General features: G+C 34.8%; 408 protein-coding genes, 6 tRNA genes, 2 rRNA genes, 1 pseudogene and 3 riboswitches (2 of these 420 cut by a window edge). Of the genes and pseudogenes, 168 read left to right on the forward strand and 249 right to left on the reverse strand.

Annotated elements, in window-relative coordinates; genetic code table 11:
- The 12 genes from A0O34_RS05810 to A0O34_RS05865 form a co-directional block, all read right to left on the reverse strand.
- Positions 1-175 (reverse strand): 23S ribosomal RNA (locus tag A0O34_RS05810); it reaches 2,590 nt to the left of the window's first position.
- Between the two features lie 162 nt (positions 176-337).
- Positions 338-411, reverse strand: a tRNA-Ala gene (locus tag A0O34_RS05815).
- 82 nt (positions 412-493) lie between these two features.
- Positions 494-567 (reverse strand) — tRNA-Ile (locus tag A0O34_RS05820).
- A gap of 234 nt (positions 568-801) precedes the next feature.
- Positions 802-2,318, reverse strand: a 16S ribosomal RNA gene (locus A0O34_RS05825).
- Together the 16S and 23S rRNA genes with 2 tRNA genes alongside form the textbook arrangement of a ribosomal RNA operon.
- Positions 2,319-3,436: 1,118 nt before the next feature.
- The gene (locus A0O34_RS05830) at positions 3,437-3,844 is read right to left on the reverse strand and encodes a VanZ family protein (protein WP_418219368.1); all 408 of its coding nucleotides are present in this window, start codon (positions 3,842-3,844) and stop codon (positions 3,437-3,439) included.
- Complete coding sequence (gene gcvH / locus A0O34_RS05835; protein ID WP_066752390.1) at positions 3,789-4,166, reverse strand: glycine cleavage system protein GcvH; 378 nt, start codon at positions 4,164-4,166, stop codon at positions 3,789-3,791. Before gcvH ends, A0O34_RS05830 begins: the two co-directional genes overlap by 56 nt.
- A gap of 116 nt (positions 4,167-4,282) precedes the next feature.
- On the reverse strand, positions 4,283-11,341 hold the full coding sequence (gene sov, locus A0O34_RS05840) for a T9SS outer membrane translocon Sov/SprA (RefSeq protein ID WP_066759538.1): 7,059 nt from the start codon (positions 11,339-11,341) through the stop codon (positions 4,283-4,285).
- A 6-nt stretch (positions 11,342-11,347) separates the two neighbouring features.
- Positions 11,348-11,932, reverse strand: a complete 585-nt coding sequence (ruvA, locus tag A0O34_RS05845; RefSeq protein ID WP_066752393.1) for a Holliday junction branch migration protein RuvA — start codon at positions 11,930-11,932, stop codon at positions 11,348-11,350.
- 187 nt (positions 11,933-12,119) lie between these two features.
- A complete protein-coding gene (locus tag A0O34_RS05850) occupies positions 12,120-12,764 on the reverse strand; it encodes an HAD family hydrolase (RefSeq protein WP_066752396.1) in 645 nt (214 codons plus the stop codon).
- A gap of 73 nt (positions 12,765-12,837) precedes the next feature.
- Positions 12,838-15,132 carry an NADP-dependent malic enzyme gene (locus A0O34_RS05855; RefSeq protein ID WP_066752399.1) on the reverse strand — a complete coding sequence of 765 codons (2,295 nt, stop codon included), beginning with the start codon at positions 15,130-15,132 and terminating at the stop codon, positions 12,838-12,840.
- Between the two features lie 12 nt (positions 15,133-15,144).
- Positions 15,145-15,996 carry an ATPase gene (locus A0O34_RS05860; RefSeq protein ID WP_066752402.1) on the reverse strand — a complete coding sequence of 284 codons (852 nt, stop codon included), beginning with the start codon at positions 15,994-15,996 and terminating at the stop codon, positions 15,145-15,147.
- Positions 15,997-16,082: 86 nt separating this feature from the next.
- On the reverse strand, positions 16,083-16,346 hold the full coding sequence (locus A0O34_RS05865; protein ID WP_066752405.1) for a hypothetical protein: 264 nt from the start codon (positions 16,344-16,346) through the stop codon (positions 16,083-16,085).
- Between the two features lie 230 nt (positions 16,347-16,576).
- On the opposite strand from A0O34_RS05865, the gene A0O34_RS05870 reads away from it, so the two are divergent.
- From A0O34_RS05870 to A0O34_RS05885, 4 genes are all read left to right on the forward strand, one after another.
- Positions 16,577-17,035: a GtrA family protein gene (locus A0O34_RS05870; protein WP_066752407.1), complete on the forward strand. Its 459-nt coding sequence runs from the start codon at positions 16,577-16,579 to the stop codon at positions 17,033-17,035.
- Between the two features lie 3 nt (positions 17,036-17,038).
- The gene (locus tag A0O34_RS05875; protein ID WP_082891106.1) at positions 17,039-17,767 is read left to right on the forward strand and encodes a lysophospholipid acyltransferase family protein; all 729 of its coding nucleotides are present in this window, start codon (positions 17,039-17,041) and stop codon (positions 17,765-17,767) included.
- A 41-nt stretch (positions 17,768-17,808) separates the two neighbouring features.
- Positions 17,809-19,254 carry a sugar MFS transporter gene (locus A0O34_RS05880; RefSeq protein ID WP_066752408.1) on the forward strand — a complete coding sequence of 482 codons (1,446 nt, stop codon included), beginning with the start codon at positions 17,809-17,811 and terminating at the stop codon, positions 19,252-19,254.
- Between the two features lie 91 nt (positions 19,255-19,345).
- On the forward strand, positions 19,346-20,305 hold the full coding sequence (locus A0O34_RS05885; protein ID WP_082891107.1) for a DUF3810 domain-containing protein: 960 nt from the start codon (positions 19,346-19,348) through the stop codon (positions 20,303-20,305).
- Positions 20,306-20,694: 389 nt separating this feature from the next.
- Here the strand turns inward: A0O34_RS05885 and A0O34_RS05890 are convergent, their stop codons facing one another.
- Genes A0O34_RS05890 through A0O34_RS05905 form a run of 4 tightly spaced genes read right to left on the reverse strand, consistent with a single transcriptional unit; the run spans position 20,695 to position 26,146 of the window.
- Positions 20,695-21,534 carry a thiopeptide-type bacteriocin biosynthesis protein gene (locus A0O34_RS05890; protein WP_228394357.1) on the reverse strand — a complete coding sequence of 280 codons (840 nt, stop codon included), beginning with the start codon at positions 21,532-21,534 and terminating at the stop codon, positions 20,695-20,697.
- Positions 21,531-23,741 (reverse strand): lantibiotic dehydratase family protein, encoded by a 2,211-nt coding sequence (locus A0O34_RS05895; RefSeq protein WP_066752414.1) that lies wholly within the window; start codon positions 23,739-23,741, stop codon positions 21,531-21,533. The genes A0O34_RS05890 and A0O34_RS05895 overlap by 4 nt, the downstream gene beginning before the upstream one ends.
- The gene (locus tag A0O34_RS05900; protein WP_066752417.1) at positions 23,741-25,936 is read right to left on the reverse strand and encodes a prolyl oligopeptidase family serine peptidase; all 2,196 of its coding nucleotides are present in this window, start codon (positions 25,934-25,936) and stop codon (positions 23,741-23,743) included. Before A0O34_RS05900 ends, A0O34_RS05895 begins: the two co-directional genes overlap by 1 nt.
- Before the next feature lie 15 nt (positions 25,937-25,951).
- A complete protein-coding gene (locus tag A0O34_RS05905; protein WP_157885960.1) occupies positions 25,952-26,146 on the reverse strand; it encodes a hypothetical protein in 195 nt (64 codons plus the stop codon).
- A 214-nt stretch (positions 26,147-26,360) separates the two neighbouring features.
- On the opposite strand from A0O34_RS05905, the gene A0O34_RS05910 reads away from it, so the two are divergent.
- The 13 genes from A0O34_RS05910 to A0O34_RS05960 all read left to right on the forward strand — a co-directional run bounded on the left by A0O34_RS05910 (position 26,361) and on the right by A0O34_RS05960 (position 37,952).
- The gene (locus A0O34_RS05910; RefSeq protein WP_082891108.1) at positions 26,361-28,079 is read left to right on the forward strand and encodes a helix-turn-helix domain-containing protein; all 1,719 of its coding nucleotides are present in this window, start codon (positions 26,361-26,363) and stop codon (positions 28,077-28,079) included.
- Between the two features lie 262 nt (positions 28,080-28,341).
- Positions 28,342-28,542: a hypothetical protein gene (locus A0O34_RS05915; protein ID WP_066752427.1), complete on the forward strand. Its 201-nt coding sequence runs from the start codon at positions 28,342-28,344 to the stop codon at positions 28,540-28,542.
- 1 nt (position 28,543) lies between these two features.
- Positions 28,544-28,996: a hypothetical protein gene (locus A0O34_RS05920; RefSeq protein WP_066752430.1), complete on the forward strand. Its 453-nt coding sequence runs from the start codon at positions 28,544-28,546 to the stop codon at positions 28,994-28,996.
- Entirely contained in the window at positions 28,993-29,946 is a 954-nt protein-coding gene (locus A0O34_RS05925) for an ATP-grasp domain-containing protein (RefSeq protein WP_066752433.1), read from the forward strand. Before A0O34_RS05920 ends, A0O34_RS05925 begins: the two co-directional genes overlap by 4 nt.
- A complete protein-coding gene (locus A0O34_RS05930; protein WP_066752437.1) occupies positions 29,939-30,148 on the forward strand; it encodes a hypothetical protein in 210 nt (69 codons plus the stop codon). Before A0O34_RS05925 ends, A0O34_RS05930 begins: the two co-directional genes overlap by 8 nt.
- A complete protein-coding gene (gene gwsS / locus A0O34_RS05935) occupies positions 30,135-31,187 on the forward strand; it encodes a grasp-with-spasm system SPASM domain peptide maturase (RefSeq protein WP_066752440.1) in 1,053 nt (350 codons plus the stop codon). Before A0O34_RS05930 ends, gwsS begins: the two co-directional genes overlap by 14 nt.
- Positions 31,165-32,031: a GLPGLI family protein gene (locus A0O34_RS05940; protein ID WP_066752443.1), complete on the forward strand. Its 867-nt coding sequence runs from the start codon at positions 31,165-31,167 to the stop codon at positions 32,029-32,031. The genes gwsS and A0O34_RS05940 overlap by 23 nt, the downstream gene beginning before the upstream one ends.
- A 72-nt stretch (positions 32,032-32,103) precedes the next feature.
- Positions 32,104-33,615 (forward strand): thioredoxin domain-containing protein, encoded by a 1,512-nt coding sequence (locus A0O34_RS05945; RefSeq protein ID WP_066752446.1) that lies wholly within the window; start codon positions 32,104-32,106, stop codon positions 33,613-33,615.
- A 100-nt stretch (positions 33,616-33,715) separates the two neighbouring features.
- On the forward strand, positions 33,716-33,859 hold the full coding sequence (locus A0O34_RS22310; protein ID WP_157885961.1) for a bacteriocin-like protein: 144 nt from the start codon (positions 33,716-33,718) through the stop codon (positions 33,857-33,859).
- A 40-nt stretch (positions 33,860-33,899) separates the two neighbouring features.
- Positions 33,900-34,076: a bacteriocin-like protein gene (locus A0O34_RS22315; RefSeq protein WP_157885962.1), complete on the forward strand. Its 177-nt coding sequence runs from the start codon at positions 33,900-33,902 to the stop codon at positions 34,074-34,076.
- Positions 34,077-34,182: 106 nt separating this feature from the next.
- Positions 34,183-34,368: a bacteriocin-like protein gene (locus A0O34_RS05950; RefSeq protein ID WP_066752449.1), complete on the forward strand. Its 186-nt coding sequence runs from the start codon at positions 34,183-34,185 to the stop codon at positions 34,366-34,368.
- A gap of 97 nt (positions 34,369-34,465) precedes the next feature.
- Positions 34,466-36,658 carry a peptidase domain-containing ABC transporter gene (locus A0O34_RS05955; RefSeq protein ID WP_082891244.1) on the forward strand — a complete coding sequence of 731 codons (2,193 nt, stop codon included), beginning with the start codon at positions 34,466-34,468 and terminating at the stop codon, positions 36,656-36,658.
- Positions 36,648-37,952: an HlyD family secretion protein gene (locus A0O34_RS05960; protein WP_066752455.1), complete on the forward strand. Its 1,305-nt coding sequence runs from the start codon at positions 36,648-36,650 to the stop codon at positions 37,950-37,952. The genes A0O34_RS05955 and A0O34_RS05960 overlap by 11 nt, the downstream gene beginning before the upstream one ends.
- A gap of 62 nt (positions 37,953-38,014) precedes the next feature.
- Here A0O34_RS05960 and A0O34_RS05965 read toward each other — a convergent pair.
- The 7 genes from A0O34_RS05965 to greA all read right to left on the reverse strand — a co-directional run bounded on the left by A0O34_RS05965 (position 38,015) and on the right by greA (position 43,880).
- Positions 38,015-38,088: transfer RNA gene (locus A0O34_RS05965), tRNA-Met, on the reverse strand.
- A gap of 44 nt (positions 38,089-38,132) precedes the next feature.
- Positions 38,133-39,419 carry a peroxiredoxin family protein gene (locus A0O34_RS05970; protein WP_066752458.1) on the reverse strand — a complete coding sequence of 429 codons (1,287 nt, stop codon included), beginning with the start codon at positions 39,417-39,419 and terminating at the stop codon, positions 38,133-38,135.
- A 60-nt stretch (positions 39,420-39,479) separates the two neighbouring features.
- Entirely contained in the window at positions 39,480-39,692 is a 213-nt protein-coding gene (locus A0O34_RS05975) for a hypothetical protein (RefSeq protein WP_066752461.1), read from the reverse strand.
- Between the two features lie 5 nt (positions 39,693-39,697).
- On the reverse strand, positions 39,698-41,659 hold the full coding sequence (locus tag A0O34_RS05980; protein ID WP_082891109.1) for a T9SS type A sorting domain-containing protein: 1,962 nt from the start codon (positions 41,657-41,659) through the stop codon (positions 39,698-39,700).
- Positions 41,660-41,736: 77 nt separating this feature from the next.
- The gene (gene clpX / locus A0O34_RS05985; protein ID WP_066752464.1) at positions 41,737-42,924 is read right to left on the reverse strand and encodes an ATP-dependent Clp protease ATP-binding subunit ClpX; all 1,188 of its coding nucleotides are present in this window, start codon (positions 42,922-42,924) and stop codon (positions 41,737-41,739) included.
- A 64-nt stretch (positions 42,925-42,988) separates the two neighbouring features.
- Positions 42,989-43,378: an HIT family protein gene (locus tag A0O34_RS05990; protein WP_066752467.1), complete on the reverse strand. Its 390-nt coding sequence runs from the start codon at positions 43,376-43,378 to the stop codon at positions 42,989-42,991.
- 31 nt (positions 43,379-43,409) lie between these two features.
- A complete protein-coding gene (greA, locus tag A0O34_RS05995; protein WP_066752470.1) occupies positions 43,410-43,880 on the reverse strand; it encodes a transcription elongation factor GreA in 471 nt (156 codons plus the stop codon).
- A 109-nt stretch (positions 43,881-43,989) separates the two neighbouring features.
- On the opposite strand from greA, the gene A0O34_RS06000 reads away from it, so the two are divergent.
- From A0O34_RS06000 to A0O34_RS06015, 4 genes are all read left to right on the forward strand, one after another.
- Complete coding sequence (locus A0O34_RS06000; RefSeq protein WP_066752473.1) at positions 43,990-44,442, forward strand: hypothetical protein; 453 nt, start codon at positions 43,990-43,992, stop codon at positions 44,440-44,442.
- A gap of 1 nt (position 44,443) precedes the next feature.
- Positions 44,444-44,893 (forward strand): D-aminoacyl-tRNA deacylase, encoded by a 450-nt coding sequence (dtd, locus tag A0O34_RS06005; protein WP_066752475.1) that lies wholly within the window; start codon positions 44,444-44,446, stop codon positions 44,891-44,893.
- A gap of 28 nt (positions 44,894-44,921) precedes the next feature.
- A complete protein-coding gene (locus A0O34_RS06010) occupies positions 44,922-45,605 on the forward strand; it encodes an FKBP-type peptidyl-prolyl cis-trans isomerase (protein WP_066752478.1) in 684 nt (227 codons plus the stop codon).
- Between the two features lie 124 nt (positions 45,606-45,729).
- Entirely contained in the window at positions 45,730-47,415 is a 1,686-nt protein-coding gene (locus A0O34_RS06015) for a S8 family peptidase (protein WP_066752480.1), read from the forward strand.
- Positions 47,416-47,545: 130 nt separating this feature from the next.
- Here A0O34_RS06015 and A0O34_RS06020 read toward each other — a convergent pair whose 3' ends face one another.
- The 9 genes and pseudogenes from A0O34_RS06020 to A0O34_RS06065 all read right to left on the reverse strand — a co-directional run bounded on the left by A0O34_RS06020 (position 47,546) and on the right by A0O34_RS06065 (position 53,777).
- Positions 47,546-48,058, reverse strand: a complete 513-nt coding sequence (locus A0O34_RS06020) for a hypothetical protein (protein WP_066752482.1) — start codon at positions 48,056-48,058, stop codon at positions 47,546-47,548.
- A gap of 49 nt (positions 48,059-48,107) precedes the next feature.
- Positions 48,108-48,647 (reverse strand): hypothetical protein, encoded by a 540-nt coding sequence (locus tag A0O34_RS06025; RefSeq protein WP_066759546.1) that lies wholly within the window; start codon positions 48,645-48,647, stop codon positions 48,108-48,110.
- Positions 48,648-48,949: 302 nt separating this feature from the next.
- Complete coding sequence (locus tag A0O34_RS06035; RefSeq protein ID WP_066752488.1) at positions 48,950-49,621, reverse strand: DUF1361 domain-containing protein; 672 nt, start codon at positions 49,619-49,621, stop codon at positions 48,950-48,952.
- Between the two features lie 11 nt (positions 49,622-49,632).
- A pseudogene (locus A0O34_RS06040) lies at positions 49,633-51,003 on the reverse strand (DUF4153 domain-containing protein).
- Between the two features lie 42 nt (positions 51,004-51,045).
- A complete protein-coding gene (locus A0O34_RS06045; protein ID WP_066752490.1) occupies positions 51,046-51,531 on the reverse strand; it encodes a Coq4 family protein in 486 nt (161 codons plus the stop codon).
- 17 nt (positions 51,532-51,548) lie between these two features.
- Complete coding sequence (locus tag A0O34_RS06050; RefSeq protein ID WP_066752492.1) at positions 51,549-51,836, reverse strand: hypothetical protein; 288 nt, start codon at positions 51,834-51,836, stop codon at positions 51,549-51,551.
- Between the two features lie 73 nt (positions 51,837-51,909).
- Positions 51,910-52,200, reverse strand: coding sequence for a winged helix-turn-helix domain-containing protein (locus A0O34_RS06055; RefSeq protein WP_054511899.1), 291 nt, complete (start codon positions 52,198-52,200; stop codon positions 51,910-51,912).
- A gap of 59 nt (positions 52,201-52,259) precedes the next feature.
- Entirely contained in the window at positions 52,260-52,877 is a 618-nt protein-coding gene (locus tag A0O34_RS06060) for a hypothetical protein (RefSeq protein ID WP_066752494.1), read from the reverse strand.
- Positions 52,878-53,012: 135 nt separating this feature from the next.
- Positions 53,013-53,777, reverse strand: a complete 765-nt coding sequence (locus tag A0O34_RS06065; RefSeq protein ID WP_066752496.1) for an enoyl-CoA hydratase/isomerase family protein — start codon at positions 53,775-53,777, stop codon at positions 53,013-53,015.
- A 252-nt stretch (positions 53,778-54,029) separates the two neighbouring features.
- Between A0O34_RS06065 and A0O34_RS06070 the strand changes: the two genes are divergently transcribed.
- From A0O34_RS06070 to A0O34_RS06080, 3 genes are read left to right on the forward strand one after another with little or no spacing between them, the layout of a single operon-like run.
- Positions 54,030-54,578, forward strand: a complete 549-nt coding sequence (locus tag A0O34_RS06070; RefSeq protein ID WP_066752500.1) for a phage tail protein — start codon at positions 54,030-54,032, stop codon at positions 54,576-54,578.
- A gap of 47 nt (positions 54,579-54,625) precedes the next feature.
- Positions 54,626-55,168: a phage tail protein gene (locus A0O34_RS06075; protein ID WP_066752502.1), complete on the forward strand. Its 543-nt coding sequence runs from the start codon at positions 54,626-54,628 to the stop codon at positions 55,166-55,168.
- A gap of 36 nt (positions 55,169-55,204) precedes the next feature.
- Entirely contained in the window at positions 55,205-56,035 is an 831-nt protein-coding gene (locus A0O34_RS06080) for a T9SS type A sorting domain-containing protein (protein WP_066752505.1), read from the forward strand.
- Between the two features lie 117 nt (positions 56,036-56,152).
- On the opposite strand, the gene A0O34_RS06085 is transcribed toward A0O34_RS06080, so the two are convergent.
- The 23 genes from A0O34_RS06085 to A0O34_RS06195 all read right to left on the reverse strand — a co-directional run bounded on the left by A0O34_RS06085 (position 56,153) and on the right by A0O34_RS06195 (position 79,487).
- Entirely contained in the window at positions 56,153-58,843 is a 2,691-nt protein-coding gene (locus tag A0O34_RS06085; RefSeq protein ID WP_066752507.1) for a DEAD/DEAH box helicase family protein, read from the reverse strand.
- Between the two features lie 6 nt (positions 58,844-58,849).
- A complete protein-coding gene (locus A0O34_RS06090; RefSeq protein ID WP_066752509.1) occupies positions 58,850-59,536 on the reverse strand; it encodes an SMUG2 DNA glycosylase family protein in 687 nt (228 codons plus the stop codon).
- Positions 59,537-59,538: 2 nt separating this feature from the next.
- Positions 59,539-60,318, reverse strand: a complete 780-nt coding sequence (locus A0O34_RS06095) for a DUF4241 domain-containing protein (RefSeq protein ID WP_066752511.1) — start codon at positions 60,316-60,318, stop codon at positions 59,539-59,541.
- Positions 60,319-60,361: 43 nt separating this feature from the next.
- Complete coding sequence (locus A0O34_RS06100) at positions 60,362-60,898, reverse strand: SMI1/KNR4 family protein (protein WP_066752513.1); 537 nt, start codon at positions 60,896-60,898, stop codon at positions 60,362-60,364.
- Between the two features lie 130 nt (positions 60,899-61,028).
- Complete coding sequence (locus A0O34_RS06105) at positions 61,029-61,646, reverse strand: transposase (protein ID WP_066752516.1); 618 nt, start codon at positions 61,644-61,646, stop codon at positions 61,029-61,031.
- A gap of 118 nt (positions 61,647-61,764) precedes the next feature.
- On the reverse strand, positions 61,765-64,254 hold the full coding sequence (gene paaZ / locus A0O34_RS06110) for a phenylacetic acid degradation bifunctional protein PaaZ (protein WP_066752519.1): 2,490 nt from the start codon (positions 64,252-64,254) through the stop codon (positions 61,765-61,767).
- A 56-nt stretch (positions 64,255-64,310) separates the two neighbouring features.
- Entirely contained in the window at positions 64,311-65,138 is an 828-nt protein-coding gene (locus A0O34_RS06115; protein ID WP_066752522.1) for an alpha/beta hydrolase, read from the reverse strand.
- A 106-nt stretch (positions 65,139-65,244) separates the two neighbouring features.
- Positions 65,245-65,823 (reverse strand): transposase, encoded by a 579-nt coding sequence (locus A0O34_RS06120; RefSeq protein ID WP_066752524.1) that lies wholly within the window; start codon positions 65,821-65,823, stop codon positions 65,245-65,247.
- A 78-nt stretch (positions 65,824-65,901) separates the two neighbouring features.
- Positions 65,902-66,495 carry an acyltransferase gene (locus A0O34_RS06125; protein ID WP_066759547.1) on the reverse strand — a complete coding sequence of 198 codons (594 nt, stop codon included), beginning with the start codon at positions 66,493-66,495 and terminating at the stop codon, positions 65,902-65,904.
- 185 nt (positions 66,496-66,680) lie between these two features.
- Positions 66,681-67,886 (reverse strand): 3-oxoadipyl-CoA thiolase, encoded by a 1,206-nt coding sequence (pcaF, locus tag A0O34_RS06130; protein ID WP_066752526.1) that lies wholly within the window; start codon positions 67,884-67,886, stop codon positions 66,681-66,683.
- A 90-nt stretch (positions 67,887-67,976) separates the two neighbouring features.
- Positions 67,977-68,390: a PaaI family thioesterase gene (locus A0O34_RS06135; protein ID WP_066752528.1), complete on the reverse strand. Its 414-nt coding sequence runs from the start codon at positions 68,388-68,390 to the stop codon at positions 67,977-67,979.
- A gap of 75 nt (positions 68,391-68,465) precedes the next feature.
- Positions 68,466-68,795: a hypothetical protein gene (locus tag A0O34_RS06140; protein ID WP_066752532.1), complete on the reverse strand. Its 330-nt coding sequence runs from the start codon at positions 68,793-68,795 to the stop codon at positions 68,466-68,468.
- A gap of 17 nt (positions 68,796-68,812) precedes the next feature.
- Positions 68,813-69,409 (reverse strand): hypothetical protein, encoded by a 597-nt coding sequence (locus tag A0O34_RS06145; protein WP_066752535.1) that lies wholly within the window; start codon positions 69,407-69,409, stop codon positions 68,813-68,815.
- Positions 69,410-69,412: 3 nt separating this feature from the next.
- On the reverse strand, positions 69,413-70,546 hold the full coding sequence (locus A0O34_RS06150) for a 3-hydroxyacyl-CoA dehydrogenase NAD-binding domain-containing protein (protein WP_066752538.1): 1,134 nt from the start codon (positions 70,544-70,546) through the stop codon (positions 69,413-69,415).
- Positions 70,547-70,656: 110 nt separating this feature from the next.
- The gene (locus A0O34_RS06155; protein WP_066752548.1) at positions 70,657-71,457 is read right to left on the reverse strand and encodes an enoyl-CoA hydratase/isomerase family protein; all 801 of its coding nucleotides are present in this window, start codon (positions 71,455-71,457) and stop codon (positions 70,657-70,659) included.
- Between the two features lie 82 nt (positions 71,458-71,539).
- The gene (paaD, locus tag A0O34_RS06160) at positions 71,540-72,007 is read right to left on the reverse strand and encodes a 1,2-phenylacetyl-CoA epoxidase subunit PaaD (protein ID WP_066752551.1); all 468 of its coding nucleotides are present in this window, start codon (positions 72,005-72,007) and stop codon (positions 71,540-71,542) included.
- Between the two features lie 38 nt (positions 72,008-72,045).
- Positions 72,046-73,833, reverse strand: coding sequence for a right-handed parallel beta-helix repeat-containing protein (locus A0O34_RS06165; protein WP_066752554.1), 1,788 nt, complete (start codon positions 73,831-73,833; stop codon positions 72,046-72,048).
- 307 nt (positions 73,834-74,140) lie between these two features.
- Positions 74,141-74,890: a 1,2-phenylacetyl-CoA epoxidase subunit PaaC gene (gene paaC / locus A0O34_RS06170; RefSeq protein ID WP_066752558.1), complete on the reverse strand. Its 750-nt coding sequence runs from the start codon at positions 74,888-74,890 to the stop codon at positions 74,141-74,143.
- A complete protein-coding gene (paaB, locus tag A0O34_RS06175) occupies positions 74,890-75,171 on the reverse strand; it encodes a 1,2-phenylacetyl-CoA epoxidase subunit PaaB (RefSeq protein ID WP_034679196.1) in 282 nt (93 codons plus the stop codon). Before paaB ends, paaC begins: the two co-directional genes overlap by 1 nt.
- Before the next feature lie 105 nt (positions 75,172-75,276).
- A complete protein-coding gene (gene paaA / locus A0O34_RS06180) occupies positions 75,277-76,215 on the reverse strand; it encodes a 1,2-phenylacetyl-CoA epoxidase subunit PaaA (RefSeq protein ID WP_066752561.1) in 939 nt (312 codons plus the stop codon).
- Between the two features lie 39 nt (positions 76,216-76,254).
- Positions 76,255-77,340 (reverse strand): 2Fe-2S iron-sulfur cluster-binding protein, encoded by a 1,086-nt coding sequence (locus A0O34_RS06185; protein ID WP_066752564.1) that lies wholly within the window; start codon positions 77,338-77,340, stop codon positions 76,255-76,257.
- Positions 77,337-78,656, reverse strand: a complete 1,320-nt coding sequence (locus tag A0O34_RS06190; protein ID WP_082891246.1) for a phenylacetate--CoA ligase family protein — start codon at positions 78,654-78,656, stop codon at positions 77,337-77,339. The genes A0O34_RS06185 and A0O34_RS06190 overlap by 4 nt, the downstream gene beginning before the upstream one ends.
- A 252-nt stretch (positions 78,657-78,908) precedes the next feature.
- Entirely contained in the window at positions 78,909-79,487 is a 579-nt protein-coding gene (locus A0O34_RS06195) for a TetR/AcrR family transcriptional regulator (protein WP_066752569.1), read from the reverse strand.
- Positions 79,488-79,834: 347 nt separating this feature from the next.
- Here A0O34_RS06195 and clpB point away from each other — a divergent pair, with 347 nt between their 5' ends.
- From clpB to A0O34_RS06220, 5 genes are all read left to right on the forward strand, one after another.
- On the forward strand, positions 79,835-82,429 hold the full coding sequence (gene clpB, locus A0O34_RS06200) for an ATP-dependent chaperone ClpB (RefSeq protein WP_066752573.1): 2,595 nt from the start codon (positions 79,835-79,837) through the stop codon (positions 82,427-82,429).
- 220 nt (positions 82,430-82,649) lie between these two features.
- The gene (locus A0O34_RS06205) at positions 82,650-83,210 is read left to right on the forward strand and encodes a hypothetical protein (protein WP_066752576.1); all 561 of its coding nucleotides are present in this window, start codon (positions 82,650-82,652) and stop codon (positions 83,208-83,210) included.
- Between the two features lie 46 nt (positions 83,211-83,256).
- Positions 83,257-83,904 carry a hypothetical protein gene (locus A0O34_RS06210; protein WP_066752579.1) on the forward strand — a complete coding sequence of 216 codons (648 nt, stop codon included), beginning with the start codon at positions 83,257-83,259 and terminating at the stop codon, positions 83,902-83,904.
- Positions 83,905-83,933: 29 nt separating this feature from the next.
- Positions 83,934-84,668, forward strand: a complete 735-nt coding sequence (locus A0O34_RS06215) for a sensor histidine kinase (protein WP_228394358.1) — start codon at positions 83,934-83,936, stop codon at positions 84,666-84,668.
- The gene (locus tag A0O34_RS06220) at positions 84,665-85,309 is read left to right on the forward strand and encodes a response regulator transcription factor (protein ID WP_066752590.1); all 645 of its coding nucleotides are present in this window, start codon (positions 84,665-84,667) and stop codon (positions 85,307-85,309) included. The genes A0O34_RS06215 and A0O34_RS06220 overlap by 4 nt, the downstream gene beginning before the upstream one ends.
- Before the next feature lie 81 nt (positions 85,310-85,390).
- Here the strand turns inward: A0O34_RS06220 and A0O34_RS06225 are convergent, their stop codons facing one another.
- Both A0O34_RS06225 and A0O34_RS06230 read right to left on the reverse strand, forming a co-directional pair.
- Entirely contained in the window at positions 85,391-87,256 is a 1,866-nt protein-coding gene (locus tag A0O34_RS06225) for a M1 family metallopeptidase (protein ID WP_066752592.1), read from the reverse strand.
- A gap of 98 nt (positions 87,257-87,354) precedes the next feature.
- Positions 87,355-89,688 (reverse strand): outer membrane beta-barrel protein, encoded by a 2,334-nt coding sequence (locus tag A0O34_RS06230; RefSeq protein WP_228394359.1) that lies wholly within the window; start codon positions 89,686-89,688, stop codon positions 87,355-87,357.
- 201 nt (positions 89,689-89,889) lie between these two features.
- Between A0O34_RS06230 and A0O34_RS06235 the strand changes: the two genes are divergently transcribed.
- From A0O34_RS06235 to A0O34_RS06245, 3 genes are all read left to right on the forward strand, one after another.
- Complete coding sequence (locus A0O34_RS06235) at positions 89,890-91,209, forward strand: sensor histidine kinase (protein ID WP_066752599.1); 1,320 nt, start codon at positions 89,890-89,892, stop codon at positions 91,207-91,209.
- Positions 91,199-91,885: a response regulator transcription factor gene (locus tag A0O34_RS06240; RefSeq protein WP_066752602.1), complete on the forward strand. Its 687-nt coding sequence runs from the start codon at positions 91,199-91,201 to the stop codon at positions 91,883-91,885. Before A0O34_RS06235 ends, A0O34_RS06240 begins: the two co-directional genes overlap by 11 nt.
- A gap of 87 nt (positions 91,886-91,972) precedes the next feature.
- A complete protein-coding gene (locus A0O34_RS06245; RefSeq protein ID WP_066752605.1) occupies positions 91,973-92,788 on the forward strand; it encodes a DUF3658 domain-containing protein in 816 nt (271 codons plus the stop codon).
- 43 nt (positions 92,789-92,831) lie between these two features.
- On the opposite strand, the gene A0O34_RS06250 is transcribed toward A0O34_RS06245, so the two are convergent.
- From A0O34_RS06250 to A0O34_RS06260, 3 genes are all read right to left on the reverse strand, one after another.
- Positions 92,832-93,659, reverse strand: coding sequence for an endonuclease/exonuclease/phosphatase family protein (locus A0O34_RS06250; protein WP_066759549.1), 828 nt, complete (start codon positions 93,657-93,659; stop codon positions 92,832-92,834).
- Positions 93,660-93,784: 125 nt separating this feature from the next.
- Positions 93,785-94,666, reverse strand: a complete 882-nt coding sequence (locus tag A0O34_RS06255) for an SDR family oxidoreductase (RefSeq protein WP_066752608.1) — start codon at positions 94,664-94,666, stop codon at positions 93,785-93,787.
- Between the two features lie 397 nt (positions 94,667-95,063).
- Positions 95,064-95,474 (reverse strand): DUF1573 domain-containing protein, encoded by a 411-nt coding sequence (locus A0O34_RS06260; protein ID WP_066752610.1) that lies wholly within the window; start codon positions 95,472-95,474, stop codon positions 95,064-95,066.
- A gap of 169 nt (positions 95,475-95,643) precedes the next feature.
- Here A0O34_RS06260 and A0O34_RS06265 point away from each other — a divergent pair, with 169 nt between their 5' ends.
- From A0O34_RS06265 to A0O34_RS06285, 5 genes are all read left to right on the forward strand, one after another.
- The gene (locus A0O34_RS06265; protein WP_066752612.1) at positions 95,644-96,888 is read left to right on the forward strand and encodes a sensor histidine kinase; all 1,245 of its coding nucleotides are present in this window, start codon (positions 95,644-95,646) and stop codon (positions 96,886-96,888) included.
- Between the two features lie 17 nt (positions 96,889-96,905).
- Positions 96,906-97,586, forward strand: coding sequence for a response regulator transcription factor (locus tag A0O34_RS06270; RefSeq protein ID WP_066752614.1), 681 nt, complete (start codon positions 96,906-96,908; stop codon positions 97,584-97,586).
- Positions 97,587-97,897: 311 nt separating this feature from the next.
- On the forward strand, positions 97,898-100,195 hold the full coding sequence (locus tag A0O34_RS06275) for a GH92 family glycosyl hydrolase (RefSeq protein ID WP_082891110.1): 2,298 nt from the start codon (positions 97,898-97,900) through the stop codon (positions 100,193-100,195).
- Positions 100,196-100,382: 187 nt separating this feature from the next.
- On the forward strand, positions 100,383-101,384 hold the full coding sequence (locus A0O34_RS06280; protein ID WP_066752616.1) for an aldo/keto reductase: 1,002 nt from the start codon (positions 100,383-100,385) through the stop codon (positions 101,382-101,384).
- Positions 101,385-101,565: 181 nt separating this feature from the next.
- Positions 101,566-102,462 (forward strand): helix-turn-helix domain-containing protein, encoded by an 897-nt coding sequence (locus A0O34_RS06285; protein ID WP_066752618.1) that lies wholly within the window; start codon positions 101,566-101,568, stop codon positions 102,460-102,462.
- A gap of 157 nt (positions 102,463-102,619) precedes the next feature.
- Here the strand turns inward: A0O34_RS06285 and A0O34_RS06290 are convergent, their stop codons facing one another.
- On the reverse strand, positions 102,620-103,957 hold the full coding sequence (locus tag A0O34_RS06290) for a dihydroorotase (RefSeq protein ID WP_066752620.1): 1,338 nt from the start codon (positions 103,955-103,957) through the stop codon (positions 102,620-102,622).
- 154 nt (positions 103,958-104,111) lie between these two features.
- Between A0O34_RS06290 and A0O34_RS06295 the strand changes: the two genes are divergently transcribed.
- The 9 genes from A0O34_RS06295 to A0O34_RS06335 all read left to right on the forward strand — a co-directional run bounded on the left by A0O34_RS06295 (position 104,112) and on the right by A0O34_RS06335 (position 112,289).
- Entirely contained in the window at positions 104,112-105,539 is a 1,428-nt protein-coding gene (locus A0O34_RS06295; protein ID WP_066752621.1) for an oligosaccharide flippase family protein, read from the forward strand.
- Positions 105,540-105,695: 156 nt separating this feature from the next.
- Entirely contained in the window at positions 105,696-106,712 is a 1,017-nt protein-coding gene (locus tag A0O34_RS06300) for a sugar phosphate nucleotidyltransferase (RefSeq protein WP_066752624.1), read from the forward strand.
- Between the two features lie 109 nt (positions 106,713-106,821).
- Positions 106,822-107,667, forward strand: coding sequence for a lipoprotein insertase outer membrane protein LolB1 (gene lolB1, locus A0O34_RS06305; RefSeq protein WP_066752627.1), 846 nt, complete (start codon positions 106,822-106,824; stop codon positions 107,665-107,667).
- Positions 107,664-109,223: a peptidoglycan DD-metalloendopeptidase family protein gene (locus A0O34_RS06310; RefSeq protein ID WP_066752630.1), complete on the forward strand. Its 1,560-nt coding sequence runs from the start codon at positions 107,664-107,666 to the stop codon at positions 109,221-109,223. Before lolB1 ends, A0O34_RS06310 begins: the two co-directional genes overlap by 4 nt.
- 31 nt (positions 109,224-109,254) lie before the next feature.
- A complete protein-coding gene (locus tag A0O34_RS06315; RefSeq protein WP_066752633.1) occupies positions 109,255-109,464 on the forward strand; it encodes a twin-arginine translocase TatA/TatE family subunit in 210 nt (69 codons plus the stop codon).
- Positions 109,465-109,479: 15 nt separating this feature from the next.
- Positions 109,480-110,091 carry a DUF4254 domain-containing protein gene (locus tag A0O34_RS06320; RefSeq protein WP_066752635.1) on the forward strand — a complete coding sequence of 204 codons (612 nt, stop codon included), beginning with the start codon at positions 109,480-109,482 and terminating at the stop codon, positions 110,089-110,091.
- Positions 110,088-110,546, forward strand: a complete 459-nt coding sequence (locus A0O34_RS06325; RefSeq protein ID WP_066752637.1) for a hypothetical protein — start codon at positions 110,088-110,090, stop codon at positions 110,544-110,546. Before A0O34_RS06320 ends, A0O34_RS06325 begins: the two co-directional genes overlap by 4 nt.
- 25 nt (positions 110,547-110,571) lie before the next feature.
- The gene (gene ribA / locus A0O34_RS06330) at positions 110,572-111,168 is read left to right on the forward strand and encodes a GTP cyclohydrolase II (protein ID WP_066752639.1); all 597 of its coding nucleotides are present in this window, start codon (positions 110,572-110,574) and stop codon (positions 111,166-111,168) included.
- A 158-nt stretch (positions 111,169-111,326) separates the two neighbouring features.
- On the forward strand, positions 111,327-112,289 hold the full coding sequence (locus A0O34_RS06335) for a hypothetical protein (protein WP_066752642.1): 963 nt from the start codon (positions 111,327-111,329) through the stop codon (positions 112,287-112,289).
- Between the two features lie 90 nt (positions 112,290-112,379).
- On the opposite strand, the gene A0O34_RS06340 is transcribed toward A0O34_RS06335, so the two are convergent.
- Positions 112,380-112,871: a hypothetical protein gene (locus A0O34_RS06340; RefSeq protein WP_157885963.1), complete on the reverse strand. Its 492-nt coding sequence runs from the start codon at positions 112,869-112,871 to the stop codon at positions 112,380-112,382.
- 151 nt (positions 112,872-113,022) lie between these two features.
- On the opposite strand from A0O34_RS06340, the gene A0O34_RS06345 reads away from it, so the two are divergent.
- From A0O34_RS06345 to A0O34_RS06365, 5 genes are read left to right on the forward strand one after another with little or no spacing between them, the layout of a single operon-like run.
- Positions 113,023-114,765, forward strand: coding sequence for a glycoside hydrolase family 3 protein (locus A0O34_RS06345; protein WP_066752647.1), 1,743 nt, complete (start codon positions 113,023-113,025; stop codon positions 114,763-114,765).
- Positions 114,766-114,769: 4 nt separating this feature from the next.
- The gene (gene bshA, locus A0O34_RS06350; protein WP_066752650.1) at positions 114,770-115,918 is read left to right on the forward strand and encodes an N-acetyl-alpha-D-glucosaminyl L-malate synthase BshA; all 1,149 of its coding nucleotides are present in this window, start codon (positions 114,770-114,772) and stop codon (positions 115,916-115,918) included.
- A 26-nt stretch (positions 115,919-115,944) separates the two neighbouring features.
- Positions 115,945-117,210: a DUF2851 family protein gene (locus A0O34_RS06355; RefSeq protein ID WP_066752653.1), complete on the forward strand. Its 1,266-nt coding sequence runs from the start codon at positions 115,945-115,947 to the stop codon at positions 117,208-117,210.
- Position 117,211: 1 nt separating this feature from the next.
- Positions 117,212-117,433: a PspC family transcriptional regulator gene (locus A0O34_RS06360; protein WP_055988446.1), complete on the forward strand. Its 222-nt coding sequence runs from the start codon at positions 117,212-117,214 to the stop codon at positions 117,431-117,433.
- A 2-nt stretch (positions 117,434-117,435) separates the two neighbouring features.
- Positions 117,436-117,948 (forward strand): GNAT family N-acetyltransferase, encoded by a 513-nt coding sequence (locus A0O34_RS06365; RefSeq protein ID WP_066752656.1) that lies wholly within the window; start codon positions 117,436-117,438, stop codon positions 117,946-117,948.
- An 89-nt stretch (positions 117,949-118,037) separates the two neighbouring features.
- Here A0O34_RS06365 and A0O34_RS06370 read toward each other — a convergent pair whose 3' ends face one another.
- The 3 genes from A0O34_RS06370 to A0O34_RS06380 form a co-directional block, all read right to left on the reverse strand.
- Entirely contained in the window at positions 118,038-118,772 is a 735-nt protein-coding gene (locus A0O34_RS06370; protein WP_066752659.1) for an SIMPL domain-containing protein, read from the reverse strand.
- An 84-nt stretch (positions 118,773-118,856) separates the two neighbouring features.
- On the reverse strand, positions 118,857-119,633 hold the full coding sequence (locus A0O34_RS06375; protein WP_066752662.1) for a carboxypeptidase-like regulatory domain-containing protein: 777 nt from the start codon (positions 119,631-119,633) through the stop codon (positions 118,857-118,859).
- A gap of 13 nt (positions 119,634-119,646) precedes the next feature.
- The gene (locus A0O34_RS06380) at positions 119,647-120,393 is read right to left on the reverse strand and encodes a peptidase associated/transthyretin-like domain-containing protein (protein WP_066752665.1); all 747 of its coding nucleotides are present in this window, start codon (positions 120,391-120,393) and stop codon (positions 119,647-119,649) included.
- 183 nt (positions 120,394-120,576) lie between these two features.
- Between A0O34_RS06380 and A0O34_RS06385 the strand changes: the two genes are divergently transcribed.
- Positions 120,577-123,717 (forward strand): UvrD-helicase domain-containing protein, encoded by a 3,141-nt coding sequence (locus A0O34_RS06385; protein WP_066752668.1) that lies wholly within the window; start codon positions 120,577-120,579, stop codon positions 123,715-123,717.
- 65 nt (positions 123,718-123,782) lie between these two features.
- Here A0O34_RS06385 and A0O34_RS06390 read toward each other — a convergent pair whose 3' ends face one another.
- The 7 genes from A0O34_RS06390 to folE form a co-directional block, all read right to left on the reverse strand.
- Positions 123,783-124,292, reverse strand: coding sequence for a ferritin (locus A0O34_RS06390; RefSeq protein WP_066759553.1), 510 nt, complete (start codon positions 124,290-124,292; stop codon positions 123,783-123,785).
- 126 nt (positions 124,293-124,418) lie between these two features.
- Complete coding sequence (locus A0O34_RS06395) at positions 124,419-124,877, reverse strand: hypothetical protein (RefSeq protein WP_066752671.1); 459 nt, start codon at positions 124,875-124,877, stop codon at positions 124,419-124,421.
- Positions 124,878-125,060: 183 nt separating this feature from the next.
- Positions 125,061-126,152, reverse strand: coding sequence for a hypothetical protein (locus A0O34_RS06400; RefSeq protein WP_066752674.1), 1,092 nt, complete (start codon positions 126,150-126,152; stop codon positions 125,061-125,063).
- 139 nt (positions 126,153-126,291) lie between these two features.
- A complete protein-coding gene (locus A0O34_RS06405) occupies positions 126,292-128,943 on the reverse strand; it encodes a 4-alpha-glucanotransferase (RefSeq protein WP_066752677.1) in 2,652 nt (883 codons plus the stop codon).
- A 123-nt stretch (positions 128,944-129,066) separates the two neighbouring features.
- Positions 129,067-130,233 carry a T9SS type A sorting domain-containing protein gene (locus A0O34_RS06410; protein ID WP_066752680.1) on the reverse strand — a complete coding sequence of 389 codons (1,167 nt, stop codon included), beginning with the start codon at positions 130,231-130,233 and terminating at the stop codon, positions 129,067-129,069.
- A gap of 307 nt (positions 130,234-130,540) precedes the next feature.
- Positions 130,541-132,007, reverse strand: a complete 1,467-nt coding sequence (cysS, locus tag A0O34_RS06415; RefSeq protein WP_066752683.1) for a cysteine--tRNA ligase — start codon at positions 132,005-132,007, stop codon at positions 130,541-130,543.
- Positions 132,008-132,168: 161 nt separating this feature from the next.
- Positions 132,169-132,834, reverse strand: coding sequence for a GTP cyclohydrolase I FolE (folE, locus tag A0O34_RS06420; RefSeq protein WP_066752686.1), 666 nt, complete (start codon positions 132,832-132,834; stop codon positions 132,169-132,171).
- A gap of 98 nt (positions 132,835-132,932) precedes the next feature.
- On the opposite strand from folE, the gene A0O34_RS06425 reads away from it, so the two are divergent.
- Positions 132,933-134,087 (forward strand): hypothetical protein, encoded by a 1,155-nt coding sequence (locus A0O34_RS06425; protein WP_066752688.1) that lies wholly within the window; start codon positions 132,933-132,935, stop codon positions 134,085-134,087.
- Between the two features lie 54 nt (positions 134,088-134,141).
- Here the strand turns inward: A0O34_RS06425 and metF are convergent, their stop codons facing one another.
- The 6 genes from metF to A0O34_RS22580 all read right to left on the reverse strand — a co-directional run bounded on the left by metF (position 134,142) and on the right by A0O34_RS22580 (position 142,777).
- The gene (metF, locus tag A0O34_RS06430; protein WP_066752690.1) at positions 134,142-135,098 is read right to left on the reverse strand and encodes a methylenetetrahydrofolate reductase [NAD(P)H]; all 957 of its coding nucleotides are present in this window, start codon (positions 135,096-135,098) and stop codon (positions 134,142-134,144) included.
- A gap of 9 nt (positions 135,099-135,107) precedes the next feature.
- Positions 135,108-137,768, reverse strand: a complete 2,661-nt coding sequence (metH, locus tag A0O34_RS06435) for a methionine synthase (protein ID WP_066752692.1) — start codon at positions 137,766-137,768, stop codon at positions 135,108-135,110.
- Between the two features lie 64 nt (positions 137,769-137,832).
- Complete coding sequence (locus A0O34_RS06440) at positions 137,833-138,843, reverse strand: homocysteine S-methyltransferase family protein (protein ID WP_066752695.1); 1,011 nt, start codon at positions 138,841-138,843, stop codon at positions 137,833-137,835.
- Between the two features lie 186 nt (positions 138,844-139,029).
- A complete protein-coding gene (locus A0O34_RS06445) occupies positions 139,030-140,196 on the reverse strand; it encodes an O-succinylhomoserine sulfhydrylase (protein ID WP_066752698.1) in 1,167 nt (388 codons plus the stop codon).
- 100 nt (positions 140,197-140,296) lie between these two features.
- Positions 140,297-141,835: an ACT domain-containing protein gene (locus A0O34_RS22575; RefSeq protein ID WP_066752701.1), complete on the reverse strand. Its 1,539-nt coding sequence runs from the start codon at positions 141,833-141,835 to the stop codon at positions 140,297-140,299.
- A 3-nt stretch (positions 141,836-141,838) separates the two neighbouring features.
- Positions 141,839-142,777 (reverse strand): alpha/beta fold hydrolase, encoded by a 939-nt coding sequence (locus tag A0O34_RS22580; protein WP_066752703.1) that lies wholly within the window; start codon positions 142,775-142,777, stop codon positions 141,839-141,841.
- Positions 142,778-142,842: 65 nt separating this feature from the next.
- Positions 142,843-142,950, reverse strand: a riboswitch (SAM riboswitch).
- A gap of 187 nt (positions 142,951-143,137) precedes the next feature.
- Between A0O34_RS22580 and A0O34_RS06460 the strand changes: the two genes are divergently transcribed.
- The 3 genes from A0O34_RS06460 (at position 143,138) to A0O34_RS06470 (ending at position 150,772) form a co-directional block, all read left to right on the forward strand.
- The gene (locus tag A0O34_RS06460) at positions 143,138-145,753 is read left to right on the forward strand and encodes an MGH1-like glycoside hydrolase domain-containing protein (RefSeq protein WP_066752706.1); all 2,616 of its coding nucleotides are present in this window, start codon (positions 143,138-143,140) and stop codon (positions 145,751-145,753) included.
- 361 nt (positions 145,754-146,114) lie between these two features.
- Positions 146,115-148,898 (forward strand): DUF7619 domain-containing protein, encoded by a 2,784-nt coding sequence (locus A0O34_RS06465; protein WP_082891111.1) that lies wholly within the window; start codon positions 146,115-146,117, stop codon positions 148,896-148,898.
- Between the two features lie 200 nt (positions 148,899-149,098).
- Entirely contained in the window at positions 149,099-150,772 is a 1,674-nt protein-coding gene (locus A0O34_RS06470) for a T9SS type A sorting domain-containing protein (protein ID WP_066752710.1), read from the forward strand.
- Positions 150,773-150,851: 79 nt separating this feature from the next.
- On the opposite strand, the gene A0O34_RS06475 is transcribed toward A0O34_RS06470, so the two are convergent.
- From A0O34_RS06475 to A0O34_RS06505, 7 genes are all read right to left on the reverse strand, one after another.
- Positions 150,852-151,271, reverse strand: coding sequence for an OsmC family protein (locus tag A0O34_RS06475; protein WP_066752713.1), 420 nt, complete (start codon positions 151,269-151,271; stop codon positions 150,852-150,854).
- A 103-nt stretch (positions 151,272-151,374) separates the two neighbouring features.
- Positions 151,375-152,700: a DUF58 domain-containing protein gene (locus A0O34_RS06480; RefSeq protein WP_066752716.1), complete on the reverse strand. Its 1,326-nt coding sequence runs from the start codon at positions 152,698-152,700 to the stop codon at positions 151,375-151,377.
- A gap of 1 nt (position 152,701) precedes the next feature.
- Positions 152,702-153,733, reverse strand: coding sequence for an AAA family ATPase (locus tag A0O34_RS06485; RefSeq protein ID WP_066752719.1), 1,032 nt, complete (start codon positions 153,731-153,733; stop codon positions 152,702-152,704).
- Between the two features lie 93 nt (positions 153,734-153,826).
- A complete protein-coding gene (locus A0O34_RS06490) occupies positions 153,827-154,984 on the reverse strand; it encodes a hypothetical protein (protein WP_066752722.1) in 1,158 nt (385 codons plus the stop codon).
- A gap of 16 nt (positions 154,985-155,000) precedes the next feature.
- Entirely contained in the window at positions 155,001-155,798 is a 798-nt protein-coding gene (locus A0O34_RS06495) for a DUF4129 domain-containing protein (protein WP_082891112.1), read from the reverse strand.
- Positions 155,791-156,753, reverse strand: a complete 963-nt coding sequence (locus A0O34_RS06500; RefSeq protein WP_066752726.1) for a DUF4013 domain-containing protein — start codon at positions 156,751-156,753, stop codon at positions 155,791-155,793. The genes A0O34_RS06495 and A0O34_RS06500 overlap by 8 nt, the downstream gene beginning before the upstream one ends.
- Positions 156,737-157,720, reverse strand: a complete 984-nt coding sequence (locus tag A0O34_RS06505) for a stage II sporulation protein M (RefSeq protein ID WP_066752729.1) — start codon at positions 157,718-157,720, stop codon at positions 156,737-156,739. The genes A0O34_RS06500 and A0O34_RS06505 overlap by 17 nt, the downstream gene beginning before the upstream one ends.
- A gap of 27 nt (positions 157,721-157,747) precedes the next feature.
- Here A0O34_RS06505 and A0O34_RS06510 point away from each other — a divergent pair, with 27 nt between their 5' ends.
- A complete protein-coding gene (locus tag A0O34_RS06510) occupies positions 157,748-158,497 on the forward strand; it encodes an RDD family protein (RefSeq protein ID WP_066752731.1) in 750 nt (249 codons plus the stop codon).
- 171 nt (positions 158,498-158,668) lie between these two features.
- On the forward strand, positions 158,669-158,959 hold the full coding sequence (locus A0O34_RS06515; RefSeq protein WP_066752734.1) for a GNAT family N-acetyltransferase: 291 nt from the start codon (positions 158,669-158,671) through the stop codon (positions 158,957-158,959).
- Here the strand turns inward: A0O34_RS06515 and A0O34_RS06520 are convergent.
- The 5 genes from A0O34_RS06520 to smpB form a co-directional block, all read right to left on the reverse strand.
- Positions 158,948-159,919 (reverse strand): glycosyltransferase family protein, encoded by a 972-nt coding sequence (locus A0O34_RS06520; protein ID WP_066752738.1) that lies wholly within the window; start codon positions 159,917-159,919, stop codon positions 158,948-158,950. The genes A0O34_RS06515 and A0O34_RS06520 overlap by 12 nt on opposite strands.
- On the reverse strand, positions 159,920-160,744 hold the full coding sequence (locus A0O34_RS06525) for a UDP-2,3-diacylglucosamine diphosphatase (protein WP_066752742.1): 825 nt from the start codon (positions 160,742-160,744) through the stop codon (positions 159,920-159,922).
- Between the two features lie 56 nt (positions 160,745-160,800).
- Positions 160,801-161,541, reverse strand: a complete 741-nt coding sequence (locus A0O34_RS06530; protein ID WP_066752744.1) for a YebC/PmpR family DNA-binding transcriptional regulator — start codon at positions 161,539-161,541, stop codon at positions 160,801-160,803.
- 94 nt (positions 161,542-161,635) lie between these two features.
- Positions 161,636-163,144 (reverse strand): OmpA family protein, encoded by a 1,509-nt coding sequence (locus A0O34_RS06535; protein ID WP_066752747.1) that lies wholly within the window; start codon positions 163,142-163,144, stop codon positions 161,636-161,638.
- 77 nt (positions 163,145-163,221) lie between these two features.
- Positions 163,222-163,680 carry an SsrA-binding protein SmpB gene (gene smpB, locus A0O34_RS06540; RefSeq protein WP_066752750.1) on the reverse strand — a complete coding sequence of 153 codons (459 nt, stop codon included), beginning with the start codon at positions 163,678-163,680 and terminating at the stop codon, positions 163,222-163,224.
- 195 nt (positions 163,681-163,875) lie between these two features.
- Here smpB and A0O34_RS06545 point away from each other — a divergent pair, with 195 nt between their 5' ends.
- The gene (locus A0O34_RS06545; protein WP_066752753.1) at positions 163,876-165,498 is read left to right on the forward strand and encodes an ABC-F family ATP-binding cassette domain-containing protein; all 1,623 of its coding nucleotides are present in this window, start codon (positions 163,876-163,878) and stop codon (positions 165,496-165,498) included.
- Positions 165,499-165,579: 81 nt separating this feature from the next.
- On the opposite strand, the gene A0O34_RS06550 is transcribed toward A0O34_RS06545, so the two are convergent.
- From A0O34_RS06550 to A0O34_RS06570, 4 genes are all read right to left on the reverse strand, one after another.
- The gene (locus A0O34_RS06550; protein ID WP_066752766.1) at positions 165,580-167,325 is read right to left on the reverse strand and encodes a T9SS type A sorting domain-containing protein; all 1,746 of its coding nucleotides are present in this window, start codon (positions 167,323-167,325) and stop codon (positions 165,580-165,582) included.
- A gap of 413 nt (positions 167,326-167,738) precedes the next feature.
- Entirely contained in the window at positions 167,739-168,551 is an 813-nt protein-coding gene (locus A0O34_RS06560) for a M48 family metalloprotease (RefSeq protein WP_066752771.1), read from the reverse strand.
- 106 nt (positions 168,552-168,657) lie between these two features.
- Positions 168,658-169,467 carry a ferritin-like domain-containing protein gene (locus tag A0O34_RS06565; RefSeq protein ID WP_066752774.1) on the reverse strand — a complete coding sequence of 270 codons (810 nt, stop codon included), beginning with the start codon at positions 169,465-169,467 and terminating at the stop codon, positions 168,658-168,660.
- Between the two features lie 26 nt (positions 169,468-169,493).
- A complete protein-coding gene (locus A0O34_RS06570; RefSeq protein ID WP_066752777.1) occupies positions 169,494-170,210 on the reverse strand; it encodes a ferritin-like domain-containing protein in 717 nt (238 codons plus the stop codon).
- A 207-nt stretch (positions 170,211-170,417) separates the two neighbouring features.
- On the opposite strand from A0O34_RS06570, the gene recJ reads away from it, so the two are divergent.
- The 7 genes from recJ to A0O34_RS06605 all read left to right on the forward strand — a co-directional run bounded on the left by recJ (position 170,418) and on the right by A0O34_RS06605 (position 177,790).
- On the forward strand, positions 170,418-172,130 hold the full coding sequence (gene recJ / locus A0O34_RS06575) for a single-stranded-DNA-specific exonuclease RecJ (RefSeq protein WP_066752780.1): 1,713 nt from the start codon (positions 170,418-170,420) through the stop codon (positions 172,128-172,130).
- A gap of 30 nt (positions 172,131-172,160) precedes the next feature.
- Positions 172,161-172,526 carry a four helix bundle protein gene (locus A0O34_RS06580; RefSeq protein WP_066752783.1) on the forward strand — a complete coding sequence of 122 codons (366 nt, stop codon included), beginning with the start codon at positions 172,161-172,163 and terminating at the stop codon, positions 172,524-172,526.
- A gap of 27 nt (positions 172,527-172,553) precedes the next feature.
- Positions 172,554-173,138 carry a nicotinate (nicotinamide) nucleotide adenylyltransferase gene (gene nadD / locus A0O34_RS06585; RefSeq protein WP_066752785.1) on the forward strand — a complete coding sequence of 195 codons (585 nt, stop codon included), beginning with the start codon at positions 172,554-172,556 and terminating at the stop codon, positions 173,136-173,138.
- Between the two features lie 6 nt (positions 173,139-173,144).
- Positions 173,145-173,948 (forward strand): hypothetical protein, encoded by an 804-nt coding sequence (locus A0O34_RS06590; RefSeq protein WP_066752788.1) that lies wholly within the window; start codon positions 173,145-173,147, stop codon positions 173,946-173,948.
- A gap of 5 nt (positions 173,949-173,953) precedes the next feature.
- Entirely contained in the window at positions 173,954-174,292 is a 339-nt protein-coding gene (locus A0O34_RS06595; protein ID WP_066752792.1) for a DUF3817 domain-containing protein, read from the forward strand.
- Between the two features lie 243 nt (positions 174,293-174,535).
- A complete protein-coding gene (locus A0O34_RS06600) occupies positions 174,536-176,848 on the forward strand; it encodes a TonB-dependent receptor domain-containing protein (protein ID WP_066752795.1) in 2,313 nt (770 codons plus the stop codon).
- Positions 176,849-176,932: 84 nt separating this feature from the next.
- Positions 176,933-177,790 carry an alpha/beta hydrolase gene (locus A0O34_RS06605; protein WP_157885964.1) on the forward strand — a complete coding sequence of 286 codons (858 nt, stop codon included), beginning with the start codon at positions 176,933-176,935 and terminating at the stop codon, positions 177,788-177,790.
- 81 nt (positions 177,791-177,871) lie between these two features.
- Here the strand turns inward: A0O34_RS06605 and A0O34_RS06610 are convergent, their stop codons facing one another.
- From A0O34_RS06610 to A0O34_RS06630, 5 genes are all read right to left on the reverse strand, one after another.
- Entirely contained in the window at positions 177,872-179,086 is a 1,215-nt protein-coding gene (locus A0O34_RS06610; RefSeq protein ID WP_066752800.1) for a serine hydrolase domain-containing protein, read from the reverse strand.
- Positions 179,087-179,260: 174 nt separating this feature from the next.
- Complete coding sequence (locus A0O34_RS06615; protein WP_066752802.1) at positions 179,261-181,018, reverse strand: discoidin domain-containing protein; 1,758 nt, start codon at positions 181,016-181,018, stop codon at positions 179,261-179,263.
- Between the two features lie 46 nt (positions 181,019-181,064).
- Entirely contained in the window at positions 181,065-181,988 is a 924-nt protein-coding gene (ctlX, locus tag A0O34_RS06620; protein ID WP_066752804.1) for a citrulline utilization hydrolase CtlX, read from the reverse strand.
- A gap of 79 nt (positions 181,989-182,067) precedes the next feature.
- Complete coding sequence (locus A0O34_RS06625) at positions 182,068-182,469, reverse strand: four helix bundle protein (protein ID WP_066752808.1); 402 nt, start codon at positions 182,467-182,469, stop codon at positions 182,068-182,070.
- A 93-nt stretch (positions 182,470-182,562) separates the two neighbouring features.
- Positions 182,563-183,477: a dimethylarginine dimethylaminohydrolase family protein gene (locus A0O34_RS06630; RefSeq protein WP_066752814.1), complete on the reverse strand. Its 915-nt coding sequence runs from the start codon at positions 183,475-183,477 to the stop codon at positions 182,563-182,565.
- A 325-nt stretch (positions 183,478-183,802) separates the two neighbouring features.
- Between A0O34_RS06630 and A0O34_RS22320 the strand changes: the two genes are divergently transcribed.
- The gene (locus A0O34_RS22320) at positions 183,803-183,949 is read left to right on the forward strand and encodes a hypothetical protein (RefSeq protein WP_157885965.1); all 147 of its coding nucleotides are present in this window, start codon (positions 183,803-183,805) and stop codon (positions 183,947-183,949) included.
- A gap of 40 nt (positions 183,950-183,989) precedes the next feature.
- Here A0O34_RS22320 and A0O34_RS06635 read toward each other — a convergent pair whose 3' ends face one another.
- From A0O34_RS06635 to eno, 4 genes are all read right to left on the reverse strand, one after another.
- The gene (locus A0O34_RS06635; RefSeq protein WP_066752825.1) at positions 183,990-186,161 is read right to left on the reverse strand and encodes a TonB-dependent receptor domain-containing protein; all 2,172 of its coding nucleotides are present in this window, start codon (positions 186,159-186,161) and stop codon (positions 183,990-183,992) included.
- 80 nt (positions 186,162-186,241) lie between these two features.
- Positions 186,242-187,303 carry a helix-turn-helix domain-containing protein gene (locus tag A0O34_RS06640; RefSeq protein ID WP_066752828.1) on the reverse strand — a complete coding sequence of 354 codons (1,062 nt, stop codon included), beginning with the start codon at positions 187,301-187,303 and terminating at the stop codon, positions 186,242-186,244.
- 227 nt (positions 187,304-187,530) lie between these two features.
- Positions 187,531-188,817 carry a citrate synthase gene (locus A0O34_RS06645; protein WP_066752831.1) on the reverse strand — a complete coding sequence of 429 codons (1,287 nt, stop codon included), beginning with the start codon at positions 188,815-188,817 and terminating at the stop codon, positions 187,531-187,533.
- Between the two features lie 83 nt (positions 188,818-188,900).
- Positions 188,901-190,193, reverse strand: a complete 1,293-nt coding sequence (eno, locus tag A0O34_RS06650; RefSeq protein WP_066752833.1) for a phosphopyruvate hydratase — start codon at positions 190,191-190,193, stop codon at positions 188,901-188,903.
- Positions 190,194-190,470: 277 nt separating this feature from the next.
- On the opposite strand from eno, the gene A0O34_RS06655 reads away from it, so the two are divergent.
- A complete protein-coding gene (locus A0O34_RS06655) occupies positions 190,471-190,905 on the forward strand; it encodes a hypothetical protein (RefSeq protein ID WP_066752836.1) in 435 nt (144 codons plus the stop codon).
- A gap of 39 nt (positions 190,906-190,944) precedes the next feature.
- Here A0O34_RS06655 and A0O34_RS22885 read toward each other — a convergent pair whose 3' ends face one another.
- The 30 genes from A0O34_RS22885 to A0O34_RS06800 form a co-directional block, all read right to left on the reverse strand.
- Positions 190,945-193,014 carry a T9SS type A sorting domain-containing protein gene (locus A0O34_RS22885; protein WP_066752839.1) on the reverse strand — a complete coding sequence of 690 codons (2,070 nt, stop codon included), beginning with the start codon at positions 193,012-193,014 and terminating at the stop codon, positions 190,945-190,947.
- 76 nt (positions 193,015-193,090) lie between these two features.
- Positions 193,091-193,615, reverse strand: coding sequence for a 50S ribosomal protein L17 (rplQ, locus tag A0O34_RS06665; RefSeq protein ID WP_066752842.1), 525 nt, complete (start codon positions 193,613-193,615; stop codon positions 193,091-193,093).
- A gap of 6 nt (positions 193,616-193,621) precedes the next feature.
- The gene (locus tag A0O34_RS06670; protein WP_066752845.1) at positions 193,622-194,617 is read right to left on the reverse strand and encodes a DNA-directed RNA polymerase subunit alpha; all 996 of its coding nucleotides are present in this window, start codon (positions 194,615-194,617) and stop codon (positions 193,622-193,624) included.
- Between the two features lie 33 nt (positions 194,618-194,650).
- Positions 194,651-195,259, reverse strand: a complete 609-nt coding sequence (gene rpsD / locus A0O34_RS06675; protein ID WP_066752848.1) for a 30S ribosomal protein S4 — start codon at positions 195,257-195,259, stop codon at positions 194,651-194,653.
- Between the two features lie 19 nt (positions 195,260-195,278).
- The gene (rpsK, locus tag A0O34_RS06680; protein ID WP_034702879.1) at positions 195,279-195,668 is read right to left on the reverse strand and encodes a 30S ribosomal protein S11; all 390 of its coding nucleotides are present in this window, start codon (positions 195,666-195,668) and stop codon (positions 195,279-195,281) included.
- Positions 195,669-195,680: 12 nt separating this feature from the next.
- The gene (gene rpsM / locus A0O34_RS06685; RefSeq protein ID WP_066752851.1) at positions 195,681-196,058 is read right to left on the reverse strand and encodes a 30S ribosomal protein S13; all 378 of its coding nucleotides are present in this window, start codon (positions 196,056-196,058) and stop codon (positions 195,681-195,683) included.
- Positions 196,059-196,067: 9 nt separating this feature from the next.
- Entirely contained in the window at positions 196,068-196,184 is a 117-nt protein-coding gene (rpmJ, locus tag A0O34_RS22075) for a 50S ribosomal protein L36 (protein ID WP_007839480.1), read from the reverse strand.
- Positions 196,185-196,247: 63 nt separating this feature from the next.
- Entirely contained in the window at positions 196,248-196,463 is a 216-nt protein-coding gene (infA, locus tag A0O34_RS06690; protein WP_047401287.1) for a translation initiation factor IF-1, read from the reverse strand.
- Positions 196,464-196,466: 3 nt separating this feature from the next.
- Positions 196,467-197,846, reverse strand: a complete 1,380-nt coding sequence (gene secY / locus A0O34_RS06695) for a preprotein translocase subunit SecY (RefSeq protein WP_034702876.1) — start codon at positions 197,844-197,846, stop codon at positions 196,467-196,469.
- Between the two features lie 9 nt (positions 197,847-197,855).
- Complete coding sequence (gene rplO / locus A0O34_RS06700) at positions 197,856-198,305, reverse strand: 50S ribosomal protein L15 (RefSeq protein WP_066752854.1); 450 nt, start codon at positions 198,303-198,305, stop codon at positions 197,856-197,858.
- 18 nt (positions 198,306-198,323) lie between these two features.
- A complete protein-coding gene (gene rpmD, locus A0O34_RS06705) occupies positions 198,324-198,500 on the reverse strand; it encodes a 50S ribosomal protein L30 (RefSeq protein WP_007839493.1) in 177 nt (58 codons plus the stop codon).
- 10 nt (positions 198,501-198,510) lie between these two features.
- A complete protein-coding gene (gene rpsE, locus A0O34_RS06710) occupies positions 198,511-199,032 on the reverse strand; it encodes a 30S ribosomal protein S5 (protein WP_066752856.1) in 522 nt (173 codons plus the stop codon).
- Positions 199,033-199,051: 19 nt separating this feature from the next.
- Positions 199,052-199,405 carry a 50S ribosomal protein L18 gene (rplR, locus tag A0O34_RS06715; protein ID WP_066752859.1) on the reverse strand — a complete coding sequence of 118 codons (354 nt, stop codon included), beginning with the start codon at positions 199,403-199,405 and terminating at the stop codon, positions 199,052-199,054.
- A 15-nt stretch (positions 199,406-199,420) separates the two neighbouring features.
- On the reverse strand, positions 199,421-199,966 hold the full coding sequence (gene rplF, locus A0O34_RS06720; protein WP_066752862.1) for a 50S ribosomal protein L6: 546 nt from the start codon (positions 199,964-199,966) through the stop codon (positions 199,421-199,423).
- A gap of 17 nt (positions 199,967-199,983) precedes the next feature.
- Positions 199,984-200,382: a 30S ribosomal protein S8 gene (gene rpsH, locus A0O34_RS06725; RefSeq protein ID WP_028122178.1), complete on the reverse strand. Its 399-nt coding sequence runs from the start codon at positions 200,380-200,382 to the stop codon at positions 199,984-199,986.
- A 146-nt stretch (positions 200,383-200,528) separates the two neighbouring features.
- Positions 200,529-200,798 carry a 30S ribosomal protein S14 gene (rpsN, locus tag A0O34_RS06730; protein ID WP_034712998.1) on the reverse strand — a complete coding sequence of 90 codons (270 nt, stop codon included), beginning with the start codon at positions 200,796-200,798 and terminating at the stop codon, positions 200,529-200,531.
- A 3-nt stretch (positions 200,799-200,801) separates the two neighbouring features.
- On the reverse strand, positions 200,802-201,353 hold the full coding sequence (gene rplE, locus A0O34_RS06735; RefSeq protein ID WP_054512039.1) for a 50S ribosomal protein L5: 552 nt from the start codon (positions 201,351-201,353) through the stop codon (positions 200,802-200,804).
- Positions 201,354-201,366: 13 nt separating this feature from the next.
- Positions 201,367-201,693, reverse strand: a complete 327-nt coding sequence (rplX, locus tag A0O34_RS06740; protein ID WP_054512040.1) for a 50S ribosomal protein L24 — start codon at positions 201,691-201,693, stop codon at positions 201,367-201,369.
- 22 nt (positions 201,694-201,715) lie between these two features.
- On the reverse strand, positions 201,716-202,084 hold the full coding sequence (gene rplN / locus A0O34_RS06745) for a 50S ribosomal protein L14 (protein ID WP_066752865.1): 369 nt from the start codon (positions 202,082-202,084) through the stop codon (positions 201,716-201,718).
- 2 nt (positions 202,085-202,086) lie between these two features.
- Positions 202,087-202,344: a 30S ribosomal protein S17 gene (gene rpsQ, locus A0O34_RS06750; RefSeq protein WP_052186088.1), complete on the reverse strand. Its 258-nt coding sequence runs from the start codon at positions 202,342-202,344 to the stop codon at positions 202,087-202,089.
- Positions 202,345-202,355: 11 nt separating this feature from the next.
- A complete protein-coding gene (gene rpmC / locus A0O34_RS06755; protein ID WP_066752868.1) occupies positions 202,356-202,544 on the reverse strand; it encodes a 50S ribosomal protein L29 in 189 nt (62 codons plus the stop codon).
- Positions 202,545-202,556: 12 nt separating this feature from the next.
- Entirely contained in the window at positions 202,557-202,982 is a 426-nt protein-coding gene (gene rplP / locus A0O34_RS06760; protein WP_066752872.1) for a 50S ribosomal protein L16, read from the reverse strand.
- Between the two features lie 78 nt (positions 202,983-203,060).
- Positions 203,061-203,798 (reverse strand): 30S ribosomal protein S3, encoded by a 738-nt coding sequence (gene rpsC / locus A0O34_RS06765; RefSeq protein ID WP_066752875.1) that lies wholly within the window; start codon positions 203,796-203,798, stop codon positions 203,061-203,063.
- A gap of 7 nt (positions 203,799-203,805) precedes the next feature.
- A complete protein-coding gene (rplV, locus tag A0O34_RS06770; RefSeq protein ID WP_066752878.1) occupies positions 203,806-204,204 on the reverse strand; it encodes a 50S ribosomal protein L22 in 399 nt (132 codons plus the stop codon).
- A 2-nt stretch (positions 204,205-204,206) separates the two neighbouring features.
- Positions 204,207-204,485 (reverse strand): 30S ribosomal protein S19, encoded by a 279-nt coding sequence (gene rpsS / locus A0O34_RS06775; protein ID WP_050378485.1) that lies wholly within the window; start codon positions 204,483-204,485, stop codon positions 204,207-204,209.
- A 2-nt stretch (positions 204,486-204,487) separates the two neighbouring features.
- On the reverse strand, positions 204,488-205,309 hold the full coding sequence (rplB, locus tag A0O34_RS06780; protein ID WP_034702846.1) for a 50S ribosomal protein L2: 822 nt from the start codon (positions 205,307-205,309) through the stop codon (positions 204,488-204,490).
- Between the two features lie 22 nt (positions 205,310-205,331).
- Complete coding sequence (rplW, locus tag A0O34_RS06785) at positions 205,332-205,622, reverse strand: 50S ribosomal protein L23 (RefSeq protein ID WP_047442263.1); 291 nt, start codon at positions 205,620-205,622, stop codon at positions 205,332-205,334.
- Positions 205,623-205,625: 3 nt separating this feature from the next.
- Positions 205,626-206,255, reverse strand: a complete 630-nt coding sequence (gene rplD / locus A0O34_RS06790; RefSeq protein WP_066752881.1) for a 50S ribosomal protein L4 — start codon at positions 206,253-206,255, stop codon at positions 205,626-205,628.
- Entirely contained in the window at positions 206,246-206,872 is a 627-nt protein-coding gene (rplC, locus tag A0O34_RS06795; protein ID WP_066752884.1) for a 50S ribosomal protein L3, read from the reverse strand. Before rplC ends, rplD begins: the two co-directional genes overlap by 10 nt.
- 230 nt (positions 206,873-207,102) lie before the next feature.
- A complete protein-coding gene (locus tag A0O34_RS06800; protein WP_066752887.1) occupies positions 207,103-207,867 on the reverse strand; it encodes a DeoR/GlpR family DNA-binding transcription regulator in 765 nt (254 codons plus the stop codon).
- A 106-nt stretch (positions 207,868-207,973) separates the two neighbouring features.
- Here A0O34_RS06800 and A0O34_RS06805 point away from each other — a divergent pair, with 106 nt between their 5' ends.
- From A0O34_RS06805 to A0O34_RS06835, 7 genes are all read left to right on the forward strand, one after another.
- Complete coding sequence (locus A0O34_RS06805; protein WP_066752890.1) at positions 207,974-209,569, forward strand: glycerol-3-phosphate dehydrogenase/oxidase; 1,596 nt, start codon at positions 207,974-207,976, stop codon at positions 209,567-209,569.
- Between the two features lie 11 nt (positions 209,570-209,580).
- Positions 209,581-211,077: a glycerol kinase GlpK gene (glpK, locus tag A0O34_RS06810; protein ID WP_066752893.1), complete on the forward strand. Its 1,497-nt coding sequence runs from the start codon at positions 209,581-209,583 to the stop codon at positions 211,075-211,077.
- Positions 211,078-211,105: 28 nt separating this feature from the next.
- The gene (locus tag A0O34_RS06815) at positions 211,106-211,837 is read left to right on the forward strand and encodes an MIP/aquaporin family protein (RefSeq protein ID WP_066752896.1); all 732 of its coding nucleotides are present in this window, start codon (positions 211,106-211,108) and stop codon (positions 211,835-211,837) included.
- A 17-nt stretch (positions 211,838-211,854) separates the two neighbouring features.
- Positions 211,855-212,658 carry a hypothetical protein gene (locus tag A0O34_RS06820; protein WP_082891113.1) on the forward strand — a complete coding sequence of 268 codons (804 nt, stop codon included), beginning with the start codon at positions 211,855-211,857 and terminating at the stop codon, positions 212,656-212,658.
- A gap of 365 nt (positions 212,659-213,023) precedes the next feature.
- Positions 213,024-213,437, forward strand: a complete 414-nt coding sequence (locus tag A0O34_RS06825; RefSeq protein ID WP_066752899.1) for a hypothetical protein — start codon at positions 213,024-213,026, stop codon at positions 213,435-213,437.
- Positions 213,437-214,414 (forward strand): hypothetical protein, encoded by a 978-nt coding sequence (locus A0O34_RS06830; protein ID WP_066752902.1) that lies wholly within the window; start codon positions 213,437-213,439, stop codon positions 214,412-214,414. The genes A0O34_RS06825 and A0O34_RS06830 overlap by 1 nt, the downstream gene beginning before the upstream one ends.
- 105 nt (positions 214,415-214,519) lie before the next feature.
- Entirely contained in the window at positions 214,520-217,237 is a 2,718-nt protein-coding gene (locus A0O34_RS06835) for a hypothetical protein (protein WP_066752905.1), read from the forward strand.
- A gap of 73 nt (positions 217,238-217,310) precedes the next feature.
- Here the strand turns inward: A0O34_RS06835 and A0O34_RS06840 are convergent, their stop codons facing one another.
- From A0O34_RS06840 to A0O34_RS06880, 9 genes are all read right to left on the reverse strand, one after another.
- Positions 217,311-219,527 (reverse strand): zinc-dependent metalloprotease, encoded by a 2,217-nt coding sequence (locus A0O34_RS06840; RefSeq protein ID WP_066752908.1) that lies wholly within the window; start codon positions 219,525-219,527, stop codon positions 217,311-217,313.
- Between the two features lie 153 nt (positions 219,528-219,680).
- Complete coding sequence (locus A0O34_RS06845) at positions 219,681-220,178, reverse strand: low affinity iron permease family protein (protein ID WP_066752911.1); 498 nt, start codon at positions 220,176-220,178, stop codon at positions 219,681-219,683.
- Between the two features lie 132 nt (positions 220,179-220,310).
- Positions 220,311-221,159 (reverse strand): carbonic anhydrase family protein, encoded by an 849-nt coding sequence (locus A0O34_RS06850; RefSeq protein ID WP_066752914.1) that lies wholly within the window; start codon positions 221,157-221,159, stop codon positions 220,311-220,313.
- A gap of 334 nt (positions 221,160-221,493) precedes the next feature.
- Positions 221,494-221,799 carry a 30S ribosomal protein S10 gene (gene rpsJ, locus A0O34_RS06855; RefSeq protein ID WP_002661363.1) on the reverse strand — a complete coding sequence of 102 codons (306 nt, stop codon included), beginning with the start codon at positions 221,797-221,799 and terminating at the stop codon, positions 221,494-221,496.
- A 17-nt stretch (positions 221,800-221,816) separates the two neighbouring features.
- Complete coding sequence (fusA, locus tag A0O34_RS06860; RefSeq protein ID WP_066752917.1) at positions 221,817-223,934, reverse strand: elongation factor G; 2,118 nt, start codon at positions 223,932-223,934, stop codon at positions 221,817-221,819.
- A gap of 6 nt (positions 223,935-223,940) precedes the next feature.
- A complete protein-coding gene (rpsG, locus tag A0O34_RS06865) occupies positions 223,941-224,417 on the reverse strand; it encodes a 30S ribosomal protein S7 (protein WP_066752920.1) in 477 nt (158 codons plus the stop codon).
- Between the two features lie 23 nt (positions 224,418-224,440).
- Positions 224,441-224,854 carry a 30S ribosomal protein S12 gene (gene rpsL, locus A0O34_RS06870; protein WP_027383325.1) on the reverse strand — a complete coding sequence of 138 codons (414 nt, stop codon included), beginning with the start codon at positions 224,852-224,854 and terminating at the stop codon, positions 224,441-224,443.
- Between the two features lie 196 nt (positions 224,855-225,050).
- On the reverse strand, positions 225,051-226,634 hold the full coding sequence (locus A0O34_RS06875) for a hypothetical protein (protein ID WP_066752923.1): 1,584 nt from the start codon (positions 226,632-226,634) through the stop codon (positions 225,051-225,053).
- A gap of 28 nt (positions 226,635-226,662) precedes the next feature.
- Complete coding sequence (locus tag A0O34_RS06880; protein WP_066752925.1) at positions 226,663-228,027, reverse strand: hypothetical protein; 1,365 nt, start codon at positions 228,025-228,027, stop codon at positions 226,663-226,665.
- 141 nt (positions 228,028-228,168) lie between these two features.
- Here A0O34_RS06880 and A0O34_RS06885 point away from each other — a divergent pair, with 141 nt between their 5' ends.
- The 3 genes from A0O34_RS06885 to A0O34_RS06895 all read left to right on the forward strand — a co-directional run bounded on the left by A0O34_RS06885 (position 228,169) and on the right by A0O34_RS06895 (position 230,392).
- Positions 228,169-228,645: a Dps family protein gene (locus tag A0O34_RS06885; protein WP_066752929.1), complete on the forward strand. Its 477-nt coding sequence runs from the start codon at positions 228,169-228,171 to the stop codon at positions 228,643-228,645.
- A gap of 93 nt (positions 228,646-228,738) precedes the next feature.
- Entirely contained in the window at positions 228,739-229,917 is a 1,179-nt protein-coding gene (gene pncB / locus A0O34_RS06890; RefSeq protein WP_066752932.1) for a nicotinate phosphoribosyltransferase, read from the forward strand.
- 4 nt (positions 229,918-229,921) lie between these two features.
- Positions 229,922-230,392, forward strand: coding sequence for a YciI family protein (locus A0O34_RS06895; protein WP_066752934.1), 471 nt, complete (start codon positions 229,922-229,924; stop codon positions 230,390-230,392).
- Positions 230,393-230,463: 71 nt separating this feature from the next.
- Here A0O34_RS06895 and A0O34_RS22800 read toward each other — a convergent pair whose 3' ends face one another.
- Entirely contained in the window at positions 230,464-230,634 is a 171-nt protein-coding gene (locus tag A0O34_RS22800; protein ID WP_418219369.1) for a bacteriocin-like protein, read from the reverse strand.
- A gap of 160 nt (positions 230,635-230,794) precedes the next feature.
- On the opposite strand from A0O34_RS22800, the gene A0O34_RS06900 reads away from it, so the two are divergent.
- The 4 genes from A0O34_RS06900 to A0O34_RS06915 are packed head-to-tail and all read left to right on the forward strand — an operon-like array spanning position 230,795 to position 234,608.
- Complete coding sequence (locus A0O34_RS06900; RefSeq protein WP_066752937.1) at positions 230,795-231,550, forward strand: DUF5995 family protein; 756 nt, start codon at positions 230,795-230,797, stop codon at positions 231,548-231,550.
- 26 nt (positions 231,551-231,576) lie between these two features.
- A complete protein-coding gene (locus A0O34_RS06905) occupies positions 231,577-232,242 on the forward strand; it encodes a hypothetical protein (protein ID WP_066752939.1) in 666 nt (221 codons plus the stop codon).
- Positions 232,243-232,296: 54 nt separating this feature from the next.
- Complete coding sequence (locus A0O34_RS06910) at positions 232,297-233,841, forward strand: DNA recombination protein RmuC (RefSeq protein WP_082891114.1); 1,545 nt, start codon at positions 232,297-232,299, stop codon at positions 233,839-233,841.
- A gap of 2 nt (positions 233,842-233,843) precedes the next feature.
- Entirely contained in the window at positions 233,844-234,608 is a 765-nt protein-coding gene (locus A0O34_RS06915; protein WP_066752942.1) for a TrmH family RNA methyltransferase, read from the forward strand.
- A 213-nt stretch (positions 234,609-234,821) separates the two neighbouring features.
- Here the strand turns inward: A0O34_RS06915 and A0O34_RS06920 are convergent, their stop codons facing one another.
- Complete coding sequence (locus A0O34_RS06920; protein ID WP_066752945.1) at positions 234,822-235,160, reverse strand: hypothetical protein; 339 nt, start codon at positions 235,158-235,160, stop codon at positions 234,822-234,824.
- Between the two features lie 182 nt (positions 235,161-235,342).
- On the opposite strand from A0O34_RS06920, the gene A0O34_RS06925 reads away from it, so the two are divergent.
- Together A0O34_RS06925 and A0O34_RS06930 are read left to right on the forward strand one after the other, a co-directional pair.
- Positions 235,343-236,509: a hypothetical protein gene (locus A0O34_RS06925; protein WP_066752948.1), complete on the forward strand. Its 1,167-nt coding sequence runs from the start codon at positions 235,343-235,345 to the stop codon at positions 236,507-236,509.
- A complete protein-coding gene (locus A0O34_RS06930) occupies positions 236,493-237,077 on the forward strand; it encodes a hypothetical protein (protein ID WP_066752952.1) in 585 nt (194 codons plus the stop codon). The genes A0O34_RS06925 and A0O34_RS06930 overlap by 17 nt, the downstream gene beginning before the upstream one ends.
- Here A0O34_RS06930 and A0O34_RS06935 read toward each other — a convergent pair.
- Complete coding sequence (locus A0O34_RS06935) at positions 237,026-237,601, reverse strand: 5-formyltetrahydrofolate cyclo-ligase (protein ID WP_066752955.1); 576 nt, start codon at positions 237,599-237,601, stop codon at positions 237,026-237,028. The genes A0O34_RS06930 and A0O34_RS06935 overlap by 52 nt on opposite strands.
- 5 nt (positions 237,602-237,606) lie before the next feature.
- A complete protein-coding gene (trhO, locus tag A0O34_RS06940; RefSeq protein ID WP_066752958.1) occupies positions 237,607-238,986 on the reverse strand; it encodes an oxygen-dependent tRNA uridine(34) hydroxylase TrhO in 1,380 nt (459 codons plus the stop codon).
- A gap of 410 nt (positions 238,987-239,396) precedes the next feature.
- Here trhO and A0O34_RS06945 point away from each other — a divergent pair, with 410 nt between their 5' ends.
- Positions 239,397-240,935: a trypsin-like peptidase domain-containing protein gene (locus A0O34_RS06945; protein ID WP_066752962.1), complete on the forward strand. Its 1,539-nt coding sequence runs from the start codon at positions 239,397-239,399 to the stop codon at positions 240,933-240,935.
- Positions 240,936-241,002: 67 nt separating this feature from the next.
- Here the strand turns inward: A0O34_RS06945 and A0O34_RS06950 are convergent, their stop codons facing one another.
- The 3 genes from A0O34_RS06950 to A0O34_RS06960 form a co-directional block, all read right to left on the reverse strand.
- The gene (locus A0O34_RS06950) at positions 241,003-241,458 is read right to left on the reverse strand and encodes a hypothetical protein (RefSeq protein ID WP_066752965.1); all 456 of its coding nucleotides are present in this window, start codon (positions 241,456-241,458) and stop codon (positions 241,003-241,005) included.
- Positions 241,458-241,838 carry a RidA family protein gene (locus tag A0O34_RS06955; RefSeq protein WP_054512082.1) on the reverse strand — a complete coding sequence of 127 codons (381 nt, stop codon included), beginning with the start codon at positions 241,836-241,838 and terminating at the stop codon, positions 241,458-241,460. Before A0O34_RS06955 ends, A0O34_RS06950 begins: the two co-directional genes overlap by 1 nt.
- A 143-nt stretch (positions 241,839-241,981) precedes the next feature.
- Positions 241,982-244,573, reverse strand: a complete 2,592-nt coding sequence (locus A0O34_RS06960) for a putative LPS assembly protein LptD (protein ID WP_066752968.1) — start codon at positions 244,571-244,573, stop codon at positions 241,982-241,984.
- A gap of 66 nt (positions 244,574-244,639) precedes the next feature.
- On the opposite strand from A0O34_RS06960, the gene A0O34_RS06965 reads away from it, so the two are divergent.
- The 7 genes from A0O34_RS06965 (at position 244,640) to A0O34_RS06995 (ending at position 248,678) form a co-directional block, all read left to right on the forward strand.
- On the forward strand, positions 244,640-245,932 hold the full coding sequence (locus A0O34_RS06965; protein WP_066752970.1) for an N-acetylmuramoyl-L-alanine amidase family protein: 1,293 nt from the start codon (positions 244,640-244,642) through the stop codon (positions 245,930-245,932).
- Positions 245,933-245,988: 56 nt separating this feature from the next.
- Positions 245,989-246,060 (forward strand) — tRNA-Glu (locus tag A0O34_RS06970).
- A gap of 215 nt (positions 246,061-246,275) precedes the next feature.
- Positions 246,276-246,596 carry a hypothetical protein gene (locus A0O34_RS06975; protein ID WP_066752973.1) on the forward strand — a complete coding sequence of 107 codons (321 nt, stop codon included), beginning with the start codon at positions 246,276-246,278 and terminating at the stop codon, positions 246,594-246,596.
- Positions 246,597-246,672: 76 nt separating this feature from the next.
- Entirely contained in the window at positions 246,673-246,927 is a 255-nt protein-coding gene (gene rpsT / locus A0O34_RS06980) for a 30S ribosomal protein S20 (RefSeq protein WP_066752975.1), read from the forward strand.
- An 11-nt stretch (positions 246,928-246,938) separates the two neighbouring features.
- Positions 246,939-247,010: transfer RNA gene (locus tag A0O34_RS06985), tRNA-Glu, on the forward strand.
- Between the two features lie 97 nt (positions 247,011-247,107).
- A tRNA-Glu gene (locus A0O34_RS06990) sits at positions 247,108-247,179 on the forward strand.
- 248 nt (positions 247,180-247,427) lie between these two features.
- Positions 247,428-248,678 (forward strand): site-specific integrase, encoded by a 1,251-nt coding sequence (locus tag A0O34_RS06995; RefSeq protein ID WP_066752978.1) that lies wholly within the window; start codon positions 247,428-247,430, stop codon positions 248,676-248,678.
- Positions 248,679-249,159: 481 nt separating this feature from the next.
- Here the strand turns inward: A0O34_RS06995 and A0O34_RS07000 are convergent, their stop codons facing one another.
- Positions 249,160-249,426, reverse strand: a complete 267-nt coding sequence (locus A0O34_RS07000; protein ID WP_066752981.1) for a helix-turn-helix domain-containing protein — start codon at positions 249,424-249,426, stop codon at positions 249,160-249,162.
- A 304-nt stretch (positions 249,427-249,730) separates the two neighbouring features.
- On the opposite strand from A0O34_RS07000, the gene A0O34_RS07005 reads away from it, so the two are divergent.
- Positions 249,731-250,063, forward strand: coding sequence for a YegP family protein (locus A0O34_RS07005; RefSeq protein ID WP_066752984.1), 333 nt, complete (start codon positions 249,731-249,733; stop codon positions 250,061-250,063).
- Complete coding sequence (locus A0O34_RS07010) at positions 250,060-250,875, forward strand: PIN domain-containing protein (RefSeq protein ID WP_066752986.1); 816 nt, start codon at positions 250,060-250,062, stop codon at positions 250,873-250,875. The genes A0O34_RS07005 and A0O34_RS07010 overlap by 4 nt, the downstream gene beginning before the upstream one ends.
- Before the next feature lie 251 nt (positions 250,876-251,126).
- On the opposite strand, the gene A0O34_RS07015 is transcribed toward A0O34_RS07010, so the two are convergent.
- Positions 251,127-254,288, reverse strand: a complete 3,162-nt coding sequence (locus A0O34_RS07015) for an SIR2 family protein (protein ID WP_066752989.1) — start codon at positions 254,286-254,288, stop codon at positions 251,127-251,129.
- A gap of 163 nt (positions 254,289-254,451) precedes the next feature.
- Positions 254,452-254,826: a hypothetical protein gene (locus tag A0O34_RS07020; protein ID WP_066752993.1), complete on the reverse strand. Its 375-nt coding sequence runs from the start codon at positions 254,824-254,826 to the stop codon at positions 254,452-254,454.
- Between the two features lie 601 nt (positions 254,827-255,427).
- On the opposite strand from A0O34_RS07020, the gene A0O34_RS07025 reads away from it, so the two are divergent.
- The 12 genes from A0O34_RS07025 to A0O34_RS07080 are packed head-to-tail and all read left to right on the forward strand — an operon-like array spanning position 255,428 to position 261,916.
- Positions 255,428-255,820, forward strand: a complete 393-nt coding sequence (locus A0O34_RS07025) for a single-stranded DNA-binding protein (protein ID WP_066752995.1) — start codon at positions 255,428-255,430, stop codon at positions 255,818-255,820.
- A 45-nt stretch (positions 255,821-255,865) separates the two neighbouring features.
- Positions 255,866-256,939 (forward strand): DUF932 domain-containing protein, encoded by a 1,074-nt coding sequence (locus A0O34_RS07030; RefSeq protein WP_066752997.1) that lies wholly within the window; start codon positions 255,866-255,868, stop codon positions 256,937-256,939.
- A gap of 48 nt (positions 256,940-256,987) precedes the next feature.
- On the forward strand, positions 256,988-257,236 hold the full coding sequence (locus tag A0O34_RS07035) for a hypothetical protein (protein WP_066753000.1): 249 nt from the start codon (positions 256,988-256,990) through the stop codon (positions 257,234-257,236).
- 16 nt (positions 257,237-257,252) lie between these two features.
- Entirely contained in the window at positions 257,253-257,654 is a 402-nt protein-coding gene (locus tag A0O34_RS07040; protein WP_066753003.1) for a hypothetical protein, read from the forward strand.
- 10 nt (positions 257,655-257,664) lie between these two features.
- On the forward strand, positions 257,665-257,850 hold the full coding sequence (locus tag A0O34_RS07045) for a 3-isopropylmalate dehydratase (RefSeq protein ID WP_066753010.1): 186 nt from the start codon (positions 257,665-257,667) through the stop codon (positions 257,848-257,850).
- Entirely contained in the window at positions 257,847-258,080 is a 234-nt protein-coding gene (locus A0O34_RS07050) for a hypothetical protein (RefSeq protein ID WP_066753013.1), read from the forward strand. Before A0O34_RS07045 ends, A0O34_RS07050 begins: the two co-directional genes overlap by 4 nt.
- Positions 258,064-258,429 (forward strand): hypothetical protein, encoded by a 366-nt coding sequence (locus A0O34_RS07055; RefSeq protein ID WP_157885966.1) that lies wholly within the window; start codon positions 258,064-258,066, stop codon positions 258,427-258,429. Before A0O34_RS07050 ends, A0O34_RS07055 begins: the two co-directional genes overlap by 17 nt.
- Positions 258,416-258,937, forward strand: coding sequence for a PRTRC system protein E (locus tag A0O34_RS07060; protein ID WP_066759555.1), 522 nt, complete (start codon positions 258,416-258,418; stop codon positions 258,935-258,937). Before A0O34_RS07055 ends, A0O34_RS07060 begins: the two co-directional genes overlap by 14 nt.
- Positions 258,938-258,964: 27 nt before the next feature.
- Positions 258,965-259,183: a PRTRC system protein C gene (locus A0O34_RS07065; protein WP_066753019.1), complete on the forward strand. Its 219-nt coding sequence runs from the start codon at positions 258,965-258,967 to the stop codon at positions 259,181-259,183.
- 18 nt (positions 259,184-259,201) lie between these two features.
- Entirely contained in the window at positions 259,202-260,398 is a 1,197-nt protein-coding gene (locus A0O34_RS07070; protein WP_066753023.1) for a hypothetical protein, read from the forward strand.
- Entirely contained in the window at positions 260,391-261,116 is a 726-nt protein-coding gene (locus A0O34_RS07075) for a PRTRC system protein B (RefSeq protein WP_066753026.1), read from the forward strand. The genes A0O34_RS07070 and A0O34_RS07075 overlap by 8 nt, the downstream gene beginning before the upstream one ends.
- Positions 261,113-261,916, forward strand: a complete 804-nt coding sequence (locus tag A0O34_RS07080; protein WP_066753029.1) for a PRTRC system ThiF family protein — start codon at positions 261,113-261,115, stop codon at positions 261,914-261,916. The genes A0O34_RS07075 and A0O34_RS07080 overlap by 4 nt, the downstream gene beginning before the upstream one ends.
- A gap of 357 nt (positions 261,917-262,273) precedes the next feature.
- Here the strand turns inward: A0O34_RS07080 and A0O34_RS07085 are convergent, their stop codons facing one another.
- Positions 262,274-263,062 carry a hypothetical protein gene (locus A0O34_RS07085; protein WP_066753032.1) on the reverse strand — a complete coding sequence of 263 codons (789 nt, stop codon included), beginning with the start codon at positions 263,060-263,062 and terminating at the stop codon, positions 262,274-262,276.
- A gap of 426 nt (positions 263,063-263,488) precedes the next feature.
- Here A0O34_RS07085 and A0O34_RS07090 point away from each other — a divergent pair, with 426 nt between their 5' ends.
- A complete protein-coding gene (locus tag A0O34_RS07090) occupies positions 263,489-263,674 on the forward strand; it encodes a hypothetical protein (RefSeq protein WP_066753035.1) in 186 nt (61 codons plus the stop codon).
- 133 nt (positions 263,675-263,807) lie between these two features.
- Positions 263,808-264,581, forward strand: coding sequence for a DUF2971 domain-containing protein (locus A0O34_RS07095; RefSeq protein ID WP_157885967.1), 774 nt, complete (start codon positions 263,808-263,810; stop codon positions 264,579-264,581).
- Positions 264,582-264,595: 14 nt separating this feature from the next.
- On the opposite strand, the gene A0O34_RS07100 is transcribed toward A0O34_RS07095, so the two are convergent.
- The gene (locus tag A0O34_RS07100) at positions 264,596-266,323 is read right to left on the reverse strand and encodes a helix-turn-helix domain-containing protein (RefSeq protein ID WP_082891115.1); all 1,728 of its coding nucleotides are present in this window, start codon (positions 266,321-266,323) and stop codon (positions 264,596-264,598) included.
- A gap of 252 nt (positions 266,324-266,575) precedes the next feature.
- On the opposite strand from A0O34_RS07100, the gene A0O34_RS07110 reads away from it, so the two are divergent.
- The 3 genes from A0O34_RS07110 to A0O34_RS07120 all read left to right on the forward strand — a co-directional run bounded on the left by A0O34_RS07110 (position 266,576) and on the right by A0O34_RS07120 (position 267,753).
- On the forward strand, positions 266,576-266,818 hold the full coding sequence (locus A0O34_RS07110) for a hypothetical protein (RefSeq protein WP_157885968.1): 243 nt from the start codon (positions 266,576-266,578) through the stop codon (positions 266,816-266,818).
- Positions 266,819-266,875: 57 nt separating this feature from the next.
- Entirely contained in the window at positions 266,876-267,322 is a 447-nt protein-coding gene (locus tag A0O34_RS07115; protein WP_066753049.1) for a MauE/DoxX family redox-associated membrane protein, read from the forward strand.
- Positions 267,323-267,468: 146 nt separating this feature from the next.
- Positions 267,469-267,753 carry a hypothetical protein gene (locus A0O34_RS07120; RefSeq protein ID WP_066753052.1) on the forward strand — a complete coding sequence of 95 codons (285 nt, stop codon included), beginning with the start codon at positions 267,469-267,471 and terminating at the stop codon, positions 267,751-267,753.
- Positions 267,754-267,796: 43 nt separating this feature from the next.
- On the opposite strand, the gene A0O34_RS07125 is transcribed toward A0O34_RS07120, so the two are convergent.
- The 5 genes from A0O34_RS07125 to A0O34_RS07145 all read right to left on the reverse strand — a co-directional run bounded on the left by A0O34_RS07125 (position 267,797) and on the right by A0O34_RS07145 (position 275,953).
- On the reverse strand, positions 267,797-269,065 hold the full coding sequence (locus tag A0O34_RS07125) for a TlpA family protein disulfide reductase (protein WP_066753054.1): 1,269 nt from the start codon (positions 269,063-269,065) through the stop codon (positions 267,797-267,799).
- A gap of 10 nt (positions 269,066-269,075) precedes the next feature.
- On the reverse strand, positions 269,076-270,449 hold the full coding sequence (locus A0O34_RS07130; RefSeq protein ID WP_066753057.1) for a RagB/SusD family nutrient uptake outer membrane protein: 1,374 nt from the start codon (positions 270,447-270,449) through the stop codon (positions 269,076-269,078).
- Between the two features lie 2 nt (positions 270,450-270,451).
- Entirely contained in the window at positions 270,452-273,802 is a 3,351-nt protein-coding gene (locus A0O34_RS07135; protein WP_066753059.1) for a SusC/RagA family TonB-linked outer membrane protein, read from the reverse strand.
- 236 nt (positions 273,803-274,038) lie between these two features.
- Positions 274,039-275,223: a FecR family protein gene (locus A0O34_RS07140; protein WP_066753062.1), complete on the reverse strand. Its 1,185-nt coding sequence runs from the start codon at positions 275,221-275,223 to the stop codon at positions 274,039-274,041.
- Between the two features lie 139 nt (positions 275,224-275,362).
- Complete coding sequence (locus A0O34_RS07145; RefSeq protein WP_066753065.1) at positions 275,363-275,953, reverse strand: RNA polymerase sigma factor; 591 nt, start codon at positions 275,951-275,953, stop codon at positions 275,363-275,365.
- A gap of 284 nt (positions 275,954-276,237) precedes the next feature.
- Between A0O34_RS07145 and A0O34_RS07150 the strand changes: the two genes are divergently transcribed.
- Genes A0O34_RS07150 through A0O34_RS07170 form a run of 5 tightly spaced genes read left to right on the forward strand, consistent with a single transcriptional unit; the run spans position 276,238 to position 283,962 of the window.
- Positions 276,238-276,522 carry a helix-turn-helix domain-containing protein gene (locus A0O34_RS07150; protein WP_066753068.1) on the forward strand — a complete coding sequence of 95 codons (285 nt, stop codon included), beginning with the start codon at positions 276,238-276,240 and terminating at the stop codon, positions 276,520-276,522.
- The gene (locus tag A0O34_RS07155) at positions 276,519-278,588 is read left to right on the forward strand and encodes an HsdM family class I SAM-dependent methyltransferase (RefSeq protein ID WP_082891116.1); all 2,070 of its coding nucleotides are present in this window, start codon (positions 276,519-276,521) and stop codon (positions 278,586-278,588) included. Before A0O34_RS07150 ends, A0O34_RS07155 begins: the two co-directional genes overlap by 4 nt.
- A complete protein-coding gene (locus A0O34_RS07160; protein ID WP_066753071.1) occupies positions 278,585-279,853 on the forward strand; it encodes a restriction endonuclease subunit S in 1,269 nt (422 codons plus the stop codon). The genes A0O34_RS07155 and A0O34_RS07160 overlap by 4 nt, the downstream gene beginning before the upstream one ends.
- A 1-nt stretch (position 279,854) precedes the next feature.
- Positions 279,855-283,622, forward strand: coding sequence for a DEAD/DEAH box helicase family protein (locus tag A0O34_RS07165; RefSeq protein ID WP_082891117.1), 3,768 nt, complete (start codon positions 279,855-279,857; stop codon positions 283,620-283,622).
- A gap of 1 nt (position 283,623) precedes the next feature.
- Positions 283,624-283,962: a hypothetical protein gene (locus tag A0O34_RS07170; RefSeq protein WP_066753074.1), complete on the forward strand. Its 339-nt coding sequence runs from the start codon at positions 283,624-283,626 to the stop codon at positions 283,960-283,962.
- Between the two features lie 28 nt (positions 283,963-283,990).
- Here A0O34_RS07170 and A0O34_RS07175 read toward each other — a convergent pair whose 3' ends face one another.
- Together A0O34_RS07175 and dinB are read right to left on the reverse strand one after the other, a co-directional pair.
- A complete protein-coding gene (locus A0O34_RS07175; protein WP_066753077.1) occupies positions 283,991-287,044 on the reverse strand; it encodes a DNA polymerase III subunit alpha in 3,054 nt (1,017 codons plus the stop codon).
- 8 nt (positions 287,045-287,052) lie between these two features.
- A complete protein-coding gene (gene dinB, locus A0O34_RS07180; RefSeq protein WP_066753080.1) occupies positions 287,053-288,210 on the reverse strand; it encodes a DNA polymerase IV in 1,158 nt (385 codons plus the stop codon).
- A 76-nt stretch (positions 288,211-288,286) separates the two neighbouring features.
- On the opposite strand from dinB, the gene A0O34_RS07185 reads away from it, so the two are divergent.
- From A0O34_RS07185 to A0O34_RS07210, 6 genes are all read left to right on the forward strand, one after another.
- Entirely contained in the window at positions 288,287-289,051 is a 765-nt protein-coding gene (locus tag A0O34_RS07185) for an XRE family transcriptional regulator (RefSeq protein WP_066753082.1), read from the forward strand.
- A 78-nt stretch (positions 289,052-289,129) separates the two neighbouring features.
- A complete protein-coding gene (locus A0O34_RS07190; RefSeq protein WP_066753085.1) occupies positions 289,130-289,657 on the forward strand; it encodes a sigma-70 family RNA polymerase sigma factor in 528 nt (175 codons plus the stop codon).
- Positions 289,658-289,747: 90 nt separating this feature from the next.
- A complete protein-coding gene (locus A0O34_RS07195) occupies positions 289,748-290,638 on the forward strand; it encodes a FecR family protein (RefSeq protein WP_066753088.1) in 891 nt (296 codons plus the stop codon).
- A gap of 145 nt (positions 290,639-290,783) precedes the next feature.
- The gene (locus A0O34_RS07200) at positions 290,784-293,876 is read left to right on the forward strand and encodes a SusC/RagA family TonB-linked outer membrane protein (RefSeq protein ID WP_066753091.1); all 3,093 of its coding nucleotides are present in this window, start codon (positions 290,784-290,786) and stop codon (positions 293,874-293,876) included.
- A gap of 11 nt (positions 293,877-293,887) precedes the next feature.
- A complete protein-coding gene (locus A0O34_RS07205) occupies positions 293,888-295,261 on the forward strand; it encodes a RagB/SusD family nutrient uptake outer membrane protein (protein ID WP_066753096.1) in 1,374 nt (457 codons plus the stop codon).
- The gene (locus A0O34_RS07210) at positions 295,251-297,776 is read left to right on the forward strand and encodes a S9 family peptidase (RefSeq protein ID WP_082891119.1); all 2,526 of its coding nucleotides are present in this window, start codon (positions 295,251-295,253) and stop codon (positions 297,774-297,776) included. Before A0O34_RS07205 ends, A0O34_RS07210 begins: the two co-directional genes overlap by 11 nt.
- 33 nt (positions 297,777-297,809) lie before the next feature.
- On the opposite strand, the gene A0O34_RS07215 is transcribed toward A0O34_RS07210, so the two are convergent.
- From A0O34_RS07215 to A0O34_RS07315, 21 genes are all read right to left on the reverse strand, one after another.
- Positions 297,810-298,082, reverse strand: a complete 273-nt coding sequence (locus A0O34_RS07215) for a DUF6520 family protein (RefSeq protein ID WP_066753099.1) — start codon at positions 298,080-298,082, stop codon at positions 297,810-297,812.
- A 17-nt stretch (positions 298,083-298,099) separates the two neighbouring features.
- Positions 298,100-299,620: a DoxX family protein gene (locus A0O34_RS07220; protein ID WP_066753102.1), complete on the reverse strand. Its 1,521-nt coding sequence runs from the start codon at positions 299,618-299,620 to the stop codon at positions 298,100-298,102.
- A 161-nt stretch (positions 299,621-299,781) separates the two neighbouring features.
- Positions 299,782-300,555 (reverse strand): helix-turn-helix domain-containing protein, encoded by a 774-nt coding sequence (locus A0O34_RS07225; RefSeq protein WP_066753105.1) that lies wholly within the window; start codon positions 300,553-300,555, stop codon positions 299,782-299,784.
- A 163-nt stretch (positions 300,556-300,718) separates the two neighbouring features.
- Positions 300,719-301,087, reverse strand: coding sequence for a hypothetical protein (locus A0O34_RS07230; protein WP_066753107.1), 369 nt, complete (start codon positions 301,085-301,087; stop codon positions 300,719-300,721).
- Between the two features lie 54 nt (positions 301,088-301,141).
- Positions 301,142-301,345 carry a hypothetical protein gene (locus A0O34_RS22495; RefSeq protein WP_066753111.1) on the reverse strand — a complete coding sequence of 68 codons (204 nt, stop codon included), beginning with the start codon at positions 301,343-301,345 and terminating at the stop codon, positions 301,142-301,144.
- A complete protein-coding gene (locus A0O34_RS07240) occupies positions 301,345-301,893 on the reverse strand; it encodes a DUF922 domain-containing protein (protein WP_066753114.1) in 549 nt (182 codons plus the stop codon). Before A0O34_RS07240 ends, A0O34_RS22495 begins: the two co-directional genes overlap by 1 nt.
- 65 nt (positions 301,894-301,958) lie before the next feature.
- Complete coding sequence (locus A0O34_RS07245) at positions 301,959-302,642, reverse strand: hypothetical protein (RefSeq protein WP_066753117.1); 684 nt, start codon at positions 302,640-302,642, stop codon at positions 301,959-301,961.
- 11 nt (positions 302,643-302,653) lie between these two features.
- Positions 302,654-309,031 carry an RHS repeat-associated core domain-containing protein gene (locus tag A0O34_RS07250; RefSeq protein ID WP_066753121.1) on the reverse strand — a complete coding sequence of 2,126 codons (6,378 nt, stop codon included), beginning with the start codon at positions 309,029-309,031 and terminating at the stop codon, positions 302,654-302,656.
- A 14-nt stretch (positions 309,032-309,045) separates the two neighbouring features.
- Positions 309,046-309,489: a T9SS type A sorting domain-containing protein gene (locus A0O34_RS07255; protein WP_066753124.1), complete on the reverse strand. Its 444-nt coding sequence runs from the start codon at positions 309,487-309,489 to the stop codon at positions 309,046-309,048.
- Positions 309,490-309,847: 358 nt separating this feature from the next.
- Positions 309,848-310,309 carry a DUF3872 domain-containing protein gene (locus tag A0O34_RS07260; protein ID WP_066753127.1) on the reverse strand — a complete coding sequence of 154 codons (462 nt, stop codon included), beginning with the start codon at positions 310,307-310,309 and terminating at the stop codon, positions 309,848-309,850.
- 17 nt (positions 310,310-310,326) lie between these two features.
- Positions 310,327-310,863, reverse strand: a complete 537-nt coding sequence (locus A0O34_RS07265; protein ID WP_228394360.1) for a conjugal transfer protein TraO — start codon at positions 310,861-310,863, stop codon at positions 310,327-310,329.
- A 45-nt stretch (positions 310,864-310,908) separates the two neighbouring features.
- A complete protein-coding gene (gene traN / locus A0O34_RS07270; RefSeq protein WP_066753133.1) occupies positions 310,909-311,829 on the reverse strand; it encodes a conjugative transposon protein TraN in 921 nt (306 codons plus the stop codon).
- A 24-nt stretch (positions 311,830-311,853) separates the two neighbouring features.
- The gene (traM, locus tag A0O34_RS07275; RefSeq protein ID WP_066753136.1) at positions 311,854-313,173 is read right to left on the reverse strand and encodes a conjugative transposon protein TraM; all 1,320 of its coding nucleotides are present in this window, start codon (positions 313,171-313,173) and stop codon (positions 311,854-311,856) included.
- A complete protein-coding gene (locus A0O34_RS07280) occupies positions 313,160-313,453 on the reverse strand; it encodes a hypothetical protein (RefSeq protein WP_066753140.1) in 294 nt (97 codons plus the stop codon). Before A0O34_RS07280 ends, traM begins: the two co-directional genes overlap by 14 nt.
- Positions 313,454-313,465: 12 nt before the next feature.
- Entirely contained in the window at positions 313,466-313,894 is a 429-nt protein-coding gene (locus tag A0O34_RS07285) for a hypothetical protein (protein WP_066753144.1), read from the reverse strand.
- A gap of 10 nt (positions 313,895-313,904) precedes the next feature.
- On the reverse strand, positions 313,905-314,528 hold the full coding sequence (gene traK / locus A0O34_RS07290) for a conjugative transposon protein TraK (protein ID WP_066753148.1): 624 nt from the start codon (positions 314,526-314,528) through the stop codon (positions 313,905-313,907).
- A 44-nt stretch (positions 314,529-314,572) separates the two neighbouring features.
- Positions 314,573-315,565 (reverse strand): conjugative transposon protein TraJ, encoded by a 993-nt coding sequence (traJ, locus tag A0O34_RS07295; protein ID WP_066753151.1) that lies wholly within the window; start codon positions 315,563-315,565, stop codon positions 314,573-314,575.
- A gap of 36 nt (positions 315,566-315,601) precedes the next feature.
- Positions 315,602-316,231, reverse strand: coding sequence for a DUF4141 domain-containing protein (locus A0O34_RS07300; protein ID WP_066753154.1), 630 nt, complete (start codon positions 316,229-316,231; stop codon positions 315,602-315,604).
- Positions 316,232-316,261: 30 nt separating this feature from the next.
- Positions 316,262-318,760 (reverse strand): TraG family conjugative transposon ATPase, encoded by a 2,499-nt coding sequence (locus A0O34_RS07305; RefSeq protein ID WP_066753158.1) that lies wholly within the window; start codon positions 318,758-318,760, stop codon positions 316,262-316,264.
- A complete protein-coding gene (locus A0O34_RS07310; protein ID WP_066753161.1) occupies positions 318,757-319,089 on the reverse strand; it encodes a DUF4133 domain-containing protein in 333 nt (110 codons plus the stop codon). The genes A0O34_RS07305 and A0O34_RS07310 overlap by 4 nt, the downstream gene beginning before the upstream one ends.
- 10 nt (positions 319,090-319,099) lie before the next feature.
- Positions 319,100-319,405: a DUF4134 domain-containing protein gene (locus tag A0O34_RS07315; protein WP_066753164.1), complete on the reverse strand. Its 306-nt coding sequence runs from the start codon at positions 319,403-319,405 to the stop codon at positions 319,100-319,102.
- Between the two features lie 226 nt (positions 319,406-319,631).
- Between A0O34_RS07315 and A0O34_RS22805 the strand changes: the two genes are divergently transcribed.
- Entirely contained in the window at positions 319,632-319,859 is a 228-nt protein-coding gene (locus A0O34_RS22805; RefSeq protein WP_418219374.1) for a DUF6922 domain-containing protein, read from the forward strand.
- 219 nt (positions 319,860-320,078) lie between these two features.
- Here A0O34_RS22805 and A0O34_RS07325 read toward each other — a convergent pair whose 3' ends face one another.
- The 5 genes from A0O34_RS07325 to A0O34_RS07345 are packed head-to-tail and all read right to left on the reverse strand — an operon-like array spanning position 320,079 to position 323,429.
- Positions 320,079-320,711 (reverse strand): hypothetical protein, encoded by a 633-nt coding sequence (locus A0O34_RS07325; RefSeq protein ID WP_066753170.1) that lies wholly within the window; start codon positions 320,709-320,711, stop codon positions 320,079-320,081.
- Positions 320,712-320,718: 7 nt separating this feature from the next.
- Positions 320,719-321,528: a hypothetical protein gene (locus A0O34_RS07330; RefSeq protein WP_066753173.1), complete on the reverse strand. Its 810-nt coding sequence runs from the start codon at positions 321,526-321,528 to the stop codon at positions 320,719-320,721.
- A gap of 43 nt (positions 321,529-321,571) precedes the next feature.
- Positions 321,572-322,204, reverse strand: a complete 633-nt coding sequence (locus A0O34_RS07335; RefSeq protein ID WP_066753175.1) for a conjugal transfer protein TraD — start codon at positions 322,202-322,204, stop codon at positions 321,572-321,574.
- 51 nt (positions 322,205-322,255) lie between these two features.
- Positions 322,256-322,660: a DUF3408 domain-containing protein gene (locus tag A0O34_RS07340; RefSeq protein ID WP_066753176.1), complete on the reverse strand. Its 405-nt coding sequence runs from the start codon at positions 322,658-322,660 to the stop codon at positions 322,256-322,258.
- 10 nt (positions 322,661-322,670) lie between these two features.
- Positions 322,671-323,429 (reverse strand): ParA family protein, encoded by a 759-nt coding sequence (locus tag A0O34_RS07345; RefSeq protein WP_066759559.1) that lies wholly within the window; start codon positions 323,427-323,429, stop codon positions 322,671-322,673.
- A gap of 705 nt (positions 323,430-324,134) precedes the next feature.
- On the opposite strand from A0O34_RS07345, the gene mobA reads away from it, so the two are divergent.
- From mobA to A0O34_RS07375, 5 genes are all read left to right on the forward strand, one after another.
- Complete coding sequence (mobA, locus tag A0O34_RS07355) at positions 324,135-324,572, forward strand: conjugal transfer protein MobA (RefSeq protein ID WP_066753180.1); 438 nt, start codon at positions 324,135-324,137, stop codon at positions 324,570-324,572.
- Position 324,573: 1 nt separating this feature from the next.
- A complete protein-coding gene (mobB, locus tag A0O34_RS07360) occupies positions 324,574-325,884 on the forward strand; it encodes a conjugal transfer protein MobB (protein WP_066753182.1) in 1,311 nt (436 codons plus the stop codon).
- A gap of 190 nt (positions 325,885-326,074) precedes the next feature.
- On the forward strand, positions 326,075-328,069 hold the full coding sequence (gene mobC, locus A0O34_RS07365) for a conjugal transfer protein MobC (RefSeq protein ID WP_066753185.1): 1,995 nt from the start codon (positions 326,075-326,077) through the stop codon (positions 328,067-328,069).
- A gap of 218 nt (positions 328,070-328,287) precedes the next feature.
- Entirely contained in the window at positions 328,288-334,464 is a 6,177-nt protein-coding gene (locus A0O34_RS07370; protein WP_066753188.1) for a gliding motility-associated C-terminal domain-containing protein, read from the forward strand.
- A 76-nt stretch (positions 334,465-334,540) separates the two neighbouring features.
- Entirely contained in the window at positions 334,541-335,419 is an 879-nt protein-coding gene (locus A0O34_RS07375) for a PorP/SprF family type IX secretion system membrane protein (RefSeq protein WP_228394361.1), read from the forward strand.
- 114 nt (positions 335,420-335,533) lie between these two features.
- On the opposite strand, the gene A0O34_RS07380 is transcribed toward A0O34_RS07375, so the two are convergent.
- From A0O34_RS07380 to A0O34_RS07390, 3 genes are all read right to left on the reverse strand, one after another.
- A complete protein-coding gene (locus tag A0O34_RS07380; RefSeq protein WP_066753191.1) occupies positions 335,534-336,850 on the reverse strand; it encodes a restriction endonuclease in 1,317 nt (438 codons plus the stop codon).
- Between the two features lie 117 nt (positions 336,851-336,967).
- Positions 336,968-337,600 carry a TetR/AcrR family transcriptional regulator gene (locus A0O34_RS07385; protein ID WP_066759561.1) on the reverse strand — a complete coding sequence of 211 codons (633 nt, stop codon included), beginning with the start codon at positions 337,598-337,600 and terminating at the stop codon, positions 336,968-336,970.
- 281 nt (positions 337,601-337,881) lie between these two features.
- On the reverse strand, positions 337,882-338,088 hold the full coding sequence (locus tag A0O34_RS07390; protein WP_157885970.1) for a hypothetical protein: 207 nt from the start codon (positions 338,086-338,088) through the stop codon (positions 337,882-337,884).
- A gap of 325 nt (positions 338,089-338,413) precedes the next feature.
- Between A0O34_RS07390 and A0O34_RS07395 the strand changes: the two genes are divergently transcribed.
- Entirely contained in the window at positions 338,414-338,770 is a 357-nt protein-coding gene (locus A0O34_RS07395; RefSeq protein WP_066753200.1) for a response regulator, read from the forward strand.
- 37 nt (positions 338,771-338,807) lie between these two features.
- On the opposite strand, the gene A0O34_RS07400 is transcribed toward A0O34_RS07395, so the two are convergent.
- Positions 338,808-344,240 carry an N-6 DNA methylase gene (locus tag A0O34_RS07400; RefSeq protein WP_066753203.1) on the reverse strand — a complete coding sequence of 1,811 codons (5,433 nt, stop codon included), beginning with the start codon at positions 344,238-344,240 and terminating at the stop codon, positions 338,808-338,810.
- On the reverse strand, positions 344,227-344,664 hold the full coding sequence (locus tag A0O34_RS07405; protein ID WP_066753206.1) for a DUF1896 domain-containing protein: 438 nt from the start codon (positions 344,662-344,664) through the stop codon (positions 344,227-344,229). The genes A0O34_RS07400 and A0O34_RS07405 overlap by 14 nt, the downstream gene beginning before the upstream one ends.
- Positions 344,665-344,810: 146 nt before the next feature.
- On the opposite strand from A0O34_RS07405, the gene A0O34_RS07410 reads away from it, so the two are divergent.
- Positions 344,811-344,987 (forward strand): histone H1, encoded by a 177-nt coding sequence (locus tag A0O34_RS07410; protein WP_066749871.1) that lies wholly within the window; start codon positions 344,811-344,813, stop codon positions 344,985-344,987.
- A 122-nt stretch (positions 344,988-345,109) separates the two neighbouring features.
- Here the strand turns inward: A0O34_RS07410 and A0O34_RS07415 are convergent, their stop codons facing one another.
- The 4 genes from A0O34_RS07415 to A0O34_RS07430 form a co-directional block, all read right to left on the reverse strand.
- On the reverse strand, positions 345,110-347,194 hold the full coding sequence (locus tag A0O34_RS07415) for a type IA DNA topoisomerase (protein WP_066753209.1): 2,085 nt from the start codon (positions 347,192-347,194) through the stop codon (positions 345,110-345,112).
- A 31-nt stretch (positions 347,195-347,225) separates the two neighbouring features.
- Positions 347,226-348,737 carry a DUF3945 domain-containing protein gene (locus A0O34_RS07420; protein ID WP_082891122.1) on the reverse strand — a complete coding sequence of 504 codons (1,512 nt, stop codon included), beginning with the start codon at positions 348,735-348,737 and terminating at the stop codon, positions 347,226-347,228.
- 96 nt (positions 348,738-348,833) lie between these two features.
- Positions 348,834-349,112, reverse strand: coding sequence for a helix-turn-helix domain-containing protein (locus tag A0O34_RS07425; RefSeq protein ID WP_472266220.1), 279 nt, complete (start codon positions 349,110-349,112; stop codon positions 348,834-348,836).
- A gap of 397 nt (positions 349,113-349,509) precedes the next feature.
- Entirely contained in the window at positions 349,510-350,388 is an 879-nt protein-coding gene (locus A0O34_RS07430) for an RteC domain-containing protein (RefSeq protein WP_228394362.1), read from the reverse strand.
- Positions 350,389-351,090: 702 nt separating this feature from the next.
- On the opposite strand from A0O34_RS07430, the gene A0O34_RS07435 reads away from it, so the two are divergent.
- Positions 351,091-352,764, forward strand: a complete 1,674-nt coding sequence (locus tag A0O34_RS07435; protein WP_157885971.1) for an alpha/beta hydrolase — start codon at positions 351,091-351,093, stop codon at positions 352,762-352,764.
- A gap of 32 nt (positions 352,765-352,796) precedes the next feature.
- Here the strand turns inward: A0O34_RS07435 and A0O34_RS07440 are convergent, their stop codons facing one another.
- The 6 genes from A0O34_RS07440 to A0O34_RS07465 all read right to left on the reverse strand — a co-directional run bounded on the left by A0O34_RS07440 (position 352,797) and on the right by A0O34_RS07465 (position 358,203).
- Positions 352,797-354,140, reverse strand: a complete 1,344-nt coding sequence (locus A0O34_RS07440; RefSeq protein WP_157885972.1) for an O-antigen ligase family protein — start codon at positions 354,138-354,140, stop codon at positions 352,797-352,799.
- Between the two features lie 515 nt (positions 354,141-354,655).
- Positions 354,656-355,165 (reverse strand): hypothetical protein, encoded by a 510-nt coding sequence (locus A0O34_RS07445; RefSeq protein WP_157885973.1) that lies wholly within the window; start codon positions 355,163-355,165, stop codon positions 354,656-354,658.
- A gap of 20 nt (positions 355,166-355,185) precedes the next feature.
- Positions 355,186-356,562, reverse strand: a complete 1,377-nt coding sequence (locus A0O34_RS07450; RefSeq protein ID WP_157885974.1) for a hypothetical protein — start codon at positions 356,560-356,562, stop codon at positions 355,186-355,188.
- A gap of 818 nt (positions 356,563-357,380) precedes the next feature.
- Positions 357,381-357,713, reverse strand: a complete 333-nt coding sequence (locus A0O34_RS07455; protein WP_066753234.1) for a hypothetical protein — start codon at positions 357,711-357,713, stop codon at positions 357,381-357,383.
- A gap of 15 nt (positions 357,714-357,728) precedes the next feature.
- Positions 357,729-357,917: a hypothetical protein gene (locus A0O34_RS07460; RefSeq protein WP_162271025.1), complete on the reverse strand. Its 189-nt coding sequence runs from the start codon at positions 357,915-357,917 to the stop codon at positions 357,729-357,731.
- A gap of 61 nt (positions 357,918-357,978) precedes the next feature.
- On the reverse strand, positions 357,979-358,203 hold the full coding sequence (locus A0O34_RS07465; protein ID WP_066753239.1) for a hypothetical protein: 225 nt from the start codon (positions 358,201-358,203) through the stop codon (positions 357,979-357,981).
- Positions 358,204-359,001: 798 nt separating this feature from the next.
- On the opposite strand from A0O34_RS07465, the gene A0O34_RS07470 reads away from it, so the two are divergent.
- Complete coding sequence (locus tag A0O34_RS07470) at positions 359,002-359,367, forward strand: LytR/AlgR family response regulator transcription factor (protein ID WP_066753242.1); 366 nt, start codon at positions 359,002-359,004, stop codon at positions 359,365-359,367.
- A 254-nt stretch (positions 359,368-359,621) separates the two neighbouring features.
- Here the strand turns inward: A0O34_RS07470 and A0O34_RS07475 are convergent, their stop codons facing one another.
- Positions 359,622-359,894 (reverse strand): hypothetical protein, encoded by a 273-nt coding sequence (locus A0O34_RS07475; protein ID WP_066753245.1) that lies wholly within the window; start codon positions 359,892-359,894, stop codon positions 359,622-359,624.
- Between the two features lie 629 nt (positions 359,895-360,523).
- Between A0O34_RS07475 and A0O34_RS07480 the strand changes: the two genes are divergently transcribed.
- A complete protein-coding gene (locus A0O34_RS07480; RefSeq protein ID WP_066753248.1) occupies positions 360,524-361,183 on the forward strand; it encodes a FadR/GntR family transcriptional regulator in 660 nt (219 codons plus the stop codon).
- Between the two features lie 67 nt (positions 361,184-361,250).
- Positions 361,251-362,462 (forward strand): MFS transporter, encoded by a 1,212-nt coding sequence (locus A0O34_RS07485; protein WP_066753250.1) that lies wholly within the window; start codon positions 361,251-361,253, stop codon positions 362,460-362,462.
- A 102-nt stretch (positions 362,463-362,564) separates the two neighbouring features.
- Here the strand turns inward: A0O34_RS07485 and A0O34_RS07490 are convergent, their stop codons facing one another.
- From A0O34_RS07490 to A0O34_RS07570, 17 genes are all read right to left on the reverse strand, one after another.
- On the reverse strand, positions 362,565-364,844 hold the full coding sequence (locus A0O34_RS07490; RefSeq protein ID WP_066753253.1) for a T9SS type A sorting domain-containing protein: 2,280 nt from the start codon (positions 364,842-364,844) through the stop codon (positions 362,565-362,567).
- 36 nt (positions 364,845-364,880) lie between these two features.
- On the reverse strand, positions 364,881-366,089 hold the full coding sequence (locus A0O34_RS07495; protein WP_066759568.1) for a cell surface protein: 1,209 nt from the start codon (positions 366,087-366,089) through the stop codon (positions 364,881-364,883).
- Positions 366,090-366,104: 15 nt separating this feature from the next.
- Entirely contained in the window at positions 366,105-367,238 is a 1,134-nt protein-coding gene (locus tag A0O34_RS07500) for a YncE family protein (RefSeq protein ID WP_066753256.1), read from the reverse strand.
- On the reverse strand, positions 367,235-369,199 hold the full coding sequence (locus A0O34_RS07505; protein ID WP_228394363.1) for a TonB-dependent receptor: 1,965 nt from the start codon (positions 369,197-369,199) through the stop codon (positions 367,235-367,237). The genes A0O34_RS07500 and A0O34_RS07505 overlap by 4 nt, the downstream gene beginning before the upstream one ends.
- A 166-nt stretch (positions 369,200-369,365) precedes the next feature.
- Positions 369,366-369,551: riboswitch (cobalamin riboswitch) on the reverse strand.
- A 99-nt stretch (positions 369,552-369,650) separates the two neighbouring features.
- On the reverse strand, positions 369,651-370,592 hold the full coding sequence (locus A0O34_RS07510) for a transporter (RefSeq protein ID WP_066753262.1): 942 nt from the start codon (positions 370,590-370,592) through the stop codon (positions 369,651-369,653).
- 2 nt (positions 370,593-370,594) lie between these two features.
- The gene (locus tag A0O34_RS07515; protein WP_066753264.1) at positions 370,595-371,638 is read right to left on the reverse strand and encodes a cytochrome-c peroxidase; all 1,044 of its coding nucleotides are present in this window, start codon (positions 371,636-371,638) and stop codon (positions 370,595-370,597) included.
- The gene (locus A0O34_RS07520; protein ID WP_066759570.1) at positions 371,631-372,458 is read right to left on the reverse strand and encodes an MbnP family protein; all 828 of its coding nucleotides are present in this window, start codon (positions 372,456-372,458) and stop codon (positions 371,631-371,633) included. The genes A0O34_RS07515 and A0O34_RS07520 overlap by 8 nt, the downstream gene beginning before the upstream one ends.
- A gap of 180 nt (positions 372,459-372,638) precedes the next feature.
- On the reverse strand, positions 372,639-373,007 hold the full coding sequence (locus A0O34_RS07525; RefSeq protein WP_066753267.1) for a hypothetical protein: 369 nt from the start codon (positions 373,005-373,007) through the stop codon (positions 372,639-372,641).
- A 3-nt stretch (positions 373,008-373,010) separates the two neighbouring features.
- Positions 373,011-373,685, reverse strand: a complete 675-nt coding sequence (locus tag A0O34_RS07530) for a superoxide dismutase (protein ID WP_066753271.1) — start codon at positions 373,683-373,685, stop codon at positions 373,011-373,013.
- Between the two features lie 109 nt (positions 373,686-373,794).
- A complete protein-coding gene (locus tag A0O34_RS07535; RefSeq protein WP_066753274.1) occupies positions 373,795-374,478 on the reverse strand; it encodes an SCO family protein in 684 nt (227 codons plus the stop codon).
- Complete coding sequence (locus A0O34_RS07540) at positions 374,465-374,740, reverse strand: YHS domain-containing protein (protein ID WP_066753277.1); 276 nt, start codon at positions 374,738-374,740, stop codon at positions 374,465-374,467. Before A0O34_RS07540 ends, A0O34_RS07535 begins: the two co-directional genes overlap by 14 nt.
- Positions 374,741-374,948: 208 nt before the next feature.
- On the reverse strand, positions 374,949-375,311 hold the full coding sequence (locus A0O34_RS07545; protein ID WP_066753279.1) for a hypothetical protein: 363 nt from the start codon (positions 375,309-375,311) through the stop codon (positions 374,949-374,951).
- Between the two features lie 247 nt (positions 375,312-375,558).
- A complete protein-coding gene (locus A0O34_RS07550) occupies positions 375,559-377,511 on the reverse strand; it encodes a heavy metal translocating P-type ATPase (RefSeq protein ID WP_066753280.1) in 1,953 nt (650 codons plus the stop codon).
- Positions 377,512-377,556: 45 nt separating this feature from the next.
- Positions 377,557-377,976, reverse strand: coding sequence for a Fur family transcriptional regulator (locus A0O34_RS07555; RefSeq protein WP_066753282.1), 420 nt, complete (start codon positions 377,974-377,976; stop codon positions 377,557-377,559).
- Between the two features lie 12 nt (positions 377,977-377,988).
- A complete protein-coding gene (locus A0O34_RS07560; RefSeq protein WP_066753285.1) occupies positions 377,989-379,212 on the reverse strand; it encodes an efflux RND transporter periplasmic adaptor subunit in 1,224 nt (407 codons plus the stop codon).
- Between the two features lies 1 nt (position 379,213).
- Positions 379,214-383,578: a CusA/CzcA family heavy metal efflux RND transporter gene (locus A0O34_RS07565; RefSeq protein ID WP_082891124.1), complete on the reverse strand. Its 4,365-nt coding sequence runs from the start codon at positions 383,576-383,578 to the stop codon at positions 379,214-379,216.
- A 256-nt stretch (positions 383,579-383,834) separates the two neighbouring features.
- Positions 383,835-384,158: a DUF6660 family protein gene (locus tag A0O34_RS07570; RefSeq protein ID WP_066753291.1), complete on the reverse strand. Its 324-nt coding sequence runs from the start codon at positions 384,156-384,158 to the stop codon at positions 383,835-383,837.
- A 70-nt stretch (positions 384,159-384,228) separates the two neighbouring features.
- Between A0O34_RS07570 and A0O34_RS07575 the strand changes: the two genes are divergently transcribed.
- On the forward strand, positions 384,229-385,587 hold the full coding sequence (locus A0O34_RS07575) for a glycosyltransferase family protein (RefSeq protein ID WP_157885975.1): 1,359 nt from the start codon (positions 384,229-384,231) through the stop codon (positions 385,585-385,587).
- 51 nt (positions 385,588-385,638) lie between these two features.
- Here A0O34_RS07575 and A0O34_RS07580 read toward each other — a convergent pair whose 3' ends face one another.
- Both A0O34_RS07580 and A0O34_RS07585 read right to left on the reverse strand, forming a co-directional pair.
- Positions 385,639-387,132 carry a RagB/SusD family nutrient uptake outer membrane protein gene (locus tag A0O34_RS07580; protein ID WP_066753295.1) on the reverse strand — a complete coding sequence of 498 codons (1,494 nt, stop codon included), beginning with the start codon at positions 387,130-387,132 and terminating at the stop codon, positions 385,639-385,641.
- A gap of 18 nt (positions 387,133-387,150) precedes the next feature.
- Positions 387,151-390,060, reverse strand: coding sequence for a SusC/RagA family TonB-linked outer membrane protein (locus A0O34_RS07585; RefSeq protein ID WP_066753298.1), 2,910 nt, complete (start codon positions 390,058-390,060; stop codon positions 387,151-387,153).
- An 83-nt stretch (positions 390,061-390,143) separates the two neighbouring features.
- Positions 390,144-390,240, reverse strand: a riboswitch (SAM riboswitch).
- A 242-nt stretch (positions 390,241-390,482) separates the two neighbouring features.
- Between A0O34_RS07585 and A0O34_RS07590 the strand changes: the two genes are divergently transcribed.
- Positions 390,483-390,896, forward strand: a complete 414-nt coding sequence (locus tag A0O34_RS07590) for a type II 3-dehydroquinate dehydratase (RefSeq protein WP_066753301.1) — start codon at positions 390,483-390,485, stop codon at positions 390,894-390,896.
- Positions 390,897-391,019: 123 nt separating this feature from the next.
- On the opposite strand, the gene pckA is transcribed toward A0O34_RS07590, so the two are convergent.
- From pckA to A0O34_RS07630, 8 genes are all read right to left on the reverse strand, one after another.
- A complete protein-coding gene (gene pckA / locus A0O34_RS07595) occupies positions 391,020-392,639 on the reverse strand; it encodes a phosphoenolpyruvate carboxykinase (ATP) (RefSeq protein ID WP_066753304.1) in 1,620 nt (539 codons plus the stop codon).
- Positions 392,640-392,766: 127 nt separating this feature from the next.
- Positions 392,767-393,672 carry a GYDIA family GHMP kinase gene (locus A0O34_RS07600; protein ID WP_066753307.1) on the reverse strand — a complete coding sequence of 302 codons (906 nt, stop codon included), beginning with the start codon at positions 393,670-393,672 and terminating at the stop codon, positions 392,767-392,769.
- 15 nt (positions 393,673-393,687) lie between these two features.
- A complete protein-coding gene (fabD, locus tag A0O34_RS07605) occupies positions 393,688-394,563 on the reverse strand; it encodes an ACP S-malonyltransferase (protein ID WP_066753310.1) in 876 nt (291 codons plus the stop codon).
- Between the two features lie 70 nt (positions 394,564-394,633).
- The gene (locus tag A0O34_RS07610) at positions 394,634-396,589 is read right to left on the reverse strand and encodes a LysM peptidoglycan-binding domain-containing protein (RefSeq protein WP_066753314.1); all 1,956 of its coding nucleotides are present in this window, start codon (positions 396,587-396,589) and stop codon (positions 394,634-394,636) included.
- 38 nt (positions 396,590-396,627) lie between these two features.
- Positions 396,628-398,214: a bacillithiol biosynthesis cysteine-adding enzyme BshC gene (gene bshC, locus A0O34_RS07615; RefSeq protein ID WP_066753317.1), complete on the reverse strand. Its 1,587-nt coding sequence runs from the start codon at positions 398,212-398,214 to the stop codon at positions 396,628-396,630.
- 15 nt (positions 398,215-398,229) lie between these two features.
- Positions 398,230-400,167 (reverse strand): putative porin, encoded by a 1,938-nt coding sequence (locus tag A0O34_RS07620; protein ID WP_066753320.1) that lies wholly within the window; start codon positions 400,165-400,167, stop codon positions 398,230-398,232.
- Positions 400,168-400,304: 137 nt separating this feature from the next.
- The gene (locus A0O34_RS07625; protein ID WP_066753323.1) at positions 400,305-401,900 is read right to left on the reverse strand and encodes a RagB/SusD family nutrient uptake outer membrane protein; all 1,596 of its coding nucleotides are present in this window, start codon (positions 401,898-401,900) and stop codon (positions 400,305-400,307) included.
- 29 nt (positions 401,901-401,929) lie between these two features.
- Complete coding sequence (locus A0O34_RS07630) at positions 401,930-404,794, reverse strand: SusC/RagA family TonB-linked outer membrane protein (protein ID WP_066753326.1); 2,865 nt, start codon at positions 404,792-404,794, stop codon at positions 401,930-401,932.
- A 438-nt stretch (positions 404,795-405,232) separates the two neighbouring features.
- Here A0O34_RS07630 and A0O34_RS07635 point away from each other — a divergent pair, with 438 nt between their 5' ends.
- A complete protein-coding gene (locus A0O34_RS07635) occupies positions 405,233-405,916 on the forward strand; it encodes a hypothetical protein (protein ID WP_066753329.1) in 684 nt (227 codons plus the stop codon).
- 50 nt (positions 405,917-405,966) lie between these two features.
- Here the strand turns inward: A0O34_RS07635 and infB are convergent, their stop codons facing one another.
- From infB to rimP, 3 genes are all read right to left on the reverse strand, one after another.
- Positions 405,967-408,975, reverse strand: a complete 3,009-nt coding sequence (infB, locus tag A0O34_RS07640; RefSeq protein WP_066753332.1) for a translation initiation factor IF-2 — start codon at positions 408,973-408,975, stop codon at positions 405,967-405,969.
- A gap of 79 nt (positions 408,976-409,054) precedes the next feature.
- Positions 409,055-410,290, reverse strand: coding sequence for a transcription termination factor NusA (nusA, locus tag A0O34_RS07645; RefSeq protein WP_066753336.1), 1,236 nt, complete (start codon positions 410,288-410,290; stop codon positions 409,055-409,057).
- A gap of 16 nt (positions 410,291-410,306) precedes the next feature.
- The gene (gene rimP, locus A0O34_RS07650) at positions 410,307-410,774 is read right to left on the reverse strand and encodes a ribosome assembly cofactor RimP (RefSeq protein WP_066753342.1); all 468 of its coding nucleotides are present in this window, start codon (positions 410,772-410,774) and stop codon (positions 410,307-410,309) included.
- Between the two features lie 216 nt (positions 410,775-410,990).
- On the opposite strand from rimP, the gene A0O34_RS07655 reads away from it, so the two are divergent.
- The 21 genes from A0O34_RS07655 (at position 410,991) to A0O34_RS07755 (ending at position 431,862) form a co-directional block, all read left to right on the forward strand.
- Positions 410,991-412,304: a UDP-glucose dehydrogenase family protein gene (locus tag A0O34_RS07655; protein ID WP_066753345.1), complete on the forward strand. Its 1,314-nt coding sequence runs from the start codon at positions 410,991-410,993 to the stop codon at positions 412,302-412,304.
- 4 nt (positions 412,305-412,308) lie between these two features.
- Positions 412,309-413,388 carry a dTDP-glucose 4,6-dehydratase gene (gene rfbB, locus A0O34_RS07660; protein ID WP_066753348.1) on the forward strand — a complete coding sequence of 360 codons (1,080 nt, stop codon included), beginning with the start codon at positions 412,309-412,311 and terminating at the stop codon, positions 413,386-413,388.
- A gap of 3 nt (positions 413,389-413,391) precedes the next feature.
- Positions 413,392-413,841 carry a hypothetical protein gene (locus A0O34_RS07665; protein ID WP_082891125.1) on the forward strand — a complete coding sequence of 150 codons (450 nt, stop codon included), beginning with the start codon at positions 413,392-413,394 and terminating at the stop codon, positions 413,839-413,841.
- Between the two features lie 62 nt (positions 413,842-413,903).
- A complete protein-coding gene (gene rfbA, locus A0O34_RS07670) occupies positions 413,904-414,764 on the forward strand; it encodes a glucose-1-phosphate thymidylyltransferase RfbA (RefSeq protein ID WP_066753351.1) in 861 nt (286 codons plus the stop codon).
- A 175-nt stretch (positions 414,765-414,939) separates the two neighbouring features.
- Positions 414,940-415,788, forward strand: coding sequence for an ABC transporter permease (locus tag A0O34_RS07675; RefSeq protein WP_066753354.1), 849 nt, complete (start codon positions 414,940-414,942; stop codon positions 415,786-415,788).
- A 19-nt stretch (positions 415,789-415,807) separates the two neighbouring features.
- Entirely contained in the window at positions 415,808-417,055 is a 1,248-nt protein-coding gene (locus tag A0O34_RS07680; RefSeq protein ID WP_066753357.1) for an ABC transporter ATP-binding protein, read from the forward strand.
- On the forward strand, positions 417,048-418,214 hold the full coding sequence (locus A0O34_RS07685; RefSeq protein ID WP_066753360.1) for a glycosyltransferase family 4 protein: 1,167 nt from the start codon (positions 417,048-417,050) through the stop codon (positions 418,212-418,214). The genes A0O34_RS07680 and A0O34_RS07685 overlap by 8 nt, the downstream gene beginning before the upstream one ends.
- Positions 418,207-419,289, forward strand: coding sequence for a DegT/DnrJ/EryC1/StrS family aminotransferase (locus tag A0O34_RS07690; protein ID WP_066753363.1), 1,083 nt, complete (start codon positions 418,207-418,209; stop codon positions 419,287-419,289). Before A0O34_RS07685 ends, A0O34_RS07690 begins: the two co-directional genes overlap by 8 nt.
- A gap of 3 nt (positions 419,290-419,292) precedes the next feature.
- A complete protein-coding gene (locus A0O34_RS07695; protein ID WP_066753365.1) occupies positions 419,293-419,934 on the forward strand; it encodes an acetyltransferase in 642 nt (213 codons plus the stop codon).
- Positions 419,927-420,853, forward strand: coding sequence for a glycosyltransferase (locus A0O34_RS07700; protein ID WP_066753368.1), 927 nt, complete (start codon positions 419,927-419,929; stop codon positions 420,851-420,853). The genes A0O34_RS07695 and A0O34_RS07700 overlap by 8 nt, the downstream gene beginning before the upstream one ends.
- A gap of 9 nt (positions 420,854-420,862) precedes the next feature.
- Entirely contained in the window at positions 420,863-421,690 is an 828-nt protein-coding gene (locus tag A0O34_RS07705; RefSeq protein ID WP_066753370.1) for a glycosyltransferase family 2 protein, read from the forward strand.
- A complete protein-coding gene (locus A0O34_RS07710) occupies positions 421,687-422,622 on the forward strand; it encodes a glycosyltransferase (RefSeq protein WP_066753373.1) in 936 nt (311 codons plus the stop codon). The genes A0O34_RS07705 and A0O34_RS07710 overlap by 4 nt, the downstream gene beginning before the upstream one ends.
- 13 nt (positions 422,623-422,635) lie before the next feature.
- A complete protein-coding gene (locus A0O34_RS07715) occupies positions 422,636-423,568 on the forward strand; it encodes a glycosyltransferase family 2 protein (RefSeq protein ID WP_157885976.1) in 933 nt (310 codons plus the stop codon).
- A gap of 12 nt (positions 423,569-423,580) precedes the next feature.
- Positions 423,581-424,252 (forward strand): NAD-dependent epimerase/dehydratase family protein, encoded by a 672-nt coding sequence (locus A0O34_RS07720; protein ID WP_066753379.1) that lies wholly within the window; start codon positions 423,581-423,583, stop codon positions 424,250-424,252.
- Between the two features lie 18 nt (positions 424,253-424,270).
- Positions 424,271-425,221 carry a glycosyltransferase family 2 protein gene (locus A0O34_RS07725; RefSeq protein ID WP_066753382.1) on the forward strand — a complete coding sequence of 317 codons (951 nt, stop codon included), beginning with the start codon at positions 424,271-424,273 and terminating at the stop codon, positions 425,219-425,221.
- Positions 425,222-425,231: 10 nt separating this feature from the next.
- Entirely contained in the window at positions 425,232-426,020 is a 789-nt protein-coding gene (locus A0O34_RS07730; RefSeq protein ID WP_066753385.1) for a hypothetical protein, read from the forward strand.
- An 8-nt stretch (positions 426,021-426,028) separates the two neighbouring features.
- Positions 426,029-426,991 (forward strand): glycosyltransferase family protein, encoded by a 963-nt coding sequence (locus tag A0O34_RS07735; RefSeq protein ID WP_066753388.1) that lies wholly within the window; start codon positions 426,029-426,031, stop codon positions 426,989-426,991.
- Between the two features lie 18 nt (positions 426,992-427,009).
- The gene (locus tag A0O34_RS07740) at positions 427,010-428,137 is read left to right on the forward strand and encodes an acyltransferase family protein (RefSeq protein WP_066753391.1); all 1,128 of its coding nucleotides are present in this window, start codon (positions 427,010-427,012) and stop codon (positions 428,135-428,137) included.
- Between the two features lie 53 nt (positions 428,138-428,190).
- Positions 428,191-429,987, forward strand: a complete 1,797-nt coding sequence (gene asnB, locus A0O34_RS07745) for an asparagine synthase (glutamine-hydrolyzing) (protein WP_066753392.1) — start codon at positions 428,191-428,193, stop codon at positions 429,985-429,987.
- The gene (locus A0O34_RS07750) at positions 429,987-430,922 is read left to right on the forward strand and encodes a glycosyltransferase family 2 protein (protein WP_228394364.1); all 936 of its coding nucleotides are present in this window, start codon (positions 429,987-429,989) and stop codon (positions 430,920-430,922) included. Before asnB ends, A0O34_RS07750 begins: the two co-directional genes overlap by 1 nt.
- A gap of 1 nt (position 430,923) precedes the next feature.
- Positions 430,924-431,862: a glycosyltransferase family 2 protein gene (locus A0O34_RS07755; RefSeq protein WP_066753397.1), complete on the forward strand. Its 939-nt coding sequence runs from the start codon at positions 430,924-430,926 to the stop codon at positions 431,860-431,862.
- On the opposite strand, the gene A0O34_RS07760 is transcribed toward A0O34_RS07755, so the two are convergent.
- From A0O34_RS07760 to A0O34_RS07800, 9 genes are all read right to left on the reverse strand, one after another.
- Positions 431,859-432,788: a hypothetical protein gene (locus A0O34_RS07760; protein ID WP_157885977.1), complete on the reverse strand. Its 930-nt coding sequence runs from the start codon at positions 432,786-432,788 to the stop codon at positions 431,859-431,861. The two genes, A0O34_RS07755 and A0O34_RS07760, sit on opposite strands and share 4 nt — an antisense overlap.
- A complete protein-coding gene (locus tag A0O34_RS07765) occupies positions 432,788-434,206 on the reverse strand; it encodes an MBOAT family O-acyltransferase (protein ID WP_066753400.1) in 1,419 nt (472 codons plus the stop codon). Before A0O34_RS07765 ends, A0O34_RS07760 begins: the two co-directional genes overlap by 1 nt.
- 2 nt (positions 434,207-434,208) lie before the next feature.
- Positions 434,209-434,589: a VOC family protein gene (locus A0O34_RS07770; RefSeq protein ID WP_066753404.1), complete on the reverse strand. Its 381-nt coding sequence runs from the start codon at positions 434,587-434,589 to the stop codon at positions 434,209-434,211.
- On the reverse strand, positions 434,589-434,828 hold the full coding sequence (locus A0O34_RS07775; protein WP_066753407.1) for an acyl carrier protein: 240 nt from the start codon (positions 434,826-434,828) through the stop codon (positions 434,589-434,591). The genes A0O34_RS07770 and A0O34_RS07775 overlap by 1 nt, the downstream gene beginning before the upstream one ends.
- Before the next feature lie 5 nt (positions 434,829-434,833).
- Positions 434,834-435,742 (reverse strand): class I SAM-dependent methyltransferase, encoded by a 909-nt coding sequence (locus A0O34_RS07780; protein WP_066753410.1) that lies wholly within the window; start codon positions 435,740-435,742, stop codon positions 434,834-434,836.
- Between the two features lie 3 nt (positions 435,743-435,745).
- Positions 435,746-437,467, reverse strand: a complete 1,722-nt coding sequence (locus A0O34_RS07785) for an HAD-IIIC family phosphatase (RefSeq protein WP_228394365.1) — start codon at positions 437,465-437,467, stop codon at positions 435,746-435,748.
- Positions 437,468-437,551: 84 nt separating this feature from the next.
- Positions 437,552-438,517: a hypothetical protein gene (locus A0O34_RS07790; RefSeq protein WP_157885978.1), complete on the reverse strand. Its 966-nt coding sequence runs from the start codon at positions 438,515-438,517 to the stop codon at positions 437,552-437,554.
- Between the two features lies 1 nt (position 438,518).
- On the reverse strand, positions 438,519-439,952 hold the full coding sequence (locus A0O34_RS07795; RefSeq protein ID WP_066753416.1) for an MBOAT family O-acyltransferase: 1,434 nt from the start codon (positions 439,950-439,952) through the stop codon (positions 438,519-438,521).
- Positions 439,953-439,978: 26 nt separating this feature from the next.
- The gene (locus tag A0O34_RS07800; RefSeq protein ID WP_066753418.1) at positions 439,979-440,749 is read right to left on the reverse strand and encodes a class I SAM-dependent methyltransferase; all 771 of its coding nucleotides are present in this window, start codon (positions 440,747-440,749) and stop codon (positions 439,979-439,981) included.
- Between the two features lie 98 nt (positions 440,750-440,847).
- On the opposite strand from A0O34_RS07800, the gene A0O34_RS07805 reads away from it, so the two are divergent.
- The 10 genes from A0O34_RS07805 (at position 440,848) to A0O34_RS07850 (ending at position 453,952) form a co-directional block, all read left to right on the forward strand.
- Entirely contained in the window at positions 440,848-441,687 is an 840-nt protein-coding gene (locus A0O34_RS07805) for a glycosyltransferase family 2 protein (protein ID WP_066753421.1), read from the forward strand.
- Between the two features lie 6 nt (positions 441,688-441,693).
- On the forward strand, positions 441,694-442,845 hold the full coding sequence (locus A0O34_RS07810) for a glycosyltransferase (RefSeq protein WP_228394366.1): 1,152 nt from the start codon (positions 441,694-441,696) through the stop codon (positions 442,843-442,845).
- Positions 442,842-443,405, forward strand: a complete 564-nt coding sequence (locus tag A0O34_RS07815) for a DapH/DapD/GlmU-related protein (protein ID WP_066753427.1) — start codon at positions 442,842-442,844, stop codon at positions 443,403-443,405. Before A0O34_RS07810 ends, A0O34_RS07815 begins: the two co-directional genes overlap by 4 nt.
- Positions 443,406-444,557 (forward strand): glycosyltransferase, encoded by a 1,152-nt coding sequence (locus tag A0O34_RS07820; RefSeq protein ID WP_066753430.1) that lies wholly within the window; start codon positions 443,406-443,408, stop codon positions 444,555-444,557.
- Between the two features lie 10 nt (positions 444,558-444,567).
- Positions 444,568-445,122: a serine O-acetyltransferase gene (locus A0O34_RS07825; RefSeq protein ID WP_066753433.1), complete on the forward strand. Its 555-nt coding sequence runs from the start codon at positions 444,568-444,570 to the stop codon at positions 445,120-445,122.
- Positions 445,123-445,580: 458 nt separating this feature from the next.
- Positions 445,581-450,179 (forward strand): T9SS type A sorting domain-containing protein, encoded by a 4,599-nt coding sequence (locus A0O34_RS07830; RefSeq protein ID WP_082891126.1) that lies wholly within the window; start codon positions 445,581-445,583, stop codon positions 450,177-450,179.
- Between the two features lie 353 nt (positions 450,180-450,532).
- A complete protein-coding gene (locus A0O34_RS07835) occupies positions 450,533-451,201 on the forward strand; it encodes a carbonic anhydrase (RefSeq protein ID WP_066753436.1) in 669 nt (222 codons plus the stop codon).
- Positions 451,202-451,223: 22 nt separating this feature from the next.
- Positions 451,224-451,529, forward strand: coding sequence for a hypothetical protein (locus A0O34_RS07840; protein ID WP_066753438.1), 306 nt, complete (start codon positions 451,224-451,226; stop codon positions 451,527-451,529).
- Positions 451,530-451,663: 134 nt separating this feature from the next.
- On the forward strand, positions 451,664-453,256 hold the full coding sequence (locus tag A0O34_RS07845) for a SulP family inorganic anion transporter (RefSeq protein WP_066753440.1): 1,593 nt from the start codon (positions 451,664-451,666) through the stop codon (positions 453,254-453,256).
- Positions 453,257-453,316: 60 nt separating this feature from the next.
- Entirely contained in the window at positions 453,317-453,952 is a 636-nt protein-coding gene (locus A0O34_RS07850; protein WP_066753443.1) for a carbonic anhydrase, read from the forward strand.
- 241 nt (positions 453,953-454,193) lie between these two features.
- On the opposite strand, the gene pth is transcribed toward A0O34_RS07850, so the two are convergent.
- The 7 genes from pth to mfd form a co-directional block, all read right to left on the reverse strand.
- Positions 454,194-454,757, reverse strand: coding sequence for an aminoacyl-tRNA hydrolase (gene pth, locus A0O34_RS07855; protein WP_066753446.1), 564 nt, complete (start codon positions 454,755-454,757; stop codon positions 454,194-454,196).
- Positions 454,758-454,847: 90 nt separating this feature from the next.
- Positions 454,848-455,786, reverse strand: a complete 939-nt coding sequence (locus A0O34_RS07860; protein ID WP_066753448.1) for a hypothetical protein — start codon at positions 455,784-455,786, stop codon at positions 454,848-454,850.
- Between the two features lie 102 nt (positions 455,787-455,888).
- Positions 455,889-456,770: a hypothetical protein gene (locus tag A0O34_RS07865; RefSeq protein ID WP_066753451.1), complete on the reverse strand. Its 882-nt coding sequence runs from the start codon at positions 456,768-456,770 to the stop codon at positions 455,889-455,891.
- 148 nt (positions 456,771-456,918) lie between these two features.
- Positions 456,919-457,677, reverse strand: coding sequence for a hypothetical protein (locus A0O34_RS07870; protein WP_066753453.1), 759 nt, complete (start codon positions 457,675-457,677; stop codon positions 456,919-456,921).
- A 3-nt stretch (positions 457,678-457,680) separates the two neighbouring features.
- The gene (locus tag A0O34_RS07875; RefSeq protein ID WP_066753460.1) at positions 457,681-458,496 is read right to left on the reverse strand and encodes a hypothetical protein; all 816 of its coding nucleotides are present in this window, start codon (positions 458,494-458,496) and stop codon (positions 457,681-457,683) included.
- A gap of 3 nt (positions 458,497-458,499) precedes the next feature.
- A complete protein-coding gene (locus A0O34_RS07880; protein WP_066753463.1) occupies positions 458,500-459,324 on the reverse strand; it encodes a hypothetical protein in 825 nt (274 codons plus the stop codon).
- 588 nt (positions 459,325-459,912) lie between these two features.
- On the reverse strand, positions 459,913-461,373 hold the final stretch of the coding sequence (mfd, locus tag A0O34_RS07885; RefSeq protein ID WP_066753465.1) for a transcription-repair coupling factor. It continues 1,911 nt past the right edge of the window; only the last 1,461 of its 3,372 coding nucleotides appear in the window; its start codon lies off the right edge, out of view; it ends in the stop codon at positions 459,913-459,915.

Consider the following 461,373-nt stretch of genomic DNA (forward strand, 5'->3'; position numbering starts at 1 on the left):
CGGGTTTGCTCTCCAATAAATTGGAGTGACATGTCTTCAACATGCCGGGTTGCCCCATTCGGACATCTGCGGATCAATTCGTGTGTGCCGATCCCCGCAGCTTTTCGCAGCTTACCGCGTCCTTCTTCGCCTCTGAAAGCCTAGGCATCCGCCATACGCCCTTAACGATTTCTTTCCTATTTTATTAATTACTCAAGCACTCGCAAGTGCTCGGTTTTCTCTTTGTGATATTTTTACCGTTAATGTCAATGATCTTTAAATTCTTTCTGCTCGTCTGATAAATGAATATTTGTTTTGGCTCTATCCATCTTACTTTTAAATCAAACTCACAAAACTGTGGAGAATAAGGGAGTCGAACCCTTGACCTCCTGCGTGCAAGGCAGGCGCTCTAGCCAGCTGAGCTAATTCCCCCTCTAGGTGCTGTAGGCTATAGGCTACAAGCTCTAGGCAAAATGCCTACTGCTTAAAGCTTATTGCTTACCGCTTTAATTAGTAGTCTCGGGCAGGCTCGAACTGCCGACCTCTACATTATCAGTGTAGCGCTCTAACCAGCTGAGCTACGAGACTTCATTAATTTTAGTTGTCGGTTGTCGGTTTTTAGTTGTTAGTTTGAAAACTAACCTCTAATATCTAACCTCTAACTTCTTTTACTAAAATCTCTCCTCCCTGATACTAATTTCTAGTGGGTTTTGTATTTTTTTAATATAAATCAACCGAGTAAAAAACTAAAACGTTCTTTAAGTAAGTACAATTTGTACATTTAAGTACTTTGTATTTTGTTTAACGTCTAAAGACGCTCTAAAATGAGATGTTCCAGCCGCACCTTCCGGTACGGCTACCTTGTTACGACTTAGCCCTAGTTACCTGTTTTACCCTAGGCAGCTCCTGTTACGGTCACCGACTTCAGGTACCCCAGACTTCCATGGCTTGACGGGCGGTGTGTACAAGGCCCGGGAACGTATTCACCGCGCCATGGCTGATGCGCGATTACTAGCGATTCCAGCTTCATAGAGTCGAGTTGCAGACTCCAATCCGAACTGAGACCGGCTTTCGAGATTTGCATCACATCGCTGTGTAGCTGCCCTCTGTACCGGCCATTGTATTACGTGTGTGGCCCAAGGCGTAAGGGCCGTGATGATTTGACGTCATCCCCACCTTCCTCTCTACTTGCGTAGGCAGTCTCACTAGAGTCCTCAACTTAATGCTAGCAACTAGTGACAGGGGTTGCGCTCGTTGCAGGACTTAACCTAACACCTCACGGCACGAGCTGACGACAACCATGCAGCACCTTGAAAATTGTCCGAAGAAAAGTCTATTTCTAAACCTGTCAATTCCCATTTAAGCCTTGGTAAGGTTCCTCGCGTATCATCGAATTAAACCACATAATCCACCGCTTGTGCGGGCCCCCGTCAATTCCTTTGAGTTTCATTCTTGCGAACGTACTCCCCAGGTGGCTAACTTATCACTTTCGCTTAGTCTCTGAACCCTAAAGCCCAAAAACGAGTTAGCATCGTTTACGGCGTGGACTACCAGGGTATCTAATCCTGTTCGCTCCCCACGCTTTCGTCCATCAGCGTCAGTTAAGACATGGTAACCTGCCTTCGCAATTGGTGTTCTAAGTAATATCTATGCATTTCACCGCTACACTACTTATTCCAGCTACCTCTACCTTACTCAAGGCTCGCAGTATCAATGGCAGTTTCATAGTTAAGCTATGAGATTTCACCACTGACTTACGAGCCCGCCTACGGACCCTTTAAACCCAATAAATCCGGATAACGCTTGCACCCTCCGTATTACCGCGGCTGCTGGCACGGAGTTAGCCGGTGCTTATTCATACTGTACCTTCAGCTACTTACACGTAAGTAGGTTTATCCCAGTATAAAAGAAGTTTACAACCCATAGGGCCGTCGTCCTTCACGCGGGATGGCTGGATCAGGCGCTAACCCATTGTCCAATATTCCTCACTGCTGCCTCCCGTAGGAGTCTGGTCCGTGTCTCAGTACCAGTGTGGGGGATCACCCTCTCAGGCCCCCTAAAGATCACTGACTTGGTGAGCCGTTACCTCACCAACTATCTAATCTTGCGCGTGCCCATCTCTATCCACCGGAGTTTTCAATATTTAATGATGCCATCAAATATGTTATGGGGTATTAATCTTCCTTTCGAAAGGCTATCCCCCAGATAAAGGCAGGTTGCACACGTGTTCCGCACCCGTACGCCGCTCTCAAGATCCCGAAAGATCTCTACCGCTCGGCTTGCATGTGTTAGGCCTCCCGCTAGCGTTCATCCTGAGCCAGGATCAAACTCTCCATTGTATGTTTGTCTGACTCACTCAAAGTTATTAACGTTCTAGTCTTTTCCTTACTTGGTTGTTATATCTATTTTTCAATGATCTTCTTGTATCTTCCGCTTTTTACTATACCTAATTTTCTGTCGTTTTCAGTATAGATTTGCGTGTGCAAAAGTAATTATTTATTTCTAATTGACCAAAATATTTTTGACTTAATTTAAAGTTTTTTAACTAACCCTAAATCTCCTCTTTCATATCCCAATCTTCTACTCCTCTGCTCCCGTTTTACCGGACTGCAAAGATACAAATCTTTTTAAAACTCACAACTTTTATTTACTAAAAATCTAAAGTTTATTTTTTGTTTTGTCCGTAGTCTTTATACTCTATTACCTCCTTCTGCGCTACCAATTAACTCGCGTTTTTCAGTGCCGCAAAAGTAGCACCTTTTTACCCATCATTCCAAATACATTTAACATAATGTTCATATAAAACTCGTATTGTGGAGAAGTTCTCAATCTAATTTATTGATATAGTTTCATTTATAGATTAAGCCGTAGTTATCCACAGGATTCGATTATATTTTTGAAAGGTCTGGGAATGCGCGTTCGGATGGGTTGAAAGGGATTTCATTATTATATTATAGGTATAATATATATAAGGTATGCGCAAATAAACCTGCTAGGTTTTGAAAACCTAACAGGTTGGGAGGGAAAGTATCGGAGGTTATGCTTGAGGAACGCTTTTTTTATCTCCCACAGATTTTCGCAGATTGGCACAGATCTTAAAATTAGGGTTTGAGCGTGGGAGGGTTGGAGAGTATTAGCTTATAACTTTATAAATAGGTTTAGAGATTGTAAAAGGAAATATGTGGAAGAAAGAATGTGGTTTGATAAGCGATTAATGTCTGAGAAAAAATTCTATGACGAGAAAATGTAATAAGAACGCGGTACATCCTAGCCCGGATTGGAGCGGCATCCTTTTTGGGGGCGGCCGGAGCGAAGCGAAGGACGTCACTAAAAAGATATAGCGAAAAGCCGGATGAAGCTCCTGAAATTTTTGAGTTGGAGAGTTAAAGGGTTAGAGAGTTTGGAGAGTTGGAGGATTGGAGGATTGGAGGGTTTAATTCATACGTTGATTGAAAGATTAGAAAAATCGTTTGACTAATGCTTTATATATAAAGTATCCGATTAAGCAGCCGATGGTGTCTGCGACGATATCTAAGGATTCCATGGATCTGCCTAAGCCCATTTCGTCCTGGAGGATTTCTGTGAGAAAGGCATATATAAGGATGATCTGGAAAAAATAGGAAAATTTGATCTTTGGGAAAGTTGCAATGAACAGGAAACCCAGCATTGCAAATATGCTCAAGTGTAAAACTTTGTCGATCCCGCTGAACATAAACCAATATTCATGGTTTTCTTCGCCCGGCTTTAGGAGCATATAAGTAAGAAATGCCCAATAAATGGGCAATATCTTACTAAATATTTTTGAAATTTTATCCAATGATAGCTTGGTATTCTTCTGCTGTAAGTAATTCTGAATGATCTGCACCGTCAGCCAATTCTAATTTGATGATCCATCCGTTTCCATAAGGATCTGTATTTAACAATTCCGGCTGGCCTTCTAGTTCTGAATTAAATTCAATCACTTTTCCTGCGATAGGTAAGAATAAGTCTGAAACTGTTTTTACTGCTTCAACACTTCCGAAAACTGCACCTCCTTCTAAATCATCATCTACAGTATCTATATCTACATAAACGATATCTCCAAGTTCTCCTTGTGCAAAATCAGTAATACCAATTGTAGCCACGTTTCCTTCAATCTTGATCCATTCGTGGTCCTTAGTGTACTTTAATTCTGATGGTGTGTTCATTTTTAAATTTTTATTTTTATTTTTACAAATGTATTCAAAATAATAGTACGTTCAAATATTGAATATAAAAAATGTCCCTCAAAATTGAGGGACATTTAATTTTATGTTTATTTATCTTAGAAACCACCACCTGAATCTCCAAATGTAAATGTCGCAGAAAGTCCGGCTCTGATCGTTGACAGAGGGAATGCTGTTGATATTTTGTATTTGGAAGTCATTTGCTCGTAGAATACTCTTAGGTTAAGATTTTCCGAAACGTTATAGTCTGCAGAAAGTCTGATGTTCATTAATTTCTGTCCACCCGTCACCTGAGAATCATCTAATAAGATATTCATGATACTTGTTCTGCTGTCTCTTAATGAGATATCTCCTCTAATATTAAGATCGCTACCCTTTCCTCTGCTTCCTCTTGTGTTTGCCATTCCTAATCTGAAGTTACGAACGATATAACCCAATCTTACTACATATTCTGTATTGGCATCTTCGGTAAGCGTATGATTGATTAATCCTAACAATAACATTCTTGTTTTGTTATACTGTAAACCGAACTGGAAGTTGTTTCTCATCGTAACATCGATTCCGATAAGTGGTGAGAAGTTTTCAACATATCCAACCTGAGCGAAAGTAAATGGATTGATATAATCATTATTAACATCTCTACCCGAACTTGTATTAGAAGTTAATGTATTGAAGTAATCAACACTTGACTGAATACCTGTTGCCGTATATGTCGCTGTATAACCATGCAAAATATCAAACTTCGAGAACTGACCATTAATGAAAGGCACATTTCTTAATCCTGAATACGTAAGTTTCCAGTTTGGTAACGGAAGTCCTGCTTTTTTAGCATTCCCGATAAGTTCCGGAGCCTTACCTTCAACCGCAGCTCTAAATGCAGGTATTAAAACGTAGGCATTCGAAATACTGTGACCTTCTGTGAAGCCATCAGCACCAATACCACCTCCCATCTGCTGAGATATTGCTCTTGCATTTTCTTTAATAGCCTGGAAAATTGCCTGCCCATCTTTGAAAGAGGTTTTCAGAAGGATTACCGAGTTTGAATACGTCACAAAATCATTAGCAAAAGTGTAGTTAGGATTTGGATTTCCGCTACTATCTCGATAATTAAATCCGGTTTGCGTAAAGTTTCTGTTGTAAGTATGTATTCCGTTAAGATCAATTCTAAGATCATTCATTGGAACAATCTGTAAATTCGCCCTCAGTTCTTTTGTTGACATTTTAATATAAGGATCCGTCATAAATTCGGAATCACTTACCCAGCCATTTTCCATGACCAATCTTCTGATGTCTGCCTGTGACCCCAATAAGAATCCAAGTGTTGGACCTCCTAATGTCTGTCCGTATCCATAGAAGTTTGGAGCAGATAATAATCCCGGAAGTACTGTTCCGTTATTTTCAGAATAATTAACATCCAACTGCTTAAATGATGTCAGTAAGAACGCTGCACTTTGCAACGGTGTTAATCTGTTCTTGAATTTATAATCTTTATACTTGTATCTTTTCTTCTCCCACTGCTGCGTGTACGCATTATTAAGAGAGTCAATTTCCTGCTTACGTTTCTGAAGTTTAGTTGAGATATTTTTGAAATATTTAAACTGACCAAAGAACTTAGGGAAATCTGCCGTTGCTGTTGCCTGAATAACACTTGTATTCTGAGCAATAGAACCTAAACTTCCGCTCGGAGATGAAAGCAATGCCGTAGATCTGGCATTCCAGTTATAAGTCATTCCATATCCTACTTCTGCATCAATGAAATCCAAATATGGAAGATATTGGAACGGTAATTTGTAATTCAACTGAATTCTATGATTATACAATACCGGTCTACCCGCTCTGAAGATATTTCCAAAGATGGCCGTATTGTCCATTGTGTTTACATCGATGTTATCATTCAGCGTTCTTGTTACAGAGTTGATCTCTAATTTCAATGATTTTGTGAAGTTGAAACCTAATCCGTACTGCCATCCAAAATAGAAGTTTCTGTTTCTGATAGCAGCAAAGTCATCAGTCATATTTCCACTTAAGATTGATTCAATATTTCTGAATTCAAGCTCATTATAATTTCTGTCGATTTCTGTTCTGAAAGATAATCTTGTAGGAACCAGATTGAAATTAAATTCCTTAACCCATCTCAGATATTTTGTAGACTTCGCAGTATCGCTGATCATTTTATTGAACGGCTTAATTACCCACGGTTTGAATGTATAATTATAGTCAATATATCCTCTCAGATACTGTCTGTAATTTTTCTTTGTGTAAATATCTCTATAGTAATCGTCATTATAAACCGCAGTAACGGAAACGTTTTCTATATCGTAGAATTTAGCCTTTTTATTAGGATTCATTCTTTCCTTGTGCATATTCACAACACCTAAACTTCTTTGCTGAGTATATGTTCTCGCTATTTTTTTAAGCTGATCTCTATTGGCAGCTTTACTGAACTCAACATCTGTATCCAAAGGATTATATTTCGGATCTTCGATAGTTTGAGAATAAGAATAGTTTAACGGAATTTTCACTCCACTCTTCTCAGGAAGGAACTTGTCTACATTGATCGCAGTATTAATGCTGAATGCAGATTGTGTAGATTGATTTCTTTCCGCAGGCTTAGAATCAATATTACCGAAACCTACAGATGTATAAGATGCACTTGTATTAATGGTCGCAAAATCTCCAAGGTTGAAGTTTAAGCTTGCGTTTCCAGCGTATCCTCCATCATTCTCGATTTCTGAAAGACGAATCTCATTTACCCAAAGTATCCTTTCTGCTAAACCTGTTCCAGTTCCACGACTATCACCATTTCTAACACCCAACATAATTGTTGTCACATTTCCTAAACTCGGGCGACCTTTAATATAGATCTTTTTAGAAGTATCTCCTGGATCAAAAGTAAGGTCCATTAATCTTTCTGCAATTTGAGTCGGGTTGTTTTTATCTCTTCTGATTTTAGCATCAACAAAATCTTGAATATTTAAGTCTACATCATTCTCTGTCGGCCATATTTCTAATGGAGCCGTTGCTGTTTTTGGCGTTAATACCAAAGAAGATTCATATTCATAATAATTATCTGTTGCATCATTACCAAAACGGATAAAGAATTTTGTTCTATCATTTAAACCTTGTTCTCTGCCTGTAGGATCTTCAGCATGTACAAAAAGCTTAAGCTTCTTATATCTTCTCATATCCAAACTAACATTTTTGAAAACTCCTCTTGCTTCTGCGCTAGCAAGCGCTGTAGCTTTCATGTATAAAGACGCTTCATTTTGTCTCTGAGCTCCAGCATTTCCGCTCAACACCTGTCTGTCAATTCCTGGAGGTAGGACATAAGGCGGCTGGTTCAATCCATTCTCTTCAATGTTTACACTTCCTACTGCGAAATTGGTGTTATCAGTCGTTAAAGTTCCCTCATCCGTAGCCGTACCACCTCCAGTTAAAGCAATATTTTTAGGATACGTTCTCCAGTCTGACCTTACAAGGTCTAATGTTCCAAACCTCAATGTAGAAGTCTGATCAAAACCTGTTAATAATAATCTTGCAAATCTTACATTGTTAAGAACGTCTGGAGAATTTGCTCCTGCAGTTGCATCAGGTTTAGCAACAGGAACTCTGAATAAGTACCATTTCACTTGATCCGTCTGTCCGTTTTGGAAAGTCGCCTGAACAGTTTTAACATCAACAATATTGTTATCACCTAAAACCAAGCTACCTTGATCTAATTTTACTTCATATTGATTATAGATTTCATTCTGATCTAAGTTATAATCTTTATTGATATCTTCTGCATCCGGAGTTTGAGTAGATACTTCAAGTGAGTTAGCCTGAGAGTTTCCTTCCGGATTTCTGAAATATTTATATCTCTGAATAAGTGAAGCCGCCTGACTTCCTGTAAATTTATCCGACAAATAAAATACGAAATCATCGACAGCTGGATCGGCAATATTTGTTACAGGGTTAATAAATGTATTTCCGAATTTTATTGCTTCCTGTTCAGAGCTCAAACCATCATAACCTAAATCCTGTGCTTTTCTGTCATCCCCTTCACTTGAGAATGCATATAAAATTGGCGGCTGTTTTGGCTGAGTTCCCCAAGTTGTATTTGTCGTTGTAGAAGGAGTAGATCCTGTAGGCAATCCGTTTTCGTATTGCATTTGTCCATCTTTCAAGACATCTTCAGAAACGTTTCCTAATTGTAGTAAAAGTTTTGGATTTGTCCCTAAGTTATTTCCATCAGCATAAGGATCCATCATCCAGAATTCAACATATTCAATATTAGAATTCACAAAGTTGGAAATACTTATCGGTCTCATAATACCCGCCCATCTTTGCTGAGTTGTTTCGTTAGCCGGGTTTACGTTATATGGTCCTTTTTCTCTAGGATAATATGATATATCGAAAGTATTAGTGAAGGTTTGTTCACCCGCAACAAAATCTCTGTTATTAAAGATCTCAGAAAGCTGAACTCTTCTTGAGGCGTGATTGGAAACCGACTGCGGAGTAATTCCTGCAGGAGCCCTACCACCTACACCATAGAATCTTGGATCAATGTTGTACCAAGATAACAATCCTCTACCGTAACCATTTGTAAGATCATTATTTGCACCAGCTCCCTGAAAAACAGGGTCAGCCTGATTCTTTTCAGGTTTAGAGGCTAAACTCCAAGCGGTAGGTTCTTTTAATGAAATTTTAGAAGTGGTTTGTTCAAAATCGTCAATGTACGACTGGTCATTTGTTCCTTTATTAAGTCCAGGAAGTAGATAAGCCCCTTCCATTTTGAAATTCAAGTTAGATGGCGCTTCCGTGTTTATTAATGGAATTTTATCCGTTAATCTCGTAAGAAAAGGAAGTTGGTTGTTGTACATTAAGTTAACACCAGCCATTGTATTATTTACAGCTTCCTGACCGTAATTTACCTTTTGAGTAAGCGGAGATTCGGAGTAATTAACAACCGTTCCACCAAAAATAAAGTTCTCATTAACTCTTCTTTCCAAGTTTAATCCTAAGAATCTTTTTCTTTGTGTATTAAATGTTAATTGATTTTCTAATGCGATATTAATTGCCTGTCCGGACTGTTTTACATTTTCATTGATAATGGTAACAGTTCCCAGCATATAGTCAACCGTATAGTCAACACCTTCTGTTAACTGAACACCGTTTGCAGATACTTTTACAGATCCCTGCGGAACGTTTACAGCACCTAAAGAAATACCCTGCCCTTGTGTTCCTTTATAACGACCTTCCAACGTATATCGCTGGGCTAGGTTGCTTGATAATGCATTTTGTTTCTGTTGAGTATACAGGTCATTAAAAACATATTGCGGATCATTACTTCCCAACACTTGCGACATATACTTACCGAACGGCTGAGTTTTGGTAAAGATAACCCTTCCTGTTTCAGGCCGGATCGTAATGCCGTTTACAAAGTCAAAAATACCGTCACCTGTTGTACTGCCATTATTTTGAATATCGCCGTTGGTGTTAAGTCGGTCCCAATTCAATAATTTTAATAAATTGGTGTCTTTAACGATCGTATTCGGAAGGTAATTAACCTTACCTCCTGTTTGTGAATCTCTATAGAAAATATTTAAAATAAAACCATCTTGATTTACCTGTCCTGCATCCAAAGCATAGATATTCTTCATCATCAAATCCCACATTGGCGAGGCAACATTCAACTGATTGTTTACCCTTAAAACTTTAGTTACCAATACCGGGCTTTCTTCGGAGAATTCCCCTACTTTGTAAACCTGATTGCTTCCGTTTACCGTGTATGAATATGAAACAGCTAAAAGCTGATTCTCATTCAGCTTTTGGTTTAATGAGATGTATCCTAATTGAGGTTGTAATGTATATTCGTTTGAATTTAATCTTCTTGCTTTTTTATTAAAAATAAAATGCTCACTGTTTTGATAAGGCTCTGCACTTCCCGGGAAAACCTGTCCTTTCAGAAGATCTCCATAATTCGTCCCGGCATCTCTCGGTGTTCCCATTGTGTTGGATACCGCCTGATAAAGTCCGTTTTGCGTGTTATCGGGCAATCCTGAAGCACCTTCCCCTAAGTCTCTAATTCCGACAATACTTTTCTGATAAGCTAAGTTGCTGTTCCCTTGATCTAAAACCCAAACCTCAGCTCTTGTAATACTGATTTTTGAGTTGATCTGAGGATAATTAAGCAATGCATTATCATAATTATCTAAGAAATAATGTCCTAAAAAGTAGTGTTGATTATCTTCATAGTCAATTGCATTCATTTTGAAGGTATTCATTACACCTCCTCCCTGAACGACAATGTTTCTGGCCTCACCCTGTTGTTGAGAAAGCACAACTGTTCCGAAAGTTTTCCCCAACTGAAACTCGGTTTTAACCCCGAATAATGACTGAGAACCTCGTATTAAACTCGTTGAAAGCGGCATATTCACGTTACCGAATTCAACTCTTTTTATAATTTTATCTTCTCCTCCTGCATTGGGCTGATCGACATTTCCAAGGCCTTTTTGCTGGAGGTCTTTCCAGCTTCCTTTTGCCTGCCAAACCAAGTTCATCCTATTCTCAAAAGCAAAACCGCTCTGAGTATCATAATTGGCTTTTAACTGAAGATTCTCTCCTACTTTACCCAATAAACCAAGCTGAATCCTTTGATCAATATCAAACGTAAAACTTTTTCTGTTTTGAGGTAAAATTAATGGGTTATCGATTTTCTGATACAGTCCTGCAAAATCGAAAGAAGCATATCCGGACGGGATAATTTCAATTTTATTGCTTCCAAAAATCGTTTCAAAAAGCTTATTTCGAATCGTTAAAGAAGGGATCAAGCCTTTTCTTCGGGCACCCTCTTTATCTTTTCGGAACATCAAACTGTATTTGTCTGATTTCTCCTTGTAGTAAGCCTTTGTCTGTGACGCCATCATAAACTCCTTATAATCTTCAGGAGACATCGCTGTTGGCGGCCCGGTTATTGTATTACCTATTTTAGGATAAACGTAGTACATACCCGTTTTTACGTCGTAAAAGGCTTCATACTGCGTAGGATCAGCCAGTTCATAGTCTTTCTTTACGATTGCGGTATCACGTACTGGTCGCTGCTGCGCAAAAGTACTTACTGATACACACAGAAAGGACAGGAACAAAAATATATTGAGAAACTTATTATTCGCCACCAAATGTTAAATGTTTTTTAAGATTTGTTTTACCAATTCTTCTACCGTAATAGCCGAATTTTGTTTTATTATTCTATCTGCAATCTTCTCGCTCATTCTTTTAGGAATTCCTAAAACTTCTAATGCAGATAACGATTCTTCCTTGATTTTATTATCCACAAATGTAGAAATATTTTCTTCTGCATTGGTGAATTTCTGGACTTTATCCTTTAAATCTACAATAATTCTTTCAGCAGTTTTTACCCCAAGACCTTTAGCTTTTTGGATCAGTGCGCTGTTCTTGGAAAGTATTGCGGAAGCAATCTCATCAAGACTTAAAGTTGACAGTAAAATAAGTGCAGAAACAGCACCTACTCCATTAACGCTTATTAACAGATTGAACATTTCTTTTTCTGAACGAGTGTTAAATCCAAAAAGTAAATGCGCATCTTCACGGATGATCTGTTGGATAAAAAGTACGGTTGCCTGATTCAAAGTCAGGGTTTGTGAAGTCATTAAACTGATACCCACATAATAACCAACTCCTTGTACGTTGATTACTGCGTAGGTAGGCGTAAGTTCTTGAACAGTGCCTTGTAAAGAAAATATCATTATTAATTTTTAAAACTCCCAAATATAGCAATTTAAACTAATTAATGTTTTCATTTCATGCGCGAATGAAATTTAACTTAATTTTTAAGATAGAATTCAACGATTTTTCACAAAAACAAAAGACTCCAAAATTTGGAGTCTTTGTAAAATTATTACGATTTAAAAGTTATTTAATTAAAAATATCTTCTAAACAATCTCAATATTAGTATAATCATTAATCACCTCAGCACAGCCGTTATCCATCAATTCTTCTAATGAATGCGTAGTTGTGATCCCAATCACTTTCATTCCTGCATCTTTGGCAGCTTTTATTCCTCCCATTGAATCTTCTACTGCAACAGCGTCTTTAGCGTCAATTTTTAGCTTTTCAAGTGTTTTTAAAAATATTTCAGGATTTGGTTTGCCTTTAGAAACTTCTATTCCGCCGGTAATTTCCTGAAAATAATTTTTAACATTCAATCCGCCTAAAATAAAATCAATACTTGAAGGAATTCCCATTGTAGCAAGACCTATTTTGATGTTATTCTGATTCAATTTTTGAAGGAAAGGCGTTAATCCGTTCACTTCTTTGATATGGCTTTGATATAAAGTCTGATACGCTTTTTCTTTCGCTAATCCCAACTCATGAACCCTTTCTTTAGAAGTTTCTGCTCCGAAAAAACGGATGATCATTTCATCTAATGTTCCATGGTTTTGGGCACTGAAATTCTCAGGCACTATAATAATTCCATATTCTTTTAAAAATAGGATCCACGATTTTTCGTGATAAGGGATGTTGTCTACAATAGTTCCATCCATATCAAAAATAATCGCCTTTTCATTTAACTTCATTTTCAAAATTTGTGTATTTGTGTATTATTTATAAGCTCATAGATTTTAGAAACCTATGAGCTTTAAATTTTAATTATTTTTTGTCTTTTTTCTCTCTTCTCTGAGCATCAAGAACAGCAACAGTCGCCAAGTTTACTATTTCATCTACACTTGAACGCATCTGTAAAACGTGAACAGGCTGTTTTAACCCCATCAAAATTGGCCCGATAACCTGAGCAACTTTCATCCCTCTGATGATCTTGTAAGATAAGTTTGCACTTTCAAGATTCGGGAAAATGAATGTGTTGGCAGGAGTTGTTCCTAATTTTGAGAAAGGATAATCACTTAAATGATCTGCATTCATGGCAAAATCCGGCTGAATTTCTCCATCAACAATCATTTTAGGGAATTTTTCGTGAAGAATGCTTACTGCTTTCGCTACTTTTTTCGAAGTATCAGAAATACCTGCGAAGTTTTCGAAGCCTAGCATTGCAATTCTTGGTTCTACAGCAAAAGTTTTAACGGTAATTTCTGCCATTTTAGCAATATTAACTAAATCTTCAGCCGTCGGGTTTTGATTGATTGATGTATCTGCGAAGAAAATAGGTTTCTTTTCAGACAGGATCATCATCATTGCCGCTATTTTATCTACCCCTTTGTCTTTTTCAATAACTTCTAAAACAGGGCGTAAAACTGAAGTGTAATTCTTAGAGAATCCAACGATAAGTCCGTCAGTATCACCATGTCTTAACATCAATGGCCCGAAATAATCTCTCTGACGTACATATCTTTTTGCTTTGTACTCGTTCATCCCTTTTCTCTGGCGAAGTTTCCACAGCGTTTCTCTGTATTTCTGTCTGTTTTCTTTTTGATCTTCGTCACTTGGATCGATAATCGGAATATCAAGCTCAATTCCGAAACGCTCCATTTGCTCTTTGATGTATTTTTTGTTTCCTAAAAGGCTTGGGAAAGCAATTCCTTCTTCATAAAGAATCTGAGCAGCTTTTAAAACATTGTATTCTTCGGCATTTCCTAGAGTAATTCTCTTCGGATCGGCTTTAGCACGGGTTTGCATCATTCTTACCAACTTCTCGTCTCTTCCCATTCTGTCAAGAAGACTGTTTTCGTACTCGTCGAAATCAGCAATCGTTTTTCTTGCAATACCACTTTCAATAGCCGCTTTTGCAACAGCGCTTGAAACTTTGGTAATCAATCTATTATCAAATGGTTTTGGAATAAAATATTCTCTACCAAACTGTAAATTCTGAACATTATAAGCTAGAATTACAGCTTCAGGAACCGGTTCTTTAGCCAAATCAGCAATTGCATGAACGGCAGCCAATTTCATTTCTTCATTAATTCCCCTCGCCTGAACATCCAAAGCTCCACGGAAAATATAAGGGAAACCCAGAACATTATTAACCTGGTTAGGATAATCGCTTCTTCCCGTTGCCATGATAACATCTTTACGAGTTTCAAAAGCTAAATCATAAGCGATCTCAGGATCTGGATTTGCCAAAGCGAAAACGATTGGGTTTTCACTCATGCTTGTCAGCATTTCGGGAGTCATTACGTTTCCTTTAGACAATCCGATGAAAACATCTGAACCTTTTACGGCATCTTCTAATGTTTCAAGATCTGTATTGGCAATGAAATCTATTTTTTCAGGCGTAAGGTTTTCTCTTTTATGATTGATAACTCCTTTGCTATCGCACATTAAAACGTTTTCTCTTTTTAATCCTAAAGAAATATATAAGTTGGTACAAGCAATTGCCGCAGCTCCTGCTCCGTTTACTACCATTTTTACTTCATCGATCTTCTTGTCTGCAATTTGCAATGAGTTAATCAAAGCTGCTGCAGAGATAATCGCTGTCCCGTGCTGGTCATCGTGCATCAAAGGAATATCCAATTCCTCTTTTAGTTTCTGCTCAATATAGAAAGCTTCAGGAGCTTTAATATCTTCAAGGTTAATTCCTCCAAAAGTTGGCGCAATCCCTTTTACAATCTGAATAAATTTATCCGGATCCTTCTCATTAATCTCGATATCAAAAACGTTGATATCTGCAAAAATCTTAAATAAAAGACCTTTACCTTCCATTACCGGTTTTGAAGCTTCTGCTCCAATATCACCCAATCCAAGAACTGCTGTACCATTAGAAATTACAGCAACCAAGTTTCCTTTTCCTGTATAATCATACACTGTTTCAGGTTTTTCGTAGATTTCCATACAAGGAACAGCTACTCCCGGAGAATATGCCAATGATAAATCTCTTTGTGAAGAGTGCGGTTTTGAAGGAATCACTTCGATCTTCCCTTTTGGTTCAGCTTTATGGTAATCTAACGCGGCCTGATTGAAGTTCTTTTCGTCGCGGTGAGTTTTATTTGACATAAATAATATTTTTTAAAGTATGTATTTAACATGGTAGTCGACTAAACTTTCGATAGGTTTTTGTACAACATGTCCCACATTTAAATTAAGCTCTGCAGCTGCAGAACGTAGAATATCTTCGTAATAATAAGCAATTGAGCCTATAAAGTTGATCTCAGCATCTTTGCTTTCTTCATAAGGAAGAACCTGATAGTCGAAAAAATTCTTCATCTCCTCCAAAACCATATTTCGGAGGTAAGGATGATCTTTTCGGTCTATTACAAATTTATTGAAATTCGCCAGATAAGCATTAGGTCTGGTCGTATGATACATATTCTTTAATGCATCATCAATCGTTAAGTTATAAATTTCCTGAAACTCTTCGTGAAGATCAGTAGGAAGTTTTTGCATAAAAAATCTACGCACTAATTGTTTCCCAATAGCACTACCGCTTCCCTCATCTCCCATTAAGAAACCAAGAGAAGGAAGTTTTATTTTTAAATTTTCTCCGTCGAAATAGCAAGAATTAGAGCCCGTCCCCATAATGCAGACGATTGCAGGTCTTCCCTGATAAGCCGCATACGCAGCAGCCAAAAGATCTTCCCTTACGGTAACTTCTGCATCTCCAAATACTTTGCCTAATTCTTCGACGATGGTATCACAGTTTTTTTGAATCCCGCACCCTGAACCATAGAAATAAATTTTCTTGATAGAATTCTTAACGGATGTTAAACTAGTATTTTTTTCAATTTCAGGAACAATGAGTTCTATGTTGATAAAATTGGGATTAAAACCAATGGTTTCCGTCTTTAGAAAAACTTGTTTGAATTCATCCAATATTACCCAATCTGATTTAGTAGAACCACTATCAACAATAGCAACCATATTTTTCACATTTTAGTTTAAGGATGCTAAATTATGAATTTATCTTGAGAAGAGCTTAAAAAACAGCCCAGAAACTAGCTCGCTGATTAATGTTTTATATCAGCTTTCTTTTCATTGAATTGTATTAACCAATCTTCGATTTCATCTTCTAAATATGAAGCTTGAAGGATCATTGCGTTAATAAAATCATCCGGAACAGGTTCATCTTTAGAATTTTCAAGATTCCAGAGTTCGTTTGACATATTTTCGTACTCTGAATACACCCGTTTGAAACGGGAATTTTCTTTCTCAAGAGCCTCAATATTATGTTGTTGAAGCTGAAATTTTCTGTATTTGTTTTGAGATTTCATACAAATATTATTATTAAGTGGTAAATATATAGTTGGAAGTACGCTTCAATCACGCATTACAAGATAGGAAAAACCATCAACACAAGTAGTTGAAAATGAATTTATTATCAGGTCTGTTTTATATCGTTCTGAAAATTAAAATTAGAAATATTTTTCATGTAAAAAAAATATTTAACATCTTTTTTTACTGTTTAACATATAGTTATAAATTTGCATATCATAAAATTGAGATGAGAGATATACTACTACGTCAAAAACAAATTTTGTTCTTCATTATTGCGGGAGGGCTCAGCGCTATTATAGAAATTGGGAGCTTTAAAGCCTTCAGTACTTATCTGCCTCAGTTTTTATCCAATGAAACCAACTTTCATGGGATTCACTATCCTTTGAGTAATATTTTCTCCACCAGCTGCGGGATCATCACCAATTACTTCCTTAGTATCTGGTTTGTATTTGAAAGAGGAAAGCATTCAAAAAGAAAAGAATTTGCCTATTTCATGGTGGTTTCTTTTATTTCAACATTATTAAGTCTTGGGTTCTTCCAAATATTCTATAGTTTTATATTTAAAGATAATATTGATTTAATTTTTTATACCTTGAGTCCTGAAATAACCAGTAAGATTGCTGCAATATTATTGGTTTCAATTCTTAATTATTCTATAAAAAAGAAAGTAATTTTTAACGGTTAATTTGTGGTAAAGATTTTAAATTATATCTGGAGATTCTGGCTGCTGATTTTAGCCTTTGTTTTAACGATTATTTTCGGAATACCTGTTTATATTTTATCTTTTAATAAGAGACATTATAAATATGCCTATAAGTTTATCCGACTTTGGAGCTACGCCATGTTCTATGGAATGGGTTTAAGATACGAAGTCTTCAATCTCTCAGAACAAAAACCCGATAAAAACAAACCCCACGTTTTCATATCCAACCATACTTCTATTATGGATATTATGCTGATGTGTATTTTATGTTCCAAACATCCGGTTTGCTTTGTCGGGAAAAAAGAATTGGTAAAAATTCCGATTTTTGGAACCATATATAAAAGGATATGCGTGATGGTAGACAGAAGCAGCCCAAGAAGCCGTGCAGATGTTTACCGCAGATGTGCCGAGAAAATGGAAGAAGGAAACAGCATCGTTATTTTCCCGGAAGGGGGTGTTCCGGATGATACTTCTGTTATTTTGGATGAGTTTAAAGACGGCGCATTCACATTATCTTCAAAACATGAGTCACCTATTGCAATCTATACTTTCATCGGATTAAAGGAAATTTTTCCGTTTGACAACTCAAAAGGCCATCCCGGTAAAGTAAAAGTTTATTTTAACGGAATTTTAGACTCTTCAACCTCCCCAAAAGACCTGAAAACAGAAGCATTTGACGAAATAAAAAAAACCTTGCTAGAACGTTCTATTTAAAAGAAATAATTATATTTGTTATTAAGAAATCTTTAACAAACATGTCAAATTATTCTAAACAAACTAATTGGGGACAATTCCTGCCATTAGTTATTGTGTTTTTTTTCTGGGGCTTCGTCGCTGCAAGTAACGACATTCTGATCCCAGTATTCAAAAAAGCCTTCAATTTAACGCAAACCGAAAGTATGCTCGTCCAGATTTGTTTCTACGTCGCATATACGGTAGGTTCTTTAATTTATATGGCTGTTTCAAAAGGATTGAAACAAGATTTAATTAATAAAATCGGGTATAAAAACGGTTTAATAGTAGGACTCCTTATTTCTGCTGCAGGAACATTATTGTTTTATCCGGCAGCCAACATGGGATCGTTCCCATTAATGATCTCCGGATTATTTATTGTTGGATTAGGGTTCTCTTTACAGCAAATTGTGGCGAATCCGCTAGCTATTGAGGTCGGCCCATCTGAAACGGGATCTCAGAGATTAACGATGGCCGGAGGGGTAAATAATTTAGGAACTACAATAGGTCCGCTTATTGTGTCTTTTGCTATTTTCGGTTCTGCAAGTGCAGCTAATACTGAGGCCAGCATAGAAAGTGTTAAAGTGCCTTATCTTATTTTAGGAGCTGCGTTCGCGCTTGTTGCTTTTTTACTGAAATTCTCATCACTTCCTGCAATTACTCCTACCAATCTTGAAAATACTGACGATGCTGCTCCCGGTGAGCACAGAAAATCAGCATTACAATATCCTCAGTTGATTTTAGGAATGATCGCTATATTTGTTTATGTAGGAGTGGAAGTTTCTACCGCAAGTAATTTGCCTGCGTACATGGAAAAAGATTTAGGTTTTGAAACCAAAGATGTTGCTCCTTATATTTCTTTATACTGGGCATCTATGATGATCGGACGTTGGACAGGTGCTGTAGATGCATTTGATTTCAGTGCGGGATTCAAAAAGATCTTACGATTCTTGGCTCCGTATCTGGCTTTTGCATTGTTCTTATTGGTTAATGCTATTGCTCATCACGACTTGGCTCCATTCTATGTGTATGGACTTATCATCATTGCAATGATCATTTGTGATATCTTGAGTAAAGGAAATCCGGCAAGAATGCTGCTTATTTTCTCTTCTGCAGGTATTGTAGCTCTATTAATCGGTATGTTTACTACAGGAATGGTGTCTGTATACGCATTTACAAGTGTTGGATTATTCTGTTCTACGCTTTGGCCATGTATCTTCGCTCTTGCGATCAATGGGCTAGGAAAACACACTAACCAAGGTTCAGGACTATTGATTATGATGATCATGGGAGGTGGAGTTGTAAGTCTTTTACAAGGATATGTAGCTGACCTAACAGACATTCATACAAGTTATATTGTTGGCGTTATCTGTTTTGCTTATTTAGCATTCTACGCGATTCGTGTGAGTGGAATTTTGAAAGCTCAGGGAATTGATTTAGATAAAATATCAAAAGGTAGTGGTCACTAACAATACTACAAAAATATATAAGAAAAAGACATTTTGGACAGCTATTTTAGTTGTCCAAATTCTTTTGTTCTATGTTTTTTCGAGATCTAAAATGATGATCTCGTTTTTCGAGCATTTTTTTGAACTTCAAAAAAGTCTTCATCAAATAATATTTTCCTGGATTCCTTTTTCATTTGGAGATCTATTCTATATTATATTAGGAGCATTTCTTTTGTATTCGATTATCAAAATATTTAAGAAAAAAAGCAGGGGAAGTTCTATTTTAAAACTTTTAATCGTTATTAATATTTTTTATTTTACGTATCAGATATTTTGGGGAATGTTATATTTCCAAACTCCAATTATTAAAAAGTTATCAAGTCAAAAAGAGCCAACTTTAGATAAAGCAAAAATCTTAGCCTTACAATATCTTGAAAAATGCAAAGCAACAAGGCAAGTTGTAGAGGAAGACAAAAATGGAATTTTTGTTGTGAAAGATTTAAAAGCGATTCAAAAAGAAATACTTTTTCAGCAGGAGAAACTTCCTAAATATATTTCAGATAAGAAAGCACCTCAGATTAACTCATTTAAACCAAGTTTATTTAAGAATGTGATGAGTTTTACAGGGATTCTGGGCTACTACAATCCTTTTACCGCCGAAGCACAATACAACTCCGAATTACCGTCCACGTTCATCCCTTTTACCTCTGCTCATGAAAGTTCTCATCAATTAGGTTTCGCAAGAGAGCAGGAAGCTAATTTTGTGGGCTATTTAATTGGAATTAAATCTGAAAATCTAGAACTGAGATACAGCACGGAATATTTTACGTTAAAAAGCCTTTTAAGATATATTGTTGAAAATGATCCTGAGTTTGTGAAATCTATTTTGAAGAATTATTCTGCCGGAATGAAAAGAGACAGATCATATGAGAAGAGTTTTATAATGAAACATCAAGGTTGGTTGGATGATTTTTTCGGGTTTACGAATAATCTGTTCCTTAAAAGCAATCAACAGGAAGGATCTGTAACTTATTCTTACTTTATTGATTTATTACTAAACTACGAAAAGTAGATAAAAACAAAAGAATCGTATCAGGCGATACGATTCTAAAAACACAAATGATGAAAAAAAATTTATTACCTTGACTTGTTCCCTCATTCAAGGCGTTGTAAAAGTACAATATATTTTAGAATTACAAAAACATTTCTCTTCTTTTTTTAAACTTTATGAAAACTTTATGATTTTTTAAGTTCGGTTGAGTTCACGTCTCTATTTAATGAATTATGGTTAAAACTTTAAATAAATAACAAAATAATACTTAAAAACAAACTTTAACTTTAAAAAAATAACAAATCTAACATTTGCTTGGAAAATTATCATTTATCAATTTGATACATAATCAAAAATAACGCTTTGAAAATAAAAATGTAAATTGAATTATTTAGAATATCGAACCCAAATTATTTAAACTCGTGAAAAGAAATTGTCTTATAATATCGAAATAAATAATCATAAATGATCATTTCAAATAATCGTTGATTCGAAACAAACATCCTATTTATATTCATGTGAAATATGCTCTGAAATAAATCTTGCAAAGAAGGACTTTTCAAAATAATATTTTCTAAAGTTGGAGCGAGTTCTATAATATGAGCTTCATTATTTTCTCTAAAATCCAGATATTCTTCAGATTCAATAAAATCAACATATTTAGGTTTAAAAAGTCTGTATTTTTTATCAAGCTGACTATTCAATTTTTTATCTGCATTGAATTCTTTTTTGAAAGCGTCATTAGAATTTTTTATCCACAACAACTTTTCATTAATGGACAGTTTTAGAAGATCTAATATTTTATCAACATAAAAAAGGGAGATGATTATTTTCTCTTCATCATCTAAGTGTAAACATTCCTTGACAAAAAAATCACTATTTTTATAGAAAAGATACTCCGCATCATCCATTGTTGATATTCCATATCTTTCAATTTCCCTGCTGTAAGTATCAATAACAAAATTTGCAATTTCTCCTGAATTGATATATTTTTCAAAAGTAAATTGGATCTTGGTAAGAATTTCATTGTAATAATTATTATCAGACAACTCAAATCTAACTCTCAAATGTAATTTTGGATCATTATATCGAATGAAAAACCATTTCGAAATGTAGTTATTTTCAATAAAAAATTCGATCAAAGGTTGAATTACCTCTTCCAAAAGAACATCGGACGTCTTTACACCTGTATAAATTTTCAGATACAACCACTTACTTCCCTGAATAAATTTTCTTTTTTCGATCATCATTGATTTTTTTTCTCCTTATACATCGGAAAAATAAATTCACGTTTAAAGTTATCATTTTCATTGTATAAAAACTCTTCTACTAAAATTACCTTTTCTTTACTAACAATTTGAATGAATAATTTTAACATTTCATAATTTTCCAAATTTAAAGTTAAAGCATTATCATTTCTTACCCATTGTATCCATGCAGGAATCTTTCTTTTTTGTCTCCATTCATTTGACTGCTTCCGTAATTCTAATTTGTCATCTTTTATTCTATTTAGTTTCTCAAATTCTTTTTCATTAATTTTCCAGCACGCTTTAGAAATAATAATATTCTTATATTCTATTCTAGGAAAGAAATTATACAGATGCTTTATGTCGCCCCAATCAAACTGTAATCTTGGTCGAATATTTTGTGAATGCAAATCACACAAAAAATGATAAACAGGAAGGGAATTTGCTGAATAATTATGTGAGTTGGTTAAATACGGCTTTACTTCTTTATCTAATTTTTTTGATCGTAAAACAATCTTGTTTTCTCTTACAGAAACATATAAATCATCTACAGATATTTGATTTTCTTTGGATAAAATAGATTGTGATAAATATGGAATTTCATAACTTCTTAAGATTGGTCTCTTGATAATATTTCCAATTCTAGCTTCTGGTAAATGAAGGATTTCCGCTAGAACGTAGCTAGAATTCAATTCAGCTTCTTTTTGCACAATTTTTTTTGTTACATTTTGTATGTCAGATTTTTCCGAAGAGAATCTAGCTAATAAATTCGCAGCACTACTTCCCCTATACCCTTGTAAGATAAGTTTTTCTTTATTATTTTCAGAAATAATTTCAGCCACAATAGAAAAAGTATCAGGTATATCTTCCCAATTTTCTGTATAATCATTGAAGTCTTCATCGGTTAACTGAATAATTGTAGTATTTTCAAACTGCATCTCTTGCAGTTTTTGATTCAGCAGAATTTGTAAAGAAGTCAATCTAATATTAAGTTCTTGTTTTTCTTTAGATATAGGTATTGTAAAACCAGTTAGATATAGGTGTACTCCTTTGGCAATAATATCCTGTCTATAGCCAATTCCTATTTCTGTGTCCAAAGCATAAAGCAATGGAATTTCTTCTTGATCAAATCTTTCAAGAAATGCTTTTTTAAACCTTTGAAGATAAGTTTCTTTATTAATTGACGTAATTCTATTTAATAAACTTATTCCCGTTTTCAATTCTTTTCTCCAACGTAGAGGAAGTTCTATTTTATTTTTATAATATAAATCGGTTTGGAAAAGAAATTTACCCTCATACTTTATTTGAAAAGACTTTATGAGTTCTTCTATTTCGAGGTAAAGTTGTGTGTCATTTGAAATGTTTTCATCCAGTTCATCTAGTTTTTTTTGTATTGTAATCAAAGTACTATACTCTTTTGTTATTTCCTTATTTTTTAGCAAGGAAATAAGTATGGATAAAAAGTCTACACCAGAAACATGAGGTTCAAGTTCACTAATTAATAATTGATTTTCTATAAGTTCTTCTACATATTCTTTAGCTTCATCCTTTGTAATATCTTGATTAACCAGAATATCAGAAATTTGAGAAATAGTTTTACCTTGATTGGAAAAGTGCAATGCTTTCTCTAATTCTTTAGACAGTAATGCAGTAGATGTTATATATTCCCTTCTTCCGTTAACATATTCATATTCTATATACCGCAGTTTATTACTAACTTTATAGATACTAGTACTAGGAAAAAATAATAGTTTTTCTTTTACCTCAGGTATTGTAGCAAAATGCTGGGATAATAATACAAGAAAATGCATATCCAGCGTGGTATGTCTAATCATTTTGACACCAACATCTTTTCCTTCGGAAAAAATAGAAATATCTTTATTAAATGTTCCCAAACTAACTCCGGCAAACAGTCCAAATGGAGTACATCGGGAGCTGATACGGCTAAAGTATTTCAGAAGAGTCTTTTTTAATCTATATTGCTCCTTTTCTGAATATTCTTTTTCTCGACTAAACCACTTTCTTAATTCATTATATAGATCTGGTGAAGCAAGATAAACTGCTTCTTGAAAAAAAACATCAGAGTAAATTCCCCTGAGTTCCATATCAGAAATATCCTCCTTATTCAAGCGATTTATAAATGTTTGATAAGAAAATAATGGTGTCCGGACTATAAACTCTTCAAAAAATTGATAAGGAAAGGCAGGCATTATTTTATGTTTTCTTTAGGTTGATAGCTAGGATGTCCCAACTGCCAAAATGCAAAAGCAAAAATCTCGCTTAAACTAGTGTATCTTTTTAGTACTGTAACATCTCCTCCATGACCACCTTCATAATTAATATTTAATAAAATAGGTTTATCAGATGTACTACTCTCCAGTGCTTTTGCTGAAAATTTAGATGATTGCCAAGGTGAAACTCTTGGATCATTAATTCCTGCACAAATCAACATAGCTGGATACTGAACTCCTTTTTTAATATGTTGATAAGCATCCATCTCAAGTAAACCTTTAAACTCAATTGAATCATTGGGATCTCCATATTCTTTAATACTAGTTCCACCATTACCACTTTTTTCTACTCTGAGAGGGTTTAAAACTCCAGATTCAACAATAGCAGCTCCAAATAAATCCGGTCTTTCTGTAATTGCTCGACCAACCAATATTCCTCCAGCACTTGCACCCCATACAGCAATTTTTTTTGTTGAAGTATATTTTTCATTTATTAAATATTCTGTACAAGCAATTAAATCTTTCCATGAATTTGGTTTTTTTAACTTCTTTCCATCAACATGCCATTGCTCTCCCTTTTCTCCACCTCCACGTACATGAGGTACTGCTATAATACCCCCTTGGCTTGCCCACGACAAATAACTAATGGCAAAAAATGGATAATAAGATTCTCCAAAGGCTCCATAGCACTGCATAAGTACTGGTGCAGAACCATTTCTTTTAAGGTTCTTATTATAAATTAATGATAAAGGAACTTCTGTGCCATCATATGATTTTACTGTTATTTCTTCAACTATAATATCTTTGAAATCAGGATATTCAAGAATTGGAGCAAGATTTTCCTGAGTAAAAATATTTTTGCTTAAAGCATATTTGTATCTCTGTTCTGCGTTCGCCCAACCAGAGCATTTCACCCATATATCAGAAAAATTTGTTCCCTTTGAGGATAAATCAATATTTCCAGAAACAAATGGAAGTTTTATAGGAATTTCTTTATGATCTTTTAGTACATATAATTTTGCCTCCACTCCATTTTTAGTTGTATTATAATAAATTCCATCTTTAGTAATGGAATAGCCTTTTATTACTTCATCCTTCTTTTCAGGGACTAATACCTTTGGATTATTGAAGTTTGGATTTGTGAGATTGGTCTTACATAATTTATAATTAGAAGAATTTAATCCTGACAAAAAATAAATTTCATTATCAACTACTCTTAAAAAAAATACTTTACTATCCTTATTATATAAAGGTTTCCAGTTTCTTTTACCAGATAGAAGATCTTTTTTATTAATAATAAATGTTTTTCTAAAATCTTCAGCATCAACTAATATACCAATATAATACTTATCGTTAGGATCATATGTTAATATTGACGGATACTCATCTTTTGTAATCTTTAAATCGGGGTTATTAAGACTCGAAAAAATTACATTTCGTTTATTTGGATTTTCTCCGATTTTATATAATACTGTTTGGGTATTTTTTGCAAATAATGGAGATTTAATATTTACATCAGGGTAATACACATAGAAAAAACCTGAATTATCTCCTAGCCACTTAATACCACCAATTGCAGATGGGTTCAATTGTGTAATAATTTCTGGATGAACCATCTTGCTTTTCACTTCCATAATTATCACCTCAGAAATTTCTTTTCCTTTTTCAGATAAAGAAATAGCTAATCTACTGCCATCCCAAGTAGGACTTATGACGTTAATTACAAATTCATGATGATTTGAAGTTTTGCTTGTGTTTGCGGAAACAAAATTAGATGGATCATATAGCAGTTCTTCTTTACCTGCGAATCCTTCCCTATAATATATTTTTGCTATTTTTTCTCCAGCCTTGATTTTTAAATAAAAATATTTATCACTACTCGTAATTTTTAAATCAGACACAGAATATCCTTGTTTTTTGTCCAATTCAGTCCTTAGATTTAAATAATTATCCCAATTGGAAATTTTTCTAAGTGTTGAACTGGTGTAATCTGTCTGAGATTTCATCCATTCCTTAGTTGAAGAATTATTAAGGTCTTCAAGATTTCTGTAATTATCAGTGGTTGTAATTCCAAAATACTCTTCAGTAATTGGTACTGATGGAGCCAAATTTGTTTTCTGTGCCTGTAGGAAAACTGTAAAAAAAAAAGTAATGATAAATATTTTGCCTTTCATAAAATTTTAAAAAAATTATTGTGTTCGAGTTTTTATACCATCGTCAACAGGCTTACTAGCATCTTCTGGGAACATACATCCATCATCAGAACCAAACTGAGCTTGAAACGGTCCTCCACCTTGAATGTTACCCATGTTAGTAATTTTACTAAGCTGTAATTTTATCAAAGATAATTTTTTTCCACTTTGATTTTGTTTTTGTTTTTTCATTTGTATAATTATTTTAAACTTAAGATTAGTAGCAAATAAAATGCTATTTTTCTTCTTAGACACGTAAATCATCTATAGATTCTTGAATTTATAAATGATTAAACCATTTTAAACATCTCACAACCAGTCATTTACACTCTTTACGAAGGAATATAGAGAAGCATTAAACTTATAAAGAATTAAAGTAATATTTTTACAGAATATTTGAAAACTGATGATGAAAGCTAAATTTCTTTTTTTAATAATTTTATTTTCCGGAGTATTATTAGCTCAAAACAATCAAATTGACACTCTAAAAAATTATTCATTTTCCGATTTAGAAACGAAATATTATGAGTATAATAGTATTGATAAGATAAAGGATGCAAGTTTAATCAGCTATTACTATCTTCAAAAAGCTAAAAGAGAAAAAAACAATGAAAAAATTGTAGAAGGTTATGTCTTAATGCATTTTAATGAACCTTTTTTAAACGCATTAAAATATCTTGACAGTGTACAGTCTTTTACAAGAGATTCTAAAAAAGAAACTTACCCAGCACGTATTTATTTATTAAGGGGAAACTTATATTTTCGATACGACCATCAAAAAGAAGCACTAAACAATTATATACTAGGGTTAAAGTACGCTAAAGAAAAACGAAATAAGCGGCAGATTGCTTTTGCAGAAATTAGTATTGCATACTTGAATAATTATATAGGGAAACATTACGAAGCCGCAAAAAAATTGAAATATTATCTATATAATGCCCCATATCTTAGTGAAAGCGAACTTGCAGACATTCACTTAAACTTAACAAGTACTTATTTAGATATTCAAAAAATGGACTCTGCTAAAGTGCTTATTGGAGAGGGTTTGCGATCATCAAAACAAAATAATATTTATCGTTATAATCAATATTTATCACTACTTGGCTTATATAATTTAAAATTAAAAAATTACCAAATAGCTATTGACAATTTAGAACAATCTAAAAAGTATTTTATTGATGAACAATCAAATGCTTTAAGTATAAATTATTCAACATTATATCTTGGGCAATCATATGCCGGGTTAGGTAAAAAAGAAAAAGCTATTAAGAATTTTATAGCAATAGATTCAACTGTCCAAAAAACGAATAACACTTTCCCTGAACTTCGGGAAGTATATCCTTATCTTATAGAATATTATAAGGATAAGAATGATAAAGAAAAACAACTTTATTATATTGATCGATTTCTAAAAATAGATAAAAAACTTGATTCTCAATTCAGATATATATCACGAGAACTTCCCAGACGATATGATGCGCCTAATCTTATAAAAGAAAAAGAGAATATTATCAATGAATTAGAAAACAAAAAAATAATTCTTTATGTTTCGATTTGCACCTTGATATTGATACTTTTATTATTGGGATATTTATATTTCAAATCAAAAAAATCAGAAAAGAAACACCGAAAAATTGCTCAAGATCTGCTTAAATCAGTTTATAAAAATAGTGATATACAAAATTACAAAGGTGAACATCAAGATACATCATCCAATTTAGTACAATTTGAAAATACTGATTATAAAATAATTAGAGTCACCTCTGAAGAGGTAGCTCAAAATATATTGAAAGAGCTGGATATTTTTGAAGCTAAGGAACTTTTTGTTCAAAAAGGAACTACTTTAAGCAGTGTTGCAAAAAAAGTAAAAACGAACTCTAGATATTTATCCGAAATTATTAATATTTACAAAGGAAAAAACTTTGCAACTTATTTAAATGACTTACGTATAGATTATGCAATCACCAGATTAGCTAATGATAGAAAATTCAGGTCATATAAAATCCCTTTTATTGCAGAAGAATTAGGATATAACAATGATCAGGCTTTCGCTTTGGCATTCAAAAAAAGAACAGGAACAACACTTTCTATTTATTTAAAAGAAATTGAAAAGACAAAAGTTTAAAACGCTAAAATATATAAAATACTAACCTACAATAACTTACACTTTATAGATTCATGAAATTATATATATAGTTTCATGAATCTATAAAGTATTTATTTGTGTACTCTTTAAAATCATAACATCTTTGCTTCAGGGTAAAAACACAACCATTCTATTTTTATATGTGTACAGTATAAAAATGAATATAACCGCTGATCAGCAAAAATCCCCATGTCAGGGATTATATGGCAAAAGACATTATTAAATTCAAAATCTTAACAAAATGAAAAAGCAAAAATCAATTGCAAACCTTAAAGCAAAGAATCTTGGAGGATTCACTAGAGCTTTTGGAGCTAAGGTATATGGTGGGTATAATACTTATACTATTGAAGAAGTAGTAATTCCTGGACCCAAAAAGCCACATGCTGCACTAAGTGCAAGTGGAGAAACATATCCTTTGGATTCATCTGGTGATCCTTATTAGGATGACTAATAAACTTTTATATAGGCGTATAATATTTTATACGCTTATTTTTTCCGTAACAAGCTGTACAACGTTTGATAAATCTACTAAAGAAAATAATTTTAATAGAGAAGGACAGCATGTTAAGTTTAAAAACGATGCATTGGGTATAGAAAATTTAACTTATGGAGGGCTCAATATCATTGATTCCAAAGAGAAGAAAAAAGAATATCCATCCATAAAACTGAAGTATAATAATATTGTTTATTATGCTAGTATGAATATGGGATATAAGGAAAAAAATGTAGAATATGATTATTATATCCTTAGTAAATTCAATAATATAGATAGTAATCAGGTTATAACTAAAAAAATAATTTGCAATTCTAAAGAGTATTATTTAGTAATATCAAAAAAAATACCTGTTGAGGATCGCCCATTATTAATTGATAATTTTAAATGTATTAATAAATGATATTAATCTTCTCGAATAAAGCTGATACATCAACTGATTTAGTCATAAGTTGGCTCAAAAAATTTAATGTGCCTTTTTTGAGATTAAATGAAGATTTTTATGATTCATTAGAAATTGATTTTTCAGAAAACAATATATCATTTCATGGTATATCTCAAAAAGAGATTTCAGTTATATGGTTTAGAAAAACTCCTGCCATTTTTGATGATTCAGAAATGCATAATATTTCAAAAAAGATTAATAATAATGTAAATATATTTATTGAAAAAGAATCGAAGACAATTCGAGAATATATTTTTAAAACCTTAAGAGAAAGTTCTCACATAAAATGGTTAACCTCTCCCTTTTCATTAACTCAAAATAAATTGATGCAGATGCAAGTTGCTAAAAAAGAAGGCTTGGAAATTCCTCCTTCTTTTATAGTGAATAGCAAAGAACAATTAAAATCCATATTAGAAAAGGAAGGTGAACTTATTACTAAGCCAATGGAAAATTGTGTAAATATTTTTTTCAAAGAAAGGGCTATTGGGATGAAAACTACTTTAATTAATAATCTCAACAATATTCCAGATTCATTTGCTCCCGCATTAGTCCAGAAAAGAATTAATAAAAAATATGAAATTCGTACTTTTTATATTTTAGGAAAGTTTTTTTCAACAAAAATTGTAGAAAAAGACTTTAACGAAGTAGATCATAGATTAAGTTTAATTGATTTTAGCAGTAGATATGAGATCTATAATCTTCCAAAGGAAATTGAAAATAAGATTAAAAATGTTTTATCCGTTTTTAGTCTTAATTGTTCATCAATTGATTTGATAGTAGATGAAAATGGAAATTATATATTTTTAGAAATAAATCCTACAGGACAATTTACATACCACTCATTTTTCAACAATACTTACTTAGAAAAGGAAATTGCTTTAGCATTAAAAACAATGTATAATGAATAAGAAGAAAAATAAATTTAACCTTATCTATTTTCTAATGGATGATGAGTTTAGACAGGAAATAGAAAGCTTTAATAAAACGGATCAAAATTTTACTAAAACTGTTTTTTCAAAAAAATTTAATACTACTAAGTTCAAAACTAAGATTTATGATAAAGTTTCCACCCCGTTTATAAATACCAACTTATTTAATGAAGACAACTAAATATTTTCATTTATATCAAGACTGTATAATTGTAAAAGGAATATTGAACAGCTTATTAATAGATCATTATAAAGGTAAAATATTTAATATTCCTACTGTTATTGTAACTAATCAAATTTTAAAAAATAGGTTTATTCATAATACAGAAAGTAACTGCGAATTAATTTCTGCTCTTTCAGAAGATGATTTTGGATATTTTACAGATGATATTGATACTATAGAAAAACAAATAGTTTGGAATAGTCCAAGAAATATTAATGAAATAATTATTGAGCATACTCTAAAGGACTTTTATAATTTGGATGAAATATATAGTAAAATAGAAAATATTGATGCAGAATTTATTCAAATCCGGTTTTTAGAATATTCAAAAGAAAAATTAGATAAAATTTTAACTTTATTAGAAAATTCTTGTATAAGAACTATTGAGATCCTGATTCCTTATATAGACAAAACGAACACTGAAGAAATCACAAAGGAATTAAGTCGAAACCACAGAATACAAATAGTTTATTTTTATAATGCTCCTTATACTAAAAGCATGCAGTATGAAAATTTATTTACAGTATTATTTTATGAGAAAAATCTTACATCTGGACGGCATTGTGGTATAGTAGATGAAGATTATTTCATAACCGATATAAAAAATATCTCTAAATCTATTCTACATAATAGTTGTTTAAAAGACAAATTATTTATCTCTCAGGATGGAAGCATCAAAAATTGTCCTTCTATGCCTCAGAGTTTTGGAAATATCAAAAATATCACTTTAGAAAAAGCTATAAATCATACTAATTTTAAAAAATATTGGAACCTTACCAAAGACAATATTGAAGTTTGCAAAGATTGTGAATTTAGATATATTTGTACCGATTGCAGAGCCTATACAGAACTTACTCATAACAATGAAGAGGGATTAGACATCTCTAAACCTCTAAAATGTGGTTATGATCCTCATATAGGTGAATGGACAGAATGGAGTACAAACTCACTAAAACAAAAAGCAATAAAACATTATGAAATGGACAAAATTATTTAAAACCAGCATCTTTTTCTTTCTTATCTTAATTTCATTTAATCTACATGCTCAAAAGTATCGGGTTTATTATGATATAAGTTACAAAACTGACTCATTGGCTAATGAACATAAGAATAAAAAAATGATACTTGATGTAAATAATAATAATAATAATAATAATAATAATAATAATAATATAACACGATTTTATTCATACGAATTGTATCGTAGCGATTCTACACTTATTTCTAATGAAAAACTAGGAAAGCTTACAATGAATAAATCTATGGATTATGAGTTTATGACTATTAAAAAGGCCAACCAGATTTCTAAAATTCATAGAGTATTCTATGATATTTATGAATTACAGGAAGAGCAACCTACTTTTAATTGGAATATATTATCAGAAACAAAAAAAATTAATGGTCTAACTTGCCAAAAAGCTACTTTAGATTACAAAGGAAGAAAATGGGAAGCTTGGTTCACTTTAGCACTGCCATATAATGAAGGACCTTATATCTTCAACGGACTACCTGGACTAATTATATCAATATATGATATGAAAAAAGATTATATTTTTAATATGTCCGGATTAGCAAAAGATTATCAAGAAATTTATGCAGATGATAAAGGATTAAAATCAATAAAAATTAATAAAAAACAATTTGAAAAAATTTTTATTGACTATTATAATGATCCTTATAAAGAAGTAAAAGCAGGAAGAATAATGATGAATTTTAAAAATGATAAAGGAGAAAAAATTACTCCAAATTGGAATGAAGTAACAAAGTACAAACAAGACGAAATCAAAAGTAACAATAATCCCATCGAATTATCTGAAGCCGTAAAATATCCTAAAAATTAAATATAAATCACCATTTCAAGAAAAACATTTGTTTTTTTAAAACATCTGCGTATTTTAGTTAAAAATATTAACATGACCTTTGATAAACTCATCAACTATCTTAAACTTGACAAGCAGGAATTCGTTTTCCAGTTCAATTCTCATCCGAATTACCCGTCAGCACTGGCTTTTAGTGATACGCTGAATTTTATGGGAGTACGAAATGACGCTTATGAATTAGACAAAGAATATTGGGACGAACTGCCTGAAGAGTTTATTGCCATTGTTGAAAATTCCTTTTCTCTGGTGAAAAAAGCAGGAGAACAATACTCCGTTTATTCAGATAAAGCGAAAACTTTAAATAAAGAAGAACTTCATAAAAGCTCAACCGACTTTGTGCTTCTTTTTGAAAAAGATGAAAAAGCGGAAAGTAAGTCTGTCACCAATTTTAAACCTTTTGTTTATGCAATTTTAGGAATTATATTGGCTTATTCTTTACTAAATCATGCTTGGTATAACGTTATATTCAATATGTTATCTATCATTGGGGTCTATATTTCTCTTGAAATTTTCAATCAAAAATTTGGAAATATTTCAGCGGTGATTGGAAGTATCTGTGGTGCTGGTGCTTCAGCCACTCAAAATGTAAATTCTTGTAATAAGATTATTAATCAAGATAAAACGAGTATTCTTGGGCTTAAATTTTCAGACTTCTCCCTTATCTATTTTATTGGAATTTCGGTTTTAGGTCTGTTTTTACCGAGTTCGGCATTTGTAATTAAAGGATTTACGTTGGCATCTTTGGTAGCAATTGGTTATTCAGTTTACGTACAGGCTTTTGTTGAAAAAACTTTCTGCCGAGTTTGTCTTATTATCATTTCAATTCTGGTTGCTCAGATAGCCATCAGTTTTTTCCTTTTTGATAATCTCATTTTTGATTCCAAAGTACTTTTGTTAAGTATAATTTTGTGGTTATCTTCTTTTTCGCTTATTTTATTTTTAAACAATGTCCTTGAACAAAAAGAAACATTACAAAAATCTAATGCGAAGAATTTAAGGTTCAAAAGAAATTATGATCTCTTCAAAAGAGAACTTACTGATAATGAAAAAATTCAATTTTCTGATAATGAAACTTTTTCTTTAGGAAATAAAGATGCCAAACTTCACATTTCAATTGTATCAAATCCGTACTGTGGATTTTGTAAAGATGCTCACAAAATAACAGAGCAGTTGTTAGAAAAATATCCTAATGATATTTCGGCTCAGATAAGATTTAATTATACTCCAGAAAGAGCGAATGAAAAATTCACTAACCTGATCTCAGATTTCACTCATATTTACAACAACAAACCGGAAAAAGAATTCCTAAAAACCGTAGATACTTGGTTTGAAACCAAAAATGAGGACAAAATCAGAGAAATAGCAGGAACAAGTTCAAATCAGGAAAATCTTGATCTTCTGATCCAGATGTCAACTGATAATAGTCATGCCGGATTAAACTTTACACCCGTATTTATTATCAACGGACATCAGTTCCCGGAAAAATATGATCGTGAAGATATTTGGTATTTTATTACTGATTTAATAGAAGACGAGGACTTTTAAATAAAAATATTCACCAATTATAAAAATTCACTAACTTAGGAAAAATTATAAGCGATATCCGAAAAGCTTAAAAAGAGTAGGAACACTAAAAACTATTACTATGAAAAATTTAAGAAAACTTTCGAAAAAAGACATGAAATCTATCCAGGGATCAATCCCAATGTGCCTTGCTGGATATTACTGGTGCGCCATAACAAGAAAATGTACTCCTGTTGGAACATCATGCGGAATCTTAATTGATTAAACTTATCTCAAAATCAACAAATCATTTAAACAATTTAACTATGAAAAATCTTACAAAAATCTCAAGAGAAAATTTAAAATCGATTAAAGGAGGTTTTAGAATGTGTCCAGTAGATGGAGATTGCGGACCAGGTTGGTGTTGCGCAAACGGTGCATGCCGTACGATTGCGGGAGCGAGTCCTTCTACTTATCTGTGTACTTACTATCCGATAGACTAGTCTACACCACTGATCACAAACAAATTAGTAAAATATGATATTATTTTTTGATACTTAAAAATTAATATCATATTTTCGATACCATTAATCACAAATTTTTTAAGCTATGAAAAACCTAAAAAAACTATCCAGAGAAAACCTTAAAACGGTAAAAGGAGGAATCACGGAAGAATGTGCCAGAGGACAGGCAGCATCGACTGCGTGCTTTACGACATTAGCAGCTTGCGAAGCTACTTTTTCAGACCCAGATTTTAATTTCTGTATCCGTTATTGCAATAAATATTGCTACTAAGAATCATTAAAAGTTAATATACTTTTAAACATAAGAGAAAGGTTGCCGTCAAAAAATGGCGGCAACTTATTTTAAACAAATAGATAGATCATTGAAGTTGAAAACTTTTCCTTTCTACCGTCAACCCGATTCCAAGGATTGCGGTCCCACATGTCTTCGTATCGTAAGCAAACATTATGGAAAAAGCATTTCCTTACAGCAAATCCGTAACCTCTCTGAGACTACAAGAGAAGGTAGTAGCTTATTAGGTCTAAGCGATGCAGCTGAAGACTTAGGTTTTCGCTCATTAGGCGTTCAAATTGATTTTGAAACCCTGGCAGAAGAAGTTCCCTTTCCATGCATTGTTCACTGGAACAAGAACCATTTTGTTGTCGTTTATAAAATTGATAAAAATAACAAAGTATATATTTCAGATCCAAGTTATGGACTGATTACCTATTCCCGAGATGAATTCATCAAACTATGGATCGGCGAAAATGCCAATGAAAAAACAGAAGAAGGTATCGTTCTTATTTTAGAAACCACTCCTGCATTTTTTCAAACTGAATTTGACGATAAAGAAAGTAAGGCTAGTTTTACATTCCTATCAAAATATTTATTAAAATATAAATCGTTGGTCGCTCAATTGGCGGTCGGACTTTTAGCCGGAAGTTTATTATCATTAATTTTTCCTTTTCTTACCCAAAGTATCGTCGATGTCGGAATCCAGAATCAGGATTTAAATTTCATCTACGTTGTGTTATTAGCCCAAGTCATGCTTTTCCTTGGCAGGATGGGTATTGAAATGATAAGAAGCTGGATTCTACTCCACCTTTCTGCGAGAATTAATATTTCTATTATTTCGGATTTCTTTATCAAATTAATGAAGCTTCCCATAAGCTTCTTTGATACCAGAATGACCGGAGATATTATGCAGCGTATCAACGATCACCACAGAATAGAACAACTTTTGACAAGTTCATCTCTGAACACTTTATTTTCACTGGTGAATCTTGTTATTTTCAGTATTGTTCTCTTGTTTTATGATTACAGACTGTTTGTCGTTTATCTGGTGGGTGCAGTATTGTATATCGGATGGATCACTTTTTTCCTTAATAAAAGAAAAGAACTTGATTATAAAAGATTCTCACAGGTTTCACAAGAACAAAGTAAAGTGATCGAGCTTATCAACGGAATGCAGGAAATCAAAATGCATAATGCCGAAAAGCAAAAACGCTGGGATTGGGAATTTTTACAGGTTAAATTATTTAAAATAAGAATTAAATCTTTATCATTAGAACAATGGCAGTCCGTCGGAGGAAATTTCATTAATCAAATGAAAGATATTCTGGTAAGTTTTCTTTCTGCTAAATTGGTTTTAGAAGGAAATCTTACGTTGGGAATGATGCTTTCCGTTCAGTATATTATTGGACAGCTAAACAGTCCACTTTTACAGTTGATTGATTTCATTAAACAATTTCAGGATGCCAAAATTTCCCTTGAGAGATTAGGCGAAATCCATGATAAAGATGATGAGGAAAATAAAGAAGAACAATACGTTGCTGAAATCCCGCAAAAAGATATAGAAATTAAAGATATGTCGTTCAGATATATTGGTTCTGATGCTTTTGTTTTTGAAGGGTTAAACTTAACTATTCCATATCAAAAAACAACAGCGATTGTTGGAGCCAGCGGAAGCGGAAAAACTACGCTTTTAAAATTATTAATGAAATTTTATGAACCTACTGAAGGTGATATTAAAATCGGAAATACAAAACTGAAGAATGTTTCTCCAAGATTTTGGAGAGATCAATGCGGTGTGGTAATGCAGGAAGGCTATGTTTTCAATGATACTATCGCCAATAATATTGGTGTGGGTGAAGATTATATTGATAAACAAAAGCTAAGAAAAGCCGTAGAAATTGCTAACATTAAAGACTTTATCGAAGGTTTACCATTAAGCTACAACACCAAGATCGGAAATGAAGGTTTAGGCGTAAGTGGAGGCCAGAAACAAAGACTTTTCATCGCAAGAGCCGTTTATAAATCTCCGGAATATATTTTCTTTGATGAAGCAACATCCGCTTTAGATGCCAACAATGAAAAAATCATTATGGAAAATCTGGAGCAATTCTTTAAGGGAAAAACGGCCATTGTTATTGCTCACAGACTTTCTACTGTAAAACATGCTGATAAAATCATTGTTTTAGATAAAGGAAATGTTGTGGAAGAAGGAAGTCATACAGAATTAGTGGCACTAAGAGGCGAATATTACAGACTTGTAAAAAATCAATTAGAACTTGGAAACTAACAAAGATATTTTAGATAACATAGAATTACGTTCTGAAAGTGTTCAGGACATTCTTACACAACCGCCCCACTGGATGATCCGTTGGGGAAATACCATTATTTTTATTATACTTCTGCTTATTTTAGGAATGAGCTATATAATTAAATATCCGGAATTTATCCCTGCACCTATTGTTGTTACCTCACAAAATCCTCCTGAAAAATTAGAAGCAAGAATCAGTTCTAAAATTGAAAAAATATTCATTAAAGACCATCAGGAAGTTAAAAAAAATCAGGTCTTAATGGTAATGCAGTCTGCTGCTAATTATAACGATATTTTAGAGCTTAAAAAGCTGGTAGATTCTATTTCTCCTAATCAGCTAGGTTCATTTCCGGTTCATCAGAGTTCACATTTTAAATTGGGCGAATTACAGGGTGATTATAATAATTTTGCCAAAGCTTTTCAGGATGAAGAACTTTTTACAAGACTACAACCTTATGCTCCGGAAAGTTTAGCTGCCAATCAAAGCCTTTCTGAATATAGAATGAGAATCTTAACGATGAAGCAACAAAAAAGCCTTGAGCAGGCAAAGTATGAGATTACAAAGAAAAGCTATCAACGTTCACAGGAGTTATTCAATCAAGGAGTCATTGCTGCAATGGAACTTGAGAATGAAAAAATCAAATACCTACAAGCTCAACAAAATTTAGAAAACATCAATATTTCATTATCGCAAATGGAAGAAAGTATTTCTAATCTTAATAGAACAAAAAGTGGAACTGTTATTAATACCGAAAAAGATAAAATCACATACTCTTCACAAACATTGCAGTTATTTGAGCAATTAAGAAAATCGTTGAAGCAATGGGAACAGAACTATCTGGTCATTTCATCAACAGATGGTGTCGCCAGTTTTCAGCAGTTTTTTGGCGAAAATCAGTTCGTAAAAACCGGAGATGCTATTTTATCCATTCTTCCTAAAAACAAGGATAAATTAGTAGGCAGAATGTCTGTACCGGCGATAAACTCTGGGAAGATAACTCCAGGAGAAAAAGTTTTAATTAAACTTGACAATTACCGCTTCCAGGAATATGGAATTGTAGAAGGTAGAGTTCAAAATATTTCTCTTTCTTCAGATGATAAAGGAAATTATTACGTAGACGTTATTCTTCCGAAAGGATTAAAGACAAGTTATAATAAAACATTAGTTTTTGATAAAGAGCTTAGAGGAAGTGCCGAAATTGTAACTCAGGATTTAAGACTTATCGAGAGGTTCTTCTACCAAATTAGAAAATTATTGGGATATCAAAGTTGATATTCTTTACATATAGAAAAGCAAAAAACCGCAACTTAATGTTGCGGTTTTTCTCGCTATTGTAGCGAAGACGGGAATTGAACCCGTGACCTCAGGGTTATGAATCCTGCGCTCTAACCAACTGAGCTACCTCGCCGTTTTGGTGGTGCAAATATAGAAAATATTTACTTACCACCAAAATTATTTTATCTTAAAATATTCCAAAACATCACCTACATGTTCGGGTTTGCTGATTATCTTATTGTTAGCATCTAAAATAAAATAAGTCGGAGTTGCATGAACATTGTAAGTATCTACATAACTACTGTTCCATCCCTTTAATTCGGAATCATTGATCCATGGGAATACACTTATTTTTTTGCTGTATGAGTCTTTATCCGTATCCAGAGAAAGTCCTACAACCTGAATATTTTTAGCTTTCAAATCATTGTATTTTTCCAATAGTTTTGGAAGTTCGCTTTCACAGTGTGAACAAGTAGACGACCAGAAAACAATCACTTTTTTATCTGCTTTTACATCATATAATGACTTTGCAGTTGTATTTAAAGGAGACTGGAATTTATTGTTAGGAAAAGTCGCTCCCATCTCAACATTTGTATTCGATTTAATCGTTGAAGCTAACCTATCATTGATTGTACATTTAAGATTTTTAGCAAGACCAAGATATTTATCTTTGAATTCATTCATATCATATACATCAAAGATGTCGATTAATTCAGATAAAACAGTCTGCCCACGCGGAGTTTCTACCTTTAAAGTATCTAAAAGCTTGTCAACAGAAGCACCAACATTCGTGTTCCCTCCGGTATTCAGATAAGCAACAAGTATAGGTCTTAATAATGATGATGTTTCAAGAAGATCATTAGATTTATCTAGGAAGTTAACGATATCGTCCTGAGTAACTTTTTTAGCGCTATCAGCCGATAAGAATTTGCTGTAATTAGTATTATAATAATAGATGAAAGGATGTTGAGCTTGATCAACAGAATTAATACCTCCAGAAAGTCTGCTTATCTCAGTTTTTAAAGCTTTCCCGAAATCAGTATTATCTTTATAATATTCTTTAATTTGAGCTAAAGCTGGTAAAATCAATTCTTTTTTCTGAGATCCTTCCTGTAACTTACTCATTAAATCATTAGACTCATCCTGATAAACAATATTCTTAACTTTATTATCCTGAGTTTCTAACTTTATGCTTACATTTTTATTTTCTGAAATAAAACTAATCGAATTATTAGTATTCGGAAAGTAGATTTTCATCATACCCGAATAATTTTTAGGATATTTAAAAGTCCAAGTATTGTTTTTAACCTGCTCTTTGGATGCAATAATATCTTTCGAGCCGTTTAAAGTATATAGAATAGCGTCTTGTTCTTTAAAATCTGCAGGCGTCTGTACTGTAACAGTGAATTGAGCATGTAAAGAAAATGCAGATAATACTGCTGATAGTATGTAAATCTTTTTCATAATGTAAAAATAAAAAAACTCTCTGATTAATCAGAGAGTTTAAAATATTTTAATAAAATTTTATATTTTTTGACCTTTATATCTTTTAGTATAAAATGCAATAAACATGATTGCAATAGCACCTAAAGCATAAACATACATATCAATTGGTGAGGAAACCCCCGGACCAACTCCTTGTACAGTTGGATCATCTACAACAATTGTTTTCTGTGCATGCCCCATAAATGCAATTAAAAGAAAAAAAGTACCTACTAGTTTATTTATAGTTTTCATATATTTTATTTTAAGATTTTGGTATTAACAGTTTCTCCCTTATCTGAAACAATTTTTACAACGTAAGAATTTTTAATAGAGTTATCTAATTCAATTACAAAATCTGTAGAAGTATTTACTGCTTTTTTAGAGATTACCAGTTTACCACTCATATCATAAACTTCAATATCTGCTTTTTTCCAATTTGGATCAAATCTAACAATATAGTTAGTAATTGCCGGGTTATAAACAACCATTGTTCTTGAAGACTTAACAGGATTCTGAGTTGCTAAGACATCACGATTAGGCTCTCCATAATATAAATCATATGGCGAAGCATTAGTAGTAACAGGAATTGTTTCCCCTTGTTTAGCCTGCATTACACTTCCGTTTGGAGCTTTGTAATAGAAGCCAACACCTGTTGAAAGTTGGTGTGCACCGCTAGCAACTAATTCTGCATTTTCTCTGATCTCAAATTTATAAGACTTAATTTGAGAACTGTAATTCATCAAACTAACGTTCTTACCTTTAAAGTCATTTTCATTAGCTTCGTTGATATATAACCAATAGTTAGAACTAAAGTTTGGATCAATACCTCCTGCTGGAGCCTCTTCAAAAGTACCTAAAAGATTTGCTGTACTAGCCGTATATTGAGTCTTCTGAGCTGAAGTATTTCCTGTAGTACCGTTTGGATAAACAACATAATATGTTCTGTCCAATTCTTTACCGTTAATATCAAGAGCGATAACTCCTAATTGCTTAACAGTTCCTGTTGCTCCATTTTTAGCAGCAGTAACACTATAAGCAGTACCTGATGATCTACCTAGATAATTAAATCTTCTTAAATTACCAAAGTTAAGAACATCATTATTAGCATTATTATTAAGCTTAATAGTAAATGCTCCAAATGGTCTAACCATTGTAGATGAAACGTCTCCTGTAGGAACTCCAGCATTAAACGTAACTACTTTATAAGCTGCAGCTGTACTTCCTGTACCTGTATACTGAACTCCAGTTGCTTCAGTTCTTACACCATAAATATTACTTAGATTCACACCATCACCACTAGCTTCAGCTATTCCGATGTTTGTTAAATCTAAATTAGTAAGATATGGGTTAGCAAATTGGTACATATTTTTTCCATAGTTACCTTGCCATTTACCCGAAGCGCCGTTAAACTCATCTTCAACATATGTATTATATGCTTCATTAAAAGCATTATGACCCTGTCCGAGATTACCAAAGTTAACGTTGGCACCAGCTCCATTCAATGTAGGCGAAGCAACAGGACCAGAGCCGTCATCAGCAAGAGGAACACCTTTAATCGTTCTTGTAACAGTAAGGTCAAGCCCTTGTCCTCCGATCATATAATAAGCAAATCCTTGAGCCGCACCTCCAAATTTATGAAGGGTAAGATTAGCAAAATGATTAGCATCTACTAGATTGTTTCTCCAAAATAGAACATCATTTTTAGAACCTCTTACAGCGCTAAATGTTTTTCCAACCTCAGTCCCTAAAGAAGCAACAGACTTTTGAAAGAATGGCATACCCATTTGTTGGTAATCTCCATGTTTTATCTGTCTCATTTCTTCATCAACAATACCTGTAATATTACCTTGTGGAAGACCAGTAATATATAGCTGTCCATAAGTATAATTAGGGTTTGCAGGATCTAGAGAAGCTGGCTGATCATAAGCAGCTGCCTCATTTAATTTGTTAACAAAATTAGAAGTTGTGGAACCTTCTGGCTTGTCTGAACCGCCAGTTGTAATAGTCTTAAAGGAATCTGTAGCTGTTCCGCTAACCATAAAGTTACCGTGATTTTCAACAACTCCATTTCCTCTCATTTGTACGCCTCCACCAGAATAAACCAGTGTACCTTTACTCACGTACGTAGTAGCAGTGTCATCTACGTGTAATAGTACATTCTGCGCCTGAACAGAACTAACTGCTGCTAATAAACCAATAGCAAATAAACTTTTTCTCATTGTATATAATTATTTGTGTGTTAATACAATCTTCACCCGCAAAGGTAAGATTTTTTTTTCAAGGAAAAAAATATATTTTATTTATTAACAAAAATATTATCTTCGGTTAATACTATTTCTTTCTCCTCTCCTATTGAAAACATATAGTCTTCAAGTACTTTCTCAGTGGTTCCTCTAAGCCCTCTGGCTCCCAAACCTTTCTCCATAGTTTCTTCTACAATCTTATCAATTGCACCGTCTGTGAATACTAAATTCGTGCCATCCATTTTAAAAAGCTCCACAAATTGATTCACAATTGAATTTTTTGGCTCTTTCATGATACGAACCATTACTTCTTTCGTGAGTTTATCGAGATAAGTAATGATTGGAAATCTGCCCAAAAGTTCGGGAATTAATCCGAAAGTACGAAGATCGATTGCATTAATATTTGTTAATACATAATCATCTTCATCTACTTTATTGATCTTTTCTGAGCTGAAACCTATTGCCTGCTTATTCATTCTTCTTTCGATAATCTCCTTGATCCCGTCAAAAGCTCCACCGGCAATAAATAAAATATTTTGAGTATTTACCTGAATATATTTTTGGTCCGGATGTTTTCTTCCTCCCTGAGGTGGAACGTTCACAATACTTCCTTCCAATAATTTTAATAAACCTTGCTGAACACCTTCCCCGGAAACGTCTCTTGTCAAACTCGGGTTATCAGATTTTCTTGCAATTTTATCAATTTCATCAATAAATACAATTCCTTTTTCTGCTTTTTCAACGTCATAATCGGCAACCATTAAAAGTCTAGACAAAATACTTTCAACATCTTCTCCTACATAACCTGCTTCTGTTAAAATCGTTGCATCTACGATACAAAACGGAACATTCAACTCTCTGGCAATAGTTTTAGCCAATAAAGTTTTTCCTGTACCCGTTTCACCGATCATGATGATGTTTGATTTCTCCAACTCCACTTCTCTGTTTTCGTTTTGAGCGTGAAGTAGTCTTTTATAATGATTGTAAACGGCAATCGACAATTGCTTTTTTGCCTGATCTTGTCCAATTACATATTGATTAAGAAATTCTTTGATCTCTTTAGGCTTTTTCAGTTCGTCAATATTTTCTGCAGGAGACTGTTCTGTTTTAGAACCGCCATCCTTTACAATTAAATGAGCCTGTTCTATACAATTTTCGCAAATAAAACCGTTCTGACCAGAAATAAGCATTTGAACTTCACTTCTTTTTCTGCCGCAGAAAGAACACTGGTTTGAATTCATCTTATACTATTATATATGTTAAAGAAAATCGTAAAAAATTTCTTCTTTACGATCTCCTTATTTTTTAAGAATTAATAATTGAGTTTTGAATCTCGGTATATTCTTCGTTAGTTAATTTTAATCTCTCATTTTTAAAATTCATTTCCTCCACTTTATTTAAAGGAATTAAATGAATATGTGCATGAGGAACTTCTAATCCTACAACTGCAACCCCTACTCTTACGCAAGGAATAGCATTTTTAACTTTCTTGGCAACTTCCTGAGCAAAACCCCAAAGATTTTTATACTCTTCGCTGTCCAAGTCAAAAATAAGGTCAACTTCTTTTTTAGGAACTACCAAAGTATGTCCTTTCACCAATGGCATTGCATCTAAGAAAGCAACAAAATCTTCATTTTCCGCAATTTTATATGATAGAATCTCGCCATTAATGATTTTTGTGAATATTGTACTCATTCTTACTAGAAATTAGATGTTAGAATTTAGTTTATAAAGTAATTTCCAGAACTTCGAAAGACAATTTGTTTCCGTTTGGTAAAGTAATTTCTGCAGTGTCACCAATTACTTTTCCTAGCAAACCTTTAGCGATCGGAGTATTTACTGAGATCTTTCCGGTTTTTAAGTCACTTTCGTTATCTGGTACCAATTTAAAAGTCTGCTCCAGGTTTGTTGCATTATTTTTAAGTCTCACTGTTGTTAAAATTGAAACTTTTGAAGTATCTAATAGGCTTTCATCTATAATTTTTGAAGAAGAAACAACGTCTTTAAGTTTAGAAATTCTCATTTCCAACATACCTTGTGCTTCTTTAGCAGCATCATATTCCGCATTTTCCGACAAATCTCCTTTGTCTCTGGCTTCTGCAATCTGCTGAGTAATTTTTGGTCTCTCTACAGTTTCTAACTGTTCCAGCTCAGCTTTCATTTTCTCTAAACCCTCCTTTGTTACATAGCTTGCCATAATTTTCAAAATTTAGTTTTAGTATAAAAAAATAATCCGACATTTGCCGGACAATGTTTTGTTGTAATAATCGTTTAAGTTTTACAAATATATAAAAATTTAAATTGAAATGAAAAAAAGTTTCTCAATCTTATCTATTTTCATATTGCTGATATTCAGTAATTTAACTATAAATTCATGCGGTAGTAGGGAAGACACTGTCAGTTGTTTTCCGAACGCTCCCATTGGTGTAATATTAAACCTTAATCTTCCTGCTTACTATTCTCTGAATCAAGTTGGAGGCTGGAAATACATTGACGAGCAAAGTTCGGGTACCAGAGGGCTCATCGTTGTAAGAGCTTCCAGCACGACATTTAAAATCTATGACAGAAATGCACCACATATTTGTCCGGATACCAACACTACTCTTGAGGTTAAAGATGACATCAGTGTGGTGTGCCCGAAAGATAACGCAAAATGGATCTTATTAACTGGCCAGCCAACAGCCGTTGCCAATATTCCACCAAAGACTTATGTGTCTAATTATGACGCAAATAGTAATGTTTTAAATATCTATTATTAAGATGAAAGTTGTTATACAACGAGTTTCTGAGGCCAACGTAAAAGTCGATGGCAAAATTGTAGGAGAAATAGGAAAAGGACTAATGCTTTTGGTAGGTATTGATGAAAATGACGAAAAAAATGATGCAGATTGGTTGGTTCAGAAAATTTTAAGTCTTAGAATTTTCGGTGATGAAGATGATAAACTCAATCTTTCTGTAAAAGATATTTCTGGAGAGATTCTTTGCATCAGCCAGTTTACATTAATTGCTGATTATAAAAAAGGAAATCGTCCGTCTTTCATCAAAGCGGCGAAACCTGATAAAGCTATTCCTCTTTTTGATTATTTTAAAGAAGAAATTTCAAAATCAGGGCTCAAAACTGAGAGTGGAATTTTTGGAGCTGATATGAAAGTATCCCTAATCAACGACGGCCCCGTGACAATTATTATGGATTCCATTACAAAAGCTTAAATTTACAACAGAATAATTTATACAAAAAATGAAAAAAACCTTAGTTGCTTTAGTTCTTCTTGCAGGAATTAATTTTTCTTATGCTCAAAAATCTTATACTGACGATCAAAAAGCGTCTTATTACATAGGTCTTGATATTGCTCAAAATCTTAAAAAACAAGGACTTGCTATAGATCCGGATCTTTTGGCTCAGGCAATAAAAGATGAGCTTTCGGATAAGCCAAGATTATTACCAAAAGAAGAAATGGGCCCTTTCTTACAAGGTTTCATGCAGAAACAAAATGAGAAAAGACAGGCTCAGGACAAATTAAAAGCTGACGAAAATAAAAAGAAAGGAGCAGAATTTCTTGCAAAAAACAAGCTAAACAAAAAAATAACAACTACAGCAAGCGGTTTACAGTATGAAGTTTTGACACCAGGTGACGGAAAAGCAAAACCTACTGCTTCAAGCAATGCTACTGTATCATATAGCGGAAAATTGATGGATGGAACCATTTTCGATTCTACGAAAAAACAAGGTGGAAAACCTATTGAATTAAACATTTCAAGTGTTATAAAAGGGTGGACAGAAGGTATTCAATTAATGAGCAAAGGTGCTAAATACAGATTTTATATCCCTTCCGATTTGGCGTATGGAGATAGCGGAGCTGGCGGAGTAATTCCTCCTGGAGCAACGTTAATTTTCGATGTTGAGCTTGTAGATTTTAAATAAGAAATCGATTTAAAATAAAAAACGTCTCTCAAAATTTAGGAGACGTTTTTCTTGCAGTAAACTTAAAATTATTATCTTTATTCCCAAGTTTTAGAAATAATTTAAACTAAAAATCAAAAAAACCATGAAAACCAGAATCTTTATTATATCGATTTTCTGTTTCTTCCTTTCTTTTGGACAAAGCAGAAAGGGAGAATTTCAATTACAGAAAAACTCAAATTCACACAGCCTTTATGTTACTTTTTCTAAAAATTCAAATGCTGTTGACATTATTAATTATACACAAAGTAAAAATCCGGAATTCAAAGAATTTGTAAGAGAAAACGGAATTTCATTTGTGAACGACCTCGGTTTCAGTAATAGAAAACTGAGCGAAATGGCTGAAAGCAGTAAAAAAAATAAAAACTCAGGAGAATCAATTGAAAAATTAAGAAGAATTTTCAAAATTGAAACTTCAGTAAAAAACAATGAAGATATTTTAAAATTAGCCGAAAGTTTTGAAAAATTTTCTGAGATAGAATATGCTTCAATATTAAGTAATGAACCTATTGAACCGCCTGCAACGGCTACTTTTGTTATTACACCTAATTTAGAAGCTTCTCAAACTTATTTATTTGAAAACCCCGGAATCAATGTAAATTATGCATGGTCAAGAGGAATTACAGGGCAAAATGTAAGAGTTCGTGATGTAGAATATGGTTTTCACAAGACTCATGAAATGTTGGTTGACAGAAATACCGTTCAATTAGAATCCGGAGTTTCTCCAAATGTATCATTAACAACTCCGACAAGTACTTATTACAGCTGGCTTGATCATGGAACTGCCGTGATGAGTATTTTAGGTTCAGCAAAAGATAATATCGGACTTTCAGGAAGTGCTTACAATGCTACCGAAATGAAAGGTTTTCTGGAATGGACAACTGCTTCATATAACAGAGTCACAGCCGTAACAAGAGCTATTAATGCTTCTCAGGCAGGAGATATTGTTTTGTACGAAATGCAAACCGGAGGTCAAAACTCCAATTATGTTCCGGCAGAATATGACAATCTTATCTGGGATTTAACAAAAGCAGCAACAGAATCCGGAATCATCATTATTGCAGCCGCAGGAAATGGTAACGAAAATCTTGACGGTTCTTTTTATGCGGCTTATAACGCAAGAGGAAACAGCGGTGCTATTATTGTTGGAGCAGGAACCAATACGACTGCTCACTCAAAATTAAGTTTCAGTACGTATGGTAACAGAGTGGATGTACAAGGTTGGGGACAAAATGTTTTGGCCGCAGGTTATGGCGGTTGGGCAACTTATGACGGAGATACCAACAGAACCTATACCCTTTTCAGTGGGACAAGTTCTGCAACACCAATTGTGTCTTCTGCAGCTATTTTGATTCAATCTTATTATCGTCAGGCTACTGGGCAATACTTAACTCCAGCAGCAATGAAAAGTCTTTTAGTAACAACCGGAATTCCTCAAGGTGGAGTTTTAACCACAAAAATTGGCCCTCTTCCGAACATCAAAGCAGCTATCGAGCAATTGGAAAGTAGTCTTGTACTTTCTGCAAGAAATACAAATGTAACTCCATTAAAAATTGAAGTTTATCCTAATCCGGCAACCAATTCTATTTCAGTGAGAAGTCCTGAAAAAAATATTGATTTTGAAATCATTAACATGGCAGGACAATCTATTTTAAAGGGTTCAACCTCATCTGATGAAAAATTGAATATTTCTAATTTACCAAAAGGAACTTATATTATTAATGCTACAGATGGGCAAAGAAGAGTTGTTGAGAAATTTATTAAGCAATAATTTAAACGTCTAAATTTTAATAATAATTTTTAACGCAAAGTTCACGAAGATCTTTTCAATTATAATGATAAAATTAAAAACGTCTCTCAAAATTTTGAGAGACGTTTTTTTAAAATAACCTTTTATAAAACTATTTCGCAGGTACACTGCTGAAATTAAGTGCGATTTTTAAGTTCATATCTGAACTTGTCTGATTTTTCAATTCGTACACCGTTCTTACGGTAACTCCTGAACTTTTTACTACTTCATCCAAAAACCCTGTGTCATTAAGATCAAGGTTTAAACTTGCTCCATCAGTAGAAATACTTGAACGAGATGCTACTAATCTTTCTTTGGTTCCACTTGAAGAAATAAATACTTTGATTGATTTCAGAGCGCTCAGATTTCCTCCCGATGGAGAAACCACAGAAATTTTAGCATCTGAAATTCTTACATCTTTAATCTGTGCATTGTTATTCCCTCCAAACCAAGTCTGAACATTTGTAGCTGTTGCCGTAGAAGAAACTTCTTTATCAGCAGGAACTCCTGTAGAAATTAAAACATTGGTTGTATAAGGAAATGTATTCTGAACAAGTGACTGTACCGTTCCACAACTCACTAAAGCTGCAGAGGCTACCATCGCTGTTAATATCATATTTTTCATAATAGTAATTCTTTTATAGATAGAATTACTTACAGAAACTGTACCAAAATTATTCTACGCTTACTTTAAAATTCCCTTTTGTATTTCCGGAAGCCATATTGCTCTTTCCTATAATTAACCAAACTTCGCCTTTACCCACAACCTCGTGTGTGATTTCTCTTCCAAAAGGTCCGTCATACTTTCCGTTTGGCATTTTTATTTGATTAAATCTGATATTAAAATCTTTTTCTTTAGTGGAAATCGTAGCCTTGATATCTGGTTTTTCGTAGTTTGTAATTTTTAAAACCAATTCCTGATTATCTTTTGTAAACTCTTCCCCAAGTGTAAATGGAAGTTGAGAAGCGTCGGCTGTTCTGATGATCTGCCCTTCTTTCATATTTCTCATTACTCCGGTTTTCAAGACCTCTTTTGTGACGGGAGAATTATTGATGATTGAATCTTTCATTCTTATTGCCGCCGAATCTACTTTGGATGGTGAGTCTGGCATTTCTGTGACCGCCATTGAATCTTTACTCGGAGTTTCCGTAATATTGGCTTCTTTTTTACAAGAAATAATAATCAATGGGATCAACAATAAGGATTTTTTCATAATAGTTATTTTTAAATGAAACATTGGAGTTTTAATTTAAGCTTATTAAAAAATTTAACCACAAAAGATACAAAAGCCATGATTGAACTATTTAATTTTAGCTATTTTGAAAACAAAAGCTCTCAAAAGAATAATATGTGTTCTTGTTTGCAGTTCATCATAAACTTAAATAATGTGTTTAATCTTTTGTTTCTTTTGTGGTTAAAATAACTAAGCTTTAAACAAGTTTAACTCATGATGCTATTCAGAAGCTAAAATTGTTCCATAAAGCATATTAAAACCTTAAAAAAAAGCTTAGTTTATTATTTTTCAGAAATCAAAGCCTCCTTTCTTATAGCTCTTAACATGAAGTACATAAAATTGAGCATTATCCCCATCAAAATGGTAACTCCCCATGTTTTTGAATGCTCCAGAGGATAAATAAATCTAACGGCAATATCATTAAATAATCCGAACGGATTGTTCAGAACATCCCAACTGTTCCATCTTAAAAATCGACCAAGATAGACTCCAAAACTGCTTAGAAATAGAAACAAAACAGCAATAATGCTAATTGTTGTCCTTTTAAAATAAGATGAAAGCATTTTCTCAATATCCATCAAACTAATGAAACCACACATTAATCCCGTCCAGGCGTACGAAAGAATAACGATAAGATCATACCAAATAGGTACCGAGCTTCTTGCTTTTAGGTGAAAAAGATCTGTAAGGATATAAGGTGAATTAGGGAAAAATAAAATCCAAACGATAATCGCAAAAGCTAATGCAACTTTGCTTCTAATGCTAAAAATAACCAAAATGCTACTTATTACAAAAGGAATCCATGCCAAAAATAAATTCCAATTAAGGAACAAAAATACCCTTGTATCACTCAAATAATACCTGAATATTGAAAGACTGAAACAAAATAATGTCATCAGTATTAACAAAATTGTAATCTCAAATCTGTGACTGTTTTTTAATTTTTTCATCATTTTAGAACAAATTATTTAATTGTTTGATAGTAAAGAACCTTAGAAAGAAAGCTCTCTTTTTGTTGAACCTTTACTCTTTCCAGAATGTCTTTTTTCATACTTTCATAATGCTTTTCCTCAGCATATTTCAATAAATACTCTTCGTTAAAATTAACTGCGGTTGTATGATAGTAATGATCAAAATTATTGTGTTTTATATTTTGAGAAGTTATGAAACCACCCCAATTGAAATAACTACAAACTAAAATCGTTCCATACACATACCCAATCATTGTATTGAATAAAAATGCATTCCTTTTTTTCATTTGAATTTTAATGAAGGTCATGATTAAACCAATTAATTATAAAATCAAAAATCCACAAACACCTAATCTTTTATAGGTAAAGCCATAGCTGATAATGTATTCGTAGTTTTTCATCATTGCTGAAAAAACAAGAATTACATTTAATACAATCCAGATTTTGGCTAAACTTTTCATCAAACCTGCTTTAGGATCGAAATTAAAACTCGATTTAAAATAAAACATGATCACCAAAATTGCCATTATAATCGAAACGATTACCGCATTTACTCTTTCGTGAGTTTCTTCGGAAAGCTGATTGGGTGTTTTTACAGATTCAAAAAACTGTTCGTAATTGTATGTTGCGATAAAGAATATCAATAAAATATTTAATGAAAAGAAAGAAATTACTCCGCTCATTCTTTCAGCATCCAAATCAAGAAAAGAATACGTTGATTTCTGAATTTTATTTTCTTCCGTGAAATTGTCATCTAAAATATGATTCTGTTTGTAGATCATCTTTTCAATCGTATAATTCCAATAATTAAAAGCGAAAAAGAAGCCTAAAACCGTAATTACTAAAAGTTGCCAGAAGTTAATATCTAATTCGATATTTTTGAAAAGATTGGCAAAATGATCGCTTCCCGCGGAATAAATTCCAAAGAAAATAGCTATTAACACAAGCGGAATTAATACAAAAGCCAATGTTTTTTGCCATAATCCGGAGATATTTCTTTTCGGCAGCCATTTATCAAAATTGAAAAATCTACAAATAAATGTGAAGCAGTTAACCACAAAAACAGGGATGAGAAAAAGGGTTTTCAATCTTCTGTTTTTTGACCTGTAAGACAACAATAAAAGTGAACTTGCAATAGCCAAAAATGATGGAAAATCCCCATACCAAGCAAAAGCAATACTAGAAAGAATGCTCGTTACAAAAAGTATGAGAAATGTTCTGGTTCTGTTTTTCTCAGGCGTTTTGTATAACGTAAGTGCTGAATAAATGATTCCTAGAATTCCTAGGTTCAATCCTACATTTTCATCGTAAAATACAATGATGAATGCTAAGGTGGTGAGTAATATATAATGATGTGTTTTCATAATGAGGGTAAATGTTTCGTTGTTAGTTGTTGGTTATGAATGTTAGTAAAATATTGGAGTTTGTTTTTGTTGGATAAAATCTTTCAAATGGTCAAAATTCTGCCACAGGAGATTTTCAAAATCCCAATCGTGGAATGATCTCATGCTTCGCCCTTTTTGGAAGGCATTTCTATAGGTTTTAAAGTATTCAGGAAAAACAAAAGTTCCCAATAACAAAACCCCTAAAAGGTAAGCGCTTCTCTTACCGTTCCCGAAAAGCAGATACTGCATTGCAATCTCATCCTGAATATTGGTGCTGTAATCGGTAATTAGGTGATAGACATCGTGGTTTTCCATTTTGGGAATCATTCTGAAGCCGTGTTTTTGATAAAACTCTCCCATCGTTTTTCCTAGTGAATCTTCTTTAAAGCTTAACAATTGCTTTTCATTGAATTGCCATTGTCTTTTTTTCTTTTTAAAGTATTTTCGATATTGCTTTTGAGAGTTTTCGTACATGAAAAGCAGGAATCGAGTGCGTAATTTTTTCATTTGTTTATTATTTTTAATTAGTTATAAAAAAAGAAGGAGTAAAGGAATAATACAGGAAGATTTAATAGAATGATCAAGGCAGATTCCAAGCATGCACCAAACTTATTCTGATAAAATCCGCCGTAAATAAGAAGTCCAAAAAACATTATTGCATTGGTTAAAATTCCAAAACCTAAGAAAAATAGTGACGCTATTGCAAATTCTTTAGTCTGACTAAATATAAATCCGAAAAGAAATATATTTCCCAAAAGGAAAGTAGTCCAGAACGTATATTTTCCTATATTTTTAATTGTTGAATTGTTCATTCTTTTAATTATTAATTTTATTTTAAGCAAAGAACTTTGAGTTGCAAAGTTTAAAAACAAAAAAATATAGAGCTTACCTCCCTATTAATTTTTCTAGCATATTTAGGTGTTCTGTAAAAGCTTCTCTTCCACTTTGGGTGACTCTGTAAGAAGTTTTAGGTTTTTTACCTACAAATTCTTTCTTCACTTCAATGTAAGCTGCTTTTTCCAATGCGTTACTATGACTGGCCAAGTTGCCGTCTGTGATTTCCAACAGACTCTTCATTTCCGAGAAATCAACCCAGTCGTTGACCATGAGAACGGACATAATGCCCAATCTCACACGGCTTTCGAATTCTTTATTGAGTTGATTTATATTGATCATAATTTCAGGTGATAGGTTTCAGGCTTCAGGAATTAGTTTCCGAGGCGCAAATTTATGTTTTATTTATACTTTTTATGCATAATCAATCCATACACAATGTGTAAAACTCCAAAGCCAAATGCCCAAAACAACAATCCCCATCCCAAGAAAAATATGGAAAGTAAGCCTAAAGCGATCTGACAATAGCCTAAATATTTTACATCCGTTAAAGTATATCTTTCGGCATTTACTAAAGCTAATCCATAAAAGATCAATGTTGCGGGAGCTACCAAAACGAAAAAGTGATGATATAAAAGCGCTAAACAAACCAATCCGCCCGTTATCAAAGGAACACAAAATGTGAATAACAGTCGCTTGGTTGTAGCGTCCCAAATTTTAAGTCCTTTCTTTTTACTTTTATTTGCCGTAAAAAAATATCCGCTGAGAACAGCCACAAACAGAATCAAAGTTCCAATAATAACCAATTCGCGAACTAAGGCAGGACTAAATATATTTCTGTTACCGTCAAAATAGTTAATTCCCTCTCTCTGAAAAACAACATACACATAACCGGCACCAATAAGCGCCGCCAAACCAGCAACAACTCCGGATAACCCGCTCAATGAAATAAATCTGGAAGAACGCTCCATCATGGAACGAATATGCGACAGATCTTCGTGATAGTTTTTTGAATCCATATAAAGAACTTTGAAATACAAAGTTATAATTAATTTTTAATCTGCAAACTATTTTTTCAAAAATGTAGAAATATTTTATTTAAACAAAAAGCCGCTGAAAATTTCAACGGCTAGATTTATTTAAAAGGCTGAAAACTATTTCGCTCTCAATCTCTCTTTAATAGACTCAATATTTTTCTTTGCAGAATCTTCAAGAATTAAACTTGCGCTCATGTGGATTCTTGCAGGCATTAATTCATTGAAATGATCTGTTCCTTCCCAAGATACTTTTTTAATTAAAGCTAAAGCATCGCTGCTTCTTGTCGCTAAAGTCTGCAAAAACTTCTCTAGTTTAACATCCATTTCTTCAATATTTTCTGAAACTGAATGATACACATTATGTTGCTCTGCCCATTCTGCTGATCTGAAATCTGCATCAATCGCCATTGCTGAAAACTGAGATTTCCCAATTTTTCTTTCAACATATGGCCCGATTACGAATGGCCCGATTCCTAAATTGATCTCCGTTAAAGCCAAAGCAGAATCTTTCGTTGCAAAACAATAATCCGCTCCACAAGCAAGACCTACTCCACCGCCCGTTGTTTTTCCCTGAACTCTTACGACTACAATTTTACCGCAGTTTCTCATCGCATTCAAAACTTTAGCAAAACCTCCGAAAAATTTTGTTGATGCTTCCAATTCTTCAATAGACAAAAGTTCATCAAAACTTGCTCCTGCACAGAATGCTTTTTCACCTTCACTTTTTACAAGAATAGCTTTAACCTCATCTTTAGCACCTTCATCCAAAATGGTCTGAGCCAGTTTTTCTAAAATTGCTCCCGGAAGAGAATTACTTTTTGGAGTTCCGAATGTGATCTCGGCAATATTGTTTTTCAGTTCTGAAACTACGAATTCGTTCATTTTTTAATTATAATTAGATTCTTACAAAAATACTAAATACGAAGCTTTTACCTAGAACAAAAAGCAAATATTCTTTAATAAAATATCATACACAATCAGTAAAAATACGGAGTCCCAAATTTGGTATTTTCTACTCTACCTACAGTTTTATATATATCGTTCCTTTGAATTGTTAATAAACACCAACAATTGGCGAGATCCGAAAAGCCTTAAAAAAGAGTAGGAACATTTAAAACTGAAAAAAATAATATCATGGAAGAATTAATGGGAGTCATCAAATCATTCTCCGGAAACTTTGCCCCTGTAAACTTTATGTTCTGCGATGGAAGATTATTAAGTATTGCACAAAATTCCGCTCTCTTCTCTCTTTTAGGAACTACCTATGGAGGCGACGGTGTTTCAACTTTTGCTTTACCAAACCTTAACGGGCGCTATCCTCTGGGAATTGGAAGCAATGGAAGTCAAACTTACGTATTGGGAGAGCAGTCTGGAACTCCACAAACGACGATCATGTCTATGAACTTACCTACCATTACAAGTCAATTAAAAGTTGCTAAAGCTAATGCTACTTCAGCTTCACCATCTGCAACTTCATCAATTGCAATTCCGGGAACAACTGTAGGTAGAGATTTTACTGCCATACCAAGTTTTATCGACAATGCAACTCCAACATCTATTACATTTCTTAATCCACAATCTGTAATGTTTATCGGACAGAATCAACCCATCAATAATATGATGCCTTATATGGGACTTAACTACATTATTTGTGTTCAGGGAATTTATCCTTCAAGACCTTAATTTAAAAATAAGTATTAATAATAACCAACAATTAAAAAGAAAATATCATGGAAGAATATTTAGGAACCATCAAAATGTTTGCAGGAAACTTTATCCCAAGAGGATATTTAGCATGCAACGGAGCTTTATTAGGCATTTCACAAAACCAAGCTCTTTTTTCACTTTTAGGAACGACTTATGGAGGAAACGGTACAACAAACTTTGCTTTGCCTAATCTAAACGGTCGTGCACCAATCGGTTCAGGAATTGCTAATACAGGAAAATCAGTAAACCTTGGTGAAGTAGGAGGAACTCCAACAACAACATTGTTTAACTCAAACTTACCAAGTTTTGTAAGCCAATTGAAAATCTCTAAATCTAATGCAACAACAGCTTCTCCATCATCAGCATCATCAATTGCTATTCCTGGAACAACTGTTGGTAGAGACTTCACTCCGGTTCCTAGCTTTGTAGATACAGCACCGGATACAGTAATCAATGCAGCCTCAGTTACTTTTACAGGTGCAAATGTGCCTATTGAAAATATGCCACCATACTTAGGTATGAACTACATTATTTGTGTAGAAGGAATTTTTCCTTCAAGACCATAAAAAAATACATTTATAAACATCTAAAAAATTAAAATCATGAAAAGCACTACTTTTTTCTTAATCTGTAGTCTGCTCATTTCTACTTTCACCTTTGCGCAGACTAGTACTGAACAATTTGAAACGGAATCTCACGGAAGTACAAGCTTCACGGATAACGGAGTAATCTTTAACATTCTAACTCATGTAGGCGGGTTCGACATTCAGGCCAACTACCCAAATACTGGTTGGAATGGTACAGCAAATGACAATAGATATATTGATAATTCCGGAGCGGGAAATATTGCAGTTGGAGCATCATTCAGCATCAAAACAACATCTAATTTGTATAAAGTAAACAGATTTTGGATATTCTTATCTGATACAAGTTTAAATCAAACGGTAGCCGGTACACTTACTGTAACAGGTAAATTAAACGGAATTACAAAGTATACACAGACCAAAAGTACAGGTTTTGCAACCGGTTTAGGCTCTACAAATGGATATACTTTGATCGATTTAACCAATCTTAATGGTCAGAACTATTCGAATATTATTGTCGATCAGCTTCAAGTTACTCTTGGTGGTCTTTATACGTATGCAGGTCTTGACGCTTTCACTTGGGTAAAAGATACAGGTATTGTTTTAGCCACCAATGAAGCAGCTGGTGTGATCAAAAAGCAGGCAAGCATTTATCCTAACCCGACAAATGGTCCTCTTACGATAAAAACTGAAGAAAATAATAAAGCCGAGATTTATAATCAGGAAGGAAAATTGGTCAAAAGCCTAGACATCAAAAAAGGTATCAATGAAACTAATATTTCTGAACTTCCAAGTGGAGTTTATTTAATAAAAACACCCTCAGAATCTTATAAAATCATTAAGAAGTAACTACTGGAGTTAAAAAAATCTAATAACCATGAAAATTTTAACATAAGTATATTGTACCACGAAGATTCTAATTACATAAGTGAAGAAATCCCCTGATTATTTCAGGGGATTTTTGTTTTATCTTGTCCATTTATGGAGATGTTCAATTCTTACATTTCTTTTCATTAACGATTGAAACCTTAATTTAAGCAGTATTTTTCGGCCTTCAATTGTTCGGGTAAAAATTAAATCAGACGCTTCCATCATTTCACTCCATGTGTTACAGAAAAATTCTGCACTTTTTTTATTTTTAGCGAAAATTTCAGGCAATGGATAGTAGCTATTCTTCTTTATAAAAAAAAGATTTCTTTTTTGCTCCAACAAATATCTTGGATTATCAACAGGAGAAATTAATTCCTGCAACGTTTGGATAAATTGAGATCTTTCATAATTGCTTCCTCCTTCCAAATGACAAACTGAGTTTTTGTAGTAATCAGCCGAACTTACAACTTTGAGTTTCTCAAGAGGTGTTCTAATAATTCTTTCATTCATTAAACCTTTTACGACAATATTTCCTATCAATTCAATATGCTTTGCTATGTTTTTATATTTAAAATATTGTTGTAATGCTCTATAAAACTTCCCGCCATAGATCAAGAGTCCAACTGCTCCGAATAAAAATGCAAACCACGAAAAGCTTGTTACAGAATTAATAGATTTAGCTGATCGAAACATTCCCACCAATAAATCCCACCAAAACATCACAAAAGAAGAAACAGCAACTCCTGAAAGATTCCCTATCATTTTACCAAGATATTTCATCTTCATTTTTTTGTTGTCTTTCATTTCTTCAAAAGGAACCTGTATTTCCTCTATAAGAATATTTCCCTTATCTAAAGCTGTTTTCCAATGGCTAGAAAGGCTTTTCCTATCGCTGGCAGAAGCAAATGTACTTTGATTAATCAAAGAAACTTCGTGAATATTTTCAATAGTTTTGATATTTAATCTTTCAAAATTATTTTCTATGGTAGGATTGTCCTTACTTGAAATCCCAACAAATGTTTTAAATCGTTTTCTTATAATATCAAAATCTTGTCCGCCATTTTCGCTATTCCCATCAAAACATACAAGATGCCAAATATTGCCTGTCTTCTCAGGATTATCTTTCTGGGTTCTTATTACTCTTCCTCTCATTTGATTTGAAAGAACGAACGAGCTTACAAAACTTGCCAAAATAAGCGCATTCATTTTAGGAGCATCCCAACCTTCTCCTAAAAGTGATTTTGTTCCTATTAAAATTTGAATTTCACCACCTTGAAAAATTTCTGTAATGATATGAACAATATCGTGTTTTATAGACTCAGAAAGATTCACCAAAAGATATTCGCTATCATAAGAAAGCTCGGAAACAGAAACTTTTGGAATCCCTTTTTTCATACAAAACTCATCAAATAATTCTAAGGCTATTTTAGGAATAATCACAATACTGCCTGTTAAAACACCAATTTTTTTATGTTGTAAATTTTCTCTTCTTAATTTTTCAAAAATTGAAATAGCTCCCATCTTATCAAGATCGAAGGTGTTTGTTTTTTCAGTACTTAAATATTCTTTTTTGATAAAATCTGTAAGAATGACCATTTTCAAGTCTTCCTTTAAAACAGAATACTCAAAATCTGCAATATCTTTTATACCTTGGAGTTTTCCCATGCTTGAATTAAGAATCTGAGATAGATTTTTATTCTCAAAAAAACTCACTCTTTTCTTGTCTAGAAAACCATGTCGTCTTAATCGGTTTTCAAGATCTGTGCGATGTTCTTCTGAGTCTTTAAAATCAATTCCGTCAACAAATAAATAAAAATCAAGTAATTCTTCAAACCAAAAGAAATCAAATTCGAGGATAAATTTTTGTTCGTCTCCAATGATTTCAAAATGAATTTCGGGAATTTCTTTACCTCTAAAATTCATGTAAACTAAGCCTGAAGTATAGGAAGATACATTCTCATAGATCCATTCTAAATGCAATTGCGGATTTTGATATACAGAATGATTTTCTATTGCATTTAAAAGAACATTATCATTTTTAATTTCTTCAAAAAATTGGTTAGCCTGAATATGATACTGCTCTATTTTCAGTTGTTCCTGTTGCGTTGGTAATGTAAAATAGACCAAATCCTGATGCGGACATAAATCTCCTTCTATCATTAATTCCGGAACTGAGATCTCAACGTCTACAGCACCATTCAGTTGAATATATCGTTGCCATTCGGCTCCAGAAACATCAAAAGGAGGAGTTGCGGTAAGCGCTACAATCGTAGGATTAATTTCCGTCTTTAGATCTATTAAACTTCTCCACCATGTATTTTGAAGATGATGGGCTTCGTCTAAAATAAAAGTTCCTACTTTCTGCTTTTTTAATTTCTTTACAACTTCTGAAATTGTATAATGGGAAGAAATTTCATCTGTTTCTTCATCAACAATTTCTTTTAGATTATTGGAAGCAGCATGAATTCCCTGATAGGTAGTAACTGTAATAAAACTGGGATTTTTAATATCTGTAGAAATCCAATCAGGAGTGATTTCTATATTGAGAAAGAGCTCACAAAATCTTTGAATCCATTGATTTCTGATGGCTAAAGTCGGCGCAACAATCAATGTGGGTTTATTAAGTCTTAACATTACCTCTAATCCCAAAACCGTTTTCCCAGAACCTGGAGGAGCTACAATATGAAGATGATTATCGGTAAGATATTCCTCAACATTATCGAGGAAATTTTTCTGATATTTTCTCCAATTATATTTAAATTTTAAACCTTCTGGAAACGTGTTCATTCCATTTTATTTTTTTAAGGCTAAAATATATTTGTCAATATACATCTCTTTTTCTTTCAATTTATATTGCTGAATATATCTGGGATGCTCCAGAACCGTCATTTTATCGAAAAGTTTTGCTTCTTTATTGAGTTTGGAAATAAAATCTGCATTTTTCTTTCCTAAAATAAAGACTTCTGAGGTATCGACATTTAAGCTGATATGCTTTCTTAAAGAATCAATCATAAAATCTTTCACGTCTTCGAATAGCTTTTTATCGTCGTAATAATTAGCATTTAACCAACCTGTTTTTGCTTTTCTTACAATCGCTAAAGGAAAAGGAGAATTGATATAAAAATCCTTGTAGAATTCTTCTGCACTGCCGTATGCTTCGATCATATCATACATAAAGACAGAAGAAATTTCATGTGTGCGAGCAGATTTCATTGTAATTCCGCAAACAGATTCCAAACGTTTTGTATCGGTAAACGGAACACCCGTCACTCCTGCTCCATGACGACTAGGATTGATTCCGATTATGAATTTCCTTTTATTGGAATCGTTATAATATTTTTGATAAAACTTTTGCATGACTTCCATCGTTTCCGGATTATCTAAATACGGATTCAAGACCTGAAAACCTTCGGGAAGATTTCCTGAATATTCCAGATTTTTATTGAACTGAACGACTTGATCAGCAAAAGTTTTATTCATATTTAATCTTTAAGAAAAATAAAGTTTTCAGGTTCATTATCCTCGTCGCCGTCTACATCATCCTCGTCACCTTCTTCACTTAAAGCCAATTCTATATCAATAAACTGAATATATAAACCACAAATTTCTCCGTTAGCATCATAAGCAAAGTAAACAGGATAACTACCATCACCAAAACCACTTGCAAACATCGGAATCTGATAATTTGTGTTGGGAACAGTCCAATTGATCCAATCTCCCGCTTCTCTCTGATTGTTTGGATGATCTTTATAACTTTGCTCGAAAATTCCGGCAAAATAATCATCGTAAACATTGTCGACATCCGTCTCAGCTACAAATTTATCTACAAACGGAAGCACTTCAGCATCTGTAATACATCCTAATCCAGCATCAACTCCAAAACCGAAAAAATCGTCTTCGGTTACACCTTCCAATTCTTCAATTCCGATTAGAGCTTCACGATAAATAACAGGTTTTTCTTTGGTAAATTCAACTTTTACAACAGCATATCTGTCGCCCCAATCTTCAGATTTTACCACTGCAATTGTCACAGGGAAATCTCCTTTCGGAGCCTGAATGAAATAAGGTTTTTCATTAGAACTCAGATAAACAAGCGGATCTCTCACCACCACTTTTCCGGAAGGAAGAGAGACATTTCCGATTGCCATCGTTTCCATTTTCTGTCCCAGAATTTCATTCGAAGTAAAATACGTTTCAAGGTCTGTAGGACAAACCATGATATCTTTTACTTCTTCCCATTTTTGCATCCAGTTTTCGTTCATTATAATTTATGATTTAATTGTAAGCATTAAAAATACAGCTTATTTAGTCTCCGTCAAACTCTTCTTCGTCTTTTAATCCTTTAATAAATGTTTCAAAATCCTTTGCCAGAAAAATTTTCCTGTAATCATCTTCCTGATCTACATGTACCACTTCCGGCTCGCCGTCTTTTCCGCACTTAGAGTAGTCAAGTAAGATCATATCATGACCTGCAGAAGGACAGTCAGCAATATACACACCGTCATTTGGGTATCCCCATTCTTCCATCATAAACTGACTTCCAAGTTCTCCACAAACAGAATAGGTTTTCTCTCTTCCGATTCCCATTAGTCCTGTAATTGCGACATGATCTTCTGCCCAGGAATTGTCTTCTGTTGTTGGGAAACAGCTTTTTTCTACCAATCCTCCGTTTTGAATTCTCATTAATTCGATATAAGAAGCAGGCAGTTTATATCCCAATTCATTTTCAATTGAAGAAATCATTTCATCATCAGGAAATTCTTCGATGTAATCTCTTACTGAATAACTGCTTTCACTCCAGAAATCTGTAAAGTCAAAGTCTTTGAAAAATTGTAGTTCCATATTTTGTTTTAAATAAATGAGATTCTGATTTTACTGTAAAAGTAATTATCATTTTTAATTAAAAACATTTCTTTCGCTAAGATTTTGTACATCCTTGTCAAGGTTTTGAACCTTGACAAGGATGATTTAACTAAAACTCACAATCAAGATCAATAACTTTTTTATGCGATATTATGAAATTTTCTCTATTATCAAATAATTCAATAACCTCATTCCTTTTCAATAAAGTTTTAGAATGGCTTAAAATGGATTGATAAGAGGAAAAATTATATTTTGAAAACTCACTCGTTATAAAATGGTTCTGCGGGTTTTGATGAATATAAATAATTGTATTAATTAAATATTCATCCGACGTAATCTGTTTTCTTTTAAATGGAGATTCTATTAAAGAGCCATGTCTGTTATTTTCCTTGTTAAAAGCTTGGGAATAAGAATTAAAAATTCGAGCAAATTGCTTTGAGAAAATATTTTGTGGTGAGTGAAGTCCTGCAAAAGCCTTGTCATGGTTTCTGACCTTGACAAGGCTTTCCAACTCTACATCAGATTTTATCTTAACCAAAAGATGAAAATGATTAGGCATAAGACAATATGCATATACATCACAAACAGGAATAATAAATTCAGCCATTTTATTGAGAAAGAACAAATAATTTCGATCTGATTTAAAAATATTTTCTCCGTTAATTCCACGATTATAAATATGGTAAAAACGGTCTGCTTCAATGGGAGTAGTTCTAATGTCTGTCATTTGTGTGTGTTGTTTTAATCCTTGTCAAGGTTTGGAACCTTGACAAGGATTAAAAGTATTAAAAAAAATCCCTTTCAGTAAAAACCAAAAGGGATTATAAATTTATATTTATTTTGAATTAAATCAATCCAAACTGCTCAAAATGATGCGTAAAATGTTTTTTATGCATCAGTTCCCACATTTCTTTGTTTAATTTTCCGAAAACAAAATTCATGTGTTCAGCCTGTGGATTTTCTTTGTAATAAATTGAGAATTTCTTCAAACTATCCAAGAAAGACTGTTTTGCAGCATCCAGATTTTTATGTCTTAATTCTAATAACTTTTCATCTTCAGCCAAGAATGGCGCAGGGAAATCTTTCGGCATCTTTCTGTGATTATAAAGAGAATCCTGCCATTTTTCCAACTGCTCTTCCGGAGTGAAACATTTATCAGCTTCCGGCTCGCCTAAGCTTACCAAAACGCCATGCTCCAAATGCTCGATCATTTGTTGAGGAGACATTTTACCCCATGTTGGTTGAGTTGATTCAGCTAAACCTTTTACAATTTTCTGAACATTTTTAAGGTCGATAAAAGGAGAATGTTTTGCTACCAATGTTAAAATAGTCGCTACGCAAACTACTTCCTCTCTCTGATTCACAACTTCCACCAACCATTTTACCACACCGGAAGGAATATTTCTTCCTTTTACTCCACGGTTGATTTTTTCTTTTGCAGTTAAATAAACCGTAATCGTATCTCCTGCATAAACAGGCTTGAAGAACGAACAGTTTTCTAATCCATAATTTGCGATAACTGGTCCTTTTTTCCCTGATACGAACAATCCAGCCGCAGCAGAAAGAATGAAATATCCGTGAGCCACTGTTTTATCAAAAATAGTTCCCGTTAAACTTGTAGCATCTGTATGGGCGTAGAAATGATCCCAAGAAACATTAGAGAAGTTCACGATGTCTGCATCAGTAACTGTTCTCCCTGCTGTTTCCAACGAATCTCCAACCTCAACATCTTCAAAATATTTCTGGAAAGGATGTTTGTCTGCATATTTTTTCTCTGCTCCTTGTTGATATACTTTCGTAATAGCTGTCAAAATATCCGGAGAACCTTGAATTGCCGTTTTTTGAAGGAAGAAATGAAGACCATTCAATCCACCCATTTCTTCGCCTCCTCCTGCTCTACCAGGACCTCCGTGCATTAATGTCGGAAGTGGAGAACCATGACCTGTACTTTCTTTTGCATTATCTCTGTTTAACACGAAAATTCTACCGTGCTGAGAAGCCATTTTCCAAGAAGTTTCTGCCACGAATTTCTCATCGTGAGAAACAATAGAACCTACCAAACTTCCTTTTCCTCTTTTTGCCAAAGCTGCAGCTTCATCCGCATCTTTGTAAGGCATCAAAGTAGAAACCGGACCGAAAGCTTCAACATCGTGAGAGATGTTTTTAGTAAACGGAGAATTATTTAAGAACAATTTCGGAGACATAAATGCACCATTTTCATAGTCTGCATCTACAAGCTCGTGTTTTCCGTCGTATACAAGTTCGTTTTCAGTTTTTAAGATATTTATTTTTCTCAAAACCTCATCATACTGCTGTTTTCCAACCAAAGAACCCATTCTTGTATCTCTGCTTAACGGGTTTCCGATTTTAGTTTGATCTAAAGCTTTAGACAAAGCATTTTGAACATCACCAATTAAGTTTTCAGGAACAATAATTCTTCTGATCGCTGTACATTTCTGACCTGCTTTTGTTGTCATTTCTGTACGAACTTCTTTGATGAACAAATCAAATTCAGGAGTTCCTGGTTTTGCGTCCAATCCAAGAATTGAACAGTTCAAAGAATCTGCTTCCATATTGAAACGAACAGAATTTCCTGAAACAGAAGGCAAAGCTTTTAATTTTCTACCCGTCGTTGCAGAACCTGTGAACAATACAGAATCTCCATCCTGAACATAATCCAAAATATTTCCTGGCTCCCCACAAACCAATTGAAGCGCTCCTTCAGGAAGAACTCCGCTTTCAATCATATCCTGGAAAACTGCATTCGTCAAATAAGAACCAAAAGGAGAAGGCTTCACAATGGATGGAACACCCGCCAACAATGAAGTCGATAATTTCTCCAACATTCCCCAAACAGGAAAGTTATATGCATTGATTTGCACAGAAACTCCTTCACTTGGCGTCAAAATGTGAGTACCTAAGAAAGTTCCGTTTGCAGAAATTTTCTGAGTTTCCCCATCTACCCAAAACGGAGTGTTAGGAAGCATTCTCTTTGCCAACCCTGAATATGTAAAGAAAGTACCAAAACCTCCTTCAATATCTACCCAAGAATCTGCGTGAGTCGCCCCTGTTTTATATGATAGTTCGTAATATTTTTTCTTTCTTTCTAAAATGTAAAGCGCCACTTTTTTCAACATTTCTCCACGATCGTAGAACGTCATTGAAGAAAGATTTTTGTACCCTACCGTTCTACCGTAATCAAGAGCTTGTTCAAAATTCAGTCCTTCAGTATCGGAAACAGCAACCTGCTCTCCCGTCACAGCATTGTATAAAGGAATTCCGTTTCCGGTACCTTCGATCCATTCTCCGTGGATGTAGTTTTTTAACTTTTCCATATAGTTTTTAATTTAATAATGTATCAAATACATTTTTAGATTGTTATATTTTAAATTTATTTCGGTTCCTGATAAGGAAATATTTTCACCAAACCTTCATACAAACTTCTATGAAGAATCGTTGCATGATTATCTCCTTCCATCATTTTATATTCTACTGTCCAGTTTTTCTTATTTGATTTCTTTAGAACATCATATAAATCTTCTGCGTCTTTTACCATCACAGGATGTTCGCCTTTCCCTACAGAAACATAAACGAATTTTTTAGTATCCGGAATTTTGGATAATAATTGATTGGCCTGTTTCAAAAGACTTTCATCATCCCACCACAAACTTGAACTGATAATGAAATAGTTATTAAACATTTCAGGCTTTTTTAATAAAATCTCTGTTGCTAAAAGTCCACCAAGAGATTGACCGAAAATATACGTATCGGTAGTTTTAAACTGACTTTCGATATAAGGTTTTAATTCTTTTTCAAGAAAACTGATGAATTTATCCGAATGTCCAGTTGTCGGATAATCTTTCTGTAAATCTTTTAAATCTGTGTGAAAAGTAAAGTCTCTTTTTCTATCGATATTGGCAATTCCGACAACGATCGTTTCCGGCATTGCATACATTTGATTAAAGAACTGAACCAATCCCGTAACATGAATAAAATCTTCATTCATGCTTCCATCCAAAAGATAGATAATTGGGTAAGATTTTGTTTTATCAAAATTCTGAGGAAGATAGATGTTTAAAATTCTGTCTTCATTTAAAATTTTAGATTTTATGGTTCTGATTTCTCCAATAGTCAATGGTTTTACATTTCCTATCTGGGCAAAAAACACAGATTGAAATACAAAGAGAAAACTGCAGAAAATGAGAATCTTTTTAATCATTTCTTTTTAAATTTTAATTTTTTTCTTGTCTAAATATTTTCATTAAACTAATCTTATTGAAACCTAACGGGTTTTAAAAACCCGTTAGGTTTGGTTTGTGTAACAATTATTCTAAATTTAAGAAGTCATATTCAACATTAGACTGGTGATAATTTCTAAAAACCTCAAGCGAATCAAAATATTGCATAATCTCCGTTCTATTCAATTTACTTTCTTTTTCATGATTTAAATATGAATTATATGAAGAGTGCTTCCATTGATCAATTTTATTTACAAATCCATGATTAACTGGATTATTGTGGATATAATGTAAGACTTTTAGTAAATATTTCTCATCTGATATTTTCTTCCGTTTTACTGCATTAAGAAAAAGAGCTCCTTTTCGGTTATACTTTTTATTAAATGCTTTTGCATAGGAATTCAGAAAATTACCAAAATTCTTCATTAAAGACCGATGTTCATCTTCCACATTTATACCTTCAATATTTTTAAATCTTAATAATAAATGAAAATGATTCGGCAACAAACAGTATGCATAAATATCTGCAATTTGAGTAATATATTTATCTAATTGTTTCAGAAAAAATTGATAGTTCGTCTCTTCACGGAAGATCAATTCTTTCCCATTCACATGAGAAAAAATGTGATATACAGATTCAAACTCAAAATTTTCTGTATTAATCATTTTGCTTTTATAATAAAACCTAACGGGTTTCGAAAACCCGTTAGGTTTGGGTAACTTATTTAATTTGTTTAATAAAAATTATTTCACGTCATCCCAAATACTGTAATCAACAACTTTCGTAGGAATTTGCTGAACATATTCAGTAAAAGGTTCACAAGGCAAAATGGCATCTTTTCCCTCTCTCGCCAATTCCTGATACAATTTTGTTCCTTCAGTTTTCCATTTAATCATTTCATCAGAAACATCACGGATGATTTTTGCAGGACTTCCCACAATTAATTTTCTTGCATCACATCTAAAGTTTGCAGGAACAAAGGCTAATGCGCCGATAATACATTCATCACCGATAATAGCTTTGTCCATCACAACTGAATTCATTCCCACTAAACAGTTTTTCCCGATATGCCCCGAATGAATAATTGCACCGTGACCGATGTGCGCACCTTCTTCTAAAATGGTTTCAATACCCGGAAAAACATGAAGCGTACAGTTTTCCTGAACATTGGCTCCGTCTTTGATAATAATTTTACCCCAGTCGCCACGGATCACCGCATTGGGACCGATATAAACTTCTTCGCCAATTTCTACATTTCCAATAATCACCGCTTGTGGGTGAATGTATGCAGAAGGCTTAATGATCGGACGAATTCCGTGATATGAGTAAACATTCATAAATTTATTTTTCTTATTAAATTCTTTTGTCTTGAAACAAAAGAAACAAAAATTCAAGACTGTAAACTTTTATGCTACAAATTGAAAAATTCCCTAAAAAGTTTAAAAATCGCTTCGCTCAAACATAAAACTTTTCTTAACGGTAATTTTGAAATTTGCTTAACGCTAAAAGTTTAGATGTCGTTTTAGACACGCTCAATAATCATTGCATAACCTTGTCCAACACCGATACAAAGCGTACACAATGCATATTTTTTATTTTGTTTTTGAAGTTCTAAAGCTGCAGAACCGATGATTCTTGCTCCGGAAACTCCAAGTGGATGACCAATTGCAATCGCTCCTCCGTTTGGATTTACTCTTGAATCATCATCTTTTAAACCTAAACTTCTTGTTACCGCTAAAGATTGAGCGGCAAATGCTTCGTTCAATTCAATAACATCTATATCGTCTAAAGAAAGATTTAATCTTTTCAATAATTTCTGAGTAGCTTCAACTGGGCCGATTCCCATAATTCTTGGCTCAACACCTGCAACTGAAGATCCTAAAATTTTAGCTTTTGGCTTCAACCCATATTTTTTCACAGCCTCTTCACTTGCTAAAATTAAAGCTGCTGCTCCGTCATTCATTCCTGAAGCATTTCCTGCCGTTACCGTTCCTTCTTTTCTGAAAGCCGGACGAAGTTTCCCTAATCCTTCCATTGAAGAAGTTGGTTTGATGAATTCGTCTTTATCGAAAATTTTCGGTTCGCCTTTCTTTTGTGGAATTTCAATTTTTACAATCTCTTCAGCCAATCTTCCACTTTCCTGAGCTTTTGTAGCTTTTTGTTGAGACCAAAGGGCAAATTTATCCTGATCTTCACGACTGATATTATGCATATCTGCTAAGTTTTCAGCAGTATCTCCCATTCCGTCAACACCGTATAATTCTTTCATTTTTGGATTGATAAATCTCCATCCAAAAGTGGTATCAAACATCTGGCTGTCTCTACCAAAAGCAGCACTTGGTTTTGACATTACATAAGGTGAACGCGTCATATGCTCAACTCCACCTGCGATGTAAATTTCACCTTCGCCAGAAGCAATCGAACGGAAAGCATTAGCAACCGCAGACATTCCTGAAGCGCAAAGTCTATTTACCGTTTCACCTCCGATTTTGTAAGGAAGTCCAGCTAATAAAAGTCCCATTCTTGCTACGTTTCGATTGTCTTCACCTGCTTGGTTAGCGCATCCGAAAATAACATCCTCAATTTCCTCAATAGGAACTTCTGGGTTTCTTGCTACGATTTCTTTAAGGACAACTGCTGCCAAATCATCGGCTCTAACTTCTGATAAACCTCCCTGTAGTTTTGAAATAGGAGTTCTGATATAATCTATGATGTATACGTTGTTCATAATTTTTGCTTTAGGCTTTAAGCTATATGCAGTAGGCTTTATCAGCTTCAAAAAAAGCTTACTGCCTATTGCCTGAAGCTTACCGCTTATTTATAATTCTGTTACTTTTTTTCCGATTTTATAGACTGTTCCGACAAATTTCGCAATAAGTTCTTCGTTCTGATTGGTAATTTTAATATCGTAAACAGCGGTTTTTCTGGTATCATTTACCAAAATACTTTCTGCTCTGAAAATATCACCTTCTTTTCCAGCTTTTGTAAAATTGATGATGCAATTCAATGCAACGGCAGCGTCTCCAGTGTTGTTAGACGAAAATGCCAATGCAGAATCTGCAAAAGCAAACGTAACACCTCCGTGAACGGTTTTCAACCCATTGATCATATCTTTTTTAATGGGCATTTCCAATAAACAATAATTTTCTTTGACTTCGATCATTTTGATATTCATCCATCGGGAAAAATAATCCTGATCGAACATATATTCTGCAACTTGTCTTGGATTCATTTCTAATTTACGTTTGTTATTTTATATGTAGATATTTATTGTTTTTATAGGTCATATATAATCGTGCCTTCTTCATCAATGTTTGTGCTTCCGAATCATGGCGATTTCTTCATATAATTCTTCAACCAACTTCTCATAAATACTCATCGTTTTACCAAGAATTATTTGTTCGTATGAAAGGTTTTCTGAATTTGACGGATTAGATTTATTTTGATAAGGAGCATTTAACTCAATTCCATTTTCATTGGCTAATCTTTTGATCAGCTCTTTATATTTTTCATTAAATTTCCCTAATAGCTCAAGTCTTTCCTGATCGTCATCGATTGACGAAAGTTCTTGAATTATATATTCTTTTTCAATTAAAAGCCTTGTTTCTAATTCGGCTCTGAATCCATCTATATCCATTTAAATATTCTCTAATGTCATTTTTGAACTATATTTACTACCCTTTCCCACCAATTTTCATAAAATCTTTTAGCTTTATAAAATCTATTACTAGATTCTGAATAAATATCGGAGCTATACAAGCCTAAAGTTTTTGCTTTATTTTTACCTATAAAATTTAAATGGGTTGTACTGGCATCTGCAATAATATCTCTTCTGTTAAAAATAGTATCTCCGTCGAAAGTGATTAAATAATTTTTTTTATATGTATTTAATTCAACATTATCTATTTCCCAAATTTTATTAGCATTAAAATAGGCAATAAGCTCATTATATTTTTCCGAGGATGGTTGTTTTTTAACTTTATTAAACTTAATTTTTTCATTTTTATAATAACTCTCCCAAACTTGCCATCCTTTTTTATTTAAAGCTATTATTTTATAATAATTTTTGTCTCCAAACCAATAGCCAGTTGTGTGGTAACTTAAGATAAAATCAAATTTCTTGGAAAAATCAATTAGATCTTTATTGTATATTGAATCATTTTTAGAATAATTATTTTCGAATTCTGGAATTTGTGCATTTGCAAAAGTTCCTATAAAACATAGTAATATAAAAATTCTAAAAATAAACATATACTATTTTAATCTTTTTAATAACGGACTTTGTCTATACCTTTCTTCCTGATATTCTTCGTAAAGATTTTGCAGGGTTTCGGAGATTTTTCCATATCCGATTTCTTTTCCCCAAGCCAATAATCCTTTTGGATAGTTCACGCCTTTTTGCATTGCTAATTCGATATCTTCATCGTTGGCAACACCTAATCTTTTGGCTTCAACCGCTTCATTAATCAACATTGAAATAATTCTTAAAAATATTTTTTGATAAAGAGCATCGTCTTTTTGAGCGACAGGTTTTTCTACTCCTTCACTGTAATCGTAGAAGCCTTTTCCTGTTTTTCTGCCATGAAGTTTGGCTTCTGACATTCTTTGTTGAAGAAGAGATGGTTTGTATTTCGGATCATAGAAATACTCTTTGTAAACCGTTGTGGTTACTGAGAAATTTACATCAACACCTATTAAATCCATTAATTCAAAAGGCCCCATTTTGAAGTTTCCGATTGTTTTCATCGCTTCATCAACTTGTTCAATAGTTGCGATGTTTTCTTCAACAATTCTCAGTCCTTCACCGTAGTAAGGACGAGCAATTCTGTTAACGATAAATCCAGGAATATCTTTAGCAATCACAGGCGTTTTACCCCAATCTTTCATCAGATTGTAGATCTTTTCCGCTAACGATTTTTCTGTCAATAAAGATGGAATGACCTCAACTAAAGGCATCAAAGGAGCAGGATTGAAGAAGTGAATTCCAATAAAACGCTCCGGTTTTTGTAATTCCGCACCGAGAGAGGTGATGGAAATGGATGATGTATTGGAACCGATGATACAGTTTTCTGAAACGTAAGTCTCTAATTCTGTGAAAACTTTGGTTTTAATTTCTTTGTTTTCGATAATGGCTTCAATCACTAAATCAGAATCTTTTAAATCCTGTAAAGTTTCACCTTTAACGATATTATTTCTGATTTCTGTGGCTTTTTCCTGAGAAATTTTAGCTTTTTCAACTAATTTATTTAATGTTTTCTCTAAGCCTGAAAGTGCTTTATCAATTTGCGGAGTATTTGCATCGAATAAAACAACTTTGCGACCCGCTGTTGCAGCGACCTGAGCGATTCCTACGCCCATAGTTCCTGCACCAATAATTCCTACATTCATAATTTAACAGTGTATCAATATAACAATGTAACAATCACATTATGTCATGCTGAACTTTTCAAAGCATATCAATTGGTAAATTGTTACATTGATAAATTGTTATATTAATTTTATTTTCCTTTATAATTAGGCTTTCTTTTTTGTAAAAAGGCGCTTACCCCTTCTTTGAAATCTTCTGTTTCAGCTGCTTCCTGTTGTAGATCACCTTCTAATTCAAGCTGTTCTCTCAGAGTATTTGTATAAGACTGAGCGAAAGCTTTTTTAGTCAATTTAATCGCTGCAGTTGGCATATTTGACATTTTTTCAAGGATTTCCATTGATTTTGGAGCGAATTCTTCTTCATTGAAAATTTCAGCAACCAAACCGTACGATTTTGCTTCATCAGCAGATAATCTTTTTCCTGTGAATGCTAAATAATTTGCCAATTGTCTTCCCAATAATTTTGGTAAGAAATACGTTCCACCTGTATCAGGAATCAATCCAATATTTGAAAATGCCTGAGCAAAATATGATTTATCAACCGCCAAAACGAAGTCACAGATCAATGCCAACATTGCGCCAGCTCCTACTGCAGGACCATTTACCAATGCAACAACAGGTTTTTTACATTTTGTAATCTCTGTCACCAAAGGGTTATAATAATCTACCACAATCTTTCTGATGATATCGTGGTCGTGGTGTTCGTTACCTTGTACGAAAGCATCATCCAAGTTTTGACCAGAGCAAAAAGCTTTTCCTCTTCCTGAAATTGCCACACATCTTACTGTATCATCGTCGCTACATTCTTTAATGAAATCTTTTAGATCTGATAAAGACGGCTTTGTAAGAGCGTTCATTGTGTCTGGTTGATTGAGATAAGCAATTTTAAGTTTTCCGTCAAAATGCGTTTCAATATCAAGTTGTGTATACATGGTTTTAAATTTAATGTTTAAAGAATTAAAAAATTACACTGCTCTAATTTAACAATATTAAATAACGTAGCAATGTATCATTTTAATGACATTTAAAATAATCAAAAGGCTCTAAACAGTCTAAACACTGATACGAAGCCTTGCATAATGTAGACCCGAATCTGCTAATCTGTTTTGAATGCATAGAACCACAACGCGGACATTTTTTCGGTTTCCCGATGTGATGTTCGTCTGCTCCTTTTTCTGGAGGTGAAATTCCGTACACACGAAGTTTTTCTCTCGCTTCATCCGTCAACCAATCTGTTGTCCAAATCGGAAACATTTTGGTGACTACTTTCGCATCCCAACCGTTTTCCTTCATGATTTTCATGATGTCTTCCTCAATGGTAAACATAGCGGGACAGGCAGAATAAGTAGGCGTAATAGTTACTTCACAAGAATTCTCGCTCGTAACTTTCGCTTCTCTTACAATACCTAATTCCACGATATTGATTACCGGAATTTCCGGATCGGGGACTTGTGTTAATATGTTTAAAATATTGTTTTGCATAATTAAAAAGAAAGATATGCTTTTTTAATTTTAAAGCTTTATATAGGAAGATTATTGTGATAATTACCTACTTTAATGTTATCAGTATAATCTTCTAAAAATGGTTGTACACAATCATAAAAGATATTGTCTTTTACAAAATTTTCATGACATCTTAAAAATAGACCATATTTAACATTATTTATTTCATTACTTGATATGGCAATCCTATCATCAAGAGAACTTACTGTTACTAAAGGTTCAACATTAATTATATTTATAGTAACACCACTTCCTTTGCTATTCCCTGAAATAAAATTATCATTTATACGCATTCGCCCCATAAAAGTATGATTTCCTGATAGGCCATTTACCTGAACCCCAATAAAGCCAACAAACTGTGCCTCTTTTCTTCCATTAAGATGATTATCATTAATATAAATTTTTTCTACATTATTAGATTGTAGAAGTGAAGTATCATAACCTCTTTTAAATCCGTCAATTTCTATACCTATACCTATAAGATTCATTACTTGGTTATTATTAATCGATACAACACTTACATCACCATGAATTTTAACTCCATATCTTAAATTATACATTTTATTATGGGAAATTTCAATATTTTCTGCTGCACAAAAAGGGGATAATCCTTGTATCGTAATTCCATGGCTAAATTCACTAGATGAATCTAAAATATTATTATTTATACTTATATTCTTAAATTCTGTTTGATTATATTTGGGTTCTTCTCTAGAGGAGGACATAATCATTCCATCTTCGTCGGCAATTAATTGATGAATAATATTATTACTAATAATTCCATTTTTTCTGGTTCCGTCAAATCTAATAACACCCCAAATCATATTTTCAAAAATATTATTAGAAATGATAAAATTATTCACATTATCATAAAAATCTATTGCATAGAGCCTGTGTCCTCCGGCATGGTTTCTTCCACAATATTCAAAGTAGTTATTATTTACTAAAACTGATTTAAACTCACCAAGATCAAAAGCAAAAATTGCAACAACACCATGATCCGGATTTGTGTTCTCTGCATTTTTGAAGGAATTATTTTCTATAACGACTTCTGCATAACGAGATTGCGCTATAACTAAGTGTTCCATTACATATTTTTGTTCTTGCACTCCACTTTCAAAAAGATTATTACGAACTAATATATGTCCTCTATGGCAAGAATAGATATTTACAGCACGATTATATAAATCAAAAAAACTACAATCTGTAATTTCAATATTGCTTGATTCTGTTATATAAATACTACCGTTAAATTCTTTTGGTGCTGGGGAAGCTGCATTATCGTCAGAATTATAAACAGGTAAATTCCTTTTATTTTGGTCAAATCTAAGTCCTTCAATAATGAAATTATGACAGTCATTAAAACTTAAATAAAATCCTTCGACACGATCATTTGTACTAGGCTTAATTAGTGTGTGTTGCTTATCCCCCAAAAGTTTAAAACAGGAAATACCATCAAAACTTAATTGTTCATTAACAATATATTCTTTCGCATCAAATCTTAAAGTTGCTCCTAAATATGCTGCAGTATTAATTGCTTTAGTTAGCATGACTTTATCTCCGGTCCCATTTGTTAAATCAGTGGGATAAGTACATCTGTACCATTCTATATTAATGGTATTCTCTGTATAAATGGCTTTATAATATTTCCCATTTTCTTGTTTCAGAACAACATCATCTAGTAAGCTAGTACTAATAGGGTCTATTTCTTGATAACGGATAATTTCTCCGGTATTGTGAAATGTTTTAGTAAGAGTGGATTCCTGACATGTTGATGGAAATTTCAGGCTGTTGCAATTTGTCATAATTAATTTTTTTTTGTATTGATTATTTTAAATATGATCATTAAAAAATGATACTGAAGCAAAAATAAATGCTAGTAACGACAAAACTCGTCGTATTATTTACATGAAGTAATTTATTTTGTAAATGACTTCTTCATATTTTTAATGACATTTAAAATAATCAAAAGGCTCTAATTATTAAGTTCGCAAAGGCATTTGATTTCACTCAGCAAAGTCAACAAAGAGTAAAACTCTCTCAATGACACTTTAATATTTCACTTTTAAACTTGTTACATTGGTAAATTGCTTCATTGTTACATTTAAAAGTTTACCACGTACAACCAGGATACGCTCTTTGCATATATTGCAATTCGCAAAGCATAAATCCGAAATATTCTGTATGATAACCTGTTCTTGATTTTGGTTGCATAAAAGGATTTGTCGGATATTCTAAACCGAAATCTGCAAAATCTTTTTTGGTAATAGAAAGAAAATCTTCATACAACGCATCAACATTTGGAGCGATGTTTAAAGCAATTAAATCATCTTCTCCTTCCACTTTTGCGAATAAACCTTTTGAATATTCCCAGATATTTTCAAGAGATTTCACCAAACGAGCTTTACTTTCTTCTGTTCCCTGAGCGAAAATTTTCATCCAAGATGCAGCGTGAGTATAATGATACCTTACTTCTTTCAAAGATTTTTGAGCAAGAGCAAAAAGTTCTTCATCTGCAGAATTTGACAATGCCTCGTACATCAATTTCTGATACACTGCGAAAATATACACTTTAAGAATCGTCTGCGCATAATCTTCATTCGGAAGTTCAACCCAATGCGCATTTACGTATTCGTGCTCGTATCTTAAAAATGCTAAATCATCTTCACTTTTACCGTTATCGGCAACTCTTGAAGCATAAACATAAAAGTTGTTTGCTTGTCCAAGCTCGTCTAATGCGATGTTTGTTAATGCAATATCTTCCTCTAAATAAGGACCTTCACCGCACCACGCAGACAATCTCTGTCCCATGATGAAACTGTCGTCAGCAAACTTTAATAAATAATTGAATAGTGCGCTCATTACATGTTTTTTACATCGTTAGGAATATCGTAGAACGTCGGGTGACGGTACAATTTATCATCAGCCGGATCGAAGAATGCTTCTTTATCAATTCCTTCTGAAGTCACAATATATTTACTTGGTACAACCCAAACGGAAGTTCCTTCTTTTCTTCTTGTATAAACGTCTCTTGCGTTCTGCAAAGCCATTTCTGCTGTTGGCGCCTGTACTATTCCAACGTGTTTGTGAGATAATCCCGGTTTAGTCTGAATAAACACTTCCCACATATCTAAATTTGCCATAAATAAAATTAAATTTAACAATGTATCAATGTACCAGTTTACCAATGAAATGCTTCGACAAGCTCAGCATGACAATGATTGTTACATTTTTACATTGGTATATTGTTATATTGAAATTTTTTCTTGTTTCTCCGCAAAAGCAATCGCCGCTTCTTTTACCCAAAGGTTTTCCTGCTGCGCTTTTACTTTTGTCTGTAATCTTTTCTTGTTACAAGGTCCGTTTCCTTTTAAGATCTCCATAAATTCATCCCAAGGAAGTTCTCCGAAATCATAATGTTGTCTTTCCTCATTCCATTTAAGATCTTTATCAGGCATGGTTAATCCTAAGAATTCAGCCTGAGAAACGGTAACATCGATGAACCTCTGACGAAGACTGTCGTTACTTTCTCTTTTTACTCTGTAATTCATAGAGATTTTAGAGTTTGGCGAACTGTCGTCATTTGGACCAAACATCATTAAAGCCGGCCACCAGAAACGGTTTAATGAAGCCTGAGCCATTTCTTTCTGTTGTTTTGTACCACGACAAAGTGCCATCAAAATCTCGTAACCTTGTCTTTGGTGGAAAGATTCTTCTTTACAAATTTTCACCATTGCTCTTGAATAAGGACCGTAAGAATTTCCCATCAACATTACCTGATTCATGATTGCAGCACCATCCACCAGCCAACCGATCGCTCCGATGTCTGCCCAACTTAATGTAGGATAGTTAAAAATACTTGAATATTTCGCTTTTCCTTCCAACATATCATCATAGGTTGCGTCTCTATCCGCTCTGATGGTTCCGTTTCCTAAAGTTTCAGTAGCAGAATAAAGGTATAAACCGTGACCTGCTTCATCCTGAACTTTAGCTAAAAGAGCCATTTTTCTTCTCAATGAAGGCGCTCTGGAAATCCAGTTCGCTTCCGGCAACATTCCGACAATCTCAGAATGCGCGTGCTGTGAAATCTGACGAACCAATAATTTTCTGTAATCATCGGGCATTACATCTTTTGGTTCTACTTTATTTTCGTCGTGAACGTATTGAACAAATTTTTCTAAGTCCATCTTTTTTTAGTTTTAATAATGAAAAAAATTCATTAAAAATTATACATCATAATTAAGCATCACCACATTGGTTGTCGGGTGACATTGGCAAGTAAGAACAAATCCTCTTGCTACCTCGTCTTCGGTAAGCGCGAAATTTTTCTCCATGAAAACTTCCCCTTCCAAAACCTGCGCTTTACACGTACAACAAACCCCTCCTTTGCATGCAAAAGGTACAGGAAGATTGTCTTTCAATGCTTTATCTAAGATACTCTCTTTTTTAGAATTAAGGTGAAACGAATATTCATCATCATCGATGATCACCGTTACCATACTTTCTAAGTTAGCAATTGCCTTGAATTCATCGCTCATTTCCTCAGAATTTTCTTCGTCAGGCGCGGTGAAATATTCAAATAAAACCTGAATAGCAGGTACTTTTTTATCTTTCTTTAAATAATCTGCAATCCCTTTAATCATTTCTGAAGGTCCGCAAATGAAGAATGTAGATTCTTTAACATCAATATCTGCATATCTTTCAAATAAATGATCTAATTTTTCAGGAGAAATTCTTCCTTCAAAAATCGGATCTTCATGCTGCTCACGGCTTACTAAATAAACAACTTTCAGTCTTCCGTTAAAAGTTTCAACCAATTTATCGATTTCAGTCTTTTTCATCACATGATTCATACTTCTGTTGCTGTAGAACAGATAAGCGTTTGAATTAGGCTCTTGATAAAGACTTTCTTTGATATTTGATAAAACCGGAGAAATTCCGCTTCCCGCCGCCAAACCAACATAAGTTTTTACGTTTGTCGGGTGATAAGATGTATTAAAACCGCCCATCGGAGGCATCACTTCAAGAACTTCATCCATGTGAAGATGCTCGTTGAAATAACCTGAAACTTTTCCATTTTCTAAAAGCTTAACCAATACTTCCAGCGTGTTGCTTTTTTCACTCGGAGCATTGCAGATAGAATAAGAACGTCTCTCTTCGTTTCCGTCGATCATCATTCTGAAGTTAAGATACTGCCCCTGCTTGAATCTGAATTTATCCTTCAGTTCCTCAGGAATTTCAACGGCTACATTGACTGCGTCGTTGGTATCTTTCTGAACCCTTACAGTTTTTAATTTATAAAATGAATTCATTTTGTTTTTAGTATTCTATTAATTTTTCCACCTTCGCACTTAGGCAAACTGTCCTGAGTATGAATTTTCACTTTTGTGGTGATTCCTACTCGCTTTTTTATTTCGTTTTCTATACTTTTTCCAAAGTTTCCGACAAAAATAGTATAATCATCGGTATTTATTTCAATTTGTTGCGCTTTCACAAATTCATCATCAATTTCCAGATCGATATCAAGAGCAACACACATTTGTTCTTTCTCAATCGGTGTTAAATAATAATTCGGAACTACTCCTTCCACATGAGAAAATGCTTCTTCAATCTGACTTGGATACACATTTACGCCTCTCACAATCAGCATATCATCGGCTCTTCCAAGAATTGGTTTCATTTTGACCATTGTTCTTTTTGAGTTTTCTTCATAATAAAGACTTGTGATATCGTTCGTCCAATAACGTAAAAGCGGCATTGCTTTTTTCGTCAAAGTTGTAATCACCAAAACCCCTTCTTCACCAAAAGGAACGGGTTGTTTTGTAATCGGATCTAAAATTTCAGGATAAAAATGATCTTCCCAAATATAAGAACCCCCTTTTTCCTCAAAATCTTCCATCGAAACTCCTGGTCCGATAATTTCACTTAATCCATAAATATTAGTAGCGTGAACACCCAATTTTTCTTCAATGTGATGTCTTATAATTTCCGTCCACGGCTCTGAACCTAAAACGGCATATTTTAAACTGATTTCGTCTGCTGAGATTCCTCTTTTAGCAAATTCATCAGCGATTGTTAAAGCATAAGAAGGTGAGCAACAGATCACTTCCGGTTTAAAGTCTATGATTAAATCAACCTGTCTCGTTGTCATTCCTCCTGAAATCGGAAGAACGCTCATTCCTAATTTTTCTGCTCCGTAATGAAGTCCAAGCCCGCCCGTGAAAATTCCGTATCCATAAGCGTTATGTAACTGCATTCCCGGTTTTGCTCCGGCTGCATTCAAAGATCTTGCTACGACTTCGCTGAATAAATCAACATCTTCTTTTGTATATCCTACTACCGTTGGTTTTCCTGTTGTTCCGCTTGAACAGTGAATTCTCTGTAATTCATTCTTTGGAACCGTAAATAATCCAAACGGATAATTGTCTCTTAAATCCTGTTTGTAAGTAATCGGTAGTTTTGTAATATCTTCAATTGTCCTTATTTCCTGTGGAGATATTCCTAATTCATCAAATTTTCCTTTATAAAAATCCGACTTCTCCTCAAGATAACCCACCAAATCCACCAATCTTTCCGACTGGAGCTGTCTCAATTGGTCGAGCTGTAAGTATTCAACTGAAAAATCCACATTCATGACTAACTAACATTTGTTAGGTGTAAATTTAAAAAGAATTTGGGAGCTGACAAAATTTTTATGACTTTCGTCATATTTTGAATGATTCTAAATAATTAAGGCTAGAAATTATAGTGTGATTTGTCATTCAGAGCGGAACGAAGTGGAGCGTGGAATCTATACATCGTTTTTGTTGTAGCTGTCGAGATTCCTACGGATGACAAAGATTTTGGTTAAACCTTTGTGCAAAATCTTTAAGATTGAAAATTACTGTTTGTGATTTCCTAAAAGACCAAAAAGAACTTTATCCCTAATTTCATCAGTAATTTCAGTAGTGGATTCTATATTTCTTTTGAACCAGAAATAAGAATTGTTTAATGTATGAAGAATAAATCTTGTAGTAAAAGTAGATGATTTGAGTTCCCAGTTTTCGGCTTGATAAATTTCAGAAATCAGTTCTTCTACTTCCTGTTGATATTTTTTTCTTAATTCTACGAATTCGGGAAGTCTTTCCTCCAAATGTTTCCATTCATTAGAATAAATATGCGTAACATCACGATTTCTAAGAACTATTGATAAATGTTTATCGATGAATAAATTTAATTTATCTTTTGGATTGATGTCTGTATTTTTCACCAACTGAAGTTCGTCAAAGAATTCCTGAGCGATGCCAAAACAAATCCATTCCAGAATTTCTTCTTTAGAACGGATGTGCGCATATAAAGAAGCAGCTTTAATATTAAGCTTTGTCGCCAAGTCCCTCACAGAGCTGCCCATATACCCTTTCTCTTTGAAAAGTTCTACGGCAACGTCTAGTATTTTCCTTTGTTTTTCTTTTAACTCCATCTGGTAAACGCAAAAGTAATTATTTTGATTTTAATCTGTAGTTTTTTGAGCAATAAAACCCAGAAAAGTTTTAGGTTACATTTTAACACTGACGATTTTTCCATCATTTTAATTCAAATTATTATGAATCGGAAATTTTGTCGTTTTGTTTTTAATTAAAAATGCATATTTCGGAAATTATGTCTTAAATATTTGAAAATTTAATAATAGAACACTTTTTGCGATAAAGTAATCGAATTAAATGATAAATAATTGATAGCATTAAGAAACTGAGCCTTGAAATTTGGTTTCTTGATGTTTTTTAAGAAAATTAGACCAGATGTAACCATTACAAAAAATATAAAAATATGAACTTAAATCAATATACAGTAAAATCACAGGAAGCCATCCAGGCAGCACAGCAAGTTGCCATGGAATTTGGCAATCAAAGCATAGAACCTCAACATTTATTGGAAGGAATCTTTCAAATAGATGAAAATATATCGCCTTTCTTATTAAAAAAATCTGAAGCAGATGCCAATTTGGTAAGAGAGCGAAACCGTGAAAATTTAGAAAAGCTTCCAAAAGTACAGGGAGGAAATATTTACCTTTCACAATCAGCAAATAAAGTTTTGCTTGATGCTCCCAACATCGCCAAAAAAATGGGTGATGAATTCGTAACGATCGAACATTTGTGGCTTTCACTTTTAGAAACCAATTCTGAAGTGTCGAAAACATTGAAAGATATAGGCGTTACAAAAAGTCTTTTGGAAGGCGGAATTAAAGAATTAAGAAAAGGCAGTACTGCGACATCTGCAAGTTCAGAAGAAACCTATCAATCCTTAAAAAAATATGCTAAAAACTTCAACGAATTAGCAGCAGAAGGAAAATTAGATCCAGTTATTGGTCGTGATGAAGAAATCAGGAGAGTTTTACAGATTCTTTCAAGAAGAACGAAAAATAATCCGATTTTAATTGGTGAACCTGGCGTTGGTAAAACTGCCATCGCAGAAGGAATTGCCCACAGAATCATCAGCGGAGATATTCCTGAAAATTTGATGGATAAAACGTTGTATTCATTGGATATGGGAGCGTTGATTGCCGGTGCAAAATATAAAGGAGAATTTGAAGAAAGGTTAAAATCAGTTATCAATGAGGTTACAAAATCGGACGGACAAATTATCCTTTTCATCGACGAGATTCATACTTTGGTCGGAGCCGGAGGCGGTGAAGGCGCGATGGATGCTGCAAATATTCTAAAACCAGCCTTAGCAAGAGGAGAATTAAGAGCGATCGGTGCGACAACTTTAAATGAATATCAGAAATATTTTGAAAAAGATAAAGCCCTTGAAAGACGTTTCCAGAAAGTAATGGTGGAAGAACCGGATACTGAATCTGCAATCTCGATTCTTCGTGGAATTAAAGATAAATATGAAGCTCACCACAAAGTAAGAATCAAAGATGAAGCGATTATTGCTGCGGTAGAAATGTCTCAACGATATATTTCAGACCGATTTTTACCGGATAAAGCGATTGACCTTATTGATGAGGCTTCGGCTAAGTTGAGAATGGAAATCAATTCAAAACCTGAAGAATTGGATGTTTTAGACAGAAAATTAATGCAGATGGAAATTGAATTGGCTGCGATTTCACGAGAAGGCAATCAGACAAAAATTGACCATTTAAAAGAAGATATTTCGAAAATTTCTGAGGAAAGAAATGAAATTAATGCTAAATGGCTTAAAGAAAAACAAAAATCTGAGGATTTAACACAGATTAAAAAAGATATTGAATCTCTGAAATTAGAAGCAGAAAGAGCTTCAAGAGCAGGAGATTACGCAAAAGTTGCTGAAATTCAGTACGGAAAAATAAAAGAGAAAGAAGATGCTTTGCAAAAACTAGAATTAGAAATGCAAAATCATCAGAATGAATTGATTAAAGAAGAAGTAACCGCAGACAACATCTCTGAAGTCATTGGAAAATGGACGGGAATTCCTGTAACCAAACTTTTACAATCAGAAAGAGAAAAATTATTACATCTTGAGACAGAACTTCATCACAGAGTTGTTGGTCAAGAAGAAGCAATCGGTGCGGTTGCAGATGCGATCAGAAGAAACAGAGTTGGATTGAGCGACGAGAAAAAACCAATCGGATCTTTTCTTTTCTTAGGAACGACAGGTGTTGGTAAGACTGAACTTGCAAAAGCGTTGGCTGAGTTTTTATTCGACGATGAAAATAATATGACGAGAATTGATATGAGTGAATATCAGGAAAGACACAGTGTGTCTAGACTTGTTGGTGCGCCTCCGGGATATGTTGGATATGATGAAGGCGGTCAATTGACGGAAGCAGTGAGAAGAAGACCTTATTCAGTTGTGCTTTTAGATGAAATTGAAAAAGCGCATCCTGATGTTTTCAACACGTTGTTGCAAGTTTTGGATGATGGTCGTTTGACGGATAATAAAGGTAGAGTTGTAAATTTCAAAAACTCGATCATCATTATGACTTCGAATTTAGGTTCGCACATCATTCAGGAAAATTTTGAGAATATTACTGAAGAGAATCAAGATGAAATTGTTGATAAAACTAAAATTGAGGTTTTCGATCTATTGAAACAGACGTTACGTCCAGAATTCTTAAACAGAATTGACGAGACCGTATTGTTCCAACCTTTAAGAAAAAAAGAAATTGGAAAAATCGTTCAATATCAATTGAGAGGTTACAATGATCTGTTGGCAAAACGAAATATTATCATGACTTCTACTCAGGATGCTGTAGATTATTTAATGAACAAAGGTTATGATCCGGCTTTCGGAGCAAGACCCTTGAAAAGAGTAATTCAACAGGAAGTTTTAAATAAATTATCCAGAGAGATTCTTGCAGGAACGGTGAATGAAGGCGATAGAATCACATTAGATTATTTCGAGGAAACAGGTTTGGTGTTTAGACCTGCTGAAAAATAAGTAGTTTTTTTCATATATATTATTTTTGTAATAAGTGCTGTAGACCCAATCTACGGCACTTATTTTTTTATACAAATACGCCCAAACACTTAATAATTTTAATTAAACATAACAATCCGTAAAATCACGGAGAATTAATAGGAAAAAAACGTATCATTTAACATAAAAAATTTACGAAATTTGCAATACCAACTAACATTCTACTATAAAAGCTAACATTATGAAAACAAAACCTATCTTTAACGGAGACACTATCGAACTAACTGATGCTCCAAACACCATGTCTTCAGTATTTGTTAAAAAATTAATTGACAACTATCGTGATAATCAATTAGTTGCAATCAATACTAAATTCGGAATTCAAGATGCTCATTCTATCCGTTTCGATTTAACAACTTTGAAAAAATTCATTTCAGACATTGAGAATGAAGCGCAAAAAGTAAATCCAGCAATTACTGAAAATGATCTGGGCGTTAGATTTTACTACGCAGCATATCCACAGGCTAACAACTGGGATATCATGGAAGATACTCCGATCGGAACAAACTACGCAGGAAAACATACTTTAGTAATGATTCCAACATTAAAAATGGGGAATGCTGAAGGAGAAATTTTAAGCTATGACTTCAATCCTTTGGATGCTTCCACCTATAATCAAAACAATGATAATGACGGCGAACAGGAAGAAGTAATGGCTATGAATAAAGCTTTAACAGCTGTTTTATGTCAAAACCACGGAAACCTTATACCACCGGATGATAAAAAAGTTGAAGAATACTAAAAATTTTAATTAATATTAACGTAACAATATTTTAAGCATAAACACAATGACTGATTTCCAAAAATTGATATACGAATCTATGTTCTGGAGCGAGGGTATCGCTGCATTAATATCCGTTCTGTATTACAACCGTATAAAAAACCAATATTGGAAATACTTTGTGTTTTATCTGATCTTCATTTTCCTGTGTGAAGCTGTAGGAAAATGGGGAGGTAAGTTCATGGATTATGATAAAGCCGCGTTTTACAATTATTTTGTGATTCCCGTTCAGTTTACATTTTTCTATTGGCTGTACGCCTCAAAATCTTTTGGAAAGCCCAAACTCTTCATCACTTTATCCTTGGTCTATTTATTATCATTTATCCCCAGTGAGCTTCTTTTTTCAACAGATAAAGTCATGTTTTCTTTAAACTATACTTTAGGCTGCCTGATCTTGATGATCCTCGTAGTCATGGAATATTATCAACAGGTTAATTCCTCAAACATCCTGAATTTCAACAAAAACCCGATGTTTTATATTAATCTGGGCGTGACGTTATTTTATATCGGAACCTTACCTTTCTGGACGTTTTTTGCTTTTATTAAAACCTATAGAGAGATTTACGATATTTACTTTGCCTACTTTCTTATTTCAGGAATTATCATGTACTTATTATTCTCAATTTCATTCATATGGGGAAAACAGAGCTCTTAATAACGTTAATCCTATTCAACATATTTTTTGTGTTGTTTGTCGCCGCGATCATGGTTTATATCCGAAAATATAAGCAGCGTAAAAAGGAATATTTAACTGAAATTGAAATAAAAAACGAGATCCATCAGAAAGAACTTCTGGCAACACAGTTGGAAATTCAGCAGGCGACCATGCAGCAGATCGGGCGTGAGCTTCATGATAATATCGGACAGAAATTAACCCTTGTAAGCCTTTACACTCAGCAACTTTTATACGAAAATAAGGTTCCTGAGGTGAGTGAAAGAATAGAACAGGTTTCACAGATCATCAACCAATCTTTACAGGATTTGAGGAGCCTTTCAAAAACATTGACGGATGACAATATAAGTCAAAAGGAAATCGTAACTTTAATACAGGAAGAAGTAGACAATACCAACAGCTTTAAAAAGTGTAAAGTAAATTTTCAGCATAATTTCGAAAACCTTGATTTAGACTTTGTTCAGAAAAATATGCTTTTAAGAATTACTCAGGAATTCATTCAGAACAGTATAAAACACGCAAAATGTAAAAATATTTTCATTAATCTTAACACTTCAGATGAATCTTTTTGGGAATTGAATATCAAGGATGACGGCTTGGGATTTGACCGTTCGAAGATCACTTCAAACGGAATCGGTTTAACCAACATGAAAAACAGAGCCGAGATCATCGGGGCAGATTTCAGCCTTGAAAGCCAGAAAAACCTCGGAACTACACTCAATATTATTTTAAAAAAACAGCCATGAAAAAAACTATAGTTATTGTTGATGATCATGTACTTATCGCAAAAGCTTTAGAAGGAATTATTGATAATTTTAAAGATTTTGAAGTAATTTATGTTGCTGAAAACGGTAAAGATCTCATTCAAAAATTTGAAAACAACAGCAAAATTCCGGATATCATTCTTTTAGACATCAGTATGCCGATTATGGATGGTTTTGAAACTGTATTTTGGCTCAAAGAAAATCATCCGAACATCAAAGTAATGGCGCTGAGCATGCAGGGTGACGATAAAAGTGTCATTAAAATGATCAAAAACGGAGCAAAAGGATATTTACTGAAAAATACCCATCCAAAAGAACTTGAGAATGCTCTTATTAAATTAAATTCAGACGGTTTTTTCTATCCGGAATGGGCTTCAAAGATCATTTTCTCCAACATGAATAATGATAAAGGCACTGAAAACGGAGTAAGAATTTCTGACCGTGAAAGAGAGTTTTTACGATACACTGTAACCGAACTCAGCTATAAAGAAATTGCCGATAAAATGTGCTGCAGTCCGAGAACAGTTGAAAGTTACAGAGATCAGCTTTGTGATAAATTAGACCTAAAAACGCGTGTTGGCTTGGCGGTTTTTGCTATTAAAAATGGTTTTGCGGAATCATAATTTACATATTTTCAAATAAACATTTAAACATAAAAAATCCTTTTCAGACCGAAAAGGATTTTGTTTTTTATTTAATTATTTCTATAAATTCTTAGAATTATCTGCCGGTGTATAATCCATAAAAAGACCGCCGTCTAAATTCACAGATTTCACTTTCTTTTTAATAGGAATCGTTAAAACAGCCTGTTTTTGATCTTTCTCCCAAAGTGATGGCGGGAAATGAAGTTTTTCCACAGTTCCGTCTTCATAGGTCAATATCGCTTCAAAAGGAATGGCAAAACCTCCCACATTATCAATATTAACGGTTAAAAGATCATTTAGCTGAGAAACGTTGGCGATTTTTAAATCAATATAATTATTGGTGTAAAACCAGTTATTGAAAAACCAATTTAAGTTTTTCCCTGAACCTGAATTCATTGAGTAAAAATAATCCCACGGAATTGGGTGTTTCCCATTCCAGTTATCCATGTAATGATGTAACGCTTTTTTGAAAACCTCATCACCTAAATAATCTTTCAAAGCCAAATAAGAGAGAGATGCTTTTACATAAGAATTATTTCCATAACCTGCTCCACTTACCTGCGTACTCATAGAAATAATCGGTTGGTCTTGCTCTGCAGAAGGATCGTTGATCCATTTTTTAACCCTAAAATTTTGATAGAATTCTTTGGCTGCAGCTTCTCCGTTTTCATCAATTCCGATTAGATATTCCAAAGTTGTTGCCCAACCTTCATCCATAAAAGCGTAACGCGTTTCGTTGATGCCCATGTAGAAAGGGAAATACGTGTGCGCAATTTCGTGATCTGCCGTTAATCTCGCATCCTGAAAATTATCCGGAACCGTTGAATCATTGATCATCATTGGATATTCCATATCAGCATACCCTTGAATTGCCGTCATTACATTGTACGGATATTCTACACCCGGCCAGTTTTTTGAGAACCAATCCAGATTATAACGCATCCAGTCTACATAATGTTCAAAATCTTTTGTTCCTGCTTTGTATCCGGCCTGAACACTTGCTCTTTTTGTTTTTAACTGAACACTTGCCGCATCCCAAACATAATGATTGCTTAATGCAAAACAAAAATCGGTGATATTATTGGCCTTAAATTTCCAAATATTCCATTTATTAGGTTTGGTTACTTTCCCCGATTTCATCTCCTGCTCGGTAGCAACGTGTATTACTTTGTCACTTTTTAATGAAGATTTATATCTTTTTAAATATTCCGGTTGAAGAACTGCATCAGGATTTAAAAAATCTCCCGTTGACCAAACCACATAGTTTTTCGGAGCCGTGATCGCGAAACTATAATCATTAAAATCGTTATAAAACTCCTGTCTGTCCGAGTGCGGAAGCATATCCCAACCATTGTAATCGTCGTACACAGAAATTCTTGGGAAAGAATAGGCTACATAAAAAGTTTCGGGGTCAATTTGCCCTTCTCTTCCACTTTGCACAGATAACGGATATTCCCATTCAATTTTAACCTCAGCTTTGGCTTTAGATTTTAAAACTGAATTTAATTTTACTTTTTCGACTGTTCCCCAATCTTCACTATTCACTTCATATTTTTCACCATTTACGATAAACAATTTGATGTGTAAACCTGAAGACAAAAAGTCTTTGGAAACAGATCCTGACCTCGGCGACTGTGGTTTATGTAAATTATTAACAAATCTTATCGCTAATTCATCCAAATCTTTTGGGCTGTTGTTGGTATAAATAATTGTCTCTTTTCCGGAAACTATTTTAGTATTGGCATCAACCTTTACATCAACTGTATAAATCCCTTTATTTTGCCAATAATTTTTCCCGGGAGCTCCAGAAATATCTCTTGTTCCATTTTCATACGCTTTCTTAATATTTCTCGGCATATACAGTTCCTGCGCAGAAGAAATCTGCCATGAAGTGATCATTATTAATCCGAAAAGTAATTTGTTCATTTCTCTACATTTAAAAGATAGGTCTCAAAATTAAGGAAATTGTAACAGACAGCCATCAATTCTTCGTCCTATCATTATAAATTTTAATTAAAAACACTTTACATTCGATCTTGTTCATCCGCTTTTTTAATTGCCTTAACATTTTTCACTGCTTGATTTCCAAAATTAAATTTTAACGAAATAATAAAATTCTGAGTATCTCTATAATCCAGAAAATAGTTATCCTGATTTCCGTATTTTGTACTCACCTTTTCTTTGGAAGTTTTAAAAATATCATTAAACATCAGACTTCCTTCCAGTTTTTTGTTGAAAAACTTTTTGTTCATCACCAGATATGTAGCCGAAGAACTCGATATTCTGAAAGTTCCTTGTATAGCAGGCGAATTATAACGATGCCCTACTTCCAATTTCCAATCACTGCTTTTCTGCAAAGTGAAACTTGTAGAAACATCAGACGCAAAATTCCAAACTTTGTTTTTGTATAGAAGATCATCAATGCCAATAAAATAATTTTCATTATGTTCAATATTTTCAGAAACACTCAAGCTCCACCAAGGCTTGATTTGGAAATTTTTATAAACACTCAATCCATACGCCTGCCCTTTTTCAATATTTGTGTAATGATAAATTAAATTATTATTACTCGGTTCCTGATAAGAGATTTCCATTGATGGCGCAATTTCTTTACGGTAATAAAAATCAAGGTTCCATTCTTTCCAAGTATACGTGAAATTAAGATTATGAATAATCGTTGCTTTCAATTTTGGATCTCCCTGAAAATAAGAAAATAGATTGTAGTATGATTTTGCTGGATTCAACCAAGAATAAGACGGTCTGCTGATTCTTTTTCCGTAAGACAAACCAAATTGATGATTTCCTTCTGTGGTATATTGGGCGTATAAAGTGGGAAATAATTTCCAATAGTTATTTTTATTCACCTCATAAGGTTCTGAAACAACTCCTTCTAAATCAGTTTTTTCCGCACGAAGTCCTGCTTTAAAATTCCATTTTCCGGGATTGTAAGAAAGCGATGAATAAAGAGCAAAATTGTGTTCTTTGTAATCAAAAACATTGCTTTTGTCGGCTCTGTATTGCAATTGTTCATTTTCATTATCTGAAAAATCTAATTGGCTACTGGTTTTTACAAAACTATATTTGGACCCGGATTCTAATTCCCATTTGTCGTTTTTCCATTGATAATCAAATTGAGTAGAATACAACTGGACATCACTTTTATTATTGGTCACAAAGTTATTTTCTTTTGGAGATTGATTTACAAAATCAAGATACGTCAATACATTTTGATATTTCTGATTGTTGTTTCCTGCAAAATAATTCGTCCATGTCAACTTACTTTTCTTATTCAGTTTTCTATCTGCCTGAAAACTCACCGTATTATTGATGGTGCGAGAATGATGATCATTAATTGTTGTATAATTAGACTCTACAACATCCTGACTGTTATAAATTAAAGTGGGCACATTATACGTCCCAAAAGATTTCGGATTAAAAGAACCTGAATAATTAAGACTTACATTCGTAAGACTGTCTATTTCATATTCTACATTAAAATTCAAAGTATTCTGGCTTTTATTTTGGTCTTTACGGTTCATTGTGCTGACCCATCTTTGCTGATCTTCTATATAATTTACATAATCCGTCCCTTCTCTGTAATACGTTCCGGTTCCACGGTAATAGCTTCCCATTACAGAAAGTTTATCTTTCTTATAATATTGAGAAATTCCCGCTACCCCTTTTGCATACTGACTTTGTACATATTTAGAAGAAAGAATCCCACGATAACCTTCTATCTTATTTTTCTTTAACACAATGTTCAATACGGCGCTTCCCGATGCTTCATATTTTGCAGGTGGATTGGTAATTACTTCCACCGATTTCATATCGCTACCTTGCGTGTTTTCCAATAGATTTTTCAACTCATCACCCGTCAGCATTATTTTTTTATCGTTAATGGTTACGAGAATACTTTGACTTCCTTTGATCGCTAATACATCATTACTTGAGGTTACGCCTGGTGTCTTTTTAAGAATTTCCCATGCGTTGAGCGAGGAAATATTACTATTTTCTACATTAAATTCTAAACGGTCAATTTTTCTTTTTACTAAAGGCTTTTGCTTGGTCATCACAACCTCTTGGATATCCTGAATGTCTTTCTTCAAAACAATCAGTAAAGGCTGATTCTGTTTTTCCAGATCCAGGTCTTTTTCAAATTTGGAATATTCTAAATCTTTAATAACCAACTTCACAGAATTTTCGGGAATGCCTTCCAGCATAAAAACGCCATTTTCATTGGTCATCAATGTTTTTAGCAATATATTTTGAGAATTATAAACTTCAATAGAGACCAAAGAAAGTTTTTCATTCTGAGCATTCGAAACTGTGCCTTCAATCTTTTGTTTTTGTGAAAACATAAAAATTGGAAAACATAAAAAAAGAAAAAATTTATACATGATTAATTTTTTAACGTAAACTGATTTTTACAAACAGAAAAAAAACAGTCGACAAATATTCTGATACAAAAGTCTAGTTTACCCGAGAGAATTTCGGTTAATGAAAGGTTAATGATGAGTTAACGGTTATTGGAGAAGTACTAAAGTTTTATATTTGTTATCATGATTTTGAAAAGTAAAAATCTTATTGCACTCTTTGCGGCCTTATTTCTGCTTCTTTTGGGGATTCAGGCTTATTTCATGTATAAAACCTATCAGGTTAAAGAGCGGGAAATTTACAGAAGTGTACACAATAAACTTACTCAATACACCGATAATCTTGAAGATAGAAGAGGTTTAAAAAAAGCGTCTGACGAATCTTTACAGCATATTTTCATTGAGTATACCGATAAAAAAATCGACAAAAAAGACTTTTTAGATCTGTTTGAACAAAATAGAAAAAGCACCAAAGATCAGCTCAGTAATTATGTAGATAAACAGTTTGAAAAAGAAGGCTATAAAGTTGCGGTGAGAATAGAATATTTATCAATTATCTTTCTCCCTAGCAATACCAATTTGCTTGAAAAACCTATCATCTTATTTGAAACAAGAAATAAAATTGTAAAACCAGGAATTTCAAATACGGGAAATTGGCAAACCTCATCTAAATCAACATCAGACGATGATAAGAAAATAATTAAGAATAACAGCTTCCGTGTAAAAAGCCAGACAGACTTCGAAATATTAAATATTAAAAGTATCGTTTTCAGGGAATTGACCCTGCTTTTTCTATGTTGTATTGCGCTCCTGACAAGTGTATTAGTACTTTATATTTTTACCTTTAAAAATTTAATTAAACAACAGAAACAAGTTGAAATCTTACATACCGTAGTAGATAATATCTCTCATGAGTTTAAAACGCCTATTGCCACTTTAAAAATAGCCTCCAAAGCATTGAAGAAAGATTGGAACCCGGACACGCTTCCATTAGTAGAACGACAGATCAGCCGTCTTGAAAGTCTCATGCAACAGCTTCATAAAGACGAAACAGAAAATGAAATTCCAGAAATACAACCTGAAGATTGGAATTTCTTCATTCAAGATCTTGCTTTTACCTATCCTCAGATTCAATTTATTTTAAAAAATAAAATTTCGCAGCAACTTCCTTTTGATAAAAACCTCATGGAAACTGTCATTAAAAATCTCTGCGAAAACAGTGTAAAATATGGTTCATTAATTGTTGAGATAAAAATTTCTAACCCTCAAAAAAAATTGGAAATCACCGTTTCAGATAATGGACAAGGCATCGAAAAAAAAGAATTTAAAAATGTTTTTGAAAAGTTTTACAGAATACAATCCAACAACATCCATAATACAAAAGGATTAGGATTGGGTCTTTATTTCGTTAAAAAGATCATTGAAAAATACAACGGAAAAATAGAAGCAGAAAGTACGATTAAAGAAGGAACAACTTTTAAAATAACCATTCCTTATGAAAATTAAAATTCTATTGGTGGAAGACGATACTGATTTTGGAATGATTCTTAAACAGTATCTCGAGCTGGAAGACTTCGACGTAACATGGTTTCAAAATCCTGAAGATGTTGTAACGATTTTAACCTCAGATTTCAATTTTCAAATCGGTATCTTAGATATTATGATGCCTAATATTGATGGATTTTCTCTTTCTAAAATAATTTTAAAAGAAAAACCACAGTTCCCTATCCTTTTTTTAACCGCAAAAAATCAAAAAATAGATCGTCTGACAGGACTTAAAATTGGAGCCGACGATTATATTGCAAAACCCTGCGACCCAGAAGAATTAATTCTCAGAATTAAAAATATTTTAAAAAGAACATCCCATTCTACATTGCAAATGCATGTGAAAATCGGAGACTATAATTTGGATTCAGAAAAGCTGTTGTTATCTCATCCAAGAGGAGATATTCGCTTAACGATCCGTGAAAAAGACCTTCTTTTGTACCTTTTAAAACACAATCATCAAATGATAAAACGCGATGATATTCTAGACACTCTTTGGGAAACCAACGATTATTTTACCGGAAGAAGCCTCGATGTATTCATCAGTCGATTGAGAAAATACTTTATTGAAGATCCCACAATTAAAATTCAATCGCTGAGAGGAATAGGTTTTGAAATTGATTTTCCTGAAAAATAAGTTTTGTAAAAAAGAATTGCTAATTTTATAACAATGAAAACTAATATTCATTGTTATAGCCTTTAATTAATTAACTAAAAAAATAGAATGATGATTGATTTCAAAAAAGCAATCCATTTAGTATACAGCAACCCTGGAAGAGGAAGTTTGGAATCTTATTTCAAAACTCATTTTCCGGAGGATAAAATACAAATTCACTGTATTTATAATGACTTAACGACGGGACCTTTGAGCGATTTCACGTCTGCTCCTGACTTTGAGAAATTCAGTTCATACTGGAAAGCCATCGATGCTGTCTACTCACCCGATACAATTGAAAACAATGAGGAAAACAGCATAAATTTCAATGATTTATCAACTGAATTTAGTATTGATTTCCCAAAAGAGAAAACCTTAATTATCTGGCATGGAAGCGATGCTGGCGAAAAACTCATGTTATATCGTTATTGTAGTCTTTTAAAGAACAGGGATTTGCATGAAATCAATCTGGATGATTGGCCAACAACGTTAAAGAACGATTATAGAACCAATTGTTTAGCCATACAAAACCCGGAAGATCTTGATGGAATTTTCAACATTTTAAACGAGATTAACGAAAATACGAAATCATCTTACGCAAATGAATGGGAAAGGCTGAAAAAAGATCAAAAAACAAATAGAATATTGCAAGATGACCGTCTAATTTCTGTAAACGAGGATTATTATGATCAAAGTATTTTAGATAACTGTACTTCAGACTATCAAAAAGTTGCGAGAGTGATTGGCGAAACAATGGGGAAGCAAAAATCTACGATTGGAGATTATTATCTTCTGTATAGAATTCACATGTTGATCAATCAGCAACTATTAGAATATCAAGGTGATGTATCAACAATGCGAGAGTTAGAAATCAGAAAAAAATAAGCTTCATCCATAGAATAAAGCTCATTTTTATTTTAATATTTTATTAAAACTGTACATCTACCAAGACCGGAAAATGATCGGAAGGATACAATAAGTTTTCTCTTCTGTCATTGATGTGTCTGTGAGATTTTATTTTCAAACCTTTTACAAAAATATAGTCGATTCTGTTTTTCGGAACTTCATTAACGTTGAAAGCTGTAAAAGTGCCAATTGGACCATAATGTTTTGATTCTGAATTATAAAAACTGTCTTTCATATTTTGAGAAAGAATTTTAATGGGCTCAGAATCATCTGTCAAATTAAAATCGCCAGTCAATGTTACCGGTAAATTTTTAGGGTTGATTTCCTTGATTTTCTTTAGAATTAAATCTGCAGACTTCACTCTTGCAACATTTCCGATATGATCGAAGTGAAGATTCATTGCTAAAAATTCTTTCTTTGATTTTTTATCTTTAAAAACAGCATACGTGCAAATTCTGTTCAAAGCAGCATCCCATCCTTTTGACGGTTTTTCAGGCGTTTCAGAAAGCCAAAACGTTCCAGAATTTACAACCTGAAGCCTGTTTGTATCATAAAATATAGCCGAAAACTCTCCTTTTTCTTTACCGTCATCTCTTCCGACGCCTACATAATCGTAATTTTTCAATCCGTTTTTGATATCTTTCATCTGCTCGGGAAGCGCTTCCTGAACTCCGAAATAATCCGGGTGATAATAATTTAATAAATCCACTGCATCTTGTTTTCTCTCTGTCCATGCATTTTCCTTATCCGATTCTACCTGAAGTCTAATGTTGAAACTCATCACTTTTAGATCCTGCGAAAATCCCAATGCAAAAAACATCAGGAATACCATTGAAAATCTGAGATTCATATTCATCTGTTTTAAATTAATAAGTCACAAAAATAAAACTTCTCCGTGACAGAGAAGTTTTAGATGTATAATTATTATGTTAATTCTTGCAATAAGCAATAAGCAAAATTAACTTATCGTTTCCTTTAGTTTGACTTTTTTGCTTTGATCATTGCTTCCAATGCATCCCACATTTCCTGTGGAATATCTTCCAGCATATTAAATTCGCCTGCGCCTTGTAGCCATTCACCACCATCGATTGTTACAACTTCTCCATTCACAAAAGATGAAAAATCAGAAACTAAATAAGCAGCAAGATTCGCCAATTCCTGATGTTCCCCTACTCTTTTCAACGGATTTTTTTTCGCTAAATCAAATTGATCTTTCATATCTCCCGGAAGCAACCTGTCCCAAGCTCCTTTCGTTGGAAATGGCCCCGGCGCGATGGCATTGAATCGAATATTATATTTCCCCCACTCCACGGCAAGAGATCTTGTCATTGCCAACACTCCAGCTTTTGCACAAGCGGATGGAACAACGTAAGCAGAACCTGTCCATGCGTAAGTTGTTACGATATTTAAAACCGTTCCCGGCGTTTTTGAATCAATCCAATGTTTTCCAACGGAAAGTGTACAGTTTTTTGTTCCTTTTAATACAATATCTAAAATAGAATCAAAAGCAGAATGTGTTAATCTTTCTGTTGGAGAGATGAAATTTCCTGCTGCGTTATTTAATAGAATATCAATTCTTCCGAATTCTTTCAAAGCAGCTTCTTTCATTGCTTCTACCTCATCCCAATTTCTTACGTCACACGCAACGCAAAGAACTTTTCCGCCCGTTTCTTCTTCCAATTCTTTCGCTGTTCCTTGTAATTTTTCCAAATTTCTGGAAGTGATCACTACTTTTGCGCCTAATTGAAGAAAATATTTGGTCATTGCTTTTCCTAGACCGCTTCCGCCACCTGTAACGATGGCTACTTTATCTTTCAGTGCATCTTCACGCAACATCGGTTGTGTATATAGATTCATATTGTTTTAATTTTTCCTAAAAATAACAAATATTAAAATGCAATGCTTTAAAATAAATCAAGAAATGATGCTATAAATAACTGTTTTAAATTTTATAGTCTTAATTGTAAAAGAAATGACAATTTTACTTTAACTATTTTTTACTTTTTTCTTTTAAATTTACCCAAAAAATTGGCGATTTTTTCCAAATGTTTAAATAGGAGACTGCAACCCTAGCCCCGATTGCAGCTTTGTTTGAGCTCATTTTTCAGGATTTGGGTTTCGGCGGCTTCGCCCCCGAAACCCAAATCCTGAAAAATAGCGAGTGCGGAAAGCGGGAATAGCTTCAAATAAAAAATAAAAAGCAGCCTGACAATAAATTATCAGGCTGCTTTTATATTGAACAAGATTAAATTAATTATGCAGTAACAGTTCCTTTAAACGAAAGTGTTTTAGGAGTTTTGCTTTCGCTTGTTGTAACGTTAACCGTTTTCATGAATGGACCTGCAGCTGCAGCATTAAAACTAGCTTCTACAAATCCTTTTTTACCAGGAAGAATTGGAGTTTTAGTATAATCTGCTGTAGTACATCCACAAGACGGTGCTACATTTTCGATAACAATTGGCTTTTTAGATGTGTTTGTAAATTCGAATCTGATCAATTTTGGTTTTCCCTGAGGAATATTTCCAACGTCAATAGATTCTGATTTCCATGTGATATCAGCTTTAATTGTTCTCACAACAGGAGTTCCTTCAGCGGGAAATACATTTGCGTAAAATGGAGAACATGCTAACACTGCTAAAAGAGCTGTAATTTTTAAATTTTTCATGAGTATAAATTTTATTAATAGTTAAATATAAAAAACAATTATTATTTTTTGATATAACAAATGTAAAGCTGATTGTTACTCCAACATGTTAACCGCTATCAAACATTTGTTAATAAGTTGTTAATGATAAAAGATTAATAGATATTTTTGGATAATATTGCTTCACTAAATGGAAATAAAGAAACTCAATATTATTATTACCCTCGGCTTTGTCGCTATTATCGGAATTTTGATAGCCCAACTTCTATGGACAAGACAAGCCTATAATATTGAAGATGAAAAATTTAACCAAACCGTAAATATTGCTTTACTCGAAGTTGTGGAAAAATTGTCGGGAGGAAAAACTTCTTTTAGTGAAAATCCGGTTCAAAATATTTCCAACGACTATTATGTGGTTAATATCAATAATGAATTTCATCCCGAAGTATTGGAATATTATCTGAAAACAGAATTCACACGTTTACAGATAAATACAGATTATGTTTACGCATTATACAATTGCCAAAGTGATAGAATGATGTATGGAAAATATGTTTCTAAGCATCAGGAAAGTCCGAATATGGCTATTAAATTTCCAAAACATAAAAATTTAGTCTATTATTTTTCTATACGCTTTCCGGATAAAACTACGTATCTGATCAGTTCATTACGTTTTTGGTACGTGCTCACCTTTGCTCTTATTATCATTCTTTTGGTGTATGTTTATTCTATATATACCATTATTCAGCAAAAAAAATTCTCTGAACTGCAGCGAGATTTTATCAATAATATGACCCATGAGTTTAAAACTCCTCTTTCTTCTATACTTTTGGCTTCAGAAGCACTCACGAAGCAACAACTCATAAAAGAAAACCCTAAGCTACAGACCTACACCTCTATCATCACCGATCAAGGCTATAAGCTTAATAATCATATTGAAAAAATATTAAATATTGCTAAAAATGATGCTTCCGGACTGTCATTAAAACCTCAGAAAATCGTTTTATTGCCGTTTATTCAGGAAATTGCAGACACGATAAAACAAAAGAATGAAAATCTTTCTGTTGAAATAGAAATTGATAGCAATACGTCAATCATTGCCGATGAATTTCACTTTACAAATATCATTTATAATATTTTAGATAATTCAATCAAGTACTGCGAAACGAAACCTACTATTAGAATTTCTTCCTTTAAAGATTCAAAAGGTTTATATTTAAAATTTAAAGATAATGGAATGGGAATTCCGCCTAAAAATATTCCTCATATTTTTGATAAATTTTACAGAGTAAATACAAAAAAAAGTGATGAGGTAAACGGTTTTGGATTAGGTTTATTTTACGTAAAAAAAATCGTTCAGCAACATAACTGGAAAATTTCAGTTGAAAACAATAAGGATGAAGGGATTACGATAACTCTATTTTTACCGTCTTAAAAATATCAGTGCAAACCATGGAAAAATCTAAAATTTTATATGCAGAAGATGACAATACAATCGCTTTCCTGATTCAGGATAGCTTGGAGAGTTATTATGATATAGATTGTTATCCTGATGGAAAATCAGCGCTTGAAGCATTCAATAGCAAAAGTTTTGACATTTGTCTTTTAGATATTATGATGCCCGAACTCAACGGGTTTGAATTAGCACAATTCATCCGCGATAAAAACTCTGAAATCCCCATTATTTTTATTTCTGCAAAAGCTTTAAAAGAAGACAGGATTAAAGGTTTGAAAATTGGCGCAGACGATTATTTGGTAAAGCCTTTCAGTATTGAAGAACTCATTCTAAAAATTGAAGTTTTCTTAAAACGTTCAAAGAAAACAAGTACCACTACATCAAAATACAAAGTCGGAAAATATGACTTTGATCCTAAAAACTATACTTTACAAGATTCATTAAGCACGATTACTCTTACCCAAAGAGAGTCTGAACTGTTATTATATTTCATCAACCATAAGAATAGTGTTGTAAAAAGACAAGACATCCTTAAAGCTATTTGGGGAGATGACGATTACTTTATGGGACGAAGTCTTGATGTATTTATTTCAAGATTGCGAAAATTATTGGCTGATGAACAAAATGTAATCATTGAAAATTTGCATGGAATAGGTTTTAGGTTTTCTGAAAAATAGTCTTTCAATAATTTACTACATTTTCGTTTTATCTATAAACTTTGAAACTATTAAAATTTAACCGTAAAAGAGACAAAAGCTCTCTGCAGATTTAACCATTGTTTTATCATTATAAAGCAAAAGCCACTCAAAAGAATAAAAATCAAAGATTTTTTTTAAACTTATGTACTCTTATTAGCAGTTTAATAATTTACTTAAAACACTAAAGTGTTAATCTTTTGTCTCTTTTGTGGTTAAAATAAACACTTTTTTTAAATAAATAATTATTCTTTGATTTTGATTACTTTTATCATTCGAAAATTTACTTATCCATGAAAAATTCGGGAACTTCTGTTTTTCTATTATTTTTATTATTTAGTTTAAATCTTAAAGCTCAACAATTCGAAAAGCTCTATCAATATGTCAATCCATTAATTGGAACTGAAAAAATGGGGCATACCTATCCCGGAGCAACCGCACCTTTTGGAGCAATCCAATTAAGCCCTGAAACAGATACAATTTCTTATGAACTCAACGGAAAATACAACGGTGATGTCTATAAATATTGTGCCGGATATCGTTACGAAGACAAAACAATTGTTGGTTTCAGTTCAACCCATTTTAGTGGAACGGGACATTCTGATTTAGGAGATTTTCTTATCATGCCAACGGTTGGGAAATTACAATTGAATCCCGGAACTGCTTCAAATCCTGAAAGTGGATACCGAAGTAGATTCTCCCATCAAAACGAGAAAGCAGAAGCAGGATATTATAAAGTAAAACTTGACGATCATAATATTTTAGCTGAATTAACAGCTACAACCAGAGTTGGAGTTCATCGCTACACATTCCCTAAGTCTGACCAAGCTTATATTATTTTAGACTTGATGGCTGGAATTTACAATTATGAGGGTAAAAATGTCTGGACATATGTTCGAGTAGAAAACGGAAATACCATTACAGGTTACCGACAAACCAATGGTTGGGCAAGAACAAGAACCGTTTATTTTGCCATGAAATTTTCAAAACCATTTAAATCTTATGGCCAGAAAAATTATGATGGAAAACAGGTTTACAATGGTTTTTGGAGAAAATTTGACCAAACTAAAAACTTTCCGGAGATCGCTGGAAAGAATCTGAAAATGTATTTTGATTTTGATACGAATGAAAATGAAGCCATTGAAGTTAAATTAGCTATTTCACCTGTAAGTCAAGTGAATGCATTAGAAAATTTAGAAAAGGAAGTTGGTAATTTATCTTTTGATGAGATAAAAGCAAAAACTCAGGAAAATTGGAATAAAGAATTAAATAAAATTATCATCAAAGGTTCTGAAAACGAAAAGATAAATTTCTATACCGCGATGTACCATACGTTTATCAACCCGACAACCTATACAGATGTTAACGGAGAGTACAAAGGTTTAGACCAAAACATTCATAAAGCGGAAGGTTTTACTAATTATACTACCTTCTCGATTTGGGATACGTATCGTGCGCTTCATCCATTTTTTAACATTATTCAACCTAAAAGAAATGGAGATATGGTAAAGTCGATGATGGCTCATTACGATCAATTTTCAATGAAAATGTTGCCGATTTGGTCTCATTATGCGAATGATAATTGGTGTATGAGTGGTTATCACAGCGTGAGCGTGGTTGCCGATGCCATTATTAAAGGAAATTATAACGGTGATGCAAAAGCTGCCTTAATGGCTTGCGTTGAAACAGCCAACAAAAGGGATTACGAAGGCATCGGGCAATATATTGATTTGGGATATATTCCTGCAGAAAAAAGTGGAACTTCCGTTTCCAATACGTTAGAATATGCTTATGATGATTGGGCGATTGCTCAATTGGCGAAACATTTAGGGGAAACAGAAATCTACAACCAATTCATTAAACGTTCTGAAAACTGGAAAAACAATTTTGATAAAACCATCGGATTTATGCGGCCCCGTTTAGCAGATGGAAGTTTCAAGAAAGATTTTAATGCATTAAGCACTCACGGACAAGGTTTTATTGAAGGAAATTCGTGGAATTACAGTTTCTTTGTTCCTCAAAATCCGGATGAATTAATTAAAATGATGGGCGGAAAGAAAAAATTCGCTTCAAAATTAGATGAGTTATTCACAATGCATTTGCCTGACGAGTTTTTTGCAGACACAGAAGATATTACAAGAGAAGGAATTATTGGCGGATACGTTCACGGAAATGAACCGGCTCATCATGTTGCCTATTTTTACAATTGGGCAGGGCAACCTTGGAAAACTCAGGCTCAGATTAGAAGAATTTTAGAAATGCAATACAAAGCCACTCCCGATGGATTGGGCGGAAATGATGATACCGGACAAATGAGTGCTTGGTATATTTTGAGTTCGCTTGGTTTTTATCCTGTCGCTCCGGGTTCGGAAGATTATGCGATTGGAAGTCCAGCGATTGATAATGCTATTTTAAATTTAGAAAATGAAAAAACTTTTGAAATTGAAGCGATCAATCAAAGTCCGAAAAATGTATATGTTGAAAAAATTCTTCTCAATGGAAAAGAAATAAAAAACTTTACATTGAAACATTCTGATATTATGAATGGTGGGAAATTGAGTTTTTATATGAATTCTAAAGCTAGGAAATAATACTTAAACACAAATTACTCTAATGTTTTGCACTAATTTTCACAAATAAAACTCGTAATACTGTCATTCGGAACGAAATTAGATTAAAATTCATTCATCCGTAATTTGAATACGACAATCATGGTTTTGCATACATCAGATTCTTAATTTCTGTTCAATTTTGTATTATAAAATCAACAACAAGAATATGGACAAAGTAAAATTAGGAAATCAAGGATTAATAATCCCCAATATAGGTTTGGGATGCATGGGAATGACAGGTTTTGGTGATGCCGATATGTATGGTAAAACCGATGAAAAAGAAGCTATCGCAACAATTCACCGTTCTTTAGAATTGGGAGGTAATTTTCTGGACACCGCGGATTTGTATGGCCCTTTCAAAAATGAACAATTAATTGCAAAAGCTATTGAAGGTAATCGAGATCAATATATTATCGCAACAAAATTCGGATGGGAAATTGATGATAATGAACAAATTACTTGGAAAATCAACGGAACGAAAGATTATGTGAAAAAATCTGTAGAACGGTCTCTTAAAAATCTAAAAACGGATTACATCGATTTGTATTATATGCACCGTCTCGATAAAAACACCCCAATTGAAGAAACAGTAGAAGCAATGGCTGAATTGGTGAAAGAGGGAAAAATCGGATATATTGGTTTATCTGAAGTCTCTTCTGAGACTGTGAAAAAAGCGCATGCCGTTCATCCAATTTCGGCAGTGCAAAGTGAATTTTCTCTTTTTGAAAGAACAGTAGAAGAAAAAGGAGTAATCAAAACGTTGAATGAATTGGGAATTGGTTTCGTTGCCTATTCACCTTTGGGAAGAGGATTTTTATCCGGACAGATTCGTTCTATTGATGATTTGCCTGAAAATGATTTCCGAAGAGGAATTCCGCGTTTTCAAGGGGAACATTTTCATAAAAATATTGAATTGGTAGAAGCGATTGAAAATCTGGCAAAGGAAAACGAAATTACCTCTTCCCAATTAGCATTAGTTTGGATTATTAGCAAAGGAATTATTCCAATTCCGGGAACGAAACGTAGAAAATATGTAGAACAAAATATTGAAGCAAGTAAAATTGTGCTAAGTGAAGTTGATCTACAAAAACTGGAAAGTATTGTACCGTTGGGGACAGATACCGGAGCAACGTATGACGAATTCGGAATGGGACTTTTGGATTATTAATTTGTAATTTTGATAGGTTAGAAACTCAAACCTAACAGGTTTTTGAAACCTGTTAGGTTTTATGACACAATACGATCTCAGCCCGACTTGAACGGAAATCCTTTTGTGAGGAACGAACAAAAGATTGGGAGTGGAAGGCGGATAAAGCTGCCCAAATTATTATTAAAAAAGTTTAAAAATTATGAACACTATACAATCTATTTCGGCATTTCACAGGTTGCTTTCACTTCCCGAACCTAAGCATCCGATGGTAAGTGTCATTAACCTTCATGAAAGCGTTTTTATTGAAGACGATGTCTGGAAAGGCTTTGTAAGCAGATATTATTGTGTTGCCCTGAAACGAAATGCGAAAGGAAAGATAAAATACGGTCAGCAACATTATGATTATGATAAGGGTGTTTTGAGTTTTACGGCACCCAATCAGGTTCAGTATTTGGATTTGCAGACGATGGATTGTGAAAACACCGGTTATCTGCTGATTTTTCACGAAGATTTTTTGTTGAAACATTCGTTAGCAAAGACTATTTCTTCTTATGGATTTTTCTCGTATGCAGTGAATGAAGCCCTTCATTTATCTGAAGATGAAGAGAATGATTTGCTTGAAATCATGAATAAAATTGATAAAGAATGTCTGCATATCGACCATCATACGCAGGAAATTATCTTATCACAAATTGAATTATTACTGAATTATTCGAAACGATTTTACGAAAGACAATTCATCACCCGAAAAAGTGGAAGTCATCAGCTTCTAACTAAATTTGAATCTTTTTTGAATGATTATTTTGATAAAGAATCTTCTGATAAAGGACTTTTAACTGTTCATCAAATTGCCGAGGCAATGAATCTTTCTGCGAATTATTTAAGTGATCTTTTGCGGGTTCATACGGGACAAAATACACAACAGCATATTCACGAAAAGCTGATTAGTAAAGCAAAGGAAAAGCTTTCGACTACTGAACTTTCGGTAAGCGAAATTGCTTATGAATTGGGATTTGAGCATTCGCAGTCTTTTTCTACTTTATTTAAAAAGAAAACGAATATGTCGCCTTTGGAATTTAGGCAGTCTTTTAATTAAGTCTCCCACAGATTTCTCAGATGATTGCGTTTAAATATCTGCGTTATCTGCAAAATCTGTGAGAGAAAAATTATGTTTTGGCTAAAGCCAATTTTGAATATTAAATAAAAAAGTGGACTAAAGCCCACTCCTATTGATATAATTAGTTTGTTATATTTTATTCCTGAACTTCAAAAAGCAAACGCTCCCCGAATTTTTGGTCATTAATTTTTCCGTTATCGTAAACCAGATTTCCGTTAACAAAAGTGTGGGTAACTTTAGAATGGAAATTCGTTCCTTCCAGCGGGCTCCAACCGCATTTGTAAAGGATATTTTCTTTGGCAACTGTCCAGTTTTCATTTAAATCAACCAAAACTAAATCAGCTTTATACCCTTCTCTTACGAAACCTCTTTTCTCAACTCTGAAAAGAATCGCAGGATTGTGAGACATTTTTTCAACGATTTTTTCTAAAGAAATTTTTCCGTTGATATAGTTTTCCAGCATCACAACCAGAGAATGTTGAACTAAAGGCGCTCCCGAAGGACATTTTGTGTAGACATTTTGCTTTTCTTCCCAAGTGTGAGGAGCGTGGTCTGTTGCGATCACATCAATCCTGTCGTCCAGCAAAGCTTCCCAAAGTGCATCTTTGTCTTTTTGCATTTTTACGGCAGGATTCCATTTGATTAATCCGCCTTTTGTATCGTAATCTTCATTGGTGAACGTCAAGTGATGTACACAAACTTCTGCCGTTATTTTTTTATCTTTTAAAGGAATATCATTTCTGAAAAGTTCCATTTCTTTTGCAGTTGAAAGATGGAAAACGTGAAGTCTTGCTCCTGTTTTTTGTGCTAATTCAATTGCTTTTGATGAAGATTTATAACAAGCTTCCTCACTTCTGATCAAATGATGGAATTTCACGGGAATATCTTCACCATACTCATCCATATATTTCTGAGTATTTGCTCTTATCGTCGCTTCATCTTCACAATGAACAGCGATCAGCATTTTTGTATTGCTGAAAATATTTTCCAATGTTTCAGGATTATCGACCAACATATTTCCTGTAGAAGATCCTAAAAACAACTTAATTCCGGGAACATTTCTTGGATTTGTTTTCAAAACTTCTTCCAAATTATCATTGGTTCCGCCCATCATAAAGCCATAATTCGCATATGCTTTTTGAGAACCTATTTCATATTTATTCGCCAATAATTCCTGCGTAACAGCATTCGGAACTGTGTTTGGCTGATCAATAAAACTTGTAATTCCGCCTGCGATGGCAGCACGAGATTCGGTTTCAATATCGCCTTTGTGAGTCAGTCCCGGATCACGGAAATGCACCTGATCATCAATAACTCCCGGCAAAAGATATTTTCCTTCACCCTCAATAATTTGATCTGCTTCTTCCGAGATATTGGAATCTATTTTAGATATTAAATCATTTTCAATTAAAATATCACCTTCAAAGATCTGGCCTTCGTTAACGATTTTTACATTTTTGATTAAGGTCTTCATTTATTTTTTAGATATTAGATTTAAGGAATTATATTTAAAATACTAATTGTTATATTTCAAGTATAAAAGCAAAATTAAGGTTTATGAATGAATTTTAAGATCGTTCACAAAAATCTATTTCTAAATATTTACATTTGCAGAAAAAATTTCGACATTGTATAAGAAACTATTAGGGCAGACAATCATATACGGAGTAGGTGCAATTGCGCCAAGAATTATTTTATTTATTCTTAATCCGCTTTTGATCTATAAAATTCCCAATGAAGGTTTTGCTACTTTCACACAGCTTTACGCATGGATTTCGTTTGTGAACATCATACTTTCTTTTGGTTTTGAAACGGCTTATTTTAGATTTTCTGCAGAAGAAGGAAATGAGAAAAAGACTTTCAATACTTCTTTTTGGTTTTTATTTTCAACCTCTACTGTTTTCCTCGCATTGTGCTACTTATTCAATCAGCAGTTAGCAGATTATGCCGGATACCATGATAATCCTGAATACATTAAATGGTTTGCAATGATTGCTTTTTTTGACAACTTATTGGTGATACCTTTTGCTTGGTTACGTTTTCATAATAAACCAATCAAATATTCAGTAGTAAGGATCGTTCAAGCTATATTTCAGGCGGTTTTTACGGCTGCGTTATTTTTCTGGATTCCACAAAGTATTTCAAGAAGCTTTGGACTAGACCAAAATGTAGATTATCCGTTCTTTAGTAATCTTGCGGGAAGTGCATTAGGCTTTTTATTATTGCTTCCGATTATAGTAAAGGTAAGATTTCAATTCATTACTTCATTGTTTAGACGAATGATTAAATATTCATTCCCATTGATGTTAGCTGGTTTGGCATTTATGGTTAATGAGAACTTCGATAAATCTATTCAAAAAGGTCTTATATCAGATGAGGAGGCCGGTGCTTATGGCGGTTGTTATAAGTTAGCCGTTTTGATGACACTATTTGTTACCGCTTACAGAATGGGTATTGAGCCTTTCTTCTTTAAACAAATGGACAAAGGCGATTCTAAAAAAACGTATGCAAAAGTCGCTGAATATTTTGCATTTTTTGCCTGTGCCGTTGCATTAGGAATTATTGCGAATATTTCTTGGTTAAAAAGCGTTTTTATTCCTAACAAATCGTATTGGATTGCAATAGATATTATACCAATTATTGTCCTAGCCAATCTTTGCTTCGGAATTTACTATAACTTTTCGACTTGGTATAAAGTAACAGATAGAACGAGCGTTGGAACGATTATTTCTTGGCTTGGAGCGGGGATCAATATTGCATTGAATCTTTTAGCATTAAAATATTTCCGCAGTATGATTGGTTCTGCATGGGCTACTTTCGGAGCTTATGTCATTATGATGATCGTTTCTTATCTATTAGGTCAGAAATATTATCCTATACCTTATAGAATGAAAAAAATGTCATTTTTCTTGATATTACTTGGCGTTTTCAGTTTTATCATTGTGAAATATCTTAACTATAATATCTTAATGAGTAATGTTTTATTCTTAATTTTCATTGGAATTTTATTTTACTCCGAAAAAGATATGATCCTCTCCCGAATCAAAAAAAGCTAAAAATTGGTCTCTCTTTTGATAGTAATCAATTCTGTTTTTAAAAATTAAACAAACTCACTAAAGCTGATAAATATTACGAATAACAATAGTTTTAATTATTATCTTTAGCCGACAAATAAAAAATACTTAAATTATAAAACACTTAGAATTATATAAATGAAAATTATAGTACCTATGGCTGGACGCGGTTCCAGATTACGTCCACATACATTAACTGTTCCAAAACCTCTTATTCCGATTGCCGGAAAACCGATTGTTCAAAGATTGGTAGAAGATATTGCTAAAGTTGCAGGAGAAGAAATTGAAGAAGTTGCTTTTATCATCGGAGATTTTGGTCCTGAAATCGAAAAATCATTACTTCATATCGCTGAAAAATTAGGAGCAAAAGGAAGCATTTATTATCAGAATGATCCTCTTGGAACGGCTCACGCTATCAAATGTGCAGAAGCTTCCATGACAGGAGATGTTGTGATTGCATTCGCAGATACGCTTTTCCGTGCAGATTTTGTTTTAGATAAAAACTCAGATGGTGTAATTTGGGTAAAAAGTGTGGAAGATCCTTCTGCTTTTGGTGTTGTAAAATTAGACAACTACGGTTTCATTACCGATTTTGTTGAAAAACCAACGACATTCGTTTCAGACCTTGCAATTATTGGTATTTATTACTTTAACAGTGCTGAAAAATTGATGAGCGAAATCAACTATATCATGGATAATGATATTAAAAATGGTGGAGAATATCAATTAACAACAGCATTAGAAAACCTTAGAGCAAAAGGTGCGAAATTCTCTCTAGGAAAGGTAAACGACTGGATGGATTGTGGAAATAAAAACGCAACCGTAGAAACAAACAGTAAAATTCTTGCCTACGAGATTGAGGAAATGTCAACCTATCCGGCTTCTGCAGTTATCGAAAACTCTTTGATTATTCAACCTTGTTTTATTGGTGAAAATGTGAAAATTTCAAACTCAAAAGTGGGTCCTGGAGTTTCTTTAGGAAACAATACAATTATTGTAAATTCAAATATTGAGAACTCGCTGATTCAGGAGAATACAAGAATCAACCACGGAAACCTTTCTAATTCGATGATCGGAAATTCGGCTCAGTATTTTGGAGTTTCAAGAGAGATTTCTTTAGGAGATTATTCTGTTTTAGATTTTTTATCTAGATAAGGTCAGAATTTATTATATTTAAATAACATATCTTCAAACCACACAAAATGTTTTGTGTGGTTTGGCGTTAATATTGCAAAGTATTATTTTTAATCGAAAAGATAAATACATGAAAAACTGGATACCATTAATTTTATTACTTCTCGTTTTGTCGTCCTGTAAGACAAGAAATGCCGCTAAAAAGAACAACAGCAACTCACAAGACAGCACTATCGTAGTAAAAGACGATGGAAATCCTAAAGACGCCAATGAACCTGTAAGAGATAAAATTACATTCTTCGAACATGTAATTATTCCACCAAAATTTGATCAGATAAAGATCAGTAGTAAGGTAAATGTTGAAACAGGAAGTTTCATCCCAACTCTTGACGCTACTATTTATATTGAAAATAATAAAAAAGTGTGGATGAATTTAACTGCATTTTTATTTACTGTTGCACGAGGAATTGCAACACCTGATGGCGTAAAAGGGCAAGATAAGACCAGCAAAACTTACATTGATTCAGATTTTGAATATCTTAACAACTTATTGAATGTCAACTTCATTGATTATAAATCTTTGGAGAAAATTTTAATGGGAAGAACGTTTGTAAAAATCAGTGACTCTCAATTTACCCTTACCAAAAACGCTCAGGGATTTAAAATGACATCCAATGGAAATCAAAAAATCGTTACTGATGAAAAAACTAGGGAATATAAAATTACCTTGCAATATGACACGAATTATGATTTATTGAATGTAAATTTAAAAGATGTTTTATCTCCCGACGAATTAGAAATATCTTACAGCAATTGGGATGAATATAATGGAATTCGTTTACCTAAAAATGTTAAAATAATTATAAAAGGGTCAAAAAGCAGTCAGATTTTACTAGAAAATACGAAATTTGACTTTTCCCCGATGGAAACACCGTATTCAGTACCATCCAGTTATAAGAAAATCGAGATTAAATGATTAAAAAAATTAGCTTTTTAATAGGTATTTTGCTGTTCTCATTGCAATATGGGCAAAAAAAAGAGCAATTACAAAAGCAGAATGCTGACCTTAAAAAACAAATTGCACAAATAAATACAGATTTAGCTAAGACCAGAAGCGAGTCTAAACTTTCTATATCCTACCTTACCAACGTTAATAAAAAATTAGCTTTAAGAGAAAAGGTTTATACTAATACTCAAAAAGAAAAACGTTTTATTGAGGATGATATCTATCTTCGTCAGTTGGAAATCAACCGTCAGAACAAAGAATTAGCAGTTCTCAGAAAGAACTATGCTGAAGTTTTGGTAAATGCCTATAAAAATAAAGGTGTGCAGAATAAAGTAACTTTTATTCTTTCCGCTAAAAATATGGGTGAAGCGATAAGAAGAGTTCAATATTTAAAAGAATATTCTGATTATCAGGACAAAAAAGCTGCTGAAATTACAAATGCTGCGACTCAGATAAAAAATACTATTACTCAGCGACAAAAATCAATTAAAGATAAAGAACATCTTTTGGTTAATCAACAAAAAGATTTAACCACAATCAATGCTGAAAGAGCGCAGAAAGAACAACTTGTTGCAGAATTCAAGAAAAATGAATCTCAATTAACGGTTGAGCTTAAGCAAAAACAAACTCAGTCTAAAGCTCTTGAAGGACAGATCAGATCTATTATTGCTGAAGAAATCAGAATCGCAAAAGCTGAAGAAGAAGCAAGAAGAAAAGCAGACGCCGAAAAAATACGTTTAGCTAAAATCGCTGCAGAAAGAGAAAAAGCAAGAATTGAAGCTGAAAACAGAGCCAGAGCAGAAGCGCTGGAAAAAGAAAGGTTATTAGCCGAGGCAGAATCTAAAAGAGCAACAGAATTAGCTGCAAAAAGAGCTGCTGAGGAAAAGAAACGTACAGAGGAAGCTGCAAGAGCAGAATCTAATGCAAAAGATGCTGAAAGAAAAATAGCTGCTACTAAAGCATCCGAAGAAGCTAATGCAAGAGCAAGAGAAGCATCAAACAAATTGATTGCTGCAAGAGCCGCAGAAGCCGCATTAACAAAGAAAAAAGACGACGAGAAAAAAGCTGCAGAAACCAAAGTAATGACCAACTTCGGGGTAAATTCTACAGTTGCAGGAAGTAACTTCGCAGAAAACAAAGGAAGATTAGGATTCCCGGTAGATAAAGGACAAATTACCCACCGATTCGGAAGACAGCCTCACCCGGTTTTCAAAAATATTGTTGAAGAAAATAATGGGATCAAGATTTCTGTGCCTTCAGGTACACGCGCAAAATCTGTGTTCCCGGGAACAGTTTCTTCGGTGTTGGCCAACAGTGACGGTACTAAAACCGTTATGATCAAACACGGAACCTACTTTACAATCTATTCTAACTTAGGGGCAGTAAATGTTTCTAAAGGACAACAGGTTTCAGCAGGTACTCCTGTAGGTGTTGTAGGTCAGGATTTTGACGGGTCTTATACCCTTGATTTCCAAGTATGGAGCGGAACTAATCCAGTTGATCCATTAGGTTGGGTTTCCTATTAAAAAATAGATTAACTTTGTAAAAAATTAAGCAATGCAAACACTAACAATATTAGCCTTATCTTGGCAACATATCCTTATCGTAGCTGTACTTCTTGTGTTACTTTTTGGAGGTAAAAAAATTCCGGAACTAATGAGAGGTGTTGGTTCGGGTATCAAAGAATTTAAAGATGCTGTAAAAGAAGAAGACAAACCAGGTTCTGAAAAGAAATCTTCTACTGATAATAACCCTACCAGCAACTAAAATTCTACACAATTAATGAACTTTACAGAGATTGCATGGCAAGTCTTTAATACTTCTATTGAAGATTATCACGTGCTTGATGACGTTAACACTCTAGTTAATAACCCGTTCGAAAAAGATAGTTTGGAACGAATTTTGTATGCAAAGAACTGGATTGATACCGTTCAATGGCATTTGGAAGATATTATTAGAGATGAGAATATAGACCCGACCGAAGCTCTTCAATTAAAGAGAACTATCGATGCTTCTAATCAGAAAAGAACTGATTTAGTGGAATTTATAGACAGTTGGTTTCTTACAAAGTATGAAAATATAACTCCTAAATCTGATGCAAAGATCAATACTGAAACTCCCGCTTGGGCTGTAGACAGATTATCGATTCTTGCATTAAAGGTTTATCACATGTCATTAGAAGCCAACAGAGAATCCGCTTCTGAAGAGCACCGCCAGAATTGCCAGGCAAAACTAGATGTGCTTCTTGATCAGAAACAAGATCTGTTTACTTCTATTAATCAGTTGCTTACTGATATTGAGAACGGTAACGTTAAGATGAAAGTGTACAAACAAATGAAAATGTACAATGATGATAGTCTTAACCCAATCCTTTATCAAAAGGGGCAAAAATGAAACGACTATTTTTTTTCGGAGTACTAATAATTCTAACAACTTCCTGCGCAACGGAAAAATTAAATTTTTCTCCGCTGTCTAATAATTTTTATAGCGAAGCCAAAGGTTCGGATTCTGATAGAGGAGTAAAGAAAAGCATTGACATCAACATTAAAGAAAATGTAAATGCATCTGAGATCTCTAACCTTATTTCAACTTTTCCTAAATTCAAAAATGTGAATTTAAATGAGGAAGTATTAAATTTGAAATATAGTTTACAGAATTACCTGTATGCAATTGACGCCAACAATCTTTCAGGAAAAAATAGAGCAATTAAAAGCTTCGAAAAATCTTATAAAAAAATTCAGAAACTGAGACAGAGTCTTAACAAAGATGATGACGAAGTACTTAACAGATATTTGGTAAGATTAAAAACCAATATCACCGTTATCGAAGATTCCTTAAAAGGAAATTAAAACAACAAACAACAATTGAGCTTTAATGATTAAAATTCAGGCGGAGGCCAACGTTCCTACAGAACACGGCAGTTTCCGAATGATTGCTTTCTCTGAAAATGAAAATGATTGGATGCCTCACATGGCTATTATTGCCGAAAACACAGACTTTTCTAAGCCTGTAAATGTACGTTTCCACTCAGAATGTATTACCGGAGAAGTTTTCCATTCAAAAAAATGTGAATGCGGGCAGCAACTTGATGCCGCAATGAAATATACCCATGAAAATGGAGGAATGATAATTTACCTTCGACAGGAAGGGAGAAATATAGGAATCATCAATAAGCTTAAAGCTTACTCTCTTCAGGAAAAAGGTTTTGACACCGTAGAAGCCAACCTAAAACTAGGACTTCCGGCAGATGACAGAAACTTTGAAGTAGCCATTGACATCCTTAATATATTAGATGTAAAAGATATCAACTTACTTACAAACAATCCTGAAAAGGTGAAACATGTAGAGAAAAGTAATATTCATCTCACCTCAAGGATACCTTTACAGATTCCGGCCAACGAGAATAGTAAAGAATACTTACAAACAAAGAAAGATTATTTTGGACATCTCCTTGATGACAACGATAATTAAAACTTAATAAAAGCAAAGGCTCCGAAAGAAATTCTTCCGGAGCCTTTTTTTATTTAAAATTTACAAGACTATTTTGTTCTTTGATTAATATTTCACCAATAAGTGTATTTAATTAAAATCATTATCTTTGCACCCTTAAAAAACATATATACTATTTTATGAAAAAACAATTATTAGTATTATCGTCACTTCTACTAATTAGCTGTGGTGGTAGTGATTTCCTTAATTCACAAGAAGAAGTTCAAACTCCCAAAGTTTTAGATAAAAATTCTTTAATTCAATCTAAAACAAGTTCCATTACAAATAAGACTGAAACAGTTTTAATGAATTTATCCTTTGATACAGGGGTTAGAAGTGAAAATGGAGGTTGCTCTTTTGAATATATATTAGGTCCTCCAGGACATGAAAACACTCATACTTCAACACAATGTTTTGGTCCAAACCCAATATCTCAAAATGGCTATTTAGTTAGGGGATATGGAAAGCCTCGCAGGTCTGCTTTTAATTATGATGATTGGTTTGGAGTTATGCTTATATCTAAAAACGAAGGTAAAATGACAAATTTACAAGGACAATCTGTATTAGTAGATAATCCGCTTTCAAATGCAATTTCAATACAACAACATTTTCAAGCAAATCAAACATATGAAATAACTCTGTCTACAATTATTGAAGATCAAATATACACATCTAAACATAGCCAATATAGCTCTAATACTTACAGTATAGATAAAAGTGAAGCATTTCCTACGCTTGCAATAGAACTTAAAGACACACCAGAAATCTCTGGAACTGATCCTTGTGCAGCAAGACCTAATGTAGGAAATGGTCTAACTCAAGCAAATAATTATAAGAAACAAACAGTTGAAAAAACAAGTCAGTGGGCAAAAGAAAACAAAACCTTTGTATTTAATTTTTCAACAAAAGAGGAGAAAAATGGACTAGTAATATATTTTTTACCTGAAGTTTCTGGGCAAAGACCTGCCCAACATGTACCTGAGAGTTACTTTAGAATGGATATTAGAAATGTAAAAGTAATACAAAAACCTTTTGATCCTATTTACGTTGTCCCTGATACTCGACCTAACACTAATCCATGTGGATTTAGAGGAGGATGCTAATTAAACAAATTATATAATTGTCAAAGCAAAGGCTCCGAAAGAAATTCTTCCGGAGCCTTTTTAATTATAAAAAATTGAAAAGATATATTCTTAATTTACTTTAGTGTTAGTAACATTAGAATCATTAAGATTATAATATTTAACTACAGCATTGTAATCGTTATAATCTACACTTGCTGATTTAGAAGCTTTTCCAGCAGCATTAGCAGGAACAAGTACAATTCTAAATGTCTGGTTTGTTAAATATTGATTTGTTTCTGTCCCTGTCATCTGTGTTGCCTGATTAAAGTTAGCAGTAGTTCTAATTTCAACATCCTGAGATGTAAAATCGAAATTATAATCTAATTCTCTGCCTGTTGGCAAGTTTTGAACATCATCTAAATAATATGTCTTAGGTATAATTTGCCAAACATTCCCTACTCTTCTATATACTAAAACTACATCTGTACCTTCAATATTAATATCTAATCCAAGTGTAAAATTATTTCCACTTGAAAATGTTCCTGTAGCATCTTTCATTATAGCAACAGTATCGCTGTCAACATCATCTTTATTATCACAGCTAAATATGAATAAGCTCACAAAAGCTAATAGCAAAATTGGAAGAAATTTTTTCATTTTATAAAAGTTTAATTTATTATTGATATGGCTTATTCAAAACATATACCAAAAAACTCAAAAACTTTGTTTTCATCATTTTTTTAATTGTATTTTTGTTCATATTCAAAAAGTCATGAAGAAAGCAGTTTATATTTCCCTCTTTGTATTCTTATGTATTGGCACAAAAATTACAGCGCAATACCAACCGAAAAACATTTCCCAAGCAGACATAAACAAAGCCAACCAATGGGTTGACACTACATATAAATCTCTTTCTCAGGACGAAAAATTAGGTCAGCTTTTCATTGTTGCTTTATACACCAATAAAGACGAAAACCACATCAGTCAGGTCAGAAACATTGTTTTAAACGATAAAATCGGTGGTTTAATTCTGATGCAGGATGATGCAGCGAGAGAAATTAATCTGGTTAATGAATTCCAGCAAAAATCTAAAATCCCATTAATGATCGGGATGGATGCAGAATGGGGTTTATATCAAAGAATTGCAGCTGCACATAAATTCCCTTGGGCAATGACTTTGGGAGCTATTCAGGATAAAAATTTAATTGAGCAAATGTCTGCCAAAATAGCCGAAGACTGCCACAGAATGGGCATCAATTGGGACTTTGCGCCAGTTGTTGACGTGAATACAAATCCTAATAATCCGATTATTGGAAACAGAAGTTTCGGTTCTGAGGTTGATAATGTAATTAATTCGGCATTGTCTTATTCCAACGGACTTCAAAATAACAATATTCTTGCTGCAATAAAGCATTTTCCGGGACATGGGGACACGAGTACAGATTCACATCTTGACCTCCCTGTTGTTTCTCATAGTTTAGAAAGATTAAACAGTATTGAATTAGCACCATTCAAAGCATTGATGAATAAAGGAATTGGAGGTGTTATGGTGGCGCACTTGTACGTTCCAAGTTTAGAATCAGGAAAAGGAATTCCGGCTTCGGTTTCTAAAAATATTATTACAGGTTTATTGAAAGAAAAATTAGGCTACAAAGGTTTAATTATCACTGATGCTCTAAATATGGGTGCTGTAGCCAACAAATACAATCCAGGAGAACTAGATGCAATGGCTTTCAAAGCTGGAAACGATATTATGCTGTTTTCTCAAGGTGTGGCTAACGGTAAAAAATTAATCCAAAAGGCAATTGACAACGGAGAAATTCCTCAAGCTAGAGTTGAAGAAAGTGTAAAGAAAATTTTATTGACAAAATATTATTTAGGATTGACTCAATACACTCCAAAAAATCCTGAAAATGTTAATCAAGATCTTAATAATGATTCTCATAAAAATTTAGTTCAAAATTTATATTCAAACGCTTTAACATTACTAAAAGACGATAAAAAGCTGCTACCATTGAACGGAAAACAAGTGTATTATGTTCCATTGGAAGAAGCGCCTTATCAGACATTTGCAACTCAATTGGGTTCAAATGTCATTATTAAAAAAGCTGGAGAAATTAATTCAATTCCAAAAAATTCTACTGTAATTGTTGGTTTTCATAAAGATAATTCTACAGCTTACAAACCTTATAAAATATCAGATGCTTCTAAAAAAGTTTTATCTGATTTAACGAAAAATCAAAAAGTAATTTTAAATGTTTTCGGAAGTGCTTACGCTTTGAAAGACATTGATATTTCAAAAGTTTCAACCGTTCTCGTTTCTTACGAAAACAATGATGATTCAATGACTGCAACAGCAAACGCATTCAACGGAAAAACAAAAATCTGGGGCAGACTTCCTGTTTCGGTAAATGATAATTTGAAAGCAGGAATGGGAATTGATTTAAACCCAACTTCCGCTTCCAATACAAAAGTAAGTTCAACAGTGTTTACAACATCCAAAAAACAACAATAAACTAATGAAAATAGGCATACTTTGCTATCCAACATACGGCGGAAGCGGAATCGTAGCTACCGAACTGGGAATGTCGCTGGCCAATAAAGGCTATGAAGTACATTTCATCAGCTCCGCGCTTCCCGCAAGACTAGATATCACCAATCCGAATATTTTCTTTCACAGAGTGAATGTTCAGACTTACCCGCTTTTCCAATATCAGCCTTATGATATCGCGTTAAGTTCGATGATTTACCGTGTCGTGAATCTTTACAAACTGGATTTGCTTCACGCTCATTATGCGATTCCTTACGCTTATGCGGCTTTTACAGCTAAGCAAATGTTACAGGAGGACAACAACGACGTTCCGTTGGTAACAACGCTTCACGGGACGGACATTACGCTTGTTGGACAACATCCAAGTTACAAACATGCGGTAGAATTCTCTATTAATCAATCAGATGCGATCACTTCTGTTTCTGAAAGTTTAAAAAGAGATACGTTGCAGTTTTTCAAGATTAAAAAAGAGATTCAGGTGATTACCAATTTTATTGATAATTCTGAATTTGATGAACCAAGTGATTGTCAGAGAACGCAATTTGCAAATCCTGACGAAAAAATATTGATTCACGTATCCAATTTACGTCCTGTAAAACGTGTAGAAGAGGTTCTTCAGATCTTTAAAAATGTTCAGAAAAAAGTAAAATCTAAACTTATCATCATCGGAGAAGGTCCGGATATGGAAAAAGTTAATCAGTTTTTAGAAGAAAATCCTGATTTGATCTCGAAAATTCGTCTTTTAGGAAAAGTAAATGATTTGTATAGAATTCTTCAGCTTTCAGACGTATTTTTATTGCCATCTGAGCAGGAAAGTTTCGGTTTGGCAGCATTGGAAGCGATGGCAGCAAACACTCCGGTTATCAGTTCAAATGCAGGTGGAATTCCGGAAGTTAACATTCAGGGAGAGACAGGTTTCTTGGCCGAAATTGGAAATGTTGAGGCAATGAGCAACTACACGATCAAATTATTGAGCAACGAGGAACTTTTAACCCAAATGAAGAAAAACGCGAAAGAACAAGCGATAAAATTCGATTTGAAAAACATTCTTCCTATATATGAAGAAATGTATAGAACAACGATAGAAAATTTTAAAAAAGAGTTGTCTAAAGTATAGCAGTCTGCTATATTTGTAAGACACTCATGACGGAAAAACTACTTCAATATCTTTGGAACTTTAAGATTTTCAAAAATTTTGACTTCAAGGATATTGAAGAAAATTCCGTTGAAATATTAGATTTCGGCAAATGGAATACCGATTCCGGACCCGATTTTTTATTGGCGAAAATTAAAATCAACAATGTAATTTTTGCAGGAAACATCGAACTTCACGTAAAATCCTCCGACTGGATATTTCACAATCATTCTATAGATCCCAATTACCAAAACATTATTCTTCACGTTGTTTTCCAAAACGATGCTGATATTGATGAACTGAAAAATAAAAATATTCCAACGTTGGAATTGAAAAGTTTCATCGATGAAAATATTCTTTGGAAATATGAAAAATTGGTCAGTGAAAATCAATTTATTCCTTGTGAAAATATTTTTGATACAAATAAAATCCCTGTCAATTTTCATGAAGAAAACGTTCTTAAAAAGCTTCATCAAAAATCTTTAGAAATAGAGAAAAGTTTAGAACTGTATAAAAATAATTTTGAAGCCGTTCTTTTTCACAACCTCGCCTACTCTTTTGGCTTAAAAGTGAACGCTTTTATCTTTAAACAAATTGCAGAAAGCATCAACTTCACTACCATCAATAAAATAAAACAAAATGAAACTCAGCTTGAAGCTTTATTTTTCGGAATTTCTGGTTGGTTAGATGTTCCAGAAGACGACCAAATGCAAGTTTGGAAACGAGAATTTGATTTTATTAAGGCTAAATTCAATATTTCAGAATTAAAATTTCGTCCAAAATTTTTAAGATTAAGACCTCCGAATTTCCCAACCATTCGTTTGTCGCAGTTGGCGAATCTTTATTACCAACATCACAATTTATTTTCAAAGGTAATTTTCGCAAAAAACTCAGCTGAATTATTCGAAATTTTCAAAGACGTAAAAGCTTCAGAATACTGGGATAATCATTTTAATTTCGGTAAAATATCAACAGTCGATCAACCTAAAGTTTTGACTAAAGATTTCATTGAATTAATAATTTTAAATGCAATTCTTCCTTTAAAATACACCTATCATAAATATCACAATGAAGAAATTACCGATGAAATTTTAGAATTTTACACGAACATTTCATCAGAAAAAAATTCAATTATTGATCAATGGAAAAGTCTTGGTTTAAAAACTAAAAATGCTCTGGAAAGTCAGAGTCTGATTTATCACTATAAAAATTCCTGTGAAGAAAAAAATTGCTTAAATTGCAGTATTGGATTTAAACTTTTAAAAGAAACCTAAAATGTTCGATAATATTCGCCACAAAATGGAAAGAGAATGGTTTGGCGTTCTTACGAGAACCGGCGCTAAACTTGGAATTCCTGTATCAAAACTGAGAGTTTTCTTTATCTACTCAACTTTTGCAACAGCAGGTTTTTTCTTTTTAATTTACCTTGGATTGGCGTTTACTTTGTGGATCAAAGATATGTTCATTACAAGGCGTCCTAACGTATTTGATCTTTAATCATGGAATTTTTACAAATTACTTCTCCTGAAGATTACAGAGTTCAGGAAATTTTCAATTCATATTGTTCAACTTTTCCTGAAGACGAAAGAAGAGATTGGAATAAATTTAAAAACCTTTTTTCAAATTCGAACGTTAAAATAATTTCTGTTTTACACGAATCAAAAACGGTTGGTTATCTCATCCTTTGGGAATTGAGCAATTATGTTTTTGTGGAGCATTTCGAGGTTTTTGAGGAATTTAGAAGTCAGAAATTCGGATCGCATATCACGGGGTATTTATTCGAAAATTATCCACGAATTATTTTAGAAATAGAACCTGAACATTTAGGTGAAGACGCGAAAAGACGCTATTCTTTTTATCAGAGAAATGGTTTTAAACTTCTTGATGAAATGTATGTACAACCAAGTTATGGTGAAGGCAAAAAACCGCTAGACCTTTGGTTGCTATCAAATTATACTCCCGAAAATTTGAAAGAAGTTAAAGATGAAATTTATGATATTGTTTATCATTAAAATATAAATCCGAAGTATAAAAACTTCGGATTTTTTATTTTTTTAAATTGAGCCTTGACAAGGCTCATCGCTCATAATTAAAAGAAAATTTAATTCACTTCATATTCCAACTTAATTGTAATACTCGCTTCTTTTTCTTTAGAAGAAGTATTAAAAGTTCCGCCGTAAGAATAATCTTCATTAGAATTTGGAGCTGTAATTTGGATAACTCCCATCGTTGCTTTTTTAAGATTGCCTAATTTACTTCCAGAATTCTCAGCAATTTTTTCTGCTCTTTCTTTGGCATCTTTCGTTGCAGAAGCAATCATTTCCTGCTTTACAGTCGCCAATTTTGTATAAAAATAAGAGGGTGAAGAAGAAGTAAATTCTATTCCACGATTGATAATTTCCGTAATATTTCTAGAAAGATTTTCGATTTTTGCCACCTCTTTGCTTTCAATAGAAACTTTTTGCGTTAGACTATATCCCGAAAATTCTCCCTGTACATTATTTCCATTTGAATCCGTATAATTTCTAAACTGCTTCTGAATATCTACCGAAGAAAAAACGATTTCATTCTGTTTGATTCCTTTTGAAATAAGATAATCATTAATAACTTTTCTGTCCATCGCCAATTCATCGTAAGCAGATTTCAAATCGGCGTTGTTTTTAGAAAAACTCCCCGACCAGGTAATTAAATCGGAAGTAAATTGTTTCGTTCCCAAACCGGTAATAGAAATGGTGTTTTCAGATTTATTTCTGTTTTTAATAGCGCTTCCTAAAAGTCCAAGACCAATAATGAAGCCTAAAGAGGCAACCGCGATTGCAATAATGTTTTTATTCATAAAAATTCGTGAATTTGATTGATTTTAATTCTAAGAGTATATCAATTTCTATTCCGAAATTTTAAGATTTTATTAACATTTAAATTATTGCTTAATCTGCTTTAATCTTTCAACGTAAAGAGGGATTGTTTCTTCGAGGCTTAATAATACTCCGGACAGGTTTTTGGCTTTAACGTAAGTTCTCGTGTGAGGTTTTGTGAGAAAAGAAAATTCTATAAACTCAGAAATTCTTTCAGCAGGAATTCCTGCTTTTGTAAAATAGTCATCATCTACTCTTTTACGAATCCACAAAATATGTTCCTGCAAATCATCATATCGATATTGACGTTTTTGCCTTCTCGCTTTTCCACTTACAAGGTCATAAACACCCTGTACATTAAGATTTCCCAAAAGAATCGGAAGTAATACACTTTTTACTTCGGCAGGCGTTTCTCTCATTTTACCGATAGGTTGCGGAAGTCCGACCGCCTGTTGAACGATTTCACCTTTGTCTACTTTTGCGACAGCTCTGGAATCATCAGCCAAATCGCCTGTCAATCTTTTGGCGACTTTAACCTCTTCTATCTCTTCAGGAATTTTAATTAATGTTATAAATAATTGAGAATTTATCCCGTCCGTCATTACTCTTTTGGAAACTCTTTCATAACCGGCTCTGACAAATCTCAATTCATTATTATTAAAGGCTTCAATAGAAAATTCTCCTTGAGAATTAGTGAATACTTTTTGATCTGTCGAAATATTAATTACCGTAACGGAGCCAAGATTAATATCATTATCATCAGTAATTTTTCCTGTAACTGTCTGCTGAGAAAATATAGATTCAAATAAAAACATCAAGATTAGAAAAAGTGTCTTTTTCATCTGTTAAAAGGATTTATTTTTGAGTTTGAGGAGCACGATAAGACGAAATTCTCGTTAAAACAAATCGTTGGAATCTATACAAATCCGCATCGCTACAATAACCATATTTTAAGATATTCTTTCTCTCAAAACCGCCTGCAAAAACATAATAAATGAAATTCTGGGTCAGTGCTTTATCAATCTTTAGATCTGTAAAATACTGTTCTCCTAATGCTTTAGTAAGATAATCCATCAAATCAACATCATCCCATTTATTTTTAATTTTACCAATAGAAAAACCCTGTCCTTTCGGTTGAACAAATTCTCCCGCTCTCGCAGCCAGAAGTCTTGGATCGGATTTTTGAGACATATAAACTGCCAGATCGCTTTTTAGTTTCTCAACTTTTTTTGGTTGATTAAGATTTTTAGAATCAATTTTTAAATCTCCGGTGAGTCCTTTTTTTATTTCAACCTCAGCAATTAATGCCGCAGATCTTATCAAAGTAATATTGATCGCAGAACTGATATTTTCTGAAGTTACCTTTTTATTGAGTCTTTCATAACCGGATTTTACAAAACGAAGTTCATCACCTTGTCTTCCAAAAATCATAAAATGTCCGTCTCGGTTTGTGGATACTCTTTCATCAGTTCGGATATTGATAACAGTAACATCCGGCATTTCAATATTTTCTTCAGAAGATATCTTCCCAAAAATATAATCTTGAGCATTGATATTGATGAAAAATATGGTAAATAAGAAAAAGAGTAGTTTAAATTTCACGGAAAGTTTTTTATAACGCAAAACTAAAGCTATTTTCACTGTATTTAATAAGTTTAACCACAGTTAACGCGTTTTAGGAAATTTTTGTGAATTTTCTGTTTCCAAATTGTTAAATAGTGAATTCAAATTGTTAAAATTTCACTTAAAAATTAGCTAACTTGCACTCTCAATTCTTTCAAAAAAATGCAAAATTCTTATACAGTTATCAACGCTTCTGCGGGCTCGGGGAAAACTTACGCCTTGGTTCAGAGACTTTTGATGATCTGTCTTCGTTATCCTAATCAGCAACACGCAATAAGAAACATCTTGGCTTTGACCTTTACGAATAAAGCAGCCAATGAAATGAAAGAAAGGATTTTATCTTGGCTAAATAATTTCGCAGCAGATACTTTTGCTGAAAATGCAGATTTAAAAAATATTCAGAAAGAATTTGAAGAACAGGGTTTAAGAATAACGATTGATGAGTTGCATGTTCGTTCTAAAAAACTGTTAGATTATGTTCTTCACAATTATTCTACATTAAATATTGGTACGATTGACCGTTTCAACGCCCGGTTGGTGAGAAGTTTTTCTTATGAATTAGGTTTAGCTAAAAATTTTAATCTTGAAATTGATGCAGAACCTTTTTTAATTGAGGCGGTAGATAAAATGCTTGATCAGATCGGCGAAAATGAGTCTATTTCCAATTCTTTCATGGATTACGTAGATTACAGCCTTGAAAATAACGAAAGAATCAACCTTAATAAAAACCTTTACGACTCCGCAAAAGAGTTTGTAAAAGACATTCATTATGAGCAACTGAAAAACAATAAAAGTTTTGATGACACGAATTATGAAAGTATAAAGAATACGCTCCGAAAAGAGATCATTTTCAATAAAAAGCATTCTTTAGAAGTTGGGACAAAATCAATTGAATTATTTAAATCAAGAAATATTGAGATTGAAGATTTTGCTCAGGGAAAAAATGGAATTGGCGGTTTTTTCACCAAGGTTTTAGATTTTTACAATCAAAAAAGACCAGGATTTCCTTTTCCGACTACTCAGGAGGAATCGGTTGTTAATAATTACAGAAAAGGAGCTTCTGCAAAATCAAAAAGTAAAGAATCTGAAATTTTTGAGATTTTAGAACAATTGCTAGAAAACAGAATGCAGCTCATCCTTTTATTCATCGAAACTCAAAAAAAAGAGAAAATTTTATCCGCACTTCTTCCTTTGAAAGTTAATAAAGATATTCAGGATGAATTGAAAAAAATTGAGGATGAAAATGATCTTGTTTTACTTTCAAAGTTTAATATTTTAATTAACGAAAACCTTAAAAACGAGCCGTCAGCGTTTATTTATGAAAAAGTAGGCTCACAGTTCCAGCATTATTTCTTTGATGAATTTCAAGATACTTCTGAGCTTCAATGGCAGAATTTTGTTCCGTTAAGAGATCACAGTGTTTCAACGGACAATACATCTTTTACGTTGGTTGGTGATCCGAAGCAAAGTATCTACAGATTCCGTGGTGGAGAAAGTAAATTGATGCTCGATATTATCAATAAAAAAGAAATTTCACCCAAAGAAGCAGAGTTACTTGTTTTAAAAGACAACTGGCGAAGTGCAAAAAATATTGTTCAGTTCAATAATGAATTGTACGAATATCATTCTATAGATCTTGAAGAAGAACATAAAAATATTTTCGGTACTGATGCCGAACAAAACGCAAAATCCGCACATGAAGGTCGCGTAAAAGTAAATCTCATTGAAAATCTTACCAACGAAGATTTTTACAACGATACTTCCGAAAGGATGAAAACAAATATTCAGGAATGTCTGAATAATGGTTTTAAGTTTTCTGATATTACGATTCTTTGTCGTGGGAATTTTGACATTTTCAGTTATTCTCAAAAACTGGGAAATCTGAAAGTCAATTATCGTGGGGAAGAAACGAATATTAAAACCATTTCTGATAAAGGATTGACCTTAGAATTATCCAACACTCTACAGGCTGTTATCGAGTTTTTGAAGTGGGAAACCAATCCGAAAAACAAACCTAATCTGATCATGATGATGTATCATCTGAATACATTAGGAAGAGTAAATATGCCGGATTTCACTTTGGAAATGAAGGAAATTCTAGATATTGAAACGCATGAGGAGATTTTACAATTTCTTCAACTAAAATATGCTTTACAATTAAAACAGGAGAATTTCCCGAGATTTAATTTATACAACTTTGTAGAATATTACGTTAACGAATTTTCGCTTGAAAATAAAGAAACTGATTTTCTTTTGAACTTTTTGGAAATGCTTTTCAACTTCACACAAAATGCAGGGGCAAGCACCAAAGAATTTTTGAAATATTGGGATGAAGAAGCTTCTACCTACACGATTCAAGCTTCGGAAAACATTGACGCCATTCAGATCATGACGATTCACAAATCTAAAGGACTGGAATTCCCTATTGTTTTTATTCCGATGATGAATAAAAATCGTGACAGCGAATTTACCAATTGGTTTGAAACGAGCAGCGATGAAGCGTTGAAATCTGTTAATATCAATCAGTTCAGTAAAAATCTTGAAGTTTACGATCAGGAAATTGAGAAATTCAACAAACAAAATTCTTATAAAAACCTTGTCGACAGGCTCTGTCTGCAATATGTTGCGACCACCCGACCTGTGGAACAATTATTTTTTTATCTTCAAAAAGCAAACAAAACCTCAAATAATCTTGAGCTTTTAGAATTTCTTCAAACTAAAAATGTCAATGAAAGTGACGAATTTGATTTGTATGAAGTAAAGCCCGAAATGCTGAAAAAGTATTCGAAAGACAAAACGTCTTCTTTCAAAACAAAAAATATTGAGAATCTTAAAAATATCAATGAAAAAAGTAATTCAGTAAAAATTGCTACTCCATCAAAAAATTATCAGGTTCGAAATGAGAAAGTGAGAATTGGTCTTTTCGTTCACGAATTATTATCAAAAATCAATACCGAAAAGGATATTGCAAAAGTTCTTGAAAGTTATCTTTTGGAAGGACAAATTACCTTAGAAGAGAAAAATGATATTCAGGAAACACTACAAGAGATCGTCAATACTCATTCTGAATTTTTTGATGAAAAATGGGAAGTGATCAATGAACAGGATATTATGGTCTCAGAAAATGGAGAAAGCCGAATCTACAGACCCGACCGAATTTTAAAAGGTAGTGAGGGTTATATTATTGTGGATTTCAAAACCGGTGAAGAAACAGCAAAGAATGACAGACAGATTGAACGATATAAAAATGTTTTGGAACATTTAGGAAGAAAGGTTTTAAGAACTCAGCTTATTTACTTATAAAACAGTTTCGGCGGCACCAAAGGTGCCGCCGAAACTTTATCTTAAATTTTATTTAAAGCTAAATCCTAAGCCGTTGCATTCGCAACAAAAACTCTTTGAGACAATTCCTGATCAAAAAGATACAATGCAGATGGATTATCAGAAACCATTTTGATTTTTGTTACATACTGAGAAGCACTAGCCTCCTCTTCTACCTGCTCATTGATGAACCACTGTAAGAAAGAAGTTGTAGCGAAATCTCCTTCGTCGTTCGCATTTTTTACGATGTTGAAAATACTTTTCGTTACTTTTTTCTCGTGTTCCAATGCTTTTTCAAAAATGTCGATGGCATTTGCAAATTCGTGTGGTGGTTTTGCAATTTCTCCGATGATGATTTGTCCTCCAACATCGTTTAGATAATCAAACATTTTATCAGCATGCATCAATTCTTCTTTGCTTTGTACTCTGAAATAATTGGCGATCCCATCAAGGTCTTTGCTAGAAAACCAAGCAGACATTGAAAGATAATATTGTGCGGCGTATTGTTCGTGAGCTATTTGTTCGTTAATTAGTTGTGCAATTTTATCGCTTACCATAATAATAAATTTTACAGTAAAATTATGGAATAAAACCCCGAAATCAAAAGATTTAATCAAATTTAATACAAAAAGGACAGAAATATATCCGTCCTTAACACATTAAAAAATCAAAATTGAAAACTCTTAATTCACAGCAGGAGCGGCCGTATCCATTGATCTCTTCATTTTTCCACCCTTCATTCCTCTGTCTTTCATTGCTGCTTTTCTTTGCTCCATTTTAGCCTGTCTGTCAGCTTGCCATTTACCGTACTGCTCAGGAGTTAAGATTTTTTTCATATCTGCATCCATTTGCTCTCTCTTCCCTTTCATCTGCTCCATTTTAGCTTGTCTTTCTCCTTTGTTTTTATCAAAATCAGCTTTCATTTCAGCTTTTCTCTTTTCATGAAGACCTTTTATCTGAGCTACCTGTGATTGATTTAAGTTTAAATCTTTCTGCATTTTATCTAAATGCTCTTGCTCCTTTTGTTGCATTTTCTGTTGCATTTCTGCTCTTTTAGCTTGTTTGTCCTGAGGAGTAGTTTGTTGTGCCATTGCAAAACTTCCCATTCCGATAAATGCTATTGCTAATACTAATTTTTTCATCTTTTTAAATATTTAATTATTAATTAATTGTTATACATCTTTTTGATACTTAATTAAAACAGAAGTTAAAGCAGAATATTCATAAAAAATGTTAAATTTTACCATCAAAATAATAAAACATAAAATAAAAAGGACAGATTATAAAATCTGCCCTTCACACCACTTAAATATAATATATGAAAATTAATTACTCGTTAATCTGAAGCCTCCGGAAGCACTTCTATTCCCTCCTCCATTATTACCTTGTCTTGGAGCAGAACTCTCAGATCTTTGCTGTCTGAAACCTCCGTTGCTTTCTCTTGGTGCAGAAGATTCTCTTCTTGTTTCAGTTCTGAATCCGCCAGAGCTTCTGTTTCCACCGCTGTTGCCTGCATTTCCTCTAAACCCCCCGGTATTTTCTCTAGGAGCAGAAGGTTCTGTTCTCACATCATTTCTGAATCCTCCCGTATTTCTGGTTCCACCAGTGTTTTCAGTTCCTGCTCTAAAACCTCCGTTATTTCTTGTTCCGTTATTTCCAGAACCGCGGAAACCTCCTGAATTATTATTAGGCCGATTATGGAATCCTGAGTTATTATTATCTCTTCCAGATCCTCCTCTAAATCCGTTATTTTCTCTTTGGCTCGTTCTTGCAATATTAAAGGAAGGATTATTATTTCCTCTAAATTTGGCTCTGTCTACTCTATAAATATTGATATTTACGTTTCTGTAGCGAGGCATCGGCCTGCAAATGGAAGCATAATGAGTTCTTCTGTAAGTTTGAAAATATACAACCGGGCTAGCTCCTCTGTAATAATTGTTTTGAAAACTAACAAAAATCTGCGGTCCCATAATTCTTTGTAACGCATAGAATCTATCATAATACCATCTGTCCGGATTGTATCTGTAATAGTTATCCCATGTTGAAAAGCTTACATACAGATTATTCAATCTTAAGATTTGATCAATCTGCCAACGGTTCAATCTATTTTGATTGAAGAACACATTCCAGTTGACATTTACGATACTGCTTCTGTAATCGTTATAGTTATTCTGATAATAGTCTGTTGGATAATAATCCTGAGGATAGTTGTAGTAATAATCATCAGGGAAATAATTCTGATCATCTTCGTTAGAATAATATCCGTCATTACTTCCATAGTTGTTATTTTCATAACCATTATTTCCGTAACCGTTATTGTATCCGTCGTTACCATTACCGTAACCGTTGTTTGGATATTGCTGAGCAAACGACAAAGTCGCCAAACTCAAAGCAAATCCCAAAAATATTTTTTTCATTCTTATTGTCGTTAATTGGTTAATATATAGTAGACTATCTCTAATCTATCTTTTGGATATAAATAAAAAAAAGAAGTTAAATCTTTCGATACAACTTCTTTTAATTTATTATTAACTAATTGATAATCAATTGTTAAATTTACAATCTTCCACTGTCTTTAACCCAATATTTTATTTTTTGGTTAAAATCTGTACTGTTTTTTAAATCTTCTAAATTTAAATGCATTCTGTAACACCAATAATGCGGAAATACTGCCGGATTATTGATCCTTTCATTGTCCATTTTCGGATTGGTAAGTTCTTTATCTGTTGCAAAAAACTCCTGAATCGGGAAAATAGCTAGCATCGCATTCGTGTAAAGATGTTGCTTCATAATGATTTCTGCCAAATGAGCATCTAATTCTTGTGGAGCTTTTCCGTATTGAATTAATTGTTGATTAAAATATTTCTGTGTCAAAGCCGGATCTTCTTTCCACCATTGTCTTAACGTTGAACTGTCGTGCGAAGAAGCAGTAATTACATTCAAATAACTCGCATTTTTAGGATTATAAAAAGGAATATTATCCGAAGGCATACGCTGAACTTTCAAGGCTATAATCGCCAATTCATCCATTACAGCAGGTACGCAATCAGGAACCATTCCTAAATCTTCACCACAGATCAGCATTTCGGTTGCATTTAAGATCATTGGAAGCTTTTCCATTGCCTTTTCGCTCCAGAGTTTATCCTGTCTCTTGAAGAAATAATCATGATACAGATCGTAAATAGATTTCTTTTCCCAATCCGACAGATATTTATAAGACTCCGTGTTATAAACATTAAATCTTGGATGATAAACAATTTCGCCTTCTCTTTCTTCAGTTAAAAACAAAACATTCGCGCAAAGGGCAATCAATTGTTCTTCAACCGAACCTCTTGGATTTTTCTTAAAGAAATCTGATAATTTTCTCTGAGTATCAAATTCTTCTTTGAAAGAATACGTTCCGTTAGAATTATTATTGATGAATTCAAGCGCTTTTCCGTGATCTTCTCCGAAATAATTCCAAAGAATCTGATCATTAATAAACGGTTTGCAATACCTGTTAAAATCAAAAGGAATATGCCAAGCCTTAAATTCTTCTTCCGTAATAGGAACTGCAGGATAAAAATATCCCAAAATCCCTTGAGTAGCAGAAATCGGCATTCTCCAGATTCTGAAAAATCCTAAAATATGATCAATTCTCATCGCATCAAAATACTGTTCCAATGCCTTGAATCTGTTTTTCCACCATGTATAATCGTCAGCTTTCATCGCTTCCCAATTATAGGTTGGAAATTCCCAGTTTTGACCCAATTCCGTAAACTGATCCGGCGGTGCTCCGGCTTGGAAATCCATACCGAATAATTCAGGCTCCGTCCACGCTTCCACAGAATGTCGGTAAATCCCGATCGGCAAATCTCCTTTTATGGAAACGCCTAAACTATGGATATATTCAATCGCCTCTTTTAACTGCTTATGGAGTTGATATTGCACCCAGGCATGAAGCATTGAGGCATCATATTCTTTATTTTTTGCTGAAAAGAATGGTGAAATTTTTCCTGCAATATATTTTTTATGCGTCTTCCAATCATTGAAGTTTGGAGTTTTATATTTATCTCTCAACACACAAAATGCAGAATATGGAATCAGCCAATCTTCATTATCTTTTATAAATTTCTTAAAGTTTCTGTCTTTATAGATCTTCTCTTTTTCTGTATTGAAAACGGCTTTCAAAAATTTCCATTTTCCGGAAATCATTTCTTCGTAATCAATTAATTCTAAAGAATTTAATTTTAATTTTTCGGTATTGTATTCTTCAACTAAATCTTTCGGCAAATTAAAATCAAGATTCTCCAAAGAAATATATTGAGGGTGTAAAGCATACACAGAAACCGCTGCGTAAGGATAAGAATCCGTCCAAGTATAGTTGGCCGTTGTATCATTGATTGGAAGAATCTGGATAATGCCCAATCCAGTCTCTTTTGTCCAGTCTGCAAGTTCTCTCATATCAGAAAATTCTCCGACACCGAAACCATTTTCACTTCTCAAAGAGAACACAGGAACCGCAACTCCTGCATCATGATACATTTGATATAGTTTGAATTTAAAATAATGACTCGAAACGATCTGCAAAATATCTTTCTGCTTATTGGGAACCGCAAACCTATTTTCTCCGGCTTCTACATCAATTACTTTACCTTCTTTTTTGTCATAAAGGCAATATTTAAATTGGATAAATTCGTTTTCAGGAATTTCAACCGAAGTCTCCCAAATACCGAAATCCGTCTGAGATAAATGAATTACTTTCTCATAGTCCCAATTTCCCAGAGAAGCCGTGCTTCCGAACAATACAATCTTCCAATTCGGATTGTACACCGGAGCCTCTAATCTGAATAAATGGGTATGTTTTTTTAAAACCGAAATCTTTTCAGGAACAAACTGATTCAGCTTATTGTAAAGGATTTTATTGTTTAAATAATTTTCGGGGAAATTTTTATTGTTCCATTCATCGAAAATAGAAAATTCTTTATAGTTGTGAGGGAAATTAAGATAATGCAAAACAAATTCTTCTCTAAAAATACTTTCTTTTTCACCTGTAAGCTGATATTTATAAGATATGGATTTTGAAAAATAGTCTACTTCACATTTCCACAAACCGTTCTCGGTGCAAAACATTTTATGAGTTTTGGGTACAGCTCCTTCTTCATTGATGATCAACTGCAAAGATTCCCCTGTTTTTGCGCTGTAACCTATATTAAAGTATAATTTCATCTATATTTTTTTATAAAAATACATTTTAATCTCGAAAAACAAAACTTATTGAATATCAAATATTCATTAAAAAAGCCTTCTCAGATATTTGAAAAGGCTATAATTTTTAAGAAAGCTAAAAGATTATTCTGTTACAATAATTTTCTTGCTTAATAATATTTTTCCGGACTCATTAGCGATACTCACAATATAAGCTCCATTGATGAGATTTTTCAAATAAACCTGTTGATTTAATGAACCGTCTTTTACGGATAAATTCTGTTGCATTACATTTTTACCCGAGATATCAAAAATAGTAAGTTTAAGATTTCCTTTTACCGATTTATCATTCACATTTACGTTGATCAATTGCTCATCAACTCTGGTCGGATAGATATCTAAATTTGCCAAAACATTATTTGAAATTGCTTTATCATTAGCGAAATATTTACTCGCCAAATCATAAATATGTAAATTTAAATTTCCCGGAAGTTGTTTTGCCTGTAAATCATTCAAATTAACTTCATATAAAGGCGCTCCTTTTGCACTTGCAATCACAACTTTTCCGTTAGAATTTACCGCAGCTCCGTTTACAGAATAACCTTCGGGAATTCCTATTATTTTTCCTACAAATTTGGACTTTAATTCTTTAGTTGAAACTTTGAAAACATTTCCGGAAGTTGCAAAAACATAGAAATTATTATCTGCATCGGCGATCATATCACCTCCAAAGCCTGTTTCAATTGTTGTGAAAGAATTTTTCCCGTTTGAAGAATCATCTTTAACAATCCCAAGATCATTTACAACATATTGATTGTTCTTTTTACTGATCTGTAAAAACTGTGTTCCGGAATTATTCATCGCGTAAATATTACCGTCATATCCAGTTGCCATTCTCGTTATGTGAGAATTAATATCGCAAGAAGTTACTCTCGCAACATTGTTTTCAACCAAAGTGATTTCTTTCGTTTTAGAATTTAAAACATAGATATTTGATGAAAACATCGGCATATACACCAGATTATTATTCCTAGAATCATATGCTAAAGTTGCCATTGTCGTCGCCTGAGAATTGTTGTAAGAATTTTTATCCTCGGTTACAGAACCATTTCTTGTCTGCGAAAATATTTTTGCAGAAGAATCTGCCGTGAAGACAGCTTCTCCAGAAGTTCCATTTACCGCATCAATGGCACGAAAGTCATTAAAAACAATACCTGGAGTATCTTTTCCCGTCAATGCAAAAAAATCTTGCTGGGCATGAGCGTTTGCTCCTAATAATACCAAAAATAAAGGGAATAAATGTTTTTTCATAATAAGTTGGATTTAGATTCGTAATGATTTTACTATTACTAAGTTACATAATTTTCAAATTGGATGACAAAAAATCTCTATTAATTGAATAACATTTACAATAATTTAATTTTAATGATGTGATTATGATAATTTGGAGAATATTTTAAGCCTGATATCTTTTTATATTTAAATTTTAACCATTAAGATTTTGTTTAAGCTGTTAAGATTATTAAGATATAGATTTCTCCTTCGTCGAAATGACAAAAATATGCATAAAAAAACTCCCACAAATTTGTGAGAGTTTAAGTATATAATTCTTTTAATTTTAGTTCAAAACGTAAGTTGTTCCGTCTCTTCCGTCTTTTAATTCAATCCCTTCAGCAAGAAGTTTATCGCGGATTTGATCTGAAAGGTCAAAGTTCTTCGATTTTCTTGCCTGATTTCTCAATTCGATTAAAACCTGTAATGTTTGATCTAACTTTTCATTGTTATTTTCTTCGACCGCCTGAAGTCCCAGAACATCAAATATTAAAGCATTTAAAGTTGATTTCAAATCCTCTAAATCTTTCATTGAAATAGTTTCTTTTTCATCATTTAAAGCAAAAATAAATTTCACAGCTTCAAATAAATGAGCGATAAGAACCGGAGAATTGAAATCATCATTTAAAGCATCGTAAGCTTTATTTTTCCACTCTTCCAGATTAAAACCTGATTGTTTTTCATCATTTGGAGTGATTGAATTCAACACTTTTACCGCTTCCATTAATCTGATGAAACCTTTTTCACTCGCGATCATAGCATCATTAGAAATATCTAAAACACTTCTGTAATGAGCCTGTAGGAAACAAAAACGTACAATCGACGGATGGAAAGGCTTTTCAAAGAAATCATTATCTCCCGTAACCAACTGCATCGGTAAAATGTAATTCCCTGTCGACTTACTCATACGTTGCGTATTCATTGTCAACATATTAGCATGCATCCAGTAATTTACCGGAGCGGTATCATTGCAAGCTTTTCCTTGAGCAATTTCACATTCGTGATGTGGGAATTTTAAATCCATTCCACCTCCGTGAATATCAAATTTCTCACCTAAATATTTAGTGCTCATTGCAGTACATTCAAGATGCCATCCTGGGAAACCTTCTCCCCAAGGCGAATTCCATCTCATGATGTGTGCAGGTGAAGCTTTTTTCCAAAGAGCAAAATCCTGTGGATTTTTCTTTTCACCTTGTCCGTCTAAATCGCGGGTATTAGCGAAAAGTTCTTCAATATTACGTTTTGAAAGCTCACCGTAATTAAGACCTCTTTTATTGTATTCAAGAACGTCAAAATATACAGATCCATTGCTTTCGTAAGCGAAACCTTTTTCAATTAATTTCTGAGTTAATTCAATTTGCTCAACAATATGACCTGTTGCTGTAGGTTCTATGTTTGGAGGAAGTAAATTAAACATTTCCAAAACCTTATGAAAATCAACCGTATATTTCTGTACAATTTCCATTGGCTCCAGTTTTTCAAGACGGGTTTGCTTTACAAATCTGTCGTTGTTTACGTCTCCATCGTCTGTAAGGTGCCCTGCATCGGTGATATTTCTTACGTATCTTACTTTATATCCCAAATGCGTTAAGCTTCTGTAAATAAAGTCGAAAGAAAGGAAAGTTCTCACATTTCCCAAATGCACATTGCTGTAAACGGTAGGTCCACAGACGTACATTCCGACGTTTCCTTCTAAAATGGGGTTAAATATTTCTTTTTCCGCTGTAAGCGAGCTGTATATTTTTAATTGCATTGTGTTGTTTTTGATTTAATGATTTTAAAATTTAGTTTAAAGTTTAGATATATTAAAAGGCCGAAATCTTTTAATAACAGCATTCACAGCAACAACAAATAATTGTAGCTATAAAAATCTGGTCTGAAACTTTTTTAAATTTTATCATTATTAATTTATTATTAATCCAATTTAGCATGACTTCCTACGTAATGTAAGAATTCCTGTCTTGTAATAGGATTTGTTTTGAAAATTCCGCTTAATTCTGCTGTGATGGTAGAACTTGCAGTATCTTTAATTCCTCTGCAATTTACACAAAGATGTTTAGCATCGATGATACAGGCAACATTTTTTGTACCTAAAGCTTCTTTTAACGCGTTCACAATCTGCATTGTCAATCTTTCCTGAACCTGTGGCCGCTTCGCATAATAATCTACAATCCTGTTAATTTTTGAAAGTCCAATTACTTCGCCATTTGAAATGTAGGCAACATGCGCTCTCCCAATAATTGGTAAAAAGTGGTGTTCGCAAAAAGAATATACCGTGATATCTTTCTCAACCAACATTTGGCTGTATTTATATTTATTGGAAAATGTAGAAATTCCCGGTTTGTTTTCCGGTAATAGTCCTCCAAAAATTTCATTTACATACATTTTGGCAACACGCGTTGGGGAATCTTTCAAAGAATCATCTGTCATATCCAATCCCAGCGTTTCCATAATCTCACCGAAAAGTTCAGTGATCTTTTCTATTTTTTCCTGTGGCGATTTATCAAAAGCATCTTCCCGTATAGGCGTATGTTCTTTTCCTGTGAAAATATCATCGTCGTTATCAGTAAAATCAACCATTTTTTATTTAATTTGCAACAAAAATACGGATAATATCTGTTCGTATATTTCAATTTAACCCAAAAATATTACCTCATCTCCTCATTCGTATAAAAGTTATGATTATTGCTGAAGAAGTACACCATGAAAATCAGAAAAAGGAATTTCTAGAATTCCCTGTCAGACTTTATCAACATGACAAAAACTACATCAGACCTTTAGATAAAGATATTGAAGCTATTTTTGATCCTCAAAAAAATAAATTCTTCAAAACCGGAGAATGCAAAAGATTCATATTTAAAAATAAAGAAAATAAAACTGTTGGAAAAATCGCAGTTTTCGTCAATCAATTATACGAACAAAATCAACCCACAGGAGGAATTGGATTCTTTGATTGCATTAATGATCAGGAAACGGCTAATTTTATTTTTGATTATTGCAAAAAATGGCTTCAGGAAAGAGGAATTAAAGCTATGGACGGACCTATAAACTTCGGTGAGAGAGACAAATTCTGGGGATTACTTATTGAAGGATTCATAGAACCTTTATATGGAATGAATTATAACTTCCCTTATTATAAAGAGCTTCTTGAGAATTATGGTTTTCAAATTTATTTTGAACAGCTTTGTTTTTCAAGACCTATTTTCGCGGAAGTTTCGAGAGTCTTTACAGTTATGCATGCAAAACACAGTAAAAATCCTGCAATTTCAGCAAGACCATTGAAAAAGAATAATCTTGAAAAATTTGCTAAAGACTTTACTGAAATTTATAACAAAGCCTGGGCAGCGCATGGAGAAGGGAAACAACTTGAGGAAGCAAAGACCTTAAAAATGTTTAAAACGATGAAACCGATCATCAATGAACATATTTCATGGTTCGTTTACGAAAATGAAAAACCAATTGCCATGTGGATGAATATTCCGGATCTGAATCAATGGTTTAAATATATGAATGGGAAATTTGGATTTATTGAGAAACTAAAATTTCTATGGATAAAGAAATTCAAAAAGAATGAAAAAATGGTCGGTCTTGTTTTCGGCGTTGTCCCTGAATGGCAGAAAAAAGGACTTGAAGGTTATATGATTTGGGAAGGTACACAACATCTAAGAAAGCACACTGATTTTAAAGTTACCGAGCTTCAATGGATCGGGGATTTTAATCCTAAAATGATAAAAATTGCAGAAAATCTGGATACAGAGGTGACTAGAAAATTGGCGACTTATCGGTACTTGTTTGATAGGGAGAAGGTTTTTGAAAGACACCCTATGTTATAAGATAAAGTTTCGGCGCAGCCTTTGGCTGCGCCGAAACTTTTAAAATCAAATATTTTAAAATAGCTCTCCTGCTACTTTTTTAATATTGTCACTTTTCCCCATTGAGTAGAAATGTAAAACAGGAACTCCAAAATCAAGAAGTTCTTTGCATTGATTGATTGCCCATTCTACCCCGATTTGCTTTACGGCTTCATTGTTTTTAGCACTTTCCACTTCATTAATTAAATCTTCCGGTAAATCGATTTTGAAAACCTGTGGTAATAATTTCAAATGTCTTTTTGTTGCAATTGGTTTAATTCCAGGGATAATTGGAACTGTAATTCCCATTTCTCTCGCCTTTGTCACAAACTCGATAAACCTTTTATTATCAAAAAACATTTGAGTTACGATATAGTCTGCTCCGGCATCCACTTTTTGTTTCAGCCATTTTAAGTCGTAGTTCATGGAAGGTGCTTCCATATGTTTTTCAGGATAGCCGGCTACTCCAATGCAAAACTTGTTATTTTCTTCACAAGCCTGCTCGTCATGAAGGTATTTTCCTCTTCCTAAATCATTAATTTGATGAACCAAATCCATCGCACTCGCGTGACCTCCTTTTGTAGGTTCAAAATACTGGTGTCCTTTCATTGCATCACCACGAAGCGCCATTACATTATCAATCCCAAGATACATACAGTCTACTAAAAGATATTCTGTTTCTTCTTTTGTAAACCCTCCACAAAGCAAATGCGGAACGGTATCTACATTATATTTATGCTGAATTGCCGAACAAATCCCCAATGTTCCGGGACGCATTCTGGTAATTTTACGTTCCATCAGACCGTTGCCTTTATCAATGTAAATATATTCTTCGCGAGAAGTCGTCACATCAATAAAAGGAGGTTTAAATTCCATCAAAGGGTCTATATTTCCATACAAATCTTCAATTCCGATTCCTTTCTGAGGCGGAACAACTTCTAAGGAGAACAAAGTTTTTCCGTTTGCATTTTTTATGTGTTCTGTAATCTTCATGTTTAAATTTTAATCTGCTAAATTAGGTGACAACCATTTTCTGGCTTCCTGTAAAGAAATTCCTTTCCTCTTAGAATAGTCTTTCAACTGATCTTCTGTAATTTTTCCGAGCCCAAAATATTTTGCATGCGGACTTCCGAAATAATATCCGGAAACGGCAGCTGTCGGAAACATTGCTAAGCTTTCTGTAAGATAAACTCCGATATTTTCTTCTACTTTTAAAAGATCCCAAATGGCATGTTTTTCCAAATGATCTGGACAAGCCGGATAGCCCGGTGCAGGACGAACTCCTTTATATTTTTCAGCAATTAAATCATCATTGCTTAAATTTTCCTGATTGGCATATCCCCAATATTCTGTTCTTACTTTTTTATGTAAAAATTCAGCATAAGCTTCTGCAAAACGGTCAGCCAAAGCTTTTACCATGATTGCATTATAATCGTCATTGGCTTTTTCATATTCATCTGACAATTCATCAGTTCCAAAACCTGTAGTCACACAGAAAGCTCCTACATAATCAGTTTTTCCTGAACTTTGAGGAGCAATAAAATCGCTTAATGCTAAATATTCTTTGCCTTTAGATTTTTGAAGCTGCTGTCTTAATGTGATAAATTTAGATTGCTGCTGATCATTTTCATCAAAAATTAAAATATCATCATCTTCAGTTGAATTTGCCTTGAAAATTCCGAAGATCGCTTTGGCTGTCAATGCTTTTTCATCTAAAATTTTCTTTAAAATAACCTGAGCATCTTTAAATAATTCTTTGGCCTGCTCTCCTACCACCTCATCATCAAAAATATTCGGGTACTTCCCATGAAGATCCCAACTTCTGAAAAATGGTGACCAGTCGATAAACGGAACCAATTCATTCAAATCCTGACCTTCAAAAACCTGTACCCCTAAATTATTCGGTGTGAAAATTTCTTCGTTTTCCCAGTCGATTTTAAATTTATCTTTTCTTGCATCTTCAATCGAAACATATTCCTTATCAATTTGTCTGTTCAGGAATTTTTCACGGAAATCTGAATAGTCACTCTTTAAATCGTTTACATATTCTTTATTTCTATCTCCTAATAAAGAACTCACCACGTTTACCGCTCTGGAAGCATCGTTAACGTGAACAACTGCATTTTTATATTTTAAATCTATTTTTACCGCAGTATGTGCTTTTGAAGTCGTTGCACCACCGATCAATAATGGGAAATTAAGATTCTGACGTTCTAATTCTGATGCGATGTACACCATTTCATCTAAACTTGGCGTGATCAAACCACTCAGACCAATAACATCTACATTATGTTCAATTGCAGCCTGAATAATTTTCTCGGCAGGAACCATTACTCCAAGATCTACAATCTCATAATTGTTACAACCCAACACAACGCTCACAATATTTTTACCAATATCATGAACGTCACCTTTTACCGTTGCCATTAAGATTTTACCGTTGGCAGGTCTTTCACCGTCTTTTTCAGCTTCAATAAATGGTTGTAAATAGGCCACCGCCTTTTTCATTACCCTTGCCGATTTTACAACTTGTGGAAGGAACATTTTTCCGCTTCCGAATAAGTCACCAACAACACCCATTCCTGTCATTAAATTAACTTCAATAACATGTAACGGTTTGGCAGATTGTAACCTTGCTTCTTCTACATCTTCTTCAATAAAACGGTCGATCCCTTTTACTAAAGAGTGTGTAATTCTTTCCTGTAAAGGTCTGGTACGCCATTCTAGTTCTTCAACGACTTCTTTTTTGACAGATTTATTCTTTTCAGAATAATCCAACAACCTTTCTGTTGCATCTTCTCTTTTGTCGAGAATCACGTCTTCTACAAGACCTAATAATTCTTTATTAATTTCATCATAAACTTCCAACATTGCTGGGTTTACAATTCCAATATTCATTCCTGCCTGAATCGCGTGATAAAGGAAAACCGAGTGCATCGCTTCTCTCACCGTATCATTTCCTCGGAAAGAGAACGAAACATTGCTTACACCTCCACTTACAGACGCATACGGAAGATTTTGACGAACCCATCTTGTCGCTTCGATGAAGTCGATTGCATTTCTTCTATGTTCATCCATTCCAGTTGCAACAGGGAAAATATTTAAATCGAAAATAATATCCTCAGCCGGAAACTTCACCTCATCAACTAAAATATCATAAGACCTTTTAGTGATTTCAAGCCTACGATCGTAGGTATCAGCTTGTCCGTCTTCATCAAAAGCCATGACAATAACCGCTGCACCGTATCTCTTTATGGCTTTAGCCTGTTTTACAAATTCCTCTTTACCACCTTTTAAACTGATAGAATTTACTACAGATTTTCCTTGAACAACCTGTAATCCAGCTTCTAAAATCTCCCATTTCGAGGAGTCAATCATGATCGGAATTCTGGAAATATCCGGTTCTGAACCTACTAAGTTCAGGAATTTTATCATGGATGCTTTTCCATCGATCAATCCGTCATCAAAATTAACGTCAAGGATCTGTGCGCCGCCTTCAACCTGATGACGGGCAATATCCAAAGCTTCAGAAAATTTCTCTTCTTTAATTAATCTTAAAAACTTTTTGGAACCGGCAACATTCGTCCTTTCACCAACGTTGATAAAATTACTTTCCGGAGTTATAATAAGAGGCTCAAGGCCCGATAGTCTTAAATATTTCATTAATTGTGTATTCTTCTAAAATAAATTAGTAGCGTTAATTCTAATGCAATAAGTGTTGAAAAATTTATACAATTTCTCTCACTTTTCTTGGCTCATATTTATCAACCAAATCTGCAATTGCTTTGATATGATCTGGTGTTGTACCACAGCAACCTCCGATGATATTGATGAGTCCTTTTTCTACGTATTCTCTGATTTGTTCTGCCATAAATTCTGGCGTTTCATCATATTTTCCGAACGCATTTGGCAGACCAGCATTGGGATACGCTGAAACAAAGAAATCTGAATTATGTGCCAACGTTTCCAAATAGGGCGTTAATTGATTTGCTCCTAAAGCACAATTGAAACCAACGCTCAATAAATTTAAATGTGAAACTGAGATCAAAAATGCTTCTGCAGTTTGTCCGCTTAACGTTCTTCCTGATGCATCGGTAATTGTTCCTGAAACCATGATTGGAATTTTAATTCCTCTTTCTTCGCTGATTTCATCAATAGCGAAAAGAGCAGCTTTTGCATTCAATGTATCGAAAATAGTTTCTACCAATAAAATATCTGAACCTCCATCTAATAAAGCTTCAGACTGTTGTTTGTAGGCAATTCTTAATTCATCAAAAGTGATTGCTCTGTATCCTGGATCGTTTACATCAGGGCTTAAACTTGCCGTTCTGTTGGTTGGCCCGATTGAACCTGCTACAAATCTTGGTTTATCAGGATTTTGAGCGGTAAATTCATCACAAACTTTTCTTGCAATTTTTGCAGATTCATAGTTCAGTTCGTACACCAACTCTTCCATATGATAATCTGCCATTGCAATGGTTGTTCCTGAAAAGGTGTTGGTTTCCAAAATATCAGCTCCGGCTTCCAAGTACTTTTTATGAACTTCCTCGATCGCATGAGGTTGCGTTAATGAAAGTAAATCATTATTTCCTTTTACAGGGTGCTCATAATCCTTGAACCTTTCGCCACGGTAATCTTCTTCCTCGAATTTATACCGCTGAAGCATTGTTCCCATTGCTCCGTCAAGAATTAAAATTCTTTCTGATAACGCTTTATATAATTGTTCTGAATTTTTCATTTTATTTATTTTTCATTGGTGAATTAATCCGTTGATTGATATTTTTCCACAGGTTTCACCTATGGCTATTTTTGTTGAACCCTTCGGGTTCTTTTGCAGCCCGACTTGAGCGGAAATCCTTTTTTATCAGGCCAAAGCGATGGAAAAAAGATTGGGAGCGGAAGGCGGATACAGCTGCCCAAATAATTAATCCAATGCCTGTTTCAGATCTGCGATGATATCGTCTACATTTTCCAACCCTACCGAACAACGAACTAAACCAGCCGTAATTCCCACTTCATTTCTTTCTTCATCTGACAATTTCGAGTGCGTGGTAGAAGCCGGATGCGTAACAATTGTTCTGGTATCACCCAAGTTTGCAGAAAGAGAACACATTTTTATTTTATCTAAAAAGTTTCTTCCGCCTTCAATTCCGCCTTTGATCTCGAATGCAACGATATTTCCACCCAACTTCATCTGTTTTTTTGCCACTTCATAACTTGGATGAGAAGGCAAGAATGGATATTTTGTCAATTCTACATTCGGATGACTTTCTAAAAACTCGGCTACTTTTAAGGCATTTTCGCAGTGCTTTTCTACACGAATTGCTAATGTTTCCAAACTTTTTGATAGAACCCAAGCGTTGAAAGGTGACATTGCAGGTCCAGTATTTCTTGCGAAAAGATAAATTTCACGAATCAAATCTTCTCTACCAACCGCTACTCCACCTAAAACACGACCCTGACCGTCAATCAATTTCGTTGCTGAATGAACAACAACATCTGCACCATATTTAATCGGCTGTTGAAGATAAGGTGTTGCAAAACAATTATCTACAATGAAAATAAGATTATGTTTTTTCGCTATTTTTCCAAAAAACTCTAAATCTAATACTTCAATTGCAGGATTTGTAGGTGTTTCAAGATATAAAATCTTGGTATTTGGTTGAATATATTTTTCTACGTTTTCTGCATCTTCTGCTTTGAAATAAGTTGTTTCGATATTCCATTTCGGGAAATATTTTGTGAACAACGTATGCGTAGATCCGAAAACCGACTGACAACTTACGATATGATCTCCAGCATTTAACAAAGTCGCAAATGTTGAATAGATCGCTGCCATTCCTGTTGCGAAAGCATATCCTGCTTCTGCACCTTCCATTTTCACAATTTTATCTGTGAATTCCGTAACGTTGGGATTTGAAAATCGGCTGTATAAATTCTTTGGTTTTTCTTCTGCAAAACTAGCTCTCATATCTTCCGCATCCTGAAAAATAAAGCTGGATGTAAGATATAAAGGTGTAGAATGCTCATCAAACTGGGTTCTTTCAGTTTGTGTTCTTATTGCGAAGGTTTCAAAATTTTCGTTTTCCATTTCTATATTTTCCGTAGGTTTTATTTACGGTTGTTTGTTATTATTTCGTTCCCTAGGTTTCACCTACGGCTATTGATATTGAACCCTTCGGGTTCGCTGATTATTTAGTTTCACTTACTCTTAAAATATCTCCGAAAACACCTCTTGCAGTAACCTGAGCTCCAGCTCCGGCTCCCATAATTACGATTGGATTTTCACCATAACTTTCAGTATAAATTTCAAAAATTGAATCTGAACCTTTTAATTGTCCTAATGCGGAAGTTGCGGGAACAGAGATTAATTTTACATCCAATTCACCTTTGTCTTTTTGTAAATCACCATGCAAGTCTCCAACATATCTCAATACATGACCAGGCTCTTGGTTTTCCTTGATTTTTTGATATTCATCATCCAAGTCTCCAAGTCTTGTAAGAAATTCCGGTTTAGAAATAGATGATAAACTTTCAGGAACAAGATTTTGAATATTGATATCATCAAATTCATTAATTAAGTCTAGTTCTCTAGCCAAAATCAATAATTTTCTAGCAACATCATTTCCTGACAAGTCTTCTCTTGGATCCGGTTCTGTATAGCCTTTTTCTAGCGCTTCATTGATGATTGTTGAAAATTTATCATCTCTTAAAGAAAAATTGTTGAAAACATAACTCAATGTTCCGGAGAATACTCCTTTAATTCTTGTGATATTTTCTCCTGAAAGGTGTAAAAGTTTTATAGTATCAATTAATGGTAATCCCGCCCCAACATTGGTTTCGTATAGATAACGTCTGTTATTTTTGTTCAACGTATATCTTAGTTTACGGTATTCTTCGATTGGAAGGGTATTGAAAATTTTATTGGAAGAAACCAAGTCGAATCCGTTTTCTGCTAAAGCATGATAATTATGAACAAAATCTTTACTAGCGGTGTTATCAACAACAATCAGGTTTTCCAATTGATTTTCTTTTGAGAACTTGATTAATTCCTGGACATCAGATGGACTTTCTGCAGCTAAAACCTCATCGCTCCAGTTGCTATCAAACCCTGTTTTATTGAACGCAATTTTTCTTGAATTGGCAACTGCTACCACTTTAAGATCGATTTTTTTACGTCTTCTGATTTCTTCCGATGACTGTAAAACCTGTTCTATCAAAGTCTTTCCAACGTTTCCGTGTCCGATAATTGCTAAATGAACCGTTTTTGGTTTTTTAGACGTTTCAGATTCGATGATATTTTTTGCTTTTTCGTCTTGTGAAGAAGTTACCACAATATTGATACGCTTTTCGCTTCCTACTTGATTTAAAAGCAATGGAAAAACGTTGTTTCTAGCTAATTCAGCCAACACTTTATTTAAATCTTCTGCAACAAAACCTATTACAGAAACATTATTTATACTGTAAATCTGAGAAACTTTTCCCGATTTTCTTTCTGCTTCAAATTCGTCAATCAGACAATTTACCGCTTTTTCGGAATCAGCTTCCTGAACCAAAATTGATAATCCGTTTTCAATTGCCTGTTGAGAAATTACTCCAACACTTATTCTCGCTAAAGTAAGCGCTTTAAAAATTCTTCCGTCAATCCCGATTTCACCTAAGAAATCTTCCCCTTCAAATTTGATGATTGATCTGTTTTTTAAAAATTTTATTTCGTTAGCATTTTTCATCGTCTATAAAATATTTTTAATGATGTTATTTAATTGTTCGTATTCCATTAAGAAGGCGTCGTGCCCATGAATTGATTTGATCTCGTGATAGAAAACATTTTCCTTTTTTTCTTTAAGCTTTTCAAAGCACATTCGGATTTCAGAAGCAGGAAAGAATAAGTCTGTATCAACGGAGATCATGTGCATTCGCGCCTCGATTTTTTCCAGTTGAGTTTCTTCTGCGTTAATGTTCATTAATAAATGATTCATTAGCTTATAAGATTTTAAACTAAACCTTTCGTTTAATGAATTTCCGTGATAAAAAAGCCAATCTTCCGATTCTAAAAGGTGTTTTTCCTGATTGTATTTGTTTTGAAATCTATCGTTTAAAGATTGAGGTGTTCTATAACACAACATCGCATGAATTCTGGCTTTTTGCAGTGGTTTATCATTTCCATTTAATAAAAATTTCTGAACCAAGCATTGTGCATGAAGCCAATCATGAGTTTTGTAATCGCAGGCAATAGGAATGAAAATTTCGGCAAGCTGTGGGTTTTTCACCAACATTTCCCAGCCGATTCCACCTCCAAGAGAACCTCCAATAATGGCGTACAAGTTTTTTATATTAAGCTTTTCAAGGCCTTTTAAAAAGATATTCGCAATATCTGAAGGCGTGAAATCTTCATATTCATCAATTAAAAAATGATCATAGCCGTTTCCGGGAATGTTGAAACACAGAACTGTGTATTTATTTGTATCAATAACCTGATTTTCACCAATCAGCTTTTTCCACCACCCTTTTTCTCCGGAAACATCTGAATTTCCGGTTAAGGCATGATTAACTAAAATGATAGGTGCTGAAAACAGGTCTTTCCCGAAAAGCTGGTAGCTCAACGGGATATTATATTCCTTTTTGGAATTTGTCTGATACGAAAGATTAATATAGTTTAGTTCTGTTTTCAATTCTATTATACTTTTTGATAATACAATTTGAAAATGCCACTAGAAATGGCTGAAAGAACTTCAGTAAGTTATCTGTCCAAAATTATATTTGGTAGAACGTAGCACCTTCTTCGCTTGCACGAAGGGTTGCTAAGGTTTCATAGGGTCTATCCCTCAACCTTTCTTGATAACATTTTCAATATGTGAATGATCGAATGCTGCAAAGATAAAACATTTATTTTAAAAATTTATAAAAATTTAATTTAATCTCGAAAAGCCTTTAAGCAAAAGAGCTTCAGGGATATGTTACGTTTTATTCAGATTCAAAATGTTGGAATTATTTTTCAAAAAACTTACCTTCGTAATGAAAAGTGATGAAATATGAGTGTTGAAAAACAAAGACTACAAGATAAAGACTGGAAAAACTGGGGGCCTTATGTAAGCAACCGACAATGGGGAAATGTGCGTGAAGACTACAGTCCGGACGGTAACGCGTGGGGATCTACAAGTCATGATAAAGCCGAAAGTTATGCTTACAGATGGGCCGAAGAAGGCATCGCCGGAATCTCTGATCCGAAGCAGCTTTTATGTTTTGCCCTTTCTTTCTGGAACAAAAAAGATAAAATGGTAAAAGAGCGATTTTTCGGGTTGAGCAATCATCAGGGAAATCATGGCGAAGACATCAAAGAACTCTTTTATTACTTAGATAACACGCCTACTCATAGCTATATGAAGATGGTGTACAAATATCCAATTAACGAATTTCCTTACAACCAAATTATTGCCGAGAATGGAAGACGAAGCAAAAAAGAACCGGAATACGAGCTTTTTGATACTGGAATTTTTGATAATGACGAGTATTTCGATATTTTCATTGAATACTGTAAAGCTGACCACAATGATATTTTAGTAAGGGTAACAGTAGCCAACAGAAGCCAAAAAGAGGCTCCGATATTGGTTGCTCCGACTGTTTGGTTCAGAAATAACTGGAAATGGGGTTACAATATCTACAAAGGTCAATTGAATGCTTCCTCGGAAAGCTGTATCGATATTAACCACGACAGTATTTCGATTAAAAAATTCTATTCGAGAAAGAATAATTCAAATAGCGTTTTTTGTGAAAATGAAACAAATTCTCCCAAATTATACGGAACACTTTATTCCGGAAATACCTATTTTAAAGACGGAATTAATGATCATATCATTTATGGAAGTAATACTGTAAATCCAGAAAAAAGAGGAACAAAAGCTTCTTTTTTAATTGATGAAATGATTGGAGCAGGAGAATCAAAAATTTTTGATTTCCGACTTTCTCCGAATGAAACTGATGAACCATTTAATCATTTTGATGAAATTTTTAATGCAAGAATTTCAGAAGCTGATGAATATTATCATGAAATTCAACATGATGTAAACAGTGAAGATGAAAAAAATGTGCAGAGACAAGCCTTCGCAGGGTTACTTTGGAACAAACAGTTTTATCATTACAATGTTGGAAAATGGTTAAAAGGTGATCCCAATTTTGAAGCTCCGAGAGATTTCAACAATTATGTAAGAAACACGGAGTGGAATCACATGCACAACAAAGACATTATTTCCATGCCCGATAAGTGGGAATATCCTTGGTATGCAACTTGGGATCTGGCTTTTCACTGTGTTCCTTTTGCTATAATTGATGCTGAATTTGCCAAAAACCAACTTCTTTTATTAACCAAAGAATGGTATATGCACCCAAACGGGCAACTTCCTGCATATGAATGGAATTTGAGTGATGTAAATCCGCCTGTTCATGCATGGTCGTGTTTCAGGGTTTTTAAAATCGATGAGAAAACAAATGGAAAACCTGATCTTTTATTTTTAGAAAAAGTTTTTCAAAAACTGCTTCTTAATTTCACCTGGTGGGTGAATAGAAAAGATAAAAGCGGGAATAATATTTTCGGTGGAGGATTCTTAGGACTTGATAACATCGGTGCTTTTGATCGAAATATGGAGTTGAAAGACGGTCAACACCTCGAACAAGCCGACGGAACAAGTTGGATGGCAATGTATGCTCTGAACATGATGAGAATGGCGATGGAATTGGCTCAATATTATCAAGTTTATGAAGATATGGCCATCAAATTCTTTGAACATTATCTTTACATCGCTGAAGCCATGGAAAATATGGGAGACGGCAAAGAAGGATTGTGGAACGAAGAAGACGGATTTTTCTATGATGTTTTACAATTAGGAAACGGCGAAAGTGTTTCTTTACGTCTGAGAAGTATTGTTGGATTAATTCCATTATTTGCGGTAGAGGTTATTGATCATCATTTATTGGATAAAATGCCCAATTTCACCACAAGAATGGAATGGATTTTAAAAAATAAACCTGAACTAACCAAATTAGTTTCCCATTGGGAAGAGGAAGGACACGGAAGAAAGCATTTGATGAGTATTCTGCGTAAAAACAGACTCTCAAAAGTATTGACAAGAATGCTTGATGAAAAGGAGTTTTTAAGTTCTTACGGAATCCGAGCGATGTCTAAAGTATATGAAGAAAATCCTTTTGTATTTTCAGTTCATGGAAGAGAAAATATGGTGTATTATACTCCCGCAGAAAGCGACAGCAGAATGTTTGGAGGAAACAGTAACTGGAGAGGTCCGATTTGGTTTCCTATCAACTTTTTGATTGTTGAAAGTTTACAGCGTTTTCATTTTTATTATGGAAATAGCTTAAAAGTTGAATTACCAACCGGAAGTGGAGACAAAAGAAATCTTGATGAAGTTGCTCAAAATATCAGCGGAAGATTGTGTTCTATTTTCCTAAAAGATGAAAACGGAGAACGAGCTTTTAACGGCGGAAATGCTAAGTTTAATTACGACATCAACTTTAAAGATTACATTACTTTCTTTGAATATTTCCATGGAGATAATGGTCGTGGAGTCGGTGCATCGCATCAAACAGGATGGACGGCCACCGTTGCAAAATTGATGAAACCTAGAATGACAATATAATTCTAAGCCTCTTTTTAAGGGGCTTTTTTTATGGATTGAATCTATAGATTTATATCTAAATCATACAGTCGCGAGATATCAATAATTTATTTATATTTGCATCACAAAAACACAAATGAAAACAAAATTCCCTTTTGCTTTCCTAATATTCTTATTGGGAAAACTGAAACAGAACAACTCTGGTTCTATCTTGCTTTTTAAACTTGATTTACTTTTTAACACAAGAAAATTACATTTAAAGCAATTAATTACTCAATAGATCCGCTAATATCTTCTTGATAATATTTTTTATCAAGCATTATTATTTTATATCAAAAGAGTAAAAATCAGCTAAAATTAAAACACACAATACAATTACATAATGAAAACAAAATTATTTCTTTTGCTTTCTTTCTCAATGTTCATGTTGGGATTAAAAGCTCAAAATGTCAGCATTCCTGATGTAAATTTTAAAGCAAGGCTTCTATCTTCTTCGGCAAGTAATACTGTTGCTAAGGATTTAAGTGGAAATTATTTTAAAATTGACGCTAACGGTGATGGACAAATACAGCAGAGTGAGGCGAACCAAGTTATGGTTTTAGATGTAAATAATTCGAGTATAGCTTCATTAGACGGGATAAATGGTTTCATCAATATTGAAACTTTAGACTGTAACCATAACAATCTTGGCAAACTATGGGTAAGTAACAATTCGAACTTAAAATGGATCAATGCCTCTTATAATCCTCTTAATTATTTTTCAGGAAACGGAGGTCTTTCTGTGGCAGATAATATTGGATATTTGAATTTACAATCAACCATGCTAAGCGCTCTTGACGTAAGCTATAAAAGTAAATTAGCATATTTGAATTTAAAAAACAATACTAATATTATTGAATTAAAAGCGAATAATTCAAATTTATCTGCTTTACTCTTAAATGGATGTACAAATCTTCGTTCATTAGATTGTAGTTACAATCAGCTAACTTCATTAGACCTACAAAACCTTAACATTACATCTGAAATTGAATATCAGTATGGTGGAGGATATTTTATATTTCCTCGAGGAGGTGTAAACTGTAGTCATAATAATATCTCAGATCTAAACATTACAAATTTATCCACAAATTTTTTAAACTGCAGCTACAACAACCTTACAAATCTAGATACAACCCAACTAACTCTTGTAAGAATTCCTAATATAATGCTGTATTTACTAACTTTACCATTAACTGTTTATTTAGATTGCAGCCATAATCAAATAACTTCAATTACAACTCATGATAATTTTGTTCTTCAAAAATTTGACTGTAGCTACAATAATTTAACTTCATTAAATATTAATAAAATTATAGCTGTTGAATTTAACTGTAGTAATAACCAAATTTCTACGGTAAATATTAGTGATACTTGTCAAATAAATAATTTAAATCTAAGCAATAATCAACTTACAACATTTGTAAGCCCAGTATTACCAAAAATAGACGATGATCTTTTGGTAAGTCCCGCATCAGCGCAATCAATAGACTGTAGTAATAATCTATTAACATTGCTAGACATCACGAAGACAAAGGCCGATGTTGTAAATGCAAATGATAATAATATCATCAATGTATTTGCAAAAAACGGAGTATGGAATGAGCTTCTAGGTCTTGCAAACAATCCTAATATAAATTATATATGTGCTGATGATTTTTCAATCAATCCATATGATCCTAATGATAATTATAATGAAGTAAATTATATAAAAGATCAATTGGCTTCTGAAAATATGTTTCCAAATATTAATTCTTATTGTTCTTTCACACCTGGCGGAAATTATAATACCATTAAAGGAGTCGTAAGATTTGATGAAAATAACAATGGTTGTGACACTACTGATGAGGTTTTTGAACATTTAAAGATAAAAATTGATAACGGAACAAGTACTGGAGAAACTTTTGTTACCGCCAACGGGACTTATAATTTCTTTACAAAAGAAGGTGACTTTACTCTAACTGCAGAACCTGAAAATCCATCTTTGTACACTGTAACTCCATCTATTTTCACCGTAAATTTTGCAGATAACAACAATATTTCAACTCAAAACATCTGTGTTACCAAAAATGGAAATGTAAAAGATCTGGAAGTTGTCTTTGCTCCTGTTACTGATGCAAGACCTGGTTTTGATGCCGTTTACAAAGTGATCTGGAGAAATAAAGGAAATACTACGCTTTCCGGAAGCGTAACAGTTAATTTTAATAATTCGAAAATAAACTTCCTGTCTTCTTCATTACCTTCTTCAGTTTCAGGAAATCAGGTGACATTTAATTTTACAAATTTAAAACCTTATCAGAATACGGCTTCTGAAATTACATTTAATGTAAACCCTCCAACTCACCCTACAAATCCTGTGAATATTGGAGATATTCTTAATTTCTCAGCGAATATCACCCCGCTTTCTGGAGATGCAAATCAGGATGATAATCAATTTGTGTATAAACAAACTGTTGTAGGTTCGTATGATCCGAATGATATCACTTGTCTTGAAGGAAATACAATTCCATTAGCAATGGTCGGAAAATACCTTCATTATATTGTAAATTTTGAAAATACAGGAACGGCTCCGGCAACCAATATTGTTGTGGAAATGGAGATTAATCCTGATGATTTTGATATTTCTTCATTACAGTTACAAAATACATCTCATAATTCTTACACTAAAATTACAGGCAATAAAGTAGAATTTATGATGAAGGATATTAACCTTGCAGCATCAGCCCACGGAAATATTGCATTGAAGATTAAATCTAAAAATAATTTGGTTTCAGGTGACAGTGTAAATAATAAAGCCAACATTTATTTCGATTATAATTTCCCTGTAGAAACCAATGAAGCAGTTACAAATATTGAAGCATCAACGTCATTATCTGCTGTAGATAGCAGTAAAGATAAAACTTCGGTAAATGTTTATCCAAACCCAACAAAAGGAGATGTAAACATCAATGCTGATTCTAAAATCAATTCAATTGAGATCTATGATGCGCAGGGAAGAATTATTCAGAAACAAATAGGAGTTAATTCTCAAAGCACGAAAGTTTCTATTCACAGTAATACTTCGGGAATGTATATTTTTAAAATAATTACAGAAAAAGAAACAATTACGAAAAAGATCATCAAAAACTAAAAAAATCATTTTCAATATCCTACCCTTTCATTCAATGGAAGGGTATTTTTTTATAACTGTCGACCATCTGAATATTAGGAAATGGAATAAAGCTACCTTAAAAACTATTTTAATTAAAAATTAATATTAATTTTTACTTTTTATTAAATTATTTACAACATATTACATATATTAGCATAACAAAAACCATTACAACTTTTATGAAAACAAAACTACTACCTATCACGGGCTTGGTAATATCAAGCATGTTCATTAATCAAATCAAAGCACAAGAATATCAACCAATCTCAATTCAAAGCGGATTCAATGCCGACGTTATCGCAAACGGAGTTGGCCCTTCTGCTTCATCCACCAACAACGATGTAGATGGAGTAAGTTATGCCTTTATATCCAGAGATTTCCAACTGACATCCTCAAGTACACCGCTTACTTACGGGCTACCAATTAACAGAATTATTAATTCGGCAGTTGGTTCTACTTCAGGGTTGAGTTATCAGCTTGCACCTTATAGCTCCAACAATTCTTTAAGGCTACAAAACGTAAACGATGCTGGAACATTGACACTTTCAACGCCTACTCCCGTTCTAAGTCTATACATGCTGGCTACCGGCGGAAGTGGAGATTGTACAGTGAATGTTACTGTTAATTTTTCAGATACTACCACTCAAACTTTTAGCGGAATTGCGATCTCAGATTGGTATTACGGATCAAACTTTGCCATTCAGGGGATTGGAAGAATTAATATAAATAATGACAATTTGGAAGCCGGAGGCGGAACAGATCCTAGATTATATCAAATTCCGTTAGCTATAGACGCAGGAAATCAATCTAAAAATGTACAAAGTATTATGGTAACCAAAGCATCAGGCGGAGTTCCTAATATTTTTGCTTTTTCAGCGGATCTTTATACTGCATGTTCGTCTCCTTCAAATATTACTTACACTTCTACAATGACGAATGCCACTTTAAGCTGGACACCTTCTGCCAGTGCACCTTCGGCAGGATATCAATATTATGTAAGCACCTCTCCTACTGCTCCAACAGCAACAACGACACCAACAGGAAGTGTAGCAGCAGGAAATACTTCTGTAACCTTAAACAATTTAATAACAGGTCAAACTTATTATTTCTGGGTAAGATCAAACTGTGGATCATCACAAGGTTTCTGGAAAATGAAAGAATTCACAACCGGGCAGGTATCTACAACATATACAGCAGGAAATATCAACACAATGTACAGCAGCGGTACACCAAGCGTAACAGCGACAACAAACTGTCCTGGTTTACTTACAGTTGTAGTTCCGGCGGGTTACAAAATAAAATCTACCAGCGTATCTTACACCATGACCACGCAAGGAAACGGATGGATGTCTGAACAAAACAGTTTGCTGGTTTGTACTACCAACAATACTTCAGAGCCATCTATAACAACGGGTTCAGGTGGAAATACAGGAACTTTCTCATATGAAAGATCTGGTTTAACTTTAGCGAATAATCTTACAGGAAATGTAAATTTCGAGCTGAGAGCGTGGAGAACATACGGAGGATCTGATTGTAATGCAGATTATAACCAAGTTGACGCTAACACATGGAAAGTAAACGTAACCTTAGAGCCATTGGTTTTAGCAACAAATGAAGTGAAAGCTGAAAAGCAATTAACTGTTTATCCTAATCCTTTCACAGATGTTTTAAATATTGAGAAATCAGACAACGTAAAACGTGCTGTGGTAACGGATCTTTCTGGAATTATAGTAACAACTTTTGATAATCCATCTTCTGGATTGCATTTGGAAAGTTTAAAAACAGGAGTTTATATTTTGACATTAACAATGAAAGATGGTACTCTAAAAAGGACAAAAATCATTAAAAAGTAATACAATAAAAACTTTATTGATAAACAAAAAACCGGACGCAGTGTCCGGTTTTTTATTATTGATGAGGTAAAAGAAGAGATTAAACTTTCTCTCCGTTTACATAAACTTCATACCCAATTTCTACATTCGGTTCTAAGGTTTTAGAAACTGAACAATATTTTTCAAAAGATAATTCCGCTGCCTTTTGTGCTTTTTTAGGATCGATATTTCCTTCCAGTAAAAATTTAACCATAATAGCTTTAAAAGGTTTTGCATCATCAATCTGAACTCTTTCTCCTTCTACTTCTGCTTTGAAATCTGTAATTTCCTGTCTTTGTTTTTTCAAAATAGAAACTACATCTATTCCGCTGCATCCTGCAACCGCCATTAAAACACTTTCCATTGGCGAAACTCCTTTTGCTCCGGGCTGTGTTGTATTATCCAAAAGAATGGAATTCCCTTGAGAATTGGTACATTCAAATAAAAAATCGTCGTTTATTCTGTTGAGTGTTATTTTCATGTGATTCATTTATAAATGATTATTGATAAATGTTAAATGATTAATCCGCAGAATTATCATTCAAAATTTAAAATCTATAATTTAAAATTTCAGTAAAGCAAAATTATAAAATTCCTCTCGCTTTTATCTCTAAATATTTATTGATAACATCGATATTTAAATTTTCAGGAAGTGTATAAACTGTATAAATTCCGTATTTACGAAGCTCCTGAATGATTAATTTCTTTTCAAACTCAAATTTTTCAGCGATAATTTCATCATAAATTTCCTGCATACTTTCAGGATTTTTATTGATCAATGTATGAAGTTCTGCATTTTTGAAAAATACAACAACCAACAAATGGTTTTTAGCAATTCCTCGGAGGTATTTTAACTGGCGGTTTAGGCCGTCCAATGTTTCAAAATTTGTAAATAATAAAATTAAGCTTCTCTGGTTGATGGAATATTTTACGTCCTGATATAATCTGTTAAAATCACTTTCAAAAAAGTTGGTATTGATATTATAAAGTGCTTCCGAAATCTTTTTAAGCTGACCCGATTTATTTTCTGCCGCAATTTTATTTTCGGTTTTCTTTGAGAATGTCATCATTCCCGCACGATCTCCTTTCTTCAAAATAATATGAGACAAAGCCATCGTTGCATTGATTGAATAATCCAAAAGACTCAATCCGTTGAAAGGCATTTTCATCGTTCTTCCGGTATCAATCAACATAAAAATACGTTGCGATTTTTCATCCTGAAATTGATTAACCATCAAACGATTCGTTTTAGAAGTCGCTTTCCAGTTGATCGTTCTGATATCATCGCCGGGAACATATTCTTTGATCTGTTCAAACTCCATCGTGTGACCGAGCTTTCTGATCTTTTTAATTCCACCCATCAAGAATTCGCTTTGAAGTGCCATCAATTCATACTTCCTGAGATGTACAAATGACGGATACGAAGCTAAATTAGCATCTTTCTGAAATCTAAATCTTTTTGAAATAAATCCTATCGGAGATGATGCATAAATATTTAAACTTCCAAAATTATATTCGCCTCTTTCCTTTGGCTCTAAAGTATATTGAAAATAAGTATTTCTTCCCGACTCGATCTGTTTTCTGATCAAGAAATCCCTCTTCTGAAACTGGAATGGTATTTCATCAATAATTTTAGTCTCGATCTTAAAACCGTAATTATTTTTGACATCAATTTTTACAGGATTTTCATCGCCATTGGATAATTTTTCAGGTAAAATTCTTTGGGCTAAAACTCCTTCTTTTTGGTTAAAAAGCAAGAGATAATCAACCATTGCCGCAAGAAAACAAATCAATAAAACAACATGAGCCACCACCATTAAAACAGGAAAGAAAAATGCCAAGACATAAAGAATCCCCACTCCAATGAGCGCGACGAAAAAGCGAGTATTTATGTAAAGGTTTTTAAGCATTTTATCTAGGAATCTCTATTCCTTCTAATATTTGTCGGATGATTTCATCTGCGGTTAAACCTTCCATTTCTCTTTCGGGAGAAACGATTACTCTGTGCCTTAAAACAGCGTAACTTGCTTCTTTGATGTCTTCCGGTGTTACAAAATCTCTTCCTCTCAAAGCTGCGAAAGATTTTGAAGCCGTTAATAAAGCCAAACTCGCTCTTGGTGAAGCTCCCAAATACAAGAACTGATTTTCTCTGGTATTAATAATGATCTTCGCAATGTATTCTATCAAATGAGTTTCAACGATAACTTCTTTAACCAATTGTTGATAACTTTTCAACTGTTCTGCACTAACCACTCGGTTTACAGCTTCTGTTTTGTCTTCTCTTTTGCTTTCGTGCTGATTTTTAATAATGGTAATTTCCTGTTCAAGATTAGGGTAACCAACATTAATTTTAAATAGAAAACGATCTAATTGCGCTTCCGGAAGCCTGTACGTTCCTTCATGTTCAATTGGGTTTTGTGTGGCAACTACTAAAAACGGTTCTTCCATTATGTAACGGATTCCGTCCATCGTAATTTGTCTTTCTTCCATTACTTCAAACATTGCAGCCTGAGTTTTTGCAGGTGATCTGTTGATCTCATCGATCAGAATAAAGTTAGAGAAAATAGGCCCTTTTTTAAATTCAAACTCGGAGTTTTTGACATTGAAAATTGATGTTCCCAAAATATCGGAGGGCATCAAATCCGGCGTAAACTGAATTCTGCTGAAGCCAACATCAATTGTTTTCGCCAATAATTTTGCCGTAATCGTTTTTGCAACTCCCGGAACTCCTTCAATCAAAACGTGACCGTTGGATAAAAGTGCTGCCAAAAGATGTTCGACCATACTTTCTTGGCCAACAATTACTTTTGCAATTTCAGATTTTACTTTTTCTAAGCTTGCACGAAGTTCAATCATATCAATTCGAGACTGAAAATCGTTTTCTTTTTTATCGAGATTTATAGAATTTTGATTTTCTATGTTTTGGTTTTCAAGGTTTTCCATATTGTTTTAATTTAACAATGTAACAGTTCTATTTTAATTTGATTGGACTTCATCCAACCCTGTTTTATGTCGTCCCTTCGGGACTCCCTGTTTTTATTTTAAAATTTCGTCCAGCAATTTATTCATTCTTGCCAGATCTTCTTTCATCACATGAGCGTAAGGATCTTGCGCTTTTTTGATCAGATTAATGGCTTCATTAATCATTTCGATTGTTTTTCCTGTTTTTAACTGAAGCTTTTTTGCAAATTCATCATCTAAATTTTGGGTATCAATGAGAAAGTCAAGCCTTACTTTATTCAAGAAATATTGGGCTTTTTTTGCCATCATATCATGAAAATCGCCTTCCTGAAGATAGAGATTTCCGATACTTTTCACAAAATCTACTGAGGTGTTTTTCAACGGTTCAATGACAGGAACGATACGTTGCTTTCTTTTTGCATTAAAGAAAACGAATAATACCAATCCTCCCAAAAGCACCCACCAAGCGTATTTCAAAGCCGGATTTGACAAAATAAATCTCATAAAGAAACGAGAAACTTTTGCATTACTTTCTACAAACCAAATCGTTTCCTTATCGTCAAGATACGAAAAAACATCTTGAGCATATTTTATGTTTCCGGATTTCAGCAGGTAATAATTCGTCATGAAAAGTGGTTCGCAATGAACATAAATATTTCCCTTTCCGAATTTAATTTTAATGAAATTAGCCTGATCCGAATTATTCTTTTCAACCGTCTTTCCAAGAATTTCAACTTGTGGTTTAATATAAGAAAATCCTCTGCCCGACGGAAATTTATCTAATTTAATAAAATCGTTCTTATATTTTTTATCGGTCAGTTTCAACACATTTTCATCTGCAAAAGATATTTCTGAATCATAATATCCGATGCTGTCTGAAACCTCTTTTGGAATTTGACTTACAATCAACATCGCGTCTGAACCATTGGAAACTTGGTCTAAAATTTTGTTCCAGGATTCTGTGTCTACTTCCGTTTCTACAACCAGAATATTATGTGATTCTTTTTTATGAGTATTGTAATAATTGTAAGGGGTTTGATCTATTTTTTTTAGTTTATTTTTAAAAAGATCTTTAGCTTCATGATCAAAAATAAACAATCCGAAAGGTGATTTTTCATTCGTGTCAAAATTTTTACGCCAATCTGTAACCTCTTTTTTGTTCACTTCAAGCAACGCCAAAATCACCATCACGACGATGAAAATTACAGCATATATTTTGAAAGTTTTATTCATTGTAAAAAGAGTTTAATTAAGGTTTAAAGGCTTGATATTGGGCTTTGAATTTCTGATAATTCTGTTCATCAATACTGAATTCTCCATACCAAACGTATTCGAAAATGTAGGATAAATTAGAAAAATCATTTTTCAGATGCGGAGCTTTCAATTCTGCCACATAATCTTTATTTGTCTTTTCGGGGTTCCAATTGATGGATTTTTTATCACTTAATTTTTTCAAGACAAATAAAAACTGATAACGAATCGCTGAACGATAATCTCCCTCCCTTTCAAATTTTGCAATACTTTCCGGAAAATTGATCTCATGAATATTTTCGTGAAGCTCTTCATCTTTAATAATTACTTTCTTATTCTTTTTTCCGAAGATGAAATTTCCGTCTTTTCCAATTAAATATTTAATGATAAAATACAAAAGAAAGCCGACCAGAATAATGGCAAATATTCGAATTAAAATCCCTGCAATATTACCGGATTTCGTGAAAACGGTATCGCCAAAAATACTTTGCAATATTTTATCAATCTTCCTTAAAAGCTTTTGCCAAAAAGATTCTTTAGGTTTAATAGTTGTGTAATCAAACTCATTTCCTTTATATCTCGACTGAATATTTTCCTTGAACTTTTTGGGATAAACTGTGTTTTCAGAAACCGGATTTTTAAGCAAAACAGAATCTGCACGGTACATATTTTTGTAATGTCCCGTGTTCAATGAATCTATATATGCTTCCGCAACAGGCGGCGGATCTGTCTGATCCTGAGCAAATGAAGATTCAAAGGAGAAAAATATCAGTAAGAAAAAAAGAATTTTATTCATTATTACCGATGGTGTCTATTTCTGCTAATTCTACTTTTTGATGAAGGTCTGTTCTGCTGTCGTAATACATTAATCCTGAATTTACGTACAGCATATTTGAAAGGAAAAACGATACAAGCATCGAGATTCCGTACAATATGAAGAAAAATATTCCGGCTGTTCCTGCAAACGGATTCTGTTCAAAATTACCATCCGGAGCGGACGTTAAGAGTGATCCGTAGAAAAACATCATCGGAACAAACGTAAAAATTGATGTTACAACATATAAAATGATTGAAACGATGATCGTTGAGCCCCAATATTTCCAATAAGGCGATTTTTCTCGTCCGTTTGGATAAGAAAACTGAGATCGGATGGAATAGCTTAAACTTTCGAAAAAGCCTCGGTTAGAATTGAAATAATCATACATCAAAAATGTAACAACATTGAATAACGTAGGAAAAACCAGCAATATCAAAAAGATTCCTATCACAATCAAAACCAACACATAAGAAAACCCTATTATGATGAATGACAGCGGTGTAACGATAAACATCATGCCTAAACAAAGCTTAACGATTTTGCCTGCATTATTTTTAAAATCACTCAAAATATCATCTGTTTTGATCTTTTCCTGTCCTTGTCCCAGCCTTTTTAAGTAAAAAACAGGAAACAAATAATTAATTATCATTAGAAGCAAGAAAAGAAGAAAGGTAAGAATCCCGACAACGATAAGCATTCCCAGATTATCCTCAAAATATTGTTGAAAATAATAGCTTTCGCCACTTAGATTAGAACCTAAAATTTGCGAGAACAATTCTCTGTATCCTAAAACAAATACAGTTACCATTAGGATCATCAGCAAACCATTCAGTAAAATATAGCTTTTAAAATAATTTTTACCATATAATTTGAAAAAATTAAAACTGTCACTTATAAAAGTTCCGAAATCTCTTTTTTTATAAAACTGCATCATTGATTTGGTTGTTAGTTTTTTTATTGACAATTGACGGATAAATAATATAATAGAATCCTATGATCGCCAGTGTTCCGAAAATAATAATTAAATTAAGAATCAAAGGCATTTTTAAAGCATGTCTTGTGATATATCCCTCAATAATTCCTGCACATACCGTAAATGGAATCGTGCTTAAAAATATTTTAAATGAATCTTTAAAACCGTTTTTAAAAGAATTAAATCTCGAAAAAGTCTTTGGAAATAAAATGGAAGCTCCCAAGATTAATCCGCACATCGCTTCAACGACCATTGAGAAAATTTCAAAAACTCCGTGAAGCCAGATTCCTCTTGCGCTGTCTTTCAAAGCTCCGTAATCGTAGAAAAAATATTGGAAAGAACCCAACATTACACTGTTTGAAAGTAAGGCGTATAAAGTTCCAACTCCGCCTGCAATTCCGTAAATGTATAATTTTGCTCCGACTCCGATATTGTTGAAAATAATACCAATTGTACTTCCCCACGTTGAACCGCTTTGATATATTCCGACCGCATTTCCTTTTTTAATATTTTCTATGGTTTGATTGACATAATCTTCGCCAAGAATAATATTCGTAAAATCCTTATCATAAATCGCGGAAAGAACTCCAATCAGTGTAAATAAAGTGAAAAACAGAAATGCATAAGTCAAATATCTTCTGTATTGATAGACCAGCAAAGGAACTTCAGTTTTGAAGAAATACAAAATCCTGTTTTCCTCTACTCTCTTAGTTTTATAAATTTTTTGAAATATCTGAGAAGATAAGTGATTTAAATAAACCGTTGTATTACTTTTGGGGTAATAAGTCTGCGCAAAAGAAAGGTCATTGATAAGGTTGATGTACAACGAAGACAGGTCATCAGGATTTTTTTTAATTTTCCCTTGAATAACCTGTTCAATTCCCAACCATTTTTCTTTATTTTGTTTAATGAAATAAACCTCTCTCATAATTGTAAGGCTAAAATAATAAAAAATATGTCTCAAATTGCGATTAATACTTCACAAAATGTAAATATTAATTTCAACATCGCCAGTGTTGGAGAAAGGATGCTTGCGTTTATCATCGATCTTCTGATTAAGGTTGCGTATGCAGTGATTGCTTTTTACGTATTTTTTAATTTTTTTGATCTTGGATATTTATTAAACGGGCTCGATCAATGGTCACAAATGGCGATTTACATTGCGATTACATTTCCTATTTACATTTATCCTGTTGTGTTGGAAAGTTTAATGGAAGGTCAAACTCCCGGAAAAAAATTAATGAAAATCCGTGTGGTAAAAATTGATGGTTATCAGGCAAGTTTTGGCGATTATTTAATTCGCTGGATGTTCAGGTTGATTGACACTTCTTTTGCAGGTGTTGTTGGTTTAATTTCTATGATCGTTTCTAAAAACAATCAACGTTTGGGAGATATTGCTTCGGGGACGGCCGTGATTTCATTAAAAAACAGCATTAATATTTCTCACACGATTTTAGAAAATATTAAAGAAGATTATATTCCGTCATTTCCGCAGGTTATCGCTTTGACTGACAATGACATGAGAATTATTAAAGACAATTACACAAAAGCTTTGAGAGTTGATGACAGACAGATTATCAGTAAACTTTCTGATAAAATAAAAGGGATTCTAAAGCTTGAAGTTGATGCGACAAAAATGACGGAAAGGCAGTTTATTAATGTTGTCATTAAAGATTATAATTATTATACGGGAAAGGATAGTTAAAATCTGGCTTTAAGTTTTGGCTAAAGCCAATTGAATCCATAAAACATTAAACGGGCTAAAGCCCATTCCTATTGAAATACAACATTGTTTTATTTGTGAAAAAAATTTGTGTAATTTGTGTTTAACAAAAGCTCGGTGCAGTTTTTGTATTTAATCAACAAAGCCTTAATTATGAAATTTGAAAACAATAAATCCGGAAACGGCGGAGTTCTTACATTAAATAACGAAATCAAGGAAATAGGAAGACTTACTTATACTATTTTCCCTGAAGATAATAAACTGATCATTTCTTTCGTTTTGGTTCATCCAGAATTTGAAGGAAGAGGAATGGGGAAATATTTGGTTGAGGAAGCCATCAAATTCTCAAGAGAAAATAAATGGAACGTTTATCCGCACTGTTCTTACGCAAGAGCTGTGATGACGAGAATGAGTGATGTTGATGATATTTTTTTAAAGAATTAAAACTTCATTAACCAAAATTTGTTCAATATCATCCGGGTAGTCAACTTTCAAATGATGATCGGAAGCTACCCAATCTTTTATTTCATTTAGTTCTAAAACTTTAGAGTTCGGAATTCCCATTTTATCCAGCGCACAAGCATTGCATTCCTGCTCGTACTGATTATGAATTGGGATCACAAATAATTTTTTATCCATAAAAAGGGCTTCGGCAGGGGTTTCGAAACCGGCGTTGCATAAAATTCCTTCACAGTTTTCGAAAGACTTTAAATATTGAATTTCATCAATCGGGAAAACTTCAACATTTTTTACTTTAGATTGAATTTTACTGTGTTTAGAAAACACTTTCCATTCAACAGGAATTTGTTCTAAAACTTTAATGATATTTTCATCAGAAAAACTCGGCAAATACACCAAGTAATACCCTTTTTTATCGGGATTAAGATTTCTGATCTTATGTCTGATAACAGGCTTTTTAATGTGAGGATGGTAATTTTCAAAATGAAAACCTATTTTCCTTTCACTCGGAACATAGTATTCCAAAATTAATTCTCCTAGAAAATCTTTCTTTTTGGGCTTAGGAGTTTCAGGAAAACTCATAGAAGCTTGATGACTTAATTCGATCATTGGAAGCTTATTTAATTTAGAAGCCCAACCCGTCAAAGGTTCGTAATCATTAATAATTAAATCATACTGTTTTAACTCTAATTCTCTTATTGTTTTTACGGCTTCAAGAAATTTATTCTCAAAAAACGTTTTTCGATAGGATAATCCTCCGGTTTTATTGTAAAGCAGCGAAATGCCTTTATGTTGATAGTTAATGTCGAAATCGGCCTTTAATTGCGATTGGTGACCGCTGATCAAAGTATCAACCGAAGCATATTTTTTAAGAATAGGAATAATTTCCTGCGCTCTTGCGACATGTCCGTTTCCGGTGCCCTGAAATGCATATAAAATCTTCATTTAAGAAAAATTGGTTACTATTTTTAAAAGCTCAGTGTTATCCATCTCCTGAATTTCTTCAACTTCATCATCTTGCAGCAAATGTTTGTGCTCATCGTAATAAAAAATCTTCCATTCGTTATCGTTGTACTCCAATGCAGAAAGGTTTTCAATCCAATCTCCGGAATTAAGATAAGTGCAAGAACCTTTTTTAGTTACAACTTCACGGATTTGAGGTTGGTGAATATGACCGCAAATAACGTAATCATAATGATTGTCGATGGCCAGTTCAGAAGCTGTTAATTCAAAATCTCCGATGTATTTCACTGCTTTTTTAACGTTGTTTTTTATCTTCTTTGAAAATGAATATTTCTCTTTGCCCATTTTCTCTAAGAACCAATTTACAACATTATTGATTACAATTAACAAATCGTAGCCTTTTCCTCCCAATTTTGCGATCCATTTGGAATGCTGAACAGATGCATCGAAAACATCTCCATGAAAGATCCATGTTTTCTTTTGGTTGATATCTAAACAGATTTTATTGCAGACTTTAAGCTTACCCAATTGAAAATCGGTAAACTTGCGGAACATCTCGTCGTGGTTCCCTGTGATGTAGTACACATCCGTATTTTTGGTGGCCAATGAAAGAATTTTCTTGATCACCTTTAAATGAGGTTTAGGGAAGTAAGACTTTTTGAATTGCCAGATATCGATAATATCACCATTCAAAACTAAAGTTTTAGGCTGAATAGAGTTCAGATATCTTAATAATTCTTTAGCCTTACATCCATAAGTTCCCAAATGAACATCCGAAATAACAACTAACTCAATATCTCTTTTCATAGTTTTATGCAAAGAAACTAATTGAAAGTTAACTGTATATGAATGTTATATTATTTTTATAGAGAGTTCATCAACTCTTCTGTAATTTCCATGTTGTGATAAACGTTTTGTACGTCATCATCTTCCTCAAAACGGTCAAGCATTTTCATGTTCGCCTTGAACTGCTCTTCTGTAACTTCTTTTGTATTGTTGGCGATTCTTTGAAGCTCTGCACTTTTAACTTCGATTTTAAGCTCATCTAATTTGTGAGATAAAGAACCGAAATCTTCAAAAGCGGTCGTGATCATTACTTCTTCGTCATCTTTTTCTACGTCTTCTGCTCCACCGTCGATCATTTCCATTTCGAAATCATCCCAATCCATTTTGATCTGAGCAATATCGATACTGAAAATACCTTTTCTGTCGAAGATAAATGCTAATTCACCATTTTTACCCAAGTTACCGTCAAACTTATTGAAAATAGCTCTTACGTTAGCTACGGTTCTAGTAGTATTATTTGTAGTACATTCTATGAAGAAAGCAACGCCACCTTGGCCATATCCTTCATAAGTAATCTCTTCATAGTTTTCTGCATCTGCACCACTTGCCTTTTTGATCGCTCTTTCAACGTTATCTTTTGGCATGTTTGCACCTTTCGCATTCTGGATACATCTTCTCAATGCAGGATTTGCTTCAACATCAGGACCACCGGCCTTCACTGCTAATGCAATGTCTTTACCTATTTTAGAGAAAGTCTTGGCCATTTTATCCCAACGAGCCATTTTAGAAGCTTTTCTATATTCAAACGCTCTTCCCATTTTTATTTTTAAATTTTCAACAAAATTAATTAAAAGTAAACGAAAAAAAAATACCCCCAGAGAACTGGAGGTATTTATATTTAGAAAAATTTAATTATTTTTTCTTTTTAGCCGGAGCTTTCTTAGCTACAACTTTTTTCTTAGCTGTACCTTTTTTCTTAGCTACTGCTTTCTTAACTGGAGCGTCAGCGTAATCTTTCTTAGCGATTGCATTCCACTCAGCGTCATTTTCTACAGCAGTTACAACTACTTTTCTGTCGATTTGTCTTTCAGCATCAGATTTCTTAGCGTCAACAGTTGCTTTAGTAGCACCTACACCAACCGATTTAAGAGAGTTAGCATCTACACCTCTAGCATCTAAAGCAGCAACTACAGCAGCAGCTCTTTCTCTAGATAATTTCAAGTTGTAAGCAGCAGCACCTTTAGCATCAGTTTGACCTTCTAATAAATAGTTACCTCCATCTTTCTTGATGATTTGAGCAGCTCTATCTAATGCAGTTGTAGACTCAGCTTTGATTGTAGCTTTATTAAAGTCAAAGTAAACATTTTTAACTTCAGTCGCTATTTCTTCAGCCGTTTTAGTTTTAGGCTTAGGACATCCGTTGTATTCTGGAAGACCTGGAACTGTAGGACAAGCATCATCTTTGTCTAAGATACCATCACCGTCAGTATCTGGCCAAGGACAACCATTGTTTTCAGCAGGACCTGCAACTGTAGGACAAGCATCATCTTTGTCGATTACACCGTCACCGTCAGTATCTGGCCAAGGACAACCGTTGTTTTCAACTGGACCAGCAACATCTGGACATTGATCGTCTTTATCTGGAACTCCATCACCGTCAGTATCAGGACATCCTTGGAATTCTGGTAAACCTGGTGTATCTGGACATAAATCGTCTTTATCTAAGATACCATCCTTATCTCTGTCTCTGTTTCCGAATCTGAAGTTCAATGAAGCAGAAGCTTGCCAAAAGTTAGCAACTGTAGACTTATCACCTGGAGTTGAAACGTAATCTCCTTGAACACCTAAACCGAAGTTTTTAGTCAACCAGAAGTTTACACCAGCACCTGTAGAAACTGTAAAGAAGTTAGCTTTACCGTTTTCGTTACCGTTTTCTCCATTAGATACCCACTCACCATTAATATCAGTTCTAGGGAAAGTAAGAGCAGTATAGTCATGTCTTAAGTAGTTAGCACCAACTCTTAAGTATGGATCAAACCAAGATTCTTCGTTCCATAAAAGACCTGCAGCCTTTACTTGTAAACCAAGACCTGTCATTAGCATAAACTCTTTACCCATGTTGAATCTTTTGTTTTCAACATTACCAACAGTAGTCTGCCAGTCTACTACAAAACCTTTAGCTACGTTTCTAGCAACTGTAAGTTTAGATAGTGGAGGTGTAATAGAGAAGTTGTTCGTATTGAACATAGTCTTCGATAAATTTTTAGCAGAGAACGTATTACTGAAATTGTTTCTAACTGCTGTATGGTTCTCCGCATGAGCACCAACTCCGATCATCCACGGATTGTTGGTAGTCTGAGCGAACACAGTAGAAGCAACAGTAAGTGCCAATGCTGAAATTCCTAATTTTAGATTTTTCATAGAATTAAATGATTAAATAATTGATAATGCAAAATAAATATAATTTTTCTTTATATACAAAGTTTTTCAAATGATTTTTAACTTTTCTTTAATATTCTGTCCAGATTTCGTTTGTTTTCTCTATCTTTTATGCTCTCCCTTTTATCAAAAAGCTTTTTTCCTCTTCCCAAGGCAATCAACACCTTCGCTTTGCCTCTATCATTTATATATAATTTTAAAGGTATAATCGTGTTACCTGCATCTTTTAACTTCTTTTCGAGCTTTTGCAATTCTTTTTTGTGCAACAGCAATTTCCGTTCCCTTTTTGTTTTGTGATTATAAAAAGTTCCCAATTTATATTCATCAATCATCATATTAATGATGTACAATTCCCCATTAATAAACTGACAGAACGATTCTGTTATAGAAGCTTTCGAAGAACGTAAAGATTTGATCTCAGTACCTGTTAAAACCATACCGGCTTCCATTTCTTCGATAAATTCATACTCGAATCTGGCTCTTCTGTTTAATATATTGACTGTTTTTTCAATCTTCATTTTAGTATTCCTATAGTTACATTAAAATTGAGTTTTACCCAATCCTATAATGAGTTATCCCCTTTGGGACTTTCCTTTTTTAAATTTCATTAATGAAATATATAAAAAATACCCCATATTTAAAAACTTGAATATTACATTATTACGAAATACCCAATTTCTTTTCGTATTTTTGCGCCAAATTTACAAAACTATATGTTAACAGTATCTAACTTATCTTTACAATTCGGGAAAAGAATTCTTTTTGATGATGTAAACATCATGTTTACCAAAGGAAACTGCTACGGAATCATCGGAGCAAATGGTGCAGGAAAGTCTACATTCCTTAAAATATTAACAGGAAAGCAGGATCCAACGACAGGACATGTATCTCTGGAACCAGGGAAAAGGATGTCAGTTTTGGAGCAGGATCACTTTGCATACGATCAATATACTGTTCTGGAAACTGTTTTAAGAGGAAATACAAAATTATTTGAAATAAAAGAAGAGATGGACGCTTTGTACGCCAAAGAAGATTTCTCTGATGAAGACGGTATCAAAGCAGGTGAGCTTGGTGTAGTGTATGATGAAATGGGTGGATGGAACTCTGAATCTGATGCACAAACGATGCTTTCTAACGTAGGTATCAAAGATGGTATGCATTGGCAGATGATGAGTGAACTTGAGAATCAGGACAAAGTAAAAGTTCTTCTAGCTCAGGCTCTTTTTGGAAATCCTGATGTATTGATCTTGGATGAACCTACGAATGATCTTGACATTGAAACAATTGCATGGTTGGAAAACTTCCTTGCAGACTACGAAAATACAGTAATTGTTGTATCTCACGACCGTCACTTCTTAGATACGGTTTGTACAAATATCGGGGATTTAGATTATGCTAAATTAAACCTTTATACAGGTAACTACTCTTTCTGGTATCAGGCTTCTCAACTGGCTACAAGACAAAGAGCTCAGGCTAACAAAAAAGCTGAAGAGAAGAAAAAAGAACTTCAGGACTTCATCGCAAGATTTAGTTCAAACGTTGCAAAAGCTAAACAGGCTACTGCAAGAAAGAAAATGATCGATAAATTAAACATCGATGATATTAAGCCTTCTTCAAGAAGATATCCGGCGATTATTTTCGAAATGGAAAGAGAAGCAGGAGATCAAATTTTAGATGTAAAAGGTCTTGAAAAAACGAAAGACGGAGAATTATTGTTCTCAAACATCGACTTAAACCTTAAAAAAGGAGATAAAGTTGCTGTACTTTCTAAAAGCTCTTTAGCCATCACAGAATTTTTCGAAATTCTAGCTGGTAATGCTGAAGCAGATAAAGGAACTGTTGCTTGGGGAGTTACAACAAACCAGTCTCACATGCCTTTAGATAACACTAAATTCTTCCAGGAAGATATCAGCTTGGTAGATTGGTTGAGACAATTCACGAAAAATGATGAAGAGCGTCACGAAGAATTCATGAGAGGATTCTTAGGTAGAATGTTATTTTCTGGTGATGAAGCTTTGAAATCTTGTAAAGTACTTTCAGGAGGTGAAAAAATGAGATGTATGTTCAGTAGAATGATGCTTCAGAAAGCAAATATCCTTTTACTTGACGAACCTACGAATCACTTAGACCTAGAAAGTATCACGACGTTGAATAACTCATTGTCTAACTTCAAAGGAAACCTTTTATTGTCATCTCATGACCACGAAATGCTTTCAACTGTCTGTAACAGAATTATCGAATTAACTCCTCAAGGAATTATCGATAGAGAAATGACTTACGACGAATATCTTGGTGATAAAAAGATCAAAGAATTAAGAGAGAAAATGTATTCTTAATCATTAAGAATTTCATCAATAAAAAAGAAATAGCTACTCAAACGAGTAGCTATTTTTATTACTAATTTAATAGTTAAGTTATTATTTTTTAATAAACTTATGAGTTGAAGAGGTTCCGTCTGTGTTTTTCACGGTAAGGATATAAGCTCCTTTAACCAACTGAGAAACGTCAATTTTTTGTTCTGCCTTATTTGAAGATAAAACGACTCTACCTGAAACATCCAAAACTTTAATTCCTGAAACTTTCTTAGTTCCCTTTATATTTAAATAATCACTTGTCGGGTTTGGATAAACCTGTAGATTCTCTGATAACAAATTCTCTGAAGTGGATAAAGTACTTGTAGTTAATGATATATTATCAAACATCATAATTCCAAAACCTCCACTCATCGCAGCAGTTGTATATACATTGAATCCTAGATAATAAACACCGGTTGCTGAAGGTGTAATTGTAAAAGATCCGGTTGCATAATTAGTTACATTTACGTTGGCATAATCATTAATTACATTAGTCATCGAAGTATTTATTGGCGACATACCGTATGCAACTTTAAAACTCTGAGGACTTGCATAATTAGCATAATCAAATGTAAAAGTATAAGAAGTTCCTGCCTGTAAATTAACGCCATTGGTATAGAACCAAGTATTTGCATCATTTGCATTAGTTGTAGCAACGTAAACAACATTGGAAGAAAATCCAGCTAATCCTGTAGCATCATCAACGCTCCAATTTCCGCCTGGATTAATAACTTGCTGCGAAGTACACATTGGAAGAGTTCCAGATGTTGTAGAATTAAAATTCTCTGTATATGGAGCATTTACAGACGTACAAGGTGTAGTAAAACTGGCTTTTACAAGACTCCAATCACTCACACTTCCACCTCCACAGTTTGATCTTACCCATACATTATATGATGTAGCAGGAGACAATCCTGTAATATTTTTTGAAGCAGTCGTAATTCCTGTATCTGTTGGTGTAGTAGAACTTACAGGAGCTACCGTTGAAGTACTTCTGTATAACTCATACGATGAAACTCCCGAAACTGCTGTCCAAGAAACTGTAGCAGAATTTGGAGTTAAATTAGTTACCGTTATAGAATCCGGCGCAATACAGGTATTTGCAACTTGGTAAGAAAATCCAAATACACACAGAAAACTTGCCGTAGATGATGTTTTTGTTACCGAAACACCTGATATACTTTTCAATTGATTAGCAGAGCTAATAGATAATGCAATCTCATATAATCTAGGATCATTAGCATTATTTTCAATAGCGTCTGTAACCCTACTTGCGCGCCCAATACCTTTTATTGCAAATCCTGTACCTCCGTACCAGTCTTTTACAGATTGATTGGTGAAAGTCTGGTTACTTCCATCTGTAAAATTAACAACTATACTTGCAATAGAACTTCCGCTTCCTGTTGTTGCCAGCATAAATAATTTTGAAGCTTTAGGCGTTGACCCGAAATTTAAAGCTCCCGAATCATTTGCATTTACCAACCTCAACGAGTTATTTGAGGTATATGGAGCCATTTGAAATGATAAACCTGTGGTGTTTGCAGAATTAATTAATCCTGAGCTCGGTAATCCTGAAGTTGGCATTGCTCCTGCCCCATTCATAAAATCTGTAGACATAAACACATAACCATTGGTTGGTGAATCTACACTTTGAGTAGTGCTGGATGATGCTGTACCCGATCCGTTTGCAACAAGATCTGCATTGTAACCACTTGTTACATTTAATGTCTGATAAGTTTGAGCGTTAATTTTGCAAAATAACGAAGCCGTCATTAAACAAAAGAAACCTACTGTAATTTTTTTATTCATAATGTTTTTTTATGTTCAGCAAATATATATTTTTATTACACAATAACAATATTTTAACTTATTTTAACAAATTAAAATCAATTTTAAAACATAAAAATTATATTATAAATAATCAACATTACGAAATTATTATAAATCATCAATCTCTTTTTAAGAATAAAATTTTATTAATCTTTGATTCAAATTATTTTCATTTTTTGAAATTATTTTCAATCAAGACTGGTTTAATTTCCTTTTATTGTGAAATAAAACAGTACTGAAAATTATTAAAAATGAACTATTTATATTTTTTAAATCATTAAACAAGTTTATTTAATGAAAGGAATTAATAAAGAAAATATATTTTAACAAAAACATTCAACAAAAAAGCCCCAAAGTAACTTTGAGGCTTTATGATAAAAATTTGAGATTGATTATTTCGTAAGTTTCGCTGTTGGCAAAGTAACCGCTCCCGGATCTTTCCACAAACCGTCTTTTTCTGCTTTTTTCTTAATAGCCTGAGCTCTTTTTTCGCTGTCGGGGTGAGAATTAAACATTTTCTGAAAACCAGACTGAGTACTTCCCTCCGAAAGCAATGCTAATTTTTTGAAGGCAGTATAAGCTCCTACCACATTATATTTATTAGCTTTCATGAAATCGTAAGAATAAGTATCAGCTTCCGATTCCTGTTTTTTACTGTGTGAAGCATCCAAAAATTCATTAGCCATTTTACCAACTTGGCTGTCATTCAATGTCGCCACCGAAGATGAAGCCGATGAAGCCGCATCCAACGCAGCAGCTTTTAAATAAGCAGATTTAATAGCATCTTTTGTATCTTGATTTTTAACGTGACCAATTTCATGACCAATTACTGCAAGCAATTCATCATCCGTCATAATATCCATCAAAGAAGAGAAAACACGTACACTTCCGTCTGCACAAGCAAAAGCATTAATATCTTTTACTTTGTAGACTTTATAGTTAAGATTAAGGCCATCCTGAGTTTTATGTTTCCCGAAAAGCTTGTTCAATCTTACTGTATAAGGATCTTTAGGACCGGCGATAGCATTATTCTTATCCATATAATCTACCGATTCTTTTGATAATTTTATAGCATCCTCATTGGTGAAAGTAAGTGCTTTCGAACCTTTAGACACAACATCCACCGCTTTTCCAAGACTAATTTTCTGTGCATTGACACTATAAATTGTGCCCAATAAAAATACACCAACAATAATTTTTTTCATAGTAATAATTTTTAAGTTTAGTTTAGCGAATATATCATTTTTAAATGAAAAATCCTTCTCCAGAAAATTCTGAAAAAGGATTTTACACCTAATATTAAGAAATCACTTATACAATAAACAAAGATGCAATTGCCGTTGCGTCACTACCACTTAAAACTTCGTCATAAGCAGCAGAACCTGCAGCAGCGCCAAAAGCGTTTGCCGTATTGAATCCGGCTTGATTTGTATTACCTTCACCTGCATATACAGCATTGGTTGCAGCAGGCATGTTTCCACCATCTGCCAATTCTATCCAGCCTTTATTAGCTCTCATTCTTCTCACCTGAGAAGCGTGTCTTGCCTCAACGGAATGGATCTGTAAAGCTGCCTGTAAAACTGCTTTGTTAGACATCACATTTCCAGCCTGTCCTTTGTATGCTCTAACTCCGGTATCTTCAAAAGCCTGAGCCAGAATAAGGAATTGATTATAATCTGTAAATGGAGAAAAATTACCACCAACAGTAAAATCGAAAGTCGGTTTAGCTCCAGGTGTTACGCCTAAAGAAGTTAATGTACTTTTCAAAAAGGCAACGTGAGCCGTTTCATGTTTTGAGATCTGCATAAATACAACTTTATCCGCACTCGGAATAAGACCTGCAGTACCCAAACCTTTTGCATAATATTCATCTTCAAGATATTCTAACGTTAAAGCCAGCTGTAAAGCATCTGTTAACGGAGTTTTAAAATAAGTTCCTGAAGTTGTAGTGGTTTCCGCTTTCGCAGAAGTTGCCATTAAAGTTCCCAATCCTAATGGTACAGCAGCAACTGCCGCTTTTTTACCGATTGAAGATATATTCGTAAGAGTTTCTAATCTTGATGATTCTGTAGTGAAAAATTTATCGTTAGAAAGCTTATCTAGTAATTTAAGAATGTTCATAATTGTTGATTTTGAAGATGAATAATTTAGCTAATACCTCTTTCTTTCCAAGTGAATGGCGTTTTGATGAATCCTCCGGCCACACTTACAATTTCAGTTGGCTCTTTAGCAACATCCAACCCGGTTGCGTTGATTACATCATCTCCTGAAAAATCAGCAGAACCCGGATTAATCAAATTTCTGATAGCAGAAGCATGTCTGGCCTCAACAGAAACGATTTTCCCTGCAATTACCAAATAATCTGGATTTGTAATATATTTTCCTGCTCCGTTATAAGCAGCTACACCAGTGTCTTCCAAAGCTTTTGCCGTAGCTAAAACTGAAGCTCTGTTACTGAAATTTACGTTTGGATATTGAAATTCCAAAGTTGGCAACACATTGGTTGTTACTCCGCTGATGGCAGCTTTAAAGAAATCTCTGTGAATTACTTCATGATGATAAAGATCTGTAAAAAGTGTTTTTTCGGCATCAGAAATCCCTGAGTAAAAATTGTTTACTACTTTGGTATAAAAATCTGCTTCAAGTTGTTCAAGTGCATACGCATAGTTTAAAACGCCAACATCTCCTGTACCGAGATCAAATTTATTGGCTGGATCCATGTACTGATAATCAAACTCATTATCTGAACATCCTACAAGGGCAAGGCCTGCCATAGCAATACCAAGTCCTCCAAGTTTAAGAAAGTTTCGTCTTCCGGTATCCAAAGTGGCACCTTTGTTTGAAACACTGATCGTTTTTTTCATAATATTAATTTTTTAAGTGTTATAACCTTACTTACGAGAGCAAATCTGTTTCGGTTTTCATTATTTCAAATTTTATTGAATTTTATTTGAAAAAGTTTCAACAAAACAATCAAAACACTGATAAACAATAGATTATTAAATATTTCAACATTTTTTTTATGATAACAATTCCTCGTTTTTAAAATATATTTTCCTTATTTTTGTGAAATGAGTCAAAAATGGATTTACAAGTCTGAACCCGATGAGGAGATAGTGGATGGATTAAGTTCGTCACTTGGTTTTGGAACTTTTGAATCTAGACTCCTCGTTCTTAGAGGGATTGACGATTATCAAAAGGCCAGAGAATTTTTCAAACCAAATCTTACCGATATACACAGTCCGTTTTTAATGGCTGATATGCAAAAAGCTGTTGAGCGCATTGCAAACGCTATTGAAAATGGTGAAAAAATAATGGTTTACGGAGATTACGACGTAGATGGAACTACTGCCGTAGCTTTAATGTACCTATACCTCAGCAAAATTGTTGAGAAAAAATACCTTGATTTTTATATTCCGGACAGAAATTCTGAAGGTTACGGAATTTCCACTGAAGGAATTGATTTCGCCAAGCAAAACGGTTTTTCGTTAATTATTGCTTTAGACTGTGGAATCAAAGCACTTGATATGATCAATTATGCTCAAAGTTTAGACATTGATTTTATCATTTGCGACCACCATTTACCCGGAGACGAAATTCCGAATGCGGTAGCTGTTTTAGATCCAAAAAGACGCGACTGCAGATACCCGTTCAAAGAACTTTCTGGTTGTGGAGTTGGTTTTAAATTATGTCAGGGTTTAAATACCATTTATAAACTTCCCGATGCCGAATTATTTGAATTAACAGATCTTCTGGCAATTTCTATTGCAGCTGATATTGTTTCTATGACCGGCGAGAACAGAGTTTTGGCTAAAATGGGACTTAAAATTCTTAGAAAAACGAGAAATTTAGGGTTAAGATTATTAATTCCGGAAGATAAATTATCTCATTTCGAGATTTCCAATATTGTTTTTGAAATTGCGCCGAAAATCAATGCTGCAGGAAGAATTTCCCATGGAAAAGCTGCTGTTCAGTTGATGGTTTCGGATAATTTGAAACATGCTAACCAAATTGTTGGTGATATTATGAACCTCAATGATGAAAGACGTGAACTCGATATGAATTCTACGCTTTCTGCATTGAACCAAATCATTGAATCTCAACAACAAAGCAAACTGACAACTATCGTTTACCATCCTGAATGGAACAAAGGAGTTATCGGAATTGTTGCTTCAAGACTTATTGAAACGTATTACAAACCTACCCTGGTTTTCACCGATGGGAACAATGGTGAAATGGTAGCTTCTGCAAGATCTGTTTCAGATTTTGATGTTCATGAAGCGTTGGACATCTGTTCAGAATATTTCCTGAAATTTGGAGGTCATCACGCTGCGGCAGGACTTTCAATGGAGAAAGACAAGTTTGATGCTTTCAAAATAAAATTTGAACAAGTTGTTACCGAAAAGATCAAAGAACATCAGAAAGAACCTTCTATTTTGATAGATTCTGAGATTCAGATTGATGATGTGAACAGAGAGTTTATCAATTTCCATAGAAAATTAGCTCCATTTGGTCCGCATAACATGAAACCTATTTTGGCGATCAAAAACCAGAAACTTTCAGGTTATGTAAAAACGATGGGGAAAGATAATAATCACGTTAAGTTTTACATTAAACAGGAATCTACAGGTCGCAATATTGAATGTGTAGGCTTCAAATTGGGTCAGTTTGTAGAAGATTTTAAAAATAAAAAATTCGATATTGTATTCACTTTAGAAGAGAATCACTGGAAAGGAAATGTGACACATTATCTTAATATTAAGGACGTAAAATTCAGGGATTAGGTTTTAGGAATCAGCTTTTAGGTTTTAGCAATGGGAAATTATAAGGAATTAATTGTTTGGCAGAAATCTGTAGCGCTTGTAACAGATATTTACTCCAGCACAAAGAATTTTCCTAAAGAAGAAATTTACTGTCTTACGAATCAAATTCGTCGTTCATCGATTTCAATTCCGTCAAATATTGCTGAAGGACATTCTAGAAGATCTCAATTAGATTATATCCAATTTTTAAAAATTGCCCGTGGAAGTTCTGCTGAATTGGAGACACAATTACTTATTTCTAAAAATTTAAATTATTTAAATTTGGAAGAGTTTCAAATTCTCGATGAAAAGTTAACGGAAATATCAAAGATGTTGAATGCAATAATTTCAAAACTACAAACCATCCCTAAACCCTAAAAGCTTATTCCTAAGCCCTAATGAAATATGAAAAAGATCGGTTTATTTTTCGGTTCGTTTAATCCAATTCATATTGGACATCTGATTTTGGCTAATTATATTTTAGAAAATTCAGATATGGAAGAATTGTGGTTTGTGGTAAGTCCACAAAACCCTTTCAAGGACAAAAAATCTTTATTGAAAGACCATAACAGATTGGATATGGTACAACTTTCCATTAAAAATTATCCTAATATGAGAGCTTCTAATGTGGAATTTTCTCTTCCAAAGCCGAGTTATACGATTGACACACTGACTTATCTTCATGAAAAACATCCAGACTATTCTTTTAGTTTAATTATGGGTGAAGATAATCTGAGCAGTTTACACAAATGGAAAAACTATGAAACGTTGATCAAAAATCATCATATCATTGTTTATCCAAGAGTTTTTGATGGAGAGAAAAAAGATTCTGATTATCTTCAAAATGAAAATATTTCTTTAATTAAAGCTCCGGTTATAGAACTTTCTGCAACGGAGATCCGAACGATGATTAAAGACGGTAAAAACGTAAGACCTATGCTGCCTCCGGAAGTTTTTGATTATTTGGACGGTAGTAATTTTTATAAATAAGAAGAAATGAAATTCTATCTATTTTTATTCTTTGCTTTTATCCAACTTTCTTTATTTGGGCAAGATACTTTAGCTTCAAAAGAAGACTCCATAAGAAAACAGCGTGAAATAAAAGCAAAGCAATGGTTTCTGGAAAAGCAAAAATATAATCACGAAAGATGTAGCAAAGATTCCATAAGAGCTGTAAATGATTCAAAAACTCAAAATAAATATTTTATAAATACACCAGCTCCAAGTGGAGATGAATTTCCAGCAGAAGAAGAACTTAAAATTTCTTTGAATAAATATAATATCATTTGGGGTGGAACATGGATGGGCAGTGATATTGGAGGATACTCACCTAATTCATGCTATAATCGTTATATGACAGAGTTTACTGAAGATAAATTTGGTCAAGTCTTTATTGATGAATTGGTGAGGCAGTCTATTTTGAGTTATGCAGTTAAGAATCCTACTATACTTTTTGAACATAATGACCATCTAGATTGGATGTATGAGGGAAATTATTCTATAGCTGATAAATTGCTTAATGAATGTTTTTTCAAAAAATTCAATTATCCAACTAATTATAAAACTTCCTCAAAAGAAAACGAATCATTTACTGAGGTGGGGTTAGAGTTAGACGAAAATACAAATGTTTTAAAAATAAATGGGTTTAAACATCATATTGTAAATAATTATAATCAACAGTTTATTCCATATTTCGAAAAAAGAATTAGAAATTTCATAGAATCGAGTAACTTTACTCTTTCATCAAGGGCTGCTTTATATAATGGCACAAGAACTTCTTTCAAAATCTATTATAAATAACTTAAATGGACTTCATCGATAAAATATTCTCAAAATATTCTCAGGAAAAAATCATTAAATGGTTTAAACAAATCTGCGTGGCAGAAGCAATTTCCTGTGTTTTATTATATGGAGTTGCCATGATCTGGATTCGTTATGATGAAAATTTATATTCCATCATTTTCATAAGTGTTATTGGAAGTTTGCATGGACTTTTCTTTACCCTTTATCTTTTACTTTGTCTTCCGGCAAGAAAAATTTATAATTGGGATGATGAAGATTTTGTCTTCGCATTATTATCCGCTTTCTTTCCTTTCGCGACTATCTGGGTTGATAAAAAATTAGCTCGTTTCGATAGAGAATAAAATTTATTTTCAACAATTTCATATTTCGCTGTAACAAAATCATTGTTACAGTTGTCTTATTATGTAGAAAATCAAAGTACATCAAAATTTCTATTTAAATTTTAACCACTGTAAATCAACATGTTAAAATAATCATTAAAATATTTTTACTACTTTGTATTGCAAGATACTAAATTTATTACATATCTTTGCAATGTAAAATAATAACAGATACAAGCTATTAAACTCTCTAAAACGATTATCATGAAAACTCAAATTCTTATCGCAGCCATATTTTTCAGCGGATTGACCTTCGCACAAGAAAAAAAATCAGATACTTTAAAAACTAAAAGTATAGAAGGCGTTACTTTAACTAAACAGGTTTTCAAAAAACAAAGTGACCGTTTTGTGTATGATGTTGCCGCTTCACCGGTTACGAAAGGAAATACTACTTTCGATATCTTAAAGCAAACTCCACTACTCTCTTCTACTGACGATAAAACATTGAAAATTGCAGGAAAGAATAATGCTTTAATCTATATCAATGGTAGAAAAAGCAATATGGATGCGGATTCTTTGGTTCAATTCTTAAAAAATACGCCAGCAGAAAACATTCAGAAAATTGAGGTAATTACTGTTCCGGGAAGTGAATTTCAGGTAGAATCTTCAGACGGAATCATCAATATCGTTTTAAAGAAAAAAATGAGCGACGGTTTGAGCGGAAACATGAGAATGTCTAACTCTCAAAATAAATTCAACGGAAGCAATGCGAGTTTCTCTGCAAACTATAGAAAAGATAAGTTGGGAATCAGCGCTAATTTGAGTGGTGGTGAAAATATCCAAGGACAATCTTATGTGCTAAGAAACGGAAACGATTTATCCTCAAACGAATCTGTAGGTGACATTAATGATCCTAACAAAAATCTTGGAGGTTATTTAAACATTGATTATCAATTGAATGACAACAGCAATTTAGCTCTATCATGGAATACTTGGGCGAATAAAAGTTATAATTCTACCGTAGATTTGTTTAATACAACCAGATCTTACGACAAAAAGAATGACGATTACGTTATGAACTACACAAGATCCAGAAACAAAGAAGATGCAAGATCTTATAATAATTCTGTCAATCTAAACTATGAATTGAAAACGGATTCTTTAGGTAGTAAATTAAACATTAATGCCGCTTATTTAAACTATAAAAGATTTCAGTTTACAGACAACAGAACAATCCTTTCTGATGTTTATGGCAACGACATAAGATTGGGAAGACAGACATTTCAGGATCTTCCACAGATCATCAATAACTTTTCAGGAACCGTTGATTATAACAAAAAATTCAAAAATGATTTCACTGTATCTGTAGGAGGAAATTACAACAAAACAAAAACCAATAACGATACAAAAAACAATACTCTTGATTATGCTTACGATAAATTCGGGAATTTACAAGGCATAACAAATACACCAACGCCCAATCACTTTGTTTATAATGAAAATATCTACGGAGTTTATTTAACGCTTGAAAAGAAATTTAACGATAAATTTTCAGGAAAAGTGGGAGCGAGATATGAAATTACAAACAGTGTAGGAACATCGGACAACGCAGCCACTCCGGATCTTCAGAGAATTGAAAGAAAGTATAATAACTTGTTGCCTTATGTAAGTTTTAATTATGCAATCAATGATAAAAACAATATTTCTTATGCCTTTTCAAGCAGAATGAGAAGACCGAGCTTCTGGGAAATAAATCCTGTAAGAAACATCCTGACAGAAGATAATTATACTCAAAATAACCCTTTTGTGAAAGCATCTTCAACTTATAATCAGGAATTAACGTATATGTTTAATAGTTCTTACTTCCTGATATTAAACCACTCATTATATAAAGATGTAATTACACAGGTTCCGTTACAGCGAGATATTTTGAAAAAAAGACTGGATGAAATGGGAAATCCTGTTTTAGATGAAAACAATCAACCCATCATGGATCCTCACAAACAACTTAGATATATCCGTACCAATTTTGGAGACAAGCAGGAAATGTCTGCAATGTTAGGTATTCAGAAAACATTCTTTAAACAATATTTAACAGCTAATTTCAACATCGGACTTCAACATAATATTAATAACGGAAGTTTAAGTGTTGACCCAACTTCAGGAGATGTTTTCCCTACTTATGAAAATAAAATACGTTCTACGAGTATCGTTATTCAAACCAATAACACGATTCGTTTAGACAAAAAGAAAACTTGGTTCTTAGGCGTAAATTATTTCTATGTTGACAAACAACAAATCGAATTGGGGATGTTAAAAGATCTAATGAGCTTAGATTTAAGTTTAAAGAAAAACTGGAACGACTGGACATTCGCTGTAAACGTAAGCGATGTATTTAGAACAAACGTTGTTGAAATTGAAGATTACCAAGACAACGGAAACTACAATTACGTAAAAAACGATCAGTTCAGAAGAGGAGTAACTGTGAGCATTACTTATAACTTCGGAAACCAGAAAGTGAAAAAAGTAAGAGACATCGAAGGAGCTTCTGACGCCATCAAAAGCAGAACAAGATAGAAAACAATCATTATCATTCTTCATATAAATTATTTTGTACAGTAACTCGTTGAGAAATCAGCGAGTTTTTTATCTTTAATGTCTATGAAAAACTTAATTGTAATTTTCGGGTGCTTCTTTATGTTGCTGTTCACTACAAGCTGTAGGAAAAAAACTATAAATCTCGGTAAGGAAATTTCTTTTGAAAGCGAGGAAAATGTTTCTTATGGAAAAGATTCAGAACAAAAAATGGATCTTTACATTCCGAAAAACAGTTTAAATTCTAAACCTGACGTTTTTATCATCATACATGGCGGCGGATGGCGTGGTGGAGAAAAATCTCATTTATCATTCTTCACTTTATCAATGATGCAGAAATTCCCGAATCATATTTTTGCTAATATTGATTATCGATTGGCTTCAACTTCACGTTTTGCAATCCCAAATCAGACCGAGGACATCAATAATACAATGCTTTATTTAGAAAAAACATTACAATATAAACCCAAATTCATTCTTTTAGGAAACAGCGCGGGCGGGCATTTATCCATGCTTTATGCTTATAAATTTGATCAGGCTAGAAAAGTAAAAGCAGTGATTAATATTGTTGGCCCATCCGATTTGTCTGATCCCAATTTTAAAAAATATACGGATTATTCTTTTGTTGAAAAACATTTAATTGATCCTAAAAGTCTTTCCTCTGATGTATCAATGATGAATTTTGCCAGTCCGACACATTCGATAAACAGCACTTCAGCTCCAACACTTTCCTATTATGGAAATAATGATCAGATCATCCCATTATCTCAAAAGCAAATATTAGATTCTCTTTTAAATAAAAACAAGGTCGTTAATGAATCTTTCGAATTCAATGGCGGACATCTTGATTGGGACAAAAAAAATAATGCTTCTTTTTTAATGAATAAAATTGATGCGTTTTTGAAAAAAATTGATAAGAAATAATTTTGAAAAAATCAAACCTAACAGGTTTTAAAAACCTGTTAGGTTTAGAGAAAAACTGCTTAATTCAGCAATTCTTTATTTTTAATATCCCAGTACTTTTTTCACTTCAAGACCTGTGACATTTAACGTATTCAAGCATTTTGTAAAATTAGCAGTACTGCTCAAATCCCAATATGGTAATAATACAATCACAGAAACATCATTCGTTGGATCATAAGTCATTAAGGATAGATAGCCTTCTGTTGCTCCGTTATGACCATATCCGATGCCTGCAAAATTAGAACATCCCAACGCATATCCGGAAGTTGTAGCCGCCCCTTTGCTCGTTCTCATCAGTTCAGCACTTGAAGCATATAACACATTTTGACCTTTCATTAAACTTCTGATATAATCTGTAAGCATCACCATCGTTCCTACTCCATTTCCCTCTCCGATGTGGGCACTTGCGTTTTTTTGATCGGTAATTTCGTTATGATTGGCATATTTAATAAAACCTTTTACGTAAGGTGAAGGCAATTGTTTATCAGATGCTAACTCAGGAAACTTGATACCAAGAGGTTTTTTTGTTCCCGGGCCAACAATTTGATCATACATGTAATCTCCATATGTTTTTGAAGAACTTGTCTTTTGAGAATAGATCCTTGCAATAATCTCGCTTAAAATAGCAAATCCTGTGTTTGAATAATGATAAACAGAATTTGGAACTCCATAGGTAAGGTTATGATCTTTCAAAATTTTGACATATTCACTTGCCGTAAACTGATGATCTGGGAAATTTTCTAGCATATAATCTGTATACGTTTCACCATTCACGTCATATTGAGAAGGATCATTCGTTACATCATAAATTCCGGCATTGTGCTGTAAAATCTGACGAATGGTTATAAGATTCTTATTCGGAAAATCCCAATCTGCAACATCCGGCGTGTAAGGAACAGTCGTTCCCGGAATATTTGCTGTGATTTTATCATCAAGTTTAAGCCAACCGTCTTGCATCATTTTCAAAATAGCGGTTGAAGTAAAGTTTTTTGTATTGCTCGCAAAACGAAAATATGTATTTGGAGTAACAACAGAACCATTTGTTCCTTTAATTGTACTAAAATAAGTTCCTTTTGGAGAAACGACATAAACGCTTAACGAAGGAACATCAGTATTAAGATCCTTTTGAAGGTTGGCATGAATATTCTTCACAGCTGCATCCACTTCAATTTGATAATTTTTTTCAGCCTCATTATCACTACAACCTAAAATAAAAGGCAGGAATAATGAAAGTGACAGAAGTTTAAGTTTTTTCATGGTTTAGTTTTAATTATTTTATGCTGTAAATTTCGGCATTTTTTTTAGAAATATTTCATCTAATGGAGATTATAGATTAAAATATTCATTAATTTATTGAATATGATTATCATACTAAAAACAAAACCTCTCAGAATCAAATCCTGAGAGGCTTAAATAAATATCTTTAAAATGTTATTCTGATTTTACAACTTCCGTTCTTTCCGAAATACCATTAGCATTGAAAGCCTCGATTTGGAAATAATAAGAATCTACTCTGTCTGCTCCGGTGAAGAAATATTCATTCTTTCCGTATACCATGATGCTTCCGTACATTTTATCAGGAGATTTTCCCCAATAGATTATATATCCGTCTGCATCCTGATTTTGCTGCCACTTCATCCAGATACTTCTTCTTTCACCAAATTTTTTAGGATCAGCCCTTAATGGAACAAAGTTTTCAACCTTTGCGGGTGCTATTCCCGCTCCCTTTCCGAATACTCTGAAACCGCTTAATGCAAATTTTCCTGTTGGCATTTTTAAGTTTTCCATTTTCAGGAATCTCGCTTTTGCAGGTTTCTCTAATTCCACATAATCGTGAGGAACGTCTTTGGTATTTTTGCTTTTATCAACAATGACATTCCATTTTTTACCGTCGTCTGAACCGTAAATTTTATACTGATGCATTTTGCCTAAAGTTTTACCCATAAACTCAACATCCTGATCCGCATAATTAATCTGAATCGCATTGATCGTAGAAACTTCTCCTAGATCCGTTTGAAACCACTCTCCTGAATTTCCTGTTTTAGCACTCCAATACGTTTTAATATCTTCATCCACCGCATTGTTTGAATGGTAACCACCCAAAGTAGATGAAACCTGAACGGGTTTATCGTAATTCAACAACATCCAACCTGCAAAAAGACCTTTAGAAAAATCTTTCCCTTGAGCATATTGTGGAAGGAATGTAGGATAATCTCCATAAGCTGTATTCGTGTACATCACATCATCTTTATCAAATCCTGCAGGCCAAATCCCCAATCTTCTTTCAAAATTATTTTTAGTTGAAATAAATATCGTTGAAATATGCCACCAATTTTTGAAATTATCCTCAAAAGTTGCTCCGTGTCCAGCCCCTCTCGCAAAACCTCCCGGTTTATATGAAAATGGGTTGTGTTGCTGATATTCGAAACCTTCAAGAGGATTTTTACTTACATAAACTCCATCAGAATATCCACTGAATTCTGTTGCCGGAGCGCCATACTGCATATAATATTTACCGTTGTGTTTTGTAACCCAAGCACCTTCTACAAAAGGCTGCAAGAAAACATTATCGTTATATTCTCCGAAACGTTCCCAACCGTGATCTTCAGGTTTTAACCTTAAAATAGGTTTTACAAAACCTTCAGACTGCAAATTTTTAACTTTAACTTCTGTACCTAACAAAGGCCATTCATTGCTTGAGCCCCAATATAAATACAGCTTATTTTTGTCCTCATCATAATGAAAAGCCGGATCCCAAGCTCCAACTTTTAAAGTATCGACAGCAATATGCCAGTCATCTTTTGTTGGGTTTGTACTTTTCCAGATGGGGAAATCCTGTTCCCAAGTTGAGCCGTAGACATACAAAGTATCTTTCATCGCCCAAACTGCAGGTGCATTAAGATCGTGAGTATATTTGTTGTCTCGAAGGAATTTTCTTTTCACAAATTTCCAATCCAGCATATCGTCGCTATACCAATACCCCTCCTGATTGGTTGAAAAAAGGAATAATTTGTTTTTAAAATTAACGATCACCGGATCAGCTGTTGCACGGTGTTTCCCCTGATTCGAAAAATTCTTGAACGGTGTATATCCATAATCAATATTGATCGGATTACAGAATGTTTTCTGCTGAGCATTGATAAAAAAGAATGGCAACAGAGCCATCAATAGCATAATTTTCGTTTTCATAAGCACTTTTCACTTTTTTCATCCCGTTAATAATATATTTTAAACCTTATTTTTTTGGCAAGAAAACTTCGGCAAGCATGCAACGTGCACTTCCACCACCGTTTACTTCAATTGTATTTAAATCTGAATAAATAATTTCACAGTATTTTTCAATTGCTGAAACCTGATTTTCATTTAAAGACTTAAATGCAGTCTGACTCATCACTAAAAATTTTTCACCTTCATTATTTTGTACCTGAAGCATATTTCCTGCAAATTGCTGCATTTGCTCTTCAGAGATTTCAATGATTTCTTTTCCAGAATTTTTAATGGTTTCGATGACTTTGCTTCTTTCCAATTCATTATCGATACAGTCTAGACAAATTACCACGAATTTATCAGCAACACACATCATAACATTGGTATGATAAATCGGAAGCCTTTCTGATCCTACTGTCTGAAAAGAATGAAAAACAACAGGTGTAAAACCATATTTATCACAGAATTCTCTGAATAACCTTTCATCCAATCTTAAAGAAACCGAACCGTAAGCCAATTTATTATCGTGATCAAAAATCATACTTCCTGTTCCTTCCAAAAAGTGACCTTGGATTTCCGGCAATGACCAATCATCAATTTCAGAAACCTCAAAACCTTGACCTTTGATCGTTTCAATAATATCTTCTCTTCTTTCTACTCTTCTGTTTGAAGCGAACATCGGATATAAAACTACTTTCCCGTCCTTGTGAAAACTCACCCAGTTATTCGGGAAAATTGAATCCGGTGTGTGAGGATCTATCGTGTCTTTTACAGTGATCACATTGATTCCTTTGTTCCTTAATTTCTCAGCGAAAATATTAAATTCTGCCAAAGCCTTAGATTGAATATCAGAACCTTTCTGTTCAACCTGAAAATAATTGTTTTCCGCCGTCTCTGCATTGTAACCGAATGCAATCGGCTCTATCATTAATACTGTATCTGTTGTCTGCATTTGTTTTGAGTTTGAGGGTGTTTTGGGTTTGAGAGTCTGAGTGTTTTAGTGTTTTAGTGTTTTAGTGTTTTAGTGTAAATTATTTTTCGCCTTGATTTACTGATGAAAATGAACACCAACTTTGTGACTGACTCATCATATTGACCAACATCCCAATTATTTGATTATACTGATTGTTTAAATTATTAAATTGTTCTTCATTAATGTAGTTACATTTTAGAGCAAATAGAAGCCATGTTTGGGTTTCTCTCGCTTCACCTTCAGAATCTGTAAGTTTGGCTACAAAAGATTTTTCATATTTTCTTTTTCCCCAAGCTTCACTGATATTTGCAGAAACCGACCTTGAAGATCTCCTGATTTGATCGGTAAGAGAATAAAATTCTTCTTTAGGAAAAGATTTCGAAAGTTCATAAATAATCATAGCCACATCAACAGATTTTTGAAAAACCTTCAGATCCTGATGAAATTTAATTATTGACATATTTGTATTTTCAACTAAAATAGAAAAAAAAACAAATACTTTTATAAACCTTCAAACACTAACATTCTCCCACTCTAAAACTCTACTACACTCCTACTCCCTAACAAGCGGCATCGTAGAACATCTCAACAATCCTCCCATTTTAGAAATTTCTCTGTACGGAATTTCTTCAACCGTCATTCCCCATTCGTTTCTTAGGTGATTGTTCATTCTTGTAAAAGCTTTGTCTGATACTACAATTTCGGGTGAAATTGAGAAAATATTCGGACACATTTCAAACATTTCCTCGTCTGTGACATGGAAACAGTTTTCTTCTCCAAAAATATCAATGATCAAACGGTAATCACTTTCATCCACAAAACCGTTTTTATAAATGATGCATTTATCTTTCCCAACCGGGTTGAATGTACAATCTAAATGTAAAATTCCTTCATATGGAATTCTGTCATTTTTCTTTAATTCCAAATCAATAATTCTCTTTTTTGGAAAATATTCCTTTAGAATTTCAATCGCGTATTCGTTTGTTCTTGCAGTTTTATAATTTCTGTAATCTTCACTGAAACATGTCCCAATGAAAAGAAAATCGTTCCAAACGATCACATCACCGCCTTCAATGTGGGCTGTTTCCGGAAGGTTGATTATTGTTCTCCATGCTACTTTTTCGTAAACATTTTTGTAAGCTTCCTGCTCATCGGCTCTGTCTGCAATGACGTTTGAAATAATCATTTTATCATCGATCACAAAAGCTACATCTCTTGCGAAAACCTGATTGTAATCTTTAATGATACTCGGACGCAGCACCTCTACATCATATTTTTTCAAAACTGCTTCAAAAGCATTCATTTCATTGATGATATCCTCTTCTTTTGGATACATGTTGTTTTCGATTGAGTAATATGACTTGGCATCATAGCTTTCCTCAAGCGTGGGAACAGATCCCATTGAATTGGGTTGGCCTAAAACTACTGATTTCAGCCTTCCCGTTTCGTTTTTAATGTTTAGTTTCATAAAGATTTATGCAATACTACAAATATAAGTAAAGGTCTGTATTTAGGAAACTTTTGAGCCGTTTTATAAACAAGCTTTAATTTTATACTGCAAAATCTCAGTTCTACAGTTTTTAGTTAAGTTTTTCGAATTAAAGACAGATTTAATTGCTTCCATCAAAGGATTTGAAAGATAATTTTAGATATAACATATTGCTAATTATTAATTTACGTTTAAAATTTTATTCACATTTAAAATAAATTCCTATCTTAGTGATATAGTTTTCGCGAAAAATTAAATTTAACTATTAACATCAAATCACAAAATCATGAACAAGAAAAATCCAGTGCTGAAACATGCACAAAAATTAGGAAGAGATCAACAAAAATCAATTGTAGGAGGCATCGCAATCGGTGGGGCAAGACGCTGCTGCGAATGGGATGACTCAGGAAAATGCTATATCTGGACATGCGACAGATGCCAATGTCCTTAATTAAAAATATAAACCCCACTTCCTAAAAGTGGGGTTTATTTTATCTTGCTCTGTTCTCTTCTTCTGTCTTCTGTATATCTTTTGTCTGATATTTTGAGCTTCCAAAGTTATAACTTAAAGAAAATATCAATCTTTGAGTATCCCACCAATGTGTAAATCGGGTATCCATAATCTGTTTATGTCTGAATTCCATACGTTGATCATAAGAATCAAAAATATTATTAAAGCTTATTTTCGTATTCAGTTTATTATCAAACCAAGCTTTTTGAACTGAAATATCTACTGTATATCTCAGCTTAATTATATACAAACTATTTCCCGTTTTAGATTCATAATTTGTAAAAACATTAACCGTATAGCCTTTTGGCAAAGAGAAAACCTGATTTAATCGAATCTCATAATTATAAATTTTTAAGGCAAAGATTTCATCCAGATAAGGTCTGAATTCATGATTATAATATCCCACGATCTGGCTGTTTACATTCCACCATTTCGCTATTTTTATGGGAAAACTCATTTCTAAAGTCGCAAAATTCCGATACGGCAGATTGGTTCCTAAAAACTCCAAAACATTAGTTTCAGGATTGTAGATAGGATAACGTACCATCACATCTGTTTCTTTTCCAACAGTGAAAGCTGTTACCCAATTTTTATATCGATAGGTTGCTTTAATCTGATTGGTAAAAGAGGGTTGCAGGTAAGGGTTTCCAATCCAATAATTCAGCGGACTATAATAAAACCTAAAAGGATTGAGCTGTGAAAAAACCGGTCTTGTAATTTTTCTGCTGTAAGAGAATGAAAGCTCATTAGATTTGTTGAATGCATAACTTGCACTAAAAGATGGCAGCCATTTCAGATAATTTCTCGCCACAACAGAGTCTATCGTTACAGCATTAGAAATACTTTGAGTATTTTCAAATCTTAATCCCGCATTGATCTGAAGCTTATTAAATTTCCGACTGTATGCCAAATATCCTGCAAATATTCTCTCTTTGTATGAAAATTGATTGCTTCTCGTTGGATCAAAAATGAATTGTTTATCTACCGCCAACGTATCATATCTAATCATATTATTCGTTTTAGTATCACTGAATTTTGCACCCGCCTCAAAAGTAGCACCTCCTATTTTTTGAGAAACATCAACTTGCCCTGTATAAATACTAATCTTGTTGAGGAGATCAGATTTCCAATAGGATAAAAGCTGTGAAGTTGGCATATCATTATTCAGAAAATCGTCTTTTTGCTTATTTTCAACCGAAAGATAGTTACCTAAAAAGCTCAGTTTAAAATTTTTATGCTGGAAAGAATAATCTGTAGTTACTCCGTAATTATCTTGAAAATAGTTCGTAGGATTTTTACTTTCTGTATTAAAAACCAACTGCGTTTCATCTTTATTAACCGTATACAATGAGCCTAAACGAATCCGCTCACTATCTCTAAAGTTCCCCCTTACATTGACTCCAAACCTATTCTTATCATTCAATTTATAATCAACTCCCATCTGAATAGCATAAATTTCCGCATCATCTTTTTGGTAAGTCTGTGTTCTCATAACATTCGTATTTGCTAAACGTTGCAGCGCGTTATAGCGATATGTTGAAATTCCGTTGTTATAACCTAACTGTAGAGTATAGCCTATCTTTTCAGTATTGTAAGAAAGATTCAGGCTATTTTCTTTATAATTAAATTTATTGATGCTGGTGTTTCCAATATAATTTCCTTTCCAGCCCAGATTGGTATTTTTCTTTAATTTAATATCAATAATCCCTTTAAATTCGGCATCATATTTTGAAGATGGATTCGCATTTACTTCAATAGATTCTACCATTTCCGGCGACAGAGATCTAAGATAAGACTGCAATTCCTGATTACTCATTAGAACAGGTTTCCCATTAATAAAAATTGCAGGATTAATTCTTCCTCCCATAAAAATTCCATTTTCCGAATCTATCGTCACACCAGGAGTTTTTCTTAAAACTTCGAGAATATTTGTGGATGTTTTAAAATCTTTATTCCCAGAAACACTCATCACAATATTTCCATCATTGAGCTTTAAATCTCTCCGCGAAGATTGTATAATAACTTCAGAAATAGTTGCGATCGAATCTTTTTGTTTTATAGAATCGGAAACTTTTGCATTGAGAATTTCTTGAGACTTTGCAAAAAATGACAAGAATAGCGACAAGATAAAAATCCATAATTTGGCGTACATAAACTTTAAATTTTATGAAGCCAAAAGTATTGGATGCCGGTAAAAATTAGGTTTTGATGTTTAAATTCCGAAGTACAGAATTATAAATCTAAACTCTGAAACCTAGGCTCAGAAGCCAGTTGAGATTGTTTGTAAAGAAGTGGCGTTGTGTTTTTTATTTTCTTGAAAGTGGAAAAAAATGTAGATTTAGAATTGAATCCAACCTCATATCCAATTTCTTCAAATTTCAGATACGAGCCATTTTCAATTTTTTCACACGCTTCGCTGATTCTGTATTCATTGATGTATGTTGCGAAACTTTTTTCCAAGTTATCATTTAATAATTGCGAAAGCTGATGGGCTGAAATATTCATTTTCATAGCCAGATCACTTAATTTCAAATTCGGGTTTTTATACAGTTCTTCCATATCCATCAACCTTTCTAATTTTGAAACAAAGTTTTCAGCCTGTTCGTCCGATATCTTTTTATTAGAATATTTACGCTCTTCTTTTACTGCTGCGGATCGATATTTATTGTTGAATAAAATCAGGATATTACCATATAAAATTAAAGAAAATACAAGACTCCCTCCCGCACAATATATCGGAATCCAACCTGTGGACATGAGCTGATAAGCTAAAAAGATGATTACATTACTTATTAAAACCGGAAGAATATATTGCGTCAGTTTCTTAGCATCTTTCTTTGAAAAAATATAATATTTATAAACGGATAGAAAAATAAAAACCGTCCAGACCCCATAAATAAATGTTGCAAAATATCTATCCCAAGTAACAGGAAAAATAAGATACAAAAGTCCGACTGTACCAAGAATCAAAGTCAGGATACCAAAGGATTGTCTAGATTTTTTAAGATCAAACTGTTCTTGTAAAAAAGAAGAACGAATATAATAATACAAAGCCGGACCTGTAAAAAAGAGCGCTGACAATCCCAAATGTGGAATAATTAGAGGCCAGTCCGGATAGAAATAAATACAAACAGAAATCCCTACTCTGATGCTTAAAGTCAATAAAATTAATCCCAAAAAGAAATCCGGAATATATTTTAGTTTCTTAATAAACACCAAATAAAGTCCAAGTAGAAGCCCATTAAAGGCTCCTATCGCACTAAAGAAGAATAACATTTGCTGTCCGAAACTCATTGTTAAATTAATTTTTCATGAAAAGTAAATTTAATGATTTTCTTAGGTTCAATTTCAGATAATTAAGTAAAATATTATTGTTCAGTGATATTTTAAAATTGACTACGAGTAAACGTTCATAATATCAACTTTTTCAAAGAAACAAAGCAGAAATTATATCAACGAAATCATTAAACAAAAAAATCCCAAAGCATAACTTTGGGATTTGTACTGATCTGAAACAAATATTATCTGTTTACTAAATCGATATAGTCTCTTTTTTGAGCTCCTTGGTAAACCTGTCTTGGTCTTCCGATTGGATCTCCTTTAATTCTCATTTCTTTCCATTGAGCGATCCAGCCTGGAAGTCTTCCTAATGCAAACATTACTGTAAACATTTCTGTAGGAATTCCTAACGCTCTGTAGATGATTCCTGAATAGAAATCTACGTTTGGATATAGTTTTCTTTCGATGAAGTACTCATCTTCCAATGCTACTTTTTCTAGTTGCATAGCAATATCAAGCGCTTTGTCTTCAATTCCTAATGCAATTAATAAATCGTCAGCAGCTTTTTTGATAATTTTCGCTCTTGGGTCGAAGTTTTTGTAAACTCTGTGTCCGAATCCCATCAAACGGAAGCTGTCGTTTTTGTCTTTCGCTTTTTCAACCCACTTGTTAACGTCTCCACCATCTTTTTCGATCAATTCAAGCATTTCGATAACCGCTTGGTTTGCACCACCGTGAAGTGGCCCCCAAAGTGCAGAAATACCAGCAGAAACTGAAGCAAAAAGACCTGTGTGAGCAGAACCTACCATTCTTACAGTAGATGTAGAACAGTTTTGCTCATGGTCAGCATGAAGAATTAATAATTTATCTAAAGCTCCAACTACCACTGGATTGATTTCGAAATCAGCATTTGGTTGTCTGAAAGCCATTTTGTAGAAATTCTCTACATAGTTTAGATTGTTATCTCCGTGGTTTAATGGTAAACCTAGAGTTTTTCTGTATGTCCAAGCAGCAAGGTGAGCAAATTTAGCAATAAGCAATTCTGCAGCAAGATCCATCTCTTCTTTAGAGTTTACGTTAACAGCTTTCGGGTTGAAGGCTGTTAAAGCAGAAGTTAAAGAAGATAAAACTCCCATTGGGTGAGCAGAACGAGGGAAAGCATCGATGATTTTTTTCATCTCCTCTGCTACGAAGTTATATTTTTTGATATTACCGTTGAAGGTATTGAATTGATCTGAAGTTGGTAATTCACCGTGTAACAAAAGGTACATTACTTCTGTGAAGTTAGACTTTTCAGCAATCTGCTCGATAGGATATCCTCTGTAGAATAATTCTCCTTTATCTCCGTCTAAGTAAGTGATGTCACTTAATGTAGCTCCTGTATTTTTGTAACCTAAATCTAGAGTGATTAAACCTGTTTGGTCTCTTAGTTTTGAAATATCGATCCCTCTGTCTCCGATAGTACTATCCACGATTGGATATTCATATGAATTACCGTCGTAATTCAATATTACTTTGTTGTCTGACATTTATTTATTTTTTTTCTAAATTTACTAAATTCCATAAAATACGGCAAACAAAAATTATCGCTTGCCGTTATTTATAATTTCAATTATCTTTTGATCTTAAATGCTCCTAAACCTGGGAAAATTGCTGTTTCACCAAGAGCTTCTTCAATTCTCAATAGCTGGTTGTATTTCGCCATTCTGTCTGATCTTGAAGCAGAACCTGTTTTGATCTGTCCGCAATTCATTGCAACTGCTAAATCAGCGATTGTAGAATCTTCAGTTTCACCCGATCTGTGAGACATTACTGAAGTGAATTTGTTGTGCTGAGCCATTTGTACAGCTGCCATTGTTTCAGAAAGAGAACCAATTTGGTTTACTTTTACAAGAATTGAGTTGGCAATTCCTTCTTCAACACCTCTCGCTAATCTTTCAACATTAGTTACGAATAAATCGTCACCTACCAATTGTACTCTGTCACCGATCTTGTCAGTTAACATTTTCCAACCTTCCCAGTCATTTTCCTGCATACCGTCTTCGATAGAAATGATTGGATATTTGTTTGCAAGATCAGCTAAATAAGAAACCTGCTCACTGCTTGTAAATTGCGCAGCATCCGGAGTCTGGAATTTTCTGTAATCATAAATTCCATCTTTATAGAATTCTGAAGCAGCACAGTCTAATGCGATCATAACATCATCACCAGGCTTGTAACCCGCTTTTTCAATTGCCTGAAGCAAAGTATCCAAAGCATCTTCAGTTCCTTTGAAAGTTGGTGCGAAACCTCCTTCGTCACCTACCGCAGTAGAAAGACCTCTTGAATGAAGGATAGCTTTTAGGCTGTGGAAAATTTCAGTTCCTTTTCTCAACGCGTGAGAGAAAGAATCTGCTTTTACCGGCATTACCATAAATTCCTGGAACGCGATAGGCGCATCAGAGTGAGAACCACCGTTGATAACGTTCATCATCGGAACAGGAAGTGTATTAGCATTAACACCACCTACATATTTATATAAAGGCATTTTCAATTCTGCTGCTGCTGCTTTTGCTGCTGCCAATGAAACTCCAAGGATTGCGTTTGCTCCAAGACTTCCTTTATTAGGTGTTCCATCAAGCTCGATCATGATCTGATCTAAAAGATTCTGATCAAAAACCGGAAGACCAACTAACTCAGGCGCTATTACTTCTCTTACGTTTTCAACAGCTTTAAGAACCCCTTTCCCCATATATTCTGAACCACCATCACGTAATTCAACCGCTTCATGTTCTCCTGTAGATGCTCCCGAAGGTACTGCAGCACGACCCATTGCGCCACTTTCTGTAAATACATCTACTTCTACTGTAGGATTTCCTCTTGAATCCAAAATTTGTCTCGCTTCTATGTAAGAAATGTAACTCATTTTTCCGTTTTTTTTATAGTTTATACAAATTTAATCAATTTTTAACTTTTTTGATCATAAATGGACTGCCTTTTCGACCAATTCCAAGTTAAATTTTAGTTAATATTGAAATGTAAAAAAGGCAGTATTTCATCTTTTAAACAAAATCATGTCTTAAGATTTTTATTTTTAAATTTTCAGCGATAATTATTGGTTTGTTTTTTGTTTTATTAAATTTATTCTAATTTCTTTACGACAGAAAATTAACTTTCAAAATACATTAAAAAGAATAAATAACATGAAAAAAGGACTTTTAATCACAGTTTCACTTGTTGCTTTATCGTTAGTAAGCTGCAACAAGACTGAAAGTGGCAATAAAAATATTATTAAAACTGATAGTTCTGAAACAACTATTGTTGATAATAAAGGGAAAATAGATTCTTCGACAGTAAATTCATCTACAATAGAAGTGAATGGGCAGAAAACAGAAAAGACAGATTTCGTTTATAAAGCAACAGACGGAGCTTTAGTAAAAGTAGTTTTCAAGAATGATCCGAAAGAAAGTACAGTAGCGATCACAAGCAACAAAAAAACTTTCACACTGGAAAAGAAAGAAACGAAAGATGGCGAAACGATCTATAAAAAAGATGATATGACGGCAAGAGTAAAAGGTGACAGCCTTCATCTTGAGCAAGGCAACAACATCATCGAGTTAAAAAGAACCAAAATCTAAAACATAAAAAAACCGTTCAGAAGCCTGAACGGTTTTTATTTATTTCTTAATGACTTTTTCTAAGTACGTCTTATCTTCAGTAATTACTTTCACAAAATAATTTCCTTTTTCCAAATCAGAAATATCAATTGAACTCTCTTTTACATTCTCAATATTTCTAAAAATTCTTCCGGAAATATCAAATACAATGATACTTTTTATTTTTTCTTTTATATCAAAAAATAATATGGATGAAGTTGGATTTGGGTAAATCCTTATTTTGTTGTTTATTTCTAATTTAGGATCGTTGGTAGAAAGATTACCCGTTACCAGGTCTATTACATAGAAACCTGTTGCCCCTACTGCTACCATATAATTTTTAGCAAAAGCAACTTTATTAATCGTACTGCCTGGTGTAAGCAACAATTGTGTTGTTATAATTTTCTGCCACGATGCTCCAAAATTTGTTGTTTTATAAACATCTCTATAGAGATCCATAGCATATCCTGTACCATCCGAAAAAATTTCATAATCTTTAAAAAATGACATTGGCGAAGGTACAGACGTCCATGTCGCTCCTAAATTCGTTGTATAATATTTACCAATATATACTCTTGAAGAGTTTCCAAAGACAATATTCCTTGCATCTGCTATTGCTCCGGGATAATTGGTAACGGCAGCCCATGTCAGTCCACCATCTACAGTTTTCATAACTTTTTCTCGCTGCACAAGAAAACCTACATTATTATCGATAAATTTCATTGAAGAAACTTCCCATTCAACACTCACTGGCGGAGTCCATCCACCCGCAGCAGAATACGTTGAGATATATCCTGTAAATTGGTTGGAATTGGTTCCCAAATTGGCAATTGCAAAATCTCCATTGGGTTTCATAGCCGGTATGGTTAATCTTGTATTAGGAGATATAGCTTCCGTCCAAGTTAGTCCATTATCAATTGTTTTCCAAAATTGAGATGTACTTCTTCCTATAGCAATACCTTTCCCATCAGGTAATATATTCATTGCTCCTGCAGGGAAATCATTTCTCGAAGCCTCCCAAGAATAACCTTTGTCTTGAGAAAAATAGCTAAAAGGTACTATTGCTAATTTTTCACTTGCATAAGCCTGATTGTAAAGTGCCCAGTAGATCCATTTCATAGCTAAAGGATTCCAATTCAGCAAGTCTGTACTTTTAAAAATGGTATGGCGTAATTGGCTGCTACCCGTGTCATTATTTGTTCCCGCAAGAACAAAATCAGGATGAGTCGCAAGACAAGTAAAAACATGAAAAACAGGAGGATACATCGCTGTATTTGTCCATACTTCCCCTGTAGTAGTTTTGTATAATTTATTGGGATTTCCTATGGCAATATATTCATTGTTATACAATTTAATATCATTTAAGGTTCCAACGCCTGCGGCTTCATTCCAAGTATTTCCTCCATCTAAAGTATATAGAGGGTTTCCACCATATTTTGTAGCAATTCCATTCATCGAATCTTTAAATACAATCTTGCTAAATTCCACGGAACTTGTATTCATCTTTACCCATGTCTGTCCTCCATTAGTCGTTTTAAAAATAAAACTGTTTCCGAGTGTTGCATCCGAAACACAAAATCCGGTATTTGCATCAGTAAAAAATACACTCATGATTTTATCCTGATACACTGTTGGAACAATGTAGCTAACCCATGTCGCCCCTCCGTTGGTAGATTTATGTATTCTGCTATTATCCGAGCCTATGAATATGGTATTATCATTCAGTACAAAAATTGTCTGAGTATTTGTGGGAAGCGGATAAGAAACCCCTGGAGTAGAAAACTTGGGATCGGTAATCCGAAGATCACCTCCTATGATAGCATACCCTTTGTTGTTATGAATCGTAAAATCGGCGACATTTTTTGAATTATCATTAATCTGTCTCCATGTTTTTCCATTGTTTTCGGTGATAATTAAATCATTATTATCATTATCCTTATGCGCTAAATAGCTGCCATCCGGTAAGATTTCCATTTTTTTCACCTGCTCCAGTCGGATGAAAGGAGTTGCGAGCTGCCAGTCTAAAGTAGGAGCCTGACTGAAAACTAAAACACAAAATTGTAATAAAATAAAAAGTAAAGTTTTTTTCATGGTCAAAATTTTAGTAAAAATAAAGGAGCCTGTAAATACATACACGCTCCTTTTATATCTTGAAGAAAATATTATATTATTCTTCAGTTTTTTCCTCTGTAGAATCAGTTGCTTCAGCCGTAGGCTCTTCAACTTTTTCTTCTACTTTAGGAGCATCAGCAACTACAGCTTCTTTTTTAGCAGTTGTAGCTCTTCTACTTCTTCTAGTAGTCTTTTTCTCGTCAGCATTAGGGTTGTAAAGTTCGTTGAAATCAACAAGCTCGATAAGAGCCATATCAGCAGCATCACCTTGTCTGAAACCAGTCTTGATGATTCTTGTATACCCGCCGTTTCTTTCTGCGATTTTAGGAGCTACTGATCTGAAAAGTTCAGTAACCGCTTCTTTACTTTGAAGATATGAAAAAACAATTCTTCTATTGTGTGTAGTATCTTCTTTTGCCTTTGTTAATAGAGGTTCAACATATACTCTTAAAGCTTTCGCTTTAGCTACAGTAGTGTTGATTCTTTTATGCTCAATTAGAGAACAAGCCATATTAGAAAGTAAAGCACTTCTATGAGAAGCTGTTCTTCCTAAGTGATTGAATTTTTTACCGTGTCTCATTATTAATTATTTATCAGCGTCTAACTTATATTTTGCAACGTCGAAACCGAAGTTAAGACCTTTTGAATGCACTAATTCTTCTAGTTCTGTCAAAGATTTTTTACCAAAATTTCTGAATTTCATCAAATCAGACTTACTGTAAGAAACCAATTCTCCAAGAGTTTCTACTTCAGCTGCTTTTAGACAGTTAAGGGCTCTTACTGAAAGATCCATATCTGCTAATTTAGACTTAAGAAGTTGTCTTGTGTGAAGAGTCTCTTCATCGTACTGGATAGATGCTTTTACAGCTTCAGTTTCAAGTGTGATTCTCTCATCAGAGAACAACATGAAGTGATAAATTAATATCTTAGAAGCTTCTGTTAAAGCATTCTGAGGGCTGATTGAGCCATCAGTTTCTATATCTAATACAAGTTTTTCGTAGTCTGTTTTTTGCTCTACACGGTAATTTTCAATACTGTATTGTACTTTCTTAATAGGGGTAAAAATAGAGTCAATAGCAATAGTTCCTACAGGAGCATTGTTTGTCTTATTTTGTTCCGAAGGAACGTACCCTCTACCTTTCTCTACATTGAAGGTGATTTCGAAAGTTACATCACTGTTTAGGTTACAGATTAATAAATCCGGATTTAAAATCTCGAATCCACTGATTGATTTACCTAAATCTCCAGCAGTAATAATCGTCTGTCCCGAAACTTTAGCAATAACCTGCTCATTTGTCTGGTTTTCTGCCGTAGCTTTTAGTCTTACCTGCTTAAGGTTAAGAATAATTTCGGTTACGTCTTCGATTACTCCTGGAATAGTTGAAAATTCGTGCTCTACACCTTCTATTTTGATAGATGAAATAGCATATCCTTCCAGAGAAGAAAGCAACACTCTTCTCAAAGCATTACCGATTGTAAGCCCGAAACCTGGTTCTAGAGGTCTGAATTCGAATTGACCTTTAAATTCATCAGAGTTAAGTAAAATTACTTTATCGGGTTTTATGAATTGTAAAATTGCCATATTATTGGGTTGAGCAAAAATTTGATTAAAAAATTATTTAGAGTAAAGTTCGACGATAAGCTGTTCCTTGATGTCTTCCGGGATTTGGATTCTCTCAGGAGCAGAGATGAAAGTACCTTCTTTCTTCTCATCGTTGAATTGTAACCACTCATAATTTGCTTTAGCAGCTAATGAGTCAGTAACAACTTCAAGAGATTTAGATTTCTCTCTTACAGCGATTACGTCACCAGCTTTTACTAAATAAGAAGGGATGTTAAGGATCTCACCATTCACAGTAATGTGTCTGTGAGAAGTTAACTGTCTAGCACCAGCTCTAGTTTTAGAAAAACCTAATCTGTATACTACGTTATCCAATCTTGATTCACAAAGCTGTAATAGAACTTCACCTGTTACACCTTTACTTCTGTGTGCTTTATCGAATAAGTTTGCAAACTGTCTTTCTAAAATACCATAAGTATATTTAGCTTTTTGTTTTTCAGCTAACTGAACTGCATATTCTGATTTTTTAGCACCTCTTCTTTTGTTAGGACCATGTTGTCCTGGCGGTTGGTTTTTTCTCTTTTCGAAGTTTTTGTCATCTCCGTAGATTGCAGCACCAAACTTTCTAGCAATCTTAGTTTTAGGTCCAATATATCTTGCCATAATGGGTAAATTCTAAAAATTAAACTCTTCTTCTTTTTGGTGGTCTACATCCATTGTGTGGCATAGGAGTAACGTCAATAATTTCGCTAACTTCAATACCTGAATTGTGAATTGTTCTGATAGCAGATTCTCTACCTGCACCAGGACCTTTCACATACACCTTTACTCTTCTTAGTCCAGCTTCGTGAGCTACGTTAGAGCAATTTTCAGCTGCCATTTGAGCAGCAAAAGGAGTGTTCTTTTTAGAACCTCTGAATCCCATTTTACCGGCAGAAGCCCAAGAGATAACTTCTCCGCTTTTATTTGTTAAAGAAATGATGATGTTATTGAAAGAAGCTTGAATATGCGCTTCACCAATAGCTTCAACTTTTACTTTTCTTTTTTTAACTACTTTACTTTGTTTTGCCATAATTCCTAACGATTATTTACTTGCTTTTTTCTTGTTAGCAACTGTTTTTCTCTTTCCTTTACGGGTTCTCGAGTTGTTTTTCGTTCTCTGGCCTCTTAAAGGTAGTCCTAGTCTGTGACGTATTCCTCGTTGGCATCCTATGTCCATCAATCTCTTGATGTTCAATTGCACTTCAGATCTTAATTCACCTTCAACTTTTACGTTTTCAGTAATAAAATTTCTGATTGCGGCCAATTCATCGTCATTCCATTCGTTGACTTTCTTATCTTCGCTAATACCGGCAGCTTTAAGGATTTCAGAAGAAGTACTTCTTCCAACTCCATAAATATAAGTCAAACCGATAACGCCTCTTTTGTTTTTTGGTAAATCAATACCTGCAATTCTCGCCATAATTTAATATTAGCCTTGTCTTTGTTTAAATTTTGGGTTCTTCTTGTTGATTACAAATAGTACACCCTTTCTGCGTACGATCTTGCAATCAGCACTTCTTTTTTTGATTGATGCTCTAACTTTCATTTGATAGTATTTATTTTTTAACAATAGCCAAATGGAAACCCGAAGACTCCATTTGGCGGTTGTTTAATATCTAAAAGTAATTCTCCCCTTTGTCAAATCATAGGGAGACATTTCTAGTTTTACCTTATCACCAGGTAAAAGTTTAATATAATGCATTCTCATTTTACCAGAAATATGAGCGATAAGCATATGCCCATTTTCTAGCTCTACACGGAACTGGGCGTTCGAAAGTGCTTCCGTAATAACGCCGTCTTGTTCAATATGTTTTTGTTTTGCCATAAATTAATATCCAGTCGTTCTTGACAGTTTAGACTGCATTAAGCCATCATAGTGATGGTTCAGCAGATATGTATTAATCTGTTGAACTGTATCCAAAATAACTCCCACCATAATCAATAGTGATGTTCCCCCGAAAAATAGGGCGAACGCATCTGTCTGAACAAAGCTCCCATGCACAATTGCCGGAAGGACTGCAAAGATAGATAAAAATATTGCACCTGGCAAGGTAATTTTTGATAAAATATCATCTAAATAATCAGCTGTCTCTTTACCGGGTCTTACTTTCGGTACTAAACCTCCATTTCTCTTCAAATCATCAGCCATTTGGTTTACCGGAATAGTAATTGCAGTATAGAAAAATGAGAAGATAATAATTAATAGCGCGAACAATACGTTGTACTGCCAGCTAAAAACATTCTTGAAACCTGCAAGAAAAGTATTAGACTCATCAAATTTGGTTAATAAACCAGGTACGAACATCAATGCCTGAGCAAAGATAATTGGCATAACACCGGCAGCATTAACTTTCAATGGAATCCATTGTCTTGCTCCTTGCATAAGATTTCTATTTACACCTCCTCTTGCTTGAGCTCTGCTTACATATTGAATTGGAATTTTTCTAACAGCGACCGAGAGGACGACTGCTAAAAGAACCACCAACATCCAGAATATCACTTCAATAAGGATCATGATAGATCCCATTCCTCCTTTTCCATTCTGCACGGCCATTTCCTGTACAAATGCTTCTGGAAGTCTAGATAAGATACCAACCATAATAAGGATAGAAATACCATTTCCGATCCCTTTGTCAGTAATTTTCTCACCTAACCACATTGCAAATACTGAACCGGCAACAAGTATAACAATACTTGGTAACCAGAACATGATAGAGTTTGGCTCTACATAGTATGCAGATTGGAACTGAGCATATGGTAAGAATAATTGAGTAATAGAAGTTAAATAAGAAGGTGCCTGTACAAGACAAACCCCAATTGTTAACCATCTAGTAATTTGATTCAATGTATTTCTACCGGACTCTCCATCTTTCTGAAGTTTCTGAAGATAAGGAATAGCCATCCCCATCAACTGAACAATAATAGAAGCTGAAATATAAGGCATGATACCTAACGCCATTACAGAAGCGTGACTGAAAGCCCCACCCGTAAACGACGAAAGCAAGCCAAGGAGACCTGCTCCTTGCTTGTTACCGCCTTGATTTTTATAATGCTCTAAGAGATCTCCTACTTCTGCAAGGTTAATTGCAGGCAACGAGATATAAGATGCGAATCTATACACAAGGATAATACCTAACGTAAAGAGAATTTTATCTCTTAATTCCTTTAGGCTCCAAATATTCTTAAGGGTTTGTATAAATTCTTTCATTAGTTACTATTATAATGTAATTGCTTGTCCACCTGCTTTAGAGATAAGCTCTAATGCAGATTTAGTGAATTTATCAGCAGAGATTGAAACCGCAGATTTCAATTCTCCTCTACCCATAATTTTCACTGATTCGTTTTTAGTAGCTAGACCGTTTTGTACCAAAACTTCTTTTGTAATATCTCCTGTTACAGATTTAGTATCAATTAAAGTTTGAATATCGTCTAGGTTAATAGCTCTAAATTCTTTTCTGTTTACATTTTTGAAACCGAATTTCGGTAATCTTCTTTGTAAAGGCATCTGACCTCCTTCAAAACCGATCTTTTGAGAATAACCAGCTCTTGCTTTCTGTCCCTTGTGACCTTTTGTAGAAGTACCTCCTTTTCCACTACCTTGACCTCTACCAATTCTTTTTGAACTAAAAGTAGAACCTGCAGCAGGTTTTATGTTGTTTAAATTCATTTTAATTTCTTTTTAAAATTATTTTTGAACTTCAAGTAAATGACTAACTGCAGCTATCATACCTAAAATAGAAGGCGTAGCTTCGTGTTCTACAACTTGGTGAAGTTTCTTAAATCCTAATGCTTCAAGCGTTCTCTTTTGGGTTTTTGTTCTACCAATAGCGCTTCTTACTTGTTTTACTTTAATTGTTGCCATTGTTTATTTATTAACCGTTAAACACTTTACTTAGAGAAACTCCTCTCATTCTTGCAATTTCTTCAGGTCTTCTGATGTCTAATAACGCTTTGAAAGTAGCTTTCACTACGTTGTGAGGGTTAGAAGATCCTTTAGATTTTGAAAGGATATCGTGAATACCAGCAGACTCCAATACCGCTCTTACTGCACCACCTGCAATAAGTCCTGTACCGTGAGAAGCAGGTCTCAAGAAGATATCTGCACCACCATATCTAGCAGCAGTTTGGTGAGGGATTGTATGGTTCATTACAGGTACCTTTACAAGGTTTTTCTTAGCGTCTTCAACTGCTTTCGCAATTGCAGAAGCAACCTCTTTAGATTTACCTAAACCGTAACCAATAACTCCTTCTTCATTTCCAACAACAACGATAGCAGAAAACCCGAAAGCTCTACCCCCTTTTGTTACTTTAGTTACTCTGTTAACTGACACGAGACGATCTTTTAATTCTAATCCTCCCGGTTTTACTCTTTCTATATTATCTAGTCCTAACATATTTTCCGAAATTTAATGATTAGAATTTAAGTCCTCCTTCTCTCGCGCCATCAGCTAGAGCTTTCACTCTACCATGGTATACGAAACCGTTTCTATCAAATACAATAGCTTCAATTCCTGCAGCAACTGCTTTAGCAGCAATAGCTTTACCAACAGCGGCAGAAACTTCACTTTTTGTACCATTAGCGTCAACTCCTTTCTCTCTAGAAGAAGCAGATGCTAAAGTTTTGCCATCTTTATCGTCGATTAACTGAGCGTAAATTTCCTTATTACTTTTATATACAGATAATCTTGGCAATTCAGAAGTTCCAGAGATTTTCCCTCTTACTCTTCTTTTTATTCTTATTCTTTTTTCTACTTTACTTAATGCCATAATACTTATAATTTATTAAGCAGATTTACCAGCTTTACGTCTAACAATTTCCCCAACGAATCTTACACCTTTTCCTTTGTACGGCTCAGGCTTTCTGAATGAGCGGATTTTTGCTGCCACCATTCCAAGAAGTTGCTTGTCATGAGACGCTAAAGTAATAATTGGATTTTTACCTTTTTCAGTCAATGTATCAATTACAACTTCTTTTGGAAGTTCTAAAACGATACCGTGAGAGAATCCTAAAGCCAACTCAAGTTTTTGACCTGTGTGTGAAGCTCTATATCCTACCCCTACTAGTTCTAACTTTTTTGTGAAACCTTCAGTAGTTCCCAAAATCATGTTATTGATTAACGCTCGGTATAAACCGTGTAGCGCTCTGTGTTGCTTAGAATCAGACGGTCTGCTGAATGTAAGCACACCATCGTTTTGTTCTAAAGTAATTCCTTCTGTAAGCTCCTGAGTAAGTTCCCCTTTAGGACCTTTTACAGTTACCACACCATCTTTTTGAGTGACAGTAATTCCAGCGGGAATTGTTATAATTGCTTTACCAATTCTTGACATTTTCCTTTGATTAAAAATTAATAAACATAGCAGATTACTTCACCGCCTACTTTTTCTTGTCTAGCTTTTTTATCTGTCATTACTCCTCTAGAAGTAGAGATAATAGCTACGCCCAAACCGTTTAAGACTCTTGGAAGTTCAGTAGAACCTTTGTATTGTCTTAGACCTGGTCTTGAAGCTCTTTGAATAGACTTGATTGCAGGTTTGCTAGTTTGTTTGTCATACTTCAAAGCTATTTTGATCGTTCCTTGAACAGCGCTCTCTTCAAACTTGTAGTTTAAGATATACCCTTGATCAAATAAGATTTTTGTAAGCTCCTTTTTGATTTTCGATGCAGGAATTTCCACCACCTTGTGGCCTGCGCTTTGTGCGTTCCTTACTCTTGTTAGGAAATCTGAAATTGGATCTGTTACCATTTTTCTTTTTTAAATTATTGGTTAAAGACAACCAGTATTGAAGGGACTTGAAGATTAAAATATCAGACTCCAGAAAAACCTCGGTCTGATATTTATTTCTTTAGTATCCAGACAACTTAATTGTCCCGATTTTTAATTAGTATTGACTACCAACTAGCTTTTTTCACTCCCGGAATAAGACCGTTGTTGGCCATTTCACGGAAAGTTACTCTTGAAAGACCGAAAGTTCTCATGTAACCTCTTGGTCTACCTGTTAGTTTACATCTGTTGTGTAATCTTACAGGAGAAGCATTTTTTGGTAATTTTTGAAGTCCTTCATAATCACCAGCTTCTTTTAAAGCTTTTCTTTTCTCAGCGTATTTAGCTACAGTAGCTTCTCTTTTGCGCTCACGCGCTTTCATTGATTCTTTAGCCATTTCTTAGTTCTTTTTGAAAGGTAAACCGAAGTGAGTTAACAATGCTTTAGCTTCTTTATCTGTTTTCGCAGTTGTAACGAAAGTGATGTCCATCCCTTGGATTTTTTTCACTTTGTCGATTGCGATCTCAGGGAAGATAATTTGCTCAGTAATACCTAAGTTATAATTACCTCTACCATCGAAACCATCAGCTTTAATACCAGAGAAATCTCTAATACGTGGCAAAGCAGAAGCAGTAAGTCTGTCTAAGAATTCGTACATTTTGCTAGCTCTAAGAGTTACCTTAGCACCTACAGGCATACCTTTTCTTAATTTGAAAGCTGCTTCATCTTTCTTAGAAATAGTACCTACAGCCTTTTGACCAGTAATATTTGTAAGTTCTTCTACAGCATAATCAATAATTTTCTTGTCTGCAGTAGCATCACCCAAACCTTGAGATAGGATGATTTTTTCTAATCTAGGTACCTGCATTACAGATTTGTACCCAAATTCTTCCATCATTGCAGGAACAATTGTTTCTTTATATGCTTTCTTGGGTCTTGCGATATATTCCATGTGTTATTTAAAATTATAAAGTTTCACCCGTTTTTTTGTCGATTCTTACTTTCTTATCTCCATCGATTTTGTAACCGATTTTGATAGCTTTTCCGTCTTTACCAACTAAAGCTATGTTTGAGATATGAATAGAAGCTTCTTTTTCTGTGATTCCTCCTTGAGGATTTGAAGCTGAAGGCTTAACGTGTTTTTTAACGATGTTAAGTCCTGCAACGATAACTCTAGGGTCTTTTCCTTCTTTTTTGATCACTTCAATAACTTCACCAGTTTTACCTTTGATATCTTTCTTACCAGTAGTAATGATTACGTTATCTCCTCTTTTTATTTTTAACTTTGACATTTTCGTTTAAAAATTTTTAAAATTAAAGTACTTCAGGAGCCAATGAAATGATCTTCATATATTCTTTGTCTCTCAACTCACGAGCAACAGGTCCGAAAACACGTGTTCCTCTCATTTCTCCACCAGCGTTTAGTAAAACACAAGCATTGTCTTCGAATTTGATGTATGAACCATCTTTTCTTCTAACTGCTTTTTTAGTTCTTACTACTACCGCTTTAGATACTTGACCTTTCTTTGCGTTTCCTGATGGTGTAGAAGCCTTGATAGTAACTACAATCTTATCACCAACTGAAGCATATCTTCTTCTGGTACCACCCAGAACTCTGATTACTAGTACCTCTTTAGCACCAGTGTTATCAGCAACTTTTAATCTTGATTCTGTTTGTAACATTATTACTTAGCTTTTTCAATGATTCTTACTAATCTCCATCTCTTACTCTTGCTCATAGGTCTAGTTTCTTGGATAAGAACTGTATCTCCTTCTGTGCATTCGTTGTTTTCGTCGTGTGCAGTATATTTTTTCGTTTTTAATACGAATTTACCGTACATCGGGTGTTTCACTCTAGTCGTCTCACTTACAACAATGGTCTTTTCCATTTTATTGCTGGAAACTATTCCGATTCTTTCTTTTCTTAAGTTTCTTTCCATAATGTATGAAAATCTTATTGTTGTTTGTTAGTTAACTCAGTATTTAGTCTTGCGATCGTTCTTCTCAAATCTCTGATTTGAATTGGATTTTCAAGTGGGCTTATTTTGTGAGCTAATTTCATTTTAGTGAATTCAGCTTTAGCTTCAGCCAATTTTGCTTGAATATCTTCAGCGCTTAGATTTTTAATTTCAGCTTGTTTCATTGTATTCAAAGATTATAGAGGTTTAACAAAATCGTTAGCAACTACAAATTTAGTAACTATCGGTAATTTTTGAGCAGCAAGTCTTAATGCTTCTTTAGCGATTTCGTAAGATACTCCTCCGACTTCGAACATAATTTTACCTGGCTTCACTACAGCTACCCAATATTCCACAGCACCTTTACCTTTACCCATACGTACTTCGGCTGGTTTCTTAGTAATTGGCTTATCTGGAAATATTTTGATCCATAGTTGACCTTCTCTCTTCATATATCTTGTAGCAGCGATACGAGCAGCTTCAATTTGTCTTGCAGTGATCCAAGCTCCTTCTGTAGCTTTGATTCCGAAAGTTCCGTAAGCAAGTTGATTACCTCTTTGAGCAATCCCCTTCATCTTCATCTTATGAACTCTACGGAATTTGGTTCTTTTTGGTTGTAACATAATTTCTTAAATTTTAGATTTTAGAATTTAGATTTTAAAAAAGTAACGGTCGTTTAAAAACTATCCTCTAAAATTTTATTAATTATTTTTTTTATCTCTTGAAGGTCTTCTGTTATCTCTATCTCCTCTGTTTCCACCTCCTGAAGGACCACCTTTCTTCTGTTGTCCTACTAATGGCATAAGATCTCTCTTACCGTAAACTTCTCCTTTCATGATCCAAACCTTAACTCCTAACTTACCGTACTGAGTTAATGCCTCACCGATATGATAGTCGATATCTGCTCTGAAAGTAGACAATGGGATTCTTCCGTCTTTGAAAGACTCAGATCTTGCCATTTCAGCACCGTTCAATCTACCAGAGATTTGAACTTTGATACCTTCAGCTCCCATTCTCATTGTAGAAGCGATAGCCATTTTAACAGCTCTTCTGTAAGAAATTCTGTTTTCAATTTGCTTAGCAATACTGTCAGCAACTAAAACTGCATCAAGTTCAGGTCTTTTGATTTCGAAAATATTGATTTGAATATCCTTTTTAGTAAGTTTCTTCAATTCTTCTTTTAACTTGTCAACTTCCTGACCTCCTTTACCGATGATAAGTCCCGGTCTAGCAGTAGTGATTGTTACTGTTACTAATTTTAATGTTCTTTCAATATAAATTTTTGAAATCCCACCTTTAGATAATCTAGCTTCAAGGTATCTTCTGATTTTGTAGTCTTCAGCGATTCTGTCTCCATAATCTTTACCACCAAACCAGTTTGAATCCCATCCTCTGATGATACCTAATCTGTTACCAATTGGATTTGTCTTCTGTCCCATACCTTGATTAATTTTCTTTATTACCTAAGATTAGTGTAATGTGGTTAGATCTTTTTCTGATTCTGTGTCCTCTACCTTGTGGTGCAGGTCTTAGTCTCTTCAATTGTCTAGCACTGTCTACAAAAATTTCTTTAATGATAAGATTAGCTTCTTCGATATCAGCACCTTCGTTCTTTGACTGCCAGTTGGCCATCGCAGAAAGTAATACTTTCTCTAACTTGTTAGAAGCGTCTTTTTTAGAATATTTTAGAATGTATAAAGCTTTGTCAACTTCAACTCCTCTGATGATATCAGCAACTAATCTCATCTTTCTTGGAGAAGAAGGGCAATCATTATGTAATGCTTTTACTACATCTTGATTCGTTAATTTACGTGCTAATGCACTTTCTCTTTTTCTTGATCCCATGATTATCTACTTCCTTTGTTTTTGTTACCACCATGACCTCTGAAAGATCTTGTTGGAGAAAATTCGCCTAGCTTGTGACCAACCATGTTTTCTGTAACATAAACAGGGATAAAAGATTTCCCGTTGTGTACTGCAATAGTTTGTCCTACGAAGTCCGGAGAGATCATTGATGCTCTAGACCAAGTTTTAATAACTGTTTTCTTTCCAGCCTCTATATTTGCCTGAACCTTCTTATCTAAAGTATATGCGATGAATGGTCCTTTTTTAAGTGATCTTGCCATAATTATTTACGTTTAGATATGATATGACGGTTAGACGCTTTGTTTTTCTTTCTGGTTTTGTAACCTTTAGCAGGCATACCGTTTCTAGATCTTGGGTGACCTCCAGATGAACGTCCTTCACCACCTCCCATTGGGTGATCTACAGGGTTCATTACTACCGGTCTAGTTCTAGGTCTTCTACCTAACCATCTGCTTCTACCAGCCTTACCTGAAACAGTTAACTGATGATCAGAGTTAGAAACAGATCCAATCATTGCATAACACTCAGTAAGGATCATTCTAGATTCTCCTGAAGGCAATTTGATGATTGCATATTTTCCGTCTCTTGAAGTAAGTTGAGCTGAAGAACCAGCACTTCTTGCTAAAATAGCACCTTGTCCAGGCTTCATTTCAACACAAGAAATAACAGTACCCAATGGAATGTTTTTCAATTTCATTGCGTTACCGATGTTCGGTTCTACGCTTTCTCCTGAAACTACCTTTTGATCTACTTTGATACCGTTTGGAGCGATGATATATCTCTTCTCTCCGTCAGCATACTCTAATAAAGCGATAAATGCAGTTCTGTTTGGATCATATTCTACAGTTTTTACCGTTGCTTCAACATCATGCTTGTTTCTTTTGAAGTCGATAATTCTGTATTTCTTTTTGTGTCCACCTCCGGTGTAACGCATGGTCATTTTACCAGTTTGGTTACGTCCACCTGACTTACTAATACCAACAGTTAGAGATTTCTCTGGTTTGTTAGTAGTAATTTCCTCAAAATTGTTTACAATTCTGAATCTCTGTCCTGGGGTGATAGGTTTTAATTTTCTAACAGACATTACTATTATTTATAATTAATAATTAATTTACAGCAAAAATATCGATTACTTCCCCTTCTGCAAGAGTGATAACCGCTTTTTTCAATTTGTTTGTCTTTCCTACTTGAAGACCTTTTTTCGTGTATTTCGAAGAAACTTTAGGCGCATAAATCATCGTTCTAACGTCTGCTACTTTTACACCATAAGCTTGCTCTATTGCATTTTTAATCTGGATTTTATTCGCCTTAGGTTGTACTAAGAAAGAATAAGCACCTCTTAAATCTGTAAGATAGTTTGCTTTTTCTGAAATAACTGGTTTAATAATTAGTGACATGATTTATTTCTTTAAGTTTTCCTGGAATTTTTCAACTGCACCTTCTAAGAAAACGATCTCACCTGCATTGATTAAGTCATAAGAAGAAATTTCATTGAATTTCATAACTTTAGTCTTAGGTAAGTTTCTTGAAGATAAATATACATTCTTGTTAGTATCAGGAAGAATGAATAAAGATTTAGTATCGTTCAATGCTAATGCATTTAAGATAGTCATGAAATCTTTAGTTTTAGGAGCAGCAATGCTCAATCCTTCTACAATTCTGATGCTGTTGTCTCTCATTTTCTGAGAAAGAACAGATTTCTTAGCTAATCTCTTAAGAGCTTTGTTCAATTTGAACCTGTAGTCTCTTGGCTTAGGTCCGAATACTCTACCTCCACCTCTGAAAGTTGGAGATTTAATATCACCGTATCTAGCAGATCCAGATCCTTTTTGCTTCTTAAGTTTCTTAGTAGAAGCAGTAATTTCGCTTCTTTCTTTTGATTTATGAGTCCCTTGTCTTTGTGCAGCAAGGTACTGTTTAACTTCTAAGTAAACCGCGTGCTTGTTTGGCTCAATACCGAATACAGATTCGTCTAGAGTTACTTTTTTTCCGGTTTCTTTTCCTGATGTATTTAATACTACTAGTTCCATTTTCTGATAATTACATAAGAATTTTTAGCTCCCGGAACAGCACCTTTTACTACTAAAAGATTTTGTTCTTGATCCACTTTTAATACTTGAAGGTTTTGTACAGTTACCTGCTTACCTCCCATTCTACCTGCCATTCTCATTCCTTTGAATACTCTCGAAGGATCTGATCCAGCACCGATAGAACCTGGAGCTCTAAGTCTGTTGTGCTGACCATGAGTAGCTTGCATTACACCTCCAAATCCGTGTCTTTTAACAACACCTTGGAAACCTTTACCTTTAGAAGTTCCTGTTACATCAACGAACTCTCCTTCGCCGAATAATTTCACAGTTACATCTTCTCCTACTGTTACTTGGTCTACAAATTCTCTATAGAATTCTACCAACTTAGCTTTAGGAGCTGAACCAGCCTTTTTAAAATGACCAGCTAACGCTTTACCAACGTTCTTCTCACTCTTGTCATCGAAACCTAATTGAACTGCTTTATAGCCGTCCTTTTCAATGGTTCTGACCTGTAAAACCGAGCATGGACCAGCTTGGATAACTGTACAAGGAATGTTTTTTCCTTCTTCGTTAAACAAAGATGTCATACCGATTTTTTTACCAATAATACCTGACATTATTTATATAATATGTTATAAAATTTCTTTGGATACACTTTCATTTGAGGAAGTTTTAGTAATTTCTACTTTTGATATAGGCATACTCTACCCCTAAAATGAGTGTGCAAATTTATGAATAATTTTCAAATTGACAAATTTTATTGCAAAATATTTTGATTTTTAGCAGTTTACAAAAAATCAGCCAACACAAGGTGATTTATACAACAATTATTTATCAATTATTAAATTTATTTTGTAATAACAGAAACCCCTCTTTCTTCAAGCCCGCTTCTGTCTTCTTCTAAGATTCCGTCATCAGTTACCAGATAATCTATTTTATCCAGAGGAGCGATCTTTCCGAATCCTTTTTTATTAAGTTTTGAAGAATCTGCCAATATCACGACTTTCTCAGAACATTCAATCATAAGTTGATTAAGATGTGCTTCTGCAGCATTGGACGTACTTATTCCAAACTCCATATCAATACCATCAACTCCGAGGAATAATTTATTGCACGAAAACTGTTTAAGAATAGTTTCCGAAATAGAACCCACTATAGAAGTAGAACTTTTTCTAACCTCCCCTCCTAACTGTATAATATTAATGTTAGGATTATTACAAAGCTCAAGTGCAACTCTTAAAGAAGAAGTAAGCACGGTAAGCTGACCAAAATTCACCAGCATTCTGGCAAGATAATGCATCGTTGTTCCGGAAGCCAATATAATACAGTCATTTTCCTGTATCAATTGCAAGGCAGCTTTAGCAATATTTTGTTTTGCTTCTACATTAATGCTTTCCTTTTCACCAACATTCTTTTCATAGGCGTATCTCACATGCTTACTTGCTCCTCCGTGATTACGAAATAGCAAGCCTAAACTTTCTAAATACGTCAAATCCTTTCGGATCGTAACTGAGGAAACATTAAACTTTTCACACAATTCCTGAACAAGAACATAGTCTTTTTCGTCTATTTCCTTTAATATATCAGTATGCCTTGGCTGTAACTTTTCCATTCATCAAATTTATTAATTTTTATTGAGACCTTAAAAATTTCATTTATTTTCTTTTTAGTTTCATTTTTAATTATTACATTTGAAAACGAAACATAAACGAAGTATTATGAAACGAAATGAAGAACTCATTAAATTAGCCAATACCCAGGAGTGGGATTTTATTGTTATTGGTGGTGGAGCTAGTGGTTTAGGTTCTGCATTGGACGCAACAAGCAGAGGATTTAAAACTTTACTGATAGAATCTCACGATTTTGCAAAGGCAACATCCAGCAGAAGTACCAAACTTGTACATGGAGGCGTAAGATATCTTGCTCAGGGCGATATCGGATTGGTAAAAGAAGCTTTAAAAGAAAGAGGCTTGCTTGCACAAAACGCAGCACACGTTGTAAAAAATCAATCTTTCATTATCCCCAACTATACTTGGTGGGGAGGTATTTATTATAAAATAGGATTATCTATCTATGATTTTCTTGCCGGGAAATTAAGCCTTGGAAGAACACAATATATAAGTAAGTCTAAAACTGTCAGCAAACTTCCAACGATTGAGCAGAAAAACCTCATGAGTGGTGTTGTTTATCAAGACGGACAATTTGACGATGCACGTTTAGCGATTAATTTAGCTCAAACCATTATTGAAAAAGGAGGAAGTGCTATTAATTATTTAAAAGTAATCAATCTTATTAAAAGTGATGCTAATAAAATAATCGGAGTTGTTGCAGAAGATCAGTTCACTCAAAAACGATATGAAATTCATGCAAAGGTTGTCATCAACGCGACAGGAATTTTCACGAATGACATCCTTAATATGAATAATCCAAAGCACGGAAAATTTGTTGTTCCAAGTCAGGGTATTCATTTGGTTTTAGATAAATCTTTCTTAAAAAGCGATGACGCCATCATGATTCCAAAAACGTCAGACGGAAGAGTTTTGTTTGTCGTTCCGTGGCACGACAGAGCTTTAGTTGGAACAACCGATACTTTATTAGAAAACGAAAGTTTTGAACCAAGAGCTTTGGAAGAAGAAATTAATTTCGTTTTAAATACAGCAAGACAATATCTTTCTAAAAAACCAACACGTGAAGATGTAAAATCTGTTTTTGCAGGATTAAGACCGCTTGCCGCTCCAAAAGACGGAAGCAAAAGCACTAAAGAAGTATCCAGAAGTCATAAAGTGGTTACGTCTGATACCGGATTGATTTCAATCATCGGTGGAAAATGGACGACCTACCGTAAAATGGCAGAAGACACCATTAACAAAGCCATGGAAATTCACAATCTGGGAATGACAACTTCTAAAACAGAGAAATTATCCATTCATGGTAATGTAAAAGCTGAGCAGGTAGACAGAAGCAGTCATTTATATGTTTACGGTTCAGATATTCCTTCAATAAAAATGTTGCAAAACAGCAATCCTATATATTCAGAAAAGATTCATCCGGATCAACCTTTCACAGTTGCAGAAATAGTCTGGGCAGTAAGAAATGAAATGGCGGAAACAATAGAAGATGTTTTAGCAAGAAGAGTCCGCATGTTATTCTTAGATGCAAGAGCAGCGATCGACAGTGCACATAAAGTATCGTTGATCATTGCAGAAGAAAGAGGACTTTCAGCAGAATGGGCAAGCCAACAGGAAAAAGAATTCATTGAATTAGCAAAAGGTTATTTATTAATACCCTACTCTCCTAAAAACAATCAACCATAAATATATACAGTATGAGTGAAAAATTGATCCTCGCTCTAGACCAAGGAACAACATCTTCTAGGGCTATTTTATTCAATCACAGCGGAGAAATTAAACAAATCTCCCAGAGAAATTTTGAACAGATATTCCCGACTCCAGGTTGGGTAGAGCATGACGCGAATGAAATCTGGTCTTCTCAAATTTCCGTTGCAGCTGAAACCATTGCCAAAGCAGGTATTTCAGGATTAGAAATTGCAGCTATCGGAATTACCAATCAAAGGGAAACTACCATTGTTTGGGACAGAGAAACAGGAGAACCCATTTACAATGCTATTGTTTGGCAGGACAGAAGAACGTCTAAGTATTGTGATTCTCTTAAAGAAGAAGGTCATACGGAGATGATCAAAAAGAAAACCGGACTTGTATTGGATGCTTATTTTTCGGCAACAAAATTAAAATGGATATTAGATAACGTAGAAGGAGCAAGAGAAAAAGCGGAAGAAGGCAAATTATGTTTCGGAACTGTTGACACTTGGCTTGTTTGGAAACTTACCCGCGGAAAAATGTTCATTACTGATGTTTCCAACGCCAGCAGAACGATGCTTTTGAACATTCATACTTTAGAATGGGATGATGATTTGTTGAAATTATTCAATATTCCGAAAGCTATATTGCCGCAAGTGAAACAAAGCAGTGAAGTGTATGGTGAAACATCAACAACATTATTTTCAACGAAAATTCCTATTGCAGGAATTGCAGGAGATCAGCAAGCTGCCTTGTTCGGACAAATGTGTACGACTCCGGGAATGGTAAAAAACACCTACGGAACAGGATGCTTCCTATTAATGAACACTGGAACAGAAGCCGTAGAATCTAAAAATAATTTACTGACAACTGTTGCCTGGAAGATAAATGGAGAAGTAAATTATGCACTAGAAGGAAGTGTATTCGTAGGCGGTGCAGCAATACAGTGGTTAAGAGACGGACTTAAATTAATTAATTCAGCTGAAGAAATCAACACACTTGCCCAAACCGTAGAAGATAATGGTGGCGTTTATTTTGTGCCGGCACTTACAGGTTTAGGAGCACCTTATTGGGATCAATATGCGAGAGGAACTCTTGTCGGAATTACCAGAGGAACAACCAATGGACACATTGCCAGAGCTACTTTGGAAGGAATTGCATTTCAGGTGTATGATATTGTAAGAGCCATGGAAGCAGACTCAGGAACACCTAGTCTTGAACTTAGAGTTGATGGTGGAGCTTCTGCGAGCGATTTATTAATGCAGATTCAATCTGATCTTTTTGGATTTAAAATTACACGACCAAAAACATTAGAAACAACAGCATTGGGTGCCGCTTATCTTGCAGGTCTTGCCGTTGGATATTGGAAAAGTGTAGACGAAATCCAATCTCAATGGATCGTGGACAAAGATTTTCATCCAAAATTGGACAAAGAAAAAGCCGATAATATGATTCATTTCTGGAATAAAGCTGTAAAACGCTCTCAAAACTGGATTGAAGATTAATTTTCCTCCTAACTAACAATACACACATATGACTCCATTTATTGCAGAAGTAATTGGTACAATGCTTCTTATATTATTAGGCAACGGCGTTGTAGCCAACGTTGTTTTGAAAGACACTAAAGGAAATAACTCCGGGTGGATTGTTATTTCTACTGCTTGGGCACTGGCCGTTTTTGTAGGCGTTCAAGTTGCGGGCCCAATTAGTGGTGCGCATTTGAATCCGGCCGTTACAATCGGTTTGGCAGTGGCAGGAAAATTTTCGTGGGATCTTGTCCCAACATATATTGCAGCCCAAATGATCGGAGCAGCATTGGGAGCATTTCTTGTCTGGCTGGTTTACAAAGATCATTTCGCAGTTACCGAAGATGAAGGTGGAAAACTCGCTTGTTTCAGTACAGGTCCTGCGATCAGGAAGCCTTTATCAAACTTTATCAGCGAGACTATTGGAACTTTCGTATTGGTTTTCGTGATATTTTATTTTGCAGACCCGAGTCTCTCTTTACATAATGACACGACTGCCAAAATAGGGCTAGGATCAATCGGTGCATTGCCGGTAGCATTTTTAGTTTGGGCGATCGGACTTTCATTGGGAGGAACGACGGGATACGCGATTAATCCCGCAAGAGATCTTGGGCCAAGAATTATGCACTCTATTCTTCCAATTAAAGGAAGCAGTGATTGGGGATATGCCTGGATTCCTGTTGCCGGACCTATTTTTGGAGCCATTTTAGCAGCTCTTCTCTATGGAGCATTAAATTAACCTAAAAAGTTTAAACAATGAAAAAACTTTTAACAAGTTTATGCCTGATAACATTGGGCATAGGGAAGCTTTTTGCCCAAGACGCAACAGAAAAGCAGGAGAATAACAGACTGGATTTTACAGCAAATATTCAAAATAACCATCTTTGGAGAGGATTGATTATTACTGATAAACCTGTTGTGATGGGAAATCTTTCTTATGCTTTGGATGCAGAAAAAAAATGGAAAGTCGGAATCTGGGGAGCTTCTTCGCTGACTGATGATAAAGACGGAACCCATTATAAAGAAATCAATTATTATGTTCAATATTCAAACGGACGTTTTTATATTGGGTTGTGGGATTTATTTAATTCCAGAAACATCAATACGACAGTTGCATCAGAAGATATTTTCCATTATTCAAACAGAAGAACATCTCATATTATTGATTTAAGAACCAATTATACTTTCGGACCTTCATTTCCTATCAACGTTGAAGCAGATATTATGCTGTACGGAGGAGCGAACGCAGGAGAAGTTGTTTTAGAACCAGACGGAAGCTATAAAAAGAATAAATATTCTACCTATGTACAGGTAAGCTATCCCGTAATTTCTGGTAAAAAAGTAAATCTGGACGCGTTTGTTGGTGCTGGTTTCGCTCTTAATGATCAAACCTTTCTTTATGGTAACGGAAAGAATAGTTTCGACATCGTAAATGCTGGTATTAAAGCCACCAAAACCGTTAAAATCACAGATCACTACAGCCTTCCCGTTTCTATGATGGCGATGTGGAATCCTTCGAACAAATATGCAAGGATCCAGCTAGCTGCGACTGTATTTTAAAATAAAAATTGTTAGTAATTTAATTTACAAACCATTCCAATTTTTGGGATGGTTTGTTGTTTTGAATATGTTTTGATTTTAACCACAAAAGTGACAAAAGCTTTTATTGACCATTTTAAAGTTTAACTATTTTGAAAATAAAAGCTTGCAAAAGAATAAAAATCAAAGATTTTTTAAAACTTATGTGTACTTTTTAACAGAATAAATTTTAGCTTAAAAAGCTACAGCGTTCAACCTTTTGTGTCTTTTGTGGTTAAAATTTTAGCTCCAATAAATTTTCACATATGATTGTGCGTGTTTTAGCCAATCACCGTGTTTTTACGGTTTAATTTTTGCTGGAATATGTTTAATTTTGAGAAAAAAATATGAAAAAGGTTTTCTGCTTATTTATTTTATGCATCAGCATGCTGTCTTTTGCTCAGTCTAAAGCTCCTTTCACAGGAAAAAGAGATTTTAATATCCTCGAAGGCTACAGCGGAACCGGAACTCCGGCTTATTATGTGGATGTAAAGAAAAATGGTGATGTTTATTTTGGCTTTGTACAAGTTAATCAGGCTAGCGGAGAGGAAACCAAAGAAGAAATAAACGCCGGAAAATACAACCCAAAAGTGATGAAAGTTCATTTCAAAACTTATAATGAAACCTTTTTTGTAAAATTTGATAAAGAGAAAATCTACATGACCGACGAAAAAGGAAACATTTCAAAATCTGAAGACTGTTGCTCGGTTTCAGAAACAGAAAGTGGAAGTTGTGTTTGTGACAGTGCATTTTATCAATAATGAAAACATTAAAAATTTTATTCTTCCTTTTTCTTATTGTTTCCTGCAATAAGAAAAATGACCATTCCTACACTTTCTATTACTGGAAAACGAAACTTTCATTAGATCAGAAAGAGAAAAAAGTTTTACAAAAAGCTACAGTTCCTTATTTATACACCCGATTTTTTGATGTTGATAAAGTAGAAGGGAAATTTCAGCCGATTGCGGTTATTACGAAAAGTAAAAGTTTCCAGACTGACAAACAAATTGTTCCGACTGTTTTTATTACCAACAGAACTTTGCTAAATATTTCTCAGGATGAAATTAAATTTTTAGCTCAAAAAATCAATCAATTAATTCAAAAGAAAGCTACAGAATATCATTTAAATATCAACAATGAAATTCAGATCGACTGTGACTGGACTGCCGGAACACGCGATGATTATTTTACATTTTTAAAAGAATTAAAAAAGATCTCAGGAAAACAAATTACCTGCACACTCCGTCTTCATCAGGTAAAAGATAAAGCCAAGACTGGAATTCCACCAGTTGAAAAAGTTTATCTGATGTGCTACTCTACTTCTTCACCTTTGGAAAATGCCGACATCAATTCAATTTTAGATGTGAATACTTTGAAAAGCTACCTTTCGAATATTGAAGATTATCCGATAAAGAAAATTGCAGTTGCGCTCCCGATTTACTCGTGGGGAATTGTCACCAATCATTTGGGAAAACATAAACTCATCAATGCTTTGTCTAAAGAAGATTTAAACAATCCTAATTTTCAGAAAATATCAGAAAATAAAATTGAGATCGAAAAAGACGGATTCTACTTCGGAAATTATCTTAATAAAGGTTTCAAAATAAAAATTGAGGAAATTTCTGATGAACAGCTTCAAACCGTTGTTAATTTCTTAGAGAAAAAAATACCGCAGTTTGATATTATTTATTATCAATTAGATAGTAAATTTGTTGTTAATCAGAATTTTAATTTTTAATTTAAAGATTTGTGGATTTTTTTCCCACGGATTGCACAGATTTTCACGGATGATTACGTTGAATTCTTGTTTTAACTTAAACTATAAAAAACACCTTACATAAAAATGAAAAAGTATATTCTTTCACTTGCTGTTTTATCACTTTTCTACACGAAATCTGATGCCTGCGCCTGGTCTGATCCGGATTATGAATATTTTAATCTCTTCACACAAAGCATCATTAAGGATAAATCGTATTTACCTTTTCTTCACAGCTATTCAACACGGTTTTATACTGATTTTAAACAATCTCAAATTCCTGACGAAAATATTGAGTCTTGGAGAAAATTCTTTAATAATCAGTTAAGTTATGCTGAAACAGATTTCATGGTCAATAAAATGAGCATGAACGATCTTAATGAACTGAAAAAAGGGACACTCAACAATGCTTTACTCACAAAATTGGGCACTGGATTTTATCAAAAATACAATGAAGGAATTGATTATCTGATCGAGGCTAAATATCTGGAGCCTTACATGAAAATCAATTATGTGGAAAGTGCAGATTCTTTCTATTACAGAGAAAACAGCACGGATAAAAATGCCACCAATCTTGATTATCCTAAAACAATTTCGGCATTAACCTCTTTATATAATGCTGCAAAAAATCCTGAAATCAAGCAACGTTACGGTTATCAGTTAGTGCGTTTTAATCATTATACCAGAAATTATGATGCGGCTCTTCAGGCATTCAAAACTTATGTTGAGCCTATAAAATTAAAAGGAGCACCTTATTTTATGTCACTTGATCAATTGGCAGGTGCGCAGAGAGGTTTACAAATGAACAGCGATGCCAACTGGAACTTTTTTCAGGTTTTCATGAACAGCAAAAGCCGTAAAGAATCTGCATTTGTTTCGATGAAACTTTCAGACACCGCTTCTTTTAATAACATCTTAAAAAGAGCTGGAACGAATGAGGAAAAAAATATGGGATATTTCCTTTTGGGCTATGAAGATTTCACCAATCCGATTCCTATTATGGAGAAAATGTTCGACATCAATCCTGATTCCGAGATCCTGAAAGTAATGGCTGTAAGAAGTATTAATGAATTGGAGAGAAGCTATCTACCGACTTATTACTATGCTTCCACAGATAATAGTAATAATTCTACCGTTCAAAAAGGCACTTCAAATACTTCTGTTGATCCGGCTAAAGCTGAAACTCCTGAAGTAAAAGAAAAAGAATTGTCTTTCTGGCAAAAGATCGTACGATTCTTTAAAAAGCTTTTCGGAATAAAATCAGATTCAACAACAGAAAACAACAAGGCTGACCAAAGCGATGACGAATTGCTGGATAATCCTAACCGAATTCCTTTTTACACTAAAAATCAAAGTTATTACTATGATGAAAAGCAGAAAGATTTCCTGGGTGATCTTGAAAAATTCACAGAAAAAACAAAGGCTAAATCTAAAGATGAATATTGGCAGATCGCAGACGCTTACTTGAAGTTTTTGAAAAAAGACTACAAAGCAAGCACTGAAATTTTAGAAGATATTAAAACCAACAATCCGGAATATCTTGAAGAAATAAAGAGAATGAAAGTTCTGAATGATATCGTTTCCCAGCCAAAAATCACTGCGGAATATGAAAATCATTTAATGAAAGATTATGCGGAATATTTTGTGGAAAAAGAGGTTAAAAAAGACAGCACTCAATCAGATTACGATTCTTATTACGGTCCGGTCCCGTCAACGGCTTCTTTCCTTAAAGATGTTTTAGCCAACCGTTATTTCTTACAAGGAGAAGATGGAAAGTCGTTCTTGATGAGCAATAAACTTTCTGATCTTCAATACAACCCGAATTCAAATTTGGTGAAAAGTGTGGAAGATTTTTACAGAAAGCCGAACAAGTCACAATTTGAGCAACAAATTATTGCTAAAAATATTAATGATGTAGGAAATATAGATGCATTTTTCAGTGTAATTTATGGTGACAGAGCAATGAGAATGGCTGATTTTGAAAAGGCTAAATCTTATTATCAAAAAGCCCAAAGCTTTACCGGAATTCCAAGGCTTAATTATGAATGGACTGAAAATAATCAAAAAGTAACACCCCGTCAATATGCCGGTGCTGAATACAATGGTTTCAAAAATGTTTCCAATCTTATTTTCGGGCACAACGTCTGGGAAAGTTTTGAAAGCGCAGACAGTAGCAGTATGGAAGCTGAAGATTATTCTGCATTTCCTTTCATTAAAAATTCGATGAATAAGCTTGAGCTTTCGGATGCTTTAATTCAGTTAAAGAAAATTGGAAGTGGAAAAGATGAGAAAGCTCCACAGGCCAATCAGCTGATCGGAAATTTACTTTATAACACTTCAATTTTAGGATATTACAGAGAAGTATTTGTGATGGATATCGACAACAGCAATGGCGGAAAATATGATTTCTGGAATACTGACAAAAAAACGCCATATCAATATTATTATAAAAACTTCCTAGACACATCTTACATTGAACCTGATAATTTTGATCTGGCAATTAATTATTATAAAAAAGCTCTAGACCTTTCAACCAATAAAGATCAAAAAGCAAGAGTCCTTTTCCAGATGGCAAGTGCCGAGCAAGGAAAGTATTATCAATATGAAGCAAAAAATCCTTCAAAAATTGATTACTCTGATCCTAAATATTCTGAGAAAAGCGATGCTTATCAAATTCAACTTAATGATATTAAAAACCAAAAATACAGAACTTATTTTGCTATCCTGAAATCGCAGTATGCAGATGCAGAGGTTACGAAAAGTCTTATGGGTAGCTGTTCTTATTTTAGTTATTTTATGAAGTAACTTAGTTTTCAATTATAAAAAAAATCTCTGAATTGCTTCAGAGATTTTTTTATGATCTTTAATTTATTTAAAATTATTTTTTAACAAACTTAGTTTTAAGATCTGTACCATTCTCATTTATATTGATGAAGTAAACACCTTTTACCAAATCTCTCACAACAATTTTACCATCTCCGATTGTTCCTTTAGAGATCAATTGTCCTGGAGCATTGTAAATTTCATATGTTGATTTTGAAGAAATATTTTTAACATTTAAAATATCATCAACTGGGTTCGGATAGATCTGAACAGTTTTTACATTTCCAACTTCGGAAGTTCCTAAAGTTGCAACGTTATTTTGCTTTACAGCATAAAACACGTTACCAATTGCAGAAACTCTTACATGTCCGCTTTTACCCGCTAAAGATGCAGGAATTAAAACACTTGCAGTACCTGAGTTAGGGACAGAAGCAGCTAATACCGTCCAAGTTGCACCACCATCAAAAGTATAATCTATTTTCACGTTGGCAACATTGTATGGAGAAGCTGTTGTACCAGAAACCACCCACGTAATTGTAGAGTTCGTATTTGGAGTTAATGTTGAAGTATTTACGGTAAATGCACTTGCAGAACCTACAACAATTGTCTGTGTTGCGTAAGCTGTTTGTGCTTGGCCTGCAGGTTTGTTGTCTCTTACTGTAACACGGAAATGAGTAGTTCTTGCAACATTAGATGCTGATTCAAAATCTACTACATTGGCTACAGCCCCACCAAGCACTGTTGCTAACTTAGGGAAATATCTAGTAGGAGTAGTTACTGCTGGCCATGATCTGAAGATAGCACCTGAAGTTTCGCTTCCAATATTGGTATTATCAATTCCGTCATCCAACGTACATGGATCTACTTGTTCCCAGTTATATGTTAATGCATCTCCATCAGGATCAGTAGCTACAGCATTCAATACAAACGCTGTTGATTTAGGTATCGTATAAGTTGTTGGCATTGCTGTAACAACCGGTGTGTTATTAGTAATCGGTGTTTCTACATCAACGGTTGCAGTTGTAAGAACTGCCTGAACCTGATCTATACTCACACTGTGGAAATAAGGATCTGAGTGATCCTGAAGATCTGTAGACGGTCCTGTAATTCCTGCATATCCCATAATTGTAGAGCCTGATCCCGGTTCAACTTCTTGATTTAAGAAATCTTCATAAAAACTGTAAGTGTGCGAATCACCCAACTGGTGCCCCAGTTCATGAGCTACATAATCGATATCAAAAGTATCACCCATCGGAACTCCATCTGCTGGAGAAGTTATACCACTTCCTTTATAATTATTCGGAGAGATGTAGGCATAGCCACAACCTCCATTAGCTGCACTATAACTAGTTGTAGAAACATCATTACTTCCTATACAACCAATACATCCTGCGTTACCGCCTCCACCTGTTCTTCCAAACAAATGCCCTATGTCGAAACTTGTATCTGTAACGCCATAAGCTCCACCATGTAAAGTGTTCATTAATTCGTTATTCCATTTACACATTTGGCTTGCATTACTGTAAGGATCAGAAGAAGCAGTTGTAAAAATAAGATTTGGTGCACTCACCATATTAAGGTGCAGGTTAAATTCTTGTTCGAAAACGCCGTTCACTCTTGTCAAAGTTGCATTCACTTGTGCTAAAGCATTAGCTGTCCCTCCAAAATATGTTGTATATTCTCCTGTAACAGACATTGCCAATCTAAGTGTATGATATTTTTTATCATTAGATTTCGAAGCTAAACCAGAAGCTTGCATTTGTTGAAGTTTAGCTACAGATTCTTTACTTTCTTTTGTACTACATGTAAAAGCATGACCATTTTTACCACTTTTCCCGTGGATTGAATAAACAGATTTATCTTGTGTTGCAGGTTCAATGAATTCATATTTTCCATTGCTGATTACCATAGACTGAAAATCGTTAGGAGCTACACTGAATCTGATATATTTACTCGGATCATCAATTCCGGTTCCAACATAAGATCCTAATTGATATTGACTTGCCATTGCTTCGTCAATTACAGGTAAGCTATTAACTACAAATCGCTCTGTCTTTCCATTTAAGGTTGGAATATTTACGGTAATTCCGCTTCCTTCCCCGTATTTCGGAGCTCTCAATAATTGAGTTCTTATTTTATCAATATCAAGTTGATAATAAATCGAATTGTCACTCTTTTTAACCACATCTTTCGTCGGTGTCGTCTTGTTCCATTGCGCACTTACCATTGAAGAGGCAACTGCAAATAATACAAGGGGTAATTTTGTCTTCATGTATAAAATTTAGGAAGACAAATGTAGTTTTTATTATTAATTTTATAATAAAAAGAATTAATAATTTAAAAAATTAACTATTATATACAATCAATCTATTAAAATTCAATTTTTCAATCTATTTATTGAATTTAACATAAAAAAAAGGAATCATTACGATCCCTTTTTCTGTGTTTGTTTCTGAAGCCATTCATCATGCCTTTTTTTAAACTGATCATGCTTATAATCCTGATTTCTTTTGGCTGCATCTATTGAGTGCGAACTGTGAATATCTGCATCCTCTTCAGCAAAATCTGATAATTTTTCATAATAACAATGAAGTTGATCGAGTTCTTTTTCCGTGAGGTCTTCAATATCTACAATGCGGTTACTTGCTTTTTCGTTGGCAGCAAGTAATTCATTCAATTTTATCTGAATAGCTTTTGAATCTTTATTCTGTGCTTTCTGAATTAAGAAAACCATCAAAAAAGTAATAATTGTGGTTCCGGTATTAATAACTAACTGCCAAGTTTCAGAATAATTAAAAATAGGCCCCGAAACAGCCCAAACAATAACAATAAGAGTGGCTCCTATAAAAGCATAAGAACTTCCTGTAAATTTTGTAGCCCAATTTGAAAATTTTTCAAAAACGCTGTTATTTGATTTTGGCATTTTAGTATGTATTAATTTTATCCTTTGTATTTGAAGAATTCCTTAAAATATTCTAGTATAAATTCATCAAAAACTCCGCCGAAATCGACGAAGTTTCTAAGTTAGTTAATATGTTGTGTATTTTTCTTTTTATTAATTTCCCGAATTCACATATACTTTTCTACCGTTTAAAGGCTGTATTGCTCGGAAATTAGGATCTGTATAAATTGATGTATAAGAATTAAACTGTACATCAGAAAGTTGCTGTTTATTTTTAAATACAAACCAATCTACAGGACCTCCATTTGTAATATTGGAACTTGCTCCAAAGTTTGGAGTCGTCAGTGAACCACTGTACGTATAATACTCTCTTTTATTACTTGGAAATAAATCTAACAGATTGAATGTAATATTAGGCGAATTTGTAGCATTACTTGTTGTTGGAGACTGTGCAAATAAGTTTTGAAGTGAAGAATTACCCGCACCAATGTCTACTAAGACACTAAGAACAGCATATGAATTATCTGCAGAAACGTTTACAAAGTGAATCTCCATTTTACTGTACTTTCCATCTACAGTATGTTCGCTGCTGTAATGAAAATGGAAGTTAATAAGGTTAAATTTCTTACCTCCCACTGTAATATAGTTATTGGCATTATCGGCACCTGTAACATTTACTTTAAGGTTTTCTCCTGCATTATTTACTACAGAATTCAGGTTTACAGATCCGTAATGTATTGTAGGGTCTGTGCTATGAAAAGCAATAGCACTGGAAGGGACAATATTAATGGGAGTTTGAGATTCTGCTACTGCAACTGGAAAATTAGACGTAGAAATAGGTGTACTGATGAGATCTGACGGATATGAATTCAGTTCATGCATATCCTCACTGTTATTATCACTATTACATGACGTTAGTAAAACTATTGGAGCAAAACTCAAAAGGACAATAGCTCTCTTAACACCGGCAGGAACCAGTGTATTCAATTTTTTTCTTTTCATTTGTGTAAAATTTTAAATGTTTTGTCTGTTGTTAATTTTCAGACCATTATTGCTTATGAAATATTAAGTGTTATTTGACAACAAATATAAAATATTGGATAACCAACTATTAAACAAGAAAGTAAGTTTTAATTGAATTTTAAAAAAATATAAATTCTTATAAATTGGTTTAAAATTTCAATCTAAATTCATCAATAAACATTCAAAACAAATACATTTAAGAAATTTTACTTTATAATTAAATTTTAAGAGGATTTTCATTTGATACAAATGAAAAATCCGCCCCTCGAAAGGGACGGATTTTTATATAATTACGTGCAAAATATGCAAGTTATCACACTTTAATTTCAACGTCTACACCTGAAGGAAGTTCTAATTTCATTAGAGCATCAACAGTTTTAGAAGAAGAAGAGTAGATATCCATTAGTCTCTTGTGAGCTGATAATTGGAACTGCTCTCTTGCCTTCTTGTTTACGTGCGGAGATCTCAACACAGTGAAGATTCTCTTATTCGTTGGCAATGGAATTGGTCCGTTTACAACAGCACCAGTAGCCTTTACCGTTTTTACGATTTTCTCAGCAGACTTGTCTACCAAGTTGTAATCGTAAGATTTTAGTTTTATTCTGATTCTTTGTGACATTTCTTTACTTTAAAAAATTAACCTTTTGCTTTAGCAATGATATCTTCAGCAACGTTTTGAGGAGTAGCTTGGTACTTCTCTAATTCCATAGAAGAAGTAGCTCTTCCTGATGAAAGTGTTCTTAGAGTTGTTACATATCCAAACATTTCAGAAAGTGGAACTGAACCTTTGATTACAACGGCACCGTTCTTTTCTTCTTGTCCACTGATTGTACCTCTTCTCTTGTTAAGGTCACCAATGATGTTACCCATATATTCTTCCGGAGTTACAACCTCCAATTTCATAATAGGCTCCATGATTACTGGCTTAGCAGCACGTCCCGCTTCTTTAAATCCTAATTTAGCAGCTAATTCGAAAGAAAGTGCATCAGAATCCACTGCGTGGAAAGATCCGTCTTTAAGAACAACTTTAATACCTTCAACTTCGAAACCAGCCAAAGGACCGTTTTTCATTGCAGCTTTAAAGCCTTTTTCAATTGCAGGAACAAATTCTCTAGGAACGTTACCACCTTTGATTTCGTTAATAAATTCTAGACCAATTTTACCTTCTTCAGCAGGTCCAAGTTCGAATACGATATCAGCAAATTTACCCTTACCACCAGATTGTTTTTTGTAAACTTCTCTGTGTTGAGCAACTCTTGTAAGATTTTCTTTGTATTCAACCTGAGGCTGACCTTGGTTTACTTCAACTTTGAATTCTCTTCTCATACGATCTACAAGAATATCAAGGTGAAGTTCACCCATTCCTGAGATAATAGTTTGCCCAGAAGCTTCGTCAGTTTTAACCTGGAAAGTAGGATCTTCTTCAGCTAATTTAGCTAGAGCGTTACCCATTTTATCCTGGTCTGCTTTAGTTTTAGGTTCAACAGCGATACCAATTACCGGATCAGGGAAAACCATCGATTCAAGAATGATCGGGTTTTTCTCGTCACACATTGTATCACCTGTTTTGATAGATTTAAAACCTACAGCTGCACCAATATCTCCTGCTTCAATATAATCTACAGGATTTTGCTTGTTAGCGTGCATTTGATAGATTCTAGAGATTCTTTCTTTATCTCCTGAACGAGTGTTCAAGATATAAGAACCTGCATCTAATCTTCCAGAGTATGCTCTGAAGAATGCTAGTCTTCCCACGAATGGGTCAGTAGCAATTTTGAATGCTAAAGCCGCGAAAGGCTCTTTTACGTCTGGTTTTCTTGTAACTTCAAGATCTGTTCTAGGGTCAGTACCTTTGATATCATCTTTATCCAATGGAGAAGGCAAATATTTACATACTGCATCCAACATGAACTGTACTCCTTTATTCTTAAATGAAGAACCACAAGTCATAGGGATAATAGAAAGATCAATAGTAGCTTTTCTTAGAGCTTCGTTGATTTCTTCTTCAGAGATTGAATCCGGATCTTCGAAGAATTTCTCCATCAAAGTATCATCGTAGTCAGCAACAGCTTCTACTAGTTTCTCTCTGTATTCAAGAACTTCAGCCTTCATGTCTTCAGGTATTGGCACTACTTCGAAAGTAGCTCCTTGTCCTGCTTCATCCCAGATGATAGCTCTGTTTTTAATTAAGTCAACAACACCTTTGAAATCTTCTTCAGCACCGATTGGTAAAACGATTGGAACTGCGTTTGATCCTAACATCGTCTTAACCTGGTTTACCACGTTAAGGAAGTCAGCACCTTGTCTGTCCATTTTGTTTACAAATCCCATTCTTGCAACTTTATAGTTGTCAGCAAGTCTCCAGTTTGTTTCAGACTGAGGCTCTACTCCATCTACTGCAGAGAATAAGAATACCAAACCATCTAATACTCTTAGAGATCTGTTTACTTCTACTGTGAAGTCAACGTGTCCCGGTGTATCAATAATGTTGAAGTGGTAAGGCTTACTTTCAGGTAAGATTTTCCCTTGATCTGTTGGGAAATTCCAAGAACAAGTAGTTGCAGCAGAAGTAATTGTAATACCTCTTTCTGCTTCCTGCTCCATCCAGTCCATTGTAGAAGCACCATCGTGAACTTCACCAATCTTGTGGTTTACACCTGTATAAAATAAGATTCTTTCTGTAGTGGTAGTTTTCCCCGCATCAATGTGGGCAGCAATACCAATATTTCTTGTAAATTTAAGATCTCTACTCATTTCTAATTAGAATTTAAAGTGTGAGAAAGCTTTGTTAGCTTCCGCCATTTTGTGAGTATCAGATTTTTTCTTGTAAGCAGCACCTTCTTCTCTAGAAGCAGCTACAACTTCGTTAGCTAATTTCAAAGCCATAGACTTATCATTTCTAGCTGTAGAATATTTGATTAACCATTTCATTGCCATAGAAATTTTTCTATCAGCTCTGATTGGCATAGGAATCTGGAAGTTAGCTCCACCTACTCTTCTAGAACGTACTTCTACGTGAGGCATAACGTTTGTTAATGCATCTTTCCAGATTTCAAGGGCAGTTTTTTCAGTTTCTCCTTTTTTAGCTTCTACAAGGTCTAATGCATCGTAGAATATTTTGAATGCGATAGACTTCTTACCGTCTAGCATTAAATTGTTTACAAATCTTGTTACCAATTGATCATTAAATTTCGGATCTGGTAACAACGGTCTTTTTTTCGCTTTTGTCTTTCTCATTGCTTCTGTACCTTATTTAATGATTATTTTTTCTTTCCTTTAGCTGGTGCAGCTGCTGCCTGACCTGGTTTTGGTCTCTTAGCTCCATACTTAGATCTTCTCTGAGTTCTACCGCTTACACCTGCAGTATCTAATGCTCCTCTTACGATATGATAACGTACTCCCGGTAGGTCTTTCACCCTTCCGCCGCGTACCAATACTATCGAGTGCTCTTGAAGATTATGTCCTTCGCCCGGGATGTAGGCGTTGACTTCCTTCCCGTTAGAAAGTCTTACCCTTGCAACTTTTCTAAGTGCAGAGTTAGGTTTCTTAGGAGTGGTAGTATATACTCTCGTACATACACCTCGTCTTTGTGGACAAGAATCAAGGGCAGCCGATTTACTCTTCTTGGTGAGTGCGACTCTTCCTTTTCTTACTAATTGTTGAATAGTAGGCATTTAATTGCTTTTTATTTTAGGGTGCAAAAATATAAATAATTTTCCAATCTACAAAAACTTATATGAAAATTAAAATCAATCACTTACATCAAAAAGCTTCAATCTATGATTAAAGAAATATGTATATCATTATATATAGGAAGATAAGCGAGGAAAGAAAGAGATAAATATAACTGTATTAAATAAATATATTTTTTTATTCTATGATATTAACATCAACATTTTTATTCCATTTAAAATCTTTTACATTCTGTTTAAGTGATTCATGGATTTTAGGATTGATAGAATAAATAAAAATATGATCCTGACCTACAACTACATTATTTTTAATGGTAAGAACTGCAACTTTTTTCCAGTTTTCGGGTGTTTGCCCTCTCAACCATTCTTCATAAACTATGGCGAGCTGGTAATTGTTTTCTTTACAGTATTTTGTAAGATAATTTTTAAATCGATTATCCATAACTGCTCCTTTTTTACTGAATGGAATCATTTCTGTGGAACCTAAACCAACAAAATCAAGCAAATGAATATCTGAAAAATAACAAATTGCCCCGATATCATTAGCAACAACGCTAGAATTATTGTAATACTTCTTTAAGAATTTTGCAGACTGAATTTGCTGTTCGTAAATATTTTCGCTGCCCTGCGTTATTAATAGATGTGCAAAACCAAACTTATAGATCAATAATATAAAATTAACGATAAGAATTGCAACCGTAAATTTTTCTTTTTTAAATTCAGATAAAGGATTTATAAAAAAATGCTTTAATCTTGGAATCACAATCATTGAAAAAGCCGTTAAAAGGTAAGCTTCATATCGGAAAGGCCCCTTGAATTCGCCAAAAACACACTGTAGCATCAGCGTAAGACTCCAAGCTATAATAAGGAAGTTATTAATAATGATCTTTTGAAAACTCAGTTTACTTTTATAATCTTTATAAATAAATACAACTCCTATCAACAAAGGAAATAGCGCAACTTGATAAAATTTTATATTTAAAATAATTTTCCTAAATACTATTTCTTTAATCTGCTCAATATAATTCCCTGAGAAATTAAATGAAGTCCCTTTTACCACAACAGAATTTGGAAAGAAATATCCATCTTTTTGATAATTAAAGTATCCGAAAATTAAAATGGGAACGAAACCTAAAATTAAAGTTAAAACAACTTCTTTATATCTTTTAATTAATAAAAAAACAAAAGCCAGTGAAACAAAATAGAACATACTTTCAAATCTCACCAATCCCAGCAGTAAAATAGTTGCATAAAACCAATATGATGAAAGTTGATCTTTAAAATCACTTTTAATCCATTTTTGAAAGTAAAAAATATTCACTATAACAATAAGAACCTGTAAACTATGTTCCATCCCTGTGAAAATCTGAATATGCAGAACAGCAAAAAAAAGCGTAAACAAACTCGCAATAATGATATGCTTATTTTTATCAAAAAATGAAGAATAATACCTATTAAGAAAGACAATAATTAATAAAGAAACTGCAACATTGAAAACCAAAGGGATCAATTCATTATTCCCAAAAACAATAATCAAAACACTTAAAATAAAAGTGAAAATTGGTGAGGAGGATGAAGATGAAAAAGAATATTTCGTCATTCCCCAAACATCATGAAGCGCAAAATTCTTCGCAATCGCCAAATGAATATAGGCATCATCTAATATGTAGGTAAAATTGCCCTCCGTTTTGGAAATCATTATTAAAAAATAGATAACGCAAATTCCGAAGAAAACAGAAGCAGAAATAATAAAATTCTTCATTATAATTAAACTTTCATTTTAAAGTTTATTAATCCAAAATAAGTTGAGAGGTGTATAAAACCTGACTTTTATTTTTCACCGTATCAAATTTCACCCACTTTATCTGCGGATCTATACTTCCCACAAGAGATTGTTTCAATTCACCTTTTTGCTTATTGGTATGTTGATAGCTGAAAGATTTATTAATGATAGGAATATTATAAATGGTAATATTTTTCACAGCCCTTTCATCATTATATATGTACTTTTTATCTTTGAATTTAGACACTTGTGAAAGTATTTGATTTTTATTTTTCAAATAATTGTCAGGGCTCTTTATACTGTATAACGAAAGAAATACTAAAAAGAAACACCCAACTCTCCAAATCAGCTTATCAGAACTTTCCTTTTGAAAATATAGAATAAGAAATGAAAAGAATAAACAGAAATTTGCGGCTGCCAGCATTCTCGTGTTCATTTCTTCAATATTTTGAAGCCATCCCGAAATCAATAAAAATACAGCATAAGTAGCCGCCATAATCCAAATCAAAATATGGAAATAATGTAATGATGTCTCTTTCGCCTTTTTATAATAGGTAAGAAAATATCGAAATATTAGAATATCTATCCCCAAAATCAAGAACTGAAAACCAATACTTGCCATGCTGTACGAAGCCGGTTTTATTCCAATATAAGGGTCTATTACATTAGAAACGCCCAAAAGATCACGTAAAACATCCATCGGCATCAATTCTCCGGCAGTTCCCCTCAAATTTTCACCCGTAAAACTTCCAAAATATAAATAATTAAATAATAAATACCCTCCAATTCCTAATCCCGAAAGAAATGCAGTCAATAATAAAGGCTTGAAAAACCCTTCTTTTCTCAACTTTAAAAATGTAAAAAAGAGGAATATTAGAATTGATAGATAAATATAAATTCCCGAATATCTTACTGTGAACATACAAATCATCATCAGAGAAGCCCAAACTGCATTGACGTAAAGCTTTTTTCCGGAAAACATTTGATGCAAAAAATAAAACAGGAAATACAAGAAAAAGATAAAAGGACCTTCGGAAATTACTCCGCAAAACACAAAAAAGGCAGTCTTTCCGGCAAGCAGCAAAACCGTTTCTCTAAAATAGAATCTTTTAAAATATGAAAATGATAAAATAGTTGCAATAAAAACAAAATTTAAAATTTTTGATGCCCAAAAATAATCCTTTACAAAAAAGTGACACATTTCCAGCAAAACCGGATAACCTAAAGGAAAGAGATTTGTCTTTAGATTAGGCAGATCCGAAGCAATTCCAAAATACGACAGACTATCCGCTCCTATTCCACCTGTAGGTAGAAAAAAAGGCTGAAAAAAATAGATAATTATTATTAATACAGCTAAAATTTTATACTTCATTACAGTCTCTAGTGTTTTACCGCAATATTAAGGAAACTTATTCAAATTATTTTTAAAAATCCTCTCATAGTTATCTTCTATTGACTATAAAAGAGGTTCGGTACAATATTTTCTAACTTTGTGGATATAAAAAATAAACGTATGAAAAATGCAAGTATTATCGGACTTCAGGAAGTCGACTGTAAAAATATTTCGGAAAAATTGAATATTCTTTTAGCCAACTATTCCGTATTTTATCAAAACACAAGAGGTTCGCATTGGAACATCAAAGGTGATCAGTTTTTCACCCTTCATCCAAAATTTGAAGAGCTATACAACAGTTTAGTATTAAAAATTGATGCAATTGCGGAAAGAATTTTGACTTTAGGTGCGACTCCGGCTCATAATTATTCTGATTATTTAAAGGTTGCGACGATTAAAGAAACAAAAGAGGTTTCAGATGGAAACAAAAGTGTAGAAAATATTTTGAATTCATTTAAAGTGGTTATCGATCTTCAGAGAGAACTTTTAGACATCACAGATAAAGCAGGAGACGAAGGTACAAACTCTCAAATGAGCGACTATATCACAGAACAGGAAAAAGAAGTTTGGATGTACAACTCTTATTTAGGGAAGTAAACAGACAAAATCATCGAAATATTTAAAAAAATCGTCTTACATTTAGACGATTTTTATTTTTAATTATTAAATTCGCGTTAAAATTACACATATATGTACGACGTCCGACTAAACTCAATTCTAGATAACGATTTCTATAAAGTAACCATGCAAAATGCGGTGGTGAAATTATTCCCAAGCTCTATTGTAAAATACGAATTCATCAACAGAGGAAAACACCAATTTCCAGAAGGTTTTGACGTTGCTTTAAGAGAAGCAGTGACAAAAATGGCAGAATTAAAATTAACCAAAGAAGAGAAAAAGTTTTTGGCAAGAACGTGCCCATATTTAGACCTTCCCTATTTAGATTTCCTTGAAGGTTATCATTACGATCCTTCTGAAGTTAAAATTCATCAGGATGGAACCGATCTTAGCGTTACTGTTGAAGGACTTTGGTATAGAACAATCCTTTGGGAAGTACCTTTATTAGCTTTAATCAGCGAACTTCATTACGAAATGAATCACATGGAAAGAGATTCTAACGAAGTTGTGATGAGTAAAACTGTTGAAAAAGCAGAATCCCTTACAAAACTCGGCGTTAATTTCGCAGAATTTGGAACCAGGAGAAGACATTCTTACAAAGTACAGAATCTGGTGATGGAAGCTTTAAATCAAAAGAAGGATTCTACATTTATAGGAAGCTCAAACGTTCATTTCGCCATGAAATATAATGTAAAACCAATCGGAACTCATGCTCACGAATGGTTTATGTTCCACGGAGCAGAATATGGCTTCAAAATGGCCAACGAATTAGCCCTTGAACATTGGGTTGATGTTTACAGAGGTGATCTAGGAGTTGCGCTTTCTGATACTTACACGACAGATGTTTTCTTCCGCCAATTTGACAAAAAATTCGCAAAATTGTTCGATGGAGTTCGTCATGACAGCGGAGATGCATTAGAATTTGCAGACAAAACAATTGCTCACTATGAGAAAAACGGAATCAATCCTTTATTTAAATATATCATTTTTTCCGATGCTTTAAATCTTGAAAAAGTAGAAGAAATAACCAAATACTGTAAAGGTAAAATCGGAGTTTCTTTCGGGATCGGAACCAACCTTACTAATGATGTAGGTTTAAAACCAATGAATATTGTGATGAAATTAATTGGAGTTCAAGCGCCCAATAAAGAATGGATTCCTACCGTAAAACTTTCCGACGAACATGGAAAATACACCGGAGATCCGAAAATGATAGAATTAGCCAAAGAGTTTTTAAGAATTAAAGACTAAACATATGCGACTAAAAATTTATTTATCCCTCTCTCTTTTCGCGGCAGCTTTATCTTTCGCCCAAGAAAAGAAAACAGAAAAACCAAAATTCAATCAGGAATTAGCAACATCTCTTGGCGCAGACAAATACGGAATGAAAGCTTACACAATTGTAATGTTGACAACCGGTTCTGTAAAAATTGAAGACAAAGCTAAAATGGCAGAATTAATGAAAGGGCACATGACCAACATCGGCAAACTGGCAGACGAAGGAAAAATTATCGTTGCCGGCCCTTTTCTCGAAAAGAATAAAGAAAACTTTCGCGGAATGTTTATTTTCAATACAAAATCCAAAGAAGAAGCCGAGCAATGGGTAAAAACAGATCCTGCCGTGCAGGCAGGAGTTTTCAGTTATGAAATTTTCCCTTGGTATGGATCGGCAGCGCTGCCAACATATTTGGAACATCATAAAGAGATTTCGAAAGAAAATCCTTAGAATATATCTCTAAAGTTTATACAATTAAAAAAATAAAGGCTGCCTTAAAAGACAGCCTATTTTATTTCTGATTAGTCAAGACAAACATAGGGTCTATTAGGAGGGTAGCAACAAAGAGGGTTGCTACAAAAGATATAACCCGGAGAACATCCCCCGCCAGGATTTTCACCTTGGCACGCCAATGCAGCTCCTCCTAAAACATTCTTTAATTCTTTTCTGCTTAAATTTTTTAAATTTTTCATAAATAGTTTGTTTGGTTTTAATTTCCTACTCTATAAGATTTTCGGACACCTCTTTATTTACTCTCATATAAGGGATTTAAATATACAATTTATTTTTTATAAAATAATTAAATTCATCTCATTACAGATTTTCATATATTTAAATAAAACAAATATCACCATGAAAACCATAGAAGAAGTCCTAAAGAAACTAGATGAAATCATCATCTGGAGCAAGGAAAACCAAAGCCCGGTAGGATATTTTGCATGCACGTACAGAATTATGACCGCGCAGGTTTTAAAAGGAATCCAACAGAAAAAATTTGAAGACAATCCAAGAATGACTCTTCTGGATTTGGCTTTTGCACAACGATATCTTGAAGCCTGGGACAATTACTGCAAAGGAAAAAAGTGCACTCAATCTTGGTATATTGCTTTTGAAGCGGCAAAAAATAAAAATCTTTTAATTTTACAGCATATTTTTCTGGGAATGAATGCTCATATTAATCTGGATTTGGGAATTTCAGCTTCTTCGGTAATGCCTTACAGAAAAATAAATCCACTTAAAAAAGATTTTGAAAATATTAATAATGTGATCGCATCCATCAATCAAAAAGTTCAGGATTCATTAAATAAAATCTGCTATCCGGTTGAATTGATTGATAAAATTTCAAACGGAAGAGATAATGTTATTTTAGATTTTGCCATTTCCAAAGCGAGAGATACTTCTTGGGCAACGGCAGTTATTGCTTCAAACACACCGCAATTCTTGAGAGAATCTGTTATTAACATTGTAGATTACGCCGCAACAAAAGTGGCTTCACAAATTATAAATCCAAAACTTCTTACTCCCGCATTAACCAAAGAACTTAAAAAATGTGAGGGCAGCGATATTGTGAAAAATATTGAGATTTTATCTTCAACAAAAAATATTTAATTTAAAATTTTAAATAAATTCAATCAATGAGTGTAGCAGGTAAAAAAAATTGGGATCAATTTATCATCATTAAAAACTTCAAGAATTATCCTTTTCTTTCATCTTTATTACAAGGTTTTGAAGGTGAAAATCTCATCGGATATGTCTATATTGATCATGAAGAAGGAATTACATTAGATATTTTAAAACTATTTTCAGAAAACAACGGAGCATTAATTTCCGGAAAAGATCTTATCGGGGATAAAACAAGAGCAATTGTAAGATTTGAACATTTTTCAAAGACAAATTTTGAAATTGCAGATTCAGAAATCCAACAATCATTGAATGTTGAAACTCCAAATTACATTAAAGAATATAGTCGGGATGATCTCGCAGAATTCAGAAAGCATGAAATTTATCAAAAATTCAGTGCCGAAGGATTTCCAGATGATATTACAGTTTTTCTTATTGACCAAACCGGTAAACACAAAACAGAAAATATTTGGGTAAGAATAAAATATTTTGATGCTGAAAAAGAGGCCGGAATTGCCAAATTAATTGTTCAGCCATTTCAAAAGCTTGGAGTAAATAAAGGTGACGAAATTCTTTTCAAATTAGTAGAAGCAAAAGGTATGGGATTTCAGCCTTTCGGGTTTATACATAAAACAAGCACAGAAGAAGTAAATGAAAAAAAATGGTGGAAATTTTGGTGAAAAACTAAGGTTTCCCGTAAAGAAAATCCATTTTTCTTTTTGTAATTTTGTAACATGGAGATGACCTATTTAATTATTGGATTTATTGCCGGGGGAATTCTTGGTGCGGTAATTTTATATTTTGCGTTGAAATCATCGATGGTTTCGCGAAGTTCTTATGATGAACTCAACAATTTACAGATCAAAAATAATTCGGATCTGGAAAATTCTAATCTTAAAATTCAGGAATTAAGCCAGAATATTAATAAAGAAAAAGAACTGAATCAACAGCAGACAGACCTATTAAATGATCTTAAAAATGAGTTTGCAAAAATATCAGCCGAACATTCATCTTTGAATTCTCAGTTTCTTGAGCAAAAGCAGTTTAATACAAAACAAACTTCTCAAATTGAAAATCTTCTAACAGAAAAACAGAATATTTTTGCTAAAAACTCTGAGCTTTCTGCCATCAATGAAAGTATGCAAAAGTCTCTTGAAACCCAAAAAGGAGAAATTACTAAAATTCAGGAAGAATCTAAATTGCAGTTTGAAAACTTAGCAAATAAAATTTTACAGGAAAAATCAGAAAAATTCACTGAGCAAAACCAACTCAATCTTAAAAACATATTAAATCCGCTACAAGAAAAAATTAATAATTTTGAAAAAAAGGTAGAAGACACTCACAAGGAAAGTATTGATTACCACGCTGCTCTTCGTCAACAAATCCTCGGACTAAAAGACTTAAACATCCAAATGAGTAAAGAAACCTTAAACCTTACGAAAGCTTTGAAAGGAGATAGTAAGATCCAAGGAAATTGGGGTGAATTAGTATTAGAAAGAGTTTTAGAAAAATCAGGACTTGAAAAAGGTAGAGAGTATGAGGTTCAAAAAAGTCACGTAACCACCGAAGGAAACCGAGTATTACCAGATGTTATCATTAATCTTCCAGATGGAAAGAAAATGATAATTGACTCAAAAGTATCCTTAATTGCTTATGAACGATATATTAATGAAGAAAATGATGATGAAAGACCTCAATTTTTAAGGGAACATGTTGCTTCATTAAAAAGACATATTGATCAACTTAGTAATAAGAATTATCACAACCTTTATGAGATGGCAAGTCCAGATTTTGTTTTATTGTTTATTCCAATAGAACCCGCTTTCGCCACTGCTCTTAATGAAGATAATTTACTGTACAATAAAGCATTTGAAAAAAACATTGTAATTGTTACACCATCCACTCTACTAGCTACTCTTAGAACAATTGATAGCATGTGGACTAATCAAAAGCAACAAGAGAATGCTATAGAAATCGCTCGCCAAGCTGGTGCTTTATATGATAAATTTGAAGGTTTTGTCACTAATTTATTAAAGGTTGGAAAAAAGATGGAAGAAGCAAAATCTGAATATGAGGGAGCAATGAATAAACTAGTTGATGGAAGAGGGAATTTGGTAACTAGTGCTCAAAAGTTAAAGATTATGGGTGCTAAAGCAACAAAATCACTCCCTGAAAACTTAATTATAAGAGCTAAATCTAATGAAGAAAACATTCTGTTAGACGAGCCAAATCTTCCCTCAAGTTTAATTGATAATTCTAATAACCTTCTAGAGTCATAAAAATGATTGAAAGTTTTCAAAACGAAAAAATAAAAAATATCACAAAACTCCTTACAGATAACCGATTTAGAAAAAAATCAGGTGTATTTGTAGTGGAGGGACAACAGGAAAACGAAAGAGCTCAGAAATATGATTTTGAAGCAGTAGAGTTTTTCATTTGTGAAACTATTTTTAAAGGTAAAATTCCGGAAGGAAAAATACATTTCGTTAATGATAAAGTGTATGAAAAAATAGCATACAGAGGTAGCTCTGAAGGAATTATCGGAGTTTATAAAGCTAAAGAGAAACATTTAAATACATTTAAACCTAAAGAGAATTCAACCGTAATTATTGTTGAAGGTGTTGAAAAACCGGGAAATTTGGGTGCAATTTTGAGAAGCTGTGAAGCTTTTGGTGTTGATGCTTTAATTGTTGCAGATGGTAAAACAGATTTTTATAATCCTAATGTTATAAGATCTAGTGTCGGATGTCTTTTTGGAATGGAGGTATTTCAGGCTGAAAATGAGGAAACATTAGAATTCCTCCAAAAGAATCAGTTCAATATCTATACAACGATTATGGATGAGAGTTCTGAAGATCTTTACAAAAGAGATTTTAAGAAAAAATCTGCCGTCTTATTTGGAACAGAACATTCAGGATTAAGTGATTTCTGGACAGGAAAAGGAAAGAACACCCTAATTCCAATGACAGGGAGCATTGATTCTTTAAATTTAAGCAACGCCGTTGCCATTACATGCTACGAAGCATTGAAACAAAAGAAAGGATAATTTTTTCAGGAAGGAAGTTTGAAGCTTGAAGAGCGAAGTTTTTTTTAAGTTTAAAGAACAAACTATAATATAAAGGGCTTCTAAAAATTAAAAGAGCCAATAGTAACTTCCAGCATCTATCTTCCAAGCTTCCATCTTTTATTAAAATATAACGCATAAAAAAACCGATTCACAAGGTGAACCGGTTCTTTTATTTTTAGGTTGAGGCTAAAATTATTTTTTAGCAGCGTCAACAGCTTCTTTAGCGTCTTTAGCAGCACCTTTAGCAGCATCAGCAGCACCTTTAGCAGCGTCAGCAGCACCTTCAGCTGTTTTCTTAGCAGCATCAGCACCAGCAGCAGTAGTTGCAGCAGCAGCATCTTTAGCAGCACCTACAGTAGCAGAAGCAGCAGAATCAACAACAGTTGCAGCAGAATCAGCAACAACAGCAGCTGAATCAGTAGTAGCTACAGCAGCAGAATCAGCAGTACCTTCAGTAGAAGTAGCTTCAGTTTTTTTACAAGCAACTAGAGAGATTGCAGCGATAGCAGCTACGAATAATGACTTTTTCATAATAAATTAAATTTAATTTTGTTAATATTGTTTTTTATAAATTTCTTTCGTTCTGTTATTTGAACAAGACAAAGGTATAGCAGATACAAAAGTTGTTTATGAAAAATAATTGTAATACCTTTGTAAAATAGTTTTACAAATAAACTTAACTGATAATCAGTAATTTAATTATATTTAAAAAATTGACAGATTTAGATCTATTACATTTTGAGCAGCTAAAAAAGGATGTCCAAGCTCAATATTTGAAAGAATACACTCCTTCCCATGATGATATTTCAAAATGGAAGGGTATAGATATTATATATTTTCAGGAAGATCTTCGTAAAAAGGCTAAAGGAAACATTAGTGAAAAATCTTTTTACACCTATTTCAAAAACTCTCCGGTTACCAAATTACCTCGCATCGATATGCTCAATTTATTGAGTATTTATACCGGTTACGACTCATGGTATGAATTCAAAAAGCAACACCTTTTTGCAGGAGAATTGTTACAGGAAACAGAAGATTTAAGTGAAGAAGATATACAGGAATTAGAAAAAAGAATTGAAAATTCACAAATTCTTCCAAATAACGAGATTCAGCCTAAAAAAGCGGTTCAAAACGAGCAAGAAAACATTGATTTACAAAAATCAAATACTGAAAATCAATCAGTTAATCAAAATCAAGAAATAAAAAAACAATCTGATTTTGAGTCTGTAAAACCCAAGAAAAATTTCTTAAAAAAGAACGCTTGGGCATTTATAACATCAATTTTGGTGATCGCAACCGGACTTTTAGGTTTTAAGGATGAAATTTTTCTGAAAGAATATAAATATTGTTTCACCGATGCAGACAGAGGAACTTCGGTAATCAATACTTTAGAAATAAAAGTAATTAAGGAAAATGAGTCTCCAATTCTTTATAGGATAAAGCCGGGTGAGTGTTTTAAGTATTCAACAAAGGATAAAATCTTGAAAATGGAGATTAGAGCGCCTTTCTACGAATACTTAACAGTCAACAGAAGCTTAGAAAACGCTCCTGAAGAGGAAATGATAGAGCTGAAGCCTGATGATTATAAAATGGCTGTCAATTATTTTTCAGTAAAAGATGCCAATGGTAATCCGGAACTTCTTAAGCAAAAACGCAAGCAGCTGGAAAACCTAATCAGCAACAACGCTATTATTTATCAGGTTTACGACAATACCACCTACGGTATTGAGACCTTAGATAAACAGAAATATATTACCTTAGTAACAACCCCTACCACTTCTCTTAAAAACCTAAGTGTAATTGAAATGAAAAAAGATAATAAAGGAAAAATAGTATCCATAAAATTTAAAATTGCAAGTACAGATGAAAAGAATAAATAATTTTTTAATTTTTGCAATAATGCTTCTTGTCGTCGCTGCCTGTAATAATAAAAAAACAGAGGTAAGTGATCTGGAAACACTTAGAAACAGTAATAATAAAAAGAGCTATCCTGCAGTGCAAATGGATAGCGCGCAGGCAATAAATTTCATTACCAAGCAAAAGGTTCAGGAACTTTTAGACCTATCTACTTTGTACTTGTCGGGAAATAAAAATACAGAGATCGATACTGTAATTTATTCTCAAATGGGAAGCTATTTCCACAAACCGGACAGCACAACGTTTAAAAAACTCTTCCGAGAACTGGATAGTTTAAAGGTAAAAAGTATAAAAGTGAATAATTTATCCGTTTATAAAGATTATTACAAAAAAGATACGCTTGATTTCGCGAAATTTAATGTAGAATATTTTGACGACAAAAACAGATCATTGGGAACATTTGAGAAAAATGCGCAATACATTCTAATGTCAAAACCTATTAAATTCAAAAAAGAATTTAAATTTTACTTCCTCAACTTCTACTCTTCTCCATTAAAGAAAGACAGCACATCGGTCGGAGTAACCAAATAGTCTAGAGGAATATCGTTTTTCCAGACATCATCAATAAATTCATCGGGGTTAAAGTAATTAACTCCGATTTTTTTTGTCTCAGAAGAAATATTTTCAAAGAATTCGTCATAAAAACCTTTTCCGTAACCTACTCTATTTCCTTTTTTATCACAATAAAGCAAAGGAGTAATGACATAATTAAAATCTAAAACTTCGGAATCTACATTAGAAACAGGCTCTGAAATATCCCAATTATTAATTTCAAACTGGGTATCCTTGAAAATTTCAACAGAAATTAATTTTGCATCCACAATTTTAGGAACAAAAACTCTGATATTTCGGCTTAAAAAATAATCAATGAATATTTGAGTATCAATTTCTTTAAACTTCTGAATTGGAATAAAAACATGAACGTTTTGATCCGAAACTGGCTTAAAATATTCAATGAAATTTTCAAAAATTTTTTCAGATAACAAGAAAGCCTCATCAGTTGACAAGGCTTTTCTTTTTTGCATATATTTTTTTCTAAGCTCAGCTTTTAGCATTCTAATTAAGCTTTTTCAGAAGGTTCTATAATTTTATATAATTTGTCTGATAAACGAACTTTAAATGGAAGTTCAAAAGTGATTTGATCTCCAACTTTCGCCATTTCACAAGGACCTCCATTGGCGAAAATTTCAGTAATTGTAATTTCTTTCTCACCAGTTGTTGGCCCTGAAATTAATACTTTATCACCAATTGAAAGTTCTTTATTCTCAATTAAAAACTGAGCAATTTTTGATTTTGAGTAATAATGCTCTCCCTTTCCAATCAATACTTTTTTAACCTTAATTTTCTGACGAATATCTGTGGTTTCAACAGTTGTAGCTTTTGCTAAAGTTTGAGTGGACAAATCTCCGGAGTTTTTAAACTTTAAAGCCTCAGATTTTCCTTTTCTGAACACTTTATTTCCAACCTGTAATCCTTTTCTTAAAGCAACCTGCTCTTCTCTAGGCAAATGTATGATTTCCAGACATTCTGTGGAACATGTATTTTCCATTGTTGCTTTACATTCATCACATTGAATAAACAATAAATGACAGGCATCATTAGCACAATTCGTATGGTTGTCGCAAGGCTTACCGCATTGGTGACATTGCGAAATAATATCGTCTGTAATTCTTTCTCCTAATCGGTGATCAAAAACAAAATTCTTCCCAATGAATTTACTTTCGATGTTCTCTTCTTTGATCTGGCGAGTATATTCAATAATTCCGCCTTCTAATTGGAAAACATTTTTAAAACCTTGATGTTTGAAGTAAGCACTCGCTTTTTCACAACGAATTCCACCTGTACAATACATCAACAGGTTTTTATCTTCTTTAAAATCCTGTAATTGCTCGTTAATAATCGGTAAACTTTCTCTAAAATTTTCTACATCAGGAGTAATTGCTCCTTCAAAATGTCCTACTTCACTTTCGTAATGATTTCTAAAATCAACTACAATCGTATTTGGATCTTCGAGTAAATTATTAAATTCCTGCGCTTTTAGGTGAATCCCTTTGTTGGTAACGTCAAAAGTTTCATCATTTAAACCATCAGCAACAATTTTATGTCTAACTTTTATCGTCAACTTTAAGAAAGAATGATCGTCTTGCTCAACTGCTACATTCAAACGGATTCCTTTCATGAAATCATAGAATTCCAATGTGTCACGAAATGCTTTAAACTGATCCGCAGGAACACTCATCTGAGCATTAATTCCTTCATGAGCAACATAAATACGTCCAAGTGCATCAAGTGCGTTCCAGGCTATAAATAATTCGTTACGAAATTTTTTGGGATCTTCAATTTTGGCATACGCATAGAAAGACAATGTAAGACGTTCCTTACCAGCTTCATCAATAAGTTGAGCTCTTTCTTCTGCGCTTAAGGTGTTATACAGTTGCATGCTATAAACTTTTTAAGTGAGAAAAATATTTTTGCAAAGATAAGAATTTTTCAAATATGGATTTTTATGAATAAAATCACGAGAAATGATTGAACTATTTAAAAAGCTTCTTTTTCTAGATGGAATAAATCCTTGTCAAGGTTTTGAACCTTGACAAGGATGCTGACTTCAGATAAAATCTTAACTCAAAATTTAACCTTTATGACCATTATGACATCTATACTATGTCAGATTGTCCTTTAATATAATTTTAAGTTTTGTTAATTGACCTTTATAATTATGACATAACACATAAATTATTGCTATTCCTGTTAAATTTTAGTTAAAATTGAAACATATCACACTAATCGCATACCTATTTAGCATTAAATTTGTTTACTGTAGAACATAAAATTAAAAGAAGATATACAATGAAGAGTACTTTAAAAAAACTATTACCATTTGCCGTAGTAGGAGTTATCTCAGGAGCTACTACCGTTGGCACAATACAATATTTCGGTCACAATTCTAATAATGAAGACCAGGGTTATTTTAAATCCGCCTCAAATGTTTCATTTGCCGGCATGAATACTGGAGCTGTGGGTGACGATTTCGTAAAGGCTGCAAAAACTACGGTTCCGGCTGTGGTTACTATTAAAAATTATCAAAGCAGAACTTCGTCAAACAGAGCATCTGAACAGGATCTATTTGATTTCTTTTTCGGTGATCCGTTTGGAGGAAAAGGAGGCGGACAGCCAAGACAAAAACAGCAGCAACAGGTTCCTGACAATATGCCTTCAGGAATGGGTTCAGGGGTAATTATTTCGCCGGACGGTTATATTATTTCTAACAACCACGTTGTGGCAGGTGCAAATAAATTAGAAGTTGTATTAAGCAACAAAAAATCTTATATCGCAACATTAATAGGAACAGATCCGAATACAGATATTTCATTATTAAAAATTGAAGAAAAGGGATTACCTTATTTAAATTTTGCTAATTCTGATAATATTGAAGTTGGACAATGGGCTCTTGCTGTAGGTAACCCACTTGGATTGAACTCAACCGTTACTGCAGGTATTATCTCTGCAAAAGGAAGAGGAATCGGAATTTTAGGAGGTCAAGGTAAAGCGGCTAACCCAATTGAAAGTTTTATTCAAACGGATGCAGCCATTAACCCAGGAAACTCAGGAGGAGCTTTGGTTAATACTAATGGAGAACTTATTGGTATCAACTCAGCAATCCAATCTACGACAGGTTATTATCAGGGATACGGATTTGCTGTTCCGGCTAATTTGGCAAGAAAAATTGTTGAAGACATCAAGAAATTCGGAATCGTACAAAGAGGATTCCTTGGAGTACAGTCTCTAGATCTTTCTGATGACATGCAGGTTCAGGCTTATAACAAGCAGAAAAAGACTAACATCAAGTCTGGTTCAGGTGTTTATGTTACAGGATTCGGAGACAGCAGTGGCGCAGAAGATGCAGGTCTGAAAATTGGTGATGTTATTACCAAGATTGATAACTCTGATGTTACAGATTTCGCTGATTTATCTATCGCCATCGGTAGCAAACGTCCTGGTGATAAAGTACAGGTTGCTTACCTAAGAAACGGTAAAGAAAACATGACAACCGTAACCTTGAAGGATCAAAAAGGCGGAACTTCTACAAGAACAAAGGCTGATTTAAGTATTGGAGAAAAAATCGGAGCAGATTTTGAACCATTAAGCGAAAGATTTAAAACAGATTATGGATTGACGAGCGGCGTTGTTGCTAAAAACGTATCAGAAGGCAGCGAAATGGCCAAGATCGGAATCGTAGATAATTACATCGTAGTAGAAATCAACGGCAAGCCTGTAAACTCTCAAAAAGACGTTGAAAAAGTATTAGATAAATACCAAGGAAACGTACAGGTGAAATTTGTAGATGAATACGGAAGAATTTACACGAAAGGTTTCAAAATGCCTTAATAAAATTTAAACTAAACATTTTCATATCAAAGAAAAACCGCTACAGAATTTGTAGCGGTTTTTTTATTTATGATTTATTGTTCATTTTCTCGGCGATCCTTCTTTTCTTCTTCCGTTCATAAATTACTTCTACAATCTTACCTCCGATCCAAGCGAAAGGGAAAAACGTAAGGAAAATAGATATTTTATAAAACGTAGGGTGATAAGGAAAAATAATAACATCCAACATGGCTATAAACAACATAATAAAGCCAATAAGGATAGCATAAGCCACTTTAGCATACTTCACGATGATTGCCGTCGCCACACCTCCAAAAGTACTCCCTAATCCGGAAATAAACAAGAGGAAGCCAAAGAAAGCCTCATCATCTTTCATACTGTAAAGAAACCTCTGCCAATGCTCAAACGGAGCAAATGCTTCAAAAGTAACCCACTGCGGAAAAACCCTTATACCAAGAGTGATAATAAGCCCTGCAATAGCAAGACCCATCAAAACCGCAAATGTATTTCTTATAAAGCTCATTAATCCTGGTGTGCGATCATAGAAATTTCAATGTCAACATTTTTAGGCAGGCAAGAAACCTGCACAGTTTCACGAGCCGGAAAGCTCTCTGCATCTAAATAAGATGCATAAATATCATTCATCACAGCGAAATCATCCATACTTTTAAGAAAAATACTTGCTTTTACAACGTTTTTGAACGTCATTCCAGCTTCAGTAAGAATTGCTTCAAGATTTTTCATTACCTGGTGCGTTTCTTTTTCAATTCCTTCTACCAATTTACCAGTTGCAGGATCTACAGGGATCTGACCGGAAATATACAGTACTCCGTTTGCAAGATTTGCTTGAGAGTATGGTCCGATAGCTGCAGGTGCATTCACTGTGTTGATTACTTTTTTCATATGTAGGTACTTAATTTTTTCTAAGGTCATATGCAATCACTGCTTCTTGTATTGGTCTGTTAGAAAATTCAGTCAACAGTGATTTCATTAGAATTTATTTTGGGTGCAAATATAAAATTTATATTCAAATATCAATATGATATTTAGAAAGGTGAGTTTGGCTGCGTGAAACTTCTGTCTTTATATTTCAGAGCATCACTTAAAATATTAGCTTTTATACCAATAAAGAAATCGTACACTTTATACTGTCCGAAAGGAACCCAGTTAAAATTAATGGTAAAACTTCGCTGATCTCTCGAGAAACCAATTCTGGTATACGCCAATTCTTTTGTTACCATGTCGTAGTGAGTACTTCCGTTGATGTTCCAGAAAGGAGTCAATTTAAGACTACCGTCTAATCCCACCGATGCCATTCGTGTAGGAATTCTATTGCCTGAAGTTTTTGTATATGCATAGTTTGCGTTTACATTCAACGTCCACGCTTGATCGAAACGAGCATAATTATCATCATCAAAATAATAATTCTCATTTCTTATCTCTCCTTTTGATTTATATTTTTTAGCGTAATCTGTTTTTGCTCCAAAAATCTCACTGCTTAAAGGATAAGATAACTGAACATTAAATCCTTGTACACTAAAGTGACCAAATTCTTCTGTTCTGATACCGCCAGTATCCTGTCCCGGAAGATAGATAATTTTATATGGATCTAAAGACAAACTTGTATTTACATTCAATTTATTATTGAAGAAAGAAGATTGTCCGTTGATAGTGAAAATTGACCACGGGTGATCGTTAGCCGCAAAATTATAACTTCCGGAAAGGTTTAAAGATTCAAATATTTTGATCTTTTTTACTCCAGTAGAATCACTTTTAGATTTCACTTTCATCTCAATATTGTTTCCGATATTGAATCCTAAAGCTCCAACTAATCCGCTTGATGGACTTCCAACGATACCTCCCTCAAAAATTGAATATGGAGTTAAAGCTCCTGTTGCGTTATAGTAGTTTTTATAATATCCAAACCCTGAACCTCCAAAGTCAGGAGAATAAGTAAACCCGATACTTGGCGTCATCATATGTCTTAAAGCTTCTACGACAGCACCTTTTTTAAACTTCATCATTCCATACAACGTTGTCTGAATACTTGCTGTTGTTGAGAATGTAGAATATCCGGTAATTCCTTTATTTGTTTCAGTAATGTCCTTATTCGCGATAGGATCGTAGAATTTATTGACCGTTTTTGTTGTTAAAGCGTTATCAACATTTGCTCCTAATGTGAATGTAAAATATTTTGCAAGAGTTGTGTTTGTTGATAGAGCAATATTATTTTTAAGCCCCGTCTCCATTTTATCCCACATTTCTTTTTTGAAAAGCTCGCCTTCTTCGGTTCTTACAAAGTTTGTTAAATTGATTCCCGTATTTACCGTGATATTTTCTAATAAACCTTGTCTTACTCCTGTTTTAGATTTAAATAAATAAAACTGATTGATTGCAACGTTCATTTGAGGCAAACGTAAATCTGCCTGTCCCGTTGCAAAATTCTGAGAATAAGAAGTTGTTCCTGTGATCGTAATCGGTAATTTCAAGAACCTTTTCGTGATCGTTACGGTTGAGTTTTGCTGAGTATTTAATACATTCTGGTTTAGAATATAGTTGTTATTCAGCGTATTGTTATAAAATTTGGTACTTACGATATCTACTGAAGCAGAGAACGTTAGAAAAGGATTTGCTTTTGTATCCTGTGTATGTCTCCATGCAATTCTATAGGTACTGTTTTTATTATAATCATCAAGACCTTTGATTCCTCTTACCATCGTTCCGACATCTGCGGAGAAGTTTCCTGAGTAGCGGTATTTTTTCAAATAATTCATTTCAGGTCTTAAATTCCAGCTTCCTTTTGTATAAATATCGGCAAGAACTTTAAGGTCAAAATGCTCTCCTATCGGTTGATAATACCCTATTCCATTTAAAAAGAAACCTACATCTTGCCTTTCCCCAAAACTCGGGATCAGAATACCTGCTGATCTCTTATCTGAAAACGGTAAGATCGCAAACGGCATAATCAAAGGTGTCGGAACTCTTTCAATATATAATTGAATCGGTCCCGTTATAATCTGAGATTTTTCTTTGGTTTTAATTAATTTGATATTGGAAGCAAGCATGTGATAATCCGCCGCAGTATCTTTTTTCTTGATAAAATACTCATCGGTTGTATACAGCGCATTTTTCATCGCAAAGACAGAATCGTTATATTTTTTTGTCTTTTTGGCGATAATTACCCCTTCACTTTCTTCAGTTCGGGCATTAAAAGCGATCGCCTGTTTAGTTTTGGTGTTATATTGAAACTCGTCGGTTTCATATTTTTTTCCTGCCTGAGTTGTAATAACAGGCTCGATGATTTTTCCTAAAGAATCCTGTTTACCTCTGGCATACATTAGACTTTTTTGTTCATCTATGGAGATATAATCTGCATCAATCTGCATATCCTGATACTTCACCTGAGCTTTTTTGTTCAGGTAAATCATCTTTTTAGGGAAGTCTCTACGGATATTATCTGCCTTAGTCTGAAGAATATCTTCTAAAGACTCTTTTTTTACAACAATGGTATCCTTTTTGGAAATAGTATCATTAACCACATTTTTAGGCAATTTTTCAGACGTTTGCTGTGCTAAAAAACTGTTAAAAATTAGGATAATTGAAATTTGTAATATATTTTTGAAGACGGTTTTGACCAATTTTTGTATATATTTATAATGTATATAATTCAGGCTCAAAATTAATATAATTTTTAAAACTGTAAGATGCACAAACAAAATTTTAAAATAATTTTATCATTTCTCCTAATACTGGTCTGTAATTTTATTTTTTCACAGAAGAAATTTACCCTCGTTTTAGATGCCGGACACGGGGGAAGTGACCATGGAGCCAATAGAAACTACGCGGACATCGGAAGAGTCGCGGAAAAGGATGTTACCCTAGCCGTTGTGTTAAAAATTGGTAATATGCTGGAGAAAAATAAGGACTTTAAAGTAATTTACACCCGTAAATATGATGAATATCCTTCTTTATCGGACAGAACCAACCTTGCAAACAGGAGCAAAGCAGATCTTTTTGTATCGGTACACTGTAATTCCGCACAAAGATCCGGAGCTTACGGAACCGAAACTTATGTACAAGGTCCAGATCAAAATGACACCAACTTAGAAGTTGCAAAAAGAGAGAATGACGTGATCTTTCTTGACGAAAAAGATAAACAGACGTTTGGTTCTTACGACGCAAGTTCTCCGGAATCATTAATTGCCCTAAAACTTCAGCAAAGCAAATATCTGGAGTCCAGTCTTCTTTTGGGCGGATTGGTAGAAGGAAATTTTGTTGAAAAAGATAAAAGATTCTCAAGAGGAGTTTTCCAAAAAAACTTACACGTTCTTCGTATGAATGCGATGCCTTCTGTTCTTATTGAGACAGGATTTATCAATCATCCGGAAGAAAGTCATTACCTGGCTTCAGAAAAAGGTCAGGATGAAATTGCCATGAGTATCTACAACGCCATCATCGATTATAAAAAAGCGGTTGACAGAAAATCAGGAGGAGCATACAGTTCAACCACAAAAAAACCTGAACCTGAAAAGCCAGCCGAGGTTGCATTAAAGAACGACTTCAGAATATTACTAATGAGTTCTCCTACCAAGTATAATGATAACGATCCTGCATTAAAAGGATTAAACTACATTCTTCCTATCAAAGAGAATGGACAGTACAAATACTATTACGGAGTTACTAACATGGCATCAGTGAAAGATATTAACCTTAGAACAGCCAAAGATGCAGGATTTAGAAATGCATTTGCAGTTGGATTTATGCCTAATCAAAAATTAAGCACTGGATATTACACGATCGAGGTCTTTGTAGGCGAGAAATTAAATGGCAATTCATTCATCATTCAAACCCTGAAAGATGTTGAAAGAAACAAAGAAGACGGTACTTTCTACTATACTTACGGAAAATTGTTCACTTTAGAGGACGCTGTGAAACTTCAGAAAGAGATTGAAGCTAAAGGAGTTAAAAATACGGTCATTCAAAAAGTTTATAAATAGTAAAAAATAATTTTGAAGTTTAAAAGTTAATTTCTACTTTTGCAACCTCAAAATTTGGTCTATTCGTCTAGTGGTTAGGACTCAAGGTTTTCATCCTTGCAACAGGAGTTCGATTCTCCTATAGACTACAGAAAAAAGTATTCTGGTAAGCAAAAATGAGAGGAAATTGAAAAATTTTATTTAATTTTGCAACCGCATTTATTCTTAATGAGAGAAAATAGGTGAAAAACATTAAATCCCTAATGTTCTATGATCCCGAATTAAGAAAAAGCAAAATGATGAATACTAATTTATTAAGTCCGAAGGATGTATTTCCGGAAAGATTTACAAATAATTTTATATCATGCCGGATTTAAAAATACAAGAAGCCAAGTTGCTTTTTAATAAAATCCACTCTAACCCAAAAAGTTACGATTTAAAGATCAATGAAGATGGGATCACAGGCAAGGATGATAAAATAAGTTTCAGACTTTACAAGAGTGGAGAAAGAGGAGCGATGGAAGTTACAATTGACGGACTCACCTTCACCAACACCACCGGAGAATGGAACAACGCAATGATAATGTTGGAAAATATTATCAAGAGAATAGATAAAGAACAAGAAAATTTTAAAATAGAACAAGCAATAGATAAGCTTAAAAAGTACCTTTCAGAAGAAAATTAAAAATTTTCAAAAAAAGTCAAAAATAATTTGGCAGGTATCAAAAAAGTTTTTATTTTTGCACTCACATTTAAACGATATGGCAAATCATAAATCAGCATTAAAAAGAATAAGACAAAACGAAGTTAGAAAAGTTCGTAACAGATACTATCACAAGACTGCTAGAACAGCTTTGAAGGTTTTAAGAAATGAAGAAGACAAAGCTGCTGCTGTAGAGCAATTGCCAAAAGTTATCTCTTTATTGGATAAATTAGCTAAGAAAAATATTATCCACAAAAACAAAGCTGCTAACTTAAAAAGCAAACTAACTAAGCACGTTAATAAACTAGCTTAATCAGTATAGTTGGCCCGTTCGTCTATCGGTTAGGACCTCAGATTTTCATTCTGGTAAGAGGGGTTCGACTCCCCTACGGGCTACAAGACTTAATTACTACTAACCGGGTAATTAAAATAAGAGTTGAAACTTATAAAAACAAAAATACTAACCCTGTAATCTAATTACAGTTTGGTAGATGGCCCGTTCGTCTATCGGTTAGGACCTCAGATTTTCATTCTGGTAAGAGGGGTTCGACTCCCCTACGGGCTACTTAGCTTCTAATCGAAGTATTTAAAACCCTGCAAATTGTATGATTTGCAGGGTTTTGTCGTTTATAGTGGTTTCAAAATATTCAATTATTATCAATAAAAAAGTGAGCTTTTCAGTGAGTACTTTAATCAGTCTTACTTACTCACTGGAAATGACATAAAATATTGATAATTAACATGTTGACTACACTAACATCTTGATTTAGGTTCGCTGCAAGGCTAATTTTGTTTCACCTAAATTATTGAATCATGAGTACACATTATTCCTTGCTCTTCTACCTGAAGAAACCGAAAAACTATGTTAGCGGCCCAAAATCAATCTACATGCGTATTACCGTTGATGGTATACCCAAAGAAATTTCCACAGGTCGTGAATGTGATCAGTCCCGTTGGAACTCAAAGGCCAACCGTACCAACGGCACCAAAGAAGAAAGTAAAACCCTTAATGCCTATCTCGATACCCTTGAACATAAGATGGCAGATTGCCATCATTCTCTTGTAAAGGACGAGTCAGAAATTTCCTCCGAAATACTAAAATTAAAATTTCTGGGTAAAGACAGTGAAAAACACTATCTGATCAGCGAGTTTTTAGACCATAATAAAAAAATGGAAGCCCTTATAGGAAAAGGGTATAAATCTAATACCTTAAAAGGGTATAAGACAACTAAAGGACACTTAGCAATGTACCTGAAAGAAAAACTTGGCTTAACTGATATTGATATTAAAAAAATAAATCTCGCCTTTATCCTGGGATTCGAATTTTATTTACGTTCCGATATGTCATGCTCCGAGATCACAACAGCGAAGTATATTAAACATTTTCGAAAAATTATCAACTTGTGCCGAGCTCATAAATGGATTATTGATAATCCGTTTATATTTTACAAAAATAAAGCGAAGCCAACAGAAAAAGAATTTCTTACCCAAGACGAGTTGGAAAGAATTGAACAAAAAGAATTAAAAATTAACAGAATCGACCATGTCCGTGACATTTTTGTTTTTTGTTGCTATACAGGTTTAGCCTACATCGATGTTAAACAATTACAGGTTTCCGACATAGCCAAAGGCGTTGACGGAAACCTGTGGGTACTTACCAATCGTGAAAAAACCGAAACAAACTCAAATATCCCACTACTGCCACAGGCATTAAATATAATTAACAAGTATGTTGACTACCCGCCATCTGCTTCTAAAGGGTTAGCTCTACCCGTGCTAAGCAATCAAAAAATGAACAGTTATCTAAAGGAAATTGCTGATCTGTGTCAAATTAATAAGGAGATAACATTTCATAAAGCACGCCACACGTTTGCCACCACAGTCACCTTATCAAATAATGTTCCGATCGAAACAGTTTCCAAGATGCTTGGACATACCAATATTAAGACTACACAACATTATGCTAAGCTTTTAGATACCCGGGTTGGAAGCGATATGCAAATATTACAGCAGAAATTGAAACTTCAACAAGATCAAACAAACGATGACACTAATAAAAATTGATAATGCTCCTGTGTCTTATCCTGTTATTAAGCGAATTAGCAACTAATTAAAAAAAAATCCAGAGACAACTATCCCTGGATTTTTTTTTGGATCGTGGACCATGGAAAACGGTGGATGTATCGGTTATAAATTGAAAGCCTGATAATGAGTTGCCCGACTATTATTAAATGTTTTTGCTATTTGTAACTATAATAAACCTAAATCGGCTTCCATTAACAGGATGCCATGATGGAATATATTCAATATATCCATACTTTACCAGTTCAGAAAGAAACTTATGGTAACTAACAATGTTACCTATCCGCGAAAAATGCATGAGCTTCTTACGGCTGGTGTAAAAAAAATCCGATGGTTTATCACTATTTTGATAGTATAACAACGCCATCAGCAACGCAACATGATAAGATGATAACTTTTCATCATCACCTATGCATCTTATTAGTTTCGCGAAAAAAGAATCCAAACTATCCATATAAATGTTCTATTTATCTCCGTTCATCAGTTTTTTAAGGTCTTCAAGACGGTAATACATGCTCCCGCCAATTTTTCTGTAAGGCAGTGTACCGTTGATCCTCAAATTTTGTAAGGTTCCCGGTGACACTTTCAATATTTTACGTACTTCACTACTCTTAAGCCATTCCCGATCGACATCCGATTTCATCTTCCCTTCGATAACTTCCCTGATCTCCTGGACAATCTCCTTTTTAAATTTCAGCAGATCTTCACGCGTTATAATTGCTATTTCCATGTGTAGTAAGTATTTATTTAAGGTACAAACCTTAATGATTACTGTAATTCCCTAACATTTACCCTATCTCCGGCAACTGCTACTCGCAAATATATCTCACAAAGTTTCCAATTCCTGCTAACTGGTATTGAGTGACATCAGATGGCTTTCAATGGCTTTAAAGCATTCATTAGCTTACCGCATTAACATCAATTTATTTTACTACTGACTCTAGCCTATACAGAGGACTCAAAGTTTCTCTAATAAAACTGCCTAAATTAACCTAACATGTTTTAAATTTGACACAAACTTCAAAATATAGAAAATGGGAAGATTTGTGATCTCTAAGAGATTCAATGGTGAGTATCAGTTTAATCTTAAAGCTTCAAATGGTCAGACTATTTTGGTAAGTGAGGGCTATAATATGAAATCTTCATGCTTGAATGGTATAAATGCAGTAAAGCAGAATTCGCAAATGGATGAACGTTTTGAAAGAAAAACCTCTAGCAACAGCAAGTACTATTTTAATTTAAAAGCAATTAATGGGGAAATAATTGGTACAAGTGAGATGTATGAAAGTTCTTCTGCAAGGGATAATGGGATAGAATCTGTGAAAGTAAATTCTCGTACTGCTTCAATAGACGATTTTACCTCATGAGTGAACCATTAACTATAGAAGCACATGCTATTCCCGTCGTTAACGTAAAGCTGTTGATTGACACCAATATCTATTTAGATTTTTACCGTAGTAATAAAGATTCAATTCAATTACTTAGCGAGCTTTCGAAGCATTTTGACAAAATCGTTCTTACGGACCAGATCGTCATGGAATTTGAACGTAACAGGGAGGTCGTGATAAAAGCCTTGAAGAAAAGCTTTGAATCAGAATCGGATCTTGAAAATATTTCTAGCGCATATTTACAAAATTTGCCAGAGTTCGCAGCATTGGTGTCGGCTCAGAAAGATTATCGAAAACGTCGTAATGATGTGATTGCAGCAATTGACACTATTCTTGAATCCCCAGAGAAAGATCCGGTTTACGCTTTTTTTGCAGATATGGTCAGCGAATGCAGGAAAAATAATGCTATATTAAATACTACGGATGAAATTATCCAAAAAGCTCAAAAAAGGAAACTTGTTGGAAATCCACCTACCTCTTCAGGGTTTTCTATTGGTGATGAAATTAACTGGGAAATTGTTCTCACAAATGTTAAAGAAAACATTATTCTTATCGGAAGGGATAATACTTATACGACAAACTTTTCTTTCCTAAAAAGAGATTTTCATCTCAATACCGGCTGTTTAATTACAAAGCTTACCAACAGCATTACAGAAGCCTTAAAAGAAATAGGTATAGCTATGACTGCAGAACTAGAAGAGGTTGAACAGAAAATGCTCGGTGAATTAAAAGCTTATAATGAATTCTGGAAGCATCCATCAAAGGATGAACCAAGTGAGGCTGGCGCATGACTTCCTTTCATATGAAAACAAAGAATGGGCGTTTCTTCTGAAATACCCATTCACTAATTTTCCAACTTTTTTCTTACCTTTTCTTCTGCAATCCATTTACCTAGAAACTCATTCAATTCTTTAATATAATTAATAGCCTCTTGTCTGCCTTTCATTTCTCCGACATGCCAACCGAATTTCTTACCAACCTTAAGTTATCAGGTAAGTCTATTTTTAAATCAGTAGTAGATCAGAATCTATTGTTTTCGATCTTATATAAAAAGCCGGTAGTCATAGGTGTTTCCTTCAAACCGTGATAATAGTTTTCCGATTCTGGCTATCTGATTAGACGAATCAATTGTTGAAGGAAGTTTTGAATACAGATCGAGCGAATTCCAATTCATTTTCGTTAAACCTAAGATTTCAGATGCAATAACATCAATATTAGATTCCCCATAATGCTTTGTAATCTTTATTGGTGAAGGGATGCTTCTCCCTCCTAAATAAAATTTAAAATTTGGTTGTCGAACCGATGGTACGATTCCATGGGTCCACAAAAGTGCAGTATATTTATTTGTTACAATACATGTACCTCTTGAAATAGGAAATTTATCGACTTGAAGAGAGCTATTGTAGACATTCATTGCTACAAATCTTGCGTCTGTTTCATAGTTGATTTCAATTAAATCTATTTTTTTAATCCCTGCTTTGCTAAGACTGCTTTTTATTCCATTAATTTCGTCTTCAGTAAATCTAGTTCTTTTATGAATAACAACTCTTTCTGGCAGTGTATCCATTGATTGATAAAATAGCTCGCGTATTGAAACGCCAAATTGGAAGGCATCTTTATAAGAGAGATAAGGGTTATTTTTCCTGTCTAATGTGTAATCATCAATTTTTGAAAGCCTATATTTAAGGCCTTGCCCATTCGAATCATAGATATGGCTGCAGCCAATAACAATTTCCGACCGCCCTTTATTTTTTGAAATACTATATCCTATCCCTGCATAAGCCGTCTTTCTTTCTTGATTATTCAGAATCCAAGGTGTACGCAAAGATTTCACATAAAATGACAGTGATAACCACCAGTAAATTTGGCATTTTAGGTTATCATCCAGCGTATCCTCTCTAATTAATTGTGTTGAAATACCCCTAGAAGCAGAGAAGGCTTTAATATAATCATGAAGATCGAAGCTTTCTTCTTCATTGATAAATGTTTCGAATGGTTGCCATTCAAAAGGAATAAAAACGACAACAGTGCCCGGATTATGTGTTGAAGAAATTCTTTCGATTTTATCGGTTATTAACCTTGCAAGTTTTATTGCATTTTCATGTGTTTGCTTTGAATTATCGGCGATGAAATCAATATCCAGCCAACTCTCCTTATTTTCAAAATGTGGCACATTTATCGGGATGTTGAAAATAGAAGAGAAACCAGGGTAATCTATTAAATAATCTGGATTAATATTTTCTGTACTGTGTTTTGTTTGCAATTGGGAAAGGAATACAAATAATCTATCTGAGTATTTTTGACCACAGACAACGCTGAGATTAACTTCGTTTGAATGAATTAACCCGTTAAGATTTACATCATAAGGACGATTTTTAACCAGCCCTCTCATAGGATGGTAGTCCCTAAAGTCGGCGTCAGTTGAAAGATTTTTAAAAATCAGTTGGGGTTCCAAAAACTGGATACCCTTAAACTGTGTTTGCTTTTTATCATAATTGCCTGGTTCATAAGCACGATAATTATTGTCGACAACAGTGATCTCACCAAAAGCAGTACCGGATGAAATTTGAAACTCAAATCCCGTTCCCGAAGATGGCGGATATTCAAACTTTAGCTTTTTTACGGTACCAAAAAGAACATTATTCCATAGCCCAAGTTCCTCATCGTATTTGTTATTGTACAGTTTTTCCAATAAGCTTTTGCTAATACTTTGTTTTTGTAATCTGGTGACTTCCGTTTCAGAGACAAGATGCACAGTGGGAAGTATTGCTAGATAGCCAAACTGGGAGTTTCTATCAAATTGAAGGGACAAGTAGATAGCCTTGTGAACAGCTATTTCCCCGTTTTGTCTCAGAACGTCCTTAATCCATAATTTATCTTTAAAATTTGAATCGACATTTCGCGTGTTACAAAACTGCTTTAAAATAGCATTTAGCATCAAAGCCCTGAAATTCCCGACATTCTCAATGTCAAAACGTGAGATTGGCTCCCTTTTTATTTCAGATTTGAGATATGGTTTAAAAACAGAACTGATTGCACTTAAAGTTCCCAGTGCATATACCTTACTTTTAAATGGTACCGCGGATATGTCTTTATCTTTAGTTAACGTTTTTAATAAGTCCCAAGGTTTATTTTCCTTATAATCTACTTCAAATTGAAACACTTCTTTTGGAAAAATTACCGGATGCAGATTGCTTTTGATATATTTATCGGCTTTTTGGGTGTTCAGACTGAATTCTGTTCTCACACTCTCTACCTCATCAGCTGTCTCTAAAGCCTTTTGTACCTTTTCCGTTAAATCTTGGTTGTCTTCAAAAATGGTCTTTGTCAAATGGATTAGCGTCTTATCGAAACCATCCGTTGAAATGTAATAGGCTTCTCTCCCCTCTCTCCTGATAGTAGTAATAAGTTCATTTACTTCATCGTTTATTTTTTCGCCATAACCGCACCAGTATAGCCTACCGGAACCACGTTTGGAAAAAGCATTTTTTAGTGTAGACATCAAAGAAACATCCCTCCCACTGTAACCGATTACTATTAGGTTTTTATCCGCGTGATAATTAGCCAATTGCTCTTGAAAGAGATCATTCTGACTGTCAAGCTCTTTATCCGTATTCTTCAACGTAGAATACTTGTAATCACCATGTAGCGCTATACATAAAAGTTCTTTTGTACTTTGATTTCTCACTATACGGTCAGAATTATCTAGGGTTATTTCGATTGGAACAAGATTATTTTGATGCGCTGCTCTCACTGTTAATCCATCAAAATTTGTCGTCCAAACAGCTTTTACAATTCCTTGTTCCCCCAATAAACATAAGAGTTTATATCCTACATAGGGCTCCTTATAATCAATTAGGCTTAAGAAATATTTTCTCCTGTCTTCAGCAATTGGATACGCCTTTTCAGCATAAAATGAATATTCTTCGGCAGCATCGATCACAGGGTAACCGCCTTGATTATCTAACCAGGTTTGAATACTTTTTCTAACAGCTTCATTTCTGTGGTTCTTATAAAAATCCGCTGCATTTATGTTTTTTGAAATGTAAATATCTTTTTTCCACTCCCATATACAATCATAGGCCGATTGGATGCCGGAGCTTATTGAGGCTCCCGCCCCTAATAAAAATGAATGGGGAACATCAGCATTCCTTTTGATAGACCTTAAAAATGCATCATAATCGAGCGTTAAACTTTCTGTCATTAATTTTATTGTATTTTTTTAAAATATCCATTATTGCGTATTTGCATCATATATCTTGGTAGAGCGAACTATTGCAATTTACAAAAAATAAAAACCAGCACTACCATATGAAATTTATCTAAAACAGCTGTTTTCAAATAGTGTGTTATAAAATGTCCCATTATCATTTTTCCTTATTTTTTATAGTCACCCGATGATGTATCCATTGATCAACATGCAATAGCAGGGCGCAATCACCATCGTTGTTCCACACATTACTATTTAAACCCCAGTAAAAAAAATATGACGTAGAGCCATTTGGATTTACTGTACTACTTTCATTTCCCTTTTTTGTGTACAGCACTATATGGTCATTCTTTTTAACTTTTTTATCTGGGAACCAGTAAGGGTGGCGAACTTTATTTGAGACTTGCCCTTGTACGGTATATGTAGTATCCATAACCAGATACTCCCCGATGTCTGTATCCTCAGTAATGTCTAAAACTATCCTTTCGTCATTATGTCCGTGATCAATAATTTTCGTGATTTTAATTTTCATAATTACAGTTTATGTTTTTGGTTGACAGCTAATTTATGCAAAAAAGATTGCGAAACCTATGCTGGTTTTTACGGGTTTCCGTAATACATTAATCTTTCAATGGAATGTTTTGAAGCTTCATTCGTTGATGTAAAAAAGAAAAAAAGAGAAAATATACACAACGAATTCAGTACTAAAATGATGCACTCTTTCTGACCACATTTTTGACCATTTCCTTAATGTTCATTTTCATTGCTTCCCCTTTATTTTTTTTAATAGAAAGAACGGGTATGCTGTTTTTGTTCCATTTCAAGAGCAAAGGTATTTCCGTGTTCTTAACGCAGGTGAAAGTTGACTCCTAAAGGATTTGGCAAAAAATCTCCACCCATGCGGGTCGTATTTATTTCCCAAAAACTTGCACCTCCTAAACACTAACCTTTCTTGCTCGTGAAACGAAACAAAGCATACTCCGGCTCTTTAGACGAATAAAAAAAATGTCAGAAATGAAAAATACAAACATTGGAAATGGTAACAGAGTGAAACGAAACAGCACCTCCTCTCATTACCGAATAAATCAGAAAAAAAATCAACTCGAAATTCAAAAAACCAAAATACAGAAATCATGAACATTATCGGAAGACTGACACAGGATGCACAGGTACGCACAGTGTCTAATGACAAACAGGTAGTTAACTTTTCAGTGGCTACAAACGACAGCTACAAAAACAAACAGGGCGAACGCGTAGAGCAAACGACTTACTTCGACTGCGCATACTGGCTAAGTGCCAAAGTTGCAAAATTCCTTTCCAAAGGTACATTGGTGGAGCTTTCAGGCAGGGTATCGGTAAGGTCGTGGCTAGGAAAGGATGGCGAAGCACACGCAGGGCTCAATTTCCATACCTCAAATATAAAATTCTATGGAGGTGGCAGGGATTCAAAACCTGCCGATGCTTCCCCAAAGGCAAAAGACAGCAAGGCTACAAACAAGGGTGAGGATGATGACCTGCCGTTCTAACGCGCACTAAATCAATTCAACAATAATCATTTAAAATATTACATCATGGCACACAATTTAAATTTCAACGACCAAACAGGTAAATATTCATTTTTTTCTGTGCAACAGAAAGCATGGCACGGATTAGGGCAGATTGTAGAAAATTATCCCACAAGTGAAGAAGCCATCAAACACGCAGGGCTTGACTATGAAGTCATTAAAGCACCTTTGTTTACCAAAGGCGGTACAATGTCCATAGACAACAACGGAGAAATCAAGGAATCTTCCAACATCTTGCTACCAAATAATTTTGCAACTCTGCGCACCGACAACAATACCGCATTGGGTGTGGTGGGCAAAGATTATCACATCGTGCAGAACAGGGAAGCCTTTTCTTTCTTTGATGCCATTGTAGGCGGTGGTGACGGGATTCTCTACGAGACAGCAGGAGCATTGGGCAATGGGGAACGTATTTTTATAACCGCCAAACTACCCGACTATATCCGCGTTGGCAATGGCGATGACGTGACCGAGAAATATATCTTCCTGACCACCTCCCATGATGGTAGCGGAAGCATCACAGCCGCATTTACCCCTATCAGAATCGTCTGTCAGAATACCCTTAACGCTTCCCTGCGCAGTATGTCGAATGTTGTGCGCATCAAACACACCGCAGGGGCTAAACAACGTCTGGAAGATGCCCATAAAGTAATGGGGCTCGCCAAGAAAATGAGCATCGAGTTAGAGGGAATTTTTAACCAATGGGCGAAAGTAAAGGTTAATGACAGAGAGGTAAAAAAACTGATCCAGTTGGCACTCTGCCCGAATAAGGAAACCCTGCAACACCTGCAAAACGGTAATGAAGACGAAATCTCCACGGTTTTCAAAAACACCGTAGAAGATGCCTTCGCCTACGCTATGCTGTCCGATACACAGCAAATGGAAACCACAAAAGGAACTTTGTTTGGAGCCTACAATGCCGTGACAGGCTACTATCAGAATGTACGCAGTTACAAGGACAGCGAAGCAAAGGTACAATCCATTGTAATGGGCGGTACAGCGCAGGGAAAAGCACAAAAAGCATTTGAACTGTGTACAGCTTTTAAAGTGGATGGCGCAGAAATATTCAACCTTAATTAAGTAACAATGGGCTACCGCTTTGGTGGTAGCCTTTTAAAAATAATCTTTATGACCACTGAACAATTGAAAGAACAGTTTCTAGGACTTTTGACCATTAATTTGCCAAATTCCGAAATCGTGCTATTATTCAATAAAGCTATTGAAAGCGGTGCTTTGGATTACGAAAATGAGGAAGAAGATAGTTACAGGACAGCCAAGATTATATATCATGCTATTCTGTGTAAAATGGCTCAACATTGGAAACCCTTAGACCCTATAAATCGCTGTGATTCTGAAAAACTTAAACGCTACCTCTAATCTAAAAAACAAGAAAATGAAAGCTCTAGAGAGAATGAACAACGTAGAAAAAGGAAAATTCCTTGCCGACTTATTGCCCGAAGAATTGCCCAACATAACCCGATTTATTGAACAGGAAATACAGGGTTTCATGAAAAGTGAAGACCATAACAAAAGTATTTGGAAAGGAACTTTAATAACCGCTGATTTTTGGTACAGTCTTGTGCGGAATGTCGAAAAGGCTATACAAAAATGCGGTAGCAGACTGCACAAAAACCACCGATGGTTTGCCGACCAGTTATTTGATGGTTACAATGCGCTATTCACCATTCACTGCCTTATAGAATATGCTACAAAAGCAGAGTGTAATCACAAGCTCAAACAGGGAATACATTTCCTTTTCAGTGAAGCAAAGCTGATTCAAACAACCACAAATTAAATCAACAGGCATGAAAATAACAGATTTGAACGGCTTCGAAATCGAGATCACAGACCTTAAAGAAGCCATTAAACAGGCAAAGAACTTTAAAGATTTACACCATGTCCCACCCATCCCAAGTGATAAAGAGCAACAGGAATATTGGAAAGATTTATACGAAAAGTTAGTAACGCTAAAATCAAAAATACGGGCATGAGCAATTTAGCAGACAAAACAGAATATAGGGCAATATCCATCATTTCAAAAATGGTCAAAGACTTTGAAAGACTGCACTATTTGAACATGACCAAAAATGATGACGCGGATGCCTGTAAGGCTAGAAATCTTTTGGAGGGCATTATTCAAAGCAATGGCTACAAGCTAAACTATAAACGCATTGGCAACAGACCACTATTAAAAAATCAAGATGATGGCTCACGAAAATAATAATGATTTCGCAGATTGGCTTTATAACAGGTACGTGGAAGCCCTACGAAAAAACGATACTATACGGGCGCTAATTTTTTTAGACGTAATGAGCCAATATTTCATTAAGGCACTTACCCAAAGAAGGTTCAGCAAGCAAAAACGCTACACGGGTAACCTGCTAAAATCCATTGAAAAAGCCCATAAAAATGGCACAGCCAACAAGCTCGCCCTTGTAGGAGAAGAATGGCAACGCGAATTCCAAAAAGCAATGGCAGACTACGAAAAAAGTCTCCGTGAAATGGACTTTGACGAAGAAACTATTACAGAATTAATAATTGAAAAAAAATGCAACTATGGAAACAACTAATTTTTTCAGACAGATAGCCCAAATGGACATTAAAGGTGACCTAAATATCACCATAAAACAGGGCTCAGAAAGCAATTGGATAGTATCGGTACTGCTCAATAATGAGCATTGTGACGACAACGCAAAAAACCTCATTGTACCCTGTACCCTTAGAGGAACAGCGGAGGAACTGGACGAGGATTTTTTTGGAACCATTACCTCACCACTAGAGAGGGCATCGGGTCTAATGGTCAACATGGAATCCTATATGAAGCAGTTAGAGGAAGCTAAAAAACACTCTGCAATGGAAAACGAAAAAGCCGATAAAGAGAAAAAGGAAAAAGAGGGAAAGGATAAAAAATTTCAGGAAGCCATGTCAAAATCAACAGACCTCGAAAAAGAAAAGAAATATAAGGAATCATGGACGGCACTTCCAAAAATTACAGATTTTCCTGACCAAGCAGAAGCTATCCGCAAACGAATGTCAGAACTTGAAAAATTTCTTGCCCCTAGCCTATTCGGTGAATAAAACAAAATTTAATTTAAATCAACCATCATGTTACTAGCAACACACCTCGAGAGAGTATTTATACTCAAAGACAAAGGACAGGAAATTAAACTGACCGACCCCGAACCGAAATGGAGCGCAGATGCGGTATTGAATTTTTACGCTAATACCTACCCCATCTTAACAACTTCCAAAATATCCAACCCAAAAATAAAAGATGATACCGTAGAATATCATTTTGAAAGCGTAATGGGGACAAAAGGCTAAAACTAAAACCACAAAGCAATGAGCTATGCACAAACATATCCTATTGGGGAAACTAAAAATACCCGAAGAAAAACGGCAAAAACAACTTCACCGACAGTTGACCGAGTTCGCCCACCAGATGAAAAGGACAAAAGATTCTGGCGAAATCCAAAAGGACAAACTAAGGTCTGTTCCCATCAGCCAGCTTCCAATGGTTTTCTGAGAACAACATTCCTGCCAAGGCTGAAAGAAACAGAAACTGTACCACCCTGTCAGAGAATTATCCTAAAAATGGAAATGGATTTTTACAAGTCCCTTTCTCAAATGGCAAAGCATTACGACGTCGAACCTAGACCTACAAATGATTTTGAATATCCTTACAATATGGCGTTTGCCTTATCAGACATTGAGCAGAAACTCAAAAACAAAGTCATTCATTGGGATGCTGTCCGATTGGTACAGGATAAAAAAAAAACCTATTTTATCAGCGAGGAACGATATAAGACAGGCTCAACACTCTATTATATTCCTGTTGTACCACTCTATACAATGCTTAAAGATAAGAGCAGAAAAAAAATAGCCAACCTAATTTTATCGGTTTTTAGCTACCTGTACCATATAGCTGATATCCCGTATTATAGACAGGAAAACAGTTACCTGTATTGGCAATATGAAATGCTCACAGATTGGGTGGAAGAAGACGAAGAAAATGACGATACCGATCATTACAAATTGGAACTCCAACAGGCAAAATCGATTGGTGATGCAATGGAACAAAAATTATTCAATCCTATCAATTTGCAAAGGTTTGAACAGAGAATAAATACTATAATCCCCAAAGATGAATTTGAGGGTGAATGCCTAAAAATGGCTGTTGAAGCGTATCAGCTCTATCAAGAATATCCTAGTGCAGGTATTTTCAGAAATGCACAACGTTCGGCTACTGACCCCGAAGAGGAAGACGAGAATGGATACGAAGATGATGAAAACAGGCTTACAATGGATAAATACATCTCTTTTTACGCAGACAGTAAAGGTTCGCTCTCCGATAATCTTTATGACACCGTCAACAATGAATTTAACGAATACGGAGAAATACAGGAACCCGCCATAAGCAAATGCTTTGACGGAAGACCCATAACCGATAATACCCTTGATTTTGAAATCCGCCTTTTTACATTATTGGATAATCTAATTTACCTGTTGAACAATTATAAAATCAAAAACAATGAATAATCTAACAGACATTACTGAGAATTTTGGAGCATTATACCACCCGAAATCGGCATTGGTGTTCTATGAAACAGATGGAGTGAACAAACATGTATATGTAGAGCATTTCGATATGGATAAAAATGGCACTCCTGTTAATGCCCATCCCCTAACGGTGAGAGAAGCCAATCAGTTGGCAAAATCATTAAAGACCGAAAACAAAGAAAATCAGGCATTCCTGCAACCCAAAGGAATATTACCAACCAATGTACTGCAAATTAAGCCCTCCGAGAATGGTAATGTGCTATGGTTTACCAAAGCGCAGGAACGCCAATTATATTTTATAGAAAAATTAGGAATTCCCAATGGTAAAGCCAATATCCCGCCATTACTCTGGTTTGCGACCAAACACGGATTAGCCATCTATGCGCTTAAAACCAATCAAAGACCCAAAAACGGCACTCCTCTATACCACGCCCCTTTCTTGAATATCTACGAACATGGCAATGTTTGTATGGGGACTGTTAATGTCGACATCAAAAAATCGGCTTCATTGGAAGAGTTTATAACCGCATGGGAAAACTATTTTTTTAACTCTTATTTCAGCCATTTGGTGCAAAGCCACAATCCCATCAAGGGAAATTGTGTCAGCCTTTGGAAAAGGCTCGTTAAAACAAATGAGCCTTTTCCAAAAGAAGTATTGATAACAAACAGAACAAAAATTGAAACCTTACTACGATGAATACCGAAAAAACAAAAGTCCACTTTACGGACGATTATCTAATCAATCCCACCAACCCCATTGAAGTAAATCTTATTGGTGCAGGTGGCACAGGCTCACAGGTACTCACTGCATTATCAAGAATGAACCACGCCTTAATCCAGCTTGGTCACGCAGGATTGTCTGTAAGATTATGGGATGATGATTTGGTTACAGAAGCCAATTTGGGCAGACAATTGTTTGCAGAATGTGAATTGGAATTATATAAATCCACCACGCTAATCAACCGAACCAATCGTTTCTTCGGAACGAACTGGAAAGCGGAAACCGTGAAATTTCAAAGGAATGAACTAGGAAAATTTCCCGAAAATTCACTGGCAAACATTTACATATCCTGTGTTGACAGCGTAAAGGCTCGATTTGAATTGGCTGAAATATTGAAAAATTTAAATAACAGGCAAGCTTATAGAAATACACCCAAGTATTGGTTGGATTTTGGAAATAATCAATATTCGGGGCAGGTTATCCTCTCTACCATTGAATACATACGGCAACCCAATTCGGATAAATATGATACGGTAGCCGATCTTCCCTTTGTTACCGAAGAATTTGGCGACCTGCTAAAACAGTCCGAAATAGAGGACGATACGCCAAGCTGTTCTTTAGCGGAAGCATTGGAAAAACAGGATTTATATATCAATTCTTCCCTCGCTCAAATGGGTTGTTCTCTTTTATGGAACTTGTTCCGCAATGGAATGACCGAAAACAGAGGGTTTTTTCTTAATCTAAAGGATTTTCGTTCACAACCTTTAAAAATCTAAAAATTCAAGCCCGAAAATATCGGGCGGCGCAAAGACAAGCACTCACGCTGTTCGTGGACGTCTTTGCGCGGAAAATCGGTGCAACACCATTCGGTCATATTCCCCACTTTGCACCTGAATATGACCGAATACAGTTGCGGTTCATTCCGGGGATATTTCTTATATCCCGATATCACATTTATCTTATCTATGATGAATTACCAGTTATCTATTTATTCGCTACGCTATCACCTCTTCTGGTTTTTCTGTTATTGGTTGAATTAATTTATTGAAATTAAAGTACGTTATCGCAACCGTATGAATACAGTACAATCATTAATTTTGATATTCACTTTCCCACTTAGCAATCGACGTGCATTATAATCTTATCAGTTTGGAAATGAAAGCGAGATCACATGTCGATACCGAGAGTTTAACCCCTGAAGGATATTCTAAAGTTATCTGAGTCTGTACTTCTTCAGATTTTGGCAAGAATTTCTCAAGTTTTTCCTCCTGTCTAGTGAGTTCTTTGAGTTTAGTGCCGACTGCAATATTCTGCGCAGGCGCAACACTCTGCTTACTCAGTACATCAAAATCTCTTCCTGATAAGACCGTGATTTTCTGAAGTTCCCTCCTCCTGCCGCCACGGTAGGTAATTCTTCCGGGAACAATCCCACTCATGGGAACATCGGTCGGTTTATCACATAAGATTGAATCTTTTCTAAATTGCTTCTCGTTAAAAAAAACTTCAGAAAGCAAAGGGTTTTCTTTAGTAATGGTAGGCTCTTGGACGATGCCGCGTTTCTTTTTTTCTTCAAAGAGGTATTTTGCATACTGTCGGGGTTGAAAGTCAATCAACCAGGCCAGCAGTTCAAAATTTTTCTCGCTGGTCTTGATATCCTTTTTTAGAAAATTGTAGAGTGCCTTGAACTTATCGGGATCGCATCTTCTAATGGCTGATTCATGTAACTCCCCGTTATTTGGACGTCCAAGAAATGAGGTAAGTATGCGAAGATCCGATTTATTACATCCATCATTGAAAAGCATTAAGCATTCATTTCTAAGACGAGCGACGGTGGGGTGGGTTAAATTTATCGATAGCCTTCCCAGTTCACGTTGGGTTTCATAAAATTTGCGTACTTCAGCCCTGTATTGTTCTATCATCATGTTCCGTAATTAAGCGTTAAATAAATTTTTTAATCCTAATTTACAAGATCGACCTTGTATTTATAACTAGAACAATAAAAAAATGATGTAACAACAGTTCCATATTAAAATATCAGAATTAAAAATACCTAAGATCAATGAATGGTTTTCAATTTGGATCTACCCTATTTGCTTTCTCTCAGCCTTCACCTCTGAGTACTTAAACTCCAACCCTGTGGAGCTTGACTTCGCATAAAATTATATCTTTGATGAAAGGCCAAAACAGTTAGCCTTAATATACCAAATAAACCTATACCAGCCTGGATGCTGGGCAAAATATAATTTGAGAAAAGAAAAAGACTTTATAACATCATTCAAAAAAAACAATATCAGAAAATACGGAAAACCGTAATTAAATATAAAATATAGTTTTCATCTTCGGGACATATGGAAAAGGAAATCAACATCACATTAACAGAACGCCAAGCCAGGGCGTTAGCTGACGGTCTTTATTCACTGATTCAACAATTGGATGAACTTTATGAACAAAATAAAATAGATAGAACAAAGCAATCCGCTGATATTTTAGAAGAAATCCGCAATGATGTTTTAGGAAAGATCTTTACTGAATAGAATATTAAATAACATAAGAGGGTGATAATAGATTTATTGTACACCCTCTTGCCAATCTATCAACTTATAAAACATACATTGGAACTGTAGTTTTAAACACATAAAAATAAATTAATCTCCAAAAAAATACAACGTGTTCAAATTTTACTCAGTACCAAGTATACATCTTATAGACAACCTTTTGGGCTCTCTGGCAAGCATCAAGTTTTCTTCCGCATTCAATTTAAATGATCCATACGAATTAAAATTCAATTTGGATATTGATCCTACCGACCATGGACACCGAGAAGAGTATTTCAAAAGACATCCATCCGGCACAGAGAAAGATTTTTTATCTTGGCAGAAGCATGCAATAACACACGATGGCTACAGTTGGTATGCAGAACAGGAAATAAGAAATGGTATCGCACAGTCAATTACCTTATGTTCTTTCACCCAAGGCAATACAAATAACCTGATGTGGTCGCATTATACAGCTAACCATGAAGGCATTTGTATACAGTATCATGCCGGACTGTTTGAATTTTTCAAAAAACAAGAAGGGTTCTTAAGATCCGGAGCTGTAAGCTATTCTGATAAACCGCCAACAGTAAAAGGCTTAGATAAACTCAATATTATGGCCGAAAAGATAATGTTCAATAAACAATCCGAATGGAAATATGAAAAAGAGCATCGCGTGATTTTGCGAAGTACTAACAATACTGATTTTTTACCAATTGACCGAAAATATATCAAGGCCATCTACATTGGTTCAAGAGCTCAAAGTGATATAGTAAATAGAATCCTGGAGGTTTGCCGGGATACTGATATTAAAGTGTACTATGGTATAACGATGGGTAATACTTACGAAGTGAGCTTTAGGGAACATAAAGAGGGCTCAGGATATATGAGGGCTTTTTGGGAATAACCTATTATGCTGTATTACTCACTTGCGTTCTCAGCCTCAGCAATATCCTCCAGCCTCTTCTTTATAAAATCTGTAGGACGAATGCCATTGATATCCCGAAATAATTCCGAAAAATTGTTCCTTGAAGCGATTCCGCACTCCTCCGCCAGTATTTCAATTTTATAATGCAGATATTTTTTGTCATTATACAGTTTATCAGTAATGTAACCAATACGCAGCTCAGTGAGATACTTATTAAAATTTATGCCTCTGTATTCGTTCACCACATGCGAAAGATACCTGTAGTTTGTGCCAAACTTAGCTGCTAACTTATGCAGGGTCAACCCACTTTCAAGGAAGGCCAACTTTTCCTCAAAGTCCTTTAGTCTGTGTAAAAGTTCATCCACTTTTTTTCTCTCAATATCAAGTTTATGATCTGCTTTTGTCCTTTCATCTTTGCCATCTAGATTTCTACCCGTAAGGATCTTCTGCTCTAAAAGCTTGTACTTTTCGCTGATCTTCTTTTCTGTCCTAAGCCTAAAAAACATGATTATCCCAAGAATAACAGCAAGGCTTGCCAAAACCCAGATGATCCAGATGCCTGCCGCAATCCTCTTTTCCAATCGCGACTTGCCCTCTAGCAAGGCATTGGTATCATATTCCCGATGAATTTTGGAAGACAGATATACAAAATCACGCCCGATAACCCGATCGGCTTTCAAAAGTTCTTTGGTATAATACAGCTCTTTTTTGTACTCCCCTTTCCGTTTATAGTGATCGATCAACAACTCATAGTTTTTTCGTAATTCAGGCAAAATAAAGTCGTGCTTTTGAAAAACTGAATCTACTTTTTGAAAATACCCCATTGCATTATTCATATCACCCATCTCCATATATGATTTTCCAATATAGGAATAGCAGACCGTTACCCAGGCAAAATCATTGACACTGGCCATGGAAGCTATGGCGTTTTTTAAGGAGTTTATGGAATTTCGGTAATCTCCCGCGCTAAATTGATGAATCCCCTTTTCTTTCAGAAAATAACCGTATTCCTGTCTAAAATCCTTATCCCCGATCGTGAGGGAAAGTCCAATATTTGTAAGGGAATCTGTTGATTTAGGGCGACCTAAGTTCCGGTAACAAACCGCCATCTGGTGGAGACTGTTGTAATATCCACGGATATTTCCATACCGCAGATTGGGATGCATAACCTTTCCTGACTCAGTCCGAAAGAAGGTATTGGTCTGTTTCAATAGAACAAGCGCTTCATCATAGTGTCCAATGTAACTTTTAACAACACCAAGAAGGTAAGCGACCTTATTCTTATAATACGGATCATCATTTTTTTTGGAGTATTCATAAGCGATCAGAAATTCATCTAAAGCGAGTTTATATTTTTTAAAATTAAAATAGTAAACGGTACCTTTTGTCAGATAAGCTCTGCCGATCAGGTTATCATCCTTTGCCAGCTTAGCTGCCCATATAGCACTGTCGGAAAAATTTAGTTTATCATTACGGCAGGCTGAATACAGTATTCCATCTTTATATCCCTCTACAAGTTTTGAATAACTTTTTTCGGTTTTTGCTTTGTCAATATACTCCTTTACTAAAGGTAATGCTGTGGAATCATTTTCAGGAAGATTTTCATATTGTCTTTTGATCAGATAGTAATCACTATACCTCTCTTTCTGTGCAAAAAGAGGCCTATTTAGAAATATCAGCAAGATAAAAATATAATGACGATATCTGATGGTCAGAAACATGGTGAAGTTTTCCCTACAAAATTATGAAAATTCACGCAATTGGGAATGAGGGAACCCTCATTTACAAAAAGCTACCACAAAAACACTTAAAAAATTATAAATCAATCATTTAAACATGCACTAATTAATGCATTAGTGCGCACCAATGCATTAATTAGCCCCAACAACAGTTTTCCAGCCACGAAAACTGCTATACCTTCGATCTCAGAATTCGAATAATCCGGCCGGGATAATCTCAAAACTAATTTAACCATGAAAACGATTATCTCATCAATTTTAATCATAGCGGGAATGATAACGATGCATTCCTGTAGACAACAGGATGAAGAACAAGAGATGGATTTAAAAATCCAGGACAAGGAAGCTTTAAGCACTGAAACCTATAAGAATAGTGATAGCACCGAGGTTAATGTTCGCCTTGAAAATCCAATAGAGGGAACAATTGACACTGATCCACCACCGAAGGACCGTGACCAATGGAGAAAAGGAAAATAATAGTTGGGCTGCGAAGAACAGAACTGATCAACAAAAATCTATTGAAAACTAATAACCATGAAAACAAGAAACGTCATTTTAGAAATTATTGTTGCTCTATTAGTGCTGTTATGGGTCTATACTGCAATGAGTAAGTGGGGAAACCACCAGGCTTTTTACAGACAGTTAAGTTGGAACCCAACTACTGTAGGATACCAGGATATCTTATACTACTTTCTTCCAGGTAGTGAACTATTGGCAGCCCTTCTACTATTACTAAAACCAGTCCGAACTTATGGACTTTGGCTCTCAGCGGGATTGATGCTTGTGTTCACAGTTTATGTGTTCTATGTGATATTTATTGATCCTACAAAAGCAACCTGTACCTGTGGTGGTGTACTATCGGCAATGACCTGGAAACAGCACTTAGTTTTTAATATAAGTTACCTGTTAACAAGCTGCGCCGGAATATATCTAAACAAAAAAGATCCTAAAAATGATCACACAAATTTACTGATGAATTAAAACTAGATAGGGCGATGCCCAAGACGATCTACTATAGAATCTTTTCAATTAAAAAAATACAGATAATGATAAAATTTTGGAATTATTAATTGGGCGAAGCCGAAAACCCATAAACAGAGTAGGCAAACTAAATAACATTTTTTATCATGAAAAAATTAACAAGTATGTTAGGACTGTTAGCTGTAGCAGCAGGTCTAACGGCAGCAGTTGCTATGGCTCCTGCGCCAGAGAAATCAACAGTAAAATCAAACACTACTGTCTCAAATTACTGGTTCGATTTAAACGGTAATCGATTAAATCTTACACCAGAGGAAATTCAAGCACAGTGCGGCACTGAAGAAGTATTATGTGCAAAAGGATATGATGCAATTGATGGAGCAGGAAATCCTTCTGGCCCTCAAACTGGTTCAATCTTAGGAGAGCAAAATTAACAAAAGTGGCTCCAATGTTAAAAATTGGAGCCATTTTAAAATCTTAATTGTCTTTTAATACTAAAACTGTTTCCATCCTCTCTTCCTCAACCATTTGCAAATCATAATGCTTTAGATCTTCGTTCATTTGCTCTATATCATTAGGCAACCATCTAAACTTAAAATTTACCTTTCCCTTGTATGGCACTTCATTGAGCACAAGATAATCATCACTTGCCACATTTAGATAGACCTCCAATGCACGAAATGAAGAATTATCAAGGATATAATATCCTTTTTCTTTATAAAGACCGTTACGTTTATCTGTTTTTAACTGATAAGATTTATGTTCACCAAGTTCTTTAATAACTAAACACTTAACAGACCTTCTTTCACTGTAACTTTTTACTGCAAATGCTGCATCTAGGGTATTCCGCATTACCTTCAAAGCTACATCTCTATTGAACGCATAACCGTCATAACAGAACGAATTTGCATGGTTTATCACATCTGGTTTAGAGGCAAATGGCTTAGTATCATCGCGTACGACAGTTACAGAACGATTGTACTTTACGCTATCGTCCAATCCAAAATGAGCCGTCCAAAAGTGATCAACAAAACCCATATTTTGCAGTTTAATCCTAAATAGTCCTGTTAATTCATCCTTGCTCGCTTGTATTCGACCACTTTTTATTTGATCGTCATACTTGCTGACATATGAATAATTTAAAAAGATCTTGGGATTAAAATTATTGTACACAAGAGGGTCTGTAGGGATCGCTTCTGAAGCTGGTACGTTGCTAGCTGTTGGTAAATTTAATCTTTCTCCAGAAATTAGATCTTTTAAATATTTATCTTTCATAAATTGACTTCCAGAAACCATAGCTTTAACAACCCCATTCTTATCTATCCAAGCCTGAAAAGGTATGATATTGAAAGGGAAATATTTATAAAGAATACGTCTGGTATTGATAACAATTGGCATTTTATGCTGCTTAAAGCGCTCCGCCTGAAACAAGTCAGTAATAATTTTGCGATCTTGACCTGTAGCCATAATCACCTGAAGATCCTTTTCGTAGCGACGCTGTGTAGTATCTAAGTGTGGTATTGCCGCAAGACAAGGTGCGCAATATGTTTCAAAAAAATCAATAATGATCGCTTTTTTCCCTACAAAATCACGTAAGTTGGCACTTGGTTTGGTATAAAAGAGCATTTCTTTAAGAGCGATACTTGGAATAGTGTCTCCAATTTTCAAAGGCTTGATTTCTTGTGCTAAAGTTGATAAGCTAAAATTGGCAAACAAAATCAAAATGTAAATATATTTAGTTTTCATCTTTAATGAGTTAGTTATATCCTGGGTTTTGTATAAGATTAGGTGCTACCAAAATTTCAGCTTCTGGTATAGGGAATAATTTAGCATTAGTACTCCAACTAGGTTTGAGGGCTCCAATAACAGCATTAAGCTGGCCAGTTCGTTTTAGGTCATGCCACCTCAACCCGCTTTCTGCGAAAAACTCAAACCGTCTCTCTTTTAAAATTGCATCAATCAATGATTGTCCTGAAAGTCCCGCTAAGCTCACAAGACCAGCACGGTTATGAACCTTATTCAAATCATCTAGAGCAGTTGGATCGTTCAAATGTGCCTTTGCTTCAGCACGATTTAAGTATACCTCTGCCAATCGCAACATCATTTGACATTCCGTCTTTTCAACATTAAATCTCACTTTGTATTTATAAGGATAAGTATAGATATTTCCTGCTACCCTTTTATTGTTCATCCAACTTGTTTTCCTTTTGTCTAAAGTTTCAAAGCTATCTATCAGGGATTGCTGAAGCACATATTGTGGAATAGTTGTAACCGGTGTATTAGGTACTAAGACAGCACCTTCAGTAGAATTATTACCTTCTACATCACTAATGGCTTGCCAAACTGCTTCTGTACTTCCAATTAGGAAGACCTTATTGAGGTCTGCTTCCATTTGATACATTGGACTGCCGATTACATCATTACTTGAAACTAATGCATCGTTCCAATTACCTAAATAAGTATGTACCCTAGAAAGCATTGCCAAAACGGTAAAATAATTTGGACGGAATCTTCCTGCTGATGGATAAGCTGCCTTCAAACGGCTTTTTGATTCCGATAGATCTGCTAGCACTCTGGCAATTACAACATCTGATGGGGTACGAGGCATTTGCGCCACATTGTTGTAGTCACCTACATTTGTTACTAGAGGTACATCACCAAAAAGGGTAACCAAATTCCAATAGCAAAATGAACGCACGAAATATGCCTCGCCTAATAATTGAGCTCGAAGTTGTGGTGTGATTTGTGACTTTTCGAGTCCGCTAATACAGCTGTTTGCTATATTAATCAAATTATAAGCCTTCCGCCAAAAATTTAGGTTCACAACTGAATTGGTCGTGGATAATTTGCTGTCCTGAAATTCTATTACGGATGCGGTAGTTAGAGTAGTTTTCAATTCGTCGGAATACATCCCCAAATAAATCGTAGATCCTCCTGATGGAAAATCCGAACTTGATCCGTTTGCAAATGTAGAAAACATGCCGTTTATAGCTGCAGTGGCAGTAGCATCGGTAGTGAACACTGTTTCCGACACAACTTTATTTGAGGGAGGGTCTACCTCTATAAATTTCTTACAGCTCAAAAAAGATAACAAGACTATTGCAAGTGATATGTAAATATTGATTTTCATAATCAGTATGTAATTTGTAGACCTACAGTGTAACTTGTAAGCGCTGGTAAAACAAATGGATTTTGTGTTTCTGGATCAAATCCTTTTAACCTATTAAAGGTCATCAGGTTTTGGCCTAAGACGTAAACCCTTGCCGTTTTAACTTTAATCTTTGAAAGAAATATGTTAGGTAAATTATAGGCAAATGAAAGATTCCTAAGCCTAATGAATGACTGATCAGCATATGTATAACTTGAGGCTAAAACGTTATTGACAGCTGTTCCTGTTCCAGTAGGCATAAATTTGGGAATATCAGTAACATCACCTGGATTTTTCCAGCGACGAAGTACTAAATCAGGCTGATTAGTAATTGTTCCAGGGGGTGTGGAGAGATTATAGAACCACCACATCTCATTTTTCCCAAATTGCTTTTTAAAATCAAAGAAACATTGAAGTTCAAATCCAAAATAAGAAAACGTATTTTGCCAACCTCCATAAAATTTTGGATCAGTTTTATTAATTACATTAAAATCTGCAGTTGTGATGGTATTGCTCGCATTTGCATCAAGCAATTTGATAAGACCAGTTTGTGGATCTACTCCTAATGACACATATTTATTCAAAATATCTAATGATTGACCCACTTTATAAGTACTGTACGAGGAACTTTCAATTCCAGGAAATTCAAGTAATTTGTTACTGGGCAGAGTAATATTGAAACTACTTTCCCACTTAAATTTACCCGCTTGTATCGGACTTCCAGAGACCATCAATTCCCACCCTTTGTTTTGCACCTTTGCAGGAAAATTGGCAAGAATACTACCGAAACCAGTAATATAAGGTAGTCGATAGTTCACCAACTGGTTGCCACTACGGTTCTGAAAGTAGTTAACTGAAATTAAAAAACGCTCTTTAAAAAAGCCCAAGTCTAAAGCGGCTTCCAGTTTATTATTTCTTTCCCAAGCATATCCTGCATTGAAAAGGTTGTTAGGGATAAGTGCTGATGAGCCTTGATAAGTAGTAAACGGGGGAGACCATGTTTCAACAAATTGATAATCTCCTATTTGATCGTTACCTGTGACACCATAACTTGTACGCAATTTCCCAAAACTCAAAATTGGAAAATTTCGCATCCATCGTTCGCTAGAAAATATCCACGCCGTACCTATAGCCCCAAAATTAGAAAATTGTTTGCCTGGCCCAAAACGACTGCTGCCATCACGACGAGCAGTTAGATTTAATAAATATTTATCCCCGATATTATAATTGATCCTTCCGAATATTGCGTTGTATTTATACTTCGATTTTATACTACTGGCATCTATAATTGTAGCTGCATCAAAAGCTTCAAGCAATGCGTTACTACTATAACCAGAGCCTGATACAGATAAGGTGTTATTATCTTTTACATGAAAAGTAGTTCCAATTAATGCCGTCAGCTTACCCTTCCAAATTTTTGCAACGTATTCAATTTGTGGTTCTACGTTCCAAGAACCGTATTGATTCCGCCCGAAAATGGCAGTCGGTCCTAAAATTAATGCTGTGGGTCGTTTGGCTTCAGCAGGCGAAAGCAATTGTTCATTTGTAAACTGCTGGTTATAACCTAGCAATGCTTTGGCGGAGAGACCATTTACAATCTTATAGGAAACGTTTATACTACTTGACAAATTACTAGTTCGCATAGAATATTCTTCCTTCATAAATGCATATGGATTATCATAACTTATGCCTCCTTCGGTCCACTTAAGATTTCCATTATCGTCAAAAAATGCAGGAGTGTTAGGTGGTAAGTAAGCGTATCTACTCAAATCACTACTTGGCGCTTGATTTATGCTTGAAGTAAAATTACCCGAGAAATTAATATTGAGGCGCTCATCTGCCGATCGATGGCTGATATTAATCAATGCGCTTCCACGTTTGTTTGGTAATTTCCCCGGAAAAATACTTGTTTCATTATAATAAGTCCCACTTAATAAAAATTGGGTGGTCGCATTTCCTCCAGAAAGAGAAAGGTTGGCATTAGTAGTTTTTCCTGTACCTCCCAAAAATTCTTTTTGATAATCCATGTAACGATTTGTATCCCAAACCAATAAATCTGGAGCTGTTGTATTAGTTGGTGCCGTTCCAGCATTTTTAAAGGCCTCACGACGCATTTCTAAGTATTGCTCTGTGTTCAGCAAATCCAATTTAGTTCCAACCTTCGTAAAACCTTTGTTGACATTAGCTGTAATTTGTGTTTTACCAGCCTTACCCTTTTTGGTAGTTACTAATATTACACCGTTTGCGCCTCTGCTACCATAAATAGCTGTTGCATCGGCATCTTTTAACACTTCTATACTTTCGATATCGGATGGACTAATACTGTTAAATGGGCTAACACCACTATTCTGGTTTCCTACAGTAATTGCCGAAGAAATCAACCCTATGTTTTCATTGCCCGCGGCAAATGGTATACCATCTATTAAAATCAATGGTTGCGAGCCTTGTGCTATTGAATTCCGGCCCCGAATTTGAATATTAAATGACGAGCCAGGAACACCTGACTGTTGCGTCACGACAAGTCCTGGAACACGGCCTATTAAAGTAGCTAATGGATTTGAAACAGGTTGGCGTTCGATATCTTTTGCGGAAACCGAAACAACTGAACCTGTATTGAGACGTTTTGTGGTCGTGCCGTAAGCAATAACCTGCACATCATCCAATTTTGAGTCACTTCTTTGAAGAGTGATCTTTGTCGCATTTTTTAAATTAACTTGCTGAGAGGTGTAACCGACATAGGTTACAATTAGAACTGCATCGTCTGCAACGTGTAAAAAGGTGTATTTCCCTTCGCTATTGGTCATTGTGGTTTGACCGGTTCCTTTAATGGTAACACTGGCTCCGACCAAGGGCTCGCCATTTTCATCGATGACAATTCCGCTAATGGTTTGTTTGTTCTGTTTTTCTTTAGTTTTTTCTGGAGTAGCAGATTTTTCCTTCACCACAATGGTTTCCTCCACAATTTCGTAGATAAAGGGAATGTCGGTAAAGATTTTATCTAATGCCGCTTTGAGTGGTAAATTAGTAATGCTTGTAGTAATGGGTGTATTTTTACCCAACATTTTGCCGCTATACCAAAATCGATAACCGGTTTGCTTTTCTACCTGTTTAAAAATCTGATACAACGGGGTTGCCTTTGCTTCCAGGGTTACATTTTGTGCCTTTACGCCTGCCGCTGTTGCAACAAGGGCAGTTAGGAACATCAGAAATATAATTAAATGTAACCTCATGACGGTGGTATTTAATAATATTTTTTGAATGGTCTTTTTAAGAAAAGACCAGAAAACCGTTGCACTATACCGTTTTGGATAGCACCAGTTTGCTGAAAAAATCATAAGTTTGTTTTGGTTTTACGGCAAGGTTATCCCATTTGAGAGCGTGTAAGATGCCTTGCAGTTAGTTGATAAAATTGGTTAGTGCCGATTGTTCACAAAACCCACTTGAACCGGAGCATCCTCGAACGATGTCTCCGGTTTATTTTTGTGGGCTTCATTAACTAATCCTAAAAATTAAAAAAACTATCTCATAGGCAATTGCAGTTTAAATTTGACATATCGGACATTTATTTTTCCTACCTGACGATTAGGGTTGTACTATTATTTTTTTTCTTTAGGGTAAAATGAACGTTGCTCAATTGGAGAATACGAAGTACTGTCGACAGATTTGAACTACGCTTAATACCACCATTAAATACTTCTTTGGTTGGACTGCCCTGATATTCGATTTCAATATTGTACCAGCGGCTAACCTGCCTAAGCACTTCCTGAATCGGTGCATCCCTGAAATAAATTTCGCCTTCCTTCCATGCCAGTGCAGTCTGCAAATCAGCTTCACGGACATGTATATTTCCGTCAGCAAATAAAGATTGCTGCCCGGGTTTTAAGATGATATTATCCTTTTCATTATGATTGTTCAGAGGCGAAACTTTGACCGAACCCTCTTCAAGGGTGGTCACAGTACGTCCTTCGTCAGCATAGCTGTTGATGTTGAAGTGGGTTCCCAGAACCTCAACTTCCTGATTTGTGGCTTCAACAATAAAAGGATGCTGCTTATCTTTGCTTACTTCAAAGTAGGCTTCGCCAGCCAACAGCTTTACTTTCCGCTTTCCCTGCTCTCTCAGGTTGGCAGAATACTGTAAAGTGGTAGCGGCGTTAAGCCACACTTTGGTGCCGTCAGACAGCACAATTTGATAGGTTTCCCCTTTAGCAGTTGAGAGTGTGTTTGCTCGGTTATCTACACCCCCATTTGATTCGGAGACGGTATAAATTACCTCTCCATTTTTATTTTTTAAAACACTTATGCCTCCTTCGTTGGCAATATTGCCATTGGAAACTTCATTAAGCAAAATCTTCTTTCCATTGGCAAGCGTAAGCGTTGCAGCACTATGCCCGGGATTTACATCTGCAATAAATTCATCCTTTGTTTTTTGCGTATGGTAGTGCAATAGCAGATATCCGCCACCCAATAAAGTAGCGATAATGATGGCTGCATACGGAATATATTGTCTTAATAGAAGTTTTTTTGTTGGTTTTAACTTCTGCCTAAGTTTGTACTCTACTGAATTTACAATCTCATTTAATTCTATATTATCATTTACCGGAGTATCTTCTGTTAAAGCATTTGCAACAAGTTCATTCAGTTCACCTTCATTACCCTGTTTCCTAAAATATTCAAGCAAGGCATCATACTCTTCCCTACTGATATTCTTCTTCAGGTATTTAGCAAGGAGGTCTTTGATATCGTGGGAATTTTCCAAATCTTTTCTTTTTTTAATAGTATTACGCAGATGGTTGCCAAACCAATAGCTGTATTATTAAAAAAAGATCAAATAAATGTTAACAAGCTGATTATAAGGTTAAAAAAATATAAAAAGAATAAAAACAGGAAAAATGAAACTATCCGATTAGATGATGACAGAATAAAACTACGGCAAATGGAATAGCTTTATCGTAATTTTCTCGTAGGAATCTGTTTGCTTTGGTGATATGATCATTAACGGCAGCTTCCGAAATCTCTAGGAGTCTACTGACCTCAGAATAACTTTTCTTTTCCAGCTTGCAAAGAAGAAAGACTTTTTTACGCTGTTCAGGAAGTCGGTCAATTGAACGGAAAAGTTCGCTGTCTGCACTTACCTGAGATACTTCCTCAAAAGGATTATATAGTTCGGAAATGCGGTGCCATAATTCTTCAGCCAGCTTCTTATCTCTAGAGACTTCTCTAAAATAATCATTTACAAGATTAGTTGCAATACGGTATAAGTATGCTTCAATAGGTTTTTCAACATCAATTCCTTCTCTGTTATTCCATAACCTGATAAAAAGTTCCTGTAAAATATCCTCAACCAGATCCCCAGAATTGAGCAACCTTAAAAGCCGATAGGCTATCTTTTTTTTATGATTTGAATATATTATTTCAAAGGCACTATACTCCCCATTCCGCAGCCTGAGCAGCAATTCTTTTTCATCGATTATGGGTAAGGATTTCATTGTTTCGAAATGATATTAATTTAAAGTTAACAATTTTATATTATTTTTAAAATTTGAATCTGATTGATTTGTTGCTCAAAAAAGCTAGTGAGCTTACACTAGAAAACATGATATTCGAATATTCACATTACACCCAATCTATAAAATTAATTTTAAGAAATGAAAGATCCTGAACCTTTGCCGATTGCGATTATGCAATCTTAGATCACCATCAATTAATGGTGATATGTCATAGATTTCTTCGTAGATTTACCAAAATTTGACAAGTCAAACAAAGAAAAGTCATGAACTTCGGTGAAAAAATAAAAGAACTGAGAGAAAGTCAAGGTTTATTGCAGCGACAGTTGGCTGCCAATCTTGAAATAGACACGCCCATGTTTAGCAAAATTGAACGTGGTGAGCGGAAAGCAAAAAGAGAACAGGTAGAACAACTTGCAGTGCTTCTCAATACAGATAAACCTGCTTTATTTTCTATATGGTTGGCTGATCAAATTTTGGATTTGATACAAAATGAGCCTCAAGCAAATGAGGCAATTGAAATGGTAAAAAAAGAACTAACGAAAGCATGAGCATTAATATTCTGAAATACGAATCAGACGTTTGGCGTACAGCCGATTTACTTATAGGAGCAGGAATAAAACAGAGTGATTTTCCTAAATATATGATGCCCTACTTTGCATTACTTATGGTAGAAAGTAGACTGATAAGGGAAGCTAAAAGATTAGAAGAAGAAATTGGGAAAGACAATATTGATGATTTTGTAGAGGAGTTCCAACTTGCAGGATTAGGATACAATGACTACATCATTCGAAAAGGAAAATCGCTTAAAGATATTTGCCAAAATGACAAAGGATTCGATTCTGATTTTCACTTATATTTAAAGTCCTTCGATCCCGAAACAAAATATTTATTAGGAGTTGACAAAGGGACAGAAGATGAAAAATTTCTGGATATTTCAGGAATAAGTGGTCAGCTAAAAAAGAAAAGAATATTATTTGAGACCGTACAAGCCTGGAGTGAGATAGACCTTACCCCGTTTAATAATTCTGAAATTACTACTCTTGAAGAACATATTAAAAGAAAGTGGGCTGATATTTCAGCAGAAACATCAGGAGAGCAATATACCCCTGACGATATTATATCGCTTATCTCTGAATTAATTGCCTCCAAAATAGAGGATAATGGAAAGTTTCTTACAATATATGACCCTACATGTGGGGGTGGAAACTTACTTTTTGGTGTGGAAGACAAGATCAAAGAAAAATTTAAAAGACCAACAAAAACATTCGGTGAAGATTGGAGTGATAGCCTTTATGCTTTGGCAAAGATAGAGAGCCGATTTAGGGCCGATTCCGAAATAAAATACGGAAATACCCTAACGAATATTTCTTTCATTGAAAAACGCTTTGATATTGTTGTCGCAAACCCACCCTATGGTGTGGATTGGAAAGGATATCAAAAGGACATCAAAAATGACACTACAGAACGTTTTGTAGCTTTGCCATCGATATCTGATGGCCAGTTCCTTTTTACACAACACATACTTTATCAGCTGGCCAGTGACGGTTTTTCAGTAGTAGTCCACAATGGTTCTACCCTCTTTAGTGGCGATGCAGGGAGCGGTGAAAGTACAATACGTAAACATTTTTTTGATAATGATTGGGTAGAAGGAATCATTCAAATGCCGACAGATGAATTTTTCAACACCGGTATCTATACTTATCTATGGATATTCAACAAGAATAAACCACTTGACAGAAAAGATAAGGTTATTCTCATTAACGCCAGTGACCTTTATGAACCTCTTAAAAAAAGCAAGGGTAAGAAGCGTAAGCAAATGAATCAAAGTAATAGAACAGATATTGTGAGGGCATTCACAGAATTTGCGGATAATGAGTTCTGTAAAGTGTTCGACAAGTGGCATTTCTACTACAATAGGCAGAGCATTATGCTTACAAATATTGATGCAAATGGTAACTTCATCGAAATGCCTGTGAAGGAAAATATTTCTGGTGAAAAAACTGAGGTCAAATCAATTAAGATTTCTCCAACAAAAATTATCGTTACTGATGAATCTGATACATTTCTTTTTGATAGATTCGAAATCAGTGACTTTGAAAAATCCAAATACACTTCTTTAGAAGCATTCTTTAATGACGAAATCAAACCTTCGATTTCAGCATTGGATTACAAAGAGCAAAATTTAATAGTAAACACTGAAAAAGCTGTCTATTGGTATGACTCCGATAAAGATACTATTATAGAAGAAGTAGGCAAAAAGAAAACTGAACTAGGTTGTGGGAAAATAGTAATTAAAAGCGTTTTAAAAAAAGCTACAAAGACTAAGGAAGCCTACATTGCCATAACAGTAGAACTGACCCTGGATTTACAGAAAGATTATGAAATTATTCCATATTCTGTAGACTCTGTGGAAAACTCGAAAAGAATAGTTGATTTTATGGCAAAGTACATTACTAAACCATTTGAGTATTTAGAAAATGTAATTGGAGTGGAAATCAACTTCAATAAGGTTTTCTACACACCAGAAAAACTAAGAAGTATTGAAGATATTAATATTGAACTAAATGCTTTGGAAGAAGAGTTGTCCAATCTAGAACGTGAATTGAAATTATGAAAAGGTATAGTTCATATAAGAATTCAGGAATAAATTGGTTGACGAAAATTCCTGGCGAATGGTCTGTGTTACGAGTAAAGGATATTGTAAAAAAAATAGGAAGTGGTGTAACCCCAAAAGGGGGAAGTGAAGTCTATGTAGATTCTGGAATTCCATTGTTGAGAAGCCAAAATATATATGATGATGGTCTTCGAATAGATGATGTTTCATTTATCGACTTGGAAACACATCAAAAAATGAAAAACTCTCAATTAAAGCCCCAAGATATTCTTATCAATATTACCGGTGCTTCAATTGGTCGGACTTGCATTTTACCAGAATCCATGTCTACAGCAAACATTAACCAACATATAATTTACTTAAGAATTCATAAGACTTTGGTACCATTCATTTCGTACTATCTCAAATCCAATTCGATAAAGGAATATATTAATTTAATTCAAGCTGGGACCTCAAAAGAGGCATTGAACATGAGCCAAGTCCTGACTATACCAATCTTAATTCCAAAACATCAGGAACAAATTGCCATTTTCAACTGTCTGGAGAGAAAAGTCCAAGCTATCGACAAAAAGATAGAATTACTACATAAAAAAATTATTTGCTACAGAGAATTGCGAAAAAGCTTAATTAACAAGCTAGTTACTAATGGATTGAATAAAGATATTCAGTTAAAAGCAAGTGGAGTTGATTATATCGGAAAAATACCGAAAAATTGGACGGTTGAAAGGATAAAAGATCATTTTTATATTGGCAGGGGAAGAGTAATTGGCCAGGAAGCATTATCAGAAAATGGCAGGTATCCGGTTTTTTCATCACAAACAGAAAATAATGGTTGTTTAGGTTATATAAAAACTTATGATTACAATACCGATTTATTGACATGGACAACTGACGGAGCTAATGCTGGAACGGTATTTAGAAGAAAAGGAAAATTCAACTGTACAAATGTGTGTGGTACCCTGATTCCCAAGCGAAAAAATTTAGATTTAGATTATGTTGTTTATGCTCTTCAAGAAAGTGCTACACATAATAAAAGAATCGACACTAATGGAGCAAAGATTATGAACGGTGAAATGGCTGTTATAAAGATTGCATTCCCTAGTTTAGATGAGCAAAAAGATATTGCAAATATTTTAGATATTAAAACAGCAAAGATCGATCAGATCATTTTTAATTTAAAGAAACAAATCAGCACATTTAAAGAGTTTAGAAAAACGCTTATAGACGATGTTGTAACTGGAAAAACAAAGGTAACAAACGATTGAGATGAAAGAATTAGATTTACAAGATAAATACCTTATCAACTTTCTGTGTGAAAGACCTGACGGACTTTTATACAAAGAGGCCAAAGCCAATACCGTATCCCCTAATTTCTTCATCATTGAAGATCTGAAACACTTCATTTCTGAAACTGAGTTAAATAAAAGCAACTATAAAAAATTACTGAAAAAGTTTAGTACCGAGAAAGACCTACTAAATGCCTTTACCCAATTCCTGGATGAGAAAATCAAATCATCCATGAATATGGCTATTTTTATTAATACAAATAAATCGGTGACTTTCGAGGGTATAAAGCTTCACTTATTTTATCCGAGTGGTAGTGAGTTCGAGGAGGATAAACTCTTCGACCAGAATATTTTTTCCGTAGTTCAGGAAATGCCCTACACCTTTAAGTATGAAGGCAAGCAATATTTTTCGTTCCGCCCTGATTTATCATTTTTCGTTAATGGTATATTCTTAGGCTATAGTGAATTAAAAAGTAATTGGACAAATCAAACAGCAACTAAAAATGGACGTAGAAAGGTAAGTAACGATTACCTGAATGCTGTTCAAGCCTACTTAACCATCGCTGATAAAAACGATTTTTCCCAGTCTATTCGTAAAGACTTCCTGAAAATTTTTGAGAAGGCCATTCACATCACATCTACTGATATTTCTCAAACATATGTGATAAGAAACATTGCCAATCAATTTGAAGAAATTAAAGCTACAGTAAACATTGGTAGTTACGATTTTGAACAGTATGAAAAAAAGATTTTAAAAGACTTTAAGTCATATCCTCTTAGAAACAAAGAAGCTTCAAAGACAGAACGATTTGAGGAGGTTTTCAAAGCACTATATGATAAAAAAATGATAGAGAAAGAAATTCTCTACTACAATTTCATAGAACGGGAACTGATTAAAAAAGAGGGAAGTAAAACAAAAGAATATAAACACAATGATGGTAGATTGATCAGCCCACGGCCAAAACAGAAATTTGGCACCGATAAAGTACTTTCAAAAATAAACGAATTCCTGGAACATGAAAGTGAACCTGATTACTTCATTCGGAAACTTGAAAAGGAATTAAAGGATAAGGGACTTGGTGACAATCAAATCAATGAACTTCTTGCCAAAAGGCAAAAATATCAAAACAACAAGACCGTTTATTCTCTCCTTTTGCAATACGCAGCCGGATTTGGCAAAAGTAACATAATAGGCTGGACAGCTTTACAGTTGAAGGACCTTCGTAAAGATGGCCAGTATATTTATGACAAAGTAATGTTGGTAGTAGACAGGTTACAGCTTAGAGATCAATTGGATTCTAAACTGCATAACATGAATATTCAGAAAGGAATGTTCATTGAGGCCACAGACAAAAAAAGTTTCATTGCTGCCCTTAGTAGTGATAAAAGAATCGTGATTGTTAACCTGCAAAAGTTCACTTCGGTAAATAACATCTTGGATGCAGCTATCGTTAAGAAACTATCAACTCTAAGAATTGCATTTTTAATTGATGAGATACATAGAAGCAACAGTGGCATTCAGCATGATGAAATGATCAGTGTATTTGATGAGCTACAGAGCAGCTTCGACCAAAGCAAGGAATATCAGGAACAGCATACAAAAAAGAATTTGATCGTCGGCTTCACCGCTACTCCGAGTGATCATACTTTAGCCCGATTTGGAGAATTTAATAAATACGCAGAATCAGAAAAAATATGGGTTCCATTTGATAGCTATACTATGCGTGAGGCTATTGAAGACGGCTATATTCTAAATCCGATTAAAGGAATTGTTCCCGTCTCTTCAAAAATGTTCTTTGAAATACCTGACAACGAATTGGAAGGCTTTGAGGGCGATTTAGGATATGGATTTGAAGAAATACCGGATGATACAGATACAGGGATTGATGAAGAAGGGAAAAAATACGCCATTCGTAAAAAGAAAATATATGGTAACTCGCAACGAATAGAAGCAATATCTAAATTCATCGTTGAACGTTTACTTTCATCTGTTTATCACAATATAAGAGGTACAGCAAAAGCAATGCTGGCAGTATCCTCTATCCCGGCTGCCATAAAATACAAAGGCTTTATTGACAAACACTTTTCAGAATTAGTAAAGGAGAAAAAATATGAACGTTTTGCTGATGCCCCGGTTTATATTGTTTATTCAGACAGCCAAGAACACAGAAGCGCAAGTGGCTTAAACGGCGGCTTAAATGAAGAGAAGGTTTTACAGAACTTTGCTGTTAAGAAAAATGGCTTGATAATCGTCGTCGACAAGCTTCAAACCGGATTTGATGAGCCAAAACTTCATACACTTTTCTTAGATAAGGAGATCAAAGGGATTAATGCCATTCAAACTATTTCCAGAGTAAACAGAACTACGAAATATAAGAACGATTGCAAAATCATAGATTTTTCGTATAAAAATGTAAATGTAAAAAACATCAAAGCTGCGTTTGAGCACTTCAGCAATGTTGTTGTATCTGATTTCGATCCATTGGGTGATGAAGATAAGCTAGTCGACGTTTACAAGGAATTGAATACACACCCAATATTCAAAACTCACTTTCCACAATTCAGGGCATATCACACCACAAATCCAGATGTTTCCTTGATTATAGGTATTGAAGATGCTTTGGATGATTATATTCGAAACTCCGAAGAAGAGAGCAGAATGTTAAAGGAAAAAGTTTTACAATACTTTAAAATACTGAATCTCATTGAATTTGTCATAGAATTAGACCCAAAGTACAGTGAGAAGCTATTATTGGATTTTTGGCACAAATACAATATGCTTTATAATCAAATTAATAAGCAATCAGAAATTATCGATGATGTAGATATCTATTTCGATAATAGAATTGGTATAGTTGCCCCCGCAGATCCAAAACAAAAAGATAACAAACCAAAGAATCCAAGCCCAACGAACTCAGATCAACCGAACAAATACAAATACAATATTCTAAAAGTTATTGAGAAACGCAATCAGGAAGAAGAAGCAATTGCTGAGTTAATAGCAGATTTTGAAAGTAAAATCACTTTGCTGTTTGAGTTTATCAAGCAAGATGATACTGGCCAAAGACTTATTGCAAAAATCAATGATGACGGGTCAGCATTTTCACAAGAGGAGATCTATTCAGATTTCTTTAGATTATATCGAAAATTTACTATTCGCAATAAGGATTTGGGGGACTTCTTTATTCGGGAAACGAAAGATATTTTAAGTCAGTTATGTGATGACTTTGAAAGAGTTTTGAAAAAGAACACATCCAAAAAGATTACGGAATTAGCAGAAGGATACATTTATTTAGATACTGACGATCTAAATGCTGCCAAAAATATTTTTGAAAAATATAGCTTTTTCGCAGAATCATTAGGATTCAAAATTACTGACGAAGGAATATTCGAACAAGGTTCTTGGATAAAGAAGGGAATCAAAATGGTTCAAGACTTTTTCAAACAGGAAGAGGTTCAAGAAATTTACAGTAAAGGTAAAAGGAGTTTGGAACTAGCCTATATTGAAAAAGTTCAGGCTGAGATCGATGGATTAAAAGTAGGTGCAGCTGCCCAACTTTTAGAAAGTGTAAAAGGCACTACCAATGTGGCAGTTAAGCTTGGTTCCATTGTGTTAATAAAAGCAGAAATAAATGGTCATGAGCAAACATTAATTTTTGATCTATCAGATGAGCAACGTCAAAATCTTGAAAAAAACGGGTTTCTACTCAATCAGCCACAAGAACTATTAAAATACTTAAATAACTGATATGGCAACAACTATTCATAATATCGAAATCCTTAGAGCTTACCTTTCCGGAGTACTGGATAGGGCAGATCATCATGCTCAAAATGTAAATGAAATTGCACTTGCTATAGCAGGGGGAATAATCTGGAGAACAACAGATAACATCCGTGTAATGTCCCGTGAAGGCGAGATGAAAAATGTACTATGGTTACAAGTTGGGGCAAAGACTCTATGTTTCGCATATAACCATTCGGCAGGAAATATTGAAGTAAGAGATGGCTCTGTGCAAGGAACTGTCATTACTAGTTTTAATAATAGTACCTCATTATCGGATGTAAAAATCTTTTTTGAAAATTTGTGATAAAAAAAATGTTTTAAGATAAGAGAAGTTATTTTAGCTTCATCCGTGGTAAGCCGATCTCGTGTTCCTGCGGATAAGGCAGCCTGTGAGTCATACTTACATCTTCCTTGATCCGTTGATGCGCTTCATACTGTTTGTCATTATCATAAGCGTATCTTGGATCAGGAATAAACGGCATTTTTTCCATTTTAATGATGGTAATGGTTGGAAAATTAAAATCCACTTCTACCGTGCCAAGCAACAGGTAACAGCCACCACCTTTAAATGGATATTTTTGAAGGCAATCTGCAAAATGTGCCGTATCAAAGTAACTGCCTTCGGCATCGATCCACGTTCCAAAGAACATGTCTCCCTTTTTTGTGGGCACATGCTTTCTTGAAATCAGGTAGGCAAGCATCTTAACCTGTTTCTTATGATATACTGCAAGATCCTTTGCCATTACCGAGCCTCTATACTTTGTAACCAAAAGATCAAAAGGGCTACAGGACACAGGGAAATCCAAAAGCTCAATTTCATCAAAGGCATCCTCGAAAACGGCTCTTTTTAGTTCAGGAAATTTGTATTCTTTTATTGGCTCATCAAATAAAGTTTCCATTCTCATTTCGGGCTTAAAATCGTTCAGCAGCATTCTGGCTTCAAGCAGGAGTTCGTTTTTTTGCTTCCCGGTAAACCTAAAAGCCCCGACAAATATGAGAATCTGCATTGCGGCTATTCCAATGGGAATCCGTTTGATAAAATCTCCGAGCGATCTATAATTACCATTTCGGTTCCGTTCCGCTGTAATCAATAAAGCAGTTTTTGTTTCCAGTGCCTGCAGGTGCATAAAGCCCAGATATACATCGTTTCCAGAGAGGCTGGTTTCCCAATCACTTTTATTGACACAAGGGTTTAGAATATTGGCACCCGACATTCTTGCTTCGTGAACATAAACTTCTGTGCGGTAAAACCCACCGCCGTTATTGATCGCTGCCACCATAAATTCCACAGGGTAGTACACTTTCAGATAAAGACTCTGGTAACTCTCTACAGCATAGGATGCAGAATGTGCTTTGCAGAAAGAGTATCCTGCAAAAGATTCAATCTGGCGGTACACCTCTGTACTTAAATTTTCGGGATGCCCAAGCTTACTGCAGGATTCAAAAAAGTGGTCTTTTACTTTTTGCAGTGCTGCAAGCGACCTGCCCTTGCCGCTCATAGCTCTTCGTAAAACATCACCGTCAGTTGCTTGAAGTCCGCCAAAATGCAGGGCAATTTTTATAACGTCTTCCTGATACACCATAATGCCGTAGGTTTCGCCGAGCTGCTGCTCAAAAACAGGATGGAAATATTCAAATTGATCAGGATAGTTGTGCCGGAAAATGTATTCTTTCATCATGCCACTCTGCGCAACACCAGGGCGGATAATTGATGATGCCGCAACCAGCACTTTATAATTATCACATTTTAACCTTCGGAGCAAACCGCGCATGGCCGGACTTTCAATATAAAAACAGCCAATGGTTTTGCCCTGGCTCAAAAATTTATTGCACTGATCCTCATCTTTGGAAAGATGGTTATCGCGGATATCAACATCAATTCCTTTATTCTTTTTTATAAGTTTAACGGCATCATTGATGGTGCCAATGCCCCGTTGTGAAAGAATATCGAATTTTTCCAGCCCGATGTCCTCAGCGGTGTGCATGTCAAACTGCACGATCGGAAAACCTTTTGGCGGCATCTCCAATGCCGAGTAATTGGTAATCGGTTCTTCAGATATCAAAATTCCGCAAGCGTGCATACTCCTTTGGTTCGGAAACTTTTCAAGCATTTTGCCATATTTATAGACCTGCCTGACAACAGAATTTTTGTCGTGCTTTTCTTCCGGCTGTTTGGCCAGTACATCCAATTCCTCCTTCGGCAAACCGAATACCTTTCCGACCTCTCTAAATATTGACCTGTACTTGAATTCTACATTAGTACCGCAAAAAGCAACGTGTTCTTTACCATATTTTTTAAAAATATATTCAAGTATAGTATCACGGTCCTGCCAGCTCCAATCAATATCAAAATCGGGCGGTGTTTTCCTGTTCAGGTTTAAAAACCGTTCAAAATAAAGATCCAATTCTATAGGGCAGATATTGGTAATACCCAAACAATAACTGATGATGCTGTTAGCCCCACTACCCCGTCCGATATGCATAAACCCCATTGAATTACTGTATTGAACAATATCCCATGTGATCAGGAAATAGCCGCAGAAATTGAGTTCGTCAATGACCTTTAGTTCTTTCTCTACCCTTTTTTTAGCTACCTCATCCCCTGTTCCATATCTTTCTGCAAGCCCTTCATACGCTAAATGGGTGATGAGTTTCAGATCCCCTTCTTTACTACCTGTATAGTATTTTTTATTTCTTGGAGTGGAAAACTCAAATTCAAAACTACATTGCTCAAGTACATTTTGAGTATTCAGAATAATCTGTGGATATTGCTGATATGGGTTCAGTAATTCATGTAGCGGTTTTAGAACTTCATCTTTTTTACAACATTCATGAGCTTTGAGTTTAGTGCCTAAAGTATTGAGCGCAATGCCTCTGAGTACTCGGTGCAGATTATATTCCCTTTTCGTTTTAAAAGTCACCGGCTGTAAAACCACCATTTTAGGAATGAGTCTTTTCCATTCCGCGCGGTATAAGAGATTCAGCTGATCTGACCGGATTCCAATGTATTCGTTCTCTAAAAAGGTTTCGGGTATATTTTCAATTGGATAAATGGTGATTACTTTTTTAAAAACAGGATTGGTTTGGGGTAGTGGAATATTATCACAGTTAAAAGCGGTCAGCATCCGGTTGATCTCCCCTATTCCACTCGCGTCTTTAGCCAATGTTATATACAGCAGTTCATTATCCTGTCTGATTTCTACACCAACAACCGGTTTTATATTCCCCTCTTTACATAATTTATAAAACTCATACATAGCGGTGACTGTATTAATATCGGTCAGGCACAGCGTTTCCAACCCCAATTCCGATGCAGACCGGACGAGCGCTTCGACGGAAAGTGTTCCGTAGCGCAGGCTGTGGTAGGTATGGCAATTGAGGTACATTGTAATTATTATTTAGGACTGCTTTGAAAATTAAACCCGGAAGCACGTCCAACGGCATTTTTCCCGAACCTTGCTTTGATGTAATCCATCGATTGATAGAGGTTCATTATGTCCTGGGTATCTTCAAAAATATTCATCTGGTATTCACCATGCACCAATCCTGTCAGTTTTAAGCCGACCAACCGTATCCGCATCCTGCGGCTATAAATTTTGTCGAAAAGTTCCAGAGCATATTTGCAGATGGTATGGTCAGCCGAAGTATAGCTTACACGGCATTGTTTGGTCTCGGTATCGAAATTGGAGTACCGGATCTTAACTACTATGGTAGATGTCAGCCATTTTTCTGCTCTAAGCTGATTGGCAAGGTGTTCGGCCATTCCCGTAATCAAAGACTTTATTCCGGTAATGTCAATCGAATCCTGGGAAAAAGTATGTTCCGACGATATAGATTTTCGTTCCGAGTAGGGAATAATCGGGGTATCGTCAATCCCGTTTGCTTTCCTCCAAAGCTCCTGTCCGTTCTTTCCCAGTATTTTTTGCAGAACGTCTTTCGGCATTTCTGAAAGCGTGTGAATAGTCCTGATGCCTATTCGGGACAGCAATTTATAGGTTTCCGCACCGACCATTGGAATTTTCCGTACTGACAATGGGTTTAAAAAAGGTCTGATCATGGCTTGCTTTATCTCCATGTGCCCATCGGGCTTCGCTTCCCCTGTACCGATCTTGGAAACCGTTTTATTATTGGAAAGTGCAAAACTGATCGGAAGCCCTGTCTCTTTAGTAACAGATGAAGCAATTTCCTGTGTCCACTGATAACAGCCGAAAAACTTATCCATTCCCGAAAGATCAAGGTAAAATTCATCAATGCTCGCTTTTTCCATAAGAGGAACTTTCTCTTCGATGATCTCCGTAACCTCATGCGACATTTTAGAATACAGATCCATATCACCACGAATTACTTTAGCGTCAGGGCAGAGTTTGAGTGCCATTTTAATAGGCATCGCAGACCGTACTCCAAAGCGACGGCTTTCATAAGAACAGGATGCAACAACTCCACGATCACCACCTCCAATGATAATCGGTATACCATTTAGCTTAGAATTATTCTTCCTTTCACACGAAACAAAAAAGGTATCCAAATCCATATGCACAATTGCTCTTTCCATGTCACTTCATTTTACGCAACAAAATTGCTAATATATTTAGCAAAATGATTTAACTTTGTTGCTCATATTTATAGCAATGTCAATTTTATCAGAAAACTTACGGCATCTCAGAGCACAGACTAAACTTTCCCAACAGAAGGTTGCAGATGCTATTTTAATTTCAAGGGGTGCTTATGAGAAATATGAAAGTGACCATGCACAACCGCCAAATGACACACTTGTCAGAATATCCAGATATTTTCAGGTGAGTATCGACCTCTTATTAACAGTGGATCTTAAAAAATATCCTTTGGATGGACTGATGAAACTGGCCGAGAACCGAATCCTGCTTCCTATTGCCGTCGACAGCACAGGGGAAAATAAAATCGAAATTGTGCCATTTAAAACTCAAATGGGATATGTCAACGGCTATAGTGATCCTGAATATATAGAAGCGCTCCAGCATATTTCTCTACCTTTTTTAAGAAATGGGAAATACAGGGCATTTCCGGCAGAAGGAGATTCAATGCCACCCTTTAAGGACGGAACTCTTATTGTCGGAAAATATGTAGAAAAAATACAGGAGATGAAGGTTGGCAAAACCTACCTAATCGTTACTCGTGGCGGGCTTGTATACAAAAGGCTGGCGGGCATTGAAGAAAATTCAATCCGGGTTCAATCAGATAATTCCTTTTTTGAGCCGTATGAAATTCCACTGCATGAACTGCTAGAAGCATGGGAATATGAATGCAGCATCTTACGGGACTATGAGATTTTGGACTTTGCCAATAACGATGTTAAAGGAATGTTCTTATCCCTCAAACAGGACATAAATCGACTGGAAAAGCATTTGATACAATAAATATTTCTTTAGATCTCTGAGAGACTTGGCTGAATTCGTATCAAAAAAAATTAAATTTGTACAACTAAAAACCATTATGTGAAACTGTCGGGCCGACATATCAACAAGGAAAAAGGTTCTTATGAAAACCTTGTTCACCAATACAACCATCAGGCGTTTTCCTTTATTTCTAAAAAAATACAGAATGAAGAAGATGCACTCGATGTGTTACAAAATGTCTTTATGCACCTTTGGATATGCAAGAAAAGCCTGGACAGTACAAATACTGCAAACATTATCTTTACCATATGCAAGGATAAAATAGCTGAATACTACAGAACTTCCAAAAAGCAGCCTCTTCGTGAAAACATATCTTCTGATCCTGCAGATACTTCTTTTGACGATCTAAGGTCAGCTGAAAATAAAGACCGCCTGCTTACCGAACTTGAACAAAGTATTGTGCTTATACTCCCTCCTTTACGCAGGAAAATATTTAAAATGCATAAACTCGAAGGTATTACGCAGGAAAAGATTGCCCTTGAATTGAATATTCCTAAAAGTACGGTCAAATATCACATCTTCGAGGCAATGTCTTTTCTCAAAAACTACCACAAAACTGTTAATTAAAGTTAAACTATATTAAAAACAGTTAAATTTTACTAAAAATCACTATCCTTTTCTCTATTTCTTCAGAGTATATAATATAGCCCTGACATAATGGAAGAAAAAGAAAACCAATTGCCGCGTTTTGACCCCCAAGAAGATAGAGAGATCTGGGAAGATATACTCAATAACCCTGTTAAATCGCTTACGCCCGAAAAAGAAAACCATTTCTTTGAAAATTTGTATCGTCAAATAGATACGTACGAACGAAAAAAGAAACTGAGGAGAGTAAGAATATACAGTACTGTTGCTGCAACAATTATATTGGCTATTGTCGGTTTAATTGGTTATAACAACTTTTTTAAACCTGACGTTTACATCGCCGGGTCACAAAATTCTGAAATTAAACTTTCCGATGGCACTGTTGTAATCCTTTCACAAGGAGGTAAACTGACCGTTGAAAAATCATTTCCAGCCGATACCAGAGATGTTTTCCTGGAAGGTAATGCAGTATTTCATGTAGCAAAATCCAAGAAACATCCATTTATTGTTCATGGAAAAGGGTATGAAACAAAAGTACTTGGAACTGTTTTTAAGGTTTCGCAAACTGGCACTACTTTCAATGTTGATCTGTTTGAGGGAAAAGTATTGGTCTATCGGAAAGGGCATTCCAAAGAACCTTTTGTATTGAAACCTCAACAAACATTCAGCAATTTGGGGATTCCCCAAGTCGCTTCTGTTACCCAAACAGTGGACAACAATTCTGCATCCACAAAAGCTAAATCCGCAGCCTTTATATTCGATAAATGCCCGATCAGTGATGCTGTTAAGGTTATAGAGAAAACCTATGGGATAACAGTACACTATCCCGATGATCTGGAAAATGCTAAACTTACCTTAAGCCTTCCCAATGCTACTGCTCAAGCATTTATACAATCACTTGCAATACAGTTTAATCTAAATATAAAACAACAAAATGATTCAATTTTTGAATTGGAAAAATAGGTTATGGTGTCTTATGACACCAGCCATGATTCCTGATCGATAGGGAAAGTTTGTACAAAACGACCGACGGGTGCGACCGTCGGTCACGTACTAAACTAATAACAAAATCTTCACTGAGTTACTAATTTTAATACAATGCAAAAATATGAAATTTATTTGCACTGCTGTTATATTCCTGTTAATTGGAATTACGCTCATCTGCGGGCAGCAACAGAACCTTTCTAAAATGAAGGTTAATTATCTGGCGGGAAAAATTCCTGCCACAGAAGCAATTGAAAGTTTTCTCGCAGAAAACAAGATCAAATCCTTTGCTTATTCTCCTGATGAACTAGGAAAACACCGGATTCAAGGGGTGAAATGTAGCAATGAAAGCGTACTGGGCTGCGCGAATAAGATACTAAAAGGTTTATCCTTTGAGGCACTTATCTTTAATAATGCCATTATTATCCGGCAGAAAATCAAGAAAGTATCTGCTGTTTCAGATATTGATGAAAGTACTCCCCTGTTGGCTACACAACAGAGGAAAGATACCATTGACCTTTCTAACAGGGAAACCAAGATCGAGGAAGTTATACTGAATGCAGGATACTATGCCGTAAAAGATAAAGAACGCACAGGAAGTATTGCCAAAGTGACCGCGAAAGATATCGAAAACCAACCCGTTAGCAATGTGCTCTCAACCTTACAGGGACGTATGGCAGGCGTAAGTATTACCCAGAATGGTGGTACCCCGGGAGGTGGGTACCAGGTGCAAATACGTGGGAGAAACAGTTTAAGAACAATTTCCAACAGCGGAATAGATGGAAACCAACCTTTATACGTAGTTGATGGTGTTCCCTTTGGAACTGAAATTTCTTCTCTTTATTCAGGAACAGCGATCCCAAATGGGAGTATCAATCCCCTGAACAGTATCAGCCCAAATGACATCGAAAGCATTGAAGTGCTCAAAGATGCCGATGCAACCGCAATCTATGGCTCGCGTGGCGCAAATGGCGTTATCCTCGTAACCACCAAAAAAGGAAAATCAGGAGTGCTAAGATTAAATTTTAATACAACTTATAGCTTAAGCCAATCCATGTCCAACCTTGAAATGATGGATACCGAGCAATATCTTGCTATGAGAAGACAGGCTTTTGCCAATGCTGGTATTAATGTTTATCCAGCCACTGCTTACGACCTAAATGGTACCTGGGATCAAAACCGTGATACACATTGGGCGAAGACACTTATCGGAAATATAGCAACCTCATCTAATTCCACACTTTCATTAAGCGGAGGAAGTGAGACTACTACTTTTTTGTTGAGTCTCGCCCATAATGAGCAGGCCACTGTGTTCGGAAAAGACTTTAAATATAAAACCAATAATATTTCAAACAATATAGCCCACCGTTCCAAGGATGAGCGTTTCCAGTTAAATATTTCAAATATGTTTTCCATGCAGGAGAACAACATGGTGAATTCAGACATTACCAGAAACTCATATTTATTGCCGCCAAACGCACCCGCGCTTTATAACGAAGACGGAAGTCTAAATTGGGAGAACAATACGTTTGATAATCCTGTAGCAGCCTATGAGGCGACCTACTCCAACGAAAATATACAATTCTTGAACAACTTAAATGCACAATTCAAGATATCTAAGGATTTTAGACTCAAACTAAATACCGGAATTAACTACCAAGCTTTTGAAGAATGGTCTCTTCGCCCCCATACGACAATGAACCCATCCACAGGCGCAACTTCTGCTTTTTCTCAGGCCTATAAATATAATCAGAACCGTTTTTCATTTATTATAGAACCGCAGTTAAACTGGCATTTTGTAAAAGGAAACCATGAGTTTGATCTACTTGTGGGCGGTACCTTTCAGAATGAAGACAATAGACAGGGTTCAATGAGGGGTACTGGTTTTGAGAGCAATGTATTCATACAGAACATTGCGGCTGCCCAAACAAAAACGATCAATGATCAGATAAATACGGAATATAGATATGCAGCGGTTTTTGGAAGATTGAACTATCAGTTTGCAAAAAAGTTTATCCTTAATATTACCGGACGTAGAGATGGCAGTAGCCGCTTCGGAACAAATAAAAAGTTTGCCAACTTTGGTGCCATAGGCGGAGCATGGCTATTCTCTAAAGAAAGTTTTGTAGAAAATGTAAAGTGGCTTAGCTTTGGTAAACTTAGGGGAAGTTTTGGTACAGCAGGAAGTGATAATATTGGGGATTACCAATATCTGGACACTTATACGGTTTCAAGCTTTATTTACAACGGTGTTACCGGATTAACTCCCTCTCGCCTGTATAACCCAGACTATAGTTGGGAGAAAACAACCAAGCTGGAAGCTGCATTGGAATTGGCATTTTTCAAAAACAGAATAAATCTGACCGCAGCGTGGTACCAAAACCGCTCATCAAATCAATTGGTGGGTTATCAATTACCCTCCATTACAGGTTTTTCCTCGGTTTTAGCCAATCTCAATGCTACTGTACAGAATACGGGATGGGAACTAGAGATCAGCGGCCGTCCTTTCAGATCAGGTGAATTTCAATGGGAAACAGGAGTGAATATCAGCTTCCCTCGCAATAAACTAATTTCTTTCCCGGGTCTCGAAGGCTCAACTTATGCCAATAGTTATGTAATAGGGCAACCGACCTCTATCATAAAGCTTTATCATCTGGAGGGGATCAATCCACAAACAGGTCAATATAATTTTAAGGATTTTAATGGAGATGGTAAAATCACTTCGGCAGATGACCGTCAAGCGATTGAAAACATCGGTATAGACTATTTTGGCGGATGGTATAATAATTTAAAATACAAAAACTGGGACGTCTCTTTTCTTTTTCAGTTCGTCAAACAAAGAAATAGGAATTACAATTATATCCTGCCATCACCAGGTCTGATGACCAACCTTCCCGTTGAAGTGCTAAATGTATGGTCTGCCCAAAATCCAAATGGATTGTATATGCCTTATAAGTCTACGGCAAATCCATCACACTCCTTATTTCAGAACAGTACTGCTTCCGTTTCAGATGCCTCTTTTATCCGACTCAAAAATTTACAGGTTGGATACCGCATTCCGATCAAAAATAGTATGTTCCGAGAGGTGAAGGTTTATTTTCAGGGACAAAATATTTTAACGTGGACTAAATATTTTGGGCTTGATCCCGAATTTGCGGCAATGGGCTTCTTACCTCCACTGCGAACATATGCCTTTGGCGCACAGTTTAACTTATAATTTATTTCAAAATGAAAACATACAAAATTTCCTATATCATATTTGTTTTATTCTTACTTCAGATATGCACTTCATGCGAAAAAATGATTGAAGTGAATACACCCGATAACCAAATCACCTCCCAGCAGGTATATGAGGATGTGCAGACTGCCAATGCAGCATTGGCAGGATTATATGCCACGCTGTGGGACAATTCCCCATTGGCTGGCGATCAAACAGGCAAGTTACTTGGAACATATTCAGATGATCTGGACTACTATGCAACCGCATCAACAACGGGCATCCTTGAACTTTCAAACAATACGCAGGTTGATTCAAATCCCGCAGTTTATGCTTACTGGTCTAGTGCCTATCAAAAAATATATACTGCCAATGCCATTATAGAGGGAACACAGAACTCAACAGCACTACCTGCAGCCGAAAAGAACCGGATCAAGGGGGAAGCTCTTTTGATAAGATCAATTTTGTATTATTATCTGCAACAGATTTTCGGCGATATTCCATACCCTGATAGCACCAATTATCAGATCAATCAGTCGCTTACTAAAGTCGCATCTGCTGAAGTTTTAACAAGATTGGAAACTGATCTAGGGCAATCAATAAGTTTGTTAGTGGATGAATATCGAAATACAGAACGTATTTTCCCCAATAGAAAAGTTGCTCTGTTGATGCTTGCCAAAGTCTATATGTTGCAAAATAAATGGAGTGAATCAGAAGGCATATTAAAAGAGATAAAACAAAGTTCTTTGTACCAGTTTGAAACCAATATCACCAAAGTATTTAATAAGTCAGGGGCACATATATTGTGGCAACTAAAGCCTAAGAACCCGGGGGATGCTACTAGAGAAGCCGCAGCCTATTATTTCATCAATGTTGCTCCATCAAATTTTGCACTATCTCAGAATTTAATAACAGCTTTCAATAGTGGCGACTTAAGAAAGCAGAACTGGATCGCGACAGTATCTTTCAACGGGAATGCATGGTACCGCGCGGATAAATATAAGAACCGCACCAACAATACCACTGAATATTCTGTTATATTCCGTCTGGAGGAAGTGTATTTATTGCTCGCAGAAGTCCTCGCACAGCAGAATAAAATACCAGAGGCTTTACCATATCTAAATGCCACCAGACAGCGGGCAGGTATTGCCAGTTTAATTTTGCCACTTTCAAAAGAAACATTTTTAAACGAAGTTTTATTGGAAAACCGGAAGGAATTCTTTACAGAGATGGGACACAGGTTTCTTGATCTAAAACGCTTAAATCAGTTAAACATACTTTTTCCAGCTAAGCCGAACTGGAAAGAATATCACAAAGTTTGGCCATTACCCCAAAAAGACCTACTGCTCAACCCTAATCTTAATCCGCAAAATAATGGCTACTAATATGAAAGCGTATTTACCCATATTTTTGTTATTCCTGGAATCCCATTTATTTTTTGGGCAAAAAGTCCAAGCTAGCGATACCCTTAGTAACTGGATGTCGTCATTTCACATGATCAGCAACCTGACGGTTTCTAAAGACAATCGTTTTGTCGCTGTCAATAAGCCCTATAAAAATAACAATGATACGATATTGGTATTTGACACCCGGAATCCTGGTTTTCCGGCAACTACTGTATTAAAACTCAGCGAGCAAAAAACATTCTTCAGTAATGGCTATTTATTGGCTTCAGGAGGCAGCAGGGCGGAGTTTGTCGATCTTAAAAGCAACAAAAAAGTAGTCTACGAGAAAGTGAGAAGAGCAGATGGATTACAGGAAATTGACCTGTATGTAATCCTTGATCAAAATAAAAATCTAAACATCTACAATAAAAAAGGAAATAAACTTCAGTCTGTTTCAGGCGTCAGCAACTATGTCACCGATAAAAGATCAGAACTGTTCTTAGATAGAGTAGAAGGATCAAAACATGAAGTAATGAACTGGTCAAAAAATCAGTTCATTACCCGGTACGTAACCTACAACGAGATTACAAGAATGGATATCATACCTTCTGGCAAACATCTCGCTATTACAGAAAAGGAAAAACCAGCGAATCAGAACGCAGTGAAGCCTAATGCAGATTCAGACATTGATCTATATAGATTGAAAGTTACCTTTATCAATACTGCCAACGGCGAAGTATCGCATCCTAAAAATGTTCCATCCGTTGCGGCTGACTTAATTACGGTCACCAATATAAACCATGGACAAACATATTTAATTGATTTTGATAACAGGATAAATCCGAGTGAAAACAAAATGCTTGATATATGGTACGGGAATGATAGAGACTTAAGGTTTAAGAAATCAGGAACACAAAAACACCAGTATTGGCTTTGGAAGCCCGACACCAATAGTACGGTTAAATTGCCAGAGGAACAGTTTTCTTCCTACGCACCGATCAATAATAATCGTTATCTGTTAGCATTTAATGCTATCGAGGAATTCAATTACATCAGTGGTACGCCTTTGTATAAAATGCATCTATATGATACCCAAACCAATTCTTCAAAGCTAATTTTCTCCAACACATTCCATATTATCGGAAGTGCGGACGGTAGATATATACTGAGCTTTGATGAAATAAATAAAGTGTGGATACTATTTGATATTGAGACATCATCATTTAATCAAATACAGAAAGGTCTAGAAGCTCCCGCTTTCAGTGCAGACAGTAGATATGCTTTTTTTGGTGGCGAGAGTGATCTGTGGCGTATGGATTTGAAAACAAAAGAAATAAAATCATTGGATATTGCTTTTGGAAAGGTGAAGATTACCAATATAAAAACAGAAAATGAATACCACATGCTTAATTCAAGTTTTGAAATCAACACAGTGGATTTACAAAAACCCCTGTTATTGAAAGTGCGCGATAAAGACAGTAACCGTTCTTCTTATATCAGCTGGAAAAAAGGAAAGATGGACATACTAATTCCTCCAATTGATTTCAGGATAAAGGAAATCAGATACGGTGCCGACACAAAACGGTTATTTAGTATTGAAGAAAACTTTAATAAGCCCCCAATGTTGTCGGTATATGATCTTAGCTCTAGTTCTAAGCAGGAACTGTATTCATCAGGCGCAGCAGATAAAACAGTATCGTTTTTAAATCAGAACATATTTTCCTATAACAATTCCGTGGGAATACCTTTAAAGGGGTTGCTCTATTATCCTGTTCATTTTGATCCTGCAAAGAAATACCCGATGGTGGTTCGGGTGTATCAGAAACAGAGCGAATCATCTGGTGTATACCCGATGCCCAATTTTGATGAAGATGGTTTTAACATACGTATTCTATTGGAACGTGGATATTTTGTATTCCTACCTGATATAATCTTTGATAAAAGGGGAACAGGGATTTCAGCGCTGGATTGTGTGGATTCAGGTTTGGATGCTATCGCCGGAAATCCTAACATTGACAAAAAGAAGATCGGTCTGACCGGACATTCTTTAGGTGGATATGAAACAAATTTTATTGCTACGCAGTCGAATCGTTTTGCCGCCTATGTTTCTGGCGCTTCCGTTAGCGATATAGTCAAATTTTATTTTTCTTATAATACCCATTTTAATATTGCTGACTATTCCCGTTTTGAAACAGGACAGTTTGAAATGGGGACTTCGTTTTTGGGGGATAAGGAAAAATATTTTAAGAACAATCCTATTTATGATGTCGAAAAAGTCAATGCCCCTATATTGCTTTGGGCAGGAATGAAGGATGGGAATGTACCGCCAGATCAGACAATGGCATTTTATATGGGCCTGATGAGAAACAGTAAATCGGTAACTGCGCTATTGTATCATAATAAAGAACATGATCTTGGGAAAGGAACCGATGAAAGTAGAGATTTAAATATTAGAATTCTCGAATGGTGGGACTACCATTTAAAATCCAAAAAGAATGTCCCGTGGATTAATTAATAAAAAAAGGATGCCGATGGCATCCTTTTCTTGTTAAGGTTCGATTTCGTGTAGTGTTTCACCACACATTGTAGGCGTGTCAAACTGTTTCAAAGATGTAAGTCCATCCGACCATGTACAGATCGGGCCCGTTTCTACATCACTACAATCTTTGTCAGCATTTTCACAGCTAAATTGTCCGCCGCCTAAACTAACAATGCGGTACCCTGCAACAATTGCTTTTGAATTGTTTTTTGCTAAGTGGCTAGCAAATGCTGTTCCTGCACCGATCAGTACAATAACAGCGGGTAAAAAAAACTTTCTCATAATAGAGTTATTTAATATTAGTGCCTACTCTGTTTCAGGTTTTCGGCTTTCCCTGTTTTTTCATATTCATCAATTATTAGTTTGGTAAATTGGTAGCGGATCAGTTCATTTCCCCGCAACACGTATAGATATTTATCTGTTGCCATTAAGTCCGTAATTTTCTGATCCTCTCTATTGTAGATGTAAAAGCTGCCGATATATTCCTGCTTGTCGGTACGGTAAACATCCACAACTTTAGCCTTTTTCCATGCTGCTTTGGATTCATGTTTACCCATCAGATCAGACTGGTTAAATAAAAGGTTCCTGTTTGCTGCCGAAAGTTTGTTGACCTTCAATGGTGGTGCTTCCATCTTATGTTTCCCGTTAGAAAGTGCTGTTATTTTAATTTTCGCGGTTGTTGTTGTATCAATGGTATTGAGCCGCTTTTGAACCTGCAGACTATCGTTCATAACAATAAATTGGTTCCTGTAGGTATAAGCATAGATCACGTGCTGGGTATTGCTAGAAATAAGTCTGCCGTCAACATCAAAAACGCCATCGATCTGTTTTTCGAGAACGGATGGGTAAAGCTCTACCTTTTGACGGTTAGCAAGATTAAGGCTGGCAAGGACAAATTGCATATTGTCCCTACTTTGCGTTCTTAATGCAAAACGCAAAGAATCTTGTACGACAATTTGAGAAAAATAGGCATCCCCGAAACTGATCGTTCTTGCAGAAGTGTCGCCTATCTTCCCACGGAATATAACAGGAACAGTGCCATCATAAAAGTAGTAATAAGGAGCTTTAACCTGCACGCGGATATTGCGATAGGTATGGTTGAAATTATCCGGTGTAACCTTCATTTTTTCAATGTGAACCAGTTGCGTGTCAACGTTGATCATGGTTTGTGGTAAGATTTTGCTCCCTAAATAAATACTATGGTCATCTCTACCTGCAAAATAATAGTTCTTATTATCAAGCCCCAGTGTCTTGTCTTCAATTACCGGATGTAATAGAAACCTCCTGGTAAAATTATTTTCCTTCTTAATAATATTCTCTGAGGATAAAAATAGCCCAATGATAACACCGGCAGATACAATACTGATGGATGCAGTTGAAATGATGGTTTTATATATCTTCTTTTCATCCCTCCGTTCTAAAATACAAATCCATGCCAATGCTGTCAATACACAAACTATATTAAAAATAAGGTGCTCTGTCCAGCCAAGCTTCTCCAAAATCCCACCACATGAACACGGTATAAAATCACTATAATTCAGGATCAGATAGATGTAGACTGTAAAGCTAACCATGATGCCCAGTGAAAGATACAAGCCGGCAAGCCTGGTACTTTTAATAAATAGCAATACAGCGATAACGAGTTCTGCAACAATTACAGCATAAGAAATAAATCCGGCGTAAGCACTCAGTAAAGGGGATTGTGCCAACTGGACCTGAAAATTCGCGAAATCAAGTATTTTGCTTATGCTAGCGTAAATGAAAAGAAGTGCAAAGCAGTACGCAAAAATTACCGGCAATATCTGAGGAAACTTTTTCATGGATTTGTTTTGTTTGTTTTCCAGAGGTAAAGTTCTCAGATTCAGAGATAAGAAATATTGAAAGTAGTATAACAGATATGTTGAAAAGGATAAAAAACATTGATTATAGTATTGCAGATATTGATAAAAGTATCAAATACCTAAAAAGTACTCTTATGTCTTTAGATTTCTGTTAATAATCTGGGTATGGAATCTATAGGAAATTTGTATTTTCTCCGAAAGAGGATGTACATACTGTTGTAGTTGTAAAATTTATTCCTGTATGCAATTTCCTTAAGACTATAATTTGTAAATAAGACGTCTCCTACAACGTCAAGCATTTTCATTTTATTATGAAACTGGTGGAAAGTGTCTCCGAAATGGTTTCTGCAATCTTTTTGAAACTGATTATAGTTTATGCCATAGTACGCTGCCAGTTTCCGAGGCGATACCAATTCCGAGTTGCTCCCTTTTTCTAGAATTTGATCAAGGTAATGCAAACTGCCTGAACTAAAACGTATGGACATTGCATTGATAGAGAGTTTGCGAAGGAAAAACTCTGCATACTGATCACTACCTTCCAAAATTGCAATCCCCGTAAACAACAAAAACTTTCCGGAACGGTTCAGGTGTACATGAATAGGAATCACAGAAGTCATAATCGGAACATTGATCAGACCAACAAGCTTTTTTTCAATAAAGTCGAGATTGTCACTACTAAAATCTACACTACTCAACTTTCTGATCAGTATTTTACTGCTAAATTCAAAACCAACCGGAATTACCTTAACACTTTTGAAAAAAGTGACATAAGTGTTTACAACCATTTCCGCCAGCCTCGCCAAAATTTGTTTGTGTTGCGGACTTAATATTGGTGATTGTGCAGGAAGCTGTGAAAGTTTGACCATTGCACCTCCAATACTTTTGTCTATTAAAGACAGTAAGAAGATATTCATGAGCACGCCGTTTTAGTCTAGAGAGAAACTAAATAAAAAACCAATGTACTTTATTTAATCCAAAATAATTCTCATATTTGAGAATTATTACCGTTTAGTAATTAAATATTTACATAAGGTGATCTGTTTAATTGAAATAGGAAGGCAGGATTTCCATGTTTTACTAGTTTGTATGATATTTTAGATTTGTATCCTCTCCAAAAATTACTATTTCACCTTTAATTGTATAAGGAAACACTGCTTGATATTTATCTTGGCGGGGGACAAAAATTTCTACAACTATCGAATCTTTGCCATCTACATGGCCATTAAGAACTATAGCATAGGCCATAACCTCATCGCTACTCAAATCCTTATTGAAATGTTTTAATAAAAAATCATAGCTTTCCTCAATTGACCTAGGTTCCGAAGGCCTCTTGATATCTAAAATCTCTCCTTTAAGACTTATATATACCCCGAAAGGTTCGAATTGTTCCATTTCCGCTAGAAAAAAGGCTGCACGTTCTTTAAGAGCCTTCAAGAATTTTTCCATTATATCTTTATGAATATTATTAGCTTACAAAATTAGTGCTTTTCAATCTTATACTTATACCCCTAAACTTACAGCATTAGAATAATACAACATTTTATTTGTTGTTTTAATCGGATTTAAAATTTCGACTTTTAAAAATAAATTATCCAGATCTAAATATATTTCCAATTGTTGATAAAAATTAAAATCCCTCATGAAGTTAATCATGAAGGATTTATTTATATTATCCTTTCTTAAATCATTTAGAAGCTGAGTCATTAATTCTGCTTTTTCATCACTCCAGAAAGCAAATCCATCATTTCACTGATAATATCATTATATTTATTTTGTACTTCTACGTTTAAACCGTGCTTTGTCTCTAAATCATATTTAAACTGAAAATCATTATGCTCATTATAATTTTCATTAAATAATTTTTGAAAGTTATTATTGAAATCTTTCGTTCCTTTAATTTGATTATCAATAATCTTTTGAATCTTATTTGCAAATATATTCGCAATGTCAAAATGTATTTGTTCATGATTCAATAAGTCATTACTTGAAATGTATTTTTTATCGAACCAAGATTCTTCAGGATAAAATACCGCAAATATTTTAATTTTTATTTTACCTGTCCATATAGAATTTGAAACAATTTTGTAACTTATTCCAACCTTTGATTCCGCACCACTATCATTATATGTGGGAATTTTTCCTTTGAAATCATTAAAATCTAATTTTCTATCTGGCGACCATTCAATTGCTTGACTTGAGAAAGTCTGCGAAAAAGAAAATAAGAAAAAAATGAAAAAAAAATTAAGTTTCATATTAAGATAACTCTTCATATTAAAAATTCAGTAAAAGTAAAGGGCAGAAATATCTGCCCTTTATTCTACAAAATAAGTTCAGAAGTTTGCAGTTTTGATATTTTCTTGTCTTCCTTATTTATTTCTATTTGTTTTAAAAAATCAGACCTATTAGCTATTGAGTGCTGTAATCCTAAAATCCAATTATTTATATCTATTCCACATGCTTTAAAATGATCTAAATCCCAATTTATCATTTGAATTTCTTGCAAAATATTTTCTGCAGCATTACTTGATACGTACAAAGAAATATATAGTTTTGCCTGATAAAGCACTCCTTGTAGATAGGAATTAGGAGCAGCACTTAATGGAGGAACTCTTGAATAATCATCTAATACAGATAATAATTTTTCTAAAGAAATATTACCAACAAAGGATAAAAACGTTTGCTTACTTATATAATCTACAACTTCCTCAAAAAAGAGAGAATGTTTTTCATAAGGAATATTAAATTGTAATCTTTTATTATTATAATATTCTCTAAGTAAAATAGGTATATCAAGAGTTTTTTGAACATTTTCTTTCCATAAAGGATATATAACAAAGTGAGGTCTATATTCTTCTGTGCGTGGTAATTTTATTAATTCCAAACCGATAATTACCGGGCCTACCACTTTATATAATTTGTTTTGTGAATAAACTGATAAATGAGGAAAGGCAAGATGCCAATCCTCAATTACTTTCTTTTTTATTGTTTTGTCTATTGCCATTTTTTAATACTTTATGGTCTAATTATTTGTATTGAGTAACCTTTAAAAGAGTTAGAATATTTTGTAAATTGGCTGTTGCTCATTACTGCTGTGCCAAACTTATAATCATAAATTGTCTGGGTATTATGATTAACTACGTCTAAAAATCCTCTGCCTGTTTCTTTATTAAAATATTGATTAAATTCTAATCCCCTATCTCCATATATTTTTTGGTACCTACTAACAAGATTATTGGAATAAGTATGTTTAGCTGTTCCTGCAAATCTACCTGTCCCACCAATAGCTCTTTCTGCTTTTTGAGCTGCTCTTGTCAGCAGTTCTCCATCACTCATTACTTTCGATTGTCCGGCTACCGTTTTCAATTCTCCCCATTTTGTAATAGGGGTCATTTGTTCCGTTTGAGGGTCGATATTGTATCCCACAATTCTTTGAGCCGCTCCATCTGCTTCTCCAACAGTAACGGTATATTTTATCCCTGAAGAACCAACCTTTGGCGTAGCTCCTACCGTTGTAGTTTTTGGTGTATTATTTAAAGCCCATGTGCTTCTTCCAACTCCCACAGATTTGTTTGTCCACATATTGTTAGTCGGCAAACCTGCCTTAGCCGCACCTGCATTTGCTATTGCTTGCTGGATACCCCCGGCAACACCACCTAGAACGCCACCCATTACAAGTCCTGATGCGGCTCCCGTCAAAGTGCCTTCTATGATGTTTTCTCCAAACATCGCGGCAGTAGAAAAGCCACTAATAGCACCTGCTACAAGACCTCCTGCGCCTCCTGCGATAGCACCACCTAATATCCCTCCGGATATTCCCCAAGTGGCGGCGGCATAACCTGCGGCGGCGGCTCCTGCTGCTGCACCAACTCCTCCAGTAAATGCTCCTACTGCTGCACCCATGGCAATTTTACCCCAGGTTGCACTCCAGTTCCATTTTGTGGGGTTCCATGAGCCGTTTGCTTTAACTCCCGTTAAATAAGCTCCTGCAACCGCACCGATTATGATAAATACAAATTCCCCGTCAGGATCTGCATACATCAAAGGATTATTAAATACATACCCATATTTATTGTAGTTTTGGGTATAAAATGGATCTTGTATGTTTTCGTCCGCGTTTAAGAATCTTCGTAGCAAAGGATCATACAATCTGCCATTCATGTGGATGATGCCTACTTCCAAGAAGTGCTCATGACCGGTGTAGCCACGATCTACAATTAAGCCACCAAATGAACCTATGGTGTAAAGTATACTTTTTTTACCTACGGAAATTTTGCCGTCTCCGATTTGTAAATGGGTTAAGTTACCCCAAGCATCAAAATGTCTCTGCTCCAGTTTGTTTCCTGCTTCATCACTTATGGCAAGGATACTTCCAAGATAATCTTTGTGCAAAAATTTATAAGAACCACTACTCTCTGTATAGCCTTTCAAATATACAATATTACTTTCATATGGTGTCCCACCGATATAAATGAGATGTTTTTCTTTGCCGGTAGCATTATCCTTTATGACTTCAAAACTTCCGTCCTCACTATAGAATTTGGTAAACATTCCACTACCATCTGTACTAAAGTTTCCTCCATAGGTCACTTTTTGTCTCATACCGCTAAGTCCGTACTTAAATGCTACGTCACCTTTTTCACCATCAATAAATACAGGGTCATTATTCTCATTGTAGGCAATGCTTTGAATCAGGTCATTCTGATAATTCTGAACCCCTGCTGCATTCAATGTCATTCCGGTTGGTTGATAAATTTTAGCAGAATTTTCAAACTTTATGGTTCCCACCTGATCGTTCTCTTTTATCCTGCCTTTTATATCGTAAACATTGCTGTTCGTTGCAACTCCCCATACAGGATCTGTCCATTTTATAAGCCTGTTGTTATCGTCATAATCAAAGGATTCTGTGATATTAAAATCTCCTTCAGTCGTCCTGCTCCTTAATTCATTTTTAAGCGCATCAAAAACATATGAAAGTCTCAGTAAATTAGGTTTTACTGCAGATGATTGATTAACATACGCTAGATAACCATTCGGATCATAGGTGTTGTTTACATTTACCGCGCCTAATTTGGCTCTTACGACCAGTCCTTTGGCGTTGGTTTCTTGCAGTTCCCAAAGAACTTTCCCTGTCAGTTTATCTTTTACTTGGGTAAGTTCTCCATTCCAGTCACTGTATACATTTTCTACCTGAACTTTGGTAATCACGCCCTCTGAACGCAATTGTTTATCATAAGAAGTTACCCTTCCTTTGTTATCATATACAATACCATTTTGAGTATATCTTATTCCATAGCCATTTTCAACGGATGATAAAAGTCTTCCCTGGAAGTCATAAATAAAATTAGTCCTGATGAACTCTCCTGAAACAGTTCCGGATTTTACAAGAAGAGATCCTTTATCATCATATGTAAAAGAAATACTTTTATTGGTTGCCTGCCCTCCGTCGGTTGTAGAAAGTTCTGTTTGGGAAACAAGTTGCCCTAAAGTATTATAGGCATACTCTTTAATTCCTTTGGGACTGATTGTTTTTTTAGCTTGCCCGAATCCATTATATTCATATTTGTAGATTCCATTTGAAGGATCGTTAAACTCAGATTTTCTTCCCCAGCTGTCATAGAGGGTTTTTACAATATTTTCAGCATATTTAGCCTGAATCTGTTCTCCGGCAGCATTGTAAGAGAATCCAACCGTTCCTCCTTTATCCGTGCTGGAAATTACATTACCTAAAGCATCGGTTGTTGTCGAATTGGTTCTTGCATATCCGTTTATTTCCTTAACAGTCGTTGTTAATCCTGAAACGGAAGTTTCCATTTTCTTCCCAGTGAATGAAGTAGCAGTTACTTTGGTAGGAAATACAGAATCATCATAGGAAAAAATATTCCATTGGCTTGGGTTTTGTCCATCAAAATAAGGCTCGGATTCTTTAAGTTTTCTTCCTAAAATATCATATTGGATATCTTTAGAAACAAATTGCCCTTGCGCAAAAGCTTTTGTAGTAGTTTTATATTCCTGCCCTAATTTATTGGTGAAAACTTTTGAAACATTTCCGTCCGCATCGTACTGACTTACAGTAGTATTTGAATGATCATCCTTTTCATAGGTATACGTAGTGGTTCCTTCTGTACTGGTCGTCGAAGTCAATAATTTTCCCCAATGATCATACGTATTGGTAAGGGTATTTCCCCAAGGATCTGTCTTCGTTACTACCTGTCCCCAATCATTGTAAATAATTCCCGTTTCTAATCCTAAATTATCTGTTTTTTTCTCAACAAACCTTCCCTTGGAATCATACCGGGATTTAGCCGATTGTATTTGAGAATCGACACTGTTATTTATTACCTTTTCGATAATATTTCCAAAACCATCATAGGAATAGGTTTCCAATGTATATTCTGTATTATCCCTGTTCCACGTTTTTATAGTTTTTAGCCTGTTATTTTCATAAGAATACTCCTCTTTACCAGATTTTGTATCGCCATAAGCCTGAACAATATCTGTTTTGGATGCTGGAAGTCCTACATAGTAATTTGCCCCTGCTCCGGATGCGTTGTTATTATATAGGTAATTAGAAGTCGTTATGGCGTAACCATTGTTCACATTAGTAATACTTTGTGAAGGAAGATAATAATCTCCGTAAGTAATTTCTGCTGTTGAAATAGTACTTGTTAAAAAGTCCTTTGTTGTGGTACTTTTAGGTTTGATAGCAGTAACTACTTTTGGCTTGTCTGCTTCCGCAACAGAGGTAACAACCTGCCCATTTAATAATTTATCTGTTTGATATATCGTTGATTTAAAAGTCAGCAGTTCATTATTATTGACAGAAATATCTGTCGGAAAAATTTTAGATTCAATATTGGTTCTGATACTCCATTCTTTTACCGGAAGCCCCTCCTGTAAAGGATCGATTTCAGTTCCTGACCATATTTTGGTGTTTTCTAAACCATCAGCATACCACGATGAACGGGCAGACTGGTGATAGCCCATTATTCCTTTTCCCTGAAGATGACCTGTCATTCCTCTGTATCGGAAATCCTGTTTTCTTCCTTCCTGCTCCAGTTGTGACACTGCATATCCTTTATCTATTCTGTTCAAAGAATAATAAGGGTATAACGCATTATTTGATTTTTTATAAAAATTAGAATTAATGGAATTGTCAGGTGTTAACTCAAGATATTTTACAAAAGTAGTGACCCCTCCCTGGTTTATAGACTGAATTCTTTTTAATTCATCAACTCCTGTAGGTGCTTTAATCTTTAAGATATTATCTTTTCTAAAAAGAAATACATTATAATAATTATTATTAGACCTAATAACATTGGTTAGGGGTTGATATATCGCCAAATCGTCAACAGGAGTATGCACGTTAAATGTTCCTGGTGCAGGATAGGTATAAATATTCTTTAACTCAAAGTTCAAAAGGGCGCCAGAAGCCATTGCCCCTTTTGAAATCATGGAATTTACAGTAACTCCAACCGTTCTGGCATTCTCAGTTAGCTTGTTAGAATACGAAAAAACCTGAACAATATCAGACTTTCCATCTGCATTCAAGTCTGTTACAGAATAGTTGGTACGGCTAAATCTCAACCATGCTCCGTTATTTTGAGCTGATTCACTTTTGTATACTAAGAAATCAGGTTTGTAAATACTATAAAAGCTTTGTCCCGTTCCTATATAAAATCTCCAGTCAGCAAGTCCTACATTTTTTTCAGCAATTGGAATAGAAAAATCAAGTTTTCCATCTCCGTTAAAATCTCCTAAAAGAACAGGAAAATCGTCCCCTTTAGCTTCCTCCAAATTTGCTGAAAACTTAATCTTTTTTTGATATTGGTTAGGAGCTGTTTTTACAAACTCAAATACAGTATAGGCAATATTGGATATATTGATAATTTCTACTTTTCCATCCCCATCAATATCCAAATATTTTTGATTGGGGTATGAGCTATCATTAAATCCATTTGTAGAATAAGTAAAGACTGGGGTATTTGCATTTTTTAAGTCTATAATATATTTATATGAAAAACCGCCACTCGTTGTTGCAATAAATACATCAGATATTCCATCTCCATTGATATCTCCTTCATTCATCATATTAACTTGATGTACACATGATGTACATGTTTCTGGAAGTAATTTTTCGAATACCTTTACAAAGATATTATCTCTAAAAATATAGCCTGAAACCTTATTGTTGTCATATTCGATGACTCCATTTCCATTATATGATTTCCCTGTTTCATCAAGTAATGAATTGACAACTAGTGAATGATCATTGAAAGTTTTATTAGTCTGAACGACATTAAAAGTATCATTAAAAGCCCCTAACTTTATGGTACCATCTGTCATAATGAAATCCAGATAAGCATCACCATTGAAATCTCCCGTAAGCTTTAATTTGTCAAACAAAGCCTGGCTATCCATATTCCAGCCACTAATTTCTGTAGGTTTCTGTGGCGAATAGGTAAATTCTGCCGAATTAGACGGTTCCTCATTGGAATTATGTTCTGTAATATTCTTTACATACTGATATCCTGTGGCATCGGTAGTATACTCTACAATATATTTATTAAATAGATTGCCATTTGTTTTTACAATTATATTCTGTAAAATCTTTTTCTGTGTAAAAAGTGTTCCCGGTCCATTAACAAACGCTGTTTCAAAGTTATTGCGATCTGTATAATTAAAAAGGATTTCGTTGAAGTCATTTTTCCCGAGTGGTTCATTCCCACCCCAAGTAATGGATTTAATAATGCTTACGTTCTCTTGCTGCTCGTAATTATAACGGATAATGTTTCCATTAATATCCTTCCATTTTACAATATTAAAGTTGAGACGGTTAGCAGCATCATTCCACCCGGCAGTAGTATTTCCGTACCATGCTTGTGACCCATCCTCAAAGGTTACCTCCCAATATTCGGGCTGCTTCCAGTTGGATTGATTTCCCAGGGATTTAATTTTAATATTAGAGTACTTTTCGGTGACGTATTCCGCACCATCTTTGCCATACTCTCCTGATTTTAAAATAAGCTTTTGACCATTGAAGCTGTAATAATCGGAATAATCTAATTGCACGGCTTTTTGCTCTCCATCTTTTTCAATAGTTTTACCTAATCTCGATATAGAAGAAATTCCTGAGATATTCCATCCTTGGCCTGCAATTCCATTTCCGGCATTACTACTATAGGTAAGATTGATTTCAGGAGCAATATTTTTTACTCCAGGTGGTAGAGAAATGGGCAAAGTATACTCAAGCTGTCCTCTCGCATCTACTTCTATAGCCCCTTTGGTATCATGGAATTTCGGTACCGGTGTGGTTTGTGAAAACCCTGCAATGGATGTACACAGCAGCACCAGAGACCAAAATAATCTCTTTTTTTTGTTATAAAAATTCATAATTTTTTTTTGTATTATCTTTTGATGATGTTTTTACTGAAAATTCTTCCGTCTTTTAACGTAAAGCGTAATACATATACGCCCCATTCATAATCGGACATATTAATTTTCAATTCTCTGTTTAAACTTGGAATATTTTGTTGTTGAAATTTCCAGTGAACAGTACTGTGTTGAAATAATGAAACCGATTCTATCAAGCCATCAACCTCTTCTGTCCAGTCAATGGTTAAGAAATCGTTAACCGGAACAGGATACAGGCGTATCTGTTTCCAAAATGCTTTCTCATCCATAACGGTAGATTGAATTATGGAAGTAGCTTTAGATGCCTGTTTGGCATTGGCATCGATACCCCTGTACCTTTGATTGCCTGCTTCGTCGTATTTAAAGTAGACCTCGGTTTGGGAGAACCCTAAAAACCCTATTAATAAAGAAAATAGGGAAAGTACTTTTTTTCTCATAAGTATTGTAATTTTTTATTATAAAGCAGTAAAAATATTCAAAATATTATTTCTCAGTATAGGGGTTTATACGGAATATTATTTCGAAAATTCCCGTAAAAACCCTGAAAATTATAAGATAATATTTTCATATAACTGAGGTCTTTCCTCAACCGCATACAAAAGTAGAGCTGCACAGCGACAGAACTCGTCGTATTATATTAGATGTTAAATTGTTTGTTTATTTTTATTAGCCGGAACATAATAAATACCGAATTATTCAGATGTAGAGATTGGCTAATAAACATTTGACTATGTGTTAACGCAAAAAAGGCCTGCTTTTAAAACAGACCTTTTCCAGTAATAGTATTCTTGCTTATTATTTTCCTTTGTCGTTAAACTGAAAGCTTACTTTCTGTTCATGACCTTTGTTGTCAGATACCCAGACATCAAAAGCTTGTGTAACAGTAGATTCTGACACATAATGCAGCCTAAAGATTTGTTCAGGCAAAACATAAGAATCATTCGGCTTTAGCGTGAACATTTTACCACTTCCGAGTAACAATTTTCCTGAACCGTCAAATTGAAAATAACGAATATAGTATTGGGTACTTTCATAATTACCTTCTGTTTTTAAAGTACATCTGATGGTTACAGTTTCTCCTTTGGCAATGCTCTTTGGAACAGGCATCACCTGTAGCTCAAATGGAAAATCGGTTTTTATATCCAGTTCTTTATCACAGGAATTGAGGGCAAACACAAATAGTAATAAAGTAACTGTTGAGGCTGTGAGAATCAACCTTTTAATAAAAGATCTTTTTTCTCTATCATATTTATTCATTTTTTTAGGTTTAAAAGTTAAAAAATATAGCGTAGTCCTATACCGGCCGATGGCCTGAACCTTTCTACAGAAGTTCCCCAGACTGCTTTGGTTTTTCCCTGTATGAGCATCACCAAATGATCACCAAGATAGGTTTCCAAAGAAAGACGTAAGCCGCCTCCATAAATAAAACTGTCCTTATTTTGTATTACAGCCCCATTGGGCAGCGCATTCTCACCCTGGTTGATGATTTCGTATCCGGCAACAGCAATGATCCCCATATTCAAAAAAATATTCTTTGCCCAATCTCCTAAAAGCACAAAGCTGTATCCACCTTCCGCAGAGTATGTTTCAACAGGAATAGTATAATTTTCAAACTCATGGTTCTTATGGGAGTATTCAACAGCCCATAGCTGGTAGTTCCCATTTTTTCCATTGATGGTCATTCCTGCCTGCATATAGAAAAAATCATGCAATGGCTTCTTATCGGATATCAACCCGATACTTGCTTCAAATCCTTTTTGTCCCTTGATCAGTCGTTGCGCATAGAGGTCTGTAGTACTGACTATAAGCATCAGTATCGTAAAAATATATATCTTCATTTCGATGAGTTTTAAAGGTTAAAAGATCAGTTTCAGATCAGTGACAGGCTTTGCATGGATCAGATCCATGTTTTCCACTTCTACTCTTTGATGCCTGCCTCCGTTCTTTTCGAATATTTCAATGACTAAAACCTTATCGTCAGCTAATGTGAACTGATCTAACAGAAATACATTCCGTTCCGTACGGCTGTCTTTTACATCTGTCAAGGGTAGATAGGTTCTTAACGGCATGAGTTCATTCTCCTGCACGGCGGTTCTTTTGGATGTCTTTTTATCTGCAATCTTGAAAGTCATAAAGTCAACAGGAAATGGTACGCTCGTATCATTTCTCAGTTCTGTATGAAAGTAGTACTTCCCGTTGTAGATATAAATACCTTTTAGCATAAAACTGATTCCAAAACTTTGAGAACCAATGTGTTTAAGCAGCTTTTTGTTTCTGGTGTAAATGGCTTTCAAAGCGGACTGAGTTAAGGACGGGTGGTTGCCACCCAGATCTTCAAAAAGAACATCATTTACCTTTTCTTTCTCCTGGGTTTGAAGTATTTTTTGCACATCATAATTCAAAGTAGCCGGACAACAGCTGTAGAACACATCAAAGCTGTAAAAACGACCATCTTCGGTAATGACGGAGAAATTGGTCTCGGATTCAAAATTCCGTACGGCTGCTTTAACACGGAGGACATTTTCTGCTTCATCCGCTTTTCCTGCGATCAGATTTTCACTTCCCAGATCCACATACCTGATCTTAGACGGAAATATGATATGGGTGGTTTTATCATAGGTTACCGTCAGCCAGTAGGGTTCTACTCTACCTGTTTTGAGCCTCGATTCTGTGGTGAGGGTATCAGCAGGTGGTATGCTGTCCTGCTGGGCATGAAGTTGTATAGTAAAGATTGCCAGGAATGTCACCATGAACAAACTTTTTATTAAGTATTTCATATTGTTTGATTTTTGTATTAAACATTATTTTTTGGAAACAAGGAATACCTGATACCCTGCTTTAAGGGTGATTTTTGGCATTCTTACCTTTTTTGAGAAGTATCCGGAGATCCCCTGTACGACACTTTTGCTAAGGTCAGAGGTAATCTGCTGTCCTGCTGTAGAACTTAATGAAATGCTGGTTCCGCCTGTGTTTCCCATGTTGGCGGCCATTTCAGTAAGGGCGCTTCGCTCAGGAGAATACGTAACTGCCAGTCCCGGTTGTCCGTCCAGATCGTAGGCTGTGAGTTCTACAGGAATGATGTTGCCTTTAAATTCTATGGATTGAATTAAAAGCTGAAGCCTTGTTCCCTGAAATTTGGCAATGGCCGACAATACCGTTCCTTTGGGAATCGCCAACTTTGACAATATAATGGCATCCAATAATCTTATCCGGACTGCCTGGTCAGCAGTGATGGTTTGGGCTTCATGGACACATGCTCGAATACTGTTAACTGCCACCGGAGCCTGCGCTACGGTTCCGGCAGTATAAAAGTTTCTGTTTTTTACCTCGCTTAATTCAGCAAGCCATGCACTGTCTGTAGGTTCCCGATACAAAGCCGATACGATATTTCTTTTTGCCGGATATAAAGCAGCAAGCGAAACCTTTTGTCTCATTGGTTTAGCCGTATCAATTTTATCCGTCCCTTTTTCGAGCGCACCATCTATTTTAGGAACATTTCCCGTTGTCGGAAAATATTTAGCAGCCATTTGATACGATTTTTCCATAAGTGCCAGTTGATTTTCTACCGGATTCGACGGTGCTTCTTCTTTTTGAGCCAATTGTGCTTTTAAAGCTCTTACTTCACTTTGAAGCTGGGTAGTTGGCCCTTTGTCCTCATAAAAATTACCTAGTGTACTTTGAATACCCCTGTAACTATTGAGAGCTTCATGCTGAGAAGCAGAGCTTCCTTTATGAGTTCCCGAATTGATCATCTCTGATGACGAAGCAGCACTGTCCGCATTCCAATATTCTGACAGGGCATTCAGTGACTGCTTTTTTTCAAGTTCCTTTTGGTCTAACAGCTCAGATTCATAGGCTTTACTTTTATCAGCCTGCATTCCTGTTTCTGTAGCCTGTGGAACAGCTTCATTGAGTCCGGCTTGCTCCAACTCTTTGCCATCCGAAGAAGGCATGAAGATCAGATACATACATCCGAGAAAGACAATGCCCATCAATATAAAAATGAGAGGTTTCTTCAGCTTTTGTATGTTGTTGCCTTGGACTACTTCTGTATCTGCGTTTCCTTTCTGGCTCACCTCGGTAAGCCTTACCGTTGTTTTATCTTTTTCATTGTCTTTCATGATCTTGATTTTTTATGGGTTTTAATGATAAATCTTTTAACTCTGATCGTCCCTGTTGCTGTTTAAGGACCGGGTTACGAATGTGACCATCTGCCGCATTATTTATTTTAGTTTCATTTTTTGCATCGTACCAGACTATCATCACGACACATCCCGTCAAGAGCAGGTATCCAGCGAAAAAAAGGATCACTAACTTTTTTTGTTTCCTGTCAGAAAGCTTCTGCCAGCGTTCTTCCAATCTCCTTTCACAGGAATTGAGAAATATTCTTAGTTTTTTCATATGGTAATTTTTTTATAGCCCGAAACGCTTGTTATGGGGAGCTACCTTGGCCCGAAGTTCATCACTAACCATTGCCAAGGCCTCCTTTGCATGTGGCGTAGCAGCCATAGTTAGGTTTGCTAATTCCGACTTTTTCAATAATTGACCGAACTGGTCTTTTTTGGTAATCTCCATTTTTTGAAGATCAAATTTTCCGTTATGGTGTTGAACCCACATACAACATTGCACCCTTGGTTTGTCTTCTCCTGTCCATTGCAGATAGGTGGTTAACAACAATTCTCCTTTGGGCAGGCTTTCCACCCCTCGTTGACAGTTTTCCAGGTATTCGCTCATACTGTCCTTCAATCTACCCGGATACGCTCCCTGTGTTTGGAAGTAACCATTGTAACCCTTATCAATAAGGATCTTCGCGAACGTCTCCAAATCATGTAGTTTTTCCATAATCCTATTTTTAGCGTTCTGTGACTCTCAAGTCCTTATTCTCGATTACACTGAATTTTTCAATGTTAAATCCTTGCGGGTTCGTGTCTGAACGGACGGAATTCAGGAGATAGCACGAAGTGACCAGGCTCCGTTCGGTGAGATTACTGGAACGGATGATGTATTGTCTGGCAAATGTTTTAACGGCGTACGGATAGGTATCAAAGTCGCACTGTACACTGTCTACCTCAATGCGCTGCTGAATATTACCGGAAATGATCCGGTTGTAATACCCTTTTTCTGACAGGTCTTTGTAATAATTGAAGGCACTCTTATCAGCCATATTGAATGCTCTTTTCATATTGCTTTCAATCGCATTTTTATCAGGCGCCAGGGTAAAAAACAATTCATGAAAACGGCGGACATGTTCCCGGGCTTCAACCGGTCTGTTGATGGCAGCATCCTGAGAGAGTGCCAACATGAGTGATTTACCATTATCAAGCACGTAGATCTTTTGTCTTTGCGCTTCTGCGAAGCGGTAGGAGTGCCAGATGGCATAACCCACCACTGCAATACACAGTACGGCAAATATTAAGGCATACAACCTGATCTGCCTGAAACTGTTCTCTATATTTCTGAGGGTTTTAAATTCCATTTTTTTACTATTTATACATTATTGTTTCAGATGGTTAGGATTGATTATTTAAGAAGTTGGCCTCCGACATTACCCGCTGCAGCTCCGGCCCCTGCGCCAGCAACATTACCTGCTTTTTGTGCCGTCTGGGTTACATTACGCATGAAATTACCAGCGCCTCCCGCCTGAATCACCCAGCTTGTTACTGTTGGTACCGTGAAGTAACCCACAATACCGATGATCATAAATATGGTGTAGATCGTACTTGAACCGTCAGGAATGAAATTGGGATCAGAAAGACTTTGGATATCTTTTTCAAGCATCAAAGATTGCAGCTTCGCAAGCATAGCACTAAAAATATCAGCGACTGGAAGCCATAAATACACACTGACATATCTTGATATCCATTGGTTTAACGTGGACTGGAAACCATCCCAAACCGATATGGCGAAGGCAATGGGGCCAAGTATAGACAGCACAATCAGAAAGAAGGTTCGGATGGTATCAATGACTAGTGCTGCTGCCTGAAAGAGAATTTCGAGCAAATCTCTGAACCAGTTTTTTATGGTCTGCTCTAATTCGTAGCTCTGTCTTTCCATATACATGCCCGCCATAGTACCCAGGTCTGAAGGCGACCAGCCCAGTTCTTCGAGCTTTTTATCAAACTCTTCATCGGAGATCAAATAAGCCTGCTCAGGATTTCGCAGCATGGCTTCCCGTTCCAACTGGTCTTTTTGGGCTTGTAGTTTATTAAGATCCAATACCTGATTTTCAAGCATACCGTGGGTTCCGGTAACTACAGGGCTCAGCACCCCATTGATGGTTCCCAATACAATCGTTGGAAAAAACATGATACAGATCCCAAGGGCAAATGGTCGCAAAAGAGGAAATACGTCAATAGGTTCAGCCCGGCTCAGGGCCTGCCAAACCTTGAGGGCAACATAGAACAGGGCACCAAGACCGGCAATGCCTTTGGCCACTGCCGCCATGGTGGCGGACAGTGGAAGCATCTCGTCATATAACGAGCGCAGAATTTCATGAAGATTTTCAAAGTCCATAATGATAGATTTTAAAGGATTTATAAATAGAAAGGGCTACCAATATTTTTGATTAGCAGTACCATATAATTGCAGTACACGCTGTCCGTCATTTTTCTTTTTCGCTCTCAGATAGCTGACAGAAATATTTTTGTTCGTATAGTAGCGTACCAGTTTGTGGTACTCACTTACCTCTTTGTATACCCTGTCAATAATTTCCATACGCTCCTTATCATTCATGGAAAGTGATGAAGAGTTGACGATCTGCTTGAGATCACTCAGTAGACCACCGCTTTCGTTTAACAGTTTAGAATACCCGAAGGCAATCGCTGTTAATTCCTGTGGTGAGAAATTGGGATCGTTCATCATTTTACCAAAGCTCTCCACATACATTTCCGAAATGTTACCTACCATCAGGACCGTTTGCTGCACCTTACGGGCATCCTTGACCAGATTATTGACCGCCTTAAGCTTGTCATAATACTCTTTGCCCTGCTCATAGACTTTTTTTACTTCATTAAAATTTTTGACCACATTAGAAACTGTATTAGAAGTCTGTACAATTTCATTGGCAGAGTTCAGAATACCTGATGCCAGATTGGTCGGGTCAGTAACCACAAATTGTGCTTTTGCCAGTGAGAAGCCCAATAAAAGGACTGTACTCACCAATACCATGAATTTTTTCATTGTTTTGGATTTTAAATTGTTATGAAATTTTTATTGGTTTTCTTTTTTGTCGGCAGCGATCCTTTTGATTGCCAGCTCGACATTACCGCCAAGCTCTTGGGCGAGCTGCATCACTTCGAGTTTCTCGGTTTCTTCAGTGGTGTATGCCAAATACTCTTGTGCGGACACCTCTGTAGCATATACTGCGGAATGGGTTCCACCCAGACCGATCCATACTTCCTTATAAAAGCGCGAAGGGTCGTTATTCATATTGATGGATAGAACCTGTGCTTTTTCTTTATCGGTCAGCCCAAGCATCGCCTGGATATCATCGAACTTGTTCATGTACTTGCGCTGATCAAGCAGGATCTTACAATCAGAATTGTTAATGATACTTTCTCTTACAATGGGTGAGTGGATGATATCATCTACTTCCTGGGTTACGACGATAGCCTCGCCAAAGAATTTTCTGACGGTTTTAAACAAATATTTTAAATATTCCGCCATGCCTTCTTTGGCAATTGCCTTCCAGGCTTCTTCAATTAAAATGAGCTTTCTGATGCCTTTAAGCCTTCGCATCTTGTTGATAAAGACCTCCATAATAATGATGGTGACGATGGGGAAAAGGATTTTGTGATCCTTTATGGCATCAATTTCGAAAACAATAAAGCGCTTAGTCAATAGATCCAGCTGTTTGTCAGAATTGAGCAGATAATCGTATTCACCGCCTTTATAGTAAGGTTCCAAGACGTTAAGAAAATTGGCGATGTCAAAATCTTTTTCCCGCACCTGTTTCGCCTCCAGAATCTTTCGGTAATCTCCCTTTACATATTCATAGAATCCGTTAAATGATGGATGTTCATTTTCCTTTTTGATCTTTTCTATGTAACCGCTTACAGCATTAGAAAGGGCTACTTCCTCGGCCCTGGTTGGGGGTTCATCGTCGCGTTTCCACAGCGTGAGTACCAAGGTTTTTATACTTTCCCTTTTTTCAATGTCGAAAACTCCGTCATCGGTATAAAAGGGATTAAAAGCAATGGGATTATCTTCTGTATAGGTAAAGTATACCCCATCTTCGCCTTTGGTTTTTCCTTTGATCAGCTCACACAATCCCTGATAGGAGTTTCCGGTATCAACCAATAATACATGGGCACCCTGTTCATAATACTGCCTCACCATGTGATTGGTGAAAAAGGACTTGCCACTACCCGAAGGGCCTAAGATAAATTTGTTCCGGTTGGTAATGATTCCCTTCTTCATAGGGAGATCTGAAATGTCAAGGTGGATGGGTTTTCCGGTCAGGCGGTCTGCCATCTTAATTCCAAATGGCGAAAGGGAATCTTGATAATTGGTCTCTTCCGTGAAGAAGCATAATGCAGGTTCAATGAACGTGTAGAAACTTTCTTCACTCGGAAAATCGCCTGCATTGCCAGGTATTCCTGCCCAATACAAAGTCGCAACATCCGTCGTATTATGTCTTGGCTTGCATTCCATCAGTGCCAATGCGCTGCCCGTATCATTTTTCAGCAGTTTCAGTTCCACAGGATCATCAGACCAGGCCATCACATTGAAGTGTGCACGGATAGAAGAAAGTCCATAAGAATGGGCCTCATTTAAATACCGTTCGATCCACTCTTTATTGATCTGGTTGCTTCGGCTGTATCTTCCCAGTGAATGCATATTCCTGGCAGACTTTTCAAATTTTCTTAAGTTGTCTTCACTGTTATCCAGGAATAAATACTGGTTATAGATGTGATTGCAGTTTAACAGTAGTCCCACCGGAGCGGCGAAGGATAAACGGCAGTCACTGCGATCCGTCGATAATTTTTCATATCGGAGATCGGTAGATACCGTTCCCGGAAGATCATCGGTATCTGAGAGCGTATGCAGACACATTCTGTTATTCCCAATACGCATTTCTTCGGCACCCATAGCGATATCCTGCATTGCAGTTCCCGCCTGTCTTGATAAAGTAAAATACTGTTCCAGTAATCCTTGTTTATCCTCCGTTCCGACAATGTCCTCTTCACTCAAACGTGCCAGTTTCACCAGTCCCGAATCGTTCACGATCCTTTCAAACTGGCTTACAGATTCCATAAACCTCGAAACCGTTTCCTTATCCCTGATCTCCTTGGGTACGAGTACGCCCTTGCAGAGGGATGAAAAATTACTCTGCGTCCGCATTCTTTCTTTCGAGGTCTTGGTGATAAACACATAGCAGTAATGGTTCAGGAAGGGGCGCTCATTGAAATGCTGCTGATAGGATTTTGCCAAAAAACTAAGCCCTTCCTTTGTGATATCAGGAGAATAGTTTTCCCTGATATACCAATCCTGTTTGTGGATCACCGTATAATCAGGCAAAGTTTTTACCGCCTTGTGCCATGCTGAATGAATGGCCTCGTATTCAGGTGCAGCAACCGTGAAAAGCTCAGGTAAATGCACCTGGAAGCAGGCGGTAATATCAGCCTCTTTCGAAATGATACAATGATCTTCTACTGCCAGAAGTGGAAACTTACTTTCAAGCGTACTGGTCTTGCTTATGTTTCTCATAAGGCTGGCATTTTAGGAGTCGATTTCAGATAACGGTGGATGGGCTTACGGCAGATAATGTATCTGGGATGGCTTTTTACAGCGCCGACTTTCATAAGCCCATGCTCACCATATTTTCTATTCAGCGAAAAGGTTTGCCAGATTAGGAGTGAAGCCCCACCGGCACCAATAAACAGGCAGACGTAGGAATTAACCCCTGCCATGTAAAGAATCATCACGAGAATAAGGATCGCTAACAGCCCACCTGCAAAAATGAACAGGTACTGCGCTTTAAGACCCTTAAATTCTACACTGCGCCCAATGCCTTTGTTAATGTTGTAAGTATTCATAAGGCTGGGATTACAAGAAGAATGAACGCAGGATGGTAGCTGCCACGATTAGAAATATACAGGCACCAAACCAGCTCGCAGCTGTTTTGCTTGTATCCGGATCTCCACTGCTAAATTTATTATACACTTTTACCCCGCCGATCAGTCCCACTACCGCACCAATCGCATAGATCAGTTTAGTGGCAGGATCAAAATAAGAGGTTACCATCTGTGTCGCTTCGTTGATTCCTGCCGAACCATTACCTTGCGCAAAAACTCCCGAAACTGACAGTAAAATCAAACCCGCCAGCATCAGCTTTTTTCTTTGTTTCTCCATTGCTAATTGTATTATTTGTTAAAGATTTTCCCACTCCCTGCGGGATCTGAAAACAAATGTATTGGTGAAGCAAAAGCAGACTAACAAACTGGCATTCAGTGGAATTACTTGGCGTTAAATGGCTTTTAAAGAGAAAAAAACGTGTATATGATAGAGGTATTTTTAAGAAAAAAAATTGAAATCCGATGTGTAAAATGATGAAATAATCCAAGAAAAATATACCAACCTGCATCCCAAATTCTTTTGGGATTTCAGATTTGATGAGATCAAATGGGAAGCATATAAAATGGTAATCGCGCGTATCGTAAAGCGCGGAGGGCAGGAAGAAATTGACGAAATCATTCGTTTTTATGTTCATGAAAAAGTGATCAGGACGATCCGTGACGAAATTCACTTTCTCCCCAGTAATGCTATTGATCGCGCATTAAAATTCTTTCCTCAGCTCAAAAAGTAAGAGATGCACTGTTATCCGAATAGAAAAGACAAACCGTATGACTGGATTTAGTTTCGATTTTTTATCATTAGATTAGATATATAGGCATAAAAAAACGCCAAACTTTTATGTTCTGACGTTGAGAATAAATAATTATTGGAGATGATACCCTTACTGCCTATGGGGTCATTCATATTTCTAAGATAGGAAGTTTGCCTGACACAAACCCAGTGTCACAATTCATAGCGTACGGCCTTTTCGTGGCGGCTTACTTTTATTTTGTTGGATGGTATCTTTGCCGGAAACCCGCTCTGCATACTGATTCTTTTTCAATCCACATTCCTCTAGCAGTTTTTGGGGAATATTCGTATTTAAAATTATTCTTCCCTCTCTAAGAGTTGGAACTATTTCATTGACAAGAGCCCTTTTAATGACTTGCAATCCACTTGCATTCTTGAGGTAATTGGCTAACGGCATCTTAAAACGCCATAATGAATAAGATTCATTGGGAATACCCACAACAACTCCCCTTTCCATCTCTCTTTTAATTCTCGTTTGAAATCTCTTAAGATCTCTTTCATGCAGCCACATATCCAGAAGTTTGTCAATATGGCTTTCCAGATTCATCTCAAAAGAGTAATTTATACCCTCTGAGCTGAATTTATCAGGCGGAAGTGTTTTACACCAGGCTTCGGCCTGTTCAATAAGCTTTTTACCCTTTTCATCGTCTGCCCTATAGCCTGTTGGTCCTCCATGCCCCGCATTAGAAGTAATTCCTACTTTTTTGCCTTCAATATACAGAGTAGCAGCGAATGCATTTGTCTCCTCGCTGAGCAGCTCACTATACTCAATATTTTTTATTTCAACTTTCATAACTCGTCTACAATTTGGGTCCCTTTCTTTTTATCGGCTTACCCAAATTGGGAGTTTCGCTTTTAATGGAATTTGCTTTATTTTCACGAATAGCTTCATCTATACCCGTATCTTTCCATGCAACCTGACCAGCTCTGAAATGAGACTTCAGGTTACTTTCCTTTAAGTTAGACAGCTCATCAAAACCATGTTTTCTGTTATACCCGATTGGGTCCAGAACACTTTCATGAGGTACGCTTACAACAATAATATCTTTAGGTATTTCAGTTATCGAGTTAAAATCAATCTCCTGAAATTCATGTTTCTTCGGATTGTACGGAATGCAATACGCTTCCTTTCCATCAACATAATAGTCTTCGACCTTAGAAAATACAATCCCTCCTGATAAAAAATCGTCTTTGGGGCGCAGCATATCCATTCGCAGATCGACATAAAAAGGATGACCTGCAATATCAACAATGGGCAAGAGACCACTCAGCCGTTCTTTCAATGCGGTCTGATCAACCATTAGATCAAAATCACTCCTGGTTGCAAACATTTCTAAGGGAATGCCATATTTCTCCGACATTCCTTCCGGATCGAGTGTGACCAATTCCGGCAGACCTATGGTAACCGTTTCTCCACGGATAAACGATGACGGTATATTCTTTTCCGTCAGACTGTAGTCAAAAGCATAACCATTGTGGTTTCCAAGATCCCGCATCTCAAAAAGCGAAATTGCATTGGTGGGATTATCCCTTTCCCTTAATTCTAACTTATTGACATCGACCAAGAATTCGGTTCCTTCGATGTTTACTGCTGGTAATTCTCTTTTCATGCTAAACCATTATCTAAAAGTTAAAAAAATGGGGATCTGTCTTTTAGACAAAATCCCCAATATCAAATCTATCCAGATTTCCTTTCCGCAAAATGGAAGAACCGACATCTGTTTCGGTGGAAAGGCTTCGGTCCAATAGCTCTGCTATTTTTCTCGAAGCTCCTTCCATAGAGTTTTCCAATAGGCTGAAGAGTTCGGTTCCCTGTATTTTACGAACAATGTCTACCGCTTGTTTCTCTAAAGATGGCTCGGGCATTTCTTGGCTCAGCAACATCCCCACGGTACTTAGTTCTTCAAAGGTGACCCCTGTGGCGAAACCGTCTTCACCATCAGAAACCCTATACTTGCCCCACTCTTTTTCCTCATCTTCAAAATCAGGCATGTGAGCAAAAACTTCTTCCGTTTCTTCCTGCGGAATTTCTATATCGAAATCTTCTTCTTTGATTTCAATGGCTAAATTATTTGATTTAGTCTCTGGTTCCTTACTTTGGCTTTCAGGGGCATTCTTTGGCGCTGAAAGTCTCGTTGCGGGCCTGGGCAAACCCATTATTTCCGGTAAATTGATCTCGGTTTTCCTTTGGCTTTCTTTCTTAACCGGTCTTTTTTTGATCACAAATTTATCCTCCAGCAGTAAAAAGATAACCACGAGCAGGCATATTACAATGAGTGTTTCCATAAGTGTATAATAGATTTAGGTGTTCTGCAAAATCGATAAAAATGTATTTCCTCATAGGATAGGCTTATTTCTTTCATTGAAAAAGTCGGTAATATCGACTCCGAATTCCTGGAAATGATGTTCTAAAATATTATCGATATAGGAATAAAGTGTCGTCTTTTCTTCCCTGGTTAATTGAACAATGCGAAGAAGCCGCTCGTGATATTCAGGTCGTATGTATACTACTTTACCATTGCGCCCCGATGGGTAACGGTTGGTAAGAAATACCTCTTCATAGCTGATTTTCTTTTGAATGTTTTCTTTCCTTTTCTCCCGGGGTTTACTTTCTTTAGTTTCAATGTCCTGTCTCGGAATTTGATTTGTGGGAGCAGGCTGCTTACCACTCATGATCTCCATTATTAAAGCCTCATCAACAACCGGCTTTTCAAAACTCTTTTTAATATCATCCGATTCCATAGCTCACATTTTATCGTTTTACAATTTTTAGAAATTCCTGAATAAACAGATCAAGTCTGGTCAACCGCATTAACTTTTCTTCCGGTGGTAGTAAACTTGATCTGAATATGTAATTACCACTTTCTTCCGTTTCTCTGCGAAAACGCTTGCTATCCATAATCCTGGTTTCCATAACACTCAATTCCAACTCCTTAATAACGGTTTGATAAGCATCATAAAGGCTAGTTCTTTCCCTGCCATCCACCTGGTTCCAGAATAACCAGTATGACTGCTCCGCTTCAACTGAAACTGTCCCTGCAAGCTTTTGGAGTGCGGTAGCAAAGCTTAAGGTGCTTTCCACCACAAGACGGTCAGCGGTTATTGGAGAAAAAATAAAATCCATCACTTTTAAGGTGGTCAGTACACCATTGGTGTTGGCTGTTCCGGGGAGGTCGAAAAAGATAAAGTCAAAATGCAGAGATGAGTCATCAACATGCTCCGCCGCTTTTTCCAGCGCATCATCAGCTTTGCACCGGATAATGGAATATGCCTTCTTGTTGATCTGCTGATACAGTTTTAAAGCGGCCTTTTTATGGTACTCATTCTGCATCACCGTCTTCATATCCCGATCCCTCATTTTACCAAGGCTATGCTGAGGGAAATCACAGTCCATAATGAGTACATTATAACCCAGTCTGAAGTGCAGAAGACTTGCGACTAAAGTGGTAAATGTTGATTTTCCAACGCCTCCCTTTTGGGTAGAGAAACTGATTTTTAATGGCTTTTTCATTGTCATGATTTTAAATATTTATGATTGTTTTTATTGGAAATTGCACAGGGATAAAGATGTAAAGACGCTTACAAGGCTATATTCCTGCTTTACTTTTTGGTAAATTTTCTTTACCGGATTATTGCTTGGTTTCTTTATGCCGATATGCTTTTCTTTACATCCCGTAAGTTGTATCGCCGCTCATTTTACAAACGATACGCTTTACCCATTGTACTCCAAAATGCTTTTACAGTTTTACATATTTACACTTTAGCAATTGCCCGTCTGTACAGAAATCTTTCCTGTTTCTTTCCTTATTGCCGGTATAAACCATTGTATATATCTCGGTAAAACCATAAAGCAAAGAAAGAATATTACCATGCTGCGTGCTTCTATGTGGCAGCATTTGGCGCTCACAGGCTTCATTTGGCGCTGCTTTCCATTGCAATCCTTTCAACATTCAGCCCGAACTTTGTAAAAAGATTTCGAAATGGATTTTACAGATAACGACTCCGGTAAATCAGGCAATATGCCCGACAGCTCAAAGCTGTCTTTCCCTGCTTTATTTAATTCATCCCGCAGGGTGAATTCTCTGTTCACAGGAACAGAGCAAGGTGTGTTCTGAGGCACTCGAAACTCATTTCGTGCCCCAAAACCCTTGCCCTTGCAGGGGGCTGGAAAACCGCTCCGAAGTCGCAGTTTTATTAATTTATAAATGGATTTAATATGGATCAGGATAACAAAAGAAAACAGAATAAAGGCGGGAGGAATCCTAAGAACAATCCAAGCATTCACCGCCATGTTTTTCGTCTAACGGATGAAGAAAATGCCAGATTAATGTCGCTTCTAGAAGCATCCGGAATGACCAATAAAGCGAAATTTATTATCTCAGTATTGTTCGGGAAGGAAATTAAAACCGTAAAAATTGATAAAGGGGCAGTAGATTATTACATGAGGCTCACCACTTTTTATAGTCAGTTTCGTGCCGTTGGAGTCAATTATAACCAGGTTGTAAAGATTTTATATCGTAATTTTTCCGAAAAGAAAGCTGCTGCTTATCTCTATAAACTGGAAAAGAAAACGATTGAAATGGCAAAATTGATTCAGGAAATGATGCATTTGACCAAGGAATTTGAAGAAAAATATGTAAAAAATAAAGGCTAAAATGATTGCAAATATTGGAAGAGGAGAGAATTTATTTGGAGCACTTGCCTATAATCAGCTAAAAGTGGACAAAGAAAAAGGTCAGATTATATATACCCATAAGATCATTGAAACTTTGAGTGGACAATATACTACGGCACAATTAGCCCGCTCTTTTGAACCTTACTTGGTAGCAAATAACCAAACAGAAAAGCCAATTCTCCATATTTCACTGAATCCAAATCCGAAAGAACAGGTCAGCGATGAAAAATTTCAGGCTATTGCACAGGACTATATGGAGCAAATGGGTTACGGGAATCAGCCATTTGTCGTATTTAAACATAATGATATTGACCGCACTCATATTCATATTGTGTCGGTATGTGTAGACGAAGAAGGCAGAAAAATATCAGACTCTTTTGAGAAAAGAAGGTCAGTGAATATTTCCAGAGCATTAGAACTAAAGTATGGGTTACTACCGACAAACGAAAAAGAGCATTCACAAAACGAAAAAATATTCCGTCCGGTGGATTATAAAAAAGGTGACCTCAAAAGCCAAGTTGCCTCTGTGGTCCGATATCTTCCAAAACATTACAGGTTTCAAAGCATTGGTGAATATAATGCCCTGTTATCGCTATTTAATATTACGGCTGAAGAAGTTAATGGTGAATTGAAGGGAGTCCCAAAACAAGGTCTGGTTTACTTTGCTTTGAACGAAAACGGAGAAAAGGCCAGCAATCCCTTTAGAGCATCCCTGTTTGGTAAAAATGCAGGATACAAAATGCTTCAAGATAATATTGCTATTTCCAGAGAACTGTTAAAAAAAGACCCGGCAAAGGCTACACTGAAAAATACCGTACAGATTGCCATACACATAGCCACTACCGAGAAAAGTTTCAAGCAGCAATTACTCGAACAGGGTATTAATACCGTAATACGAAGGAATTCGGAAGGACGTGTTTATGGGATCACTTTTATTGATCACAACTCTAAAACGGTTTGGAACGGTTCACGTTTTGGTAAAGAATTTTCAGCCAACATATTTAATGAATGGTGGAACAATAATGAAAAACCTGAAATCAAAAATACCGAAGAGAAAAAAACACCTTTGAAATCATACCACTCCCCCGAGGATCATCAGCACAGTGAAAAACCGCATCATATTTTCGATTTTCTTAACGAAAAGCAGTCTTTATTTCCATCGGATGAAACTGGTATAACAGAAGCATTTGGAGGATTATTGCCGGAAGCCCTTAGTGATGATTTTGAAGAAATAAACTTTGAGAATCAAATGAAGAGAAGGAAAAACCGAAAACGTGGAAATCAAAAATAGGAGAAGATGCGAAATCACCAATTCCATATTTTCATTCTCTCACAAAAAGAGCTCTTAAAAACTCTGCTGCCCTTAAAAATCAGCAAAAGCAAAGCCATCGAAAGCCTAATAAAGCCACCTACGGCCACCGTACAATAATTCCTCAAAACCGGCTTTACATTCCCCCCTTGTAACATTTAAATCTAAAATAATGCAAGGAGAAGATGATTTAAGAGGGCTCGCTAAAATAGTGGAGTTTATGCGTGCAGTAAGCATCCTTTTGGTACTTATGCACAGCTATTGGTACTGCTATGAGTTTTTCCGTGAGCAGGGATGGGTATTATCCATCATTGATAAAATTCTAAGCAATTTCCAGCGTACCGCAGGATTATTTTCACATCCCCTGTATACCAAGATTTTCACATTGGTACTCCTGTCCTTAAGCTGTTTGGGAACTAAAGGGGTAAAGAATGAGAAAATAACATGGCCCAAAATCTATACTGCGTTAGCGGCAGGCTTCATCCTGTTTTTCCTAAATACTCCGCTGCTACATCTTTCACTGAATGTTGCTGCATTCCTCTATATCCTTACGTTAGGCTTAGGGTTTATCCTACTACTAAAGGCCGGGGTTTGGATGAGCAGGCTGCTGAAAAACAATCTAATGGATGATGTTTTCAATATTGAAAACGAAAGCTTTATGCAGGAAACCAGGTTAATGGAAAACGAATACTCCGTTAATCTACCCACCAAGTTCTATTACAATAAGAAATGGCATAGCGGCTGGGTTAACGTAGTGAACCCCTTCAGGGCCACGATTGTGTTGGGCAATCCAGGCTCAGGAAAATCCTATGCCATTGTCAATAATTACATCAAGCAACACATCGAGAAAGGGTTCTCGATGTATATCTACGATTTCAAGTTCGACGATCTTTCAACCATTGCCTATAACCATCTTTTAAAACATACCGATAAGTACAAGGTAAAACCGACATTCTATGTCATTAATTTTGATGATCCCAGAAGAAGCCACCGCTGCAATCCCATCAATCCATCTTTCATGACAGATATTTCTGATGCTTATGAATCGGCTTATACCATCATGCTTAATTTAAACAGGAGCTGGATACAAAAGCAAGGCGATTTCTTTGTAGAATCTCCAATTATTCTTTTCGCTGCGATTATCTGGTTTTTGAAAATCTATCAGAATGGCAAATACTGCACCTTTCCACACGCTATAGAATTATTAAATAAGAAATATGCGGATATTTTTACCGTCCTGACCTCCTATCCTGATCTGGAAAATTACCTCTCCCCTTTTATGGATGCCTGGCAAGGTGGCGCACAGGATCAGCTGCAAGGCCAGATCGCCTCGGCTAAAATTCCACTTTCCAGAATGATCTCACCACAGCTATACTGGGTAATGACAGGAGATGATTTTACACTAGATATCAACAATCCCAAAGAACCCAAGATCCTTTGTGTAGGTAATAACCCGGACCGCCAAAATATCTATTCCGCCGCACTCGGTCTATACAATTCCAGGATTGTAAAGCTTATTAATAAAAAGGGACAGCTTAAAAGTTCCGTCATCATCGATGAGCTTCCGACCATTTATTTCCGAGGACTGGATAACCTGATCGCAACAGCAAGAAGTAATAAAGTGGCCGTTTGTCTCGGCTTCCAGGACTATTCGCAATTAAACCGCGATTATGGAGATAAGGAAAGTAAGGTTATCCAAAACACAGTAGGTAATATTTTCAGCGGGCAGGCAGTTGGAGAAACAGCCAAAAGTTTATCTGAGCGTTTTGGTAAAGTACTGCAAAAACGGCAAAGCCTGAGCATTAACCGAAATGATAAATCCACCTCCATTTCTACCCAATTGGATAGTTTAATACCTGCTTCTAAAATATCTACACTCACGCAAGGGATGTTTGTTGGTGCGGTATCCGACAATTTTGAGGAGCGGATTGACCAGAAAATATTTCACTCGGAAATCGTAGTGGATAATGAAAAAGTAACTGCAGAAACAAAAGCCTATCAGAAAATTCCACAGATCCTATCCTTTGAAAATGAGAACGGAGAGGATACCATGAAAGCAACCATCGAAGCCAATTACAAGCAGATTAAACAGGACATAGTAGAGATCATCTCCGATGAAATGGAAAGGATAAAAAATGATCCTGACCTACAGCACCTGATCCAATAGTCACATCTCCCGTAAAACCCTGCATGGGAGCATAAAAAATTTTCAGGGATGGTGATACCCAAAAACTCAAAACTATGAACCCTGACTCATCTTGAACGATGACCGCCTTATATGGATGATCCATCCATTTAAAACAACCTATTAATTTATTGAAATACACCAGAAAGCAAACAGCATTTCCTGTGTTTCTATTTTTTCAACCTTAATTTTTTTCTTTTATGACCTTACGACATATCGATAATTCGTATCATTCAAATGCAGGTATTTTAAAGAAAATACCTGCATTATTTTTCGTACTTCTCCTCTTTTCATCATTGGCAAAAGCAGGAGATCTCTACTGGATTGGCGGTTCCGGCAATTGGAGTGACATCAATCATTGGTCACTTTCATCAGGGAATACCGGTGGAAATTTATCTCCCAGTATTCCGCAGTCCGGTGATCATGTAATTTTTGATGCAAATTCCGGTTTTACTCTGGCCAGTAAAACGGTTACGATCAATCAGACTTCTGTTTGCAACACCATTACTGTGTCTGGCAGTGCTGTAAGCCCTGTATTTGATGGGGGCATCCTTGAAATCAAAGCAAGCGCCTACTACCAGACAGGAACCACGCTGAACAATCAAGTCTATTTGACTTCCTCTGCCCTTGGAAACACAGTTGCCTTTAATGGCGGGGTAACGGGATCAGCCAATTTTTATTTTAATGGCAGCGGTTCCTGGCTCGTTTCCGGTATACTGATTAATACCGGCAGGATCTATTTTACAAAGGGATCACTGGATTTTGGTTCCAGTACCATTACTTCCGGAATTTTCGGCGAATCGGGCTGCTGTGGTTCCGTCCCTTTTACCATTACAGAACCAAGAAGTCTACATTTAGGAAGCAGCACCCTTACCCTTACTTCCAGAAATTCTCAAGGCGCAGGTTCCTGGGTTTATTCAGGAGCCAACCTTAATGCCGGCACTTCACAAATCAATATAACACAGGCTACTGATGATGGTTATGGAGCAGACTTTTATGGAAAAAACGGACATATATATTATAATGTATCGTTTACCAGTGCGGCGATTCCGATGGGTTACAACAGGCCATCTATCGCACAGGGCAACATGACTTTTAATAAAGTTACCTTCGCTTCCTGGGGTGCTATTTCCACTTCAAATGTAATCAATCAGCTGGTGCTTGCTAATGGCGGAAAATACCAAACGGCTGACCAGACCATTAATTCCATAACCGATAATACCCCGGATTGTCAAAGCAAATGGGAGTTAACCGGATATGGAACCGCATCAACATTGGCAAGCCCGAATCCAATTACGGTAACGAACGCCGCGATTACCAATATTAAAACTGCGGGGCTTGGACCATTTTTAGCCAATAACAGTGTGGACAGGGGTGGGAATACAGGCTGGGTATTTACAAACACCTCTAAAAATCTATATTGGATTGGCGGCGGCGGTAACTGGACAGATCCCCTGCACTGGACAACCAAAAGCGATGGAACACCAATTTCAGAAGGATGTCTGCCGACAAGAAACGATAACGTATTTTTTAATCAATTTTCCGGTGCAATCTCTTCTGCTTCTCCGGTGGCTCTTAATACAATTGCTGAATGCAACAATATCACCTGGAATGGTGTTACTGGCATACCTGCATTCAATTCATCAGGCGCATCAAATACGCTGAATATTTATGGATCAAGCATTTGGCAGACGGGTATGCTTTATCAGGTTGCTGTTACCAATTACAGGAGTTCAAATATTGGAAATACCCTCACCTCCAACGGCGTAAAGATTCAGGGAAACACTCACTTTTCAGGTACAGGGGAATGGATTCTTAATGATGAATTTTCAAGTCCGGCCAATGATCTCAATTTTACGAATGGTAACTTAAATACCAACCACCAGGCGTTAACCCTCAAGAATTTTAGCCCATTAGATAAGGGCATAGGGGTACGCACATTAACGCTCGGAAATTCCATTATAACTGTTAACGGAAATTGGGCCTATATCAGTTATGGCGGTCCGGCTATCACTCTGAACGCAGGTAAAAGTCAGATCAATATAGTCTCAAAAGGAGTCCATTTTTATTATAATTCAGGGCTGGATTATAATAATGTAGCTTTTACCAATACAGAAGGAAGTTCAACGTTAACCTCAATAGCATACAGTACAACGACTCCATGCACCTTTAATACTTTAACTTTTACGGGTGGAGGTTCTATTAATCCCGCAGGTAACCCAACTCCATTAAACATCACCACACTAAATCTGGCGGCTTCCAAAAAATTTATGTTAGGAACAAATATGGAGGTTAAGGTTGATAGGCTGTTGATTACAGGGCCTGCGTGTGCAGGCCTGCTTGAGATCAGCTCCTACTTATCCCGTACAAGGGCAAAATTAAATCTCATACATCCTACAACAATTTCCAAAGCTAAAATAACGGATATTAATGCGTCCGGTGCTGCTTTAAGCGTTACCGATGGATTCGATGGTGGAAATAATTTAAATGTTTCAATCAGCCCTGTAACAGCACATAACTTCTATTGGATCGGCGGATCAGGTAATTGGAGTGATCCTGCCCATTGGTCATTGAACGCGGATGGTACCTCTGGTAGTGGTAACGGATGTTTACCCGGCAGTATTGACAATGTTTTCTTTAACCGGTTTTCAGGAATTAATTATACCATCAATCTTGACATCCCTGCCAGCTGTAATAACATGACCTGGGAAGAGGTCGTTGGAAATACCCCTATTTTAAAGGGTCTGCTTGAAAATCCGCTTACTATTGGAGGTTCACTCGTTTTACAGACCGGAATGGATTTCAATGTGGAGCGGGTCAATTTTAATGGTGGGAATCTTACTAATACCATCGCCACGCATGGCGCAAAATTGTATTATAGCGCAGCTAATCAATCAAACAAGGGCGTATTTTTTAATAATACCTCCGGAAAATGGCTTTTGTCAGATCCCTTTAGCGTAAAGAATTTCGGGGTAATCAATGGAACTTTTGATACAGGCAGCCAAACCATTACTGCTGAAAATTATGTATCCGAATATGACCCGTCAGGCGTAAACCCCATTTTAATTTTAGGATCATCAACCCTAAATATCAGTGGATATTGGGACGGCGGATCAATTAAAAAACTGGATGCAGGGAGAAGTACCATTAATCTAACAGGCGAAATGCCGGCTTCAAATTCATCAGGCGGAGGAGTGAACAATTACGAATTCAGATCAGCTTCCGGACTCATCTTTAATAATCTTCACTTTAAAAATACCGCATTACCTGCCAAAATATTTGGATACGAGGCCACCAGCGGTAATACCTTCAATACCGTAACTTTTGCAGGTGAATCCAGTATTAATGGATCAAACATTTTCAATATCCTTACCCTTGGAACGAATAAAAACAGCCATTTGATGGCGTGTTCTACGCAGACCATAAACCAGTTGATCAGTAATTCTTCCTGTGGAAGCTGGGATTTTGACAATAATTGCATGTCTTCCGGTACAGCCTGCTCTCCTACTCAAAAAGCAGTCATTAAGAGTACTTCAGATATTAATTTGAACCATGTAAGAATAAGTGGCATTACCGTTATCGGAGGAGCGAACTATAAAGCCGCAGGCGTGGACATGGGAAATAATACCGGCTGGATTTTTTCAAACCCTACGAGGCAAAATCTGTATTGGATCGGCGGCAGCGGAGACTGGACCGATCCTGCCCATTGGAGTACCAACAGCGATGGAACATCATCAGGCGGTTCTTGTACCCCTACCCGTTTTGATAATGTTTTCTTTAATCAGTATTCAGGAGAAAGTCCTATTATAAATAGTACCGGAAATGCGGCGTTCCACGATATGACCTGGAAGGGTGTAAAAGGTACACCGACAATTGGCGGAACATTATCCTGCTACGGTTCCATGACGCTTCAATCTAATCTATCACACAACGGAGGGATTGATTTCCTTTCTGAAGAACAGGGGAAAACGATCACCACCAATGGCGCTGTTGTCGGTAATAATTATGATGTTAATTTTTCAACTGCTGGAAGTTATACTTTTACCGATGACTTTACCTCCAATTCAAGGATCAATTTCTTAAAAGGAACACTCAACACGAACGGAAAGACTGTTACCGCTTTATCTTTTAACGGAGCTTCTGCCATTGAACCACGGTCTCTACTACTAGGCGCTTCCAGGATTTATTTAAGTTACGGCAGTGAAGGCTGGTCATATACAGGTGATGGTTTAGATGCCGGAACTAGCCACATTTACTTATCAGGATCTGCCAATGAGTTTAAAGGAAAAGACGGTGCCGTTTATCATTCCATAACCTTTGATGCAGCCGCGAATCAAAACAATTCTCTGTATGGTGCCATTTCTTTTAGTGAGTTAATTTTTGCTTCTAAAAATTCTACCTATCAAATTGAGGCAGGAAAAACCATTACCGTTGAAAAGACCCTGCAAATGAGCGGTACCAATTGCGCCACAGTACAGTTGCGATCTACTGTTGCAGGCAGCAAGGCGGGTATTTGTTTAAAAGACAGCAGTGCCGTCTTTAACTTTATATCCATAAAAGATATCGATGCAGCCTGCACCCCTTTTGTCATTTTACCACAAAGTACCAATGCAGGCAATAATACCGGTATTATTTTTCAACCTAATCCCGGAACAGGCATCGGTGTACTGGGTACGGATATAACACTTTGCAGCAACAAGCTTCCTATCGTTTTAGACGGCAGTGCCTTTATGCCGGGGATCAATTCGAAGGTTCAATGGAGCAATGCGGGCACAGGTGAGATGTTGGGAAATCGAATTACCCAAACCATTACAATAGGCGGAACATACCGCATAAAAGTGGAATATGGTGAAAACTGCTCGGTGACCGATGATATTGTGATCCAATCTAATCCAAATGCAGATGCAGGAGATATTATTGCACCAAGTGTAAATAATTGCAGTGGAAAAAAAAGCATGATTTTAACAGCAGCCTTATCCCTTTCCAGCACGATTATACATCCCGTTTTTACCTGGTATGATGATGCTTCGCAGCACAATACATTAAATACAGGTGCTGTCATTCAGGTGTCAACCGTTACCAAAAGATCGTATTGGGTAACGGTTAAAGGAGACAATGCCTGCGAGAGTGCTGTAAAAGAAATCGAAGTAACTTTTGAAAATCTTCCAAAACCCATAGTAGCCGTATCGCAACCCACCTGTACCCATGCGACAGGCAGCATTGATCTTACCCAAAAGGATGGAGTCACCTACTGTATTAATGATGGTACCTATTCGATGAACACCCACTATGACCTAACTGAAGGCATATATTCAATAACTGCTCAAAATGCGGAAGGATGTACAAGTGAACCGGTTATGATCACCATAAATCCACAACCAATGCTTCCCACAGCTGCCATTCGTTATAGTACGAATGAATTTCAGGCAGTTGGTACAACTGAGGTGATTCACACAGGTCAGACCGGAGGAGTTTACACAGCTTCCCCTGCGGGACTTATCATTGATGCTGCAACAGGAACCCTAGATTTGAAACATAGTGTACCAGACCAGCTATACCAGGTTACTTACAGCTTTACCAACGGATCTTGTTCTTCCAATATAAGTACCACAATAAGGATAAATTCAACACCGGCAACAATCAACTATCCCTTATTGGATTACTGTGCTACCGGTACCGTCAATATCACACAAACAGGACCAAAAGGTGGAAAATATACAGCCAGTCCATCTGCTCTAAAGATTGATGCACTAACTGGCAGCATTGATTTATCAAAGAGTTCAGCCGGGCACTATATTATTACGTATACGTATATGGATGGTTCTTTAGAATCCAAAACAACCGCGATAATTATCATTAATGCTCTACCCGCTATTACAATAACAAGCAGTGCTGGTACGGCAATTTCAAAAGGGCAAAGCGCTTCCCTGACTGCAACAGGAGGAACAAGCTATGCCTGGATCGGACCCAATATTATCAGCGGGCAGAATACAGGCACCATTCAGATCAAGCCTTCAACAACCGCAACCTATACCGCAATTGTAACCAATTCCAGTGGATGCACCGAGGTAATGGATCTGTTGATAGAAGTTACTGAAATAAGTGCTTTAATCCCCAATAATGTTATTACGCCTAATGGTGATGGGAAAAATGATACCTGGATCATTAGAAATATTGAGCAATATCCTAGTAACAAAGTAAGTATTTATGACCGTGCAGGACGCTTGGTGTACAGCAAAACTGGCTATAACAATAATTGGGATGGTACGTGGAGCGGAAAACAACTCAATGAAGATGCCTATATCTATGTGATAGACATGGGAAACGGTTTGGGCCTTATCAGGGGAACCATTTCCATTATCAATAATCACCATTAATTATTCAAAAAGAATGCAGGGATAGAGTGTTTTTCACTTCACCCCCCCCTACTATTTTACTTAAAAACAAAGAAAAATGAAAACGATAAAATATATTATGATCGCAGCAGGTATATTGCTGATGAGCAAAACTTATGCGCAGCTTAATCCAATGGGAAGCACGTATTTTCAAAACCAATATCTAGCAAATCCCGCCATGGCTGGTATACGACAGGGCTGGGAAGTAAATGTCGGCTACAAGGTTCAATGGACGGCAATTGAAGGTGCCCCTACCATGCAGGCGGTAACCGCTGACTATGGAACAGTCGGAAAGAAAATTGGACTTGGCATTAATTTTTACAATGAAAATGCAGGTGTTATCCTTCGAACCGGTATAAAAGGAACATACGTCTATCATTTAGCGTTAAATGACAATCAGAGTTTTTTGGATTTTGGAATTTCCGGTGGTACTATGAATGAATGGATCGATTATGACAAGGTTAATGGTGATCTAGGCGACCTAAGTCTCCAACAATTTAATGCCCGCCGATGGTATGCTGACGGAGATTTCGGGATAGCTTACAGGAACGAGCGGTTAACCGTGCAGGGAGCCTTACCTAATTTAAAACGTCTGTTAAACAGGGATCTCAGAAGAAATACCGTTGACCGCGCTTTGTATATGGCCGCAGTAAGTTATAAATTCATTACCCCAAATTTCACCATTGAACCCAAAGCGGTGTATCGTGGTGTTGAAAATTACAAAGACATTTTAGATATTGGCGGAGGATTTACCTGTTTTGAAAATAAATTGATGATCAGCTCCATATATCACAGTTCCCATTCTGTTACCGCCGGAATCGGCACATTCTATCAAAATCAACTTCGGATACTATGCCTTTATACAACAGATACCGCTGACCTTCGAAGATACAGCAATGGCGAATTTGAGATTGCGCTACAATATAGTCTCAAATAATCTTATATGAAAGATCCTTTTACATTTTAAGAATACATCCATTCTTTAATTTGTTTAAGGATCTTTTTTATTTAAATCACCAATTGCAAAAGCTGTAAATCGGAGCATATTAATTTAGTGAGGTTTTATTATTAATTTTTCTAACCATTCAATGGTGCTGTTTTTTGAATTCGCCAAATTATAAAGATCGTTACTATCAATTAAAACAATATGATGATCCTCTCTAGATGCCCTTTTCAAAGCATTATCTACTTCTTTAGTAAAACCATTAAAAGAAATAAAGAAACCAAATTTAACAAGTTTTTTATGGTTGATCATTTTAGTTTCAAAATCACGCACTTCTGTGGCACCGACTTTACCGCTCCAATTTTTACATTCGACAAAGAAACTGGGACTTGTCAGAGAACTCCAGAAAGTACCGGCAACACCGTTTTTAATTTGAAGATCAATTTCTTCGTCTTGAGTACTCACACGCTTTTCTATAACTTCTAACCCCGGAATAGACGAAAACACAATCTCCATTAAATTCTCTAGGGCTCTTCCTTTTTCTGCCGAGCTCTTAATTAGAGGAATTCTGTCCAAAAGCAGCAATAATTCCTTCTTAAAATAAGCATCTTTTATGACTTCTTCCTGATTCATAATGGAATTGAAAAACTTATTGTAAAGTTGAATTTTGCCGATCAGCCTATTGGCGGAGTCAATATGAAAGTCTGAAATCTCTTCTTCGCTATCAATCATATCTTCCAATTGCAGCTCGACTAAGGCTTCTGGATCTGTTGCCTCCAGTAAAAGTTTGATTTTAACGACGGAGATAATCTCTGTATACTCTACCAATAATTCAGGATCAAATAGGTTTCCAATAATTTGAATCCACGGAGGCAAAACAAGTGCTTTCTGATAAAAGAAATCTCCAGGCTCATTTATAAAATTATTAAAAATTGATGAATGTCTTTCTTTCGTAATACGGTAAGTTTTGCCATCAACGGAATTTACTCTCATTGATTTCGAACCGGTTGAAACCTCTACTAATGGTAATAAAAATTTCACAAAATCCCTTAATTCCTGCTCACGGGTAAAGTGTGGAAATTTAGAATAGAAAGATTTCACTTTCTTTTCAAGGGTTACCGCGGTAAGTTTATCAAATTTTTCCGAGAGCTCGTCATAAATGTTCTGATAAACATCTTCTTTGATTTGGTCGTAGAAAAAAGAATAGATTTCTGTAATCATTTCCCAATCGAAACCTAATTTATCCAACTTATCTAGAGCCCGCTTACAGTTTGTTCTAAATCCAATTTTATGATAATCCTCTTCATCAGTTGTTTTCTCACTATATAAATCTGTTTCCTCAAATAAGAAAGATAGGTAACTGGGAATATCATATTTCCATGAATATTCCTGCTTACCAATCATTAAAGTAGAATAATGACCCATTAATTAAGCATTTTATTTTTGCAGAATATACTAAATTTTAGCAAGAAATTCTGTTTTTAGAAGGAGTGGATTAATGGATATTAGTAATCAATTTAATTTTTGGCATCGTACAAAAAATTAAGAGTAAGCCCATTCAATGATCTGTTTAAGGGTCTTCTTTACCTCTGCTCGTCCTTCCACTGTATTGATGTCAATGCCGCACATTGTTTCACCGCTCATCTTGGCCTGAAGGGTAAGGTAATAGATACCGCCAATCAGAATTCCTTCTATTGCCCGGATATTTTTCTCACTATCTTTAAAATAATCATCGGTGATCTTGCTGAATAGTTCCTCGCCCAACCGTTCACGTTCCTTATTGAGTTCTTTAAGTGGTTTCAGATCCTCACTGAGTCCCCAATTGATAATTTTACGCATTTCTTCATTGGCCATTAATGCATCAAACTGATTTTCCAAAAGAGAAAAGGCCGTTTGTTTTCCAAAGTCTTTCTTACTTTCTTCTATAATTTCATCAATCTGATCGAGGCTGACACTCCAGTAATCCCTGCTGTTCAGATACTCCTTTACAAGATTTTCCATGCCCCCAAAATACTCGTAAATGAGTTTCCGGTGTAGATTTGCTTTTGTCGCTATCCTGCTTACATTTAAACCTGTAAAACCTTCTTTCTTTAAGATTGCACCAACCGCGGTCAAAAGTTTCATTTTAGTTCTTTCCTTATCCCTGATCGGGCCACTGGTAGTCTTTCTGGTCATTTGCATCGAATTATAGAGGCAAATTGCCATTTTTTCCTTGGGATTCAAAGATTCTTACCATTTTGTTTTACGGCTCTTAGGGAGGGAGATGCCAAAGGGATGCTCATACAGAGGCGCCTTGAAATGGGTTAGGACTTTTACCACCACTCTTCAGCCTCAGTTCATTTTGGAATTAAAGTAGTAGAATTTTATTTTTTACGAATTTTACTGAGCTAGTTTCTATTATTAATTAAGCTGAAATTAAGTAGCGAGGCAGTACCTCGCTACTTGATTAGGCAAATTTAGCTGTTATGATTAATCCAAATCTGCATCTGTACGTGTGCCCAGTATAGTGAATCTGCTTGTCCCCAACCATGTGACATACCATACTCATATCCCTCCGCCCAAGCAGCCAATGCATTCGTAGGTTGTTTTGGTCTTGAGGAAATAGCGTTGTTTGATTTACTTTGAGCGTTAGAAGATGTGGGCGTGAACGCTACCACTGACAAAGCAAAAATTGCTGATAAAATAATTTTTTTCATGATTTGTAAATTGTGTTTTATGGTAAATATTTAATAATTGTGTTTCTAAAATAGATGCTTAATCAATATCAGTAATGATCAATCGAGTGATTTGCACAGTAGCGATATGAATAAGATCACAACACAATTATAAATATTTTATTTCGCAACTATGAGAAATAAAATAAATTTATTTTACCCCGTTGGTAGTAGATTCAAAGGTTCTTACTATCGCGTCACTGATTTTCCCCTTTTCAGGCGCGAGAAACGCTTAATATTCTTTTTCATACATTTACATCATATACTGACAGTTATGAAAAAAAAAGTTGTCCTTATTCAGGATAATGTAGATATACTGGATATTATGGATCATGTATTGACGGAAGAAGGTTATGATGTAACCCCATCACTAACAACTGAGCCTATTGATAACATTGATCAGATTGAGCCTGATGTTGTGATCGTAGATGACAATATTAAGGGAAAAAAGAAAGGATCAGAAGTCATTGAAGATTTAAAATCTGATTCGGAAACGGAAGATGTATCAGCTGTACTGACTTCTACATCTCCCGATGTCCCTAAAAAAGCAAAGGAATGCAAAGCGGATGACTATATAGAAAAACCTTTTGATATCGATCAAATGATTGAAGTCGTTAAGAAAAATGCTTAATTTATAGGAGTAAGGATTGTTCCCAATGAGTTGATCATTACAATTTCACTTTAATATGGGGTGCACTCATTTCTTTATTTTTATCATCGTCAGTTTGTACCGCCTGACCTTCTGGCGAGGGTGCACGTTCTTCTTTATCGGCAATTGATAACTGTATCTGCCTTTCCACGGCTGAAAGTTCTGTTTTCAGTTCCGAAAGTTTGTGTTCTTTTGACCAGGTGCTTTCTACTACCTCCCGAAGTACAGGAAGGTCCCTCTCAAGCTCATCAGCTTTCTTTTGTTCCTCACTGATCAATCCCGGTATCTTTTCAAGGGCACTTAAAAAGTTCATTGCCGCCAATTTTGGTTCTGAGGCCATCATTCCATTGTTATACGTGTACTTGATATTGCTTTCACCCATCACGAAAAATTTATTAAGTTTAATTTCCGTATCCTCTTTCTTAGAAATCTCAGTTTTGACCAGCAAGGTAAAACCGTACAGACTGCCGATTTCTTCGTATCCTCCACCCGTTCTTGCTTTTTTTGAAATTTCACCCAGTGTCATCCCGACCTGTTTTACCTCGGCATCCGCAGCAAGCCCCAGGAGCTTAATGGGATTTAACACCACTCCATCCTGATTTTTCTCTAGCCTTTTCTCCAAATTGTTCCAATCCACCTTCATCCGATCCAGTCTTGATTTGATAGCCTCTACTGTTGCAGTCATATCTTCCAATTTGTATTTTGAGGTAACCTTAGAGCGGTTGAATGCCTGTCTTTCACTCTCCAGGCCTGCAATCTGTTTTTCTAGCTTCGCTTTTTCCAATAGTTCCGTATTGCCGGAGAGGATTGCTACATATTCTGAAAAGTTCATGCCCGATTTCTCGTCCATACTGCCTTCGTCAATGGTACGCTTTCCAAGACTATTGTTTTTAAGCTGGTCAATAAACAACTGCTTATTATAAAGCAGGTTAAATTTATAACTGTCCAGCGATTTTTCTACCGCATAAATAATAACGTCTACGATGTTTTCTGCAAAGAATTTCGCGATCTCATTGCCTTTTCTAATGGCCCGGCCATCCCGTTGAGCCAGATCACTTGGACGCCACGGGGTATCCAGGTGATGAATCGCCACCGCTCTTTTCTGTGCATTGACCCCCGTGCCCAGCATATCAGTTGACCCGAACAGCACCCGTATCTTTCCTTCATTCATCCATCGTATGAACTCCCTTCGCTGTGTATCGTTCTTCGCCTCCTGAATAAACCGGATCTCTTGAGCAGGAATACCATGATCTTCGACCAGCTTGCGCTTGATCTCAGAATACACATTCCAGACCCCCGGTTTATAGGTGCCCAGATCAGAAAATACAAATTGGGTTCCTTTTTGGGCATTGAACTTTTTATAATACTTAGCGATATTAGCAGCGCAGTGTGAAGCCTTACTATCGGGATGATCCACATATTGTTGGCTGATCATTCGCATGTCTAACGACATCTTACGGGCGTAGTCAGTAGCAATCAGCATTTTGGCTTTTTCCTCACTTTTAGATAAGGGAGCTCTTCCAAGCAATGTTGCATTCCCCGTTTTCGCAAACTCCATCAGCTTTTTGATGAACGCTTCCTGCTGCGGCGTTGGAGGAATATTGTAAAGAATTTCGTTCTTTTCCGGACGGTCGATCCCGATGTCCTTTGCCGTACGGTAATCGGTGATCTCAGAGTAGAACTGAGCAAGCTCAGGCACTTTGATAAAATACCGAAAGCGTTCTTTTTGTACAATATTATTGGCTACCGAAAATTCATAATCGGTGGTTTTCCTGGCGTAGATCGCTGCCCAGGCATCAAAACAGGTAATACCCTGTTTTTCCAAGGCCTGTGGGCGTAGGTATTTAAAGAGTAAATACAATTCTGTCAATGAATTACTGATCGTAGTCCCCGAGAGAAAGGTAGCGCCCATATCTTTACCGGTTCTTTCCTGAATGGTACGAATGGCAAAAAGAAGGTTGAGTGCTTTTTGGCTTCCCTGAATGTTTCCTAGCCCTGCAACACGGTCATGGCGGGTGTTAAACATCAGATTTTTAAACCGGTGACTTTCATCTACCAATAAATGATCAATACCCATCATCTTAAAATCCACCACATCATCCTTGCGGTTTTCGATATCGTGTTCCAGCGTTTTAAGCTTGACCTCCAGATTTTGTTTTCGGATCAAAACGCCTTTGAGCATGGCTCTCGATATTTCACTGCCCTGAGCTTGCAAGGCAGAAAGGTTCTCTTCCACACTATTTAATTCTATCTGTAGAATTTCCTTTTGCAGTTCGGGCGATTGGGGAATCATACCAAACTGATCATGGGTAAGAATGATGCAATCCCAGTCATTATTCTTGATATCACCAAATATTCGTAATCTTTTTTGGGGCGTAAAGTCTTCTTTTCCCGGATATAAGATCTTTGCATGGGGATAGGCCGTACGGTAGGTTTCTGCAATTTCATGGACATTGGCTTTGAGTCCGATCATCATGGGTTTATGAGCCAGTCCCAAGCGTTTCATTTCCTGCGCTGCGGTACACATGATGAGCGTTTTTCCGGCACCTACTTCATGGTCACATATGGCCCCACCATTAAGTTTTATCATCCAAACGGCATCTTTTTGGCTTGAGTACAGATCCTCGATACCCAATGCTTTTCTATCTAACCCCGGAAAGTCCTGATGGCTTCCGTTGTACTGCGGGCGTACAAAACAGTTGAAGGTATCGTTGTATTGAGCAGTCAAACGTTTTTTAAATTCATCATTCTGATCATGAAGCCAATCAGTAAAGGCTTTACGGATCTCGTCTATTTTGCTGTTAGCCATCTGAATGGCTTCCATATCCCGAACTTTCACTTCCTGGTCACCAATTGTTACCTTCTTCGTAATATCCGGAGTCGTATTAACTAGTGCATTTTTGAGCAGTGCAATACCATCATAAGTCCGGCTTTCTGATTTAATGGCGTATTTATCCCTTATGTGCGCATTCTTTTGATCGCACTTAATAGAAAAGTCATCGGTGTTTTCAGTATAATGAATACGAACCTCAGTATCAAAAAGGTGCGAAGCAAATCGTTCATAGATGCCGGTAGGTATCCAGCGTTCACCGAGATTGAAATCCAATTCTTCAAATTCAATCTGCCGGGGTTTTGCTTCTTGCAATGCAGCAAGACTTTCTTTTGCTTCTTTATCATCCGGATGATGATCTAAATAAGCTTCCAATTCTTTGGCTTTTTCTACCACATTACCCGAAACCCACCTTTCTGAAATATCATATTCCCTTTCCAATGGATTATAGAAGATACGGCCGTGTAAGGCACCTTTCAAATCTTCAGCAGCCATATCGCTGATCTGCGACATATAAAACAAATTCACGTTCCCATATCGGTTCAATGATGCTGCCAATGCTTCATCAGGATTATTGGTAGCCAGTGTTGTAGTAGAAAAACTGACAGGACGGTGAAAAATATCCGCTTTATGTACCACACCACCCACTACCCGCTCCAGATAAGGGATTTCCTTACCGGCAGCGTCGGTCTTAATGAGCTTGATGTTTTCGGCAGCGTTCAGATTGCCGTATCGTTTTATAAACTCATCATACAGCTTATTTAGGGTTTCTCTTTCCGGCTTATGTTCGGTCTGCTTTTCTGCTTCCTTCTGATACAGATCGATATACGTGTCCCTTACCAAAATATAGGTTTCTGCTTTTGCTTTCTGGGCAGTTGGTAGTGATAATGGATGGAACATTGCATTTTCTTTCTCCTCATCGAGATCTTTCAGATAACCGACATGTCCATGATCCGTCACCAGGCAGTCGTTTCGATGGAACGATTGGATCGTTCCGGTATACATTCCAGGCTCAGGAATGCTTTTCATTGCAGGCGCAGTTTCACTGAGTGCATCTTCACCAAGGCCTGAGAACAGATCACCAAGCGAAGTCTTTGACTTACTATTTATCTGCTGATTGTTATTGACAGGACTTGTACCTGTAGTCTTCGCAGAAATATCCTGCACCTGCATGGTTGCACTAAATAAAATTCCTTGACGGGCACGCTCACGGTCATTGACCGTTTTTCTGCTTGTTACAGTTTTCTTTTGTTGAACCGTTGACTTTTTTGTTTTGGCATTTTTTGCAATGTCTATCGCTGATCCCTCATTTTCAAACAGATCAAACAAACTCAATTGTACTTCACTTTTTGCAGGAATATAAGTAGGGGTAACCCCATCCTGTTGTTCCTGTTTTGTAGTAATGGGTTCCGTGACAGGAGGTGTTATTTTTGGCGTAGCCGAAACCTGTACAAAAGATTTTTCATTTTGTACACCTTGATATAATCCTAGATTGAAATGATCCCGAAAGTCTTCCGAAAGCATTACTTTTAAGTCACCTGCAATGCCCCCCACACCATCTTTGTGCGTGTAGATCAGTGCAGGTTGTCCGTAAGGATCTGTACCGAGCACACTGGATGTATGTATGATCCGTTTATTATCATGAAAAAAGGCATTACCTGCCGTTTGGTATTCTGTTAATCTGCTTTCACAAAACAATTCTTCCGCTTCGCTTAAACCTTTTTTTAAACTGTTCTTTTGAAGAATGATCAGATCACTGCCAACCTCTGTTCCGGCATGTTCCGTAAAAAGATTGTTGGGTAAACGCACCGCAGAAACCAAATTACAATTTCTCATCAATGCCCTGCGGATCGGTTCATTCTTCGGGCTGTTGAGTACACCCTGTGAGGTAATAAATACCAGTATACCGCCATCACGCAGCATATCGCTCCCTTTCAGGAAAAAATAATTATGGACACTTCTTGCCGCTTGTTTTCTTACCTCGTCATTCCCTCTTGAAAAGGACAGGTCAAAAACAGAAGCATCGCCAAAAGGAATATTGCTGGCAACAACATCGTACTTTTCTCTTTCACCGTCAGGAATCTCTTCAAAACCTGCTATATGAATATTATAATCAGGATACAGTTGTGTTAGCACCTTTCCTGTAAGCAGATCCTTTTCATACGCAGTAACACTGCCTATGTTTTGGCGCGAAAAAGAATTTAGAAAGGCACCGATTCCGGCCGATGGCTCCAAAAATTTTTGGATGTTTACCCCACTGCTGTCTAAACTGTCCGCGAGCGCATCAATTATTTCCGGAGGGGTATAAAAGGCAGACAACACAGAACTCCGCATACTATCTACATAGCGGCGGTACTGTTTTTCATCCAGGGTATTACTTTTGAGAAGCTGGTGAAGCTGCTGCGTGAGCGGAAAAAGATCATGTTCTGTCTTTCGCCAATGGTTAACATCGATCTCATTTTCCACCGGATTGAGGATAAATTTCAACCCGCCAAATCCGCTGTACTCAAGTAAAAGTTTCTGCTCTCTTTGTGTAGCCGGGCGTTTCTCTTTCTCTAACTGAAAGACAACTTTTAAAGCATCAATGTTCTGGCGAAGATGCTCCTTCTTATTGAAGCCCATTCTCTTCAATCCAGATTTGAATCGTGCCCGTTAATTCTGTATACAATACATCATATGCGATACTATAGGCAAAATCATCAGTCAGCTCATACCCTTTAAAGACAGATTCACAAACCGGGAACATTTGTAAAGCAAATGGCCGCAGCGCCTCATCAGCCATAATCGTGTCGAACTCATTGCAGACTACACGCAATACCATATCGAATTTTGAAAAATGCAGGTTCTCAAATAAGATGAAATCCCCAATTTCATTGCACTGCTCAATCGAATTTCCTGAAAGAAATGCCCCTTCATAGGCACTGGCAGCGAGCGAGGAACGGCGCGAAATAAAGGTTCTGTCTCCTAATAATTCCGGAAAACTGCTATTAATATGTTCCTGCAATCTTAAGGTGAAATACGAAAGGTCGTTTGTTGTTGTTTTCATAAAATATTCTATTTTTTTTAATTGTTATTTTTAATCGGGAAGGCGTCACTCCAATTGGTAATTGGGCTTTCATTTTTACAGGTTATTATTGACTTGAATAGGTTATAATTCCTACTTTAGCAGCTCATTATTAGAAAAATTATACAATGAAAGAGTTATTGGAAAAGATCAGTGCAGAGCTGGAAAAATTCAAAGCAGATGCTGATTTACAGGCTGAAAAAGGAAACAAGGCAGCCGGTACAAGAGCCCGTAAATCGGCTCTGGAACTAAGTAAGCTATTTAAGGAATTCAGAAAGGTTTCTGTTGATGAAGCTAAAAAGTAAAAACAATCCCTGTCGTAAAACAGGGATTTCTTCTTTTCAAAACTACGAGGGATCAATAAGATTATAATCGCCTGTCAAAACTTCAATTTTCCTTTTTCCCGAGTTTTGCTTAACATTGCGGATTATTTTTTGTGGAATCTGTTGTTATCAAATTCAAAAGCTGTTTCTGTCTGTTCATTCAATACGATCCGTGCATCGAATTTCTTCCCCGCCTTACTTGTCATTCCTTTTAGAAGCGTAGTCTTTCCTTTATTAACAAGGTTTTCAACTTCCTTTACATTTAACTGTACCCCACAGATGCTGCGAAATAAGATCCAGTTACAAACCGCATCAGGACATTTAACGATCTTGTCCCTAATGAGCAGATGCATGGTCTTACATTTCGGACAAATTAAATCAGGCAGGTTTTCAGTATTTAGAGAAACTGATAACAATTCTTCGGTAATGGACCTCGTATAATTTTCAATTTCTAATTGAAAATCTTCTGCACTAGCCTCTCCGTTTTCAATCTTTTGTAAAGCAAGTTCCCATTCACCAGTCATAGCCGCATCAGCAATTTTCTTTTCCTTGATAAAGTCATACACTTTAAGTCCCTTTTCTGTTGGAAAAAGTGTTTTTTTTTCACGTTTAATATAATCACGGCTAAATAAAGTCTCAATAATTGCAGCCCGGGTTGCCGGTGTACCAATACCTACGTTTTGCAGTGCTTTGCGTTCTTCCACATTTTCAATTTCCTTTCCACAATTTTCCATAGCGGACAGAAGACTTGCCTCGGTATATAGGGGTTGTGCTTTGGTCTGTTTTGCTATCGCGTCAGCTTCCTGTATGATTAGATTATCACCTATTTTAAATACTGGAAGAGGCTCTGCAGCATCTTCACTTTCATCACTAAAGTTTCCTTGGATGATACGCCAACCCGGTTCTTTAATCACAATTCCTTTTGAAGAAAATTCGTAATGAAGAACCTCTGTGCTGATCGTGGTAATTTCCTTTTTGCAGGGCTGGCAAACTGATTCCAGCAGACGAACGGCGATCATATCGTAAACAGCAGATTCGTTTCCCACCAAAGCAGAAGGAACTTTATCCGTAACGAGTAAACCATGATGGTCGGTTACCTTTAAATCATTAACGATCCTTTTATTAAAGTGTCCCCACTTTAATTTTGAAACGGCTTCGGTTAAAGTCTTACGGTCATTCAGTGATTTGATTAAATGTGGAATTTCCGCCCAGACATCTTCGGGAATATAGCAGCTCCCTGTGCGCGGATAGGTAATGAACTGTTTTTCATAAAGGCTTTGCGCTATATTGAGCGTTTCTTCAGCGGAGAGATTCAGCTTCTTATTGCATTCCTTTTGGAGACCTGTTAAATCAAACAACAAGGGAGCCTGTTCTGAAACTTTTTTGGTGTCAATAGTACTGACCTTGGCCGTTCCACTTTTAAGGATCAATTTTAGCGAATCCTCAGCTTTCTTTCGATCATCCCACCTGGTTTGAGAAATACTTTTAAAATCTATAGACTCCTTGCTATGTTGCAGTTGTATCTGCCAGTATTTCTGAACCAAAAAATTTTTATTGTCTATAAATCGTTTGCAGATCAAAGCTAAGGTTGGAGTCTGCACCCTACCCAATGAATAGATGCCGTTTCCGGCAGAAATACTCAATGCCTGGGAGGCATTAATTCCTACCAGCCAGTCTGCCCTGCTTCTGCTTTGTGCAGCGTAAAATAACTGATCAAAGTCATTTCCGGGTTTAAGGTTCATAAAACCCTGCTTGATAGCTTTTTCCGTTAAAGAACTGATCCACAAACGTTCAAATGGTTTTTGACACTTTAAGTATTGATAAATATACCGGAAGATGAGTTCTCCTTCTCGCCCTGCATCAGTAGCTACAATAATGCTTTCACATTCTTTAAATTTCCGTTCAATGATTTTTAGCTGTTTGGCAGCTCCGGAATCAATGACGTAAGACTTTTCCTTTTTGACTTTCCGTACGATCAGTTCAAAGGGGTTTGGCAGGATGGGCAGGGATTCCTTGCTGAATCCCGCTATACCGTAATCTTCCGGCATAGCAAGGGTGATCAGATGTCCAAATGCCCATGTTACACAATATGAATTTCCGGATAAATAACCATCATTTTTCTCTGTAGCACCTAATAATGCGGCAATTTCACGGCCAACACTCGGCTTTTCTGCGATAACTAATTTCATCTTAATTATTTTTTTATTTAGTATGCCCGAATTATGCTTTAAGACCTTTTCTCACAGGTCTCTTGTTTTCAGCTTTCTGAGTGTCTTGCTGCTTTTGACTGTCCGGTCCTTTCTGTCCCGATTTTAAAGGCTCTTTGATGTTTTTTGTCGACTCATTGGTTTTCCCCTCTGAATTAACAGCGACCTGCGTTTTGTGCCCTTCTGCCGGCTGAACATTTTCTTTCAGATCATTAGGATTTTTAAAATCAAAATCTGTCCTGCCTGTCCCTTTATTAAAGGTGATGTACCCCTCGTATTTCTTTCCTTTTTTATCCACTAACCCCGAAATTTTTACAGTCTTACCGTCTTTTAGATCTGCATGCTGTTTATCGGTAAGCTCTTTATCCCTGAAAATTTTGTTGGGTTCTGTGGCTATATTTTGCTGTAATTTGCTGCTGAGATCATCATTACGTAAAAACTGCACATAACGCTTTTCCGCATTAAACTGTACCTTACCATCAAAGAGTTCCCCTTTATTCGACGTCATCCCCTCCAGATAAAGGGGCTTCCCATCCATCAAAGTTTGCTTTTGTTCGGCAGTCAATACAAGTCCCTTGAGATTATCCGGAATTTTGATCTTATCTGTTCTTAAGGCCACGATTTCATTGGTCAGCTTATCAATACTAATGATAGAAGGAATCTTCTCACCATTTTTAAGATTTTCAAGCTCTACAACACGTCCCATATTCCCAGTTTTCAATAAGTTTTCCTTATCTTCTTTACTAAACTCATGTCCGAAGAACTTGAAATCCAGATTGGGCTCTTTGCGGATACCATGAATAGCAACGGTAACTTCCCTTTCAGAATTTCTTTGCAGCGACAACCTTGCATCCATGCGGGTGATGACCGTACCAAGGTTAAGACTTACCGGAACAAGTTTATCTGTTTTAAAGCCTTTTAGTAAATCCTCTAAAACGTTCATTTTCTCCAGTTTTTCCTGATTAAGACCCAATTTGGACATGGTATTCCAATCGATGTCTTCCGCTTTGTAACGGTTTTCAGTGGTTCCCGGAGCTCCTTGATTTGCCTGCGTAATGTTTTGTGCCGCCTGCTGGTTTGTTTGTGATGTTTCCATATTATTTTGATTTTGAGGTTTATTTTCCTGCTGTTTATCAGCATTGACTTCGTATTTGGAAAGAATTTCATTCCCACCCTCTGATGAAATATCAATAGACTTTTGAATTTCATCAGCCGTTTTAACAGCAGCTTTAGCCGGTACTTTAAAAAAAGAAAAGTTGGTAGGATTTTTAAGCTGGCTAAAAAAGTTGGAAAAGAAGTTCGAAAAAAGATCTCCATTTTTATCCACCTTCATGAACTGATTTTGATTTTTCTTATCAGGCGGAACAGTTTCCAGTTCACCATTTTTCCCAATCCCTTTAACTGCCTCAATTCTCATTTTTTCCTTGTTCAAAACCAGTAAAATATCCGACAGCTGATCCGGAGAAGACTGACCGGGTATTTCCTGTTTAGGATTTTCTTTTGCTGCGTTTTCTAATTCACTCATGATACTATTGTTTAAGATTTTGCTCAAAAGTAGAAGCCATATCCCCTAGGCACCTCCGTTTGGCTTTCCAGCGGTATTATTTGTCTTTTACTGGCTTTATGATGGCCTCGTTTTGTTAGAACTAGCGTGTATAAAATTCCTGACATCAGATAATTTATAATACAATTTGCCGCTAATGGTGAAGTACTTTAATTCACCGGAAGAGCGGTACCGCTGCAACGTACGCGGACTGATTTTAAGGGTGTGAAGGATGTCCTGATTATCCAACAGCTCCTCATCATCAAGCACCATACGTTCTCTGATGTTCAAATTCAAATGATCTGAAAGAATATCAAATCGCTGCATGATTCTTTTCATCCAAAAGCTGAATTCCATTTTGTCTATTTCCATGGCCTATAATTTTTTTGGTTAATACAACCGTTACCCTTTCACTTCTGGGTTTCAGGATAATGCCATACAAAATTGACCAGACGCCGTTTTATTCTCTGCCAAGTTTTTTTAAAAAAAATATGGGCAGACGAGTAAAAGCAAAGAGGTATTTTACGCTCCCGATGTGTGGTTTGAGATGGAAAGGACTAAACGATTCCAGTAATGGGGAGCTTTTTGGATTTTTGCCGTAAAAAAGTGATAACATGCCAATGGGCTGGTCATGGGCAAATAGGATAGAAAGGTGCAAGAGTGTAGAGCAGATAATAAAGGCAGTTTCATTAATCAATCAATAGGCATTACTGCCTTTACTATTGAGTCTAGGTTAATTTGATATCAAAAGAAATCACATAAATTCTTTATCCATGTATTGTTCCAGCGAAGATTTCATACGTTCCAGAAAAATACTGCGGCTGCCGCTGCGGTATTTCATGCGGTGGAAGGCATGATGAACATCACCAAGATGAATATTAAAAAGACTTTGAAAAGCCAGGGTAACCTTTTTAATACCAACGTTACCATTACCTATACATTCTGTAGCATATAACGCGTAGATAAGTTCAATGAGTGCATTTTTAGAATCGGTCCAGTTAACAGATTCATTCCCGAAATCGGATAGTAAAAGACGGCTGTTTTCGAGATCATTACTCGTGCGCATCAAAAGGTATTCGTACAATAGATCACTTTCTATAATGCGTGATACTTTATAATCATAGTAGGTGGAAAATAACGGATCTGATTCGAAAAAATGGCTTTGAAGACCGGTATCGAAATCCATTCTTCCACGAATAAAATAACAGTTATCCCTTTCCCTGCTGCCTGACCGATAATAGCGGTAAAATTCAGAACCCGAAATATGTTCATTATAATTTTCTTCCAACCGTTGCAACTGATTCAAAAAGTACGTCTGATAAATAGCACCAAAATTCACCGGACGTCCAATCTCAATACGGAACACCTTATTATAATAGAGCAGCTTACCCTGCACTTCAGGTTTTATTTTTCGGAAAAATTCTTTTTCCTCCTCCGAATCTCGAAATCCGCCTGTTAAAACGCGCGCTCTTAATTCATTTAAAAGCTCCTTTAATAAGATGGTCATTCTTCTTGATTCGTCAATGGCATTTTCAGAATCCAAACTGATTTTTTGTTCAGCATTTTTAATCGTTTCCTGAACGGTTTTGTAAAAAGTTTTCATGGTTATTTGGGATTTAGTTAGTGAAGACATCCTACACGGACGCCTTTTTAACCAGCAACTTAATCATTTATTATAATTATTTCTCACTATTGAGATATAATAAAGTCACGCAAAACCTCCATCTATCTAGTCCTACTGAAAACTTTTTATTTTAATCTGGATTATAAATAGTATAGGTATGTCTTTCAATACCGCTTATGAATTGTAGACCTCCAAGCTATAAATCAACCCCACAGCATCACAAAGATGGTGTAGTACGATATTTAGATTTGTAAAGAAATTAAGTAATCAGTAATGGAAATGTCCCTACTCGCACTTAAGGGCTTATATTATTTTACCATATTAATAATTACTATAACAATTATTAATACAATAAATAATTGAACGTCCACAGGATGTGCAATAAGTCTAGCTTATAACCGAATTAATTTGAAAATGCTTTTCTATAAAGTAAAAAAATCAATTAGAAAGCGTTGGAAGTATGTACTAAATTATGATGTAAAATATAAACCAATTATCATCATTTCTTTTATTACTTTCACCAAAGCGTTCCCATAGAAAGTAAAAATATAAATTAGATAATGTAGAAGAACTGACTCTTTACATCTCTAAAATTGCACTGATCGACTCAGGTAACGAATATCAAAGAAAAATATGTTTCTAATCTATTACAGGAAAAGATTTTAACATATTCTAATATTGGGTAAAACATTCTAGCTATTAAGTGACGGTATGAAGATTTTATTTTTCCTTTCTAGATTATCAATACTGATCACAGTATTCGTTTTAAACTCATGCAAAAATCCACCAAATCATAGCGAACCACTCCCCTTTGAACTCAATAAAAAAATTGTCGTATCAGAAAAATGTGATCGAATTATCTTTTCCAGCAATTCATCAGGCTCTTTTATTCCGGTAGTATTAGAGGGCGCCCTTAATTCCGATAAGATTAATTATTTGGGTATCGCTCAGGGAGTGGCAAAAGATCAGTTTCCCTTTAGCATCTCATGTGATTGTAGATTTGTCTCTCTTGCCCAGAGAGAATCTGAAGAGCATTTTCAGGTGCAGTACTACGATCTGCAAGAAAAAAAAATAATTGTTCCATTGCAGGATCTTTTAGCAGATAATGGAAATCCTTATTTTTCGCCAACCAATCCAATACTTGCTTTTCTATCCGATGGTCAGCTCAAAATTTACAATTATGACACTAAAACCTATCTCCAGGTTGAAAAGAATAATGACACAGATTTTAGATTTATTATCTGGGATTACTTCGGGAAGCGGCTGTATTTACAGGATCTTGATGGCAGTATCTGGGTGTATAACCTTGGTACAGGCAAATATTTCCAAATCTTTCATTCCACTGTTCCATTCATAACAGATAGATCTATAAGTCCGGCAAAAGAAGATGGGGTTTTCTACTTTATTTCTGATCACGAGTCAGACTTTAACCAGATCTACCGATATTCAGGCCAAGGACATATTGAAAAAGTCGTCAATAGTAACCATGACAAGTACCTTTTGGGAAGACCTATCACTAAAAATGAAATAATTTATAGAGAAAATAGTAACGGCTACCTGATCGTAAAAAAAATAAAAAACAACAATATATATAATCTGTCGTCTGATAAAGAAGTCAACTATGATTTTTACGAAGGTAGTGGAAAAACAATCTCTCTGTCAGCATCGCTAAATGAACCTGCTTCTGTATACCGAATTAATCCCGAAGGAAAAAAACAAGACTTAGCCAATAATCTGACGGTTAAAAAAATACCAGCGCCCGAACTGTTTTTCAATGCAGCCGGCATGATCAACCATATCTATCAATCACCAAAACACAATGGACATTGGCTTGTCTGGCTTCATGGAGGTCCGAATGAACAGGTATCGGCAAGATATAACCTATTTATAAATACCCTTGTTTCCAAAGGTTATGGGGTGATTGTATTGAATTATCCTGGATCAACAGGAATCGGCAACAGTTACGAACTTCGTTCAATGCCATTAGAAAACCAATTTCCATTTCAAATTTCCGGCATTAAAACAGATCTAAGGGATATTCTACATAAACATAAAGACATCGGAAACCTCTCTATTTTAGGAAACAGCTACGGCGCTCTGTTGGCTCACAATCTTGTATCAGATCCCGACTTTAGATTCAACAAATTGATTGATTTCTCTGGGTTATTTGGTAGCGATCAAATCCATAACGAAATCCCAACCCTTTATATTTACGGCGAAAAAGATGTTAGTCTTCATAATGCAGGGAGGGTGAAATTTTTGGAAACTGAATCAAAGAGAAAAAATGTCGAAACTATTGTTTTAAAAGATGAAGGACACATTATAATTAGACGTGAAAATAACCAGCTAATTTTAGATTCTATTCTGGATTTTTTGAAAAATTAATTCATTATACGTCGCCTAGTCTTATCAAATGATTAATGACCAGTATTGTTCTCCGATACAAGAAGTTTCTTTGAAAACTGCTTTATTTCGGTTACGTCCGATGAAGGGATTTTTACAGGATAAGCCAAAATTTGCTCCGCAATCTTTTTAGCTTCAACAATGTTATGCTTAGCGAGTTGAAGTTTTAACAATCTGTATCTCGACATAAATCTGCTTGGTGTCATATGTAATGCGGTCTCGTAGGCAATTTGGGCACGCCCATAGTTCCCAATAGCAGCATAACCCTCACCCAGACAAAGGTAGAGACCAGTACTTGGCAAAAATTTTGAAGCCCTTTCCAGACATTCGACGCCTTGTTTGGTTTTCCCTGCAATAACCATTTCCGATCCATAATTAGTTAAAAACCTGCCATTGTATTGCATACTTGGCCAAGCTTTAAAATAAAGTTTATCCGCCTCTGAGAAATTCCCTTCCAAAGCCAATAGAGAAGCTTTCTCCCAGTAAAGACAGCTTCTTATTTTTCTATATGCAAAACCGACTGACAAAACTGTAGCAATGAAAAAGAAAAACATTAACGTGAATTTTGATGAGGAACGCGATAAAAAAGTAACCGACATTTGGCGTTCGTTAGCAGTTAAAACAGAAAGAAAAAATATTGCATTCAATTGTATCGATAATAAGGAAAATGGATAGGACAGTAAAGCTGAGATCGAAATGGAAAGCAACGATCCCAATGCGCCATATTGCAGAACTGAAAGATGTTCCTGTTTTTTTAAGAACAGGTAGAAAATACGCACAATTAATATAAAAAAAAGAACCCCACAAAGACCCAGTTCAATCAAAATCCTTAACAACTCATTGAATGGCTCAAAAGTATCACCAGCAAGAAACTGTGTAGCAACCGAAGTAACATGAGTCCGAAAATATTCAGCCTGGTAGAGGTTATACACTGACTCAAAACGCCCCAACCCGCAGCCAAAAAATGGATTTTGCTTAAAAATATCTAAACTTATTGTGTAAATTAAAAAACGTCCCTGAACCGAAGCAGTGTTTATATGGTAAAGAGAATACATCATAACAATTAAAAATATTGCTGTGACGATCCATAGGAAGGTCTTATTTACCTTAAGCTTGTGTTGCACGGAAAGTACCACCTGATAGAAGTAGAATCCGAGACTTAGAGTTAGGCAAACATAAGCTAGTCTTGCATTGCTCTTAAAAACAATTACAATACAAAGTAATTGCAGCAAGAAACAAAAGATTTTAATCACCTGCTTATGCTGATAATTCCTTGACCTCGACCAAATTCCCAAAGCAAATGGAATAAGTGATACGAAATAATTGGCATTAGCCCCCTTGTTTATTGGAACCTTCATTTTCATAATACTGAGAAATGAAAAAACGTGTATATCTAAGAGATAACCAATAGAAATGAAAATCGTGCAGACTAAGAACCCTTTTATATAGACTTCTTCGGAATAGGTTAGTGTTTTTTGGAAAAGAAGGTAGATAATTGGGAATGCCAAAATTATATAGGGCGTGCTGCTAATATTGGCATTGCGTAGAAATTGAAAATACAGAAACACCGAGGCTCCTATCAGGTACAATGAAGTCTCTGAAAGAGAAATTTGCTTTAATCGTTCAAATCCTATACAAATGAAAGTAACTAAAAGTATTGCAGTGCATACTAGGATTAAGAAAATCCTGTCATATTCGATAAAATCAAGGTAAATTTTTTCAATGGTGAAGAGGTGCGTTAAAAAAAGTAGTGATAAAAATATGGGTATGAAGATATAGAGTCTACCTCCTTCGATTATTGATTTGCTCTTTATCATTTGCAGAATGCAAGCAGAAAAAGACCAAATTCAATCAGTCTTTTCCTGCTTATATTTTACTTATCGAAACTGATATTTGGCATTAGTGATTCTAATGTTGTACCCGCCTTCGATTTTGATCTTTCATTAAATTCTAAAAGTCCGTTTACAGAGGTAGTACCCTCTGGATTTGTCCCATAGAAGCGGATCTTACTTTCTGTATTATTTTGGGTTATGAGGAATTTATTTCCGTTAACCTCAATAATTTTTGAACTGTATCCAGCAAGGGTTTTTCCCCACTCGTCCAGACCTTTTTTTAGTTTAACAAGATCAACCTGTTCCTTTTTTTTAGAAGCAAACAATGTTATGATTACATCATCTTTAATATAAGTGCTTTTATTTTCAGAATTTGGAAGTACAGCCAGCTTAATATCGTTCTGTTTGGCAACAACAGCGACGTTGGCACTGCTGATCTTCTCTACTTTAGGTGGAAGCTGAATATTCACACGGTCATTTAAACCAATTTTCTGAGCCATGATGCTGGACGATGACAGAATACCTAGGCATATCAATACTATTATTTTCATTTTCATTTTGTTTGTTAAAGTTAATAAACACATGGCTTATCCGTTACACTAAATCCTATTTTTTCAAGAGGCATAAATGTATTTGAACCAGGTTCCGATTTATAAATTCTAATAGCGCTTCCTAATTTACTCATTAATGCCCATACTCCCGCATCACCGACATTGGTAGAATTGTTTGCAAATAAATAGTTCTGTGCCTCACTAACATAAGTACTGTTGTAGGCGTCCGGGTCCTGCAGAAAAATATTATATTCTGCCTGGAGTGCTGCCCAGTCTTCAACCTCAATCAGATACCCGGTACCATCAGGCAGATAGGTGGTAACTTCGACCTCCTCCTTATAATAATTTACTGCACTTTGACCAGCAGCCAGCAAAGCCGGATTGTTAAGATTACCGAGTCCCCAAAATGCATCTCTCGGTGAAGGACCTGTGCCGCCCGGGTGGCCATGGGCAATTCCCGTGGTGTATCCGTCAACATTATTCCAGTGGAAACTAGAGGTAAATGAGTTCGTAGCTGTATTAGTCCTGGGAGTTACTGGATTATATCCAAAAGAACCTGCTCCCCATGCATTTACGTTTTGTTCAGCTCCCCATTCAACCGTTGATGAATTGGAAATAATTGTTGCTTTATTGGCGACAATATTGGGTTGGGCAGTCCTTAAATTAATAGCATTTTTTCTCGCACAAGGATCTCTTGGACAATAGGCTACTCCGCTTGTGCCACCTATACAGCCGCAAGGGCTGCCGTAAGCCAGTCCGTTTAAAACTCCCATACAATCAACAGTAACGTTGGTATCGCCGCCAGGCTGGCCACCGCCTCCACCACCACTTCCACCATCGCCGCAGGTCATATACAAAAATTCTTTTTCCACCGATATTATGCCACCATTGCCATCAAATGTAGTAGTTACAAGATACCAGTTTATACACTGAGTTTCTGCCATCATCGTCACATTACTTGCATACCTTATGGTAGGCTCCTCAGTGCTCATGTTATTGCTAACTTTTTGATCCGTCAAACTCTTCTTTCCTTGGGTAATCTGCGCGCTCCCATTCACTAATTTGCCATCTTTATAGATTCTACCGTTAACATACTTATATTGAAGATCATAGAGTAAAACGGTTCCGGTAAAGTTTTCAATCTTTGATTGATTGAATTGTGCAGGCAATTTATCTTTCTCTCTTTCTAAGGCTTCGGGCTTAGCAAAGAACTCGACTATATTTCCTGAAATAATTTTCCCTCCATTTTCGATAAAAACATATTTCCTGATATAATTGAGTTGCGTGGAAGCGATTTTGTACTCCGGAATAGAGACTGACAATAAGGTTGAGCCGTCTGCTAATTTCTGTTGCAAAGCATCTGCCCACATTGGTTTTGTAGCTTCACTGGATTTCACTTCAGATAAAGTATTTTGCTGTGAATTCCTTGAAGACGTTAGAAATAACTTAGCGGACTGGATGATGTCTGCGGTAGGTTTTTGAGACGATTCTGGTTCATTATCCTTGCGACAGGCCAGATGACAAACTATCCCAAGAAAAAACAAGAGACATACAATGTAGACTTTTTTCATGTTTTGAGTAAATTAATTTTAGAGTGAATGTTAAAAAATATAATTATTTCTGATGGGGCTGCGTTTTGCAATTACAACTAAGAGATTTATACTTTCTAAAGTCGTAATACGCCAAAGTTTTAATTTTCTTTACCTTAAGGAATTTTATTTCTCATGATGAATACTTTTTGGCAAAATTTAATTAATAAATTAAAGGCTTTCAGCACACATCTTTGTAAGAGCAATTTGTATTTTTTATCTATCAAATTCTAATTTAAGATCTCATTTTATATACATAGGGCAAAATTCGGTATAAACAGGTCTATTTCCGTGATAGAAAGTATCACTTTCACAATTCTCACATTTATATTTTCAATAATATTTGTCGTATACTTCAAATTACCAAGTACTTACAGGCATTTTTCTTTTTAGAAAATAGAAATTATTAATTATTTATGCTAGTTTAGTCTCGTGGGGGTGAGAGCCCACGATCATTATTTACATAATGAGAGCGTTAATTTAGATTGGCAGGCACATTAAGTTGTGTCTGCTTTTTTTCTGCAGATTTTCTCCACTGGCGTTTAACTTTCTGTTAGCTCATGGAAGTGGGATATGGATAATCATAATTCTTTTTTTATGAATTTCTGACCAAAGGAAATTAATATCTATTCAATCTTTAAAAAACGCTGATGGTTCCAGTAACCCAATTTTGACCATTCTGAGGCCGTCGGAATTCTAATTAAGTACAACTCCATTTCATGGGCTGGGTCATCGGTCCAATCCTTAACTTGAACCTTGATTTGATAATTTCCTAATATAGTTAATTTAATATCTGCAACTTTGCACGAATTATACCTATCATTTGCCCAGTCCTCTAATGCAATCAAAAGATCATCCTCATTAGTTACAATAAATAGATACTTTAATGACTTTCCATGAAAATATCCATCTTCCCCTTCTTCGTCATTGAGAAAATATATTCCTTGATCTATTTTCATAATTTTAATTGTTGCTTATTGAGATTTATTATTTCTTTCATGATAGACTTTTAGAGCATCTTCGTTAGTCAAATTTTCATTTTTTGCAATTGCTATTATTTCTTCAAAATTTGATCTGCCTTTACCACTCGCACCCAAAATAATTCCATTGGAAAAATTATCAGTACTATTTTCTTTAATTACTTTTTTGATTTCATTTTTCATATCATTGTCTTTCACTTAGGTTCGTTTTTTTTTAACAATTAAATGTTTGTCTTACATAAAGTTAATTAGGCCATTCAACAAATAGATAAGAGTAGAACCCAAGTGTTAACTTATCAGTTGAAGCCTCAATCTTTTGATGTGGATAATTTATAATTGCTTTATCAATGAATGCCGTGATTTCGTTATCCGTCATTTTGCGGAAGCTTTCAAGAAAATCAATATTAGTTCCTGCTAAACGCTGGACTTCGAGCATTACCAAATAATGTATTTTATAGTCTTTTTCCATAATATTTCCGTTTATTTAAAGTAGTCTAGATGTGATATTGTATTTTTTCCATTTCTAAAATACTTCTTTATTGTAAGCGACAACCACAACTAACTTAATCAATTAAAAAATCCGAAGTGACGCTCTTCGGATTTTTATCTTGTATTTTTCACAAACTATTAAATTATCTCTAAACTTTTAGGTTCTTATTTTCATTAAGCAAACCTAAATTCACCTCATTTTGTTGGATGCCACGTCTGGAAATATCGATATACACCAATTCACTAATAAACTTATGATAAGTTACAATATTGCATAGGTGCGAGGCAGACTTTAATTTTTTCAGCTAGCATTAAAAAAAACTACAGTAACTTTTTTCCTGTTCGATTATTTATTGGACTGTTCTTGTACCTTTTATTTAAAGTAAGTCATTCATAAAGGAAATAATACGATGCATGTAGAAATTACACCGATATATGTAACCGAAAGACTTTTTATTTAGATAAAATATATTTTCGATATAGTGATTTATACGCACAATAAAATTAGCATAAAAACGCTCAATCGCTGTCTGTTAATACTGATCCATACCTTGGATTTTATGAACATTAATTATATCAATCTACATATTTAAAAACAACTTATGAGTACAAATTATCTAATGAAAACGCGAAGGTATTTGACAATTGGAACAAAAAAGTGCCTGACCTCATTTGTGGTACAGGCATCTTTTTTATTACCGACAGAAATATTAAGACCCTTAATTGTTTAAAACAGCCCCAAGACCTCTCTTCAGAATAATCACTTGACAAATTAATTATGAACCTTACATGCTACATTGTTGATGATGAACATCATTGCATCACTTTTATTACTGACCTTATCAAGGAAACACAGTTATTCAGGATCATCGGTACTGCGACTGATCCAAGAACTGCAATAACGGAGATAAAGGAACTAAAGCCTGATGTTATATTTACAGATATCAATATGCCATATATTTCGGGTATTGATCTAGCAGCCCAAGTTGAGCACATAGGGTTAGTGGTATTTATTAGTTCTGACATACTATTTTCGCACCCACGGATAGATCTTCAGAAGTCCATGTTTTTAGGTAAGCCGGTGAGCTTACGTGATTTCTCAAAAGCTGCCGCTCAAATTAAATCAAGATTAGGTCATAAGTGATAACAGCAGTATAAATGTAATAGGGATAAGGTCAGCAAAAAGATTGATTATTTATGGCATCCCTGTCGGGCGGGCTTTCTGCTATATCTCCCATACCGGAGGATGCCGCTGCAATTCCTGATGCAGAAAAACCGCATTTTCAATGCACTGATTTTTAAGTATCAGTAGGAACCTGCGCCAACCCATATTTGTATTCAGTCAATTTCAATGGATGATTGTCTACGTCTATTCTTTGTTTGGCTTTAAGTCTGCTTTTAGGCTTTATGAACTCTCTTTGTTTTAAACATATCTTTTGCGACATTTATCATTCGTAACGATGTTAAGTATTCCGAGGGGTCATCGACGATTACATTCTCCATGATCAACAATTGCTCACCTGGCATAAATTTCAAAACGTGTTTTTCATTTTTAATTGTAATTATATAATAATCACCGTCCTGCTCAATTTTACGGACTAATCCTAAATTGATCAGATAATTCCCAATTTTAAGATCTTTAGCTTCAACCTTTTTTATATCCTCAATCATATCATTAGGTTAGTGAAAATAAATACTAATATAAATATAATCTGCACCTTTGACTATAGTATGAGGGTAGTAAAGATTTTGAACCTTAATATGAGAAAACAGTTACGACAACCATTGAGTTTAAAGTCTGGGAATGCATTATTTTTCTCGCTTGCTTTGTAAATCTTAACTGTACAGAAAAACAGATCGAATCGAAATTAACTCAATGTATCAAGGAAGATTTTCTACAATTAGTTTTTTTTACCAGTCTAATCAACATTGTTTTTACAAGCTGTAGCTATAACTATTTGATAATCAAATTAAGAGAAATAATTACAAAAATTACCTTGAATTTTGTTGCATGAATCAGGGATTTCTCCTATATTTGCACCAGCAATTGCAGCTAACAAAATAAGATATCAGAATCGAATGAGTAATTCGATGAGTTAACAAAACAGAATTTTGTAAATCACTGATAATAAGCATATTACTCGATAGGTGGTATTCCCCTACGGGCTACAAAAGAGACTTTATTTTTAAAGTCTCTTTTTTTGCTTTTATATCTAAAACCTATTCTTTACATAATTTATTCTGTCATAATTATAAAAATGCTTACCTTTGCAATCATCAGATGATAAGATGTATATGTTATGCAAATTCAAAGAAAAACATTAGCTCAAGAAGTAGCGGAAAGATTGATCGAAGGTATTCTTAATGAAGAATATCCTGTCGGTGAAAAATTACCGATCGAACCTGAGCTTATGAAAATCTATGGTGTAGGAAGATCGAGCATTCGTGAGGCGATAAAAATTCTATCGATTAAAGGTGTATTGAGTGTACAACAGGGTGTGGGAACATTTGTAGTTTCTAAAAACATTCAGGAATCATTGGATATTCAAATGAGTAAAGCAGAAATTGAAGAAGTTCTTGAAGTAAGATCTCTGCTAGATTCAAAAATTGCAGCAAAGGCAGCCATCAATCATACTGAGAAAGAATTAAAAGCAATTAAAGCTTACTTAGATCTTAGAGAGCAATTGGCTGAAGAAAATAAAGCACAAGAATGTTATCTAGCAGATATTAACTTCCATGTCGCGATTGCTGAAGCTTGTGGAAATACACTGTTAATGGACATTTATAAAATTGCGAGTAAGAATATTCTTAGAAGTTTCGAAACCAATCATAACAATAATACCCATTCTTTTAAGATCTCACAGAACATACATACGGAACTTTACAACAGCATAGAAAGTAAAGATCCAGAGAGAGCCGCTCTTATTGCTCAAAAAATTGTCGAAAAATTATATTACTAATAAAATTAATCATTAAAATTATAACAAAATTCATCAGATGACAAGATGAATTTAAAATCACTACAATATGGATAACATACAGACTAAAACAATTGACACTAACAAAATTGTTTATCCAATCTTATTTATGATCAGTTTTTCGCATTTTTTGAATGACCTGATCCAATCTACCATCCCATCATTATACCCAATCCTGAAAGGCGAGTTTAGCTTATCATTTTCGCAAATTGGTATTATTACCTTGGTATTTCAGCTTACAGCTTCCATTTTACAGCCATTTGTAGGAATTTATACCGATAAAAAGCCAAATCCTAGATCTTTAGCCATCGGAATGGGATTATCAATGGCAGGGCTTTTACTTTTGGCATCAGCTCATCAGTATTATGTCATTCTAATTTCAGTTGCTTTGATCGGAATGGGTTCATCTATATTTCATCCAGAAGCTTCAAGGGTTGCACAACTCGCTTCCGGTGGACAAAAAGGACTTGCTCAATCTATTTTTCAGGTAGGTGGTAATTCCGGAAGTGCGATTGGGCCTTTGTTAGTCGCACTTATCATACTCCCTTTAGGTCAGGGATACGTTGGATTATTTGCCATCGCCGCTTTTATCGGAATTATTCTTTTATGGAGAATCGGAAACTGGTATGCTGAAAGATTAGCATTCAAAAAAACAGCAAAACATAAGGACTTGGTTGTTAATATTCAGTTATCAAGAAAAAAAGTAATCTTTTCCGTGAGTATTTTATTGGCTTTGGTATTTTCAAAATACATTTATCTCGCTTCAATGACGAATTATTTTACCTTCTTCCTGATCGATAAATTTCATATTTCTGTAAAGGATTCTCAATTATATCTATTTATGTTTCTTGCAGCAGTTGCAGTCGGAACTATTTTAGGCGGAAAATTAGGTGATAAATACGGAAGAAAGAAAATTATCTGGATCTCAATTTTAGGTGCTGCTCCTTTTACGCTTTGTCTTCCCTATCTTTCTTTGGTTTGGACGATTGCATTTGCCGTTATCATCGGATTGATTATTGCTTCAGCATTTTCTGCCATTTTGGTATACGCAACAGATCTTATGCCTGATAAAATTGGTTTAGTTGCCGGATTATTCTTCGGATTTATGTTTGGAATGGGCGGAATTGGTTCTGCCGTTTTAGGTGCAGTAGCTGATGATACAAGTATTGAATATGTATTTAAGATCTGTGCATTTTTACCTTTGATGGGTATTATTACTGCTCTTTTACCAAATATTCAGGGAACGAAGAAAAGTAAATAAGTTTTAAATTAATTTAAATTTCAACAATAAAAAACCCTTTACTACAATAGTAAAGGGTTTCGTTATCTAATTATTAAAAATAAAATTCTTTCCGAACTGTAATTAGTTCTTAATAAATTTCTGTTGATAAACTGCTTTATCAGTTACTACTTTCAAGATGTACATTCCTTTTGTAAGAGAACTTACATTGATTTGTCCATTATTGATCTGTGCATTGATCATCTTACCTGAAAGATCAAAGATCACAGCATTGGTAATTTTATCCTGAGTTTTAATATTCAAAACATCTGTTGTTGGGTTTGGATAGATACCGAATTGAAGCTTCTTAACCTCAGCAGTCGCCAAAGTAGAATTAGTAGCATTCACGGTAAGTGTTTTTTCAACAACTTTACCATTTGAATTAAAACTTAACACAATATCAGCCGTTCCCGAACCTTGTGGTGTAAGAACCAACTCTTCATTAGCATTGATCACTGCAGAAACTACAGCCGTATTACTGTTTGATTTGATAGATTTAACAATAGCCACAGCCAAGTTATCACCATCAGAAATTACCGTTTTTAAATCAATTGTAGATGTTCCGTTCACAGAAACCTGAGAAGGGAACGTATTGCTCACCACAGGGTTCGTAGTATCAGGGAAAACCGTAATCGCAGGGAACCAATAGTAATCGTTTAATATTTTTGTGTTGGTTAAAGTTCCTGTATTATTAAATGTATGAATCCAGTTTTTCTGGTAATGAGCACCATAACCGCTTTCTGTAGTATTTAAAATAATCTCGTCTGTAACAGGATTTACACGCAAAGCAGCTCCGTAAGGAATCTGTTTGTAAGTTCCTGTTTGTCCCGGAATTGCTGCAAAATTTTCGTTAAAAGTTTTTGTATTAACATCAAATTTCACGATCTGAGTTCCTGAAGCGAAACTGTTGATAGAATTGATCCAATATAAAGCATTTTGCTGATTACTTGCTGTAAAGCTTCCTGCATTCCAAGCTCCCCAAGCTCCGATATATTTTGTTGTCGGGATTGCGTATTCTATTTTTGCAAAAGTCACAGGGTTGATATTTACCACTTTCTGATCCTGAACAGTCCAAATACTTCCGTCTTTAGCCTGAACAATAGAATGGAAAGACCCTGCAATGGTAGCCACAACCGTATCTGTATTAGGATTGATCACTAAAATTCCTGCAGCCTGTTTTACTGCAAAAACATATTGTGAAGTACGGATCATATTTCCGATCTGTCCTGCATATTGGCTTCCTCCTCCGGTTGTAGGAATTAAACTTCCAACCGATAAATTATCAATATCAAATGTATAAATTCCGTTTGAAGCTCCGATATATCCTTTGTGCTCGTTGACACCAACAAAAGATCTTCCGTCTCCTCCACCGATATTATTAAATCCAGCAATTTTCTGCATTGTTGAAGCATTTGCAACAACTAATCTTCCTCCAGGTGTGTATTGAGTATCTCCACCGTCAGCAGCCTGTTTTGAGATGAAGTAAAATTTATCCCCGTAAATTGTTCCGTACTGAGTCGTTGCACCAAAAGCCTGATTGTTATTCGCATTGCTGTACACACGGTAATTAACGTTTCCATTGTTATCAACAAAGTTTACAGAACCATTCGTGTGACCGAACCATTCTTCATTCACGATAAAATATCCGTTGGTGAAATTAGTTGAAGAAATATAAGGTGAAACCGCAGTCATTGTTGAAGAAATAGGAAAATCTGAGAATCCTGCATTAAAATTCCAGACATCCCAAGATCCGTTTACTAAAGCACGGGTTGAAGCTCCAACGCCTGAGTATCCGAAATCTGCATCTGTAGGATCTTTCACCCAATATGACCAATATCCGTTGGTTGTCCATCCTGAAGACCAGTGATCTGCAGCATCCGCAGCAGTATAATCATCAAAATCGTAAGCTGTAGTGTTTACAATCCCATCTACAGGATAGTAAGGATAAGTAACGTTTCCGTTTTTGTAAAGAGCGTTTGTGTTTGCCCCATTTAGATCAAAACCAAGTCCGCCGATTGCCGAACCGAACTGAGTTCCCTGATACAGCAAAGTATAGAATCTGTGATCTGCTTTTGCAATCGCTTTCAACATATCTTCACCTGTAGCATTTCCGTCCCATTTAAAACCCCAAACTAAGGCATCAGGATTTTTGCTATCGTTCCATTGTACCACAAAAGCGGCCTGATTAGAACCTGTTCCTACCCAATATTGAACATCAGCAAACGTTAAAGTCGTATTGTTTGTCTGATTTTGAGTTGTAATATTCTGCTGAATATCATTTCGAGGCACTCCCTGTACTTTAATCTGCGCATTAGTAAAAAATGCAAACAGAAAAAGTATCGTTAAAAGATAAAACTTTTTCATTTTTAATGAGTTTAAATATTTTATTGTTATTTTTTTTTAATTTAAATGTAAATCGTAAGCTCCGCCAACCTCCGTAGAAACTTCTCCAAGCCAGCCTGCTTCCTGATTGGTTCCTGTGTACACTTTCACAAAATCTACCCCCGGAAGTTTTACATAATTTCCGTTTTGATCAACCGCCCAGGAAATATCGATATTGGATGCTTCATCATTATTCGGAGCATTATCTGCATAGCCATAATCATAAGACTTCCCTACCCAATAAGCTCCTGTTCCACTTTGATCGTAAAAATTACCCTGAAGTCTGGTTCCTGTAAAACTGTAAGAGGTATCATTAATCCACAAAGGATAATAACTTTGTGCATGGAAGGTGTTTCTTGTTTTAAATCCTACATTCCCAAGAGTGTCCTGCCATTTAATGTACTCAACATCAGTCTGCCAAAATTCAGTTCCGGGAACAGGTGGCTTGCTTTCGTTGGGTTTAAAATAAGTGATGCTATAGTTTTTAGCCGTTGTATTTTTAAAATATTCGCTTCCGGCGATTTCGTACCATTCGTTGTCATCGGGTTTTCCGTTTTTGTTTCTGTCGTAGGCAACCATGATAATTCCGGGTTCGCAAGATCCAGAACGAGGCTGATTGGCTTCATTTCCGAAGAAAGCATTTCCAAGAACTTTAAAATCTCTTCCATTCATATTCGGAATTGTATGATCAAAACCAAAGACAACATAACCTCCGTAACCTCCAAGCGTAACCATTGTAGAGTTTCCTCCAACTAAAGATTCTTTGGCTTTTTGGATCATATCGTTTGTTGTATTTCCTGAGAGATATTCAGGAATTTCATTGATAAACTGCCCTACAGCCGGACGGAAATCAAATACATTAGAAATATATTTGCTGTAAGTTCCCGCTTCATGGTTTACAGAGATTGAAGAAGTGTATGTTTTTACCGTTCCGTTGTTTTCAACTTTTAATTTTAAAGGATATGTTTTTACAACAGGACTGATAAAATCCAATTCAGAATTTTCAGAAATAATAGAATCATTGATACTCCATGTTAGTTTTCCGTTTAATTTCGGGGTAATGTTTAAAACTTTGAAACGATCAATCGTATAGTTTTCCTTCAACCCTTCAAAAGAAGAATTATCATTATTTACCTCTTCATCACTGTCACTTTTACAACCTATAATTCCTATAAGAAGAAAAGCAAAGAATGTGGTTTTTAAAATTTTAAAAATATTTCTTTCCATATTTTTGGGGTTCATTTATTTATATAAAAAAGTGAAATGTGCGGGGATATTTCCGCCTTCGGTTTTCCATTTGAAGTGTCCGTTTTTGTCGAAACAATACACAAATCCTGTGGAAACATAATTTCTTGCGTCTGTAATGTATATATCTTCTGTGATTGGGTTTACGGCAATTCCGTAAGGTGTTTTGATCAAGTCAACATATTCCTGATCGATCACTTTATTGGAAATGATCTGCTCTGTTTTAACATCAATAATTCCGAAAGATTTCTTGTAGGTATGCGTGTTGTAATTGAATTCGTTTCCGTAATAATAAAGTTTGTCATTAACGATCGTCATTTCACTTATTCCGATATGAAAATCTTTCTTCACCGTTCCCGTGACAGGATCAACTAAATACAAACTCGACGGAATTGTATAATAATCACCTCTTGAAGTCACATACAAATCGCCGTAATTATCTTTTTTGATGTGATGAAGATTAATCGCAACATCTATTTTCTTGATTTCTTTAAATGTAGAAAGATCAACCACAGAAACGGTTCTGTCATAATTTGGATATTTATACCCTCCGGAATTGGCTACAAAAAGTTGATTTCCTATAATTTCCATTTCTTCCGGCTGATATCCAACCGTCACTTCTCGTTGAATGGAAAGAGAAACCGTATCGATCTCTGCTACTTTACCCAAAGGTGCATTCGGATCAAGGGAAACAGGTCCTGCATAGCTTGACGCGTAGGCTTTTCCGTTTTTAAAAGTTATATATCTACAGTTTTCTAATTGAATGGTTTTGATACGCTTTGCCGTTTTTGCATCCAGCACCTCAATTTTATTGGAAACATTGATGACTGCATACATTTTACCGCCATAGATCTGAATATCATTTCCAACATCTCCCAACTCCTTTATGACTGTAGGATTGATCTCTCCGTAAATATTCCTGCGGTAAGTTCCTGTTGTATAATCAAAGAAATCTAGCGTGGCTTTGTTGGTTCCCATATTTCCTTCATTCAAAAGATAAAAACCTTTGATCGCAGTATTTTCCGGCTGAGCCAAATTTTCCCGCTCTTCAGGGATAATATATTCGTCTGTACGGCATGAAACCAGAAAGACAAATACAAACAACAGCAGAGAAAAGTTTAATTTTTTCATAATGTATAACTTAGAATAAGTTTAAAAAATCTTCCCGGCATCGGGTAACTTAAGACAACTTCGTAGTATTGGTTCAGCACATTATTCACTTCAAAACTTGCTTTAAACTGATGAGATTTCCAATTGAATTTTTTCTGTATCGATAAATCGTGTGTATACCAAGGCTGTATATGATTAACCGCAATATTGTTCTGATTGATGTCGTAACGCTCTCCTACATAAATGAAACTGTAATTGAAAGCCCAATCCTTATAATCAGCCATTAAAGTAAATGTTCCGCTGTGCCAAGGTGTGTACGGGATCTGATCTCCAAAGAAAGACTCTTCCCTGTCGGAAAAATCTCTTGCACTTTGATAAGTATAGCTTAATAATGGTTTGATTTTTACTTTTCCGACCTGCAATTCTGCCTGAATATTGACATCTGCACCCAAAATCTCAACATAATCAAGATTCTGCATCGTCCATCGGAACATACTTCCATTAGGAGAAGCAATAATTTTATCCTTCACCTGATTGAAATATCCGTCTACTTTTACATAGAAACCTTTAAAGAAGTTATTATTATCGTAAAATTTTTGATAGGTAAAACCAAGATCGTATTGCTCCGTAAATTCGGGTCTTAAAGAAGAGCTTCCGATTAAAGTGTAATACAGATCATTGAAAGTAGGCATCCTGAAAATACGTTTATAAAAACCTCGTACCGTAAAATCTTTAGAATCAAAAGGCTGATAGCTTAAAAATGCGGCCGGAGTCCATTCTGTTTTGTCGGGAGCTTTGGTATTAAGCTCTACTTTTTCATGGACAAAAGTTCCCAAAACACTTCCTAAAAATTTGAATCTGTTCCATTGATAAGTCGTCGCAAAAGCTACAAGCGAAGTATAACGGGTAGGATAAGAAAACTGCCTCAAATCAGCATCCAGCGTATTATATTGAAAGTCTACACTGGCACTCACATCCCAATTCGGGGTAATAGAATACAGATTCGACGAAGAAAGATATAACTCCTTCTGAATATATTGGTTCTGAATCTTAATTGAAGAAACCGTATCTACATATTTAGTATAATCGTAAGCAAATTTAGCTTTGAACTGTGTTTCAAATTTTGGAAAGATCTTTTTTCTAAAATTAGCCTGAACGAAATAATTTTCATCAACCATTCTTTGTCCTCTCGCATCAAAACGGTTGTTTACAATAGCTCCGGGAATTCCTCGGTTTGACAAATAGCCATAACCTCTTACATTCCAGTTTCCGTTATTTAAAGTTCCGTTAACACTGGTTTCAAAACGCTTTGCTTTGATATCAGAATCAACTCTTTTAAAAATCGTATCATAAGCAATGGCTCCATCAGGATATTTCCTCGAGTATCTATATTTATAAACACCGTCACTCTGCATAAATTCTGAACTAAAACTTGCAGAAACCCTATCCGAAATTTTCTGTTCTAAACGAAATGACGGATTAAAAAGATCGATAGAACTATTTTTTAATCTTATAACGAAATTTGTTTTCTGATTCCCTTTAAAACTTGGCGTTTTAGGCTGAAGATAAATTGAACCTGACGATCCAAAGTCTTTTGCAGGTTGAAAAATTTCGCTTTTTTGTCCGTTATACAGTGAAATTTCCTCAATATCATCTAACGAAAATCGACCCAGATCTACTAAGCCATTTTGTGCATTTCCCAATTGAATTCCATCATAGAAAACACCTACATGCTGACTTCCCAAACTTCGGATATTGATGGTTTTCATTCCGCCAATTCCACCATAATCTTTAATCTGAACTCCGGAAAAATATCGCAATGCATCAGCAACCGACTGGCTATTCAGTCTTTCCAATTGTTCTCCTGAAAGTTTTTGCGCAGGAAGAATTTCTTTAAAATTCTTTTTGTAAATATTGACAGCCTTGATCGATTTCTCTTTTATACTGTCTTTTCTGGTTTGAGAAATATATAATTGAGCCATTAGCACAAAAATTGTGATAATAACTTTATAACATCCAGAAGTAAATTTTGATACCATTAGCTCTTTGAAAATAATAACGCTAATGGATATAAGAAAGCAGCAATGAAAAGCACAGCGATAACTGCACAAAATCATTGTTGTCCTAAGCTTTATTCCACGAAAGCGTCAAACGTTAAATCTTCTGGCAGGTCTTCTGACTTACTCCATTTTTGAAATCCTTCCCATTAAAAAAACAGTGGATATAATTTTCAAAAACTTTTTTGTGGAGCTTACAGCAGCGGGTCTGTTTCGGATTTACACCGAATTCCCTTTTAAGCGCTTTTTAGGGCTCACCAGATTTCGGCAAAGATAGAAAATTATCGGCAGATACAATACATGACTTAATCAAATGAATTTCAATTAAATAACAAAAACATCCCGTTAAAATTTTAACGGGATGTAAATAATTATGTTAAATTCCAAAGTTGATAAAAATACTCAATCGGGATTTTGCTTCAATATCTCCTCCTGCTAAATTAGAATAAGCGGGAAGCATCACTTCACTTCCCAAACTAAATTTCTTATAAGAGGCTTCAAAACCCAATTTTCCGTATAAAGCACTTCCTGCGGTATTGGGTAAATCTTCACGAAACTGCTTATTTCGATCATATACTTCTCCCTGCATTCCTACTTTTCCTGAAAAAATAACTTTTTCATTGGTGATAAGTTGATAGAATCCGGTGGCTGAATAATTCCATTGGTTTCCAAAATCATAATGCTTTTTGTTCTCTGTTTTAATGGTATAATCAGTATTTAAAAGAACAGCAACTTTATTTTTCTGAAATTTATAATTCAAAACCATCTGATAATCCCAGCTTCCAGTTCCCAGCTGAAAACTTGGATTAACGCCTGTGATTCCTTTTTCATCGAACTTTCCTAAGGGAACTTTCACTCCAACTCCTCCATTTAATTGATGAATATTATCTTTTGAATTGATTAACTGATAGATTCCCATCAAATTCAAATCTCCAATTCCATTGATTTTAATATCACCCTGCATTGTTTTCTTTTCATGAAAATGAAATGGCAAACTCGCATACACACTTAGCTTTTTAGTTAAAGGAATCTTTCCCCAAAGCTGAATGGTATTGAAATATTGATCCTGCGTTAAATCCTTTACAAATAGATTTTCTTTTGCTTTATAATGCTGTGCGAAATATTTAATTCCGATAAATTGTGGATTCAATAAAGACTCAAAACCAGACGAACCATTCCCTGCAGCACATCCACATGCATCACAATCATCAAAAACGATTGCATGAAAATCAGTGGGAATATAAAGACTGTCTGCGATTTCTTTAGCCTGAAATAAATTACATAAAATCAAGCTTATTATTAAAATTATTCTTTTCATGTTTACTCAGCAAATTTTGGATTTGAAATAAAGTTTTTATCAGACAATGTTTTCAGAAAGGCAATAATAAAAATCTTCTCCTGATCGTTCATTGCAATTCCGATGTGTCCGTTTTGTTTTAATTGAGGATCAAGATTGGGTTGATCTTCCACATTATCTGAATAGAAATTAAGTACTGCATTTAAGGTGTAAAATCTCCCGTCATGCATATAAGGTGCAGTATATTCAATATTTCTTAAACTTGGAACGCGGAATTTCATCCAATCATTTTGATCAAGCGTTACGCGATATCGTCCCGCATCTTTAAACTGCATATTATAATACATTCCTGTATTTCTAAAACTTTCATCGGTAAATAATGCTCCACTGTGACAGGAAGCACATTTCTGCTGAAATAAATTCATTCCCTGAGTTTCTTCTGAAGTAAAATTTTCTTTTCCCTGTTTAAATCTATCATATTTCGAATCTGCAGAGATCATTGTCGCCATAAATTGTGACAATGCTTTCAACACTCTTTCCCCTGTGATACCTTCATCGCCATACGCTGATTTGAAAAGTTTTTTATACTTAGAATCTGCGCTTAATTTTGAAATAACCTCAGGCATCGAACTATCCATTTCATCTTCATTGGTTATCGGAATTATCGGCTGTTCATTGAGGTTATGAATCACTCCGTCCCACATATATCGTTTTAGAAATGCCATGTTTTGAATCGGTGGAGCGTTTCTGATTCCAATTCGATCATCAACACCATGACTTACGGTATGACCGTGATGGGTAAATGCATTTTCCTGAATATGACAGAAGCCACATGAGATGGTATTATTTCGTGAAAGCTTGCCTTCATAGAATAATTTTCTTCCCAACTCTACTCCATTTTTGGTAATCGGATTTCCAGATTGATCGAAAGTCATTTCAGAAAAATAGGAAGGAAACTCTAAATTGTAAGCTTCGTCTTTTTCCAGCGGTTTTATCATCTCATCAGAACACGATATCACGCTTAGAAAAGAAAAAAGAATCAATCCCGTTTTTATTATTTTAATCATTGTGAACGTGGTCTACTTTAAACATCTTCGTTAAGTTATTGGTTACATTAACCAAGTGTTGACTTGCACCCATCATCATGTCATTCGTAGACGTCAAAGTAAGCGGAGTTTCACCACTCAAATACTGATTAAGATCTGCCAAAATGTGAATGGAAGGTGTAATTGTACTCGTAACTCTTGCTGTAGTCGGAAGATTCAACGTAACTTCTCGGTAAAGATCTGGGGTATTATTTGCTGTTGTATTTCCCATGTTTCCTGTGTGATTCATAAATTCTGTAGTAGGAGAACTTGTTCCATATTTACCTTCCAGTTTTACAAAAACATAACCTGCTGCCCAAGACCACGACATGCCTTTTTGCTTGGCTTTATTCCAGAATTCCGCCTGTCCGCCTTGTCCTAGCAGATAAGCATTTTGACTAATTCCCAATCCGAATTTTATTTTTTTATAATTGTTTTTTGGAATTCCATTTAAGTTAAGGTAAATAATTCCCGCCACGGCATCTGCTTGATCCACGATAAAAGCACCTTTATCAGGATTATTTTCATTGTATTTGAACTCGTTTCCGGTTTCATCGAATAAACTGATGTTACTCACCACATATTTTAGCGCAGAAAACTGATGTTTTTGTCCTTGTGAAGAAGTTTGCGTCGTTTGATTTAAAACAATATCTCCCAGATTATTAAACCCGTTTTCAAATTTTATCTGAAGATTTCCTGGTGTTTCATTGGTTGAATCATCCTCGTCATTATTTCGACAAGAGGTTAAAGTGAATACAATAATGGCAATACAGAATAATGATAAAAATTTATAAATTTTCATTGTTGATTTTTTAGTGATATAATATGTTGTTACGCCCATCGCGATAGGGATGGAAGCGGTTATCCTTTTTTTTGATTCTGACGTAAGGAAGGATCTAAAAAAAGATATGAGCGGACAGCCCGACCCAAGCGGCTGGAAAAGCCAGGGAAAGGGGATCGCCCAAAAAGTTAAAATTATAAACTAAAAAACCGGTGGTCTGAAAATAGAGGGTAAAAACAGAAAAGAATAGTCTGCTTTGTACGAAAATTTGAAATTAAAGAGAGAAATTTTCTCTGTGTTTTGGATTTCTGCAATGTCAGGAAGAATGTAAATATCCAATAATTTCTGTCCTGAATTTTTTGTTTTGTTTAAGGGCGAAGAATCGGCATCATTTGTTTTTGCAAGTTCTTTGCTCAGGTAACATTTTCCGTTACAGTGAAGCTCGGGTTTGCTTTTGTTGATACATAAAACATTCGCGATATAATCATAATTTACAGCATACTCCACCAATGGTACCAGAGGCCTGAATACCACAAATAACGTGAGAAATATGCTGCAAATTAAGTTCATGAATTATTTTTTGCTTACTGCATCTTCATATCTTTGGCTCACTGATTTCCAGTTGAGTACATTCCAGATTGCTGCAAGATAATCTGCTCTTTTGTTTTGATATTTCAAATAATAAGCATGCTCCCAAACATCAATTCCTAAAATTGGAGTTCCTTTTTCCTCCACAACATCCATCAAAGGATTATCCTGATTTGGCGTTGAAGAAACGAATAATTTTCCGTTTTTATCAACAGAAAGCCAAGCCCAACCCGAACCAAAACGATCTGCTCCAGCTTTACCAATTTTTTCTTTGAAAGCATCCATACTTCCGAAGCTTTCAGTAATTGCTTTCGCTAATTTTGCTGAAGGCTGTGTATTTTTTTCCGGAGTAAGCATTGTCCAGAAAAGCTCGTGGTTGTAATGTCCACCTGCATTATTTCTTACAGCAGGAGTAGATTTAGAAACCTGAGAAAGAATCTGAAATAAGGTTTGTTTTTCCTGTGGAGTTCCTGCAATTGCTTTATTCAAATTAGCAACATATGCTGCTGCATGTTTTGAATAATGGATCTCCATTGTTTGAGCATCAATAGAACCTTCCAATGCATTGTAAGCATACGGTAAAGGCGTCTGCTTAAATTGTCCAAACGCAAACTGCGCCGCAAAAACTGCACTTAGAGCAGCTATTTTCATAATCTTCATAACGTTTTGTTTTATGGTTTATATTTAGCTGGAAGTTGGGAGATGGAGGCTGGAAGTTTACTACTATGCTTTTAATAAATTCCCTCTTCCTGCATCTGGCTTCCAGCCTTTACTTCAATAATTTCTTAATATCCTCGATCAAAATTTCTCTGTCGGGGTGGTATTTACCCGTCAATTTTGGGGCCTTCCCTTCTGCATCTTCATAATTTAAACCAGAATAATATAAAATCGGCATATTATCCTTATTGTATCTGCATCGAATATTTCCTTCTTGGTCTACGAGAGCAATCATTCCGCTGTGGTTGAGATTTTCACTTTCATCTTCTTTATCACCTACATAAATATCGAACTGATCTGCAACTTTTCCTATATAATCTCTATTTCCTGTTAAGAAATGCCAGTTAGGAGATTTTACTCCAATTCTTTTTGCATGCTGTTTCAACAATTCCGGAGTATCATTTTCCGGATCTATACTTATGGAAATGATTCCAAAATCAGGATTATTGATCTCATCTTCGATTGCTCTCATATTGCTGTTCATCACAGGGCAAATTGTCGGACATCTGCTGAAGAAAAATTCTACCAAATATACTTTTCCAAGCATATCTTTATTCGTAATTTTCTTGTTGTTTTGATCGGTCAGTTCAAAATAAGGAACCTTCATTACCGTGTAAAGGCTCTTTTTAAAATAACTCATTCCTATCCCGATTCCCAAGAAAAGTAAAGCAATAACAGCAAGCGGAATAATTACTTTGCGCTTTGCACTTTTATTGGTCTTATTATTTTTGGACATACTTCTCTGGATTTTTTTTGAACTCGTCTTTACAGTAAGCACTGCAAAAACCGTACGTTTTATTTTTATAGACTGCCGTATCTTTCATATTTGCTTCTGTTGGCATGTGGCAAATCGGGTCTTCAACGTTGGCAAATTTTACTTTTGTTGTATTTGATTTTGAAGAAGTGGTACTCTTTTTATGCTTTACTTTGGGTGTTTCCTGAGCACAAGCCATTAATGAAACAGACAATAATGCTGTTAAAATAATTTTTGATTTCATTTTAATTTAAAATTGAAATTAATGTTAGTATTGAATGAAATTGGTTGATTTTTTAAACTAAATTTAATATTGAAATTATTTTAAACGCAAAGTTCGCAAGGTTTTTATAAACTTCACACTTAACGTTCGCAAGGGCGTTACACTCAGCAATTGATAGCTAAGTTTATTTCAATATTAAATTCAACTAAGAATTCAGTTTAAAAAAAAATTAAACTAAAGGAGGACGAAATATTCGGGAAGAATATTCTGAGATATGGAAATTATGATAATCCGAATCAGGATTTTTTATTAAAATATCTGACAGGTTTTTATTTGAAAATGAATATATTTCGTTGGATAAGAAAACATCTAATCCCGCAATTTTAATATTTTGAGAACTATTGGATTGTTTTTCTGTCTTTGCTAATTCCTTTTCAACATAGCATTTTCCTTTACAGGTGGATTGAGGAACGTTTCTGTTTTCACAAAGATTTTTTACAATGTAATCATAGTTTACCGCATAATTAATCAATGGCAAAACAGGTCGTAATGCAATGGTGAAAATAACAAATATGGAAATGAAAAACTTCAATGATCAATTCTGTTCTACAAATATACTACTGAAATTTGTTTTTATGATTGATTTATGATGAAAGTCATTTTTTTGGTTGATGGTGAATCGTTAATTGTTGTAACAAAGCTCCGTTAAAAATTTAACGGAGCTTTGTTTTTGGTTCTCGCGGATTTTGCAGATGACTCAGATTCTTTTTAGTGATCCTTGTCAAGGTTTAAAACCTTGACAAGGATTTTTTACGTGAAAATATATTATTCAAAAAATTTTAAAATTTCATTTTCTGAATTCTAACAGCATTTAGAATAGCGAGTAAAGCTACACCAACATCGGCAAAAACGGCTTCCCACATGGTGGCTAAACCTCCAGCTCCCAATACTAAAACAACCGCTTTTACTGCAAATGCAAGAATGATATTCTGCCATACGATTTTCTTCGTTTGCTTTCCAATATTGATCGCCATTGGGATTTTACTCGGCATATCATCCTGGATTACGACGTCTGCCGTTTCAATAGTAGCATCACTTCCCAATCCACCCATTGCGATTCCTACATCGCTTAAAGCAACAACTGGTGCATCATTTACGCCATCGCCCACAAAGGCTACAGTTTGATTTCTCGCTTTAATCTCTTTTACTTTATTCACCTTATCTTCGGGAAGTAAATCTCCAAAAGCATTTTGAATCCCCAATTGATCGGCCACAAATTTAACCACTGAAGTTTTGTCTCCACTCAACATGGTGGTTTGTACATTCAAAGCTTTTAATTTATTGATCGTTAATTGAGCATCCGCTTTAATGGAATCTGCAATCGTAAGATAACCTACAAATTGTTTATCGTAAGCAATGGCAATCAATGTGTAGACAATATTTTCAGGTTGGATGTCATATTTGATATTGAACTTATCCAATAACTTAAAGTTTCCCCCCAATAAATCTTTCCCGTTGATCGTTGCTTTTAAGCCATGGCCCGCAATTTCTTCCACATTTTCTAATTGAATAGAATGATCAATCTCTCCTACAAAATCATGAATCGCCGTAGCAACAGGATGAGAACTTTTACTTTCTAAGGCATTGACAAATTTTAGGATCTCATCTTTATTAAATTCAGTTTTAAAATCAACTTCCTGAACTTTGAAAACACCTTCCGTCATGGTTCCGGTTTTATCCATCACCACATTTTGAACATTCGCCAGAACATCTAAAAAGTTACTTCCTTTAAATAAAATTCCGTTTCGACTGCCCGCTCCAATTCCACCAAAATATCCTAATGGAATGGAGATTACCAAAGCACACGGACAAGAGATTACCAAGAATACTAATGCTCTGTACAACCAATCTCTAAACTGATAATCAGCTACAAAAAAGTAAGGTAACAACGTAATTCCGATTGCCAAAAACACGACAATGGGCGTATACACTTTGGCAAATTTTCTGATAAATAATTCGGTCGGAGCTTTTTGGGCTGTTGCATTTTGAACCATCTCCAAAATTTTGCTCAGTTTACTATCTTTATACGCCGTTGTTACTTTTACCTGGCTCACCGTATTGAGATTGATCATTCCCGCTAATACCGTTTCGCCTTTTATTTTGGTATCCGGTTTACTTTCTCCGGTAAGCGCGGAAGTATTAAATGAGGCTTTCTCTGAAAGCAATTCACCGTCTAATCCTAGTTTTTCACCAGATTTCAACTGAATGATTTCTCCAATATTTACCTTTTCTGCTTTTACAATTTCAGGTTTTCCATCTTTCAAAATGGTAACCTCATCGGGACGTTGATCGAGTAAAGATTTGATATTGCTTTTTGCTCTGGTTACTGCCATCGCCTGAAAAACTTCGCCTACAGAATAGAAAAGCATCACGGTAACACCTTCGGGATATTCTCCAATGGCAAAAGCTCCTACCGTTGCGATTCCCATTAAGAAAAACTCTGAAAACACATCGCCTTTAGTGATGCTTTCATACGCTTCTTTTAACACAGGAAGTCCGACAGGAATATAGGCAATCAGGTACCAAACTAAGCGAACCCAGCCTGTGAACCAACTGGTTTTAATATAATTATCTAAAACGATTCCTATTAATAATAAAGAAAAAGAGATGATCGCAGGAAGGAACATCTGAAACGTAGATTGATCTCCTGTATCATGAGAATGGTCATGGTCGTGACCTTCATGACTATGATTATGCTCTTTTTTGGGTTTTGTACTGCAACATTCTTCCATAACTGAATAATTTTAATCAAAATTAGGTCTAAACTTAATGCAATACTATTGCAAACTTTCCAGACAGTTTTCACAGATTCCTTTGGCGAAAAGCCTGATCTCATCAATCCTGAAATTCGTCTGAACATTCTCAGGAAAGGAAATATCTTCTTTACAGGTAGTCTGCTTACAGATCTTACAATAGAAATGAAGATGCCAGTCTTTATGCGTACTTTCATCACATCCATCGTGACAAATTTTATATTTTGTCGTGGTATTTTCCTGTATGCTGTGCACAATTCCTTTTTCCTCAAAAGTTTTTAATGTTCGATAAATTGTGGTTCGGTCGGCATTATCAAAATAATTTTCAATTTCTGACAATGACAAAGCTGCTTCCTGAGAACTCAAAAAATCATACACCAAAATCCTCATGCTTGTAGGTTTGGTATTTTTATCTATTAATTTATTTTCAATGTCTTTTTTCATAATATTTGAAAATTAATGTTCGTGTTCTCCAGAATTTGTGAGCTTAGCATTAATAAAAAACGCTCCTTTTGTTGCGATTTTTGTTCCTTCCGGAATAGATTTCACAGGTGTAATGGCTGCATAACCCATTTCTGAAGTTCCTTTTACCACTTCTATTCTCTCAAAGTTAACGGTTTTTTCATTGTGTTTCTCCTGAGATTTTTCATCTTTATGATCTTCGGTCTTTTTATCATTGACAAGAAAAATATAGTCTTTCCCGTCAGCACTTGTAATGGCCGTATTAGGAACCGCAGGCATTAATTTATTATCTAAACTTATCACTGCGGTGGCATTCATTCCATCAATCAAACCGTTTTTATTTCCTTTTACTTTACAATGAATTGGAATTGTTTTACTTTGATTTTCAAAAGCTGTCCCAATGCTGTAGACCTCAGCGTCATATTCTTCCACCGGGTTATTGGTTAATGTAAAATGAATTTTCTGCCCTACTTTTATCGATGGTAAATCTTTTTCAAAAACCTGTAAATCGAGATGCAAAGAACTGTTATCAACAATTTCTGCAACAGGCGATGAAACATTAATATAACTTCCGATCTGTAATAAAATATTACTGATTGTCCCGCTAATTGGCGCTGTAACAGCAAGTCCGGTTCTTAAATTTTGGTTGGAAACATTTCCTGGACTGATTCCCATCATCTGAATCTGTCTTTGCAAAGAAGCTCTTTTTGTTCTTAATGTTTTTAACTCTGCATCTGCATTTTGTAGATTTTTTTTCGCTCCGGCATCGTTATCAAAAAGTTCTCTTTGTCTTCTGTATTCCTGTTCTGCAAAAGTGATCCTGCTTCCTGTTGTTAAATAATCTTCCTGCAATTGAATGAACTCAGGATTGGCAATCGTAGCAATTACCTGCCCTTTTTTCACAAAATCTCCCACCTGAACATTCAATGTCTTAATGACGCCTCCATATAAAGAAGTTGCACTGGCTTTATTATTATTGGGAACACTCAATCCTCCGTTGGCTTTAACGACAGAAGTAAGCTCCTTCATTTCAATTTGTCCTAACGAAATCCCCACCGCATTCATTTGCTCTTGCGTTAGTTCTGCAAACTCCGAACTTTCATGTTCTGAATGTTCTTCAGTTTTTTCTTTTGGTTCTTCTGCTTTTTCAGATTTCCCACAACTCGTTAGAAATAATGACAGAAGAATAAGTATGATGATATTAAATTTGAATTTCATTTTATTTGTTGATTAAAGAATTAATGTTGACAACAGTTTGATTTACCTGCTGAATAGATTGCAAATATTTCAGTTCGATATTGGTTGCTGTCTGAAGCGCAAACAAATATTCTACATAAGAAATCTCTCCTGTTTTATAGCCTAACTGAGCGGCTTTTACAATACTTTTCGCATTAGGAACCGCCTGATCTGTATAATATTGATACTGTTGAAGATCTTGCTGATATTGGCTGAACGAATTTTTTAGTTGAGTATCTAGCTGTTGCTGTTGGAACTTCGCGTTCTTTTCTTCCATCTGCTTTTGGTAATCCAACGATTTTATTCTTGCTTTTGTAGCACCGAAAGTCAATGGAATAGCCACTCCAACGGTCACTGCATTGAATCTATTCTCAGACCCATAATATTTTTCCTGTCCATTTAAAGTATGGAAACCTATCAACGACTGATTGGTATATCCAATACTGAAATCTGGTAATCCCTGCGCCTTTTCAACATTTTTATTCTTTTCCAGCACTTCCATATTCTGTTTAAAAATCTGGATCGACGGGTGATTTTCCACTGTTGCATTGTCTAAAAGATATTCAACTTTTAAAGGTTCATATTTTTGAGAATCCGAAATGGAAATATCTTCATCTGTATTTAATAAGGTCTTTAAATTTTTATAGGCATTATTCAGATATACCTTATTCTGCTGAAACAAAAGATTGATCTCTCCTTTTTGTGTTTCCGCGGTGTTGATTTCTATTTTCTTAATATCTCCTGCTTTAAATCTCACCGTTGCAATTCTGATAAAATCGCCATACAAACTATCGAGATACTGCAATTTTGATTGATTGTACTGCAAATATTCAATCTGATAAAAATAAGATCTAACCTGTTTGATCAATTCATTTTCGGTAACCTGTTTTTCAATCTTCTTGGTTTTAATTTCTTCCTGAATTAATTCCTTTCTGGCTTTAAACAAAGTGGGAAACGGAATCGTTTGAGAAATAGAAAAAGACTGGTCAAATTTCGGACTGTTGTATTGTCCGAGTTGTGCACTGAAATCCAATTTAGGAATTTCTTTTGCGGTTGGCTTCAATGCCTCAGAAGACTGAACACTTAGATCCTTGGCTTTTATGGAAGGGTTATTTTCCTGTAACAATTCTATCGCCTGATTCAAAGAAATTTCTCTTGAACTTTGGGCTTTCAAATTTTGACCTAACAATAAAGTTCCTATTAAAATGATTACTGTTAAAGGCTTTTTTAGCAATTTATCTTTAATATTAATTTTAGAATTAAAAATAATATACAACATGGGCAATACAAACAAAGTAAGGAAAGTTGCAGAGAGTAATCCTCCGATAACAACCGTTGCTAAAGGTTTCTGAACTTCTGCTCCCGCGCTTGTACTTATTGCCATCGGTAAAAATCCGAAAGAAGCTACCGTTGCTGTCATTAAAACAGGTCTTAATCTGGTTTTCGTTCCTTCAATGACTCTTTTAAACACGTCGGTAACGCCATCTTTTTCTAATTGATTAAATGTTCCGATCAACACAATTCCGTTAAGAACTGCCACTCCGAATAATGCGATAAAACCAATTCCTGCACTGATACTGAAAGGCATACCTCTTAACAAAAGAGCAAAAACACCACCGATCGCACTCATCGGAATCGCCGTAAATATCAAAGTTGCCTGTTTGAAAGAATGAAATGTAAAATACAGCAACATAAAGATCAAGAGAAGTGATACCGGAACGGCAATCATCAGTCGTTGACTTGCTTCTTTTAAGTTTTCAAACTGACCTCCATATGTGAAATAATATCCTGATGGAAGTTTTACCTCTTTTGTGAGTTTTCCCTGAATATCTTTCACAACGCTTTCTACATCTCTTCCTTTGACATTAAAACCAATGACAATTCTACGTTTCCCAGCTTCGCGGCTGATTTGTGCGGGTCCCAATTTATATTCGATATTCGCCACCTGAGATAATGGAACCTGAGTTCCGGTATTGGTTGGAACCATTAAATTACTCACATCATCAATATCTGTTCGATACAGGCTGTCTAATCTTACCACCAAATTAAAACGTCTTTCATTTTCAAAGATCTGACCGGCAGTTTTACCTGCAAATGCTGTACTTAAAACGTTGTTGACATCTTCAACATTCAATCCATAATTGGCAATTCTCGTTCTGTCGTACGTTACATTGATTTGTGGAAGTCCACCCACTCTTTCAACCTGCGGAGAAGTTGCTCCCTCAACATTTTGAATGACTTTACTTACTTTATCGGCATAAATGGAAAGTGTATCCATATTTTCACCAAAGATCTTTACTGCAACATCTTGTCGGATTCCTGTCATCAATTCATTAAAACGCATTTGAATCGGCTGATTAGCTTCAAAGAAAACTCCGGGAATTACTTCCAGCTTTTCTGTAATTTCATCTGATAATTCAGTGTATGATTTTTTGGATTTCCATTCTTTTTGAGGTTTCAATACAATGATTAAATCGGTAGCTTCCGGTGGCATCGGATCTGTAGGAACCTCAGCAGAACCTGTTTTTCCGACGACCATTTTCACCTCATCAAATTGTTTAATAATTCGGGAAGCCTGCATGGAAGTTTCGATACTTTGGCTTAATGAACTTCCCTGTGGTAAAATACAATGAAAGGCAAAATCTCCTTCCTGCAACTGTGGAATAAACTCCCCACCCATTCTGCTAAAAATCAATACTGAGATTGAGAATAAAACAACAGTAAGCCCAACAATTACATATTTAATTTTAATGGCTTTCTGTAATAAAGGTTGATAAATCTTTTGCAACCAATTCATCATTTTATCCGAAAAATTTTCTTTGTGAGATGTTTTCTTCGAAAGGAAAAGTGCGCACATCATCGGAATATAAGTCAGTGAAAGAATCAATGCTCCCAAAATTGCAAAACCTACTGTTTTGGCCATTGGTGAGAACATTTTGCCTTCAATTCCTACCAACGTAAGAATCGGAATATATACAATCAGGATGATAATTTCTCCAAAAGCAGCACTTCCACGGATTTTTGAGGCCGATAGAAAAACTTCTTCATCCATTTCGCTTTGCGTTAATCTCTGAACCGATTTCCTTAATCCTAAATGATGCAAAGTAGCTTCAACAATAATGACCGCTCCGTCTACAATCAATCCAAAATCGATCGCTCCCAAACTCATTAAATTGGCACTTACTCCGAAAACATTCATCATTCCCAAAGCAAATAATAAAGACAAAGGAATTGCTGAAGCCACAATTAATCCTGCTCTGAAATTGCCCAGAAATACAACTAAAACAAAAATGACAATCAGTGCTCCTTCAATTAAATTCTTTTCAACTGTACTTATCGCTCTATCTACCAAATCTGTTCTGTCTAAAAATGGTTCGATCACAATATCTCCCGGCAACGATTTCTGAATGGTCGGAATTTTTTCTTTAATTCTATTCACAACATCATTACTATTCGCTCCTTTCAACATCATCACTACTCCACCAACGGCATCTGTTTGTCCGTTATACGTCATCGCTCCATAGCGCGTTGCATGCCCAAATCGAACATCTGCGACATCTTTAATAAAAACAGGAATATTCCCTGTATTTTTTACCGCAATATTTTTAACATCTTCAATAGAAGTTGCCAAACCAATTCCACGAATAAAATAGGCATTCGGCTTTTTATCAATATAAGCTCCGCCCGTATTTTGATTGTTTTTTTCAAGGGCTGTGAAAATATCGGAAACGCTTACTCCCATTGCTTTTAGTCGATTGGGATTTACCGCCACTTCATATTGTTTCAGCTCGCCCCCAAAACTATTGACCTCAGCAACACCTTCTGTTCCGTATAATTGTCGGGAAACAATCCAATCCTGCATCGTACGCAGATCTTTCGCATTGTATTTTTTTTCACTTCCTTTTTTAGGATGTAAAATATATTGATAGACTTCTCCCAAACCCGTACTCACAGGTGCCAATTCGGGAGTTCCTATTCCTTTGGGGATATTTTCTTCCGCCTGCTTTAATCTTTCGTTGATTAATTGACGGGCAAAATAGATGTCTACTTTATCTTTAAATACAACCGTAATCACCGATAATCCGAATCTTGAAATACTTCGGGTTTCTTCTATATCCGGAACCGTTGCAATACTTTGCTCAATGGGGAAAGTGACTAATTGTTCTACTTCCTGCCCTGCTAACGTAGGGCAAACAGTAATGATTTGAACCTGATTATTGGTAATATCCGGCACGGCATCAATGGGTAATCTGGTGGCACTCCAACTTCCCCAAATGATCAAAAGCAAAGTCATTATACCAATAATGATTTTGTTTTGGATACTAAATTTTATTATTTTATCTAACACAAATTGAGATTTAATTTGTGATTGTCTGTTTTTTAATGCTGCTTAATTTTTTAACGCAAAGAGCGCTAAGTTTCTTTGACGAACTAACTGTTTTTAAGTTCGCAAAGGCGTTTCACTCAGCAAAGTTCTCACAGAGACAATCGATTAATTTTAATTGAGAATATTTTACTTTTCATTTAAAAATGAGATGCAAAAATATCATGAATACCTCTGCAACGATATTGCAAAGTTTCATGGAATATTTAAAATCAATAAATTAAATCTTAGGAGGTTGCCAAATATGGTCGTAAACCTGATAGGCAAAATTGTTTTTCTGAAATAGAATTTTCTTTGAAAAATAAGCTTGAATCTTTTGAGGAATATTCATTGAAACGTCCATCTTAAAAGCCGTAACCGTAATCTGACAACAATTACAAACACATAACGGAGAACAGATATCTCCTTTGTCTTTTGAATGAGATTCGTCGATATTTAATGACAATTCTGTTTTACTCGAACCTGATTCTTTATGTATGTCTTCACATGGCATTACGGATAACACCACGAAATACATCGCTAAAATCAATCTGAATAAGTTCATTATGACAAAGGTAGAGTTTTTTTGTAAAATCAAATTGTATTTTTATATTTTTGAGGATCTCCAATTAGAAATGACTGATATCACCGATAAAAAATTAATGACCGCCAAACCACAAATAAATAGAAAAGAAGCTATTATCGCTGTGATAATTCTATTATCGAGAATACCTTTCATATTTAATAGTTTGGGACAGGATCTTGATGGCTGGAGAGAAGTTTATTCCGGTAAAATTTTAAGTGAATATCATATTTACAATGTTTCTCGTTTTCCGGGTTATCCGTTTCCTGAGTTTGTTTTTTCTTTATTTCATCAACAGCCTTATTGGTATTTAAATTCTTTATCCATTATATTTACAATGGGTGCCTGTTTATTTTTTTACAGAATTTTAGAATATTTTAAAGTATCGCTTTCTTTTTTATTGGCTATTATTTTATCTTTTGTCCCCATTATTTATCTGAACAGTACAGTTGTGATAGACTACAATTGGTCTTTATTTTTCATGTTGGGAAGCCTTTATTTTATATTGATCAAAAAGAAATGGGTTGCAGTTATTTTCTTTGGTTTGATGATAAGTTGTAGATTAAATAACGCTATTTTTTTACCTGCATTTGCTTTTTTAGCTTATTTTCAATTTGGTAAAAATCTGAAAGAGACTATTATATTTTCCGGACTTTTAGTTTTATCAGCAATTATTTTTTTCCTGCCTGTTATTGTAAGATATGAAGGTGATTTTCTTCATAGTTATGGAACGGAAAGCGCTTCTCTTTTCAGCCTTTTCAGTTTGAGTACTTTGTATGTTTATGGCGCAATTGGTACTTTGGGAATTTTGACTTCATTAATTATACAATTTTTTACAGATAGATTTAAAAATATTCAGCTTCTATTAAAAGGCCATTTTATTGGTTTCTGCTTTTTAATGATCTTTATCAACTTTATTTTCTTTGTGAAATATCCTTTGGAATCGGGGTATTTAATTCCATCTATTCCTTTCATTTTAATAATTTCACAAAGAATCCTTTCTGATAAACTGATGAAATTCACTTTATTATCATTATTAATTTCGCCGTTTCTTATTAGTGTTAATGCTAAAAATTTTCAGATAAAAGGTTCAATTTTTGTGAATGAAAATTATGAAGATCAGGAACTACAATATTGTAAAACTTTAATTCAGAAAATAAAATCTGCTCCTGAAAACTCGATTATTCATGTGGGAAATTTTTACGAACAATTGGTTTTAATGGGAGATTTTGATTTTAAAAAGGTTAAACTTATTAATAATCTTTCACCAGAAAATATCAATTTAATTAAAAAAGGAGAAAAAAAACTCTATTATATTGAAACATCTAACAGTGACGCAGAAAATGAAAAAACTCACCTCTTTAATGAATACGGGACTTTACTATATCCGAAGTTTGAATTAATGAGATAAAAAAAAGAGTCATTACATAAAGTAACGACTCTAAAAAAATCAAATCTAATATTAAAGGTTAGGATTATTCTCAATCTCCTTTTGCGGAATTGAAAATAAATAATATCTGCTATTCGCTACAAATGCCGACTGATCAGGAAAAGCAAAGATCGTGTGACCTCTTCCATTAACCGTTTTCACGACTCCAGCTGGAGTTGTAATTTGCACCTGAATAGCCTGTCCGTTTGAATTTGTGTAAGCTTTTCTCGCAACAGTTCCTTGCGTTCTGATAATGTCAGATAACGAAAATCCTTCTCCGAATAATTCTTTTCTTCTTTCGATTAAAACTTCTTTAATAACATCATTTTGTGCTAAAGATCCGCTGTAAACATTGGCATTTCTTGCAGATTTCAATTGATTTAAAACCGTTACTGCATTCGTCACATTTCCATTTCTGGCTTCAGCTTCAGCTTCAATTAAATACATTTCGGCAGCTCTCATGAAAACAATATCGGCAATTAAATTAGCTTTAAATTTAAACTTTGCATATCTCAAAAGCCCTTCTCTTCCAGGATTTCCATCCCATGAAAATAAAGAATAACGAATATCATTCGTATCAAACAAATCTTTGAAATAGGGATCTGCCATAAAGCTGTAATAATAACTTCCCGAAGACGAAACATCCAAAAAGTGGAAAGCATAACTTTCACCGGATTGCTCCTGCGTTTGTCCGTGCCCCCAAATCCATTCTCCGTTGCTGATGTCGTTGAAACCGTCTTTATATTTTTCGGCAGTCATTAAAGCATATCCGTTTCTGGCAATTCTTGCGGAAGTCACAGCTTTCGTCCAATCGCCTATATTTAGATAAACTCTTGCCAACAAACCGTTTACAACCGATCTATCGATTTTATCTTTATTATTTCTTGTATAATTTTGAAGTAAATTGTCGGCATCTATCAAATCACTTTTAATTAAAGTATAAATTTCTTCCAGACTTGCTTTTTTCTTTCCAACTGAGCTTGTCGTTGTCGGTTCTGTATAAATTGGAGCCGTCAATGCATTTTTATCTTTCAAATAACTGAACTGATAAAAGCTCGCCAGGTTAAAATAACAAAATGCTCTCAACGCTTTTGCCTGACCTTTCACCTGATTTTTCTTTTCCTGACTTCCTTCTGCAGCATCAATTTTGGCGATCACATTATTCATATTATTGATCACAGAATATAAAGAATTCCAGATGTAAAGAGGTCTACTTCCTGTATTATTCACCAAATCAGTAAAAGCGTAAGCTCCGGGAAAACCGTATTTGTTGGTCAAAACCGCAACATCGCTTCCCATTGCATCACTTGTTCTCAGCACCGTTGAATAACCGATATTGGCGTACGTTGGTCCGTCATCATTGAATTTCGCCCAAGTTCCGTTAATTACCGTTTCTGCACTTTCTGCCGTTTTGAAAACCTCCGCTTCATCAGCTTGATTGGTTGGAGCGGTTTCCAGATCATTTTCACAGCTTATGAATGAAAATAAAGTGATTAAAGCAAAAGATAGATATTTTAAATTTTTCATTGTTTTAATTTTAAATGTTTAAAGAGTTGCCTGTAAACCGAAAGTTATCGTTCTCATTGCAGGATATCTGTAATAGGTTGTTCCATCTAGCGTCTGTTCCGGATCCATTCCTTTATGCTTGTAGAAAGTTAAAAGGTTTTCTGCCTGAACATACACTCTGAATTTTTTCAACCCTAATTTTCCAAAATAATCTGATGGAAGCGTGTAACCCAAACTCACATTTTTAATCCTCGCGTACGTTCCTGAGTATAAGAATCTTGATGAAGTTGAAGTCCAGTTATTGGTTGTTGTACTTAAAATTGGAACGTCTGTGTTTGTATTTTCGGGTGTCCATCTGTTCAACATTTCTGCGCTCCAAGCTCGTCCTCCTGAACTTCCGTTATGCATTAACATCGTGTAATCTGTATCTAAAATTTTTCCTCCGATATTGAAAGTCACCAATGTTGAGAAATCGAAGTTTTTATAAGCCAAACTTGTCGTCAAACCTCCCATAACTTTCGGAAGTGATGATCCCTGCAATGTTTTTGTAGCTTTTGCATATTCGGAAGTTGTTCCTTCCACGGTATTTCCATTGACATCGGTTGTAATCGTTTTCCAAAGTGGATTTCCGTTGTTAGGATCTACCCCAACCCATTCCGGAATGAAGAAATCGTAGATTGATCCTCCAACCTGTAACAGTTTTGTTCCACTTACGATTGAACCTTTTGGAAGTTTTGTGATTTCATTTTTTAAGGTGCTTAAATTAAGATCAACATTCCATTCAAAATCGCTTGTTTTAATGGGTGTTGTGAATAATGAAAATTCAAAACCAGTGTTTTTCAACTCTCCAATATTCGCCTGATAATCCGTAAAACCAAGCGACGGCGCCAAAGGCATTCCAAATAAAAGATCCTTACTCTGGCGTTGGAAATATTCTACATTACCTTTAATTCTGTTTTTTAAAATTGCGAATTCCAAACCAACATTTAAGTTAAGATTGGTTTCCCATTTCAAATCGGGAGTTGGCAATTTACTTGCAACAGTTCCTCCTTCACCTAAATTATTGTAAAAAGTATACAAGCTTTGGTAAGCATAATACGTACTTAATTTGTCATTTCCTTGTCCACCATAACTTGCACGAAGCGTTAATTGGTTGAAGAGATTTAAGTCTTTAATAAAAGTTTCATTGGATGCTTTCCAAGAACCTCCGACAGACCAGAATGTTCCCCATCTGTTTTCAGGAGAGAATCTTGAAGATCCATCCGATCTTACCGATCCGGAAAGGAAATATTTGTTCTGATAATCATATTCTGCTTTTCCTAAGAAACTCAATAATCCCAATTTATCACTGCTTCCACTGAAACCTCCTAACAAAGCTGCTGCGTCCGGTTCGTAATAATAAGGAAGTGAAAATTGACTTCTGCTTCCTGAAATCGTCTGATATTCATAATGATAAAACTCCTGTCCACCCAAAATATTAATGTGATGCTGTCCGAATTTTTTATCATAAGTTAAAATATTACTTGTCGTGTAAGAAAGCGTTCTCGAATTGGTTTTCGTTACCGAACCTCCTATTTCTGCACCTTCTCCTAATAATGGATTGGTATAATAATGACCATTATAATTCACTAAATCAACAGAAAAGCTTGTTCTGAATTTCAGTTCCGGCAAGAAAGTAAATTCTGCAAAACCTTTTCCCGAAAAGTTGTCTTCGCGGTTTTCATTTTTATCTAAAGGCAACGTTGCGGCTGGATTTTCATTCTGCAAAGCACTTGTTGGTCTGTATTTCCCGAAATCATAAATGTAATTTCCGTTTGAATCCAATTTATAACTTCCGTCTGCATTTCTTTCATAATAAGGATAAAAAGACGGGATCACTCTCGCTGCATTGATCACATTATCCGTTCTTGAATCTGATGAAGGCGGTGCTTCCTGAAGACTGTTCGTGTAGGCTAAATTCGCTCCGACATTCAACCATTTTTTTACTTCAGAATTGATCTTTAATCTTGCGCTGTACTTTTTAAACCCAGATTCTATCGCAATTCCTTTATCATCCAAATATCCCAACGAGAAAAAATAATTACTCTTTTCATTTCCTCCACTGAAATCTAAGTCAACCTGATTTCTTGAAGCCGTTCTTTGCAAAATATCTTTCCAGTTGTCATTCCATAAAGCGGTTGCACCTGTTAAAAGTTTCCCGTCTGTTCCTACAGGGCTTGGGTAACCTGCTCCATAAGGATTAATTCCCAAAGCATTCACCAAATTATCAGTTGCCATCTGCGCAGCCTGTTGAGAAGAGACTTGACTTGATTTATAACCATTTCTCAATGCTTCCCAATACAATTCGTAATATTGATCGGTGCTTACCTGCTCATAATCTTTTACTGCTCTGCTTGAAAAACCCTGACTGATATTAAAGTTCACTCGAGCCTCTCCTTTTTTACCTGATTTTGTCGTGATAATGATAATTCCATTCGCTCCTCTTGAACCGTATAATGAACTAGCCGTTGCATCTTTCAAAACACTGATCGACTCAATATCATTTGGACTGATGGAATTGATATTTCCGTCAAAAGGAATTCCGTCAACTACAAACAACGGATTGCTTGAAGCACTTACCGAACCAATTCCACGAATTCTGATCGAAGCTGTTGAACCTGGCTGTCCTGAAGAACTTACTGCCTGAAGTCCAGGAACTTGTCCTTCCAAAGCTTTTGTAATGTTGGTAACAGGCCTGTTATTAATCTTTTCACTTGAAATTGTTGCTACCGAACCTGTATAACTTGTTTTTTTAGCTTTTCCGTAAGCTACAACTACCACTTCATCTATTTCTTTCTCGCGAAGTGTATCTTTTTTTATTTCCTGACCGTGTACACTGATAATTCCTAAGAAAAATACAGCAACAGGTGGAATCCAAATTTTAGAATTAATTAAACCTTTGCTAATCATAATCAATTTTATTTATCAAATATTAAAAATTTACCCTTTGCAGAAAAGTCAGCAAAGGGCATCGATAAATACGATTAACCAAATGCTTATTGTTCCTTTAAAGGCTGAATGTAACACCTTGCCAAGAGCAGGTTGTTAAGATTTCATAGGGTCAGTTCCCTCCATCTTTCTTTATAAGCCGATCGAAATATGAATGCAAAGCTAAAAACAAATAGTCTACAAAACAAGTAGACTTTAAAATTTTTAATTATAATTTTATGAAAATTAAGTTAATTTAAGCCTAAAAAACACTAAAATAGACAGTTATAAAAAATGTTAAATTTTTAAATATGAGAAATATCATTAAAAATAATGCAAAAGAGTATTTTCACTTAAAATTAAAAATTTAAGTCTTAATTGAAAAAAGTTTTTAATTTTATAGAATGAAAATTTTAATTGTCAATGGTCCTAATTTGAATTTGTTAGGCACAAGAGAACCAGAAATTTACGGAACAGTTTCTATGGAAGATTATTTGGAAAATTTACAATCTGAATTTCCTTCTCATGAACTGAAATATTATCAATCAAATATTGAAGGAGAAATTATAAACCGTCTTCAGGAAGATGATTTTGATGCGTTGGTGATTAATCCGGGAGCTTTTACGCATTATTCTTATGCAATTGCTGATTGTTTAAAGAATATTCAGAAGCAAAAAGTGGAAGTTCACATTAGTAATATTTACAAAAGAGAAGAATTTCGTCAGAAGTCTGTAACGGCCGCCAATACTGATGCAGTTTTGTCCGGTTTTGGGATGGATGGATATAGATTGGCAGTTTTGAGCTTGAACCTTAAATAATTTTATTGACCACAGATTTTTACAAATTTACACAGATTCTATAATGCAAACATCTTTGTTGATCTGAGAAAATCTGTGGTTATTATATAAAAAATCCTCATCGTTTGATGAGGATTTCTATTTTTAGTTTATTGTCTGTTGTTGTAATTGAGGTCCGGAAGCGATAAGCTTTTTCCCTTCTTCTGTATTACAATACTGATCAAAGTTTTTGATATATTTTGCAGCAAGATCTTTTGCTTTTTCTTCCCACTCAGTAACTTCGTTGTATGTATTTCTTGGATCTAAAATACCTTCAGAAACGTTTGGTAATTCAGTAGGAATCTCCAAATTCATTATTGGAATTCTAGTTTTAGGAGCATTTTCGATAGATCCATCAATGATTGCATCAATAATCGCTCTTGTATCTTTTAAAGAGATTCTCTTTCCAGTACCGTTCCAACCCGTATTAACTAAGTATGCTTTTGCTCCGTGTTCTTTCATTTTACCGATCAATGTTTTAGAATACATTGTTGGGTGTAATGTTAAGAACGCTTCACCAAATGCTGGAGAGAAAGATGGTTCCGGTTCAGTAATTCCTCTTTCAGTTCCGGCTAATTTTGAAGTATAACCGCAAAGGAAGTGGTATTGAGCTTGGTTTTCATCCAAAACAGAAACCGGAGGTAATACTCCGAACGCATCAGCAGAAAGGTAAACAATCTTGCTTGCATGTCCTGCTTTTGAAGGCAAAACAATTTTATTAATATGATAAATCGGATAAGAAACTCTTGTGTTTTCAGTGATTGATCCGTCAGTATAATCAGATACTCCGGTGTTTACCACAACATTTTCAAGAAGTGCATCTCTTTTGATGGCTCTGAAAATATCCGGTTCTTTTTCTTCAGAAAGGTCGATTACTTTTGCATAACAACCACCTTCATAGTTAAATACGCCGTTATTATCCCAACCGTGCTCGTCATCACCGATCAAATATCTTTTCGGATCTGCAGATAAAGTAGTTTTTCCTGTTCCTGAAAGTCCGAAGAAAAGAGCAACATCTCCCTCTTCACCTACGTTTGCAGAACAGTGCATAGAAGCCATTCCTTTCAATGGAAGGTAATAGTTCATCATGGCAAACATTCCTTTTTTCATTTCTCCACCGTACCAAGTTCCTCCAATAATTTGAAGCTTTTCAGTAAGGTTGAACATCACGAAGTTTTCAGAATTTAATCCTTGAGCTTCCCAGTTCGGATTTGTAGTTTTAGAACCGTTGATTACTGTGAAATCAGGCTCTCCGAAGTTTTCCAACTCATAGTGAGAAGGACGGATGAACATATTAGTAACGAAATGCGCCTGCCATGCAACCTCTACAATGAATCTTACTTTAAGTCTTGTATCTGCATTCGTTCCACAGAAAGCATCTACAACATAAATTTTCTTAGAAGTTGAAAGTTGGTTCAACACTAATTCCTTACAAGACTGGAAAATTTCCGGAGAAGTCGGTAAGTTAACTTTACCATCCCAGAAAATCGTGTCTTTTGTAACATCATCCTGTACAATGTATCTATCTTTAGGAGAACGACCTGTGAAAATTCCTGTTTTTACTGATACCGCACCAGATTCCGTAAGCTCAGCTTTCTCAAAGCCTTGATTTTCAGGAGAAATTTCTGCTTGATACAACTCTTCATAAGAAGGATTATATTGAATTTCATAGTCTCCTTTAATCCCTAATTTTTCTAAATCTTGGATGATTTTAGCGTGTTTCATTTTACTTATATTTTCTATTCCTTTTTTGGGTTCAACAAAATTAATATTAATTAATTGTTAAAGGTGGTTTAAATATAATGATATAAGTCAGATTGGCAAATAAAAATAGGACTTTGTAAAATGCTGATTATAAATTAATTATATCAGACCATTCAAAAACAGTAGTAAAACCTTTTCCCCAAAAATAGTCCTTAAAGCCATCAAATTTGGCACTCATGACAAAATCTCCACCCCAAGCACCCAAACTTTTAACAAATGAAGGGCAATCGGCGAAAAACTTTTGTTTAACTGTGGGAATTTCAAGAAAATCTGATATTTTTTGTTCATGAACTAACATTAGTTCGGAAAAATTTTCCAATTCGTTACATAGTAAAATATTTCTTGTAAGATTCGAAAATTCATCGACCAGTTTTTGAGACTTAATTTTTGACTTGTAAAAATTGATTCCTTCGCGGCTATCCTGCTTCTGATTTAGGTGAATAAAAATAAGCTCATTTTTAAAAGAAGGATTAAAATTTACCCTCTCATATTTAATCTCAGGTTTGCTTTGAAAAAGGACAGCAGATTTTTCTTTTGCCACGGCAATATCATAACCGCTTCCTCCCAAACTGATAGAATTTAAATGAAAAGGATCAATTTCAGCCCATTCTCCAAGATTATTCATCAAAGTAGAACTACTTCCAAGACCATAATCGGCAGGAAACTGAAGGTTTGTTTTTAAATGATAAGAATGCGTGCTTTTGAATTTGGTTTCAGAAAGGCTCTGAACGTTTTTTAAGGTTTTTAGAATAAATTCAGCACTGGAAATGATGTTGGTTTCTAAGATCTGCCAATTTTCGTAATCAATGACAGCTTTTAACCATAATTTATTTTGATGATAAGCTTCCCAGATAATCAAAGATTTCTCATCAGGCTTTTCATTAAAGAAAAACTCTTGTCCTAGCTTGGTGGGTACCGCTAAGACAAGAGCTCCGTCTATCGCGAAATATTCTGAAGTAAGCATCAGCTTTCCCGGTGAAAATATCTCGCCCATGATTTTTTTATTAGATTAAATTGCAGAAGCAACATCTACAGAATTGTCAATTTTCTTGATCAATCCCTGAAGCGTTTTTCCAGGTCCAACTTCAATAAAGTTAGTTGCACCATCTTTAATCATATTTTGAACCGACTGCGTCCATTTTACAGGACCTGTCAATTGTGCAATCAAATTTTGTTTGATCTCCTCAGGGTTTGTCACCGCTGTCGTTGTGATGTTCTGATAAACAGGAATCGTCGCGTTTCTGAATTTTGTTTTTTCAATTGCTGCAGCCAATCTTTCTTGCGCCGGTTGCATCAATGGAGAATGGAATGCCCCATTTACAGGTAATAATAAAGCTCTTTTAGCTCCCGCCTCTTTTAGTTTTGCACAAGCTTCTTCAACAGCTGCCGTTTCTCCAGAAATTACCAATTGTCCGGGACAGTTGTAATTTGCAGGAACAACAATTCCGCTGATTTGAGCGCAGATTTCTTCAACTTTAGCATCTTCTAATCCTAAAATTGCTGCCATTGAGCTTGGATTTGCGTTGCAAGCGTCCTGCATTGCTTTTGCTCTTTCAGAAACTAATTTCAGACCGTCGTCAAAAGATAAAACTCCGTTGGCAACTAATGCTGAAAATTCGCCTAAAGAATGCCCTGCCACCATTTCGGCTCCAAGACCGTTCACTGCCTTAAGTGCAGCTACTGAATGTATAAAAATTGAAGGTTGGGTAACCTCCGTTTTCTTAAGATCTTCATCTGCTCCATTAAACATAATGGAAAGGATATCAAACCCTAAAATTTCGTTGGCAGATTCCATCAGATCTTTTATGTCTTTTCTAGAATCGTACAATTCTTTTCCCATTCCTACGAACTGAGAACCCTGCCCAGGAAATACAAGTGCTTTCATGTATTGATTTAAAATATTATGCAAATATAAATATAATGTTAATGTTTTTCATTAAATTGATTCAAATCATTTATGGAACCAATCTAATCACACGATAACCTGTATTTACATAAGCTCCGTTTGCTTTAGATTTTACAAACTCAAATTTGGTAGCCAACTGAGTCTGAACTTTATTCATTTGCTTGAAAATCTCTCCTTTTTTGTTTTCTCTGGTCAACATATCATTTACGACATCAAAACCTACGATCGCATATTTTGGAGGAGTTTTACAATATTTACTTTTATACGCTGCTAGGATTTCTTTTTCAAAACCACCATCGGCATTGATTTTTCTATCCATTAAATACACCAAATTAGCCTGGCTAAGATCGTCCACTTTCTTTTCAAAAACTGGAGAATAGTACATACTGAAAGCTTTTACTCCCTGAACTTCTTTAGACAAAGCAATCACTCTATTTGCAAAAGCATCACCTAAAGCATCATTATCATTCGCTAAAATGGCAATAACCGGCGCAGATTGTCCCGTCATCATATTTTGGTCAACCTGAATATCTGCAGGAGAGTTTACAATAATTACATTAGGATTTTTAACCGCTTTTTCTAGACCTGCTTTAATGTAATTCGCATTGTCTTTTTTAGCATCTGCAACTACATAAATTTTTTGGTCAGAATAAACACCTTTTACTTCCTCAATAATTTTATCAGCGTACGTCTGATCATTGGTTTCAACAATAATTAAATTGCTGTAATTATATAATTCCGGAGAGTTGGCAAATGGTGCAACAACCGGGATTTTTTGATTTTTAGTGAAGTCTAGCACATCAATAACATTCGACTTAAAAAATGGGCCGATAATTAAATCCGTATTATTAGGATTGATCTGAGTCATTGAATTTTTAAATGACGCTTCATTTCCTGAATCAACAATTTTAATATCTAATTTCTGACCGTTTCTTGCATTTCTTTCAATCGCTAATTTTGCGCCTGTAAGAAAATCCAAAGCCATTGTTCTGTATTGAGTTTCGTTGGTGCTGTATCCGAAAGGAAGCATTAATACCACGCTCAAAGCATCACCGTTCTTCTTAATATATGCAGGATCTAGCTTTTTGATCTTTAAAACCATTCCTGTTTTTAATCCGTGAGATAAATCTGGATTCAGAGCAATAAGCTCGTCAATAGAAACTCCGAATTTATTTACAATGGAGAAAACAGTATCTCCCTGAACAACTGTATAGGTTACATATTCATCATCAGAAGCAGTGCTTGTATTTGATGAATTTGAAGAAGATTTTTCACTTCCTGAATCCATTGTAGCTTTTGTGTTCGCTACTGGTTCAGAAACTGCTATATTTGATTTTCTAATTTTAATAGACTCACCTGGTTTTAAACCTTTTTCCTCCAAACCTGGATTTAAGGCAAAAAGTTCTTCTTTAGTGACATTAAACTGTTTTGAAATTCTGTAATAATTATCTTTTGCCTGAACAACATATAAAATATTATTCTCAGCAGGAACATTAGAAGTATCAACAGTCGTAATTTTCTCTGCAGGTTTTACCTCTGTATGAGTAGTCGTAACTTGAGCCTGCTCACCACCATATTTTTTGATGCTGTCAAGAGGCAATGTGATCTCATCTCCGATCTTCAAGTGAGAATCCAATTCAGGATTTAATTTTCTCAAATCGGTTTCAGAGATGCGGTATTGTTTTGTGATGCCGTAAACTGTTTGTTTAGGCTGTAAAATAATTCTGCCAGTCTGAGAATTAGGCTTAGCTTTTTCAACAACAGCCGCAGTTGTTTTAGGAACTGAAGTTGTATTAGTTTTATCCGATTTAACCGTAACAACGTCTCCGATTGCTAGTTTGCCGTCTTTAAACTTTGGATTTAGTTTTAGCAATTCATCTACAGTTATTCCGTATTTTCTTGCAATATTGTAAGGGTTGTCCCCTTTTACAACGGTGTGAGATTTCTGAGCAGACACGCCCAAAAACATACATAAACTGGATAGAATAAAAAACCTCTTTATCATAGTCGATAATTATAATTTACAAAAATACTTCTTTAAAATTAAATGGCAAGAATTATTAATTTGGATTCTTGAACCACCATTTCTTCCAAACAAGTTTCAAGCCACGAATATCCATAATCTGCAAAGATTACACTAAAATTATAAACCCTTTCCTGCCAAGTCTTAGAAGGATGTACATCTAAAAATAGTTTTTCCAGTCTTTCTAACAATTCGCTTTGTTTGATTTTTTCAGCGTGAAGAAGGCGTTTTTTCATCCTTTTGAATGATTTCAACTGTCTTGTTTCTTCAGCTTTCACCATATTACCAAAGGATTTTTCTGTGGTTTCTGCGATTGATTTTAATTCAGAGAAATTATTTGTTAAGATATTTTCCTTCTTTTCTAATAACTCTAAGATAGCATTATTGCTTAAAATTTTATTATTGGTAATTGTTGTGAAGTTTTGGAAAAAATCTTCAATATTTAAAACTAACTTTTCAACTTTCCCGATTGTTTTCTCCTTTAAAAATAACATTGAATTTCTTGGAATCAAAATCGGAAACGGAATGTTGATCTTTGTAAAATAATCTTTCAATTCCAGCCAATACATGATCTCTGCATTTCCTCCGATGTACGCCAAATTCGGCAACACTTTTTCCTGATAAACCGGACGCATTAAAGCATTTGGGCTGAATTTTTCAGGATGATTTTCTAATTCATTCAGAATTTCTTCTTTAGTAAATTGAATATTTTTATCTACAACGATATATTTTTGCCCGTCAAATTCAATTCTGTCTCTCGTTTCTGAAAAATAAAATAAATTGATCTCACGAGGGTTTACCTGAACCTTACCGTATTTTTCAGTCAGAAAATCAACTTTAGCTTTTGATGTTTCGTGTAAACTGAAATTCAGAAGTTCATCTTTAAAAACATCTTTAATCTGCGTTTTAAGCGCTTTAGAATCTCCATCAATAATCAACAAACCCAAATCTGAAAAAAGTCTGTTAACTAAAGTTTTGATGGCTTCAGTTAAGGTATTTCCTACTTTATAAGCTTCTTTCAACATCAAAATCAATTCGGTTCCAAAAACAGAATCCTTAAATTCTTTTTCAAATTCAGAAATGAAAAATGTATCGTTGATCTTTATTCTTCCAACCGGCCCACCTGACTTTTCATTGATTTCGTAATAATTGTTCTCGGTTTTAAAATGGTTGATTTCGGCAAAATCATGATCTTCCGAAGCCATCCAATATACAGGAATGAAATTAAAATCAGGGAAGTTTTGTTTTAAATAAGTACAGGTTTTAATCGTCTGCAAAATTTTATATACAAAGAAAACGGGACCTGAAAACAGATTCAACTGATGCCCAGTTGTGATTGTAAAAGTATTAGGCTGTTTTAAATTATTTAAATTTTCCTTTTGCTTTGATGAAAGTTTTAGACCTTTTAATTGATCTTCAAGCGCATCAAATAAAACGTTTCTCTGATCTTGCGAAAAAGAATCCTGTTTTAGATGAATCTGCTTTTTAAAATTATCAAAAGAAAATGTATTTCCCTCGAAACCTTCAATTTTATGGCTCAAAAAATCTTTGATTAATTGAGGAATGCTTTCTATATCGTTAAATGATATTTTATTAATTGTTTTCAACTTTGATGTATAATATTAGTTGAACAAATACCAAACAATCCCAAGATTCAGTCTAAAATCATAGACTGGATAATGTGGAAATGCATAGGCTTGATTATGTGCAATAAGTGTCCCGATTTGCTGACCTTCAACAAAGAAGAACATTTTTTTAACCTTCATATTGAAATAAATATCAGCGATCGGCTGTCCACCAATTGAGAATGAACTTGAGTTGGGTAAAAGATATTCGTTGAGTATCGGGAAATAATCTCTTGATGCAAATTTTGAGAAATAATATACTTTAATTCCAGCCTGAATTTCTGCAGCATTTTTGAAAGCTTTAGACTGATAAAAAATATTCGCTCTACCAATAAAGCTTGGCATTGGAAGCAATTCTTTATTCGTCAACGCATTTTGGAACTGAACTCTTGTATTCAGGTGGAAATTTCCATAACTAAATGTTGCATCACCTCCTATTTGAGAAATATTCAATGAACTATCGCTTTGTCTAGGCGCTGCAAACTGATCGAAATAGGTATAGTTATCAATTCTGAAATAGTTTACAAATAACTCTGTTTTGAACCATTTTAAGTTTACATTTCCGCCGATTTCAGTTATCGTCTGATTTTTTGCATTCTGAAGATAATAATTAAAATTATTATAACTCGATGTATTTAAAAGATAATTGAATGACGGATAAACGCTTTGGAAATTAACTTTAGCATTTACAAAATAGTCTTTTATCGGTTCAAACTTAAGGTTATTTGTCGTTTTTAAATAGGTGCCGAATTGGCTTCCGTTTGAAAATTCAAGGAATGAATTCAGCTGTATTTGATCTAAAAGTTTTACCTGAAGATTTCCTACTGCTCCAATTCTATTTTCTTTGATCTCATTTGGAATTTCTAAAATTGGTAACGTAATCGGAGTTGCTCCAAACTTCAGCATTTGATAACGTACTCCTGCATCAAGCTTGAACTTTTCATTGTCCCAAACTAAACTAACCGTATTGCTTAAATTATCTGAATATTTTTTCGTTGAAAGAGGAAAACCAGCAACGATTTCCTGTGGCGCATCGTACCAATAAGGTTCCAAAGATCCCTGAGCATAGTAATATTTATTCCCTTGATGAGAAATCGTATGTCTGATTCTAAAAGGATATTTTTCTGAATTGAATGGCGAAAACTGATGGCTTAAATAGTATCTTCTATACGAATATTGCGAGCTTGAAGACGCTAAGTTAACCTGAGCATTTTGCCTGTTCTTGTAATCACTGTCACCACTTTGGAAAAGATCATCTTCTATGATTCCTCCATTTTCCTGATTGTTTACATTTTGGTGTAAATAGTGAGCAAACAATTCATAATTTCCACTTTTAGAGACATAGTGTCCGGAAAATAAAGTGTTATTATTTGCAGCCAAGAAGTTTCTATACATACCTTGTGAACGCAATCCTGTATACTCCAAAGCAAAATTGAATCTTTTACCTATGTTTTGAGTATAGGTTGATTTTAAGGCTGCTCCATTCTTCATTGCATTATGATAAACAAATGTAGCCGTTGGTGTTTTTACATCATAATACTTAACATCGTTGATGCCTATAATTCCATATAATTTATTCTCTGGTAATAAAGACAGGTTCTGTTCAGCATTCACCTCATAAGAAAGAGGATTAAAGCCAGCCCCAATGTTGGCAACCTGTACTCTTCCAAAATTATCCTTGTTATTATACTGCGAAAAAATATAAGTCTTCTCGAAAGTCATAACTGTATCAAACACCTTTTTTTCGGAAAACTGTGTCTGATGTAAATAATCATTAATGGTAGGCTTAAATATTTTTAAAGAATCTTTTGTTCCAGAGTCAACCACTAAGGTATCTGAAGGATTTTCTTTAAGTTTATTAGAATCTGTTTTATTAACGACCTGAGCTCTAAAAATAAGGCTGAAGAAGATTATTATAAAAAGTATGTACTTCATATGTTCGTTTATATTATTCAAAAAGTCACATGAAGTTTCAAAGTTTCACTATTCTTTTTGTACAGCAAAAATAAGAAATAAAAGGAAATAAAAAACCCTGCTTAGAGCAGGGTTTAAATTATATGATTATTGTTTGATTAATAACCAGGGTTTTGTTGACCAGCCATTGCTGGGTTACCAGTAATCTCAGCCAATGGAATAGGTAAAGTATATTTATAACTTCCATTAGGTAAATTAGATACTGTTACAATATCATCTGCTTCATTTCTATCCATTGTTACACCAGCTGTTGTAGCTAATCTCTTAAGATCGATGTAACGGTGGCCTTCTAATGCCAGCTCGATTCTTCTTTCTTTTAAGATATCAGCATAAGCAATTTGCTTATTAGTATATACCGGTGTTGTTGGTGTACCAGTGTATCTTCTAGCTGTTCTTACATTGTTGATATAAGTTGCTGCTTGAGTAAAATCACCTTCTTCAACTGCAGCTTCTGCCAAAATAAAATACATTTCTGATAATCTAAAAACTTTTACATCATTTCTAGTTGCAGAACCTGGTTTACCAGGGAATTTATCTACAACAAAATAATCATATCCTTGTTGGATATATGCATTAGATGTTGGATCAAGATATGCATATTTTCTTACGTCACCACCTACATTAAATTGATTGTAAAGATTTTTACCCCAAAACCACATTGGGTTACCAGTAATATTAGACGCATTTGTATTATAGAAGGTACCAATAGCACCTCCAGCTCCTGTAGCTAATCTGTTAAGAGAGAAAATAACTTCACCTCTATCTAAATCACCCCACATCCTTCTATATGGATTAAATGCAGTTGATGTATTATACCAAGCAGCATTCCAAGTAGCATTTCCAATTGTAGGTGCAGCAGTACTTGTCATTGGTGTAGCTAATGTTAGTGCAAAGTTAACATTTGTAACAACATCTTGTGCATATTGCTTAGCTAGTGCATACTTCCCACTATACAAGTTATATCTTGCTGCAACAGCATTTACAAAATCTTTACTTGCAAAAAATCTAGACATTGAATTAAGTGGAGCAGGATTTGTTGTAGCCGAAATAATATCATCCTTCATGTATGGTAATATAGATCTTGCATAAGTTAAATCAGCATTCACTAAATCATATATAGCTTTGTTAGTAAGACGAGGTGAGGAAAAATTAAATATATCCGCAGGTACACCTTCTAACCACATTACTCCTAAAGCACTATCATTTTTCATATCTGTAGAAAAATAAGTTTCTAGTTGCAAATAACAATAAGCTCTGATGGCTCTTGCTTGAGCTATTGCCTTATTATATGTTACTTTTTCCGGATCATTTGCAGGTGTTACGTGTTTTGCAACTTCTAATAGATGGTTAATTCTATTAATAACCAAATAATTATTAGCCCAAATATTTGAAGTGTAAGTATCATTGCTATCTAGAAAGAATCTGTGAAGCTGAAACTCTTGTCCTCCACTACCAACACCAGGAGCTACTTCGTCTGTTAAAACAGCCGTAAGGTAGTTAGCATTAGTTGGCTCAAGTAAGTTATATACTGATCCTGTTAAATAACTAGTTAACTGGCTTACAGTAGTAATCTGACTTTCATACGCTTCACCCTCTTGGACGATATCAATACTATCCTGGCAGCTATTCATAACTAACCCACCCGTTAGCATTGAAGCACTAATAAAAAGTATTTTTATTATATTTTTTTTCATTTTAATTTAATTTAGAATAAAAGATTTAATTAGAATTCAACATTTACACCCACAGAAATTGTTTTAGGGTTTGGATATACCCCTAACGAATACTGTGCTACTGGCTCAGGATCATATCCTTTCCATTTTGTCCATGTATATAAATTTTCTGCCTGAACAAATAATTTAAGTGATCTAATTGGAAGATTTTGAAGTTGATTTTTAGTAAAACTATATCCTAGAGATACATTCTTCAATCTAACGAAATCTGTTTTATGTAAGAATCTATCAGATGAACCATCAGTTCCAGTATTAACAGCAGTAAGACTTGGCACATCAGATCCTGTATTTTGAGGTGTCCAAGCATTTAACAAATCCGCAGAAACGTTCAATCCATTTGCTGCATATGATGGATCCATTGTCCAAGCTTGTAAATTATCATACTGCCATCCACCAGCTTGGAAAGAGAATAATGCATTAGCAAAGAAACCTTTGTAATCTACATCAAACCCAAAACCTCCATTAACTTTAGCGTAAATAGATTTACCTGTTAAAACTCTGTCATTTGCTGTTGGAGCTTCAGTAATATTTCCATTCTTATCTAGGAATTGCATCTCACCAGTCTCAGGATTTACTCCAACATAGTGATAAAGCTGCCACTGATAAGCAGGTCCTCCTATTGCATTTACGTTATCATCTACTAAACTCTCATTAGGTAATGATTTAATTTTATTCTTATTATATCCAGCATTTGCGAATACAGATAATCTAAAATCTTGTTTTCTGATGATATTTCCTTTTAAACTAGCTTCAACACCTTTATTTTCCATCTCTCCATTATTACCGTTAACAGTATAGAAAGTAGATGAACCAACTCCAGCAGAAACAGTAGTTCCATTGAATAGATTTGAAGTTAATTTTCTATATACATCAAATGTACCTTCAATTACTCCATTGTAGTTAAAATCTAAACCAACATTGGCCATAGCCTGCTTCTCCCACTGTAAATAAGGGTTTCCTAATCTATATAGATATCCATAAGTATTCTGGTATCCACCAGTACCTGCTGCAGTAGCATTTATTATATCAATGTAGTAGTTTGGAAACAAGAACATTGGATTTTGGTTATTCACAGCTGACCCTAGGTTTTGGTTACCCTGAGTACCGTATGAAGCTCTAAGTTTTAACATTCTAAACTTAGTATCTCCCATAAAGGCTTCTTTATCAATATTCCATCTACCTCCTACTGACCAAAATGTTTCCCATTTATTTTCTCCACTAAATCTATAACTAGCATCTCTTCTTACAACACCACTTACACCATATTTACCTGCATAATCATAATCCACAGTAGCAAAATAGGCTAAAGTACCTCCTGAAACTTTAGAAGCATTTATTGAAGGAGCATAGAATGAAGGAGTATCTGAACTAAATGGAATATATCCTGTACCAGCTCCTAATTTCCATAGAAGTGGATCTAATCCATTCTGAGTTTGCTGTTTTGTTATATAATGAGATTTCATATAATCCATATACACACCAACAGTAATATCATGTTCTCCAAATTGCTGATTATAAGTAACGTTGGTCACAGTATTAAAGTTAAAATCCTTAATATTATTAAGAGTTTCTGAACCTCCGAATGCCGCACCTGTCGGAACAGCTACTGCATTTGCTAAATATCCTAGTGGAGATCTAGCAAAACTTCTATCAGACATTCTATAGTCAATACCCGTTCTGTTTCCTACCGTTAAATAATCTGTTAATTTATATGAAGTCTTGAAATTACCATTAATTGTAGTCTCCTCATATTTATTCTGTACACCACCTATTAAGTTATCATAAAGAACCCAAGGTCTAACTCCTGCACTAGCAGTTTGAACAGCAGCATACATTTCTTTACCATTATTAAATGGGTATGGTCCCAAAGACGGATCTGATAATAACGTTCCAAACAATACATTTTGAACAGAGTTAGCAGAAATACCAGAGTTCTCTTCCTCGTCTAACTGATGTCTTTTTGAATATGCTACGTTTAGCATTGCAGCATACGTAAATTTTTTATTCTTAGATTGACCAGTAATGTTATTTCTAAAAGTAAACCTTTGAAAATCAGTTCCTTTAATAACACCTTCGTTATTTAAATATCCTAAAGATGAATATAGTGAAACATTTTCGCCACCAGCCTGAATTGCTAAGTTATGTTGCTGGCTAATACCAGTTCTCATAAACTCCTTACTCCAGTCTGTATTTGTAGTATTAGCATCTACATCTGCCTGAGAAACCGCATCTGGATCATAGTTATGGATTATCTGAAGAAACTGCGTTCCATTTGCCATATTATAGTCAGTCTTCGGATAAGTCGAGAACGATGTCAAAGCATCATATGACAATCTAAGTCCTGAATTGAACTTACCTGTTTTCGTATTAATTACGATAACTCCATTTGCCCCCCTATTACCATAAATTGAAGTTGCCTGCGCATCTCTCAAAATACTTAAACTTTCAATATCATTAGGATTTAAGTTTCTAAATTGAGTTGCAGAAGTTGAAAGCCCATCAATAACATATAAAGGATCAGCACTTGCATTCAAAGAACCTAGACCACGAATCAAGATATCTATCTTACCAGAACCTGGAGATCCTGAATTAGAGTTTACAGATAATCCTGGAGCTGTCCCTTGAATCGAGTTCAAGAAAGTTGAGTTCGGACGGTTTTCAAGTGTTTCTGCCGAAATAGTAGTAGAAGCTGCTGATGATTTAGCTTTTGTACTTGTTTTACTATATCCTAAAACTACAACCTCTTCAATTCTAGTTTCTTTGGAAGTAGTATCCTTCTTAGTTTTTTGCGCAAAAGCAGCCTGTCCTAAGAAAAACAAAGCTCCAGCACTTAATACACGTAGTTTAACATTCATATTAACAAATTTTAATATATTTTAATAGGCAAATATGTTAATAAATATTAACACTTGCAAATTTTTTATATGTAGATGTACCATTCACATTTACAACACTCTATATAACTCACATAATAGATATAAAAATTCATAAAATTTATTGAAATTCAATTAATAAAATTCAAAATACCCATATCAAAATATCTAATTTAACATTTAATAACCATCAGATAGAAAGTTATTTATAATCAATCTAAATTACATTACTATTTTAAATTAATATTAATGTTAAATTTTACAAAAAAAGAATTAAATTGATTTGAGAAATTATGATCATAAATACTTTTCCGATTATAAATCTCCAAATTAAATTAAAAAAAACAGATAGTTTGCTTATTTATAATAATATATTTATATTTTTGATTACAAATCAAAAAATTAATTAATTCCATTGAAATGAAAAGAATAATTGCATCCACCTTCTTGTTAGCCAATATTTTTTGTTTAGCACAACAACAGATTGTTTCTCAAAATTATGCTATTGGAGGTCCCCAAGCTACATATTACACTCTTCAATCCTCTACAGGTAAAACTTTGAGTTATAATGATATTTTAGGAACTCCCTACCCTAATAAAAATTTTGCTTATGCTAAAATTTCAGGCACACCTGACCAACAAATACCTGTAAGATATAACAGTTATAATGACGAAATTGAATTTAAAAAAGATGATCAGGTTTTATCCCTTCTTAAAAAACCAGAATATTCAAGAATAGAAATTACTTCCCCAAAGCAGACATTTGTATTATTAGAAACATCAGACGAATTAAGTGGATATTTCGTTGAATTGGTAAATGGTAAAAATAATCTTTATAAAAAGATTAAAACCAAATTTATTGAACCAGCAATAGCCTCAAATTCTTATACTAGTGACAGACCTGCTACTTTCAAAACATCAGATCCAATATACTACATCAAAACAGAAAAGGGGTTTATTAAAAACCCTAAAAATGCAAAAGAAATTATTGCGCAATTTCATGATGAAAAAGAAAGTCTAACAACATTCTTTAAATCAAGCAAAATAAAATTCGACAAAGAAGAAGACTTAATAAAGCTAGTCAACTTTTTAAATCAAAATTAACAAAAAAACCACTTTTTTCAAAGTGGTTTTTTTTATTCAAAAGTATTGAATTATTTCAATTTCTTCTTAACAGCTACTTCTTCGTAAACTTCAAGAATATCACCGTTTTCGATGTCATTATAACCTTTTAAGTTCAATCCGCACTCGTAACCTTTGGTTACTTCTTTTACGTCATCTTTAAAACGTTTTAAGCTTTCAAGCTCGCCATCGAATTTCACGATACCGTCACGAAGTACTCTCACTTTAGACTGTCTCGTCACTTTTCCTGAAAGAACCATACAACCTGCAATTGTTCCAACTTTAGAAATCTTGAAGACTTCTCTAATCTCAACATTACCAATTACCTGTTCTTTAATTTCAGGAGAAAGCATACCTTCCATTGCTTCTTTAACTTCGTCAATAGCAGCATAGATTACAGAGTATGTTCTGATCTCGATTTCTTCTCTATCTGCCAATTCTTTAGCATTACCACCGGCTCTTACATTAAATCCGATAATAATTGCATCTGAAGCAGTTGCTAAGTTAACGTCAGACTCAGTAATCTGTCCAACTCCTTTATGAAGAATGTTTACATTGATCTCAGCAGTAGATAATCTTTGTAACTGATCCGATAATGCTTCAACTGAACCATCAACGTCACCTTTCAAGATAATATTCAATTCCTTGAATTCACCTAGAGCAATTCTTCTACCAAGTTCTTCAAGTGTTGTATGTTTCTTAGTTCTGATAGAAAGTTCTCTTTGAAGCTGCTCTCTCTTATTAGCAATAGTTTTAGCTTCACCTTCATCTTCATATACTTTAAACTTATCACCAGCTGTTGGAGCTCCGTCTAAACCAAGAATAGTTACCGGAATAGATGGACCTGCTTCTGTAAGGTTTCTACCTCTTTCGTCAAGCATCGCTTTTACCTTACCGTGGTTTTTACCTGCAACTACATAATCTCCTACTCTTAAGGTACCTGTTTGTACTAACATTGTAGCAACATAACCTCTTCCTTTATCTAATGAAGCTTCAATAACAACACCTTGAGCGTTTCTATCAGGGTTAGCTTTTAAGACAAGCATTTCTGCCTGAAGTAATACTTTCTCTAATAGAACGTCCATGTTATTACCAAACTTAGCAGAAATCTCTTGTGCCTGAACATTTCCTCCCCATTCTTCCACTAAGATATTCATCCCAGAAAGTTGTTGACGGATATTATCAGGATTTGCACTTGGTCTATCCACTTTGTTTATTGCAATAATCATTGGTACTCCAGCGGCCTGTGCGTGAGAAATTGCTTCTCTCGTTTGAGGCATCACATCATCATCCGCCGCAATTACAATAATTGCAATATCCGTGATCTGAGCACCTCTGGCTCTCATCGCTGTAAAGGCTTCATGACCTGGGGTATCTAAGAATGTAATTCTCTGACCATTTTCCAATTTCACGTTGTAAGCACCAATATGCTGTGTAATTCCTCCTGATTCACCAGCAATAACGTTTGTTTTTCTGATGTAATCAAGTAATGACGTTTTACCGTGGTCAACGTGACCCATTACTGTAACGATTGGAGCTCTTGGAGAAAGATCCTCCTCAGTATCCATATCTTCTTCAGATTCTACCTCTTCAAGGTCAGCATCCGAGAATTCTATTTTATAACCAAATTCATCTGCAACTAATAATAAGGTATCAGCTTCAAGTCTTTGGTTCATTGTTACCATTACTCCTAGAGAGAAACAAGCAGAAATAACTTCTGTTGCACTTACATCCATCAAACTTGCCAATTCTCCGACAGTGATGAATTCTGTAACTTTTAGTGAAGTATCTCTTGCATCTGCTTCCTGCTGACGCTCGTCCTGCTCTCTACGGTAAGTTCTTTTATCTTTTCTGTGTTTAGCAGATTTAGATTTACCTCCTTTATTGGTTAATTTTTCAAGGGTTTCCTTGATCTGGTTTTTAACTTGCTCGTCGGTTAATTCAACAGGCATCGTTCTTTGACCAGGTCTGTTGTTGTTTCCTGGGCCACCTGGGCCTTTTTTGAAACCGCCACCTTGTCCAGGAGGACGGTTACCTTGGTTATTTCCAAAACGAGGGCCACCACCTTGACCACCTTGTCCCGGTGGACGGTTTCCTTGACCACCCTGTCCTGGAGGACGGTTTCCACCTTGTTGGTTGTTACCTTGCCCTGGAGGACGGTTTCCTTGAGGACCGCCTTGGTTGTTATTATTTCCTCCTTGTTGATTGTTTCCTGTGTTTGGCTGATTAGGACCACCAGGTTTTTCAATCCTTTTTCTTTTCTTTTTAGCCCCAGAATTTGGTTTTGGTGCAAACTGACTTAGGTCAATTTTTTCACCAACAATTTTAGGTCCATCAAGTTTTTGATAAACTGTTTCAATTTTTTGAGACTCTTGAGGTTGTTCAGCTTCTACTTTCTTAGGCTCAGCTTTTACCTCAACAGGTTTAGCTACGGGCTCTACAACGGGTTTTGGAGCTTGTTTCACAGGCTCAACTGGCTTTTCCTCCGCTTTTTTATCTTCCACTTTAGGTTTATCTTTTTTTACAGGTCTATTTCTAGATTCTATCTGAGACAAGTCTATTTTATCCAGAACTTTGAATTCCTGTTTTTCTTTTTCAGGAGCTGCCTTCACTTCTGGTTCGGGCGTTGGTGTTGGTGGTACAACTACTTCTTCTACTTTCTTTTCTTCTACCACTACCGGTGCTACTGCTGCAGGAGCAACAGGAGTTTCTTCAACTTCAGGCTTTTTAGGCTCCAAGTCTATTTTACCTAAAATCCTAGTTTCCGGTTTATTAGCTTTAGCTCTTATTACTTCAGGGGTTTTCTTTTCTTCAATTTCCAGTTTTTCTTCCGGAACTTTTGTGATCACCACCTCATGGGAAGCTTTACGTTGCTCGCCATCTTTGGCAAACTCAGCTTCCAATGCAGAATATGCCGCTTCTTCTAATTGAGCGTTAGGATTGCTTTCAACCTCGATACCCTTAGCCTGTAAAAATTCTACTAATCTGGACATCGAAATATTGAATTCCTTAACCGCTTTATTTAATCTTATTTTTGGCATCTATTATATTTACTATTTTTTTTAATTCTTAAAATTAAAGTATTTCTTTTTACTGATTATTAAAATTTATTTAAAAATCTTAACTTTCAAATTCTTCTCTTAGAATACGTTTAACATCCTCAATAGTTTCCTCTTCCAAGTCAACCATTTTAATAAGACTTTCCGTATCTTTATCTAATACTGATTTCGCAGTAGTAAGACCTACTTTCTTAAATTCATCCAGAATCCACTGTTCGATATCGTCATTAAATTCTCTCAATTCAACATCATCATCTTCGCTAGACTCTCTAAATACATCAATTTCATATCCCGTTAACCAAGAAGCCAGTCTTATATTCTGTCCTTGCTTACCGATAACTTTAGAAATCTCTTCAACCGGGGTATAAACCAAAGCATAATTGGTTTCCTCGTTGATGTCAATTTTATTGATGGTAACATTTCCTAAAGCTCTCTTCACTAAAATCTCAGGGTTTTTAGACCACTGAATAACATCGATGTTTTCATTTCTCAACTCTCTTACAACTCCGTGAATTCTTGATCCTTTCACACCTACACAGGCGCCAACAGGATCTATTCTGTCATCATAAGCATCTACTGCGATCTTCGCCTTTTCACCAGGAATTCTTACTACTTTTTTCAACATAATAGTACCGTCTTGGATCTCAGGAATTTCCAGCTCTAATAATTTCTCTAGGAATTTAGGTGCAGTTCTGGAAATAATAATCTGAGGTTTTGAACCTTTAAAATCTACTGATTCTACAATAGCTCTGATATTTTCACCTTTTTTAAAGAAATCGGAACTGATCTGATTTTCTTTTGGCAAAATAAATTCATTCTCTTCATCATCCAACAAGATCACGTGTTTGTGACGGATGTGGTGAATTTCTCCAATTACGATCTCACCAATTCTGTCTCTAAACTGCTCGTACAACATTGCGTTGTTGTGCTCCTGCAATTTAGTCGCTAAAATCTGCTTCAAAGTAAGGATATTTCTTCTTCCTAACTGAGCAACAGGAATTTCCATTGTGAAATCCTCACCCACTTCGAAAGTAGGGTCTATTTTCTTCGCCTCAGAGATTTCGATTTCCAAATCATCGTCTTCCGACATTTCGTCCTCTACAATCGTTTTATTTAAAAATATCTGAAAATCTCCTTTATCCGGGTTCACAATTACATCAAAATGATCATCTGAATCAAATCTTTTTCTCAAAAGAGTCTTCAGTGAATCTTCAATAATCGCCATAAGATCAATCTTACTGATCCCTTTTTCGTCTTTAAAATCACCAAAGGATTCAATCAACGCTATATTATCCATTTATTCTTTTTTCTTTTTAAAATTTAATTGCTACTAATGCTTTCTTAATCTCAGAGTAAGGAATTTCTTTTTCCTCCTCCACATCTACTTTACCTTTACCTACTTCTTTCGGTTTTCGGTAACGTAAAATAAGAGTGATCTTTTCGTCGTCTACTTTAGACAGCTCACCCTCAATCTCAGAAGAATCTGTAAGTAAAACTTCGATGTCTCTTCCTAGATTTTTATTGAATTGTCTTGGAGTTACCAATGGTTCGCTTAATCCCGCAGACATCACCTGTAAGCTGAAATCATGTTCTTCGCGATCCATATTGAATTCTACTGCACGACTAGCATCAAGGCAGTCTTGCAAAGTAACTCCGCTGTCTCCATCCAAAATCACCGTAATATCATCCCCTGCCGAAAATTTTAAATCAATAAGAAATAAATCTTTTCTTGTGTCAAGGAATTCATTTAATAATTCTTCAATTTTTTTTCTAAACTCCATAAATAATATTAACCTTGGTTTACCTGTACGAAAAAAGGCTTTCTTCCGAAGCCTTCTCATTTTTTTCCGTAAATCCAATGCAAATATACAATTATTTTCTAAAAAAGCAAAATCTCTTATAATCAAGCAGGTAACTTAATATAGATTTACATTAAATTAAAAGACGTGATGAAAGTATTTTTACTATTTTTGTCATGAATTTTAAAAACATACATTTTGAATATAACGATTGTAGGAACTGGTTATGTAGGATTAGTTACAGGAACTACCCTAGCAGAACTTGGCAATTCAGTATACTGTGTAGATATTGATGAAAAAAAAGTAGAAGGTATGAAAAACGGCGTAGTTCCCATCTATGAGCCGAACCTTGAGGAAATGTTTCTTAGAAACATTCAATCTGAAAGATTATCTTTTACTACCAATTTAAAAGAGGCTTTAGACAAAAGTGAAGTTGTATATCTTGCATTACCAACTCCCCCCGGAGAAGATGGTTCGGCAGACCTTTCTTACGTTTTGAAAGTTGCGAACGATATCGGAGAATTAATGACAGAATATAAAGTTGTTGTCAATAAAAGTACTGTTCCCGTTGGTACCGCAGACCGAGTAAGTGAAGTAATTGCTTCAAAAACAAACATTCCTTTTGACGTAGTTTCTAATCCTGAATTTTTAAGAGAAGGCTTTGCTGTTGAAGACTCGATGAATCCCGCAAGAGTAGTTGTAGGATCTAGTTCTGAAAAGGCGAAAGATATTATGGCTAAAATTTATCAGCCATTTACCAATACAGGTATTCCTATTATATTTATGGATGAGAAATCATCTGAACTTACAAAATATGCTGCCAACTCTTTCTTAGCTGTAAAAATTACGTTCATGAACGAAATTGCAAACTATTGTGAAAAAGTAGGCGCAGACGTTGATAAAGTAAGACTAGGAATGGGAAGTGACGATAGAATCGGTCACAGATTCTTATTCCCTGGAATTGGATATGGCGGAAGTTGTTTTCCTAAAGATGTAAAAGCATTAATAAGATCAGGAAAACAGGAAGATTTCAATTTCCAAATCTTGGAAGCAACTGAAAATGTAAATATTGCTCAGAAAGTAATTTTAGTTTCAGAAATTGAAAAATATTTCGGAGGCAGTGTTGAAGGAAAAACAATCGCCATGTGGGGATTAGCTTTTAAAGCCAATACAGACGACATTCGTGAAGCTTCGTCATTAGACAATATTGATCTTTTACTAAAAAAAGGTGCAAAAATTGTTGCATACGATGCTGTTGCAGAAAATAATGTTAAAAAAATCCTTGGCAACAAAATAGAATACGCCAAAGGAATGTACGATGCATTAGAAGATGTTGATGCTTTATTTATCGCAACAGAATGGCCTGAGTTTAAAAATCCAAACTTTGAACTGATGGCTAAAAAAATGAAAAATAAAGTTATTTTTGACGGAAGAAATATGTACCCGCTGGAAGTTCCAGAACAAAACGGATTCTATTATAAGAGTATAGGAAGAAAGACAATTTCAAAATAAACAGATGAAAAATATAATTATTACCGGAGGAGCCGGATTTATAGGATCCCACGTTGTAAGAGAATTTGTAAAAAACAATCCGAATACAACCATCATTAATCTTGATGCGCTTACTTATGCCGGAAATCTGGAAAATTTAAAAGATATCGAAAACGAACCCAATTATGTTTTCGAAAAAGCAGATATCACAAACCCTGAAGAACTAAGAAAAGTATTTGAAAAATACAATCCTGATGCTGTAGTTCATTTGGCTGCCGAAAGTCATGTTGACAGAAGTATCACAGATCCCATGGCATTCATTAATACCAATGTAAACGGAACTGCCAATCTTCTTAATCTTTGTAAAGAATTCTGGACATTAAACCCGGATCATACACACGGAAGATTCCCTGATGAAAAAAGACAAAACTTATTTTATCACGTTTCAACCGATGAAGTGTACGGAAGTTTAGGAGAAACAGGATTTTTCTTAGAAACAACAGCTTACGATCCACAATCTCCATATTCAGCTTCAAAAGCGGCTTCTGATCACTTGGTTAGAGCATATGGGAATACTTATGGAATGCCTTTTATCGTATCAAATTGTTCAAACAATTATGGCCCGAACCATTTCCCTGAAAAATTAATTCCACTTTGTATTTCAAATATCCTTAATGAAAGACCTTTGCCAATCTACGGTGACGGAAAATACACAAGAGACTGGCTGTATGTAATTGATCACGCAAAAGGTATTCATCAAATTTTTAATGAAGCTAAAACCGGCGAAACATACAATATCGGTGGTTTCAACGAGTGGCAGAATATCGACTTGGTGAAAGAATTAATTAAGCAAATGGATGCTAAATTAGGAAAACCTGAAGGTCATTCTGAAAAATTAATCACTTTCGTAAAAGACAGACCGGGGCACGACAAACGTTATGCTATTGATGCTACTAAACTTAATGCAGATCTTGGATGGAAGCCCTCAGTAACTTTTGAAGAAGGTTTAGGAAAAACAATCGACTGGTATCTTGAAAACAAAGAATGGTTAGAGAATATTACTACCGGAGATTATCAGAAATATTACGATAATCAATATTCTTAGGAAATGAAAAAAACTATTTTAGTTTTTTGCTGTATCATTTCCGGATTTATTTTTTCTCAGGAAATTGCACCTCCTCCTGTAGCATTGCCTAATAGCAATCAAACAAAACTAATTGATGAGCTGATATCGATAAGTCATTATAAAGAAGCACTCATCAATTATTCAAGAACTTATCTTTGGGGAGAACAATATAAAGATGGGAAAAGAAGATATGAAAATAAACACATTGATGAAGTTTTGAAAAATTTTGAATTCGAAAAATTCAAAAAAAATTCAATTTATAACAGTTTTTCATTTGTTTCAGAGAAAAAATTAAAAAAATTAATTGAGTTTTACAAAGATAATGAAGGTCAAATAAACACTGCTAATGATATGATTCTCATTACAGCATCTATTTCCCACAATCTTCAATATCAGCTAAATTCGGAAATAGAAAAAGTTTTAAAAAATTAGAATTCATTAAGACACACATGAATAAGTTGAAAAAAATTAAATTACCAGTCTAATTATAAAACATGAAAGGAATAATATTAGCCGGAGGTTCCGGAACAAGACTTTACCCTCTTACAATCGCCGTAAGCAAGCAATTGATGCCTGTTTATGACAAGCCAATGATCTACTACCCTCTTTCGACATTGTTATTGGCGGGAATCAAAGACATTTTAATTATCACAACTCCACACGATCAGGCAGGATTTATCAAGCTTTTAGGTGATGGTTCGCAAATTGGATGTAATATAGAATATATTGTACAACCTAGCCCAGATGGTTTAGCACAAGCCTTTATTTTAGGTGATAAATTCATCGGAGATGATTCTGCAGCCCTAGTTTTAGGTGATAATATTTTCTACGGTTCCGAAATGGGAACGTTATTAAAAAACAAAACCAATCCTGATGGAGGTGTTGTTTTTGCTTATCATGTTGCAGACCCTGAAAGATATGGTGTTGTAGAATTTGATAAAGATTTCAAGGCCGTTTCCATAGAGGAAAAACCAACAACTCCAAAATCAAATTATGCCGTTCCTGGGCTATATTTTTATGACAATGAAGTTGTAGAAATCGCTAAAAACATCAAGCCTTCTCCAAGAGGAGAACTTGAAATAACTGACGTGAATAATGTTTATTTAAGCAAAAACAAGCTTGAAGTAGGCGTTCTTGATAGAGGAACAGCTTGGTTGGATACAGGAACATTTGACTCTCTTCATGATGCATCAGAATTTGTAAGTGTTATCGAAAAAAGACAAGGCTTCAAGATAGGCTGTATCGAAGAAATTGCTTTCAGAAATAAATTTATCAACGAAGAAAAGCTATTAGAAACTGCCGTAAAATACGGTAAAAGTGGATATGGCGAATATCTTAAGCAACTGGTAAAATAAACAGAACGATATTAATAATTACAAAAGCTATTGGCTTTATAGCCGATAGCTTTTGCTGATAATGATATTTTTCAATACATTAGTTGTTATTTTTAGGTCAATATGAAGAATAATTCATAATCTAAAAATTTTTGGATAAATTAATTATTATAAATTTGCATAAATTTTTACACAAATGAACGAACCACAACAAAAGTGGACAGAAACCATTGAAGCAAACCACACGTTATTTGATTTAAGACTCAAAGAAGTTTGGAAATACAAAGATCTTATTTACATGTTTGTAAAAAGAGACTTTATATCCAGTTTCAAACAAACTATTTTAGGACCTATCTGGTTCTTTATCAATCCCATTTTAACGACATTTACCTATTTAATCATCTTTGGTAAAATTGCTAACTTATCTACTGATGGAGCTCCTCCAATATTATTTTATCTTGCTGGAGTTACCATTTGGAATTATTTTTCAGGAGCATTAATTGGGGTATCAAATATATTTACAGGAAATGCAGCTATTTTTGGAAAAGTATATTTCCCGAGACTTGTTACACCTATCTCCATTGTAATTTCAAATCTAATGCGTCTTGCGGTTCAATTCCTTCTATTTTTAATTGTTTGGGCATATTATTTATCTAAAGAAAGTATACATCCTAATCTATGGATTTTAGCTACCCCTTTTTTAGTTATTCTTATGGCTCTTTTTGCATTAGGAATTGGAATGATATTTTCTGCATTAACCACAAAATATAAAGACCTTGTTATGCTACTCGGTTTTGGTATAAGTTTATTTATGTATGCTACTCCAGTTATTTATCCTGTATCTTCACTTCCTGGATATTTCAAAACACTGGCTTATTACAATCCCTTAACAGGTATTTTTGAATGCTTCAAATATGGTTGGTTGGGCGTTGGAGACTTTTCACCATTAATGTTAGGAATAAGCACAATTATTATCCTTGCCCTTTTAGGAATAGGAGTTGTTATTTTCAACAAGGTAGAAAAAACATTTATGGATACTGTCTAATCACTTAAACTGAAAAAATATGCTAGCTTTAAAAGCAGAAAATATATCAAAACAATACCGTCTGGGACAAGTAGGAACAGGCTCTCTTTCTCATGACCTGAATAGATTTTGGCACAAAGCAAGAGGAAAAGAAGATCCATATTTAAAAATTGGGGAATCTAACGATAGAACAACAAAAGGAGATTCAGACTATGTATGGTCTCTTCGTGATATCAATTTTGAAGTGGAACAAGGAGATGCTTTAGGAATTATTGGCAGAAATGGTGCCGGAAAATCTACCTTATTAAAACTCTTAAGCAAGGTTACCAAACCTACCACAGGAAAAATTTATACTCAAGGCAGAATTGCCTCTTTATTAGAAGTTGGAACAGGATTTCATCCAGAAATGACAGGAAGAGAAAATGTTTTTCTAAATGGAGCAATCCTTGGGATGACACGCAAAGAAATCACCAGAAAATTTGACGAAATTGTTGACTTCTCAGGTGTAGAAAGATACATAGATACTCCTGTAAAAAGATATTCCTCCGGAATGTATGTGCGTCTGGCGTTTGCCGTCGCAGCACATTTGGAATCTGAAATCCTTATTGTAGATGAAGTTCTTGCTGTAGGAGATGCAGAATTTCAAAAAAAATGTCTTGGAAAAATGGGTGATGTAACAAAAGGAGAAGGCAGAACCGTTTTATTTGTAAGTCACAACATATTGGCAGTAAAAAAGCTATGCAATAAAGGGCTTATTCTAGAAAATGGCAATCTATCATTTGATGGTGATATTGATTCCGCTATCAAATCTTATAATAGTGAATCTTTAAATAGAGACTCGTCTATTATGTGGGATGAAAAAGATGCTCCCGGAAATCATTTTGCTAAAATCACATCTATACAAGCTTCATGTCAGTCTAACGAGTTTAATATTAATGAAGATATAACCTTGGACTTTGACTTTATCAATCTTATTCCCTCTCAAAAGTTAAATATATCATTTTCTGTTTTTACTGAAGATGAGATATATGTTTTATCATCCCCAAATCTTTATAGACCAGAATACGCATTAGGAAAACACACTTCCTCTTGTACTATTCCCAAAAACCTATTAAACTCTGGAGTATATTATATTACAGTGTTACTAGTGGGAGAAAACTTTACTATTATTGCAGAGTTAGACAGAATTATAAGATTAGAATTAAAAGATGTATTAGAAGGCAGAAGCGATTATATGGGAAGATGGAATGGTGTGGTACGTCCAAAACTAGAATGGAAAAATGCTTAATTTTTTTAAGAAAAATAGATCTAAAGAAAAAGAAGTAGATCTCCTAATATATGACACCATATTTCCAAACCCTATATCTGGATTTAGGATTGCCGAATTCACCTCTCTTTTAAATCATTATGACTATTCTAAAATCATTGTTAATCCTACAGATTACAATGTAATTAATCAACCAGAATCACAACATATTTCAGATTTAAAAGTTTTAAAAGAAAAATCAAAACTGGTATATAATAAAGTTAAAATAGGTTCTACAAAAGAATTAATTAATGTAAATACTAAATTGTTTTATTGTGTTTTTCTTAATATAATATATGATTGTCTGCCTTATTTAGAGAAAAGTAAAACTAATTTTATTTTTACACTTTATCCTGGAGGCGGATTTAATACAAAAGATAAATCAGCATTAGGGAAATTAAAAACAGTATTAGATTCTCAATACTTTAAAGGAGTTATTGTTACTCAAGAGTTTACCCGAAATTTTTTAATTGAAAATTTCAATTGTCCAACAGATAAAATTCATTATATATTTGGTGGAATTATTCCACAAAACTCTATAAATATTAATAGAAAGCGAGAATATAAAAAAGAAGACTCACTTAACATTTGTTTTTGTTCAGCAAAATATATGGATAAAGGTCTGGACAAAGGTTATGATATTTTTATTGAGGCAGCTAAATTACTTTTAGAAGATAATTACAATGTCAAATTTAGCGTAATTGGAGGTTTTAATGAAGATGATATTTCACTTGGAAAATACTCTAATGAATTTACATTTTACGGATATAAAAAATATGAAGAACTTTCTGAAATTTTTTTATATCAAGATATTATCGTATCTCCAAATAGACCTTTTACTTTAAGTGATGGCTCATTTGACGGTTTCCCACTAGGAGCCGTTGTTGAAGCTGCACTAAATGGAGTAATACCTATTGTTACTGATGAGCTTAATCAAAATTCACACTTTACAGAGTCTGAAGTTATTATTATAAAACCCAAAACTGAGGATATTCTATGTGCAATAAAAAAATTAATACAAAATGAACATATTGTACGTTCAATATCTCAAAATACCCAGTTGAAATTCAGAGAAATATATTCACATGAGAATCAACTTAATGAAAGATTAAAAATTTTAGATAAATATATTTATGATTAGTGTAACCCAACCTTTTCTCCCTCCTCAAGAAGAATATCAAAAATATTTAGACGGTATTTGGAAGCGTAACTGGCTCACTAATATGGGGCCATTAGCCAGCCAACTAGAAATGGAACTTAAAGATCATCTTAAGTTAAAACATTTACTTTTTGTCACCAATGGCACTATAGCAATACAAATGGCTATAAAAGCATTAGAGATTACTGGCGAAATTATTACGACCCCTTTTTCCTTTATTGCAACTACAAGCTGTGTTGTATGGGAAGGCTGTACTCCGGTTTTTGTAGATATTAATCCACAGTCTTTATGCATAGATCCTACAAAAATTGAAGATGCTATTACAGAAAAAACTTCTGCTATTTTAGCCACCCACGTTTATGGTAACCCATGTGATGTGGAAGCTATAGAAATAATCGCTAAGAAGCATAATCTAAAAGTAATTTATGATGCCGCTCATGCGTTTGGTGTAGAAATAAATGGAAAATCAATCTTTGAATATGGTGATATATCTACATGTTCACTACATGCAACGAAACTTTATCACTCTATCGAAGGTGGGCTGATTATCACCAAAGATTCTGAGTTACTTAAAAAACTATCATTTATTCGAAATTTTGGAATTTCAGGATTTGATTCTTTTTCAGAATTAGGAATTAATGGCAAAAATTCAGAATTTCATGCCGCAATGGGACTCACAAATTTAAAATACATTTCCAAAATACATGATAAAAGAAAAAGTTTAGCCGCTCTTTATGATGAAAAACTTAAAGGGTTGAAAGCGATTAAACCACTTTGGCACAATAAAGCAAACGAAAACTTCGCATATTATCCTGTTATTTTAGAAAGTGAAGAACTATTATTAAAAATAAAAGCAGAAATGGATAAACAAGAAATCTTTACAAGAAGGTATTTTTATCCAAGCTTAGCCTCTGCACTACCCTATTTACCAAAATTAGAACTTCCAATAACTGAAGATATTGCAAAAAGAATTCTGTGTTTACCTTTTTATTATGATTTAACACTTGAAGAAATAGAGCTTATTTCCAGGGTAATGTTAAGAATTCAAAACAACTAAAATATGTTAATTATAGGTGCTAAGGGTTTTGCAAAAGAAGTATTAGAAATATGTCATAAAAATGATGATGTAAAAAACCTTGTATTTTATGATGACATAAATGATAATATAATAGGTCTTTTATATGAAAAATTTCCCATTCTAAAAAATATTGCGGAGGCAAAAAAATATTTTAAAACTATCGATAATCGATTTACAATTGGAATTGGAAATCCAACGCTAAGAAAAGCTCTTACTGAAAGGTTTTTAAATATTGGAGGAAAATTAACTTCTACAATAAGTTCAAAAGCAGATATTGGATCATATGGAATACAAATTGGCCCAGGAGCTAATATATTGGATGGAGTAAAGATTTCGAATGATGTAAATATTGGTGAAGGTTGTATCGTTTACTATAACTCTATTATTACTCACGATGTTGTAATAGGAAATTTTACAGAAATATCGCCAGATGTAAAAATTCTTGGAAGAGCAATAATAGGAAATTTTTGTCAACTCGGTGCAGGATCAATTATTCTTCCTGATATTAAAATTGGAGATAATGTTATTGTAGGAGCTGGCTCTGTGGTTACAAAAAATTTGCCGGATAACTGTACTGTCATTGGTATTCCCGCGAAAATAATTAACAGAAAAAAAAATGTATAATTATCCTTTAGTAAGTGTTGTCATGATTACTTATGGTCATGAATTATTTATTGAAAATGCAATAAATAGTATACTCATGCAAAAGTACGATGGTTGTATAGAACTTATCATTGCCAACGATTGCTCACCAGATGGTACTGACAAAATTATAATAAGCATTCTTGAAAAAGTAATAAATTCTGAAAAATTCAATATAAAATATACTCCTCATAAAAACAACAAAGGTATAATGCCCAATTTTGTATGGGCTCTCAAAGAATGTCAAGGTAAATATATTGCAATATGTGAAGGTGATGATTACTGGATTGATGATTTAAAAATTAAAAAGCAAGTTGATTTTTTAGAAAAAAACAATGAGTATTCAATTCATAGTGGCCACGCTCAATTATTAGAAAACGAAAGCTTAACTTCCATTATAGGAGACCCACATCACAAAAAAACCTATTTAATTAATGACTTTTTTTCAAAAAATAATTTAATTACATGTACCACAATGCTGAGACTAAGTAATATAATCCCCAAAAATTGGGAAAAAATATATTTTGGAGATTGGATGTTATATGTAAATACATTAATAGCTTATCCAGGGTCTAAAGCTTATGTTTCTGATGAGCTTTATTCAGTATATCGTATTAATGAAATGGGTGCTATGTCACAAATAGCAGGGATCAAATCTGATGAAAAACATTTTATACAAATATTTAAAATACATCAATTATTTAAGGTAAAATATTCATCTGAAGATATTTCAGCGATCAACAACTATTCACTTAAGTTATACAGATATTATTTATCAATCAACAACCTTAAAAGTGCAGTAGGCATGATTTTAAAAAACTTTAAGCTTGTTTATTTTAAAATACCTTTTCGTAAATATTTATCTTATTTTCGTTACAGAAAACATCTAAAACCCTCTTAATAGTAAGCTATGTTTCCATTGATTTCCATTATCGTTCCCTGCTACAACCAAGCTGAATATCTTGATGAATGCCTGCAAACAGTTCTTGAGCAAACATTTCAGAACTGGGAATGTATCATTGTGGATGACGGTTCTCCGGATAATACGGAAGAGGTGGCTAAGAGATGGGTTGAAAAAGATAGTCGTTTTAAATATCTTTATAAATCAAACGGAGGCCTATCATCTGCAAGAAATGCCGGAATAGAAATAGCCGCCGGAGAATGGATCTTACCTTTGGATTGTGACGACAAGATTGGAAATCAGTATTTGAAACTTGCTGAAGAAAAATTTAATGAAAATTACAAGATTATATACTGTAATGCTGAAAAATTTGGATCTCAAAATGGTTTTTGGCAATTACCAGATTACAGTAGAAAAACCTTAGCAGTAGAAAATATCATTTTTTGTACTGCCTTTTTTAGAAAAAATGATTGGAAAAGAGTAAACGGCTACGATACCAATCTGATTTACGGTTGGGAAGATTGGGAATTTTGGATCTCCATTCTTAAAGATGGTGGCGAAGTTTATAAAATTAATGAAATTTGTTTTTATTATAGGATTAAAGAAACGTCTATGATTACAGAAATGTCATCAATCGACGGAAATATGAAAATTATGACTTCTAAAAATATTATATATAAAAAGCATATCGCCTTTTTCACCAAAGAATTAGGTAGTTTTCAAAGCTTATATAAACAAAATAAGAAATTAATAGCAGAAAATAATCATTTGAAAAACCTGCTAAACAGTAAAAGATACACCGTTATAAATAAAATTTTTAATCTTTTTAAGTTATGAAAGTATCTGTCGCTTTATGTACCTATAATGGTGAAAAATATTTATCTGATCAGCTAGATTCTATTATGAATCAAACAACGCTAGTAGATGAGATAGTAATCTGTGATGATGGTTCAAATGATAAAACTATAAATATTCTTTATGATTATCAGAGTAAATTTCCTGATATTATTAAAATTTTTAGAAATGAAAAAAATTTAGGTTTTATAAAGAATTTTGAAAAGGCGATTAACCTCTCTTCTCATGAAATTATTATTATAAGTGATCAGGATGACATTTGGGGAAAAGATAAGATACAAGAGACAGTTCATTTTCTGGAAACAAATCCCCAATATGATGGTGTTTTTCATGATCTAAAACTTATTGATAATGAGAAAACTTATCCATCATATTTAGATTGGAAGAAAATCACACATGAGGAAATCAATCAGGAAATTAAAAACAATGAACTTTTTGCTGCACTGGTAAAAAAAGGAAGTTTTATTTTAGGCTGCGCATTAGCAATAAAAAAAGATGCACTAAAAGCTCATGACATGGAAAATTTCCCTATTGCACACGATTACTATATTGCACAGAAATTAAGTCTAAAAAACAAACTCGGCTTTATTTCAAAGTCTTTGTCATCTTACAGACTACATGCTAATCAGGTTTATGGATTAAGATATAAATCCGATAAAAATGAAGAAGAAAATATTTCTTCAACACAAAAATATTTCAAAGAATATGTTTGGGGATATCTACAGGTTTTAAAAAGATATAAAGAATTAAATCCTAAAGAAAACGAAAAAAAAACAGACATATATTCTGTATTTATTAAAAATAGGAATACATATTTAAAATCATTGAGCTTTCTAGAGAGAAAAAAATACATTTTAAAATGTATTCGTCACAAATATCTTGATATGGAAATACCAGATTTATTTAAAATTTAAATTACTAAACATCATGGATGTAAGCATTTGTATTACCACCTATAAGCACGAAAAGTATATTAAAGAATGTCTTGAGAGTATTTTCTCTCAAGAATTCAATGGTGAATATGAAATTATCATTTGTAATGACAATTCACCAGATAATACCGAAGCCATTATCCATGAAATTATTACGACACATCCAAAGGGAAGTAAGGTGAAATATTATAAAAACACGCCTAACTTAGGATACGTAAAAAACACTTTATATTCTTTTTCGAAAGCTTCAGGTAAGTATATTTCTATTTTAGATGGTGACGATTATTGGATAAACCCATTAAAACTTCAAAAACAATATGATTTTTTAGAAACAAATCCAGATTTTTCAGGAGTAGGAACAGATTCTAAAGTAATATATGAAGAGCTATCTAAACCAAGCCATAATTTTTCAAATCACCTAGATCAGGAACTTACAAAGGATAATTTAACGGATTTAAATATTTGTCAAACCTCAACATTTTTTTTCAGAAAAAATATATTGAAACCTGATTTTCCAAAAGATATCATATCTGCAGACAGATGCCTTTATTTATTAGCAGGATGTTATGGGAAAATTAAAGTTTTGCCAGAACAAATGAGTACTTACAGGCAATTTGGAGCAAGTATCTCCAAAAATGTGACATATGATATGATGAAAAAGGATTTTGAAATTGTCCCTTTTATTAAAAAATATAATTCAGATTATAAGTCTTCTAAACTAAAGTCTTATTTTTATTATACTTTGATGACATATTCAAATGTAATTACAAAATTCAATTTTTATAAAGCCGCAACAGGATATTTTTTTAACAATGTTCTCTCAAAATTTTCATTGAATCCAATAAAATTATATCTGGCAATAAAATGGAGCAAGCATACAATTAACCAAAAATATCAGATAAAAGTAGAGAACAATAGTTTTATCTAAAACACACGAATAATGATTATAGGAAACGGACTTATCGCAAACTCACTAAAAAATATAGATTCAGGGGACATGCTGTTCTTTGCTTCCGGTGTTTCAAACTCCCTCGAAACCAGAAGCTCTGAATTTGAAAGAGAATTTACTCTTTTAAAAAATACTTTTAAAAATAATAGCGACGACAGCAAGCTTATTTATTTCTCTACGTTAAGCATTAATGATCAATCAAAACAAAGCAGCCATTACGTTCTACATAAAAAGGAAATTGAAAATTATATCCAAGAAAATTCCGAGAATTATCTCATCCTAAGAATCGGAAATATTGTTGGTAAAGGTGGAAACCCAAACACTCTTTTTAATTATTTGAAAGCACAGATTTCGAGCAGCAACAAGTTTTCACTACATATTAAAGCAAGAAGATTATTAATAGATATTGATGATATTGCTCTATTTTTAGATACAAACTGTTCTCAGCTAAAGAATAAAACAATTAATTTCGCTTATCCATATTACTATGATCTGAAAGAAATCATTAATGCGATCCAGCTAAAAATGGATAAAAAAGCAAATTATGATGAAGTGAACGAAGGAGATTTTTATAAAGTGGATTTTGATGAAAATACTAATAATTTTTTCTCAAAAACAACCTCCGAAGATTATATGAAGATTCTGACAGAAAAATATATCTAAAATTAAATTTTAACACAAATGCCCAAGATTTATATTATAATTGTCACTTACAACGCCATGAAATGGGCGGAAAGATGCTTTACAAGCTTAAAACAATCAACCGTTCCCATAAACTGTATCGTGATCGATAATGGTTCCAAAGATGGTACTCAAGAATATATAAAAAATAACTTCCCGGAAGTAGATTTCATCCAATCTCCGGAAAATTCAGGATTCGGAAAAGCCAATAATTTAGGTATAGAAAAAGCTTACAAAGCCGGCGCTGATTTTGTTTATCTGATGAATCAGGATGCATGGATCTTCCAGGATAGTATTCAGGAATTATTAAATGTATACAACAATTATCCGGACAATCATCAAATCGGGATTTTAAGTCCGATGCACTTGGATGGAAGCGAAAAACAGCTTGATCTTCATTTTGAAAATTATATTGCCCAAGACGCAAGAAATAACAGATTACTTTCTGATATTTATTTCGGCAAAACAAAACCTTTTTATGAAATAAAATTTGTTAATGCAGCCCATTGGTTCATTCCGAGAAATATCCTTGAAAAAGTAGGAGGTTTTAATCCTTATTTTTTCTACGGAGCTGAGGATTATGAATACATCAACAGAGTTACCTATTTTAAACTAAAAATAGTTGTTTGTCCTAAAAGTAAAGTAGTACACGATGCCGTACAGTCTTTTCATAAGGAAAAACCAAAAGATCAGTCAGAATTATTGAAACAGACAAGACTTTCGATGAGAATGCAGCGAGAGACAAGGTATCTGAATCCTAATTATGACTATAATATCAAAAGGGAGAAGACTGCCTTACTTTCATACATCGCAAAAATGGGAGCCAAAGGAAACGTAAATGAATCTAAATTTTATATAGAGCAGTACAAATACTTTTCAAAAAAGTTTAAAGAAATCGAAATTGCAAGGCAAACAGCCATGACTGCAAAACACCCATTTCTAAATCTTTAATACAATTACGATGGAAAAGCTACCCATAAGCATCTGCATCCTATCATGGAAAAGCGGAAGTACCCTAAAAAATACTTTAAGATCATACAAAAAATACGGTCTTTTAGAAATGGTGGACGATATCGTAATTCTTTTTCAGGAAGTAAGTGAAGAAGATAAAAAAACGGCGGAAAAATATAAAGTCAAATATATTGGTTTAAAAGAAAATATCGGCATTGGAAAAGGCATGAAAATGCTGACAGAAAATGCTTCCTCCGAGAACATTCTGTTCCTTGAACATGACTGGGAACTTATCGAAGAAAAAAGTTTTGTTCTTTCACATCTTAAAGGTGGGTTGGAATTGCTCAATAACGGATTTGATGTTGTGCGTTTTAGAAGCAGAAAAAACCCAGGCTATCCTTTAATATCAATTAGAAATAAAGGCAAAGAGCTTGATTATTATGATGATTGGCACGAATGTACGGCTCCCCACCTTCTGGAATCTCTTCATTGGCTGGATCCTGCCGTAGAATTTCCGGACAAAATACAAAAACAGGGTGAATATTTCGTAACCACTTCCCGATGGGCCAATTGGACGAACAATCCTTATCTTGTTAAAAAAAGCTACTTACTAGGAAAAATCCTTCCATTTTCCGGAGAATCGGTTTCTCTTGAAAGAAATATTGCCTCTTGGTGGGTAAAACAGGATTTTAAAATAGCACAGGGCGAAGGTCTTTTTAAACACAGTGATTTTACTAAATATCCGAAGAAAAGTCTTCTGCGTAAAATATTGAGTAAATTGAAAAATAAATTAAAATAAGCAACGTAATGAAAATCCTTTTTCATGAGAACGAACTCAATTACAGAGGGACTTCCATCGCATTATATGATTACGCAGACTTCAATGAAAGATATCTGGGAAATGAGTCTGTTATTGTTTATAATAAGACCCTACCCACTAATCATCCGTTAGGAATTGAAAAATTCGAGAAACGTTTTCAGGTAATTGATTATTCTGATTTTAATGAAGTTGACACCATCATCAAAAACAATAATATTGATCTGTTTTATGCTATCAAAAATGGAGATATTGATGGGGTAGAAACAAAAGAATGCAAAACGGTTGTTCACAGTGTTTTTAAACATTTTGAGCCTCATGGAGATGTTTATGCCTATGTTTCCGAATGGTTGAGTGAAGAAATGACAGGGTCAAAGTATCCCTTTGTTCCGCACATGGTCAATTTCGGGGCTGAAACTTCTGATGATCTCAGAGCAGAACTTAATATACCTAAGAATGCAAAAGTTTTTGGTTATTATGGTGGTGGACAAAGTTTTAATATCGTTTTCGCTCAACAAACAGCAGAAAAGATCGCTTCAAAATACAAAGACGTTTATTTTATTTTTATGGGAGTGGACTCTTTTGTGAAGAAAAAATGGTGGAAATCGGCTCTTCCTAATATCATATTTCTACCTCCAAGTTCTGATATTATGATGAAATTAAAATTCATTAATACCTGCAACGCATTACTCCATGCGCGTGAGCGCGGTGAAACTTTTGGAATTACTGTTGCAGAATTTGCGATTAAAGGAAAACCTGTTATTACTTTTGGAGATTCTCCTGAAAAAGCTCATAATACCCATTTGAAAGATCAAGCTTATTATTATCATAATGCAAAAGAGTTGCAGGATATTATTTTAGATTCAGATCTGAAATTATCCGCGAAAGAACTGTATGAAAAGTTTTTACCTCATCCCGTGATGGATACTTTTAAGAAGGTATTTATAGATTAATTATTACTTTTTTATAAAATGCAAATAAAAAAAATTTTAACCTTAGATCTGAGCCATAAACGAATATTTGGTTTAGATTTATTAAGAATGTTGGCTATATTATTCGTAGTATTTAGTCACAGTGCATCATTACTTCCAAAAAACGTATATAGTTTTTTTGATCTTTTCTACTTTGATGGAGTTTGTATATTTTTTGTTCTCAGTGGTTTTTTAATTGGAAGTATTATCATAAATTCTGTCGAAAAAAATGGATTTAATAGATCTGAGCTTTTTACATTTTGGATAAGAAGGTGGTTTCGAACATTACCTAACTACTATTTTTTTGTAGTAATTCTTGCAGTGTTAAGTAAGCTTTTCATTAAAGGGTTTCCTTTGAAAGGTATTTTCCCCTTTTTATTTTTCAGTCAGAATCTTTTTAGTGCAAACGATATTTTTTTTGGAGAATCTTGGAGCTTAAGTGTTGAAGAATGGTTTTATCTTACAATTCCATTAATACTTTTCTTTTGTATAAATGTTTTAAAGATTAAGTTCAAAAAATCACTTCTTATTGTTTCAGTTTTCTTATTACTATTTTCAACATTCCTTAGATATTATCTGTATAATAATGGCCATCTTCCTCAGATGATAGACTATAGACGTGTGGTAATTATGCGAATAGATAACTTAATGTATGGAATGATTGGGGCATATATTAGCTATTATCATCAAGAGTTTTGGACAAAAAACAAATATAGACTCCTTATCATAGGTCTTTCTCTAATTTTGGTATGGAAAGTTCTTTCTTACCAATACCCAAGTATAGAAAGTTTTTATTATGTTAATATTTTCTATCCACTGTTTTGTATAGCTATATTATGTCTTTTACCAATCCTAAGCCAATATAATCTTAAAAAATATAATATAATAACTAAAGCAACGACATATGTAAGTCTTATTTCATATTCTTTATATTTAATCCATTATTCATTAATAAAAAAATTATTGATTGATAATATATTTTCTGACTTTTTTGCTGGAGAAACTGTTGAAGCACTTATATTAAAAAATACATTTTATTGGTGTGCATCTATTATTGGTGCTTTACTTATATACAAATACTTTGAGATTCCGACAATGAAACTCAGAGATAAAATTAAATTTAAATAATTATTTCATTAGAAATATAAATAGTAAATTAAACTTCCCTTAACGAATTACATATGTGTGGAATAGCCGGAATCATTACCAATAATGCAAGAAATTATCAGGATGAAATTCAAAAAATGACAGATGCCATGGCGCATCGTGGTCCTGATTCTTCACATTACGAATTTTACGAAAACGCAGCGTTAGGTCATAGAAGACTCTCCATTATAGATCTTTCTGAGAATGGAAAACAACCTATGTTTTCTAACACCAAAAATGAATGTATTGTTCTGAATGGTGAGATCTACGGTTACCAATCAATAAAAGATCAATACCCGGAATATCCTTTTCATGGAAGTTCTGATACAGAAGTAATTCTTGCCATGTATCAGAGAAAGCAGGAAAACCTCATCCACGATCTGCCCGGAATGTTTGCCTTTGCTATTTGGGATAACGAAAAGCAGGAACTTTTCTGCGCAAGAGACCGTTTCGGAGAAAAACCGTTTTTCTACGCCATTGGAAAAAACAACGAATTTATTTTCGCATCCGAGATTAAAGCGATTCTAGCTTCAGGATTAATTCAGCCTCAGGTTAATAATGATGCACTCTCTCACTATCTTCAATATGGATATGTGAATACTTATCAGAGTATTTATAAAAATATTTACACTCTACCTCCAGCTCATCAATTAATCTGGAAAGACGGAAAAGTTACTATTTCCCGTTACTACAGTCTACCGGCAAAGGATAGATCAATAAGTTTATCTGATGCAAAGGAAGAATTTATTTATCTTTTAAAAAATGCAGTTAAAAAACAGCTTATCGCCGATGTAGAAGTAGGAAGCTTTTTAAGTGGCGGACTAGATTCATCTTCAATCGTTGCTTTGGTAAGCGAGTTTTTACCTAGACAAACAACCTTAAGTTTTGGATATGATCATGAAGCAAGCGAACTAAAATACGCTAAAGAAATCGCTCAAAAATACAATACCAATCATATTGAAATTCACGAGAAAAAGAAAGATCTCGCAACCTCTTTATTACATGTAACTCCATTTTTAGACGAACCTTTTGCCGACAGATCTTTCCTTCCTCATTATGAAATCTGTAAAAGCGCCAGAGAAAACCTTACCGTAGTTCTTTCAGGTGATGTTGGCGATGAATTATTTGGTGGATATAATTTCTACAGAACTGAAAATCAATTAAGAAATCATTTTAGTTACAATAATATTGCAGCTAAATTTGGTTTAAAATTATATCAGAATTTAAAACAAACCTCTTTTATTTCACAGAAAAATATTGAACATCCGAATATTCTGGATTTCCATCAAAACTCGGTGAGAAATTCATTCAATAAAGAAGAAAGAAATTTACTCGGAATATCTGAAAGTTTTCACCAGCCTTACAGTTTTACACCCAATCCTGATTCATTAAATGACATCATGAGAGTAGATTTAGAAAAATATGTCCCGGGAAATATGATGGTGAAATCCGACAGAATGGCAATGGCCAATTCACTGGAAGTAAGAACTCCATTTTTAGACATCGATTTTGCTGAGTTTTGTATTCAGCTTCCAGAACAATTAAAATTAAATAACGAAAACGATAAGATCATTCTTCGTGAAGCAATGGGTTCTTATTGGACAGAAACCATCAGAAACCGTAACAAACAAGGCTTCGGAATGAGTGTGGAGAGTTGGTTTGAAGAAGATAATCTGATCAACCTTTCAAACGATCTGCTTAAAGATTCTAACCAAAAAGTGTTCAATTATATTGATTTTAAGGCAACTCAAAAGTTTCTGGATAAAGGTCAAAAACATTGGAATTTACTACAATTAGCTCTTTGGGCACATAATAATCAATCTGTTTTATAATGGAAATTTCTGTTATCATACCTGTTTACAACGCTTCAGAGTTTCTTGAAAAAGCTGTAGATTCCGCTTTGCAACATGACGAAGTAAAGGAAATTGTATTAATTGAAGATAAGTCGACAGATAATTCTTTGGAAATCTGTGAAAGATTGGCTTCTGATAATTCAAAAATCAAATTATATCGACATCCAGACAAAGAAAATCACGGAGCCGGAGCAACAAGAAACCTTGGATTGGAAAAAGCTGAATCTGAATTTATTGCATTTCTTGATTCTGATGATTATTATCTTCCCAATAGGTTTGATGCCGAAAAAGAAATATTCAAAGATCCTAAAATTGAGGGTGTTTTTGGAGCTATTGGAGTCGAATATTTATCTGAGAAAGGTAAAGAAGAGTTTCAGAGTAAATTTAAAAATATTTCTTTAACTACCGTTAATTTTCCTTCGGAAGGTAAAGAAGTTTTTAAAGGGCTTCTTGGTCTAACTGATAAAGTTTTTGGCACATTTTTTCATTTAAATGCTCTTACAATAAGAAAATCTACGATTATAAAAAACAGTCTTCGTTTCAACGAAAATCTTCGTGTACATCAGGATTCCGATTTTATTATTAAACTGGCTTATCATTCTTACCTTAAATCCGGAATTATAGACAAAGCCGTTGCTGTAAGGGGAATTCATGATAATAATAGGATCACAAAAATTGTGAAATATTCGTCACAATACAATCAGAGACAACTCCTTTTATGGAAATCCTTGTACGATTGGGCAACTTCTGAGAAACTATCCTCAGAATATAGAAAAAGGATTTACTTAAGCTACAAATCATTTGATTTATCTTTAAAATCAGGATTAAAAAAATACGTTCAGATCTTTTTTGAAGGATTAAAAAATCCTCAAATATTAAAAACACAATACCGTTTTACTTACCTTAACCGATAAAATGAAAATTTCCGTAATTACTCCCGTTTATAATGCCGAAAAATATATCACACAGGCTGTAGAATCAGCTCTTCAGTTTGAAGAGGTTTGTGAGGTCATTTTAATTGAAGATAAATCTCCAGACAACGCTCTACAGGTTTGCATAGAGCTAGCTGAAAAACATGATCGAGTGAAGCTTTATCAACACCCTGACAAAGGAAATCACGGAGCCGGAGCAACAAGAAACCTTGGATTGGAAAAAGCAACAGGCGATATTATAGCATTTTTGGATGCGGATGATTATTTCCTACCCAACAGGTTTGATGCTGAGAAAGAGCTTTTCAAGAACCCTAATGTAGAAGGAGTTTATGGTGCAATTGGAGTTCATTATTATTCTGAAAAGGCAAAAGAACAATATTATAATCTTTTTGAAGATCGATTAACTACAGTCTATAAAAAGCATCATCCAAAAGATGTATTTCCGGGGCAGATGCATATGAGAGGCGCTTTCGGGCTTTTTAGTCTGGATGCTCTTACCATCCGAAGAGAATCGTTAAATAAGATGAGTCCTTTCTTTAAAACGCATTTAAGACTTCATCAGGACACCGAATTTTTATTCAGGTTATCTTACTATCTTGATTTGTATCCCGGTATTTTAGATAAAGCTGTCGCTGTAAGAGGCGTACATGAAGACAATAGGATTACTAAAGTAGATTCAGGAAAGATAAATCCTGCAACGACAAGGGTTTTACTCTGGAGAGAAGTGAACAAATGGTCTGAAAATGAAGATACTATTCCTGAGGAGATCAAAACTCATATTAAGAGAATGCACCGTAGCTTTGAGATCGCTATTGCCCCAACTTTCAAAAAATGGGGAATGATCGCCAAATATCTGGTAACTGATTATCCGAGCATCCGTTCAGGATTATTTAATATCAATTTTAGAAAAGATTTATTTTAATTTTTTTTAACCGGTGTATTAAGAAGAATAGAATCCGCGATTTGAGCTGTAAATACTTTTCCGGATTCTTTATACATATGATTTCCGTCTGTGTAGATATAGTTATCAGGTTTGGATGACAAATCAAAAAATTTCACTCCATTTTGTTGAGCTATATTTTTTACTTTCTTATTGAATTCAGGATCATATTTATCTTCCAACTCCATCATACCTTTGAATGCAGGAATTCTTACAATATAAACCGTTCCTTTCTCTTTAAGATATTTAATCATATCTTGAAAAGCATTGATTCTAAATTGTGAAATCTTCTGATTTTTTATCATCTCAGTATAGCCTTCAATTTTTTTAGCTTCTCTTACTCTAACACTATCTGGATGTATATTTACATTGACTTCCATCCACCCATTTTTATGCAAAAATGTTACTGATTTTGCGACTTCCTCCCTTTCCTTATAAATATTGAACCAACTCCTTGAATAATGTTTTAAAAGGTATTCATAGTTCGGGGTAATATCATAAAGATGCATATCAGCCATAGGAGAACTTCTATCCGGATCTTCTTTCGAGTTTATTAAGTTTTTATCTAATGACAAACACCAGGGATCAACCGTTAAAATGAAAATTCCATCTTTAGTATCTGGGTTAATTCTTTTCTTTACAGCCTCAAGATATACTTGCCCGTAAGGAGAATCACCAATATTCAGCGCAAAATTATTAAACTTTCTCCCTTTAAATTTTCCATCCAAAACATAGGGAATAACAGCCTGCCCCCCTCGGGAATCTCCCAAAATCATATCGGAAGGGTTGGGCCCTGTATAATGTCTGTAATTATCATCAGTATTACCGTCTGCATAAGTTCCTAAGAACAGCATAACGCCAATAACTCCAATAATATAAAATGATATTTTAAATAAAAACTTTTTCATTAGAACTGTTCATAGATGAAACTTCCGTTACCAAACACACCGTAATACATAATCAGAAAAATAAGAAAAACATAAAAACTCCTTCTTACCATTGGTTTAAATCTGCTGATTTCCAAGCCGTGTTCCTGCTCTTTATTAATCCAGTCAATTAATATGATAACTCCGATTAACCCTAAAATTTTAATTTTAATAAACTGCGGAATTGAGAAAAGTGAAAGACTGAAAATTCTTCCATACATCCCAAAAGCATCTCTTAAACTAGGAGCCACAAACAGAATCAAAGCAAAACAAACCAAAATCATTGTATAAACGATATTCCCAAATTCTTTAAATGTAGGAATTGTATTAGATAATTTTTTCTTTTTATTAATCTGATTATTAACAACTAACGGAACATAATACAGCCCTTGCAAAGCTCCGTAAACAATGAAAGTCCAATTTGCTCCGTGCCAAAAACCTACGATTACAAAATTCAGAAAAACGGCAAGCATTAATCCCTTTTTATCATAATCTCTGAACTGTATTACCAAAGGTGTGAAGACATATTCTGTTAGCCAAGAAGTCAATGAAATATGCCATTTTCGCCAATAATCTGCAATATTCTGAGCAAAAAGAGGAAAGGCAAAGTTCTTAGTTGTTTTAAAACCTAAAAGTTTTGCGATACCAATGGCCATATCCGAATATCCTGAAAAATCAGCATACATCTGGAATAGAAAAAGCACAGCTCCAAAAGCAATCGTACTCCCCGAAAGATGTTCGTAGTTTTGGAATATATTCTCAGTAATAGGTGAAATACTATTAGAAACAACCAATTTTTTGAATGCTCCCAAAAGAATCTGCCTTGCAGCATCAGAACCATTTTCTATTGTAAAAACTCTTTCTTTTTTCAACTGTGGAAGTAATAATCCACCTTTGTCGATAGGACCGGAAGTCATACTCGGGAAAAAAGAAATGTAGTTGAAAAAAATTAATGCATCTGTTTCAGCTTTTAACTTATTATTCTTAATATCAAGAATATAACTTATCATCCTGAAAGTATAAAAACTAATTCCCAGCGGTAAAATTATTTTTAAAGTCAGATCATTTTTAATTCCAAACAGATCTGCAAATGACTCAATAAAAAAATTGAAATATTTAAAATAAAATAATGTTCCTACGGAAAAAAGTAGTCCTAAATTTACCCAAAGCTTTTTTCGTTTCAGATCTTCAGCTTCAGAAATTTTCAGACCTAAATAATAACATATTGCTGAGCTTGCCACCAAAAGTATAAGAAACCTCCAGTCCCAGCTTGCATAAAACACATAGCTGGCCAATAACAAAAAGATATTCTGAGCTTTAAGATTTTTTCTTAAAACCCACCAGTATATGGCAAAAACAACCGGAAAAAAAAGGATAAATACTAACGATGTAAACTGCATTATCAGTTGCTATTTAAAAGTTCTACAATTCCATAAGAAAGCATTAAAAAAGCTACCTTTCTGTTATTGAAAAGTATTGCTTCTTTGGGTGGAGAAATTAGCATTCCTCCCTTTTCGGTAAGATCTTCTATTGTTTTATCAATATCATCCACTTCATAGCAGATATGATAGTATGAAATTCTTTTTTTCAAAAGATTTTCTACCGGCTTCCCCGAAACAAGCTCGATATTCAAACCATCTTCTACGGTAATCATGCATAATTCTGCCTGCTGATTCGCATCAAAAACAATAGGAGTTTCTTCTATAATTTTGTGAAGTTGCCTTATGCTTTGGAGTTCTGCCTGTATATCCTTACAGGCAACTCCCACGTGATGAAATTTCATTACAATTTTGAAGCAATAGAACTTGCCATTTCACCTACAGTGTTCCAGCTTTGAATTTCTGAAGAAGTAAAACGTACTTTAAAAGCCTTTTCTACTGCCACAATAAGTTGAATATGAGAAAGCGAATCCCATTCTTCCACGTCATTTGCTGTAGTTTCTTCTGTTAAGGTAATGTCTTCGTTATCCAATTCTTCACGGAAAATTTCTGATAATTTTGATAAAATTTCTTCTTTATTCATAATATTTAATTATTTTTTATTTTTAAAAAAGAGGCATACATGGTTGCAATCTTTCTTTTTTCTGCTTTTTCTAAGTCTACGTCTTCGCTTACAAAATACCTTTCATCTACAATCTCCAGTCCAGCTTCATTAATTAAATCTCTGATTTCCTGAACATTGTTAAACAGATAAATATGGTCTATTGATGGTGCATTGGTAGGAGTTGTAATAAAAATAGTTCCATCCGGCTTTATTAAGCTTTTTATTTTCGTTAATAATGCCAAAGGATCTTCTACATGCTCCAGAACCTCTCCCATTGTTATGAAGTCTTTCTTTTCATCCTCATCGGTATAATCAAATACATTTTTAAGATGATAAATAACTTTATCACTTTTGATTAAGCTTTTTGTAAGCTCAAGTGAGGTTTCGCTAATATCAAGAGCCTCAAAAGTACAATCGTCACCAATTTTTTCCATCGCTGCCTCAAAATATAAGCCATGTCCCGCTCCTATTTCAAGATAAGATTGTACAGGCAAATATTTTTGAATTTCATTTTTAAAATACTGATAGACATCATAATGATGCTTCCAAAGAAACTGAGAAAGCAATAATCCGTGCATATGAGAAACCATTACTTCAGGATTATTATACATTGCTTTGTTTACTGCATCAAATGAAGTATTTCTGTATTTTCCTGTTCTTATAAAATCCAGCATTTCTTCATTAAAATCCCCAATCATTTTAAGATAGTAGTTGATTGAGTCATCAAATGTAAGACTGTTGTTTTCAAGAATATCTTTATATTTATCTATGAAAACATTATAGTCATTAATATAATGTTCTTCTTCCCTTAAATAAGAAAAATTCTTTTGCAACTTTTTACCATGAATGGCATTCTTAGTTGCAATGCTTTCAATTAAGTGTTCAATTTCCATATTTTATTTGGTGTTTATAAAAACTTCTTTTGGCTCATAGCTATCAATATTCAATACCCATTCTCCATCATTTTCTTCAAACCCTAACCTTTGGTAATGATCTTTTACCATTTGGTTTTTAGCTGTTGGTAGATATTCTCCCACAATATATTTAAAACCATTCTTTTTGGCAGTTTCTACTATGGTATTTAATGTGAAATCTTCCATTCCTCTCTTTAAAACTCTGCAGCTCATCAGCCAAGATTCAATGAAAAGAGTTTCCGGATCTTTCTTTTCTAAAACAATCACACAGATTAATCCGTTGTCACCATATTTATCTTCCAAAGTAAAAGAAATGGTGTGATGCTTATCCGAGGTCATAAGATCCTCAACTTCCTGCTCCGTATATCTTACTGTCCTTAAATTGAACTGGTTGGAACGCTGTGTCAACTGAGAAACCCTAGGCTTAGAAAAATTATTGAAAGCCTGAACATCTGAAACCATGTTCATACTTTTAAGAAAATCTTCTACATTTGTAAAATTGTCAAGAGCAATTGCTCTCTGTGCTTCAACCTGATATTGTTTGGTTCTTTCGGCATCGTTTTCGGAAAAACTGGCTGTCTCGAAAAGATTTAAACCATATAAATATTCTAAATATTCTGCTGGATCTTCCGGCAATTCCGGAACGCAAACATCAGGAAGATTTTCTCTTACAATATTTCTTTCAAAAGGATTGTCATCCAGGAAAACCATAGAATCGAACCCAATATTTAATATACTCTGAATTTTTCTAATATTGTCTGCTTTATTATCCCAATTGGCTACAAAAACGGCAATATCATCCATTTTAAGAACCATATCGGGGTGTTTTTCGAAAGGTTCTTTAGCTTTATCTTCATCATTTTTACTGCAAACAGCTATAATAATTCCTCTTTTCTGTAAAGCTTTAACCCATTGTTGAAGCTCTGTAAATGCTTTCCCAATTCCTAAACTTCCGATCTGAATTTTTTCAAGACCGTCATCTCCAATAATTCCGCCCCATGTTGTATTATCAAGATCAAGAATCAAACATTTTTTGAATTTACCTTCTACAGAAGATATAATACTCGTCATATGATGCGCAACAATAGGTAAAACATCTAACGACAACACCATTTCTGTATTCACATAAATATTTGGAGAAAACATAAAGTTCCTTCCCCATTTATTTTGAATAGAAAGTAGATCTGCAATAAAAAAGTTATTCTTTTTTACCGCTAATTCTGAAAATAAATAATTAAGTTTATTTTGTTGAAAAACAAAAGACGACTCTACCTTATTGGCAAAATTTCCGAAAATTTGATTGTCGATACCCGCAAAATTGCAATAAATAACTTTACTTTTTGTTCTATTTTGAATCGTTTCGTACAATTCTTCTATATAATTGATCTTATTCTGAGCAAAATTAAGCTGAGAATCATATGATTTATAATATTGACTTAATAATTTATGTGAAGATTCAAAAATGATCGTATAATCGGCATTGAATTCATAATATTCTGAAGTAGGATCTAGGATCTGACGAGAAATTTGTCCAAAATCGGCTTCAAAAATATTCAAATCAAAACCTTCATCAATAGCAGTTCCCTTCAAAGCTATATTTAAAAATTGAGTTGCAGTATCTCCCAACAAAGCAACTTTTATTTTTTTAAGCCCTTCCGGTTTTTTACTTACATTCTTCTTTAATTGTGTAAACGTTTTCATCATAGGTTTCATTTGGGATTTGCAAAATACAATTAATATAATGTATTTACAACCTTCTGTTTATGCTTTAATTAAATGTAATATTCACTATTTCTTATCTAAAATTTTCCCCAAAAGCGGAGCCGCTTTTTCAGATAGAATCTTTGATCCTTTACTGTTAAGATGTCCTGTATCCCATCTGTTTTCATACTGATAAAATTCAGGATAGACATAGGGATCTACAAGACTTACAACAGGAATAGTTAATGCATTTTGGTATACTTCAAGTTTTTTTGCATCAGGCTCTGCCGGTCCGGGAATTAACATAATTAACTGAATATTTCTTTTTTTACATCTTTCTGCAAGTTCATTTATTTTATTAACCAAAGCGGTATTCGGTTGATATTTATTATGATCCGCATGATAGCGCTCAAGCCTATCTTTAATAATGCCTTTGAGCTTATTTTCTTCCGTTCTTGGTACAACACTAAATTCTAAAGGAGAGAAGCCCTGATTTTTACTCACAAAATTATTATCTGCTTTCTCAACATCTCTTTCATCAAAATATTTATTAAAATGAAAAACATTTAAAACAAAAGATATCAACGATAAACCTATTTGCTTATAATCCTTATTCTCTTTATGATATTGTACTGCAAAAGCTGTATTTTCATAATTAAAAGCTCCGAAACTTCTTTCTGTTTTAATATTGGTTTTGGTAACCTTTATTTTATCCTGTAATTCAACGATGATATATTTAGGCTTGAAATTCTTATTATTTAAAATAAAATCTAACGTCTGAAAATTTTCCAGATCAAAACCTGCATTGGCTCCTAAATTATAAGATTTTACTCCTTTTATATTCTGATCAATAATTTTACAGTCTATCTGATCATTTATTTTAGAACTTCCGATGAAATACATATTGTATTCAGGATGTTTTTCAAGAAACTCCAGTTTTGCATTTAAAAACGCATATGAATAATTCGAATTTGGGCTCAGAGCAAGTTTTATCAAGCCGATAATAAACATTACGACTATAAATAAAACTAATCTTGAAAGAAATTTTTTCATTTTAAAACTGAAAATAAATAAATTCATTACTGCCGAAATTGGCGAAATTCAATATTAAGAATGCTACTATAATATAAATAACACTCTGTACCCACGGCTTTCGGTCCTGAATTTTCAGTCCGTAATCATGTGTTCTATTCCACCACTCTATCACAAGCATAAAGATAATAAGCCCGGACAAAACCAATCTAAACTCCGTTGGAAATGAAAAGAGGCTTTTATTAAAAATCCCTTTAATAAATCCAATAGCATCGGAAACACTTTCTGAACGGAAGAAGATCCACGCAAAACAGGTAAGCGTAAAAGTCATTAAAATACTGAAAACCTCCCTGAAAGATGGAATAATTTTCCCCATTGCCACGACTTCAAGATTGTGTCTGTTTTTTTCGGCTATTAATAAAGGAAGGAAAAATAAAGCATTCAACCCACCCCAAATAATAAAAGTCCAGTTGGCTCCATGCCAGAAACCACTGACCAGAAAAATAATAAATGTATTCCTGATTTTCATCCACAATCCGCCTTTACTTCCGCCTAAAGGAATATAAAGATAGTCTCTGAACCACGAAGAAAGCGAAATATGCCATCTTCTCCAGAACTCGGCAATGTCTCTTGAAAAATAGGGAAATGAAAAGTTTTTAAGTAATTCCAAACCAAATAATCTCGAGGTTCCTAATGCAATATCAGAATATCCTGAAAAATCTCCATAAATCTGAAAAGCGAAAAGTACAGCTCCTAAAACTAAGTTACTGGCACTTTCGGTATGATAATTATTAAATATCTCGTTAACGATCGGCGCGCAGTTATCTGCAATCACCATTTTCTTGAAAAATCCCCACAGGATCTGAGCCATTCCATCTTTTGCTTTTTCGTAATCAAAAGATCTTTTTCTCTGAATTTGAGGAAGAAGGTGTGTTGCTCTTTCAATAGGTCCGGCCACCAATAAAGGAAAATAGCTTACAAATACAGCGTAATCTACATAGTTTCTTTCTGCCGGAATTCGTTTTTTGTAAACATCTATCACATAAGACAAACCGTGGAAGGTATAGAAAGAGATACCAACCGGTAAAATAACTTTCAAGACCCACATGTTTACACCAAATCCAAATGAACTTAGCAATTCAGCAAAATTTTCTATGAAGAAATTATAGTATTTAAAAAATCCCAGAAAACCAAGATTAATAGCAATACTTAATGTCAACCAGAAAGTTGCCATTTTTTTTGTTTTGCTGTTTTCAATTTGAATTCCTGAAAAATAATCCAGTCCGATAGAAAATATCAGAAGAAACAGAAATCGCCAATCCCAGCAGCCGTAAAAATAAAAGCTGGCCGCCAGCAAAAGCATATTCTGGTATTTATAATTTTTATTGAATACACGCCAGTATAAAATAAAAACTATAGGTAGAAAAATTAGAAAGGCAATAGAGTTAAAAAGCATAGAGTTTTTTTTAACGTAAATAAAAGTTACTTAATAAAAATCCCTACATATTTTCCTTCGAATTCTACAACTTTAGTATCTATGTTATTTTTTTCGCAGAAATCCTGATAAGCAGAATTGTCACCAATATCATCACTTATAAATACACCTCCTTTTCTAAGACGCTTATACATCTCGTCATAAGCCCACATTCTACCATTATAGCTTTTGTCTGAGTCATAATGCAGAACATCAAAAGAAGTAGTTTCTGCAAAGATCTTCGGTAAAGATTCTTTATCTGCAAAACGGAATAATTTCCAGTTCTTTTTAAGATTTTCGGGAACAACGCATCCAACGTACTGATCTCCGTCCTGTGCCAGATAAGGCATATCAGAACTATACAATGCTCCATTCCTTTTTTCAAGTGATAATAATGCAGCTAATGAAGACCAGCCATATGCAACACCTGTTTCGATAACATGTTGTGCTTTTGTAAATTCACATGCAAAATAGATCAATTCCAGTGCGCCTGCACCCCCCATTTTAATAGGACAATCTTTTTCTTTTTGTTCAGAATCCTTTAAAATGTACTGGAAGACTGTTTTGAAAGTACTCATCTCATATCCAAAAAGTTGGGAAATTACTTCCTGTTGAGAGATGGATTTAGACGCAGCCCATAAATTAGTTTTGTCTTTCCCTTTGAAGGCATTACCCCTGTTTACTGTATTTTTAACGATTTTTCTTCCTAATTCGGGATAAAGATCGGGCCTTTTAAGATAAGCCAGAAATGTTTTGAGAACTCTTAGTATTTCATTCACTGTGTTAAAGTTTAAGCAACAAAAATAAAGATTTTTCTGTAATTTTTAATTTTTATCTTTGTGAAAAATTTATTAATTATAAAACACGTACCTCTCGGATGAAGTTTTCTATATTAATTGCCAATTATAACAATGGAAAGTTCTTCAAGAAATGCTATGACTCGATTATCGCACAAACATATGATAATTGGGAAGTTATTATTCTTGATGATGCTTCTACAGACGATTCTTTAGAAATTATAAAAAAAATAATCGGTGATGATAACCGCTTCAAAATATATCAAAATGAAGAAAACAGCGGCGTTGGCATCACAAAAAGTAAGCTAATTGAACTGGCCAACGGCGATATCTGCGGATTTGTAGATCCTGATGATGCTGTTGTTCATAATGCACTGCTTTCGAGCATCAACATTTTCAAAAAAGATAAAGAGGTCGTTCTCACCTATTCAAAATATATGAAATGTGATGAGAACCTTGAGATGATAGAAGTTCCTAAATTAGCAAAACAAGTTCCGAATAATGATCCGTATTTTTTTAATTGCCCTGTGCGAATCGTTCATTTTGTAAATTTCAGAAAGGACATTTATAATCAGACCGAGAAAATGAATACCGTAATGAAAATTGCCGAGGATCAGGATCTGTATTTAAAAATGTACGAAAAAGGAAAAGTTCAGTTTATTGATGAAGCAAACTACTTTTACAGAACACATTCCGGAGGAATTTCTCAAAATGACAACAGGCCTGCCTCCCGCGAATATTTTGCTAAAGTGATTTTTAATGCAATGAAACGCAGAAACCTGAAAACGATAAACGGTAAACCTATTCCAAAAGAATATACAACTTCTACCGAAATTTATAGTTTATTAGAATATCAAAATTCTATTACATACAGAATAAAAGGAAAACTAAGAATATTCTTACAACAAGTCTTTAGTTAAATGATGATGAGTAAAAAAATAAAAGTCCTTTTCAGGCACCGTTCCATGGAAATGGGAGGGGTTGAAAAGGTAATTCTAAGCATGCTTAACAATCTTGACAACAACAAGTTCGAGATGACCATATGCTTAAACATGAATCAGGGTGAATTAAGGAATGAGTTCCCAAAAAACATTAGGAAAGTATACCTCACAGAAGGAAAAGAAAATTTTTCTAATAATTCAGTGATTCAAAAAATCCAGCTTGCAAAGAGAAGATTAAAACTGAAACAGGCAGAAAAAAGCCCGAAAATAGCAGATACTATTTTAAACGAACAGTATGATGTAGAAATTGCTCCTACTTATGCTGCATTTTCATCAGTTTTAAATTCAAGTAATAAAAATTCAAAAAAAATTGGATGGTTTCATTCTGATGTTACCGTTCCGAAAATGAAACCTTTGTTACCAGATATTTTAAAACAAATCCCTCAGTTTGATTATTTTATTTTCGGTTCTCAACAGACAAGAGATATTTTTGTTGAAACTTATCCTGATATAAAATTACCGGAAAATCAGGTTATTCTGAATGCAATTCCTATTGAAGAATTAAAGCAGAAAGCAAAAGCATACCACCCGGAATTACCCAATATTCCCGTTTTTGTATCTGTCGCCAGATTACACACCAGAAAAGGCTTTCATAAGTTGGCTGAAGCTCATGCAAAATTATTAAAAGACGGATTTAATCATCACATTATTGTAATCGGAGACGGTGAAGAAATGGATAACTTAAAAAAGCAAACTGAAAATCTGGGCGTCACCAACAGTTTTCAACTATTAGGCTCCATGATGAACCCTTATCCTTACGTAAAAAATGCCGATTTCTACATTCTACCCTCAGAATCAGAAGGATGGCCATTAATTATTGCTGACACTCTGATTCTTCAAAAACCCATCATTGCAACCAATGTAGGTGGAATCCCTGAGATGATCGATCATGAAAAAACAGGATACCTCATCGACTATGAAGTAGATGAAATGTATGAATCGATGAAAAAATTCTTAACAGAACCCGAACTTGTTTCCAACATTAAAAAGAATCTTGAAACGATTGAAGAAAAGTTTGATAATCAAAAAATATTTGATGCCGTAGAAAATATAATCTTAAAACTGACACAAAAATGATGTTATTGTACAGAATCATATTAAAATTCCGTTCCCTGTATGAAGATATGATCAAGAATGTTGTTATAAAAGTAGCAATTAATAAGGGATTAAAAGTAGGTGATAATTTATACGTCCAAGGTATTCCCAATTTCGGTTCAGAGCCCTTTCTTATTGAGATGGGAGACAATGTAACCATCGCTGAAGGTGTATCTTTTATCAATCATGGCGGAGACGGACGCGTTACAAAAAGAATTGAAAAATATAAAGACGGAAGAACATTTGGTAGAATAAAAATCGGTAATAATACCTTTATTGGTAAAGGAGCCGTTTTGTTGCCCGGAGTTTCCATTGGTAGCAATTGTATCGTTGGTTCTCTCAGCGTTGTAAGCAGTTCTGTTCCCGATAATAGTATTTATGCCGGCGCTCCTGCTAAATTTATTTGTACGATCGAACAATATGGTGATAAGTTACTAGCAAACAACACCGTATACCCTCTTGAACTAGAAGCAAACCGTCCAAAACTGGAAGAATACCTCATCAAAAACCTCCCTCACACCTACAAACCCGTAAGAAAATAAATGTTGAAAAAAAAGAAAATCCTCATTCGTATAGGCTCTCTCCGTCATGGCGGAGCAGAAAAAGTCTTGGTTACTTTTTTAAAAAATATTTCTCCGGATAAGTATGAAGTAGATTTATTAATTAATTTATATTCAGGAATTTATATTAAAGAAGTTCCATCTTGGGTTAATGTATTTTACTTGCTGAAAGGAGAAATGATTACAACCAACAGACCTCAGGATATACCCGTAAAAGCATATCGGGTTCTTTACCAAAAGATGTTTCTGTGGTTTCCTTCTCTACTTTATAAATTTGTTTTAAAAAATAAACAATATGATGTTGAGTTGGCCGCTATTCACGGATATTACAGAGAAATATTATCAAGTCCACAGAAGGATTCAAAAAAAATAATCTGGGTTCAGAATGATATTTTCAATTTAAAAGAATATACTTCCGATGTTATAAGACAGTTCTTTAAATTTGATAAAATATTAGTCATTTCCAACAAATTGGAGGAAGAAATGCACAAATTGGCTCAAAATGAAGCCGAAAAACAATCCGTAATAAAAATATTTAACCCAATCGATAAGGAAGATACGCTGAAAAAGGCAAATACTGCTATCGATGACTACCCTTTTGACAATAATATCCCTACTTTTGTAAGCGTAGGAACTGTTTACCCCCAAAAAGGCTACGACAGACTCTTGCAGGTTCATAAAAGATTGCTTGATGAAGGTTTTAACCATCAGCTTGTGATTATTGGCGACGGATATGATTTAAATAATATTCAAACCTTACTTGAGCAATTAGGATTGCAGAAAACGGCAAAAATGTTAGGTTTTAAAAGCAATCCATATCCTTATTTGAAAAAGGCAGATTTTTATATCATGTCTTCACGTCATGAAGGTTTTCCTACCATCATTGCAGAGGCGCTTATTCTTAATAAACCTATTTCTGCAACAGATATTTCGGGAATTAAAGATCTTTTGCAAGACGGAAAATTAGGAACAATAACGCCAAATTCTGAAGATGGAATTTATGATGGAATGAAAAAATTCCTTACCGATAAAGACCTTGCCGAAGAATACAAAAAACAAATAAATGATACAGATCTACCTTTCGTTTTGGAAAAATCTGTACAAAAACTTCAAGAAATAATTGATGAAGTATAAATATTAAACTATGCCGAATTATTCCATCATACAAAAAGATTTTTACCGCGAAAGTGGAAAATGGCTTTCAACATTTGAGATTTTAACGAAATGCATCAACCCCAATCTGCACTTTATTTATATCTTAAGAAAAGCCCAAAAACATAAAGAAAAAGCTGTCATGGGAATTTTCTGGAGAATAGTTTTAAGACATTATCAAATAAAGTACGGTTATCAGATCTATCCTGAAACCGAAATTGGGGAAGGATTTTATATCGGACATTGGGGAAGTCTGGTGATCAATCCTAAAGCTAAAATCGGAAAGAACTGCAACATCGCACAAGGCGTAACCATCGGACAGCAAAACCGTGGAAGATTCGTAGGTTTCCCTACCATTGAAGATGAAGTCTGGATCGGTACAAACGCTGTAATTGTAGGCGGAGTAACCGTTGGAAGGAATGTTTTGATCGCTCCAAATGCGTATGTTAATTTTGATGTTCCTGCAGATTCCGTAGTCGTTGGAAACCCAGGGAAAATTTACTCAACTAGAAAATCTACAGTAGGTTACATCAATAATAAAGTATAAGTAATTCTATAGATTTATAAATCTATGTTACTTTTTCAATAAAAATTTACTTCTCTATTGCGGGGAGTTATTTTTTTGTGCATTTTTGTAAATATTAATTTTAATGCAAATCATTTGATTCACATTTTAAATTACATATATTAAAAAAAACACACGCAAAAAAAACACTAATAATCATTTTTATGGAAAAAAAATTACGTTCAGACTTGAGGCAATTTTCAATATTGCACAACTCTTCATTTTCTCTGAAATTTTAATTTCATCAGAAAGCACTTTTAAAACTTTAGCTTACATCAACGAAAAAAGTAATCTTTAATTTAATAAAGACAAGTTAATTCTGTTGCCTAAATAGGGAATGGAAATTTGTTTCTATTTAAATTATATTAAAAAATTACTAAACGCTGTTTAAACAATCTGTCTTAAATATTTCGAAAAAAACACTTTTTAATTTTATACGTATGAAAAAAAAATCGACACTACAGATTTTTGCTGCAGTACTTTGTATTGCATCTTCTCATGCTTATTCGAGGACGACATCCGTCCCTAAGCCAAATGAGAAACCCATTGGCTCCAGATTCAAAACACCTACTCCACCGAGTACTTTTGATCTGGATCCTCTGATCGTCATTTCACAAAATGTGAATGAAAAAGGACTGGTTGTAATGAGCGGAATGCTCAACAAACCATTCACAACCAGCAACATCCTGCTCTCCATTAAGTACCAGAATGCTCAGGGAGAATGGATTACAGGCTGGTGTAAAACATTATACTCCTACAATCAGTATAATGAAACACTGAAAGCTACTTTTGAATTACCCGCCTCCGTAAACCCAACTTACAATTTAAAAGTTGAGTTAAGTTCAGATTCGGCGAGCAACTTTTCGTCTGTAGCCTGGAACAAAGCCGTAACGCATTACAAAGCCGCAGATTACGCCGCAGTAAATTGCGATCTGGATGAAAATGAGTACACCATGCTTTTAACACCTAAAAAAGATGGTACCTTAATCACAGATGCCAACGGAAAAGTAACGGGTGTAAAAGACAGAGTAACCTCTGCTTATTCTTGGAATAAACTCAGCAACGTCTTAATGAATAATAAAAAAGACGATGTAGTTTTCGCTCCGACAAATCCATCAGATGTTATAACGGAAGCCAATGGCGCAAAAGCTGTAAAATTGGTAAACACAGGAGCAATTACTAATACGTTAGGAACAACTCCGGAATTTATTTACAATGAAGCTGCGGGACACCCGATTCCTTATCTGTACAGCTATGACGATCCTGTATATATGTTTGCAGGTAAATTTTCGGCTAATGGATTTTACATGAAATTCAGTCAGTGGCCGGGAGATGCTGACGGTCCGGGATATCATAATTTTAAAAATCCGGCTTATCTAGAGAGCAGATATTTTAATTTGTATAACAGAATTTATAAAAATTTATCTGATTTTATTCCTGATCAGGAACCTGTGGTTATTGTTTCAAGCATTGCAACAGGTTTAAGAGCTTATAAAAGTGACGGTACATTTATTGACCTAACACCAAACAGCACAAGTAATTACGGAGCTCCCTACTTTGGATATACCAACAACGTTTCAAGAAGAGGTCCCGGATCTGAAAATCTGTCAATATCTGACACTTCAGAATTAACATTGTATGGTGTAGGTGCCTTGAGAAATGATGTTTCAACTTCTTATCAGACCAAAAGATCATTACAGGATATTGAAAGAGAAATTTCAAAATTCATCAAGTACACCGGAGTTTTCGGAAATACAGTTTCATATAATAATGATGCTTCCGAATGTTCTAAAGAATGTTTCGCCATCAATGCGGGAGCGCTTCCGGATAATAATGCATTAGATTGGGCAAAAGCACCTAACAGTTATATTTTCGAGCCTAATCAGGACAGTGATGGTTTATTTATTCCTGTGAAAAAAGCTTACAAAATGTGGAATTCCGATTCTCGCATGGGAGGAAGCCCGATTCCTACAGGTACCATAACTGCCGATGTTTATTGGGAAGATATTCAAGGTTTAATAAAATCAGGAACCAACTATAGCTTAGAAATTGTAGGTTCAGGCGAAGATGCTAAAATCAAAGTTCCTATCAACAAAACTAAAGAAGGAAATGCCGTTATTGCTTACAAAGTAAACGGAGAAGTTTTCTGGTCTTGGCACGTTTGGGTAACAGACAATCCTAGAAACGGATCAACTTACAAAAGTTTTGACGGCGTTAAAAGACAAAAAAGTGACGGAACCATAGAACCAATTCCAAATTCAGATTGGGGATGGATGGACAGAAACTTAGGAGCTTTAAGCAACACCATTACCGGAACTGAATTTAATAAAAACGGAGGTTTACTGTATCAATGGGGAAGAAAAGACCCTATTCCACCTTTAGTTTACAAAGGAAATGATTTCTATGAAGCTTCAGGATCTGTCGGAAGAGTGAGACATAAGCAATCTAGAAATATGGCTAATGGAGCTACAAAAATTGATAATTTAATCAAAACAGTATTGTTGTCGAATGCAACTGTGCCAAACAATATTCGCTTGTCTGTTAAAAATCCTTTAAGCTTAATTTATGTAAACAAGGATGATAATTCTGGTCAGGCACTGTACAACAACAATGCTAATTTACAGGTAAACTGGTTCGGAAACTCATCATCACTTACTACAGATAAATTATCAGAATTAAATTTATGGTCTGATAATTCAAGAGGAATACTTAATTCCGTAAGCAATTACAATGATGACAACAACGCAAATCCATACAGAGACAAATCCTCATTTGACCCATGTCCGAACGGATGGAGAATCCCTTCAATGCTTGTTGCAAACTTAGGAAACACAAGTTATATTGATGATTTGAGAGTGGATTTCAGTCCATTTGGAATTAAAAATAACATCAGCAAAAATGTTTTTGAAGCCAACAAATATCACATCATTAAACCTAATGACAGCAATACTCCAAGCTATATGACAGGCTTTAAAATCTACAATAATGTTGGGGTAGATTTAAGCAATGTAGGCGGAAACAACATGGGAATCTTCCCAGGAACCGGAATTCTTGTAAGAGGATATCATGAAGGTCAATATTCAGATCAGCATGAAACATATTTATGGACGGCAACAATGGCAAAATGGTTTGACGTAACTCCTTCCGTTTCAGCCAGAAGTTTCCGTATGATTCCGGACAGAGATCAGCCGGATACACCGGATTCTTCTTTACCGGCAATCACAGGAAGATATCAATATTATCCTGTAGGTGGTGGAGCAACATCTGGAGCCAACGGATGTAGATGTATCAAAGATCCTTTATACGTTGTAAATCAATATGACTTCCCAACCGAATTCTTTAATGATGATGTTGAATATGCAGAAGGATTAAACAATCCAAACTCATATTCTATTGTTAAAAATACGGTTGAATCTACAATTCAGATTCCTATCAGCAAAGCATTCTCTGCGCAGAGTAAATTGTTGAATAATCCTGATATCTTAAATGCAACAAATTTCAATAATCTGAAAGCTAATGTATTGTGGTCTACCAATACAGCTTTGATTAGCAATATTTCACTTTCAAATACTGCTCCGGGTTCATTATCAGCGATTTCAAATACAAATATTACTGTTAAGATCGCTCCGAACCAGTCTGGTAACGCAGTCGTTACTTTACACAACGGAAGTATCACAAATCCAATTTATTGGAGCTGGCATATTTGGGTAACAAACACCCCGATCACATCTGTGGTTTATACAACAGAATTGCCAAATCAAGCGGCTGTTAATTACATCAATTACATTAAACCAGGTGAAGTAATAAAAACTGAAATAATGGATAGAGATTTGGGAGCAAATCAAGCCATTGCTGAAGCCAATAAAACTACTTCAACTGCAGGATTACATTTCCAATGGGGAAGAAAAGATCCACTGCCGGTTTTTGTAAATGCGAATAGAAATTCGGCTCCGGTTTATCTAGGAACAGCGCAGGCAAATGGTACGGTAACTTACACTACCCTAGCTTCTGCAACGTATTATTCAGATGCATATCTTAAAAAATATCCTGATTATTCGGTTCAGTCTAATGTGTTGGCTACGGATAAAATTTCAGATAAGATCAGTAAAGTTTTATCATATTCTGTGAAAAACCCAATGATTTTCATGGTTCCAACAATGACTACCAAAGCAACAGATCTTAACCACACCAATGGAGCTGATTGGTTGGCTAACGAACCAAATTTAGCGCCGGAAAGGTGGGGAAGAGGAGGAAAAAAATCACCTTTTGACCCTTGCCCGGAAGGCTGGAGAATCCCAGACTTAACAGGTGTGGCCAATACAAGTGTAGGTTCAAGTCCTTTTTATAAGCCAACAACGGGAATCAGTATTCCTAACAATTATGGAGGAACAAGAATCAACAGAACGCCGTATAGTTCTGCTGCAATTGGTTACTTATTCGCGAACCCTACATATAATATAGGAAGTTTTGTGAATTCTGGAGTTAGAGGTGGCAGAAATACAATAGAAGCCTCTCCTGCTGCTCCGGATTTCAATTTGATTGATTACACGTATGGTGGTTTTTGGTTAGGAGGTCTTAACTCAAATTACACAGGAAGAGCATTAAGAGTAGAGATCCAGAATAATGGAGATTATCTTACCGCGTTTAGCAGTAATTCTGATCCATATTTTGCTCAAAGCTGTCGTTGTGTGAAAGTAAAATATGACGAAAATGGTAATGAGCTAGGTCCAATTCCAAGATTACAGGTTACAAATGCCACATCTGGAGAAGCTAAAACAGTTTTACCAAAATCTATCATCGAGGAAAAAGTAGCTCAAAACAAACTTGAGTTCTTCCCGAATCCTGTGAAGAGCATTCTGTACATCAAAGGAAATGATAAAGCTAAAGATTACTATTATCAGATCTATAACATGTCCGGACAACTTGTAAAATCAGGCAAATTTGAGAATGAACAGACCGATCTGTCTTCTCTTACGCAAGGAGCTTATCTCGTAAGAATCAATAACTCCGAAACTATTGTGAAAATTATTAAGGAATAATAATTGATATTCAGATTTTTTTTAATCGCCTCAGCCTTGAGGCGGTTTTTTTAGTACAATTAAGAATATATTAATTTTAAAATTTCATTTTAGTCTTAATTGTTTGTATTTTTATATCTAAATTTTAGATGATTTAAATTATCAAAAACATAATATTTTAACAGAAAAATCTGTGAAACCCACTCATTCCGAAGTTTTCACATGATTTTAAGCATATTTTAATATTAAACTTTGTTAAAACTAATTGCGATTAAAACAAAAATTATATTTTTGCATGATTATTGATTTAATCTATTGAATTTGAAAATAATTTAAACGAAATAAATAATTAAACCTTTTTTAAATTTTAATTTATGTCACAATCGTACGAAGTTATTTTCGAAAACAATAAAAAATGGGTAGAATCAAAAGTTGCCAATGATCCAACGTTCTTCGAAGAATTAGCCAAAACTCAAAATCCGGATTTCCTGTATATTGGATGTTCAGACAGCAGAGTAACAGCAGAAGAATTAATGGGAACGCAGCCGGGCGAAGTTTTCGTAACAAGAAACATTGCCAATGTAGTTAATACTTTAGACATGAGCTCAACAGCAGTAATTCAATACGCCGTAGAACATTTGAAAGTAAAACACATTATCGTTTGCGGACATTACAACTGTGGTGGTGTAAAAGCTGCGATGACTCCTCAGGATCTGGGATTATTGAATCCTTGGCTGAGAAATATTCGTGATGTTTACAGATTGCACCAAGCCGAGCTTGATTCTATTGCAGATGAGGGTAAACGTTATGACAGATTGGTAGAACTTAATGTTCAGGAGCAGTGCATCAACGTAATTAAAATGGCCTGTGTGCAGGAAAGATACATCTTAGAAGAGTATCCTGTGGTTCACGGCTGGGTTTTCGACCTTAGAACGGGTAAAATTATTGATTTGGAGATCGACTTTGAAAAAATCTTAAAGGACATCCAAAAAATCTATAACCTTACAAGTTCTGATTGGGTAATGAGTAAAAAGAAAAGTTAAATAACTTTCTAAAATTTTAGGGATGAAATTCTGGAGTATTATTGTTTTAACGTTTTTCCTGAACTTTACAGCGCTGCCGAGCATTGCTGCAGTTTTCGGTTGGGAATTACAGAGAACCAATATTATCATCAACGAAGAAGAACCCCACTCTCATCCCACCTCTTTTACTGTTTACGAAAAAACACTTCCAAAGACTTTAAATGTATTCGATTACGTAAAGTTTTTTGAGCCTGATCTTTCAGGCAGATCTTTTGTGCTGATAGATGATGACTTTCATCTGTCACCATTACTTACCATATTTTCTCCACCTCCGGAAGCTAATTTTTAAGTTTAGCTAGTTTTTTTAATAGTATTCATATCAATTTTTGGTATTGAATCGACACGTGCTTTAAAAATTAAATTTCCAATCTTTATAACTGATCATTTCACAGCCGATCAGCTATATCACAGCATTTTCATATCATGAAAAACACATCATTAATAGGAGGAATTAAGGAGAATTTCCCTTCAGGACTCGTTGTATTTTTAGTTGCACTTCCGTTATGTTTAGGAATTGCATTAGCATCAGGAGCTCCACCCTTATCCGGCGTTATCGCAGGTATCGTAGGTGGTTTAGTAGTAGGAACGATGAGTAACTCGAATATTTCGGTTTCCGGTCCCGCTGCAGGTCTTACAGCCATTGTATTAACAGCAATTACAGATCTTGGCGCATTTGAACTTTTTCTTTGCGCAGGGATGATTGCAGGACTTATTCAGCTGATTTTAGGATTCGTAAGAGCAGGAAGTATTTCAAATTACTTTCCAAATAATGTAATTGAAGGAATGCTTGCCGCAATCGGGATCATCATTATTTTAAAACAGATTCCACATGCATTGGGATTTGATAAAGATTATGAAGGTCATGAATCAATCTTTGATAACGGACTCAACTTCGGTTACTTTACAGAACTTTTCGGAGCTATTCATCCGGGAGCTATTGTGGTAACATTAGTTTCCATCGGAATTCTTTTGGCTTGGGATAAAATTCCAACATTAAAAAGAATGAAAATGCTTCCCGGAGCTTTGGTTGCCGTAGTTGCAGGTATTTTACTGAACGAATTTTTCAAAATGACAGGAAGTTCATTGGCGATTGTTCCTCAACATTTGGTTGTTTTGCCAATTCCACAGTCTCTTGATGATTTTAAAAATTTGATCATTACGCCTGACCTTAACGGATTTACCAATCCAAAAGTATGGATCGTAGGCGCAACGATTGCTATTGTAGCTTCTATTGAAACCTTACTTTGTATCGAAGCATCCGACAGATTAGACCAACAAAGAAGAATTACAGACACCAACCTTGAACTAAAAGCTCAGGGAATCGGAAATCTGATAAGTTCATTCATTGGCGGACTTCCGATGACTTCAGTTGTGGTAAGAAGTTCTGCGAATGCAAATGCGGGTGCGACATCAAAACTTTCAGCGATCATTCATGGAGTTCTTTTATTAATTTGTGTACTTACAATTCCAATGATTTTGAATTTAATTCCATTGGCTACGTTGGCTGCTGTGTTGCTTTTAGTTGGTTATAAATTAGCGAAACCGGCAACATTCAAGCATTTCTGGCATTTAGGAAAGTTCCAGTTTATTCCTTTCGTTGCGACTGTTGTAGCTGTTGTTGCAACAGATCTATTAAAAGGTGTTGGAATTGGTTTGGCGATCTCAGTTTTCTACATTTTACAGGGAAATATGAAGAGAGCTTACTATCTGAGCAGAGAAAAACTGAATGATGCAGATGGAATTAATATCAAATTAGCTGAGGAAGTTTCATTTTTAAATAAAGCAGCTATTAAAAAGACTTTAAGAAATATTAAACCTAATTCTACGGTAATCATCGATGCCCGAGGAACTTCATACATTGCGACAGATGTATTGGAAATGATTCAGGATTTCGCGAATATCAGGGCGAAAGAAGAAGATATCAATGTAGAACTTTTAGGCTTTAAAACTTCTTACAAAGATTATGAGACCGATGAGGATTCTCATATTATAATTACACACAGAAGAGCAATGTAAGCTCATTTATAAACAAATATTTTTTTTAACTTTAAAATAAAATTCAAATAAACATATCATATGAAAGCACATACATCCGAAACTCAGTCAACCATTACTCCTGAAAAAGCGTTAAATTTTCTAAAAGAAGGAAACCAAAGATTTGTAAATAATCTGAAGGCAAACAGAGATCTTTTGGAGCAGGTAAATGCTACGCGTGAAGGACAGTGGCCTTTTGCAGTGGTTTTAAGCTGTATTGACAGCCGTACTTCTGCGGAACTTATCTTCGATCAAGGACTGGGAGATGTTTTCAGTATTAGAATTGCAGGTAATTTTGTGAATCAGGATATTTTAGGTTCAATGGAATTTGGCTGTAATGTTGCAGGTTCTAAGCTTGTTGTAGTTTTAGGTCATACAAAATGTGGCGCTTTGAAAGGCGGTCTGGATGCAGCACAAATTGAAGGATTGGGAATGGATAACTTGAATCATTTAATTAATCATTTCGATCCGATCATCAATGAAATCATCGAAGAAGGAGAAGAACGTTCATCAAAAAACAGTGCTCTTTTGGAAAGATTGAATCAGCAAAATGTAAAAAGCGCAATTGAAGATATCCGTAAGCAAAGTTCAACCCTTACAAGACTTGAGGAAGAAGGTAAAATCAAAATAGTTGGAGCGAACTATGATGTTGAAACCGGAGTTGTAAATTGGTTGTAGGACATTTAGCCACAATTATATAGTTAGTTAATTTTTAGATTATATTTTGAAAAAGACCACCGATGTTTTTCGGTGGTCTTTTATTATTTTGAGTGAATATCTTAATTTTATTCCTGCAGATTTACACAGATGATTGTGCTTATTGGGAATTTATGTTTTGGCTAAAGCTGATTTTGATAGATGATATTTTTAAACGGGCTAAAGCCCGTTTCTATTGATGCCCCCGTTCCTAACAAGAAAATTACTTTCCGTTAAAAGCAGACATTGTATTATTAATTCCGGCAAAAACGAATGATAGACAAGCTTTAGAGAATTTTTCGATTCTTTCGGGCAGTTTTTCGGCTTCTTCTTCGTTCCATGTTCCGAGAACGTAGTCGACTTGTCTTCCTTCTGAAAACTCAGCAGAGATCCCAAAACGAAGTCTTGCGTAATTTTGTGTCTGTAGGACTTCATTAATATTTTTAAGTCCGTTATGACCTGCATCTGAGCCTTTCATCTTCATTCTCAACATTCCAAAAGGCAACACAAGATCATCGGTAACAATCATTACATTTTCTAAAGGAATATTTTCTTTCTGCATCCAAAATTTCACAGCATTTCCGGAAAGGTTCATGTAAGTATCAGGCTTTAAAACCAATACTTTTCTGCCTTTATATTTGCCTTCTGCCATCCATCCGAAGTTGGTGGTGTTGAATGATGCTTCCAGTGTTTCGGCTATTTTTTCGGCTACTTTAAATCCTATATTGTGACGTGTATTTTCATATTCAGGGCCTTTATTTCCAAGACCAACGATTAAATATTTCATTGAGAAATTTTTTGCAAAATTAAGAGATAAAAAATAAAAAACTCAATCCGGTGAAGAATTGAGTTTAAATATTATTAAAAAAATTATTTCTTATAAAGGTTTATAAATAAAATTGATCCCAAATCCTTTCTTAACATAAGTCTGCGGATCGTAGTTGTAATCTGTAGAGAATACTGTTGGAGCCGGAATTGGCAACGAAAGATCTGTTACCGAAATTCTTTTAGGACTGTTTGGAGAAAGCATTAAACTTCTTATATCCTTGTAATTAGTCGAAATAAGTGCAGACACTTTATAAGCAACAGGTAATAATGTATAAGCGCTTATCTGAGTATCATAGTTTGAATATGCATAACCCAGTTTTTGAGTTGGTGCTCCATATACTATTCCTGTTGTTCCTGTCATTGGACCATAATATTTTACGGCTTTAGAGATATTATCTCCTACATATTCGTACCCTACTTTTGTATATTTCGTATAAGCAAAAGGAGTTCCTGAAACATCATCACCATTTCTCATAATGATAGAATCAAGCTTAGCTGTTGATCCATTATATTTTAAGGTAAAAATACTTTTCGTTTTCTTGAAAAGAGCTTTTATTCCTAAAACTGCAGGAGGAATCGGAGCATCTCTTCTGTAAATAGAACGATTTTCTGAGATAGACTCTAATCTTCCCGTGTTACCATACGTAAACAACTGAGAAAATGAGATACTGTCTTTCTCAAGTTTTCCATTTCCATCCATATCAAGGAAACCACGGAAATTGATCGTACTTACCTTATCACCACTGAACATTACATCTGTAATAGATGCGCTATCTGTAATTACTTTAGATAAAAGCAATCCGTTATAATGATATTCGGCAATCGTATCGGCATCTGTAATTTCTCGGTACAATGCTCTCGGGCCTATTAAGCCACTATTGTTATTTATATCTACTAATGGATCTCCATTTTCATCCAACATATCTTTACAAGAATGTATTGCAGTAAAACCTGCCAATAGTAAAACAAAATAGAAAAGTCGTTTCATTCCTTAAGGGGGATTATTTATTTTCCCAAAAATATAATTTTTTTTTGAATAAAAAGCATATATCTCCCTACATTATAATAAAACTAATAATTTATACCGTTCTTATAACGCTTTATAAACATAACTGGCTGAGTTAGTCTGATCTGAAATAGGATAATTCTGAGTATCATACTGATACGTTAAATTAACCGAAATTGCAGGCGCAGGCGCAGGATATGCAAAATTAAGGTTCCCAACGTTGTTTGCAGATAAATTATAGAAATTAGCAGGATGTATCAAGCTATACATCAAGAAAAATGTTTTAGGAAGCGTTGTATAAGGATTAATCTTCGAATCATAATTCGTAAAATTGAACGTAGTTGCCAATGAAGAACCCGCCTGCGGATTTCCGCTACTGTCCGTTACTCCCATTACAGAAACTACTTTTGTGATGTTATCACCAGAATAGGTTAATGTATTTTCCGTAAAATGAGTATAAGTAGGCGTCACCGTTCCTATTTTTTTCTTCTCCATGATCTTTGTGATCTTTCCTGCAGAATCATAAGTGTAGAAATAATCACTGTTTCCTATAATTGTAGATCCCGTTAGCATATTAGATGTAGTTCCGGAAATTCTTCCGTTCACGTCATAGGTAATATTAAATTCATAGCCTGGACTATTACTTGCCGTACCTACAAACTTCACTTTAGACATTTTTGTTCCAGTGTATGTTGGTGTACCCGTAAAGAAAGAATTTGGAGCACTTGCATCTGTAAATATACCTTTTTCCAGAACTCCAGCTGTTGTAATAAATTCCTGTTGGGTATTACCTCCACTAATGATTTTACTTAAAATTCTTGGCCCTGTAATCGTTGGTGTTCCACCGTTATTGTTTGTGTTGGTTGTTTTATTTTGATTGATGGGATCATCTGTTGTGTTGTCACAAGACACCAGAAATCCGAAAGCAAGCCCTAGAAGAGCTTTAAAAAGAAAGTTTTTACTCATGGTTAATGATTTTAATGAGCCCAAATATAATTTATTTTCATAAAATAATAGACTAAAAATCACATATTCATAAAAGTTATTATTTAAACCAAAAAAAAATCTAAAAACTTGCGCCTTTAGATTTACAATTACTATTTATTCTGAAAAATTAAAACGGCTGCAATACTGATGTTGTTAATACAGATAGTGACATATCTGAATTTAAAAATTCTGTATTAACGGCTCTTCCGATTCCTAACGTTCCACCATTTAAATTTCTTTTTGTGCAGGCAGCTTTTACGGTGTACCCATTTTTTATATCAATATTGGTAAGCGTTGCATTAAGGTTAAAGATTTTATTGGTACCATCTGCTCCTAAAATGACGTCTGTTCTTACTGCTTTCAATTTGTTATCAACAAAAATTCCACAGGCAAAACTTATTGACGCATTAGCGTTAGTCGTATTAGCATTAACGGTTTTTTGAGCAGTAGTCTGGAATGTAAATGTTACTTTATTCGTTGTATTGGTAACGGAAAAAGTGGTCACGGTTCCTGTTAAGACCGTCCAGTTTGCAGTAATATCCATATTTTCTGGATAAGGACTTATAGCTCCGTTATTTCCAGTGAATCCTACCCCAATCTTATCAAAAGTGGAGTTCATAGAAAAAAGAGACATACTCCCCATTCCGTCGGCTACTTTTACATTTTTCCAATCGTTGACATTTAAGCTAGCATTATTGTGAAATATAGTTCCTTTTGCTCCTGCAGTTCCTTTCGTTGCAGATGAAGCTCCGATTCTTATTTCTTTTCCCACATTCAGATCACCATTTACATCCAGAGTATTAACTGGTGTAGGTGTATTGATGCCAACTTGAGCATTGGAAAATATTGCGAGGAAAAATAAGTTTATTAATAATAGTTTTTTCATGATTTAGTTTGTTATCGCATTAAATACCTGTGGAACCTCATAAACATCAACTTTAAATGACGATTGAGAGATGAAAGAATCAATATTATTAGAAACACTGGTTCCTATACCTAATGTTATGCCCGCAGGTACGTTATAGGATTTTAGTCTTGAGCAAGCTACACCCACTGAATGTGCTCCTTTTGTAAGGTTTTGAGCAAGACCGATCTGGTTATGGGTAAGGAAAGGATTTGTTGAGTTAACTGCTTTCAGGTTTCCTTGTCTTAGATTGACTAATTTATCATCAACAAAAATTCCGCATGCATAATCAATTGATGTATCTGTAGTTCCTACAGTTGCAAAGTTGGCCTGAATTACCGTTTCAAACTGGAAGTAAGTTTTACTTTCCGTACTGTATACATTAAATGTCTGAGATAATCCCGGAATCTTTTTGAACTGACTGAAATTACTAATGTTACTGTTTTTCGTAAAAGAAGCAGATCTTGATGCAATCGTAGGTTCTTCTGAAGAGGTGAAGGTTGTACCCACCCTATCAGAAAAAGAGTTATTATAAATTAAATAAAATTTATTTGTTTCATAATCAGGAATACGAAGAGACTTCCATGTAGGTGCAAGTCCTGCACCCTGTGAAACCAAGAGTTGATCATCTCTTCCTTCTGAAAGCTTACTGTCTGCAGCATTCAGAACGACTAATTTACCTCTAAGGTTAATGTTTCCATTGACATCTAAAATTGCTTTCGGTGTAGGAGTAGCTACTCCCACTTGAGCAGAAAGAGATAACCCTATTGTTGAGAATAGGATAAATAATATATTTTTCATTGATTAGTTTACTTTGTAGGTTATAAATTCGATAAGATCTATTTTAAATGCAGATTCTAAAGTAAATGCATTAGAAAGATTACTGTTGCTTGCCACACTTCGCCCAATAGCAAACTGAGCATTTAAGTTTGATGCATTAATTTTCCTGCATGCAACCTCAACCTTGTGTACACCTACCGGAACGTCTGGTTCCGTATAATTCAATGTAAAAATATAATCCTGGATACCATTTTTTTCAGAATTATTGTTGGAAGAAATTTTGTCCGGACGTATCGCTACAAGCTTACTGTTTCTGAAAATTCCGCAAGTAAAGCTTACATTCTGAGATGCATCTGCTACTGAAGATTTCATTTCAACCCCGGTCTGGAATTGATACGTAAGTCTGTTTAGCCCGTTTTTAATCGTAAAATTATTCTCAAGGCCGGTAATTTTAACCCATTTTCCTTTACTAGAATCAGTGATATCATCACCAACACTGTTTTTATAAACACTGTCTCCCAAGACTCCGTTAGAAAGAATAGTAATACCTGCTTGATCCGATGACAAATACGAATTGGTTAATTTGTACTGCCCTTCCTCCATAAAGGAGACATTATTCAATGATTTCCATTGAGGAGAGATCCCATCTCCCTGAGAAACCAAAACTTGGCCATTTACCCCGGCATTCCCGACCTGGGTTGAAGTACCTGCCATTCTAAGTTCTTTTCTTAAGGTGGTTTTCCCGTTGACATCGAGAGTTGCTTGGGGAGTACTAATCCCAACGCCCACCTGTGCGTGAGTATAGACTGACAATAGTCCGACTACGCATAAATACATATTTTTTTTCATAATAAGGACTGCAAAGGTAAAGAAAAAAATCCCTTTAAAAGTCCACATATATTACGTAAATCAATAGAAACAAGCGATTTACAAGATATTTTTAACCTATAAAAAAGTGGAATTATTTCATTTTTAGTTGAATTAACTCCTTTTTTTCTGTGTCAATTTTATACCATAATTCACCTTAAAGATATTTATTGTGTTATATTTTATCAACAAAAGGTGATTTTATTACATACAGATATTCTCCATCAGATATACTTCTGTGGCATTTTTATATTAATCGAAAATAGTGGGATTGAACTAATCTTTAAAGTAAATTAATCTTAAAAATTTCTCTTTAAACAGTGAAAAATAGAGCGTTTATTCTTGTAATTTTCTAAGAGTCAGGAATAAAAAATTCTACGTTAATTTAATATTATTTTAATAAAAATTTTTGTTCATTTTGTTAATACCTGACGAATGTCATCTATAAAATAAATATTTCAACAAATTCTACTGATTTTCACTATTGAAAACATCGAATCTGTTGAAATATACTACTTTGCTTCAAATTTGATCAATTTGAGACAATATAATTTTTCCCTTTAAATGGAATTAATTTTCATTTTTTAAAATTGATCTTAGTAGATAATTCACCTCATCGACATTTATTATGCTATCTTTTCTCATCATTAGGTGATTTCCATCCTTACTTACTTTCTCCTTCAATTGGGCTTCCGCAGGATTTAAAGTTAGATAGTTAATAATATTTTTAAACTTACTTGTCTGGTAGAATTTGTCTTGAGGGTTAGCCGGGAAGTACCCTAAAAACACCCCATTTTTCATGACAATCTTTTCAAAACCAATATCTGAAGCGAGCCATTTTAGAGCCACACTCTTTAATAAATTAATAGCTTCATTGGGTAAATTTCCAAAACGGTCGATTAATTCTGTTTCAAATTTTTGTAGATCTGCCTCATTTCCAATTTCCGCGAGCTTCTGATAAAGTAACAATCGTTCTTCAGTATTAGAGATATAAAAGTCGGGAAGCATTAATTCCAGATCGGTATCAATGTTGACATCTTTTACAGATTTAAAGAGCTTATTTCGATCTTCTTCATTATCAAATAAATCTTCAAAATCTTTATCGTCTTTCAGTTCTTCCAGCGCTTCCTGCATTAATTTTTGATAGGTTTCAAAGCCCATTTCATTAATAAATCCACTTTGTTCGGCACCTAATAAATCTCCTGCTCCACGAATTTCCAAATCTTTCATCGCAATCTGGAAACCACTTCCAAGATCCGAAAACTGCTCAATCGCTTCCAAACGTTTTCTTGCATCTGCAGTCATCATATCATAAGGCGGAGTGATCAAATAACAAAATGCTTTTCTGTTGCTTCGTCCTACCCTTCCTCTCATCTGGTGAAGATCTGCCATCCCGAATCGCTGAGCATCATTAATAAAAATGGTATTCGCATTCGGAACGTCTACTCCACTTTCAACAATTGTTGTGGAAACCAGAACGTCATATTTACCTTCCATGAAATCAAGAACATTCTTTTCGAGCTGCTTTCCTTCCATTTGACCATGACCGATGATTACTCTTGCATCAGGAACCAACCTTTGGATTAATCCGGCAATATCTTTAAGGTTTTCAATTCTATTATTAATAAAATAAACCTGTCCGTCTCTTTGCAATTCATAAGAAACTGCATCACGAATTATTTCTTCATTAAAACCAACAAGCTGTGTATCTACAGGCTGTCTGTTTGGCGGTGGAGTTTTAATTACCGATAAATCTCGTGCAGCCATCAATGAAAACTGTAATGTTCTCGGAATTGGTGTTGCCGTTAAGGTCAATGTATCAACATTACTTTTTAAAGTCTTCAATTTATCTTTTACCGAAACTCCGAATTTATGCTCTTCATCAATAATTAATAAACCTAAATCTTTAAACTTAACACTTGCGCTTGCCAATTGATGCGTTCCTATTATAATATCGACTTTCCCTTTCTTTAAAGCGTCCAATGTTTCAGATTTTTGTTTTGCCGTTCTGAAACGGTTGACATAATCTAC

It is taken from the genome of Chryseobacterium glaciei, from assembly GCF_001648155.1.
GTDB classification, from domain to species: Bacteria; Bacteroidota; Bacteroidia; order Flavobacteriales; family Weeksellaceae; genus Chryseobacterium; species Chryseobacterium glaciei.

What these genes read in the sequence shown, in the direction of transcription:
- A0O34_RS07340 (WP_066753176.1), bottom strand. Translation starts at nt 322,660, where the DNA reads ATGGAATCGGATGATATTAAAAAGAGTTTTGAAAAGCCGGTTGTTGAT.
- A0O34_RS22315 (WP_157885962.1), top strand. Translation starts at nt 33,900, where the DNA reads ATGAAAAATCTTACAAAAATCTCAAGAGAAAATTTAAAATCGATTAAA.
- A0O34_RS07055 (WP_157885966.1), top strand. Translation starts at nt 258,064, where the DNA reads ATGGCTCACGAAAATAATAATGATTTCGCAGATTGGCTTTATAACAGG.
- A0O34_RS07395 (WP_066753200.1), top strand. Translation starts at nt 338,414, where the DNA reads ATGAAAAAAAAAGTTGTCCTTATTCAGGATAATGTAGATATACTGGAT.
- A0O34_RS07260 (WP_066753127.1), bottom strand. Translation starts at nt 310,309, where the DNA reads ATGAATAAATATGATAGAGAAAAAAGATCTTTTATTAAAAGGTTGATT.
- A0O34_RS22575 (WP_066752701.1), bottom strand. Translation starts at nt 141,835, where the DNA reads ATGAAAAATGCTAACGAAATAAAATTTTTAAAAAACAGATCAATCATC.
- A0O34_RS07535 (WP_066753274.1), bottom strand. Translation starts at nt 374,478, where the DNA reads ATGTCCAAAAATAATAAGACCAATAAAAGTGCAAAGCGCAAAGTAATT.
- A0O34_RS06245 (WP_066752605.1), top strand. Translation starts at nt 91,973, where the DNA reads ATGATGATTGATTTCAAAAAAGCAATCCATTTAGTATACAGCAACCCT.
- A0O34_RS06535 (WP_066752747.1), bottom strand. Translation starts at nt 163,144, where the DNA reads ATGAAAAATCTAAAATTAGGAATTTCAGCATTGGCACTTACTGTTGCT.
- A0O34_RS06140 (WP_066752532.1), bottom strand. Translation starts at nt 68,795, where the DNA reads ATGGATATAGATGGATTCAGAGCCGAATTAGAAACAAGGCTTTTAATT.
- metH (WP_066752692.1), bottom strand. Translation starts at nt 137,768, where the DNA reads ATGAAATATTTAAGACTATCGGGCCTTGAGCCTCTTATTATAACTCCG.
- ctlX (WP_066752804.1), bottom strand. Translation starts at nt 181,988, where the DNA reads ATGCAGACAACAGATACAGTATTAATGATAGAGCCGATTGCATTCGGT.
- A0O34_RS07730 (WP_066753385.1), top strand. Translation starts at nt 425,232, where the DNA reads ATGGAAAAGCTACCCATAAGCATCTGCATCCTATCATGGAAAAGCGGA.
- A0O34_RS07860 (WP_066753448.1), bottom strand. Translation starts at nt 455,786, where the DNA reads ATGAAACGACTTTTCTATTTTGTTTTACTATTGGCAGGTTTTACTGCA.
- pckA (WP_066753304.1), bottom strand. Translation starts at nt 392,639, where the DNA reads ATGAAACACGCTAAAATCATCCAAGATTTAGAAAAATTAGGGATTAAA.
- A0O34_RS06465 (WP_082891111.1), top strand. Translation starts at nt 146,115, where the DNA reads ATGAAAACAAAATTATTTCTTTTGCTTTCTTTCTCAATGTTCATGTTG.
- traJ (WP_066753151.1), bottom strand. Translation starts at nt 315,565, where the DNA reads ATGGACTTTGAAAATCTTCATGAAATTCTGCGCTCGTTATATGACGAG.
- A0O34_RS05980 (WP_082891109.1), bottom strand. Translation starts at nt 41,659, where the DNA reads ATGAGAAAAAGTTTATTTGCTATTGGTTTATTAGCAGCAGTTAGTTCT.
- rplF (WP_066752862.1), bottom strand. Translation starts at nt 199,966, where the DNA reads ATGTCAAGAATTGGTAAAGCAATTATAACAATTCCCGCTGGAATTACT.
- A0O34_RS06470 (WP_066752710.1), top strand. Translation starts at nt 149,099, where the DNA reads ATGAAAACAAAACTACTACCTATCACGGGCTTGGTAATATCAAGCATG.
- A0O34_RS06075 (WP_066752502.1), top strand. Translation starts at nt 54,626, where the DNA reads ATGGAAGAATATTTAGGAACCATCAAAATGTTTGCAGGAAACTTTATC.
- A0O34_RS06930 (WP_066752952.1), top strand. Translation starts at nt 236,493, where the DNA reads ATGAAAAGAATAAATAATTTTTTAATTTTTGCAATAATGCTTCTTGTC.
- asnB (WP_066753392.1), top strand. Translation starts at nt 428,191, where the DNA reads ATGTGTGGAATAGCCGGAATCATTACCAATAATGCAAGAAATTATCAG.
- A0O34_RS06460 (WP_066752706.1), top strand. Translation starts at nt 143,138, where the DNA reads ATGAGTGTTGAAAAACAAAGACTACAAGATAAAGACTGGAAAAACTGG.
- A0O34_RS06605 (WP_157885964.1), top strand. Translation starts at nt 176,933, where the DNA reads ATGAAAAACTTAATTGTAATTTTCGGGTGCTTCTTTATGTTGCTGTTC.
- A0O34_RS07825 (WP_066753433.1), top strand. Translation starts at nt 444,568, where the DNA reads ATGCCGAATTATTCCATCATACAAAAAGATTTTTACCGCGAAAGTGGA.
- A0O34_RS07580 (WP_066753295.1), bottom strand. Translation starts at nt 387,132, where the DNA reads ATGAAAAATTTAAAATATCTATCTTTTGCTTTAATCACTTTATTTTCA.
- A0O34_RS07830 (WP_082891126.1), top strand. Translation starts at nt 445,581, where the DNA reads ATGAAAAAAAAATCGACACTACAGATTTTTGCTGCAGTACTTTGTATT.
- dinB (WP_066753080.1), bottom strand. Translation starts at nt 288,210, where the DNA reads ATGGAAAGAGCAATTGTGCATATGGATTTGGATACCTTTTTTGTTTCG.
- A0O34_RS06560 (WP_066752771.1), bottom strand. Translation starts at nt 168,551, where the DNA reads ATGAAAAAAATTATTGTTGGTGTATTTTTATTGGGCACAATTTATAGT.
- A0O34_RS06025 (WP_066759546.1), bottom strand. Translation starts at nt 48,647, where the DNA reads ATGAAAAAATCCTTATTGTTGATCCCATTGATTATTATTTCTTGTAAA.
- A0O34_RS06255 (WP_066752608.1), bottom strand. Translation starts at nt 94,666, where the DNA reads ATGAATCTATATACACAACCGATGTTGCGTGAAGATGCACTGAAAGAT.
- A0O34_RS06080 (WP_066752505.1), top strand. Translation starts at nt 55,205, where the DNA reads ATGAAAAGCACTACTTTTTTCTTAATCTGTAGTCTGCTCATTTCTACT.
- A0O34_RS05970 (WP_066752458.1), bottom strand. Translation starts at nt 39,419, where the DNA reads ATGAAAAAGATTTACATACTATCAGCAGTATTATCTGCATTTTCTTTA.
- rpsL (WP_027383325.1), bottom strand. Translation starts at nt 224,854, where the DNA reads ATGCCTACTATTCAACAATTAGTAAGAAAAGGAAGAGTCGCACTCACC.
- A0O34_RS07690 (WP_066753363.1), top strand. Translation starts at nt 418,207, where the DNA reads ATGATTAGTGTAACCCAACCTTTTCTCCCTCCTCAAGAAGAATATCAA.
- A0O34_RS06345 (WP_066752647.1), top strand. Translation starts at nt 113,023, where the DNA reads ATGAAGAAAGCAGTTTATATTTCCCTCTTTGTATTCTTATGTATTGGC.
- A0O34_RS07440 (WP_157885972.1), bottom strand. Translation starts at nt 354,140, where the DNA reads ATGAAGGTTCCAATAAACAAGGGGGCTAATGCCAATTATTTCGTATCA.
- A0O34_RS06595 (WP_066752792.1), top strand. Translation starts at nt 173,954, where the DNA reads ATGGACTTCATCGATAAAATATTCTCAAAATATTCTCAGGAAAAAATC.
- rimP (WP_066753342.1), bottom strand. Translation starts at nt 410,774, where the DNA reads ATGGAGTTTAGAAAAAAAATTGAAGAATTATTAAATGAATTCCTTGAC.
- A0O34_RS07025 (WP_066752995.1), top strand. Translation starts at nt 255,428, where the DNA reads ATGAACATTATCGGAAGACTGACACAGGATGCACAGGTACGCACAGTG.
- A0O34_RS06270 (WP_066752614.1), top strand. Translation starts at nt 96,906, where the DNA reads ATGGAAAAATCTAAAATTTTATATGCAGAAGATGACAATACAATCGCT.
- greA (WP_066752470.1), bottom strand. Translation starts at nt 43,880, where the DNA reads ATGGCAAGCTATGTAACAAAGGAGGGTTTAGAGAAAATGAAAGCTGAG.
- rpsJ (WP_002661363.1), bottom strand. Translation starts at nt 221,799, where the DNA reads ATGTCACAAAGAATCAGAATAAAACTAAAATCTTACGATTACAACTTG.
- A0O34_RS06220 (WP_066752590.1), top strand. Translation starts at nt 84,665, where the DNA reads ATGAAAAAAACTATAGTTATTGTTGATGATCATGTACTTATCGCAAAA.
- A0O34_RS07760 (WP_157885977.1), bottom strand. Translation starts at nt 432,788, where the DNA reads ATGAAAAAGTTTTTATTTAAAATATCATTTTATATTATTGGAGTTATT.
- A0O34_RS06000 (WP_066752473.1), top strand. Translation starts at nt 43,990, where the DNA reads ATGAAAAAAAGTTTCTCAATCTTATCTATTTTCATATTGCTGATATTC.
- A0O34_RS05850 (WP_066752396.1), bottom strand. Translation starts at nt 12,764, where the DNA reads ATGAAGTTAAATGAAAAGGCGATTATTTTTGATATGGATGGAACTATT.
- A0O34_RS07665 (WP_082891125.1), top strand. Translation starts at nt 413,392, where the DNA reads ATGAAAAAAACTATTTTAGTTTTTTGCTGTATCATTTCCGGATTTATT.
- clpB (WP_066752573.1), top strand. Translation starts at nt 79,835, where the DNA reads ATGAACTTAAATCAATATACAGTAAAATCACAGGAAGCCATCCAGGCA.
- A0O34_RS07765 (WP_066753400.1), bottom strand. Translation starts at nt 434,206, where the DNA reads ATGCAGTTTACATCGTTAGTATTTATCCTTTTTTTTCCGGTTGTTTTT.
- A0O34_RS07735 (WP_066753388.1), top strand. Translation starts at nt 426,029, where the DNA reads ATGAAAATCCTTTTTCATGAGAACGAACTCAATTACAGAGGGACTTCC.
- A0O34_RS07575 (WP_157885975.1), top strand. Translation starts at nt 384,229, where the DNA reads ATGACTGATATCACCGATAAAAAATTAATGACCGCCAAACCACAAATA.
- rplE (WP_054512039.1), bottom strand. Translation starts at nt 201,353, where the DNA reads ATGGAATATATCGCAAGACCCAAGAAAGCATATAAAGAAACAATTGTT.
- A0O34_RS06905 (WP_066752939.1), top strand. Translation starts at nt 231,577, where the DNA reads ATGAGTGTAGCAGGTAAAAAAAATTGGGATCAATTTATCATCATTAAA.
- A0O34_RS07415 (WP_066753209.1), bottom strand. Translation starts at nt 347,194, where the DNA reads ATGAAATTAGTTATCGCAGAAAAGCCGAGTGTTGGCCGTGAAATTGCC.
- A0O34_RS07205 (WP_066753096.1), top strand. Translation starts at nt 293,888, where the DNA reads ATGAAAACATACAAAATTTCCTATATCATATTTGTTTTATTCTTACTT.
- A0O34_RS07430 (WP_228394362.1), bottom strand. Translation starts at nt 350,388, where the DNA reads ATGTCTTCACTAACTAAATCCCAAATAACCATGAAAACTTTTTACAAA.
- paaZ (WP_066752519.1), bottom strand. Translation starts at nt 64,254, where the DNA reads ATGGAAAAGTTAAAAAACTACATCCACGGAGAATGGATCGAAGGTACC.
- rpsH (WP_028122178.1), bottom strand. Translation starts at nt 200,382, where the DNA reads ATGGTAACAGATCCAATTTCAGATTTCCTAACAAGAGTAAGGAACGCA.
- A0O34_RS06115 (WP_066752522.1), bottom strand. Translation starts at nt 65,138, where the DNA reads ATGATTAAAAAGATTCTCATTTTCTGCAGTTTTCTCTTTGTATTTCAA.
- traN (WP_066753133.1), bottom strand. Translation starts at nt 311,829, where the DNA reads ATGAAATACTTAATAAAAAGTTTGTTCATGGTGACATTCCTGGCAATC.
- A0O34_RS07315 (WP_066753164.1), bottom strand. Translation starts at nt 319,405, where the DNA reads ATGGAGAAACAAAGAAAAAAGCTGATGCTGGCGGGTTTGATTTTACTG.
- A0O34_RS07300 (WP_066753154.1), bottom strand. Translation starts at nt 316,231, where the DNA reads ATGAAAAAATTCATGGTATTGGTGAGTACAGTCCTTTTATTGGGCTTC.
- A0O34_RS06365 (WP_066752656.1), top strand. Translation starts at nt 117,436, where the DNA reads ATGGAATTTTTACAAATTACTTCTCCTGAAGATTACAGAGTTCAGGAA.
- A0O34_RS07005 (WP_066752984.1), top strand. Translation starts at nt 249,731, where the DNA reads ATGGGAAGATTTGTGATCTCTAAGAGATTCAATGGTGAGTATCAGTTT.
- A0O34_RS07840 (WP_066753438.1), top strand. Translation starts at nt 451,224, where the DNA reads ATGAAATTCTGGAGTATTATTGTTTTAACGTTTTTCCTGAACTTTACA.
- A0O34_RS06240 (WP_066752602.1), top strand. Translation starts at nt 91,199, where the DNA reads ATGAAAATTAAAATTCTATTGGTGGAAGACGATACTGATTTTGGAATG.
- A0O34_RS06480 (WP_066752716.1), bottom strand. Translation starts at nt 152,700, where the DNA reads ATGCTTAAAAACCTTTACATAAATACTCGCTTTTTCGTCGCGCTCATT.
- A0O34_RS05855 (WP_066752399.1), bottom strand. Translation starts at nt 15,132, where the DNA reads ATGTCAAATAAAACTCACCGCGACGAAAAGAACTTCAATCAGGCCGCG.
- A0O34_RS07435 (WP_157885971.1), top strand. Translation starts at nt 351,091, where the DNA reads ATGAAGATTTTATTTTTCCTTTCTAGATTATCAATACTGATCACAGTA.
- A0O34_RS07310 (WP_066753161.1), bottom strand. Translation starts at nt 319,089, where the DNA reads ATGAATACTTACAACATTAACAAAGGCATTGGGCGCAGTGTAGAATTT.
- A0O34_RS06895 (WP_066752934.1), top strand. Translation starts at nt 229,922, where the DNA reads ATGCGACTAAAAATTTATTTATCCCTCTCTCTTTTCGCGGCAGCTTTA.
- rplX (WP_054512040.1), bottom strand. Translation starts at nt 201,693, where the DNA reads ATGTCAAAGTTAAAAATAAAAAGAGGAGATAACGTAATCATTACTACT.
- A0O34_RS07325 (WP_066753170.1), bottom strand. Translation starts at nt 320,711, where the DNA reads ATGAAAGTTGAAATAAAAAATATTGAGTATAGTGAGCTGCTCAGCGAG.
- A0O34_RS06825 (WP_066752899.1), top strand. Translation starts at nt 213,024, where the DNA reads ATGAAAAAGGTTTTCTGCTTATTTATTTTATGCATCAGCATGCTGTCT.
- A0O34_RS06505 (WP_066752729.1), bottom strand. Translation starts at nt 157,720, where the DNA reads ATGAGAGAGGTTTATTTCATTAAACAAAATAAAGAAAAATGGTTGGGA.
- A0O34_RS06235 (WP_066752599.1), top strand. Translation starts at nt 89,890, where the DNA reads ATGATTTTGAAAAGTAAAAATCTTATTGCACTCTTTGCGGCCTTATTT.
- rplB (WP_034702846.1), bottom strand. Translation starts at nt 205,309, where the DNA reads ATGTCTGTTAGAAAATTAAAACCTATCACCCCAGGACAGAGATTCAGA.
- rpsD (WP_066752848.1), bottom strand. Translation starts at nt 195,259, where the DNA reads ATGGCAAGATATATTGGACCTAAAACTAAGATTGCTAGAAAGTTTGGT.
- A0O34_RS06035 (WP_066752488.1), bottom strand. Translation starts at nt 49,621, where the DNA reads ATGATGAAAAAATTAAAAAACAGTCACAGATTTGAGATTACAATTTTG.
- A0O34_RS06070 (WP_066752500.1), top strand. Translation starts at nt 54,030, where the DNA reads ATGGAAGAATTAATGGGAGTCATCAAATCATTCTCCGGAAACTTTGCC.
- A0O34_RS06490 (WP_066752722.1), bottom strand. Translation starts at nt 154,984, where the DNA reads ATGAATAAAACTTTCAAAATATATGCTGTAATTTTCATCGTCGTGATG.
- A0O34_RS07170 (WP_066753074.1), top strand. Translation starts at nt 283,624, where the DNA reads ATGGCAACAACTATTCATAATATCGAAATCCTTAGAGCTTACCTTTCC.
- A0O34_RS06055 (WP_054511899.1), bottom strand. Translation starts at nt 52,200, where the DNA reads ATGATCAATATAAATCAACTCAATAAAGAATTCGAAAGCCGTGTGAGA.
- A0O34_RS06670 (WP_066752845.1), bottom strand. Translation starts at nt 194,617, where the DNA reads ATGGCAATTTTACAATTCATAAAACCCGATAAAGTAATTTTACTTAAC.
- A0O34_RS22800 (WP_418219369.1), bottom strand. Translation starts at nt 230,634, where the DNA reads ATGAAAAATTTAAAAAATTTAAGCAGAAAAGAATTAAAGAATGTTTTA.
- A0O34_RS07625 (WP_066753323.1), bottom strand. Translation starts at nt 401,900, where the DNA reads ATGAAAAAAAATATAATAAAAATACTTTTTATTAGTGCTTCAATGCTA.
- rpsC (WP_066752875.1), bottom strand. Translation starts at nt 203,798, where the DNA reads ATGGGACAGAAGACAAATCCAATTGGTAACAGATTAGGTATCATCAGA.
- A0O34_RS06150 (WP_066752538.1), bottom strand. Translation starts at nt 70,546, where the DNA reads ATGAATGTAGGAATTATTGGTGCAGGAACTATGGGCGTAGGAATCGCT.
- A0O34_RS07715 (WP_157885976.1), top strand. Translation starts at nt 422,636, where the DNA reads ATGGATGTAAGCATTTGTATTACCACCTATAAGCACGAAAAGTATATT.
- A0O34_RS07485 (WP_066753250.1), top strand. Translation starts at nt 361,251, where the DNA reads ATGGATAACATACAGACTAAAACAATTGACACTAACAAAATTGTTTAT.
- A0O34_RS07810 (WP_228394366.1), top strand. Translation starts at nt 441,694, where the DNA reads ATGAGTAAAAAAATAAAAGTCCTTTTCAGGCACCGTTCCATGGAAATG.
- A0O34_RS22310 (WP_157885961.1), top strand. Translation starts at nt 33,716, where the DNA reads ATGAAAAATTTAAGAAAACTTTCGAAAAAAGACATGAAATCTATCCAG.
- A0O34_RS07035 (WP_066753000.1), top strand. Translation starts at nt 256,988, where the DNA reads ATGACCACTGAACAATTGAAAGAACAGTTTCTAGGACTTTTGACCATT.
- A0O34_RS07400 (WP_066753203.1), bottom strand. Translation starts at nt 344,240, where the DNA reads ATGGGCTTCAATAAGAAGGAGCATCTTCGCCAGAACATTGATGCTTTA.
- A0O34_RS05865 (WP_066752405.1), bottom strand. Translation starts at nt 16,346, where the DNA reads ATGAAATCTCAAAACAAATACAGAAAATTTCAGCTTCAACAACATAAT.
- A0O34_RS07195 (WP_066753088.1), top strand. Translation starts at nt 289,748, where the DNA reads ATGGAAGAAAAAGAAAACCAATTGCCGCGTTTTGACCCCCAAGAAGAT.
- A0O34_RS06320 (WP_066752635.1), top strand. Translation starts at nt 109,480, where the DNA reads ATGAACTTTACAGAGATTGCATGGCAAGTCTTTAATACTTCTATTGAA.
- A0O34_RS06935 (WP_066752955.1), bottom strand. Translation starts at nt 237,601, where the DNA reads ATGCTAAAAGCTGAGCTTAGAAAAAAATATATGCAAAAAAGAAAAGCC.
- A0O34_RS06645 (WP_066752831.1), bottom strand. Translation starts at nt 188,817, where the DNA reads ATGTCAGACAACAAAGTAATATTGAATTACGACGGTAATTCATATGAA.
- A0O34_RS06185 (WP_066752564.1), bottom strand. Translation starts at nt 77,340, where the DNA reads ATGAATTCATTTTATAAATTAAAAACTGTAAGGGTTCAGAAAGATACC.
- A0O34_RS06260 (WP_066752610.1), bottom strand. Translation starts at nt 95,474, where the DNA reads ATGAAAAATTTAAAAATTACAGCTCTTTTAGCAGTGTTAGCATGTTCT.
- A0O34_RS06275 (WP_082891110.1), top strand. Translation starts at nt 97,898, where the DNA reads ATGAAAAATTCGGGAACTTCTGTTTTTCTATTATTTTTATTATTTAGT.
- paaD (WP_066752551.1), bottom strand. Translation starts at nt 72,007, where the DNA reads ATGCAAAACAATATTTTAAACATATTAACACAAGTCCCCGATCCGGAA.
- A0O34_RS06520 (WP_066752738.1), bottom strand. Translation starts at nt 159,919, where the DNA reads ATGAAGATTTTATATGCATTTCAGGGCACCGGAAACGGACATGTCGCA.
- rpmJ (WP_007839480.1), bottom strand. Translation starts at nt 196,184, where the DNA reads ATGAAAGTTAGAGCATCAATCAAAAAAAGAAGTGCTGATTGCAAGATC.
- A0O34_RS06525 (WP_066752742.1), bottom strand. Translation starts at nt 160,744, where the DNA reads ATGAAAAGAGATATTGAGTTAGTTGTTATTTCGGATGTTCATTTGGGA.
- A0O34_RS07185 (WP_066753082.1), top strand. Translation starts at nt 288,287, where the DNA reads ATGTCAATTTTATCAGAAAACTTACGGCATCTCAGAGCACAGACTAAA.
- A0O34_RS07110 (WP_157885968.1), top strand. Translation starts at nt 266,576, where the DNA reads ATGAAAACGATTATCTCATCAATTTTAATCATAGCGGGAATGATAACG.
- A0O34_RS07705 (WP_066753370.1), top strand. Translation starts at nt 420,863, where the DNA reads ATGTTTCCATTGATTTCCATTATCGTTCCCTGCTACAACCAAGCTGAA.
- A0O34_RS07220 (WP_066753102.1), bottom strand. Translation starts at nt 299,620, where the DNA reads ATGAAAAAGTTTCCTCAGATATTGCCGGTAATTTTTGCGTACTGCTTT.
- A0O34_RS07225 (WP_066753105.1), bottom strand. Translation starts at nt 300,555, where the DNA reads ATGAATATCTTCTTACTGTCTTTAATAGACAAAAGTATTGGAGGTGCA.
- lolB1 (WP_066752627.1), top strand. Translation starts at nt 106,822, where the DNA reads ATGAAAAACTGGATACCATTAATTTTATTACTTCTCGTTTTGTCGTCC.
- A0O34_RS07865 (WP_066753451.1), bottom strand. Translation starts at nt 456,770, where the DNA reads ATGAGTAAAAACTTTCTTTTTAAAGCTCTTCTAGGGCTTGCTTTCGGA.
- A0O34_RS07375 (WP_228394361.1), top strand. Translation starts at nt 334,541, where the DNA reads ATGAAAACGATAAAATATATTATGATCGCAGCAGGTATATTGCTGATG.
- A0O34_RS07520 (WP_066759570.1), bottom strand. Translation starts at nt 372,458, where the DNA reads ATGAAAATTTATAAATTTTTATCATTATTCTGTATTGCCATTATTGTA.
- rpsS (WP_050378485.1), bottom strand. Translation starts at nt 204,485, where the DNA reads ATGGCAAGATCACTTAAAAAAGGACCATTCATCGCATATACTTTAGAT.
- A0O34_RS06230 (WP_228394359.1), bottom strand. Translation starts at nt 89,688, where the DNA reads ATGTTTTCACAAAAACAAAAGATTGAAGGCACAGTTTCGAATGCTCAG.
- A0O34_RS06085 (WP_066752507.1), bottom strand. Translation starts at nt 58,843, where the DNA reads ATGAACACGTTTCCAGAAGGTTTAAAATTTAAATATAATTGGAGAAAA.
- rplR (WP_066752859.1), bottom strand. Translation starts at nt 199,405, where the DNA reads ATGGCATTAAGTAAAGTAGAAAAAAGAATAAGAATAAAAAGAAGAGTA.
- A0O34_RS07740 (WP_066753391.1), top strand. Translation starts at nt 427,010, where the DNA reads ATGCAAATAAAAAAAATTTTAACCTTAGATCTGAGCCATAAACGAATA.
- A0O34_RS07115 (WP_066753049.1), top strand. Translation starts at nt 266,876, where the DNA reads ATGAAAACAAGAAACGTCATTTTAGAAATTATTGTTGCTCTATTAGTG.
- A0O34_RS07445 (WP_157885973.1), bottom strand. Translation starts at nt 355,165, where the DNA reads ATGAAAATAATAGTATTGATATGCCTAGGTATTCTGTCATCGTCCAGC.
- A0O34_RS06315 (WP_066752633.1), top strand. Translation starts at nt 109,255, where the DNA reads ATGCAAACACTAACAATATTAGCCTTATCTTGGCAACATATCCTTATC.
- A0O34_RS06885 (WP_066752929.1), top strand. Translation starts at nt 228,169, where the DNA reads ATGAAAAATGCAAGTATTATCGGACTTCAGGAAGTCGACTGTAAAAAT.
- A0O34_RS06195 (WP_066752569.1), bottom strand. Translation starts at nt 79,487, where the DNA reads ATGGAGTTAAAAGAAAAACAAAGGAAAATACTAGACGTTGCCGTAGAA.
- A0O34_RS06545 (WP_066752753.1), top strand. Translation starts at nt 163,876, where the DNA reads ATGTTAACAGTATCTAACTTATCTTTACAATTCGGGAAAAGAATTCTT.
- A0O34_RS07815 (WP_066753427.1), top strand. Translation starts at nt 442,842, where the DNA reads ATGATGTTATTGTACAGAATCATATTAAAATTCCGTTCCCTGTATGAA.
- traK (WP_066753148.1), bottom strand. Translation starts at nt 314,528, where the DNA reads ATGGAATTTAAAACCCTCAGAAATATAGAGAACAGTTTCAGGCAGATC.
- A0O34_RS07165 (WP_082891117.1), top strand. Translation starts at nt 279,855, where the DNA reads ATGAAAGAATTAGATTTACAAGATAAATACCTTATCAACTTTCTGTGT.
- A0O34_RS06095 (WP_066752511.1), bottom strand. Translation starts at nt 60,318, where the DNA reads ATGAACGAAAACTGGATGCAAAAATGGGAAGAAGTAAAAGATATCATG.
- traM (WP_066753136.1), bottom strand. Translation starts at nt 313,173, where the DNA reads ATGAAAGACAATGAAAAAGATAAAACAACGGTAAGGCTTACCGAGGTG.
- A0O34_RS06395 (WP_066752671.1), bottom strand. Translation starts at nt 124,877, where the DNA reads ATGAAAAAATTAGTATTAGCAATAGCATTTATCGGAATGGGAAGTTTT.
- A0O34_RS07230 (WP_066753107.1), bottom strand. Translation starts at nt 301,087, where the DNA reads ATGGAAAAATTCTTGAAGGCTCTTAAAGAACGTGCAGCCTTTTTTCTA.
- A0O34_RS06375 (WP_066752662.1), bottom strand. Translation starts at nt 119,633, where the DNA reads ATGAAAAAGACACTTTTTCTAATCTTGATGTTTTTATTTGAATCTATA.
- A0O34_RS07780 (WP_066753410.1), bottom strand. Translation starts at nt 435,742, where the DNA reads ATGGAAATTGAACACTTAATTGAAAGCATTGCAACTAAGAATGCCATT.
- dtd (WP_066752475.1), top strand. Translation starts at nt 44,444, where the DNA reads ATGAAAGTTGTTATACAACGAGTTTCTGAGGCCAACGTAAAAGTCGAT.
- A0O34_RS07870 (WP_066753453.1), bottom strand. Translation starts at nt 457,677, where the DNA reads ATGAAAAAACTATTATTAATAAACTTATTTTTCCTCGCAATATTTTCC.
- A0O34_RS07570 (WP_066753291.1), bottom strand. Translation starts at nt 384,158, where the DNA reads ATGAACTTATTCAGATTGATTTTAGCGATGTATTTCGTGGTGTTATCC.
- A0O34_RS07820 (WP_066753430.1), top strand. Translation starts at nt 443,406, where the DNA reads ATGTTGAAAAAAAAGAAAATCCTCATTCGTATAGGCTCTCTCCGTCAT.
- eno (WP_066752833.1), bottom strand. Translation starts at nt 190,193, where the DNA reads ATGAGTTACATTTCTTACATAGAAGCGAGACAAATTTTGGATTCAAGA.
- A0O34_RS06425 (WP_066752688.1), top strand. Translation starts at nt 132,933, where the DNA reads ATGATTATTGCTGAAGAAGTACACCATGAAAATCAGAAAAAGGAATTT.
- mobA (WP_066753180.1), top strand. Translation starts at nt 324,135, where the DNA reads ATGGATCAGGATAACAAAAGAAAACAGAATAAAGGCGGGAGGAATCCT.
- A0O34_RS06205 (WP_066752576.1), top strand. Translation starts at nt 82,650, where the DNA reads ATGAAAACAAAACCTATCTTTAACGGAGACACTATCGAACTAACTGAT.
- A0O34_RS07385 (WP_066759561.1), bottom strand. Translation starts at nt 337,600, where the DNA reads ATGACCAGAAAGACTACCAGTGGCCCGATCAGGGATAAGGAAAGAACT.
- A0O34_RS06830 (WP_066752902.1), top strand. Translation starts at nt 213,437, where the DNA reads ATGAAAACATTAAAAATTTTATTCTTCCTTTTTCTTATTGTTTCCTGC.
- A0O34_RS05940 (WP_066752443.1), top strand. Translation starts at nt 31,165, where the DNA reads ATGAAATGGACAAAATTATTTAAAACCAGCATCTTTTTCTTTCTTATC.
- A0O34_RS07560 (WP_066753285.1), bottom strand. Translation starts at nt 379,212, where the DNA reads ATGAAATTCAAATTTAATATCATCATACTTATTCTTCTGTCATTATTT.
- A0O34_RS06955 (WP_054512082.1), bottom strand. Translation starts at nt 241,838, where the DNA reads ATGAAAAAAGTAATCAACACAGTGAATGCACCTGCAGCTATCGGACCA.
- fusA (WP_066752917.1), bottom strand. Translation starts at nt 223,934, where the DNA reads ATGAGTAGAGATCTTAAATTTACAAGAAATATTGGTATTGCTGCCCAC.
- A0O34_RS06815 (WP_066752896.1), top strand. Translation starts at nt 211,106, where the DNA reads ATGACTCCATTTATTGCAGAAGTAATTGGTACAATGCTTCTTATATTA.
- A0O34_RS07085 (WP_066753032.1), bottom strand. Translation starts at nt 263,062, where the DNA reads ATGATGATAGAACAATACAGGGCTGAAGTACGCAAATTTTATGAAACC.
- nadD (WP_066752785.1), top strand. Translation starts at nt 172,554, where the DNA reads ATGAAAAAGATCGGTTTATTTTTCGGTTCGTTTAATCCAATTCATATT.
- A0O34_RS06625 (WP_066752808.1), bottom strand. Translation starts at nt 182,469, where the DNA reads ATGTCAATAATTAAATTTCATCAGGATCTGAAGGTTTTTCAAAAATCT.
- A0O34_RS06640 (WP_066752828.1), bottom strand. Translation starts at nt 187,303, where the DNA reads ATGAGTTTCGGACAGCAAATGTTATTCTTCTTTAGTGCGATAGGAGCC.
- A0O34_RS05915 (WP_066752427.1), top strand. Translation starts at nt 28,342, where the DNA reads ATGAAAAAGCAAAAATCAATTGCAAACCTTAAAGCAAAGAATCTTGGA.
- A0O34_RS07285 (WP_066753144.1), bottom strand. Translation starts at nt 313,894, where the DNA reads ATGGAAAAACTACATGATTTGGAGACGTTCGCGAAGATCCTTATTGAT.
- A0O34_RS07750 (WP_228394364.1), top strand. Translation starts at nt 429,987, where the DNA reads ATGGAAATTTCTGTTATCATACCTGTTTACAACGCTTCAGAGTTTCTT.
- pcaF (WP_066752526.1), bottom strand. Translation starts at nt 67,886, where the DNA reads ATGAACAACGTATACATCATAGATTATATCAGAACTCCTATTTCAAAA.
- rplN (WP_066752865.1), bottom strand. Translation starts at nt 202,084, where the DNA reads ATGTTACAAACAGAATCAAGATTAAAAGTTGCTGATAACACTGGTGCT.
- A0O34_RS06285 (WP_066752618.1), top strand. Translation starts at nt 101,566, where the DNA reads ATGAACACTATACAATCTATTTCGGCATTTCACAGGTTGCTTTCACTT.
- glpK (WP_066752893.1), top strand. Translation starts at nt 209,581, where the DNA reads ATGAGTGAAAAATTGATCCTCGCTCTAGACCAAGGAACAACATCTTCT.
- A0O34_RS07155 (WP_082891116.1), top strand. Translation starts at nt 276,519, where the DNA reads ATGAGCATTAATATTCTGAAATACGAATCAGACGTTTGGCGTACAGCC.
- A0O34_RS07700 (WP_066753368.1), top strand. Translation starts at nt 419,927, where the DNA reads ATGTATAATTATCCTTTAGTAAGTGTTGTCATGATTACTTATGGTCAT.
- paaC (WP_066752558.1), bottom strand. Translation starts at nt 74,890, where the DNA reads ATGAGCGCACTATTCAATTATTTATTAAAGTTTGCTGACGACAGTTTC.
- A0O34_RS06445 (WP_066752698.1), bottom strand. Translation starts at nt 140,196, where the DNA reads ATGGAAAACGAAAATTTTGAAACCTTCGCAATAAGAACACAAACTGAA.
- A0O34_RS07590 (WP_066753301.1), top strand. Translation starts at nt 390,483, where the DNA reads ATGAAAATTTTAATTGTCAATGGTCCTAATTTGAATTTGTTAGGCACA.
- A0O34_RS06405 (WP_066752677.1), bottom strand. Translation starts at nt 128,943, where the DNA reads ATGAAATTATACTTTAATATAGGTTACAGCGCAAAAACAGGGGAATCT.
- A0O34_RS06485 (WP_066752719.1), bottom strand. Translation starts at nt 153,733, where the DNA reads ATGGAAAACCTTGAAAACCAAAACATAGAAAATCAAAATTCTATAAAT.
- bshA (WP_066752650.1), top strand. Translation starts at nt 114,770, where the DNA reads ATGAAAATAGGCATACTTTGCTATCCAACATACGGCGGAAGCGGAATC.
- A0O34_RS06615 (WP_066752802.1), bottom strand. Translation starts at nt 181,018, where the DNA reads ATGAAAACGAAAATTATGCTATTGATGGCTCTGTTGCCATTCTTTTTT.
- nusA (WP_066753336.1), bottom strand. Translation starts at nt 410,290, where the DNA reads ATGGATAATATAGCGTTGATTGAATCCTTTGGTGATTTTAAAGACGAA.
- A0O34_RS05890 (WP_228394357.1), bottom strand. Translation starts at nt 21,534, where the DNA reads ATGATGATCGAAAAAAGAAAATTTATTCAGGGAAGTAAGTGGTTGTAT.
- A0O34_RS07405 (WP_066753206.1), bottom strand. Translation starts at nt 344,664, where the DNA reads ATGAAAACAACAACAAACGACCTTTCGTATTTCACCTTAAGATTGCAG.
- A0O34_RS07040 (WP_066753003.1), top strand. Translation starts at nt 257,253, where the DNA reads ATGAAAGCTCTAGAGAGAATGAACAACGTAGAAAAAGGAAAATTCCTT.
- A0O34_RS05885 (WP_082891107.1), top strand. Translation starts at nt 19,346, where the DNA reads ATGATGATCTCGTTTTTCGAGCATTTTTTTGAACTTCAAAAAAGTCTT.
- A0O34_RS06210 (WP_066752579.1), top strand. Translation starts at nt 83,257, where the DNA reads ATGACTGATTTCCAAAAATTGATATACGAATCTATGTTCTGGAGCGAG.
- A0O34_RS07130 (WP_066753057.1), bottom strand. Translation starts at nt 270,449, where the DNA reads ATGAAAATCAATATTTACATATCACTTGCAATAGTCTTGTTATCTTTT.
- A0O34_RS07620 (WP_066753320.1), bottom strand. Translation starts at nt 400,167, where the DNA reads ATGAAGTACATACTTTTTATAATAATCTTCTTCAGCCTTATTTTTAGA.
- A0O34_RS06630 (WP_066752814.1), bottom strand. Translation starts at nt 183,477, where the DNA reads ATGAAACTAAACATTAAAAACGAAACGGGAAGGCTGAAATCAGTAGTT.
- A0O34_RS07770 (WP_066753404.1), bottom strand. Translation starts at nt 434,589, where the DNA reads ATGAAATTTCATCACGTGGGAGTTGCCTGTAAGGATATACAGGCAGAA.
- cysS (WP_066752683.1), bottom strand. Translation starts at nt 132,007, where the DNA reads ATGCAATTAAAAATATACAGCTCGCTTACAGCGGAAAAAGAAATATTT.
- A0O34_RS07200 (WP_066753091.1), top strand. Translation starts at nt 290,784, where the DNA reads ATGAAATTTATTTGCACTGCTGTTATATTCCTGTTAATTGGAATTACG.
- A0O34_RS06950 (WP_066752965.1), bottom strand. Translation starts at nt 241,458, where the DNA reads ATGAGCTTTATAAGAAATACATTTGCGGTTTTGATGGGTCTTGCTATT.
- A0O34_RS06845 (WP_066752911.1), bottom strand. Translation starts at nt 220,178, where the DNA reads ATGCCAAAATCAAATAACAGCGTTTTTGAAAAATTTTCAAATTGGGCT.
- A0O34_RS07330 (WP_066753173.1), bottom strand. Translation starts at nt 321,528, where the DNA reads ATGAAAAGAGAATTACCAGCAGTAAACATCGAAGGAACCGAATTCTTG.
- pncB (WP_066752932.1), top strand. Translation starts at nt 228,739, where the DNA reads ATGTACGACGTCCGACTAAACTCAATTCTAGATAACGATTTCTATAAA.
- A0O34_RS07720 (WP_066753379.1), top strand. Translation starts at nt 423,581, where the DNA reads ATGATTATAGGAAACGGACTTATCGCAAACTCACTAAAAAATATAGAT.
- A0O34_RS07175 (WP_066753077.1), bottom strand. Translation starts at nt 287,044, where the DNA reads ATGTACCTCAATTGCCATACCTACCACAGCCTGCGCTACGGAACACTT.
- A0O34_RS06145 (WP_066752535.1), bottom strand. Translation starts at nt 69,409, where the DNA reads ATGTTTATTTTTAGAATTTTTATATTACTATGTTTTATAGGAACTTTT.
- A0O34_RS05870 (WP_066752407.1), top strand. Translation starts at nt 16,577, where the DNA reads ATGAGAGATATACTACTACGTCAAAAACAAATTTTGTTCTTCATTATT.
- infA (WP_047401287.1), bottom strand. Translation starts at nt 196,463, where the DNA reads ATGGCAAAACAAAAACATATTGAACAAGACGGCGTTATTACGGAAGCA.
- A0O34_RS07775 (WP_066753407.1), bottom strand. Translation starts at nt 434,828, where the DNA reads ATGAATAAAGAAGAAATTTTATCAAAATTATCAGAAATTTTCCGTGAA.
- rplQ (WP_066752842.1), bottom strand. Translation starts at nt 193,615, where the DNA reads ATGAGACACGGTAAAAAATTCAATCACTTAGGAAGAACAGCTTCTCAT.
- A0O34_RS07255 (WP_066753124.1), bottom strand. Translation starts at nt 309,489, where the DNA reads ATGAGAAAAAAAGTACTTTCCCTATTTTCTTTATTAATAGGGTTTTTA.
- A0O34_RS07070 (WP_066753023.1), top strand. Translation starts at nt 259,202, where the DNA reads ATGAGCTATGCACAAACATATCCTATTGGGGAAACTAAAAATACCCGA.
- A0O34_RS07555 (WP_066753282.1), bottom strand. Translation starts at nt 377,976, where the DNA reads ATGAAAAAAGACATTGAAAATAAATTAATAGATAAAAATACCAAACCT.
- A0O34_RS07480 (WP_066753248.1), top strand. Translation starts at nt 360,524, where the DNA reads ATGCAAATTCAAAGAAAAACATTAGCTCAAGAAGTAGCGGAAAGATTG.
- A0O34_RS07875 (WP_066753460.1), bottom strand. Translation starts at nt 458,496, where the DNA reads ATGAAAAATATATTATTTATCCTATTCTCAACAATAGGGTTATCTCTT.
- A0O34_RS07060 (WP_066759555.1), top strand. Translation starts at nt 258,416, where the DNA reads ATGGAAACAACTAATTTTTTCAGACAGATAGCCCAAATGGACATTAAA.
- A0O34_RS06280 (WP_066752616.1), top strand. Translation starts at nt 100,383, where the DNA reads ATGGACAAAGTAAAATTAGGAAATCAAGGATTAATAATCCCCAATATA.
- A0O34_RS06370 (WP_066752659.1), bottom strand. Translation starts at nt 118,772, where the DNA reads ATGAATAAAAACATTATTGCAATCGCGGTTGCCTCTTTAGGCTTCATT.
- A0O34_RS06010 (WP_066752478.1), top strand. Translation starts at nt 44,922, where the DNA reads ATGAAAAAAACCTTAGTTGCTTTAGTTCTTCTTGCAGGAATTAATTTT.
- A0O34_RS05905 (WP_157885960.1), bottom strand. Translation starts at nt 26,146, where the DNA reads ATGAAAAAACAAAAACAAAATCAAAGTGGAAAAAAATTATCTTTGATA.
- A0O34_RS07755 (WP_066753397.1), top strand. Translation starts at nt 430,924, where the DNA reads ATGAAAATTTCCGTAATTACTCCCGTTTATAATGCCGAAAAATATATC.
- A0O34_RS07635 (WP_066753329.1), top strand. Translation starts at nt 405,233, where the DNA reads ATGAAAAGAATAATTGCATCCACCTTCTTGTTAGCCAATATTTTTTGT.
- A0O34_RS07000 (WP_066752981.1), bottom strand. Translation starts at nt 249,426, where the DNA reads ATGGAAATAGCAATTATAACGCGTGAAGATCTGCTGAAATTTAAAAAG.
- A0O34_RS06875 (WP_066752923.1), bottom strand. Translation starts at nt 226,634, where the DNA reads ATGAAGAATTTTATTATTTCTGCTTCTGTTTTCTTCGGAATTTGCGTT.
- A0O34_RS22885 (WP_066752839.1), bottom strand. Translation starts at nt 193,014, where the DNA reads ATGAAAAAAACTTTACTTTTTATTTTATTACAATTTTGTGTTTTAGTT.
- mobC (WP_066753185.1), top strand. Translation starts at nt 326,075, where the DNA reads ATGCAAGGAGAAGATGATTTAAGAGGGCTCGCTAAAATAGTGGAGTTT.
- A0O34_RS06355 (WP_066752653.1), top strand. Translation starts at nt 115,945, where the DNA reads ATGACGGAAAAACTACTTCAATATCTTTGGAACTTTAAGATTTTCAAA.
- rpsG (WP_066752920.1), bottom strand. Translation starts at nt 224,417, where the DNA reads ATGAGAAAGACAAAAGCGAAAAAAAGACCGTTGTTACCAGATCCGAAA.
- secY (WP_034702876.1), bottom strand. Translation starts at nt 197,846, where the DNA reads ATGAAAGAATTTATACAAACCCTTAAGAATATTTGGAGCCTAAAGGAA.
- A0O34_RS06400 (WP_066752674.1), bottom strand. Translation starts at nt 126,152, where the DNA reads ATGAAAAAAATATTTTTGGGATTTGCTTTGAGTTTGGCGACTTTGTCG.
- A0O34_RS06020 (WP_066752482.1), bottom strand. Translation starts at nt 48,058, where the DNA reads ATGAAAAATATGATATTAACAGCGATGGTAGCCTCTGCAGCTTTAGTG.
- A0O34_RS05910 (WP_082891108.1), top strand. Translation starts at nt 26,361, where the DNA reads ATGATGAAAGCTAAATTTCTTTTTTTAATAATTTTATTTTCCGGAGTA.
- A0O34_RS07215 (WP_066753099.1), bottom strand. Translation starts at nt 298,082, where the DNA reads ATGAGAAAGTTTTTTTTACCCGCTGTTATTGTACTGATCGGTGCAGGA.
- A0O34_RS07680 (WP_066753357.1), top strand. Translation starts at nt 415,808, where the DNA reads ATGCTAGCTTTAAAAGCAGAAAATATATCAAAACAATACCGTCTGGGA.
- A0O34_RS05860 (WP_066752402.1), bottom strand. Translation starts at nt 15,996, where the DNA reads ATGGTTGCTATTGTTGATAGTGGTTCTACTAAATCAGATTGGGTAATA.
- A0O34_RS07420 (WP_082891122.1), bottom strand. Translation starts at nt 348,737, where the DNA reads ATGAGTGAATTAGAAAACGCAGCAAAAGAAAATCCTAAACAGGAAATA.
- A0O34_RS07500 (WP_066753256.1), bottom strand. Translation starts at nt 367,238, where the DNA reads ATGAAAAAATTAAACTTTTCTCTGCTGTTGTTTGTATTTGTCTTTCTG.
- A0O34_RS06250 (WP_066759549.1), bottom strand. Translation starts at nt 93,659, where the DNA reads ATGAATCTCAGATTTTCAATGGTATTCCTGATGTTTTTTGCATTGGGA.
- A0O34_RS07675 (WP_066753354.1), top strand. Translation starts at nt 414,940, where the DNA reads ATGAACGAACCACAACAAAAGTGGACAGAAACCATTGAAGCAAACCAC.
- rplO (WP_066752854.1), bottom strand. Translation starts at nt 198,305, where the DNA reads ATGAATTTAAACAACATAAAACCTGCTGCAGGTTCTACTTTTAGTTCA.
- A0O34_RS07600 (WP_066753307.1), bottom strand. Translation starts at nt 393,672, where the DNA reads ATGGGCGAGATATTTTCACCGGGAAAGCTGATGCTTACTTCAGAATAT.
- A0O34_RS06500 (WP_066752726.1), bottom strand. Translation starts at nt 156,753, where the DNA reads ATGATGCAGTTTTATAAAAAAAGAGATTTCGGAACTTTTATAAGTGAC.
- A0O34_RS07460 (WP_162271025.1), bottom strand. Translation starts at nt 357,917, where the DNA reads ATGAAAAATGAAATCAAAAAAGTAATTAAAGAAAATAGTACTGATAAT.
- rplV (WP_066752878.1), bottom strand. Translation starts at nt 204,204, where the DNA reads ATGGGATCAAGAAAAAGAGAAAGTGCATTAGCACGTAAATTAACGAAT.
- recJ (WP_066752780.1), top strand. Translation starts at nt 170,418, where the DNA reads ATGAGTCAAAAATGGATTTACAAGTCTGAACCCGATGAGGAGATAGTG.
- A0O34_RS07835 (WP_066753436.1), top strand. Translation starts at nt 450,533, where the DNA reads ATGTCACAATCGTACGAAGTTATTTTCGAAAACAATAAAAAATGGGTA.
- gcvH (WP_066752390.1), bottom strand. Translation starts at nt 4,166, where the DNA reads ATGAACACACCATCAGAATTAAAGTACACTAAGGACCACGAATGGATC.
- A0O34_RS06915 (WP_066752942.1), top strand. Translation starts at nt 233,844, where the DNA reads ATGATTGAAAGTTTTCAAAACGAAAAAATAAAAAATATCACAAAACTC.
- A0O34_RS06155 (WP_066752548.1), bottom strand. Translation starts at nt 71,457, where the DNA reads ATGTATACACAACTTGATATTGAAACGCATTTTGACGGAAAACTTAAA.
- pth (WP_066753446.1), bottom strand. Translation starts at nt 454,757, where the DNA reads ATGAAATATTTAATCGTTGGTCTTGGAAATAAAGGCCCTGAATATGAA.
- A0O34_RS06135 (WP_066752528.1), bottom strand. Translation starts at nt 68,390, where the DNA reads ATGAATCCAAGACAAGTTGCAGAATATATGTTCGATCAGGATTATTTT.
- A0O34_RS05930 (WP_066752437.1), top strand. Translation starts at nt 29,939, where the DNA reads ATGAATAAGAAGAAAAATAAATTTAACCTTATCTATTTTCTAATGGAT.
- A0O34_RS07050 (WP_066753013.1), top strand. Translation starts at nt 257,847, where the DNA reads ATGAGCAATTTAGCAGACAAAACAGAATATAGGGCAATATCCATCATT.
- A0O34_RS07795 (WP_066753416.1), bottom strand. Translation starts at nt 439,952, where the DNA reads ATGCTTTTTAACTCTATTGCCTTTCTAATTTTTCTACCTATAGTTTTT.
- A0O34_RS07685 (WP_066753360.1), top strand. Translation starts at nt 417,048, where the DNA reads ATGCTTAATTTTTTTAAGAAAAATAGATCTAAAGAAAAAGAAGTAGAT.
- A0O34_RS06360 (WP_055988446.1), top strand. Translation starts at nt 117,212, where the DNA reads ATGTTCGATAATATTCGCCACAAAATGGAAAGAGAATGGTTTGGCGTT.
- A0O34_RS07305 (WP_066753158.1), bottom strand. Translation starts at nt 318,760, where the DNA reads ATGAGAAACATAAGCAAGACCAGTACGCTTGAAAGTAAGTTTCCACTT.
- A0O34_RS07090 (WP_066753035.1), top strand. Translation starts at nt 263,489, where the DNA reads ATGGAAAAGGAAATCAACATCACATTAACAGAACGCCAAGCCAGGGCG.
- A0O34_RS07145 (WP_066753065.1), bottom strand. Translation starts at nt 275,953, where the DNA reads ATGAAATCCTTACCCATAATCGATGAAAAAGAATTGCTGCTCAGGCTG.
- A0O34_RS07045 (WP_066753010.1), top strand. Translation starts at nt 257,665, where the DNA reads ATGAAAATAACAGATTTGAACGGCTTCGAAATCGAGATCACAGACCTT.
- A0O34_RS06015 (WP_066752480.1), top strand. Translation starts at nt 45,730, where the DNA reads ATGAAAACCAGAATCTTTATTATATCGATTTTCTGTTTCTTCCTTTCT.
- A0O34_RS06495 (WP_082891112.1), bottom strand. Translation starts at nt 155,798, where the DNA reads ATGAATAAAATTCTTTTTTTCTTACTGATATTTTTCTCCTTTGAATCT.
- A0O34_RS06805 (WP_066752890.1), top strand. Translation starts at nt 207,974, where the DNA reads ATGAAACGAAATGAAGAACTCATTAAATTAGCCAATACCCAGGAGTGG.
- rplC (WP_066752884.1), bottom strand. Translation starts at nt 206,872, where the DNA reads ATGTCAGGTATTATTGGTAAAAAAATCGGTATGACATCTTTGTTTAAC.
- A0O34_RS06530 (WP_066752744.1), bottom strand. Translation starts at nt 161,541, where the DNA reads ATGGGAAGAGCGTTTGAATATAGAAAAGCTTCTAAAATGGCTCGTTGG.
- A0O34_RS07505 (WP_228394363.1), bottom strand. Translation starts at nt 369,199, where the DNA reads ATGGCTCAATTATATATTTCTCAAACCAGAAAAGACAGTATAAAAGAG.
- A0O34_RS07540 (WP_066753277.1), bottom strand. Translation starts at nt 374,740, where the DNA reads ATGAAATCAAAAATTATTTTAACAGCATTATTGTCTGTTTCATTAATG.
- A0O34_RS05945 (WP_066752446.1), top strand. Translation starts at nt 32,104, where the DNA reads ATGACCTTTGATAAACTCATCAACTATCTTAAACTTGACAAGCAGGAA.
- A0O34_RS07510 (WP_066753262.1), bottom strand. Translation starts at nt 370,592, where the DNA reads ATGAAAAGAATAATTTTAATAATAAGCTTGATTTTATGTAATTTATTT.
- A0O34_RS22495 (WP_066753111.1), bottom strand. Translation starts at nt 301,345, where the DNA reads ATGACTCAGCTTCTAAATGATTTAAGAAAGGATAATATAAATAAATCC.
- A0O34_RS06550 (WP_066752766.1), bottom strand. Translation starts at nt 167,325, where the DNA reads ATGAATAAAAAAATTACAGTAGGTTTCTTTTGTTTAATGACGGCTTCG.
- rpsT (WP_066752975.1), top strand. Translation starts at nt 246,673, where the DNA reads ATGGCAAATCATAAATCAGCATTAAAAAGAATAAGACAAAACGAAGTT.
- A0O34_RS07695 (WP_066753365.1), top strand. Translation starts at nt 419,293, where the DNA reads ATGTTAATTATAGGTGCTAAGGGTTTTGCAAAAGAAGTATTAGAAATA.
- clpX (WP_066752464.1), bottom strand. Translation starts at nt 42,924, where the DNA reads ATGAATTCAAACCAGTGTTCTTTCTGCGGCAGAAAAAGAAGTGAAGTT.
- A0O34_RS06610 (WP_066752800.1), bottom strand. Translation starts at nt 179,086, where the DNA reads ATGAAAAAACTTAAACTTCTGTCACTTTCATTATTCCTGCCTTTTATT.
- paaA (WP_066752561.1), bottom strand. Translation starts at nt 76,215, where the DNA reads ATGGACTTAGAAAAATTTGTTCAATACGTTCACGACGAAAATAAAGTA.
- A0O34_RS07530 (WP_066753271.1), bottom strand. Translation starts at nt 373,685, where the DNA reads ATGAAGATTATGAAAATAGCTGCTCTAAGTGCAGTTTTTGCGGCGCAG.
- A0O34_RS07100 (WP_082891115.1), bottom strand. Translation starts at nt 266,323, where the DNA reads ATGTTTCTGACCATCAGATATCGTCATTATATTTTTATCTTGCTGATA.
- A0O34_RS06310 (WP_066752630.1), top strand. Translation starts at nt 107,664, where the DNA reads ATGATTAAAAAAATTAGCTTTTTAATAGGTATTTTGCTGTTCTCATTG.
- A0O34_RS06120 (WP_066752524.1), bottom strand. Translation starts at nt 65,823, where the DNA reads ATGATTAATACAGAAAATTTTGAGTTTGAATCTGTATATCACATTTTT.
- A0O34_RS06475 (WP_066752713.1), bottom strand. Translation starts at nt 151,271, where the DNA reads ATGAAAATAACACTCAACAGAATAAACGACGATTTTTTATTTGAATGT.
- A0O34_RS06590 (WP_066752788.1), top strand. Translation starts at nt 173,145, where the DNA reads ATGAAATTCTATCTATTTTTATTCTTTGCTTTTATCCAACTTTCTTTA.
- A0O34_RS06570 (WP_066752777.1), bottom strand. Translation starts at nt 170,210, where the DNA reads ATGAAAAAAACGATCAGTGTTTCAAACAAAGGTGCCACTTTGGATACC.
- A0O34_RS05975 (WP_066752461.1), bottom strand. Translation starts at nt 39,692, where the DNA reads ATGAAAACTATAAATAAACTAGTAGGTACTTTTTTTCTTTTAATTGCA.
- A0O34_RS06335 (WP_066752642.1), top strand. Translation starts at nt 111,327, where the DNA reads ATGAAAAAACAATTATTAGTATTATCGTCACTTCTACTAATTAGCTGT.
- A0O34_RS06105 (WP_066752516.1), bottom strand. Translation starts at nt 61,646, where the DNA reads ATGACAGACATTAGAACTACTCCCATTGAAGCAGACCGTTTTTACCAT.
- A0O34_RS07120 (WP_066753052.1), top strand. Translation starts at nt 267,469, where the DNA reads ATGAAAAAATTAACAAGTATGTTAGGACTGTTAGCTGTAGCAGCAGGT.
- rpmC (WP_066752868.1), bottom strand. Translation starts at nt 202,544, where the DNA reads ATGAAACAAGCTGAAATTAAAAATCTAAGCGCTGAAGATATTCAAGCA.
- rfbB (WP_066753348.1), top strand. Translation starts at nt 412,309, where the DNA reads ATGAAAAATATAATTATTACCGGAGGAGCCGGATTTATAGGATCCCAC.
- A0O34_RS07245 (WP_066753117.1), bottom strand. Translation starts at nt 302,642, where the DNA reads ATGGCAATAGACAAAACAATAAAAAAGAAAGTAATTGAGGATTGGCAT.
- A0O34_RS07125 (WP_066753054.1), bottom strand. Translation starts at nt 269,065, where the DNA reads ATGAAAACTAAATATATTTACATTTTGATTTTGTTTGCCAATTTTAGC.
- A0O34_RS07515 (WP_066753264.1), bottom strand. Translation starts at nt 371,638, where the DNA reads ATGATTAAAATAATAAAAACGGGATTGATTCTTTTTTCTTTTCTAAGC.
- A0O34_RS06165 (WP_066752554.1), bottom strand. Translation starts at nt 73,833, where the DNA reads ATGACAAATTGCAACAGCCTGAAATTTCCATCAACATGTCAGGAATCC.
- A0O34_RS07585 (WP_066753298.1), bottom strand. Translation starts at nt 390,060, where the DNA reads ATGATTAGCAAAGGTTTAATTAATTCTAAAATTTGGATTCCACCTGTT.
- A0O34_RS06510 (WP_066752731.1), top strand. Translation starts at nt 157,748, where the DNA reads ATGTCTCAAATTGCGATTAATACTTCACAAAATGTAAATATTAATTTC.
- A0O34_RS06635 (WP_066752825.1), bottom strand. Translation starts at nt 186,161, where the DNA reads ATGTACGCCAAATTATGGATTTTTATCTTGTCGCTATTCTTGTCATTT.
- rplD (WP_066752881.1), bottom strand. Translation starts at nt 206,255, where the DNA reads ATGGAACTAGTAGTATTAAATACATCAGGAAAAGAAACCGGAAAAAAA.
- A0O34_RS06290 (WP_066752620.1), bottom strand. Translation starts at nt 103,957, where the DNA reads ATGAAGACCTTAATCAAAAATGTAAAAATCGTTAACGAAGGCCAGATC.
- A0O34_RS06850 (WP_066752914.1), bottom strand. Translation starts at nt 221,159, where the DNA reads ATGAAAAGAAAAAAATTGAATACACTGGTTCCTGCCGGTGTTAAGAGA.
- A0O34_RS07020 (WP_066752993.1), bottom strand. Translation starts at nt 254,826, where the DNA reads ATGAAAATTAAAATCACGAAAATTATTGATCACGGACATAATGACGAA.
- A0O34_RS07135 (WP_066753059.1), bottom strand. Translation starts at nt 273,802, where the DNA reads ATGATTTTTTCAGCAAACTGGTGCTATCCAAAACGGTATAGTGCAACG.
- rplW (WP_047442263.1), bottom strand. Translation starts at nt 205,622, where the DNA reads ATGTCACTAATTATTAAACCAGTTATTTCAGAAAAAGCAAACTATCTT.
- A0O34_RS07470 (WP_066753242.1), top strand. Translation starts at nt 359,002, where the DNA reads ATGAACCTTACATGCTACATTGTTGATGATGAACATCATTGCATCACT.
- A0O34_RS06300 (WP_066752624.1), top strand. Translation starts at nt 105,696, where the DNA reads ATGAAAATTATAGTACCTATGGCTGGACGCGGTTCCAGATTACGTCCA.
- gwsS (WP_066752440.1), top strand. Translation starts at nt 30,135, where the DNA reads ATGAAGACAACTAAATATTTTCATTTATATCAAGACTGTATAATTGTA.
- A0O34_RS06065 (WP_066752496.1), bottom strand. Translation starts at nt 53,777, where the DNA reads ATGAACGAATTCGTAGTTTCAGAACTGAAAAACAATATTGCCGAGATC.
- A0O34_RS07150 (WP_066753068.1), top strand. Translation starts at nt 276,238, where the DNA reads ATGAACTTCGGTGAAAAAATAAAAGAACTGAGAGAAAGTCAAGGTTTA.
- A0O34_RS07030 (WP_066752997.1), top strand. Translation starts at nt 255,866, where the DNA reads ATGGCACACAATTTAAATTTCAACGACCAAACAGGTAAATATTCATTT.
- A0O34_RS07490 (WP_066753253.1), bottom strand. Translation starts at nt 364,844, where the DNA reads ATGAAAAAGTTTTATCTTTTAACGATACTTTTTCTGTTTGCATTTTTT.
- A0O34_RS06100 (WP_066752513.1), bottom strand. Translation starts at nt 60,898, where the DNA reads ATGGAACTACAATTTTTCAAAGACTTTGACTTTACAGATTTCTGGAGT.
- A0O34_RS06515 (WP_066752734.1), top strand. Translation starts at nt 158,669, where the DNA reads ATGAAATTTGAAAACAATAAATCCGGAAACGGCGGAGTTCTTACATTA.
- A0O34_RS07425 (WP_472266220.1), bottom strand. Translation starts at nt 349,112, where the DNA reads ATGGAATTCAGCTTTTGGATGAAAAGAATCATGCAGCGATTTGATATT.
- A0O34_RS07880 (WP_066753463.1), bottom strand. Translation starts at nt 459,324, where the DNA reads ATGAAAAAAAATATGTATTTATGCGTAGTCGGACTATTGTCAGTCTAT.
- A0O34_RS05895 (WP_066752414.1), bottom strand. Translation starts at nt 23,741, where the DNA reads ATGCCTGCCTTTCCTTATCAATTTTTTGAAGAGTTTATAGTCCGGACA.
- A0O34_RS05925 (WP_066752433.1), top strand. Translation starts at nt 28,993, where the DNA reads ATGATATTAATCTTCTCGAATAAAGCTGATACATCAACTGATTTAGTC.
- A0O34_RS07710 (WP_066753373.1), top strand. Translation starts at nt 421,687, where the DNA reads ATGAAAGTATCTGTCGCTTTATGTACCTATAATGGTGAAAAATATTTA.
- A0O34_RS07280 (WP_066753140.1), bottom strand. Translation starts at nt 313,453, where the DNA reads ATGAAAAAACTAAGAATATTTCTCAATTCCTGTGAAAGGAGATTGGAA.
- A0O34_RS07380 (WP_066753191.1), bottom strand. Translation starts at nt 336,850, where the DNA reads ATGGGTCATTATTCTACTTTAATGATTGGTAAGCAGGAATATTCATGG.
- A0O34_RS06995 (WP_066752978.1), top strand. Translation starts at nt 247,428, where the DNA reads ATGAGTACACATTATTCCTTGCTCTTCTACCTGAAGAAACCGAAAAAC.
- A0O34_RS07525 (WP_066753267.1), bottom strand. Translation starts at nt 373,007, where the DNA reads ATGAACTTAATTTGCAGCATATTTCTCACGTTATTTGTGGTATTCAGG.
- A0O34_RS05990 (WP_066752467.1), bottom strand. Translation starts at nt 43,378, where the DNA reads ATGAGTACAATATTCACAAAAATCATTAATGGCGAGATTCTATCATAT.
- ruvA (WP_066752393.1), bottom strand. Translation starts at nt 11,932, where the DNA reads ATGATATTTTCTTTACAAGGCACTGTTCAAGAACTTACGCCTACCTAC.
- A0O34_RS07015 (WP_066752989.1), bottom strand. Translation starts at nt 254,288, where the DNA reads ATGACAGAAAGTTTAACGCTCGATTATGATGCATTTTTAAGGTCTATC.
- A0O34_RS06800 (WP_066752887.1), bottom strand. Translation starts at nt 207,867, where the DNA reads ATGGAAAAGTTACAGCCAAGGCATACTGATATATTAAAGGAAATAGAC.
- A0O34_RS06840 (WP_066752908.1), bottom strand. Translation starts at nt 219,527, where the DNA reads ATGAAGACAAAATTACCCCTTGTATTATTTGCAGTTGCCTCTTCAATG.
- A0O34_RS06835 (WP_066752905.1), top strand. Translation starts at nt 214,520, where the DNA reads ATGAAAAAGTATATTCTTTCACTTGCTGTTTTATCACTTTTCTACACG.
- A0O34_RS07080 (WP_066753029.1), top strand. Translation starts at nt 261,113, where the DNA reads ATGAATACCGAAAAAACAAAAGTCCACTTTACGGACGATTATCTAATC.
- A0O34_RS07495 (WP_066759568.1), bottom strand. Translation starts at nt 366,089, where the DNA reads ATGGAAAGAAATATTTTTAAAATTTTAAAAACCACATTCTTTGCTTTT.
- folE (WP_066752686.1), bottom strand. Translation starts at nt 132,834, where the DNA reads ATGGTTGATTTTACTGATAACGACGATGATATTTTCACAGGAAAAGAA.
- A0O34_RS06125 (WP_066759547.1), bottom strand. Translation starts at nt 66,495, where the DNA reads ATGAATGTTTACTCATATCACGGAATTCGTCCGATCATTAAGCCTTCT.
- smpB (WP_066752750.1), bottom strand. Translation starts at nt 163,680, where the DNA reads ATGAAGATTGAAAAAACAGTCAATATATTAAACAGAAGAGCCAGATTC.
- A0O34_RS06050 (WP_066752492.1), bottom strand. Translation starts at nt 51,836, where the DNA reads ATGAACAATTCAACAATTAAAAATATAGGAAAATATACGTTCTGGACT.
- A0O34_RS07630 (WP_066753326.1), bottom strand. Translation starts at nt 404,794, where the DNA reads ATGAATGTTAAACTACGTGTATTAAGTGCTGGAGCTTTGTTTTTCTTA.
- A0O34_RS07850 (WP_066753443.1), top strand. Translation starts at nt 453,317, where the DNA reads ATGAAAGCACATACATCCGAAACTCAGTCAACCATTACTCCTGAAAAA.
- A0O34_RS07805 (WP_066753421.1), top strand. Translation starts at nt 440,848, where the DNA reads ATGAAGTTTTCTATATTAATTGCCAATTATAACAATGGAAAGTTCTTC.
- rpsM (WP_066752851.1), bottom strand. Translation starts at nt 196,058, where the DNA reads ATGGCGAGAATTGCAGGTATTGATTTACCAAAAAACAAAAGAGGCGTT.
- A0O34_RS06965 (WP_066752970.1), top strand. Translation starts at nt 244,640, where the DNA reads ATGCACAAACAAAATTTTAAAATAATTTTATCATTTCTCCTAATACTG.
- A0O34_RS06060 (WP_066752494.1), bottom strand. Translation starts at nt 52,877, where the DNA reads ATGGATTCAAAAAACTATCACGAAGATCTGTCGCATATTCGTTCCATG.
- A0O34_RS05950 (WP_066752449.1), top strand. Translation starts at nt 34,183, where the DNA reads ATGAAAAACCTAAAAAAACTATCCAGAGAAAACCTTAAAACGGTAAAA.
- A0O34_RS06920 (WP_066752945.1), bottom strand. Translation starts at nt 235,160, where the DNA reads ATGAAAAAGTCATTATTCGTAGCTGCTATCGCTGCAATCTCTCTAGTT.
- A0O34_RS07410 (WP_066749871.1), top strand. Translation starts at nt 344,811, where the DNA reads ATGAAAGAGTTATTGGAAAAGATCAGTGCAGAGCTGGAAAAATTCAAA.
- A0O34_RS06390 (WP_066759553.1), bottom strand. Translation starts at nt 124,292, where the DNA reads ATGGTAAGCGATAAAATTGCACAACTAATTAACGAACAAATAGCTCAC.
- A0O34_RS05880 (WP_066752408.1), top strand. Translation starts at nt 17,809, where the DNA reads ATGTCAAATTATTCTAAACAAACTAATTGGGGACAATTCCTGCCATTA.
- A0O34_RS06820 (WP_082891113.1), top strand. Translation starts at nt 211,855, where the DNA reads ATGAAAAAACTTTTAACAAGTTTATGCCTGATAACATTGGGCATAGGG.
- A0O34_RS06090 (WP_066752509.1), bottom strand. Translation starts at nt 59,536, where the DNA reads ATGAATAAAACTTTTGCTGATCAAGTCGTTCAGTTCAATAAAAATCTG.
- A0O34_RS07335 (WP_066753175.1), bottom strand. Translation starts at nt 322,204, where the DNA reads ATGGAAACACTCATTGTAATATGCCTGCTCGTGGTTATCTTTTTACTG.
- A0O34_RS07065 (WP_066753019.1), top strand. Translation starts at nt 258,965, where the DNA reads ATGTTACTAGCAACACACCTCGAGAGAGTATTTATACTCAAAGACAAA.
- rpsK (WP_034702879.1), bottom strand. Translation starts at nt 195,668, where the DNA reads ATGGCAAAACAAAGTAAAGTAGTTAAAAAAAGAAAAGTAAAAGTTGAA.
- rpsE (WP_066752856.1), bottom strand. Translation starts at nt 199,032, where the DNA reads ATGTTAGGACTAGATAATATAGAAAGAGTAAAACCGGGAGGATTAGAA.
- A0O34_RS07790 (WP_157885978.1), bottom strand. Translation starts at nt 438,517, where the DNA reads ATGAAAAAATTTCTTTCAAGATTAGTTTTATTTATAGTCGTAATGTTT.
- metF (WP_066752690.1), bottom strand. Translation starts at nt 135,098, where the DNA reads ATGAAGATTACAGAACACATAAAAAATGCAAACGGAAAAACTTTGTTC.
- A0O34_RS07455 (WP_066753234.1), bottom strand. Translation starts at nt 357,713, where the DNA reads ATGAAAATAGATCAAGGAATATATTTTCTCAATGACGAAGAAGGGGAA.
- A0O34_RS06045 (WP_066752490.1), bottom strand. Translation starts at nt 51,531, where the DNA reads ATGAAAAAATTACGCACTCGATTCCTGCTTTTCATGTACGAAAACTCT.
- A0O34_RS07370 (WP_066753188.1), top strand. Translation starts at nt 328,288, where the DNA reads ATGACCTTACGACATATCGATAATTCGTATCATTCAAATGCAGGTATT.
- A0O34_RS05900 (WP_066752417.1), bottom strand. Translation starts at nt 25,936, where the DNA reads ATGAAAGGCAAAATATTTATCATTACTTTTTTTTTTACAGTTTTCCTA.
- A0O34_RS06410 (WP_066752680.1), bottom strand. Translation starts at nt 130,233, where the DNA reads ATGAAAAAACATTTATTCCCTTTATTTTTGGTATTATTAGGAGCAAAC.
- rpmD (WP_007839493.1), bottom strand. Translation starts at nt 198,500, where the DNA reads ATGGCAACAATTAAAGTAAAACAAGTAAGAAGCGCTATTGGTAGAACA.
- A0O34_RS07075 (WP_066753026.1), top strand. Translation starts at nt 260,391, where the DNA reads ATGAATAATCTAACAGACATTACTGAGAATTTTGGAGCATTATACCAC.
- A0O34_RS06900 (WP_066752937.1), top strand. Translation starts at nt 230,795, where the DNA reads ATGAAAACCATAGAAGAAGTCCTAAAGAAACTAGATGAAATCATCATC.
- A0O34_RS07475 (WP_066753245.1), bottom strand. Translation starts at nt 359,894, where the DNA reads ATGATTGAGGATATAAAAAAGGTTGAAGCTAAAGATCTTAAAATTGGG.
- rplP (WP_066752872.1), bottom strand. Translation starts at nt 202,982, where the DNA reads ATGTTACAACCAAAAAGAACCAAATTCCGTAGAGTTCATAAGATGAAG.
- A0O34_RS07265 (WP_228394360.1), bottom strand. Translation starts at nt 310,863, where the DNA reads ATGCTTATAGTCAGTACTACAGACCTCTATGCGCAACGACTGATCAAG.
- A0O34_RS07010 (WP_066752986.1), top strand. Translation starts at nt 250,060, where the DNA reads ATGAGTGAACCATTAACTATAGAAGCACATGCTATTCCCGTCGTTAAC.
- A0O34_RS06265 (WP_066752612.1), top strand. Translation starts at nt 95,644, where the DNA reads ATGGAAATAAAGAAACTCAATATTATTATTACCCTCGGCTTTGTCGCT.
- fabD (WP_066753310.1), bottom strand. Translation starts at nt 394,563, where the DNA reads ATGAAAGCACTTGTATTTCCTGGGCAGGGTTCTCAGTTCGTAGGAATG.
- A0O34_RS06655 (WP_066752836.1), top strand. Translation starts at nt 190,471, where the DNA reads ATGAAAAAAGGACTTTTAATCACAGTTTCACTTGTTGCTTTATCGTTA.
- infB (WP_066753332.1), bottom strand. Translation starts at nt 408,975, where the DNA reads ATGCCAAAAATAAGATTAAATAAAGCGGTTAAGGAATTCAATATTTCG.
- A0O34_RS06385 (WP_066752668.1), top strand. Translation starts at nt 120,577, where the DNA reads ATGCAAAATTCTTATACAGTTATCAACGCTTCTGCGGGCTCGGGGAAA.
- A0O34_RS06580 (WP_066752783.1), top strand. Translation starts at nt 172,161, where the DNA reads ATGGGAAATTATAAGGAATTAATTGTTTGGCAGAAATCTGTAGCGCTT.
- A0O34_RS07725 (WP_066753382.1), top strand. Translation starts at nt 424,271, where the DNA reads ATGCCCAAGATTTATATTATAATTGTCACTTACAACGCCATGAAATGG.
- A0O34_RS06910 (WP_082891114.1), top strand. Translation starts at nt 232,297, where the DNA reads ATGGAGATGACCTATTTAATTATTGGATTTATTGCCGGGGGAATTCTT.
- A0O34_RS06600 (WP_066752795.1), top strand. Translation starts at nt 174,536, where the DNA reads ATGAAAACTCAAATTCTTATCGCAGCCATATTTTTCAGCGGATTGACC.
- A0O34_RS05920 (WP_066752430.1), top strand. Translation starts at nt 28,544, where the DNA reads ATGACTAATAAACTTTTATATAGGCGTATAATATTTTATACGCTTATT.
- A0O34_RS06325 (WP_066752637.1), top strand. Translation starts at nt 110,088, where the DNA reads ATGAAACGACTATTTTTTTTCGGAGTACTAATAATTCTAACAACTTCC.
- A0O34_RS07550 (WP_066753280.1), bottom strand. Translation starts at nt 377,511, where the DNA reads ATGGAAGAATGTTGCAGTACAAAACCCAAAAAAGAGCATAATCATAGT.
- trhO (WP_066752958.1), bottom strand. Translation starts at nt 238,986, where the DNA reads ATGCAACTGTATAACACCTTAAGCGCAGAAGAAAGAGCTCAACTTATT.
- A0O34_RS06440 (WP_066752695.1), bottom strand. Translation starts at nt 138,843, where the DNA reads ATGAAAAATTCAGAACAATTATATAAAGCGTTATCAGAAAGAATTTTA.
- A0O34_RS07845 (WP_066753440.1), top strand. Translation starts at nt 451,664, where the DNA reads ATGAAAAACACATCATTAATAGGAGGAATTAAGGAGAATTTCCCTTCA.
- mobB (WP_066753182.1), top strand. Translation starts at nt 324,574, where the DNA reads ATGATTGCAAATATTGGAAGAGGAGAGAATTTATTTGGAGCACTTGCC.
- A0O34_RS07785 (WP_228394365.1), bottom strand. Translation starts at nt 437,467, where the DNA reads ATGATGAAAACGTTTACACAATTAAAGAAGAATGTAAGTAAAAAACCG.
- A0O34_RS06945 (WP_066752962.1), top strand. Translation starts at nt 239,397, where the DNA reads ATGAAGAGTACTTTAAAAAAACTATTACCATTTGCCGTAGTAGGAGTT.
- A0O34_RS06565 (WP_066752774.1), bottom strand. Translation starts at nt 169,467, where the DNA reads ATGAACATTCTTAAATTACTAGATAAGCTTTCTAACGATAAATTTTTC.
- A0O34_RS07210 (WP_082891119.1), top strand. Translation starts at nt 295,251, where the DNA reads ATGGCTACTAATATGAAAGCGTATTTACCCATATTTTTGTTATTCCTG.
- A0O34_RS07345 (WP_066759559.1), bottom strand. Translation starts at nt 323,429, where the DNA reads ATGAAAAAGCCATTAAAAATCAGTTTCTCTACCCAAAAGGGAGGCGTT.
- A0O34_RS06880 (WP_066752925.1), bottom strand. Translation starts at nt 228,027, where the DNA reads ATGAAGTATAAAATTTTAGCTGTATTAATAATAATTATCTATTTTTTT.
- paaB (WP_034679196.1), bottom strand. Translation starts at nt 75,171, where the DNA reads ATGGCAAATTTAGATATGTGGGAAGTGTTTATTCAGACTAAACCGGGA.
- rfbA (WP_066753351.1), top strand. Translation starts at nt 413,904, where the DNA reads ATGAAAGGAATAATATTAGCCGGAGGTTCCGGAACAAGACTTTACCCT.
- ribA (WP_066752639.1), top strand. Translation starts at nt 110,572, where the DNA reads ATGATTAAAATTCAGGCGGAGGCCAACGTTCCTACAGAACACGGCAGT.
- A0O34_RS07250 (WP_066753121.1), bottom strand. Translation starts at nt 309,031, where the DNA reads ATGAATTTTTATAACAAAAAAAAGAGATTATTTTGGTCTCTGGTGCTG.
- A0O34_RS07240 (WP_066753114.1), bottom strand. Translation starts at nt 301,893, where the DNA reads ATGAAACTTAATTTTTTTTTCATTTTTTTCTTATTTTCTTTTTCGCAG.
- rpsN (WP_034712998.1), bottom strand. Translation starts at nt 200,798, where the DNA reads ATGGCTAAAGAATCAATGAAAGCGCGTGAGCGCAAAAGAGAAGCTACT.
- A0O34_RS07160 (WP_066753071.1), top strand. Translation starts at nt 278,585, where the DNA reads ATGAAAAGGTATAGTTCATATAAGAATTCAGGAATAAATTGGTTGACG.
- A0O34_RS07465 (WP_066753239.1), bottom strand. Translation starts at nt 358,203, where the DNA reads ATGGAAAAAGACTATAAAATACATTATTTGGTAATGCTCGAAGTCCAG.
- A0O34_RS06225 (WP_066752592.1), bottom strand. Translation starts at nt 87,256, where the DNA reads ATGAACAAATTACTTTTCGGATTAATAATGATCACTTCATGGCAGATT.
- A0O34_RS06975 (WP_066752973.1), top strand. Translation starts at nt 246,276, where the DNA reads ATGCCGGATTTAAAAATACAAGAAGCCAAGTTGCTTTTTAATAAAATC.
- A0O34_RS07610 (WP_066753314.1), bottom strand. Translation starts at nt 396,589, where the DNA reads ATGATAAAGAGGTTTTTTATTCTATCCAGTTTATGTATGTTTTTGGGC.